The organism is Flavihumibacter sp. ZG627, assembly GCF_000814325.1.
Taxonomy (GTDB): Bacteria; Bacteroidota; Bacteroidia; order Chitinophagales; family Chitinophagaceae; genus Flavihumibacter.
Genome location: NZ_JPHF01000002.1, coordinates 1 through 461,373, shown reverse-complemented (window position 1 = coordinate 461,373; position 461,373 = coordinate 1). Strand labels below are relative to the sequence as shown.

Below are 461,373 nucleotides of genomic sequence, written 5' to 3'. Positions count from 1 at the left end.
CCAAATTCACAATCTTCCTCTGTAAATGTGTGTACCATTTTATCCTGAAGATGGTATGCTTCAAGATCCCAGAAAACATCCCGAAGGTCTACTCCATAGGCACCAATATTCTGCATAGGTGAAGCACCAACATTACCCGGAATCAGTGAAAGATTTTCAAGCCCTGCCCAACCATTATCAATGCTGTATTGGACAAAGGAATGCCAATTTTCACCCGCGCCAACCTTTACATATACGTATGCATCATCTTCATGAAGTTCCTGAATACCCAGGATCTCGTTTTTAAGAACCCATCCATCAAAATTTCTTGTAAGTAAAATATTGCTTCCACCTCCTAATACCAACATCTGCTGATTTACAATTGAAGAAAGTTGGACAGCCGAAAGCAAGTCTTCCAGATCTTCAACTTCAGCGAAGGATGCAAAATATTTTGCAGTTGCTTCTATGCCGAAACTGTTTAACTCACGAAGCGAAAAATTTTCCTGAATTTGCATGGTACAATAATACTTCAAAGATATGGGCCGAAAAGCAACAGTCCTCGGATCAAGCGGATTAATTGGCAACGCCTTACTTAACTACCTTTTAGCCGACGATTATTATAGCGAAGTGCATGTACTTGTACGACGTTCGCTGGAGATTTTCCATCCCAAACTCAGGCAACATATTATTGACTTCCAAAATCAGGAGTCTTACCGCGAAGCTATTTCGGGAAGCGAAACAGTATTTTGTGCTATAGGCACCACAATGAAAAAAGTTGAAGGGAACCACGATGAGTATCGAAAAGTTGATCATGATATCCCGGTAATGGCAGCCTCCGTTGCAGCAGAAGAGGGCGTTTTTAATTTTATACTCGTTTCTTCTGTTGGGGCCAATGCTTCCCATAACAATAACTTTTACCTGAAGCTGAAGGGAATAGTAGAAGAATCTGTTAGCCGGAAAAATATCCCGCAAGTACAAATATTCAGACCCAGCCTGCTCCTTGGCGACAGAAAGGAGAAACGATTTGGTGAAAGAATGGCCCAGGTATTAGCACCGGTTTACTCCATTTTCATGCTGGGAAGCGCGCGGGATTTTAAACCTGTTGAGGCAACTGCTGTTGCGAAAGCAATGCTTGCCGCGGCAAAACAACAAACAAGAGGAATTTTCATTCATACTTATAACAGCATTCTAAAATTAGCGGGTAAATGATGTTAGATTGGATCAATGTCGGGGGTCACGATTACAGATTTATAGGGTGGTTGCTGATGTAGATGTGCAGTTAATAACTGGATCTGGTCTTTGCATTGTTGCAATAAATGAAGGTCCTTAGGAAGTTTGATCATTAGTTCCATCAGGTATTGGTTCCTAACACGGTTTACTACCGGCGCTGCCGGACCAATAAGATATGCTCCGAAAACGGGCTTTAGCCAGTCTGCTATCTGCCGTGCGGCTCCTGCAACCACTTCAGGTTGTTTGTGGCGAAACCTCAATTGAATCATCCGGCTGAAAGGAGGATAGCCAAATTGGTGGCGGCTTTCGAGTTCTGCTTTAACAAACGCCTTGTAATCGTGTAGCTGAACATATTTTAAAACCGGGTGGCCGGTATTACGTACCTGAATCAATACTTTTCCCTGATCCCCTTTACGGCCTGCCCGTCCGCTTACCTGCTCCATCAATTGAAATCCCCGCTCATTCACCCGAAAATCAGCGAAACCAAGTATAGCGTCCGCATCCAGAATGCCTACCAGCGCTACGTGCTCGAAATCCAGTCCCTTTACAACCATTTGAGTGCCCACCAATATATCTATGCGCCGTTGTTCAAATAGCTGGATCAATGCATCATGCGCATGTTTGCCTTTAACAGCATCAATATCCATTCTGGCTATCCTTGCTTTTGGAAAAAGCTCCTGCAGCGATTCTTCTATTCTTTCAGTTCCGAAATTCTGCTGCGTGAAATGGTGATTGCCACAGGCTTCGCAAACGCTTACCGTCGGATATATCGTTCCGCAATAGTGACATATTAATTTATGCTTGATCTTATGGTAAGTGAGAGAAACATCACATTGCTGGCAATGTGGTATCCAACCACAGGACTGGCAGACCTGGTAGGGCGAATAACCCCGCCGGTTCTGAAATAGAATTACCTGTTTATTATTTAGTATACTCTTTGTAATTGCCTTTTCAAGATCAGGGGATATGATCACTTTAGATTTATCAGGTGTTTGAATCTTCTTTGTATCCACCAGCATAATTTCCGGCAGAGCAATATCACCGTATCTCTGGTTCAATTCCACCAACCCATATTTGCCCTGTTGGGCATTATAATAAGATTCCAGGGAAGGAGTTGCACTACCTAAAATTGTACGGGCTGAAAATAACTGGGCAAGGTATATGCCAGCATCGCGGGCATTGTACCGGGGAGCAGGATCCTGTTGTTTAAAGGATGAGTCATGTTCTTCATCACAGATAACGAGGCCAAGATTCTGGAAGGGCAGGAAAAGCGAAGACCTGGCTCCTAATATAATCCGGGCTTCACCCGATTTCACTTTATTCCATAATTCCACCCGTTCATTTGGATTAAATCGCGAATGATATATCACGATATAACCTCCGAAATATTGCTGTAAGCGTCGTATCACCTGGGCTGTTAGGGCAATCTCCGGCAGCATATATAATACCTGTTTACCCTGTTTGATTGCCTCTTCCATCATCTTCACATATACCTGGGTTTTACCACTTGACGTGATGCCATGCAGCAGGCAAACTGCCTTCTGTTCAAGGGAATTTCGTAATTCATTGAGGGCTTCTGATTGCTGTTCAGACAATTTAAAATTAATATTCACTTCCCTGGCCACACTATGCAGGCGATCAACAGATCGCTTCTCCGCAATAAGAATTCCCTTTTCCAATAATCCCTTTAACTGGGCAGCAGATGCACCTGATTTTTTCAGCAATGCAGGTTGGGTAACCTCCCCTTCTGTTTTATGAAGATGTAGAAAAGCAAGGAGGAGTTCCAATTGCTTAGGGGCTCTCGACCAGTTATTCATCAGTTCTGCCAGTGCATCTTCCTCATGATATTCTGGTTTAAGAAGTATAAATGTTTCGTGTTTCTCTTTATAGGTTTGTTTTAATTCTTCCCATACAAAGCAGAGATTTTTATCAAGTAATCGCTTGATAACAGGGTAGACATGGGAGGCGTCCAGTAATTGTTGAATTTCTGTAAGGCGTAATTGGTTTCGAATAGAAAGAGCTTCGGCAACAAGAAACTCTTCATCGTCGAGGTTAGAGAAATCTTCACCAGCCTCCTCATTAAAAACTAAAATGGTTTCACTGCTTAATTTGAAATGAGTGGGTAAGGCTGCCTGCATAACCTCCCCTTCACTACAAAGGTAATAATGGGCCATCCATTCCCACAATGCAAGCTGTTGTTGATACACAATGGGCGTATCATCTAATACGTTCAGTACATCCTTGGGTTCAAATGCTGCAGGTTTTTCCTGATGAAGTCGTTTAACTATACCGGCGTACTTCTTGTTCCTTCCAAGAACCACTTCAACACGCACACCGGGCTCAATGGCAGCAACCATCTCAGCTGGTACATGCCAGGTATAATTCCGCGGCAATGCCAGTGGAAGAATCACTTCCACATACCAGCTTTCGGCATTTGTATTAAAAAAATCGATATGGGCCGGTTCAGTCAATGTGGCTATTTTTCTGGTAACGGTTCAAAGCGTCAGCCATTTCATCAAATACTTTATTCTTTAATTCAGGTATATGTTGCAGATCATAGTCTTTAACACTAACCATTGGTAAATATACTGCCCTGCTGGTTCCCGGATTAAGTGAAAACACCGATCCATGCCAGAGTCTTTTAACCGTGTCGGGAAAGATTATCGGCTGGATTGATGTTTGCGTTTCAATAGCGATCCGGAATGCACCATCATAGAATGATTTGAGGGGATGATCAGTTTCATTGAAAGTGCCTTCCGGAAATATGAAAATTGAAATGCCCTGCATTAGCATTTTCTTAAGCACTCCCACCGACCTTGCCCGCTGTGCAGCATCTTTTCGATTCACCATTATTACTGCATTACGGTAAACAAAACCAAAAATCGGTATGCCAGCCATTTCCTGTTTTCCCAACACACGAACAGGCTCGCGTATCACTTTAACGATCATTGGAATATCAAGGTAAGAAATATGATTTGCGATAAATATGCATGGTCTTTCCTCTGATGGCTTTGCCTCATGAATAATTGGAACCCTTATACCAATGAGAAATAACCATATATCAGCCCATATGCCACAAATTGCATAGATCATATTTCCACCCTTGACCTTCCCGTATAGGGACGCAATAAAGAATGCGGGCAAAAGTACTAACAGGAGAATTGTGAAGGCAATAAATCCATAAAGGCTGAACAGGACCAGGGCGATTCTTTCTAAGAACTTCATGAAGAGTTTTATTTACAATTGCAGGTAAATTCACGATCAAGATCTATACAGGTCACTACGCGTAAAATTGATTCACATTGCGCAAATACAATTCGCACATGTTGTCCGTCCTGTTTAGTATATCCTTCCAAAGCAAAGGTTGGGCATGGTTTATCATGCGGGTCAGATTTAACTTTATTGATCTTTCCATTCGCTAATATATCTCTTACTTCTGCTTCAGTAATTTGCCGGCAGTTCATCCGGCAGCGTGCGTGACGTGTATACTGAATAGTTGATTCATTTCGCCTAAATGACTCGCTGTCAATAATTAGCGGATCATAAATATTATATATAAGCAGGCTGATGCCAATGATAATGATGGCGAGGATGGGCAGTACCTTATTCATTCGCATAGACTCAAATCTACGTATCTTTGCCGCCCTATGGCCGAAAAAAGAACAGTAGCATTTCATACCCTGGGTTGTAAACTCAATTTTTCAGAAACCTCTGCAATTGGCAGGATGATGGAGCAGGAAGGATTTGAAAAAAAAGAGTTTGATGACCTTGCGGATGTTTATGTAATCAATACCTGTTCAGTTACTGATAATGCAGATAAGGAATGCCGCCAGATAGTTCGTAGAATTCAGCGACGATCACCACAAAGCATGGTTGTTATAACGGGGTGTTATGCCCAATTAAAACCCGGGGAAATAGCTGCAATTCCTGGAGTGGACCTGGTTTTAGGGGCAGCTGAGAAATTCAACATTGCTACACACCTGGCTACACTTACCAAAGGAGACAGTACGAAGATCTGCAGTTGTGATATTGAAGAAGTTAGTGGATTCAATGCATCATGGTCAGTAAATGACCGCACCCGCACCTTTCTAAAAGTACAGGATGGTTGTGATTACAGTTGTTCATTCTGCACCATTCCTATGGCAAGAGGAAAAAGCAGAAGCGATAGCATCCGGAATGTTTTAAACAATGCAAGAGATCTCGCCCGTAATGGCGTAAAGGAAATAGTACTTACAGGAGTAAATCTTGGTGATTTTGGTAAAGGTGCTGATGGTAATAAAAGAAACGAAGAAAGTTTTTTTGATCTTGTTAAAGCACTTGATGAAATAGAGGGTGTTGAACGGTATCGCATCTCCAGCATTGAACCCAATTTGCTGACCAATGATATCATTGCATTTGTAGCTAACAGCAATAAGTTCATGCCACATTTCCATATTCCGTTGCAAAGTGGAAGTAACGAGATACTTTCATTGATGCGCAGGAGATATAAAAAAGAATTGTATGCAGACCGTGTTAAGCTGATAAAGACCCTTATGCCACATGCAGCCATTGGAGTGGATGTAATTGTGGGTTTCCCCGGTGAAACTGAAGATCTTTTTAAAGAAACATTTGATTTCCTCCATGCACTGGATGTAAGCTACCTGCATGTGTTCACCTATTCAGAACGGGCCAATACTGTTGCGCTGGATATCAAACCTATCGTTCCGATGAATATCCGCAATGATCGAAATAAAAGCCTCCGCAACCTTGGTTATATGAAACAGCAGTATTTCCAGCAGCAGTTCCTGGGACAAAACAGGAAGGTATTATTTGAAGGACATTCAAAAAATGGCATTATGGAGGGTTATACTGATAATTATATAAGGGTAGCAACTCCATATCGAAAGGAATGGGTAAATGAAATCATCGAGTGGGAGCTTTGAGTGGCAGGAACTTTTTACGAAAATATTTTGTCGTGAAATTATAGCCCTTATCTTTGCAATCCCGTTACAGAAAATGGTAAGTTCTTTGTGAGGTATTGAGGTAAATCATCGATAAATTCTGGGAGCATAGCTCAGTTGGTTCAGAGCAGCTGCCTTACAAGCAGCGGGTCCGCGGTTCGAATCCGTGTGCTCCCACAGAAATGTATAAAAATTTACCTGCTTTACCGGGAGCATAGCTCAGTTGGTTCAGAGCAGCTGCCTTACAAGCAGCGGGTCCGCGGTTCGAATCCGTGTGCTCCCACAGAAATGTATAAAAATTTACCTGCTTTACCGGGAGCATAGCTCAGTTGGTTCAGAGCAGCTGCCTTACAAGCAGCGGGTCCGCGGTTCGAATCCGTGTGCTCCCACAGAAATGTATAAAAATTTACCTGCTTTACCGGGAGCATAGCTCAGTTGGTTCAGAGCAGCTGCCTTACAAGCAGCGGGTCCGCGGTTCGAATCCGTGTGCTCCCACAGAAAAACCCTGCATATTGCGGGGTTTTTTATTTATATCTCCTCAGCCCTCCTGCCCCCCTTTGCTGGTAATAGAAAATCCTTGGGATACTTTTTAAAATATCGCCATACAAAACGGAAAAGCTCAGGATAGTCACGCATAAGCAATCCCCTCGATTTAAGAGCAACAAAAAAAGCAAGTGAGAAACTGACGAAAAAATTCAAAAAGCCTATTCCTAACACACCAGCCAGCACAATTAATAGGTATGTCCATTCAACTTTTTGCTCAAGGCCAAAATAGCCTATTGCAGCATTTCCCGCTGATATCGTAATATGACGTATATCAAAAGGAATCGCAAAAATTTTTCCTACGGCTGATGACATGCCAAGAAAAAAACCAAGGGCGATACTACCTGTAAGCGCCCCTGAATAACGGGTCATCAGATCCACCAGCCGGTTTAATTTTTTTTCCGACATTGTATGGCTTAGAACAGGATGTTGGCGGAGCCTTTCCGGTAATTTGCCATATACTATATGATTCTCAACATAGCCTGAAATGATACCACTGGCGAAAAGAAAGACTCCAGTAAAGCAGGCATACAGTAATGCAAAACTCTGGTAAGGATGCTGATCCTTTAACAGTTGCATAGCCTGGTTTCCATCAACGATCCGATAGTTAAGAAAGCGATCCATAGCCCAAACAATGCCATATGTGAGCGGGAAAACAATAACAAGATTTCCTGCAAAAGATGCAATCTGACTTCTCGAAATATTACCGATTGTGATGGCCAGATTTTTAAGATCGGGTTTCCCCTTTTGCTTTTTACTATCAAGTGAGTTAGCTACCGCCGATGCAGTATATGCTGGTTGTTTGGTAGCCAATGTGCTATTGGTTCTATCCATTAATACAAAGCCTGCAGCGTAATTGGTGCTGTAGGCGACTCCCGCCCAGAATGGCGCCATGGGTATTTTTGTCAGCAGATTTTTAACTACCGCCACCAGGCTTACTATAAATCCTCCGCCTACCGCACTCCAGAACAATTGTTTAAATTCTGCTGAATTGGTGCTAATATACTTCTCTCCTTTTTTTCCCTTATGCTCTGCGATCTGGTAAGCCAGCAATCCCAGGTTATCGGAAAGAAATTCACGGAGGCTACTTTTCTTATTCTCATTAGTGATAACTGTAATAAAATAATTTATAAAACGGTCTTCATCCAGTTTGTTATCACGATCAAGCACATCCGAAATCAGCAACATCCGGTCAATCATCTGTATGATGCGGGTTGTCAGAAAAGTTTGGGAAAGACTGGTTCCATAATACATACCCTGGTCGCGGAGCCAAACAATACTTTGCCGGCAGTTATAAAGATGTTCCTGAATATTGTAAAGGATGAGTTGCGCATTTCTTGGGTCATGCTCATTTTCCAGTAAAACTGTTACCAGTTTATTCTGGTCAAGAAAAGGGGCCAGCGTATCCTGATGTTGACCAAACCTCTGAACCACCTCCTTTTCGAGGCTTAAGGTTGCAATCCTGAATGATAAAATACGCAGTGCTTCTTTCAATTGTCCAATCAATTGGAGGTTATTCATATTGATATGAACCCTTAATAGGCGGAACAATTTTTTCCAGAGTTCGCGGTCAATTGATTTTATCCAGATATGATCAGTGTGTTTGAAAAAAACCCTGCTGATAACATAGAGGAAATTGGTGGGTTCCTGTAGTTCAGGAAGTATTTTGTGCTTGATCTTTCCCGTTAATTCCTGAACAAAACCCCTTGAGCTTATAAGGCCGCTTTCGAGTAGTGCTGGCAAAACCTCACTGTTTTGAAACTGCGATCGAAGTGCTGAACGTAATGAGACCAGACTACTGATGTCCTGCTGTAATTGGTAAAGAAGGGCTTTGAATTTGATTTCCGCCTCTTCTGTCTTTCGTGGCGACGAGGGCCTGATCTGTTTGACCAGTTCAATAAGATATTCCAGCCCCTTATCTGCCAGTAATATTGGCAGTACAATGCCTGGCCCCTTCTCCGAATCCACAGAATCCTTATTATTTAGCACTCTTTTACTGAACATAGTCACCATTAGATCTCCCCTGTAAAAATACATTTTAGGCACCATTGTTTTGGGAGGTTTTATATCGGGAATAGGCACTTTGAAAGGATTTTTTATTTTTGTATCAAAGTGCTTTCTACATGCTGAATTACAAAGAGGAGTTTGATCATGAACTGAATGAGGATATTGACGTTCTCACTGAAACAGCAAATCCATACCAGCTGATCGTATGGAATGATGAAGTGAATACCTTCGAATGGGTTATTGAGACCCTGATAGAAGTATGCGGTCACAGTTCCGAGCAGGCTGAACAATGTGCGATGCTAATACATACCCAGGGAAAATATGCTGTCAAGAACGGCGACTATGACGATCTGAAACCCATGTGCGATGCCATAACGGAAAGAGGTATCGGCGCAACCATCGAAATTACAGCATTTTGATGCTTAATTACCTTGGTCCAGCAGATCCCTTCCCTCCTGTATCAGAAGCAGGGCCGGATGGTCTTCTTGCATTCGGTGGTGATCTTTCAATCAGTCGCTTGTTAGAAGCATACAGGAAAGGCATCTTTCCCTGGTATGATGAAGATCCGATTCTCTGGTGGTGCCCCGACCCACGTTTTGTTTTGTTTCCCGATGAGTTGAAGATCTCAAAAAGTATGCGCCCTTTACTTAATGGCCAACTTATGAGTTTCTCCATCAACAGCGCATTCCGGGAAGTGATGATTTGTTGTAAGCAGGCTGGCAGACCCGGTCAAAACGGTACCTGGATTAATGAAGAAATTGTAAAGTCATATACAGATTTACACCGTCTGGGATATGCGCATAGTGCAGAATGCCGGATGGGCGATCAGCTTGTTGGAGGCCTTTATGGAATTCGACTTGGCAATATATTTTTTGGAGAGAGTATGTTCTGCGAAGTCAGCAATGCCAGCAAATTTGCTTTTATAAAAATGGTGCAGCAATTGAAATCCGATGGCGTGCAATTGATCGATTGCCAGGTATATACTGGCCACCTTGAAAGCCTGGGCGCACGTATGATATCCAGAAGTGAATTCCTGGAAATTCTGGATGCAAATATTAGTTATTAAAACATTTTCAGATAACTAAAACCGGGTCTCCAGGTAATGTGGCAACATATCTCTCCAGGTAGGCCAGTCATGCGTTTTATCTGATCCCCAGATATCCAGTTCATACCAGATTCCTTTATTATACAATACCCCGGCAAGTCCACGGGCAGCATGTGGATCTTCATAAGCCCCGCTTCCGCTAAGAATATGAATTGGACGGTTACTTCTCATCTGTTCGAGAACATGATGATCGTGGAGGTTCGGCAGATAATGACCGGGGCTATTGAAATAAACATCCTCATCAAAATATCCATCGGTGTATTCGGTGAGATGATACACACCACTCATTGCAATAAACCCATGAATAAGGTCGGGCCGTTTGAAGAATAAATTGGCCGAATGAAGGGCCCCAAAGGAGGCGCCTGAAACAATTATCGGAGTTTCATGGCTTGTCATGGTACGGATAAAAGGAACCACCTCATTATAGATATAGTCATTCCATTGCTGGTGACGGATGGCTTTATGACGGGGGTCCATACTCTTATTCATCCAGCTTTCATTATTTATGCTGTCAACTGAAAACACTTTTACCTTTCCTGATTCTATATGAGGCCTGATGCTGTCAATTAACTGGAAACGCTCATACTCGAGGTAATCTGCCGCGGCGGTAGGAATAAGCAGAAGCGCAAATCCATAGTGTCCATAAACCGCAACCGGCATCTCCTTTTGCAGGGATGGGCTATACCAGGATCTTAATTCTCTGTGCATAATTAGGCTGTCTTTGACCCAAAATACAACGAAAATTGTGTAAATTTAGTCAGGAATTTAACAAAACACCTCCGTTCCACAATACCGCTGAAGAACATCGTTACCGTGTAATCATTTTTCTAACATAAAATGGTTTTCTATGAGACGTATTTTCGACTTATCACAAGCAAGTACTGGTAAATTATTCCTGATCGTTGTCGTGTTATACAGCATTATCGCTGCAATAACCTGGTACGTTTGGCAATAAGGCTATAGCCAACCCGTCACTTGTTTAAACTCCTGGTTAAGCATTATTCATGCAGGTTTAACCGGGTGTAGAAATTTTTCTCTGCATGCTGGAATAGTAGGCCCCTGATGTAATCATTATCAGCGGATACAGGGATATTTTGTTTCCAGTAATCTAAAGTTAATGGCATCGCAAAAGGATCCGGCAGGATTGTCATCCCGTAAAAACAACCTTTTTCCATCAGGTAAACTGCATGCCCTTTCTTCTCCGATGGCTTGTTTTCTATCAAAACAAAACTTGGCAGACTTAACCTGATCTGTTCAATGGAATCAAGGATTCTTTTATTGTAAGATTCGGTAGACTCTGAAATTGTGCTGGTCAAACCTGGCTTATCCATCACCATTTGCATTTCACTCGGCGGCTTGCGGATTTCAATTTCCCCAGCCTTGATTTTTCGTATAAATGCCTGTCCCTCAATAATGGCATTGAAGGTATATATGGCCGGAAGGTTAGATTTTTTTTGCTCAATTACCAATTGAAGCACCCCCCTGCTGTCTTCATAACTATATAGACCGTATTTATGATGATATTTTTTCTGACTCCTATTGTAAAGTGGCCATCGCTGCCTTATTTCCTGGCTTTCCAGAATGAGTGCCATCAGTTCTGAGCTACATTCCTTATAGCTGATATGGTAAACATTTCGCAACAACTCCTGTTTACGTTTGCTCCCATCATTATTAGAAAAATGGCTCCGAACCCTTTTCCGAAGGTTTATCGCCTTACCTATATATATGATCTCTTTCTGTTGATTCTCGAAATAATAAACACCTGGTTTTTCCGGTAATTTATCAATTTCCTCACCAGGCATATGGGGTGGTAAAAATTGCTCTGCGTTCCTTCCTTTTAACATTGCAGCTACCACTGAATTGTTATCCCCCCTGATAATTCTGTTGAAAACTTCTGCAGTGGCCAATGCATCTCCCTTTGCACGATGCCTGTCTGTAATAGGAACCACCAGTGACCTGCAAAGATTGCCAAGACTATAACTGGCTAATCCGGGAAATACCTTTCTTGCCAGCCTTACTGTACAAAGTTTTCTTGTATTAAGAATAAACCCGCAATTGTTGAGATGATGTTTCAAAAAGGAGTAATCGAAATTTACATTATGCGCAACAAATACACGATCTTTCAGCAGCTCATGGATAGTTTCACCAATTTCTGTAAATGATGGAGCTTCTGCCACCATTTCATTTGTAATACCGGTTAAGGCAACAATATATCTGGGTATTACCATAAAAGGATTAACCAATGTATGGTAACAACCTTCAATCTCTTTTCCATCGTGTAAAACGATGGCTATTTCAGTAATGCCATTTCCGGTGGCAAAGCCACCTGTTGTTTCAATATCTACAATTGCATACACAATGCGAATATAACTAAAGCCCCTCAAATACTAAAATTATTAGTACGGCTTAATCCTTCATTGATGCCGCTTCGTTTTCTTATTTTTGCAGCCCTAAGTAATAAGTATCATCACAAAGTATGGAACTGAGCAAGAATTTTATACCGGCAGAAATCGAAATTAAGTGGACCAGCATTTGGAAAGAGAAAGGTTATTTCAATAGCGTTCCTGATGATCGACCAGCATTTACCGTGGTGATTCCTCCCCCCAATGTTACGGGCGTGTTACATATGGGACATACCCTGAATGAAACCGTGCAGGATATTTTAGTACGTAAGGCCCGAATGAGTGGTTTTAATGCTTGCTGGGTGCCAGGAAGTGATCATGCCTCCATCGCAACAGAAGCAAAAGTTGTGCAGATGCTGGAGAAAGAAAAAGGCATCAAAAAATCGGATATCAGCAGAGAAGAATTCCTACGATACGCATTTGAATGGAAGGATAAATATGGTGGCATAATCTATAACCAGATCGAAAGACTGGGATGCAGTGTAGACTGGAAAAGGGTCACCTTCACAATGGATGATCACTACTACAGAGCTGTAATAAAAGTTTTTATTGACCTCTACCAGAAAGGCATGATCTATCGCGGGGCGAGGATGATCAATTGGGACCCGGCCGCCGGAACGGCCCTAAGCGATGAAGAGGTTGAGTATAAGGATATACAGGGCAAATTATATCATTTGCGCTACCGCCTGGAAGATGCAACCGGTAATCCATTGACTACAAATTCGGGTGATGGAATTGTTATTGCCACCCAAAGACCGGAAACGATTATGGGGGATACCGCCATTTGTGTAAACCCTAACGATGAGCGCTATGCGCACCTTAAAGATGCTTTCGCCTATGTTCCCCTTATCAATCGGAAAATACCAATCATTTTTGATGATTATGTTGATCCGGCATTTGGAACCGGCGCTCTAAAAGTTACCCCTGCTCACGATATCAATGACTATAACCTCGGATTGAAACACCAGCTTGAGGTTGTTGATACTCTCAATGCTGATGGTACACTTAGTGAGGCAGCCCAGATTTATATTGGCGTGGACAGGTTTAAGGCCCGCAAACAAATCATTACAGAACTTAAGGAAAAAGGCTTTTTGGTAAAAGAAGAGGATTATTCATCCCGTTTGGGTTATAGCCAGCGTACAGGAGTGGTTGTAGAGCCGCGGATCTCAACCCAGTGGTTTCTCAAGATGAAAGAGATGGCTGGTCCGGCGCTTAATGCAGTGGTAAACGGCGATATCAGGATTCACCCGGGAGACAAGTTCCTGGCAACCTATCGCTATTGGCTGGAGAATGTAAAAGACTGGTGTATCAGCAGGCAGTTATGGTGGGGACAACAAATTCCTGCATGGTATACCCCTGATGGTACTTGCGTTGTTGCTGCTACACGCGGTGATGCATACACGCAATTACAGCAAATGGGCCTGGGTGAAGTAAATCTTGATGAACTCCGCCAGGATGAAGATGTTCTGGATACCTGGTTTTCTTCCTGGCTATGGCCTATGGAAGTATTCAAAGGAATCACAAACCCGGGTAATCCTGAAGCAAAATATTATTATCCAACCTCAGTACTTGTTACCGGTCAGGATATTATCTTTTTCTGGGTAGCAAGGATGGTAATGGCTGGAATGGAATATGAGAAGAATATTCCTTTTCACGATGTGTATTTCACAGGTATGGTTCGTGATAAACAGGGAAGGAAAATGAGCAAGAGCCTTGGCAATTCACCTGACCTGCTAGATCTCATAGATAAATATGGTGCTGATGCAGTAAGATTCGGTATCATGATCTCCTCTCCTGCCGGTAACGACCTCCTCTTTGATGAATCTGCTCTTGACCAGGGCCGTAGCTTCAATAATAAAATGTGGAATGCATTGAAGCTGATAAGCATGTGGAAAGAGAAAACATCGTTTAATCCTGAAATTTACACAGCCGAGCTGAAGGCAATGAACTGGCCAAATGAGTGGATGCAAAACAGGATCAGCGAAGCACGCGCAGAAGTTGATAAACTGATGAAGCAGTTCCGCCTGAGCGAAGCATTAAAAACCATTTATTCACTTATATGGGATGATTTCTGTAGTTGGTATCTTGAATTGGTCAAGCCGGGTTTTGATGAACCGGTAAATGCAGTACACCTGAAAGCCGCTATTGGCTTCTACGAGCATTTGCTCCAGATGCTGCATCCCTTTATGCCATTTATTACGGAAGAGATATATTCATTGCTTAAAAGCCGTGCAGATGAAGATAAACTCTGTATCCGCCAGTTCAGCGAACACACCCCTTCTCAAGAATTATATCTTGCAGAAGGAAAGTTACTGAAGGAGGTAATTACTGGTATCCGTGATGCACGAAATAAAGCCCAGATCAAACCAAAAGAACAGGTTAAGGTTCATATCATCACCCAGAACAAGGAAGTTTACAAAACCATCAATACATTGGTTGCAAAACAGATCAATGCTGGTAATATTTCATTTGTTCAGGCCGCTGTTCCAAACACCATTTGCACTGTTATTGGACACGACCAGTTTTATATTGAAACAGAACAACCTATTAATTCGGGAAGCCAGAAAGAAGAGCTTCTCAAAGAACTGGAATACCTGAAAGGATTTCTGGTTAGTGTAGAAAAGAAATTGAGTAACGAACGTTTTGTTCAGAATGCAAAAACGGAAGTTGTGGAAATGGAGCAAAGAAAAAAAGAAGATGCCATCAATAAGATCAGGGTTATAGAAGAAAGTCTTTCCAACTTCTGATTCACTATCTCAATCCTCTTCCATTGAAGCTAAAAGGTAAATAAGAGAAGCTGTTCCATCCATCGTGGGTTCATTGGTAGAATAGTCACCATAATCATCATGGTAAACTACCAGTGAACTCTGAAATCCTGCATATTCATCCGGATCGTTAAGTTTTATACCAATGAGGCTATTATATATTGTTCCGTAAACAGGTCCATCTACCAGCCCTCCATTAATGGGATAATTCTTCAAGTGGGTGAATGCGGAATGGGGATCAACGGGAGTATCGCCCCAGGAGGGAAGTCCATACACCATGGATGCGCCCCAGGGATTACAGCCGAAGAGCCAGTCGATATTCGCCTGCTCAAGTGCTTCAAATTGCCTGTCATGGGTGAGCTTACGGTACCAGCCACACTGAATGGCAAAGGAGGTAGTTAGGTTATTACTGCACCATATAAACGGAACACCTCTGTTAAACGCATTCTGTTTCGCTTTCTCATGAACCCTCCGGATCCCCTCCTGATAATATGCTTTAATGGTATCGCGACGCGAATCTGACAGAAGTTTTGCCAATTCATAATGGCCCAGATTAATAAAGGGATACCACTGGTAATGTTTGGCTGTGTCTGTTCCCAACCAAGGTGTCATAGGCTCCTGCCTTGCATAGTTGTATGCTTCATTAAGTTTATTGAGAACCGCTGATGCGAGTTCCATATCATCCACCCAATTTTCTTCTGCATATATATAAGGTGCCCTTACCGAAACGGTTTGAGTAACACCAGGTTTGATGTTCGCATAGTCATAGGCTGATAAAGATTTCTCACTCAACAACTTACTGTAACTATTATCTATAGATGAGTAGATTGATGACCCTAACGCAAAGGCGCTTGAAAATTTTGCTGCTGTTGATGATGTACCTGTAGTATTATTCTTTCCTTTCCCACGTTGCTGTGGATTTCCATCAATAAAATATACCGGTCTTTCATGGCCCCTTCCATACATACTGTCTAACTTTGGAATGCGCATTGAAATATGATCACGGTCATCTGCGATCTGGTTGAACATCCAGTTTTTCTGCGGATGCATTTTTAGTAGCCAGTCGAGTCCCCATTTTGCTTCATCCAAAACATCTTTAATACCATTCTGACCATCTGTTCCATTAGACAGTTTTTCGTCTTTGAACGCAGCAGGGAAATCGCGGTAGGCCATTAGCAAATGATATATGGCATTAGCCGATGTTGTTGAATACTGCAGATAATCACTCGCATCATGCCATCCACCTACCACATCCAGATATGTGCTATCTGGCATCGGTCCATATAGCGTATACCCATCCCTGGTATGGCAACTATCTTTCAGGAAGGGATTGAACCCAGTCCGTTGCTGGCGCATGTATTGGAGGCAGAAGTCTGCACTACCACTATATACATTCTTACCGATCCTGAAATGTGGGGATACAGTTTTCCCGGAACGGAGATAATAGTCGCCCGACTTGTTAAAAGCTGTAAAATCAAGTCTGTATGTTGATTCAAAAGGGCCATATTTACCAAAATTATTTCCTACTGCGGAACTATACACCACTTTGCCGCTAGACACTTCTACCAGGTCAAATTTTTTGATCTTTTTATTATCGAGAGCACACCACACAGCCACTTTTATTCCTTCATTCCTGTAACCGAGTTGGTTTATCCTTATCCAGCTTCCTGGCTCTTTTTCTATTCCTGTGAAGGCTACAAGAACAGCGCAAGAAATGAATACCATTACGGGTAAAATTCTGTTCATAGCTCCTATTTAGATATACTAAAAGGTAAGCTCTTTTTTTCTGTTAACCGTTTGGGGAATCAGATCCACTGGTAATATAAATTGCCAGCTGTTCCTTCCAGTTCCATTCAACAAGTCAGGATCCAGTAATCTTGAATAGCGGATTCCTAAACTTACCGGTAGCTGGTTCCACCATTTTGTATCAAAAAACAATTCACTTCCAACAGATCGAAATTGAACTGATCTCCTTGTTTGCAGGATGGCCTGATCAGTGCCATAGGCATGATCGTAAAAGAAATTATTTCTTATCCTTAGGAGATAAAGGATTTGTCCAATACCCTTATCGGGATATAACAATGGCAACTGATAGTTGATGCCCCATTTAACTGCGCGATAAAGATTCTCAGTTTCATATCCCCTTGCGAAAGGGAAGTTATCACTAAAACGGATCCCTCTCGCACTGTCTCGCTGCTGTGCTGCCAGATTCAGGACCAGACTGTGGTTGGTCGACAACCCCGGCAGGTAAACACTAGCAGCTGCCAATGCCTGCCATGAATCATATTGCGTAACGGTATGTCTGAATTGACCACGTAAAGACAATGCTAACCGCGGATTAAATTGTTGAACAGCCTGGCGACTCTGAATTGTATAACGAACCTGGTGATTTAAATATAGATAGGAAAGATCTCCCACTCGACTTTTTTCCGGCTCTGTGAAAAATGGTTTATTGTATACAAAAGCAGATTGCGCAGTGAAAAAACTGAGCTGCCTTCCTTCGCTCAAATTTAAAGGAATACTGGCACTGATATTAGCTTCCAGTTCATGCCAGTTTATTGTTCTTTCTTCAAATCTTGCCTTACGGTCAAAGGTAAAATCTACCCCGCCTCCTATCATTGGAAACCATCCCCCATATATACCGGAAAAGCTAATCTGCTTTGACCTTTCATTGCGGTTATACATAAAAGTTAGCTGGCTTTGCATGGTATTCAGCAGGTTCTGCCCCAGCAATGAAAAACTGAATTCAGGATCTGCGAAAAATGGTTGCCAGCTATGAAAATTGAAAAATCCGCTTGATTTTCTGTAGCTGCCTGATTGTTCTTTTTTACCTGCAGGTATTACTGTCATGGAAGAATCAGATGCCTGAAGTGCACCTAATCCGAAATTGCCAGGCACCTCGAGCCGGGTATTAATAAAGGTTTTCTCACTGATCGTTTCAAACTGAAGTTTAAATCCCCCTGCGGTAAACCTGCTGAAAACAACGCTGTCTCCCATTCCAAATGGCTGGTAAATTCCGGTTTTGCCTAAGGCATCCGGAATCACAAGTTTCTCCAGGCTTTTGGTTTGCCGGTTAAGCAACATCAGCTCGTCACGTTCTATCCCACTTGTGGAAAAGAATATTGTATCACCCTTTAACCGGGGGTATGCGATTATTGTATTTGTCCAGTTTGTCAGCGTTTCCATCTCACCATTCTGCATCATGAAGACAAGTGCCATATCCCCGTTTGTTTTCTTTGCCACCGCAAGGATCTTTCCATTATAAAACTGGGGAAAAGCCAGCAGGATACCAGGGGGCGACTTAATTTCTTTCAGGATAGTACCCCCAAGATCAAGCAGATGGATTGCATGTTCTCCATCCGCACCCAAATGCACCGCTGCAATACTATCACCCCTTACTGAAAGAGAAGGCATAAAATATTTGCTTCCCCTTGTAATGCTTTCCTGTTGACCGGTTTCAATATCCAATAGCTGCAGGTCACCATAGTCCTGCCAACCCCATCGGATATTAGGGCGATAAGCAGCATATATTATCTTTCCATTGGTATAGCTGAAATAATTATCGAGCGAGCGATCACGCTGACGTATAACGCGATCACCCTTCTTTGTGCGATGAACAAAAACCGGCAACTCCTTATAAGTTGAACGAATAAATAGCAACCCTCCGTTCTCCATAAAAACGGGATTCTCTTCATTTCTTACAGGATCCCGATCTGTAGCAACTTTAGTGGTTGGCGACGTTAGAGCATTTCGCCTCTCTGAAAAGGCTTGCTGAAGAAACTGCCTGTATTTTAGTGAGGTATGCTTTTTTATACTTCGTTGAAAAGGATAAAACAATCCTTTCATAGCCGCAGCATCCTCTGAAATATTTTTCCAGAAACTTGTTCCGTAACGGTTATGGCCATGTGCTATAAGTAAATACCCTAATTGATAGTGGTCAGGTATATACTGCCTGTATGATCCGTTTCGCAACTTCATATAAGAATAATCGAGCCCAGCCTCCCATATGGATCGGTATCCATTGAAGAAAGTTGGAAGTCTGCCTCTTCCCTGTTTACTCAGTATCGTTTCCTGGTAAACAGCATCACCTTCAAAGAACCAGTCAGGTACAGTTAGTGCATTGGCCAATGCCTGCCCCTGTTCTCCAAGCACAAAACGAAAAGCCTTTGCCAGTCCACGGTTAAAATTGCTGTATTGCTGGATATGCCTCAATTCATGAAGGGTTAGCGTGGTTAACCAATCACCATTCCCCAGGTCAAAGCCATTCAGGGGCGGTGTAAGCAGGAGTTCGCTACGATAGGGTGCCAGGGCAACATAGCCATTAGAGATGGTTGAATGCTGCTGCAGAATTATGGATAATGGTTTAAATTTCCTGCCAATACTGCTGTCAGGAAATGATATTATATTAGAAATGATGTTTGCCACCCTTGATGCACTGCTATCAAGGCCTTTCGGAAAAATAACCCTAACCCTGGGGGCACGGATCTGTTTCCATTCCTGGCTTGAAGGTATGCCTCCAAATTCCTGTGATCTGACAGTTATAGCCAATAATAGGCAACAAAAAAAAATCTGAGCTTTTCTCATGGAGGCTAATTCTGACTCAATATTAATTCACTAATTTCAGCACAACAAACCTGATATATGGAATTGCTGGCTTTGGCCCTGGCACCCGGGATCGCAATCATGTGGTTCATTTATTCAAAAGACAGGTATGAACGCGAACCGCTGAAGGCACTGGTTAATTCTTTTTTCCTAGGTATGCTGGGAATACTACCCGCAATCCTGCTGCAACTTGGAGGCATTAAACTTTTAAATCTAATGATGCCGGCAAATGGTTGGACCTACTATATTCTCATGGCTTTTATCGTGGTTGCGCTAACGGAAGAACTTACCAAATTCATAATGCTCCGCTCCTATGCTTTCCCCCGTCAATTCTTTAATGAACCGTTCGATGGAATCATATACGGCGTGATGGTTGCAATGGGTTTCGCAACACTTGAAAATATCGGATATATAATGGAGCATGGATTTGAAACAGGTATCCTGAGGATGTTCCTATCAGTTCCGGCTCATGCCACTTTTGGGGTATTGATGGGTTATTATGTGGGACTTGCCAAATTTACCCATAACCGTCAATCTAAACAATTAATTGTAAGGGGACTATTGCTTGCCATATTCTTTCATGGTCTATATGATCTGTTTTTGTTTGTGCAGGTAGATGAGTTTATTACGCAAAGAGTTTCTTCGGGTTTTCTTTTTAGCAGCGCAGTACTCTCCTTCCTTGTTGCTGCCCGGTTGAGTTGGCAGGCCATCCAGATGCACCAGTCCCTTTCAAAAAACACTTTCCATAACCCTGATAAATCCGTTAGATAAAATGAGTGAAGCATTAGTAATAAGAAGCGCCGATCAGGATGATATTCCGACGATCGGATTCCTGGCCCATCAGATATGGCCAGAAGCGTATAAAGACATCCTTTCCAATGACCAGATGGATTATATGCTCGGCCTTAATTATAGCCCTGATGCATTGGAGGACCAGATCATCAATAAAAAGCATAGGTTTATTATCGCTGAGATAGAATTGGAGGAAGTGGGCTTCGCCTCCTTTGGACCAATCACCGATTCAATCTGGAAGTTACACAAACTATATGTGCTCCCCCATGTTCATGGAAAAGGAGTAGGCCGCGCATTACTTGATATGGTAGAAGAAGAAGTGCGCACCCATAATGGCGCGCACCTTATTTTAAATGTCAATAAGTATAATAAAGCCCGGTTCTTCTACGAAGCCATGGGCTTCCGGATAGAAAAAGAAGAGGTCAACGATATCGGCTTTGGCTATGTAATGGATGATTACGTTATGGGAAAGGATGTTTAATTTTTGTTCCTTTCCGGACGTCTCGTTGAACCACCCTGATTACTGTTGGCCGACTCCCTCCTTGATGGTGGAGGAGCCGCAGGCCTTGTGATCTGGGAACGTTCAATTCTCGGTGATTCCCTCCTTTCATTCCTAGCCCGGTTCTCAACACCAGCAGGCCTTGATGGTGCTCCTGAAGGAGTTGGTTGCCTGGTTATTACCCTGCGTTCCATTTCCTGGTTGCGCTGGTTATAATCCGGACGTCGATTTTCCTGCTGTGGCTGTGATCCTGGACGATATTGTCTATCGGGCCTGATTTCACGACTATTATTTTCCACCCTTACATCTCGCTGGTTGCTTACATCGGGGATGCTTTCTCTAACCCTGCGACTAACATCAGACTGACGATCACCCGGATTAGTATTTCTGTTCCTGTAAATAGAATTATTATTCCTGTTATCAACACCCAATCCTTCATTCCGATTATTATATCCATTGCTGTTATTGTAGCGACCATCATAATTGCCTGTATACTGTCTCCTGTCAGGATTTTGAACAGGCCTTGAGATATTGGCCGGACGTCTGTTGTCAACCGTTACCACATCCCTCCGCTGGTGATAAATATTGTTGTGATAATAGTTATTGCTGCGTCGGCCACCATAATAATCATAATAGTTGTAATTATTTACATAAAAATGATTTCCACTATATCCGTAATAGCCGTTGTTGCGGTAAAAAGGACTGCAGTACGATGGGCGGTACATTGATGGCCCCCACCATCCGCCACCCCAATATCCCCATGGATTATAATCATATCCCACATTGAACCAACCAGGATGATAACCAAGTCCGATAGTCCAGCCCATCCACGGAGTGTAATGCATATTGAATCCCCATGTGTATGGCCTTGCAAAATACCTGCGGCGATGCCATGGACGGTAATAATATCCTGTTCCATATACAACAGTAGGTCCATAAACATAATTGTTCAGGTAGCCTGGTGTATATCCCATATATACATAATCGGGAGTTGTTTCATAGATATAAACATACTTCACATTATATACCGGATATGATGGTGGAATCAGATCCACTTCATCAGGCCTGGTATTACTTACAGCCCAAGGACCTGATGGATAATTTGAACGGAACCACACACCGTTCTCAACCAGGTAATAATCATTCCTGTATTTGATAACTGTGGCTGAACTATTAATGGCATAAGACATTTTTGTACCATTGATACGCTCAAACTCAGGGTCGCCATCATAGCTTACCGACGCTGTTGCTTTGTTTCGGTCAACCCTTGCCGTTAATGGTAGCTGTGCATCCATAAGTGCATTCTTCGCTGCAGGTGTGCCTGCTACACTCGCAAGAACATTATCCTTTTCAGTACCAGCCGGTATCCTTGAAAAATCTTCCGGAAGTTGATCAGCATTAATAAAAGACCACTCGTTTTTCAGGGACGGGGAACGATACCAACGGCCAGATAGTAAAACATAATACTGTTGGGAAGCAATGTCCATGAAGATATCATTCGGAGAATTGCTCACATATAACAAACCAGTATTGCTGATAGGTGTAAAATCTGCTTCACCTTCTGATTGGATAAGCTCTGCCGGTTCGGTACTTACAATAACTGCCCTGTTTATATTAGCATTATCGAAATCTGATTCAAATGCCTTTTCAGAATTCTCACCTTTCTTTACTGCTTTTTCAACTGCAGCCAGATTGGCGGGTGGATATCCGGTATACTTAAATGGCCCTTTTGCAGACTGGCTCTTATACCAACGATTGCCCCCGTATAAATAGAAATTGCCGTCATTGTTCTTAACGATTGTATTGGGTGAATTCACAACGACTTCCATCCCCCACTCCTGGTTTTTTTGCAAAACAGGTTCTCCATCCATGACCACTAATAAAGATGGTGTGGTTGTATAAAGAACTTTCGGGGCTTTATTAGAAAAGGAAGCATCAAGTTGTTGCTTTTCTTTATTTCTTGAAAGTGCATTTTCGAGGTATGTGCTTGAAATGATCGCCTTCCTTGCAGGAACACCAGATTCCAGTTCCACCTCTATTTCCCTGGTTGTTTCCTCGGTAATTGAAGCAGGAAACCTTATGTCGGTTATTGATAATGACTCAAGTGAAATATTTCCGCTGGACTGCTCTGACCTTGTTTGTGAATTTGCCCAGAGTGTACCAAAAACAGGTTCGCTCTCACCTTTTTTTATAAGGGAGATGGCCGACCTGAATACAAGGCGTGATTGCTCGTAAGATTCGGGTTGGGGCTCATATAACTTTACCATGTCACCATTGCGCAGGGTAAGCTGGACAGGCCATGATTGTGCGAACCCCACCAGGGAGAGCAGGCTGGCAACAAGTAATAAACCAACGCGTGTAAAGCTCTTTGACATAGCTGTAGGATTTATATTGTTTGATTTCATCGTTAAATTAGGCTAGCTTCTGATAATTAAGACCCTTATAAATGTTAAGGTTTTACACTTAGGAGCCTGCAAAGGCTTCCAGGTTTAATGAGAACCCATGGTTTAACTTTGTTTTTGCAGTTCAAGTGCAGCTACCTTCATTTCGGCCGCCTGTTTTTTACCCAGATACCGCTCTATCAAACCATGGATCAGGTAAATAAGTGGCGTACATAATATGGCGATGGTAAACTTATAGGTATAGCCAACCATGGCGATTGCAGTAACCCTTGGAAAAGAAAATCCCAATGCGAAATAGAGGTAGATATAGGACACAACAATGGTATCAACCATCTGGCTGAACAAGGTCGAAACAGTAGCTCTCATCCAGATCCTTTTCTCCCCTGTGAGCTTTTTGATTTTCCTGAATACAGTAGCATCTGTTAACTGACCTACCATAAACGCTGTGAGGGATGCCAGGATAATGCTCATGCCCTGTCCCAATATCTGGCTATATGCTGCCTGCATATCGGGAACACCATTCTGTTGTTGTGACAACTGCCACCAACCAGCGGGGACTGTATGGATCGCAAAATAAAACAGGAAAAAAGCAAATGCAATTAGACCGGCAGTAAGAAATGAAAGAAAGCGCACCCCACGGATACCATAATATTCATTTATGATATCGGTCATGATGAAAACAATTGGCCAGGGTAATACACCTACCGACAAGTCATAAGACAGACCTGATTCACCCAATAATGTAAAGCTCGCTTTCTCGATGCCTATTGTAGGTTCAAGCGAAAAAATCTTCACCCCTATAACCTCTGCAATAATGGCATTTGCGATAAAGAAGCCTCCGAGTATGATAAAAAGCCGGCTGGGTTTGTCGCGGATGATATTATGTATCATGAGTTGGTATTGGCTAAAGATAGGATACCCGTTAGTAAAAGAAAAACCTGCAGCGATAAGAAACCAGCGTTCAACAATGGAATGGTTTTATGGAACTGCTTCACGCCTTTACGCTGCCAGTAAAAATTAGCCAGCAGCACAAAAACATTAAACAGGGGTGATAATACCAGTCCGCAGATCAGTAATGCTGATTGAAAAGCAGTGCCCGGCAGCAAAGGATAGTACCGCATAACCATGGCCAGCAGGAAAGTGATGTTGGTAATAAAGGCAAGTTTATTGAATTGAGAAATTGACATGGCTATACAAATTCGCCGGCAATGTATAAAATTGCCCCTGTTTAAGGTCAAATATGTGTTATTTTGCCAGCTAAACTGAAGCTGGCACATGAAATCCAACTGGTTCAAACAGGCATCGCCTCATATTTATGCCATCCTTTTCTTCCTGGTGGTATCAATTATCTATTGTCAACCGGCCCTGATGGGCAAGGTAGTTGAGCAGCACGATATTATCGGCTGGAAAGGAATGGCACAGCAATCTTTTGAGTTCAAAGAGAAATATGGCCATTTCCCTCTATGGTCCAACTCCATGTTTGGCGGTATGCCGGCATATACCTTTACCTCTAACGGTGCGCCGGTTGAAACCATCTACCTGCAAACGCTATTAACCCTTGGGATGCCCGTTCCCGTAAGTTTTTTCTTCCTTGCCTGCATAAGCTTTTATTTTCTTTGCATGGTAATGCGTATAAGGCCCCTCGTGGCAGCGCTCGCAGCAATCGCATATGCATGGGCAACCTATGACCCTGTGATCATTGCCGTAGGTCATAATACCAAGATGTGGGCCATTGGGTATGCTCCCGCTGTGGTGGCATCTCTGCTCCTTATATATGAGAAAAAATACCTGACAGGAGGTGTATTGCTGGCACTTTTCTTTGGACTTCTAACAAGTACACAACATATCCAGGTTCTATATTATACTGCAATTGTTATTGCCTTTATCAGTATCGCATACCTGGTTAACAGCTTTCGCAATAAAGAAATCACCACTGTACTTCCTGCATTCGGAGTAGCGCTCCTCGCGGCGGTGGTTGGATTGGCAACTTATGCTATCAGCTGGTATCCGCTGCAGGAGTACTCAAAAGAAACTATGCGGGGTGGACGATCTGAAATAACCGAAGGTGTTGATGAAAAAAATAAGACTGCTGGTGGATTGAACAAAGACTATGCATTTGGATGGAGCTACGGTATCAGCGAAACCCTCACATTCATAGTACCTTCTATATATGGTGGTAGTTCAGGAAATGTAGTAAATGGTGAAGCCGTATCTGAATTTGGAGAAAATACAAGAACAGCAGAAGTGCTTGCTGAAAAAACAGGCATGCAGGGCGAACAGGCTGATTCTTTTGTAAAGCAGCTTCCAGCCTATTGGGGTGCACAGCCCGGAACATCGGGTCCGGTATATTTAGGCGCCATTATCTGCTTCCTCTTTATCCTGGGAATGGTTTATGTAAGATCATGGCATAAATGGTGGATCCTCGCCGCTACAATTGTTGGGATCATACTTGCCTGGGGTAAGAATTTTTCCTCCATCAATTATTTCCTTTTTGATTACCTGCCTTTCTACAATAAATTCAGGGCCCCTTCCATGGCCATGATCATACCGCAACTCACCTTTCCATTACTGGCCGCATTGGGATTGGAGCAGTTCATGAACAGTGATCATAAATCAGCAGAAGACGAAAAAAAATTCAGACTAACGGCCATGATTACCGGCGCGGTTATACTTCTCTTGACTGCCTTCTATTTCATGGCTGATTATAGTGGTGCAGGTGATGCCGCCCTCAAACAACAATTATCGAGCATGATGATGCAGGGCCAGCAAACTCCAGAAATACAACAACAGGCCGCAGACTTTGGGCAGTCTGTTGTTTCAGCCCTCCGCGATGATCGAAAATCCCTATTTGGTGGCGACCTGTTACGTTCTACTATTTTAATCTTACTGGCAGGAGGCTTACTTTATTTTTACCGCAAATCACAAGTAAACCAGGTTGTTTTATTGTTGGGATTACTGGCCGCAAGTACATTTGACCTTATCGGTGTGGGTACCCGTTACCTTAGCCACCGGAATTTTGTGGAGCCGGAAGAATTTGAGGCAACGCTTCAACCAAATGCAGCCGATCTGGCCATAAAAGCTGATACCCGCCTCCCCTTCAGGGTGTTCGACCAATCGACCAATGCAAATCCTTTCGAAAGTTCGAGGGCTTCCTATTTTCATAATTCAGTTGGAGGATACAGTCCGGCTAAACTGGGTCTCTATAATGACCTCATCCAGCAACAGCTCAGCAAGGGGAATATGCAGGTGTTCAATATGTTGAATACGAGATATTTCATCATGCAGAATCCCGCCGATGGAAAGGCGGTTGCACAATCAAATCCCGAAGCTTTTGGCCCTGCCTGGTTTGTAAGGGAAGTTCGTTTTGTGAAGGATGGCAACGCCGAGATGAAAGCCCTTGATAGTGCAATGCTTCGTGAAGTGGCCATCGTTCAGGAAAAATACCAGCAGTCAGTTGGCGCACAGCCTCAATATGATTCAGCATCAACTATCCAATGGGTGGAAAATCTCAATGATAAGGTGATTTACAAAACATCTGCCGCTACAGATCAGTTTGCCGTATTCAGTGAAATATTTTATGATAAAGGATGGAATGCATACCTCGATGGCAAGTTGGTTCCCCACGTTAAAGCAAATTATGTGCTTCGCGGAATGAAAGTTCCCGCGGGCAATCATGAACTGGAATTCCGTTTTGAACCGAAAGCTGTGCAGACGAGTAAAACGATCTCAACAATCAGTGCCAGCCTCGTCTATCTTTTACTTGCACTGACGGCCTTCCTGGCATGGAAACGCAAACAGCTGCCATGATCTCAGTTATCATCAGTTCCTATAACCGGGCCGATTATATTGTCAATGCCATTGACAGCCTCTACAACCAGACCGTTGATAAAAATGGTTATGAGATCATTGTGGTTGACAATAACAGCACTGATAATACCGAAGAGCTATGTCGGAATTATATTGCCAGTCATGGAGATGCTAATATCATCTTCCTTAAGGAAACCAGCCAGGGTTCTTCCTATTCACGGAATGCAGGTGCCCACGCTGCAAAAGGTGATTTGTTTACCTTCATTGATGACGATGCTCTTGCCTTCCCTGATTTCCTGGAAAAGATTCGCCGCTTTTTTACTGTACATCCTGAAGCAAGTGGATTAGGCGGCCCCATCATCCCTAAATATATTCCCGCTGAACCCGAATGGATGTCTTACTATGTTTCCTCACTGGTAGCTAATTTTGACTACAGCGATGAGGTTACAGAATTCAGTAAAAATCGCTACCCCTTTGAACCAAATATGACGGTTACGCGGGAAGCATTCTTTGCGATCAACGGTTTTGACACCAATCTTCCCGGCGTGGTAGGTAAGCTCAGGATTGGTGGTGAAGGGAAGGATTTTTTCTTCCGACTGAAGGCACTTGGATTCAGGATATTTTATGATCCTGAAGTGAAAGTTCATCATGTGGTTGAAGTGAAAAAATTGACCAGTGAATACCTATACAGGGTTGCCTCAGGACAAGGCCGCGGTGAAAGAGTAAGGGTTAAGAAAATCGGGGCATCAGCCTATTACAGTAAAGTAGTTGAATTTATTTTCAAGCTGGGTGCTGCAATTATCTTGGGAATAGGTTATGCTTTAAAAGGGAAACCTAAAAAAACCTGGCCTGTTATAAAGTTCAGGATCGACGCACTGAAGGGATTGACGCAGAAATTTTAAAACATGGAACTCAGTATTTCCGTCATAACTATCTGCTTCAACAATCTTACCGAATTGAAGGAAACCTGCTCTTCGATCGATGAACAGCAGTCCCCTCCCTGGGAACACTGGATCATTGATGGCTCAACTAATTCAGAGATCAGGGATTGGTTGGTGGGCACTCAACACCCACTCTATCGTAAATGGATATCCGAACCAGACAAGGGCATTTCTGACGCTTTTAATAAGGGCATTATCCGTGCAACAGGAACGATCGTCAACATGCTCAATTCTGGCGACCGCTTAAGAGATGCTACTGTTTTGGAAACAGTGGCAAAAGCCTTTACAGACAATAACGGCATTACCTGGCTTCATGGCAAATGCCTTACTACGCGGGGTGGAAAACAGGTTGTTTTAGGCAAACCTTTTGATAAAGAAAAGCTTTACAGGGGTATGCGATCTGTCTGGCACCAGACCATGTTCGTGAAAAGATCATTGCATGAAAAGTATGGACTCTATGACACTTCAATCAGGATCGCCATGGACTATGATTTTGTCTGCAGGATTGCCAGGGAACCATTTCTTTTCCTGGAAAAAGAACTGGTGATCTTTGCTCCGCATGGGGTCAGCCAATCGAGTTATCTTGACGCACTCCGCCAGATGAAACAGGTGTATCAGAAATATTTCGGTAACAGTACGCTACTCGAAATATGGCAGCTTCGTTTGAAAATGCTGTATTACCTGCTTAAGAGTCCGGCGGGAAAGTTCCTCTATAATATTAAGACAAAACTTAAACTGGAAAATATTTAAGGCCTCATAGTTTGATAAGCAGGCTCCGGATATAGGTGGCCGTCATCAACAGCTTAGAGACTAATCCTTTTTTAAGAACTGATGTGGATAAAGACGACTGCACCTCCAGCATTGTTTTAACTATATGATGAACTGGCCCTTCATAAAGTGCAGAGATCTCAGCTGGTTTACGAATTCCAAGGTTGCGATACAATCGCCAGTAATAATCAAAAACGAAGTAGTTGCGGAGTATGGATGCACCCATAGTCTGCAGCAGCAAATGATTCTCCGGAATCTGAACTTCTTTCACCAGGAATGTGTACTTGGTTACCTGCTCGGCATTGAATCCGATCTGCAACAAAACATTATCAATGTACTTCCACTTTCCTTCTTTTTGAATGCATCTTATATAGTATTCAAAGTCCACCACATATTTAAATCTGCTATTATACAACAGGCCTATGTCTCGCCTGATCAGTGTACAACTGGGATTACCCACATAAACTTTTTTGAAAAGATGCAATGGGCTTAATCGTAACATGGCCAGGTCAAGGGCATTACATTGAACCACCTCCCTCCGTCCGCTTTCCTCATCCACATTTCGAAAAGCTGAAAAGAAAAAAGGGCAATCGGGATCATTCAGCGTTGCCTGGTAAAAGGTTTCGAGAGAATTTTCATCCGTGAACCAATCATCATCATGCATAATTTTGATCCACTTACCCCTTGCCTGGCGGATACCTTCATTCCAGTTTTCCGGGGTGCCGAGGGCTTTTTCATTTTTGAAATAGCGAAGATTCAATACTGAACTGATATTGCGGCAAAAATCCCCCACGGAGGAATCGGGACTATCATCGGTGATCACAACCTCAAAATCACGGAAGGTTTGTGTTTCAATGCTGGAAATTAAACGTTGGAGATAATCTATACGCTTATAGGCCGGAATACAAATAGATATAAGAGGTTGGCCATTTATCATGAAGCGATTAATTGTTTACTTTCGCAAAATACGCATAGCATTCAAACAAAAGTAAAAATGGCTCGAATTGCAGCCGTAACCATTTTATATCACCCAGGTAAATCCGTAGCGGACAACATCCTCTCCTATAGTAAATCAGTTGAAAAAGTATATGTCATAGACAATACTGATGCAATTGGCAATAATAATGAACAATCATTTTTGTCCATACCAAATGCCATTTATTTCGGGGATGGCAGAAACCAGGGAATAGCTGTCAGATTGAACTTAGCAGCGGAGATGGCCATTAAGGAGGGTTTTCATTTTCTATTAACTATGGATCAGGATTCTTACTTTGAGCAAAGTGAACTTGAAAAATACCTGACCTGTTTTCAAAAGTGTGAAGACCCCTCAATAGTTGCAATGTACGGGGTTGCTTTTAACGAATATGTAGAATCTTCAAAAGGATGCGAAGCAAAGGAATCACTAGATCTGATAACCTCGGGCAGCATTTTAAGTTTGAGTCATTTTAAAACGCTGGGCGGTTTCGATGAAGCACTTTTTATTGATGAAGTTGATTTTGAATATAATTATCGTATCAGGGATAGCGGATATAGATCACTATTATATACAGGTATACGACTCGAGCATAGCCTGGGTAGTAGTGGAATGTATAGATCGCTAACGGGTGCCAAAACCAGTCGAAGCCTGCACAGTCCATTGCGTATGTATTATATGGTACGCAATTTTTTTTATGTAAATAGAAAATATGGATCAGGATTCGCTGAACATAAGAGGAAGAGAACCAGGTCTCTTATTAACCGTTTAAAGAATAACCTGATCTATAATAATAAACGATTGCAGGTGTTACGTATGGCATTTAGGGGCTATTTCGATTATCTTGCTACCAAAACAGGTAAAATAAACTCCAACTAATAGTGGGCAATTCATTAATCTCTAAGATCAGTTCAGATGCAGTAAGGAAACTGAAAGCAATATTTAATAACCCATACAGTTCGTTTGGTATAACCTGGCCACAGGTAAAAAAACTTCGGAATAGCTCTTCCGGCTCAACACACCAAATGTTTCTCTTTGGTAAACCTTTTTATTTCGGAAGTGGAAATGAAGTGCTTCACGCACTGGATGAGATTTTCATTGATGAATATTATAAGATTGATTTCGGCACAGATTCTCCTTACATTATAGATTGTGGTGCACATATTGGGATGAGTGTGCTTTATTGCAAACAGCAATATCCTGAATCAAAAATTATAGCTTTTGAGCCGGACTCAGGAAACTACGAACTCCTCTCTAAAAACATTGCCTCTTTTGAATATAAAGATGTTGATCTTAGGAAGGAAGCTGTATGGATCGAAAACACCATACTTAATTTTGCCGGCACAGGCAGTATGAGTTCCCGTATTGAAGAGAATGCCAATAATTATTCCACCTCGGTAAAAGCAATACGACTTAATGATATACTGGTGGAAAAGGTGAATTTCTTAAAGCTGGATATCGAGGGCGCAGAATACAAAGTCATTATTGACATCCACGAAAAACTGCACCTGATAGAATATCTTTTTATAGAGTACCACGGTTCTTTTTTGCAGAACAGTGAATTAAATGAAATTCTGCAGATAGTTACAGAGGCCGGGTATAAATATTATATAAAAGAGGCAGCTGAATCATATCATACGCCCTTTAGTAGAAAAGGACAAAAGCCCGATTATGATCTTCAATTAAATATTTTCTGCTTCAGGAATTAACGTATAAGCTCAATTGTACCCTTCTTATTTACAATACCACATGCAGAACTACCTTTCAACTGGTACACATAGGTTCCCGCAGGTTGGCGTATCCCTTTCAATGTTCCATTCCAGCATTCTCCAGGTTTCTGAGAATTATATACCTGCTGACCCCACCTGTTCCAGATCACTAACTGATACCCTGATAAAAAATCCAGGTTAGATGCTCCGTAGCATTCATTTTTATTGTCGCCATTTGGTGAAAAAGCATTTGGCATCTTAATATCTTCACCGCCGTTAATAGCGCTGAAGTTTACTAGGGTGGAATCAGTTACATAACAACCATTGGTATCAAATGCCTTAACATAATACATTGTACTACCACCTGGGGCAACTCTGATGTAATTAATTCCTGTTTCAATAATTGAACTTTCCGGTAACCATTCTAATCGTGCTGCACCGATTACTTCCAGGGTTGCTACCGTTTGTTTACAGTCAATATCATTTGATTTTTCTATACTTATTTGTGGTAGAGGCTTTATAGTTACAATGCTTGTGAGCGTGTCTGAAATATTACATAACTCATCTTTGATAATAACTTTAAAAATGCCTGATTCAGTACCATCCAATGACAGCACTGCATTATCCGATATAAAATCAGCAGCATTATACCATTCATATGTTGTACCTCCAGTGGCTCTTATCGTTGTCTCCATTCCTTCACACAAGTCGATTTCACTTTCGCTAAGAGTAAATTCAGGAATTGGTTTAACTGAAACCTGAACAGAATCTATGACTTTGCAACCTGGAGCTGATTCGGTAGAAACATAATAGGTTGTTGTGACACCTGGACTTACTTCAGGTGTTAGCGAATTACTATTACTTATATTGGTATCAGGATACCATTGGATTGAAGCCGGAGCATCCGTTTCCACAGAAAGCAGCTTCTTTTGGCCTGAACAGATCTCTACATCAGAAATAGCATTTATGAAAGGGGCTTCATCAACATTAACGTGGATGTATTCAGAGAACAAATTATACTCACTCAACATTATGTTATCGAGTGCAAATACATTACTCCCCGTGGGTAAAAGTCCGGTTACAAGTTTTATTTCGATTTGATCTGAACTCCCTGAATTCCAGAATAACTGGTACTCTTGCCAGGTACATAAGGCACCATTTCCAAATTCAACCTGGTCAATTTTTGCTCCATTGATATAAACATGAATCCGTGGATTTCCTGTTTTAAGATTTGAGATAGAAAAACCAAAAATATAATCAGTACCTGTAGATATAGTTTTGGTATACTTCCAGATGGTTGTACCGGTAATCATTTCTCCATTAACCAGCATCATCCCACTAGCAGGTGCAGGCAGGTCACAATTTATCTGGCCATCCCAGGCTTTGGGATTATTTCCTATTGTATAATTTCCCGGCACCCCGCCCGTTGGTGAAAACAAATAATCAGAACTGAATAATTCATTACCAGATTGAAAATCACCATTAACGATCAGGTTATCACCTAATTCTATTCTATTAATGAAAATTTGCTGGGATGCATCCGCTATTATAGTTTGTTCACGAAGCCCCAACCCAGTACTGCCGGTTGAACTATTCCAGCAATAAGAAATGGATTCTGGGGCTGTAAATTTTAATTCTACTCCCTTACATACAGTTGTATCTAATAATTGTAAAGGGGAACCATCACCACTCCCAATTAAAATTGATTTTTCCACCTGGGCAAGGCATCCATCTGAAAAAGTGGATGTTAATCTGATAGGGATATTCTGTAACGTATTGCCGAAATCTATTGTTGGTGTAAATGAATCAGAAATACCAGCGGTACCGAAATCCCATCTAACTTTTTCTATACCCACATTATCAGTAATAAAACTTACTAGCGATGGATTACACAAAGACTGTCTGAATCCAAAATCAATTTTCTCATCGCAAATAACGGTACATGAATCCTGCACGAATGAACACAAAGGATTAGTTGCATTTATGGCAGCATCACCAACAATAGATCCATTCCAGCTCGCATTACCTTGCTTATTTTGCAGGTCATCAAATTGGTAATAGGCTTTAAGTCCTGTTTGAGTTGTTGGGGATGGCAATGGATTATTTAAATACGTACGTAATTCATCCTGTGTTCTTGCAACGTCCCAAATTCTTACCTCATTTATATATCCTATCAATGCTGTTCCATAATAACCAGGCTGCCAGGCATATTCTCCTATAGTTGTTATCCAATTATTGGTTATCATATTTCCTGAGCACGGCACCTCACTCAATAAGAATCCATTTCTATAAAATTTCAGAGTGTTACCGTTATACACCATGGCAATATGATATGTTTTGTTTGACTCAAACTTACATACAGGCGCAGTTCTGAAATATCCGTTGGTTGTTGTTATTTCAGCACGATCTGCTCGCAGGAGGTAATTTGCATCATTAGGATCGCTCTGTTTAGAAACGATATCGCCCTGGCCATGAGATGTTGTGTCAAGAGGCAGTGCTGTACGCGTAATCATTGCCTCAACGGTTAAGTGGTTTCCCGGTATATCTAGATCACCAATTCGCACTCCACCCCCAGGCGCTTTAATATTTAACCAGCTATTGCAATCTGTAGCTAATGGCACTATTGGTGTTTGAGCCAATATTTCGTTTAATATTATAAATTGAAATAAAAGTAGAAGAAGAAAGGAAGGGTAAGGTTTAATAAAATTCATGGGTTCTAAAAATATTCCACCACGAATAAAGAAAGAATAATTCATTTATACCAGAAATATTGTGGACTTATATTGGAAAATTAATATTTAGTTTTGGCCTCAATGGGCAGTATCCAAAAGCAAAGCATCAGGTCCACCGTAATCATCATCCTGGGATTCGCGGTAGGTGCTTTCAATATGCTTTTCCTGGTGCCCCGGATTCTTTCTCCTGAAATGCTTGGACTCACCCGCGTTATTACCGACGCCGGATTAACCCTGGCAACACTTTGTACACTCGGCAGCCTTCCCGTCATCTATAAATTCTTCCCCTTCTACAAATCATACCTGAAGCCGGAGAAGAATGATCTTCCCTTCGTTACCGCCATGGTATGCATCATCGGATTCATTATCATGTGCCTCGCGGGTTGGCTGGGCCGAGACATCATCGAGAGAAAATTCTCCGAACGGTCACCCCTATTCGTAGAATTCAGCTACCTGGTTTACCCTTATTGCTTTTTTATCCTGTTCTTCATGTGGCTCGAAGCATTTGGATGGTCTTTCCGGAAAAGCATAGCCACCAACACTCTCCGCGAACTGCTTCCCCGTTTACTGTTTACCGTTCTACTCTTATTGCTGACCGCTAAAATGATCAGCGATAACCGCTTCCTCCAGTTATTCTCCCTCTCCTATATGGTATCAGGATTCGTTCTGTTCCTGATCCTCCGCAAAACAAAACAGTTCCTCTTTGTCCCCAAAATAAGTTCTGTTACTGACCGGCTTCAGTATAAAATGGCCAGCTTCGGCTTTTTCATTTTCGGTTCCCAGTTCCTTAACCTGCTCTCACGCACCATCGATACTTTCATCCTAACGGCGAAAGGTGACCGCGGACTTACTGATACAGCAGTACTGACCATCGCTACTTATATTGTTACACTTCTTGAAGTGCCGCAGCGTAGCATGAATTCTGTAACCATACCCGTTCTTGCCGAATCCTGGAAAAACAAGGACCTGGCTGGTATTAAAAGCATTTATAAGAAAAGTGTTGCCAACCTGCTGGTAGTGGGGCTCGGTATGTTTGGACTGATCTGGTTGAACCTACATAACCTGTCAGGACTGCTGGGAAAAGATTTTGCAGGCATCGAAAGCGTTATTCTTTTTATGGGTGCTGCAAAGCTTATTGACCTCGGTACCGGTGCTAACGGACAAATAATGGGAACTTCCAGCTATTGGAAAGTTGATTTCATTGTTAACGTGGCATATACCATCCTCGCCCTGCCAATGAATTATTACCTGATCTCCTATTATGGTTTGATGGGTGCGGCTTATTCAATGCTCATCTCACTCACGTTTTATAATATTCTTCGCTTCTCTTTCCTGTTCCTGAAATTTAACATGCAGCCTTATACGCTGAAAAACCTGCTGGCAATTGTGATTGCCGTTGCAGCAACCATTTTGGTAAGCTTTATTCCTACCCAATCAAATATTTTCCTTGATACATTTATCAGATCAGTGGTATTCCTGATCCTTTTCATTCCAACTACATACATCAGTGGAATCTCACAGGAAATCAATTCCACCATCGAGAGATATCTGCCATTAAAGAAGAAATAATTATTTTACCTGGAATCCAAAACGCTGCAGATAATCAAGGTAGAGTTCCAGACCTTTCATTTTTTCTGCATCCAGTTTATATATGATGTCTTCCGTATAATATTTATGAAGATCATAGGCAGGATACGGATGTTGCGTGATCACCTCTTCCAACCTGTTCAACCCATATTCATTTGCTGCATTAAAAGAGGCTATAAAATCTGAACTAATTGGTTTATTGCTGATCCATCCTGCAAAAACAAATGGAAGTCCTGTCATCAGTTTCCAGGCTTCACCAAGATCATACACATAACGCGAGCGGCTTCTTTGTTCAAGGGCCCTGTCGCCTATCACCACACCAGCCGTGGTGCTGGTTATCCTTTCACGGAAATCATCGCGGGTATCAGTGATAACAGGATCGATCTTCCAAAACTCCTTCATCAATATGCGGGCAAGCCTTACAGAAGTTCGGCTTTGATAATCGAGAAGCACCTCTGTTATTGCCTCTACAGGCACTTCACTGAACAGGCATACAGAGGCCACAGGACCATCGCAACAGATGCCATAATCAGCTACAAAATGATGTTGCCTTAACCTGGGTATAATTGCTACAGGCACCAACCCAATATCTATACTATCGTCGAGTAGCTTTCCCGCAATATTTGCAGGGAAATCCATTTCCAGCGTTATCTCGTCTTGCAGCATTCCTTTCTCCAGTCCATAGATCAAAGGCTTTGTATTCAGGTAACTCACTGCTCCCACTCTGATTTTTCTGTCCAATCGCTTTAATTTAATTTTGCAAATATATGGAACTACAATCCCTTACTGCCATCTCTCCTATCGATGGACGTTATCGTAACCAGCTTCAACAATTAGATGAGTATTTTTCTGAATATGCCCTGATGAAATACCGGGTGATCATTGAAGTGGAATATTTTCTTTTTCTTGCTGATAACAGGTTTTTCAAACTCCCTGTAAAAGCGCGCAACTTCATGAAAGAGGCTGCAGCAGGTTTCAGTACGGAAGACGCCCTCAGCATCAAGGAAACGGAAAAGATCACCAACCACGATGTGAAAGCAGTAGAATATTTTGTAAAGAGTAAGCTCGAAGCCTGCGGCGCTGCCAACCTGGTTGAATGGATTCATTTCGGACTTACCTCGCAGGATGTAAACAACACATCAGTTCCCCTTAGCTGGAAAAACGCGATGGAATTCGAATACCTTCCTGCATTGTTAAACCTCAATACCGCCTTCCGTAACCTGGCAGATAGCTGGCGTGATATACCGATGCTGGCACGCACCCATGGTCAACCCGCAAGCCCAACAAAACTGGGAAAGGAAATGATGGTATTTGTTGAGCGACTGCAAAACCAGGTAGAGCAGTTGACGCATATTCCCTACACAGCCAAATTCGGTGGTGCAACCGGTAACTTCAATGCTCACCATATTGCCTATCCTAAAAAGGACTGGGTTAAGCTCGGCAATACATTTGTTGAATCCCTGGGCCTTCAGCGCCAGCAATTCACTACCCAGATTGAGCACTATGATAACCTTGCCGCTCATTTCGATGCGCTGAAAAGGATCAATACAATCCTAATGGATTTCTGTCGCGATATCTGGACCTATATCTCCATGGATTATTTCAAGCAGAAAACAAAAAAAGGAGAGATAGGATCTTCGGCTATGCCACATAAGGTCAACCCTATCGATTTTGAAAATGCAGAAGGTAATCTCGGCATCGCTAATGCACTGCTGGAGCATCTTTCAGCAAAACTTCCTATCAGTCGCCTTCAGCGTGATCTAACCGATTCTACCGTTCTCCGCAATATAGGTGTGCCATTCGCGCATATCATTCTCGCCATCCGTTCAATTGAAAAAGGACTTGGCAAACTGGTGCTGAATGAGAAAAAGATCAACGAAGACCTCGAAGCCAATTGGGCCGTTGTAGCGGAAGCCATCCAAACAGTTTTGCGAAGGGAAAATTACCCCAAGCCCTATGAAGCGCTGAAGGATCTGACAAGGGGTAATGCAACCATCGACAAAAAAGCCATCCATAATTTCATCAATGGTCTTAATACAACAGCAGCCGTTAAAAAGGAATTGAAAAAGATCACTCCTCAAAACTATACCGGCATAAGCGCCAACTATTAATAATCAGATCATTTCCTTATGGATCTCTGATGTAAAGTGGAATTCAATATCCGGGTTATTGGTCCTTTCTGTATTCAGGAACCATTCACTTTGTGCCAGGTATACCAGGTGACCATCTTTGTCTTCAGCAATATTGGATGACTTAAAGCGGATGAAATCCTGGAGTTTTTTGGGATCATCACTTGTTATCCAGCATGCCTTATAATAAGGCTGGGCGCGGAATTCAACAGAGGCACCATATTCCTGCAACAATCGGTACTGTATCACTTCAAACTGAAGTTCACCCACACAACCGATGATCTTTTTATTACCACCAAACTGCGTGAAGAGCTGCGCAACGCCTTCATCTGTAAGTTGCAGCAATCCTTTTTCCAGTTGCTTGGTTTTCATTGGATCCTTGTTCAGTACTTCTTTGAAGATTTCAGGTGAAAAGGATGGAATACCGGTAAAGTAAAACTCCTCTCCTTCTGTAAGTGTATCTCCTATTTTAAAATTTCCGGTATCAAATAATCCCACTACATCACCAGGATAGGCTTCTTCAATCACATCCTTGCTGCGGGCGAGAAAGCTATAAGGGTTACTGAACCTCACATCCTTATCAAGCCGCACATGATGAAAATATTTATTGCGTTCGAAGCGACCTGAACATACACGCAAAAAGGCGATCCGGTCGCGGTGCTTCGGATCAAGGTTGGCATGTATCTTAAAGATGAATCCGCTGAATCTATCTTCTTCCACATCAACTTTTCGCTTGGTGGTTTCGCGGCTTCGTGGGATAGGTGCTATCCGAATGAAGGTGTCAAGCATTTCCTTCACGCCGAAATTGTTAACCGCACTCCCGAAGAATACCGGCGCCACTTTACCAGCCAGGTAATCTTCCACATTGAGTTCGCCATGAACACCATCCACCAGTTCAACATCTTCCCGAAGAACAGCAGCATCACGGGCTCCCAGCTTATCATCTAGAACAGGGTCAGTGAGGTCTTCAAGTTGCAATACCCCGTCTTCCGCCTTGGTATGGGCAGTGAATAGGCGAAGATTCTTATTATGAAGATCATATACGCCCTTAAAATCCTTACCACTGTTGATAGGCCAGGTAAGGGGATGGAGCTGGATACTTAGTTCTTTTTCAATTTCTTCTATCAGATCGAAACGGTTCTTACCATCACGGTCCATTTTATTCACAAAAACGATCACGGGGGTATCCCGCATGCGGCAGACCTCCATCAGTCGACGGGTCTGCTCTTCCACCCCGTTTACACTGTCAATAACCAGTATTACACTATCCACCGCGGTAAGGGTTCGATAGGTATCTTCGGCAAAATCTTTGTGGCCGGGCGTATCCAGAAGGTTTATAAGGATGCCCTGGTATTCGAAGGTCATCACTGAGGTAGCAACCGAAATTCCTCTCTGGCGCTCGATCTCCATGAAGTCGGAGGTAGCGTGCTTCTTGATCTTATTGCTCTTTACCGCCCCGGCCGTCTGGATAGCACCTCCAAACAGGAGGAGCTTCTCAGTAAGGGTGGTTTTACCGGCATCGGGGTGAGAAATAATGGCAAAACTGCGGCGTTTAACTATTTCTGAATGATATTTCATGACGGGCGCAAAGGTAATACATGCGGAGGATGAAGAATCATTTTGTAAATTTCCACAAATAAATACCATGAAGAGACTGCTTGTTCCTATCGATTTTTCAGAAACCTCGCGTAATGCTGCCCGCTATGCTGCTGCACTTGCAGCAGATCTGAAGGACACAAAACTGGCTTTTTACCATGTTTTCAGCCCTGTTCTTGCCGGTTCGGATGGTACCCCCCTGGAGAACAATACAGAAGCACGCAGGCAGGTGGTTGAAATGGCCCTGGGTAATATTGTGGCCGACCTCCCACCGGGACTGGATGTTGAAACGATCGCCGAAGAAGGTGATTCCCTCACTGAAAACCTGGTTAGATATGTAAGACACCAGGGGGCCGACATGATCATAATGGGCCTCACAGGCGCTACCCGCCTGCAGCAATTGCTGATGGGAAGTAACTCCCTCAATATGGCCCTGGAAGCCGTTTGCCCGGTTCTCATCGTTCCACCAAATGCAGCATATAAAGGAGTGAAAAATATTCTTTTCGCAACCGATATGAAGAATGCAAAAACCAGTACCCCCATTCACCAGTTAAGATCAGTCCTTTCCATCTTCGAGGCTAACCTGCATATTGTAAATATTGATGTTGACCATTATGTGGAACTGACTGAAGAGTATAAAAAAGAAAAGGCCGATCTGCAGCAGATGCTGGACGGTTTCAACCCCGAATTCTACTTTATCCGGATCGGTGATTTCGTTGAAACCATTAATATATTCTCTAAAGACAAAGACATTGACCTCATCATAACAGTGCCTCGGAAACATAGTTTCTTTTCTGCCCTGTTCAACCCAAGTAATACAAAACGCCTGCTTTATCACACCCATGTTCCGGTTGTGGCCATTCGGGAATAATACTGTAGTTTTGGCATATACAATGTACAGCACAATAGCCATATCATCATTTGCTTCCAAAGCACTTCCGGCTAACTATTACCAGCCTTACTGACAGCGCTGTTATATTTCCTGCTGTTTACTAAATTCTTATTTAGTTATAATCATTTTTATATGCCTAAAGACTTAGCATTTGCCAACGTTACCAGCGAAATTGGTACACTTAGAAGATTATTAGTTCATAGTCCCGACAGCGGCCTCGGAAAGGTGGTTCCTTCCAAAGCGCAGGACTGGCTCTTTGAAGATATTGTTCACCTGGATACCATCCGGCGGAAAGAGTATGATTATTATACCAAGATCCTGCTCTATTTCCTTGATCCCGAAAAGATCAAAGGCAGGTTGAAGGAGATCGATACTCCTGATGCGAAAAGGAATTTCTACAAGCCCGCCCACAAGGATTTTTATCGCTCAGATAAAGTGATAGAATTGCAGTGGCTGCTTGAAGAGATCCTGGAAGACCGGGAGATCAGGATCACCCTGGTGGCCTCAGTTTGTGCTATTGAAGGCTGCTCCTATGAAAGCCAGCAGGAGATGATGAACCACTCTCCCGCTGACCTCGCAAAGATTTTCATCAGCGGTAGTCTTTCTGATAAGATCATGCTCTTTCCGCCAATCCCAAACTTTATTTTCACCAGGGATATTGGTATCACCATCAACAACCATATCCTTCTTAATAAGCCGGCTAAAAAAGCCAGGACCCGTGAAGCGCTGCTGGTGCGTTATATATTTTTTAACCACCCGCTTTTCGCCGACCTGCGCAACAATATCATTGAACTCCCCGATACCCACCAGCATTTCCTTTTACCAAAAGAAGGTGATGACAGGAAGGTAACCCTCGAAGGTGGCGACGTGATGGTTGTTAGTAAAGATCATGTGCTGATAGGCGTAAGCGAAAGAACCAGTATGGAAGCCGCTCACCAGGCGGTACATGCCCTCTTTAATAAAGGCGTGGTTAAGAAAGTTTCTGTAGTGAAGATCCCCAAGAAACGCGACTATATGCATATCGATACGGTGTTCACCCAGGTTAAAAGAAATGTATGGGTTATGCTGGGACATTTCTCCAAAAAGGCAATCAAGAAAGATGATGCCGATATCGTTCAACGTATCCTCGAAGGCAAAAAAGAAGATCATAAGATCAAGATCATTCAATTCCGCAAAAAAGATCTTGATAACCCCGTTTATTTCGATAACCTCGAAGACCTGCTCACAGATATCAGCCGTAATGATCTTGGCTGTGATGAAAAAGTTCGATTCATCTATTCCGGCAATAATGAGTTTCCTTTTGATGCACGCGAACAGTGGACAGACTCCTGCAATGTACTCGCACTGAAAGAAGGCGTGGTGCTGGGTTATGACCGCAATGATAAAACCGCCGATGCCTTTGTAAATGCAGGCTTCACAGTAATAGAAGCAAAGGAACTTCTCAATCAACTGGAAGAAGGAACAACAACAGTGGAGAAGTTAAAGGACTGCCTCATTACAATGCCTTCTGCTGAATTATCCAGGGCACGCGGGGGCTTCCATTGTATGAGCATGCCCCTCCTGAGAGATCCACTGGATGAAAAATAAAATAATACCATGCAAACCACTTCCCATATAATGATGATAAGGCCGGTGAACTTCAGCTTCAATGCCGAAACGGCCGTGAACAATGCCTTCCAGGTAGCCACCGAGTCTGATGATGCACAGGATAAAGCGGCCGCTGAATTCGATGGATTCGTGGGCAAACTGCAACAAAATGGCATAGACGTTACCGTTATACATGATACTCCGGAGCCCTATACACCCGATTCAATTTTTCCCAACAACTGGGTTAGCTTTCATGATGATGGAACCGTAGTATTATACCCCATGTTTGCCGTCAATCGCCGCGCTGAAAGAAAGCCCCAGGTACTTGAAAATATATTCGGCAAGTTTGATCATAGCCAGCTGATCGACTGGAGCAAAGAAGAAGCAGCAGATCGTTTCCTGGAAGGCACCGGTAGTATGGTGCTAGACAGGGAAAATAAGATCTGTTATGCCTGCCTCTCACCCCGCACCAGCCAGGAACTCGTTGGCCAGTTTTGCCAGCAATTCGGATATTCTGCTGTCACCTTTTTCTCGCGTGATCAGCAGGGCCGCGAGATCTACCATACCAATGTAATGATGTGCGTGGCCGATCAGTATGTGGTGATCTGCCTTGATTCCATCACAGACCCGGCCGAAAGAGAAATGGTTGCAGAAAAGATCAGGCAGAGTGGCAAAAAGATCATAGAAATATCTATAGACCAGATGAATTCTTTCGCTGGTAATATGCTTCAGGTGAATAATAAGGATGGGAAGAAATTCCTTGTGATGAGCTCACAAGCCTATCATTCCCTTTCTGCAAACCAGCAACAGGAACTGGAGTCATTCAACCCTATAATACATTCTGATATCACCACTATTGAAACCAATGGCGGTGGCAGTGCGAGATGTATGATGGCGGAGGTTTTCCTTCCCCTTAAATCATTGTCTTAGATATTCAAGCGATTCATCAATGGACCTGGGCGCAAAACCCAGTTCCATTGATGCTTTCTCAATATTAAACCCGGTTAATAATGGTCGCCTTCCGGGCTGACTGAAATTATCAGCGGTAACTTTCTCCAGCAACCCGCTATCCAATCCATAAGCGCCTGCCAGTTTCAATGCAAACCGGTATGGGGTAAGCTGGTCCTTCCCGGACAAATGCCAGATCCCCTCTTTTTGCTTTTCTACCAGCAAGAGTATTCCATTCACCAGGTCATCTACAAGTGTTGGGGTTCGCCACTGGTCATCCACCACTTTTATAGCTTTGCCGGCTTCAAGACTTTCCCTGATCCAGCTATAAAGATTTGCCCTTCCCCCTTCTGGTTTTGCACCATATACCAAACAGGTGCGCACAATGGCCCACGGTATGGTGGATGTTTGCACAACCGCCTCTGCCTCTACTTTTGTTTGCCCATACCAGCTGATCGGATTAACATCATCTTCTTCACTATATATTCCCCGCTCACCATCAAATACAAAATCAGTGGAAAGAAAAATAAAGTAACTGCTGAATTCTTCCGCGTCCAGTAATAATCTGGCAGTTGCCTCCACATTCAACGAATGTGCTTCCTTCTGCCTTTGCTCACATTCATCTACCTGCGTCATTGCAGCTCCATGAATAACCACTTCAGGCTTCTCCGCTTCCATTATACTCCGAAGCTGAAATGGATGGGTTATATCAGCATCATACCATCTCAATAAATTATGCTCAAATCCTAACCTTGATGGCCCTTTACCGGTAGCTATCACCTCATGGCCGGCAAGCGCCAATGCTTTCACCAAAACCCTTCCCACCAGGCCATTGGCCCCTGTAACCAATACTTTCATCAGTTGAATTTTGGGGTGAGTCCCATATGGTAAAATGCAAATGACATCAGGTCGGCATAGAGCTCAATCGATTTACTAAGATTACTTGCGCCATGTCCCGAATTGGTATCGATCCTGATGATCACCGGATTCTCTCCTTTGTATTTTTCCTGCAAAGTGGCGGCATACTTAAATGAATGTGCAGGCACTACCCTGTCGTCATGATCCGCTGTTGTAATGATAGTAGGTGGATACGCAATTCCTTCCCTGATATTATGAATGGGGGAATATTTATAGAGGAAGGGAAAATGTTCAGGTTTCTCGCTGCTTCCATATTCGGCGATCCAGTTCCAGCCGATCGTAAACTTCTGGTAGCGCAACATATCCATCACACCAACCTGTGGAATAGCAACACCAAAAAGATCCGGACGCTGGTTGATCACAGCGCCTATTAAGAGTGCGCCGTTTGAACCTCCCTGTATAGCAAGTTTTTTTGGATTGGTATATTTCTGACTCACCAGGTATTCTGCTGCTGCAATAAAATCATCAAATACATTTTGCTTCTTTTCGAGCATTCCTGCCTCATGCCATTTTTCACCAAGCTCCGAACCGCCTCTTAGGTTAGCAACAGCATACACACCACCCTGCTCAAGCCATGTTAAATTCACCGCACTGAAACCGGGTGTCATGCTGATATTGAATCCGCCATAAGCATATAACAAAACAGGGTTTTCGCCATTCAATTCAATTCCCTTTTTATGCGTGATGAACATCGGAACCCTGGTACCATCTTTTGAGGGATAAAACACCTGCTTTGTTTCGTAGGCCTTTGGATCATAGGATGGTATGGTTGGCGCCTTAAAAACGGATGATTTTTCTGTGGCGATATCATACCTGAAAATCGTGGGCGGATAAGTATAGGAGCTGAAAGTGTAGAACAAATCCTTATCATCCATATTGCCATCAAAACCGCTGACGCTGCCAATTCCCGGCAAATTCACTTCTCCTTCAGGGGTTCCATCACTATTCACGATATAGATATGTGAACTGATATTCTCGAGGTAGTTGAGAAATAATTTTCCACCTCCGCTTCCCGCACCCTGCATGGGATAATTACGCTCTTCTACAAATGGCTCCCAGGCTGCTAAATCAGGATTCTTTGCATTGGCCACCACCAATTTATAATTGGGCGCCTTATCATTGGTGCGAAGGATGATACGATCATTAAAATTATCAATCCAGGAATAGAGATATTGTCCGGGTTCTTTCACCAATGGTTTCCAATTCTTATCAGCAGATTTGCTATCCTTTATCCAGAGTGCATTGCCCTGAAATCCCTTGCCCCTGTCGCTGATATTCAATATCAGAAATCTTTCATCTTCACTGGTTGAGGCAATATGAAAGCGCTGTGGATTTGCTGCATCCTCATATATCAGTTGATCTGCTTTCTGTGAACTGCCTATCTTATGATAATATACCTGGTGATTCTCATTCCTGGTACTTAGTTCTTTTCCTTTTTCAGTTGCCGGATATCGGCTATAATAAAATCCATTTCCCTGCCAGGCAATGCCAGATACCTTTACCCACTCAAGCTGATCAGCAAGGTCCTTACCCGTTTGCAGATCGCGCACGCGATAACTCTGCCAGTCGGACCCTCCTTTTGATAATGCATACACAGCATAACGGCCATTTTTTGATAGCGAGAAACTGGTCATCCTTGTGGTTCCATCCGCAGATAATTTATTGGGATCTATTACCAGTTGCTCGGCACCCGTCAATCCCTTGCGGCGATATAATACAGATTGATTCTGTAGTCCATTATTGCGATAGTAATAATAATATTCACCCTTTCTGTTTGGCGCGGTAGTTTTCTCATAATTGCTGACCTCCAGCATTCTTTTTTTCCAGTCTTCACGGAAGCTGATTTTATCAAGATGTGAAAATGTCACCTTATTCTGTTCTTTCACCCATGCCCTGGTTTCTTCACTGTTATCATCTTCCAGCCAGCGGTAAGGATCCTCTACTGCGATGCCATGATAATCTTCTTTGGTATCGGTTTTTCTTGTTTCGGGATAGTTGAGCTGTGCAAGCCCATCCAAACTAACAAGTGTAAGTAGAACAATAATGATATTTTTTGATCGCATATTGCTTTTTTTTGAAAATGTACCCCTGCAAAATACAACAGCTCACCTGTTCTCCCGCATAATCATGGCAAATCCTTATTTTTGGCGCGCCTAAGCAAAATATTGCCGGCTCCAGCGAACCTTGCCACGCTAACTTTATGACTAACCAAAACAAATTAATTTAATTCAATGAACGATAGAAAGGTCACAAAAATCGGGGTGCTGACCTCTGGCGGTGACTCACCCGGAATGAATGCTGCGGTTCGGGCAGTGGTGCGTACCGGGCTTTACCATGGATTAGAAGTGTATGGAATTATCAGGGGTTATGCCGGCATGGTAGAAGATGATATTTACCAGATGGAATCAAGATCGGTTGCCAATATTATCCAACGCGGTGGTACCATACTTAAAACAGCCCGGTGTAAAGAATTTTTTGAATATGAAGGAAGGAAAAAAGCCTATGAGAACCTCAAGAATAGAGGGATCAACGGGCTCGTAATTATAGGTGGCGACGGATCTTTCAATGGTGCCCTGAAATTCAGCCAGGAATTTGATATTCCCTGTATCGGACTTCCGGGTACTATCGACAAAGATATTTCAGGTACAGATTTCACCATCGGGTTCGACACGGCAGTGAATACTGCTGTTGAAGCGATCGATAAGATCCGCGATACAGCAGATGCGCACGACAGGCTTTTTATTATTGAAGTGATGGGGCGTGATGCCGGTTATATTGCTTTACACAGCGGCATCGCAACCGGTGCTGAACATATTCTTATTCCGGAGCGTAAAACTGATATCAATAGCGTTCTGGACAGCCTGCTGGAAAAAGAAAAACGCAAGAAGCTGGTGAACCTCATTGTAGTTGCTGAAGGCGATGAATTTGGTGGTGCAGAAGAGGTTGCCAAACATGTTAAAGCAAGATTACCTAAAGTAGATACCAGGGTTTGTATACTGGGCCATATTCAAAGGGGTGGATCACCAACCTGTCTCGACCGGCTGATCGCCAGCAGGATGGGATACCATGCCGTGGAATCACTCATGAATGGCCGCCACAATGTGATGGTGGGTATCCAGAACAATAAGATGCATTATACCCCGCTGGAAAATGCGGTTAAAGCAAAGCAGAAAATAAATGAGGAATGGATGAAGATCGTTAAGATCCTCGCCTCCTGATGAACAAGCATTCAAGCAACGAAACCAAAACATATGTCTAAACACGCTTCCAAATACCTGCACCAGCAGATGGATAAAGAAGCAGGTCGCCAACACGCTTTTAAAAGAACGAAGATCGTAGCAACTGTTGGCCCGGCCTGTGATAAATACGAACAACTCCTGGCACTGGTAAAAGCTGGCGTCAATGTATTCCGACTGAATTTTTCCCATGGCTCCCATGAGGACAAACAAATGATCATTGACCATATCCGCAATATCAATTCTACCGAGCCTTATAACATTGCCATCCTCGGCGACCTGCAGGGCCCTAAGCTCCGCGTTGGCGAAATTGAACACAACAGTCTTATGGTCAGCGAAGGTGATATCCTCACTTTCACCAATACAAAATGTATTGGCACCATGGAAAAGATCTATGTAAGCTATCCTAACCTGCATGCAGATGTAGTGGTAGGCAACAGGATCTTTATTGATGATGGTAAAATTGAAGTGGAAGTTGTGGAGATCACCCCAGCCAATGATGTAAAAGTGATGGTAACACTGGGAGGAAAGATCTCTTCCAAGAAAGGGATCAACTTACCCGATACTAAGATCTCACTTCCTGCCCTAACCGAAAAAGATCTCGCCGACCTCGATTTCATCATCGAGCAAAAACTCGACTGGGTTGCGCTTTCTTTTGTTAAACGTGTTGAGGACCTGCGCGACCTCCGTGCCATTCTTGATAAGAACGAAAGCAAGACCAAGGTCATCTCCAAAATAGAGATGCCTGAAGCCATCACCAACCTGAGGGATATCATCCTTGAAAGTGATGGTGTGATGATCGCACGGGGCGACCTTGGTGTTGAGATCCCGATGGAGCAGGTTCCGCTGATCCAGAAAGATATCATCCGCAAATGTATGCACCGCGCTAAGCCGGTTATCGTTGCAACGCAGATGATGGAAAGTATGATCGATCGTGTTAAGCCCAACCGAAGCGAGGTGACCGACGTTGCCAATGCCGTTATGGAAGGCGCTGACGCTGTGATGCTCAGTGGTGAAACCGCTACAGGGCAACACCCTGTGCTGGTTATTGAAACCATGAGTAAGATCATTGGTGAAATAGAGAACAAAGCGTATAATTATAACCGTGAGGATGATCTCACGCCGCAGCCGCACTCACCATCATTTCTCAGTGATGCCATTTGTTACAATGCCTGTAAGATCGCGAAGGATGTCAACTCTGATGCACTGATTGGTATGACCCAGAGTGGTTATACCGGTTTCATGTTATCCAGTTACCGTCCCCGCTCACCACTCTATATCTTCACCAAGGAAAGGACCCTCGTAAACCAGCTCAGCCTGAGCTGGGGAGTACGTGCCTTTTTCTATAATGAAGAAGAAAGTCTGGATGATATTATCTCCGACCAGATCGAGATCCTCAAGAGCCGCGGCTTCATCAATGGCGGCGATGTGGTTGTAAGTACAGGTAGTACGCCAGTGCGTGAGCATTTACCTACCAACGTGCTGAAGATCACGACAGTGAGGTAGAGGGATGGAGAGATGGAGGGATGGAAGGAGGCAATAGGCAATAGTGAATGGAATAGTAGAAAATAGAGCATAGAATAGAATGAAAATAGAGAAAGGCTGCCAGCATTCTGGCAGCCTTTATTTATTGGATATTGTCTACTTCTATTGCCTATTGCCTATTGCCTCCCACATCTTCCTAACCTCCTCTCCATCCACCGTCCACTGATCCATTCCTTCGTTCATATTTTCATTATGCCAGAGCATTGTGGTTTGCTTCAGGGTGCGGGCAGAGCTGTGAAACTCGCGAAGACCGGTTGCAGCGGCAATGGCACCAATATTAGTTGAGCGTATGCCCGAGCCCGGTAGTATGATAATGCGGTCGTCAGCAGCTTTGATCCATTCCTGCAATGGTGATATGCCCTGCTCTACTGTATCCCGCCCTCCTGATGTCAGTATCCGGTTGCAGCCGGCCTCAATCACTTTCTCCAACGATTCAAGCGGATCCTTCACCCTGTCGAATGCACGGTGAAAAGTTACTTCCATTGGGTAGGCAAGTTCCACCATGGCAGCGATCTTTGGAAAATCAATGGACCCTTCCCTGGTGAGCATACCTATCACTACCCCATCCATTCCGCTATCTTTTGCCAGCCTGATATCGGAAAGCATGATCGAATACTCTTCATCGTTATAATGGAAATCTCCTCCCCTCGGCCTGATGATTGGGAATATAGGAATTGTTGCCGCCTCCCTCGCTGCCTTCATCATTCCATACGAAACAGTTGTGCCTCCTTCAAGTGGATTGGCACAGAGTTCTATCCTTCCCCCTCCTGCCTCCTCTATGATCTTACAACTTTCAATATTGAAAGCAATCACTTCAAGTATATAATCCATTGTAAGTGCTTGAAATGATCAGATTAAGAATTTTGCATTTTTTGTATAAGGCCCACTCTCGGTATGCACTGCATAGTTAAATCCATCTATAAGTGAATAAGCACCAACCTCACCCTGTTTGTTGATAGCAATAAAACCAGCCTGTATCTCTTTTGCCTTCTGCAGGCCATTCCGCTTCACAATCCGCTCCACTGCTTTCTTACAGGCTTCCTCAGGTGAATGCCCCGCGCGCATCATCTCTACTATAGTATGTGAACCACAGATCCTGACAATTTCTTCTCCCACGCCTGTTGCCGTTGCTGCACCTACCTCGTTGTCTACAAATAATCCGGCACCAATAATTGGCGAGTCGCCCACCCTTCCATTCATCTTGAAAGCCATACCACTGGTGGAACAGGCACCACTTAAATTACCATTACTATCAAGAGCAAGCATCCCAATGGTATCATGGTCATGCTGCTGCCCGGGCTTTTTCTTATTCTTTTTATTTCTTTCTTCGAGATGTTCAACAGTGATCATCGGATCATACCTGGAGGTCTTCAACCAGTTGCGCCAGGCTTTCTCCGCTTCGGGTGTCAGCAGGTTGGTCTTGCTGAAACCCTGCTCCAGCGCGAACTTTAGCGCACCTTCACCTACCAGTTGTACATGCGGTGTTCTCTCCATCACCAGCCTGGCAACTGAAACAGGATGCAGAATATGTTCCAGGCACATCACGGCACCACAATTACCCCACTCATCCATCACACAGCTGTCCACCGTAACCTTTCCATCCCTGTCAGGTAGTCCGCCGTATCCAACACTCTGGTCGGTTGGATCAGCCTCAGTTACATGGATACCTTTTTCAAGCGCATCCAGTGCCCTTCCATTTGCTGCAAGAACTTGCCATGCAGCCGCATTGGCCTTTGCATTGGGCGCCCAGGTGGAGATCACCACCGGACCGGATGCTTTCCCCAGTTTTCCGCCAACCGGGCTGGCACGCAGTTGCTCTTTACCGATCAATACACCCAATGAACCAAGCAGCGACTGCTGCAGAAATTTTCTTCGCAATAACATGTATACAGAATTTGAATTTCAAAGTAAGGCATTTTGACCCATCAAATCAGTATTTTTAAGCCCTCATCTTTTTCAAACAATATATTCAACATGAGAAAATCCATTTTCATTCTGTTGGCCTTATTCACTGTTTTGATTTCACAGGCACAGACCCAATACACACTCGACTCCGCCTGGATCCGTGATAACTATGTGAAAACAGAAACAATGATCCCTATGCGCGATGGCACCAAACTCTTCACTGCCATCTATTCACCAAAAGACCAGTCGGAGAAACATCCCGTTCTCATGACAAGAACTCCATACTCCTGCGCACCCTATGGCGAAGACAGGTACCGCAACTTCTGGGATAATCACTGGAGATACTATATGCGCGAAGGCTATATCATCGTTCTGCAGGATGTGAGAGGCCGGTGGATGAGCGAAGGTGAATTTGTTGATGTAAGACCTTTCATAAAAGACAAAAAAGCGAAGACAGATATTGATGAAGCAAGTGACACCTATGATACTATCGACTGGCTCACAAAAAATATCACCAATAATAATGGCCGTGTTGGAGTGATGGGAATTTCCTATCCCGGATTCTACTCCACCATGGCGGCGGCAAGCGCACACCCGGCACTGAAAGCCGTTAGTCCTCAGGCACCGGTTACGGACTGGTTTATTGGTGACGACTTCCACCACAATGGCGCCCTCGCCATCATGGACGGATTTAATTTCTATGCCGGCGGATTCGGTTACCCACGCCCAAATCCCACCACCAAAGTTCCTGTTAACGCACTTAAAATTCCTCGCAACGATAATTACAAAACTTTCCTGGAAATTGGCGCTCTTCCCAATTTCATGAAGCTTACCGGCGACAGTATAAAATTCTGGAAAGATCTCTATGCACATCCCAACTATGATGATTTCTGGAAAGCAAGAGATGCACGCCGGGCTATGGTTGATATCAAACCAGCTATGCTGACTGTGGGTGGAACTTTTGACGCAGAAGATGTTTTCGGTGCCTGGAATCTTTACAAGGCTATAGAAAAACAAAGCAGTAATACCAATAGTAAACTGGTGATGGGCCCATGGTACCACGGGCAATGGAGCCGAGCCGATGGCAGCTATCTCGGCAATGTTCATTTTGATAGCAGAACAGCAGAATGGTACCAGAACAATATAGAGATCCCTTTCTTTAATTATCACCTCAAGCAACAGGGTGCTGCCCCCGCACTGGCAGAAGCAACCATTTTCTTCACGGGTGAAAACAAATGGCGCCAGTTTGAGAACTGGCCACCAGCACCAATGAAAGAAACAGCTATCTATCTGCAGCCCGATGGCTCTCTCGCATATACAAAACCGGTAGGCAAAGCTGCCCCGAGCGAATATATAAGCGACCCTGCCAAACCTGTTCCCTATACCGAAGATGTTCATTTCAACCGCACCCGTGAGTACATGACCGATGACCAGCGTTTTGCCAGCAGAAGGCCCGATGTGCTTACCTTCCAGACAGCAGTACTTGAGCAGGACCTTACCCTGGCCGGACCATTGATTGCCGATCTCCTCGTAAGCATCAGCAGCACCGATGCCGACTTCGTTGTTAAGCTGGTGGATGTTTTCCCGGATGATTTCCGCTATGAGGGAAACCGGTCTGATGATGAATCGTACCCCATGGGGGGCTACCAGATGCTGGTACGTGGTGAGATCATGCGCGGCAAATTCCGCAAGAGTTTTGAGACCCCGGTGGCCTTTAAACCTAATGCCGTTGAACGCGTTAAATTTGAACTTCCTGATGTTGCCCATACCTTCAAAAAAGGACATCGCCTCATGGTACAGATCCAGAGTAGCTGGTTCCCACTGATGGATCGTAACCCTCAGCAGTTCCTGAATATCTATGAAGCCAAAGACAGCGATTTCAAAAAGGCTACCATCCGCATTCACCACGATGCTGCCAATTCCTCCGCCATCTTATTACCCGTTGTTAAATAAGAATGCATAAAAGATAATTTTAAGACCGGTTTCCTAAAGTGCCGGTCTTTATTTTTGCACCCGGAATAAACAATCAAAATGATGAGAATCTACGCCTGCCTGCTGGCGCTGGCTACCACCCTTGCCACCAGCCTCTCTGCTCAAAACTATAGTATCGTTCCCGAGCCTGTTTCCTTTACCCTTTCTAAAACTGCCGGATCCTTTACGGTGAATTCATCCACCAAAATAAATAATATGGGAAGCGGTCTCGAACCGTCCGCCAACTTCCTCGCTTCCTATGTTCAGAAACTCTATGGCACAAAACTCGACACCATCAGAGGGGGAAATATCGCTGATATCACTCTCTATAATCTCTTCAACAAAGAACCACGTGCAGGCGCCTATGAACTGCAGGTGAACAGCAAAGGGATCTTCATTGGTGGCGATGATGCAGAAGGTGTTTTTCATGGAGTACAAACATTGCTGCAATTACTTGCTCAGAATAAGAAGGACGCTGGTTTCACACTACCGTTTATGACTATCCGCGATTATCCGCGCTTTGCTTATCGCTCCATGCACCTCGATGAAGGAAGGCATTTCTTTGGAATGGATTTCGTGAAGAAATACATTGATTATCTCGCCATGCATAAGATGAACTATTTCCACTGGCATCTTACCGAAGACCAGGGCTGGCGTATCGAGATTAAGAAATATCCGCGCCTCACAGAAGTTGGTGGATTCCGTAATGGTACTATCATTGGTCGCTATCCCGGCACAGGTAATGATAACCTGCGCTATGGCGGATTCTACACCCAGGACCAGATCCGTGAGATCGTTAAATATGCTGAGAGCAGGCATATCACCATTATTCCGGAAATTGAATTACCCGGTCATGCATCTGCAGCAATTGCAGCCTATCCCGAACTTAGCTGCTTCCCTGAAGAAGCCACTTATAAATACTTCCCGAAAGAAAGTGTATGGGCTGGCGATACAACAGGCAAACAGGTTATCCAGGGATGGGGCGTATACGATGATGTTTTTGTTCCATCAGAAAATACATTCAAGTTCCTGGAAGATGTATTTGATGAAGTGCTTGCTCTCTTCTCTTCAAAATACATTCATATTGGTGGCGATGAAAGTCCCAAGACCAACTGGAAACGCTCAGCCTTCTGCCAGCAACTTATAAAAGAAAAGGGCCTCAAAGATGAACATGAATTACAGAGTTATTTCATCCAGCGTGTGGAGAAATTTCTCAATGCAAAAGGAAGAACCATCATTGGCTGGGATGAGATACTGGAAGGCGGCCTTGCACCCAATGCAGTCGTAATGAGCTGGCGCGGAGAAGAAGGCGGGATTGCTGCCGCAAAAGAAAATCATAAGGTGATCATGACTCCCGGCAACTATGTGTATCTCGACCACTCACAAACTCGCAATGAAGATTCGGTTACTTTCAGTGCCTATACACCAATAGAAGAGACCTATAGCTATGATCCGCTCCCGGCCGAACTTCCAGCCGATAAGCATTCTTATATCTGGGGCGCGCAAGGTAATGTGTGGACAGAATATATGAAGAACCCATCGAAAGTAGAGTACATGATATTTCCCCGACTCAGTGCGCTGAGTGAAGTTCTCTGGAGCCCAAAAGAGAAACGTAGCTGGGATGCATTTGATAAGAAAATTCCTTTCCTGATCGATCTCTACAAATTGATTGGCACCAATTACAGCAAGGCATATTTCGAAACAGTAGCCACTGTGGAGCCTTCGGCTAACCATGAGGGTTTGCTGGTGAAACTGGAAAGCCCGCTGGCAGAAGCAAAATCAATTTATACCCATGAGATCCCCGGTGCTACAACTGCCGACAGGAATAATTATAAGCAGGCAGTTAAGATCAATGGCAGCAGCAAGTTTACTTACTGGACCGAACTGGATGGCAACCCAATGAGTTCTAAGGTTACGCTTGATTTTAGTATAAATAAGGCCAGCGGCAAAATGATCACTCTCGCAGATACTCCTTCTAAATCATACCCCGGACAAGGTGGTGCATTCGGACTGGTAAACGGATTACGTTCAGCAAAAGGAATGAACTCCGTTGAATGGCTTGGTTTCAATGGTGATGACCTGGATGCAACAATAGATCTTGGCAGATCAACTACCATTTCATCCGTTGAATTGCATATACTGGAATCACCCGGAAGCTGGATCTATGCACCCCGGATTCTGGAAGTCCAGGTATCAAATGATGGAAAGAATTTTAAGACTGCCGGAACTACGCAAACGTTTGACAAGAAGGAGCTGATGATGGGTTCTATGACAATTAATACAGGCAAACAACAGGCACGCTACATCAGGCTAAAGGCCCGTAACCAGGGCGTTATAGCCGATGGGAAGGCAGGCGCAGGACATAAGGCATGGCTCTTTGCAGACGAGATCATTGTACGCTAATAAACAAAGATTATTACCTTCGGCTCTTACTTTCAACACAAAAAAACCAACACTATCATGGTTGATTCATTCGAGAAGGTCCCGGTTCGGATCTTCAATGATCTCAAACAGGGATCGGCTTTTATTGCTGCTGAAATAGCCGCCACTATCCGGCAGAAGCAGGCAGAAGGTAAACTTTGCGTACTCGGTCTCGCAACCGGTTCCTCTCCAAAAACTGTTTATGCAGAGCTGGTGAGGATGCATCGAAACGAAGCGCTTAGTTTTAAAAATGTTGTCACCTTTAACCTCGATGAGTACTATCCCATCGACAATGATGCATTGCAGAGTTACAACCGCTACATGAAAGAGCAACTATTTGATCATGTAGATATTGATACCGCAAATATTTATATCCCCAATGGTGAATGGCCAAAGGAGGATATCAAAAAATACTGCGCCGCTTATGAAGCAAAGATCGAAGCCCTTGGTGGCGTTGATGTGCAAATACTTGGTATTGGTAATAATGGTCATATCGGTTTCAATGAACCCGGCAGCAGCAGGTTTTCAAGAACAAGATTGATCACCCTCGAAAATTCAACAAGGATCGCTAACTCATTTGAGTTCGCCAATATATCACAGGTTCCGAGGCTTGCAGTAACGATGGGTATTGATACCATCATGAAGGCCAAAAAAGTTTACCTCATGGCATGGGGACCCATGAAAGCTCCGGTATTGCAGAAGGCGGTTGAAGGTGATGTTACTGAACAGATCCCCGCTTCTCTCCTCCAACAACATCTCGATACAGTATTTGTAGTGGATGAAGCCGCTGCGGCTGAGCTTACCCGTTTCAAATCACCCTGGCTTACCGGAGATACAGAATGGACACCCAAGATGGTGAAGAAAGCAGTTGTGAGTCTTGCCCTTAAAACTGGCAAGCCGGTATTGGGACTCACCAACAGCGATTATAACGATAGCGGATTGGGTGACCTGCTGGTTGAAAAAGGAGATGCTTACGAGATTAACCTTCAGGTATTTTATATGCTTCGCGACACCATCACAGGATGGCCCGGCGGTAAGCCCAATGCAGTGATACCAGCACATCCTGAAAGATCTATCCCCTATCCAAAACGCAGCCTGATATTTTCTCCCCACCCCGATGATGATATCATCAGCATGGGAGGAACGTTCATGCGCCTGCACGACCAGGGCCATGAGGTGCATGTAGCCTACCAGACCAGTGGAAACATTGCCGTTACCGATGAGTTCGTAACACGCTTCCTCGATTTTGCTGTAGGCTTTGAAGAGATATCGGGTATAGATGCCAGTAAGAGCAGGAGTATTGAAGCAGATGCAAGACAATTCCTCGCAACCAAGAAACCAAGCGATAGTGACACGGAAGAGATCAGGGCTATCAAAGGATTGATCCGCCGATGTGAAGCGAAAGCAACCTGCCGCTATGTAGGCATCAGCGATGATAATATTCATTTCCAGAACCTGCCCTTTTATGAAACAGGAAGGGTGGAGAAAAAACCTATGAGTGAAGAAGATGTAGTGATCACGATGGAGTTGTTGCGCAAGCTTAAACCTCACCAGGTTTTCTGTGCAGGCGACCTCGCCGATCCGCATGGCACCCATAAGGTTTGCCTGGATATCGTTTTTGAAAGTCTGCGTCGCATCAAAGCCGATGGAGATAGCTGGGTTGAAGATTGCTGGGTATGGTTGTATAAGGGAGCATGGCAGGAATGGAATATCGAGGAGATCGAGATGGCCATACCAATGAGTCCCGACCAGATGATGAAAAAACGTTTTGGCATTTTCATCCACCAGAGCCAGAAAGATATGGTTCCATTCCAGGGATCCGACAGCAGGGAATTCTGGCAGCGTGCTGAAGACAGAAACGGACAGACCGCCAGGTTATATGCGCAGCTGGGACTAACCCAATACGCTGGTATGGAGGCATTTGTACGCTGGCACTACTGATATTTTATAAAATAAGGGAAGCGGAAGTTTTGGAAAATTGATCCGCTTTCCCTTATCTTTGCAATCCCATTTACGGGAATGGCTCTGTAGCTCAACTGAATAGAGCATCTGACTACGGATCAGAAGGTTTCAGGTTTGAATCCTGACAGAGTCACTAAAAAAAATGAGCAGCTATAAGCTGCTCATTTTTTTTGGGTATATAGCTCCAATGCTCAGAATAATTTCTCCTGCGGAGGCGTCACTTTTGCAAGTCGAAGATAAACCGTTGTTTGTCCACGATGGTGTGCCTGGTGCTCCAGCATTTTTGCCAGGGCTGAAGCTTTCGTAATCTCGAAGCGGTCAAAAAACTTCATCTTCTCATTCATCTGCGCAGCGGTAATATTTGGTAGATTTTTTATCACAAAATCATAGCTGTCCATCACCATTTTCGTAACTGCTGCTTTTGATTTATCCTTTGCCTTTTCTGCTTCTCCAAATGCAACCGGACTTGCCACACCTGTAATTGCCGACATGAAACCAAAATTGGCATCGGTGATATGAAGCATCTGGTCAGCAAAGGAGCGCATCTCTGGGGTAGGCTTAAGCGCATAGTCGGCTTCAGACATGGCATCAAGATATTCCTTGGTATAGGCCTTTGATCTTTCCCAGTCTTTTACCATATCATCAAGGGAAGTCTGGCTCTGGGCGAAAAGAGAAATGCCGAACAACAGGCAAACCGTTGCCATTAAGTTTTTGAAAGTCATGTTTTTTGAGTTTTGGTGTTTATATTACGTAGATGTCCATCCTGGTTATCACAATTATCTTACCATTTTATTTAATATCAGATTAAGAAGGCTTCAATAATTATTTAGATCCCAGGTCCGCCCTGGTAAAAAGCATTTCACCCCACTGATGATCTACTGTCTTCTGGGTAACCTCCAGCCACTTCTCGAATGAGCCTGCACCATTTGCAGCAACATATCTTTCAGGAAAAGGCTTCCGGAATCCTGTTTGTCTTTCTTTTAATCCATCCTTATATCTTGTTACTACTATCAGTTGCGGCGCACCAGATGAACTCGATTCATAAACAGCAATATTCATTTTGTCAGCCTCCCACATCTTTTTCAGGCCCTTGTAATTCTCGATGATCTCACCATACATCCCGGGCTTGAAAAACACATGGTTAATGGCATATTTCTCGGAGTAATCATCTGGTTTAACTGTACTGAGGTCTGGAAGGTAAACAGCATAAAGAGAGGAAGTTTTTTGGGAAAGATGAATGGCTATATTCTTGTTCCAGTCGGCCTGGTGTGCCGCCCCAAGATCACCTCTTTTATCAACCTGGTCCCATGTATGCGGCCCTTCCACGAGGGTGTATCCACCTGCATCAGGCCCCGACATGATCTCTGCAACACGCCACTTATAGTCGCCCGTGTGAAACTTTTGCGCATGGGCTGCAATCGCTTTTTCGAACTCCGCTACCTTGTCGGGCTTAGGGAATACCCGGGTAGCATTGATCACATTCTTTTCCTGGCTGTTCCCATAAAACGGAACAAGCATCAGGAGAAGGAATAACTTTCTCATGACCGAAATTTTAATGTTAATTAAATAAAGGGGGTATTGTTGTTATAGGGAACCGCGAAGACTATTAAGTTAAGAAATATTCAAATATTTTCCTTAAAATAATTCGTGTATCCATTGTGCGGAAACTACCGCTTCTGAAACCCCACCGTCCATCAGGCGGGACCATTCTTTCCTACCCTTCTCGATCATGAAGTATAGCGGATAGAGTCCCGGTTTTAACCAACTTATACTCTGCAACAGTAGTATCTGATACTAATTCTGATGTTCATGCTACCAATCGATTCTAAGTTAATAGCCTATTTTTATGGACAAATAATCCGAAAAATGATCAAATTAATCCGGCTCATCACTGTACTCCTCCTGGTTATTAACGCAAGCGGCGCAATGGCTCAAAAGCAGGAAGAAGTTTGTTATAATCCCAACCTGGTAAAGGATACCAGTAAAAAAAGTATTAAGTCAATGGCCTTCGCGCTGATGGGCGATGATAGCATGAAGATCGTTTATCATTCGCCGGGTGTGCGCAACCGCGTGATCTGGGGTGGATTGGTTCCTTATGACGATGTATGGGTAACAGGTGCACATGATGCCACTACCCTTGAATTCAAAGAGGCAATTGTTATTGATGGCAAAACAATCCAACCCGGCAAATATGCCATCTTCACGATACCGGGTAAGAAAACATGGACCTTCATTATAAATTCCAACTGGCAGCAACACCTTGCATCAGAATATGAGCAGGCAGAAGATATAATCCGTTTGCAGGTGAAGCCCAAAAAGAATACCCACACCGAAAGATTGCAATACTTTATTGAAACAACGGAGGCTAAGAAAGGTCAGCTATCTATGGCATGGGAGAAGAAAATGATCCAGGTGCCCTTTACAATCCGCTAATCATGGACCACTCACATCATCAACATCCCGACAACAAGAACAAAGATCACAATAAACACCAGGAGCATAGCCAACAACAGCAGCATACTCATGATAAGCAACATAACAAAGAAGCACATAATAAACACGCCGGGCATCACACAGAAGACTTCCTGAAACGATTCTGGATCTGCCTGCTTATAACAGTACCCATACTTTTATTATCACCCATGATCCAGCACTGGATCGGGATCGATATCAGCTTTCCCGGTAGTAAATACCTGCTGCTGGCGCTTGGCACAGCCATTTATATCTATGGCGGGATGCCATTCCTTAAAGGCATGGTCAGTGAGCTCCGCAACAATGCCATGGGAATGATGACCCTTGTCGCAATAGCTATAACCGTTTCCTTTTTTTATAGTGTAGCGGTGATCTTTGGACTGGCGGGGATGGACTTTTTCTGGGAGCTGGCTACCCTGATAGATATCATGCTGCTGGGTCACTGGCTTGAGATGCGCTCAGAAATGGCAGCCTCGCGCGCACTGGAATCATTGGTGGAATTACTCCCCTCTACTGTACATATTGAAGTGGATGGTGCAGTGAAAGATATTCCCTTGCAGCAATTGAAAAAGAATGATATCATCCTGGTGAAGCCCGGTGAAAAAATAGCGGCAGATGGATTGGTGCTTGAAGGCAGCAGCACCGTCAACGAAAGCATGCTCACCGGTGAAAGCATGCCGGTTCAAAAAGAGAAGGATGCCAAAGTTATTGCCGGCTCAGTGAATGAAAACGGGGTGATAAAAGTTCGTGTAACCGGCACCGGGAGCGACAGCTATCTCAATAAAGTAATACAACTGGTACAGTCGGCCCAGGCAGCAAAATCCAACACCCAGAACCTCGCCGACAAAGTTGCCAAATGGCTCACTATTATTTCCATAATTGTTGGAGTGCTCACTTTTATTTACTGGATTACCAAGGCGCAGGGCATTCCATTTGCACTGGAGCGACTGGTAACGGTGATGGTCACTGCCTGTCCCCATGCCCTTGGGGTGGCTATACCACTGGTGGTAGCCATCTCCACCAGCAGGGCGGCGATCAGGGGACTCCTGATACGCAACCGCACTGCATTTGAGAATGCCCGCAAGTTAACGACCATCATCTTTGACAAAACCGGAACCCTTACAAAGGGTACCCATGCTATCCGGAATATCATCCCCCTTAGTAATCAATATACTGCTGCGGAAATATTGCAGTATACTGCCGCCGTTCAACAAAATTCTGAACATTTTATAGGCAAAGGGATCATGAAAAAACTGGGGGAAGATAAACTTGAACTCTGGCCATCCACTGATTTCACTTACCTGCAGGGGATCGGTGTTTCTGCCAGGGTGAAGGATAAAATGGTGATTGCCGGCGGACCGAATTATTTCACTCAGTATTCACTTCCCGTTCCTGAAATACCAGCTTCAATTGACCAGCTAACAGAAACTGTGATCTTTATTCTCTTTGATAAAGAGCCTGTTGGAATAATCAGTTTTGAAGACTCTTTAAGAGAGACATCAGGAGAAGCCGTTGCGAAACTCAGGGAGATGGGCATCAAGTCTTTCCTGCTTACGGGCGACAATGAAAAGATCGCTGCTGCTGTTGCCGGCAAACTAAAAATGGATGGATATCTCTCCAATGTATTGCCGCACCAGAAGCAGGAAAAAGTAAAGGAGTTTCAGGCGGGCGGAAAATTCATTGCCATGACGGGCGATGGCGTCAATGATGCGCCTGCCCTTGCACAGGCCGATGTTGGCATTGCCGGGGGAACGGGTACTGATGTGGCAGCAGAAACCGCCGATATCATCCTCGTGAACAGTGATCCGCTGGATGTGGTAAAGATCATTTCATTCGGCAAGGCAACCTATGCCAAGATGATCCAGAATCTTTTCTGGGCCGTTGGGTATAATATTATCGCAATTCCCCTTGCTGCCGGCATCCTTTATCCCAATTTTGTTCTAAATCCTGCCGTGGGCGCCATACTCATGAGCGCAAGCACCATCATTGTTGCCATCAACGCACAACTCCTCCGCTACCGCCTCAAATAATTCTTCCATCCCTCCATCACTCCATCACTCCATTCCATCCCTCCAGCACTCCATTCGCTTCCAAAACCTCTTCCCTACTTATGGTATGTCCCATCCCCGGATACACCTTCTCCACCACCGCCGCATTCATATTGCGCAGAATATTGGAACTGGCATAAACCCTTGCAACAGGAACATGCATATCAGGATCGCTGGTACCAATAAATACCGGTGTTCCGGCAAAATCACCTTTGTAGTTTTCGGGATTGATCTTCTCGCCTATAAGTCCACCCGTGAACGCAATTACCCCGCCATACCTGGCAGCATTCCTTGTTACAAATTCCAGCGTCAGACAAGCACCTTGTGAAAACCCGCCGAAGAAAATATTCTCTTCTTTTTTACCGCTTGCCTTCAATTCTTTTACTAGATCTTCTAACAGTGATAAAGCTGAACTAAGCCAGGGTTCATTCTGTTCCACCGGTGCCATAAACGAATAGGGATACCAGCTATTATTGGTAGCCTGTGGTGCCAGCAGTGCGAAATCCTTTACCGACAGGTGATCGGCCAATCCTAAAATATCTTCTGCACTGCCTCCTCTTCCATGAAGCAGTATCAAAACCTTATCGGCCGCAGCTAGTGGTTTGCCCGCGCTTACTATATTCTTCTTATGCATCTTATTTAAATTGATCGTAGTTAACCCTGATGGGTAATAATTTGTTTTCTAATTCTTCTCTTCTTGTTTCAAACTGTTCGGGTAGCTGCAGATGCTCGCCTAATGTTTCCAGCGATTCATCCACGCTAAAACCCGGACTTGCAGTAGCCACTTCAAACAACACTCCTCCCGGCTCACGGAAATATACCGAAGAGAAATATTTTCGGTCAAGCACAGGCGTTATATTCGATTTGAGGGGCATGATCCTGTTGCGGATGGCCTGCAGACTTGCAGCGTCTGGCGTTGCAAAGGCAAGATGGTGAACGGTGCCACTTCCTGCCAGTCCGCGTAAGCTATCAGGTGAGCAAATGATGTCAACATAATTGCCGGGCGAATTTGTTGCAGCAAACCGAAACCTGTTGCCGCTTTCCGCCACCAGCACATGATCCAGTTGCTGGGTTAGAATGCCGGCAGTCCGCTCATATCCCTCTTCCCATATCTCTACATTATACAATCCCCTTATTGCCATCTCTGCTGGAACAGGTCCAGAGCTATTTCCCTTTCGCTGATCCGAATCAGTGAATACCAATTCCAATCCCAGTCCATCATCATCTTCAAAATATATCACCAGCTCAGAACCAAATCGTTCACGAGGCGGCTTAAAAGCAATATCAAATCTTTTCAGTCTTTCCTGCCAGTAATCAAGTGCCTCCAGTGGAACAGAAAAACTGGTGGTAGTGAGCATGCCCTTACCATGCCGGCCATTTACCAATCCCTCATAAGGAAAGAATGTAAGGATGGATCCGGGATTGCCGGCATCATTACCATAATAGAAATGATACACTTCCGGCGCATCAAAATTCACCGTCTTCTTTACCAGTCTTAGTCCAAGTATGCCGGCATAGAAATCAATATTTCTTTGCGTGCTGCCGGCGATGGCGGTAACATGGTGTATTCCTGTGATCAGTGCGCTCATGTGCTTTAATCTGATGAACTGTCAATTATTTACAGAACAGGTAAAACCGCTTCTATCCTTGCCCTCGCAGGTTCGTATTGCTTAGGCAGTTTAAGGCTGCTTCCCAATGACTCCAATGGTTCATCCCTGGTAAAACCGGGATTATCAGTTGCCAGCTCAAACAACACACCACCGGGCTCGCGGAAATACAAAGAGTAGAAATAATCACGGTCTATCTTGGGCGTGATATTATATCCCTTCCTCGCGATCCTCTCGCGATAATCCATTAATATATTATCATCTTTTACCCTGAAAGCAACGTGGTGATTGGTTCCTGCAGCATTAACGCCCGGCCTGCCTTCACTGTCTTCTAGTATATCAACTATCGCAGCATTCTCCACCGTATTGGTTTTAAAACGATAACGGTTTCCTTCCTGCGCTTCTAAACTGTAGCCCAGTATATCTGTAAGGATGGCGGCAGTTGGATCCAGCTTCCTAACGGTGAGGGTTATGCTGTGAAAGCCTCTTGTGGCAACATCATTGCTCACCTCTCCTGTTACCCATGGTGCACGGTCATCTGTATGCGCCGGTACTATAAGGTCGAGATTCAATCCATCCGGATCGCGCAAAGAAAGAAATTGCTCACCAAATCTTTCCTTGACTTCCTCCTGGGCAATATTGAATTCCTTGAAACGACTTGCCCAGAAATCAAGGCTTCCACCCGGCACAGAATATCCTATATCTGTGGCCATGCCATTACCTGTTCTACCAGCGCCGATGCCTTCCCATGGGAAGAAGGTAAGAATGGTACCCGGACTACCCTGTTCATCTCCATAATAGAAATGGTAGGTACCCGGATCATCAAAATTCACTGTCTTTTTTACCATCCGCAATGCCAGTACCTTGGTGTAGAAATGGTGGTTCCTGCGGGCATTATCTGCTATCGCGGTAATATGATGTAGTCCTAAAATATTGTTTTCCATAATCTTGTTTTGTATACTGCAAATTTCGCCTGTTTTCCAGCGGTGGAGAATAGCGATATCAGGGATACTGATGTACAATTTACGGTTTTCTTTAGCGGCCGGGGCAGGTCAGAGCTGACGCTTATAATCGCTGAAGTTTTGTCCCGATGCTTTTTTGAAATACTTGCTGAAATGGGCTGCATCTTCAAAGCCCAGCTCATAGGCGATCTCCTTGAGTGAATGGTTCGAATAGCGCACCAGCCGCTTTGCCTCCAGGATGATCCTTTGCTGTATATGATAGCTGGCAGGATGCCCCGTGATCTTCTTCACCAGCTCATTCAGGTAATTGGGCGTTACCACCAGCTCCTTTGCATAATCACTCACCTGCCGCAGCCTGGTATAATGCTGGTCGATAAGGGTAAGGAAAGCCTTTACGGTTTCATAATTACGGGGTTGGTTATGCGCAGCCGGATTGCTTTCGAAATTCCGCGTGAGGTAGATCAGGAAGATCTGAAGAAACCCTCCCAGTATCTCTGAGCGCAGTAAATAATAGTTGCTGAATTCACGCATCATTTTTGCCACCGCTTCTTCCATATCGGCTTCAACTTCCTTATCCACTTTTATCACCTGTGCATAACCGTAAGGATAGAAGGATGGCAGGAAATCGGGAGTAAAGGAGATGACATAACCATCCACCTCGCCGTCAATGGTGAGCAGGTGTACGCTGCCGGGACTGATAAAATACACCGATCCATCTTCTATCGCTATTTTCTCGAGGTCGAGCAGGTGCTCCCCCTTCCCATGCCGAACCCAGATGATGGTAAAATAATTATGACGGTGGGGAATAGCATTCTGCTCCTTACGGTTCTGCTCTATCCATTCCATCGTATGGATCTCAAAAGGCACATTCACCTCGAGCCTGTTGAATTCCAGTGTGGGATGAATATTTTGTTTGGTTACCTGCATGGCCGTCAGCTTAGTTTCATAAGTTGAAGATCAGCCACTATGGTAACCTCATCCGATAACAGGATCCCCTCCTGGTCAAAATATTTATTCCAGCTGATGTCAAAATCTTTTCGGTTAAGCGTGGTGTTTAGGGTAAAGCCAGCTTTCCGATTGCCATAAGGATCATTCACCGTTCCCAGGAAACCTGCATCAAAGCGGATCAGTTTAGTAACACCCTTGATGGTAAGATCGCCGGTAACTGCCAGTCGCCTCTCCACGGATTTTACTTCGGTGGATTGAAATCGGATGGTGGGAAAACTTGCCGTATCAAAAAAATCAGCCGAGCGAAGATGCTCATCGCGGGATTCATTCTGCGTAGTGAGCGAGTTGGTATATATCAGCAGCGAGATGCTGCAGGCATCGAAATTATCATAACCTGTAACCACGGTTCCCTCCATTTCATTGAACCAGCCGGTTACTGCTGTGAGCAATAAATATTTTGATTCAAACCTTATTTTACTATGAACCGGATCTATCACCCAGCTGCCATTGTTGGAGGTTTCCATGAACGCAATTTTGGGGGACTAATTATTATCCGGTTTTGAATCTTCGGGGCTATTGTATTTAAAATCAAGTGCACCGGAGGGGCATCTCCTCACCTGCTCCTCAATCCGCTCTGGCGCTGCTCCATCCGGATCGATCCATTTCTTCAGGTTGGGCTTGAACACCATGGGAAGCTGTGTCCAGCAACGTGTTGAATGCTGGCAGAACTTGGGTCGCCATACCACGGTAATATTTTCGTTGGCATAGTTGATGGTAACGGTATCGCCCTCTTTATAGATAAAGGTCCTCACCTTAACCTGGTTCATGAGTAGTTTGGAAACCGGGCAGAGATCAGCGATCTGCTGCAGCCTGGTTTTTACCTCTTCGTCAACCGGACTGGTAAACAGAATATCCCTGTCGATAATGGTTTCCAGTTGCCCGTCTTTTGTGCTCTGGTAGAGATTGGTATTAACGGCGATGCTGGGAATATCAAGTCCCTTGCGTTCAATATACATCCGCAGGGTTATCAGCGTGCAGGAAGCCAGCGAGGAAAGTAAAAGCGTGAAGGGATCCGGACCACTGTCTGTGCCGCCATTGGAAAGGGGTTCATCAGAAATGAATTGCCCGTTTCGCCATTCAATGGTGCACTGGTACTTTTCGGTACCAATGCTACCATGAACCGGCTTTTCAAGTTTATATTTCATGCGGGATTATCTTCCCCAAATTTATCCAATTAACGCATGCCCCGCTCACTTTACTATAAATTGAAAGCACCCGCAGGCTCCTTACGAACAGCCTCAAAATTGGTCTCCGGGTAAAAACTTACCACACCGGTACTGATATCATGCGTTCCGCCAATAATGCCAAGCTCTCCGTTTTCAATCATTTCGCGTAGGATCGGGCTTTGTTCAATGATGGCCTGCACCGTGCGCTTTACATTGAGGGTGGCAACTTTTTCAACGAATTCGGCATTCCCTGAATTGCGGTTGTCCCTCACTGTTGTTTCTGCTTCCACTGCCGGCTCTATCTTGGAAAGCAAGGTAGTGAGATTGCCCATCTCCACATGGTCGCAGGCACCTTTGATGGCACCACACTTGGTATGACCAAGCACCACGATGATCTTTGCACCCGCCACCTTGCAGCCGAACTCCATGGAGCCAAGAATGTCTTCATTGATGATATTACCAGCAATCCTAACGCTGAAGATATCCCCCAACCCCTGGTCGAAGATCAACTCAGCAGAGGTGCGGCTATCGATGCAGCTCAGTATCACCGCGAAAGGATGCTGACCGTCAGAGGTTTCATTGGCCTGCTGCAAGAGGTTGCGGTTCACTTTCAGGTTATTCACAAACCGCTTATTACCTTCTTTTAGCAGATCCAATGCCATGGCGGGTGTGATGGCAGCCTGCATTTCTTTTGTAAGCGTTTTCATTCTTGCTTTTTTTGATGGGCAACAAAAATAACCAAATCATTTAAAATAGTAGTATTACTATCATAAATAATTGTAAATATATATTCCCTAGTTTTGCTGGATAGCTTTTACCTGTCTCATCATGAAAATAGAATTGCAGATAAGTATGAATGAGGCCCTCTATCTCCGCAATCCCGAGAGTTCTGAGCTGGGCCGCAACATCCTCTCCCACAGCGTGGAGCTGATTCATAAGATCGGCTTTGAAGCATTCACCTTTAAGAAACTGGCAGAAGTAATCGGCACAACGGAAGCCGGCATCTACCGCTATTTCGAGAACAAACATAAACTGCTTGTTTACCTCACGGCATGGTACTGGGGATGGCTTGAATTCCAGATAAGATTTCAAACCAATAATATCAAGGACCCTACAGTACGACTAAAAAAAGTGATCGACCTGCTTGCATCGGCCGTGGAAGATGATGAACGCACCAGCCATATCAATGAAGCACTGCTGCACCAGATCATCATTTCAGAGGGCTCCAAAGCATACCTCACCAAGCAGGTGAGTGAAGACAATAAGCAACAGTTCTTCAAACCTTATAAGGATGTATGCGAGGTGATTGGAAATATAATTTCTGAATGCTCTCCGGGCTATATATACCCGAAGTCACTGGCATCCACCATTATTGAGATGGCGCATTTCCAGAATTTCTTTATGAACAATCTGCCCTCCCTAACTGATTTCGGAAAAACAAAACAGGTAACGGAGATCATTTCATTTCTGAATCACCTGGTGTTTGCAAGCATTAAGAAGTTATAGATTCTATACAGAAAAATAATCCCGCGCATTGCTGAAGGCGATCTTCCTTACAATCGATCCCATCCACTGCTCATCATCCGGCAGCGTTCCCTGCTCCATTTCCTGGCCTATCAGATTGCAGAGTATCCTTCTGAAATAATCATGTCTTGAATAAGAGAGGAAGCTCCTGCTATCGGTGGTCATGCCAATAAATGTACAGAGCACACCCAGATTGGAAAGCGTATTCAATTGCTTCTCGATCCCATCTTTCTGGTCAAGAAACCACCATGCCGATCCGTACTGGATCTTCCCTGCCACCGAGCCATCATTGAAATTGCCAGCCATGGCAGCAAACACTTCATTAAGTGACGGATTCAGGTTATAGAGTATGGTCCTGCACAATTTATCTTCACTATCCAGCGCATCGAGGAAACGTGCCAGTTGCATTGCCTGCGCATCATCCCCAATGGAATCAACGCCACTATCCGCCCCCAGCCTGTTGCGCAGCCTGCTGTTCAGGTTGCGTATGGCGCCAAGATGGAACTGCTGCACCCATCCTTTGGCATGATAAAATTTACAGAGATGCAGCAGCACATAACCGGCAAATGCATCTGCATCGGGCATCTGGAAATCGGCTCTATTGAGAAATGTCGAAAAGTCTTTTTCAACTGCGCTTAGGGATGCTGGTAAGGTTGGCATCTGTACCAGTCCATGATCGGAAATTCTACAGCCATGCTGGTGGAAATGTTCCACCCGCTCCTGCAACGCACTCAGTAAGCTTTCCATATTGGTGATGGGGATGCCACTCGCCAATTCCAATCGCTGCTTATAGGCAAGAAAACTTTCTTTGTCGGCGATATTCAACACGGGGTCGGGACGAAAAGATGGCCGCACCACAAAAGAGTTGCCCTGCCCCGCCAGTTGCTGGTGGTATTGAAGGGCATCGCAGGGATCATCGGTTGTACCCACCAGCACTACCCTGTTATGCTCCAGCAGTCCCTTCACGGAGAAGCCTGGTTCTTCCAGCAGCGCATTGCAATGCGCATATATTTCAGGAGCCGTATCGCTGTTTAGAAATTTATCTACGCCGAAAGGATTCTTCAGCTCCATCTGCGTCCAGTGAAACAATGGATTCCTAACGGTATTGGGTACCGCAGCAGCCCAGGCAAGGAATTTTTCTTCATTGCTGGCAGCACCGGTTATCAGTTCTTCGCGCACACCAAGGGCACGCATCGCCCTCCACTTGTAGTGATCCCCCTTCAGCCAGATCTCCGAGAGGTCGGTGAAATGTTTATTGCTCGCAATTTCCTGTGGCGGCAGATGGCAGTGATAATCAACGATGGGAAGTCCCGCTGCATAATCGTGGTATAGTCTTTCGGCCTGCTTGTTCTGCAGGAGGAAATTCTTATTGATCATTCCTTTCATCTTGCTTTTATTTTATTTCTCCTCCAGCCCTCTCCGGGTGCCCATTTCAAGTCCGCGTAATTCTGCCAGTCCCCGCAGCCTGCCGATAGCAGAATAACCCGGATTGGTTTTCTTCTTCAGGTCATCCAGCATCTGGTGACCATGGTCGGGCCGCATGGGGATGGATTGCTTGCGGCGTTTCAACAGCAGCACGATCTCTTTCATCACGGCATACATATCGGCATCACCATCGAGGTGATTGTCTTCATAAAAATCGCCCCACTCATTGCGGCGTGTATTGCGAAGATGGAAGAAGTGGATGCGCTTTCCAAATTCCTTCACCATGGCCGGCAGCTCATTGTCTTCCCGCACGCCATAGGAGCCGGTGCAAAAACAGAGTCCGTTGCTCAACGAGGGAACAGCTTTCACAAGCGCCCTGATATCTGCTGCCGTACTCACCACGCGCGGCAATCCCAGTATCGGATAAGGCGGGTCATCGGGATGGATGGCCATTCGCACCCCGGCCGCCACGGCAGCGGGAATGACCTTCTGTAAAAAATAAACCAGGTTGGCACGAAGCGCATTTGCATCAATGCCTTTATATGGCTCCAGCGCCTCCCTGAACTGCTGAAGCGTGAATGACTCTTCACTGCCGGGGAGACCGGCAATGATATTACGCTGCAGGATCTGTTTCTCTTCTGCGGTCATCTTCTTCCACCGATCTTCAGCACGCCGAATAGTGGCGGGACTGTATTCTTCGGTTGCCCCTGGACGTTGCAGCATAAAACAATCGAAGGCAACAAATGCGGCTTTCTCAAAACGAAGTGCCTTGCTCCCATCCTCAACAGTATAAGCGAGGTCGGTGCGGGTCCAGTCGAGCACCGGCATAAAATTATAAGTAACGATATTGATCCCCGCTTCCCCAAGGTTTTGGATAGAGCGGATATAATTAGAGATATATTTTTCACAGCTCCCGCTCCGCGTTTTGATCTGCTCATGCACGGGAACGCTCTCCACCACCGACCATTGGAGTCCCGCCGCTTCGATCTCTTTTTTCCTTTTCCTTATCTCTGCCTTAGTCCATACTTCGCCATTGGGAATATGGTGCAGGGCGGTGACTACGCCGCTGCAGCCAGCCTGTTTGATATCTGAAAGGCTCACGGGGTCAGCGGGACCGAACCATCGCATGGTCTGCTCCAGCGCATATACGGGCTTGTTAGATGTCTTCAAAGCGATGCATTTACAGTTGACGGATCTTGATACTCCTGAAGTCCACCGCGTTGCCATGATCCTGCAGCAGTATCCTCCCCTTTTCTGCCATCCCGAAATTAGGCCAAACGGCATATTTGCTCCTTGCCACCAGGGCCTGGTAGATGGGTGTACCGCGCTGGTATTCCACCACCTTATAGCCATTCAGGAAATGCTCCACCCGGTTATCGGGATGAACACGGATCATACCTCGGTTCCATTCGCCGGGCTTCTTGATTGCCTGTCCGGGTTTGAGGGAAGGTATCAGGTCATAGAGGGAGGCGATGGTTCGGTTACCCACCACGCCTTCTTTGGCATCGGGATGCTTTGCATCATCGAGGATCTGGTATTCGAGGCCGATGGCCGATCCTGAATTCTGTTCCTGCTCGGTCACGAAATATTTCACGCCGCTATTAGCACCTTCGGTGAACCGGAAATCAAACTGCAGTTCAAAGGCGCCGAACATTTCTTCGCTAACAATATCACCACCATTTGTGGATTCACCCCCACCGGCAGGCATTACACGAAGCATGCCCTCTTCTATCTTCCAGCCCTTTTCAGGGAAAGCTTTTTTGTAGGCGCCGCGCCAGCCATCCGTATTGATGCCATTCCAGAGCAGCTTAACACCGTTTTTCTTTTCTGCATCGGTGAGTGCATTGGGAACAAGGTTCACCACGAAGATGCCGTTTTCGGGAGATGGCTTTAGGTTGCTGGTCTGGATCCGGATATTACGCCAGCGGATCTGTCTGCCGGCCTCTTCGGGTTTGCCGATGCTGTGAACCTGCAGGGCGATGAAGCCGGTGGTTTTAAGATCATCCACGAGGTGGGCGGCAGGGATGCCATTCACCCAGGTGCGGACAGTATTACCGATACATTCAATGCGGTAGCGATTCCACTCATTATTGCGGAAGGCCTTTTTAGCCGGCTCATTGTATTCATGGGTATAGAGCCAGAGGCGTCGTCCTTCATCATAGATACCACCGCTCCAGGCGCGGGGCGAAGGATCTATCTCCATCTGGTAGCCATGCACGCGACCGTTCTGGTATTCGGCCTTGCTCTCACTGCGGAACTGTATGCCCGAGTTCATGCGCGGGTCAACCTTGAATTCCAGCTCCAGGATAAAGTCATCATAGTTCTTATCGGTGGCGAGGAATGAATTAGGTTCATCCACCACGGTGGTGCCCACGATCTCTCCTTTCTCCACAATATATTTAGCCTTGCCGCCTAGTTGTTTCCAGCCGCTGAGGTCTTTGCCGTTGAAGAGTTTGGTCCAGCTTTCTTTGGTGTTGCTGGTTTGAGCTACAGCCCCCACGGTGATGGATAGGGCTATGGCAAGTAGAATCGATTTGATCATGACAATAGAAGTTTTGCGATGGGTAGCTTATCTTTCAATGAAACTAACCAAAAAAACGGAATCATTCTACAACCCCCTGCCAGAATGAAACCCAGAATCTTAATTGCAATCGCTCAAAGGATTTTAGAAAAAAATATTTCGTTGTTTCAACACAACCAAACACAAGGGCCAAGGAAAAGGATTAGTGTGAAAACTCATTATAAAATATCAGCAATTAATTAAACAAATCAATTTTTTTTCTTACCCCATAGCACCTATATGAAAGGGAATAAGTTTTAAATGTTGCAACCTGTCAATAATAACACGCGCTGGAGTTCTAAATTTTTCCGCAAACGCATAAATTGTTTCTTGCGTTAGTGGCGCTGCATCAATAATTTGTTGCAATTCATTTTCAGTCAACAATATTTAGCTGCAAAGGAATTGGCTTCTTCTTCTTTCACCTGGTCTATTTCTGTTCCTTCCACATTCTCTAAAAAAATATCTTTCTTTCCGTGCAAAATGATGTGTGCCGCTTCATGGAAAAAGGTAAACCAAAATTGTTCATTGGTTCTGAATCTGCATGATAATTGAATAATGGGTTTGTTGTGAAACCAACGTGTTGCTCCATTTATGGGTGCTTTGGGTAGGTTTTGGGTAAACACAACTGCTACACCACATTTAGCACAGATGATTTGAAGTTGTTGGGTAAAATCATCAGGCATTAAAAAAGCCAGTTCTTTAATTTCTGACAAAGCTTCCTTGAATTTCTTTTTATCAAACTTTGCAATTTCAATTTCTTTGGCTTGTAATTCGCCTTTGCGTAACCATGCAGAAATTGCATGTGGAGATTGTGTATGAGCCAAAGAAATCCTAAACGCAACCGAAACTTCTTCGTCAATGTAAATGCGTTCCCATTCATCAGGGCTTGCCACACAAAAGAATTTGAGCAGACTGATTACCAAAACATGTTTATCTCTTGTATCCGGTAACCAACCAAATTTCCTCATGTCATTTACAGGAAATGCACGCAACCAATCGTTTTCTCTTTCAAGTTCTTCCTTTTGGTGCAATTCGTAAAGTTCTTTACGGTAAGTCATTTCTCTGTTCAACCAAAAACTTGCTGGAATACCCAATACCTTTTCAAGTTGAAAAGCCGTTGGTGTAGAAATTGGCTCTCGTCCTTTTATTACATCATTGATTTTTTCTTTTGGTCTGCCCATTCTTTCGGCAAGTTCGGCTTGACTCATGCCTATAAAATCAATATGCTCTTGAATAGTGTCGCCAGGAGGGGAGAGTAATGATTTTGCTATTTCAAGTTTCGTTGACATTTTTTTTATTCTGTCTGCCTTAATGGTAGTCTTCAATTTGATTAATCTGAATTTTGGTGACTTCGTCCCAGTTTAAACCGCCATCTTTTTTTCTAGGTATCGGATCATGGAAAGGCTCAAAAATCATTCTGTAGTTTCCCGAAACATCCACCGCTAATTCACCTTTGCGGTCGCCTGTTAATTCGTGGCATTTTGAGGCTACTACGGTTCTCATAATACCTAAATTGTCTGCATCATTTAAGTCTTTAAGCCTTTGATTTACTTTTCGAGCCAACTGACCAAAGGATTTTGCCATCTCTCTTGGGTCGGATAATTGCTTTTCAAGTTTTTTGCTTTTATAGCTTATTTCCACAGCAAATATAAATATTATTACCGTAATGGGTTAACATAAATAATACTCTAATCTTAGAAATAGCGAGAGCCTATTCTGATAAGAGCATAAATTCATGTTTGGGTTTTCATTGATATGCTAACCACCACAAAACCAAATTTAGGGAGCCAAAACCTTATTCAGGGAGCGTTAAAACACCCCATTTTCTCCTTACTACAATCTCTACCCTCCCATTTTCACCTCACCCTAAATACCTCCTGCGCCAGTTTTGATACCTCCTGCGCACTAATTTCTACCTCCCTCGAATTTCATTTGGAATCCTTGCTGCTGCTGGTTATTGTTGTTTCAGTCAACCAGCAATCAATTATTCTAAATTATTTTTTATGAAAAAGCAGTTCATCATCATCACAGAAAAGGATTTCAATTTCAAAGCGTCTCATGATGCAATCATCTTTATCCGCAAGTCCGGCGATCGCTGTAAGATCGTTACCAAAAAGGGGAAATATTCTGCCAGGTGTTACCTGTTGAAACAGAACCAGCATAAACCGCTTAACCCTCTTGTGAGACGCGAAAGTTATAGTAACCCCACCCTGAACCTGAATTGCTTTTTTCTCCTTCCTGCCTGATAACCGGTCCCCCACCAACCTTTCCTAACCCACCCTGGACAGCCACATGACCGAGCGAGAGATGTGGCCCCGCAAAGTCTTCCAGTAAAGGTGATGGTTAGGTTGGAAAGTGGTCATGAACCCTCAACCCATACTATTACCCAATGGTCGCACCCTCGACCGGGTACCACTATCAAACATTGTAAACATTGAAGTAATGGACAAGCTCTGCAAGGTGGTTACCACCAAGCAGGAATACCAGATTTCAGCATCGCTGAATTCATTCGTGAAGCTCTTATCGGAACCTGATTTTTTACAGATCCACCGCAATTATGTTGTGGCCTTGAATCATGTCAATTCTATTGGTGATTCAGTGATTGTTGTGCTGGGCAAGAAGCTGCCAGTGTCAAGGAATAACAGGATGAAGTTGTTTAGTTTTTTTAGGTTGTATAGGTAATGGATTTAGAGCTTTAATACCTGATACTCGTTTCTACTTCTATGTGTATACTACAAATCAAACCGTTACTCTAAGATGAAATCCATCTTAAAAACCGATTCTTACTTTCTGGTTGAATTATTATGACATCTTTAATAATAAGATTATTTGATTTAGATAAACTAATTATACCATTTTCAATCTGAATGTTGTTTATGAATGCATAGTCCACTCTGGTAATACAGGATAAATCTTGCTGTTGTACAATTATCTCAATTCCCTCTGGATTTGTATACTTAGGGTTGAAGGCTCCCCATTTTTAGTACGCTTTAAAAGTATAATTTTTCTTGGTTCTACAGGCCTGCTTTCCGCTACGGCTATGCTTTCGCTCCAAGCAGGCCTGTAAACGGTTTGTTTTTTTCCGGTATACCATGGGTGCTAACTCATTCAGCGAATCGTGTGGTCGATTGTTATTGTAATCATCAACCCACACTTCAGATTTTTCTCTTACCTGGTTCAGTCTATCAAATGAATAGGTCTCCAACACATAAATGACCCGCTTACTCTTCTCTGAAGGCATGTGTAAACACATAGTTTGCAATCTGTCTTCCCATCTCTTCACCATCCATTACTGATTTTCTAAAATCCCACCCGTTATAGATCATGCTGAGTGAATTATCCCTTGCCGCTTGTGAAAAACTGGTGAAATGAAACGAAGGTTTGGGTACCGCTACAGCTGGATTTGTTGTTGTAGTAGTGATGTCAATTGAAGTTTCGTCGGAGCCAAAGAATAATCTTAAAATCTCGGCTGCTGTAGCCCCGTTGGCTGCATATGCGTTTGGATGACCCGGGAATGGGGGCGTAACAAAAAGCGGTGTTTCAGAAAGAAAAGGTAACCATCCAATATCCCCGGCTGTGTTATCATTACCATCAGTTGCAGCAAACCGTATTGCCGTTTCAGGTCTCCATGAATAATAATGATAACCGGCATTGAGTTGAGAAGTGATGCTTTCAGCCATAGATACATGAATGAGTGCAAAAAGCCTTGCTGTTTTCCAGGCATCGAGCTTTTTATTTTCAATTGCTTTTCTTGCAAAAATATTCCAGAGATAGGTAGGCCTGTTTTCGCTCCAGAATTGTCCGATCTTTTCTTCCGCTGGCGTACGTGTACTTTCCACCCTGGCACCCTTAGCTTTCACTTCATTAAAATCAGCTGCATATTCATTTGAATTAACTGCATATGGTCCAGCCGGTCTGAATTGCTGATTACTTTCCAAAACCCACGGCTTAATTACAGTGCCCCAATTAGGCACAATTCTAAAAGCAACCAATGTTTGAGTAGGCTCCCAATTCACTGCTGTAAGAGTTGATCTGTATTCACCGGGATAAATACCATTCGGAGGATTAACAGAATTGATAATAAGTTGAGCAAACCCATCATTCGAGCGATTAGCAATTATAGCATCTGCAGATCGTTTACCTAATGCTATACCTGATTCTTTACTTTCTCCATCAGGAATAGTTGCCAGGCTTTCACTGTACCATTGATCAAGAGGAGGATTTCCTACAAGTATAGTCCGCTTCAAGATCCAATATGCAGCACTTGCCACAGCTGCATCGGGATTGGCATGCTGTTCTCTTTCATGAAGTGCATAACGCTCATATTTAGGTTTAATATTGTTCAACGCATCATGCACTGCCACCTGTATCCTTGCAAAAACACGGGTGCGTGCCGGCTGCGAAAAACCAGGGTTAAGTACCTTGGCAGCTTTTTCGTTCCAGTACATCACCATGTCATTCTCTGCAAAACCGGGATCATCGGGTGTGTGTGATGAGATAGAAGTACTCCGGTCGTTTGATGATTCAGTGATGCCTGAAACATCTTTCTTACATGAATAATTGGAAAGCGCAATGATGGAAAGTAGCATTGCAGTCAGCAACGGAATTTTTGCCGTCTTCATAATAAATAGTTTTATGGTTAAAGAATCTTAATGATTACTACATAAAACTAAATACCGCTTAAGGAACATTTTTGCAATTGCGACCCATCAGGGTTCTTAACTGACATACAGTAAATAAGAATAGACAAAATGAGTTTAGAGCAGAAAATAGATATAATAACCTATGGAGCTTTTGCTTAGATGATAATCATTAAAATTATGTCGCAGATAAAATCATCTTGTCGTTATCAATATCCAGCGTATCACATTTATTATCTTTTCCTGGATATAAAGGGTAGTTTTAAGTGTACGACTTTAAGATGCTCAACCAAAACTTTATATTTTCCGAAAAAAGAAGCGATCGTATTAAGCGTCACCTCTTGTTTTGGATTATCCTGGCGGTATATTTTGCCCTTTTACAGGCCGCTAATCCAACACTTAAACCATCCTCTTCTTATATCAGTAACCTGCCCGCAACTTTTATACGCAGCTTTGTCATGCAGATTCCCCAGGCTTTTTCAGCCTATTCTATTCTGTACCTTATTGTGCCATGGTATTTCAAAAAAAGGCATTTATTGCCAGTTGTGTTATCACTAATTGTTATTTGGGTTGTATGCGCATTCATCAATGTCCAATTGTCAGTTAACATGTTACCTGCAATATCTGGTTGGATATTGCCAGAAAAACTTTACAGGTATGTAGTTGCGCCACCCCAAACAAGCTGGATTATTAGTGTATTCTCAGTTACCAAAGGTGTGCTTTTCGGGGCAGGGTTTTTATTTATGCTTCGATATGTTAAACAATGGTATATGAAAGAGCAACGTAGTATGGAATTGCAAAAAGAAAATGCAGAGTCGCAATTAAAACTACTGACCGCGCAGGTACATCCCCATTTTTTATTCAATACACTCAACAATATTTATTCGCAAACGCAAACCGACTCACCAAAAGGTTCTAAAATGATCATGGAGCTTTCGGATATGCTTAGGTACATTTTAGCAGAAGGTGGAAAGGCATTGGTGCCATTGAATAAAGAATTGGATATGATACAAGACTATATCAATCTGGAGAAAATCAGGTATGGTAATAAGCTTGATCTTCATTTATCTATACCAACTGATGCCAACCACTTGTATATAGCACCGCTCTTGTTATTACCTTTTATAGAAAATTGTTTTAAACATGGCGCAAGCAGGTTCCTTCATTCGCCATGGATCAATCTGAAAATTGAGATCTCTGGCCGGCATCTTACCATGAAACTAATGAATGGAAAAGAATCCAATCAACCAAATTCGCAAGATAGGTCCGGCACAGGCATTAACAACGTACAACAAAGATTGAAACTTTTGTATCCCGGTAAACATGATTTGCAGATCAGCGATGAAACTGAAGTATATGTGGTAAACCTTCGTCTTGAACTTACAGAAGAAATAAAGTTTGTAAGCCCAAATTCTGAAACAATGACACCACTAATACATGTTGATTACAGCTGAAGCAGTCCTGGTTTTTTTAAAATAATTGAATATGTTTATTCAACAGTTTTTGTTTTCTGATAATAAAAGCGACCGGATTCGCAGACATATACTGTTCTGGATACTGTGGGGCGTGTATTTTATCAGCTCTCACATAGCTTCCCCGTTTCTCGGCCCGAAAGATTCACATTTCAATAATATTACTTACACATCTACTGAAGGTTTTTTAATTTTTGTGTGCCTGATTCCCATTTGTTATGTCAGTTTGCATTTCATCCTGCCCATCTACACAAAGCAAAAGAAATTATTCAAAGCTACTTTTTGGTTGGTATTGTGTTGGTTTGCATATTATTATTTGTATACGTGGGTACAGAAGAATATTTTTCCGGCTGTATTAGAAGATATTGTACCTAAAAAGTATTTACCCGAAGTCAGAAGGCCGGCAAAAGTGCAGCAGTTTATGGGTTTGCTTACTATATTTCTCGGAGGCGTTGCCACTACGTCTTTTGTTGCCGGGTTTAGATACATCAAACAATGGTATCTGAAAGAGCAAAAGAATATCCAATTGCAAAAAGAAAATGCTGAATCTCAATTGCAATTATTAACTGCGCAGGTACACCCGCATTTTTTATTTAATACACTCAACAATATTTATTCGCAAACACAAACAGAATCGCCCAAAGGTTCCAAAATGATCATGGAGCTTTCAGATATGTTGCGATATATTTTAACGGAAGGAAGTAAAGCACTTGTTCCTTTGCAAAAAGAGCTGGTGATGATACAGGATTATATAAATCTTGAAAAAATCAGGTATGGTAACAAGCTCGATCTTCATTTGTCTATACCGCCTAATTCAGGGCATTTGCAAATAGCACCGCTTATGTTATTACCCTTTATTGAAAATTGTTTCAAGCACGGCGCAAGCAAATTCTTAAATGCACCCTGGATAAATTTAAAAATAGAGATCAACGGCAAGGCGTTACACATGAAACTCATCAATGGAAAGACTTCTGAACATCTTGCTTCGCAGCAACGTCCCGGCACCGGCATTGGCAATGTAAAGAAGAGATTGGAGTTGCAATACCCGGGTAAGTATGCGTTGCAGATCAATGATGACCAGGAAGTATTTATTGTTAATTTAAAAATGGAACTGACAACTGACACATCCATGTCAGCCAATTCGAACTCAGAAACACATCTTTCTTATGCATAACTTAAATAAATCAACTATTCAATGCCTTATTGTGGATGATGAGCCACTGGCAAGAGATGTCATCCGTCTCTACATTGAAAAAGTGCCGGTGCTGCATCTTGCAGGAGAATGTGGTAACGCAATTGATGCTATGATGTTTCTACACAATGAAAAAGTGGACCTTATTTTCCTCGACATACTAATGCCACATCTTACCGGCACCGACTTTGTAAAATCATTGCGCAATATTCCCAAAGTGATTTTCACCACAGCCTATAAAGAATATGCACTGGAGGGGTTTGAATTGAATGTGGTGGATTATTTATTAAAGCCCATTCGCTTCGATCGTTTTTTACGGGCAGTAAGCAAAGCATTCTCGCAAAAAAATGAAGAATTAGCAAATAATATTCCTGTGGTTTTGCCGCCAGAGAAAAAGAGCAATTCGGGATTTATTTATATGAAAGTTGAGCGAAAAATGATAAAAGTAATGTTCGATGATATCATCTATATCGAAAGTGCCAGGGATTACCTTAAAGTGATAACACAAACAAATACGATCATCACCCGGCAAACACTTTCTTCATTTGAAGCGATGCTGTCTGATAATGAATTCATTCGTATTCACCGATCATATATTGTATCCCTGAAAAAAATAAATTCCTTTACACATGATACTGTAGATGTTGGAGTCAGGGAACTGCCCCTTGGAAAATTCTATTTGAACAGTTTTTTAAAACTGCAGCACTGATAGTTACCGCCTGTTATGCATAGAGCGGGTAATTTGTCGGCCATACTGAAAAAAAATGCCAACTGATTGTTTATTAACCGGCATTTTGACAATGTTATCATGGGCGATAGTCTTTCAGTCTTTAGTTAGCGGAGGGCCAACAATTTTCATGTTGTGTTCTATCATCAACCGACCTGCAATTTCGGGTGTCATCTGTTCCACCTTAGCATACGCCCTAAAGAAATCCTCCAGCTTAGCTGCCGGCTGGGCAATGATGAGAAAGCTTGCTGGTGTTTCGCTAATAATTGTAAAACAATGCGGTACATTGCGGGGAATGAACATGCTATCACCCACTTTCAACAAAAAAATTTCGTCGCCAACTTTGAATTTCACTTCCCCCTTCGTCACGTAAAACATTTCATCAAAATCAGGATGGATGTGTAACGGAGGTCCGGTTGACTTTGGGTTATTGGAAGAGGTCATAACAACAAGGTCACCTTCTGTGTCTTTGGACAATACTTTAAAGTCAATAGAGACGACACCATCCAGCTTTACAGTTTCATGAAGCCGGTTGTCCCCGTCCGCTACTTTGATACCTGTCTTAGGCCTTTCCGAAGCAAAGGTTGCTGATTTATTGAGACTAAACATAGACAGGGTCATTAAACTTGTTTTGATAAAAGCTCCTCGTTTCATATTTTGAGAAGTTGAAGTTTTAAAAAGTAATCCTTCCATAAAGCTCACAACAATCTATGAAACGCAGGTGGTAAATAATCCGCAACTTTCAATCGTATTTATATTCTGGATTTAGTAATAAAAACTGTTCAGGAGCAGCTGCATTTTCCTGAATCAATTCATTTGGTTTGCAGTTAGAAAAGGATTTGAAGTCCTTTACCATATGTTGGTAATCATTGTAGCCATTTTCCCAAGCCACATCCAGCCACGATAAAGTTGGGTCACGCTGTTTTTGGTGGTAGGCTTTATAAAACCTGCAAATTCGGGCATAAAACTTTGGAGATACACCAATTTGTTGTAAAAAGCGCCGCTCCAATTGACTTACACTCAGGCAGGCTTCTTTTGCAATTTTATCCAACACGAAAGCCTGCGGATTCTCCCAAAGCATCTGACCTATTTTATCAATTGGGTGTATAGTCACTTTCAACTGCCGAATTTTCTTCCATAAAAAGTCTTCAATCAGCAGCAACATTTCCTGGAACGAAGAAGTATTTGCCAACCGGTCATTGAGCTGCCTTATTTCCCCACCAAAAACCAATTCTGCATCTTCATTCTTTTGCAAAAAATCACTCATGGGTATTGTAAGAAATTTAAACAACGCACCAGGCTGGAAGCGAACGCTGATAGCGAGATAGTCTTTCGGAAGATGCAGGTTCTGCCGGCTGATGGGCAGTCCGAAAAATACTGTTTTCGCTCTTTGTTCAGATATCCCTGTTATCGGATTGCTGGCTACAACAACACCTTTTACGTAAAATATTATTCCCTGCTTTGGACAGGCTGGATAAGGTTTAATTGGAGTTGTTTCATTGCTGTTAAGGTCAAAATGAATGAGCAAATAATCTTTGATATACCCCTGAAGATGGGCACTTGGACTGCAACACTTGTAAATCATAACAGCATATTTAAGATTTCGCCCAACTGTTGTATATCTGAATATACTCAAAGAGATACTTTATTCATAATTATTCGTGTACTTTAATTAATATCATTCTCCATTAAAAATGGTCAACTCCTATTATTATGACCTTATCCTTGCCATTTCAAAATTCCAGCTTAATTCCTCTCTAATTTATGCTGGTATTGAGTTTGGGCTTATGTTTCGATTATGTTTCGACCACCTCTGCCAAACCTATGTCAATTTCTGACACCCCCCTGTCCTTCCAGGCGCTTCAATGCACACTAGCTTTGTATTCTAAACAAAAGGATATGAGAAGCAGTGAAACCTTGATGGAAAAGAATATTGCCATCGTGATGGCCGCCTTATCTGGATATACCGCGCTGACGGAAACGCATGGATCAGCAACGGCAGCCAATCTGATCGATCAGTTTATCCAGATCGTGGAAAGATGCCTGGTGGGCGATACCCGGATTCATACCACGCTAACCCTGTGAGTAAAGTCAATTACAAAGTATACTGAAGAACTGGCAATTCGAGGTTTCTGTAAATATGTGTAGGTATTGATAGATTATTTTTTGTTTAGAATATCACTTAACTCCACAACTTTGAAATTTTCGTCGAGGTCGATAAAATGCTTGAATAAAGCTGCATGACCGGCTCCAAGCAGGATGACAATTTTATCATCATTCCTCTCTGTGAGCTTCTGGACAAATGAATACATTAACAGGTTACGTTTGTACCAATTTGCTACTAAACCAGCACCGGTAAAATCGTTTGCCATGCCAGCAGCGTTAAACATTGTTATATACGATCCGAGGTCATAATTTCTATTTGCCTGTTTATTATATTCCAACAACAACTGTGTCAAAGAATATTTTCTTTTATTTTCATTGTCTGTATCTTCAAATTCCTTTATGCGCTTAAAAATATTGTCCCTTAGTTCAGTCTGTTCTGCCCTGTCCATTGAAATCAGCAAACTGTCAAAAGGAAATTCAGTGTGCGTATCTATCGCATACACTTTTTTATTACCACTCAATTTCGCTGCCCTGAATGCTAATTGAAAAATTTCATTTTCCTTATAAAAGGTCTTCTTAGGGTATTTGTTTTCTACATAGTCGAAGTATTTGTTCTCGAGATATAATGCATATAAACTATCCAACGCGTTGGAGTCATTATAATCCCATTCCACAAATATTTTATCGGGTGCGAATGCTTTAATTCTTTGAGCGATAATGTCTAATTCCTTTTGAGTTTTCTCAGTCAGAACATCAAACTTATCCGTTTGGGCTATATCCGCACCTGGATTATTGAAATGAAATGTTCCTATGAGTAAAACTTCCTTTTCCTTATTTGATTGTTGTGCTAATGCCTCCTTTGAAGAGTTTAAAAAAAATAGGATTAAGAGCAGGTTTAATTTTCTCATGTACTTTTTTTGAGATTAGACGCAGTTGGATCAAATAAGTTACAAGGGATATAATACTCAAAAATTGAAAATATATTCTATTAGGCTGTAGGTTCACTGTTTATCCCAGTCTCCATTAAAGAACTCCATCGTTCTTTTAATAAAGTCTTTTTCATTATCCTTGTCAATATAAGGGGGAAAAGGAAAGTGTCCACCATTTGGAACGATCCATAAAAATGCGCCTGGGATATTCTCAAACATCCCCCATGCATTGGATATTGGGGCAAGTTTATCATTATCACCATGTATAATTAAGGTTTTCGCTCGAATGGTTGATAACATATCTGGGGTATAGCTTGGATCACCATATAATTGACTGAAATAAAGAAATTGTTTTTGGAGTAACTCAGCTTTTTCTTTCCCATGCCGAGCAAGTGATGCTGAATCAGGAGTCTTTCTCCAATTGGCCACTATTACTCTTTGTTCCTTTGGATAATAAATATGCCCTCCAAGCACAATCAGTCGTTTAACCAACTCGGGTTTGAGAATAGCAAGTTGTAATGATATAGATCCACCTGAACTTGCTCCCATTAAATAGACAGAATCTAATTTCAAATACTCGATCAGTCCGATAATATATTTCGTGGCTGTTTTATGCAGATAGTAACTGGTGGTATCCATATAACCAGAACGGCCATGCCCCGGGAGATCAACAGCAATGACTCTGTATTTTTGAGATAATTCAGGAAGGTATTTTTTCCACAGTGAAGCAGTAGAAAAGAAATGGTGCAATAATATCACGGGCACCCCCTTCCCCGATTCCTCGTAATAAACTTTCAAACCATCAATGGTGGCGAATTTCCCATTGGATGATACTGCCTCCTGTGCTCTTCCATTAGTTGTAAATAAGAAGACACTTATTAATAAGATCTGTGTGAATTTCTTATACATGGGAAAGATACTTTTCACATTTTTACCCAGTATTAATTAATCCTTTTTTAACTGACTAAAGGTATGATTTATTAACTTAAATATAAAAGACTCAATCCTCCGCTTCTGTTTCAAATGGTGCCTCATATGCATTTCGGAATATTCCAACCATTCATAACAATTAAAAAAACCGAGTCCCGGATGTTCGGATTTTCCGAAATGTTGGGTGCTCTGCATTCTTATCCAGATCGCATTTGCGGCGTGCTTTAATTTCTCCATGCCTGTTCTCAGTTCCTCTATACTATTGGGCTGTTTTACCTTTTCTGCTGAAACAGGATTACCCTGGATCCTTTGATCTGGAAATGAACCGTTGGAGAAAAGAGTTTTTGCTGCTTCGGACATTGCCATATTCCTGTTTATTTCATCAGTCAGTGAGTTTTCGATCTGACAAATAAACCAGCCCGTGCATACTTTCTCCGCACCGTTAGTAAAACTGCCAGTGGAAGATACATTGTTTATTCAAAATGTCTTTTTTATACCACCAACCCTTTCAGATTAAGAAGTAGGTTTGTTTTGATAACTGTTGCCGGCAATTACCTAATAAAATTTGAACGCCATGAACAGAAAACAGTTTGTAAAACTTGCCTGCCTCGGTACAGCGGCAGCCGGGGCCAGTGGAATTACAGGTTGCGCCAATAGAACAATTGCCAATAAAGCATCCGCTACAGGAACAGCAGTCAGATCTGATAAGGCGGTGTTTGTTCCCAGCGGTAAAAATCGCTTCGGGGAGCAACTTATGATCTGGGGTGTTATCCCCCTGCAAATCAAAATTTCGGGTAAGGATACGGATGGTTCTCTTTTTGTATTTGAACATGTCGGGATGAGCAAAGGCGGGCCGGCTAAACATTTCCATTACCAACAGGATGAATGGTTTTATGCTTTGGAGGGTGAATTTGCCTTTGAAGTTGGAAACGAAAAATTTATCCTCAAACCTGGTGATTCACTCTTTGCACCCCGCATGATCCCACATGTATGGGCTTATATTGGCGAAAATCCCGGCACCTTATTATTGGCTGTTCAGCCAGCCGGATCACTGGAAGAGTTTTTCATGAAAAGCTGTAAGATGACATCCCCGCCATCCCCACAGGAAGCAGAATCACTTTTTGCTGCTCATGGGATGAAGGTAGTTGGTCCGCCGCTTTCAGTGAGCTAAACTGACAGGGCTTCACCAAAATCATTCAAGGTTCAGGATTCTCTCCGGGGATTTATTATCCTGGTTGATCCATAAATTGGGGTTAACACCGGCAAATTCCTTGAAGTCTTTCACCATGTGCTGATAATCCGTGTAATTGAATAACAGTGCAATGCTTAGCCAATCGTCATCAGGATGGGCTTCTTTATATTGATAACTTTTATAAAAGCGAACCAACCGGCTGTATAGTTTGGGACCAACGCCCATTCTTTCAGTAAACTTTCGGTTAAATTGCCTTGGACATAAACATGCCTGACTGGCGAGCCAGTCCAAAGAAAACCGGGACGGGTTTGTATAGAGGCAGGTTGCTATCTTATCAAGAGGATGCAAATCTGCTTTTACTTTTCTCAACTTATTTTTCAGGTAATCTTCCACCACAGCAATCATTTCAGCATAGTTGAGGCAATGGGCAAGTCGATCATTCACCGCTACTATTTCACTGTTAAATACAGATCTTGCATCGAACCAGCAATCACTAAATTCAATCAGTGGAATTTGTAACAGGCGATAGAGTGCCCCAGGTTGAAAGTGCACTCTCAGCATCAGGTACTCCTGGCTCAGGTAAAAATTATATCTCGACACCTGCTGCCCGCATATGGAAACTGAAGGCGCAACCTCGGTTATCCCCTTTAGGGGATCATTAATGGTTAAGTTACCTTTTGGCAAAAAAGTGATGGTTTGCTCAGGCTTGGGAGAATAAGGTTTGAATGGTATGGCCTGCCCTTTCTCAAATCTGAAATGAGCAATCAGGTAATCCCTGACGAATTCCTGTAAGAATGGACTGGGTGCTATGTATTGATATATCATAGCCTGGTTGATTGAGCGAATTTATTAATTATCATTCTTTCATTCTGCAAACATTACCCGAAATGCATTTAAAACCGCCTGGTGCATTATGGTAGCGTGGTTCTCCTCTGGCAGGTAATCAAATGCCAGTTTAATATTCTTTACTTTAATTGATTGTATCTTCTCGGCTAATAAATTGGCATCCACTTCCATAACCCTTGGTATAACGGTTGGGGTAAGTCCCTCTTTTCCCACCCCAATATAAACAGCGCTAACCTTATTGGAGCTTTCCTTTAATTTTTCCAGATCATTGCTTAACAAAGAGCCATTATCCCACCATAAACTCGGACTGATAATAATGTACTTATTAAATAGGGTTGGCTTCTTAAACAGGATCTCTGTTGCCAGCAGTCCGCCCAGTGATTGGCCGATAATTGTCCTGGAGCTATTGGTTTTGTATTTCTTCTCAATAAATGGTTGTAGTTCCGTTTCTATAAAATCAATGAATGATTCGGAATGCCCGGATGTCGGATTCTTCTTTTTATCGTCCGCAATGTTGGATGGAAATGTATAGTCTCTCCTCCTGTCCACCGTTGCAATGCCTACTACAATTGATTTGGGCACCCGATTGATCCACTCAAATGAATTGTATTGTACAAGTCCCACAATATGGATAAAATCCTCATCGGCAGAACCATCCAGCAAATAAATGACCGGATAGTGTATTGTATCAGATGAGTTGTAACCTTCCGGCAGGTATATATTCAATATTCTTTTTTGTGACAACCTGTTCGAGTATATTTCTTCAATTGATCCAAGTACAAAGGGTTTGGAATTACCCGTTTCACTAGGCTTCTTCGATTGTCCAAAAGATAATAGGGTAATGTAGGTGAGTATAATAATAGAGATGAGTTTTTTCATAGGTTGGTGTTAATGGTTTTGTACAAGGTCAATAAAAGCATTTGTAAAACTGTTCAGGCATTTATGGGTCTCGTTGTCGGTGAGATTACCCTGCTCTTCAAATTTCCCCTTTATTCCCACTACTTTTCTAAATGCTTCCGGAATTTCTTAACCAAGCCCGCTTTGCCAATATTGCAGTTGGTTAATAAAACAAAGTTCTTTTTCATAGTAAAAAGGTTTGATGCCATCAATTCCTGCTATCAAACTTTGTTAAGCAGGGTCACACGGGGTTCACCTATAACCCCTGCCCTCCTGATCGCTTCCTGCCTTTCCGGATCACTCATCAACTCATCATAAAGTTCAATATTGGGAGCTTCAAACATAATAGTAACATCATTAGGATTCTTAGCTGATGTGTAGATGCCCAGCAGCCTGGCTCCCGCTTCCTGTACTTTTGGCTGATCTGCATCAAAAATCTTCTTCCATTCCCCGAAGTCGCTGACTTCATGTTGAATAAGTGCAGTGATCATTATATTTGGTTTCTGAATTTAATCCCTACTCTTAAGGCTTTTCGGGATCCTCCAGTGATCAGAGGTGCGTATTAGAGGTTATAATTTACGAAATTTTCAGGGAATCTACTTTTGGTGAATTATCGCTGATGTTGGGTCATACCGGCCATAACCTTTTCCATAATTTTTACTTTTCCTTAGCTTGGAAGCGTTCTTAACGCATACACCAGCAATTTCGTCAAACTCCCTTGCAATATAGTTGTGCTTCGCCCTCATGCTTTTAAAATGGGAATGACCACCTGTGATCCGCTTTCTACCAGACCGGGTGCTGCGGCCAATACATCTACCCCATGGTGTTGCGTCAGGTCGACTAATAATTTCCTGTCACCTGAAAGTTTTGACAATGGCTTTGCTAACGAACTTGTATAGCTCATCTTCTGAGATGTGTATCATACCTTTCATTACCGGGCTAGTCTATATAGATCTCACCTTTCAAAAACAATTTTCCCTTGCCGCTTATTTCAACCCTATTATTTAGGTACTTGCAATGCAGATAGCCTTTTCGTGCAGATAACTGGATCGCGGATAAGTCCTGCCTGCCAAGTTGCCCAGCCCAGTAAGGTACCAATGTAGTATGCGCTGAGCCGGTTACCGGATCTTCGTCTATGCCAGACTGTGGTCCAAAGAACCGGGATACAAAATCAACCTCCTCTCCTTTTGCGGTAACAATTACGCCACGGGCCGGGAGTTTGGAGATCTTGTCAAGGTGCGGAATTAGATTCTTTATTTCATCCTCACGCTCAAAAACAAGCATATAGTCTGTCTTGCCTTTAAAGGCTAAAGCTGGCTCTGTATTAAAGCATTCAGCTAACTCTGCAGTTAGTTCTACTGCTTCTAATTTATCGGTAGGAAAGTTCAGGGTCAACAGGTCTCCATTCCTGGTTACTGTCAGTTCACCACTCCTATGCGAATAAAACCGAATGGTATTCCCGGTAAAGTTTTCGTGGTTGAATAAAACATAAGCCGATGCTAAGGTTGCGTGGCCGCAGAGATCAACCTCTACCGTTGGCGTGAACCAGCGGATCTGGTACTGATCTCCATCTCTCACATAATAGGCAGTCTCAGCCAGGTTGTTTTCCATCGCGATTTTTTGAAGGAGATCATCACTCATCCATTGATCAAGGGGACAAACGGCTGCAGGGTTTCCGGTAAACACCTTCTCTGCGAAGGCATCTACCTGATATATTTTCTGTGTCATTATCCTTTTTTCCGTTTACTCTGTTCCAATTAAGATGGTGGGAGCGCCACCAGTTTAAATTCTATTTGCATCTGCTGCTACTTCCTGCATTCCGGCAGATGACTTGGCGGTTTACAATGCTTCCTGCGAATCGAATACATTTTAATACCTAGTGTATCTTTCATTTTCTTTATAGCATCGCTCTGCATGTTATAACTATCCATTGCAGGATCATCATATGCCGGCATCGATGGAGAATCATCAGGGGGGTTATTTTAATACCTGGCGGTTCTTTCGATAGGAATTCTTAATGGCAATTTTTCCATCCCGGAATGTAAATAAGTCGCACCCGGTAACTTCCACTTTAGTACCATCGCCCCGGGTTCCTGTAAATACCCATTCAGAGAAACCCCTGTTTCCGGATATGAAATGTTTTGATTTTCCCCAGTGAGCATCGGGGTAGGTTTTAAAGACTATTTCAAAAGCTTTTCTGACCTGCTCCTGACCCGAGAACTTCTCACCGTTTGCATCAGGACCTGCGGATGCTTCAAACACACAATCATCTGTCATGTGCGCCATCACTGCATTCAGGTCATGTGTATTAAATGCATCGGCAAAAGATTGCAGAAATTTTTCGTCAACTCTTTTATCTGACTGGGCCATAAGCAGCATTGGAATGAAAAACAGGATTATTAAAATACTATGCTTCATATTGTACACTAATCTATTTCTGCGGTAAGGATTTATCAATCGTAAGTGCTGGTCCAACAACTTCAAATCCGTTATTCTGCCTGAATTTGTGTTTTTCTTCAGCTGATAATTTTGAATAAATTCCTTCACTCAGCGCTTTAAAATGCTCTTCCATTTTACCTGCAGGCTGAAAAGCCATTAACAGGCGGCCTATCCCTTCATTGGTTTTGGCAAATGCATGTGGCACCATACGCGGACCAAAAATGCTATCACCAGCTTTTGCGGTAAATGTTTCCTCTCCCACCTTAAATAGAAATTCTCCCTCCAGGATGTACCACCACTCATCCTGTTCGTAATGGTAATGAAGTGGCGGCCCTCCCATCCTATCCCTGGTTGATTCAAATATGTATATATCGCCATTCGTATCTTTTGAGGAAACCTTGGTATAAAATACATCTCCCTCCATAAGGGACTGGGGTTTATCAAACCGGTCTTTACCAGCCAAAACCCTTATCCCTTTATCCACTCTTTTTTTCTTTATTTCTGCCAACAAGGTGAACGGAGCAGCCAGGAATGCGCCGGCGCTCAGGCATGCATTCAGGAATGTGTTACGGTTCATACAGAATTAGAATAAGGTTTAAAAATGTGATTCCTAATCTGAAAACGCACAGGACTGTTACACAGAGTCTACTATTAAATTTACAAAAGCTTATTGATTAATTAAGGCCCGCTTTTCCACCAGGTCTATTCCTGCATTGCCGCCTGTTACATAGTAATCTTTCCACTTAGGTCGATCCCTTCGATTACCTCGCTGGCCGTTGAATGCTCATTGAATTCTGATCCCACAGGCTGTTGTAACCTGCCTCCATCATTGTTTTGTTCATGGTTATTATTTTTTTTTGATGAAACAAAACTAGAATGAAATGAAATGGATCAGTTTGTTGAAAGGTCCTGATTTGCTTTGTTGAACGCTGGACAAGTACAAATCGTAAGTACTAAGAAAATTAATCGCTAATAATAATTGTAATGATTTTTTTACAAATCGCAAGTACATGGAATGCTAGTCCCAAAATGGCTGTGCATTGATTTCTTACAAATCGAAACTAACATTTGCTTATGTATTATACTTTCGATTTGTAAAACCCCTCCCCTACAAAACAATATATTTTCTCAACAATCCCTTCGCCCCACTTTCTATTTGTAAAATATCTCAGCATCTTAGAATTCATCACCCCTTTCCGGCTACTTTCTATTTGTAAAATATCTCAGCATCTGAGCATTCATCACCCCTTTCCGGCTACTTTCTATTTGTAAACCCGGAAAAATATATTAACGCTAAAGGAAAATAGATCTTAACTGCAGGGTTTATGGAAAGCAGGTAATCAATGCCGTTCAGATGATCTTACTGGTTTCCAAATCTAGTGGGGGTACAGATCTTTCAGCAATCATTTTCCTGAGCAGGGAAATTTGTCCTAAATGATAATAGCTATGCTCAATTACGGCTTCAATATTTCGGTGGTAGCTCCCATATTTTTCATCTACAAAGGGCTGGTCTAATTGTGCATTTTCCATCCCTTCAACCTGGCTACAGAACACCTCTGCATTGAACAAAAAATCATTCATTAATTTCTGCCAATCTTCTGATGACTGTATGGGTGGAAAATCATAACTGTACTTATCACTGATCTCTAGTTTTCCACCGTTGAACACTTTTATGAGTCCGCCTATATAGTAGTTAACATGAAAGGTGATCGCTGCAATTGTATTTAGGTTATCAACATTTTGTATTGCCTGTTCCCAGCTTATTTTCTCTAATTGCTCTTTGAAATTGGTGTTGGCAATCCAATGCCCATTGAGCAATACTTCCCTAAGCCTGTTTGCTAAACTGGTACTCCTTGTCATCCCTCCCTTTCGGTAATTAATGATTATGCCCTGAATGATCGTCTTTCTTTTTCATATCCATGCCACACTTTGCACATTTACCTGGCTTATCACTGGCCTCATCAGGATGCATTGGACAGCTATATTCTTTCTTATCTTTCTTCATCTTTACCAGGTCCATATTGCATTTGGAGCATTTGCCGGGTTTAGCACTTACTTCTTCGGGGTGCATGGGACAGCTATAATGCTTCTTCTCCTTCTTTGCCTTTACCAGGTCCATATTGCATTTGGAGCATTTGCCGGGTTTATCGCTAACCTCATCGGCATGCATGGGACAACTATAACTTGCCTTCTCCTTTTTTTCCTTCTCCATCTTTTCAGGTTTCGGCGTGGGGTCCTGGGCAAATAAAGAAACAGACAGGATGGTGAAAGCTGCCATCAACAGCATTTTTATGGTTCGCATAATTGAATCGTTTTAAATTTTAAGGAATTATTGTTTTCCTTATTGTAGATACAAATTTAACCTATTTCCACAGGAGGCGCATCCTTTTTAAACCGGAAATCGCAGTATTGATGTCCCTTATCCAGTCGACTGTTTTTTGGGTTTGGCTATCAGGAAGCAAAGCTGATGGCAACATGGTGTGGAGACCATAAAATTTAGTTATTCTTCTTCTTAAAACTGCAGAAAGTAAAATGTTGCACCACTCCGGCGGGGGTTATATGATCATCCTGTATGCATTTTAACTTTTCAAAACCCGACTCAAATTCTCTTGTAAGGGCTTCTGAAGAATATTGTTTTACCACCAGTCCGCTGCATTTCTCCGGACCGTTATCCGCAAAGGTTCCTATGGTGAGATACCCTGTAACTGCCGATCGGGCAATAGCAGTATAGGCAAGCCTTTGGGCCTCAGTAGTAAGGAAATGGAAGGTGGCCCTGTCGTGCCAGCAATCAAATTTTCCGGCTGGATTAAAATCGAGGATATCAGACAGTATCCATGTTACGGCACCTGCTTTATGCCCGAGTCTTTTCTTTGCATGTTCAATAGCTGTTTCTGAGATATCCAAAACTGTTATATCCTGGAATCCTTCCTCCAGCAAATAATCAACCAGTTTACTATCGCCGCCGCCTATATCTATTATCCTTGCATTTTTCGGCAGGTTGAAAGAGTGTATGAATTCCAGTGAGGGTTTTGGTATAGGCTGCGCCCAACTGGTTTTTCCAGGCTCGTTATTTTGGTATACCGCTTCCCAGTGGCCTTTGTTATATGACTCCATGTTACAAATCTCCCGCTTCAATTGCTGCCGGTATGTGACTTTTGTCGCAAGAGATTATCTTGCACCCATGAAGATCCAGCTCTGGACAATCGGTAAACAACAGGATGCCTCCACCAAGGCGGCAGTAGATGATTTCACGCAGCGCATCAACCGCTACTTCCCTTGTGAATGGAAACTGCTGCCGCCATCAAAGGCCACTGATCCCTCACTGATAAGGAAGGCTGAATCACAAACGGTTATGCAGTCGGTACAGAAAGAGGATTACCTGGTGCTGCTGGATGAGCGGGGTAAAAATATCAGCTCTCCCGAGCTGGCAACCCTCTTACAGCAACGCGCAAACGAAAGCAGGAAACAGGTCATCTTCCTGATCGGGGGCGCTTATGGTGTGGATGCCGTTGTTCGTGAGCGGGCCGATTTCACCTGGAGCCTTTCCAAACTGGTATTTCCTCACCAGGTAGTGCGATTGGTTCTTGCCGAACAGGTATACCGGGCATGCACCATCCTGCGCAATGAAAAATACCACCACGATTAATTATCTTGCCGCCATGTTTAGCATTACCCTATCCATTGTAATTATCACAGTAGTTATTTCCTTCATTGCTTTCAACAATGAAAAGGTGAAAGAAGACCTGCTCTTCTGGCCAGCGGAGATCGATAGCCGAAAACAATATTACCGCTTCATCACCTGCGGTTTTGTTCATGGCGATCTCATGCACCTCGCCTTCAACATGATCTCCTTCTGGAGTTTCGGAGAGTTCCTTGAAGTGGGTTTATTTTCCCATCCAACCCTCTTTGGAAGCAATGGCAAAATGATGTTCCTGCTGCTTTATTTTCTTGCACTGATCTTCTCTGTGCTGCCCGATTATTTCCAGCACCGCAATAATTTTTCCTATCGTGCCCTGGGCGCTTCCGGTGCCGTATCGGCGGTGATCTTCTCAGCCATCATGCTGCAACCTGGTATGCCATTGAGGTTGCTATTTATTCCTATTGATATCCCCGGTTATATTTTTGGTTTTATATTCCTGGGCATCTCGGCCTACCTCGCAAAAAGAGGAGGAGATAATATCGGTCACCGCGCCCATTTCAGCGGCGCCATCTTTGGCGTTCTCTTTACCATTATAGCAGCCAAACTACTTGCCGATTATGATGTGATGAGTCACTTCATTGAAACCATCAAATCGAGGTATTAGTAAGCGGTTCGAATTTAAATTGGAGGATTTTTCTTGTTGATGTACTGACGCGGAAACGATCATCGATCCTTTGTGCAATTACCCAGATAATTCTACCGGAAGATTCTATCACCCAGGTCTTTTCTTTCTGGTTTCGACTTAGTTTATTATCAATGAAAAAGCGTGCAAGTTTTTTCTTTTTTCGCATACCCAGGGGGTAAAAATAGTCACCTGCCTTCCATGGCCTTAAAAGCATAGGGAAACGTATATCAGCAGCGTCGATCCAGCCATCCTGGCTATTTTCTGAAATTGGTTCACCTGAATAGGCTTGAATTTTCCACTGAAGAATTCCCTCGCGGAATTGAATCTTTCCTTCCTCCCCTTCCAAAAGAATAATTCCCGATGCCTCTGTGGGTAAGGGAGTAAGCACCAGCCAGTTCCTGTTGCGCAGAAGCCGGTGGGTAGGTGAATCAATATATTGCCCTGTCTGGCTCTCGGCCAACGTTTCGAGGTCTGCCATCTGCCCGCTGCTAAATCCAAAGGGATGCAGCCACTCATATAGTATTGCCGCCTTCCCCGGTAACTGTTTCCACTTCAGGATAGGAACCTGTTGTTCGGTCTCTTTTCTTAATACCAGTTTCTCCAACTGCCTTTTCATTGCGGCCATATAAAACTTCTCTATATCATACAGGTGACGCGCGCTATCATTTATATTTTCGACAACAGTTGGGTACTGCTCTTGTAAAGAAGGGATAATATTATTGCGAAGGAAATTGCGGGCATATTTTGATTCTGCATTGCTGCTGTCCTCCACCCATGTCAACTGCTTTTGAGCAGCATACGCCGTGATATCATTTCTACTGGCAAACAAAAGTGGGCGACGGATATCTTCCCGCAATGGTAATATGCCGCGAAGTCCCGCGAGTCCCGTGCCCCTGAATAAATTCATCAACACTGTTTCGGCATTGTCATCAGCATGGTGGGCAGTGAGCAGGTATTTTATTTCAGTAACAGAACCCTTACGATCATTAATAAGCTGTTTAAAAAATGCATAGCGAAGTTCCCTTGCCGCTACCTGTATAGATAGTTTTTTGTCCTGCGCATAATCACGGGTATCATAACGCGCCACGGCAATGGGCACACCTAATTGCTCCGCCAGCTTCCTGCAGAAATCTTCATCCCTGAAACTCTCCTGCCCCCGGAGCTGGAAATTTACATGGGCCATTTCAAAGCTATATCTTCCCTCATGAAGGAGATGACAGAGTACCACAGAATCAATACCACCACTAACGCCCACGAGCAGCCGATCATGCTTCGAAAACAACGAATGCTCTTCGATAAATTGCTTAAAGCCAACTGCAAGGTCTTTTTTGCTCATCTGGATTGCGTATATATCCGGGTATTTTTACGATAATAATATGCTTCCTCCTCCCGTTAGTGTGGCATATTCGCTTCAGCGATAACCTTAAACCGTACCTGAATGCCTGAAATAGGTCCACTTATAGCTGTAATTGATAATCTCACCCTCTTAGCGTTGCTGCTCACCGCTGCAATTTTACTGATTAAAAAGGGATGGGAGCAGAAATTACAGTTGTTTATCCTGCTCCATGTACTGTATAACCTCTTCCTTTTCGGGATCGTTTATATATACCCGATGGATTCCCCCACTTTCCAGGCCATCAGCAACCTAACCATCCATATTGATACAATAACCGGCTTACTTTTCTTTTATTTCCTGTGGGATGATATCCGTTACCGGAAATTCCTGCTCATCACCATCATTCCTGTTATCGCCACCTGGATGCTGACCCTTTTTATTAAAGGCATCTACCGCAATACTTTCTGGAACCAGCTGCTGCCCTCTTTCTGGTATATGCTGGCTGCCGGTTATGCAATGGTCCTCCTCTACAGGAATTCATCACTGACGGTTAATACCGTTTATGTGAGTCGCTTCCTCCTGATCGCCGGCTTCCTGTTCTATAATTTTATCTTCCTCGTACTCCAAACATTTTATATATACTTCACCAGCATAAGTGATATCACCGATGCGTGGAATATCAACTACTGGGCTTATTTTATCTTTCGCCTGCTAATGCTTGCCGGAGTCATATTCTGGTTCCGGAAGCCCGCTGCCCTGCAACCAATAATGCGCTGATCAGAAAGTAAGCTCTTCCAACGCAGAACGCAATTCACCAAATGCATGCTGGTCGCCCACCCGCCCTGCCGCTTCCATTCCCTTCTGGTAGCAATGCACTGCACCCTCGGTGTCGCCTGTACGCTCCAGCAATTTTGCCAGGTGGTAATAACTGCCAACATAATCAGGATTGGCAGAGAGGATGCCTTCAAATAGTTGCCGGGCCTGCTCATCATCACCCGTTTTAATGTATTCCAACGCCAATGCATGTTTGAGAAATGAATCAGCGGGACAGGCGGCAAGGAATTCCTTAAGTTTTTGTATGCGGTCCATAATTCTTGAAAAATTTATTTGAGCTGCAACTCTAACTATCTTTGAACCTATTATATTTGTACAACGATTAGTTGCATAAACAACTTTCAAACATTACATAATTGCAGCTGTATGAAAATTTTAGTTTGTATCAGTAAAACGCCGGATACCACGGCAAAAATAGCCTTCGCGGATAACAACACGAAATTCGCTGCCGACGGCGTTCAGTGGATCATCAATCCCTATGACGAATGGTATGCTTTGGTTCGCGCCATCGAGCTGAAAGAAAAGGACCCCTCCACCATTATCCATCTTATCAATGTTGGCGGCGCCGATGCTGACCCCATTATCCGCAAGGCCCTTGCCCTTGGCGGTGATGAAGCCATCCGGGTTAACACAGACAGTACCGATTCCTTCACAATTGCCAGCCAGATCGCCAATGTTGCCCGCGAGGGTGGCTATGAGTTGATATTCACCGGCAAGGAAACCATTGATTATAACGGATCCTCAATTGGAGGCATGGTTGCTGAGTTACTGGATATGCCATTTGTATCGCTGGCCACCAAATTTGAGCTGGCAGGTAATATGGCTACCATCACCCGCGAAATAGAAGGCGGAGAAGAGGTTGCCGAGGTCAATATTCCTGTGGTGGTTAGTTGCCAGAAAGGAATGGCAGAGCAGCGCATCCCCAATATGAAAGGGATCATGGGTGCACGAACCAAGCCACTGAAAGTGGTGGAACCCGCTGCAGTGGAGGCCCTCACCAGTATTGAGCGTTTTGAATTGCCCCCGGCAAAAGCGGGTGTTAAGCTGGTATCGCCCGACAATCCGGAAGAACTGGTTCGCCTGCTTCATGAAGAGGCTAAACTTTTCTGATCACCTTATTCCATCATCATTCAATTGCTACGCATGTCTGTTCTTATTTATATAGATCAAGCTGAAGGCCAAATAAAAAAATCATCTTTCGAAGCAGCCAGCTATGGCGCGAAACTGGCAGAGCAAACCGGCACCACTGCAGAGGCCCTGGTATTGGGAAATGTTAGTGACGACCTCTCTGCCCTTGGGAAATATGGCATCAAGAAAGTGCATCATGTTGCCGATGCGCAACTCGATCACCTCGATGCTCAGTTGTTTATAAAAGTTATTGCAGAAGCAGCCGCGGCCAGCCAGGCAGATATCATCGTTCTATCTGCAAATGTGAATGGCAAGGCCATTGCACCCGGACTCTCCGCCCGCCTCAAATCCGGACTGGTAGCGGGTGCTGTTGCGCTGCCCGACACCAGTAATGGATTCGTAGTGAAGAAAGGCGTTTTCAGTGGAAAGGCATTTGCCAATATCAGGATCAACTCCCCTATTAAGATCATATCCCTCACCCCCAACGCTTTTACGCCGGTACTGGGAGAAGGCGTTGCAGAGGTAGCTCCATTTACTGCCACCATCGAAGCGCCGAAGGTTAAAGTTACCGCCACCAATAAAGTGAAGGGACAGATTCCGTTAAGTGAAGCCGAACTGGTGATCAGCGGCGGACGTGGATTGAAGGGTCCGGAGAACTGGGGTATGATTGAAGAGCTGGCACAATTGCTGGGAGCGGCAACAGCCTGTAGTCGTGCCGTTGCCGATGCACACTGGCGTCCGCACCATGAGCATGTTGGGCAAACCGGTGGATCCATCGCCCCCAATCTATATTTTGCTGTAGGCATCTCCGGTGCTATCCAGCATCTTGCAGGGGTAAACCGCAGCAAGACAATTGTTGTGATCAATAAAGATCCGGAGGCACCATTCTTCAAAGCCGCTGATTATGGTATTGTGGGTGACGCTTTTGAAGTGATGCCGAAGATCATTGAGGCGGTGAAAAAGCTGAAAGGCAAGTAAGCGGTTTTTTTTAGTAAAATGCCTTAGTTTCGTGCCTTCATTATGAGGAAGATAGAACTGGAAATAGTAGCCTTGTCGCACAGTATTACCCAAACACATTCATACGCAGTGGTGCTTGGGGAGGTGAATGGACTGCGCAGATTACCAATTGTAATCGGCGGTTTTGAAGCCCAGGCCATCGCTGTTGCACTAGAAAAAATGCAGCCCAGCCGCCCGCTGACACACGACCTGATGAAGAACTTCATGAGTGCCTTCAATGTTGACCTCACGGAGATCATCATCAGCGACCTGCAGGAAGGGATCTTCTATAGTAAACTGGTTTGTGTAGGGGAAAATGATACCGTGGAGATCGACTCCCGTACTTCTGATGCCCTCGCACTTGCCGTGCGTTTCGGATGCCCTATCTATACTTACGAGAACATCCTCGACAGTGCCGGCATACTCATGGAAGACAGTTCTGGCAAGACTAAAAAGCAGGTGGAAGCAGGAGCGCCAAAAGAAAGTCCCTCCGGCCGCGAAGACCTCAGCGCACTCAATCTCGAAGAACTTAACACCCTGCTCAGTGAAGTGCTGGAGCAGGAAGACTACCTACGTGCCATCGCCATCCGTGATGAGATCAACAGCAGAAAGTCACAATAATATATCGCTAAACTAACGGCCTTGATCGTTTTCCCAAATGCCAAGATTAACCTGGGATTACAGGTTAAAGCCAAAAGGCCTGACGGTTTCCATGACCTGGAAACCGTCTTTTTTCCTATTAACTGTACCGATATGCTGGAAGCGGTGCGTGCAGAAGAATTTGCGTTTACCACCAGCGGACTCCCCATCGATGCAGCCTCCGAACATAATCTTTGTATAAAGGCCTGGAATATCCTGGCAAAAGATTTTTCGCTATCGCCGGTAAAGATGCACCTGCATAAACAGATCCCTATGGGTGCGGGACTGGGGGGCGGAAGCTCCGACGGCGCATTCACACTATTGCTGATAAACAAATTATTCAAACTGGAACTTTCCGAAGAACTGCTTATCAACTATGCATTACAGTTAGGAAGTGATTGTCCTTTTTTCATTCAGAACAAACCTGTATTTGCAACCGGAAGGGGTGAGATCATGGAGCCGGTTGAGATCCCTTCGATGAAGGGCAAAAAAATACTGCTGGTAAATCCAGCCCTGCATATCAGCACCCGTGAAGCATTTGATCAACTTGAGTTGAAGGGAGGAAGTTCCGATCTCAGGGTGGTGGTGAAGGAGCCGGTGGAGAGGTGGAGAGATGGAGGGATGGAGGGATGGAGAGATGGAGAGATGGAGGGATGGAGGGATGGAGGGATGGAGAATGATTTTGAGGCGGGGGCAATCGCGAGATTTCCTGAGATAGCTCAGATCAGGGAAGAACTTTATAAGCAGGGAGCGCTCTATGCCGCCATGACCGGCACAGGCTCTACCGTATTCGGCATCTTCAACGAAGTGCCGGCAGGATGGGAAAAACACTTCCCCACCCATTATCGCTGCATGGCCACAACCATGGCCTGATTTTTCCCACTGCCTGAAAATTCCTATTTTCGTACAAAGCATTCTTATTAACTCACACAACACCATATTCAGCTTCCTGGCTGCTAACCTTGATCTTCTTAATCACTGACGGAGGAAAAGTAAGAAGTAAGAGGTAAGAGGTAAGATTTACGTTGGAGATGTACTGCGTTTTTTTGGGGTTTGTGGTGGGTTTCTTCTCCTGATTTTTTATAGGCGTTTTTCTATTCTCTCTTATCTACTCTCTATTGACTATTGCCTATTGACTATTGCCTTCAAAAAATTTCTTCCAAAATGTCATCAACAATCGCAACTATAGTTTCTGAAAAAACAGCCTATTTTCTTGGATTAGAAGAAAAGCATGGCGCACATAATTATCATCCATTGCCCGTTGTGCTTGAACGCGGCGAGGGTGTTTTTCTCTGGGATGTGGATGGAAAAAGATATTTCGATTTCCTTAGTGGATACAGTGCTGTTAACCAGGGGCATTGCCATCCGAGAATTGTGCAGTCGCTCATTGAGCAGGCATCTGTTCTGACGCTTACTTCCCGCGCTTTTCATAATAACCTGCTCGGGGAATATGAAAAATATATCACCGAATATTTTGGCTATGATAAGGTACTGCCAATGAACACTGGTGTGGAAGGTGGTGAAACCGCTATTAAACTTGCGCGTAGATGGGCCTATGTAAAAAAAGGTGTTGCCGAAAACAAAGCCAAAGTGCTGTTTGCTGAGAATAATTTCTGGGGAAGAACGCTGGCAGCGATCTCCTCTTCTACTGACCCAAGCAGTTATAGCAAGTTCGGTCCCTTTATGCCGGGCTTTGAGATCATTCCTTATAATGACCTGGCTGCTTTGGAAACAGCCCTGCAGGATCCGGATGTAGCAGCATTTATGGTGGAACCAATCCAGGGTGAAGCAGGTGTAGTAGTGCCGCATGATGGATACCTCACCGGCGTGCGCGAACTCTGTACAAAGTATAATGTACTTTTCATTGCTGATGAAATCCAGACAGGATTAGCCCGCACTGGCAGGATGCTTGCATGTGATCATGAAGGGGTAAGACCCGATATCCTGATCCTCGGAAAAGCATTAAGCGGAGGAACAATACCCGTGAGTGCGGTGCTGGCAGATGATTTCATCATGATGAATATCAAGCCGGGAGAACATGGATCTACTTATGGTGGTAACCCGCTTGCCTGTAAAGTGGCGATGACGGCACTCGCAGTTTTGAAAGATGAAAACATGGCCGAACATGCAGAAGAGATGGGTGAATTACTCAGAACAGAATTGGCGAAGCTTAACTCCCCTTATATTGAGACCATCAGGGGAAGGGGTTTGCTGAATGCTATCGTTATCCGCCACCCGAATCCGGAAGCAGCATGGGATCTTTGTCTGGCCCTGAAAGAAGCTGGTTTACTTGCCAAGCCAACACATGGTGATAAGATCCGCTTTGCGCCACCACTTGTTATCAGCAGGGAGCAGATACTGGAAGCGGTGGCAATTATCGGAGAATGCTTAAAACAATTTGATTGAGAAGAGATATAGCAATCGGAATGAGTGATGGAAGTACCGTGCCACTTGCCCTCGCGGCAGGGTTGAGTGGCATGGCCGTTCCATCTGATGTCATCGTTTTTTCAGGATTGGTAATTGCCTGTGTGGGTGCTATAGCCATGGGCATCGGGGCATGGACCGCCCAGCGATCTACCAATACCCAAACCATCAGCTCGCCCGACCTGATGGAACTTGGATTCTCCGAAAGCCAGCAGGAGCAGGCTATATCGGTGCTTCGTAAAGAACATAAGAACCTGGAAGATGTGATCAGTGTTCCTGACAAATCAAAAGAGAAAAATAATAACCAGGTATATCGGAGGGCAGCAATAACAGTTGCTATTGCTTATTTATTGTCGGGCTTACTGGTGATATTTCCTTACATCGTATTTAGTGACCCGGGGCGCATGCTTTTCACGGCAGCAATCATTGCTTGTGGGATACTGCTAATTTCAGGATACTATAAGGCTAAAGAAAATGGAATCAATCCACTCTTTGGCGCACTGCTCACAATGAGTATTGGTATTCTGGCAGCGGGTGCTGCTTTCGGGGTGGCGAAACTTATATCAGGCTCCTGATTTACCGGCTTTAATATCTGACTCACGGGGAAGTACGGCCATTACCATCTGCACAAGGGATGCTCCCAATAGGAGATACAATCCCCATTGACGAGATGGACAATCGCCACCATGACAAGTTGATACAAGAATATAATTCCTGACTGCCCAGGCAAGATTAAATCCAGCAAAAAAAAGATTGGTTTTCTTGGCCCATAGTTTTGGCACCAGGAATAATACTAACGAAATCGCACTCATAAATACATTCATGATACCTGGTTTACCAAAGCCTGTACCTTCAGTTGAAAAACCGGTTACAGGAATGTTCAGTCCCGGGATGATAACCCAGGTAAGAAAACAGGATATGATAACGAGCAAGGATGCGACTGCACCAACCTGGTTAGAATATTTCATGATAAATAATATGATGGTAACAAAAAAAGAGGACTATAGTTTTTATACCATAATCCTCTTTTGGAGGTCCCGAGCGGATTTGAACCGCTGTAGAAGCTTTTGCAGAGCTCTGCCTAACCACTCGGCCACAGGACCATTTAAAGAAGGGCGAAATTAGGGATTTTTATACATTCGTTGCAAATCTCTTCAAACTATTTTCATAAACGCATTGATCATGAAATCTATTGCACCTTCAGAATTAATCATTAACAATCGCGGTGCTATCTATCACCTCGACCTGCGTCCCGAAGAACTGGCAGAAACTGTTATCACAGTAGGCGATCCCGACCGCGTTGCAGCTGTCAGTAAATATTTTGACAGGGTAGAATATAAGCGTCAACATCGGGAATTCATTACCCATACTGGTTTTATCGGAAGCAAAAGAATCTCCGTTTTATCAACAGGTATTGGTCCAGATAATATTGATATTGTTTTAAATGAGTTGGATGCATTGGTCAATATTGATTTTGATACCCGAATGATCAGGCCTTCGTTACATTCGCTGTCAATTATTCGCATAGGCACTTCCGGGTCACTGCAGGCCGACATTCCCGTGGATGGATTTGTTGCCGGCACACATGGATTAGGGATAGACAACCTGTTGAACTTTTACCTGCATGTTCAGCATGAGGAGGAGCAGCAACTTATCCAGTCGTTCCTGACCCAAACACAACTGCACCAGAAAACTGCGCAGCCCTATATTACCAGTGCCTCCCCTTCGCTGATGAAGCATTTTGTGGAAGGCTATCACCAGGGCATTACCGTTACATGCCCGGGTTTCTATGGGCCACAGGGAAGGGTGCTGAGGCTGGGACTCAATAATCCCGACCTGGTTGACCGCCTGACTGATTTTCGGTTTGGTCAGCACAGGATCGCTAACTTTGAAATGGAAACATCCGCGATCTATGGACTGGGCCGATTGTTGGGGCATCATTGCCTTAGCCTGAATGCCATCGTTGCAAACCGGGTATCAAAGGAGTTTTCAAAAGACGGGCAGGCTGCTGTAGAAAAGCTGATTCAAAAATCAGTTGAGATAATTGCCGCCATTTAGCGCCGCCACTTAACCACTTAACCAGTGACCGTATGAAATTGGATTTTTTTAAGTACCAGGGAACCGGAAATGATTTTATCATACTTGATAATCGCAAAGGCCAGCACAATGCACTAACAGGGCCGGTGATACGCTTTTTGTGTGATCGCCGGTTTGGTATAGGTGCCGACGGACTCATGCTTCTCAATACAAAGAGTGAGTACGACTTTGAAATGAAATACTATAATGCTGATGGCAATGAAAGCAGCATGTGTGGTAATGGTGGCAGGTGCCTTGTGAAGTTTGCATACGAAACAGGAATCATCCGCACCACCTATCGTTTCCTTGCAGTAGATGGCGAACACGAGGCAGAGATCGATGAACAGGGAAGAGTGAGACTAAAGATGCAGGATGTTATCACCATCAATGAATTCAAGGGCGATCAGGTACTGGATACCGGCTCACCCCATTATGTAAAGACGGTTAAGAATATTGAGGAGATAGACGTGTTTGAGAAGGGACGTGAGTTACGCAACAATGATCATTTTTCGCCGGGTGGTATAAACGTGAACTTTGTAGAAACAACCTCTGATCATGAGATCAAGGTGCGCACCTATGAACGTGGCGTGGAAGATGAAACCCTGAGCTGCGGAACAGGTGTTACTGCATGTGCTATTGTGAATTATCACAATGAATTTGGCTTTAACGAAGTGAGGGTGCAAACCCGTGGCGGATGGCTAAGTGTGGAATTTGACCGCAACCATGATGGAAGCTTCACTAATATATGGCTCCGCGGGCCTGCCGAAAAAGTTTTTACCGGCACTGTGGAAGTTGGCGTATAAACCTCTTTTTGTGATTATAGCTTTTATCTGTTATTTGCAGCCACGTGATCCAGTACTTTAAAAATATCAACCACCAGACCGTTGCCATCAATAAGCCTGAAAACGGAGCTTGGGTGAATGTGCTGCCACCGCTAAAGCAGGAGGAGTTCACTGAATTGGCAGAGGCACTCGATATTCCGCTCGACTTCCTTACCGACTCACTTGATATTGATGAAAGAACGCGTTTTGAAGAAGACGATAATGTAAAACTCATTGTCATTAAAACTCCTACAGAGAACAATTCATTCAATGATAGTGACGCGTTTTATATTACTATTCCGATTTGTATCATTCTTACCCACAACCAGATCGTAACGGTAAACTCTTTTGAGAATGATGCCATCAAGAAATTCCTGAATACTTTCCAGAACCGTCATCCCGATAACCGAAAGCTGATGGTGCTCAAGATCATTGAGAAGGTAGTGCAGAACTATATGGAATTCCTGAAAGAGATCAACCACAAAAGAAACCTGCTTGAGCAAAAGCTTTATGATGCAAACAGGAATGAAGAGCTTTTGCAACTGATGCGTATTCAGAAGAGCCTGGTTTATTTTGTAACTGCGCTGCGCAGTAACGAGCTTTTGCTGATCAAACTGGAGCGAACTAATTTCCTTAGCCTGAATGAAGAAGAAAAAGAGATCATGAGTGATCTCATCGTTGACAATTCGCAGGCCCTGGAGATGGCAAATATCTATACCAATATCCTTTCAAGTACCCTTGATGCATTTGCCAGCATCATAGCCAATAACCAGAACGAAGTGTTGAAAAGACTTTCCGTTATAACCATCACACTTAGCTTTCCGGTATTGGTGGCTAGTATTTACGGCATGAACGTGCCTATCCCCTATGCCAACTCGCCCTATGCGTTTTACATACCAGTTTTTCTTTCCATGGCCATTTCGCTCGCCATTGGCTGGTTTTTCCTTAAGAAAAAGTTATTCTGATGTTTAATATCAGGGTTTATGGAATACTGATCAATGAAAACCGACAGGTATTGGTTAGTGATGAAAAGATCCGGGGTGGCTTTTATACGAAGTTTCCGGGAGGCGGACTAGAATTCGGAGAAGGAACCCGTGATTGCCTTGCCCGTGAATTCATGGAAGAAATGGAGTTGAAAGTTCAGGTTGGTGAACATATTTATACAACAGATTTTTTCCAGATGAGCGCATTCAATCCCTCCCACCAGATCATATCCATATATTATTTTACCCATGCGCTTGAAGAAATCAAAGCACCCCTCAGAACTATCCCCTTTGATTTTGATGAATCACAGCTACGCAAATACGAAGAAACCAATGAGATAGAAACTTTCCGTTTTATAAACTGGCATGAGTTCAATGAGGATGCTGTAACATTGCCAATTGACAAAATCGTTGCTTCCATGGTCAAATCGCGCTGATATACTTCCATCCCTCCATCCCCCATCCCCCCATCCTTACCGTGCCAGATAATCCACCTTCAACGTAATGCTCGCAGTCTTCTCCCTTGAGCTGGTATTGAATGCACCTCCATAACTGTAATCCTCATTCGAATTTTTACCGGTTATCTGGAACACTCCCATATTGGCTCTTTTCAGGTGACCCAATGATATGCCACTGCTCTTAGCGATTGTTTCTGCTCTCAGCTTTGCATCCTCTGATGCCTTGGCAAGCAGGTCGATCTTTAGTTCATTCAATTGTGTATAATAATAAGCCGGTGCCATGGAATTGAACTCCAGTCCCCGCTCGAGTAGTTCCGTCACTTCACGTGATACTTTTTCAACTAAGAGTATGTTTTTTGAATTTACCGTCACTCTACCAGTTAAAGAATAGCCAGTGAATGCGGAGCCTGTCATCCTGCCATTTTCATCATAACGCGAATCAAAAAGTTTTTGCATATCAACAGAGGAAAAGACAATCGCTGAATCGGGTATCCCCTTCCCTTTCAGGTAATCTCGTATTTGTTTCTCATCTTCTTTAAGAGATGCGTAAGCGGTGCGGAGATCCATCCCGGTTCTGGTAAAGCTTCCCCTCCATACTACCTGGTCGCTGGTGAAATCTTTTTCTGCAAGTCCGGTTACCGTAATCGTTTCCGTAGAGATGAATTTGTATTTATATGCGTTTGCAAGTATCAGTACACTGATAATTACCGCAACGCCGATGATGATCGCGCCAGCAAAATTTTTCATGAGTAAGGTTAAATATTCTAATGGTGGATTGATAATTTTTTGATCATCTCGGCACTTATATCATCAGCATAAACCCCATAGGCATTTACAAGAGTTCCCTTCTGCCCGTGTTTGGATTCTATGGCATATAAAATAGAGGAGTCCGACGGGTTGGTGGCACCTTCAAAACGGTGAACTTCAACGATCTCGAATTCTGATGGAAGGAGGTTAACCGGCGTCTCGTGGCAGGTGATACAATCAAAAGAAAGGTTAAAATCTATGTTGAAACCACGCTGCTTCAGCCCGTTTACGGCTTCTGATAAAGTATCGTAGGCTATCATGGCTTAAAATTGAAACACAATCTAATAAAACTTCCCTCAAATCAGTACCTTTGCGCCGAATTAAAAGAGTTAATATGTCCACAGTTACAAAATCAAACATTGATTTTACACTGCCTTATAAGGTAAAAGATATCAGCCTGGCTGAATGGGGTCGTAAAGAGATCCGCCTCGCTGAAGCTGAAATGCCCGGATTGATGGCATTGCGCACTGAATATGGCGCTACACAGCCATTGAAGGGTGCTCGCGTTGCAGGTTGCCTGCACATGACCATCCAGACTGCCGTGCTGATCGAAACGCTTGTAGCATTGGGTGCTGAAGTAAAATGGAGTTCCTGCAATATATTCTCAACCCAGGACCATGCTGCCGCTGCTATTGCTGCTGCAGGTATCGGGGTGTTTGCCTGGAAGGGACAAACCAATGAAGAAGCGGAGTGGTGTATTGAGCAGACCCTTTTCTTTGGTGCTGCCGACCGCCCGCTGAACATGATCCTCGACGATGGTGGTGATCTTACCAATATCGTTTTCGATAAATATCCTGAGCTGATACAGCATATCAGGGGACTAAGTGAAGAAACTACTACAGGTGTTCACCGTCTCTATGAGCGCATGGCTAAAGGCACATTGCCAGTTCCTGCATTCAATGTGAATGATTCAGTTACCAAGAGCAAATTCGACAACAAATATGGTTGTAAAGAATCTCTGGTTGACTCTATCCGCCGCGCTACCGATGTGATGCTCGCCGGAAAGGTTGCTGTTGTTGGTGGCTATGGTGATGTTGGTAAAGGTTCTGCTGCTTCTCTTGCTGGTGCCGGTTGCCGCGTTATCGTTACTGAGATCGATCCCATCTGTGCCCTGCAGGCTGCGATGGACGGATTTGAAGTGAAGAAAATGATAGACGCCGTTAAAGAAGCTGATATCGTTGTAACCGCCTCTGGTTGCCGCGACCTCATCACCGGTGATCATTTCCGCCTGATGAAAGACAAGGTGATCGTTTGTAATATCGGGCACTTTGATATTGAGATCGATGTGGCCTGGTTGAATACAAACTACGGACATACAAAAGATACCATCAAGCCACAGGTAGATATCTACACTGTTGATGGCAGAGACATCATTCTGCTTGCAGAAGGTCGCCTGGTAAACCTCGGATGCGCAACTGGTCACCCCAGTTTTGTGATGAGCAACTCCTTCACTAACCAGACCCTGGCACAGATCGAACTCTGGACCAACCACAGCCAGTATGAGAACAAGGTTTATGTTCTCCCTAAACATCTTGATGAGAAGGTTGCCCGACTGCACCTCGCCAAGATCGGGGTTGTGCTTGATGAACTGACACCCACACAGGCCGAATACCTCGGTATTTCAGGAGAGGGTCCGTTCAAGCCGGAGCACTACCGTTACTAATAACCCGTCTGACATCCGTCAGGACATACGTCAGACGCATACAAATTCAGCCCGCATTATTGCGGGCTTTTTTTTCTCCACCATCTGACATCTGTCCTGACGGATGTCAGATGGATAGTATTAATTTGCAGCATGACACTTAAACTCTTAGCGGCTTTATTTCTTCCCATCATCGCAACTGCACAGGAACCCCTGCATGTGATGAGTTTTAATATACGGCTTAATACACCAGCCGACAGTGCCAATGCATGGCCTTACAGAAAAGCATTTGTAGCAGAGCAGGTACTTAAAAACAAGGTCCATCTTCTTGGCGTTCAGGAGGCATTGCATGAACAGATGACTGATCTGGCATCGCTGCTCCCGGGCTATAAATATGTTGGCAAGGGAAGAGATGATGGCAGGGAGAAAGGTGAGTATTCTGCAATCTTTTATGATACAGCGAGGATCGAAGTTATCAATTCAGCTACTTTCTGGCTCTCAGAAACACCGGAAATACCAGGTAGTAAAAGTTGGGATGCCGCCATCACGCGGGTGGCCACCTGGGCGGAAGTTATGGATAAGATCACCGGCGAAAAATCATTCGTCTTTAATACCCATTTCGATCATATCGGAAAGGAAGCCAGGAGGCAGAGTGCTCTGCTGCTCCTGAAAGTTATGGAAGTAGTAGCAGGTAATTATGATGTTATCCTGACAGGCGACTTTAACGCCACCCCCAATGAACCACCGATCGTGGCATTAACCGACAAAGACAAACCTTATTACCTTGTCAACACCGCCAGTAAGAGAAAGAAGAAATTGGTTGGTCCCACCGGCACTTTCAATGGTTGGAAAACAGACTCATTGCCAAAGGAGCCCATCGATTTCATTTTCTATCGCGGTAAGTTCAAGGTACTGAAACATGTAACGATACTGGAAACCCGGGATGGCCGTTACTCCTCTGATCATTTCCCTGTATTGGTTCACCTGCGGCAGAAATAGGTCTGTAGGAAACTTATCTCGGGAGCGTTTTTGCCTCTTTTGCCATACAGGCGGTGAGCTGCATCAGCAGATCCTGTTGCTGCGGAGTGAGGCTGATGGCGGTAAGTTTTCCATTGCGATCGGAAAATGTTATGGATATCACTTTTTTTGTAGAGAGCCGGTTCATGGCGGTGGGGGTATATTGTCCACTGCGCATAGCAATATGAAAGAATCCATTGCAATTATCGCCACCGGTATTTTTCAGTTCAAGTTTCTGCTTACCACCTTCAAATAAAAATGTTGCTTCCGAACGGTCACCCATGCAATTTGCCATGGGATTATTGATAACGAAAAAATAATCCACCTCTTTGCTGGTGGCATCGATAGAAAGTTTTACCCCCTGAAGATCAATAAACCCGGTGGTTAGTTTGGGCTGGCCACTGAAATCGTCGGTGGTCTTCTGAAGCTTGCAATCCTGGGCATTTATTGAGTGAGAAAAAGCCAGCAGGCAAAGGGTAATGGTGGCGGACAAAATTTTCATGGGTGTAAAATAACATAATCCAGTATTTTCATTGCCCAATTTATCCCTCAAGTTATGTTAAGATCTTGCCTGATTACCCTACAATTAATTGTAAGCGTTCTTGTTTTTGGCCAGGGAACTGTTCCTGGTCCCAAACTGATTCCGCAGCCCGTCAGTATGCAGCCCGGAGCGGGCACCTATACCCTACCCAATGCCGTGAGTATAGACCTTAGCGACCAGGTGCCGGGGCTGATCACCATCAGCGAACAGCTTTCTGAACGTATCAAGTCAACCACCGGTTTCAATACCAGCATTGTGCGAAACATGCCGAATGCGGTGATCCGTTTACAACTCAACAAGCAGGCCGATGCCAGCCTTGGCAAGGAAGGTTACCTGCTGGAAGTGAATGATCGCGGTATCAGGATCAGCGCCAATGAAGCTGCCGGAATATTCTATGGACTGCAAACCATGTGGCAGTTATTCCCACCAGAAATTGAGAGCAAAACGGTGGTGAAAAATATGAGCTGGAAAATTCCGCATGTCAATATCAAAGATCATCCAAGAGTTGCATGGCGCGGATTGATGCTGGATGTTGCCCGTCATTTTTTTACCAAGCAGCAGGTGAAAGATTTTATAGACAATATGGTGAAGTACAAATACAATCGCCTGCATCTCCATCTTACTGATGACCAGGGATGGAGGATCGAGATCAAGAGTCTTCCCAAACTCACCGAGGTGGGAGCTTTCAGGGCAGAGCGCACGGGCCGCTGGGGCGAGTTCAAAAAACAACAACCAGGAGAAAAAAGTAACTATGGTGGCTTCTATACGCATGAGGATATCCGTGAGTTAGTTGCCTATGCCAATGCCAGGTTTGTGACCATACTTCCTGAGATAGATATTCCGGGTCATAGCCTTGCCATGATCGCTGCCTATCCTGAACTGGTTTGTACCCCGGGTAAATACCAGGTGAGTGTGGGCGATCGTTTCATGATCTGGCCGGGCAATGGTAAATTCTATGGCATACTGGATAATAATTTATGTCCGGCCAATGAGAAAGTTTATGAAGTGCTCGACAAAGTATTCACTGAAGTAGCGCAACTATTCCCTTATGAATATATCCATATGGGAGGCGATGAAACCTATAAAGGTTTCTGGGAAAAAAGTGCCGCTATAAAAGCCCTTATGAAGAAAGAGAACCTCAAAGACCAGCATGAGGTGCAGAGCTATTTCGTGAAGCGGGTTGGAAAGATCATTGAGTCCAAAGGAAAGAAAATGATGGGATGGGATGAGATCATGGAAGGCGGACTTGCATCAGGCGCCGCGGTGATGAGCTGGCAGGGAGAGAAAGGCGGCATCGAAGCAGCTAAAATGAAACATCCGGTCGTGATGAGTCCGAATACCTTCACCTATGTTGACCTCTACCAGGGAGATCCGCTTGCTGAGCCTCCCACTTATGGAATGGTAAGGCTAAGTAAATCATATTCCTTCAACCCTATTCCTCCTGGTGTTGATTCAGGTTATATACTTGGCGGACAGGCAAATCTCTGGAGTGAAAGATTACATACGGTAAGGCATGCAGAGTATATGCTATGGCCAAGAGGCTGGGCAATTGCTGAAGCAGTGTGGAGCCCTTTGGCGGTAAAGGATTGGAAGAGTTTTGTTGATCGCACTGAGGCGCATTTTACCCGCTCCGATTTTGCAGGTACTAATTATTCACGCAGCATGTACGACCCCATCGTTAATGTAAAAAAGGTGAAGGATTCAACCATTGAAGTGAGTCTGTCATCAGAAGTGGAAGGCATCAATATCCATTATAGTTTTGATGAGTTTGAGCCTGATACATTTTATCCGGTATATAAAACGCCATTGCAATTTCCGGCAGGGGCTTCCAATCTTAAGCTGGTAAGTTATCGTGATGGCAAACAGGTGGGGAAAAGAATCACGCTGCCGCTGGCAGATCTGAGAAAGAGAGCGAGATAAAAATTACAGGACTACTTCTTTTGCTTCATACCAGAAAACATCTAGGGCAATAAGTCTGGGCTTAATAAATGATATGATGGTGGGCCAATCGGCCTGGTTGAACAGTGAAACGCCGTTCAACCGGGAGTAGATCCGGCTCACCATTTTTTCGTTTTCATCGGCCTGGTTACGCAGCCAGATCCATTCCGGTCCCTCAACAAGAGGAAGGAACTCGGCCATCGCCTGGCATTTATCAAAGAAGATATGGCGTTCTGTTGTATCGGGTTGGGCGATGAGCATGCCAGTTTCGCAGTAAGACCTGCCAGCCTCGATGCGGAAAAATACATTTTTGACACCTGTTCTATAATTCATCCAGTTAACCTGCCCGCCATTCATTGATGGGATGGGCTGCATATATTGGCCAAGTACCGTAAAAAACTTTGTTTTTATAAGGGAAGCTTCTTCTCGGGTGAACATACCTGCAAAATGTTCAAAACTTTTCAGTTTTTTAGAAGTTTTTAGGGAACTGTAGCACGGGAATTGCTGCTTATTACTTGTTTATAGAAATCAATAGCAGATGCAATTCGTTAAAAATATACAGTTCACGCGTCTTATAAAGGCAGATGGACGCCTGAGGGAATTTAATTTCCGCAAGATGATCACTTCACAGGAGACCTTGTTTTCCGTTGATGTAGTTGACGACAGAGGGAACAGGATCATGTTCAGAATGAACAAGCAGGATGGAAACTGGAAGATCATACCTACCCCGGTTCCTGCATGGGTGCAGGACCAGGAGCAGAATATGAGCGAAATGATCAATGAAGAGCTTACAGCACAAACATTTACTGTTTATTAATAGTATGTTTAATAACTTTCCGGTCAATAATCAATTGGTTTTTTTATGGCCGGAATTCTCGATCTAGTTGGCAATACTCCTCTTGTTGAACTCAAACACATAACTGTTAATCCAGCTGTGACCATCTATGCCAAACTCGAAGGCAACAATCCAGGTGGCAGCGTTAAGGACAGGGCAGCCTTTGGAATGATCAAAGGTGCCTATGACCGTGGTGAACTCAAATCCGGCATCAAACTCATCGAAGCAACCAGTGGTAATACAGGCATAGCGCTAGCTATGATCGCCAGCCTTTATGGTGTTGAAATAGAACTCGTGATGCCCGAAGATGCCACCCGCGAGAGGGTGTTGGGCATGGAAGCATTTGGCGCAAAAGTGATACTCACTCCAAAAGAAAAATCAATGGAGGGTGCTATTGATTATGCCAATGAGCAGATAGCAAAGGGTGGTTATCTTATGCTTAACCAGTTTGCCAATCCCGATAATCCACAGGTACATTATAATACCACAGGACCTGAAATATGGAATGATACCGATGGCAAGGTGACGCATTTTGTTTCTGCCATGGGAACTACAGGAACCATTATGGGTGTTTCCAAATACCTGAAAGAAAAGAACCCGGCAATTACTATTGTAGGTTGCCAACCTACAGATGGTTCTAAAATTCCAGGGATCCGCAAATGGCCCGAGGCATATCTCCCTAAAATATTTGATCGCAAAAGAATTGACCGTGTAATTGAGATCGACGAAAAATATGCGCGCAGTATGGCAAAAAGGCTTGCGCGCGAAGAAGCAATATTCAGTGGCATGAGCAGCGGCGGTGCGGTTCATGCAGCAATAGAACTTTCGAGGGAACTAAAAGAAGGGATAATTGTTTGTATCATTTGCGATCGTGGCGACAGGTATTTGTCGTCAGATCTATTTGATTAATGATTCATCGATTTCTCAATTTCCCATCATGGTTCAAGCATATAATTTTCTTGCGTCCTGGCAATTATTTCCGGAGAAATGTGACTACCAGCAGGGCATGCCGCCACGTTCGGGCAACTATCGTATTGAATCTACCAAACAACAACAGGAACTCTCGATACAGATTAACTGGGTCACGCTAGACAATGAAGCTTTTTTCTCCCAATACGAACTAAGACCGGATGGCATGCTGCAACCCTTTTCCGACAAAACACTGGCTGATAGTATTCGCGCAGAGATCCTGAATGCTTCAACTATTGATGTGCAATTTCTTCGTGAGGATAATATTGTTCTTCGCGTGAAGAAGGAAATTATGCCCAATGGTTATCTGAAGATATCACAGGAGTCATCAGATAAGGAAGGCAATCCATTCCGCAACATAGATATCTACCATAAGCAAATGAGTGTATTACCCTATGCATCTTCTGTTGGCAGTGTGATGATAAAACCCACCGAGGAAGGTGTGATAAGACATAAGGCATTGCAGGCGATGGAGGAACAAACAAATATGCACCTGAACCAGATCCGCGAACAGATTGAATTGTTGGCAAGGCAGGCGCAGGAGATCCGCAAAAGAAAGGAATTATCGATGATCGTATATGGCGCGAAATTGAATTTTCAACCTGTCATCGGACATATATATTACCTCTACGAAAAGAAAGATGATACATTTATTCTTTCCATGGTGAGTCCCGCTGAATGGGGCGCCTCTGCACCTTTTAAGCAATTCATTGCCGGCGTACGTTTACTGGCCGATCACACCTGGGTGGAAGTTACAGAACAAAAGAATGGAGATGCCGGAAGAACTACTGTATAAGTTGCGTGTTGGCAGGAGCAATATTGATGGCAGGGGCTGTTTTACAGAACAGTCTATTGCCGCGCGTGTAAAGATCGGCAATCTGGGAGGAGAGATTATCACAGTGAGAGAAGCGCGTAAAAGAGTGATGGGAAAAAAGATAGTTGCCATGGTTGAATTCGGGGATGGACTTGCACTTGATGCAAGTAGAAAATCCAATGCCTTACGATATGTTAATCACTCCTGTATTCCCAATACCTATATGAGATGTTGTTATGGCCGGGTAGAATTTTACACACTTCGGAAACTCAAAAAAGGAGAAGAGCTTACCTGCAATTATGGCGATACTCATCATGATGGAAAGCTTGTTTGCAAATGCGGGTCCCCGGGTTGCAGGGGATCTATATGAGCGTTCAGAATATTAACAATATCCACAATCTGTGTATAAGTAACTTTGCATCTATATAGTCACAGAATTATATTTACTAAGCTTCTTTGTAAAGCATGCGATGAGAGAATCGCGACTGCCGATGGTATTAATTGTGAATTTAAAATTGTAGCGCATTGACAGAAAAAATCATCAACCTCGAAACCGTTAACCCAATTGAATTTTTCGGAGTTAACAACGGCAAATTAGACATTCTCAAGAAAAAGTTTCCTCTTTTAAAAATTCTCTCCCGCGGCACACAGATCAAACTCAGCGGTGCTCCCGAACAGGTAGATACGGCGAAGGAAAAGATCGACCTGATCGTTCAGTACCTTGAACGCAATGGCCATATGAGTGAGAATTATTTTGAACAGATCCTTGGCGGCGATGATGCCGAAACGGTTGACCATTTTGTGGAGCGCAACCCCAATGACATTCTCGTGTTTGGTCCAAATGGGAAAACAGTTCGTGCACGTACTGCCAACCAGAAACGGATGGTTACGGGTGTTGACAAGAATGATATTCTTTTCGCAATCGGTCCGGCGGGAACAGGTAAAACCTATACCGCAGTTGCTCTTGCCGTCAGGGCCTTGAAAAACAAGATCGTGAAGAAGATCATCCTTACACGTCCGGCAGTGGAAGCTGGAGAAAGCCTGGGTTTCCTTCCCGGCGATCTCAAGGAAAAGATTGACCCTTACTTACGCCCGTTATATGATGCCCTGGATGACATGATCCCGGCCGACAAGCTCGGCTATTACATGAGTAACCGTACCATTGAAATCGCGCCGCTTGCATATATGCGCGGCCGAACACTAGACAATGCGTTCATCATTCTTGATGAAGCGCAAAATGCTACCGACCTCCAGCTCAAGATGTTCCTGACGAGGATTGGCGCCAATGCAAAGGCCATCATTACCGGTGACCTTACGCAGGTGGATCTTCCCAAGAACCAGCGAAGCGGATTGGAAAAAGCGGTACGGATCCTCAAAAATGTAGACGGCATTTCGCACATCGTTCTTGATGAAGAGGACGTTGTTCGTCACCGCCTGGTTAAAGCCATTATCAGGGCTTACGATCGAGAAAAAGAGAGAGAGGATCATTCCTCCTGAACAATGTGTAAAAACCAAATAAAGGCGTCGGTATCGTACTGACGCCTTTTTATTTAAGTTTGTGGGTATGAATCAGAACACCCTCCTATTGAACGCCTTACTCATCACCTGCCTATTCGGTTCCTGCACCAATGATGCTGCTTTTAAAAAGGCGGAAGATGCACAGGATGCAGGAAGAGAATTCATCCGTGCATCACTGGATGGCAATATGGCCAAAGCAGAATTCTATCTATTGAAAGACTCTACCAACCAGATGATCTTCGATAAATGGAAAAACGATTTCTACAATAAACTGGATACTGAAGAACGCATGCGCTTCAAGGATGCCAATATCCTTCCGGTAAATATTGAAACAGTGAATGACTCCACAGTGAATTACACCTATACAAATACATATAAGAATAAGGATACCACCACCGTTCGTATTGTAAAAATAAATGGAGAGTGGCTGGTAGACTTTAAAGATATCCACTGATCATGCTGAGAAATTATCTCTTCGTTGCCTTGGGCGGTATGGTGGGTTCGGTGCTACGGTACGCAGCCAGCCAGCTGATCAGGCCTTCCCATTTCCCCTGGGCCACGCTAACAGTGAATGTAGCAGGATCATTGATCATCGGGTTGGTTGTAGGCTATTTTAACCGCCCCGGCACCGATGATGCCATGCGGCTATTGCTGGCAACAGGGTTTTGCGGTGGGTTCACCACCTATTCGGCATTCAGCACAGAAAATGTACAATTGTTGCAGGGTGGCCACTACTCCACCGCCCTGTCGTATATTGCAGCCACTTTGCTGCTGGGTTTTGGTGCAACAGCAGCCGGGTTCATCTTAACCAAAAACTGAAATAATTTATGCTCACCGTTTCACATCCATGGCATGGCATCCCTACAGGAGAACATGCGCCACGCATAGTTACCGCCGTTATTGAAATTCCCCAGGGTTCAAGGGCAAAATATGAGATCGATAAAGACAGTGGCCTGCTTAAACTTGACAGGATCATTTATTCTTCTTTTTACTATCCCTGTAATTATGGCTTTATACCAAAAACATATGGTGACGATAAGGATCCGTTGGATATCCTGGTGATCACCTCGCAACCTGTTCAGGCCATGTGCCTTATGGAAGCAAAGGTGGTGGGTGTAATGCGGATGATTGATGGTGGTGATGCGGATGATAAGATCATTGCTGTTGCTGCCAATGATCCGAGCGTGAATTATTATAACAATATTGAAGAGTTACCAAAGCATTTCTTTGAAGAGCTCAGGCATTTTTTTGAAGAATATAAAAAGCTTGAGAATAAGACCGTGCAGGTAAATGAATTCCAGGATAAAGCCACTGCTCTTGATATTATCCAGGAAGCTATGAGGTTCTATAAAGAAACATTCCAGAAATAAGCTATCCATCTCCGTTAGCACATGAATATACCAGAACTGATCACCATTATAGTCATTGGGCTGGCCGCCGGTGTGTTGAGCGGATTGGTTGGCGTGGGAGGTGGCATAATACTAGTTCCCCTGCTGATCTATTTTTTTAATTATACCCAGCACCAGGCCCAGGGAACTTCTCTGGGCGTACTTACCTTGCCTGTGGTTGTGCTCGGCTTCCTTCAATATTATAAATACTGTAAAGACACGGCCAACCCAATTGATTTCAGGATCATTGGACTATTAGCGATCGGTTTTATTTTCGGGGGTCATTTTGGGGGTAAGATCGCCGCCAGAATAGATACAGTACTAATGAAAAAGATCTTCGCGGGTATACTGTTTTATACTGCTTTCAAATTGCTTGGCTGGGACAGCCTCCTGTTCAACTGGATAAGAAAACTCTTTAATCCAGGTAGCGCTTGATGATGCGCAACTTGTGGGTTCTTTTACCGGTGTCGCGATTTATTATTCCTGCATGATCGATACTATCTATGCGGACCTTACCGGAGGCATGAATGATCTCATGATCGTTGAGTAAGATTCCCACATGGGTGATGCGACCATCATCTTCTTCAAAGAAAGCGAGGTCACCACATTTTGCTTCCTGCAAAAACCCAACTGCCATTCCATCGGTAGCCTGCAGATAGGCATCGCGAAGGAGATGAATTCCTGCATGACGATATACCATCTGAGCAAAACCACTACAATCTATCCCTGCAGTTGTACGTCCACCCCATAAATAGGATGTGTTGAGGTATTCCAATGCATGCTGATGTAAAATAGTCCTGATGTGTGCTGCGGATGGTGTGATTGATAATCCCTCAAAGGAAATCGAATAAGCACCTGCAATAATGGGTGCCTCATATACAGGTGTTCCGAGGAAAACAGGCATCGGCTGCCCGTTTACGTTAGCAATGCCCGCCATACCGCTGAAATATCCCCTGATGGAAACAGCCTCATCAGTTAATGGTGCCAGTTGTATCTTCTGGCACCAGCCTTCATACCCATCATGGAGGGAGCGAATAAAAAGCCACTCATTATTTATCTCATCTAATATATGAACCTGTTCTCCCAACAGGAGCTGGCTGGTCATTTCATTTCGATGGTCGGCCGCAGCCCTTACCGGGCAAACGGCAACAACGGGAATATAAATACGTTCACTTATCATATGATGGCACAAATTATGGAAATAGCCTATACCGGCATCTTACAAAAAAACAATAAATTGTTGTTGTGAACGCAGACAGGTACAATCATATAAGTGAAAAAGAATTGCTTGACCGCTTTTATGCTGATCATAACAAAGAGTGGCTTGGCATTTTGCTACAGCGATACACTTTATTATTGTTGGGTGTTTGCATGAAATACCTCAAGAATGAAGAAGCAGCAAGGGATGCAGTTCAACAGATCTTTCTGAAAGCCATTACAGAACTTGAAAAATACCGGGTGGAATATTTCAAATCATGGCTTTATATGATCGCGAAGAATCACTGTCTGATGCAGTTCCGCAACAAACACAGGAAAGCCCTCGAACTGAATGACCATACCTTTTTACCCGAAGATGAAACGGCTATTAATGCTATCCGTGAAAAAGACCAGTTGCTGGATTGGATGCATGAGGGTTTACAAACACTCAGTGCCGACCAACAGCAATGTATAACATTATTTTACCTGAATAAGAAAAGCTATCAGCAGGTATCTGAAGAAACGGGATTCAGCCTTTTGCAGGTGAAGAGTTTCATCCAGAATGGCAAACGAAACCTGAAACTCATGATACTCAAGAGGCTTCAGCAAAAGGAGCACCAATGAACAAGCAATTGTTGAACATATTGGCAAACAGCAATAAGGATATTGACAACCAGCTTCTGATGGATTATATCAGCGGAAGGTTATCTCATACAGACCAGCATGCTGTGGAAGAGTGGCTTGGCCAGAATGAATTTGCTGCGGATGCACTGGAAGGCTTACAGGAATTTGGAAATAAAGAACAACTTCAGGAGCTGGTTACCCAACTAAACCAGGATCTGAAAAAATTTCTCCAACAAAAGAAACAAAAAAGGGAGGAAAGGAAATGGAAAGGTAATCTATGGGTGCTACTGGCAGTTATACTGCTGCTAGCGCTGGTGGTTATTGCCTTTGTAGTATTGCGTATGTTGCATACTCAGTAAAGTACCTTATCCGTTTTAGCTTTCCATTTTTCAAAGACCTGCTTTGCAGCTTCGAGTGAGAGATAAATGAATGGAATCTTTCGGTCGCCATAATCTACATCCATCTCTTCATAAATAAATGAATCATCAAATCCTGCATCAGCTGCGTCTCTCTTCGTTGCTGCAAAATAAACCTTGCCTGGCCTTGCCCAGTAAATAGCGCCCATACACATGGGGCAGGGTTCACAGGAAGCATACAGTTCACATCCGGTTAATTGGAAATCATTCAGCAGGCGACATGCTTCCCTGATCGCTACTACTTCAGCATGTGCGGTAGGGTCATTAGTTGATAACACTTTGTTATGGGTAGCTACCAGAACTTTTCCATCCTTAACGATTACACACCCAAAGGGTCCGCCATGGCCATCTTCCATACCTTTATCAGATTGCTGGATGGCAAGCTGCAGATAGTTTTCCTGTTCACTGGTCATAAGTATTCTGATGATCTGTGATAGTCAGTTTTATTACTGGTACTGAATATAGATCGGCATCGGTCTGAGTTTAAGCAACTCCTCGGGTGTCATGATCCTGGAAGGTGTTTCCCTCAAATCATTCTTATAAAAAATCTTGAAGCCTGTGAATTCAACGGGCTCTCTTTGTACAAATAAACGATAGGTATTGATCTTTCGTGCAGGCGCTCCCCAACCGTCCATATGCATCACTACCTGCACCTCGGGGCGTGTTTTAATTTGCTTGTAGTTGGTAACCATTTTCTGGGTAAAGCGGTGAACCACGAGAACTTTTGCGGGCAGGTTATTTTTCTTTACCAGGTCGGCGAGATATTCAGTTGCATAATTGATATCGGAAGCATCGAATGTGCCGACAGCTTTTCCGGGAGCCTGTCCCCCTTTCATTGAAAATTCAGGATCAATACCGAGGTGAACATTAGGCATGCTCAGGTATTTTTCGAGCTCAGGAATTTCTGACTGAAGGTTACTAAGGCCAACCTGGATATCAAGAAACACAATGGCGTCGATCTTTTTAGCCATATTGAGAACTGAATCGATCTGGTGGAAGGGCATTCGAAGACGATATTTTCCTCCTTTACCCGGACTCCCCTGGGCGGTAACGGCAATATAGTGCAGTGCTGGTTGAACCGGCATTTCCGGATCAGCGGCCTCCCATTTTTTAGCCTCGTCTTTCAACCTGCTAAGCATCTGAGCTGGCGGCAACTCTCCCAGTATACCCATTCGGGTGCTGTATAGGTTTCCATAATAAGCAATAATTCGTTTAAAAGGAAGAATTGCACCATTAACCGGGTAGTCGGTTTTTACCGGCCACCGGCCTGTTGTATCGCCATTGGCGATATAAATGATTTTTTTATTAAATACTGCTGTATCAACATTTGAAAGGGGGGCTACTATAGGGGAGGCAGAAGAGGAAACAGACTTATCTGTTGTATCTGCACTAACCACTGTACTATCTGCACCTTTGGTTTGCTGTTCTTTGGAATAAACAGTTTCACAACCAATCACACTTAACACTACTGGAAGGGCAAAGAGCCCTCCTACTACTAACTTCAATTTCATAAACGGCTTTTTATCACAGGACCATCGGCAAGTTACCGATTAAGGCCCTTCTACGCAAAAAAACGATAATCAGAACAATTTATTATTGGCTGGTCTTAAGGTTGTATCAACATAATCCATGCCATCCCTGTTATGAGGAAATGCGCATCCTCATTACCGGAGCAAATGGTTATATAGGGCAGAGGCTTATCCCAACCCTGCTGGAAGCCGGGCACGAGTTGGTTTGCAGCGTACGCAACCGAAGGCGGTTTGAGGAAGAACATCAGCATCCACGGTTATCGGTGATTGAGGTCGACCTCCTGGAGGAGAAGTCACCCTCCTGCTTTCCCGAAAATATTGATATAGCCTATTATCTTGTTCATTCGATGAGTGCTGATAGTGATTTCAGCGGCATGGAAACAAGATCGGCAGAAAAATTCCTTCACTTACTTGAGCCTACGAATTGTCAGCAGGTGATCTACCTCAGTGGTATCGTTAATGAAAAACAATTGTCGCGACATCTTTCTTCAAGGCTGGCGGTTGAAAGAATTCTTCGTGGAGGAAGAATTCCGGTTACAACATTAAGGGCGGGTATTATCGTTGGATCAGGGAGCGCTTCATTTGAAATAATCCGCGACCTTGTTGAAAAGTTGCCAGTGATGGTGACACCAAAATGGCTTAACACATCGTGCCAGCCTATCGCCATCCGGAATGTAATACAGTTTCTTGCAGGTGTTATGAATCGTCCTGAATTTTATAACCGCGATTTTGATATCGGGGGACCAGAAATTCTTAGTTACCGGGAGATGCTTTTAAAATTTGCCGAAGTGCGATCCCTTAAAAGATGGATATATACATTGCCGGTAATGACACCCCGACTATCATCATACTGGTTATATTTTATTACTTCTACTTCATATCCCCTGGCGGTGAATCTGGTAGATAGTATGAAGATCCCTATCATTTGCAGGCCAAATAATCTTTCAAAGGTATTGGGAATAACACTGTTGCCATACCAGGAATCAGTTTCGTTGGCTTTTCAGAAAATTGAACAAAATCTCGTATTAAGCAGCTGGAAAGATGCATTTGTTGCCTCCTCCACTCCCACCGACTGGATGAACAGGGTTGAGGTTCCTATCTTCGGATGTTTTATTGATAAAAAGGTAAAAGAGATCAATGGGGAAATAGAACCGGTGATGAATAATATCTGGCAGATTGGCGGGCAACAGGGATGGTATTATGGAAACTGGCTATGGCGAACAAGAGGGGTCATGGATAAAATGGCGGGAGGGGTAGGATTAAGGCGGGGCAGAACAAATAAGCTCCAGATCCATAGTGGTGATGCGCTGGATTTCTGGCGGGTATTGATTGCGGATAAAAAGGAAATGAGATTACTTCTTTATGCCGAAATGAAATTACCCGGCGAGGCCTGGCTTGAATTCAGGGTCATTAATAATGACAATAAAAACTATTTGCAGCAGACAGCAACATTCAGGCCAAGAGGATTGGGGGGAAGATTATACTGGTACATGATGCTTCCTTTCCATTATTTCATCTTCCAGGGAATGGCAAACAGAATAGCAAAAAAATCTGCCTGGTAAAGCCAGGCAGATTTTTATTAATTACCCGCTTAAGCGGTTTTGTTTTCGTCGCCATCAAATTTATCTTTGATGCTTGCCCACCAGCCACCTGCTTTTCCTTTCAGTTCTTCCCACTTTTCTTTGGCTTCGTCATCCCAGGTTTCAACTTCCGCCTTCATATCGTCATAACGGCCGGATGCTTTTTGTTTCAGGTCATTGATTTTTTCATCACTGAATCCTGTTTTTGCCTGTAACTGTTTCCAGAGGGCTTCCGCTTTGTCTTCCACCTTATCCCAGGTCTCCTCTGCTTTACCTTCAAATTTCTCCCAGGAACTTTCAACTTTATCAGCTGCTTTTTCAGCGCCTTCGGAGGCAGCATTCTTCAGGTCTTCTGCATTTGTGCTCATGGTGTAATTATTAATGGTTAACAATATTTATAAGGATCAGAAAGTTAAGCTTTTTAACCCTAATATATATGTTTCCAAATCGTTATTTCCCGTCATAGATAACCCCAGATGTAGGGGTTTCATGTAGCTCCACTCTAACTAGTAAGGGTAACTGTGGTTTCACTTTATCCCAGATATAAACGGCTATACGCTCGCAAGTTGGGTTCTCTAAATCCGGCAGATTATTCAGACACTTATGATCCAAACTTTCTACCACAGGTTTAACCACTTTTTTAAGGTCGGCAAAATCCATCACCCATCCGAGTTGGGGGTGCAAGGGGCCCTCCACCCATACCCTTAACCGGTAGGTATGGCCATGCATTTCTTTACATTTATGACCTTCAGGAACATTTGGCAAAAAATGAGCAGAATCAAATGTAAACTCCTTAAACAAAAGCATATTCTAAAAAATAAGGCTGCAAAGGTACCTGTTTTCAGGATTCTTATGCTCTTTTCTTCCTGGCAGGTAACCTTTCAAGGAGAGTTTTTGACAAAGCAGGCTGTGTAAACTTGCCTTCATAAAGCTGGTCATTTATAAAAAGGGCAGGAACATCACGTACTCCTTTTCCCACTCCTTCCAGGAGATCTGCCCTTACTGTCCAACCATAAACCGAGTCGACCAATTTTGGAATAAAATTCTTGTCTTTTACGCCGGCTTCAAGGGCGTATTCTTTTAAGCTAATGGATCCCAATCTTTTACGATGTGCGAAAAGAAGATGATGCATTTCCCAGAATTTCCCTTCCTGTACAGCAGCCACTGCTGCCTCGGCTGCCTTATGGGCAAATTGGTGGATTCGGGTTAGTGGAAAATGACGGAACTGGAATCTAATACGCCCATCATATTGTTTGAGCAAAAGATCGATCACATCCTGTGCTTTGGCACAGGCTTCACTTTCATAATCGCCATACATTACAAGGCTTAATTCTGCTTTTTCTTCCCCGATCCATACTGTCCGGGGCTCAATGATCTCTAATTTATTCTGATTTATCATGGTTTGTTCTGTTTGGCAGGGCTTTGGTTTGTAAATATATCAACAAAAGCCGGCTACAATTGTTCAGGCCTTCCTGGCCCTTAACATTTCAGGATATCCCCAGCCCTTTGAAAGGGCTATAACCGCTTCGGCAATGCGGCTGGCTTTTGTTTCTTCGGTCTTTGCCGAATCGATCCATTTGCTGAAATACACTTTGTGCGATGACGTAAGTGTATTAAAATAGGCAAACGCATCGGGCTCATCTTTCAGGCATAGCAGTAGATCAGGATTTAACTCATATGGAATTGTATCTTCTTCCAGGGCAAGTTTGAGCGTATCACCTGCACGTTTTAACAGCTTCCTGCGCAGTTCCGTTTTAAGCGCCAGGATGAAATCACCCTCCCCCATGGGCATCAGTGCCATTCCCGATATTTCCAGATCATCCAATTTGCCCCTAATCCTAAACGACTTCCTGCAATCCGGTTTGAGTTTTATTGCAATTGCTGCGGGAACTTTAACATATGTCCAGCCGGTTTTTTCTCCCATCTGTCCAAATTTCTCTATATGTGCTGTGAACCTGACCATATTAAAAATTCAGTTCAGGTAAGCCCTCATAAGACCAACTTTCAAGGGGATCAAGTGCGGTGCGAAAATCTTTACGGATGGGGCTTGCTTTCATCAGGGCAGCCTCCGCCTGGTAATTGGATAATTCATGAATGCGTTTTTCTGACAGGCCAGGTTTTATCCATTCAAGCGCCAGATCAGGAGGTAGCACCAACGGCATGCGCTTTTTCTTATTATGCACCTGTTCCATTAATGAATTGGCAGCAGTGGTGAGTAATGCGAATCCGGTCAGGTATTCACCAGTAGCCTGATCGGTCCAGTTTTGCCATACGCCTGCAATAAAGAAAATCTCCTGTGCCGGCAGATGAACAAAATAGGGTATAGCAAGGTCTTTCTTACTTCCCTCCGGCTTCCAGTGGCGCCATTCATAAAATCCACTGGAGGGCACCAGGCATCTTTGGTGCAGGGCAGCTTCCCGATAAAGTTTTGATTCCAACACCTTTTCACCAACAGCATTCAGGGTGGTATATTTTTGCCGGCCTGCCTCAACATCCTTCATTGTCTTCATCCATGGTGCTATAAATTCCCAATGTGCCATAACTGCCTCGGGCAGATCATTTCCGGAATGTATTCTAATAATAGGCCATTGTGCATATTCAAATCCACTCTGTACAGGAAATGCCATAGGACAGCCTTCCGGCAGTGCTATGGCATAATCTCCCAATTGTATAGATTGGCTGACCGGAATGATCAGCCGGTTATAATAACACATCTTTAAAATTAATCATTCCTGAAAACAACAACACCATCAAATACATCCACTAAAACCGGGCGATCCTTTTCTATATCACCCATGAGTATGCGCTTGCTGAGTTGGTTGACGATCTCCTTCTGAATGAGTCTCTTTAGCGGCCTTGCACCAAATACAGGATCAAATCCATGCTCGGCAAGGAAATCAATCGCATAGTCGCTGAACTTAAGCTGAATATTATTCTTTGCCACCAGTTCATGCAATTGAGCTAACTGAATGCGGATGATGTTCCGGATATCATTCTTCATCAGGGGTTGGAACATGATGATCTCGTCGACCCTGTTCAGGAACTCAGGGCGGATGGTCTGCCTTAATAAGTCCATCACTTCACGCTTTGTACGATCTACTACTTCTTCTTTATTGTCTTCTGTAACATCTTCGAAATTTCCCTGTATAATATGACTTCCGATATTGCTTGTCATAATTATTATGGTATTCTTGAAATCCACAACCCTGCCTTTATTATCGGTGAGTCGGCCATCATCCAGTACCTGCAGCATCACGTTCCAAACATCAGGGTGTGCCTTCTCGATTTCATCAAGTAAAACAACACTATAAGGTTTACGTCTTACAGATTCGGTAAGCTGGCCTCCTTCATCATAACCAACATAACCCGGAGGGGCGCCTACAAGTCGGGAAACAGAATGCTTTTCCTGGTATTCACTCATGTCTATCCTGGTCATCATGTGTTCGTCATCAAAGAGATAGGCAGCAAGAGCCTTTGCTAATTCTGTTTTACCCACACCGGTTGTACCAAGGAAAATGAATGATCCGATAGGTCGGCGCGGGTCACTTAGTCCAGCCCTGCTTCTTCTAATGGCATCGGCAACGGCAGTGATCGCCTCTTCCTGTCCTACCACACGATCGTGCAGGTGATCCTCCAGCTGGAGTAACTTTTCTTTTTCACTCTGCAACATTTTTGCAACCGGTATACCAGTAGCTTTTGCCACTGATTCTGCAATATCTTCTGCATCCACTTCCTCTTTCATAAGCCTGCTGCTATGCTGGCTGTATTCTTTCAACTCTGCACTTAGGTCGTTGATTATCTTTTCCTGCTCCTGGATTTTTCCATAACGGATCTCGGCAACTTTTCCATAGTCGCCGTTACGCTCTGCTTTCTCTGCTTCAAGCTTCAAATCCTCTATCGATGCTTTTGCCGTCTGAACCTTCTCCACCATATCTTTTTCCTGCTGCCATTTGGCTTTCAGGGTATCACGCTCAACGCTGAGGTTGCCTATTTCTATTCCAAGTTCCTTAAGTTTTTCATCATCATTCTCCCGCTTGATGGCTTCACGCTCAATTTCGAGCTGCCTTATCTGGCGCTCGAGTTTATCGAGTTCTTCCGGCATGGAATTCATCTCGAGCCTGAGTTTTGCAGCGCTTTCATCAATGAGGTCAATAGCCTTATCAGGGAGGAACCTGTCAGTAATATACCGGTGCGATAACTCAACAGCCGCAATAATTGCTTCGTCCTTAATACGTACATGATGGTGCGTTTCATAACGATCTTTGATTCCGCGCAAAATTGAAATAGCATCTTCTACAGATGGTTCATCAATCATTACTTTCTGGAAACGCCGTTCAAGTGCTTTGTCTTTCTCAAAATATTTCTGGTATTCATTAAGAGTAGTTGCTCCTATTGCTCTCAGCTCACCTCTTGCCAAAGCAGGCTTAAGAATATTGGCAGCATCCATTGCGCCTTCTCCACCACCTGCGCCTATCAGGGTATGTATCTCATCAATAAACAGAATGATCTCACCATCACTTTTGGCCACTTCGTTCACAACACCTTTAAGGCGTTCTTCAAATTCACCTTTATATTTGGCACCTGCAATCAACTGGCCCATGTCAAGCGCAAAAATGATCTTGCTTTTCAGGTTCTCCGGCACATCACCATTCATTATGCGCATTGCGAGGCCTTCAGCAATGGCAGTTTTACCAACACCTGGCTCACCCACAAGGATGGGATTGTTCTTGCTACGACGCGTTAAAATATGAAGTGTACGCCTGATCTCTTCATCGCGTCCAATAACGGGGTCAAGCTTTCCATTTCTTGCAAGTTCATTGAGGTTTTTGGCATATTTGTTAAGCGTATTGAACTGGGTTTCCTGGGTTTGGGAAGTGATGGTATCACCTTTTCGCAATTCCTTTATAGAGGCAATAAGTCCTTTTTCAGTAAGTCCCGCATCCTTGAGCAGTTTTGCGGTAGAATCATTGCCCTGGTGAATGGCGAGCAAAAGGTGTTCAGGCGTTACAAACTCATCGCCAAATGATTTGAGGACAGAACCAGCCCTAAGTACCACATTATTGGTATCACGGCTGATTGCCTGAGCAGGCTCGCCTTGTGCCTTTGGAAGCTTATCAATCAATTGGTCAAGCTGTGCCTCAAGTTGGGTAATGTTAACGGCATTCTTTTTAAGAAGATATTCGATGGGTGAATCGGACTGGTCGAGCAATGCCTTTAATAAATGTTCTGTTTCAATATTGGTATGCTGACCGTTAAATGCCAACTGCTGTGCATTCTGGATAAGCTCACCCGCCTTGACGGTAAAATTATTCAGGTTCATATTTATGTTTTCTTCTAGGTTGTATTATCAATCATCAAACCTCTGTCCAAGCTTTTATTCCGGCAACTATGGCAGAAAAAAACAATACGACCTGACGCCAGAGCAGTATTGTCTCTGGTTTCCTGTAATTTTTTCAGTATAAAACATATAAGTATGGTTTTTAACGTTATTAGCAGCATTCAACGCTTAATTTTATCTCCTAATCATTGTATATGAGTAACCTTTTGAAGACTTTATTCTTTTCTCTGGCACTGGCCCCGTCCGCTAATATTTTGGCACAGGCCAAGCCAAAACTTCGGGCCGGACTTATTGATATCCCTGCAATTACTTCCGTACTTGAGAAGAATAGTAAGGATCTCGGGACAGATTTTGCCATGATCATTTATAAGGATGGAAAGGATATATATAAACGTGAGTTTGGTGAGATGAAAACCACCCAGCAGGAAAATATTGGTGCGGCAAGCCAATGGCTTACAGCTGCATTGGTCATGACATTCGTGGAAGAAGGCAAGATATCACTCGACGATCGCCTGGGTGATTATATACCCGCATTGGAGAGTTATAGCAAAGGCTATATTACTCTTCGTCACTGTTTAACACATACAACGGGGATAGAAACGGATCTTCCCAGTTTCAGGGCCGCCATCAAAAAGAAAAAATATAATACGCTTGAAGAGGAGGTGAATGCCATCGCAAAAGACAGGAATCTTAAATCGAAACAGGGAACAGAATTCTATTATGGAAACATCGGTCATAATATAGCTGGACGGGTATTAGAGATCATCAGTAAGAAGAATTTTGACAGGCTGGTGCGCGACCGTATCGGAAAACACCTTGGTTTTAAGAGAACAAATTTCATGAGCGATGATGCCTATGCAGAGAATCCGTCAGGGGGTGGAAAATCCTCAGCTGAAGATTATATAAAATTCCTGGCGATGTTACTCAATAAGGGGCAATTCAATGGCAAACAGGTTCTGACAGAGCGCTCTGTTAATGAGATCCTGAAACTGCAGGCTGCCGATGCAAAAATAGTTTATACATCACCCTTATCACAGGGCAATTCCTACGGCCTTGGTTGCTGGATCGAGGAGAAGGATGCCGAAGGGAATGGCATTCTTGTGAACTGCCCGGGTATCAGCGGAACCTGGCCATGGATCCATCGCGGAAAAGGCTATGCTGCGGTTGTTTTTACGAAATCTGACAGCCCCGATCAGAAAAGAACCATTTTTGAAGAGATCAGACAAGTGGTTGAACAATCGATTCAATAATCTGATCATTCCGTTTTCTTAAATACAATCCTGCTATTATCAGACTTATAAATATTATCATAGAAAGCCACCAGATCATTATAAGCGTTCGCTTTAAAATTGCCTTTATTCAGTTCTAACCTACGATGATAGATAATTTTGTCGTCAGTATATTCTATTGTAGAATTATATGAACCGAAAGGAGTTTTGAGATCAACGTTTTTGGGTTTGCTTTCTACCAGATAACCCGGCGGTATAGTTATGTGAACCGTATCGTTTTCAATCCTTTCTTCAGAAAGTTCAATGTTATAGAGACGCGCAGTATCAGTATTTATTTTTGTGCTCCATCTATTACCGATATTAGGCAGAATAAATAATCTCTTACCACTAAACTGGGCATAGTTATGCGCAATGATATTCAGGTCTTCCATAATGACAGGCAGCTTTCCCTCAAACTCTTTGTAGTCAAATGAAATGAGGTCATAATCCGGCAGGTCAATATTTTTCTTCAGGTATTTTTGAAGTTCCTCTTTTGAATAATGATGGATGCGGGCATGAACATCATCACTACAGAGTGCCTGGTAATGATTAATCAGAGATGCCCTGAGGCTACCATCGGTTTCTAATGTTGCGGTTACTTTTGACCAGAATTGGTTATCGTCTTTTTTATATGCAGGAGTGCGAACCAGCTTACCACCAGCCTCTGTTACAAGTAATGCATTTCTATTTCCTGTAAAGCTTCCCATATATCCTGCTGCCTTAGTTTGGCTGGTACATTCCAGCCACATAGTATCATTTTTCAGTGGAACTGCGCATACAATATGATTAAAATTATCTGAAGGAAAATCTGCAGGAAATTCCCTCATATCATCCCCTGCACCAATAAGCACATAATGTGCCTTTATACCTGCTTCCTTTAGCAGGGCAACCATATAATTTGAAAGGGCTTTACAGTCGCCGTATCCATTCTCAACAACATAACTGGCAGGGAAAGTACGGAGCCCTCCAATCCCCAGCTGAACACCAACATAGCGTGTGGTTTGCTGTAGATAATGATAAATTGTTTTTACTTTTTCTTCGTCGTTTTTCAACCCTTCTATCAGTTGTTTTACTTTTTGGCGGGTAGCTTCGGGTAGCTGATCTCTTCCAGCATTAAGTTTAGCATAAAAATTACCATAGTCTTCCCAACTGCTGAGGGAGCCATTAAAGTCATCGATCCGAAAAGTGGAAGGAGATATTGTAATATGGGGTGCCAATTCTTCTATGGACGGTGCTGCATATTCTCCAACAATTGCAGGATGGTTTGAGATCGACCATTTCAGGATCTTCCTTGAACCGTTGTTTGAAATAACAGCTGGGCTTGATATATTATACTCCCTTGTTCTTAACTGGTAGTCCTTATCCATGATGGCAGTATAACTACTTTGCATCACTGAAACTCCCCGGGTTCTCAGCGGAGTCCAATCAGGGATAGAAAGACTTTGCGATTGGCTATATTCAAGCTCATACGCTACTGTATACGGGTAAGTTCTATGATAAAAATTATGGTATTTATAGCGATTATCATCAATCATCTGACCGGAGATGGTATAGTTTTCATCTTTGATCTCCGATTTTTTTAAGCTGCGAATTTTATTGCCTGCAGCATCAAAGAGTGTTCCATCGATTTTTTCAATAGATACCATTTTAGAATAACCGGCTACCAGATATGCGTGCTGATCGCCTGACGCATTGAGGATGGTAACGATACGGCGGTCTTTAACCGTAATCTTTCCCAGGGAGTGAATTTCAATAACCTGTTCCTGAAGACGGATAACCGCATTCGAATTTTTTACCAGTTGTGCCGGGATATTCATGAATGGATATTCGCTCGCCGATATATTGAAACTGGCCGCCGTAAGAAATGAAGCAAGGAAAAAAAGCTTCTTCAAATGACTACTCATGGTTTCGCGGTTTTTTTGAGTACGATCTGTTCTGCCTGCTTATTAACGATAAAGCCATAAAAATTTCTAAGGATCTCATAATCTTCCTGAACAAAGGTGGTTTTATTCAACAATAACCTGCATCGGAGTTGAATCCGGGTTTTATCATATGAAACCAGGTATTCAAAATAACCGTCGCTATCATTGAGGGATACTTTTGCTGATTTAGGAATTTCATCAACAACATAGCCTTGAGGGATCTCCAGATTAAGGAGGTAAGTTTCATCAATACGGTATGGCATCTCCACGGGATATAAGCGGGTTGCAGATTTAAAAGGGTTCTCTTTGTATCCGTCACCAATAATAGGATTGAGATAGATTATTTCAGGATCGTCAGCTTTAAGAGAAATATTATAATGCAATGCAATAGGCTTCTCAAGCTGTGTAAGCGAATCAAAACGAGCGTCTTTTATAATAAAATCCGGTCCAAGGCTTGTCTTAAGTTTTTCTATAATACCTGCTTCTCCTGATTGTTTAATGGCGTGCCTGTACCTTAATGAATTATAGTAGCCCATCTGTGTTTTTACATATCCATTGAACTGTCCGTTTTCAGGAATAATAAAGGCCATGGTCACCTTCTTTTCAAGGAGGGAGTCAGATGAAAGAAATATTGCCGGTGGATCTTTGGTCAACACACGGGCATGACCGTTATAGCATGATTCATCGAGCATATTAAACCCAAGTTCCGGAATGCTGGCATCGAGCAGGTAATCATTTTCACCAACCAGCGCAGCTGTAACCACATAATTGAACCTGTCCATCAGTGGATAAATCTCATTTGTAAAACCGTGACGACGCGTGCTAAGCAATACAGGATACGTCTCAATGCCGGCCTGCTCCAGCATTGCAGTGAGCAAAAGATTTAAATCGGTTGCTGTTCCGCTTTTTTGTTTGAAGATACTCTTAAGGGTTGTGCTGGTATAAATGCTTCCCCGGCTTACACAAGTATAATTATCTCTAACATATTCAAATATTTTCTTTGTTTTCTCGTGCGGATCAGTGGTTTTACCAATTACATTCTCCAATTCATCTTTGAGCCAACCGTTGAATTTTGACAACTGAAGACCAAAATTTTCATGTTTCATCATATCCTCTGAAACTTTTGGCCAGCTGTTCATTACATAATCAATCGGACTTTGGGGATAAACAATTGCAGAAAGCTGGAATTCAATTTTGCTGCGGTGATTATTAATTGTTGTAGTGAATGCTTCTTCCTTTAAGGATGGTACATTTTTTATGACCCAGGTTTTCATAACAACCATACCATCAATGGAAAATGGCCTGCTATTGGCATCGAGACCGGTTTTCGGCCTGATAAGAAAAGTGCGGGATGTTTCCTTTGATTTATTGATATGAAAAGGAAGATAACCCTGTGTTAATGTAACATAGTGGTAGTATTCAGGTATCTCTACATTATACTCACTCCAGAGGCAGGGATAGTCGCCCTGGAACTGCCAGGGACGGAAATCAAAAAGAAAATCAGATAGGATGGTATAACTGATCTCGAAAATGGAGCCTTCCTTCAAAGCAGGTAGGGCAAATTTTTTCATGTGATAATTCCGGTTTTCTTTTTCCGTAAAAACCTGTGAATTATCAAGCTTTGTTTCCACTATTTTAGCACCTTCCAGGTTATAGGTAAATGCTTTAAGGGCACGCAACTCTTCCTTCATTTCTGAATTACGGGATATATAAACAGGGATATTGAAATCACCTGCATCAAGACCATTTTTATTGAGGATCTTCACGCGCAACTGGCGTTGGAATTCATATCCAAATCCGCCGGAGTTATTTGGTAAAATTCGGGAAGTACCGACATCTGAAATAATTATGGCATTTGCGCTCGTATCAAAGCTGGGAGCTTGTTGCTTAAAATCTTCGGGACTGATTTTACCGAATTTGATCGGGGATTTATCCTGGGCACAAACTACTGAAATAAAAAAACAAAAAATGAATGTGCCGATGCTACGGATATTCATAAGGATGGGTTTAGAACCCGAAAAATAATAGAAATTTGATTTTAACAAAACATTTTCTTTGAATTTCGAGATTAAAATTTCTGAAAAGATAAAAAGCTATGCTGCTGAACTTGGATTTCTGCATTGTGGAATTGCAAGAAGCAGACGATTGGATGACGATGCAAGGCGCCTTGAAAACTGGTTAAATAATAATTACCATGGCAGCATGTCATACATGGCAAATCATTTTGACCTTCGGGTTGACCCGAGCAAATTGGTGCCTGGTGCAAAGTCCGTTATTACCCTACTCATGAATTATTACCCTGAAGAAGTGCAGGAAAAAAATCTTCCCGGGATATCTAAATATGCATATGGCCATGATTACCATGAAGTAATCAGGGAAAAACTGCATCACTTACTGTTTCGTATACGCGAATTGGCAGGAGATGTGAATGGAAGGGGCTTTGTAGATTCAGCACCCGTGCTGGAAAGATCCTGGGCAAGGGAAAGTGGCCTTGGCTGGATTGGAAAAAATGGCAACCTGATCAACAAAGAAGCGGGCTCTTTCTTTTTTCTAGCAACCCTTATAACGGATCTTGAATTGGAATATGATGATCTTTATACCAAAGATTATTGCGGTACCTGTACCCGTTGTATAGAAGCTTGTCCTACCGATGCTATTTTACCTGATAAAACAATTAATGGCAGCCAGTGCATTTCCTATTTTACTATAGAACTGAAAGATTTACTGATCCCCTCTGAGATGCAGGGAAAATTCAACAACTGGATGTTTGGGTGTGATATCTGCCAGGATGTTTGTCCATGGAACAGGTTTTCCCAACCTACTAAGGAGCCGGCATTTAGTCCGATACCGGGAATATTGAATATGACATCTGGCGATTGGGAATTGCTGGGGGAAGAGCGTTTCAGGAGTTTGTTTCGCCATTCACCACTTAAGCGTTCTAAGTATAAGGGCATTCTGAGAAACCTGCGGTTTCTCAAACAAGATGATCCAATTGAATAGATCAGAACTGAAGGCCCATTCTTAATGATACCCTGCTTAGTTTATAATTGTATATATCAATATTCTCCGGGCATGGCGCTATGACGCAAGGTTGTACATCTTTACGAGGCTGGATAACCTGCTTGAAGCTATGACCTATATCAAACAGTACTGCAGATCCCGTTTTGCCAACACCGATCTTATATCCAACTCCTCCCCTTGCAAACCAACCGGGTCGGTATTCACTGAAATTTGCACCCCCGTCAGCACCAACAAATAATGCATTTTTCACCACTCTCCATTCACGTGCAAAGGATGCATACAACGGAAAGCTGCTAATACGATAATTATCCCATCCCAATCCTATACCTGCAAACCAATTATTACGGGTAATGCCATTAACGGTATGTAGTTCACCAGCTCTTTCTGATGAGCCAATAAGTAAGCCAACAGTGTTCAATGAACGGAACTTAAAGTTTTGCTGTGCATGAACGAACTGCCATCCAGAGAGCATTATCAATAACAAAATTATTCTTTTCATCAGTTGGTCTTCAGCGTACTTAAATGCGAAAGTTTTCCATCATCCCCAATTCTGTATTGTCTCAATCCATCGCCGGCCACAAGTATAAGAAGTGACTGTCGAATAATCACATCATAGGTATCGGCCACCTCTACGCGCTGTACGGCTTGAATGTTCAGGGGTTGTTTTTTATTGAAAACTTTCAGGCCGGCATCACCATCGCAGATATATAAAAAGTCGCCCTTAATTCCAAGTCCAAATGGATTAGCCATTGAATAGGTCTTTAGCAATACAGGGTTGCTGATATTGGTTATGTCAAGGACATCAAGTTGGTTTGAGGTTCCCATACATTCAGTACCTGTACGCAATGTTACATATGCATGATTTTCATCGGCAACCACCGGATCGCAGGCATTTGCATGAGAGAAACTGCCTACAAGTTGTGGACTTGCCGGATTGGAAATATCTGCTATGAACATACCAGAGGATGATCCTATAAACAATTTATCGCGGAAAGGAAATACAGTTTCAATATTCCAACCAAAAGGGTTAGTATGAACGAGTGTTGGGTCTTCTGGTTTTGCGATGGTAAAAGAAGAAAGCGTTGAAGTGCTAACAGTATACAGGTAATCATTCACGATCGAAAAGCGGGCCATTGATCCGCCTATGCCATCGCCCCCTGCTTTTGTATCACCGTTAGAAAAAGCAACTTCACAATTGACACAGAACCATCCTGGGGTATTTATAGGGCCATCTACTTCAACTATGGTATCTTTTGAATTCCAGCCAATAATTATCTGATCGGGGTTGGTGTTGTAACCATACTGGTAATTGCGTTCGGGAAAAATATTTTCAACAAGTTTTTTCTGAACGGGATTCATGGGGTCTGAGATATCAATTGCCAGCATGTCGGCATAGAGATCAGCATAAAGAATATTTCCTTTTACTGCTATATCAATATTGCCGGGAAGTTTTATAAAGGCTTTTACCAAAGGCCTTGACGGATCACTATTATTGATGATATGAATACCATTACCCGGATCGTTCATGAAAATATAGTTACCATACCACCATATTTTCCCTGTCTTATCAATTGGTTTTGGCTCTTCCGCACTAAGGCCAGCAAGAATAGCCGATTTAGAAGCATAGATCGGCGTCCTGATCGAATAGGTTCTGGTAATACGGTCCTTTACACAAGAGCTGAGTAAAAGGCATGCGAGGACCATTGAGAATGCCATCCTCATTTTAATTACCTGTTTCATATTTGTTAGTTTTTGGCTTTGAACTGTATCCTTGCCCCGATGCCAATCATCAGGAGGTGTTTCTTCGAATTGGTATGTTCAGGTGAATTCAACTGGTAGCTGGCAAAAGGACCTACAGCCACCTTAAGGATATCAGATCGTAGCAAACCATAATTTATGGAAGTGTGAATGCCTGTTTGCCATTTATTCAAGGCATTGTTATCACGGTAATATACTCCGGCCTGTTTATTATAGAGAAGTGCATCACTGCCAATAAGGTATCCGATAGTCAATCCGCTGTTCCACCACCATCTTTCAGCACGGTCAAAGTTCCAGGCGAATTCCAACGGCATCTGTAGAAGATGGTAGCGGTTATAAAATGCCTCTCCATTATTACCTGCTCCATTATAGGCTGCCCCCACATCGAGACGTTGCTGGTCCTGTCCATATAAAGTCAAAACAGAATCCACAGGTTTTCCGATTTCAATTTTATTAGACATGTAGTTGTACTGAAGTCCAACAGATACTGCAGTACGTTTGCTAAGTGGTCTGCTGAGGGAAGCACCTATCTTAAATGCCGGTGCTGCTGTAACAGCGGATGGCCTTCTTTGGATAGCTGCTAATCCGGCCGGAACAGAGGCAGGTGCCAGGTAATCATTTGCTACAGCATTATACTGCTGAAGGATGCCTTCCTGAAGCGAACTTGCACCTAATCCAAAGTCTATATTCCAGCTAAGCTTTTTACTTTCATCTTTCTTTTTAGGTAAAGAGTTTTGAACGACAAGGTTATTATCTCCAACATCACGGCGCGGTTCATGAATAATAAAATCTTTTGAATGGTTATGGAGTGAAAATCTTGTATACGCATTTGGATCATTCGGAATATCCACTTCCATTGAAAGTTTTTCTCCAACTTCAGCTGTAATAGTTTTCTTAGTAACTACCCTGCTATTCTTAATATCCTTTTCTATTAATACCAATTCCACCTGCTTTGTAGTTGAGAAGGCATTAGGATGTCTGTTAGATTTATTTTTATTTGCCCTGAGATTATCAATATCTCTTTGACTTATGGCCGCATCCGGATTGGACTTTCTCTCGTTGATTATTTTTGAATCCAGGTCTGCAATACTTTTATGTTGGCTGTTAGTATTATTATTCAGATCAGTTTTATCAAGCTCTCTATAATTTTTATCCTGTTTTATAAGATCAACTTCATTTATTTTTTTCTGTAGCAGAGTACTGTTATTTCTCTCAGTAGTTGATGGGTGGGAATCCTTATTTTCTGTTTTGTTTAAGGCGACGGGAGAAGTGCTGTTTTGATTATACCAGGTAATTCCGCCGGCTGTCAGTAACGATGCGAGCATGAAAAACCAAATTACACCTCTCCTTCGCTTTCTTTTATGGAGCTGTGCCTCTACCCCCTCCCATACTGCCGGGGAAGGCTCAAGCTGCAGTTCCTGCATTTTAGCTTGTAAAGTTCTATCGAATTCAGGACCGGGCATATCGGGTTTGTTTAGTTGATTCAGATTCTTTTTCCAACCATGTTATCAACAGGTTGCGGGCTCTGGCATATTGTGATCTTGATGTTCCTTCGTGGATCCCCAGCATACTGCTGATTTCCACATGAGTGTATCCTTCAATTGCATGCAGGTTAAAGATGGCCTGGTAACCGGGCGGAAGTTGTCGCACGATATCAGCCAGCTGCTTGGCATCAAGCATCATTTCCGGATCATCGGGTGATACAGGATGAAGGAAATGATTTTCGTCGGCACTGAATGAAAGATCAAACTGGTATCGACTGTTTTTCTTAAGATAATTGATAGCTGTTGTAACCATTATCCGGCGAATCCAGGCACCAAGGTCGCCTTCGCCCCTAAACTGTGAAAGGTAATGGAACACCTTCACGAACCCCTCCTGCAACACATCTTCTGCATCAGACATTGATTTGGTGTACCGGTAACAAACACCTAACATCCGGGATGCAAACAGTTCATAGAGCGCTTTCTGCGCCGATGGCTTCCCTTTCAGGCAATCCTGCACCAATTGGTGTTCTGTTGTCATTATTCTGATTAAACTGACAAGGTATTATTGTTGGCCGTTGCATGTAGATAAAAAAATACAAATGGACGTTTATGGTATTGAATGGTAGGCTGAAGGCTTTAACCTAGTTTTACGGCATGAACTGGATAGAGAAAGACAGGGAGCTGATCTGGCATCCCTTTACCCCGCAGAAGGAATCTCCCGAACCCATCTTCATCGAATCCGGGAAAGGTAGCTGGCTTTTTGATGAAAAGGGGAATAAATACCTTGATGCCATCAGTAGCTGGTGGGTGAATCTTCACGGTCATTCCCATCCTTATATAGCAGAAAAGCTTTACCAGCAGGCACTGGTTCTGGAACATATAATCTTTGCAGGCTTTACCCACCAGCCTGCGATAGCTCTTGCCGACCGTTTGATTCCGCTGCTTCCGGGTGATTTTTCGCGCATATTTTATTCCGACAACGGCTCAACTTCCACTGAGGTAGCACTCAAAATGGCGCTTCAATATTGGTGGAACAAGGGAACGACTGAATCGGAGGATTCACCGACACCCCGCCGAACCATTCTTGCATTCAATAACTCTTACCATGGCGATACATTCGGAGCTATGTCTGTAAGTGACCGCAGTGTTTTTACCCGCCCATTTCATGATCTGCTTTTTGATGTATGCTTTATTGATACGCCAACATCAGGCAATGGCGGAGAGTTGGACAATCTTCTTGAAAAGGAGGGACAAAAAATAGCAGCATTCATTTATGAACCACTTGTTCAGGGAGCAGGTGGTATAAAACTTATGGACCCCCGGCTGTTAAATGGTGTGCTGGAAAAAGTGAAGGCCAGGGGAATTATTTGTATAGCGGATGAAGTTATGACGGGATTTGGGAGAACAGGAAGGCTATTTGCCAGTGATTACCTGAAGCAGAAACCAGATATCATTTGCTTATCAAAAGGTTTAACTGGTGGGGTGATGCCTTTAGGAATTACTGCCTGTACAAAGAAAATTTATGAAGCATATTTAAGTGACGATAGAAAAAAAACTTTTTTTCATGGTCATTCCTTCACTGCAAACCCACTGGCATGCACAGCTGCCATTGCCAGCCTGGAGCTTTTGCTGGAACCAGCGGCAAGGGAAGGCATTGAAAGGATCTGTAAATTGAATGTAGTATTTGAAGAAAAACTAAAAGAAAAATATGAATCCAGGAATGTTATTAAAAACACCCGTGTATCGGGAACCATACTTGCTTTCGAAATAAATACGGGAGAAGATGTGTACCTGAATGAAATCAGCAGGATCGTGACGGAAAAAGCTCTTGAAAAGGGAGTGTATCTGCGTCCGCTGGGCAATACAGTATATTTTATGCCCCCTTATTGTATAACTGAAAACGAGTATGGCTTCCTGACAAAGGTGACGGAAGCCATACTGGATGAATTATTTCCTTAAATAAAATCTATCAGGATACCGGAACTGCCACCTGGGTTTTATCCCATTCCATGATCAACTGGCCATTATCAACTCTGATCGTAAAAGATTCAACGGGAGCTGATAATTGTTTTACCGGTGCTGTAACTTCCAGCACGTTTTTACCTTTGTGCTTGTCATACTCATAAGCACCCCACTGCTTTAACTGGCTATTTAGAATAATTTTCCATTCTTTCTCTCCAGGAATAGTGAATAGTGTATAGGTTCCCGCTTTTACAGGTTTTCCTCCCAGGCTTCCATCTGTTGTAAAAGTGATTTCTGTTGCTTCATCAGCACCTGCACGCCATACTTTACCATATGGCACCAGCGCACCAAAAATTTCCCGATCTTTCTTTGCAGGCCTGCCATAAGTTACACTTATGTGGCCGGCACTCACAGTTTCGTGCGGACTTTTTCTTTGTTGCTGGGCACAGGCAGGCAAAATGCTTGAAATAGCAATGATTACCAGAAATAAATACTTCATATAGCTGATTTTTATCTTTTAAAGTTAAGGATTCGCTTCCACAAGCGTCTTAAGATCGGTAAGACTTTCCTGCATGGGGGTGCCCAATTGTCCATCATATATAATACTTGCGATCTTTTCCCAGGGGTACCAGCTCAGGGTAAAATCAAAATACCATTGAACGGTAACGGTTCCTTCCACCTGGTTATAAACAGCCATACCGCTTTGAAATATTTTATCTCCAGCCTTCCAGCGTGTAAGTACCAGGCTATCTGTGCTACTGATTGTACTTACTGTAAATTTCTTACTACTGTCTTTAAAATATGCATTCCACAGAGGCCATTTTGACTGGTCTTTCAAATAAGGAAGCACATTATTACCAGCTGATCGGATATCAATGGCACGTGATATCCTTATACTGGAAGGTATTAACAGGCTCATGGCAGTGAGCAATAAAAAAAAGACAACAGCACTGATGAGTACCAGTTTTATTAAGCGCATGAAGTAATTGAATTAGCGAATGATCAAACGGAATGGCATTTTCGCTTGTACTTTACCGATGGATTCTTTGATGGAAAGCCATTCGGTATAAATTCCATAAAACCCGGGTCCAAAACTTTCTTTAATTGATTTTGTTTCAACCGTGTTTTTGTAGGCCCCTGTAATGCGTTCAAATATGTTTAATTTTTCAGGGTATTCGCGGATTCGGTAAGTTTTGAGTTTAGCAAGGCCTGCAGCCGAATGCATGGCATCAACCAATCCACCGATTCTGTCAACCAGTCCAAGCGAAATTGCTCTTTTACCCGTCCATACCCTACCCTGTCCGATACTGTCTGCAGCGGCAATTGGCATCTTCCTGCCATTAGCCACCCGGGTTAGAAATGTATGATAGATACTATCAACATCCTGCTGAAAAAAACGTCGTTCTGTTTCAGAAAGAGGTTCTACAATTGATGGTGAATTGGCATAGGGTCCGGTTTCTACTCCGTCAAAAGTGACGCCCAGTTTGTTACCGAAAAAACCCTGCATATTAGGAATGATAGAAAAAACGCCAATAGATCCGGTAATGGTATTGGGTTGGGCAAAAATACTGTCGGCATTACAAGCCATATAATACCCACCCGAGGCTGCAACGTCTCCAAAACTTATAACAACCGGTTTATCATTTTTTGCAAGCTCCAATTCGCGCCACATATTTTCGCTGGCCATGGCACTGCCGCCACCAGAATTTATCCTGATCACTATTGCCCTCACCTTATCATCAAGCCTGGCTTTTCTTATATAATTACGGAAACGGTCACCGCCAATATTTTCTGCATCACCTGCCCCATCAACGATATTTCCTTCTGCATAAATGAGAGCGATACGGTCGGTTCCTTCGCCACGTTTATAATTTACTGCCTGTGCATATTTTCCCATTGACACAAAAGAAATTTTGTCAATGCTTTTGCTGTTACTAAGTCGGCGTATCTCTTCTTTCACTTCATCTTCATATTTGATGCCATCAATTAGTCCGGCATTGACCGCATCTAATGCTGACCTTATGCGATTTGAATCAGCCAAACGTCTTAATTCAGCAGAATCTTTTTTACGCGATAAAGCAGTTTCATGGAGGAAATGAGTGTAAAGATCTTCCAGCAGAACGCGGGATTGTAATTCATTGGCCGGCGTCATTTCTTCTTCGCGGAATGGTTCTGTTGCACTTTTAAATTTCCCTGCATAAAAAATCTGGGGTTCAATTTCTAACCGGTCCAGTGCTTTTTTAAAGAATACATATTGAAGACCAAATCCCCGCCAGTCGACTCCGCCTTTGGGATGTGTATATATTTTACCAGCAACATTGGCAACATGGTATGCCTGCTGAGGAATCACTTCTCCATAGGCAATGATGAACTTTCCGGAGGACTTAAAATCTTTAAGAGCCGTTCTGATTTCCTCATTGGTGCCAAAGCCATTGGCATTGGAGCCTGCCTTCAGGTAAATACCTTCCACCTCGTCATCATTTTTTGCAAACTGAAGAAGGCGCACGATATCAAAAACACCCGGCTGAGCAAAATCATCGCTACCACTGAATGGTCCGAAAGGATCTTCCTTTGCCTGTTCTGCAATCGGTTTGCTCAGGTCGAGGTATAAAACAGAATGCTGGTCTATCACCACATCCTCCCGTGAGGCCACTGCGCCTGCAATACCGAACAATAGAAAAACTGTCAGCAATGCAAAAACGAAGAGAGCCAGGAGCGCTGCGAAAAAGTATTTGAAGAATTGTGCCATAGAACAGCTTGGTTAAAAAATAGTTTGCCGGATATTTGGGCTGTAAAGTAAAGAATATATGCATAAAGCATACCTCTTGATAGGGGGTAATATGGGAAACCGCGTGGGATATCTTGAACAGGCAGCCAGCCTTATTGGAAAAATGGCTGGCAGGGTGACCCGCCGCTCCTCCATTTATGAAACGGCTGCCTGGGGAAAGATGGACCAGGCTGCATTTCTTAACCAGGTATTGGAGCTGGAGACCGAGGAAGACGCCATGGACCTTATGACAACATTATTGCTGATAGAAGAAAAAATGGGTCGGCGCCGACTAAACCGGTACGGGCCCCGGATAATTGATATCGATATTCTGTTATTTGACCAACAGGTTCATGATACGGCCCATATTGCTATTCCCCATCCCCAACTTCCCAACCGGCGTTTTGCCCTCGTTCCCCTGGCAGAACTGGCCTCCGATCTTGTACACCCTGTTGAGGGTGTAACTATAAAGGTAATGCTGGACGAATGCCCCGATGAGCTGGCTGTAAATAAAATCACCCTATGAATTATCATTTTATTACGATCGAAGGAAATATTGGAGCTGGTAAAACCACACTTGCCCATCTTTTATCAAAACATTATAATGCAAGATTGATTCTGGAGGCCTTCGCGGATAATCCATTCCTGCCGAAATTCTATGAAAATCCAACCCAGTTTGCTTTCCCCCTTGAATTATTCTTTATGGCAGAGCGTTATAAGCAACTAAAAGAACTGGTGCATACAAAGGATCTTTTTCACAGTATTACGATCTCAGATTATCTCTTTACCAAATGCCTGTTATTCGCCAAGGTTAACCTTCCGGAAGAGGAGTTCAGATTGTATCAGAGTCTTTTTGATATTATCCACCAGCAGTTGGTAAAACCAGACATACTTATTTATTTGCATGCGCCGGTGCAGAAGTTGCAGGTCAATATCCGTAAACGCAACAGGCCATATGAACAAAGCATACCCGATGAATACCTTTTCAATATCCAGGAAACCTATACTCAATACATTCGCCAGCATAATATAAAAACACTATTTGTAGATGTAAGCAATGCTGATTTCCTGGGTAATGAGAAACATGTTCAGGCAATACTGGATGCACTGGAAAAAGATTATGAGAATGGAAAACACTTTATTGCACTTCCCTAACGCCCATATATGACCGATATCCAGCCTGCACGGCAACAACAGTCAGATCCGCTTGCCAGTATCAGGCTACCGGAGTTCCGTTTTCTTATGGCTGGAAGATTCCTTTTTATCATGGCCCTTCGAATGATGTCAACACTTGTTGGATGGTGGTTATATGAGCTAACGAATGACCCCTTAGCCATGGGTTTGGTGGGCCTGGCAGAAGCTATCCCTGCCATATCTCTGGCATTGTACGCCGGGCATGTGATAGATCTTTCTGATAAACGTAAACTCCTGCTCAAAGGATTATATTTATACCTGAGTTGCGCCCTTGCGCTTTTGATGCTTTCCTGGTCATATCATAATGGTGGTACCAAAGCGATGGTTGTTGGGGGAATTTATATTGCAATATTCTTCACTGGTATTTTCCGTGCATTCACTGGACCATCCTTTTCAGCTATACTGGCACAAATGGTACCCCGGCCCTTACTGGCAAATGCAACCACCTGGAGCCAGGGCACCTGGTTAACAGCCTCCGTGACGGGGCATGCGAGTGCAGGTTTCCTGATTGCTGCTTTTCATACTACCGGTACCCTGGTGGTAATTTGTTCACTCATCAGCATAGGGCTGATAATGATCAGCCGTCTTCTTCCTAAACCCCCGGCAGCAAGGGCAGGAAACCAGAGAACACTGGACAGTGTAATGGAAGGATTACAATTTGTCTTTAGAACAAAAGAAGTTCTGGGAGCGCTGACACTTGACCTGTTTGCCGTTCTCTTTGGTGGCGCAGTTGCTATGGTACCTGTATTTGCAAAAGATATTCTGAAGGTGGGTCCTATCGGATTTGGCTGGTTGAATGCCGCAGCTGATATAGGCGCCATATGCGTAGTTATTCTGCTAACGCTTTTCCCAATGAAAAAGGCACAGGGTAAGAAGCTTTTCTTTGCAGTGGGTGGTTTTGGACTGTGTATAATTGTATTCGCCATATCAAAAACATTCTGGCTTTCATTCGCGGCCCTATTGGTAAGTGGCCTGCTGGATGGTGTTAGCGTTGTGGTTCGGGGAACAATTCTACAACTCAAGACGCCAGATGATATGCGAGGCAGGGTGATGAGCGTAAACAGCATGTTCATTAACAGCAGTAATGAGATCGGTCAATTTGAGAGTGGTGTGGCTGCAAGGGCAATGGGCCTAATACCTTCAGTGATTTTCGGGGGCACTATGACAATACTGGTAGTGATGACCACCTGGTTTAAAGCACCGGCCTTGCGTAAGATGGAATACTGATCATTTACTATCGAGCATTTCCAGAATCCTTCGTCTGTCTCCCACTACCCAAACAATATCATCCCATTCAAAAATGGTATATGAATCAGGATTCAGGATACGCTGCCCATTTCTTTCAATGCCCACCACCAATCCATTTGTTTTTTCCCTGATACCGGAACCCCGAATGGTTTGTCCCTTCAGCAGGTTATGCTCATCCACCCTCATTTTCATCAGTTTTATATCTTCTTCTTCGGGTGTGGCAACTTTAGTTACCGATGGTTCAACTACCGCCCTGAATGCCTGAAGTTGCTGGTCAGTTCCAATTACGCCCAAACGGTCATAGGGAAATACCATTTCATCTCTTTTAGGAGCCGGAATTTTAATACTCCCCCTGTCAATTGATGCTATATTCACTCCATACTTTTCACGCCAGCTAAGGGATTCAAGACTTTTACCAAGCACTTCCGCTTCTGGCCGAACTGTAAAATAAACGAGGTGAGCATCCCATGGAGAAAGAGTACTTGTTGCACCCGTATTATTCTCAAGGTCCTTATGATGAAGGTTGGTCATGAATCGTCGTTCTATGCGGACATAAAAGGCCTGCAATCGTTTAGAAAAAATAAACAGCACCACGGCCAGCACAATAATGGCACCTATGAATGCTGTAATTACATTGAACAATTGGTTCAACAATAAAAATAAATAAAGTACAGCCAGCAGGTTACGAAGGATCTCCACTACCACCAGTGGTCCATGGTTTGCCTGGCTATTCAACCAAAGGCTGGTATAGGCCCCCCGCTGCAATTTTTTGATGGTAAGGGCCCATATAAAAGGAGAGAGCAGAAGTAATGTCAATGCAACTGTAATGACATGTGCCACCATCATATTATCAAACTGGGTACGTAACCATGGGTCGAGAAACCTGACAGCCATAAATATAGCGGCAAGTATTACCACCGAATTTAGGGTGATGGTAAAAAGGTAAGTTTTAAATACCTGCTTCCAGTCGGCATCAGCCGGTATCTGTTGTGCACCGGTACTATATCGGTTCAGCCTGTTACGCCAGCGTGGCGGCAACCTGTTGTCAATAAAATTATAGAGCGGTATGGAGCACTTTATCATGAAGGGAGTGGTAAAGGTTGTAATGACAGAAACCCCTACTGCAATAGGATAGAGAAATTTACTTGTAACGCCCAATGATACTCCCAGTGTAGCGATAATGAAAGAGAATTCGCCAATTTGTGACATGCTCATTCCAGCCTGCATACTTTGTTTAAGGGGTTGACCGGAAATGAAGGATCCAAGTGTCACATAAAAAGTTTTTCCGAGGATAACGGCAAGTGTTATGAACAATACAGGCCATTTATATTGCCATAACAGCGTTGGGTCGATAAGCATCCCGACGGATACAAAGAAGATAGCGCCGAAAAGATTTTTAACAGGCTGCATCTGGTGTTCAATGATCTCAGCCTGTGACGTTTCGGCTAAAACAGATCCCATAATAAACGCGCCAAGCGCAGCCGAGAAACCTATATTGGTAGCGAGAATTACCATAGCCAGGCAAAGTCCGAGTGAAATAATCAGCAGTGTTTCCTCATTCAACCACCTGGCGGCCCAACGGAAAAAGCTGGGAAGGATCAAAATACCGCTTAAAAACCAGAGGCTAAGAAAAAAGGCGAGTTTAACTACGGCAAAAATCAGTTCTTTACCGGCGAACTGCTGGCTTACAGCAACTGTTGAAAGTAAAACCATGAGTAAAACAGCAACGATATCTTCAATCACCAGCATTCCCATCACTGATGAGGCAAAGCTTTTATCCTTAAGCCCCTGCTCTTCAAATGCCCTTATGATAATTGTGGTGGAAGAAATGGCAATGATTCCACCCAGGAAAATGGAATTCATCTGTGACCAGCCCAGGAGCATGCCGGTTGTATAACCAAGCAGCAACATCCCACCGATTTCAATAATACCGGAAATGGAAGCTGCCCCTCCTACCCGCATGAGTTTCTTGAAACTAAATTCAAGTCCCAGGGAAAACAATAGAATAACCACGCCTATCTCTGCCCAGATCCTTACATCTTCGGCAGCGCCAACGGTAGGAAAAAAATTAAAATGAGGGCCCACCAACAAACCGGCAATGATATAGCCGAGTACAAGCGGCTGCTTCAGCATTCTGAAAATAAGGGTTGTGATAGCAGCCGCACCAAGAATTAAAGCCAGGTCCTTAATGAGAACAGGTAAATGAGCCATGTTCACAAATATCGGATTTGGCAATTGTATTTCCGCTGCCTTCTTACTTTATATTGACCATCAGTTTTTCCAGAACATAATATACAGCGGGACAAAAGCTACTGTTCTTTAAAGTGAGTGGAATCCGCTTCAGGAGTACGTCTTCATCCGTATAGGGGAAACGCTCACAATCTGAGGGCCGGTGTTCATAGATGCTGCAGAAATTATCATGGCCCAGAAACGGGCATGGTGTTGATCGCACAACATAGTCACCCTCTTCATCGAGCTGAAGGTAAGTTTCTATGAATACGCTTTCTTTCATGCGGAGGTGTTTACTGATCCTCTTTATATCTGTGGTTTTAAAACGCGGGGAATAATTCTTACAGCAAGCAGCGCATTGGAGGCAGTCGATCTTTTCAAAGGCTTCGTCGTGGAGTGCGGGCAGCGCCCTGAGTACCTTATTTTTATTGGCAGATTGTAAAAAGCTCTTATACAGCTTTTGCCGCTCTTCTGCTTTTTTCTGCCAATTGGGAAGGATTTCCGTCATCCCGCAAAGAAACAACATTTTCTCCGGCACCGCCGGCATGTGAACGTTAACAAAGAAGCAAACGTTTGCCTAAAGTATTGAACAAACAGATGTTAGTCTGCCGACCAAATATTACCTTTGCGCATCCGTAAAAAGGTCAATCTTTCATATTATGAATTTATTCCAATCGCAGTCGAATGAATTTCTTACCCGTCATATCGGCACCCTGTCTTCAACAAATGAAATGCTGGCTACAATAGGAGTTGGCAGTCTCGATGAACTTATCAATAAAACTATTCCTGAGGCTATCCGTAAAACTGATGCCCTGGCAGTACCAGAGGCAATAGGTGAAGCACAGTTGCTGAAGGAGTTGAAAGAGATCTCCCTTCGAAATAAAGTTTACCGATCCTATATTGGACAGGGTTATTATGACACCCTTACCCCCAGTGTTATCCTGAGAAACATTTTTGAGAATCCGGGATGGTATACCCAATACACTCCTTACCAGGCGGAGATCTCACAGGGGCGACTTGAAAGTTTACTCAATTACCAGACTATGGTAAGCGATTTGACCGGACTTCCCATTGCCAATGCATCACTGCTTGACGAAGCAACAGCCGCCGCGGAGGCGATGAATATGTTCTTCCATCATGTGAATCGTACGGAAAAGATTGACCAGCCTAAATTTTTTGTTGATAACGATGTTTATCCACAAACCCGCGACCTGTTAATAACAAGAGCAACCCCTATTGGAATAGAAGTTGTTTTTGGTGATTACAGGACTGCAGAAATTGATAATGGATATTTCGGCGCCCTGGTACAATATCCCAATGATAAGGGAAGCATTGAAGATTATCGGAATTTCATCGGTAAACTACATGCAGTTGGTGGATATGTAGCCATGGCAACAGACCTGCTTGCACTAACCCTGTTAAACTCACCTGGCGAATTAGGGGCGGATGTTGCGCTTGGTTCGGCACAACGTTTTGGTGTGCCTCTGGGTTATGGAGGACCACATGCAGCTTTCTTCAGTGCCAGGGATGATTTCAAGCGCGCATTACCCGGGCGTATAATTGGAATTAGTATTGACGCATCCGGTAACCGTGCCCTGAGAATGGCCTTGCAAACACGTGAACAACATATTAAGCGGGAGAAAGCAACTTCCAATATATGCACTGCCCAGGCGTTGCTGGCTAATATGGCAGCTATGTATGCCGTGTATCATGGTCCGGAGGGACTTCGTAATATAGCCATGCGGGTTAGCCTTCTTACGCGTACACTTGCCCATGAACTAAGTTCTCTTGGTTTCAAAATTGTAAATGAATATTATTTCGATACCCTCACTGTTGAAGTGACAGAGATTAGTGCGTTACGTGAAGCCGCACTAGCCAGAGAGATAAATTTCCGCTATTTACCGGGAAACCTGGTAGGAATTTCCCTGGATGAAACAGTAGTTCAATCTGACCTGCTCGACATTGTTGGTGTATTTGCTTCTATATCGGGCAATGAAAATTTTGGTGTAAGCTTTGACAATGAGGCGGCATTAGACAATATCCCTTCTGCACTTACACGTACCAGTGAGTACCTCACGCATCCTGTTTTCAATACACATAGAAGTGAGAGCCAGATGATGCGTTATATCAAATCATTGGAGAACAAAGATCTTTCTCTTAATACATCGATGATCTCCCTGGGAAGTTGCACGATGAAATTAAATGCTGCAACGGAGATGATGCCTTTGAGCTGGAGTCATTATAGTAAGATACATCCGTTTGCTCCGGTTGACCAGGCTGCGGGTTATCAGCAAATCATAAAAGAGCTATCTGCTTTTCTTTCCGTGATCACCGGATTTGATGCCTGCAGCATGCAACCCAACAGCGGTGCACAAGGTGAATATGCGGGATTACTTACCATCCGGAATTATCACCTTGCCAATGGCGATAAACATCGAAATGTGATCCTCATTCCGATTTCAGCCCATGGAACCAATCCTGCATCAGCAGTTATGGCGGGAATGAAAGTTGTGGTGGTGAAGGCCCTTGAAAACGGCTATATCGATCTGGAAGATTTCCGTGCCAAGGCTATACAGTACAGTGAAACCCTTGCTGGTACCATGATCACCTATCCCAGTACTTATGGAATTTTTGAGGAAACAGTTAAAGAGATCTGTGATATCGTTCACCAGCATGGTGGCCAGGTATATATGGATGGCGCCAATATGAATGCGCAGGTGGGATTAACTTCACCCGGCTTGATTGGTGCGGATGTTTGCCATCTGAACCTGCACAAAACCTTTGCCATTCCACATGGTGGTGGCGGCCCTGGAATGGGACCCATTTGTGTAAAAGCACACCTTGAACCACATTTACCCGGCCACTGGGCTACAGGAAATGGTGAAAATGAATATGGCGCGGTATCGGCTGCCCCTTATGGATCGGCATCTATCCTGCTTATAAGTTATGCTTATTGCAGGATGCTGGGTTCTGAGGGATTGCGCATGGCAACGGAATATGCTATCCTGAATGCCAATTATATGAAATCAAGGCTTGATAAAGCCTATTCAGTTCTATATAATGGAAGAAATGGAACCTGTGCGCATGAGTTCATCGTTGATCTCCGGCCGTTTAAAACAAGTGCAGGTATTGAAGCAGAAGATGTAGCCAAGCGCCTGATGGATTATGGATTCCATGCGCCAACGATGAGTTTCCCCGTACCCGGAACCATAATGATTGAGCCCACAGAAAGTGAGGACAAAGCCGAGTTGGATCGTTTCTGTGATGCAATGCTTTCAATTCGCGAAGAGATCGCAGCTATTGAAAATGGCCTGGCAGATAAAGGCAATAACGCACTCAAAAATGCACCACATACTCAATTTTTGATAACAGCTGACCAATGGGATAAACCCTATAGCCGTCAGAAGGCAGCTTTCCCGTTGCCATATGTTAAGGAGAATAAGTTCTGGCCAAGTGTGAGCCGTGTTAATAATACATTTGGCGATCGCAACCTCATCTGCACATGTGAGCCGGTTAGCTCATACGCAGAAGAAGAAGCCTGAGGCTGATGAATGGTAATTACTGAAAGATCGGTGATGATTAAACGCTGGTGATATATCAGCATTTATTGATCACCGATTTTCTTTTTAAAAGCCAGTGCGATTATTTACCAGTAAAGCTTCCGGCCATTCGCTTCAATAATTGGGGGCCGTCCCAGTTTCCCGGAACAATAATGCGACGGATAGTATGGATCGGGTCAGTTGAATCCCTGGCTGTTGATAATTGGTATGAGGCGACAATTCCCTTCTCCTTCAATGGTTGAATAATTTCAGGGCTCCATAACCCAAAAGGATATGCGAAAAATTCAACTGGTTTTCCCGTAATTGATTCCAATCTTTTCCTTGGCTTTGCCACTTGCTTATCCCAATCCTCGCCGGAATACTTCTTTACATTATTATGGTCCCAGGTGTGAAGGGCAATGGCATGTCCATCATCAGACAATTTGCGAATCTGTTCTTCGCTCATAAAGTTTGGGCGGTTTATGGCAACGGTCATAATAAAGAATACTGCCTTTTGATTCAAAGGCTTCAGTATTTCTTCCGAAACCTGGAACTGCTCATCGCAGCCATCATCAAAACTGATCATCACTGGCTTGGCTGGCAGGGTTTCGCCATTCACTAAATAGCGATAATGTTGTTCCGGAAGAATCGTAGTATATCCACTATCAGCCAGAATTTTCATTTGCTCTTTGAATACAGCAGGCGGAACTATATAATCACGCGCTGAGCGTGAGTCAGATGCCCGGTAATCACGAACCTGGTGATAACATAATACCGGAATTTGTGGCATTGATAAAACAGTGACTGCGTCTGGCACCTTTAAGGAAGATAAAGAAACGCTGGCTTCTTTATTTGCGGGGGTTGGGCTAATGCCTTGAGATGCTTCAGCGTTTTGTATGGCAATTTTTCCAGCCCCTTCCGGCTTGTTATTTGAACAGTTCAGCAGCAGTAATGAAAAGCCGGCAATAAAAGCTGGCCTTAACGGTAGCAGGAATTGAATTTTCATATTATTAAAACGCAAAGAGATAATTGTTGGTATCCGGCCATAAAATTAGTGTTAGCTGACCTATTTTTGATTTTTAATCATGGCTATAAAGGATTATTATGATATTCTGGAGATCCAGCCGGGTGCGGGCGATGCAGTAATTAAGAAAGCATACCGAAGGCTGGCCATGCGTTACCATCCAGACAGAAACATAGGCAATACATATGCCAGCAATCATTTCCGGGAGATCCAGGAGGCCTATGATGTGCTATCAGACCCAGTTAAGAGAAGTGAGTATCACCAGAAACGCTGGCAATTCAGTTCAGATCAGATTTATAAATATCCACCAATTATAATAACTCCGGCATTACTGCTAGCGGAGGCCCGTAAGATGGAAAAATATGTTTCCGGTATTGATATTTTCAGAATGAATCATCAAGCATTACAAAAGTTGCTTGCCCAGCTTTGCAGTGAAACTAATATCCGGACCCTCCAGGAATCAGAACAACCAGAAAAAAACCGGGAGATAGTTAACTGTATTCTTAATATCATCAGACCGCTTCGTTATCCAAATTTAGTACCACTTGTGCCGTCTATTGTTCAGATTGCCGGAACCGATAATGATCTTATTGAATCAATTGATAAGGAGGTAAAACAAAAGAGGATCCAATATTACCTGGAGAAATATAATTGGTTGTTTGTTGTTTTGTTAGCTTTAGGTATCAGCCTGATGATATATTTACTCGCTTAATTATAAATAACATGTTTAAAAGAATAATATTTCCACTCTTATTAAGTGTTTCTGTTTCCACTCTTTGGGCACAGCAATATTATCTTTTCACGGGAACCTATACCAACGGAACCAGCGAGGGGATCTATGTATATCGGTTTGATGCTTCCACGGGACAAGTTGAGGGTGTTGATACTGCCAGGGGAATTGAACAACCATCTTACCTGACCATTTCAGAAAATGGAGACTACCTCTATGCAGTAAGCGAAACAGGGGGAGATAAACCAGGGCATATAACTGCCTATTCCTTTGATAAATCAATTGGAAAACTTAAGCTTTTGAATACAAGGCCAAGCCTTGGTGACCATCCCTGCTATATAACGGTTTCGGAGAACCGTAAATGGGTGATCGCCGGAAATTACAGTGGTGGAAACATTGTAGCTTATAAAGTTAATGAGGATGGAAGTTTATCTGACCAGCACCAGTTAATTAATCATGAGGGTAAAAGTATAAATTCAGAAAGACAGGATGCGCCTCATGTACATGCAACAGTTATTACTCCCGATGGCGATTATTTGCTTGCTCCTGATCTTGGTACAGATAAAATTATGGTGTATCGCTTTAAAGAAAATGCCAGGCGCAATCCACTTTCTAAGGCGAAGGTTCCCTATGTTCACATTCACCCCGGCAGTGGTCCACGCCACCTTGCATTCCATCCAAACAGGAAATGGGTTTATTTAATGGAGGAAATGACCGGAGAAGTAAGCGGATATCGTTATAAAAATGGAAAACTTCAGCTCTTCGATAATATTGATGGACATCCCGCAGAATATAAAGGCAGCAGGGGCAGTGCCGATATACATATTTCTCATGATGGAAAAAACCTCTATACTTCCAACCGTTATGAGGCAAACAATATTGGTATTTTTATGATAGACCCCCGAAGTGGCAAATTAAAGAATACAGGATTTCAGGATGTAATTGGCAAGAAGCCACGGAATTTTGTAATTGAGCCTTCCGGCAAGTATGTTTTGGTTGCCAATCAGGATACCAATGATATCCGTTTTTTCCGTCGTGATTCTAGTACAGGATCATTAACACCCACGGAAACGGTTATTACCGTGGGTAGTCCGGTTTGCCTTAAATTATTTCCATATTAATTATGGATTGAAGACATGACGTCTCTTACAAATTTTTGAAGGTCAAAATTATATCCGGCTGTTTGTCCGAGCCGTACAATCACCAGTTTCTTTGAGGGTATACCTATGATATATTCTCCCTCATAGCCATAGGCATAAAACATGTCGCGGGGAAGGGAAGGAAACATACGCTTTGACGAATCGTTTGGGTTACCCGCATTCAGGCGAATATGATAACCATACTCACCTAACTGTGCTACTGGTGTTGGTGTGAGCGATTTTTTGATCCAATGTTCAGGCAGCAACTGTTCACCATTCCAGTTTCCATTATTAAGGTATAGCAATCCAAACCTCGCATAATCACGTGCGGTTGCGAGCATATAGGAAGAAGCCACATAAGTACCCGAGGCATCAGGTTCAAGAATTGCACTGAACATACCAACCTTATGAAACAGTTTAGTAGCGGGGAATGCGTGATAGATATCATCACCAAGGTTCTGGCGGATAAGCCGTGAAAGAATATTCGAATTTGCACTACAATAATAAAATACTGAGCCAGGCGGGTATTTTAATGGCTGTGTAGCAGCATATGCCCCCATATCGGCCTCACGGTAAAGCATATTGGTAACAGTAGTGGCTTTGGTATAGTCCTCTTCCACATCGAGCCCGGTGGTATGCGTTAATAAATTTTCGATCGTGATCTTTTCCCGACCGTCGGAAGCGGAACGCCATTCCGGAACTGCTGCCGGCATGGAGAGATCGAGCCGTCCATCCCTCACCATAATTCCAGTTAAAGCTCCCCACACCGATTTCGCCATTGACCATGAATAGAGGAGACTATTCCTATCAAATCCTGCTGAATAATGTTCTCCTACCAATTGACCATCGTACAATACCACTACTGCCCGGGTGCGAATAGGTTTATCAGCATCATTCTCCTCAAAGGCAAAACGGATCGCGTTTCTAAGAATTTCAGTATCTATTCCACGAGGGAAAGTATCGGGAATAAGATCACCCAGGGGCCAGGGAATTGAATCATAATTTATTATTGGAGAAGGCGGAAGGAGAATAGTCTTTGATCTCCACTCCTTTTCAGATATGCCTGTAATAAGTGTGCACCCCAATCCTTGCCTATAGGCAGCTTTCTGAACAGCAAACCCCAAAACAGATGCATTCACAGAACTATCTTCTTTATTCACAGAAATACGAGCAAGATTAAGGGGGAAGCGACCTAACTCCTCTGCCTTAACGGAATTCAGATTACGTCCGGCTGCAAAAACGCATGAACAGGTCATCTTTGCACTATATCCGCTGATAACAGGAAAAGCGCCCCATAAAAAATAGATCAAATAACCAATCAAAAGCAGCAATAGTAGTAATGTTATACGCTTCCACTGTATTCTTTTATTAATTCGCATACTGCTGCTATTTAGGGTCTAACCATTTAAGTTTGGGCTTGAGGCGCGGACCGGGTAAAAATCTGCGGGCAAGTGTTACCCTGTAATTACCTGTATTGAAAAGATATCGTTGGTTACTGCTGGCGCCTCTTACTGTAACACGGTTGCCAACCATTGTTAAGCTGGCCACCCAGCGATCACTATTATATCCGGCAACGCCCCTGTAAATAAAATTGGGACTTACGCTAAATTTATCGCTGGTTCCACCATTCCTGAATTCGCGTGTAAGGCCAACATCTAAATTGAGGGTAGCAGAGCCCGTGATGAACCAGTTTCTGGCCATAACAACTGTATAGGCATACCCTGCGCCGGGGCCCGCTTCTATAAAACGTACCCTCCTTACATCACGCTGGGGGTAATTCATTGAGAGCAATCCCGGCACAAAATTACTGTCAGCAGAAAAAGATCCTGCATAAATCTCGCCCCCCAATAACCATGTGCCGGCCGATTTTTGTTGCCATTCGCTCTGCACCATGGCTGCCCTGTAAGAAAATTTTCTTCCATTCTGCAATTGATACACGGCTAATCCAAATAGCGAAACGCCAATATCCGGACGTACATAATATTTATCATTGTCAGGTAGAGCAGTACCCCTGGGTAATAAAAAATAGCCTTTGTACAACTGGCCAAAAAAATCCATTGTCCAGTTACGGGTATAAATATGACTTTGAAGGTCAAGATAGCGTGTGTCACCTCTACCCTTATCGCGGTTCAGGAAGGGAAATCCATAGGCAAGGTTTAGAGTTAACGAGCGGTAGGTAAATCCCACGCCCATATTGATAGTGGTATTGGGCCGGTATCGGAGATCAGGAATATCATCTTTTCCTTCAAGAACAATGGCTGTATATTTCTGGGAAAAATAAAACCTGGAAATCAGTTCGGGAGCATATGTTTTTATATAGTGTGAATCTACTTCCGGATCAGGTTGTGGGTAGGCAGGAAATTGAGATGCAGCCGGAGTAACCATTTGCAGTATCATTATTAGCAAACCAACTATATGCAACCTTAGTGTTTGTATCTTCGCGCCATGCATTATGTTTCTGTAGAAGGTTTAGGGAAAAGTTACGGCATCAAGCCATTGTTTGAGAAAATTTCTTTTAACATTGAAGAAGGTGATAAGATTGCTTTGGTTGCCCGAAACGGTTCTGGCAAGTCCACATTATTAAAGATACTATCCGGCAAAGAAACTCCTGATAGCGGTAAAGTGTGGATCAATAAAGATGTTACCGTTGCACTTTTTGACCAGGAACCAGAATTCATAGAAGAATTATCTGTACTTGACAATATATTTCATCATAACCATCCCACTTTAAATGCCATCAAAGCTTTTGAAGCAGCCAGTGAATCAGAGGATGCCGAGGCCCTGGGTAAAGCAATTTCAGGCATGGATGATACTGGTGGCTGGGATTTCGATTCAAAGGTAAAGCAGATTCTTGGCAAACTAAATATCCACCACCTTAACCAGGCGGTTGGTACGTTATCGGGGGGACAAAAGAAAAGGGTAGCCTTAGCGCGAACCCTGATCGATATCGGATTTGAGCATAAGCATACTTTGCTTATTATGGATGAGCCAACAAACCATCTTGATGTTCAGACCGTAGAGTGGCTGGAACATTATCTTAATCAGGAAAAAGTGACTCTTTTACTCGTTACACACGACCGGTATTTCCTGGATGCGGTTTGTGAAGAGGTTTGGGAGCTTGATGGAAACGACCTTTATGTTTATAAGGGAAATTACGAGCAGTTCATGGAAAGAAAGGCCGCCCGAATTGAGCAACAGGCCTCCAGTGTTGATAAAGCGCGTAATCTTTACCGTAAGGAGCTTGAGTGGATGCGTAAGCAACCCAAGGCAAGAACTACCAAATCAAAAAGCAGGCAGGATAATTTCTATGAAGTAGAGGCCCGGGCAAAACAAAAACTTGAGGAGCAGCAAATGCAGCTCCAGATGAAAATGAACAGGCTTGGGGGCAAGGTTGTAGAACTAAAAAAAGTTTCCAAGCAATATGACGATAAAACAATCTTAAAAGGATTCGATTACACTTTTAAGAAAGGGGAACGAGTAGGGATCATCGGTAAGAATGGTGCGGGTAAAACTACCTTCCTTGATATTCTCCAGGGAATTGTGGAACCTGATAGCGGGAAAGTAAATATTGGTGAAACTATCATCTTTGGGTACTACTCCCAACAAGGTCTCCAGTGGAAGGAAGACATGCGCGTAATTGAATTTGTGAAAGGATTTGCGGAGAGTTTTCCGCTTGCCGATGGAGGAAGTTTAAGTGCAGCGCAGTTCCTGCAGTTGTTTTTATTTAGTCCCGACCAGCAGTATGGATACATCAGTAAACTCAGTGGTGGGGAGAAGAAAAGATTGTTGTTACTCACCATGCTTTTCCGAAATCCCAATTTCCTGATACTTGATGAACCAACCAATGATCTTGACCTGCCTACATTGGCTGTGCTTGAAAACTTCTTATCAGAATACCAGGGATGTTTACTGATCGTATCACATGATCGATATTTTATGGACAGGCTGGTGGATCATCTGTTAGTATTTGAAGGCAATGGTAATATCCGGGATTTTCCAGGCAATTACAGTCTATATCGCGATTGGTTAAAAGACCAGGAAATAATCGAGGAAACCAAGCCACAGCAAGCTGCAGGTTCCAGCAATGCAACAAGACCTGATTTTGAGGATAATGGCCCAAAAAAGAAATTCAGTTTCAAAGAGAAAAGGGAATTTGAATTGTTGGAGAAAGAGATAGCAACATTGGAAACAGAGAAAAGAATGTTGGGTGAAAAAATGTCGGCCAGTGATCTGCCATATAATGAGCTTCAGCAAACGGCAGAAAGGATAGGAAAGATAACGGAATTACTGGAAGAAAAGGAAATGCGATGGCTGCAGTTAAGCGAGTTGGCTGGGTGAGGAAACGGTATTGACAGACCTGAAATTCCAGAATATAATCGCCACTAACAGGCATGCACCACCCACAACATACCAGGTATAGTGGAATCCCTTATTTTCTGCGAGTTGGGCTGAGAGCATTGGCCCCAATGTTTGTGCAGCAGACCAGGCCATGGTGTATAATGCTGCATATTCACCCCTATTGAATTCACTGCTTCGGGAAATCCAGAAACTGTTCATAAATGGCATAGAAAAAATTTCACCAAAAGTGATCAGAACAATAAGCATTGTTGCAATCAATAGCCCGATCTTTCCAATTCCAAGTATAATAAAGAATAAAGCCACCATGCCCACACCGAGGGCAATATAGGCCATCTGGTGCCTCCTGCCCTCCAGGCGGTAGATCAGCACCATTTCAAACATCACGATCAAAATGCCATTCATTGCCATGAGCATACCGATCACAGGTTCAGAAAAATGAAGCTCCCTTTTGAAATAAACTGTAACGTTTGTAAAGAGCTGGAAGAAGCAGGCACCAAATACAGCAACCAGCAGAATGAAAAAAAGATAGGTTCTGTCTTTATATGCGCTACTTATTCCATTTGCTGAAATAATTTTATCCCTTTTTAAAGGTGTAGCCTTCCATCCAATATTACCCAGGAATTTCCACATCAGTATGGCTGCAAAGAAATTGGTAAATCCATCGATCCAGAACAGCCACTCGTAGCTGAATTTTGCTATTATGCCGCCTAATGCCGAGCCCAAGGCCCATCCCAGGTTAACAGCCAAACGGTTAAGGGAATAGCTGCGTGTACGGTTTTCAGGAGTACTGTAATAAGCTATAGCCGTGGAATTAGCGGGACGAAATCCTTCATTCACAAAACTCAGCAGGAAAGTGAAGATGCATATTAGCGAAAGGCTTTTCATTTGGGCGAGCACAATAAATAATATGGATCCACCGAGTAATGTAAAAAGCTGTACTTTATAAAAACCAATACTATCAGTGAGTTTACCACCTACATATGCTCCAAAAAAAGCACCTGCCCCAAAACAGCCAAAAACAAAACCAGCCTGGCCCACGGAATATCCCATGGCCGGGCTGGTTAAGTATAAGCTAAGGAATGGCACCACCATGGTGCCGCTCCTATTGATGAGCATAATAAGTGATAGCAGCCAGGTTTCCTTTGAAAGGCCGCTATATGCATTACGGTAAACAGATAAGGTATTCGCAATCATACAGGATTGCAATTTACTTTAATCCAATACAGCCTGTCTGCCGTTTAAGTAAAATTACCTGGATCCGAAAACCTTTTTCAGGATATCGCTAACTCTTGCTGCGGGATTGGTCCTGATCTTTTTTTCTTCGTCGGCTACATAGTAGAAGATACCATCAATAGCCTTGCCGGTAACGAACCCGGAAAGGTCAGGATTCACTGGTTTCAGGGTAAACTTATTATATACATCAAAAACTTCTTTCCAATATTTTGTAGCACCTGTTTTTTCGAGGGAGTTTTCGATTATTGGCCTGAAAGCTGCAGTAAGATCAGGAGAGGTTGTTTTACGCAGGTATCCCGTGGCAGCCGAATCAGTACCGCGAAGTATTCCCACAGCATCCTGAACGGTCATTTGTTTTACTGCATTAATAAATATGGGTGCGGCCTGCTTTGACGCATCTTCGGCTGCGCGGTTCATACTGAGGATGGCATCATCAACCAGTTTACCCATTCCGATCTGGCGGAGCCTTTGTTCCACTTTGCGTGCCTCTTCAGGCATAAGTAATTTAACCGCTGCATCCTTAAAGAAGCCGTCTGCAGCAGAAAGTTTACCAGTACTGTTATTTGTTCCTACAACAAGTGCTTCTTTTAAACCGGCAATGATCTCATCATTACTCAGGGACCCGGAGCCCCCTACAGTTTTCAGAATATTACCGGCTTTCCTGAGAACATCATTTGTTTTATCAGTTTGTTGGGCCGTTGCGCAGGAGGCGAACATTACTATACTGGCGGCTAAGTAAAAGATTCTCATGTAAGTGATTTTAGAGTAAACGGGGGATAATAGATTTAAAGTATGCTAAAGCAGCAATAATAAGACCAATATGAGGAGCGAAAGGTTTAATGCAGGGATTGTATTATTTTCGATGCCACAAAAAGTAAACATGCGCAGAACGCTTCTAACATCCTTACTCCTCGCAGCAGCTGTTTCCGGTATGGCACAGGTTAAAAAGACACCTGCCGCGCCGGCCAAAGCAGCTACGCCAAAAAAACCGGCCACTGCAACGCCGGTGCCTTTAAAAAATGCAACAGATTCCATGAGTTATGCAATTGGCATGAGCCTTGCGAAATTCTACCGTGATCAGGGAATTACCCAGATCAATTCAGCGCTGGTTACAAGGGCGTTGAATGAAGCCATGAAAGGACAGAAAACATTACTCACCGAAGATCAAATGAATATGAGCATTACAAATTACCTGCAGCAACTCAAGAAAGAGAAATCAGCCGCAGCACGCAAGGCAGGGGAAACTTTCCTCGCTGAAAATAAGACAAAGCCCGGAGTGGTGGAATTGCCAAGTGGATTACAATACATGGTGGTTAAAGAAGGAACAGGTCCTAAACCAGCTATTTCAGATAAAGTAAAATGCCACTACCATGGAACGCTTATCGACGGAACTGTTTTTGACAGTTCTGTAGATCGTGGCCAGCCGATCGATTTTCCGGTAAATGGAGTCATAAAAGGTTGGATCGAAGCCTTGCAATTAATGCCGGTAGGAAGTAAATGGAAACTGTTTATTCCGGCCGACCTGGCTTACGGAGATAACCAGGCGGGAGCAAAAATACTTCCGGGAAGCACACTTGTATTTGATGTAGAACTTTTGGATATCGTTAAATAAAAAAACAGGTCTGGCGTTTTGCCAGACCTGTTTTTTTAAAAGGTACGATCAACGATTATTTAACAATAATTTTCACTTCGTCGGTGGAAAGGCCTCCTTTATCATCAATTACAGATAAGCGGAAACTATACTCTCCTTTTGATGCAACATTAAGAGCGGTGATGGCTGCCTGTGGATTAGCTATAACAACAGGTGAACCGCCTATCTGCGTCCAATGATATCTTGATATAATGCCATCCGGTTCGCGGGAGGCCGTACCATCAAGTTGTACAATATCTTTGGAGGAAATTACCAGGTCTTCGCCTGCATTGGCCTGGGGTGGAATATTCTTTACCGCTTCCTGCTTGTTATCAGCGCCATTTACTTTAACCGGATCAGTTTCAGAAAAGCCAAGGGTAGATACAAGGGATACTATTAAAAGGATCGCTTTCATAGAGGGATTTTTTGGTGATAGAATAATAACGAAGCACCTTCTTCCATTATTATGCCAGATTTCGTATTAATCTATATTCCCCTTCATTTTTTCGATCTGTGCCCTTGTACCGAGTACAAATACCTTCATTCCGCTTTTAATTTGGAGTTCATCGGGGGGATTGATCTGGAATCTCCCTTCTCCATTTCGCACCCCGATACAGTTTACTCCTGTTTTTTTCCAATCCATTATTTCCCTGAGTGAGCAATCATGCAAGGGGGCAGGCAATTGCTGGTAATCTACCGATTCAATATGGATAGACTCCCCTTCCTCACCGCTGATATAATCTATGAATTCTATCACATCCGGTTTTGATACAAGTGTGGCCATATGGGTGCCACCGATCCTGTCTGGCATTATCACATGATCGGCACCGGCCTTCTTCAGCTTTTGTGCAGAACTGTGTTCAGAAGCGCGACTGATAATCCGGATCTTAATATTAAGCGAGCGTGCCGATAAAACGATGAACACATTATCCGCATCCACCGGCAAACTGCTTATCAGTGCAGAAGCACGATCAATGCCTGCTTTTTTCAATACATCATCATCGGTAGCATCACCATGGATAAAAAGCACATGATTGTGCTCCTCTCCCATTTTAGGAACAAGTTCATGGCGCTTTTCAATTACCACAAACTGTTGATTATGTAAACCAAGGGTTCTGGCTGCCTGTTGACCATTCCGTCCAAAACCACAGATGATGACATGGTTGTTGAGTTTGTTAACAGCGTTCATGAGTTTTCGGAATTTGAAGTATTTATTGATCTCTCCGTTTATAATATGTTGTATGATTCTGGTGATAGCCCAGGCGAGTGTGATCCAGCTCAGGATGAGCATACAAACAGTAAAGATCCTTCCGTCATCACTAAGGGGCCTGACCTCAGTAAAACCTGCAGTAGTAATGGTTATCACGGTCATATAAAGAGCTTCCACAAACCGGAAGTCTTCCACTATCATGTACCCGGTAATACCAATTGATGCAATCAGGATAAGCAGCATCAATGGCTGCAGCAGTTCCCATCCTTTTGGTTGCACGCGTTCTGTTTTCTCTAAATTTAATGCAGACTATCGGATAAAAGAAAACCGGGTGCAAATGTTTTTAATTTGCACCCGGTTAACATATTAAACTAAGACTCTAATAAGCGGCGTTGTATAATATCTCATAGTATTCATGGGCCATTCGATTGCTTTCAAACTGGTAACGCACATCGCGCATTCCATTTTTTACCACCTGGCGCCAGGTTTCTTTATTACTGTAATAGAGCGGCAGCACCTGTTGTTCCAGAATCTTATAAAGCATTTCCAGGTCATATTCGTCCTGCTCATGCATATTCATATTTGCATAATCTGCTTTGGGAATCACAAAGCCATTATTGCCGTGGTTAACGAATTCCGGTATCCAGCCATCGTCGGTACTGAAGTTAGCAGCACCATTCATGGAGGCGGTCATACCACTGGTTCCGGAAGCTTCCCTGGGAACCCTTGGATTGTTGAGCCAAAGATCGGCAGCCTGCTTCATACGCTTGGAGAGTGATAATTCATAGCCGATCAAAACCGCCATGTTCTTATGTTGCTTGCTTAAATGAACAAGGTGGTTGAAATCATTGATAGCGGGATAATCCATTGGGTAAGGTTTACCAGCCCAAATGATCTGAACAGGAAAGTTCTTATTCTCAAGCAATGTGCGGAATCTTTGCTGGTCGCGGGTTATCAGGTCAGCCCTCTTATAACCCGCAAAACGCCTTGCCCATACTATAGTAAATACATTAGGATCGAATAATTTTCCCGTCTGGTCGGCAACGATCTCAAAAGCCCTTCTTTTGAGGTATTCTTTACGGTCATCAAACATTTTGTCGTTACCCTCTTCCATAAATTTATAGAGTTGCTTATCGGCCCAATAGCGCCAGTTCTGGGCATTGGTGATGGAGAGGATGGGACAGATATCCGTATATTTTTCCCACATATGCCTTGATACAACTCCGTGCAACTGGGATACACCATTGGCAATGCGCGCAAACCGCAAGGCTGCCAGTGAATGATTGAACTGGTCATCAGTAATTCCTGTAAGCGTGCGAACTTCATCAACAGAAAGGCCACAGAAATAACTCATTTTATTACAGAGATAGATATCATGCTTCTCATTACCTGCTTCTTCAGGAGTGTGTGTGGTGAAAACAAGACGTTTTTTAACTTCCTGAATATTGTTTCCAAATTTACGGTAGAGATAGAAGGCAGCACTTATTCCATGAGCCTCGTTGAGGTGGTATACATCCGGGTTATATCCAAGTTCATCCATAAGTTTTGCACCCCCAACACCGAGGAGAATGAACTGTGCTACCTTGGTGGCAACATTGGCATCATACAAACGATGGGTGATGGTTTGAGATACATAATCATTTTCGGGAAGGTCAGTACTTAACAGAAAAAGCGGAGCTGATTTAAAGGTCTCCGGGTTCAGGTAAAATACTTTCACCCAAACAGGATGATCATGAATGGATATCTGAAATTTAATACCGGTATCTTCCAGGAAGCTGTAATGTTTTTCCATCCAGGTAACCTGTAAGGTTTGGTCCTGGTTGCGCACCTGGTCGTAATATCCGTATTTCCACAAAATGCCAATTCCAAGCAGATTCTGGCGTAGCTCATACGCACTTCTTAAATGAGAACCCGAAAGAAAACCAAGACCGCCACTATATATTTTCAGCGGCTGATGAACAGCAAACTCCATGGAGAAATAGGCAACTTTTTTGGCATAGCGATCATCGTGGGCATAGGGAACTTTGTAATTTCTGAAATTCATATCAAGCATTTTCAATTGGCAATGTGTATCAGCGACGCAATATAAACGATTATTTAAAACGCATTATTACTTCTTTTTCTTGTTTGCGGGAGGTGTTGCCTTTTTCTTACGGGTGAAACTGCCTTCAAAGAAGCATTTAATATCGCGATAGGAGCCGCATCCTTCCAGTTCTTTCATGGTAACAGTATTGGCTGAAAAAGTAAAATCGATCTGGCAGGGACCATTTGTTTCAGTGTACCGGGCAGTATTTTTTCCGGTGATCTTTGCTTCGCCTTTTAATTCACCGCGGCATTCACCACCATCTTTTTCAAAGTGAACAAAAAACATTAAAGTACCTTCTGTACGGCCATCGCGGAAGGACAATACATTTTTCTTATCACGGATATAATCACCCGAAAGTTTATGTGTTGCTTTCAATGTATCAATAGGATTTAGCAGAACAGCTGAAGCAGCGTCTTTATCATTAGACTCTGTGAGGATCATTGTAAATACACCTTCCGTGTTATAAACATATACTTTCTTATTATACACCACCTGGCCATCAGAAGTGGTACGTTGTCTTAAAGTCGTAATGGTATAACGGCTATCCATGGATGCTACATTTCTATCTGCTTCTTTGGGGGTTCCGGAAATAGTTAATAGAGGCAGAGCCGTTTTGTAGATCTCTTTATCAAAAACAAGCAGGTAGGCGGATCTTTTCTGCGCCAGAACCGCTTTAACGAACAGATAGGTTTCACCATCTTCAACTTCCAATTTTCCAATTGGATAAATCTTTGGTTTGGATTTTTTACCAAAAACGGGATGGAGGATACTATCGGGTACAAATTGGGCAAATATCCTGTTTCCAATACGAAGGGAATCGGGCGATTTTGCCGGCAGGCTCGTATCGGCTACGAGAAATGGAAGTTTAAGTTCAGGGAAAAAATCTATGAAATCATCCACTTCAACCTTTTCGGTATCCAGTAATGTTTTTTTTTCTTCCTTACAGGCCATTAATAAAATAAAAAGCAAACAGGCCGTGATCCAGCTAGTACGATACATGAGATAGATTTCCGTGAACAGCTAAAATACTCTATCTGGCATAAATGCCTGTTTTTGATACGATTTAATTTTTTAGATTTACCTAAATACATATTTAGCCCAATTGAAATACTCGAGCAGTAAGGAGAATTATATCAAAGCCATTTTTCATCTTCAGCAGGATGAAGATGTGGTGAGCACAAATGCACTTGCGAAAGCATTATCAACCCGGCCGGCATCGGTCACCGACATGCTTAAAAAGCTGAAGTCACAAAAACTATTGCAATACCAGCCGTATAAGGGTGTAAAACTAACTGCGGAGGGAAATGTAATTGCCTTACAAATAATCCGCAAGCATCGTTTATGGGAGTATTTCCTGGTTGAGAAACTGGGCTTTGGCTGGGAAGAGGTACATGAGATCGCAGAAGAACTGGAACATATCAGCAGCAAAAAGTTAATAGACCGGCTTGATATATTCTTAGGCAATCCTAAAACCGATCCACACGGTGATCCCATCCCTGATAGCCAGGGAAGAATGCCATTGATCCGTCAGATCTGCCTTCTTGAACTTCCTGAAAATATTCAGGCTGATGTAATCAGCGTGAGTAATCAATCAACCGCCATGCTTGAATTGCTAAGGCATAATCATATTGCCATTGGCACCCGGTTAGAAGTAAGGAGGCGATTTGCTTTTGACCATTCCCTTGAAATCCGGATGCCATCCCAACCATTTTTTACTATAAGTGAACAACTGGCGGCGAATATTTATGTAGCCTTTGAAGCTGATTCCAAATGATGCGTTTCATCATTTTGGTTTTGTTCTAAGGAGATGCTTCAGCCTGCTGAAGGTTTCGGGTTTAATATTGAGATAAGAAGCTATATATTTCTGTGATACGCGTTGCAGCATATCAGGATGTCTTTGTATATATTGAAGAAATCTCTCGCGGGCGCTTAAACGTATTTGCGAAAGATCACGCAACTCCTTCCTTACATACATCTGTGAAGTCATAAGACGCCCCAGTTTATTCAACTCAGGCATGTCAATATATAACTGCTGCAGATGATCATAATGCAGGGAGAGTAAAACACAGGGTTCAATGGCTTCTACAAAACAAAGTGAAGGCTGCCGGGTGTGGAACGACAATTCAGAATGGATAAAATGTTCTTCTGTGGATAATTGCAGGGTAATTTCTTTTTTACCAGTGATAATATATTTCCTTGCAACACCTTTCAGGATATAGTTGAAATAATCATCAGTTTGCCCGGTTTGAACAACAATTTGCCGGCGATCAAAATTTCGGATGATGAAAAAAGAGGCGATTTTTTTAAACTGTTCTTCCGTTAATCCGGAATTGGCATTAAAAAAAGCATAAAGCGATTTCAATGCTGATTCATATTTTTTCAGGGTTGCTTCTGGCATTATCAAACGATTTTGTCTTTTTCTTCCATTAGCTGTTTTTTATACCTGCTAAAAGTTTCTGGTTCAATATTCAGCAGTGAGGCAAGGTATTTTTGTGGCACCCTGTTTATCAGTGAAGGTCTTTCTTCCATCAACATCTGGAATCTCTCTTTAGGGGTTTGAATCATCCTTTCGATATCCTGTTTTTCTTTGTAGAGGAGCCATTCAAGGATAATTAGCCTACCCATTCTTTCAAAATTTGCACTGCTGGCATAAAGGCTTTCCAGGGAAGAGCGGGTTATGAAACCGAGTGTTGCTGGCTCCATTGTTTCCAGCACGAAATCGGAAGGCACACCAGAAAGGAATGAAACACTAGATGACACAAGGTTTCCTTCCATACTAATCTGGGTAGTGATTTCTTCCTTATTGCGGTAAAAATATTTACGTATTATTCCTTTCTGAATAAAATAAACGTGCTGCTCCATTTCTCCGGCCCTGGTAAGTATTTGCTTTGGTGCACAGGTCATTATCTGAAGGTGTTTCAACAACATTTCTTTTTCATCTTTCTTAAGATCAATGAACCGGGAAATATAGGAATAGGCATCAGCTGACATGCTGTTCGTTCTTAATGCAAATCTAATACAATCGTTTATAGGACATTTTTCTCATTTGTTTTTTTCCTCATTTACCTTAGGTTTGCAGACTTGCACCAATAAATCAGGCAACTATGAGTACAAAAATCAAAGTAACCAACCCGGTTGTTGAACTGGATGGAGATGAGATGACCCGTATCATCTGGCAATTTATCAAAGACAAACTGATCCTCCCCTACCTTGAACTGGATATAAAATATTATGATCTCGGCATTGAGCATCGCGATGCTACTAATGACCAGGTTACCATTGATGCTGCTAATGCAATCAGGCAGTATGGTGTAGGAATAAAGTGTGCGACCATAACTCCTGACGAAGCCCGTGTAAAGGAGTTCAACCTTCAGCAAATGTGGAAGAGTCCCAATGGAACTATTCGAAACATCCTGGATGGCACTGTATTCCGCGAGCCCATTGTAATCAGCAATATCCCAAGGCTTGTAACCAACTGGACTGCTCCCATCATCGTTGGAAGGCATGCATTTGGTGACCAGTACCGTGCAACCGATACGGTTATTAAGGGTAAGGGAAAACTTACTATGACCTTCACTCCTGAGGATGGAAGCACACCACAAACATTTGAGGTATTTAATTTCAAGGGCGATGGCGTGGCAATGAGCATGTATAATACCGATGAAAGCATCACAGGTTTTGCCCGCAGTTGTTTTAATATGGCGCTAAGCAAAAAATGGCCATTATACCTCTCAACCAAAAATACGATTCTGAAAAAGTATGATGGTCGGTTTAAGGATATATTCCAGGATATCTATGACAATGAGTTCAAGGCATCTTTTGAAGCTGCAGGAATTGTTTATGAGCATCGGCTGATTGATGATATGGTTGCCAGCGCATTGAAATGGAATGGCAATTTTGTATGGGCCTGTAAGAACTATGACGGAGATGTACAAAGTGATACAGTGGCGCAGGGTTTCGGTTCATTGGGCCTGATGACCTCTGTATTGATCACTCCGGATGGAAAGACCATGGAATCGGAAGCAGCACATGGAACTGTTACCCGCCATTATCGCGATCACCAGGCGGGTAAACCTACGTCTACAAATCCCATCGCATCAATATTTGCCTGGACGCGTGGACTCGCATTCCGTGGAAAGCTTGATGAGAACCAGCCTCTGATTGAATTTGCAAATGCATTAGAGGCTGTTTGTATTGAAACTGTTGAATCTGGCAAGATGACCAAAGACCTGGCAGTATGTGTTCATGGTAATAAGGTGAGTCACGGTGAGCATTACCTGAATACGCAGGAATTCCTCGATGCCATTGATGATAATCTGAAGAAGAAAATGGGATTCTAAATTATGAATTCAGAAGGCCGCCTCAAATAAGCTTTGAGGCGGCCTTTTTTATTCTATCACCTAAAACCTTAAGGGTTCCATTGCTGGAGAAATCGACTACATTAAAGAGGGTTTTATTACCCGGGTGGAGCGGATGATCATACTGCACTTTATATTCCCATTTGATGTCGGTATCCGGATTTTCATAAGCCGGTCCTTCTTCGAGGATCTGGCCATTAAATGCATAGATTGTGCAAAATGCGCTTATGACCTTAAAATTGTAGAGCGCCACAACTTCTATGAATATCACCTTCCCTTCCTTTATAGGCAGTCTGTTTGCAGGAGCGTATAACGGGAGCTTTAATGAAATCTGCCATTACCAGGTTATATTCCGTTTTATCGCCTTTTCGGGAGGGGTATAAACCGGCTTACGGTGCCGTTACGGTACCGTCAATTGTTTTAGTATCCTTCGGTACTTCTTCGGCTATTGTAATACTTACCTTAGCCGAAACCCTTCACCAACTCTCTCCCCTATCAAAGGGACAACCTTGCTCCTGGTCCCCATCTGGTCCCTATTTTAGAACATTGCCTTAATGATGTTAGATTTGAGGAAGGCGAAAAGAAAGCTAATATATATACTAAATATATTTAATGCCACCAAATAATATAACAATTTTTATATTTCAAATTATGGGCACGAAAAAGCCGCCTCATTTCTGAAGCGGCTCCCTTGTTTGTGTTTGTTTATCGCTTTGTCTTTTTGGCATCAGCCGGCTGTGTTGAAACGGCATTTCGCCCTTTTTCTGCTTCTGCCCGCTTAACCTGTTCCTCCTGCTCACGGGCGATCTTGCGCATATTTTCAATTTTACGTTGCATGATCATTTTGTCAGGCATAGGCCTGTTGCTTGGAAGCAGTGCTTTATCGGCCTTTGAATGTGTCTGGGCTTTCAGGCTATCGGATGCTGCAACCAGCATGAGCAGCATGATTATGTATTTGATGATGTTTTTCATATTAATATGTTTGGATTTATTATTTAACACTAACCAGTACATTGATCTTTCCAACGCCGTTGGCATTATAATCCTGCAGGGCTTTCCCAAGCACCTGTCCAACTCTTACCTTGTCGGGATCAGCTTTCATGGCTACTCCGGTGAGGGAAGAAGTTACCAGAAGGTCACCCCTTCTGATAGCTCCGCCTTCAAGGCAAACTTTCGTTGGGATTACTCCGATAACACCCATTGGAACACCATTGTCCATAGCGCCATTTACAGCATCTTCTTCGGTGAGCAGTAAACCAGGCTTGGTAGCATAAACACCGGCAACCAGTGTTGAATATGGAGCAGAGGATTTAACCATTTTGCGATCACCATCGGTAGATATTTCCAGAACATCACCGGGCTCGTAACTATTCAGGGAACCTTCTACATTAAAGAATTCTGCAACGTCGGCACCATTGGTTTGTGTACCACCATTAAAGAATGCCTTTCCGGTGCGGTCGATCCTGGCAACATTGGTAGCTCCTACCTGGAATACTGCAAGGTTGCCACTACCGGCAACATCTAAACGGGCCAGAAGAGCTGTTCCCATTGAACCACCTTCTGTATTGGCCTCTGCAAGAACACCTATACCTTCGGGTGAATTTCCACGAACACCTGCATAAGTACCATAGTTGGTACCGGCAATTGCTCCGGCAATATCACTAACGTTCATACCTGAAATTCCTTCACCACCATTATTATGGATACCCCAAACTGCGGCACCACCAAGGCTATTGGCAAAGGCCATAACACCATTTCCTTTTGTACTGGAAACACTGATAGCGTTATATTGGTCGTTAGATACGATCAGGGCATCATTATAATTGGTTCCTTCGGTCAGGTCAAAGAAGGCAGAACTTCCGTTTTTACTTTTTCCAAATACACCATATCCGCTTTCGCTAAAACCATATACACCTGATTTGGTATTTGAGCTGCCATAAACACCTATACCAGTGTTTGAACTTCCAGATACACCCATACCCCCGCCGCTATGTGCACCGAGAACACCATATCCATTCGCAGAGGTTGAAGTTACTGTACCCCTTACTGCCACTGCCGAAGCGGCAGGAGTAGCATTGGTAATTCGACCTTCAATACCTGTTGCATTGGCAGCAGAAGAGCCATTGGCACCTGCTACTGCAGTACCATAATCGGTATTACTTATGCCAAACAGATCGGAGGTACTGGCAGCCGTTGTTGTGAAAGGCAGTACGAGTCCGCCGCCACCTGCATTATCAGTTGCAGGAGCCCATTGGGTACCATTGAATTTGAGAACCTGTCCACTTATGGGGGCAGCACCACCAATGGCAACACCATTCAGTTTAGCAACTGCCGGATTGGGGAAGGTGCCACTAAGATCGCCACCTGCAGGACCACTTGGAGGAAGGGAGGTTGGAATTACTCCGGCAGAAAGCTTTGCAGCTGTAATAGATCCATCCGCGATTTTGGCAGTTGTTATTGCATTGGCTGCAACTGTTGGATTGGGATAAGTTCCGGTAAGATCACCACCCGCTGTTCCGCTCACTGGTAAAGAAGTTGGAATTACACCCGGGGCGAGTTTAGCGGCAGTGATAGAGCCATCGGCCACTTTAGCGGTTGTGATAGCAGCATCAGCTACTTTAACTGTTGTTACGGCGTTAGCGGCAATTTTATTAGCAGCAACTGCATTGTCAGCAATTTTGGTGCTGATAACTGCATTAGCTGCAATAGTTGGATTGGGATAAGATCCGGTAAGATCACCACCTGCAGTACCACTAATCGGTAAGGAAGTTGGTATTACACCTGGTGCGAGCTTGGCGGCAGTAATAGAACCATCCGCAACTTTTGCAGTTGTGATGGCAGCATCTACAAGTTTTGTTGTAGTAATAGTATTTGAAGCAATGGTTGGATTGGGATAGGTACCGGTAAGGTCACCACCCGCGGTACCACTTATCGGCAATGAGGTTGGGATAACACCGGGAGCAAGTTTAGCCGCAGTAATAGAGCCATCGGCTACTTTAACGGTGGTGATGGCATTTGCAGCTATTTTATTGGATACCACAGCATTGTCAGCAATCTTGGTGCTGTTAACTGCATTTGCAGAAATGGTTGGATTAGGATACGATCCTGTAAGATCACCACCTGCGGTTCCACTCATTGGCAGAGATGTTGGAATTACTCCTGGGGCAAGCTTTGCTGCTGTGATTGAACCGTCAGCAACTTTAGCAGTTGTGATGGCACCATTAGCGATTGTTGGATTGGGATAAGACCCTGTAAGATCACCTCCTGCCGTTCCACTCATAGGCAAAGATGTTGGAATTACACCTGGAGCCAGTTTCGCCGCAGTAATAGAACCATCGGCTACTTTGGCAGTAGTAATGGCGTTTGCGCTAATATTTAAAGATGAAATAGTATTGTCTGCTATTTTTGAACCTGTTACAGCTTTGTCGGCGATCTTAGCCGTACCAACCGCATTTGGGGAAATAGTAGGATTAGGATAAGTACCCATCAGATCACCACCGGCAGTACCGCTCATAGGTAATGAAGTTGGAATAACTCCCGGAGCCAGTTTGGCTGCAGTGATAGAACCATCCGCCACTTTTGAAGTAGTTACTGCATTATCGCTGAGGTTATTTGCAGAAATGGTATTATCAGCCAATTTGGCTCCCGTTACCGCTTTATCAGCAATCTTACCAGTACCCACAGCATTGGCTGCAATCTTGGTAGCAGATACTGCGCCATTGGCAAGGGTTGGGTTGGGATAGGTGCCAGCCAGATCACCACCTGCAGCACCAGTTGGCGCACCGGAACCACCACCAATTATCAACCCTGGGGCTAACTTGGCAGCAGTAATGGAACCATCCGCAACTTTAGATGTGGTGATGGAATTATCAGCAATTTTATTTCCTGTTACAGCATTGGCCCCGATTTTGGAATTGCCTACTGCATTGTCTGCAAGCTTATTTGAAGTGATGGCGTTATTAGCTACAGATGGGTTGGGGAAGCTACCTGTGAGGTCACCACCGGCAGTGCCAGTAGCCGAACTTCCGCCGATCACGACGCCCGGTGCCAGCTTGGCTGCCGTGATTGAGCCATCAGCAAGTTTTGTGGTTGTAACAGCTCCGTTGGCCAGTTTATCGGCAATAACCGATCCGTTTGCCAATTTATCACTGTCGACCACACCATTTTTTAAGGTAGGATTGGGGAAATTACCTGACAGATCTCCACCAGCCTGCCCAACAGGATTAGCTGATTCAGCTCTGAAAGCAAAAGGAACGCTGGTAAGCGGAGAACTACCCAATGCCATATATTGTGATCCACCTTTCGGATCCATTTCCACCTGTAGGTATTTTCCGGAATTATTAGACCAGTTTACAGATTCAAGGGTTCCTGAAACGCTGGTTGCTCCCTGGCTTCCGATGGCAGTAGAAAAAAGACCAAACTGGTTTGTTTCCACCTTTCGGACTTCCTGGTAAACGACTGCCCCGTTGGGATTTCCTTCCCTAACTGTCAGCCTTAAACTGATGGACTGGTTACCTAACGCAACTCCCGAAGCGTTTCTGGCGATACCCTGGTAATTGATCTGCTTTGGCACCTGAGCATGAAGTGAAGTGCATAAAAACAGTCCTACCACAAATGGCATAACTTGTTTTATCATTGGAATTGGATTTTGGATGGTTAATCGATCTTAATTATCTTAAATGAACCCTTTCTGACAACTGATCCCTCCACCGGCTCCAGTTCAACATACAGAAAGTATCCGCCTGTTGCCAGCTTTGTCATATTTATTGTTTGCGTGTACCCGTACCCGTAGTACTGGAACTGGCTTTGAAACACCCGTTCCCCTTTTGCACTATACAGGATGCACCTGATTCTACCGATCTGCCGCAGTGAAAATTGAACCTGCAACAGGCTGCGTACCGGGTTGGGTAGTATTTTTACTTCCCCCGGTGCAAATCCCGGATCTGAAACCATCACCAGCTGCCCCCAAAAATCGGGTTGCAAAAGGCCCTGCGTCACAAGTAATACTTTGTTGTCAGATATTCGTGTGTCAATGCGGGCGAGTTCCCCGATACTCCAGTCTACCTGGTAATTATCGTTTCTGAAGCTCCCACCCCCGGCATTCACAGCAGAACTGGTCCTTTGTTGCGCTGCTAACCCAAAGGAAATGCAACAGCCAAGGGCCATCAGGATTAATTTAAGTGATTTCTTGAATTTCATGGTTTGGATTTGGATGCTTTTTAGGGTTTTCTTCTGGTAAGGATCATTTTTTGATTCATCAGGAGGTCACCCACCTGAACCTGAACAGGATATATACCGCTGCTCCATTTATCAAACCCGTCAAATCCAATTACATTATTCCCTGAACGGAGTGTTACCCTTTTCATTTCCATTAACGCACCGGCCGCATCAAAAATTTTAATGACAGCCAAATCATTGTCTGACATAGAAGGAATAACAAGTTGCATTCTGTCCACGACCGGATTCGGGGAGATGGTAAAACTTCCTGTCGGCCGGCTTCCCCGGCTCAGGTCCAAAGGATCTGAATAACGGACGGTTCCATCTAGCCGGACCATCTTAACCCGGTAATGTACCTGGTTGCCTGCAAGGCTAGAAATGTTATCATCTGTTAAATATGTGGCATATCCAGTAGATCCATTGTTATTCAACTGTTTAACTATTGAATAATTTTTGGCATCTACACTCCTTTCAATGATATAATACTTAACATTCTCATTAGACGAAACATTGAATTCCAGTTTAACCAATGTATTCTTTAAGGATCCACTTAACTGGATACGGTTATGTGGTAAGAGTGCACAAATGGGGTCTTCTGTAATTACTACAGTATCCATGGCATATTGCCCACAGCCAGCCAGTAACTGTTGGCGAACTATATAAGTACCGGGAGTATCCACTGTAATGGAAACACCGAATGTATCGCCTACTATATTACCATCGGGGGTGATCCAGGTGTAAGTTGAGGTAGGAAGAGGATTAAGAACGCTGATGGTACTGATCATTTCATCGCCACAGATCATTGGCAGGTCTGCTGCCGCATCGGCTGCTTCGAAAGTGAAAAAGTCGAATGGACCCACAAAATCCTTCAATTCCGCTTCGAATGAAGCAGATGCCCTTGTTTTTACCAGAATACGTCTGAAGGGCATTCCACATGCACCACCACCACCCAGGAGGCTGATAGGATCAAGTCCGAGGGTGGTCATATTCACGGAGAATTCAAGAAATTGCTTCGCATCATAGGTTAATTGAACAGTGTTATTTCCCCTAACTAACTGAAAGGGCCCGGCCCATGTGGCCAGGTTATTCTGCAATCCCGAATAGAATATTTGAGTATTATCCTTAGGCCTGATATTGGCGTAACCATAAATCCCCCCTGCACCGTCAAAATCGCCCACCCAGTCAAAGTTGGGTGAATTGATTGATAGTGCGGATTGATGAACCCAAATACGGGCTTCAAGGATTGCTAGGCCACTACCGCCGAATTCGGCAGAAAAGATTACATCACCCGGAGTAGTAACCACGCCGGTGGTGGCATCAAATTTCCATGAAGTATGACCGGCATCGGGGCCATAACCAGTAAATTTACCGGTGGTCCTGTTGAAAAAGATATCTGTCTGGTACAATTCAAAGTCGAAATAGCGGCTTCCCGAGTTCACGTCTATGGCCACCCCTCCAATAAACCAGAGGGAGTCTGCGAGGGTGAGTCCTTCCCCTGCCCGCCTGACGTGAACGAACATGTCCAGAATATCATTTTTTTGTGGAATGTTACCAACAATAGTTTCTCCATCCCAGGTAGCGGGACTATCGCCGTTCTTATTGGAAATGGTGAAGACGGTAGAATCCTGGTCGTGGTAGTCGCGGATAAAAATGGCATCAATCAGCCTTCGGCCACTAACAGTATCAAAAGGGGGATAGCGCATGAGGCGGAAAAAGGGAAGTTTCCTGAAATTAGGATCCACTGCATACTTATCTGTGATAAATTTCGCGCCAGTGGTGTCAATGATAAAAATGGGAACGCCACCTAGTGGCCCAATAGGCAGGTTGGAAAACCAGTCATGGGAAAAATTTACACTTTGGGGCAACGCGCCCAAATAAGCAGCTTTCAATTCACCGTCCACTCCAAAGTTGGCTTTGTTGGCGGCTGTTGCACTTTGGGAGTATCCCTGAAAAGAAAGAATAACTCCCAACAATATGATTATTAGTCGTTTCATAACATTTAATTGACATTAATAAAAAATAGAGGTTGAAAATGGAAATACCTCTGTTTTGTCAATTGCCTGTCCATGAATGACTGGCCACCAGCAGCTGGTGACAGGGTGATAAGGTTGGCCTATTAGGCAGTTTCGGGTAAGCGTGTACAATTGCTTTCATAAGATTCTGATTTTGGACAAAGGATCTGGACAAGATAACAACGACGAACATTGCCTATTTATTCTGTTAAAAGGAATATTTTATAGGATTTTTTTTATCGTTTGGTAGAATTCCTAAGTAACTGTTTGTAATAATCCCAACTTACCAATTAATAAGCCCACAGAATCAGTAGGTTATGGGCAAAAAAAAGTCGATCCCGGTTAGAGATCGACTAATTTTTAAGCCCGATAGAGAAAGCCATCCTGCGAACAGGATATCCCTACCGATAGCTTGCCATATGAAAAACTTACTTTTTCAAAGAGTCAACTACAGCTTTAGCGCTATCAACAGCAGCATTAGCAGTAGAATCAATAGCAGCTTTAGCGCTATCAACAGTAGCAGTTACAGCTGAATCAACTGCATTAACAGTAGAATCTGCAATTTCTTCAGTTGTGTCAGCAGCGTTGTTACAAGCAGCGAAAGCGGCGGCGATAGCCAGAACAGCAAAAAACTTTTTCATGAATTTTTTTTTGTGTGTTTGAATGAATGATTTGAAGCTTTATACCCGGATAGGTTAAAAGGTAACCCTGCCATCTTAAAATATTTTTTCAGCGTTGATTACGGGTTACTATTTGTTATTTTGAGTATTAAATGAAGCAGTGTGACCACAGATCCAATAGAAAGAGAATTGTTAATGGGACTGGCCAGGAATGAAAGAAAGGCGACGGAAACCATTTATAAGCAACACTATAATATGGTACAGGCGATGGTCATAAACAATAGTGGTACAGCTGATGATGCCAGGGATATTTTCCAGGAGGCCATTATGGTTGTATATGAAAAGGTTAAAAGTGATGAGTTTGAATTACACTGCCGCCTAAAGACATATATATATTCTGTTGCGAGAAGATTGTGGCTCAAAAGGTTACAGCAAATAACGAGGTTTTCCTCAGAGGTAGATGATGTTGCAGAATCGGTGCCTGTGGAAGAGGAATTGGAGCAGCACGAACTTCAGAATCAGGCCTTCCACATGATGGAAAAGGCGATGCACAGCATTGGTGAGCCCTGTAAAAGTCTTTTGGAGTCCTATTATATACATAAGAAGAATATGGCGGAAATAGCGGGAGATTTTGGGTACACTAACGCAGATAATGCCAAGAACCAGAAGTATAAATGTTTAACCCGATTAAAGAAACTGTTTTTTGCGCAATATAAAAACCAGGCAGTATGATGGAAGATGTGCATTTATTAGAGGCAATTGAAAGGTATATCCAGGGCGAAATGAACGCCCAGGAGCAGGAATATTTCGAAGAGCTTCGCAGAACAAATCCGGAGATTGATCAACTTGTTGTGGAGCAGACCCACTTTCTCCGTCAGATTGGTAATTACAGCGATCGGAAGACATTTCGTTCCCTTTTGCAGGAAACGCATAGCAAGCTCCTTGAAAACGGTGAAATTAATACTGAATCACCGAAAGTGAAGGTGATGCAATTGGTGGACAAGTACAAGCGTGTATTAGCTCTGGCAGCATCAATTGCGGGATTAACTGCCCTGGCGATCAGCGGACTTGTTTCTTACCTCACGCCAAAAAGCAGTCCGGTTGAGATCGCCCAGCTCAAGAAAGAAATAAATGCGGTAAAGATCTCACAGAAAAAGACCCAAAACGAGATCAACACTTTTAAAACAGCCGATAAACCTGCTGAATTCCGTCCGGCCCAACCCGGAAAATTCGGGGGTACAGGATTTCTGATTGATGGCAAAGGGTACCTGGTAACTTCTGCCCATGTGGTGGCCAAAGCGGATTCTATCTATATTATCAATACAAAAGGCCAGTATATGAAGGCTAAGACTCTTCATGTTAATGACAATACGGACATCGCCATCCTTAAAATAGTAGATGATCGTTACCAGCCCATCAGGCTTCCTTATGGAATAAGGAGGGCAAAGGCTGACCTTGGAGAGCAGATCTTTACGCTGGGCTTCCCTCGTACAGAGATCGTTTATAATGAAGGTTATCTCAGTGCAAAAACAGGTTTCAATGGCGATACGATAGCATACCAGATCGCCATCTCAGCCAACCCGGGAAATTCCGGCGGTCCTATTTTCAATCATGCAGGTGAAGTGATCGGGGTGTTAAGTGGTAAGCAGTTGACAGCTGAAGGGGTTGTTTTCAGCAGCCAGAGTAAGAATATTTTCCAGGCTTTGGAAGCAATAAAGGCAGATACAACAGCAGTAACGATCAGGATGCCAACGCAGTCAAACGTGAGGGGGATCGAACGGGTTCAGCAGATAAAAAAGATCGAGGAATGTATCTATAACGTAATGAGCTATTGAGTTTGAGGATATGCTTCGATTATGTTTCGAGTATACTTCAACCATTCTTCTCCCCCACTAACTCCTGATTAAACATATAAATAAAAAAAACTGGCGTATCATCATGATGGCGCCAGTTTTTTTATGTATTAGATTACGCTCATCCCCATAAGTTCTGCGGGTACTCCCCTTTTGCGACAAGGGCATCAAGGCTGGCCTGAACACTCGGCGCATCTTCTTTATAAGTAACACCAAACCAATCGGCGGTGGTGGCGATCACCGGGATCACCCCTTTTCCGGATTTGGAGAATTCATCAGCTACAATAGGTATAAAAAATTCTGCCTTTGGATTTTCTTTATTGGCCTCCACGAAATCACGGAACATCTGATAGCTAATAGCAAAAATTGAAGGGTGGAAACACCAGAAATTCATGGATACACTGCTATCAAGCGGCAGTTCATGAGGCTCCATACCATCATCACAGGTGATTTTTCCATCCCGTAATGCGATGTTCAATCGCTCGGCAATTGACTCCAGATTGCCGTTTTCATCAAGTCTGCATACGCCCCTGTTAACTGTTCCGTGGTCAGAAAGGGTTTTGAGCAATTCATAACCAATGATGGCATAGGTGCCTTCATTACAATCATTCACCAGGAAATTATATGCCTTTTCAAATGCATCCCTGCCATAAAAATCATCTGCATTAATAACAGCGAAAGGTTCCTGAACGGCAGATTTGGCACATAGAACTGCGTGTGCGGTGCCCCATGGTTTGGTACGATCGGCGGGCACATCGCTCTCTACATAGGAATTCAGATCCTGGAATACATACTCCACTTTTATTTTCCCTTCCAGTTTTGATCCAAATTGGTCACGGAAATTCTGTTCAAAGTCTTTTCTTATTATAAAAACCACTTTTCCAAAGCCGGTTCTGATCGCATCATAAATGGAATATTCCATTATTGTTTCACCACCTGGACCAAATCCCTGTATCTGTTTGAGGCTACCATACCTGGAAGCCATTCCGGCTGCCAGTATCACGAGTGTTGGTTGCATTGTTCTAATTTTGAGTTTGAGGGCACGAATATAATATACCCCGATGAATATACCCCTTCCCCTTCATAGTATCCCTATACAATCGTTCAGATACACCGCATTGCAATCGGTTGAAACTGATATCCTCCGGCTTGACCAGCGGCATCCGGTTGTTTCAGGAAACAAATGGTTCAAATTGCAGATTTACCTGCAGAATGCAGTCGGTGAGAGAAAGAAAGGCATCCTGAGTTTTGGCGGGGTCTGGTCAAACCACCTTGTTGCGCTGGCTTATGCTGCCAGGGAGGCTGGACTTCCCTCACGTGGAATTGTGCGCGGAGAAGAAGGCAAAAAATTATCGGAAGCCCTGTCTGAAGCCAGATCATATGGTATGGAACTGGTCTTTGTGAGCAGGGAAGCCTATCGCAATCCACAAATCCTGCAGAATGACCCTTCCCTGCTACCTCCTGAGTGGCTGGTGGTGCCTGAAGGGGGCCGGGGACCCGAAGGAATTGCCGGCGCTGAAACGATCCTAAATCTTGTGCCCGATTTATCTGTCTATACGCATATATGTTGTGCTGTTGGTACCGGCACCATGCTGACCGGCATTTGCAATGCGGCACTTCCATCACAACAAATAATTGGAATCAGTAGTCTGAAGGGTAATGACCTGTTAAGCGCTTCTGTACGAAGGGGTCTCCGTGATGCTAACCGTAATTTCAGGATATTATTCGATTTTCATTTCGGTGGATATGCCAAACATCCCCCTGAGCTCATATTGTTTATGAATGAATTTTATGCCGCCACTTCCATCCCATCCGATATTGTATATACTGCGAAAATGCTATATGGTGTGGATAAATTACTTCGGGAGGACTATTTCAAAAAGGGGTCGCGGCTGCTATTGATTCACAGTGGCGGATTACAGGGAAACCGATCCTTAATGCCGGGAGAGTTGATATTTTAACGTCTGATTACCATCAGTGCTATCTTATATTTGTTAGCGATGGCAAGTATTAATTCTATGATGATCAGGCTGGGATTTGTGTTATTGTTGGCAACCTGCGCACCACAAATAAGGGCCCAGGATACACTTCCTGCGTTCAATGTGGTACTACGTTCAGGCAATAAAGTGCTGGTTAGCTGGACCAATGCCTATGGCAAAAAAATCCGCCAACTTAGTATTCAACGTTCAGCAGATAGCCAGCGCTTATTCAAGACCATCATGACCATACCTGATCCTACAGTTCTGCAGAATGGGTATCTTGATTCACGTTCGCCTGATACCAGTCAGTTTTACCGACTCTATATATTACTTGACAGTGGTCGTTATGTTTTTAGCAAAAGCCAGAAAGCAAAAACCTCTGTTCCTGCACGTGCAGTGGAGAAAAAAGAATATGTAGTTATTAAAAATGATAAGAATCCTGAAGTTTCCCCCCTTCCGGAAAAGAAGGATCCACCAAAAATAACTGAAGTCCCTGTTGTAGTTAAGCCCATTCATTATTATACGGTAAAAAGAGCAGATACTATCAAGGGGAGGATCCCGGATGCTGAACTCCGTAAATTCCGTGATTCTATCAGCTACCGCACAAAAGATACGCTTCTGGTTTCTCATCCCGATACCTTATATATCAGGCCTTTTGTTCCCCGCGATGTATTCAGGCCATCCCCCTACATATTCACAGACAGAAGGGGATTATTAAATATCCAGTTACCCCAGGCAGGGCGGAAGAAGTATAGGGTATCCTTTTTTGAAGCTGACAAATCACCCTTATTTGAGATCAGGGAGGTTGCCGAAAAGGTTTTGATCATGGAGAAATCGAATTTCATGCATGCTGGCTGGTACCTTTTTGAACTTTACGAGGATGGTGTGTTACTTGAAAAAAATCGCTTTTATATCAGTAAAGATTTCTGATAATGCTGGTGTTAATCGTTTTTAACCTGATCTGGAAGACAGTTTCAAAACTTCTTCTAACTATTTGTTTCACCTTTTCCATATCGAGTGAATGACCCAACTCCTTTTCCAATGAAGTAACAGCTTTCTGTTTTATACCACAGGGAACGATATGATCGAAATAGCTGAGGTCGGTATTTACATTAAATGCAAAACCATGCATTGTGATCCACCTGCTGCAGCGGACGCCCATGGCGCATATCTTTCTTTCTTTACCAGGAATCTGGGGGTCGAGCCACACGCCTGTTTCACCTGCTGACCGCTCCCCTTTCAAACCATAAGCTGCCATGGTGAGGATGATCACCTCTTCGAGGTTGCGCAGGTATTTCCCTATGTCGGTATAGAATTTTTCGAGGTCAAATATTGGATATCCCACCAGTTGCTGAGGACCGTGAAAAGTAATATCACCGCCCCTGTTCGTTTTGTAAAATGCGATCCCTTTCTCTTCACGCTCGGCTTCTGAAATCAGCACATGTTCCATATGCCCGCTTTTGCCCAGGGTATAAACGGGAGGGTGCTCAACAAATAAAAGGTGATGTTCCGTATTGCTGGCTTGTCCGCTACCCTTTTTAGTAACATTAGCCAGTAGAAGATCCTCCTGCATATCCCAGGCCTGCTGATAATCCATTTGCCCGAGGTCTTTATACAATACATCCTGCATCCTGCAAAATTAGCGTAAGGCTGCGTGGAGATGCCTATTTTTGCGAAAATTAGTTTGAAACATGGTTATGGCGCATACAGAAGATGAATCAGAAGAACAGCAGGATTTCACTGAAGAACTGTATGAGCAACATACTATCCGCATTGATGCGGGGCAGGAACCTTTACGAATCGATAAATTCCTGGTGGCTCGTATCGAGTATGCTACCCGCAATAAAGTTCAGAAGTCAATTGATGCAGGCAGGGTACTAGTAAATGGCAAAACCGTTGCAAGCAATTATAAGATAAGGCCGGCAGATGAGATAGTAGTATACAGTCACCGGGAGAAAAGGGGTGAACATATAGTTCCGGAGGAGGTGCCTCTTAATATTCATTACGAGGATAATGATATTATGATCATTAATAAGCCGGCTGGATTGGTGGTGCATCCGGCATCAGGAAATCCTTCCGGTACGCTGATCAATGGGGTTGCCTGGTATTTACAACAGCAGAACAAGGATATCACGGAAGAAAACCTTCCTCGCTTTGGCATGGTGCATAGGATCGATAAAAATACCAGTGGCCTGATGGTATTAGCCAAAAACGATAAAGCGGTTACCTCCCTTGCCCGGCAATTTTTTGACCATACTGTTTTTCGCCGTTACATAGCTTTGGTATGGGGCGATCCTGCTGAAGAGGAAGGCACAGTGGTTGCACACATTGGCCGGCATAAAAGATTCCGTAAACTATTTGATGCATATCCGGAAGGGGAATATGGCAAAGACGCGATCACCCACTACAAAGTGCTGGAACGCTTTGGATATGTAACGCTGGTGGAATGCAGGCTGGAAACGGGCAGAACCCACCAGATCAGGGTACATATGCAACATATTGGTCATCCTCTCTTCAATGATGATTTTTACGGAGGCGACCGCATAGTGAAAGGGACAGTTTATACTAAATACAAACAATTCATTGAAAACTGTTTCAATACCTGTCCAAGACATGCGCTACATGCAAAGAATATCGGGTTTAAACATCCTGCCACCGGTGAACAGGTATTATTTGAAAGTGAGCTTGCAACTGATATGCAACTACTGATAGAGAAATGGAGGAATTATGTAAAATTCAAGGGGATTAGTCATTCCGAAAGCTGAAAGATGGTGGCAGTAAATATGCCTCTTTCTCTTTTTTTGGTGGCAACTTTCCAGTTACCGATATAGCGGATTGTTATGGGAACCAGGAGATCATTCAATTTTCCCATCTCAACTTCCATTTGTACATTAAAATCATAGACGCCCGTATTATAACTCATATCATAGGAACGTGCGATAATACGCATATCGGAAGCATCAAACCAGGTATTGATCTGGTTGATAACAATACTGCTTCTTTCAACATCGGTAAGATTGGGGCGGGGAGTTATTTTAAAAGTATAAGCGTTACGCCCCTGGTAATATTCCATATCCATTTCAAAATCATAGAGCCGGGCCATAGGTGATTCGTAGATATTGATCTTATTACCAATAAAGGGGATACCTGGAATTTTGCGTCCGGGATTAAAGAACAGCATTTTCAATTGTTCTTTATGCTTATTCAGTCCTTTCTTTTTTTTGAGACTGAGCTCTGCTTCGGCAACAGATTGTTGGGCACCACAAACCAAACCTTCTGTAAAAAACAAAGCAGCGTACATTTCAGCCGTGTAGTAGTTCCATTCATTTTTCCGGTTTTTCAGGTCACCTCCTATCGTCTCTTTCAGTACCTCCATCTGGCGGCAGTCATTTTCAACTGTTTGCCGAATGGTGCTTTCAAGAGATGCAATGATCTTTCCCTTCTTATCCATCATCCTGATATCATTGATGGAAGAATAATTCAGCTGGCGCAGGTTTTTGAAGGCACGGTAAAAGCTTGTATCGAATTGAATCCGTCTGATAAAAGAAGGAATGTCCATATTATTCCGGACAACAACTTCTTTCAGTGTAACCACTTTCTGATCAACCAATAAGGTAGTATCCTGGGAATGGAGCGGTGCGATAATAAATAACAAAACACCTGCCATCAATATTTTCAGGGCAGGTATTCTATTGAGATTCATAGGGGAAATTATTTATAGAACATCATTCGGTAATCAACGCGTACTTTACCTTTGGAGATATCATCCAATTTGCTTTTGAGCAATTTACGTTTCAGTGGTTTAAGATGGTCAATAAAAAGTTTACCATCAATATGATCGTATTCATGCAGAATTACGCGGGCGGTAATTCCGTTGAAAGTTGTTGATTGAGGCTGAAAATTTTCATCCACATAATCCAGTGTAACTTCTTCGGGGCGGAATACATCTTCGCGAATCTTCGGAATGCTAAGGCACCCCTCATTATATGGCCAATCATCGCCATTGAGTTTTTTGATATGGGCATTGATAAATACCTGCTTAATACCAGCATCACCCGGGTATTCAGCTTTTTCTTCGTCGTCGAGATTTTCAAATATTTGCTTACTATCCACTACGAACAAGCGGATATCGCGGTTGATCTGTGGTGCAGCCAATCCCACTCCATTACTATAATACATGGTCTCCCACATATCGGCGATAAGTTTATCCAGTTCGGGGTAATCTGCTGATATATCCTTTGCTACCATCCTCAGAACGGGATGTCCATATGCCACTATTGGTAGAATCATCTGCTATTTTAATTAAACGATTTGCAAAGTTAGGAAAAGAACCTGAAGAAGAAGGAGGGCTATGCGCGCCCCAGCCATTCCTGCAGCATAATTGTTGCTGCGATCTCATCAACCAAAGCTTTATTACGCCGGTCCTTTTTTTTCATACCACTCTCCAGCATACTTTGTTTGGCCATTTTTGATGTATACCTTTCATCCACTTTGGTAATTGGCATCTGGGGGAAATTTTTCTTAAGATCTTTGATACAGGCTTCCACCAATGGGGTGGCATGGGTATCAGTATCATCCCAGTTTTTGGGTTCACCAATGATGATGCGTTCCACTTCTTCCAGTTCAAAATATTTCTTAAGAAATGGTATCAGCTCTCTGGAAGGAACGGTCGTAAGTCCGCTGGCAATGATCTGAAATGGATCTGTTACTGCTATGCCGGTTCTTTTGCCACCATAATCGATTGCGAGCACTCTTGGCATGAAGGTTTGTTGGTTTAGTTGATTTTATTGAATTAACGAAGGAAGAGGTCTGTAATAACCAATATGGAAAATACAACACTGGCAATTCCATTGGCTGTCATGAAAGCAATATTAACGCGGGAAAGATCGTCTTTACTTACTATGGATTGCTGGTAAATAAGCATGCCAGTAAATACGGCCACACCAGCCCAGTATAACCAGCCAAACCCGCCATATATACCGGCAATGATCACACTGGTAGCGCTCAACAGGTGAAGAAGGCGTGAAATGAATAATGCTTTAGCCCGGCCCAGGGCAGCCGGAATGGAATGCAATTGCTGGCTACGATCAAAATCTTCATCCTGCAGTGCATAAATAATATCAAATCCACTCACCCAGAATATTACAGCAAAGGAGAAAAGTATTGGGAGCCAATCAAATTGTCCGGTGACAGCCAGGTAAGCCCCGATGGGTGCCAGTGAGAGGCCCAGCCCCAAAACCAGATGGCAGAGCGCGGTGAATCTTTTGGTGAAACTATACCCAAGAACTACCAGCAATGCAACCGGGGAAAGGTAAAAGCAGAGGGCATTAATAAAATAGCATGTTGCCACAAAAAGGAGGCTGTTAAAAATGGTGAAAAGCAGGGCTTTATCGGCACTGATTATTCCTGCGGGAATTTCGCGGATCGTCGTTCTGGGATTCTTTGCGTCAAAGTGCCTGTCGAGATACCTGTTGAATGCCATGGCCGCACTACGGGCAAAAACCATACAAAGAATTACGAGTATAAATTTCAGGATGGCGGATCTATAATCCTGGGTGAGGAAGCCGAAATATCCTGTGGCGCCCGTTGCTGCAAGAAAAAAACCGATCATGGCAAAAGGCATTGCGAAAATGGTATGCGAAAATTTAATGAGGCTTAAATAATTCCGGATAGCTGTCATAATTATATTTTTTCACGTACGAGTTCCCACAAAACTATTCCGGCAGCAACAGATATGTTCAGTGAGTGTTTCATTCCAAGTTGCGGGATCTCAATACATCCATTGCTGGCAGCAATAACATTCGCATCCACGCCGCTAACTTCATTACCAAAAACCACTGCCAGCTTTTCTTCAGCTGTTGTTTCCAATTGATTTAGCAAATAGCTACCAGAAGCCTGCTCAACTGCATAGATACCATATCCTGCTGATTTAAGTGACTCCACAGCATCGAGCGTTGAGGGATAATATTTCCATTCAACGCTTTCTGTAGCGCCAAGGGCTGTTTTATGAATATCTCGATGCGGAGGTTGTGGCGTATAGCCACAGAGGTAAACAGCCTCCAGGAGGAAGGCATCCGCTGTACGGAAAACACTTCCTACATTATGCATACTTCTAATATTATCGAGTACAACTATGATCGGTATTTTAGCGGCTTCCCTGAATTCTTCCACCGTTTTGCGGTTCAGTTCATCCATGCTGAGTTTTCGCATCCTGCAAAGATATTCACTTTTTCCCCCCCACCGCTAAAACACGCTTTCCAGCAGCGTCCTTAGCACCTATATTTGCTGGCCATGTCAAAGAGTAGTGCCGACACCCCATTAATGCAACAGCATCGGGCCATCAAACAGCGGTATCCCGATGCGATCCTGCTGTTCAGGGTCGGTGATTTCTATGAGACCTTCGGGCAGGATGCTATAATTGCTTCCCAGGTTTTGGGCATTACCCTTACCAAGCGAAACAATGGTTCAGCCTCGGCGTCGGAGCTGGCAGGATTTCCGCACCACTCGGTGGAAACATACCTGCATAAACTGGTAAAAGCTGGCTACCGTGTGGCTATTTGCGACCAACTCGAGGATCCCAAGTTGGCCAAGGGGATTGTGAAAAGAGGCGTAACGGAAATGGTAACGCCTGGTACTGCCACTAGTGATAAATTACTTGACCACCATTCCAATAACTTCCTTGCCAGTTTATATTTTGTTAGCGATGACCTTTTTGGAATTGCATTTCTTGATATTTCAACAGGCGAATTCTTCATTGCAGAAGGTGACCGCGAGTATGCGGATAAAATGTTACAGTCGTTTCAGCCGGCAGAAGTTTTGTTCCAACGTCAGCGACAGAAACTGTTCAAGGAATATTTTGGCCCCCGGTTTTACACATATTCACTAGATGAGTGGATATTCCAGAACAGTTATGCGAAGGACATATTATTAAAACATTTCCAGACACATTCCCTTAAAGGCTTTGGAGTAGAATCACTTAGTAATGGACTGATTGCGGCCGGAGCCATAATGCATTACCTCAAGGATACTGAACATCCCAATCTTCAGCATATTACTTCTATGCAAAGGATCGACAGGGATGATTTTCTTTGGATGGATCGGTTTACTGTTCGCAACCTGGAACTATTGGGTACACCGGGTACGGAGAGTCACTCGCTATTAAGGGTGATGGACCAGACAGTGAGTGCCATGGGCGCAAGGTTATTGAAACGTTGGATCGTATTCCCGCTAAAAGATATTAAGCCGATAAATGAGCGGTTGGACCTGGTAGAATTTTTTATAACATCTGTGGATATGCGCAATCAGTTATCGCAGCATATCCGCCAGGCGGGAGATATTGAAAGACTTGTAAGCAAGATAACACTGAAAAAGATTGGTCCACGCGAGGTATTGCAGCTAGCAAAGGGATTAGAACAGGTAGCTGCCATAAAACTGCTTTGTGGTGGGGCAAGCAATGATTACCTTGCCCGGCTTTCGGATGCATTAAATCCTTGTGTATATATAGCGGGTAAAATCCATGCCGAGTTAGTGGAGAATGCCCCTCCAACAACAGCAAAGGGGAGTTTTATTGCATCGGGAATTAATAAGGAGCTGGATGATTTAAGGGCTATCGCAAGTACCGGTAAAGAATACCTGGTACAAATGCAACAGAAGGAGTCAGTAAATACAGGAATACCATCTCTCAAAATAGGGTTCAATAATGTCTTTGGCTATTACCTTGAAGTAACCAATACCCATAAACATAAAGTTCCGGCAGAATGGACCAGGAAGCAGACCCTGGCAAATGCCGAAAGATATATAACACCTGAGTTAAAAGAGTATGAAGAAAAAATAACGGGTGCCGAAGATAAGATAATGCGGATCGAGCTTGAATTATTCGAGTCGTTGTTAAACGAATTGCAGGATTATCTACAACCTATACAGGCGAATGGAAATATTCTGGCCATACTGGATTGTTTGGTTTGTTTTGCCAATATAGCCCTGCAATTCCGATACAAAAGGCCGCAGATGCATGAGGGTGGTGACCTGACCATAAAAGCAGGACGTCACCCGGTTATTGAAAGGTTCCTTGGGGCAGGAGATCAATATGTTTCCAATGATATAGAACTAAACAAAAGTGAACAGCAGGTTATTATACTTACGGGACCCAACATGAGTGGTAAAAGTGCTTTACTCAGGCAGGTAGCCATTATAACACTTATGGCGCATATGGGGAGTTTTGTACCTGCTGATGAAGCACAGGTTCCTATAACGGATAAGATATTCACAAGGGTTGGTGCATCAGATAACCTTAGCGGAGGAGAGTCCACTTTTATGGTTGAAATGAATGAAACAGCCAGCATACTTAATAATGTAACATCGAGAAGTCTGATCCTGCTGGATGAAATTGGAAGAGGCACTTCAACCTATGACGGAATATCTATTGCGTGGAGTATTGTAGAATACCTGCATCAAACTGTTCATGCGCCACTTACCCTTTTTGCTACTCATTATCATGAATTGAATGAGCTGGAAAATAAATGGGAAAGGGTTAAAAATTTTCATATTACCAATAAGGAAGTAGGTAATAAAATTATTTTCCTTCGCAAACTTGCACCTGGAGGAAGTACACATAGCTTTGGAATTCATGTGGCCCGTATGGCGGGTATGCCAGGCACTCTCATCAGCAGGGCAAATGAGATCCTTGAACAATTAGAAAGCAAACATCTTGGTGCAGGAAATGATATTTCAGATTATGACAATTGCGCAGGGTCACCCAGAATTGAAGATCTGGGTCATAAAGTGAAGGAGCTTGGTGGACCAAAAATACAGTTATCAATATTTGATGTGCACTCCCAAACCTTTGATCAGATCCGTAAAGTATTGGAAGGACTCGATATCAACCGCCTTACGCCCGTTGAGGCGCTTTTAAAACTTCAGGAGATAAAAAACATGATCAACTAAAAAACGGCAACTATAAGCTGCCGTTTTCTTTGTGCATTTCAGAGGACTACTTTACTATTAGAATTTAAGTGACATTCCAATTTTCACAGCCTGGTTACGGGCATTAACTGATTTGTTAGCATCTATCCTGCTAAGTCCGTAATCATAACCTGCGGTAATAGCTACACCATTTCGGAATTCGTAACCAATACCAGCAGTAAGGGCAGCATCAACTTTATTGAACTGGTCAGTTACATCAAACTTTTTATTGAGGAGATTCACACCAAGTACGCTGGCTCTGGTGCGGAGGTCGGCGTTCATGAGGTAAGAAATCTGTGGACCTGCATAAACCTGGAAACCGTTACCCAGGGTAGCTTTTATAAGTACCGGCATATCGAGGTATTGTGACATCAGGTCAGCTTTTGCGCCTATACCTAACAGATCCAGCACTTTCAGATCAACATCACCCTTGAGCGTATAGCCTTTTGTAGAATACATTAAACCAGGCTCAATAACAACTGTTTCAGAAATTGGTATCTGAATGAAGCCACCAACATGCATACCAGTGCGACCGGTTGTTGATACATATCCATTGGTCCATTCAAGAATCTGGTTAAGTTGCTGGTTAGCTTCGCCGCCAATAGTAGCAAAATTGACACCTGCTTTAACACCAAATTTTATATCAGACTGGGCATAACTGAAAACAGTAGCCGACAATAACAGTAGTAGTGTAATTATTGATCTCATATGATTAGTTGACGCGGATTTGAAAGCCGTTCAATATTCTGACCATATGAGAAGAAAGAAGTAAAAAGAGCTGGTTCTAATATTTTGTTAATGCCAAAGTTGGGATCCTCAGATCATTCCTGTAAGCTTATCCACTACGAAGTCAACTTCGTCTTTAGTATTATGCTTACTAAAGGAGAACCTTACAGCAACCTGGTTGGGGTTGTTTTTAATTGCACGGATAACATGGGACCCCTGGTCAACACCGCTGGTGCAGGCACTTCCGCCTGATGCGCATATGCCACTGATATCGAGATTAAATAATATCATTTCAGACTTCTCTGTTTTCGGGAACGAAACATTAAGGACAGCATAGAGACTGTTACCGAAGGCATCACCATTAAATTCAACTCCCTTTATATGAGCCTTTAACTGATCTCCCATATAATTCTTAATGGAAGCAACATGTTTACTATCTGCCTCATAATTATTGGTAGCGATTTCAAGCGCTTTTGCAAAGCCTACGATGCCATATAAATTTTCAGTTCCTGCACGCATATTTCTTTCCTGCGATCCGCCATGAATGAAAGGTTCAATATGGACACTTTCATTTATATAAAGCAGCCCAACACCTTTAGGTCCATGAAATTTATGTGAAGCACCTGTAATAAAATGTACTGGTGTTTTTCTCAGGTCAAATGGATAATGCCCCACCGTTTGAACAGTATCGGAATGGAAGATGGCATTGTATTTTGTACACAGTTCCCCTACCGCATTAATGTTGAGGAGATTTCCGATTTCATTATTGGCATGCATTAGTGTTACCAGACATTTATCTTCACTTTCCTTAAGGAGAAGTTCCAGGTCTTCAAGGTCGATATGACCGTCTGGTAGAAGTTTTACATAACTGAGTGCGGCTTCTCCTTTTTTATGGAGGTATTCGATCGTATGACTGGTAGCATGGTGCTCGATCCGGGAACTGATAATATGCCTGCAGCCAAGATTTTTAACTGCGGCGGTTATGGCAGTATTACTGCTTTCTGTACCGCCTGAGGTAAAGAATATCTCAGCGGGGTGTGCATTAAGGATCTTAGCGACTGATTTACGGGCATTCTCAATGGCCAGGCGGCTCTCTCTCCCATAGGAATATATTGAAGAAGGATTACCAAATTTTTCAGTAAGGTATGGCATCATAGCCTCCAGCACTGCGGGATCCAGGCTGGTAGTTGCTGCATTATCGAAATAAGTTCTGTTCACTGGAATGCATTTAAATAAAAAGGCTCCCTTAAACAGGGAGCCGCAAATTTCTGAATTTATTTTGATTTAAAGGAACTCTTTAATATCCTGCATTAGTCTGAGTGCTATATTATTGGCCGTGGTCTCAAAGTTACTTTCTGCATAAATCCTGATGATGGGCTCTGTGTTAGAGGTTCTCAGGTGAACCCAATCACTATCGAATTCAATCTTCAAACCATCTTCCGTATTGACCGGCTGCTTCTTGTATTTTTTCTTTATTTTTTCAAACAGGTCTTTTACATCAATATTTTGCTCAAGTTCGATTTTATTCTTGGAGATAAAATAGTCGGGATATCTGGAACGAAACGACTTGATGCCGTTTTTATGTTGTGCCAAGGCGCTGAGGAATAATCCGGTTCCGATAAGGGCATCTCTTCCATAATGAAGATCAGGCATAATAATTCCTCCATTTCCCTCCCCTCCTATCACGGCATTCATTTCCTTCATCTTTTTCACCACATTCACTTCCCCAACCGGTGAGGGGAAGTATTCGCCGCCATGCTTTAAGGTGATTTCCTTTAATGCCTTGGTGGATGACATATTTGAAACAGTATTACCTTTTCTATTAGACAGAACATAATCTGCAACAGCTACCAGGGTAAACTCCTCACCAAACATGCTGCCATCTTCACAAACAAAACAAAGTCTGTCAACATCGGGATCTACTGCGATCCCAAGTGAAGCATCCTTCTTTTTGACTTCAGCACTCAAGCCGGAAAGATTTTCCGGAAGGGGTTCGGGGTTATGGGCAAATTTTCCGTTTACTTCTTCATTGAGTACAATTATCTCTTCCACACCCAGCGCTTTCAATAATTTAGGCATTGCAATGGCGCCAGACGAATTGATGGCATCAACTACAATTTTAAAATTTTTGGCACGAATGGCTTCAACATTCACTAACGGGTGATTACATACAACCTCAATATGTTTATCGAGGTAAGAATCATTTGTGGTTATTGAACCAAGTTTATCGACGGGTGCAAACTTAAAAGATTCTTTAGCGGCTAATTCCAGCACCTGTGCACCTGCTTCTGCCGAAATAAATTCCCCGTCACTGTTAAGTAATTTCAGCGCATTCCATTCTTTAGGGTTATGGCTGGCTGTTATAATGATACCACCATCTGCCTTCTCCCATTTAACCGCCATTTCAACGGTTGGAGTGGTAGATAATCCGAGGTCAACAACCTGTATTCCGAGCCCCACCAGCGTTTGTAAAACCAATTGATTGACCATATCACCGGATATGCGACCATCACGCCCAACAACAACTTTAGCGGATTTGTTACCGGATAAAAGCATGCTGCCGTAAGCAGCAGAAAATCTTACAATATCGAGGGGAGTCAGATTTGTGTTTGGAAGCCCACCAATGGTACCACGAATTCCGGAAATACTTTTTATCAATGCCACAGTTCGAAAGGTTTAAGTATTCCAAAAATAAGCGATTATTTGGGTTTCGCCCTTTACTTTTGGTAAAAATACCCCTACATGCCGACAGGAAGTTGGTTTCGCAACTGGTTCAATTCATCATACTACCATCTTCTTTATTTTAAGCGGGATGAGGATGAAGCAGATAAATTCATCCGGCAATTGGTGTTAAAGCTGGGCCCGGGATCAGGGTCTAAAATGCTTGACATAGCATGCGGGCGCGGCAGGCATTCAAGGAGCCTCGCAGCGATGGGATTTGATGTTACGGGCATTGATATTTCGGAGGACAGTATCAAGGAAGCACTAAAATATGAACAGGGGAACCTGCATTTTTATGTACATGATATGAGGCTCCCTTTCAGGATGAATTATTATGATTATGCATTCAATTTTTTTACAAGTTTTGGGTATTTCCGAACAGAGCGTGAACACTATAATACAATAAGAACCATCGCTCAGTCTTTGAAACCAAATGCTTTATTTGTGATGGACTTTCTGAATGTACATTATGCAGAAGATCATTTGGTTCATAAGAGTGAAGAAGAAATAGAAGGGGTGAATTTTTATATCACCAAATGGTTTGATGAAACTCATTTTTATAAGAGGATCGTGGTAGAGGATGAAAATTTTGAAGAACCATTAGAGTATACAGAAAGGGTAGCAAAATTTTCTCTTGGCGATTTCAACGATATGTTTTCCTTCCATAACCTTCAGATCCAGGAAGTTTATGGTGATTATGAATTCGGGCATTATGATGTCAGAAAGTCACCACGCCTTATTATGATGGCCAAAAAAATAAAGGTTTAGGAGAGAATTAGTCTGCCGATTTTTTATTATTCAACAGCATGTACCGTGCTGTTTCATAGAATGCCTCGCTCCACCATTCGTAAGGAGCCGTATCAGGAATATCCCCGGCTAATGGAACGGCAAAATCGGCCCACTCCATTACTGTAGCATTACCCTGCATAGACCGGTTATAGTAAAACTGATTTTTCAGCAGCCCAATATTCTTGTTATTATAATCCATAATAAAAGCCATATTTCCTCTGCCACTATCGCGGTGGTGGGCAACCATAAGATCACGTCCCATTGCAGTATTCTTGTATGGAATATTTACAATTCCTGCAAGTGTTGGCAATACATCGATTTGCGATGCCAGGTCATGCAGTTTCATGGCAGGCACTTTACCAGGTGCATAAAACAATAAAGGAACATGATTTGCCGAGAGGCTGTTAACCGTCCAGGACGATGGAAAACCAAAATTGGCATTGCCGGCAATTCCATGATCTCCTATGAATACAAAAATTGTATTCTCAAAATAAGGAGATTGTCTTGCCGTTTCCATGAATTGTTTAATACTGAAGTCCATGTACCGGAATGCGTTCAATTCTTCATTACTTCGATATCCGAATTTATCGAGGCTGTCCTGGGGATAGGTAACAATTCCCATTGCTTCCTGGTCTTCCTTAGGAATGGTATATGGGCGATGATTGTTAGCTGTCTGGATAACAGCAAAAAATGGCTTTTTCTCTTTTTCAAGAACTGTGTGGGCCTCCCTGAAAAGGTTATGGTCACTTATCCCCCATACATCAACATTTGGAACGGAGTAGCTTCCTTCCTCGTAAAGATGAAGTCCGGCAATATTGTTAGTAAGTATACCCCTGATATTTGCCCAGCTTGTACTTCCTCCCAGAAAATAATATTTTTCATAGCCACGGAAATCATTTATGATGGAATGCTGATCAACCATCAGCGGATTCCTGCTAGCTGTTTTAACCAGTTCAACATCCGGAATACCGGTAATGGTTGCCCAAACGCCTTTTGCAGTTCCGATAAGTGGTGTAAAGCAATTATCAAAGAACAAGCCTTCCTTACAGAGGGAAGAGAAATAGGGTGTGGCATTCAGTGGATTTCCCCACATAGAGCTTTTATAGCCACTGAAACTCTCACATAGTACCAGAACGATATTGGGGGATGGCCTTCCTTTCCAGTTATACAAAGAATCAGGCGCCACAAGCCTATTAAAATGTGGCTTTTCGGGGTCAGGAGAATCTACTTCAAGATAAGCGGCCATTTGCGGGTAAGCAGCTTTAACTTTTAATGAATCATAGGATGAACTCCTGAATTTAAAAGAACTGAAAAATGATTGTATCGGATTAAGGGCAATATTAGCCTGGAAATCATTTCCCATGTTAAATGCATCGCTCCAGCGAAGAGGATATTGTGCAACCCTTCCAAATATGGCCAGGGCAAAAACCAGGAATGAAGCAACAAAAAAACTAATTCGCGAACTACGGGTTGGAGGCAATCCTGTATCAGCAATAAAAGAATAAATCAACCGGATTGTTTTTACAATCAGCCAGCTAATCACAATTACGGCAAGGATTATTCTAAAAACGGGATAAGTTTGCCAGACCATCCCTGCTGATATTTTTGCATCTTCCAAAAAGCTCAGCGCACTTGCATTTAGCCGCTGGTTGAGGTAACGGTAATGCAAAAAATCCACAACAAAGAATATGGTGAGCAACAGGCTGACCAGTATAAAATAGATAATCCATATTCTTCTGGCTTTGGGGTTTAAAAAGGGGTTAAGGGCAGGAAAGGCTGAAAGAATAAGAAAAACCAGCCCTATGGCGGCAACCACGCGTGCATCATACCGAAATCCAAGCCAGAAAGTGGGGATTATATTGTCTGTTTCGGTTTCGGGTAAACGAAACATATACCAGCTAAAAACACGAGCTGCGGTCATGGCCAAAAGCAGTAGGATGGAAATTGCAAAGACCCATCTAACGGTGCGGGGGATCCTGTTCATAGTGTGCAAAAGTCGGAATTATTTAAACTTCACCATGCGGTTAAAACATAACTACTTATTTTTGTGATTGTTAGAAAACAACATGGATCTTATAGAACGGTTAATTGAATATGACAGGAGCCTGATGCTTCGCATCAACAGCGAATGGCATAACCCGGTGCTTGACATGTTTTTCCAGCATATCCGGGAAACATATTTCTGGGTTCCACTTTACCTGTTTTTTCTTGTTTTTGCTGCAATTAATTTCGGGAAAAGGGGTTGGATATGGGTTCTAGCTGTAATAGTAACTATTGCTATCACTGACCAGGTGAGCAGTAACTTAATCAAAAATAATATTTTCAGAACGCGGCCCTGCCGTGATCAGTTACTTGCTGAACAGGTTAGATTTTTTATCAGCTATTGTCCCCGCAGCAGCAGCTTCACTTCTTCCCATGCTACTAATCAATTTGGTTTCGCCACTTTTATGGTTCTTACCTTACGACATATTACAGGGCCCATTATAAGTCTTTTGTTCGTGGCAGCTGCAGCTGTTGCCTATGGACAAGTATACGTTGGTGTACATTTTCCGCTGGATGTGATAGCAGGCGGAATGGTAGGCGCCGGTATTGGTTACGGAATGAGTGTTATCTTCAACAAGAATTACGGGCTTCCCCCTCTGAAAACCAGCTGACAATACATTAAAAAATGACGGAGATTCTTATAATACTGGGACTAATCCTGATAAACGGACTTTTTTCGATGGCAGAAATAGCGCTTGTTTCTTCCCGTAAGGCAAGGCTTGAAAGCCAGGCCAACAGGGGTGATGCCCGTGCGAAGGAAGCCCTGGAGCTATCAAACCACCCTGATACGTTTTTATCAACCGTCCAAATCGGCATTACCCTGATAGGAATATTGACGGGTATATTTTCCGGCGACACGGTTACATCGGATGTTGCTGCTTTTTTCCAGAGCATTCCATTACTAGCACCGTACAGTAATGGTATTGCAACCACTGTGGTGGTAATTATCCTGACCTATTTCAGTATGGTTCTTGGCGAACTACTTCCAAAGCGCATAGGCCTTAGCAATCCCGAAAAGATTGCCAAACTGGTTGCCCGTCCCATGCATATCATCAGCCGGATTACCCATCCGTTTATCTGGCTTCTCAGCAAATCGACGCATCTTCTTTCTAAATTATTTAATGTTCAACGCAATGATACCCAGGTAACTGAAGAAGAAATAAAAGCTATAATAAGTGAAGGTACCGAGCAGGGGACAATTGATGAGGCAGAACAGGAAATAATTGAGCGGGTATTTCACCTAGGAGACAGGAATATAAGCTCCTTAATGACACACCGGAGTGATATCGTTTGGTTTGATCTTAATGACAACGAGGTATCCATCAAGGAGAAGATTTTGAAGGAACCACATTCCATTTATCCGATCTGTGAGGGTGATATTGATAATATCAAGGGTGTTGTATCAATCAAGGATCTCTACATTACAAATGATCTTACTCTTTTTAAACATATTATGAAACCAGCCATGTTTGTTCCTGAGAACAATACGGCTTACCGGGTTCTTGAAAGATTTAAGGAATCACAGCTACACTCCTGTTTTATTGTTGATGAGTATGGAAGTGTACAGGGTATGATAACCCTAAACGATATTTTGGAAGCTATTGTTGGTGACCTTCCCCAGCCCGACATAGAAGATTATGAAATCATCAAGCGTGATGATGGCTCATACCTTGTAGATGCTCAAATACCCTTCTATGATTTCCTTTCAAGGTTTGAAATGACAGACTGGATGAATGAAGGCGAACATGAATTCAATACTTTGGCAGGATTTATACTGCATAAGTTGGAGCGTATTCCGCAAACCGGAGATTCTATGGAATGGAAGGGCTTTAGATTTGAGATCATTGATATGGATGCACTCAGGATCGATAAGATATTAGTGACCATTTCCGAAGATATACGCGAAGGAATGGACGATGCTGATTAAAAGTCAAATTCAGCCGTATGATCGGGATGTACCAGTTTTGAGCTCTTTCGCTGTCCCCCCACTGTACAATGCATAAGATTTATCTGCTTTTCAAAAGAGTTATATAAAAGGGTATTTTCGATTTCTATTTTCTTTATGGAAATAACATTACTAACCTGCACATAACACCAGGCAGCTTCACGCTCACGCTCATATCCAATAAATTCAAGACGCACGGGTTTACCGTTAATCTTTAATCTTAAGTTTTCGGAAAGATAATCTGCCACCTGCTGATTTGTACGGATGGCGTCTTTTGGATGGGTAAGATCGATGCTGGTATTATAGGACTTGCCCAATGCGTTTTCAAAATCATCAATAAATAATTTGACACTGATCTCAATGGTCTTTTCAGCAGGGTTATGCTGAATTTCAGTAACCCCTACATAAAATGGATGGAGGACGGTTATAAAGGATGCCATTAACCACTTAAACAAAACTACTGCCATTGAACAATTAAATTTTTCTGTCACAAAACTCTGATTTATTTTGGAGACCTGACGAACTATGCAAGATTTTAACCTTTACTTCGGCCTGGGTGTAGAACATATTCTGACCTGGGATGCTCTCGATCACATATTATTCATTACAGCACTATGTTTACGGTACAAGATCCGGGATTGGAAAAAGATCTTCCTACTTGTGACCTCATTTACGATTGGGCACAGCATCACACTTGTTCTGAGTACATTAGGGCATGTTAAAATGGATGTAGAATGGATAGAGTTCCTAATCCCTCTTACGATAGCAGGCACAGCATTAAGTAATTTATTTTATAAGCCTGGAAGGCAGTATAGTAAATTGTCACTGATATATTTCCTTGCCCTGTTTTTTGGAATGATACATGGGTTGGCATATGCAAATCTTCTCCTTGACCTGGAGGGAGGTCAAAATTTAAGCAGCCATCTTCTGGCATTTAATCTGGGTATAGAAGTTGGTCAACTATTTGTAGTAGCGGTTGTTTTACTGCTATCTTATATATTCGTTGAAAAGTTGAAAATCGGGCAGGACTGGTGGATCGGGATCATTTCTTCCATCATTCTCCTGTTCTCATTAAAATTGGCAATAGAAAGAATTCCCTCAATCAGAAAACCTACACAAACAGCAATAATAACATGAGAAGACTACTCTTTGCATGCCTGGGATTTTTAGCCTTACCGGCGTTTTCCCAGAACATACAGAACAATCCCGGATCCAACCATGCGAACAAGTTTGAGCAGTTGGGAACCATTTTACCAACTCCGAACGAGTACAGAACAGCAAGTGGAGCCCCTGGGCCGAAGTATTGGCAGCAGCGGGCCGACTATGATATAAAGGTGGAACTTGATGAAGCGAACCTTCGGCTAACAGGTTCGGAGATTGTAACATACTACAACAATTCTCCGGATGTTCTGACCTATCTCTGGCTGCAGCTGGATGAAAACGAACATAGTTCAGAACGCAATGCAGATTACCAGGATGCAAGTACAATGGGTGCGCAAACATCAGATCTTTTCATCAAGCGTTATGAGAATGAAAAGAATGATTTTGGTGTTAACATTACCAAGCTTACAGATGCTCTTAATAAACCACTTAAGTATGTTGTGAATAAAACAATGATGCGTGTGGATCTTCCAACTCCCTTGAAGCCCGGACAAAAATATGTACTAAAGATCGACTGGAACTACCGGATCAGTGATCGTATGAAGGAAGGCGGACGAGGTGGATATGAATTCTTTCCGGAAGATGGCAACCATTTGTTCACGATTTCACAGTGGTTCCCGCGCCTCTGTGTTTACAGCGATTTCCAGGGATGGCAGAACCATCAGTTTACAGGAAGAGGTGAATTTGCCCTTGTTTTTGGAAACTACAAGGTTCAGATGACTGTTCCCGCAGACCATGTTGTTGGCTCAACAGGAGAGTGTCTGAATTACCCTGCTGTTCTAAATGCCGCACAACTTGCACGTTGGCAAAAGGCGCAGTCAGCTAAGGATGTTGTTGAGATCGTTACTCTTGATGAAGCCAAGGCTAAAGAAAAAAACAAAAGCAAGGCAAAGAAAACCTGGATATTCAAGGCTGATAATGTTCGTGACTTTGCATGGACTTCAAGCCGCAAATTTGTATGGGATGCCATGCCGGCAAATGTTGAAGGTAAAAAGGTTATGTGCATGAGTTTCTATGGCAAGGAAGCATACGGACTCTATCGCCCCTACTCTACCAAGGCAGTTGCACATACCATTAAAACCTATTCAAAGTTTACCATTCCATATCCATATCCGGTAGCGCAGAGTGTAGAAGCATCTAACGGTATGGAATACCCAATGATTTGTTTCAATTATGGACGCACTGCGCCTGATGGAACATATAGTGAAAGCACCAAGTATGGAATGTTAGGAGTTATTATCCATGAAGTTGGACATAACTTTTTTCCAATGATCATCAATAGTGATGAGCGTCAGTGGTCATGGATGGATGAGGGACTGAATACATTTGTAGAATATCTGACGGAAGAACTTTGGGATAATAAGTTCCCAAGCCGTCGTGGGCCGGCTGCTTATATTACGGATTACATGAAGCTACCTAAAGACCAGTTGGAACCAATTATGACCAATAGTGAAAACATCATAGGTTTTGGTCCAAATGCCTATTCAAAGCCAGCTACCGGATTAAATATTCTTCGGGAGACCATCATGGGACGTGAGTTATTTGATTATGCGTTTAAAGAGTATGCACGTCGCTGGGCATTCAAGCATCCAACACCTGCTGACCTTTTCCGTACACTTGAAGACGCGAGTGCGGAAGACCTTGACTGGTTCTGGAGGGGATGGTTCTATAGTACAGACGTAACGGATATGGCTATTGATACTGTCAGATATTTACGCCCTGAGTTTGGAGAGCCTATGAACAGGAATCCATCAGGTGTAACTACGACTAAACTTGCAAAACCGCAGGTGAATGCGTTTGAGGATATTTCAAAAGTGCGTAACCGTGAAGACAAGAATGTTGTATTTGAAGTAGACAGAGATACAACCCTTCGTGATTTCTACTGGCGTTATGCCCGTGGACTGGAACCTGTTGATACCACTACCTACACCATTCCGGCCGCTTCAAACATTGAGAAAGCAGATGCAGAAATTCAGCAGAAGTATGCCAACAAACATATTTATGAGGTTGCTGTTTCCAATAAGGGGGGCCTTGTAATGCCAATTATAGTTGAGTTTACATATGCCGATGGCACTAAGGATATTGACCGTATTCCTGCCCAGATCTGGCGGAAGAATGAAAATAAGGTTACCAAGGTGTATTTGAAGGACAAGGAAGTTAAATCAATCAAACTTGATCCTATGCGTGAAACTGCGGATATCAATGAATCCAATAATACCTGGGGCACCATAGCTGAACCAAGTAAGTTCCAGCTTTACAAAATGAAGCAGGGTGCCCGTGGTCAAAGTACTGGCATTACACCAATGCAAAAGGCAAAGGAAAAAAAGGATAAGAAAGCATTCTAATTAGATTCCCTAATAGATATTTTCCTTTCAGTGAAAAAGGAGATGGCATATGTCATCTCCTTTTTTTATGGAACCTTCCTGAGTCATTTTCAGAATTTGATTCTCCATTTGTTGTCTTACGCATTGAAGGTTCAGTTTTAGGCAATCGTCCTGCAGCCCTCAGCTGTTAATGAATGATCCATTCAAGCTGACCATTGACACTTCTGAATTCATCAGCCGCCCATTTCTCCAGGTGTTTATAAATAGTTTCATCAAGGCGAAGCACAAAGTTCTTCTTTTCACTCACGATATACCATTTACATATTACTGGCACAAGGAACCGATGTTTAGAATGGGTGTTGCAGCCTTTTCAGCACAGAGCACCACCATAGGATTGCTGACCATAGCGGCTTTCTTTTTTTCATTCAGGTGAACTATCTCCTTTTTTGAAAGTTCTGCAAGCGCCAGTTCAACCATCCCCACAGCACTTTCCACAATTTTGGTACGAGCTGCAACAATGGCAGTGGCCTGCTGGCGTTGCAACGTTACGCCTGCAATTTCAGGTGCATATGCAAGGTAACTGATACGGAATTTTTCTGACCGTAATCAGATCATCTGTTTCAAGTAAAGTGGATTCACAAATAGTAATCCATTCTCTTTTGCCATACCAATGTTTTTACCAATAAGGGTGAGCACCCGGGTTTGGAGAAACTATGATCGGACCAGCGGAAATAAATAATGCAACTGCCAATAATATCCCGCCCCAGATAAGCATTGATCTGTTGCCACCGTAGTTGATAAAGAGATAAATGCCGCCAACCACCAGGCCAAGTGTCAGCAATAATTCCAGATAACCGGAAATACTCCTAACAATCTTTTCCACAAAAGCAGTTTGATATTAAAATGATATCAATTTTATTGCTTTCTCTCCGTCTTTCCAAATAGATAGCGTGCTAATAAAAGTGCTATGAGAAGTATGAGGATGCTCCCATATCCCAGCCAACCATAACGGAGAATCTGACCTTCTTTACCTTGTATTACGATTTGTCCGGCCGCAACTGAGGCAATGGTGGTTCCCACCTGCTGGAGGCTGCTGTTAAAGCTCATAAAACTTCCCCTTTGTTCGGGCTTAACCACATTACTTATCATAGCCTGGGCCGTTACGCCTCTTCCGGTGGAAAGAATGAACCAAGCTGCAAACATCAACAATACAAAAACAAAGGGAATGGGTGAGAGATGTGTTAGGCTGAAAACAAAGAAAAGGCTGAGTAACACGCAGATGGTAAAAACCGGCAACTTCCCAAAACGGTCGGCTACCCTTCCGAGAATATTGGCGGCAAAAAATGAAGCAATCCCTCCTACCAGGTATATCATGGGTGTTTGAGATCGGGAAAAACCCAAATTGTACTCCATAAAAGGATTAATAAAAGGAATGATGAGGAAATGTCCCATCATGATGAGGGCTGAAAATAAAAGTGCGAGCATTTGTTGGCGGCTACGAAGAACCTGTGAGAGTGCTTCCAAGGCTTTACCCCCTTCCTCACGGTTACGTACATGTGCATCCATTACAGGAATGTATCTCATTAGCAATGGAATGAGTATTAATCCTAATACAGCAACGAGTATAAAAGGTGCGTGCCAGCTGATCAGATTAGAAAGATAGAGGGCAAATGGAACACCAAGAGTTGATGCTACTGCGAAAGCGCTCATAACTGCACCCATAGCTTTACCTCTTTCCTCATAAACAAAAAGGTCGGAGATGATTGACAATACTTGTGCGGCAATTAACCCACCGAAAAGTCCGGCCAATAACCTGGCCGCGAGCAGCAAAATAAAGGAGGGTGCCAAACCGCAGGCAAGTGTTCCCAGTAAGAAGCCGGAATAAGCTATGATCAATAATTTTTTACGATCGAACCTATCTACAAAAAATGCTGCTCCAAAACCACTTATAGCAGCACTTATCGTATAAGCTCCAACGAGGTATGTGAATTCGCGGGGATCGATGCTGAAATAGGGCATAAGGTAATTACCCAGCGGCATCATGATCATGAAGTCAAGGATATGCGTGAAATTCAGCGCTGCCAACAGGAAGAGGATGATCTTTTTATCTGATCGCAAGTATTGGTGGTGTTAATTCAGCCGCTAATATCCTACAGATCCGTCACGCACACGGATCTTTTTCTTTCCGGCATTCTTTTTTTCGAAATCAAGTACTTCCTTAGGCTTCTGCACCTTTTTTGCGCTAACACTCATTGTATCTTTGGCGAGTGTGGGAGGGAGATTGCTTTTATCGACCTTACCTAAAAGATAGAATTCAGTTTTACTGATGAAGCCTGAGGATGGGTCATAGAATTTCCAGGTGCCATGTTTTAAAGAAGACCCCTCGTTCTTTACTATCACCTGGTTGAAATTTCCCGGACTCATTACATCTTCCACATCAATAGTATCATATTGTTGATTGGGATTAAATGCTCGCCAGCTTTCTTCCCTTAAGAGATTGCCACTTATATCAAAATACTGGCTCATGCCATCTAGAAATCCCCAGCGATAATTTTCAATAGCAAGAAGGTCTCCCATCAGGGTATATTTCCGCCAGTTTCCTTCCTTCATATCATCTTTATACTCACCCTCTTCTTCAAACCCGCGTTCTCCCCTTACAGTTTCGTATTTATGCACCCAGGGCCCTTGTTTAAGTCCCATCTTATCAACCCGGTTCAAGGTATCTCCCTTGACCCCAATTATAAAATCCTTCCACTGAGCAACACTGCTTGTGGAAACGAAGAGGAGTATGAATAGAATCCAACGCATTGTTAGTATGTTTGAAGTCAACATTATAACGAAACCAGGTCTGATATGTTATCCAGTTTTATCCGCACCCGCAAATTTGCCAGTCTAGTAGCTGTTCTCATTTACACCCAAAGCTACGCACAAATCAAGCCAACAACAGCAGCGGAGCGTCTTAAAGGAATGCAAAACCGTACCAAAATGGAGGCGGGAAGCATTTTTAAGGACATAAGTTTCCGCAATATCGGCCCAACGGTGATGAGTGGAAGGGCTATTGACCTGGAGGTAAACCCCGATGACCCCACAGAATTTTATGTGGCTTATGCAAGTGGTGGTCTCTGGTATACTACCAATAATGGGCAATCATTTGTCCCCATATTCGATACGGAGCAGGTAATAGGTATCGGAGATATTGCCGTGAACTGGAAGGCGCCCAAGCGTAGCATATGGGTAGGTACCGGCGAAGAAAACAGCAGCCGTTCTTCCTATGCTGGAATAGGGGTTTTTCGATCCAACAACAATGGAAAAACATGGGAATACCTTGGATTACCCGAATCGCAGCATATTTCTAAAATCATTATCCATCCATCAGATACCAATACTGCCTGGGTATCAGTAATTGGTCATCTGTATTCATCCAATAAAGAACGAGGTGTGTATAAAACCATTGATGGGGGCAAAAGCTGGAAACAGACATTATTTATTGATGAAAATACTGGAGTAATTGACATGGATATCAACCCAATAAATCCATTAGAAATATATGCTTCCGCATGGTATAGAACCCGATCAGCATGGAATTTTGAAGAAAGTGGCAAATCGAGTGGTATTTACAAGAGTAATGATGGCGGGGTTAACTGGGAATTAATCAGCAAAGAGGGTTCGGGCATAATTACCGGAGATGGACTTGGCAGGATTGGTCTGGCGATATCATCATCTGATCCGCAAATAGTTTATGCAGTGGTTGATAACCAGTTTGGGTTACCAGATACAACTGCCGGAAAACAAGATACTGTATATCAGCTGAAGGACTTTAAGGGGTTAAATAAAAAGCAGTTCGAAGACTTAAATGATGAAAAACTTGAAAAGTTTCTCAGGACTAATCGTATGTCAGACAAATACACTGCTTCGTCTGTTAAAGCGATGGTTCGGGATGATAAGGTCAAGCCAACTGCTCTTTATGATTATTTTTATGTGAATGATGGTTTTCAGAACAAATCAGTCAAAGGATGTGAGGTGTACCGAAGTAATGATGCCGGCAAAACCTGGAAGTTAACCCACGATAAACCCATTAACATTTTTAGTACTTATGGATACTATTTCGGGAAGATATATGTATCACCAGCAAACCCCGATAAGCTTGTGATTCTTGGCATATATGCACAGCTTTCCGAAGATGGTGGAAAAACGTTTAAAACTATTGATAAACCAAATGTTCACGCCGACCATCATGCGCTGTGGATTAACCCTATGCGTGATAATCATATGATCAATGGGAATGATGGTGGTGTAAACATAACCTATGATAACGGTTTGAACTGGTTCAAAGCAAACAGTCCCGCTGTGGCACAGTATTATTCCATTGCATTAGATAGTGCCCGGCCATATAATATATATGGGGGTTTGCAGGATAATGGAAGTTGGTATGGACCATCAAATCACAAAGAAAACATTGGTTGGGTGGATGAAGGTGATTATGCTTTCAAAAGGCTTAATGGTGGCGATGGTATGCAGGCACAGGTAGATACGCGAACCAATAAAATCGTTTATAGTGGTTCTCAATTCGGGTATTACAATCGTATTGATTTGTCTACTAGGGAAAGAAAATTGGTTCGGCCACAACATGAGCTCGGTGAGCTGCCCCTCCGATTCAACTGGCAGACACCCATATTGCTAAGTGAGCATAACAAGGATATTCTTTATTATGGTTCCAACCGCTTTCATCGTTCGCTCCTTAAGGGAGAACAGCTTCAGACTTTAAGTCAGGATCTTACAAACGGTGCAAGGCAGGGTGATGTACCGTTTGGAACAATAAGTACCATCAGTGAGTCCCCTTTACGATTCGGACTGGTGTATACAGGTTCTGATGATGGGAATATTGCCGTTAGTAAAGATGGAGGAAACAGTTGGACGCAAATAGGGAAACCTGTTGAACGCCGTAAGAACAAATCTACTGCCAAAGGAAAATTGGTTAATCCCGAAACGCTTCCACAGGGTCTCTATGTATCAAGGGTACTTGCCAGTGCCTACAAGGAAAGCAGGGTATATGTAACGTTGAATGGCTATCGTAATGATCATTTTAATGCATATGTTTTCAGGAGTGATGATTATGGAACTACCTGGCAACAAATTGGAATGTATTTACCATTGGAACCCGTGAATGTTATCCGTGAGGATCCCCGATCAGAAAAAATTCTTTATATCGGAACCGATGGTGGAGTATATGCAAGTATAGATATGGGCATTAGTTTTATGACACTGGGGCAGGGTATTCCCCGTTCTGTTCCCGTTCATGATATTGCGATCCACAAAGGCGAAAATGAAATGGTAGTGGCTACACATGGCCGAAGCCTTTTCATCGGTAAGCTTGATAAAGTTCAGGACGCTGCATTAAAACACTAAATTATATACCCGTCTGACGTATGTCAGGACATACGTCAGACGGGGTGGAGGGCATAGACTGCCAATTCGTATCCTTTAAGTCCCAGCCCGCAGATGGTGCCCCTTGCTTTGGCTGAAACATGGGATATCTTTCGAAATTCTTCGCGAGCATGAATATTGCTGATATGCACTTCAATGACGGGTGAATCGATAGCTGCAATTGCATCACCAATTGCGACGGAAGTGTGTGTATATCCACCAGGGTTCAGTATGATGCCATTAACGTCAAAGCCTACCCGCTGCAATTCATTAATGAGTTCTCCCTCAACGTTACTTTGGAAATAACTGAATTCAACAGATGGGAATTTCTCTTTGAGTTCTTCCAGGTAACTATTGAAATTCTGTGATCCGTATACAACAGGTTCTCTCCTGCCAAGCAGGTTCAGGTTTGGACCGTTGATGATGGCTATCTTCATGATATAAATTTACTCCAAGATTTTCGCATATATATAGAGGCTTATACGCTTATCATTTTTAATCTCTGTATCTCTTAATAATCCTTCGCAATTAAACCCACAATATTCGAGTAATCGCCTGCTGCTGTCATTTCCAGATTCAACCCAAGCTTCCACCCTATGCAGTTTCCAAATGCGCGTCATTTGTAGGAGTAATTCTGGTAAAACTTTTCGCATAATCCCTTTTCCCCAATGATCGGGAAGTAACCAGTAGCCAATTTCGATCTTCTCATGCTTGTGCTGGAAATTGTTACAACCACAGGCACCGACCATTTTACCACTTGAGTTGTCAGTGATCTTCCACCATCCACCCGTACCATCGCTCAGGAGCTGTTCATAAAAATCCATCTGTGCTGCGGTTGCCTCATAACTGCGGTAACTAACACCATAAAATGGAATTACCTGGGGATGACTTAATCCCTCAAAAACGAAGGCCTGATCGGAGCGCTGAATGGCTGCCATTTTAAATTCGTCAATAGTAAAATCCGGCAGGTGAATCATACTTCATGCATATGAAACAGTAAAATAAGCATTAAGGCTTAAAAAACCAGCAAGCGAAAGGCTTGCTGGCTATAGTATCAATATGAGGACTCAATTCAGTTCTTTCCTTCCCTGATCATTTTAATAAACTCATCAAAGAGGTAGCGACTATCGTGGGGGCCTGGAGTGCTTTCTGGGTGATATTGAACAGAGAAGGCCGGCTTTCCCTTTATACGAATTCCTTCAATGGAATTGTCATTCAGGTTAACATGGGTGATCTCTATATGATCTGCATTCTTTACAGCTTCAGGATCTACACCAAAGCCATGATTCTGGGTTGTAATTTCGCATTTTCCTGTAACCAGGTTTTTCACGGGGTGGTTAAGTCCCCTATGACCGTGGTGCATTTTGAAAGTAGGAATTCCATTGGCGAGTGCAAGTAATTGGTGGCCCAGACAGATTCCGAATAGTGTCTTTTCTTCCTTCATGATGCTTTGAACGGTAGAAATGGCATAATCCATAGGAGCAGGATCACCCGGTCCGTTGGATATAAAATAACCATCCGCATTAAAAGATTTAAGTTCTTCAAAACTCACTTTTGCAGGATAAACCCTTACAAAAGCACCCCTTTCAACCATGCATTCCAGGATATGTTTCTTTACACCATAATCGATTACAGCGATGCGAATATCACTTTGGGGATCTCCCAATTCATAAGGAGACTGGGTGCTGACTTTACTGGCAAGTTCGAGACCATTCATAGAAGGAACTTCTCGCAACAAATCTTTTAGTTCTTCAATATCCGTAACAGCTGAGGAGATAATACAATTCATTGCACCTTCTGTACGTACTTTGGCAGTGAGGGCCCTCGTATCAACTCCTTCTATGGCTACAATATTATTTGCTTTAAGATAATCATCAAGGGAGCCCTGGGCCATACGGCGACTGAATTGTTCTTCCAGGTTGCGGGCAATTATGCCACGAACCTTAACTGTGGAAGACTCAATATCTTCATCTTTCACGCCATAATTACCTACATGGACCGTATTCATAATTATTACCTGCCCATAGTAGCTGGGGTCTGTAAAAACTTCCTGGTAACCGGTCATACCGGTATTAAAGCAAAGTTCACCAGTGGTAGTGCCAATGGTTCCAAATGCTTTGCCATAGTGAACCGATCCATCCTCCAGGACGAGGATAGCTTGTTGTTGGGGAGCTTGCGTCATTATACTGGAAAAAAGTTTTGCAAATATCTGTAAAAAAAAGGCAGAATGGAAAACCATTCTGCCCTTATAGAAAATCAATCATTCATTCCTTTATTCAGCTGCTTTTTCTTCTTTGGAATCAGCAGGAGCTTCGGATGCATCAGGTGCTGCAGTTTCAGCTGCAGGCTTAGCTTTTGCCGGAGTTTCTGTAGTGGCTTTCTTAGATCCACGACGTGTTCTCTTGGCGGGCTCTGTTTTAGCATCAGCCAGTTTACCATACACTTCATTGAAATCAACGAGTTCGATCATAGCCTGCTCAGCATTGTCACCCACACGGGCACCAAGCTTAATGATACGGGTATAACCACCCGGGCGACCAGCAATCTTTGCAGCGATGCTATCAAATAGTTCAGCAACTGCTTCTTTATTCTGCAGGTAGCTAAAAACAACACGACGGTTGTGGGTATCATTAGATTTAGCCTTAGTGAACAAAGGTTCAGCATATACGCGAAGCGCTTTTGCTTTAGCGAGTGTAGTTACGATACGCTTATGTTCAATCAGGTTGATCGTGAGGTTAGCCAGAAGGGCCTCGCGGTGGGCTTTTTTACGGCCGAGATTGTTTTGTTTGTCTCCGTGACGCATGACATTAAATTTTACCGGCTGCACCGTGTCAGGAATTGCAGCCTACGATTATAAATAGTGAACGTGAATTAGTCTTCCTTATCAATTCCCATCTTAGCAAGGTCCATTCCGAAGCTAAGACCACGTTCATGGAGTACCTGCTCTATTTCAGCCAGTGATTTCTGACCAAAATTGCGGAACTTCATCAGGTCTTCCTGCTCGTATTGAACCAGTTCGCTCAGGGAGTTGATTTTGGCGGCTTTCAGGCAATTGAATGCACGAACGCTCAGGTCCAGATCTTCCAAAGGAGTCTTCAGTACTTTGCGCAGTTGCAACGTTTGCTCATCAACCAGATCTTCTTTCTTTTCTTCCTTGTTATCGAAAGTGATGTTCTCATCAGTGATGATCATCAGGTGCTGGATCAGGATGCGGGAAGCCTGTTTAACAGCTTCTTCCGGATGGATGGTACCATCGGTTGCAACGTCCATGATCAGCTTTTCGAAGTCGGTTCTCTGTTCTACGCGGGTATTCTCAATACTGTACTTAACATTCTTGATAGGCGTGTAGATAGAGTCAATGGGAATGAAGCCCAGTGGAGCATCTTTCTGCTTATTATCTTCAGCGGGAACATAACCACGGCCTTTACCAATGGTAAGTTCTATCTCGAGTTTTGCAGAAGGATCCATGGTGCAGATCAGCTGCTCAGGGTTCATGATCTGGAAGCTTTGCGTGCCGTCCTGGATCATACCCGCAGTGAATTCGCTCTTGCCTTTAACGTGCAGAACGATCTTCTCATTGGAAACTTCAGTATCAACTACCTTCTTAAAGCGAACCTGCTTAAGGTTCAGAATGATATCAGTAAGATCTTCTGTAACACCTTTGATGGTAGCAAATTCATGTTCAGCCCCTTCAATTCTGATACCCACGATAGCAAATCCTTCCAATGAGCTCAGTAGTACCCTGCGAAGGGCGTTACCGATGGTTACACCGTAACCAGGCTCCAACGGACGGAATTCGAATTGTGCTTCAAAATCATTTGCTTTCTGCAGAACGATTTTGTCGGGTTTCTGAAAGTTTAAAATGGCCATTTGTATGTTCGATTTACGTTTTGTTGTTCCGAAAAAAGTATGCGCCGCAGCGGCATCCCATGATTCGGTAATGGGTTATTGACTATCCTCTATTACTTAGAGTACAATTCAACGATCAGTTGCTCCTTGATATTCTCAGGAACATTTTCCCTTTCAGGATAAGCGATGAAGGTACCAGTCATGGTAGATTCATTCCAATCGAGCCAGCTAAACTTTTGGTTTTTGCCGCGAACCATACTAGTTAAGCCAGTTTTTTCTGTTGATGCGGGCTTGAAAGTAATGATATCACCTGCCTTAAGCTGGTAAGAAGGAACATTCACAACATCACCATTAACCATGATATGCTTGTGACTGACCAACTGGCGGGCAGCTGGCCGTGAAGGAGCGATACCCATACGGAAGACCGTATTATCCAAACGTGCCTCGAGCAGTTTGATCAGGTTTTCACCGGTAACACCTTTACGACGTGCAGCCTCTTCAAATGTTCTGCGGAATTGCTTCTCGAGAACGCCATAGGTATACTTTGCTTTTTGCTTTTCGCGGAGCTGGAGGGCATACTCACCCAGGCTCTTACGCTTACGGGCAGCACCATGCTGACCGGGAGGATTGCTGTTCTTGTTAAGCCATTTTCCATTCCCGAGGATCGGCTCACCGAAGATTCTAGAAATTTTGGTCTTTGGACCAGTGTAACGTGCCATATCAACTTGATTTTTTAGTTACGATGTACAATCATTAAAAATCTTAAAATCGATTGTACACCCATGTTTGAAAATACAAAATCCGAAACCCAAAGCCTGATTGGACCTTGGGTTTCGGTATATAAAAGACATTTATACGCGGCGTTTTTTCGGCGGACGACAACCGTTATGTGGTAACGGGGTAACATCCTTGATCATCACCACTTCAATTCCTGATTGGCTAAGGGAACGAATAGCGCCTTCACGACCGGAACCAGGTCCTTTCACGAAAACATCCACACGCTTCAAGCCTGCATCAAGTGCAGTTTTTGCGGCATCTGCGGCAGCCATCTGGGCGGCATAAGGGGTGTTCTTCTTAGAACCTTTGAAACCCATTTTACCGGCAGAGGACCAGGAAATAACCTGACCATTCTTATTGGTAAGGCTGATGATGATGTTGTTAAACGTGGCAGAAATATGGGCATCGCCATATGAATCTACCTTCACGATTCTCTTCTTGGCAGCGGCTTTTGCGCTGGTTTGTTGTTTTGCCATTTAGATAATGAGGTAATCTTTAAAAAATATCTCCCGGTACACATGTTCCAGGATCGTGGCGCTCCTCCCCCTCCTAAGCTGGATCTGGTAGCGGCACTATGTCTTACTTCTTAGGAGCCTTTTTCTTACCAGCAACTGTCTTACGCTTTCCTTTACGGGTACGGCTGTTCGTTTTGGTACGCTGACCACGAAGCGGTAACCCTTTACGGTGACGCAGACCACGGTAACAGGCGATATCGAGCAAACGCTTGATACTCATCTGCACTTCAGAGCGCAGCTGACCTTCCACCTTCAACTCGTCGTTGATGATGTTACGGATGGCAGTCAACTCATCATCATTCCACTCATTCACTTTCTTTTCGTAGCTGATATTAGCTTTGTCAAGAATTTGCTGAGCAGTAGAGCGACCGATTCCGAAGATATAGGTCAGGCCTATCTCTCCTCTCTTGTTTTTTGGTAAGTCAACACCGGCAATACGAGCCATAATCTGATTCTATTTTCGATTTACTAATGACTGATTCAGGGCACAGTCAAGGTTTACCCTTGTCTTTGCTTGTAACGAGGGTTTTTCTTGTTGATCACGTACAGCTTGCCTTTTCTCCTCACGATCTTGCAATCAGCGCTGCGCTTTTTGATTGATGCACGAACTTTCATGACTATTATATTATTTGTATCTGAAAATAATCCTACCCCTTGTCAAATCATATGGACTCATCTCCACCCCTACCTTGTCGCCCGGCAGGATCCTGATATAGTGCATCCTCATTTTCCCTGAGATAGTGGCCAGTATTTCATGGTCATTTTGCAGCTTAACCTTGAACATAGCGTTCGAAAGTGCTTCTACTATTATTCCATCCTGTTTAATGAGTGCTTGTTTTGCCATACAGATTTTGGGAGCGCAAAGATATGATTATTTGGCACAAAAAATAAAAAAATGGGGATTTTTTCCCCATTCTCATTGAAAATGTTGTGCTTAGGTGTCAAAACTACTGAAAATTTGACGGAAACCGGGAATTCTAGTTCCTTCCCAATTCTACTTTGGTCATTTGATAATAATGATTCTGGAGCTCATGTACCCCGATCTGATGTTTGATATGCCGGCGATCTTCGCGGTACCAGATCTCAAAATCGTCAAAAGCACCTTCCTGCCTTAGCTGTACGCGAAAGGGTCCTTTCTTGTACTTTATCCAGCCATCACCATTAGTTTCCTTCTCAAAATTGAACTTCATCAACTGCTCTTCCGAAAGGGGTATTGAGCGAAGATTGTCGGGCTTGAACCAGAATTCCTGGACCTCCGTCTGAACGCAGACCTCTTTGTCTTCCCGGTTCAGCTCATTTACAATGCCTTCCCATAATTCTCCCTCATATTCGGCCATTACATAATCTCCTGGTTTGATTTCACTGAATTTGATCATATGGCAAATGGTTTTGTTCCTACAATATAAGAAAAATGACCTTTTTAATACCAGTCTATTCTGCCCATGACATTGTATATCCCTGGTTTTCGATTTCAAGGGCTTCTACAGTTAATTGTAATGGATGGAAAGTATCGACCATAACGGCCAGTTCCCCGGTTTCTTTCTTGCCAATACTTTTTTCAACGGCACCGGGGTGAGGCCCGTGGGGTATGCCCGCAGGATGCAGCGTGATCATTCCCCGGGTAACATTCTTGCGGCTCATGAAATCACCGTCAACATAGTACAACACCTCATCACTGTCTATATTGCTGTGATTATAGGGAGCTGGTATGGCCTGCGGATGATAATCATAAAGGCGGGGAACGAAGGAACAAACAACAAAATTATTTGCTTCAAAGGTCTGGTGAACAGGTGGTGGCTGGTGAACACGTCCTGTTATGGGCTCAAAATCATGTATGCTGAAGGCAAAAGGATAACAACATCCATCCCATCCAACTACATCGAAAGGATGATTACCATAATGAAGTCCATATTGCATACCTTTTTTACGGGTTTTAATCAGGAAATCACCTGCTTCATCATAAGATCTTAAATCCTGCGGGCCCCTTATATCACGCTCACAAAAAGGAGAATGTTCCAGTAATTGCCCATTTTTTGAAAGATATCGTTTAGGGTAGCGAATTGGGCTGAAAGATTCTACTATAAAAAACCTGTTATTTGAATCTGTAAAGCTGATCTGGTAAATAGTACCTCTCGGTATTACAAGGTAATCACCATAACCAAAGGGAAGTTCACCATACTGGGTATATAGCACACCGCTTCCTGCGTGAACAAAAATCATCTCATCAGCATCTGCATTTTTATAGAAGTATCGGGTCATGCTTTCGCGGGGGGCAGCCAGCACTATATGACAATCATTATTCACAAGCACCGGCTTACGGCTTTCCAGAAAATCATTTTCCGGCTTTATTTGAAATCCTTCAAAACAACGATGCTGGAGCATTTTCTCCTCGGCAACAACCGGCATAGCGTTGATAGGGGGATCTGTACTTATTATTTGTGTTGGTGGATGCGCATGATAAAGGATAGAATAATCATTTGAAAATCCTTCGGTAGAAAAAAGCTGTTCGGAATACAGGCCACCATCAGGTTTACGGAACTGAGTATGACGTTTGTGCGGGATATGTCCCAATTTAATATAATGAGGCATTTTAAGTATTATTAATTAAGTGAAGTTTATTTTTAGCAAGGACGCGACTGCAGCACGCTACGATCCAGCATCGCCAGAAGGAAAACATATTTCCAGGAGCGTTTATCAATATACCAGGTAAAATTTCTGTTGTATGGCATGACTTATCGTATTGCTAAGATACAAAATCATACTTTCCACCTAAAACAGGCGAAACAGCAAAAATGACCAGGATCGGATTAATTTCAGACACACATGGTTTTCTTGATGAAACTGTATTCAGGTATTTCACAGATTGCCACCAGATATGGCATGCCGGAGATTTTGGAAACATCACACTTGCGGATGAACTGGGGCAAAAGAGCGGCCTACAGGTGCGCGGTGTTTATGGAAATATTGATGGTAATGATATTCGCAGTGTTTACCCGGAAGAGCTTGTTTTCGATTGTGAAGATGTGAGGGTTTTCATGAAACATATAGGTGGATATCCCGGCAGATATGCGCCTGGTGTGAAAAAACGAATCATAGAGGAAAAGGCAGCACTATTTATATCAGGTCATTCCCATATTCTAAAGGTTCAGTATGATGAGGGCTTGCAATGCCTCCATATGAACCCCGGTGCTGCCGGTAAACAGGGTTGGCATAAAGTACGCTCCATCCTACGGTTTGTTATTGATGGCAATCAAATGAAAGACTGCGAGGTTGTAGAACTAGGCAGCCGTTAATGATGCTTTTTCGTATCTTAATGGAACCAAAATAACTGCAAAATGTCAAACCAGCTACATCGTCGCGACTGGCTTAAGCAAACTGCCCTTGCCACACTGGGAATGGGGTTTTCATTGAATTCACTGGGTGGAGAAGACTATCTTCCAAAATCATACGGATCTGAGTCTGGCTTGCTAAATCTCGGTTCCAATGAAAATCCTTACGGACTCTCACCCTTCGCAAAAAAAGCGATTGCGGATATGATAGGCACAGCACATCGTTACCAATATAATATTCCAGGTTTGCAGACATTTAAACAGGAACTGGCCGATTATTACGGCGTTACAGCAGATCATATCCTTGTAACTCCGGGGTCTGGAGAAGCATTAAGCCTTCTGGCCCGACATTTCAGTAAGGGAAATCTCGTAACTGCAAATCCTACATTCGGCATTCTTCCCAATACAGCAAAAAAAATAGGTGTTGAAGTAAAAGAAATTTCGCTTGATAGTGAAAAGGTCCATGATCTGAATGCTATGCTGAGGGCTATAGATGAAAGAACTGCGCAGGTGTACATCTGTAACCCGGCAAACCCTACCAGCACAATGCTGAAACCGGCAGTACTTAAATCTTTTTGTGAAGAAGCAAGTAAGCGTACCATGGTATCAATTGATGAGGCCTATATTGATTTTCTTGATGCTCCTGACAATGAATCAATGATTTCTTTGGTAAAAGCGGGCAACCCCAATATTATTATTATAAGGACTTTTTCGAAGATCCATGCGATGGCAGGTATGCGGATTGGTTTTGTTATTGCGGATCCAAAGACAATTAAAGACTTACAGTCAAACTATTTTGGCAGCAGCAATTTTAGTCTGAGTGCTTTGTCAATGGCTGCTGCTATGGCTAGTCTGAAAGACAGCTCTCATAGTAATTCCAGTAAGATGAAAAATGCAGAGGCCCGTGACTTTACATATAAGTCACTTCAGCAAATGGGTTATCGATGCATCCCTTCTTATACCAACTTCCTTTTCTTCAACCTTAAAGAATATAAAGGAGATTTCGCAAAGGATATGATGGCGAAGAATGTTGTACTTCGGTCAAGTGAACAACCCGATGGAAAATGGGCCAGAGTAAGTATCGGTACTATTGATGAAATGAAACAATTTATGAAGCTCATGAAAAGTTTAAACACCTAAAAAGTACCGATACCAAATATGTCAGGGCTGCTGCCCAATATATTTTTTACACACCAGGGAACCAGCCTCTTCCCAGATTTTCACGGAAAGGCCAGGGAACAGCAACCAGCAGTATAATCAGCGCAATTAGGAACATCATAAATGCTTTCCTGTGTTGAGCACCACCTGCATTGGAAGGCTTTCCCGCGGCTCTTCCAACTGTTATCAACACGATTGCTATGATCATCCCAACCATGTGTTCAACAGCAAAAAAACGTTCTGTGCTGTTCTTCATAACTTCACTAAACCCTTTGTCCTGGATGAGTTTTAAACCCCAGGGACCTGCGAACCATTGGTATAAACCCACCAATAAGGTGACATGAGCTGATATCATTAGGAAAAGGTCAACTTTCCGATCACCTGCAGTATAGCCGGATTTTGTATTCATCCCTTTATAATGCTTAACAATTGCAATGATCAATAAAATGAAGATGACCCATCTTAGGAGACTGTGAAGGTGTAATAGACCGTTGTACATAATATACTATTTGATGTTTGGTGTAATAATTAACAAACGAACCATTTATTCAGTCCAATCGGCAACAAATATATTGGTATCCCGGGTACCACCATTATTGCGATTGCTACAGAATACAATCTTTTTTCCATCATAACTGAACATAGCGAACGCATCGAAGCCCTTATCGCGGCTTATTTTTTTCATATTTGATCCATCTCCATCAACCATATACAGATTAAAGGGAAATCCTCTTTTATACTCATGATTTGATGCAAGCAATATCCTTTTACTATCGGGCATAAAAACCGGAGCCCAGTTGGCCTGACCCAGATTTGTAACCTGTTTTACATCGGATCCATCGATATTAGCAGTATAAACTTCCATTCTGGTTGGTGCAACAAGATGTTCGGCAAGTAGTTTTTTGTATTCCGATTCTTCCTCGCCCGGTGCAGGCCGGCTGGCTCTCCAGATTATTTTTTTCCCATCCGGGCTGAACCATGCACCCCCGTCATAACCAACGATATTGGTCAATCGCTTTTCCGTGCCAGTCTTCAGGTTCATGCAATACAACTCAAGATCGCCATCCTTATCACTTGTATACACCATGAGGCGCCCATCAGGCGAAATAGTTGCTTCTGCATCATACCCATCTGAGGTTGTCAATTGCTTAACGATGTTTCCGCTGGTGTCGGCCAGGAATATATCATAGTTTTTATAAAGCGGCCATATGTATCTGTTACCATATTTGGTTCTATCAGGAACCGGCGGACATTCATCTCCCCCAAGATGCGTGGAAGCATATACGATATGCTTACCATCAGGAAGAAAAAATGCGCAGGTTGTTCTGCCTTTTCCTGAACTAATTAGTTTCGGAACAAAAGGCTCGGCAGGGCTTTCAGGAATTTTGCCTATAAATATCTGGTCACAGGGTATGCCTCCCTTGAGGCTAGTTTTCTGATATACCAGGTATTTACCATCATAACTAAAATAGGCTTCTGCATTATCACCGCCGAAGGTAAGTTGTCTAAGGTTTCTGAAATGTGTTTCCTCCGGATAGTGCAGTGTATCTGAAAAATTAGTTTTCCTTATTTCAGCAGAACCAGGTGATCCCATGGCAAAAAATGCCCCGGTTATCACTATACCTATCCAATTATTCAAAACCATCATAATATGTTATAATTTTATCCGTGGCAAATGTATTAGTATAATAGCATTTTTTGTGAAAACCATAGCTTTGGCTGATGAAATCATTATTCGCCATTTTAGGATTGGCTATTACATTTTTATTTTATGCATGTGGTTCGGATGTAAATTCCAGTGATGATAATGGCCAAAATACCAATATCCTCTCCATGGATCCTTACAAGCCGTTATCAGACAGTATCAATGCCGATAATAAAAATACTGAGCTGTACATACGCAGGGCCTCCCTACTTACAAGGAATGCCGAGCACGATCTTGCCTATGCCGACCTGCAAAGAGCCTGGGAACTATCGCAGGTAGAGGAAATTGCTGAAATGAAAGTTAGTTCACTCTTTATGGCTGGCAGAAATGATAAGGCTTTGGAACTACTCAAAGAACTTACGGTAAGGTTTCCTGAAAACACCAATCTCAAAAGAAGATTGGGGGAAGCACTACTTCAGAATGGGCAATATGATAAAGCACTGGAAGCATATGATAAGATGCTGGCAGAAGATTCTCTCGATTTTGAAGCCTGGTTTGAAAAGGCAATGTTGTATCTGGAGAAAAAAGATACTCCTTCTGCGCTTCGCCACCTGGAAACATCATTCAGGATCCAGCCACTTCAAATGACGGCATTATCACTTGCTAATCTGTATGCTGAGGCACGGGATCCACGATCGTTGGATATGGCGGACCTGGTAATTGGAAGGGATTCTGTTGGGGAGATGCCAGATCCTTATTTTATCAAGGGAATCTATTTTGCGAATACTGGCAATACAGCAAAAGCTCTGGACCAGTTCAACCAGGTTATAAAGATCGATTGGAAATTCCAGGAAGCCTATATTGAAAAAGGAATAATCTATTTCGACCAGAAAAACCTTGACGAAGCTCTCAAGCAGTTTAAACTTGCTGCCACTGTGTCCAATACTTATGCTGATGCTTATTACTGGCAGGGGCGCTGTTATGAAAAGTTAGGCAAAAAGGAGGAAGCTCTGAGTAATTACGCTAAGGCATATTCGCTTGACCGAAATTTTACCGAGGCTGTTGAAGCAGCCGCAAGGGTTAAAGGAGAAAAATAATTTATCTTCCCACCATGATCATTGCTCCTTCTTTATTAGCCTCCGATTTCCTGAACCTCGGTTCTGTATGTAGCATGCTTAACGAAAGTGAGGCCGATTGGTTTCACCTGGATGTTATGGATGGCCGCTTTGTAAATAATATAAGCTTTGGACTTCCGGTGATTGAGCAGCTTCGTAAGGCCAGTAAAAAGTTATTTGACGTACATCTGATGATAGAAGAGCCGGAAAAGTATACCCATGCATTCAGGAATGCAGGCGCTGATATCCTTACAGTTCACCTTGAAGCCTGCAGGCATCTTCATCGTAATATCCAGGAAATAAAATCATTGGGAATGATGGCCGGCGTTGCAATTAATCCGCATACACCCGTACAATTACTCCAGGATATACTCCCCGATATTGATATGGTACTTATCATGAGTGTTAATCCGGGATTTGGGGGACAGAAATTCATTCCGCATACTTATGATAAAATAAGGATACTGCGCCAAAGGATTGAACAATTGGGCATAAATGTTAAGATTGAAGTTGATGGTGGAGTTGATATGACAAACGCACGTGCCCTAGTTGAAGCTGGAGCGGATGTTCTTGTAGCTGGAAGTGCAGTTTTTCATTCACCTGATCCCAAAGCTACAATAACTGCAATGAAACAAATTGACAGTTAGAATATAGAATTACAAACGCTTTTATAAAGCATCCTGATTGAAAACCCTAGCCATACTACTTAGCCTTCTTCTGGGAATATTTTGCGGAGCATACTCCCAGGATAAAACTGCAATTATTAATGGAATGATTGTTGACGAAAAAGAACAACGTCTTAGTGGTGTTAGCATTTCAATTCTCGGCAAACAAGGGGGACTTAGGAGCAATGACAGCGGGTATTTCAGGATCACCGTGCCTGCAGGAAAAGCTATAGCGCTGATTTTCACTTATACAGGGTACAAGCCTCAACAGAAAAATTTCCTTCTCAATAATGCCGAAACAGAAACAATTACTATCCGATTGGAAAAAGGAGCACAGGAACTAAAAGAGGTAACGGTCACAGATGAACGAAACCGGCGTGAAGCCGGTCTGGTGAATATAAACCCAAAACTTGCTTTAAATATTCCGGGGCCAGGCGGAAGTATAGAAAATCTTATTAAGGTATTTGTTGGAACGAATAATGAACTAACCTCAAATTATAATGTAAGAGGTGGAAGTTATGATGAGAACCTGATCTATGTGAATGATTTTGAAATTTATCGTCCATATCTGGTCAGAAGCGGGCAACAGGAAGGATTAAGTTTTATTAATCCCGAAATGACGAGGAGTGTAAATTTTTACAACGGGGGTTTTCAAAGCAGGTATGGTGATAAACTCTCCTCAGTACTTGACATCCAGTATAAGAAACCTAAATCATTTGGAGGATCTGCGTATATAAGCATGTTGGAACAGGGTCTCCAACTTGAAGGAACAGGTGCAAAAAATAAGTTTTCCTGGCTAATCGGGGCACGTAACCGAAGTAATCGTAATCTGCTGAGCAGCCAGGAAACAAAAGGGAATTATGTTCCATCAGCTGCTGATCTTCAGGGATTATTTACCTGGGAATTCAATTCAAAATGGACAGCAGAGTTTATTGGAAATATTTCAGGCACAAAATTTACGTTAGAGCCCGAATTCAGCCAGCCTTCCGCTGCCGTATTCTCACCATTTTTTTCTGCCAACCTGGGGTTGGACATATATTTTGAAGGTCGTGAGGAAGACAGTTATAGTACCAATATGGCTGGATTATCAGTTATTAACCAGCCACGGAAACACCTCAGGCTGAAATGGATGGCATCGAGGTTCAGTAATAAGGAAAAAGAATCCATTGACATTAGCGGTGCCTATCTGTTTGGGGAAAGGTCGTTTGACCGTAGCAAGCCGGAATTCGGTCTTATTATAAATCCACTCGGTGCCGGCGTATTTCAGAATTATGCCAGAAACAGCCTGGACGTTGAAGTGTGGAACTTAAGTCATAAAGGCTTCTATGACAGAGGTGATCATTATTTACAATGGGGAGTTGGAGTTGACCGCCAGCATGTCACAGATCAACTAAGGGAGTTTGAATACCAGGATTCTGCCGGCTATTCACTCCCCTACCAACCCGGAGAATTATCTCTTTTTAACAGACTCCGGTCATCCGCGGATTTTTCGGTTAATCGTTTTAGTGGGTATTTCCAGGACAATATAAGTGTTGGCGATTCATCTGGTATCAGCATACAAGCTGGTGTGCGATTAAATTATAATGACCTTAATGAAGAACTATTACTATCACCGCGAGCGGGTATTTCCTGGAAGCCAATCAGCTGGAAAAGGGATATTATTTTTCGGGGAAGTGCAGGAATTTATCATCAACCTCCTTTTTACCGGGAGATGCGCCGTTATGATGGAAGTATTAATTATTCACTCAAAGCACAAAAAAGTTGGCAGCTGAGTGGTGGCCTTGATTATAATTTCAAGGCATTTGACAGGATGCTTCGCCTAACAACAGAAGCTTATTATAAGAGTATGTGGGATGTTGTTCCATATGACATAGATAATGTGAGGATGAGATACTTTGGCGAGAACAAGGCAAAGGCATATGCGGCGGGACTGGAAGCACGTTTATTTGGCGAGGTTGTTAGGGATGCAGAAAGTTATATAAATGTGGGTTTTATGCGCACACGAGAAGATATTGAAGGTGACCAGTTTTACAATTATACAATTGATTCACTTAACCGGCCTATTGACAGCAGTCTAACAGAGAATGGTTGGTTGCGAAGGCCAACTGACCGATTGGTTACAGTAGGTATATTTTTCCAGGATTATCTATCTACTAATAAGAATTTTAAGGTTTATGTAAACACCATTTATGGAGCAAACCTGCCTTATAACATCCCCAACAGTGTCAAATACAGAAATGCACTTGTGATCGATCCTTACCTCCGCATTGATATTGGTTTCAGTGCCCTTCTGCTTAATAGTGATGCTGCTAAACGACGGAGACACAGTCCATTTCGCAAATTTGAAAACCTTTGGGCCAGCCTTGAGGTCTTTAATATTATTGACCGCGCAAATACTATTTCCTATTTATTGATAAAGGACTTTTCTAACACAACCTATACCATACCAAACCGACTCACTCCAAGACTGGTGAATCTGAAACTGGTGGCGAGGTGGTGAACAAACCTGCAGTGACTATATTTGCATTATGACCAAACTTTCTGTTAATATCAACAAGTTTGCTACCATAAGGAACAGCAGAGGTGGCAACAATCCCGACGTTGTAAAAGCAGCCATTGATGCGCAGGCTTTTGGTGCAGATGGGGTTACTGTTCACCCCCGCCCCGATGAACGTCATATTCGCTATTCTGATGTTAGAGCCATCAGGAACATTATTACTACAGAATTCAATATTGAAGGCAATTGCCTTGAACAAAAGTTTGTGGATCTTGTACTTGAAGTTTTACCAGACCAGGTTACGCTTGTTCCGGATGCAGAAGGTCAGCTCACATCAGATCATGGGTGGGATACAATCCGACAACGGGATTATCTGATAGATATTATCCGTACGTTTAAGAAAGCGGGTATCCGAACATCTATTTTTGTGGATCCTCTCAGGGAAATGGTGGAAGGTGCGGCTGAAACCGGAACAGATAGGATCGAATTGTATACAGAATCTTATGCCAGGGAGTATTCCCAAAACCGCACACAAGCAATCTTGCCATATATCGATGCTGCGAAGTTGGCAAATCAACTAGGGTTAGGCATCAATGCGGGTCATGACCTCGATCTGCAAAACCTCCGGTATTTTGCAGAAAATCTCCCTTTTCTGGATGAAGTATCGATTGGACATGCCCTTATATGTGATGCTCTCTATCTTGGTTATGAAAATGCCATCCAATTATACAAACGCCAGCTAAATCATTCCTGAGTTAAAACTGAACATTAAAAAACTCCGTATATGGCATAACCAACAAACGGAGTATATGAAAAATATAACTACAACATTACTGAAAGGCAGCCTGGCTGCCATGCTTTCGCTGGGAATAATTGCCTGTAATAAGAATGACAATCCTGGAATGATGCCGGAGGGGCCGGATATATTATTCTATGCTTTGGATAACGGAATGAACTTGTTGAAATACAATGCACAATCACCCAAAATGCCGGAATCCAATATGACAATCAACGGCATGCAAACCGGTGAAAAGCTTATTGCTATCGACTTTCGCCCAGCTACCGGACAGCTATATGGATTAGGCACAACAAATCGTTTGTATGTTATCAACACCATTTCTGGCGTGGCTGTACAGATTGGTCCGGTATTAACACCATCCCTGTCATCAGGCATTGCAGGATTCGATTTCAATCCAACCGTAGACAGGATCAGGGTTGTAACGAGCAATGGTCAGAACCTTCGCCTGCATCCCGAAACTGGTGCTGTTGTAGCTACTGATGGAAATATTAATGGAGTAACCAATGCCATGATTACGGGAGTAGCATATGATAACAATTTTGCCGGAACCACCACTACCACATTATTTGATATTGACGTCCAAACCGACATGTTATACAAACAGGATCCGCCTAACAATGGCACAATCGTTGCCATTGGAGATCTTGGAATTGATTTCAATGGAGAGATTGGTTTTGACATCGCTCCTGGAAATGAAATTGCTCTAGCCACTAACGACGTAAAAGGTAAAACAGCTCTTTACCGGATTGACCTGGCAACAGGTAAGGCAAAAAGCCTTGGCAATATAGGTGGCGGATCTAATATAACCGCAATTGCGATTCCTACTGAACCTGTGGCTTATGCAATAAGTGGTGGAACAAATCTTCTGATATTCAACCCTGATAAACCTGCACCTATAATAAAATCAATTACAGGTTTGCAAACGGGAGAAATGATTGTAGGGATAGATTTTCGTCCACTCAACGGACAGCTATATGCGCTTGGAAGCAGCAGCAAACTATATACGATCAATTCCGCGAATGGAAGTTCATCTTCTGTGGGGGCATTACCCCTATCAACTATTCTAAATGGCAATAATTTTGGATTCGATTTCAATCCTACTGTTGACAGAATACGAGTAGTGAGTGATGCCGGCCAGAACCTACGGTTAAATCCTGACAATGGCATGGTTGCGGCAATTGATGGATCCCTTAACCCCGGTATGCCAGTAGTGAGTGCTGCTGCTTACACGAATAATTTTGTAGGTGCAACAATTACCACATTATTTGATATTGACCATGCTACTGACAAGTTATACCGCCAGGATCCGCCAAATGCAGGAACATTAGTAGAGGTTGGCTCACTTGGGTTGAATATAGAAGGAACCAACGGTTTCGACATTGGGGGGAAAAGTGGCATGGGCTGGGCCATTTTAAATTCGGGGGGAATAACAAAATTATATCGAATAGACCTGAATACAGGTAGTGCAAGTGCTCAGGGAAATTATGTGTTTAGCAGTAGTATAACCGGCTTCACAGTTGGATTAGGAAACTGATCACTTATAAAAGAAGAGGGCCTGCAATAGGACCTCTTCTTTATCTCTGTTTAATATGTATATTCAATTGCTGAGGAAATCAGTTTTTCATGATCTTAAACTCAACCCTTCGGTTCAATTGACGGTTTTCGTCGGAGTCATTCGGTACAACAGGTTTAGTTTCACCATAACCCTGTGTTATAATCCGCGATGCATTTATACCTTTTGAAATGATATATTCAACCACAGAGCGGGCACGGTTATCACTAAGCTTCATATTGTATTCATCAGAACCATAACTATCCGTATGTGCACTCATCTCTATTTCAATAGAGCGATTTTCTTCCAGCAGTTTTACGACCCTGTCCAATTCAAGATAAGATTCAGGCCTCAGTGACCACTTGTCGAAATCAAAAAATACATTGTTCAACCGAACTACCTGCCCAATTTCAATAGGTACAAGGAACAGATCTTTATGGATCTCTTTATAGCCTTCTTTTACTAGAGAGTCCAGATTTAAATTCTCCGATATCGCGAAAAACTTGTCGGCAGTAGCCCGAATGCTGTAATTTTTATTAAAGGGAAGAACGATCTTGAAAGATCCATCGATTGCATTGGACGTGCCATTACCTGCAATTACTCCATCGGGCAATGTTTCATATAAAAGTGATGCGCTTAAGGGTTCATTTGTTTTTTTATTATATACATTTCCACTAACAAGTATAACAGGGTCCGGCTTTTCTTTTTCCATAAGTTTTACCCGAACGATATCACTTTCTCCATAAGTATTCAACTTGGTGGAAAGGTAGGCGTACTCCCCCCCGGCATCAAGCGTAAAAAAGGCATCCCAATTTTCGGTATTGATAGGGCTTCCAAGGTTTACGGGGTCACTCCATTTCTGCCAGCTATCATCAAGCCGACGAGTCATCCAGATATCATTATCACCCAGCCCTCCCGATCGGTTACTACTGAAATAAAGCGTCTTACCATCTGCAGCCAAATAGGGAGTCATTTCATCCGTTTCAGGGGAGTTGATCTTTTTACCAAGGCTTTTTGGCTCTGTCCAACTACCATTTGACGTAAGAAAACAAACAAATATGTCGTTCAGGGACCCCCCTTTTTCCGGGGTCATATAAAGCAAAAGGGTTCGTCCGTCATGGGCCATGCAGGCACCTGACTGTTTGCCCTGGTCATATTTGAAATAATTACGAATACGAAGTGCATCGGGTTCACTCCAGCGACCGTCTTCCCTGAGGTGACAAATACTTACACCTTTTCCATCATAAGCGCCGTTTACAAAAGCACCCCTGATGAGTATCCTGTTATTATCAGGTGATATAGAATAAACCGTATTATAATGCACGGTATTGAGGGGATAAGATAAATGCCTTGCCTCACTCCATTGACCGTTCTCTTCTTTATAGGAAAACCAAATATCCTGTGAGTTCGGAATTGACCGGTACTTCGAATTTGCAGGATGATTTTCACATATAAAAAACAGGAGATTCCCATCCGGTGAAATGGTTGGGCGTAGTTCAGGAAGTTCAGAATTGATATTAAGGCCCAGATTTTCGATCTTGATGACCGTAGATTCCGTAATTATATTCTCCTTCTGCTGTTTAAGCTTATTATCAGTAGTATCCAACTTTGGCTGGGCCCTAAGCCCGCTTATGACCAACAATAAAGTTAAACTGAGTGCAAATTTTTTCAAAAGACAGGATTTTATTCCCCATTAACGAATAAATAAGCTGGAAAATATGTGCGCATGCAGAAAAAAACGATCTAATACCCATTATCTGGCGTTATTCCGCCAAAACCCTTTTAAATGGGGCCTCATTGCTTTCAAATTGTCGTAAATTATAGCCCTTTTGCGGGTGTTTCATGTAGAAAAGCCCCGCAGGACTATTTTTGTTTTGAAACGAAAAGAAATGAAAGAAATACAATCCATTATAAAGGCATTTGATACGGCACAATTTGATGGAAGGAATAGCGCGCTGGTTACTGTGGTTCACCTGGAAGGATCATCTTACCGAAGGCCGGGGGCAAGGATGTTGGTATCAGATGATGGCGCGATGACCGGAGCAATCAGCGGTGGATGCCTGGAAGGCGATGCCTTAAGAAAAGCATTACTTGTATTGAACCAACAACAAAGGAGGCTGGTAACCTATGATACCAATGATGAAGAAGATGCAAGTATTGGGGTGCAGCTTGGTTGCGCCGGAGTAATTCAGGTGCTGATGGAGCCAATCAATAATGATGATCCAAATAATTCAATTGAGCTTTTACGGAAGGCTGTCGCAAAACGACAGGTCAGTGTTCTGGTTACGGTATTTTCACTCCGGAACAGGAAAGGATATCAACATGGTACCTGCCTGTTGGTTGAAGAGGATGGTACCATAAGTGGTAACCTGAAGGATGATACTTTACGGGAGATGTTGCTGGAAGATGTAGAACTTTCTTTCCGTGAGCAACGATCATCTTTTAAAAATTATACATCGGATCAAAACGAAATAACTGCATTTATTGAGTATATAAATCCTGCAGTGTCGCTAATATTAATTGGGGCAGGAAATGATGTTATACCTCTGGTATCTATGGCGGAAATTATGGGATGGGAAACTACTGTTATTGATGGCCGGCCATCGCACGCAAAAAAGGAGAGGTTTTCAAGCACCTGCCAGGTGATCATTTCAAAACCCGAAAATGTGCTGGAGCAAATTTCAATCGATCAGCAAACAGTATTTGTGTTAATGACCCATAATTACAATTATGATTTTGCCATGCTAAAAGCATTGGTAAAAACTAACGCGAAATATATTGGCATGCTTGGTCCCAGAAAAAAATTTGACCGCATGCTGGATGACATGAAATCTGAAGGGATTAAATTATCGGATGAGGAATTATCGATGATATATTCACCCGTTGGATTAGAGTTGGGTGCTGAAACCCCAGAAGAGATCGCATTGTCAATCATGTCAGAAATAAAAGCCGTTCTGGCAGGAAAAATGGGGGGGTCGTTAAGGCGTAACACGAACCCAATCCATAGCACGGGTAAACTTGTGATAAGCGATAAAAACATCTCTTGAAAAATAGAATCAAAAAACATGTTAAATGCGGTATTGTTATTCTTGCTGCCGGGGCTTCACGCCGATTGGGTGAACCCAAACAATTGCTATCTTACAGGGGGAAAACCCTGATTTCAACTGCGGTAGAAACAGCAATGGCAACGGGATTAGAGCCCCTTATAGTGGTTTTGGGGGCACAGATAGATTCTTTAATATCTGAATTGGAACCATATGATCTTAAAATTGTTGTGAATAAGCATTGGCGGGAGGGCATGTCATCATCACTTAGAATTGGCTTAGAGGCCGCAATGAAGGAGGGTGAAATAGAGGCAATAATCTTCATGGTTTGTGACCAGCCATTTGTAACTCCTGAATTGTTGCTGGAATTGTTAGAAAGAACAAGTGATGAATCAAAACTGTGTGTTGCCAGCAAATATGGAGAAGTAAGGGGAACTCCTGCCCTCTTTCGCAAGCAGTTGTTTCCTGCATTGTTTACTTTAAAAGGCGATGCGGGTGCCAGGAAACTGATGGAACAATATGAAACGCAGGTTGAGCTTGTGGATTTTCCATTGGGAATAATCGATATTGATACAAAAAACGACTCTGAAACATTCCTGAAGGAATAAAAATGGAAAAAAAACTTACAGATACATTTGGCAGGGTTCATAATTATCTCCGGATCTCGCTCACTGATAATTGCAATTTCAGGTGTTTTTACTGTATGCCTGAAGAAGAGTATGATTTTGCTCCCGCCAGCAGACTGATGCAGGCATCAGAGATTAATACTATTTCCAAATTGTTTGTGGCACAGGGTGTTGAGAAAATCAGGCTAACCGGAGGTGAACCTCTGGTTAGAAAAGATGCTGCGGAAATAATCCTATCACTCTCTGAACTTCCTGTTAAGCTTACCATGACAACTAATGGCAGCAGGATACATGAATACCTTAGTGTATTAAAAGAAGCTGGAATTCGTTCACTGAATATCTCACTTGACACCCTGAACCGCGAAAAGTTTTTATTGGTGACACGCCGCGACCAGTTTCAACGTGTCTATGACAATATACACCTTCTTCTCAATGAAGGTTTTCATGTTAAAGTGAATATGGTAGTAATGAAAGGGATGAATGATATGGAGATTAACGATTTTGTAGAATGGACAAAACACGAACCTGTACATGTCAGGTTTATTGAGTTCATGCCATTCAGCGGAAATCGTTGGACCAGCAACAAGGTAGTTACCCTGGATCATATACTTCAGGAAGTTGGAAACAAATATCCAATAGAGCGATTGCAGGGAGAACCAAATGAAACAGCCAAAAAATTTGTAGTACCTGGCCACGCCGGCACATTTGCTGTGATAAGTACAATGAGTGCTAATTTCTGTGGAAGTTGCAATCGTATACGGTTAACAGCAGATGGCAAACTAAAAAATTGCCTATTCTCCCAACATGAAACCGATCTGCTTACTGCTCTCAGAAGTAGACAGGATATTCTTCCGCTGATCATGGACAACATTAAAGCAAAGGCTAAGGAATATGGCGGGCAATTCCATCAGGATTTTGAAAATATTCACCCGGAAGATATCCATAACCGTAGCATGATCACCATTGGTGGATAGAAACCAGATTGAAATGAAAAGAATTTATTATGATCACAGCAGCTAAGGCAACGCAGCTCATAAGGGAGAATACTTTAAGGCTCGATCCTGTTACCGTTTCGCTAAGTGAAGCTTCTGAAAAGATTGTTGCAGAAGATATTTTTGCGCCAATTGATATACCTGCTTATCCTCAATCATCCATGGATGGTTATGCATTTTCATATCAGGGTTGGATGGATTCAGAAGACCTTGGACTATTTGGAGAGGTAGCGGCCGGGAGGGGCGATAGTTTTGAATTACCATCCGGTAAAGCTGTACGCATTTTTACCGGAGCTCCTGTTCCTGCCGGTGCAGATACAGTTGTAATGCAGGAAAAATGTAGTATATCTGAAGATGAACTTATCATTGATGACCCCTTTCTTAAAATTGGTGACAATGTAAGGCCGAGGGGGTCAGAAATAACAAAGGGCTCCATTGCTTTAGAAAAAGGCAGCAGACTCAGCCCCGCGGCAATAGGCTTTCTTGCGGGTATCGGCCTAACTGAATTAACAGTTTATCCTAATCCCGTAGTAAGCATTATTGTAACTGGAAATGAGTTACAGGTTCCTGGGGAGCCACTTTTATATGGTCAGGTGTATGAGTCAAACTCCTATTCACTTAAAGCTGCTCTTTCAAAATCAGGAGTGAGTGTTTCAGAAATTTACCGGGTGGAAGATCAACTTGAATCACTTCGCAGCACACTTATGCAAGCACTACTTAAAAGTGATATTGTATTAATTACAGGAGGTATAAGTGTAGGAGATTATGACTTCACTCTCAAAGCTTCTTTACTGTGTGGAGTGGAACAGGTTTTCCATAAAATAAAACAAAAGCCGGGCAAACCTATTTTCTTTGGAAAGAAAGGAACTAAGCTTGTATTCGGACTGCCTGGTAATCCCTCTTCAGTTTTGACCTGCTTTTATGAATACGTACTCGAAGCCATCAGCATTCAACAGAACCGAAATGTTACACTTGAAACACAGAAATTACCTTTATTAAATCCACTGAGTAAACCTGCGGGAATTGTACATTATTTAAAAGGTTTGCACGATGGTAAAACTGTCCGTTCACTCGATGCCCAGGAATCTTACAAACTTAACTCCTTCGCAAAAGCAAACTGCCTGATTGTTCTCCATGAAGATATTATGATTTGTCAACCGAATGATTTGGTGGAGGTCCACCTACTCCCCTAAATAGCATCATGGAAATAACAGTAATATTTTACCTCCTTCTATTCATCGTTGCATTTTTATATGCTTCCGTGGGCCATGGAGGTGCAAGTGGATACCTTGCACTCATGGCCATTTATGGTTTTGCACCTGACCTCATGAAACCCACCGCCCTGTTATTAAACATTTTTGTATCACTAACGGCCTTCATTCAGTTTTACAGAGGCAGGCATTTTAATTGGAAAATTTTCCTTCCATTAGCACTTGCGTCCATTCCCTTCGCCTTTCTTGGTGGTATGATGAGTATAGATGCAACTTTATACAAAAAAATACTCGGCTTGTTGCTGTTAATTCCAGTAGCGAGGTTTTTCTTTCTTACCAATACAAGCGAAGAAGAAAAGCAAATTCCGAATATTGTATGGTCATTGTTATTGGGAGCTATGATCGGTTTTTTATCAGGTTTGATTGGTATCGGAGGAGGAATTATTTTATCGCCCATACTCCTTTTACTTCGATGGACCGACCAGAAACAAACTGCGGCGATAAGTGCCTTATTCATTTTCGTAAATTCGTTGTCGGGATTATCGGGACAACTTACCAAGGGTATAAACTTCAGCAGTGATATGCTGTTAATGGTGATAATCGCATTTGTGGGAGGTCTTTTAGGGGCCTGGTTCGGTTCACTGAAGTTCAGGCAGGAGATACTTAAATTTACGCTGGCTTCCGTACTAACCCTTGCAGCATTCAAATTATTATTTACAACAGCATGAACAGTGAGATAAATATTATGGTTTTTGGGCAACTTGCCGAATTAACAGGTAGTACATCGGTAAGAGTAAATTTACCAGAAGACACGGAGAGTTTGAAGAAGCTACTGCTTCAGCAATTCCCTGTACTTGTTAATTATAATTTCATAATAGCGGTTGACAAAAGAACTATAACAGAAAACAGCAATCTATATGAGGGCGCCACGATAGCCATCTTACCTCCATTTTCAGGTGGATAATATGCAAAATAAAGAAAACATATTTGCCCGATATCATCGCCAGATGATATTAAACGGCTTTGGTAAAGAAGGTCAGGAAAAACTCAAATTGGGAAGGGTACTGGTTGTTGGTGCAGGTGGCCTTGGATGTCCGGCCCTTTTATATCTTGTAGCTGCTGGCGTTGGTTCAATTGGAATAGTTGACCATGATATGGTAAGTTTGAGCAACCTTCACAGGCAGGTGCTCTATAGCGAGAATGATATCGGGCATCCTAAAGTGAGTATCGCTGCAAAGAAACTTCAGATGATGAATGAGATGGTCAGCATTATTCCATATGAAACAAAACTTACTGTAAGCAATTGTCTTGAGTTCTTTTCGAATTATGATATAATCCTTGATGGTAGTGATAATTTTCCAACACGATATTTGATCAATGATGCCTGTGTATTAACAGGCAAGCCCCTGGTTTATGGAGCGGTATCGCAGTATGATGGTCAGGTTGCAGTTTTTAATGTTAATGGCGGAGTAAATTACCGTGACCTCTTCCCCACCCCGCCGAAAGACGGGGAAGTTCTTAACTGTGCAGAATCCGGCGTACTAGGTGTATTACCTGGAATTATAGGTAGTATGCAGGCAAATGAAACGATAAAACTAATTACGGGAATAGGAGAATCTTTGGTAAACCGACTATATACATTTAATGCACTTACAATGCAGAGTTACGATATTCAAATAAGTGCTAATCCTTTATCAGCTTTGTTGATACCTCCTGACGTTGAATCATTCAACCAAAAGGATTATGAATGGGAATGTGGCATCGCTACTACTGATCTTGAAATTGATCAAAAGCAATTTGATAAACTGCTAAGTGAAAATATTACAGTGATTGATGTGCGAAATCTCGATGAAACACCTTTTATCACTTCCTTCGATCATCATAAAATACCACTTCCTGTTTTGCAGGAATCGTTTGATGAGATTTCAGGCGAAACAATAGTTTTCATTTGTCAATCAGGAAAACGAAGCCTGCATGCTGCACAAATGTTTCGCGAATGGTCCGGATCAGAAAAAAATATCTTTAGTTTAAAAGGAGGGATTCTCAATTACGAACCACTTATATAATCATTATATGGAAGCGAGAAAACCGAAACAGCTATTCATTCAGGGTGCAATCAGCAGTTCATTCATTGGTGATAGTATTCAAAAACATAGCTCCCGTCATAATATTGGTGGACATAGTATTTTTCTGGGCCAGGTCAGGGCCGACGAGGTTGACGGAAAAGCTGTCAGAGCGATTGAATACACCAGTTATGAGGATATGGCACTTGAAAAAATGCATGAAATCAGGGAAGCAATCTTTTCAAAGTATGATTTAACCTGCCTTCATGTTTACCATAGCCTCGGTGCAGTTGAAGTGGGTGAGATTTGCCTGTTTGTATTCACTTCTTCTGCGCACCGGAAGGCGGCTACGGAAGCCTGTTCTGAATTAGTTGAAAGAATCAAGGCAGAATTGCCAGTGTGGGGGAAGGAATTATTTGATAACGAAACCCATCAATGGAAAATAAACAAATAAAGAATGGTTAACATTACCCATAAATCACCTACTCTTCGTCAGGCTATCGCATCAGCGATATTGAAAGTTTCAAGCCAGGCAACCATTGATGCAATTGAACAGCGAAAAGTTCCAAAGGGAGATGTCTTTGAATTTTCGAGAGCTGCTGGACTGTTGGCTATAAAAAAAACCAGTGATGTTATTCCTGATTGCCATCCCTTGCCTATAGAATATGCTGCTATTACGCACAGTATTGATGGACTAAACATTATTATCAGGGTTGAGGCTCATACAATCTATAAAACAGGTGTTGAGGTTGAGGCAATGCATGGCGCATCTGTTGTTGCTCTAACTATGTATGATATGCTGAAACCGCTGGACAAGGGAATAGAAATATCTACCATACGTCTGGAAGAAAAAAAAGGAGGCAAAACAGACATGAAGTACGCCATATCAGATCAAGTAAAAACGGCTGTTATCATTTGCTCTGATAGTGTTTCCGCAGGTATCAATGATGATCTTACTGGTGAGCGGATGGCTCAAAAGTTATTGACATATAATATTGCATTGGCAAAACGCGAAGTCATCACTGATGACGTCAGTATAATACAAGCAAAAGCGAGGGAACTGGCGGAGGCAGGTTATCAACTGGTACTTTTTGCCGGCGGTACAGGCCTGGGGCCGCGAGATCAGACTCCGGAAGCCATTGCCCCCTTACTTGACAGAGAAGTGCCCGGCCTTATGGAAACTGCCCGCAATTACGGACAGCAGCGCATGCCTTATGCAATGTTGTCACGCGGCATTGCTGGTTTTATTGGTGATATGCTTGTATTAACTCTGCCCGGCTCCCCACGAGGTGCTGAAGAAACAATGGATTCCTTATTTCCTCATATCCTACATATATTCAAAGCTGCTGAAGGCATAAGGCATTCCTGAATTACATCGTGAACCAATATGTAAACTTTACAACCAGTGCCCGGTTCTTAACCGACATATATTCAGGAAAGTAATTGTCGGTGTACACAATGAAGAAATCAGAGGCAGGTTTGTAACGCCATTGTAACCGGGTATTAAGATTAATGTTCTTCGTTTGTTCATTATACTGACCGAATGCGGTGAAATATAATTTGTTAGTAAAAGTGACATCTATCCGTGGGCCAATTAACCAATAGGTACGCTTACCCCATGGCATAGGCAAACGAAGATCATTATAGCTTGTGCTCATGGTAATGCCTACATATGGTTGAAACCGATATCCCAACTCATTAGTAACCTGTAAACGTGTTCCTTCGGCAAAATAGCCGCCGTAACGCAGGTATGCGGAATACGTAAATAAATTCCGGGGACTGGAAATATATTCCAGGCTAAAGTTATTCCAGTTATGCTCCGTTCCGGTTTGTAAGGAATCCAGTCCGGAATTAGTAGGATCAAAAGGGCGTAGAAGTTTCACATAATTCCTCGCTACCAAACCATTCAAAGTTGCCTGGTTCCTGAAATTAAATTTATATGCCAGATAGGTTTCGTAATCCGTTTTCTTAAAAGTTTCATTTAAGTAATAGGTACTTTGGGCAACAGGTCCATGACTGAGTATCTTACCCGTTTTAGCAAAGAATAGATATCCAAGTTGTGGATTAACCTTAATGTACCCGGTTCTGGGAACATAGCCCACTTCTGCAACGTAATCGCGGCCCACATATTCATGCTGCCAGCCCAGCAGCCACTTACGATCTGTATAATTCAAATTAGCGGCATGTGTAACAGTTCGTCCTGAAGTATGTGGACTAAATGATTTCAGCAGCAGGGCTTTCCCTGTCCAGAAATTTCCGGGAGAAGCAAGGTTATACTCAATTCCAATATTCCTGTTATACTGGCTATGTTCAGGGGTTAGCGGATCCTTATCGGGTTGATAATTTATTGACTGTTTATTAATAAAAAGAAATCCGACACTCGATCTGGAGAAAACTTTTCGTTGAAGTGACATAACAGCGAAATTCTGAACAGGAAGATCCATTTCTCCAACCGCTTTGGTTTGCATATCCATTATGCCTATGCGCCAATCCTTATTTAATTTACCACTAAGCCTTGCACCAAATTGGATGGGAACATTCAATCCAATACGCCGGGAAAAAAAAGGCCTCACATTGGTATAGCCGAAATTGCCAAAGATATCGGCGTTTTCCAGGAAAAATTGCCGACGTTCGGGAAAGAATAATTCAAACCTGTCGAGGTTGGTCACTTGCTTGTCAACTTCCACCTGAGAGAAATCGGGGTTAACAGTAAGATCCAGATTAAGTGCAGAAGTGATTCCTATTTTCAGGTCGGCTCCTATCTCTTTTCTGTAATCAGTCTTGGTATTTTTATCATGATCTCTCGATAAGCCACCAAGAACATAAGGAATTACTGAAATGTTGGCTCCTGTTGGAGGTGGCGGCTGGTCCCACACGAGGTTACCCGTATAGGCTAATGAAACAGTGGGAAACTGGCGGGGAACGGGAGCCCAGGACGATTTTTCTGTTGTTTTCAGGTCATTGCGACTGAAATTAAGTCCCCAGTTTGTCATGCCCTTTTTGAAGCGAATGGTCTTAAAAGGAACAGCTGCTTCAAAGACCCAGCGGTCATCGAAATTTTTAACAACGGAGGTCCATTTATTATCCCAGCTAAGATCCATTTTACCTCCCTCATAAATGATTCCATCCCATTGAGCACCCGCAGCATTGGCACCAAACGAAAATCCATTGGTTCGGTCTTCAAATGGGTCGAAGAAGAATAAGAAATTATCATTCTTACCAAAGTTGAAATCCCGTCGCAATGATTCTACAACATAGGGTCCGGGTACAGCATGGTAACATATCGCCACGAGGTAAAGGTTATCTTCATCATAGGTCATTTTGACTTCCGTTTTAACCCTGGCAAAACTGGTATCCATTGGTAATACCATAAAAAAATCACGGGCAGTTTCAGCGCTAGCCCATGCGTCTTCACTAACATTGCCATCAATGATCATGGGACTATTTGTTTTCTGGATATTCAGCCGGAAACGGTCATTTATTTTTTGGGCGGCAGTGGTTATGGAGACAGAAAATGCTGTCAAAAGGAAAAGAATTCGGGTTCTCATTTTTTTGCTTGCTAATCGTTGGAATGCGTCAACCTTCTCAAATATATTCCAAAATACAGCACCAAATCATATAGTGTTTGAACAAGAAAAAAAGTAATAACCTATGTGATAAAGATCACTCAACAGAAAAATGTTTTCCTATATAGATAAAAAGCCAAAATTTATTTACCCTGCACTGATTTGATGACCATGCTCATAAAAGCTGCTAATGTTGAATCATCCAGCCACCTGGTAACAACCACAAGATCGTTGGCTTTATCTATGATTATGTAATTGCCACCATATCCTGCAGCATAGTAGATATCGGGTGGAAGTCCCTGAAGTCCTTTATCCTTGTTATTCCACCATAAGTAGCCATAGGTCTGGCTTGCAGGTGAGGATTGCTGCACCGCTTTAATCCAGGCATCCGACAAAAGCTTTTTGTCTTTCCATTTTCCCTCGCGAAGAAAAAGTAATCCATAACGTGCCTGATCGGCAGCGCTAATAAAAAGGCCACCACCAAAATGACCACCTCCACTTACAGATTGTACCATTATACCATCAACATTCACAAAGGAATTATCATAGCCATACCAGCGCCATGTGGTGGATGCTCCAATCGGATCCTGTATATATTCCTTTAGCACAACCGGCAAAGGTTTTCTCCAAACCTGAAGTAATGCATAGGCGAGTAAATTGACCCTTACATCATTATATTCAAATACAGTTCCAGGTTCCACCAGTTTCCTATTTTTCCATTCATCAATGGTTCCTTCTCTCGGGGGCCTGTCAGCCCAATCATATTGGTTAAAAAGTTCGCCCGACCAGTCGGAACTCTGATTTAGGAGATGTTCCCAGGTAATTTTTGAATTATGCGGTCCATCAAAACTTCCATCCCACACATAATCACTCACCCTATCTTTAATGCTTCTGATAAGCCCTTTTTCGAGTGCGAGGCCAGCTATAGTTGACAGATAGCTTTTAGTAACGCTGAAGGTCATATCCACGCGATTTATATCCCCCCAACTTGCAACGATATAGCCATTTTTTATTACAATTCCCGCGGGGCCACCCCGGGGCTTCGTAGGACCTAAAATAGCATACCCCGGCTCACGCTGATACGATTTCAGAATAGCGACACGAAGATCCTTTTCCTGTTTTGTTTCATTATTAATAGCAAAGGAAACAGCGCTGTCAAGAAGTTCTTTATTTATTTTGAGTTGGGAAGGTGGGCGAGATTGCCAATTAGTATCCGGGAAATATAAAACCTGGGCATTAATTGTACCAGATGCTCCGGTAATTACAATAATTATAAAAAAGCACGTAAGGATTCTATTAACCATACTTCAATTTACGAAGCCTGATCCACAATAAAGTAGGGCTTCTCACTTTCCTCTTTTTATCTTAATTAAAATATGGAGCGCGGATCTTAATTACATCCGCCAAGTAGCTCACAGAGCTTATCATGAAGATCTGTACCACGAAGGTTTTTTGCAACAATTATTCCCTTTGGATCAATCAGCAGATTCTGCGGGATAGACTGCACCTTATACTGCACAGCAACAGCATTCTGCCAAAATTTAAGATCGCTAAGTTGGGTCCATTTCAATTTGTCGGCCTCAATTGCCTGAAGCCACTTTTTCTTATCCCGGTCAAGAGATATCCCAAGCACAGTAAAATTCTTATCCCTGAATCTATTGAAAGCGGAAACTACATTTGGATTTTCCTGGCGGCAGGGTCCGCACCAGGATGCCCAGAAATCAACCAATACATATTTACCCCGAAACGATGAAAGTGCAACAGGATTGCCAGAGGTATCGTCCTGAATAAAGTCCATTGCTTCAAACCCTATCCTTCCCACGCGGCTTTCTGCAATTCTTGCAGCTATGAATTTGCCATAAAAACCTTGCTTCACAGATTCGCTCATGGCCTCGTAACTTTTTTCTACGCGGTTAATATCATTTACCACCTGCATGGTTGTTGCCCACATAAATGCAGCAATTTCTTTATCCTGATTTTCCCTGGCGAATAGCTCGCCTGTTTCTGCCATTTCATTGACCAGGGCTTTGTATAAGGTCATCAGGCTATCATTTACGCCTGTACGCGAAGCAGCCTCGCTAAGGCTTGCATAACGTTTAAAGAGCGGATCAAAGCGTTTCTGGAAAAGTATGAAACTATCATGGGCGGGAGATCCGTTAATTTTGAATTGTTGAATTTTATTGATATCCCCTGTAACAGAAACATTTTTCGGATCCAGGAAAACCAATGCCTTCTTATCAGCGGGCAGAAATACGATATTATATAATTTGGTCTGGAGCAGTTCGCCCTTAAGCTCAAACCTGGATTTGTGGGATTTGGTTCTGGCGAGTGTATCACCCGGTTGATCGGGATCAGTTAGGTAAACCTGCGAATTGTCATCGAGGCCTTCGATATTTCCCTTAATGATGAAATTATTTGTTTGCGCGAAACCAGGTGAAACAAATCCCACCATTAAGAAAGCCAGATAAAGAAAACGCACAGAAAAAAGGGGCAGGAATTTTGTTCTCATATCATTTTGAATGACGATCCTTTAAAATATCAATCACATCCTGTAAACTAAAACCTTTTGCGTTAAGTAAAAGTAAATAATGAAAAAGCAGATCAGCGGATTCATTCAAAAAAAGCTGGTCATCGTCGTCTTTAGCCTCAATAACCATTTCCACTGCTTCCTCGCCAACCTTCTGTGCAATCTTGTTGATTCCGCGTGAAAAAAGTTTTGCTACATAAGACTCTCCGGGAGAGGCCATCTTTCGCAGCGAAATAATATCCTCCAGGTAAAACAGGAAGTCTTCAGGATGATTCCTTTCACTCCAGCATGTATCCGCACCTGTATGGCAAGTGGGGCCGAGTGGGTGAGCTTTGATCAAAAGTGCATCATTATCGCAATCCACAGCCATTGACTTTAATTCAAGAAAATTACCGCTCTCTTCTCCTTTTGTCCATAACCTTTGTTTTGAACGGCTAAAGAAGGTGACCTTACCTGTGGACTCAGTATGGTTAAGCGCTTCCTGGTTCATATATCCAAGCATCAGGACTTTTTGGGTCTGGAAATCCTGCACAATTGCCGGTACCAGGCCATCGTCATATTTCAGAAAATCAACTTTCATCTTTCAAATTTAAATAAATCCACTCTTTCCGGAAACTCTCATCTCCTAACCTCAATACCGTTTTCTGCGAGGTAATGCTTCAAATCGGGTATCTGGATCTCTTTGAAATGAAAAATACTGGCAGCAAGTGCTGCATCCGCATGCCCCTGCCCAAACACCTCCAGAAAATGTTTCATTGCACCACCACCGCCACTGGCAATAATGGGAACCGATAATTTATCGGATAATTGACGGGTAATATCCAAGGCGAAGCCCTGCTTTGTGCCGTCATGATTCATTGACGTCAAAAGGATTTCTCCTGCACCTAACGAAACCGCTTTAATTGCCCAGTCAATGCATCTGGTCTCAGTTTTTGTTCGGCCACCGTTTAAGTATACATACCATTCACCATCATCTTCCTTACGGGTATCAATGGCCAAAACGATACACTGGCTACCGAATTCTTTCTCCAATTCACCAAGAAGTTCGGGTCTTTTATAGGCTGCGGTGTTTACAGAAATTTTATCAGCTCCTTGTTGAAGTAATACACTAACATCTTCCACGCTGCTTATGCCACCACCAACAGTGAAGGGAATATTTATCTGGTGACTAATCCGTTTCACCAGCTCACTCAAAGTTTTTCGTTTCTCTACTGTAGCAGTAATATCTAGGAATACCAATTCATCAGCACCCTGTTCAGCGTAAAGCTTTCCCAATTCCACAGGGTCACCAGCATCGCGCAGGTCAACAAAATTGGTACCCTTAACGGTTCTGCCATCTTTGATATCGAGGCAGGGAATTATTCTTTTAGTTAGCACTGGTTGTTATAGTTTATCATGTTAGACCATTTTCCCAGGCCTTAATCGCTAAGTCTTTAATCGTGATCCGTCCTTCATAAATAGCCTTTCCAACTATGGCTCCGGAACAGCCAATTTCGGAAAGCTGATGGAGGTCAGACAAATTACTCACTCCACCACTTGCGATAAAGTATAATTCCGGGTATTGGGAAATGATATTTTTATATAATTCCAGAGATGGTCCTTCCAGTTTCCCATCCTTACTCACATCAGTACAAAATACCTGGTTAACACCATGATCCTGATATTTACGTATAAAATCATATATCCAAATGTCTGTTGTTTCCAACCATCCTCCCACTGCTATCTTTTCGTCTTTTACATCAGCCCCCAGCAGAAATTTTTCGGGTCCATATCTTTTGATCCAACCCACAAAAGTGTTTTCATCTTTCACAGCGAGGCTACCGATAGTTGCAAGTTCTGCACCCGATTCGAAGACGATTCGAAGATCATCTTCCCTTTTAATACCCCCTCCAAAATCTATAACCATTGATGTTTTTGCAGCTATTATTTCAAGAACTTTCCAATTCTTAACAGCACCGGCCTTTGCGCCATCGAGATCAACAAGGTGAAGTCTTTTTAGTCCCGCATCCTCAAACTGCATGGCAACTTCCAGAGGATGCTCATTGTATATGGTCTTTTGTTCATAATCACCCTGGGTGAGCCGAACGCATTTACCATCAATAATATCAATAGCAGGTATAATTTCCATCAATTTTACTTTGCTTTGCTTAATCAAACGTTTTACCATTTTGCGGTATTCGTGGCCATTATCTTCCCAACCAATACCTTCGGGAAGCATTCCAAACCGGTAATAAAGATCCATTGCCTCTGTTCTTGCATTGCACCAAACCATTTCGAAATTTTCCTCGACAGCATACTGTATAACTTTATCAAGCAACATGCTACCATAACCCTTTCGCTGTGCTTCCGGTAAGGTTGCAAATTTCCGGAATTGGAGGGATTTCCCTATTTTAAACACGGAAATAACACTTACAGTTTCACCATTCACTTCCACCCCCCAATGCATTGCTTTTTGATCGTCTTCAAGCTTAACAAAATCCAGTGTTCGCTCCGGATACATAACCCGATGCCTGATTTGCCACACTGTATCCAGCGATGGTGATGTAATATTCAATCCTGACATATAATCCGTTGCTGGTTAAGAGAAACTGTTAAATTTTTTCAATGAAGTTTCGCAATATCTGCTCCCCTACAGCGGCCGATTTTTCGGGATGGAATTGAACTCCGTAAAAATTATCCCTGTGGAGTGCGGCGCTGTATGGAAGTACGTATTCTGTTGTTGCGATGGTATGCGAGCCGAGTGAAGCATAATAGCTGTGTACAAAATAACAATAGCTCTTCTCAGGCACACTATCAAAAAGGGGGGTATGCAAGTCAAAAATATTGTTCCAGCCAATCTGGGGCACTTTTATGCGGCTTATCTCCGGGCGAAACAACTTCACTTCTTCCTCAAAAATGCCCATACACTCAGTATTATTCTCTTCAGAGCTTTTACACATTAGTTGCATTCCCAAACAAATACCAAGTACAGGTTGGCGCAGATCTTTCAAAAGACTATCAAGATTTCTTTCTTCGAGATATCGCATGGCACTACTCGCTTCACCAACACCAGGAAATATGACCTTGTCTGCCGACCGGATTTCATCATGATCATCAGTTACAATTGCATCAACACCTATTCTTTCCAGTGCATAAAGTACACTTTGAATATTGCCGGCATTGTATTTCAGGATTTTCAGATCCATAATATGATTTTACCCCCTTATTTAATCAAGCACGGAATGAAGAAATTCACCCGTGCTTTTACCAATTTCATCTGAGCCTTCGAGAGCTCTGATAAATGCCGAGCCAATGATTGCACCATTTGAATGAGCACAGGCTTTGTCAAAACTTTCTTTGTCTTTTATTCCAAATCCAACAAGTACCGGATTCTTTAATTTATAACCTTGCAGTTTCTGCAGGTATCTGTCAACAGAAACCATTTCTTTGTCTGTACCAGTTGTTGACGATGAAGACACAGCATAAAGAAAACCGCTACTCAGTTTATCAAGCTTAACAACTCGTTCCGGAGATGTTTCCGGAGTTACGAGGAATATAAAATCAAGGCCGTTTTTTCGGATGATACTGCCATACTCTGTTTCGAACTCATACTCAGGAAGATCCGGTAATATTAGTCCATCCACACCGGCGTTTGCAGCATCCGCGCAAAATTTCTCAAACCCATATTGTAACACGGGATTCATATAACCCATCAAAACCACAGGGATATGAATCTTACCTTTCAGCGCCTTCAATTGTTCTAGTAATACAGATATTGTCATACCATTACCAAGAGCCACCTGGCTGCTTTGCTGGATAACCGGTCCATCAGCAAGAGGATCACTATAAGGCATTCCGATTTCAACAATATCAGCGCCGTTTTGCTCTAAGGCTTCTATCACTTCGCCGATGCTATCTAATCTGGGATATCCCGCTGTACAATAAACATTAAGTATCCGATTTTTTTTCTTCGCAAAAAGCTCCTGAATCTTGCTCATAATTAAGTTTTTCATTTACCTGTTTCGCCAATCATATCCATCTGCTTCATGTAGGCAGAAAGGTCTTTATCACCCCGACCACTAAGGCAGAGAATAACATGGTGATTGCTGTTCAGATCCATTTTATTAAGGGCGGCAAAAGCATGTGCAGTTTCTAAGGCAGGGATGATGCCTTCAAGGCGTGCCACTTCAAAAGCTGAGCGCATAGCTTCTTCATCGGTAGCGTTCAGAAAGGTAGCTCTTCCACTTTCAAAAAGGTGAGCATGCAAAGGGCCAATGCCAGGGTAATCAAGTCCAGCCGAAATACTATGGGGTTCAATAACCTGTCCATCTTCAGTTTGCATGAGCAGACTTTTGCTACCATGAAGTATGCCCGGCTTACCAAGGGCAGTTGTAGCCGCACTCATACCACTATTTATTCCATGGCCTGCCGCTTCAACAGCTACCAATTGTACAGACAATTCATCGAGATAATGATAAAATGCCCCGGCAGCATTGCTTCCACCGCCTACACAAGCGATAACATGCGTTGGTAATTCACTACCAGTTTTCTCCTTAAGCTGCCAGCGGGTTTCTTCACTGATAACACTTTGAAAGCGAGCAACCATATCCGGATATGGATGAGGCCCCACCACGCTTCCTATGATATAATGTGTATCGGAGGGATTGTTTATCCAATCACGGATGGCTTCGTTGGTGGCATCCTTTAATGTTCGGCTACCACTAATGGCCGGAATAACCGTTGCACCAAGCATGCGCATACGAGCCACATTGGGTGCCTGACGTTCAATATCTTTCTCACCCATATACACAATACATTCAACACCTTTCAGTGCACAAACTGTTGCTGTGGCAACCCCGTGTTGTCCTGCACCTGTTTCAGCAATTATTCGCTTTTTTCCCAAACGCAGTGCCAGAAGTATCTGCCCGATGGTGTTATTTATCTTGTGTGCACCGGTATGACAAAGATCTTCACGCTTAAGAAAAATATTAGTATTAAATACTGAGCTTAGCCTCTTTGCATAATACAGAGGTGTTGGCCTTCCTACATAATCATGAAGTAAGTCACGAAATTCGGCCTGGAAAGTTGACTCCTGCATGATCTCAAGGTAAGATTGCTGCAGTTGCTCAACATTTGGGTGCAACATTTCAGGTATATAAGCACCTCCAAATTTTCCATAATATCCATGTCCGGAAGGACGCTGATAAGAAGTTAACTGATCAATCATGTCAAATTACTTTATAGATTCTTTTACTATGCATTCAATGTTTTGATAAAGTGCTCCACTTTTGCCATATCCTTTACTCCGGCACTGGTTTCAAACTTACTGTTGATATCGAGCGCAAACAGGCTTTTTGCCGAAGGCTGCTTTTCGAATTCACGAATTGCGGCTTCATCGCCCGGTTCAATTCCACCGCTTAGAAAATAAGGCTTGCCTACATCAACATCTTTCAGGATCGACCAGTCGAATTTCTTTCCCGTACCACCATAACCAGCACCGATTGTATCAAAGAGGAACATATCACAAACTTCCTGGTATGGCCTTATCATCCATTCAATACTATCATTATCACTGAGGCGAAAAGCTTTGACCACTGAAACATAGTCTGCGATCTTCTCACAATACTTGGGAGTTTCATCACCATGAAGCTGGACCATATGCAAACGGCATTCGTCCACCATCTGGAGAACTTCATCCATCCCCGCGTTTACAAATACACCCACTTTGTTGATCCTGTTTTCTTTCCTGAGGTCTGTTGTTGTCATATATCGAAGTACATAACGTGGACTCTTGGGATAAAAAATGAATCCCGCAAAAGCGGCACCTATTTGCTCCAGTTGATTAACCTGTTGCAGCTGGGTCATGCCACAGACTTTTACTCTCATACAGTTTTCCATTTTAAGTGTTAGTTTCTGGCAGCAAGCATTTCATAGGATTGCCGGTCATTGTCAGCTGACCGGGATCTTAAGACAGTTTCTACTTCATATTGTTCAGGTCGGCAACAAAATCCGCAAATGCCTTTCCGGGATCAGGTGCTTTCATAAAATGCTCTCCAATAAGGAAACCGTGGAAACCATGTTCACGGAAGATTTTGATATTCGAAACATTATCAATACCGCTTTCTGCAACTTTAATGGTTCCTTCCGGCAGCCGGGATGCCATTGCCAAACTTCTCTCAATATCAACACTAAAGGTCTTTAAATTCCTGTTATTGATGCCTACGATGGGGGTAAATTCGCAAACATGCCCCAGTTCTGCTTCATCATGCAGCTCCAGCAGGACCTCCAGACCCAGTTCCTGTGCGGCTTTGGCAAGTTTACGGACCTCATCAGGATTCAGACAGGCAGCTATCAGTAAAATAGCATCGGAACCCATTGCCCTTGCCTCTTCCAATTGGTATTCATCGATAATAAAATCTTTTCGCAGGATTGGTAAATTGTTGACACGGGCCGCAATCAAGTCCTCAATACTGCCACCGAAAAATGAGTGATCGGTCAGTACTGATAATGCAGAGGCTCCATGATCAGCATAGGCCCGTGTCACATCCACCACGTTGGCCTTGTCATTGATGATACCCTTAGAGGGTGACTTGCGTTTAAACTCTGCAATTATCCCGGTATGTGAATCGCTTTGCAGAAATTCAATCAGTGAAAATCCTGGTCTGTCATAAAGTGCAGAAAGTCTCAGGTTTTCTAATGGAACCTGTTTTTTCCGCAGCTCAACTTCGATTCTTTTTTCAGCAATAATTGCTTCTAATATATTCATCTCAGGAATAATATTTTTTTAGTAATAGGCTATTGTAATGCGATAAGTTTTGTTAAAGCAGCCATGGCCTTACCGCTTTCCAGGCTTTCTACAGCAGCACTGTATGCGTTATTATAATCCTTATAATTCCGGGTACTGAACAGGGCCATTGCTGCATTAGCGAGTACCACTGCGTTCTGTGCCCATGTACCTTTACCTTCAAGGATACGCGAAAATATTCTCGCTGCTTCTTCTACTGTGTTGCCACCGTATATATCGGAGGCTTGTACCATCCGCTTGCCCAACTGGTGAGGGGTAAACAATTGTTCACCCTCATTAGTGATCACTTTAGTATCAGAAGTCAGGGAGATCTCATCATAACCATCAAGGCTATGAATGATTGTAAACTGACCTTCAGTTTGTTGCAGCAGGTAATTGTAAATACGAGCCATCTCCAGGTTGTAAACTCCAACCAATTGGTAAGCCGGTCCGGCTGGATTTACCATGGGGCCCAACATATTGAAAAATGTTCTCATGCCCAGGTTTCTCCGGATGGGACCAACCGCTTTAAGAGCAGGATGGAACAATGGCGCATGGAGAAAGCAAATGTTGGCAGAATCAAGTTCGCGGCGAAGTGCATCACCCTCATTTTTGAATTTATACCCGAGGTTTTCCATTACATTGGAAGCACCACTTATGGTTGAAGCACCATAGTTTCCATGTTTGGCAACTTTTTGTCCAGCCCCTGCAACAATAAAGCAAGCCAGGGTGGATATATTAAAAGTATTCTTTCCATCACCGCCTGTTCCAACTATATCAAGTACTTTTTCACCATTCAGATCAAGGGGCACGCAGAGTTCCAGAAGTGCATCGCGAAAACCCTGCAATTCTTCAATGGTAACACTACGCATAAGGAACACTGTCATGAAAGCCGTCATTTCATGTTCATTGTACAGTCCCTTTCCAATGTTCACCAATGCATCCTTTGCCTGTTGCCGCGATAGTGACTTGTGTTCAAATAAATATTGTAAAATCTTCTTCATGCTAATTTTCGTTTTACTTTAATACTCCTGAATCATTTCCCCAGCCAGTTTTTCATCATTTGTTCTCCATCGGGCGTTAGTACGCTTTCGGGATGAAACTGAACTCCCTGAACATCAAATTTTTTATGTTTCAGGGCCATGATCTGTCCTTCTTTATCACGCGCGGTAATTTCAAGGGTATCCGGAAATCCTGTTTCGCCTACTACCCATGAGTGATAACGACCCACTTCCAATTGAAGCGGCAGGCCTTTGAACACATCGTTTGATGATGAACCATGATGAGGTTCCACCCATATAGGAGTAGCCACTCCGTGATATACATTCTTAAGGTTTATAAGATCAGCTCCAAAGGCCTGGCCTATAGCCTGGTGTCCCAGGCAAACGCCGAGAATAGGTTTTGTAGGTGCATAGGTTTTGATAAGGGGTAATAGTAGTCCGGCTTCTTCAGGAATACCCGGGCCAGGTGATAATATTATCTTATCGAACCGCGCCACATCCTCCAACTTTATCTGATCATTCCGGTGTACTTCAACTTTCTCACCAATGATCTTCTCAACCAGGTGAACAAGGTTATAGGTAAAGGAATCGTAATTATCAAAAACAAGGATCTTCATAAAATTTTAATAAGTTGTATTAGTTGATAAGGATGGGATCAACCGATTTGCCCTGCTAATTCCAATGCCTTTTTCAAGGCGCCCAGTTTATTATTTACCTCCTGCAATTCATTTTCGGGTATACTCGCTGCTACAACGCCGGCACCAGCCTGGTAGGTCAGTGTATTTCTCCTGCTTAAAAAAGTCCTGATCATTATCGCATGATTGCAGCTGCCATCAAAGCCCATGAAGCCAATGGCTCCTCCATAATATCCCCTGGCGGTTGGTTCAAAGCCATCGATTAGTTGCATCGCCCGAATTTTGGGGGCGCCGCTAAGTGTTCCAGCAGGAAAAGTTTTTGCCATAAGTAGAAAGGGATTTGCCGCAGGGGGTACTTTTCCAGCCACCTCGCTCACAAGGTGTATAACATGCGAAAAATACTGAACCTGGCGGTAATGAGTAACCTCAACTTCGGTGCAAACCCTGCTGAGGTCATTTCTGGCAAGGTCAACCAACATTACGTGTTCTGCATTTTCTTTTGCATCCAGGAGCAATTTCTCCGTTTCCCGCTGATCAATTTCATCATCTCCACTTCGTTTATATGTTCCCGCGATGGGATGAACAACAGCTTTACCATTGCTGATCACCAGCTGTGATTCAGGAGATGAACCTATTAATTTGTAATCGCCATAATCAAAAAAGAAAAGGTAAGGGGATGGATTTATTGTTCTGAGTGCGCGGTAAACATTGAATTCATCGCCACGGAATCTCTGTTGGAAGCGGCGACTAAGCACGATCTGGAAAACATCTCCCCTATGACAGGAAGCTATTCCCTTCTTCACCATCTCCATGTATTCATCATTGTCCATATTGGTTTGCTCCTGGCCAGTAAGTGCAAAGGGATACACCGGAACGTCTTTACTTCTGATAAGGGATTCTACAGCATCAATTTCGGATTCTATTCCCGTGATCCTGTTTTCACAGAGATAAAGTTCATCACGGAAATGGTTAATTGCGATAACATACTGGTAAAGCCGGTACCGCATGAGGGGAAGGGCAGTGATTTCTGCTTTGTCAGAAAATCTGACAGAATCAAAAAACTGAACAGCATCATAGGATGTGTATCCATACAGCCCCTGTGCGAACCTGGTGGTTTTTGGATCAGCACCTTCTGCATTTACTGTTTCGAAACGCTGCATAAATCCCCAGAGCTGATCGGGGACCATGGCTGGATTAGTTATATCTAATTTCTCGGGTGGCTGTCCAGGTAATTTATATTCAATACTATCCAGTGAGCGGATCTCCATTCCTGCTATTGCATTTATACAAATGAAGGAGTAACTATTATCCGCCGCATGCGAATCAGTGCTTTCCAATAAAACGGTATCACGGAACCGGTCTCTTAACCTGAGGTATATTCCAACTGGTGTATATACATCAGCCAGCATACGTTTTAACGTTGTTTCTATCCTGATCTTTTTTGTTTCTTTTGACATAGTTCTGTTTTTCAATTGCTTCTACCTGGCCCAATGACAATAAAAAACCCCGATGATCAATCGGGGCCTGAATATGTTTACAATAAACACAGTAATGACATTACAGTACCCCGGAAGAGTTTGTATGCCACCACCACTGAATATTTATAATGTTTTTATTCATTCGTCCACAAATATCAAGCATGAATTCCGTATCAGCAAAACTTTTTTTAAGTAGCTTACTGAAAATTTCCGCCATGCTAATACAACATACCCATACGGAAAGCAAAGGCGTATTCTTTGTTCAGCAGGAAGGCGCGGTACTTGCAGAACTGGTATATACACAGCCATCTTTTGATAAAATCATCCTGGAACATACCGAAGTGTCTGAAGAATTGAAAGGCCAGGATGTTGGTTATTTACTGGTAGAAACAGCTGTGGACTATGCGCGTAAACATCATCTTAAGATCATTGCCCTTTGTCCATTTGCCAGTGCCGTATTCAAAAAAAAACCGGAATACAACGACGTGGTTTTTGAATTCCAATCCTGAATATTTCATTTATTCATTGAGCACATAACTAATATTGAATTATGGAAGTCGCAATTTTTGGTGCCACAGGCCAGGTTGGTCGGCATCTCGTTAACCAGGCATTATTGAAGGGTTATAAAGTGAGGGCCTTTGGACGAAACGTTCATGAACTTAATGACAACAATGATGATCTTACCCTTATCAAAGGAGGTGTTTTTGATGATAAAGATGTGTTCGATGCTATAAAGGGATGCGATGCAGTACTAAGTGTATTGGGAGGAAGCTTTGATGGAACAGATAAGACCAGGTCACTTGGCATTAAAAATATCATCGCACAAATGAAGCGGGCTTCAGTGAAAAGAATAATTGCCCTTGGCGGCATGGGTGTACTAGACCATCCCGAAGGGGGATTGATTATTGAACAGCCTGAATATCCGGAGGAATATATACCAGTAGGACTAGAGCATCAGAAAGCATGGGAACAACTACAGGCATCTGGTCTTAACTGGACATTCGTTTGTTCTCCCGATATCATAGACGCAGATCCGGTTGGAAATTTTATTACGAGCGCAGACCATTTTCCAGATGGCGCACGTACAAAGATCAACTCCGGCGATATTGCTCTGTTTATGCTAAATGAATTGGAAGTTGAGGCCTATCCTCAGCAACGAGTTGGAATTGGAATGGTTTGATATTTATAAAACTCCTTTTGTAGATGGCAGATAGTTACTTATCGGATCACGTTTTACAGCCATACGGATAGCTTTTGCAAAGGCTTTGAAGATAGCTTCTATTTTGTGATGCTCATTTTCACCTTGGCACTCAATATTGAGGTTACACCTGGCGGCATCACTGAATGATTTGAAGAAATGGAAGAACATCTCTGTGGGCATCTCTCCTATTCTTTCCCTTTGAAAGGTGGCATTCCAGACCAGCCAGTTGCGGCCACCGAAATCAATAAGAACTTTTGCATCGGCCTCATCCATGGGAAGCGCGAAACCATATCGCTCCATACCACGTTTGTCTGCCAATGCTTTGGCAAAAGCTTCCCCCAAAGCCAACCCGGTATCTTCAATAGTATGATGTTCGTCAATATGCAGGTCTCCCTTCGTATCAATTTTAAGATCAATCTTTCCATGCCTTGCAATCTGGTCAAGCATATGATCAAAGAAACCAAGGCCCGTAGAAATTGCCGATTTACCGCTTCCGTCCATATTAACTTCCACATGGATCCTGGTTTCATTAGTATTTCGCTCATGCACTACCTGACGCAATCCGAGCTTAAGAAAGGAGTATATCTCCGACCAGTCAGTACTTTCCAGGGCAACAGTATCTTTTCTTAGTAATTCAGCCTGGTCATTGATTTCTGCACCACCAAGACTCGCATCAAGATTCAACCAAATGGCTTTGCAACCCAGGTTTTTTGCTAACTGAACATCTGTGATACGATCGCCAATAACGAAGGAATTCTCCATATCATATTCATCGTTATTGAGGTAATGTTTAAGCATTCCAATACCCGGCTTCCTGGTATTTAATCCCTCATGAGGAAAACTCCTGTCAATTAGCACCTCGCTAAAATAGATCCCCTCCCCTTCCAGGCTTTTCATAACGAGATTATGGAGGGGCCAGAAAGTATCTTCCGGGAAGATATCTGTACCAAGTCCATCCTGGTTAGTGACCATTACGAGTTTATAATCCAACTCACGCGCAATTCGTCCCATGTATTCGAACATTTTGGGATAAAACGTTAGTTTATCAAACGAGTCGAGCTGGTAAGTAGGTGGCGCTTCGTTAATAAGTGTTCCATCGCGGTCAATGAATAAAATTCGCTTAGTCATAATATATTTTGATTTTACAAAGCATCGAGCAATTCGGTATTCTCTTTTTCTGTTCCCACTGTTATACGCAGGCAATCATCACAAAGGATCACATTGCTACGGTCGCGTACCACAATTCCCTTATCAAGCAGTTTCTGGTACAAAGCCTTTGCATCCTTTACCTTTACCAGGAGGAAATTCGCATCTGACGGATACACATGTTCAACAACAGGAAGCCTGGGTAATTCCTGCTCAAGCCTGGTCCGCTCCTGCACCAAAATCCTTATCATTTCATTAACCTGCTCAACTTCATCAAGTGCTTTTAAAGCCAGTTCCTGGGAAGCCTGGTTAATATTGTAAGGTGGCTTGATCTTATTCATAACATTGATGATACTTTCTGATGCAAAAGCCATTCCTACACGTAATGCAGCTAATCCCCATGCTTTAGAAAGGGTCTGCAAAACAACCAGGTTCGGATAATCTTCGAGTTCCTGAACATAGGACCGTTGTCTCGAGAAGTTAATATAGGCCTCATCCATAACGACGATCCCAAAATAATTATTGAGTAGCATTTCAATATCTTCCCGCATTAATGAATTACCGGTTGGGTTATTTGGAGAACAGAGGAATATCATTTTGGTATTGTCGTCAACCGCTTCTTCAAGTGCAGGAAGATCAAGTTGAAAACCTGGAGTAAGAGATACTTTCTTTACCTTAACATTATTGATATTGGCACTTACCTCATACATGCCGTAAGTAGGTGGTACTATAATAATGTTGTCGACTGCCGGTTCACAAAATGCCCTAAGTAAAATATCAATACACTCATCACTTCCATTTCCGAGGAAAATATTCTGGGGGGCAACACCTTTGATAACTGATAACTTTTCCTTGACTGCCCATTGCATAGGATCGGGATACCTGTTATACCATTTGGTAAGTGGTGAGCCAAGTGAATTTTCATTGGCATCCAGAAAAATCCTGGCTTCTCCTTTAAACTCATCCCTAGCGGAGGAGTATGGTACAAGATCCCTAATATTTGGCCTGATCAGATCAGAGAGGTTAAACATATAAACGATATTCAGGTTGAATTAAATAAATGTCTGCCAGGCTTAATCTTTCAAGAGTTCCCCGCAACGTAATTCCACTGCCCTGGCATGTCCGTGAAGGCCTTCGGCGCGCGCCATTGTTATAACTGTATCGGCTATACGCTGAAGGCCGTCTTCAGTTAGTTGTTGAAAGGTGATCTTTTTCACAAAGCTGTCAACACTAACTCCACTATAAGCCAGGGCATAGCCATTTGTTGGCAGGGTGTGGTTTGTACCACTTGCATAATCACCCACACTTTCGGGAGAATAATGACCAATAAATACCGACCCGGCATTTATTACTTTCTCTGCAAGTTCTGCGGCCCCCTCACAGCAGAGGATCAGGTGTTCAGGCGCATAGGCATTGAGAAGTTCCATCGCTGCATTTTTCGTGTCAGTTACCACCATTGTACTTTTCTCCAAAGCCGTAGCGGCCATTTGCCTGCGTGGAAGATTTTCTAATTGCCGTGTAAGCGCTTCTTTTACAAGGGGGATGAGATCCTTATCTGTTGTTACGAAAAAGACCTGGCTATCCACTCCATGTTCGGCCTGGCTAAGCAGGTCGGCTGCAACGAATTCCGCATTTGCAGAAGCATCTGCAAAAACTGCTACTTCACTGGGACCGGCAGGCATATCAATAGCAATACCACGTTGTTGAACCAGCTGTTTTGCCGCAGTAACATACTGGTTACCCGGACCAAATATTTTATACACCCGTGGTACTGATTCTGTTCCAAAGGCCATTGCTGCAATAGCCTGAACTCCACCCAGTTTGAATATCCGGGTAACGCCAACCACAGAAGCAGCAAATAATATTGCAGGATGGAGGTTACCATTTTTATCAGGGGGAGAACAGAGAACGATTTCGCTGCAACCTGCAATTGTAGCGGGGATGCCAAGCATCAGCAAGGTTGAAAAAAGTGGCGCAGTTCCCCCGGGAATATATAATCCAACTTTTTCTATGCCCACAGATTTACGCCAGCAACGGACCCCGGGCATTGTTTCAATAATTTCGGGGCCCATGAGCTGGCGTTTGTGAAAAGAACCAATATTATCAGCAGCCTGGCGAATAGCCTGTTTGAGTTCTGAACTAATCATAGATTCTGCTGCAGCGATCTCTTCTGTACTCACTGCAAAATTCTCAAGTTCAACCCCATCAAATTGGCTGGTAAAGTGGTACAAGGCAGCATCACCATCTTTTTCAACACGGTTAAGCACCTGCATAACTGTACCTTCCAGTGATACAGCATCCATAACCGGTCTCTTAAGGAGTTCAGGCCATTGACTTCTTGGGGGATCGATGTATATCTTCATAAACTAATTCATTAATTGTATTCCGGCAATCGTTAAATGATCATTTTTTCTATCGGAATCACCAGTATTCCCTGTGCTCCCGCATCTTTAAGTTGTTCAATGATATCCCAGAAACGGTCTTCACTGAGCACACTGTGTACACTGCTCCATCCGGGTTCGGCCAGGGGAAGTACAGTAGGACTTTTCATTCCAGGTAATAAGGCGATAATTTCCTGCAGTTTATTATTGGGGGCGTTCAGCAGAACATACTTGTTATTCTTGGCTTTCTTAACAGCCCTGATACGGAATAACAAACGGTCAAGCAACTGTAATTGATCTGCTCTCAGTTTCTCATTCCGGATAAGTACAGCCTGGCTCTTTAGAACGGTCTCCACTTCTTTAAGTCCATTCATAAAGAGGGTGGACCCGCTGCTTACCAGGTCAACAATTGCATCTGCAAGCCCAATGCCGGGTGCAATTTCCACTGAACCGCTGATCTCGTGGATCTCAGCACTAATACCCTTTTCTGCAAGAAATTTTTCAACAAGGATAGGATAACTGGTAGCAATCCTTTTTCCCTGAAGAAACCCAACCCCTGTATAATCATCCTTGCGTCCAACGGCTATGCTGAGCCGACACTTCCCAAAGCCTAATTCTTCCACTATAAAGGCTTTTTTATTTTTCTCATACATCACATTCTCACCCACAATACCAATGTCTGCCACCCCATCTTCAACGTACTGTGGGATATCATCATCGCGGAGAAAATAAATTTCCAGGGGAAAGTTCTCCGCTTCGGTTTTTAACTTATTGATTCCATTCTTCACATCAATGCCGCAATCCTTGAGCAGCTTCACAGAATCTTCGTATAACCGACCGCTTTTCTGTATAGCGATCTTGAGTTTTTGTTGCATATGCTTGTAATAATAAAAAAGGGCCTACCTGTGGTAAGCCCTCAAATGTTTATATAGACGCAAACATCATCCGCTTACTGCGATGGCAGAAAATGATGATGATGGTGTTTTTGCGTGTTTTGAATCATTGCGGTGCAAAAATATAGGCATTGAGGGCAAATCTCCAAATTTTAATTTTAACGGCTTCACGCAATAGGGTCGAATGGGTCTTCTTCCTTAAATTGGGCACAATAAAGAGCTGATATGAAAAGATCCTATTCATTATTTTTTTCCGCACTTCTTTTATGTAGTATAGTGATGGCTCAGGATGACAGCCATTACCAGACCCCGCCAAAAGACATTACTGACCTGGCATTATCGAAACCCACCCCCACCGTTACGGTAGATGGAAAAGGACAATGGATGATAATTATTGAGCGGGCATCTTTCCCGACAATTGAAGAGCTTGCCCAGCCAGAATACCGGATAGCGGGCATAAGATGGAATCCGGCTAATTTCGGTGGTAGCCGAACAACATACTTTAACAGTTTGCAATTCAAGAATCTCAAAACAGGTAAAACAACTACATTAACCGGCATCCCCGAAGATTTAAAAGGAACCAGTTTACAGTGGAGCCCCGACCAGGCTTCCGTTGCTTTTCTACATCATGGAAATGACCGCATCGATATTTATACGGCAAAACCAGCTGATGGAATTGCAAAAAAGATCAATGGAAAGCCTGTTAATGCAGTAATAGGGTCTTCTTTCAGCTGGGTGAATAATGATATGATCATCTATAAATCAGCAGTGGGTTCAGGTAAGGCCGAACCGGTAAAAAAAGCAGCACCTACGGGCCCTGTAATACAGGAGTCACTCGGAAAAGCAGCAGCTTCCCGCACCTATCAGGATCTGATCAAAAGTCCGCATGATGAATTACTCTTTGAATATTATGCAACAGCCCAACTGATGCAAATTCAATTAAGCGGTAGCGATGTTGTGGAAAAACCTATCGGAGAGCCTGCTATCTACCGCAGTTTCAGTGTTTCACCCGATAAACAATACATACTAAAAGGAGTGATCCAGAAGCCCTTTTCCTACCTGGTGCCCTGGAGTGGATTTCCTTCCAGTTATACAGTTACAGATATGGCCGGAAAAACAGTTCGTACTATCACAAATAACCCATCTTCTGAAGGTGCACCTATTGGGTTTGATGATGTAGTCAGCTTTCCCAGGAATATCGACTGGAGAGATGACGAACCTTCTACAATTTATTATGTCCAGGCACTTGACAAGGGATTAGGCAGAACTACATCAGCAAACAGGGATGCCGTTTATACTTTGACAGCGTCAGGTAATGAACAACCAAAGGAACTGGTTCGCACAAAAAGAAGGTTCAGGGGGATTGACTGGGGAAATGCACAAACAGCCCTTCTTTATGAAGCGATGTTTGCAGACCGAAAGTCAAGGATCAATCTTTTAAATCCGGCAACAGGAGCTGTTGACAGCCTGCATGAAAGGAGTTCAAATGATGCATATAATGATCTGGGAAATGTTGTGAGCACTCGAAATGAATATGGCAGGCAGGTCATTAAAATAATGAAGAGTGGGGATATTCTGCTTACATCCTCAGGATCGTCTCCGAACGGCGACTTGCCCCTACTCCGTTCTTTGAACCTGAAAACGCGGGCCACCCGTGAATTATGGCGGAGCCAGGAAGGTGTATACGAGTTTGTAGTTGATATTCTTGATGCTGAAAACGGCGATTTTATAACCCGGAGAGAAACACCAACTGAAACGCCAAACTTCTATATGCGAAATTTCCGCAAACCATCAAAAAAGGGAGGGCTGGCACTTACAAACTTCACAAATCCTTACCCTCAGCTGGAAGGCGTTTCAAAGGAAAAGATCTCCTACAGAAGGGCTGATGGAATTGATCTTACCGCAACACTTTATTTACCAAAATCCTATGATGCAAAAAAAGATGGTCCCCTTCCGGTGCTAATATGGGCCTATCCGCGCGAATATAAATCTGCTGCGGATGCAGCTCAGGTGAGAGGATCGAAATATACCTTCACAAGTGTTTCTTATGGCGGGCCGGTATTCTGGGCAACCCAGGGATATGCTGTACTTGATAATGCAGAAATGCCCATAGTGGGAGAAGGTAGTAAAGAACCAAACGATAATTTTATTCCTCAGTTATACCTTAATGCCCATGCTGCCATACAGGCCGTAGCCAGCAGAGGTGTGGGGGATAGTAATCGCGTTGGTGTGGGGGGGCATAGTTACGGTGCATTTATGACTGCAAATCTACTTGCACATACCAATCTTTTCAAAGCAGGAATCGCACGTAGCGGAGCATATAACCGAACGCTTACACCTTTTGGCTTCCAGGCCGAGGAGCGTACGTATTGGGAGGCTCCGGATGTATATTTCAATATGAGTCCATTCAGCTTTGCCAATAAAATCAAAACCCCGCTTCTTCTTATACATGGCGAAATGGATAATAATTCTGGAACATTCCCTATCCAGAGTGAACGTTTATACAATGCTGTAAAAGGGCATGGCGGAACAGTACGCTATATTACCCTACCCTATGAAAGCCATGGATATGCAAGCAAGGAAAACATTCTCCATATGCTCTGGGAACAACATCAATGGCTTGAAAAATATGTAAAACAACCAGATTCAAAGAAAGCTTTCTGATGAGATGTATCTTTACATCCTATGGTCAAAATAGGAAATGATGTTTCAGTAGCAGTTGCTCACCTCCGGGCTGGAGAACTGGTAGCAATTCCAACTGAAACTGTATATGGATTAGCTGCTAATGCACTTGATGAGGCGGCTGTTGTCAGGATCTTTATGGCTAAGAACAGGCCTCAGTTTAACCCGCTGATCATTCATGTAGCGAATACGGATCAACTGGAAAATCTGGGTCTTTTTCTTCCCGATAAAGCAAAGGCACTCGCAGCGCATTTTTGTCCGGGTCCAATAAGTTTTGTTATTCCAACCTCTGAAATGATCCCTGGTATTGTAACGGCAGGAACACCAGCAGTGGCGGTCCGTATCCCCAATCATCCTCTTACGCTTTCATTGTTGCAGCAACTTGATTTTCCCCTTGCCGCCCCCAGCGCTAATCCATCCGGCTATGTTAGTGCCACTACAGCCATGCATGTGGCTGAACAGTTGGGTGATAAACTGGGATACATACTTGATGGAGGAGAATGCAGGGTTGGAGTTGAATCCACCATTATTTCATTTATGGAGGCGGAACCCCGGCTTCTTCGTTTTGGCGGAGTTTCACTTGAAGCTATTGAGGCCATAATTGGAAAAATTGCGCTGCCGGAAGAAGGTTATGTTGATAACCCCATTTCACCGGGAATGCTGGCAAAGCACTATGCTACCAAACACAAAATGTTGTGGGGAAACCCTCAAGAAATATTGTCGGCAAATTCAGATACAGCTTCTGAAAAAATTGCAAGTATTACTTTTAAGGAATCGCTGGATTTGATTCCAGCAACAAACCAGTTTATCCTTTCTCCTTCAGGCAGCCTTGAAGAAGCTGCCAGCCGATTATTCGGCGCAATGAGAATGGCTGACAGTATGAATATTGAATTGATAATTGCGGAATCGTTTCCGGAGGAAGGACTGGGCAGGGCAATTAATGACAGGCTGAAGCGTGCATCTACCATTTAAGTATGGTTTTTACAGCGATTTAACAAACTTCAAATGCATGAATACAACCCGGGATCGCTGAATATTCGTCTAATGTAATATCTTAATAACAAGGGACCAACTATGATGATTCGATTATTATTCGCCATTTTGCTTTTTTCTTCCTGCAGTGTTCAGGCGCAGCGTAAATCAAAAGACAAAGATCAGACAGCTTCAGCTACACTTGATAGTATTGCGTTTCACTTATATACCGACAGCTTGAAAAAGGGAGTACATAATTATATTAATGTTGATGGTCATTACTCAGATGGAAGGTGGCTTCCGCTTACCAGTAAAGATTTAAAATTCAGTTGTGACGGAGGAAAATTCGAAGGAAACAGTCTTTTACTTGATAAAGATTTCAAGGGTGATAAAGTAACGGTTACCGTATCGCATAATACAAATAATGCTCTAACTCGATCCATGATAATCTATATCAAGCAAAAAGGGGATGATGAAAAGTTAAAGACTAAAGAAGAGATCCTTGATGAGATCAGGAATCCGGGTACAAAACCACGTAAAAAAAATAAAGGCTTCCTGGGTTAGAAGCCTTATAATCCATTACATTTTTTTCGCATCTTCCAGGAACTTAGCCAGGCCGATATCTGTTAACGGATGTTTCAGCAGGCCCAGTATTGATTCAAGTGGGCAGGTGCATACATCGGCACCAAGTTCAGCACATTTTATAATATGGTTGGGATTCCTGATAGAAGCTGCGAGGATTTCCGTTTTAAAACCCTGAATACCATAAATATTCGCAATCTGTCCGATCAGTTCAGTGCCATCCCATCCGCTATCATCAATACGTCCAATGAAGGGAGAAACATATGCTGCTCCTGCCTTTGCTGCCAGGATTGCCTGCCCGGCGGAAAACACCAACGTACAATTTGTTTTGATCCCGTTATCGGTAAACCACTTTATGGCCTTTACACCATCCTTTATCATCGGAACCTTTACTACAATATTAGGATGGATAGCTGCAAGTTTCTGACCTTCTTCCACCATAGTTTTAAAATCGGTGGACAGAACCTCTGCACTGATATCTCCATCCACCATTTCGCAGATGGCCTTATAATGATTGATAATATTCTCTTCGCCCTTAATGCCCTCTTTTGCCATAAGGGATGGATTGGTGGTTACACCATCAAGAATTCCTAATTCATTCGCTTCCTGGATCTGGGCCAGGTTGGCAGTATCAATAAAAAATTTCATGTATTGGGTTGTTTTTGACGCTGACGAAGATAAGAAGAAATGGGTGACCAATGACGCGGCAGAGAGTGCGAGAAAGGAGAAATAAAAAATGGCAGGCTACTCACATCGCACCGCTACAACCACCTACCCTTGCTGTCTTCCGACCCTGGGGGAGTTCAGTAGGAGCTGGTCGTATGAGACCTGCCGGCGCAAAGATAGGGTAAGATGATTTTCCTGACAAATCAATTTGAAATAACGCCCGGCCTTCCTGCCAGTGAATTGATAGAAGCAGCAGCGATGAGTTCATCAGCCCTGCCACCCAGTGCCCTGTAATAAACAAGGATGGTGTAATTATTCTCTGCTTCCCAATAATTTCCTTCTGTTCTGTCCATGCTGAAAAAGGCCTTCTCCCCTTCCCCTTCCTTTGTCGCATAACCATAATAGTAATATCCCTGTTTCAACCAGATTGAGGTTTCATATATTCCTTTTTCTTTGTTGAATACCATTCTTGATTGCGGGTCTTTACCGTAATTTGTTAGTTCCCCGAAAAGGTAAAGATCATTACGGAATGGCATTCCACCTGGGGGTTTATAACTGAAATGAACGGTTGCATAATCAGCCTGCCAGAAGGGATTTAATCCATCCAGCGTTTCATTGAAATACATGCCATTACCATCGCGGTAATAAACAAAACGCTGGGCAGAACGATCTATATCTGTCTTTACATATATGTCAGTAGCAGAGGGTGAATAGCGTGCGCTATCAACACGGTCACTCTGGAGCCTGAAGCTGCGCAGGTCGAGCCAGCGCCATTCTTTGCCTGATGAGAACACACCATCCTGTTCCGCATTGAACTCCAGATTGTTTTGCCTTATAAATGTTGGCCTTAAGCCGAACTTCTTATTGTCCCACCGGTTATTCTGCAGAATACAAACATTTATCTGCTGCATAGCATTTACAATATTGAGATTGCGGGTGGTAACGGTGAAATTGACTTTCTGATGGGTAGTGAATAGCTGGTTATTGAATGGCTGAAGAACCTGAAGGGCAATCCCGGCTTTTTCTTCCACTACCAGCACCCTTCTTGTAAATACCACTTTTGAAGGATCTCCATTAAGAAAAACTTTTATGAGGTAATTACCAGATCGGGAAGGTCCGCTGCTTCTATCTGGTAATGAAACCTGGTAATGTGTATATCTGGTAAGTGCAACTGAAGAATTTCTATATGTAGTTATACGCTGCTGAGTAAATCCTTTTATATAATCCATTGCGCTGAGCATTACCGGGCTCCAGTCGGCATTACGCAGTTCCCATAAATAGGAATAGCTTTTAACGCCCCCTTCGCGATCATCAAAATGCAGTTCCAACTGATCTCCACCATTGAGCCTGATCAGTGGATAGCCAAAAGGATTACCAGCCGGATATAGTTTCAGATTCTGAATATTTGAATAATAAATGATATCCGGCTCCTGGGCTTTCAATTTCAGAGGCCCAATGGCAGTCAGAACAAGCAGGGCAATTATTATTATCCGTAATTTCTTCATGGCACGCATCCTTATTACTTGTAAATATCATTCAATTCCCTTCAATTATCGCACACTCGGGCACATCCTTTATATTTGTTGACTAAAACCATGCCGATTGAATGTTGCCGGATTCATAGCAAGGAGAGTGGCATTTAACCGCCAGAAATCCTTTTCCCGTTTTATTATCCGCCTTGCGATAGCTGCAACCACCATTAGTGTAACTGCCATGATCATTGCACTGGCTTTTACTAGTGGCTTCCAGTACGCCATCAGCCAGAAGATCTTCAGTTTCTGGGGACATATAAGGGTTCAGCATTACGAGCCCGATAAGGTTGCCATTGCAGAAGAATATCCAATAGATAAAAATGATACTGTAGCAGGATTGAAAAAAACTGTTCCGGGTATAAGATCTGTGCAACCTTATGCAACTAAAAATGCCATCCTTAAAACTGCCGAAAGCATTGAAGGTGTATTGTTCAAAGGTATAGACAGCAGTTATGATACAAGGCGGATGTCATCCTTTCTCAAAGAGGGTCGCTGGATGCAATTCCCTGACAGTGGTTACAGTAATGAAATTGTACTGTCTACCTATACGGCAAACCAGTTAAACCTCAAGGTCAACGAAAGCATACTGATTTATTTCATACAGAATGACGGATCGGCGCCAAGGGCCAGGAAACTGAACATCTGCGGCATTTACAAAACTGGTATCGAAGATTATGATAAGATGATCGCCTTAGGAGACCTGCGGCTGATACAGCGTCTTAATAACTGGTCTCCTAACAGTATTGGGGGTTATGAAATATTCCTGGAGGACCATGAATTGATAGATGTGGCCAATGAGGCAGTATTCACTGAACTTCCGGTATTATGGAACAGCAGAACCATTAAAGAGATATATCCAAATATATTCGACTGGCTTTCATTACAAGATAAAACCATTGCCATTGTGTTGATCATCATGATCATTGTTGCTATCCTGAACCTTATAACATGTCTGATCATCCTGGTATTGGAACGTACAAGAATGGTTGGGGTTCTGAAGGCCATTGGCGCACCCGACGGTATGATACAAAAGATCTTCCTTTATCATGGCGGAGTAATCACTCTAACGGGCATTATCCTTGGAAACATTCTTGCGTTTACACTCATATTTCTCCAGAAACGTTATGGACTTATACGTTTGCCGGAAGAAATGTATTATATCAGTAAGGCAGAGGTTAAGGTGATCCCATGGCAGATCCTGGCTGTTAATGCTGGTACATTCCTCATTTGCATGGCTGTGCTGCTGATACCTACTTATATCATCCGCAGGATAGAACCGGTTCGTGCCATTCAGTTCAAATAAAATTATAAGTCCGTAATTATATGTGATAAAATGATTCCTGTGGCAACGGCAGCATTGAGAGATTCTGCCGCCCCCATCCGGGGTATGGTCACAAAATATTTCAATTCATTCTTCAATTCAGATCTGATCCCCATTGATTCATTTCCTATAACCAAAGCCGATGGACCATGAGCCTTAATATCCCGTAATGGAGTTCCCTCAAGTGTAGCTGCATAAAAGTGCCTATGTGAATGTGTTCTGACATACTCCACCAGGTCTGTATAAAAAATTTCTACCCTCCCAATGCTTGCCATTGTACTCTGTACAACCTTTGGACTAAAAGCATCGGCACAATCCTGACTACATATGATTTGCGGAACACCGAACCAGTCGGCGATCCGGATAATGGTCCCAAGGTTTCCGGGATCCTGTATTCCATCCAGCAAAATTTGCCAGCTCCCGGGTTCAATAACGAGGTCGGGCTTGTAAAATATTCCTAAAACCTGGTTAGGTGTCTTAAGGAATGAAATCCTCTCCAGCTCTCCTTCAGAGATTTCAAAATATCCTTTATCACTTGTACTTACTGCCTGTGAGGCGTACCATTCCAGAGTTCCATACAGCTCCTTTGTGCGTATATGCGGCATACCCAGAAGTTCCGCAACTATCTTTCGTCCTTCGGCCACAAAGAGGCCTTCTTCATCCCTGAATTTTTTATGGCTCAAACTTTGGATATATTTGACCTGATTTTTTGTAATCATTACCTTATACTTTTTTTCAACAGACTATGCCCGCAGTTATAACCAACATGTACATCCGTAAATTTTATTTCCGGATGCTTCTTTGGTTACCCCTGCTAATGGCCTCCGGATGCAAGGTTATAAAAAATTATTCCCCCGATAAACCTTTTGTTTACAAGACGGATATCAAATTAAGAACGGATATGCGGACCTCAGAAAAAACTGAGCTCATATCCAGGATGCAGAACCAGCTTGACGACAGCCTCCAGGTGAAATGGGTACGAAAAGGCTTTAAGCAGATTCTTAACAAACCTGCAGTTTTTGATAGTTCTTATGCCGTTAATTCCATCGGCTACCTGGATGATCTGCTGCGTGCACAAGGTTTTATGTATGGGGAGATCAAATGGGACTCAACTCTCACACAGGTGGAAGATCAGCAGCGGGTAACCGTGAACTTTGATGTGGTCACTGGCAAGGTAATGCGCTTTGATTCCATAGATTTTGCATTCAGGGATAGTCTTTTACAAGAAATAGCCCTCAAAAACAGGGAGAAATCGATCCTGAAGAAAGGGGATACATATAGTAAAGAAAAAATATCTCTTGAGCTTGACCGTATTCTCAATATTTACCGCAACAATGGATATTTAAAGATAAACCGGGACGACATTTACGCAGAAGTAGATACTGTGGTTGGGGCACTTATTGACCCGGGACTGGACCCTTTTGAACAGATTCGTTTACTCGAAGAAGTCCAGAACAGGAGAAACAATCCCCAGATAGATGTAGTATTCAGGCAGAAAGGAATTGAGAACCCGGAACACCTGCAGCAGTATCATATCCGGAATGTTAGAATCTTCCCTGACCGACAGTTGTTAGGTGATTCTCTCCCCGTTTACAGAGATACAATTGTGAGAGATGGTATTCAGATTCTCAGGACCCGTGATCTGTTCAAGCCCTCCTTCCTGGTTCGCAATAATTATATTCAGCCAGGAGCATTATATAAGCAGGAAGACGTTTACAGAACCAACAATATCATGGGTCAAATGGGTGCCTGGCAACAGGTTGCAGTTGACCTTCTGCCGGTAGACAGTCTGGGCATTGTGGATGTAGATATCAATATGTACCCTGCAAAAAAGCAAAGCCTTAATATTGATCTGGAAGCGAGCAGGAACGCATCAGATGTGGTGACAACCAGTAATTTGCTGGGTCTGGGCTTAAACTTCGGATTACGTGACCGAAACCTTGCCCGACAATCTATCCAGGCCTCCACCAACCTGCGTTTTGGCATTGAACTCGGTAATAAGGGACAGATCATTCAAACATTCCAGACAAGTCTGGGACAGAATTTCACCATCCCAAAATTTGTGGCCCCTTTTCCAATAAGGGGTGAGAAAAATCTATTATCGTCCCGAACCATCCTAAATGCAAATGGCTCTTATACCGACCGGCGGGCTTTTTATAAAGTACAGGCATTAAATGCATCCATTGGATATGACTGGACAAATAAAAAAAACCGAAACTGGATCTATAGTCCGCTTAATATTGAATTTGTCCGGGTTTTTTCAACGGATAGTCTTCAGCGCTTATTCGATAGTATTCCCAATCTCCGCAACTCATTCAATGACGGTCTGATCATTTCCCAGAAATTAATTGTGTTGAGTGCATGGTCAAGGTCAAATAAAGTGATAAATCTTAAAATAGGTCTTGAAGAGAGTGGAGGCGTATTTGGAAATATTAAAAGCTGGGATCTTCAGGCCAGGCTCTCAAGATACCTGAAAGCGGATATTGATTTCCGCTATTACATAAATCAAAGCAGGAGTTCATGGGCATTCCGGTTTTTTGCGGGGATGGGGCAGCCATATGGAAAAGTGGTTGATACTCTCGGGAATATTACCAAAGAGAATAACCTTCCCTTTTTTAAATCATATTTTGCCGGGGGGCCAAGTAGTATGCGCGCCTGGCAGGTTCGCCAGCTTGGTCCGGGCTCATCCCGTCTTTTCGGCAGCACCAATGCAGATCGATTTGCAGACATACAGTTGGAAACAAATGCAGAATTCAGGTTTAATCTGGCAACCATTTATGGTATCAGGGTAAAAAGTGCCCTATTTACAGATATTGGAAATATCTGGTTTCGTAATAACAGGGGGAATCCAAATTTAGATCCTGCTGTTTTTCGTTTAAGCAAGTTGTATAAAGACCTTGCTGTGGCGGGCGGAACCAGTTTGCGATTCGACTTCAGTTATTTCCTCATACGTTTTGACTGGGCATATAAACTTAAGGATCCATTCTACTCTAATTTCAACAATGGTTGGTTTTATAATCTTCGGCCTGGTAATGGTCAATTTCAATTGGGGATCAATCATCCGTTCTGAGTGCATCAGCTATCATTTCTTCTGCTGACTCCATTGTATAGGCATCTTCCACTCTGAACTCCCCTATGCGTGTTCGGCGAAGAGAACTTAAATATCCTCCACAGCCTAGTGCAGCGCCAAAATCATTTGCCAGGCTTCTTATATAAGTACCGGTTGAACATACAACCCGAAAATGTACAAGAGGCATTTTTATAGAAGTGATCTCAAATACGGAGATAGTAACTGCCCGTGGTTCCATTTGAACTTCAATGCCTTTTCTGGCCAATTCATAAACCCGCTTCCCATTAATTTTGATGGCAGAATGAATGGGTGGCACCTGAAGTATTGGTCCTGTAAAAAGGGCGGTTGCCTTGCTTATGGATTCATCATTTAATTCCGATATATCTTTTTGTAATTGCGGCTCGCTCTCCAGATCGAAAGTGGGAGTTACTGCACCCAGGGTAATGGTTCCCGTATATTCTTTTTCACGGGCCATATATTCATTTATCTTTTTGGTAAGTTTTCCCGTGCAGATAATAAGCAATCCTGTTGCAAGAGGATCGAGCGTGCCGGCATGACCAACTTTTTTAGTCTTCACCAGGTTCCTGATCTTTCTGACTGCGTCAAATGATGTCCATTCCAATGGTTTATCTATCAGCAAAACCCTGCCTTCTGCAAAAGGATTATTGAATAAGTCCACTTTTTAATTTTCGCAAAGGTAAGGATCGTTCAGTACCATTGGGCTTTGTCGGGTTTGGGATTGGAAGCTTTCTCAACTGAACGTTTCAGTATCTCCCAATTACTAATCAATACGGGCGACAGATCCCTTGCAATGGAGTATTTCCGTGCAAATTCCTGAGCATGCTTTTTTCGATCCTCTGTAAGAGGGTGAGTGCTTAAAAATCCTGGCAATTCTATGCCTTCACTGGCTTCTTTGAGTCGGTCCATCAGCATTACCATTCCTTCGGGATCTACATTATTTTTCACCATCCTTTTCATCCCTTCTTCATCGGCTGATTCTTCAAGTGAGCGGGAATAGGAAAGGCTGCGAAGCATATTTGCCTGTGACGCAACGGCACCACCAATAGATCCCAGGTCGCCGAAAACCATGCTTAGCATGAAGCTGCCGGTCAATTCCTGGAGCATATTGCGAAGACTATGGCGTTCATTCACATGAGAGGCTTCATGACCAAGTAATGCAACTAATTCTTCAGGGCGCTGCATCTTCCGGAGGATACCTTTATAAACCACTATATGACCTCCCGGAATGGCGAAAGCATTTACCATGGTATCGTCAACCACGGTAAATTGAAGATCATAGGTTTCACTCAGATCCAAGGCAGTGGAAAAATCCGCCAATGCTTTGGTGGCATCCTGGTGAATAGTCTGGTCTTTAATCATAGCTTCATAAACCAGTTTACCCAGTTCGGCCTCCTTACGAGGAGAGATAAGTTGTAAGCCAATTCCGGATAAGCCGGATACAAGCAGGTAGTAGCCGCCTATAACCACCAGCAGAAATAAGCCTAGTAATAATGGTAGTTTTATTTTGCTGAGCCCCTTAAACCACCGGTCGCGATCACCTGCTGCATACTTCATTAATTCGGGTAGCATCAAGTGATGACGCGGAATTTGAAGGGTTTGAGAACCATCGGGTAGCAAAGAAAAATGAACTGCATCACCCGAGTTACTCAATAATCGGATACCATTAAAAGGAAAATCTGCCAGGAAATTATTACCACCTATATCATAGAGCTGGATGGCATTGTTGAACAACAAGATCCTGGCAGGAACCGGTCTGGCAGACTGGCCATTAAAATATTGTACTATGGTTTGGTCCATTGCACAAAGTTAAACATGATAAAGTGCAAAAAATGTGTTCATGTTCATATAACGAATCCGAAATCAAGCAGGTCACTGAACTCCTCCCCTGTTGCATCATTATAAGATTCCTGCGCCTGTTGCAGTTCATCAAAAGCAATATAGCCGTTGATCAGAATATTCCTGGTCAGGAAATTCATTGTTCTGGTAGTAGCCCATGGACTGCCTAATCCAAAACTGAATACCACAATAAGCATATTGATCACTATCAGTTCAAAAAAATCAACTGCTTCGGCCCTGCTATGAAGGAACAAGGCACGTTCTTCCTGTTCTATATGAAGATTGTTTACAAAGTACCGGAAGATATCACGCTGCCACCAGAAAAAATAAATACCAAAAGTAAAAATGGTCAGAAAATATCCTTTGAAATTCAACCAGAAATACTCACCCCCGTCTGCATCATACCGGAAGCCTGCATTACCGACACGAATATTACTCAGCATATATCTGCGAACATTGATGGTGAACCAGGGTCCATAAAACCCCAGCGTTATAATAGTGAACAATATTCCTTTAAGGAAGATCTTAACCAGCTCTTTCCGTTCACCAACATAACCAAACCGTATTCCACGCCAGTTACTCTTTGCCATGCGATAACGATAGGAACTGTGGAGAATAAAGGGAGTGAGTGCTATTAGGAAAAAATAAAAGCCAAGAAGGATCAGCTGTGTTAGCCCAAGTTTTTCAGTGGTAATTGCATAAATAAGCAGTGCATACCAAATGAGGATGAGTACAAAGGCATTGATAAATCCTTTGAACATTTCCTTACCGGTACCAGTAAACGAAAAAGGAGAATCTTCAAAATGCGTCTGGCTGTAGAGGTATGACAGGGTACGTGCTTTTGCCCAGGGATAATATAATCCCAGGGTTAAAACGGTGAGGATGATGTTTACAAGTTGGATCTTGAATAGTTCGAGGCCCTGACCCAGATACTGAAATTTGTAATAGCGATGTTCCATGTGGAAGTTGGTTTGGTTGTTTATTAATACCTGCCCCAGTTGAATAGAGTGGCAAGTGTGCCCATGAATATGAATAGTAAATACAGCAAGAGTAATATCAACAGTATTATTCCAAGGAAGCGGAAAAATGAAAGAAGGTTATCGAATGACTTAGCCAGAAGAAATTTGTCATTTGCCTTTATAGCCTTGCTACACTGATGAGAAAACAGATATAATTTTATACAGGGAAATAATGTCAATAAAAGAAGGGCCAGGTATATGATCAGTAACGGATTTCTTTCTGTACTGCTTAGAAGGGAATCTTTATAAACCGGTAGTGTTCTTGAAAGTATTCCCCGGGTAATTAAAATTATCAGGAGTATTACCAGGATACAAGAGGAAAGCGAAATGAATTTCCCCCAACGGGAAATCTTATGCAATTTTCTTTTGGCCTGGAAACTGAGAATGCTTTCTGTTTCCTCTGTATTTTCTGGCATAATTCAGGATAAGTCCTGAAAAATAAAAAAACATGCACAAGTTTACGATTGTGCATGTCTGTTTTTTTTATTGTGTTGGAGGAAGAAAAATTTTAATAGGCCCTTGCAAACAAAACCCGCTGAGTGCTTGGTTTGCCCGTAAGGATGCATTTGCCATCCTCCTGCTCATTATCAAGCGGTATACAACGAATGGTGGCCTTGGTTTTTTCTTTGATTGCCTCTTCTGTATCTGCGGTACCATCCCAATGAGCAGCAAAGAATCCTCCTTTTTCATCCAGGCCTTTCTCAAATTCTTCCCAATTATCAACCCGGGTAATATGGCTGTCGCGGTATTGTTTAGCCTTATTGAACATGGAGGACTGTATATCATCCAGCAGGTTTTTGATATGACCAGCAAGACTGTCCATTGAAACACTTGACTTTTCCTTAGTATCGCGCCGGGCAATTTCCACAACATTATTCTCCAGGTCGCGGGCTCCAATAGCAATTCTTACGGGTACACCTTTCAATTCATATTCGGCAAATTTCCAACCCGGACGTGTATTATCACTATCATCATATTTCACGGAAATTCCCAATGCTTTAAGCTCAGTCATTATCCCTTTCACCTTTTCACCAATTATTGCCTTTTGTTCATCACCCTTATAAATGGGAACAATTACTACTTGCTGCGGGGCGATCTTTGGTGGCAGGATAAGACCCTGGTCATCAGAATGGGCCATTACCAGGGCTCCGATAAGCCTGGTACTTACACCCCAGCTGGTTGCCCACACATATTCAAGTTTATTCTCCTTTGTCAGGAATTTAACGTCAAAAGCCTTTGCAAAATTCTGTCCCAGGAAATGAGATGTGCCAGCCTGAAGTGCCTTGCCATCCTGCATAAGGGCTTCAATACAATAGGTATCCTCTGCGCCGGCAAATCTTTCACTTTCGGTTTTACGGCCTTTAATAACCGGAACTGCCATATACTCTTCAGCAAATTGGGCGTATACATCCAGCATCTGGTTTGTTTCTGCTATTGCCTCCTCCCTGGTAGCGTGGGCTGTGTGCCCCTCCTGCCAGAGAAATTCTGCTGTACGGAGGAAAAGGCGGGTCCGCATTTCCCAGCGAACCACATTGGCCCACTGGTTTATCAGCAGGGGCAGATCGCGATAGCTTTGGATCCAATCCTTATAGGTATTCCAGATGATAGTTTCTGAAGTTGGACGAACAATCAGTTCCTCTTCCAGCTTAGCATCGGGATCAACAATAACACCGCCGCCATCAGGATCATTTTTAAGCCGGTAATGGGTTACAACGGCGCATTCCTTGGCAAACCCTTCCACATGGGCGGCTTCTTTACTTAGAAAGCTCTTGGGAATAAAGAGCGGGAAATAAGCATTCACATGGCCTGTATCCTTGAACATACGATCAAGCTGGTCGCGCATATTCTCCCAGAGGGCAAATCCATATGGTTTAATTACCATACATCCCCGAACGGCGGAATAATCTGCCAAGCCTCCTTTCAGTACAAGGTCATTGTACCATTCTGAATAATTCTGTGCCCTGCTGGTGATCTCTTTACTCATTATAAGTTGTTGGGTTTTAACAATCTGCTTGCAACAATACTTTGCAAAACGCTGTCTTATATTTGTACTTTTATACAGCGAACGCAAAAGTAATTTTTTCAAACCATTAATGACTAAGCTATGAACCTCAAAATTTCGGGACTGATCGCTGGGCTGGCGCTGGTGGCGTTAAGCAGCTGTTCGGTATATAAATCCGGACAAACACCGGATGACGTATACTATTCCCCGGGAAATACAGGTATAGCGGCAGCTAAAGGTGGTAATGAAGAATATCTTGAAACCGATTCAAGACGAAGGTATAATGATGCGGCTATGAGTGACAGCTATCGTGATGACCAGTATATGCGAATGATGATCGCCTCAGGCCGCCGGCCATATTTCCAGGATGATTTCATGATGATGGATCCGTGGATGCGATACAATTGGCGCTGGAACAGCTACATGACATGGAACAGTCCATTTAACAGCCATTGGAATTCAATGTATATGTGGAACAGTTTTTACAACCCTTATATAGGATTCTCCTTTGGCAACTGGTATAACCCATGGTATGGCGGAGGTGGATTTGGCAACTGGGGAGGTGGCAAATATCCCAACGCCGGGTTATTTAACCGGCCAAGTCGCCCAGTTTCCGCATTTGGAATGAGCAGTTATCTCAATACCAATTCCGGCAACCGTAACACCTATAAACCATCCAGAACATATAGTTCTGATTATAACAATAATAACAGGAATTACAATTCCAATCAGAACCGCCGGTCAATATTCAGCGGTAATGAAAGTTCATCTGATCGGCCCAGCCGCAGTTACTCACCTTCTTCATCCGGAAGCAGCAACAGAAGTTCCGGAAGCAGCGGTGGTGGTGTTAGCAGGCCAACCCGCAGGGGCGGAAACTAAATAGGACGGTTCACAATTATAGGAGGAAACACCTGGCCACTAATGCATTTGTTTCCTCCTTTTTTATAACCATAGGTATTCAACTAAAGCGCACGTACATGCGAAAAAGTATATTAGTATTGTCGGCAGGCTTGCTCTCCCTTTCTACTTTCGCACAGGTTCCGGAAGATGCTCTGCGGATGTCATTGTTCACTCCCAACGGTACTGCAAGGAGCCAGGCAATTGGTGGTGCCATCGGGGCACTGGGTGGGGATATAAGTTCCAATTTTGTAAACCCGGCAGGTATAGGTCTTTTTAAAACCAGTGAGATAGTTTTCTCCCCCGGCTTTAAATTTATTACGAATGATGCAGGTTTCAGGGGCAGCTCTTCTGCTGAAAAAAGCAATGGATTTGTATTAGGAACCTCCGGACTGGTAATGGGTATGTCTGACGGCATGAATCGAAACAGGAATACCGCTTTTAGTCTGGCTGTCAACAGAACTGCTGATTTTAATAATAAGATCCTATACAGAGGTCAGAATAATTTCAGTTCTTATTCCGAAGCATACGCATCTGAAATCGCTGAATCGGGGCTAACCCTGGATGAGGCGCTTAATAGTAATAGTATTTCATTCCCTGCCCGCATGGGATTGTATACATACCTGGTTGATACACTAACCAGCCCCGGCTTTGGAACAGAAGTGGTAGCTACTCCCCTTCGCTACGCATTTCAGAATGATACAGCCTTCATGCTGAACCAGGAGAATTATATTGAAACTTCAGGAGGAATCACTGAGCTGGCTATAACATTCGCGGGTGGAACAAGAGACAAGATTTACTATGGTGGTAGCCTGGGTCTACCCATTGTGAACTTTGAAAAGAACAGCGTGCTTTCAGAGACGGATGCTTCCAATAATAGTAACAATGATTTTCAGGAAGCCATTCTTCGTGAAAGATTTACGAGCAAAGGTTTTGGTCTGAATCTTAAAGCCGGTATTATTTATAAGCCGGTAGAAAAACTAAGGCTTGGTTTTGCCTTCCATACACCTACCATTTACGCATTGAAAGACACCTATGATGGAACGCTCGAAACCGACCTTGAAGGATATAATGGTATAAGCACTGTAAATGTAAAAGAACTAAATGATGGGTTTCTGCCGGAATATGAATACGACCTCTCCTCCCCCTGGCGCTTTATAGCAAGTGGGGCATATGTGATAAATGAGGTGGCAGATGTACGCAAACAAAAAGGTTTTATTTCCGCAGATATTGAGTATGTTACCTATGGCAGTAGCCGTTTCAGGAACGCTGAGGAAAGCACTATTGAGGACGAAGCTTTCTTTACGGCTGTAAATGGCGTTGTGAAAGATATTTACAAAGGAACGATCAATGCCAAAGTTGGTGGTGAGCTGAAATTCAATACCATAATGGCAAGAGCTGGTTTTTCATATTATGGAAGTCCATACGCAGATAGTGAACTTGACGGTAAGAGAATGTTTGTGAGCGGTGGATTGGGTTATCGCAATAAAGGCTTCTTCATTGATCTGACATATGTTCATCGTATTACGAACGATGTAAATTTCCCATACCGGCTTTCCGACAAAGCAAACACATTCGCTGACCTGCGGGGAACTGGAGGGAATGTTATTGGAACTGTAGGAATCAAATTCTGATAATTAACGTAAAAATTCACGCCACCAGTAACCTGAATCCTTAATAGTACGGAGCTGTGTTTTAAAGTCGACATATACCAGGCCGAATCTGGCTTCATGTCCTTCCGCCCATTCAAAATTATCCATCAGTGTCCAGGCAAAATATCCGGAAATCCTGACTCCGTCTTTCATACACTGATTGAGTGCCTGAAGGTGTGTTTGAAAATAATTGATCCGATCGGCATCATTTATTTTTCCACCTATAAATTTATCATTATAAGCCGCTCCATTTTCAGTGATCATCAGCTCCTTAATGGCACCATATTTCCAGAAACGTTTGATTATATTTTGAAATGAGGAAGGATTTACTTCCCAACCCATAGCCGTGTAGGGTACCTGCCTCGATTTAGCACTTACTTCTGAGGCCTGAACTATGGGAATAAATGAATTATGCTTAATGACTACCGGAAAATAATTCTGGAGTCCGATAAAGTCCATATCGAATTGCATCCTGTCAGTGTATTTCCAGCTTAGATTCTCCCTGTTCATTTTATCCATCAATCCTTTATCATCCTCAGGAAATCCTTTACCCAGTAACGGTTCAACCAATAGGCGGTTTAAGAGAAGATCAATTCTTGCAGCAGCCGTAAGATCATTTTTATTCAAGGTTGCTGGTATTACTTCAGAACAGGAAAAAGTTGTGCCAATTCGGGCGCCATCAACATATTTTCTAAGAATTCTCCCACCCTCTGCCTGTGCGATTGCAGCATGATGAACGGCCCTGAGAAAAAAAGAAAGATTTTGTTTACCGGGTGCATGCTTTCCCATCATATATCCTAGCGAAGTAAATCCTACCGGTTCATTTAAAACTAACCAATGTTTTACCCTATCCCCAAATGCTTTTGCGCAGATCTTGGTGAAATGCCTGAACCATTTGTTTATTAGGGGACTAACCCATCCACCTTGTTGTTGCAGTACTTGCGGGAGATCCCAATGGTATAATGTAATAAAAGGTATTAATCCATTCAGAAGACATTCATTAATCACATCATCATAAAACCGAATACCCTGCACATTAACCTTTCCTGATCCATCTGGTAAAATTCGAGACCATGAAATGGAAAACCGGAAGCTATTAAAGCCCAGCGCTTTAACCAGGAGGATATCATCCTTATAGCGGTGATAGAAATCACAAGCTTGTGCCGGAGTTACTCCTCTTTTTATAACACCAGATCTGCGGGCGAAAACATCCCATATAGATACACTTCTGCCATCGGAAAGAATTGCACCTTCATTTTGTGCCGCTGAAATGGCTACGCCCCAATGAAAATCGGGTCCAAAAGCTGAAGCTTTGAACCCGATTCCTGAATCACTTTGATGCTGAATCATATCAGCCACAAACTACTTCAGATATATTGTATCAGTATTATATTTTTGTGAACATTCGTCCGGCAACTTCTTTATCCATTCCATAAATATCTTCACGGAAATTCAATCTACCTCTCTCATCAACCCATGCCGTATAATAAGTAATAAATACTTCAGCAGGGTCTTTCAATTTTACAAACTTTTCCGTTCCTGCATTCATAGCTTCGAAGATGCGATCATCATCCCAACTTCCTTCATCCTCCAGAAGATAGCTCGCCAGTTTCGGTGGTTCACTAACTCTAATACAACCATGACTGAAGGCTCTTTTATCCCTGCTGAAAAGTGATTTACTGGGAGTATCATGGAGGTAAATATTAAAACTATTTGGAAATAGGAATTTGACTTTACCAAGTGCATTTTTTTCACCAGGAAGTTGACGGATTGTTGGTAGCTCACCGTTGTTTTCAACGATCTCCATATTGTTTTCGGCCAGGTAATTGGGATTCTTTGCCATAGCAGGAAGTATCTCGTTTTTTACAATTGAGGGAGGTACATTCCAATGGGGACTAAATACAACCTGGTTCAGTGTGCCGGTAAACATTGAGGTATGGTGTCCGACTTTTCCAACAACTACATCCATATCAAAAACCTCTTTTCCGTCTTCCAGGGCATGTAGTTTATACTCAGGTATATTAATCACAATTAGTTTTCCTTTGGGTTGTGAAGGCATCCAGCGCATCCTGTCGAGGTTAAGCAATAACTGCTTCACGCGTTCAGTTGCAGGCACATTCAGATGTTTCAGCAGGTCAGCATTTACTATGCCGGTGGGAGTATATCCATAACGTTCCTGGTATGATCTGATACCATTTTCCATGGCATCATCAAAAACCATTGTTGTATCATTTCCCGGAAGATCACCCGTCAACTGTAAATGCTTTTTGATGGCAAGCACAGCATCAGTTGACTGGCCTTTCTTTATTGGAAGCTTAGCTGAACCCGGCAGTGGCCATCCACCATTCTGGGCGATCTGAAAATATTTATTCAACTGTTCCTTGAGTTTTGCATACTCAGGATTTATATCTTCGAAATACTTATTGTCTTTATGTTTTTTATTAAGAAGTGAATCAGCCCATTCCATGGGGTCACGCTTTGTGAAGGGAACAAATCTTTCCATCTCCTTTCGTTTAACATATCCATCAGCAAAATTTGCCAGCGAATACCGAAGGAAGTTAACGGTCATCATCAATTCAGTTTCCCGAACAGAAGAACCATTATTACCCACACTGAATTCATCTTCCATCAGCGCGTTCATTTTCTTTTGAAAAGGTTTATCGAGCAGGGATGAGTCTGCAGAATAAGTCACATAATGATCATAAAGATTCCAGAATCCGTAAGCCTGTTCTGTGAATCCTTTTGAATTGAACCATCCGAATTGGTAATTGCGTGCATTGTAAAAGCTACGCATACGGTTGGATATGGAATCGGGCACCTGGCGATCTGCGATGAATTTCTCAACATTCATACTATCCAGAAAAAGATCTGAATAGGAATTGCTTTTGTTGATCCAGGTATTGCGCTTGGATATCTTCTTTTTTTCTTTTTCTGCTTTCTCAGCTTCTTTTTCTTCCTTTGATTTGCAGGATAAGAGACTAATAGTAGCCAGGGTAATCAGGATGAATATTTTTCTCATACGCACCATTTAAAAAAATGTATGCCGCCGCATTCCTTTATTGCGAGCCTATCTAAAAGCAGCCATCCAATATTAAATATTCAAAACTTTAATTTTTTGGGGAATTTATTTCCCACTATTAATTTTTTCTTCCAGCCACAGGAGAACTTCTTCAGTTTGACCTGGGGAAAACCATTGTATGGAAAGATCTTTTTTGAACCATGTTAATTGCCTTTTGGCATATTGCCTTGAGTGGGCTTTAATTTGTTCAATAGCTTCCTGCAAGCCGATTTTACCTTTCAAATAGTCAAACAGCTCAGAATATCCTACTGTCTGAAGGGGAGATGTAGCCATGAGTTCAGGCATATTCTCATATATATAATTTACTTCGTCAAGGAGTCCTTGTTCCATCATCATGTCTACCCGATTATTGATCCGCTGATATAAGAGATCCCTTGGCAGGTCGAGACCTATCTTCAGGACCCGGAACGGCCTAATCGCTTTTTTACCCGACTGGTAGTTACGTATACTTTGCCCCGTCGCCATCACCACCTCAAGTGCCCGCATTAATCTTTGTGGGTTTTGGACTTCTCCGGTCTGATAATAAAGGGGGTCTTTCTCCCTTATTTGTTCCTGTAACCATTCAATACCATAGATCCTGAATGAGTCCACAATATTGTTACGGAGGGCAGTATCAATTGGCGGTAATTCATCAAGTGAATCTGTGAAAGCCTTGATATAAAGTCCGGTGCCGCCAACCATCACAACCGTATCATGACGGTTAAAAATCTCCTTTACGGTTGATAGGGCGAAAGATTCGAATGCGGCGGCATTCATTTCATCGCGAATGCTGTGGGAAGCAATAAAATGGTGCTTTACCTGCTGAAGTTCTATATCTGACGGGCGAGCAACTCCAATATTCAGTTCGCGGTAGCATTGCCTTGAATCAGCTGAAATGATCTCCGTTTTAAAGTGCTGAGCAATACGTATAGCCAAAGCTGTTTTACCAACCGCTGTGGGGCCAACAACAATGATACAGGTAGAGGAAGGTTTTTCCACTTCATTTAAATTTCTTCCTCTGTACTCTCTGCTGCGCCAAACTCTTCAGCATCATCACCAAGGTCTTCCCCTTCTGTACCAAACCCTTCTGCACCAGACTGTAGGTCATATTTTTCTTCCATTTCTGCAAGCTTATCTCCTACCAGTCCCTTTGTGCCATATTGCGATGGTGCTATGCCTTCAACGCGCACGGTGGCCGGGTATTCGATCTTGGGATTTTCTTCCCGGGCAACATTGATGAGTTCAACATGAAATACCCAATTGCGAACGAAATCGTAAACATAAACGAACTTCTGGTTCGGGTCATTGATCTCAGAACCCATGGTTGTATCGCTCATAATGAGCGGATCGGCGCGGTATTGTTTATTGTATTTTTCAAGGGTGATTTCACGCCCCCGGGCCCAGCTATCATTGCTACGATAAAAGGTGGCGGCATGTTTATTGTCAAATTCATAAGCCTTCAGGATGGCCTGGTGCAGATCCTGGAAACTTTGTTTATGCCTGATGGCGATATCGCGGTAAACGCTGTCATCTTCTTCAAAATAGATCCTGAACTTCAGTATAGCCATAATAATGAATGCTGTTATTTGTGCGTAAAATACAATTTCTTTTATTGAATGGGGTGGAGGTTATGTTGCGCTGCTTTTTTAACCATTAAACCATAGGCAGCCTCATAGCTGTTCTCGATGTCACCATCCAGGATTGCCTCCCGGATAGCATTTTTGATCTCCCCTACCAGTTTTCCCGGTGGTAAACTGAAAACTTCCATGATCAGCTCACCGGTAATTGGAGGTTGCCAGTTGCGCATCCTGTCTTTTTCCTCCACTTCTGCCAAACGCTGCCTTACCATGTTGAAATTTTCCAGGTAGCGTTTCACCTTGAACTTGTTTTTGGAGGTGATATCAGCAGAACAAAGCATCATAAGGTCTTCAATATCATCACCTGCATCAAAAAGTAATCGGCGGATGGCACTATCAGTAATATTCTCTTTGGTTAAGGAGATGGGGCGAAGATGCAGCTCAACCAGTTTTCTCACATAACGCATCTTTTCATTTTGCGGAAGTTTTAGCCGGGTAAATATCCTGGGAACCATACGACCGCCAACAACTTCGTGTCCATGAAAGGTCCACCCATGACCCTGCTCAAATTTTTTGGTGGGGGGCTTACCTATATCGTGGAGCAATGCTGCCCACCTTAACCAGAGGTCATCGGTATTGGAAGATATATTATCAATTACCTGCAGGGTATGGTAGAAATTATCTTTATGACCCATCCCATCAATATACTCTGCACCTGCAAGGTCAACCATTTGTGGGAAGATGATATGCAGTATGCCCGACTGGTAAAGCAGATCCAGTCCCACAGAAGGTTTTCTGCTTAACAATATCTTATTAAGCTCTTCGGTTATACGTTCCTGGGAGATGATCTTGATCCTGTCAACATGCAGGCAGATTCCTTCCCAGGTATGCGGGTCGATTTGAAATCCAAGCTGCGACGCGAACCTTATGGCCCTCAGCATCCGAAGAGGATCATCACTGAATGTTTGTCCGGGCTCAAGGGGTGTTCGGATGATCCTATCAGCCAGGTCTTTTTGTCCGCCAAAAGGATCAACCAGGCGGCCATAATCCGGCTGATTAAGGCTGATGGCCATCGCGTTAATAGTAAAGTCGCGTCGAAGCTGGTCCTCTTCGAGTGTTCCGGGAGCCACTTCCGGATTACGGCTATGATAGCGGTAACTTTCTTTACGGGCACCAACAAATTCGATCTCAAAATCATCGATACGGAGTGCTGCGGTTCCAAAGTTTTTGTAGAACGCGACCTGTGGTTTTGGCTGAAATCTCTCCGCCACACGGTGGGCAAGATCAATGCCGTCCCCAACACAAACTATATCTGCATCCTTAGTTGGACGGTCAAGCAATTTATCGCGCACAAATCCCCCGATCACAAAGCATGGCATCTGGAGGTCGGCTGCCGCATGAGCGATCTTTTTCAGTAAAAACAATTCCTTTTCTGTGCAATTGATATCCATTGGGCTGCAAAATAATTTAATTTCAGAGTAAAATCTGAAGCAATGGCCAGTTCACAGGCAAGTACACCACTTGAATATATCAGCGAGCTGCCAGAAGAGCGGCAGGTTGTGATCAAAAAACTCAGGAATGAGATCAAAAAAAATCTGCCGGAGGGTTTTGAAGAAGTTATGAGTTATGGCATGATCGGCTACGTTGTACCACATAGTTTGTTTCCGCAAGGATATCATTGTGATCCCAGGCTACCATTACCTTTTATAGCTATAGCAGCGCAAAAAAATCATTTTGCAGTGTATCATATGGGCATCTATGCAGATCCCATCCTACTCGAATGGTTTCAGAAAGAATACATGAAGCAGGCTACCATTAAACCGGATTTGGGTAAAAGCTGTCTTCGTTTTAAAAAAGCTGAACATATACCTTATGAACTTCTCGGCGAATTGAGTTCTAAAATGACTGTAGAGGATTGGATTGCGATTTATAAGCGTTCCTTGCAGAAATAAACGCACGAACATCACTTGCAAAAATCGATATCAATATTATGATTGCTGACGGCGCATGGGTGAAAGCAGTTGTTCATCGGTAATAGTGAGGGCACATTTGAAATGACCTTCCGGACAAGCTTTATGGCCATGAAGACCGCAGGGTCTGCAGGAAAGTTGTTCAGTTGTCTGAATAATGGTGGAATTTTCCGATAATGGCCCGAATCCAAACCATGGCATTGTGCTGCAATAGATAGCGGTCAAGGGTGCGTTTACAGAGGATGCAAAATGCATGGGAGCAGAATCATTTACATAATTCATCAGTGCGTCTTTCATCAGTGCGGCAGATTTGAGAAAGTCCAGTTTTCCACAAAGAGAGACCAAATCAGGATTGCGAACATTTTCAATGATCTGTTGCGCTAGAAGTTGGTCTGATGGGGCTCCTATCAAATAAATTTTCAGACCTGGTGGCAATCTTTTAATGAAGGAGATCCATTTTTCGACAGGGTATTGTTTAGTAAACCATACTGATGCAGGAGCTATTACGATATAGGGTTCTGACTTTAATGATTCCACTTCGGAGAAGTCGGCCGTGGAAGGGTGGAGTTTGGGAAGAAATGCTTTTTCATCAGTAATATCCTTGATCAGGTCATTACAGCGATCAATTTCATGCTTATACTTATTGGCAACTGATACAATATGTGGGATTGATTTTGTGAAGAATCTACTGAAAGGATTTTTATCATAGCCCCTTGTTTCCCTGGCACCTGAGAATGTGGTAAGGAAACCGGTTGCAGCGAAACGCTGTACATTAATAACCCGATCATATTTTTCTATTCGGATCAATTTGAGGATACGCATCAGGTCACGGAATTTTCCCGCTTTCTTATCCCATATGATCAGTTGATTTAAAAAAGGATGGTTGCGGAGCAAACCTTCATTCCCTTTACGAAGGAGGAAATCAATACGGGCATCAGGGAAAAACTTATGAAGTTTTTCGAGGATACCGGTAGCAAGCACTACATCACCGATAAAGGCAGTTTGTATGATCAGGATTTTTTGCATCAGTAAGATGATGGAGCGAAATTATACAAACTGAATCCATTGGCAATTGCAGATGTATGGGTAGAGCAAACAACTCCGGCTTTTGCATTAAGAGCAGCATTATCAAGAGGAATTACCACCAATGGTTTACGAAATCTTTTAATAAGGGTATTATTGAAATTATCATTTACCAGTGCTATGGGAGCTGCGCGGTTGGCATCAAGTAGTTGTTCGGAGATACCGAGTATCCCACTGAACCAGGTGGCGGATGCCGGACTTAGTTCTTCAATGAAATCAAAAACTGCCAGGTCTGGTGCTGAAACAAATTGAAGCAAATCTCTTTGATCGGCGATCAGGATAACGGGTTGTTGAGCGTTGGCGTAAACACTTAAAAGAGCCATGACCGCCAGATCATTCGTAGCATCAGCTGAAAGCATCAGGCCTGCTTCTGTTGGAATAACGGCCAATCTTCCACCATGGAGGCATATAAGTGTGTTGTCTATATCCGAATTGAAATCTCCCATCCCGTAAAAATAGCTCCCCTTTTCCCTATCTTCGCCGGAAATTTTTGCTATATGAACTTGCACGAATACCAAGCCAAGGAATTACTGAAGAAGTATAATGTGCCGGTGCAGGAAGGCATTGCCTGCAATACTCCCGGAGAAGCCGAAGAAGCCTACCGCCAGATCCACACCCAATACTCCAGCAAGTTTGCTGTTGTTAAAGCACAGATACATGCTGGTGGAAGGGGTAAAGGAAAGATCCGCGGAACAGAGCAGCGTGGTGTTGCTGTTGGAAAGAATGCAGAGGCAGTTAAAGAGATTGCCCAGAACATCCTCGGAGGAACACTGGTTACCATACAAACAGGAGAAGCAGGTAAGGTAGTGAACAAGGTACTTGTTGCACAGGATGTATATTATGAAGGACCAAATCCGATAAAGGAGTTTTATCTCTCCATATTATTGGACCGTGCCAAGGGACAGAATGTAATCATGTATAGCACTGAAGGAGGGATGGATATTGAAGAAGTTGCTCACAATACACCGGAAAAAATATTTAAGGAGTGGGTACATCCAGGCGGACTGTTGCAGGGATTTCAGGCACGTAAGATAGCTTTCAATCTGGGATTGAGTGGGGAAGCATTCAAGAACTGCGTGAAATTTGTAACCAACTTGTACAATGCATATGTGGGATTGGATTGTGCGATGCTGGAGATCAATCCATTGTTTAAGACCTCTGATGAAAAGATCATTGCAGTTGATTGCAAGATGAATATTGACGACAATGCACTGACCCGTCATGCTGATGTAGCATCACTACGAGATATATCCGAAGAGGATCCAACAGAAGTGGAAGCGGGAAAATACAATCTGAATTTTGTAAAACTTGATGGCAATGTTGGATGCATGGTGAATGGTGCCGGATTAGCGATGGCAACCATGGACATGATCAAGTTAAGTGGTGGTGAGCCGGCGAACTTTCTGGATGTTGGAGGATCAGCCAATGCGCAGACTGTGGAGGCCGGTTTCCGTATTATCCTGAAGGATCCGAAGGTAAAAGCAATCCTGATAAATATATTCGGGGGGATTGTACGTTGTGATCGTGTAGCCCAGGGCGTTATAGATGCCTATAAGAATATGGGAAATATTGAAGTTCCTATTATAGTGAGACTTCAGGGAACCAATGCAGCTGAGGCTAAGCAATTGATTGATGAGAGTGGATTAAAAGTACAGAGTGCCATCATGTTAAGTGAGGCGGCTGACCTGGTGAATAAAGCGGTTACTGCTGCCTAACATCATAAGAAATAAACTTCAATCCCGGTCAGATTTGGCCGGGATTTTTTTTAGGTGAAAGGCGATCGTATAAATACTCCCCATCAAAAAAAATATTGTGGAAAATCCTATATGATATTAAAATTGTTTGTATTTTAACTGCAATTATTTCAAAAAGCCCTACCTGATCGTCTCCAAACTTTAGGTGCCTTGAATTAATAACCCCGCTTTATTAAAACCTTATCTGTCCCTAAGTAACCTGACAATTTTATTGAAGAATTGACGAGTATTTTCAAAGCCTCCCCGTTTTGAGAATCCTGTCCTATTGCCTAAACCGAGACGATAATTTACACCCCCTAAACCATTAGAGTATGAGACTTCTTACTCAAGCTTTTGGCATGCCTATGTTTACGCTTGTAAACTGCGCTGCGTCTGTAAAAAAATCATTTTATCTTTTCCTGACATCCTTTTTAATTTTTGGCTGGGGAATTGCAGTTGGGCAGAGTCCATGTAACGTAAAACCAAATGACAATTGTACCTCAGGGGATATCACTATTCAGAGCGTTGTCCTTGTGGATGCTGCTGGTAATCCTTTATCAAGTAATTGTACACCGGGTAGCCAGGTTACAGCATACCTTAAGGTGAATTTCAATGTAACTTCTAATGAACGTTATGGATTTCTAATAACCGGAAGGGTTTATATCAATGAGCAGCATGTTCAGGTAATTGATGAATGTTATGCACAAACATTTAGCAGTGGTCCGAAAAGTGTTGTACTTCTTAATGACCCTGTAACCTGGACATGTGGCGCCACAATAGAATTAAGGGATGTATTTACGGCATGGGATAATAATGCACCTGCTATTGTTAATGGAAGTCCTGTATATGCTGTTTGTACATATTATAATAGTACTACCCGAACATATAATTGCGCCAGTTTAACACCAAAATGTTTTTACTATCCCACGCCTATTAAGGTTGTGGGGCCATTAATTGCAAATTTCGGATGGAGTGGAAGTTGTAATACGGGAAACATTGCACAGACCATCGCATTTACCAATCTTACTACGGGTGGTACTACACCTTACACATATACCTGGAATTTTGGAGATGGCTCTGCAACTTCCAGTATACCCAATCCTACACATACCTATGCAAGCGCTGGAAACTATACAGTAACCTTAACTGCCAATGATGCATCCAACCCTACCAAGCAGGATGTACAATCATATGTAGTGGCGGTAGCCAGTTGTTGCATTGCACCGTCTATTACTACCCAACCAACCAATAAAACTGTTTGCCAAGGTGCAACTACATCATTTACGGTTGCTCATTCCGGAGGTTTCCCAACACCAAACATTCAATGGCAGGTAAGTATAAATAATGGGACTTCCTTTACTAATCTTTCCAATGTTGGTATTTACAGTGGTACAACAACAACAACATTAACCCTAACAGGTGTTTCTAATATTCAAAATGGATATTTATATAGAGCAGTATTAACAAGTGGTAGTTGTTCTCCTGTTAATTCAGCTCCTGCTAGTTTAACCGTAACGGCCGATCCAACCATCACCCTGGATGCACCCAATACCACGGTCTGCATCGGAGGAGATGCCACCATCACCGCTACCGCCGCTAACGGAACCGGTACCTGCACCATCCAGTGGCAGTCCAGTACCAACAATACCGAGTTCACCGACATACCAAACGAAAATGGTGAGACCTTTGCACCATCCACCGCAACCCCAGGCACCATGTACTACAGGGCAACCTATAGCTGCACCGGCAATGGTTGTGGTCCGGCAACCGCCGATCCCGTCACCATCACCGTGGACGCTCAAACAAATGGAGGAACTTTAACAGGTGCCAAAACAGTATGTGAAGGAAGCACCAGCGGTCAGTTGAGTTTGACCGGACAAGTGGGTACCATCCAGCGATGGGAGTCTTCTCCAACAGGAGATGCTCCATGGACCACAATAGCACATACCGCTGCCACCTATACTTCCGATGCCCTCTCCGCCGATACCTGGTTCAGGGTCATCGTCAAGAGCGGCGTGTGTGCCGAAGCAGCATCCAATGCGGTGAGGATCACCGTAGAACCAACGCCGGTTATTGTAATTAATCAGCCAGAAGCAGTTTGTGCGCCAGGGGTGGTGGATTTGTCAACAACTATAAGCGAAGAGGGAACAACAAGCGGACTCACATACACGTATTGGAGAACATATCTGAATAATGTTCTGAGCAATGAGATTACCGGTTCAGACATCCAGAACATTAACCAATCAGGCACTTATTATGTGAAAGGAACATCAGCACTTGGATGTTATGCAGTAGCATCAATTGATGTAACATCCACCAATTGCAACGGCCTTATCTATCCGACTTCTACAACATGCAACTCCTTCCTGAATGGACAGCCACCTTTGGATAAGATTTGCATAACACGCGCAACAAAAGGTAACAGGTCAACTATTTCTAATGCAACACCGGGTGTATTCTTCTACTACACTAGTATTGTTGCTCCGGCCGCATCCTTCACTGTTGATATCATTCAATACAATGTTTGCAATCCAACCCTGAAACCATTCAGTATCCAAAAAGGACAAGTATTTGGATTCAGTAGTGAATGTACAAAAATCGCAACTGGTGCAGAGGTCAGAAATCAGCCAGGAAATGCAACCATATCATTCACCGGCCTCACACCAGGACAAATGGTGGTTATTTCCGTGAAGTATGATACCAAGTCCATCATTGGTGGAACAATGCCAACAGCAAATTGTCAATTCTATTTCATCTCTAAAGTGAATGGCGTTGTTGATAATAATACTGCAGGAAACATACTAGTATCAGAATGTAAAGCACCATTGATAACTGTGGCAGCACCTTCAATCCAGGGAACATTATCTGATGTTCCGGAAAGTATAATCCTGAAGGCATATCCAAACCCTTATCTGGATGAGGTGAACTTCAATTTCATTTCACCTGTCAGTGACAAAGCAACAATAGAAATGTATGATCTGCTGGGAAGAAAAGTTGCTATCGCATTCAGTGGAAATGTTAATGCAGGTGTTACCAATTCTGTCAAGTATAGGATCCATGGAGCAAGAAGAGAACCACTATTCTATCGTCTTGTAATTGGATCACATATTGTAACCGGCAAACTCATCCCAGGAAGTAAATAAAATTAAACCCCTTTAAACATCCCAAAGCAGGTACTTAGAAGTGCCTGCTTTTTTTATACTCCCATCTTTTTTACCGCTAACTTTAAATCCAAGATCAGTTGCCATGAATAAATTAAATTTTATACTGCTCAGTTGTTTGCTGCTATCATTATCTGCCTGCGTTAGTCAAAAGCCTGTGTGGTCAGATGAGTTTAACAAAGCCGGACTGCCCGATTCCACGAAATGGAATTATGATGTTGGTGATCATGGATGGGGAAACAACGAAAAGCAGTTATACACAAACGCAGATTCCAATAATGCAGTGGTTCGCAATGGATCATTATTCATAACCGCCCGTAAAACAGGTGAGGGCAAATACAGCTCGGCAAGGATGATCACCAAAAACAAGGGCGACTGGAAATATGGTCGCATTGAAGTCAGGGCCAGACTTCCAAAAGGATTAGGAACCTGGCCCGCTATATGGATGCTGCCAACAGACTGGAAATATGGCGACTGGCCCGCAAGCGGGGAAATCGATATCATGGAGTTTGTAGGATATATGCCAGACTCCGTTTTCTTTAGTGTACATACAAAATCCTATAATCACTCCATCGGCACACAGAAAACCAAGGGAATATTTCTATCCGACACACATGAAAACTTCCATATTTACGCAATTGACTGGAAGGAGAATGAGATCATTTTCCTGGTCGACAAAAAAGAAGTTTTCCGTTTCACAAAAGAGAAGAATGATCCCGATGTCTGGCCTTTTGACCAGCGATTCCACTTATTGCTGAACCTGGCGGTTGGCGGCAACTGGGGTGGACAGAAAGGAATAGATGATAAGATATGGCCTCAACATATGGAGGTTGATTATGTACGGGTATACCAGTAAAGGTGGTGAGCCTCCTCTAATACTCATGAGCCAATTCCAGGTTCCATGAGCCAATTATTTGCATTTATGATCCAATTAATGGGGGTACATGAGCCAATTATTCAACTTCTTTAGGGTTCATATTTTTTGCAAATATGTATTTTGCACCCGCTCCTTTACCCTCACCAATAAGAATGCCCATACTGATTATATCCTTCAAATCACGGGTAGCCGTAGCTTTAGATACCTTATTGATATTCTGGTAAATTGAATTGCTTAGTTCACCAAATCTTGCCAGATAAATTAATCCATTTAGCTGGCGTAGAGACAGTGGAAAGGATCCAAATTTCTCTACCGCCAGTTTTTCAACCGCCCTTTGTGAGAGAACTTTGTGCTTATTAATATACTCTTTTACCAGCACACTGCAGGCTCTTCGGTAGCCTTTATCCTTAAGATATTTGATCCTTTCCATTACCTCCTCCCTCTTAACCGGATCAGTAAGAATTTCCCTGGCATGTTTCATAGCCTTACTAAATAATGCATTGGAGGCACGTTGCGCGGGAGAGCGAACCACTTTACTCATGTTCGGGTGTTTGCTCACTACAGTCTTTCCCCTATAATCGCGGTATACAATAGTTTTTCCAATTGAACCTGATATACGCTGCATTATAATATTATAACTACCGTCGGCCATATAAATTAATTTATTACTAATATAATATAATCCTAAATAAAAAACATCCTACGGACATCCTACGGATATCTTCCGAAAATCCTTCGTATTAGAAGGCATTCAACTTAACTTTAACTCCGCTTAAAGCATACTCGTTCAAGCCTTTTCCTTAAGTAGAATTCAAATAATTTATACCGTACTTTCTTTGTTTTTTACCATTTTATCATTATCTTTTACCTAACCGTTATCCTTACCCTCTTTACGATCAGTGATCTCCGGTTTTGTGTTGAAAATCTGCATCTGCACCTGTTGCATTCATTCGCTTTTTTAAACCCAAAACCATAGTTATGAAACGATCAATCATGATGGTGCTGGCCATTGCAGCATCCCTTTCATTTGCATTTTCGCAGGAAGACAACAACAACGTATTCTGGACAAACATTATCCAGATAAAACTTGACAAAAGAGCCGATTTCGAAAAAAAGCTTCCCGCCTTCCTCAAAACACATTATCCCGGTTTTAGCTTCCGGATCTATGAAATTATTACCGGACCTAACACAGGTTCCTATGCCGTGGTTACCGGACCTTTATCTTACAAAGACCTGGACCAGCCTATGACAAGTCCCAAAGGCGAGGCAGCGAGAATGGCAGATGAGCAGGCCCTGGACGCTATTTCCGTTAAAGCCGAAGTAAGCCACTTACGAAGGGTGAATGACCTTAGTATGGCAAAAACGGATAGAAAGCTGAAATTTCTGCAGGTTACATACCGCGAATTTCAAAACGGAAGCTGGGGCGATACCAGGGATATACTCAAAAAACTAAAAGATGCCCGAATTGCCGGGGGATCAAAGTTTGATGTGGATATATACCGCCCCGTAGCCAGCGGACCCCTGAATATGTATGCCAGTGTCCGCTATTTTGAGAAATGGGAAGAACTCGACTACGATGAAAAACTAACTGACCTGTATGATAAAGTAAATGGAACCGGCAGTTGGTACAGGGAAGTAAATAAACTGAATGAGTGGACTAAAAATTCCAGAAGTGAATTGAGGGTATTAAGACCTGATCTTAGCGTCAATAAACAATAAAACAAAAAAAGGCTGCCAATGAAACTGGCAGCCTTTCTACATCAGATTGTTTTCTTTGGTGGCAGCGCAAATGCTTTTGCCTCATGCTCAAAATGCCCTTTATGCGATCCATCACAGAAGGGTTTGTTCTGTGACATACCACATCGACATATACTTACTAATTCTCTTCCCCCAAGATCATAAATGTTCCCTTCCTTATCGCGGATCTCAAAATCGCCTTCCACGCGTAATGATCCGTTGTTGTTGACTGTAATAATTGTAGTTGCCATATTTATATAATTTATACGCTTGTTCTTTTTGTTCCTGAATACAATTCATATTCCAGCAGCCGGCAGTCTATTTTGCCATTGAAAAATTCGATGCGACGGCTTGCTTTTAATCCGATCTTTTTTGCGAGTTCGAGATTACCTGTGAAAACATAACCAGTATAGCCCCGACAGCGTTTTTTCATAAAATCCCCTATCCGTTTATAGGTTTCTTCCAGTTCAGCCTCCTCCCCCAAACGCTCACCATATTCCGGATTAATTATTACAATGCCACCTCCTTCTTCAGGGAAAGGTGCCTCCGCAAAATCGCCCTGAAAATATTCAATATAATTCTCAACGCCGGCCATACCAGCATTGATCTTAGATACATTAATGGCATCGGCGCTGATATCCGAAGCATAAATTTTTAATCCGGGTACTTCTCTCACCTTTGCCCTCAATAAAGCCATCTCCTTTTCATATAGCGTATGATCATATCCGTGAATATGCATAAATGCATAATTATTCCTGAGAAGTCCGGGCATACGCGAAGTAGCAAGCAAAGCTGCTTCAATTGCCAGCGTACCAGAACCGCACATTGGATTTATCATTGGCGATTGCCTGTTCCAGTTGGTTGCCAGGAGGTTTGCAGCCGCCAGTGCTTCCAGCATAGGAGCTTTACCTGGTATTTTCCTGTACCCATGCTTTGCAAGGGTTTCACCGGAGCTGTCAATGAAAAGTTCTGCCTGGTCGTTCTTCCAGAATAAATAGATGACGGTATTATCGAGCAGAGGACCTGAATCCGGTCTTTTCCCTGTTTTTTCGCGCAAAACATCAACGATAGCATCCTTTATCCTGACATTAGCGAACATATCAGTACGGATCGTTTCATGATACACATTACTGGAAACAGAAAAGTATCCGTCGGCAGGAATCACTTTCTCCCAATCAACTTCGCGGGCCGATCTATACAGTCCGTCTGGATCAAAACATGCGAATCTTTTGAGGGAATACATCACCTGGCTTGCCGTTCGCAGGTTGAGGTTGAGTCTGATACAATCAGCCAAGGTCCCTTCCATGAATAAACCCGTAGACAGTACATCTTTAACTGTATATCCCAGGGCTTCCACTTCCATTTTCAGGAAAGGTGACAATCTCTTATTACAGGTGATGAAAATCCTGCTACGCCGTGTAAAATGACTCATTCCAGCAAAAGTAACGTACGGGGATCAACTTCTTTCATTCTGTACTAATTTTGCAACAGTTCCATATTATGAGCAATCACTATACAATAGACGAGATCATTCAGCAAACAAAAACATGGATCTACAAAGTTGTGATCGGATGTAATTTTTGTCCATTCGCTGAACGGGAGATGAAGCGAGGAACTGTTCGCTTCATGGTTCAGGAGAGTCATGATCCGGTCCTTTTACTGCAATCATTCCATGAGGAGTGCCTGCATTTGGATGCCGATCCCAATACAGAAACAACTCTTATCATTCTTCCATACGCTTTTGAGGAGTTCCAGGACTATCTGCAGTTTTTGGAGCTCGCGGAAAACCTTATTATAGAAAAGGGCTATGAAGGAATATACCAGGTGGCAAGTTTTCATCCTAAATATCATTTTGCGGGTGAGCCTGCAACGGATGCAGCCAATTATACCAACCGCTCACCTTATCCAATGCTTCACCTGCTTCGGGAGGAAAGCATTGAAATAGCTTTGGAACATTACAGTGGTAATGCTGATGAGATACCAGACAACAATATCCGCTTTGCAAGGGAGAAAGGAACAACCTATATGAAAATGTTGCGGGACAGTTGTTTTTAATATTTTTATGTTGAAACCAAAAATCTGCGAACTTTAAGCCGGCATGCTTATGTGCCTGATTTTGAAATGAAAAGAACGATAATAACGGGAACCGGAAAATATATTCCCAACCGGATCATCAAGAATGACGCATTTGGACACCATGTTTTCTATACCGAGGATGGTCAACCGATTCAAACTCCTCCTGCAGAAGTTACGGAGAAATTCCGCCAGATTACCGGTATCGAAGAAAGAAGATATGCCGAGGAAAACCTTACGGCATCCGCAATGGCATTGGAAGCTTCACGTATAGCTATTTCAGATAGTGCAATAGACCCTGAAACACTTGACTATATCATCGTTGCGCATAATTACGGAGATATCCAGACTGGAAGCATACAGTCTGATGCCGTTCCATCACTGGCTTCAAGAGTGAAACACCACCTGGGAATAAAAAATCCGGCCTGTGTTGCATACGATATTCTTTTCGGTTGTCCGGGATGGTTACAGGGAGTTATCCAGGCCGATCTTTTCTTTAAAGCGGGTGCAGCCAGCAAGGCATTGGTGATAGGATCGGAAACCCTTTCGAGAGTAATAGATACACATGACAGAGACAGTATGATATTTGCCGATGGAGCCGGTGCAACTGTACTTGAATATAAAGAGGATGCCGGAGATACCGGCATATTGGGTTCGGCAGCACAGTCAGACTGCACGGTGGAAATGGATTTTATTGATTTTGGCATATCCTATATTCCGGGATGTGTAGAGAACCATCGTTATATTAAGATGAAGGGAAGGAAAGTATATGAATATGCGATTACACAGGTACCCGCAGCAATGAAGGGTTGCCTTGACAAAGCCGGAGTTTCCATAGCTGATCTGAAGAAAATTTTCATTCACCAGGCAAATGAAAAAATGGATGAGGTGATCATTAAAAATTTCTATAAGCTCTATGGTCAGCGCGTAACGCCTGAAAAAATTATGCCCATGAGCATACAATGGTTGGGAAACAGTTCGGTGGCAACTATCCCCACCCTGTATGACCTGGTAAAGCGAGATGAGTTGCCTGATCACCACCTTCAGAAGGGAGATATTATTTTATTTGCATCCGTTGGAGCTGGTATGAATATTAATGCAGTTTGTTACCGATACTAGTATGATCAAACCCAAGGCTGAACATTACCAGGTCATCATTATCGGTGGAGGACCCATTGGTTTGGCTTGTGCGCTGGAAGCAAAAAGATCCAGACTTAGTTATGTAGTTCTGGAAAAGGGTTGCCTTGTAAACTCGCTCTATAACTATCCTACCAATATGACCTTTTTTTCCACCTCGGAAAGGTTGGAAATCGGTAATGTCCCCTTTGTTTCGAATAACGCGAAGCCAACGCGTGCGGAGGCCCTGGAATATTACCGAAGGGTAACAGTAAGTAATGAGATCAATCTGAAATTATTTGAAGAGGTGTTGGCTGTAAAGAAACAAGTCCTCAATTTCACGGTTCGAACCGCGAAGACCAATTATACTGCTAACAATATAATTATAGCAACAGGCTTTTACGATATTCCATACCGTCTCAATGTAGAAGGTGAAGACCTGCCGAAAGTTACCCATTATTATAAGGATCCTCATTTTTACGCATTCCAACAAGTAGCCATCATTGGCGCCCAGAATTCTGCTGTTGATGCTGCCCTTGAAACATGGCGTAAGGGTGCAATTGTAACCATGGTTGTAAGACAGCCGGAAATTGGTAAAAGAGTGAAGTATTGGGTGAGGCCCGATATCATAAACAGAATTAAAGAAGGTTCCATTAAAGCTTATTTTGAAAGCACTGTTGCTGCTATTCGTGAACATGAAATGGATATTCAAACCCCCGATGGAATGATAACTATTCCCAATGACAGGGTGATTGCTATGACGGGGTATGAACCCAACCTTAGCTTTCTGAAAAAAACAGGTATTAAACTTTCAAAAGCCCCAGTCAGAAAACCGTATTACAACGAGAAAACACATGAAACGAATATTGAGGGAATCTATCTGGCCGGTGTAATCTGCGGAGGCATGGATACGCACAGTCTCTTCATAGAAAATTCAAGGATACATGCCAAAAGGATAATGGCCCACATCAGGAGAAGGGAAAAATGAATTATATTTAGGTAGCTATCTCACCCTCAAAACCTCTTTATGGGACCTTTATCCAAATGCGTAATCGGGGCATCCGCATACCTCTTAATGTCCTCATGTTCTAAACATTCCGACACTAATCAAATTGATCTTCCCGGGACATCTCTTTCTCAAATTGCAAAAAACTCTTCCTTAAAAAAACATCGTCCTGTTCTTTATAAAGTTGAATACCTGGGTGCACGAAATGCAAGTTCTGCGGGCAAAGCAATTTTGTATAATGATAAAAAAACGAGGCCCTCGAGTGCGTTCGTAGCAAGGGACCCAAGGAGGCAGAGTGGGCAGGGATTAAGCTATATGGTAGCTAATAGATACAGCACAAATTCAGGCAGCAATATCCAACAGCAATCAGCAGCTTTTGACAGGGCAATGAACAGTTGGGCTGGCACAAATTGCTCCCGTTTAAGCTTCCGTAAATTGCAGCCTGCAGGCGCTGTCGGTTATATATCGTCGTTACTCGGCTTTGGTGGGAGCCAGAATTATATGGCAGACATTGTTCATGCCGGATTTTTAGATGCTGCATTTTTTGATCAGATCGTATCAGGCGGGGCAGGATATATACTGGCCGCAACATTCACATTGATATTCTTTGATGAGAATGGCATGCCGACTGATATTGATAAAAATGGTGCTAATGATATCGCTTTCCAGGAAACCTATTACAATAACAATTTTAACTGGACCACTTCTTCATCTACCGATTACGATATCGAATCGGTTGCACTTCATGAAACGGGGCATGCCCTTGGCTTAGGTCATTATGGAAAAGGAGAACTGCAAAAAAACGGACAACTAAAATTCAGTCCACGCGCAGTTATGAATCCTGTTTACCAGGGAGTACTCCGCGAAATTAAAGGACCTGACAAATCCTACGAATGTCTTATCTGGAAGAACTGGATCAACTGATCTCACATTAGTGCTGCATAAAGTAACACAAGCAGCAGCCCACCAATTGACACGATCGTTTCCATGATGGTCCATGACAAAAGTGTTTCTTTGACCGTAAGTCTGAAGTATTCCTTGAACATCCAGAATCCTGTATCGTTTACATGAGAAAAGAAAAGGCTCCCGGCTCCAACAGAGAGAACCATCCATTCGGGCGATACCCCACCGGCCTGAACAATAGGTGCAACAATACCGGCAGCAGTAAGGGCTGATACAGTTGCAGATCCTATCATCACTCTTATAGCTGCTGCAACCAGCCAACCTGCCACCAGGGGAGGAAATTCATATCGTGCCACAAGTGATGCAACTTCATTTGCCACGCCACTTTCTGTAAGCACCTGCTTGAAAGCCCCTCCGGCCGCAATAACCATCATAATGACCGCAATGCTTTCTATTGCGGAGCCATAGTGGCCCATCAGGGTTGCCATATTCATACCCTTTCGGATTCCGAGCCAATAACCTGCAAGTAAGGCAGCGATAAGCATGGCCAGAACGGGTTCTCCAATGGCCATTAAAAAAGGGTAAACAGGGTTATCGGCAGGAACAATATTTATGAGTGCTGCGGGGATGGCAATTAATAAAACCGGCAAGAGGGCGATCCAGATACTGGCGCGGGCAGTTGGCAGACCAGCTGTATCAGTGGTTGCAGTAATCTCTTCAGTAACCATAGGTCCGCGGTGACGGAATCTCTTTCCGAACAATACACCTGCGATCCAGACCAATGGCAATGCTACCATCATTCCGTAAAGTATGGTCTTACCAATGGAAGCCTTGAATATGGCCGCCAGCGCAACCGGACCAGGATGAGGAGGAAGAAAACCATGCGTAACAGATAAGGATGCCGCCATGGGCATGGCCACATAAAGCAGCGGAACTCCTGCACTTGCAGCAATGGTAAAAACAAATGGAACAAGGATCACAAAACCGGCATTGTAAAAAAGTGGAATACCCACCAGGAAGCCCATCAATAAAACAGCCCATTGAAGATGGTCTTTCCCGAAGGTTTTCATCAATGACTGGCTGATAACAGTTGCTGCACCTGACTTTTCAAGTATGCGTCCCTGCATGGCTCCCAGGCAGAGAATAAGGGCCATACTACCCAGCGTTGAACCCACGCCATCCTGAACAGCTTTCATCAGTTTTGGGAATGGGAGCCCATATAAAAATCCAACCATAAGGGTCACCAGTAAAAGAGCAATAAAAGGGCTGACCTTTTTTATTGTCAGGAAAAGGAGAACAGCGATAGCTGCAATTATTATCAGGAATGACATAAGCGAAGAAATTGCTGGTAATTGGAATTGTATATAGATTTCGTTTGTGCATTGGGGATAAACTCTTCCATTTCACCCTTCAAAAGAGAAAAGAATGCATCATAATCTACAATGATTTTTTGCGATCTCATTCCTGTTGCAATAGCGCCCATGGCTGATGCATCTGCTTCTCTGGAAGGAACAACCAGTTTTCTGTCGAGTATATCAGCCATAAGTTGTACCCACCACTTATTGGCGGTAAAACCACCACTGGCATGGATGGTATGGATATTACCTGTGGCAGTTTCCAGGTGATGTAGCAAAAGGCGAAAAGAATATCCGATTCCTTCCAGGATAGCTCTTTTAAAATGTTCCTGCCGATGATTTATACTTATACCCGAAAATATTCCTGTTGCACCCGCATCCCAAACAGGAGCTCTTTCTCCACCAAACCATGGCACACAGATCATTCCATCAGCACCCGGCGGTACTGCAGAGGCCATCTCAATGAAAGAACTTATAACGGTCGCAGCATTGCGATCACCCTTCATAACCTTTTCTTCCCACCATTGCAATACAATACCACCATTATTTGTAGCAGCACCTGTTATGTAAAATTGCTCATCAAGAATGTAGGTAAATAGTTGGGATGAATGGTTTTTGCTGAGTTCACTATGCGCCACCCTGATGGCACCGCTGGTTCCTATGGTTAAGGCAGCTTCTCCCCTTTTAAGCGCATTGCTGCCAAGTTGTGCCATCCCTCCGTCACTCCCTCCAATCACCCATTTGATATGTGTAAAGGGCAAGCCATGTATTGCTGAATTACCTTGCCGGCAAAATTCCACCGGAACGGGTTCTGGTAACTGGTCTTTGCGAATTCCAGCCAGTGTTAAAGCCGGACCATACCATTGACGCGACCGGGTAGAAAACATTCCGGTTGCGGAAGCAATGCTATGATCAGTTTCCCATTCACCGGTGAGGTGAAACCATATATACTCCTTGATGCCGGTGCATTTACCGGTTCGGGAAAGTTGGGTTGGATCGGTATGATTGATCCATGCCAGTTTACAAAGTGGCGACATGGGATGAATGGGTGTGCCGGTTTCTTCGAATAGACCCTGCGCCAACACGTTAGCCTTTAAATCCTGGATTATAGGTGCAGCACTATTATCCGCCCATGTATACAAAGGAGTGATGGGATGGTTATTATCGTCAACCAGCATGATGCTATGCATTGCCGAACTAAAGCATACAGTAAGCTCCTTTTGAAATAATGACAGCGATTCTCCTGCTTCAGAAAGCAATTGCTTTACTGCATCAAGAATTTCCGGGGCATCCAATATGGCGCCGGCTCCTTTAGTATATCCCCGTTTGGATTGATAAACCAGGTGAAGGCGCTCATCACAAACAAGTAGTTTGGTATGGGTTGTACCGATATCAACACCGGCGAAATATTGCATAGACAGATTTACTGTCCCGAATATAAGATTTCCCTGCGAGGACCTTCCAGCGCATATACATCAAGGGGGAAATGCCGGGTGGTGCGTTTGTTTTGTAATAATTGTTGTTTGAGCGCTGCGGCAGCGGCCTCCAGTGAACGACCGTCCCTGCTGTCATAATCATTCAGCACCAGGTCGGTTGCTTCTTTAATGGCCATATCAGGATCGTCGAGATAGTAGTAGAGTTTTGCCAGCAGGTAATGGGAAGCATAACGCAATTTCCGATGGCTCTTACCACGACCGCTATACTGCTTCCGGATCTTTTCGAAATAGGCAATAGCAGGCTTTACCTCCTTACGAACATCATCAACGGGATCGTTCGGGTTAAGCCTGAAAAGTGCATTCTTTATTGTAGCCCAATTAGCCCTGAAATCATCATATTCAGGATGTTTCCGGCTATCGAGTATCCAAACCTGGTCTGATACCCTGCGCTCGGCATAACCATACTGGTCGGTAAGGTTATAGGAAAGTCGGTTGATGGTACCCATAAGTACATCACGACTTAGTTGCGTACTCAGCACCATAATATTCAGGAAAATATTGGCAGCTTCAGAACGAATTCCGGTTTCCAGTCCTTTATACTGGTGCTGGCTTTCACGTGACATTAACTGGTATTGTTGCAACTGCTTTCCGCGATGATCTTTGATCAAAACTCGGGCTGCATAATTATAAGTAAGCACCGGGGCATACCACAAACGCTTCCCGGTAATATTTCCATTCTTATCCTTTTTGATTTCCTCACACTGAACTATATCCGATTTAAGAATGATCAGGTCTTCCATTTTCAACTCCACAGTAATATGGCCATCATTTTCTAACTGTCTCCAGCCTTCGATGACCAGGCTTTCTTCCGGCCTTTCCTGTTGAAGCCCGAGTTTCATCAGCGGTCCCGTTTCGAGTTTAAAATCATAGGTATGATAAGAAGAATCGATCGGGAGGCGCGGAAGGTCGCGGTATGAAACGGTAAAACTAAACCGGTCGAGATCTGTACTCTGGGCTTGCAGGGCTACTGTGTTGAACAGCGCTATGCCTATCAACCATAGGTTTTTCATAAAATGGACAATTTGGCTAGGCCTATAACGCTGAATCCTTCGAATTATTCTACTGGCTCCATCACCTGAAAACATTAAGGAAGGTGGTCTCAAGACTGAGGAAGTAGTTATTGCGTGCGATCCTGCTCATATTTCCAGATGCCTGAAAGCGTGCACCCAGGTTAAGTTTTGTGGCACTGTTGAAGATCAGCTGTACAGAAGGAGCAATGTCAGTATAGTACATTCCAGCTTCTAAGCCCTTCATTCCCAAGAATTCAAGGTATAGGTTTAAGTTAACCTGGTCGTAGCTCTCATATTCGCGGGGAAAGAGCAGGTAACCTGCTGAGAGACTATAATTCAGCGCAGATCTTTCATATTCGCGCCCATGATGAAGAGCCGGCTCCTTATCTGTAAGCACCATTAATGATGCTGTACCGGAAACTGCAAGTTTGTTAACGAGCTGGGTAGCAATAAGGCCGGCCTGAACACCACTATTATCACCATCAAGATTCATTTCTTCATAAACCATGTTATTGCGGGAATAGGACCCATCAGCAAATGCTGCCATACGGAAATGATTATGGATGCCGTCTTTAGAATAAAACCTCCATTTCAGGTAAGCCTTTGCCGATTCCCATTTCAGATTATCCGAATAGAAATCAGAGAATGTTGTGCTTGCCCTAAGCATAATGTTTTTACTGATGCCTGCCATTAACTCGGGCATATAACGCTGCGCCAGTTTGCCTGATTCTTCATTGTCGGCTAAGCGGGCAGTCAGCTTTGCACTGAGTGAGCGTGCCGGAACATTTGACGCCGGGTCAGAAAAAACATATAATTCCTGTGAACGGAGGGATGCAGTAAAAATCAGCATCCATCCGAATAACAATAGAACCTTATTCATGCCATTATTTTAAAGCTTGCTGCAAATATTTTTCTAGTTCCTCATGGGTGGGATCAATGGAAATGACCCTCCCCTGCTTATCCAATAACCAGGCAGCGGGCAATTGTTCAATACCCCATGCCAATGCGGTGGGAGCATCCCAGCCACCGGGTTCCTGAACCTGCAGCCAATTTATACGGTCGGCGCGTATGGCTTTTTGCCAGGCTTTAATATCGGTATCTAGACTGATCCCGAGAATCTCAAAACCTTTCTGGTGATATTTATTGTAGATGGATCCGATTGAGCGATTGCTCTTGCGACAGGGTGCACACCAACTTGCCCAGAAATCAACTAATACAACCCTGCCCTGCAAGGAAGATAAACTGCGGGTTTGGCCGGTTGTGTCAGGGATGGAAATTTCAGGAGCCATAGTGCCTATTTTCGGTTGTGCATTCACTGAAGAGTACACCAAAAAGGCTATAATAATTAATAAAATATTTCTCATAATACGAATGCCGTTCCGGCAATTGATATTACCGGAACGGAACTTATTTTAGATGATCACATGATAAATTCGGGTACCGGCATCAATACCCTCAGCAGTACAGCAGTCGCCCGCTTTACCCGTTTGAACACAGCTCATTTTAGTTGATGAACTATATTTTTTGAATGCTTTCGCTGGCAGAAAATTTTTATCTACGATGGTTATCTCCTGCTCGCCTGAAAGATTTCCTTTTCCTGCTGCGAGGAAGTGGTAAGTAACACCATTAATGATATGGTGAGAATCCTTTTTTAATTCAACATTGTTGAATTCACCTTTCAGTTTTAGCAGTGCAACTGAAAATCCCGCATCTTCAACACCTTTGCGAAGGGCATCAATATCAACCGGCTGGTCCTTTTTAAAAAGGATTTCAAAATTGGAAGATTTGATATCCACAGTGATGGATTCTACAAATGGTAGTTTTTCCAATGACTTATTAATTGCTTTTGTACACAAAGCACAGGTTAGTCCACTTGCCTGTAGATTAGCCTTAGAGAATTGCGCATTAGCTGCTATGGCCGACAGCACTATTGCTGCCAGTAATATGATCTTTTTCATTTTTTCTGATTTTGTGATTATGATTTGCAACAACCCTTCTCCTTACATGCCTGTTTGTCTTTTCCGCAGTCATCATGATTGCAGTTGGTACAGGCTGAATCAGTGCAACAGGATTGCTTTGCAGGGGTTACTGAAGATGTTTCCTTACGGTCATACTTGCAGCATCCATGAAGGTTATCATAGACTTTATCATCGGCGCTAAACTTTTCTGTATCATATCCGGCTGCTGCAATGGCCTGCTGGATCTTATCAGAACTGGTCTTCTTTCCTTTATAGCTTACAGCGAGAATCTGGGTTTCGTCATTCCAGCTGGCCTTGGATGCGCCGGCAGATTTTGCGGCTGTTTCAATTGTTTTCTTACACATACCGCAATTGCCCCAAACTTTTATATTCTCGCTGTTGGAAGATTTTGACTGGCCAAAGGAAACGGAAGAAAAAAGAACAAATAATATAGTGGTGAATAATGAAAGCGTTTTCATGACTTTAATTTTTGATAATGATAAATAAAAACAGGTTCAACATGCCGGAGAGGCGTGCTATCATTATCAAATCCTGAAAACGCAAAGAAGACTTTGGATTGATGTTGGTAAGGCGCCAGGTGGCGGATTAGCCATATAGGGTTTCGAAGCCGTTTCCCGGGGAACAGGAATATATTCTTCTGGCACTAATAAAGGTGCAAAACTGACCACAGGCGCATCCACAGTAAATTGTAAGGAGGATGCTTTCTGGTCGGCACTGATCTTTAAAAGTTTATACTCATCCTTACAGCAATGGTTCTTACCATCTGTTACATCCATCCCGCAATTACCACAAGCGTCTTGTTCGTTGGAAGTAATGAATGTGAAGCCCGCATCGGCAATACGACCCATGCAATGATGTACTTCCAGCAGTAGTCCGCTGGAAACAGCCAGGTAAAGTATCCCAATTGATATGGCGAGAATTTTCTTCACTGGTGCAAAATTAATAGCAAATTCGGGATATCAAAGTATTGGCTGTTAAAAAGCTGGTTAATTCGCTTAGTTGACAAAACTCCAGAATATACCGAGCCTGATCTGCAGACCTGGATATGGATAATTTGGAGCAGCGAGATTATGATTGGTGAATCCAAAACTGCCATCAATAATCCTTGCCGTGTTGAGATTTTCCGCCCTCAAATAAGCGGCAAATCCACGGATCCTGAAATTCAGATAGGCTGCCACATCGGGAAGTTCGAGCCTGATCTCTTCTTCATCCTGGTAAAAGAACTGGCTTTGCAAAGGTGAGTATCCAGCGGCTTTATAGGCAGTATGGTAACGGGCTTCTATACCCGTTGACAATAACAGGTTTTTGAAACCAAGACTGCTGGTAAAACCAAACTGGTGGAATGTAAATAATAGTGGCAGGTTAACGGGGCCATCTCCTATTCTCTGGTTCAATTGTACCCTTGCCAACCAGTGCAGTGTTTTGCTCAGCCGGAAGGTTTTTTCGGCATCAACCTGAACTACATTGAAAAGACCGGATGCCTGATCGGCTTTATAGAAGTCGCGGAAGAATGTATAGTTACTCACCAGGTAATAGCTTCCTCCAACGCGCCAACGCTTAAGATCATTTTCCAGCGATCCAAATACCCTGGTAGTGTTTTCTTTGTTGAAACCAGGCTGGTTCCCAAAACTGAAACTACTGGCCGTTTCATAGATATAGGATGGAGTCCGGTTTACATTCTGCAATCCCAATTGTGCATAGCCAATGTTTTTACTGATATACCTCTTCAGGCTTCCACTTGCATTAAAATCTCCATTATTCAGTCCGGCAAAATATAGCTTACCATATGCTTCGATATCCCATTTCTTATTCCTCGTTTTATTCCTGTATTCGCCATGCCCGAACAAGTTATAAAAACGTCGTTTACCATCATCAAACTGCCCTGTCAGGTTTTGTACAGATAAACCTGCCTTTAAAAATTGCTGTGGATTCTTTGAATCCGGGAAACTGTAGAGCGAAAAATCATTGATCACTTCAGACCATCTCTCCTCTATGGAAAAATCAGAAGCAGGTGTCACCAGGAAATCATAGCGTGTGGTGTAGAAAGGAGTATCGGGATTGGAATCATAATACCTGAATTTATAGGTGCTATAATTAAGATTATACTCCATCCTGAACTTAGGGTAGAACAACTGAACAACATTTGAATCGGTTACAATGGAATCACGTTTTCCAAGGTCATATTGCTGACGCAGCATCATACTGGTACTGCGTTGCTTATTACCGGTGTTCAGACTGCTGTTGAGGAAACTTTGGCCCGCCTGCACATAATCGCCGAGGTTAACAGGAATGGTCACACGCTGTTCATATGTTGTCACATTGTCAAGATAGTTCTCATTGTTCTTGATCCCCCCGTTTTCATTAGCCTGCATTGAATTACTCAGCACCATAAAATAAAGGTTATAGCGCCGGTTATTGGAATGATAATCGGTATTGAAGAGGTATCGGTTATGATTGGTATTCTGGTTTTTGAAAAGTCCGGGTGCATTAATTAGTCCATACTGTAAAGCAAAATTCCAGTTGGGCTGAATGTTTTGGGTGTGAAGGAGGTGTATTGATTGTTCAGCGTTACTTCCTAAGAGATAACCCAGTTCTGAATATGGCCTGGTGGTTTGGAAGAAGCGAACATTTTCTGGCTTGTATTTATATATGTCGAAGGCATGAAAGCCATGGTCCCAGCCGCTTTCCATTCTTGGGGCAAATCCATATGGCCTTGCGGCCTGGCCCAGGTTACCCAGGAAGGCATAATCGACGGGGATGGGGAATCGTTTACGGAAGTCCGTTATAGAGGAATCCAGCATATTAAGTCTGGAAGTATCGAGGTAACGGAACCGGATAGTGATGGAGTCTTCAGAACTGTCGCGCCTTTTCAGACTGTCCTGCCCTTGTGAGCCCCCCCTGCCAATACCGCTCATTCCCGGAATCCGGCGCATAGGGTTTTGTGCAGTCAGCTCAAGGGACAGGAACAGCAGCAGCAACAGGTATATATAAACGCTATTTTTCAAGATCAGAGTGCTTTCACCAGTTCTTTAAAGATGGCTGTCAGTTTTGGCTCAGCGGCAGCGGCGGCTTCAAGTACTTCCTGGTGTGTGATGATGTTTTCTTCTTCCCTGATACCAAGGTCTGTGATCACGCTGATGGCGAATACGTTAACACCCATATGCCTGGCAACGATCACTTCCTGTACAGTACTCATTCCAACCGCATCGGCTCCCAGCACCTGTAACATTTTGTATTCAGCCCTTGTTTCAAAAGTAGGTCCGGTTACGCCAGCATAAACACCTTTATGCACAGGTATCTTTAGCTCTTTTGCAATGGATCTTGCTTTTTTGATCAGGTCTTTATTGTAGGGTTCGCTCATGTCGGGAAAACGCGGACCAAGTGCGTCTTCATTTTTACCAATAAGCGGATTTACGGTGAAGAGGCTGATCTGGTCACGAATAATCATGAGGTCGCCCACTTTGAAATCACCATTCATACCACCGGCGGCATTACTGATGAGTAGTGTACTGACACCTAATAATTTCATTACCCGGATGGGGTAAGCAACATCACTGGCGGAGTAGCCTTCATAAAAATGAAACCTGCCGGCCATGGCCACAACTTTTTTACCTGAGAGTTCACCAAAAAGTAGCCGGCCCCTGTGACCTTCAACGGTAGATACAGGAAAATGAGGCAGGTCTTTGTAGGGAATCTCTGCTTCTACTTTCATTTCTGCCACCAGGTTTCCCAGCCCGCTTCCCAGCACAATTCCTACCACGGGTGCGTGGTCATAACGGGAGCGTATATATTGGACCGTCTCATCCAGTCTGTTCATCATAGCTGTCATTTAAAGATTTAGCCGCCTAAAGGCAGGCGCAAATATAAGGATTGAACCTGCCCTTTCCCGCCAATTCTGGTCATTTTACTGCCATGGCACCATACTTGACTATATAGCCTTCCACTTACGCCATTGCAAATACGCAACCGGAAGTGTTATTTTGTCATATCAACAGACGATTATGTACCAATCGACATTTTATTTGAAGCCGGAAGACGAAATGGATTTTATTCCCATCATTCCCCTGAATGAACACGATACAGACGATAGCCAGGATCTTGTAGTACCGGAGGATCTGCCCATATTACCTCTGCGCAACACTGTTCTGTTCCCAGGTGTTGTTTTACCAATTACGGTTGGCCGCGATAAAAGTATAAAGGCTGTTAATGAAGCATACAAAGCTGATAAACTGGTAGGTGTGCTGGCACAGAAAGACAGTAATATTGAAGATCCTACAACTGTAGATCTTGAATCAACCGGTACCGTTGCAAAAATTGTTAAGCTTATCAAAATGCCTGATGGTGGCACTACTGTTATCATCCAGGGTAAGAGAAGGTTTCAGCTAAGGGAGTTCACTTCCAATGATCCTTTTTTCCGCGCAAGAGTTGAATTACTGGAAGAGCCGGCACCACCGGAAGATGAGGATTTTGCTGCCTATATTTCAAATATAAAAGATCTGGCAACACAGATCATACAACTGTCTCCTAACATGCCATCAGAGGCGGGTATCATTTTGAAGAATATTGAGCATCCCTCCTTCCTGATACATTTCGTTAGCAGTAATCTCAATACAGAGCTGGGAGAAAAGCAACTCATCCTCCAGACCAATGATATCCGTGAGAGAGCAGAACTGCTGATGAAACTTTTACAACGTGAGCTCCAGTTTGCAGAGTTAAAAAACAAACTGACCAACAAAACAAAAACAGAGCTGGATAAACAGCAGCGGGAGTATTTTCTTCAGCAGCAGATGAAGAGTATCAAGGAAGAATTAGGAGGTGATACCAATGAACTGGAGATAAAGGAGATGAAGAAAAAAGCAGAGCAGAAAAAATGGAGTGCTGCAGCAAAGGATATGTTCCAGAAAGGAATAGAGAAACTGGAGCGGATGCACCCTTCTACGCCAGATTATTCTGTTGTTTACAACCATTTGGATCTAATGCTTGACCTTCCCTGGGGCGATTACACGGAAGACTCGTATGACCTGGTTCATGCAAAGGAAGTTCTGGATCATGACCATTATGGAATGGATAAGATCAAGGAAAGAATTCTTGAATATATAGCTGTCCTGAAACTTAAGGGCGACATGAAAAGTCCGATTCTTTGCTTTGTGGGACCTCCGGGTATAGGCAAGACTTCATTGGGTCGCAGTATTGCCAGTGCCATTGGCCGAAAATATGTGCGTCTGAGTTTGGGAGGGTTACACGATGAAAGTGAGATCAGGGGCCACCGTAAAACTTATATCGGCGCAATGCCGGGTAGAATATTGCAGCAGATCCGGAAGACCAAAACGTCCAATCCTGTTATGATACTGGATGAGATCGATAAAGTGGGTGCCGACCAGCGTGGAGATCCCTCCTCTGCTTTACTGGAGGTGCTGGATCCTGAACAGAATAACAGCTTTTACGACAATTACCTTGAGCTGGAGTATGACCTCAGCAAGGTATTGTTCATAGCCACCGCAAATAATGTTGGCAATATACAGCCAGCCCTTCGCGACCGCCTGGAGATCATTGACCTTAGCGGTTATGCGGTTGAGGAGAAAGTAGAAATAGCCCGCAGACACCTGGTTCCAAAACAAAAGGAAGCACACGGCCTCTCAAAGATCAACTTCCGGATATCTGATAAAGTGCTGGAGAAGATCATTGAAGATTATACAAGGGAAAGTGGGGTAAGGGAACTTGACCGCCAGTTAGCTTCAATAATGCGTGCCATGGCCAAGGAATATGCCACAAACGGAAAGGTTAAAGCTGCTCTGAATATTCATGATGTAGAGAAGATCCTTGGCAGGAGCAGGTATAGCAATGAGATCTATAAAACCGCGAATATGGCGGGGGTTGCGGTTGGTTTGGCCTGGACCTATGTTGGCGGGGATATACTATTTATTGAGACCACCTTATCGGATGGCAAGGGTGAATTAAGGCTTACAGGAAACCTTGGCAATGTGATGAAGGAAAGTGCCAGTACCGCCCTCACCTATCTGCAGGCAAATGCCCGTAAGATGGGCATTGATCCGGAAATGTTCCAGAAAAAGAATATACATATCCATGTACCTGAAGGTGCTGTTCCAAAGGATGGTCCAAGTGCCGGTGTAACCATGCTGTCGGCCCTCGCCTCAGCATTTACCGGGCGTAAGGTAAAACCATATCTTGCCATGACCGGTGAAATTACCCTTCGCGGGCAGGTTCTGCCAGTGGGTGGAATAAAAGAAAAAGTGCTGGCGGCGAAAAGAGCCGGGTTGAAGGAAATCGTTCTCTGCTGGCAAAATGAAAAAGATGTTGAGGAGATAGATGCCAGTTTCATCAAGGGAATAAAGTTCCATTATGTAAAGACCATGCAGCAGGTTCTGGAACTTGCACTGGTTCCATAAAAATGTTAGGTTTTAACATTAAATATTTTAAACAAACCAACAATTATTTTGTAATAAAATATGAATTGAATTTTTTCATGTTGGTTGTTTTAAGGGTTAATAGATCCCCCATCTCAATGGGGGATTTTTCTTTACTTTTCCGCTTCAAACGGCGAACCTTATGAGGCCAGGGCTAATAATAACCCTTCTGATTATTTCCATATATCTGCAGGCCCAGTCGGCCGGGGGTGATGCTGTTTATAATTTTCTCCGCATTCCGGCGGGTGCATTAAACACGGCCCTTGGCGGAGAGCAGGTTAGTGTGATCAGTAATGAAATTTCCACTGGTTTGCAGAACCCGGCTTTGCTGAGAACAGGGATGCACCAGCAACTTTCGGCCAATTTCTCCAGTATTGGCCCCGGCATACGTAACCTTGTTCTGACAGGTGGTTTTCATCAGGAAAAACTGGCCACAAATATTGGTGGGGGTATTCAGTACTTTAGTTATGGTGATCTTGTATCCACTGATGCAGGAGGCAATGAAACGGGAAGTTTCAGGGCCAGGGATTTTGTTGCAACAGTTTATGGTTCCAGGCAATATGCCAGCCGATGGTTTTATGGGGCCGGTATCAAGTATATAGGATCTAATTATGGACAGTATCGCTCTTCTGCTATAGCAATGGATATAGGTGTGAATTATTTTGATAGCAGCCGCCAGTTACAGTTTGGACTGGTTATGAAAAATATGGGTATTCAATTACGATCCTATACCGGTGAAGGCAAGGATAATCTTCCTTTTGACCTGCAATTGGGATTTACCAGGCGACTTGCCAAAGCGCCCCTGCAGTTTTCACTAACGGCACGTGAGTTGCACCGCCTTATTTTATTCAAGGCCGACAGTAATGGAACTGTTGACCAGGTATTCCAGCATTTTATATTCGCCACTCAATTTTTTATTGCGGACAAAATAGAACTCACCGCCGCCTATAACCATTTACGACGCCAGGAGCTGCGGATTGCGAATAGATCAAATGGACTCACAGGTTTCTCCATGGGCATAGGAGTATTATTACCTCGTATTGCCATTCGATACGCCAGAAGCAATATCAGCAACCAGCAGGCCTGGAATGTTTTTTGTGTTGCACTGAACTTCGCCTCTAACAGCCGATCTCTTCCTTAAATGCCTCCCTGGCTGTTAGTCCCAGCAATTGGAACATCAAATTGTCATCATCGAAAGATGGGTTTGGCGTAGTGAGTAATTTATCACCTGCGAAAATAGAATTGGCTCCTGCCATAAAGCAAAGTGCCTGCTCGGCAATGCTCATCTCATTGCGTCCTGCGCTTAGTCTGACCATGGTTGCGGGCATAAGGATACGGGCAGTTGCAATCATGCGAACCATATCCCATATATCTACTTTCTTATTATGCTGTAAAGGTGTACCGGCTACAGGAACCAATGCATTGATAGGAACCGATTCGGGATGTGAAGGCAGTGTGCTAAGGGTATGCAGCATTCCGATACGGTCTTCATGTGTTTCGCCCAGACCAATTATTCCGCCACTGCATACACTGATGCCTGCTTTGCGAACATTACTCAGCGTGCGAAGGCGATCATCATAAGTGCGTGTTGTGATGATATCACTATAATGTTCTTCGGACGTATCCAGGTTATGGTTGTATGCATAAAGTCCCGCATCATGTAATTTTTTTGCCTGCTCTTCGGTTAACATACCCATGGTGCAACAAACTTCCATGCCCAGTTGGTTTACGCCTTTAACCATTTCGATCACCCTGTCGAAATCACGGTTATCGCGCACCTCTCTCCATGCCGCTCCCATACAAAAACGTGTTGAACCTGCTTCACTGGCTTTCCGGGCATAATCCAATACGTCTTCCGTTTTCATGAGGGCCTGAACATCAACGCCGGTATTGTAGCGGGCAGCCTGCGGACAGTAGGAACAATCCTCAGAACAACCGCCGGTTTTAATAGATAAGAGAGTGCATACCTGTACTTCCGCGGTATCCTGGTATTCACGGTGAAGGGTAGCCGCCTTATAAATAAGTTCCAGCAAAGGTGTATTATAGATGCTGGTGATTTCTTCTTTGGTCCAGTCAGTTCTGATCATCGGTTTCTGATTTATAGATATTGGAGATTGGTCTTGGGACTAAGGGTCAATAAAGTTTCATACATAAGCCTGATGGTCTGTTCAATATCATTCTTATGCAACATTTCAACGGTGGTATGCATATAACGTAAGGGAATGGAAATAAGAACAGAGGGGCAACCGTCATTGGCATAGGCAAATGAATCGGTATCTGTTCCTGTACTCCTGCTCACCGTACGCATCTGCAGGGGGATAGCCGCTTTTTCTGCAACATCCTGTACGAGTGCAAGCAGTTTATTATGTACGGCCGGACCATAAGTTGGAGAAGGGCCTTTCCCGCAAACCACATCACCTTCGATGATCTTACTGATCATAGGCGTTGATGTATCATGGGTTACATCAGTGATGATTGCGATATCCGGTTTTATTCTGCGGGCTATCATTTCTGCTCCGCGCAAACCGATCTCTTCCTGAACGGCATTCACAACATATAATCCGAATGGCAGTTTCTTTTTATTTTCTTTCAGCAACCTTGCTACTTCGGCAATCATGAATCCCCCAATGCGGTTATCAAAAGCCCTTGCTATATAGTAATCGTTAGCCAGCTCATCAAATCCATCCTGGTAGGTAACCACAGCACCCACGTGTATGCCAAGATCTTCCACTTCTTTTTTTGATCTTGCGCCACAATCCAGGAAAAGATTATCCACTTTAGCTACAGGTTCTTTCTGGTCACTGTTAGAAAGGCGGGTATGAATAGCGGGCCATCCAAACACAGCTTTAACAGCACCCTTTTTACCATGAATAAAAACCCGTTGAGATGGGGCAATCTGGTGATCTACTCCCCCATTTCGCTTCAGGTAAAGCAAACCTTCAGGGGTTATATAATTGACGAACCAGCTGATTTCATCGGCATGTGCTTCGATCACAACTTTGAAAGGAGCATCCGGATTAATTACGCCTACAACAGTTCCATATGGATCCACGAAATGTGTATCAACAAATGGTTTGATGTAATTGAGCCAAACCTTCTGCCCACCCGTTTCAAATCCAACTGGTGAAGGCGTATTGAGGTACTCACGTAAAAATTGGTGTGAAGATTCGGTTAGTATGCTGGGAGATTTTTTAACTGCTTTGCTTTTGGCCATATCCTAACTATTTTGCGACCAAAGATAAAGACTAGATGGTTCCGATTCCCACAAGTATTGCCTGTAATAGCATCATTCCATCCACACCCGCCAAATAAACATAGTCGTTGTTTAATTTTTTGGTTTGTGTAATCATAACCCATGTACAGGCTGCCGATAGCAGCATAGCATGAAAAAACACAAATTCACCCTGTCGGATCAATTGCCAGGCTGAAAGCAGCACAAAGGCCAGCAGGGAAATATTAGCGAGCAGGTAGGTCCGGCGAAGTCCGAGTTGAACAGGCAATGTTTTAATATTAGCAGCCCGGTCGGAATTCATATCACGGATATCAAAAAGTAAACAGAGGATAAACATAAAAATAAATCGTCGGCTGAATACCAGCCAGTAACTGGTAGGATCCTGTGCCAACTGGTCAACCGGAAACCATACAGTTACTAAGGTCCACTCCAGCGTAAGGAGAAATATTTTGAGGTAGCCATACTCTTTAAGTCTTCTTTTTCCAAATGGTAATAAGGGAAGAGAATACAGAGATGCAATGAGCGCCAGAACAATCAATACGCCAAAATGCCGGGTTTGCAACCACCATAAGCTGGTTACGATGCATATGGCTCCGGTAACCAATAATGCTTTCTGGGTGGTCCTGTTCCTGATGCTCCACTCATCACGGGCGGAGGTGAAACCTGTTGGTTGCTTGAAAAAATAATGAAGATTGTATTGAACAAGTGTAGCTCCGAAAACCAGGAGGTAAAAAGACCAATGGTTGAGGGGGATGCCGAGTAGCCAGTTGGTTTCCATACAGAGTGCAACTGCGCAAACAGCAATGAATATAGCTCCGAAAAGCAGGAAATCTACCAGCTTTTTCATGCTGCAAATCTACTGTCCCAGCAGTACTATATTACCCGTAATTGCAGTATCGCTGAGGTTTCCGGCCCTGTCCTTAACTGCGAAACGAATGCGGATGGTATCGTTTTTATCAAAGCCTTCCCTGCGTTCATCAATTTCTTTGTAGAAATCACGGTATTCAAGCCTGAACTGTATCTCTCCCGAGCTTTTATCGGGGAACTCAGGGAGGGGTGCATAGCCGTCGAAATATTCACGGGGAACGCCCTGGGAGAGCCTCCTGGTATTTAGCAGTTCAGCTTTATACCATAAAGTAGAATCACCGGCACCGGAAAGGTCACCTTCTTTATCTGTAAACTCAAGGCTTACAGTAAAGCTGCTCTGTACTGCAACCACCTCTGAATGGCTTTTAACTTCCAGGGATGGTTCTGTTTGGAATTTATCTTTGCTGCAGGCGATCAGCGTTACCAGGATCGCGACTATAGGTGCCAGTTTCCTTATCATATACGAGCTATCTTGTGAACGAATTTATCAACAACAAGCTGATTAACCTAACATGCGAAGCGAATTGATTCATAAAATTTTCAACGTAGAGTCGATTGGTATTGAATCGCTTGCATTAGAGGTATTCCAGTATCAATACCATAACAACCCGCTTTACAGGTTGTTCTGTGATCAGTTGGGGCGATATCCCGGGAAGGTTCAAAGCATTGCGGATATCCCCTTTCTGCCAATCAGTTTTTTTAAAACGCATGAAATCAGGACTGGTAATTTTAAGCCGGTCACCTGGTTTGAAAGCAGCGGTACCACCGGATCTGTAAACAGCCGGCATTATATAAAGGGATTGGAGCTTTATGAAGAAAGTTTTAACCGCTGTTTCAGGCAATTTTATGGTGAAGTGACAGACTGGTGTATCCTTGGTTTGCTTCCCTCCTACCTGGAAAGGCAGCATTCAAGCCTGGTGTATATGGTAGACCACCTGATCAAACTCTCTGGTCACAAGTCATCAGGATTTTATCTTTATGATCATGGTTCATTGCATTCAACTCTTGACCAAATGGAAAGGGCATCCCAAAAAACCCTCTTATTCGGGGTAAGTTTTGCTTTGCTTGACTTTGCTGCAGAATATCCTATGGATCTCAGGCATACCACCATCATGGAGACGGGGGGGATGAAGGGCAGAAGGAAGGAATTGACCCGTCAGGAGCTACATGAACAGATTCAGTCCGGATTTCCGGGTTGCCCGATCCATAGTGAATATGGGATGACGGAACTCCTGTCGCAGGCATATGCAGGGGATGACGGGCTGTTTTTTTGTCCCCCCTGGATGAAGATCCTTTTAAGGGAGGAGGATGACCCCCTCCAGCTTCTATCAGGTTTCGGAGATAAAATAAGCGGGGTCATTAATATTATTGACCTGGCCAATATTGATTCCTGCAGTTTTCTTGCCACCGACGACAGGGGCAGAATCCATCCAAATGGGGGATTTGAAGTGCTGGGGCGGATGGATAATTCAGATATCCGTGGCTGCAGCCAACTGGTGCAATAAAAAAAGTTTGTCGCTAAGCAGCATTATAATTACAGAGGTAGTCTATGGTACAGAGGTTTTGTGACCATCTGATTGACCAGATCTTACTGCATTATGCTTACCAACCACCGAACCGGGAGAATTTCTCCCGGTTTTTTTGTTTCAGGAGCTTATTCAATAAAGATCTCATCAGCAAATACCCAGCTTCTTTCCCCCTTTCCTTTATGCCAGGAGGGTAATCGGGGAACAGGCCTTGCAATCAGTTTCATATATTTCAGCAACATTGGTTCAAAACGAAAAATGTATCCCACATTACCTGCTGCAGAATCGGTTTGGGGTTGAGGAGGTTTTATAATACCCAGTCTTTTAAGGTCATTTTCCTTATTTCCGCCCCAGAGTTCTACTGAAGCAGGTGGCATGATATAACTGCGGGTATCAACCAGTGTGCTCACCGTGAAGGAACTGACAAGGGTTGGATTTTTAAAACTTAACCGAAGTTCAAGGGGTTTTGATTTGAAGCCCAGCCATTTGCCCGAACGGAAATTCATATCACCTTTCACTTCGTCAAAAAGTGTTTTCACCCCATTGCCCCTATATAAACTATCTGGCCGGTTAATAAGTACTGTGGCATCAGGGGTAATCCTGGAATGGTAAAAATATCTGAGGTTGGTGGCGCTTGTAGCCCAGCCCTTTTTGTAGGCACGGGTCTTAACCACAAGAGTATTCTGTAATAAGATGCCAGGCTTATAAACTGGTGACAGAATACTATCGGGTTCCGAGCCATCAAGCGTATACCGGATCTCGGCCCCTTTCATAAAATGTTTCAGTTTTAGCGGAACTGCATCTACAATAATTGATTCCTGGTTTTCTATAATGGGAGGATTCAGCGGCATGAGGATAGTATCCCCTTCAAAACCTGTTTCGAATTTCACTCCCGGCATTTGTTTCCGGAGGGCGATCAGATCATCAGGGCTAAGTTTCGTTCCCCAGGTATAGATTTTCTGCAACGAGCTTAATCCCGATAATTTCCTGATTCCTTCACCGGAAACTTTAGTGCCGGCAAGAGAAAGATGGCGCAGGGAGGTTAGTCCATTAAGCGCTGCCATACCGCTATCCGTTACCCCTGTAAATGAAATATTCAGGTTACGTAACGAATTGAAGGATGCAATAAATTGAAGGTCTGGGTCGGTGACGGGCATTTTACTCAGGTTGAGAGAAACGACTTTGTCCTGGATCTGTTTTAATTCCTCCAGTTGGTCAGGCTGATAATTTGCCGAAGTATAGAAATCTATTTGCAGAGCAGGTGATCCTTTGGCGATGGGACTAATAACGCGGTAATGATCATTGAGGTCATTGATCAAATCGGGGGAAGCGGGCTCAAAGGTAAATAGTTCATCACCTCCTTCAGAGAATGATGAGGATGCCAGTATGTATAAACTATCGGATGGATGCAACGCAATCAATCTGCCGGTTGTATCTGCACCGGCTTTTATCCAATGATACAGAATACTCAATTCTTCCGGCGTTAACTGGGGCTTGCCCTTGGGAGGCATATGTTTTTTTTCTTCGAGGGGTAAATGGAGGCGCTGCATCATCAAACCGAATTTTTTTGCAGTTGTATCCCAGAGAATACCATTCTTCCCGCCCCTGAAAAGGGCAGACCTGGTTTCCATTATCAATTCACCTTTTGCTTTGGAGGTGTTGTGGCAGCTAATACATTTCTTTTCAAGGATGGGTTCTATAACATGATCATATACCATTGCCTCCTGAAGAGAAACGGTGATCTCTTCTTCTTTTGTACTGATGGGCGCCAGGAGGAAATCTTCGCCGTGGGTAATTGTAGCACCCTGATGGGCAGTGAGGATCAAAGCTCCGATAGTAAGGGAACACATTACTACAAATAAGCTGCGCGATCGGCGGACAGGATGTTTTACAGCATACCAAAGCAGGGAAAGAATGGAGAGAAAGAATCCACCCCATTTATGCCAGAGAATTGCATCGCCCTCATAACCGGGTTCCAGTGACAGCATTAGTCCCATCAATGCAGCAAGATTTGTAAAGGCAGCTGCAAGCAATAATAAGGTACTGCCTGTTTCATCCTCTGTTTCGGAAAGCTGGAAACGTTTTCTGTAAGCGATCTCCCAAACAACTACCATTAGCAGCAAAACAACCGGAAAATGGAGAACAAGGGGATGCATTCTGCCCACAACCTGCAACCACAATGGCATAACCAGGCGATCTTCCACCAATAGCAGAAAGAACAACAAACAGTTGCCTGCAAAAACGATATTGTAAATTATATTTTTCCAGTATCGCATCAGGCTTTAATAATGTCGTTTACAATTTTACCGGCCACATCTGTAAGCCTGTACCTGCGACCAAGGTGTTTAAAAGTCAGTTGTTCGTGATCCATTCCCATAAGATGTAAAACGGTGGCGTGGAAATCATGCACATGTACGGGATTGCTGGTGATATTATATCCAAAATCATCTGTTTCTCCATACACTCCGGGTTTAATTCCTCCACCAGCCATCCAGATGGTAAAACAGCGAGGGTGATGATCGCGGCCATAGTTATCTTTTGTAAGTGGTCCCTGGCAATAATTGGTGCGTCCAAATTCTCCACCCCAGATGACCAGGGTTTCATCGAGCATTCCTCTTTGTTTAAGGTCTTTTATGAGAGCTGCAGAAGGCTGGTCGGTATCAGCGCACTGACCCTTTATTTCTGCTGGCAGGTTTCCATGTCCATCCCATCCCTGATGATAAAGCTGAACAAAACGAACCCCGTTCTCAGAAAGTTTCCGGGCAAGCAGGCAGTTAGCGGCATAGGTACCTGGCACGAGGCATTCGGGGCCGTATAACTTAATGACAGATTCTGGTTCCTTACTTATGTCGGTGACCTCAGGCACTGCAGTTTGCATGCGATAGGCCATCTCATACTGCTGGATCTTAGCATTGATTTCTGGATCACCGAATTCCCTGAGACCTTCTTCGTTCAATGCCTCCAGTTGGTCGAGCATATGCCGTCGGTCGGCACGGGTCACGGAGGCATGATCATTCAGGTAGAGTACGGGGTTTTCTCCACTGCTGAACTGGACACCCTGGTGAACAGAGTCGAGGAACCCATTGGTCCATAGCTTTGAATATACTCCCTGACCATTTCCTTTTCCTTTTGATAATAATACACAGAAGGCAGGCAGGTTTTTGTTTTCACTACCCAGTCCATAACTAAGCCATGAGCCCATACTGGGACGATTACCCACCTGTGCACCCGTCTGGAAAAAAGTAAGAGCCGGGTCATGGTTAATGGCTTCCGTGTACATACTTTTAATGATACATAGTTCATCTGCAATACCGGCTGTATAGGGAAGCAGTTCGCTTATCCATGCCTTTGATTCACCGTATTGGGCGAAATTGAAAAGTGAACCAGCCAGTGGGAATTTTGTCTGTTCAGCTGTCATTCCGGTGAGCCTTTGCCCCATGCGGATTGATTCAGGAAGATCCTGCCCGAATTTCTCTCTCAGCATAGGTTTATAATCAAATAATTCAAGTTGTGAGGGCGCACCATTCTGAAAGAGGTAAATAATCCTTTTTGCTTTAGGGGCGAAATGTGGCAATTGTTCCAGTATGGCTTCTTCATTGGACTTTCCACTGAAAAGGTCGGGTATCAGTAAAGAACCAAGCGCAGCACTTCCTATCCCCAGGCTTAACCTGGAAAGAAACCGGCGCCGGTTCATCCGGAGTCTGTATTCCAATGCTTGTTTTGCCATCATCAGGTTTTTACAATGGATTCCTCCATATTATAAATGAGGTGAATAGTTTTCATTAAAGCAGCCTGAAGGTTGCTATCCAGATCAGGATTGTGCTTATATTCTCCAACCGTGAGGGTTTCTATTGCAGCCAGTTTCTTTGACTGGAATAAGGCAAGTTGTTCATCATAATATTTCAGGAGAATAGCAAGCTCCTTTTTAGTCGCTTTCCTGCAAACAATTCTGTGGAAGGCATTTTGAATATTCGTTTGTGCGTTAGTGTCAGACTCCAGTAATCGTTGTGCAAAAACCCTTGATGCTTCAAGGATCATCGGGTCGTTAAGCATAGCCAGGGCCTGCAGAGGTGTATTTGTTTGGAGTCGTTTCACTTCACACTGGTCGCGGTTACTCGCATCAAATAACATCATCGAAGGAGGAGGAACTGTCAGTTTGATGAAGGTGTACATTCCTCTCCTGTAGAGGGCCTTTCCTGTGTCTTGTTTATAGGTAGCAAGTTCTCCTCGTCCTGAAGTTGCTGTTTCCCATAATCCATCGGGCTGATAAGGTTTTACACTCGGGCCACCAATATCTTTTACAAGAAGTCCGCTACTTGCAAGCACCATATCACGAACCCATTCTGCCTTCAACCTGTTACGGGGAGCATGGGAAAGAAAGATGTTTTCAGGGTCGAGCTCAAGGCTTTTCTTTGAGATCTTTGCTGATTGTTGGTAGGTGGAAGACGTTACAATTTGTTTTACCAGCCGTTTAATATTCCATCCGTTTTCCATGAAATCAACTGCCAGCCAGTCGAGTAATTCCGGATGAGAGGGAAGTTCGCCCTGCATCCCAAAGTCACCCGATGTTTTTACCAGTCCCCTGCCAAAAAATTCCTGCCAGAGTTGATTTACAAACACCCGGGCAGTAAGTGGGTTCTGCTTACTCACTGTCCAGTTAGCCAATCCAATCCGGTTTTTCGGGAGTGATAAGGTATCATATTTCATTACGGACTGCAGACCAACCGGCGACACTTCTTCACCCGGCTGGTCGTAGGCTCCCCGGTTTAAAAGATAGGTCTTTCGTAATGTATCGCGTTCACCCATAACTGATACCATAATGTTTCCACTATCTTTTTTATTTATAAACTGCATCATGTTACGGATATCATCATCCGAAATCGTAAGTACGGGCTTTTTGGCAGGTTTTGACACGAGGATATCTCCCTCAAAACCAAGTTCCTTTGTATTGTTGAAAAAGGCGTAGATGCTGAAATAATCTTTCTGCGAAATGGGGTCATATTTATGATCGTGGCATTGCGCACATTCAATGGTAAGCCCCAGTATTGCCTTACCATATGTTTTGGTTTTATCGATCACATATTCAACCCTGTATTCTTCCGGAATAACTCCCCCCTCTTCGGTGTATTTATGATTTCGGAAAAAAGCAGTTGCCAGCACCTGTTCCTTTGTGGCATCCGGCAGCATATCTCCGGCAAGTTGCCATGTAACGAACTGATCATAGGGCATATTGCTGTTGAAAGAATGAATCAACCAGTCGCGCCATGCCCATTGTGTTCGGATATTATCATCCTGGTAGCCATAGCTATCAGCATATCGTGCAAGATCAAGCCAGTGCAGAGCCATCTTTTCGCCATACTGGGGAAGGTCCAGTAACTTATCTACTATTTTGGTATATGCGTCAGGATCATCATCTGCCAGGAAACTGTTCATCAGTTCTTCCGATGGCGGCAACCCGGTAAGGTCAAAAGCAAGACGCTTTAATAATCGTTCCTTATCGGCGGTTGGGTTTGGTTCCAGTCTCTTTTCCTTTAACCTGGCACGGATAAAATAATCGATCTCATTGTTGAGTCCTTCTTTGGTTTTGAACACCGGAAGGGGTGCTTTCTGAGGCAGTACAAAAGCCCAGTGCTTTTCATACTTAGCCCCTTGGTGTATCCATTTTCTGAAAAGCTCTATTTGGTATGGTGTCAGTGAGCCCAGGTGAGATTCGGGGGTTGGCATCTGGTAGTCGGGGTCCTGCGAACTGATACGCCGCAACAGTTCTGATTCATCCGGCTTTCCCGGTACGATGGCAAATGCTCCTTTAGTTTCTTTTAGCGGTGCGTACGCTGAATCAGGGAGATCCAATCGCAAGCCCGCTTCAATTGTATTACCATCCGGACCATGACACTTAAAGCATTTGTCAGAAAGAATGGGGCGTATATCAAAATTGTAACTGATGATTTCCGGAAGCTCAAAAGACTCCGCCTGGCTTTCACTGGAACAGCCAAATTGTAAACAGGCAAGTAAACCTGCCAGGCAAAATGCAATCAGTTGGTATTTCCTCATATGGCTCCTTAAGCAGTAACTTAAAGTTAGCTTCCATGACCTATTTCTGAAATTTATTTTTTATTATATGGCACAATTATTTTAACACATCAACAATAATTCAGATAAAAATCTTAAACTTTAGGTATGCAAAATTGGTTAAAATCACTCATCGCGGGCTACGGTGCTTATAAATGGGGAGGCGGATGTTTGGGAACTATAGTGGTCTTTCTGATCATTTATTGGTTATTGGGAGCAACGGGCTGCTAATATGATTAAAAAGTACTTCAGGTCATCTGCATTAATTGCAGGTGACTTTTTTATTTTTAAGATCCGGATTATTATTGGTAAGGGTATAAAATGATAAAGCACCGGGGTAAGCCGGCGCCTTATCTGTTCACTGCTTCCCTTCGCAAGCATTACCTTGATCAGGTGGTGGGAGTATAATTCTCAGGTTTGAAATGTGAACCACCTCCTGCAGTGATTGTACTTATAATACTTCTAATTTCATGCCAGTATAAGCTTCGCTGTAATTAATAATCCAACCAGGTTAAAAGTGGAAAATATTCCCCTTTATCGTTCCTTTTCTTTCCCGGTTATGGTTTCCAATGTATACTTGCCATTTCCTGTTATCAGGAAATAAAACAGTAGTATTAGTACTATTAACGACACTATTAATTCAGGAAATGGCCGAAAGAGATCTTTGTTCCAGTTAACAAAGATAACTGCACCAAGCAGAATCGGAATTTGTATAAGGCAGGCAATTCGTGTGTACATTCCAAAAATAAGCAGTATACCTCCAAGTAAATGGGCAACAAAAATATAGTGTCCTAAAACGATAAGGGCGAAGGGCCCTCCTGATAATGAAGGTGGAAGTTCTGCCAGCAAGGTACTCATGTTCATGGGAAACTGGAGACCCCTGAAACACAAAAAGATTCCGAGTGCTATACGGATGATATCTGTCCAGCCGGGGTGATGTCTATCCCCCCAAAGCTCAACACGGTGAAGGAGATTCATACAACTTAATTTAGGTGGACCAATTGCTTACTGTAATTTACGAAAAACAGATGGCATAACAATTATATAAAGAGCTGCATATGACCAAACGCTTTTATATACTGTCCATACTTGTATTGCTACTGGTTGCCGGTGCCTGGTGGGCAATAAAACGATACACCGGCTCACCGGATCTTCAGAATGAATTGAAAGACCGACTGGTAAACCTTGTAACAGAAAAAAGTGACGGCCTTTACCAGCTTAGCATAGGAGATGTGAATATTGACATAGACAAAAATTCGGTCATGCTCCGGGAAATTGAACTAACAACAGATTCGATTGTACTGGGAAGAAGACGTAAGGAAGGGAATAATCCGCCGACAATTTATGACCTCAGGCTTGATAACATCATTATCAGAAATGTTGATGTAATGGCATTCTTGCAGGAGAACAAAGCCAGCCTGGGAGCAATTACTGTTTCAGGTGGGGAGCTGTTTATCCGCAAACTTGATGAAGTAGAAGGCAAGCCCATAGAGATGAAGGAAAATAAAAAGGAAGTAGTAAGGGAAGTAAAGAAAGCATTGGAATCGATCCATATAGACAGTATCCATCTTAATGACCTGAACATTACCTATGCCAACCGAAAAAACCAGCAGAAGAAAGTTAAACAGGTGCATATAGCACTGGCTTCTGTTGATATTGGAAGCAATACGGCATTTGATTCATCACGTATTTTCTTTGCAAAATCACTGGTACTATCTGTTGACACCATATCGGTACCACTTGAAGAAAGTAAATATAAACTCGGGGCTAATAAATTAGTGTTAACTATTGATGACAGTAGTATTTCCACCATCCGGGGAATATATCTTAAATCTAATACTGGGGCCAGCGCAGAAGCGGTGGCCCGAAAATCAGGCCTCCAGAAAGATGTTTATGACCTCGAAGCAAGGGAGGTGATCATCAGCAATTTCGATTATAATGCTTTTATGGAAGACAGTATTATCCGTGGCGATCTGATGGTTGTGAGGAACCCGGTATTGGAAGTATATAATGACAGGAGCCAGAAGCCATTAACAGAATCAAAGGTGGGCAAATATCCTCATCAGATGCTAGCGAGAGTTCCTTATACCATGGAGGTGAGTCGAATTATAATTGAGGACGGGCGCGTCAGGTACCGGGAAAGAAATGCAGATGGAAATGCAACGGGACAAATCCGGTTTAGTAAGATCAATGGCAGAATGGGGCCGCTGAAAAAAAACAGTTCAGTATTATCGCCAATTGAGGCGGGTTTTGAGGCCTTATTCATGGATAAGATAAACACCGATGTGCGCTTTAATTTTTCCGATCACAGAAATGGAAGTTTTACCGTGATTGCTGTAATGGGCGCTTTTGATGTGCGGTTGCTGAATGAAGCAATACTACCATTGGGCAATGTTAAGTTAAAGGAAGGGAAGATCAGCTCCCTTTCGTTTAGGCTGAACGGAAATGACAGGCAGGCAAGTGGAACAACTACCATGGCATATGAAGACTTAAAAGTTGAGGTGATGAAAAAAGATAAGTCTGATGGGTACCAGAAAAGTGGTGTAGTGAGTATTCTCGCAAATACTTTTCTCGTCCGTACTAATAATACGAACGATGACAGGCATCCGAATACATACAGGGTAACTTATCGACGTGATCCAACAAAAGCATTTTTTAACCTGATCTGGAAGACTGTATTTTACGGCGTAAAAGGCATTACCGGGATTGGGGAGAAGGGTTTGGATAAGGATAGGGCTACCATCCATGAATAGTAGCTAAGCAGATTTCCGGATGATGAGTTCCCCTTCAATATTTACCTGAGTGATCTTATTGTTCTTATCCATCCGGTCTAGCAAAATTGCTGTCGCCTGCCTTGCCATATCTTCCAGCGGCTGACGGATATAGGTAAGAGGAGCATAGAATAAGTCGAGAGAATCCGTTTCATCGAAGCAGATCAGTGCAAGATCTTTTGGTACCCTCAGTGGCAGGGTGTTAATATATTTTACTGCCTGTACAGCAATGGTATTGGAGCCAAACAATAATCCATCTACCGGCTGGGTGGATGAGAGAAGATTAGCCACGGCCTTTTCAACTTCATCCTGTCTTGCTTTGATTGAAACTTCTTTCAGACGGCTACGATTATTGCGATTGCCATTTTCTTTCAGTGCCGCCAGGAATCCTTTTTTTCGTTCGGTGAGGTTGAATAAGGGACTATTATAGGTTACCATCCCGATATTATTGCAACCAATTGAAATGAGTTGTTGGGTGGCAGTAAAAGCAGCTTTGAAATTATCAAGGGCTACATAATTGGCGTGGATGGAAGGGAAATACCGATCCACCAGAACAAAGGGGATATTATTTTCAATCAGTTCATTAAGGCATGATTCAGTACCGTCGGTGGCGGCGATAATAAGTCCATCTACCTGCTTATCGAGGAATGTATCCACCAGCTTACAGAATTTCTCGGGCTTTTCGTCGGAGCTCCCGATAATGACCGTATAATTCTTTTGTTCTGCCTCGTCTTCTATAATACGGGCCAGGCGGGAAAAGAAAGGATTGGAGATATCGGCGATAACCAGTCCGATGGTAAATGTTTTATTTGTTTTAAGGCTTCTGGCGATCTGGTTGGTCCGGTAATTCATTTCCCGGGCTGCCTCGCGGATCTTACGAGCAGATTCTTCACTGATCCTCCCTTCTTTCTTATTGTTGAGCACATAAGAAACCAGGGCGGTAGACACCCCTACTCTGTTAGCAATGTCTTTAAGTGATACTTTTTTCTTCATATGACAAAACAGGCAACCCTGACTGGATTATGTCAAAAATGGATAAATCCGGAAAATAAATGCGGAACAATCTGCCAGGCAAAAACTTAATCGTTTAAACAAAAATACCATATTAATACTTAATAATCAAGCTTTTGAAAGAAAAAGGATATAAATCAGCCATAGAGCATCTGTTAAATCTGTGTTTTATGCGGGCACACTATTTGATAGTGTTTAATCGTTTAAACAATATTATGTAATTTTGCCCTTATTATCACAAGAACAGATAAAACAAATAAAATGAATACCTCCATAAATATCGGCCTGATCGCATCTGGCGCAGGCATCCAGGAAGCGACTCTTTCAAGTGTAAGCATCCAGAACGGATACCAGTTGAAGAAAGTATTGATCAACGATGCTCTCCCAGCCCGGATGGCTGAAACAAAATATCCTGGCGCTGAACTGGTGGAAGGCCTCAATGCCATTCTCCATGATGATTCCATCAACCTGGTAGTACTTGCCGGAAATGCTGGCAGCGACCTGAACCTGATAAAACAGGTGAGTGATGCCGGCAAATATGTCCGCATTATTTAAAAATACTATTATGAACAACAGAATATATTATCCTCACATCTCTAAACGAAAAGCTTATGTAGCACTTGCCAGTAAAAAAAACATAACCGAAAATTCAGAGAACATGCAAGCAGAAACAACCGAACATAAAAAAGATAAACCGGAAGAGAAAATTAAAAAGACTGGAAAGGGAGCGCTTAAGAGCAGTTTACTTACACTTACCATTGGGGGTTTTGCCATTGGTATGACAGAATTCATGATGATGGGGGTTCTGCCTGATGTAGCAACTTCATTGTCGGTTTCAATTCCAACCGCCGGGCACCTAATCTCCATATATGCCCTGGGTGTAGTAATTGGTGCCCCTCTAATGGTAGGTCTGGCCAGCAGCTACCCTCCCCGTAAAGTATTGATCGGACTGATGATCCTTTTTGGACTTTTCAACGGCCTTTTTGCGATCGCCCCTAATTATGAAATGCTTCTTATTACAAGACTTTTCTCAGGTCTCCCGCACGGAGCCTTTTTCGGAATGGGTGCCGTAGTTGCCAGTCGACTAGCAGAACCCGGAAGAGAAGCCAGAGCTGTTTCCGTAATGTTTGCGGGATTAACACTCGCTAATATAATCGGAGTGCCTCTGGGTACCTATATCGGTCATAACATGGACTGGAGGATTTCCTTCATGCTCATCGCTGCTATAGGTTTCATTGCTGCAATCAGTATTCGTCGCTGGATGCCATCACTGGCAGCCAACGGCACCACTGGTTTTAAAAATAACCTTCAGGTATTTCGCAAACAGGAGCTATGGATCATTATAGCCATCTCTGCAATTGGAACCGGTGGATTATTCGCTTGGATAAGTTATATCGCTCCAATGATGACAGAAGTAGCAGGCTTTGGAGACGATAAGATCACATATATAATGATAGTGGCGGGCCTAGGAATGGCTGCAGGTAATTTTCTGGGTGGAAGGCTTGCAGACAGGTACTCGCCGCTCCGTACTACCAGCATGCTTTTAATGTTGATGGTTCTCTCACTCATTATTGTTGCAACCGTAACACAATGGCAGGTACCCGCAATCATTATGACATTTGTTACAGGAGCCCTCGCATTTGCAGTTATCGCTCCTATGCAGATGCTCATCATTAATGCAGCGAAGGGGTCGGAGATGATGGCATCGGCTTCACTTCAGGCCAGTGCCAATACAGGTAACGCCCTGGGTGCATACCTTGGGGGACTGCCCCTGGTTGCAGGCTATGGGTATACTTCACCACAATATGTTGGTGCAGCCCTTGCTTTCGCCGGATTTCTTTTATGCCTCGTTTTAGCAAATAAGTACAGGCAATCAGGGAAGCCCGCGATTGCACTTCAAACAAATTAAATCAGTATTCAGTAGTTTTAAGGATGAAAATTGTAAAATTATTGTTCCTCCTTATCGCACTTGGTAATATTAGTATTGCACAAACAAAGGATTCCCTGGCATTTTCAGGGAATCCTTTGTTTAAAGGCTGGTACGCTGATCCCGAAGCCATTGTATTCGAAAATAAATATTGGATTTATCCTACATTTTCGGCACCCTATAACCAACAGGTCTTCATGGATGCCTTCTCCTCCCCTGACCTGGTCAACTGGACCAGGCATGCACGAATTATCGATACAGCTTCCATAAAATGGGCGAAGAGAGCAATGTGGGCGCCTTCAGTAATTTTTACTAACAATGCCTATTATCTTTTTTTTGGCGCAAATGATATACAATCAAACAATGAGTATGGCGGAATAGGTGTGGCAATAGCTGAAAAACCAGAAGGCCCTTTTCGTGATCACCTGGGCAAGCCATTGATCGATCGTTTCTATAACGGAGCACAACCCATTGACCAGTTTGTATTCAGGGATGATGATGGTCAGTTTTATTTATATTACGGAGGATGGAAACATTGCAATATTGCAAAGCTGAAGAACGATTTTACAGGGTTTATAGCCTTTGATGACGGTAAAATTTTCAAGGAGATCACACCGGAGAATTATGTTGAAGGCCCATTTGTATTCAAGCGCAATGGGAAATATTATTTTATGTGGTCGGAAGGAGGATGGACTGGTCCCGATTATAGTGTTGCCTATGCGATTTCAGATTCACCAATGGGACCCTTCAGAAGAATTGGGAAAATACTTCAACAGGATCCTATGATTGCAACGGGTGCAGGCCACCATTCTGTAATAACTGTTCCTGGTAAAGACAAATATTATATCGTATACCATAGAAGGCCGCTATCCGAAAAAGATGGTAATTCAAGGGAAACCTGTATTGAAAATCTCTACTTCGATGAAGCGGGATTAATAAAACCTGTTGTTCTCACAAATAAAGGAGTGTCAAAACAACAATTATAGCATCTGATTGTTGCGTTAACATATCATTAGAATTTTAAGGATTCCTTCAGGTTTTAATAAGTTCCTTTGCAGTTATGGATTTTATCTACCCGCTTCAATGTAATATGGGCAAATCTCTGCGCATATTAATAATGCTTTTTATTCTAAGTGCAACAACTTCAATGGCACAGGAAACCGGAAAAGACCAGGTTTCGGTCATTGGGAAAGTAATTGACAAAGCAACCGGCAATCCTGTAGAGTCTGCAACCATCACTGTTCTGATAAAGCAGGAACAGGAAGGAGTTGGAACAGAAAATTTTTCACGCATATCCATAAGTGATAGGGATGGAAAATTCAATGTGTCGGTAATAAGAGCAACCAGTGCAGAAATCTTTATTACTGCAATAGGGTTTGAAACACTCAAGAAAACACTGCGATTAAGTGCAGATGCTACTGAGGTTAATGCCGGTGATTTCCTTTTAGGAACAGAAGCTACAAATCTCGCAGGTGTGGTAGTGACAGCCAGGAAACCCCTTATGCAGATGGGTGTTGACAGGCGGATTTTCAATGCTGATGCAGCCATAACCAGCAAAGGCGGCAATGCAGCTGACCTTATGAAGAATATACCCTCCCTTTCTGTTGATATAAATGGGAATGTTCAATTGCGGAATAGCACGCCACAGATCTTTGTTGATGGAAGACCCACCATACTCACACTTGAACAAATTCCGGCTGAGGATATTGAAAAAGTTGAAGTGATCACAAATCCATCGGCCCGTTATGATGCCGGAAGCACAGGGGGGATAATTAATATCATACTTAAAAAGAATCGAAAGGCCGGGTTAAATGGCGTGGTATCAATAGGTGGCGGAACGCCTGAACTATTTAACAGTAACCTGAGCCTGAATTACAGGAAAGGAAATGTCAACCTTTTTGCCAGCGGTGGATACAACCGTTCGGGCGGTATTACAGAAGGTGAAGCCAAACGCCAGAATAAATCTGATGGAATTATAACTGATTATTTTGACCAGGAAAGCGAGAGGGAAAGGCAGCGTAAATTCAAATCGCTCCGTTTTGGAATGGATTATAAATTTGATGACTATAACTCCATCTCCATCAGCCAGGGTTTTGTGGATGGAAGGTTCAATAATATAGAAGACCAGAACCAACGTTATCTCGACCAGAATAAGGTACTAACGCAAACGGGTACACGTCAGAGTATAGAGGAAAACTTTTTTAAGCGTTCCAATACACAATTGAATTTCCGTCGCACATATGAAAAAGCTGAAAAGGAATGGACTGCAGACATAACCTATAACAGCGGTAATAATGGTGGTGAAAGCAGTATTCTGAACCAGTTTTATACGCCAGACGGACAATTATCAGGAATGCAGAATCGGGTTGAGAACTATTCAACAGGGAACAGCCAGCAGTTTACAATACAAACAGATTATGTAAATCCTTTAACAGAGAAAAGTAAAATTGAATTAGGTGCAAGGAGTTTCCATAATTATTCAAAAGATAAGTTAGATGTATTTTCCGTAGCTAATGGTGAGCTTACAAAGCTTCCTCTCAGCAACAATTATAGTTTCCGGCAGGTTATAAATGCTATTTATACAAACTATTCCAATCAACTGGGTAAATTGAAATACCAGGGTGGTCTCAGACTGGAACAATCATCATTTACCGGTAAACTACTGGATAGTGCAAAATCATTTGGCTATGATTATCCTTCCAAAGGAAATGATATGTGGAATGTGGTTTTCCCCAGTTTGTTTTTAACCTATGAATTGAAGGAAGGCAATGATCTCCAGGTGAATTTTTCCAGGAGGATAAGGAGACCGAATTTCTGGCAGATCAATCCATATGTTGATATCAGTGATCCGATGAATATCCGTAAAGGTAATCCCGAGCTGGAGCCTGAGTTCACCAACTCTTTTGAGTTGAATTATAACAGAACATACAGTACAGGAAATATTTTGGTATCAACATATTTCATAAACAATACAAGGGATATCACAAACTACAGCGATACTATTAGTAATGCAGAACTCGACAAACTCAACAATGCTTCAATTGATCCCAATGCTATCCTGACGACCTTTATTAACGCTGACAGAACCAATCGTACCGGACTCGAAATTGTATGGCAACAGAGAGTTGGAAACAGCTTTGATTTTACGCCCAGCTTCAATGCCCAGTATCGTGATGTTAAAGCATCTGTAGGCGGATTAGACCTAAGCAATACCGGATTTAACTGGGATTTCGAACTGATGGCAAATTATAAGCTCAACGATCCGGATAAGAAGTTTCTGAATAATTTCTCCTTCCAGGTTTCGGGTGAATACGAATCTCCCAGGGTAACTCCTCAGGGTAGGAATAAAGAGCAATATGTTGTTGATTTTGCTGTAAGAAAAGACTTCCTGAAGAACAAGGCCGGTACACTCACATTTAATATTAATGATGTACTTAATAGTAGAAGATTCGGAAACATTACAGATACGGAAAACTTCTACCAGGACTCATACAGGAGATGGAGTGTGCGGACTTTCCGTCTTACTTTCAGCTACCGGTTCGGAAAGAATGATATTGAAATCTTTAAGCGAAAGCAAGGCGGAAATGATGAGAATGCAGGCTGAAATTATTAAAGCCTTTTTTCAATAACCAGCCCATAGGTAAATAAAAGATTTTCGTTGCTTGTCAGGTTGTATTTATTGTAGGTAAAGGAAGTATTAAGTCCCAGCCAGCTGGTCAATTTGAAATTGACCAGGTTATTTGTGCGGAGTATATAATCCTGTCCATCCTTAAATGCATTCTGAAAAAAATTAACACCTTCCAAAATGATGAGCTCACCAATCTGAAAACGATATTTCAATCTGAATGAGTTTCTAACTGTTTCATATTGCAGCCGCCCATATTTATCCATTTCCCTTAGCGAGGTGGATTCATATAAAATACCATCGGATAATGTAATCTGACCCTTCTCATTTTTCAAAAGATTATAACCTATGCCAGCACCTGCCTGGATACGGTTCTGAATTTTCAATGAGTAGCTTTTTTCATAATTACCCAAAGCCCAATAATAGAGCTTGCGGGTATTTTTGTAGAGGTCAATGTCAACAGCATTCAGAAAATCATTATTGGTTTTACGCTGCGTATTCTCACCATATAACCAGTTGCCAGAAGCATTGAATGTAAGAAACGGTCTTTCCACACTAAATCGCAGAGAATTATTAAAAACATAGGTAGTTCCTACACTGGTTTTATTAATATTTCCAGCACCGGAAAATCTGATTAAATATGCTGTAGTATCCTGGGAATGAACTGAGAATCCAACAGTTAAAAGAAATACAAGCAAGGGTAGAAATAATAATCGATCCATTGCGAAAATCTATTTATTCACCATAAAGGAGAAACCCTTGAAAGCTATTGCGATCAAGGGTTTCCTTATTTTATTTGTGCCCAGGACTGGATTCGAACCAGCACACCTCGCGGCGCCGCCACCTGAAGACGGTGCGTCTACCAATTTCGCCACCTGGGCATGCGTTATTGACTAACGGGGTGCAAATATACAGAAACAAAAACACCACCCAACTATACTATTCATATTTTTTTCCATCACCCGACTTCCAGCCAATCAATAATACACCAGCAATTACTAAACAGGTCCCAATGATCTGTCCCCGGTGAATTTCTTCCCCCAGGAATAAATAGGCCTGAAGAATAGTTGAAACAGGGCCAATGCTTCCAATTATGGCGACATTATTTGCCCCTATTTTTTTCATTCCAGCTGATATAAGAAATGATGGCAGCACAGTGGCAAGAATTGCAACCATCAAACCAAATTTCCATAATCCAGACGACCAATGCATTTCGCGGGTACTATTTGCCAGTAAAAAATGAATGAAAACACCGGCTGTGGCGGAAAGCATGGCAAATGCAGTAAACCTGGTTACTCCTACTTTTGGAATGATTCTCCCACTGCCTGCCATATATACGGCATAGGTTATGGAACATATGAATACCATAAAACTTCCCAGGAAAAAATTCTCATTACCTGCATCAATCTGCAATTCTCCCATGTAGGCAATGCCGATTCCCACATATGTTAAAATCATTGCCCACCGTTGCCGTTTATTTAATACCTGATGAAAGATGAAATAATTGATAAGTGCTGTAAAACTGGGATAGAGGAAGAGGATCAATCGTTCTAACCCAGCCGAGATGTATTGAAGTCCAACAAAGTCGAACCAGCTACTGATATAATATCCCGTTATTCCTAATCCCACAACAGAGAGCCATTGCTTTAGGGTAAGGGGTTCTGTTCTTTCCCTTGTTGCAAACCATGCCGCCACCAGGAAAAAGGGCAGGGAAAACAACATCCGGATTGCCAGCAGGGTGATAACATCTGTATCTGCCTCACGGAAGGCAAGCTTAACCAGAACAGCCTTGGTGGAAAACAAAACTGCACCGGTAAAGGTGATCATCACCCCCATCCAGTGCAGTCTTTTCTTATCAGCTAATGCAGACACTAAACGCTAACATTGAAATCACGCAAAGCATCATTAAGGCTTGTCTTGAGATCAGTGCTGGGTTTACGCTGCCCTATTATAAGTGCGCAATTAACATGGTATTCACCTGCAGGAAACTTTTTAGGATAACTACCGGGAATGACTACACTTCGGGCCGGAACACGCCCCCGGTATTCTACCGGTTCATCACCACTAACATCTATGATCCTTGTGCTTTGAGTCAACACTACATTGGCGCCAAGCACTGCTTCTTTTTCCACCTTAACCCCTTCAACCACGATGCTACGTGAACCCAGAAAGCAACCATCCTCAATTATCACCGGTGCTGCCTGCAAAGGCTCCAGAACGCCACCTATACCAACTCCTCCGCTAAGGTGAACACCTTTTCCTATCTGTGCACAACTACCAACAGTTGCCCAGGTGTCTACCATAGTTCCTTCATCAACATAAGAACCTATGTTAACATAACTGGGCATCAGCACAACATTCCTGGCAATATAGGCACCATAACGGGCCACTGCATGGGGCACCGCCCTTACACCCAGTGATGCATAATTTTTCTTCAGCTCCATCTTATCGTAAAACTCAAAGGGCGGAAGATCATAGGTCTTCATTTGCTGAATCCCGAAATACATCAGGATCGCCTGCTTTACCCATTCATTTACTGTCCAGCCATCATCACCGGGGCTCGCAACGCGTAGCCTTCCTTTATCCACTTCTTCAATTACAGCCCTTATAGCATCTGAATAAGTAGCGTCTTTTAGCAGTTCCCGGTTTTCCCATGCCTGCCGGATCTGGTCTTGTAAGTGCATGCTTGCAAAATTTTTGCAAACATAAGACAGAAGACGACCCGAAGATTATTATAATATTTTTATTCCAACACCAATCTGGTAGCCCTTATTCTTCCAGGCCTGGTTTATATCTCCTGAGTTCACATCACTCAAACTGGTAAATGCGCGGCCTGAGATCCGGAATGCACCTATGTTGATCTGTGCTCCCCCAAGTATAGAAACATCACCATTTTTGAATGCTTCCTTACCTTCTTCCAACAGTGTCCTGTCCTCATTCATAAGGATCCCGAATTGGGGGCCGGCCTGAAGAGAAAGCCAGTCGGTCAAACGATAATTAAGTGTAAGGGGGATACTGAGATAATTCAGTTTAATAGATTCATTATTTGATCCTGGCATTGCAATGCCATTAAAGATATCTTCAAAATCATCTGCTGTTTTGGTGCTGTACTGGTTCCACAATACTTCTGGTTGGATATACCATTTCTTGCCAAGTCCGATTTCTGCGAACCCACCAAGGTGATAACCATAGTTAAATTCATCTGACATTGCTTTACCATCTACTTTGGTAATGTTTGCACCACCTTTTACACCAAGATGAAAACCTTGTGCCTGGAGGCCTGATACCGCCAGAAGAGCGGTTGCGAGGAATAATAGTTTGAATTTCATAAAGGGTATTTTTACCCAAACATAATTCAACTTGAATGCCAGGAGAAAATATAACCTGTTAAATAAAAAACAAACAATTGAGCATTAAACCTTTAGATATATTACAGGTCAGACGAGCTCGATCAGCGTAATTTCCGGTAGTATACCAACCCGCCCGGGATATCCTATAAAGCCAAAACCTCGGTTCACATATAGTTTTTGCCTTTCTGTTTCATATAGTCCGGCCCATTGCCGGTACATATATTGCACCGGACTCCATTTGAATCCTGGCAATTCCACCCCAAACTGCATTCCATGGGTATGCCCACTAAGCATAAGGTCAATGTCTTTATATAATTCACGAACTTCTCCATCCCAATGACTAGGATCATGACTCATCAATATTTTGAAAGGGAACTCTTCCGTGCCCTTATAGGCTTCTGATAATTTTCCATATTTGGGAAAGTTTCCTTTGGCACTCCAATTCTCTATTCCCAGAATCGCAATCTTCTCCCCCTCTTTTTCAATACTGATATACTCGTTCATTAATAGGCGCCAACCCATCTCACCATGAATCTTCTTTAGCGTCTCGAGATTATCCTTTTTTACTTCAGAGGAAGGCCATTGGTAATAATCCCCATAATCATGATTTCCTAATATTGAATACACACCTAAAGGAGCGTTGAGTTCAGCAAACAAATGTTTCACTTCATCCATTTCCACTGCACGGTCATTCACCAGGTCGCCGGTAAAAAGAATCAGATCAGCCTTCTGTGACAGAATGGTTTGTATCCCTTTTTTTACAGCAAGGTGATCATTGAAACTACCCGCATGTATATCACTGATATGAATGATCTTTAGTCCGCGGAATGCAGCAGGTAAATTATCAAACGACAGCTTTAGCTTTTTCAGATTGTAATTGTATTTATTGGAAAAACCATAAACCAGTGTACCAAACAGCGTGGATCCGGCAGCCAGGCCCATCCAGCTAAGAAATGCAGATCGGGTTATTCCATCAGCACTTTGTGACAGAGGAACGGAAGGGTTGCTATATAGTTTTCCAACCATCCACATCATCCCCCTTCTCAGGTCATCGGCCACAAAAAATAATACAGCTATCAGTTTAGCAAAAAATAATCCGACCACAACGGCAAACAGATAACTCTTTAATGATTTGGAAATTGCAGCGGCCTGGATGTTGGGCATAAATACCAGGGCAAGAACTGATAGTAATGATATCAGCCAATAAACAGAATATATAAGTATCCGCACACGTGAACCGGCAGATTGACTTACAACCTTCAGTGCCTGGAATACATATATGTCCAAAACAATCAATATGGCCATTATGAGCCATAAAAATCCGGAATTACGCATGTTGTTCTTTTAAAATGCTATGAATTCATTAAGCTGCTGGTCAATGGCTGCAAGTGTTGGTTCGTCTTTTATACTACCATCAAGATTAAGCAAAACATTCACAACTGATATTGGCAGTTTGTTATGGTGTACCATCATTTTGACATAATGAAGGATCCCTGTAAGGTGCTCCATCCCGCGCAGATTTCCTGCCCTCCCTGTTGAAACGCCCGTTAACAGTGCTTTCTTCCCGGCCCATACCCTGTTGATATCAGTACTGTCGATAAGACTTTTCAAAACCCCGGGGATACTTCCGTTGTATTCAGGTGAAATGAAAATAAATTTCTCCGTATCAGCCAGAAGCCTGTTCTCCAATGCCCTGATGCCTTCATTGCGGGTACTGACATCTAAATTTTCTAATGAGACCATTTCAGCTTCAATTCCTTTTGCTGCCAGTAATTCTTTGTATTGATTGGCAATTTTAATGGTATTACTTCCTGGCCGGTTGGTTCCGGATATGATGGTGTACATGCAATTTTATTCTGGGTGCAAAATTCTGCCTTTCAATAACACCATCCAACCCGGTTTGTTCCGGATTTTATGCCCTGAAACGTTATTTTTGCCATCCCTACATTAAAATCGAGCTAATTATGCAATTCACTTACTACGGACATTCCTGCTTTTCAGTGCGTATAAATGGAAAAAAACTATTGTTTGATCCATTCATTACCTATAATGAATTGGCGTCGGGCATTGATGCAGAAGCTGTTGAGGCAGATTATATCCTGGTTTCTCATGGACATGCAGATCATATAGCAGACTGTGTTGCCATCGCAAAAAGAACAGGTGCAAAAGTGGTAGCTAATTGGGAAATACATGAATGGCTGAATAAAAACGGTGTAGCCAACACTCATCCAATGAATACTGGTGGCATGTGGGATTTCCATGATTTCAGGGTCAAATGCGTGGTGGCACAGCATTCTTCCGGCCTCCCCGATGGAAGCTATGGTGGCAATCCGGTAGGATTTATCGTCTTCACAGATGCTGGCAACTTCTATTATAGTGGTGATACCGCATTAACCCTTGATATGCAGCTTATTCCACGATGGGCAAAACTTAATTTTGCGGTGTTACCTATTGGCGACAACTTTACGATGGATGCTGCCGATGCACTTGCCTGCGCTGAAATGATACAGTGCCAGCAAGTTATTGGCGTTCATTATGACACATTCGGATATATTAAAATAGATCATAATGCTGCAAAACAGGTATTTGCAGCAGCAGGAAAAAGGCTTCACCTTGTTACAATTGGTGATACCATTTCCCTCTGATAAGAATCCCTGAAAACAAGAAAGAACGAGGAGAATAATATGGCAAGAATAATTGGCGTAGCAAATCAGAAAGGTGGTGTCGGAAAAACTACCACTGCCATTAACCTGGCAGCAAGCTTTGCGGTACTTGAATACAGGACATTACTGGTAGATGCTGACCCGCAGGCCAACAGTACCACTGGAACGGGTTTCGATCTTCATAATATCACCCAGAGCCTGTATGATTGCATGGTGAATGGTACACCTATCAGGGATGTGATCCTGAAAACGGATATCCCCCACCTCGATGTGGTACCATCCCATATTGATTTGGTGGGAGCGGAAATTGAAATGATCAATTATCCCAACCGTGAAAATGTATTAAAGGGAATATTGCAGCCTATCCAGGATGATTATGATTTTATCGTGATTGATTGTTCTCCTTCACTTGGTCTTATAACGGTGAATGCATTAACCGCAGCCAATTCTGTTATTGTTCCGGTTCAAACCGAATTTTTTGCATTGGAAGGATTGGGAAAATTACTCAATACAATAAAGATCGTGCAGAACAGGCTCAACCAGGAACTTGCTATTGAAGGGATACTAATGACCATGTATGATGGTCGCCTTCGGCTATGCAACCAGGTAGTGAGTGAAGTTCGCCGTCACTTTGATGAACTCGTATTTGATACGATCGTTCACCGGAATACAAGAATCAGTGAAGCGCCATCTGTGGGTAAGCCCGTGATTCTCTATGACGCCTATAGCAAGGGTTCTGTGAACTACCTTAATCTCGCCAAGGAAATATTGCAGAAGAACAATATGACCAGGATCAAACAGGAAGACAGGATTATTGAAATGGAAGAAGAAGGCAATACAGAAGATTAAGCCAACCTGATTTAGAATTTTAAAGTTGTTATACAGAAATGAATAGTCCCAATAAAAAAGACGCCTTAGGAAAAGGAATCCGTTCCCTTTTACAGAATATTGATGCTGATTTAAAAAATACTGCGGGACAATTAAAACCTCAGGTGGTTGAAGCGGCCACCGGCATGATGCGCATACCGATTGGTCAGATCGAAACCAATCCAAAGCAACCGCGTCATGATTTTGACGAGCAGGCGCTGAACGAACTCGCTGCTTCTATCAGGATACATGATATCATTCAACCAATAACTGTATCAAAACTTCCATCCGGCAAGTATCGCCTTATTTCAGGAGAAAGAAGATTCAGGGCTTCCAAGATAGCGGGACTTAAAGATATGCCTGCCTATATCCGCCAGGCAGATGACCAGCAACTTCTTGAGCTTGCACTTCTGGAAAACCTCCAGCGTGAAGACCTCAACGCCATTGAGGTTAGCCTCAGCTACAAGCGGATGATGGATGAGCTGAACTATACCCAGGAACAGGTTGCAGAGAGAATGGGAAAAGAAAGAAGCACTGTTGCCAACTATGTCAGACTACTTAAACTGCCACCCGATATCCAGGTAGCCGTACGCAATGGAACCGTTAGTATGGGCCATGCCCGTGCACTTATCAATGTTGACCTGGTAGATAAGCAGCTATATATTTTCAACGAGATTAAGAACAAAGGATTATCTGTTCGCCAAACGGAAGAGTTGGTGCGTAAACTTTACAAGGAAGATGTTCCCGCTGTTAAAAATGCCGCAAAACTTGCACTTCCTCCTGCCTATAAAAAAATAGAGGATAATTTAGCATCACATTTCAGCACCCGGGTAAAATTGAACCATAACAAGAAAGGGCATGGCAATATTACACTGGAGTATTATTCGATCCAGGAATTGAATAAGATCCTTGAAGCAATGGGAGTTGATGTGAACTAAAGACATGAAACAAACCCGGGTAATCATTCTGCTATTTTCTTTACTGCTATGCAGATCACTTTCCCATGCCCAGGATAGTACACAAACCCTCATCATTGATTCTGCAGTACTGCTCAAGGCAAATATCACAGGTGATACTGTGAAAAAGCATAGCCCAAGGAAAGCGATAATACGATCAGCCATATTACCGGGCTGGGGACAGGCATACAATAAAAAATACTGGAAGATTCCCATCATATATGGCGCATTGGGTGCTACCGGCTATGTATTTGCAGATAATATAAAAGTTTACAGGGATGTGCGTTATGCATACCAGGTTTCGGTTGAAGGAGACACATCCAAATATGAATCGGTGGCTGAATATCTCAAACCATTTGTGAGGGGCAATTACACCAATTCATTGCGAAATTTCCGTAATGAGTCAAGAAGAAATATTGATTATTCGGTTCTTGTTTTCCTGCTATTCTGGGGACTTAATGTGGTTGATGCAACGGTTGATGCCCATCTGAAAGATTTTGATGTTAGTCCCAACCTCAGCATGAAGATCAAACCCATGCTTCCCACCAATATGAGCCAGAATGGAAATACGCCGGGCTCTTTAACCGGACTATCCCTTGTGTTGGACATCCACAAGGCCCGACCGCGTCTTCTGCCCATTTCTCCCTAAATTGCATTTCTTTAATTTCTGATCAATATGAAAATAGCATTGGTAGGCTACGGCAAAATGGGAAAAGCCATTGAAGAGATTGCGCTGCAGAGAGGGCATGAAATTGTGCTGAAAATAGATGTGGACAACGCGTCCGACCTTAACAGGGAGAATATTGCCAAAGCTGATGTAGCCATAGAATTTACCAGTCCCCACAGCGCTTTCAATAATATCATGAAACTTCTTGAATACAAGATTCCTGTGGTATGCGGATCAACAGGATGGCTCGATAAATTAGAAGCTGTTGAAGAATACTGTCTTCAGCAACAAGGTGCATTTTTGTATTCAAGCAACTACTCAGTTGGTGTTAATATTTTCTTTGAGGTGAATAAACTTCTGGCAACGCTTATGACCAACCAGCCTGCCTATGAAGTGTCGATGACGGAAATACATCATACCGAAAAAAAGGATGCACCAAGTGGTACTGCAGTAACATTAGCCGATCAGGTAATGCAGCAAATACCCAGAATTAAAAAATGGGTGAATAATGCCAGTAATAATCCTGAAGAACTGGAGATCATTAGTGAACGTGTTGACCCTGCCCCGGGAACACATAGCGTTTTGTACAGCTCACCTATTGATGATATTGAGATCATCCATACTGCCCACAACAGAACGGGGTTTGCAACCGGAGCTATTCTTGCTGCGGAATTCATCTTTGGTAAAAAAGGGATTTACACAATGAAAGACGTACTTGGGCTTTAGTGATTATTCAGCCAGTAAACTGTTGACCGTTTCTTCAAACTCCCTGATATATTCTGTATAGCGATCTCCTGTTGCGGGACCATAAAACCCTGAATGTACCTTCGCCACGCGGCCGTCTTTTCCAAGGAAAATAGTGCTTGGAAATACTTTAATTGCTGTAAGCTGGGGCAATGTTTTTTCGGTACGCAACGTATCTGAACTAGTTACAGGCGTGATCAGGATCGGATAGTCGACATTGAATCGCTGTTGAAATTTACGAAGGCTTTTCCTTGACCTCTCCAGGTCTGTACTATATTCATAGGCAAGTGCCACCATTTCAATTCCACGCTGCTTGTTATTACGATAGTAATTACTGAGAAAATTTGTTTCATCCATACAATTAGGACACCAGCTACCCATTAACTGAATCACAACCACCTTGTTTTTGAATTTATCATCTTTTATACCAACATGATTTCCATCAATATCGGGAAAACGGAAATTCAATTTATCCTGCCCCGGTTTAACAAAGATGCTGACGTTACCAAGGTCAAGTTTTGCATTAGCGTTTTTCCTTGCTGAGAAGGCTTCTTTATGTGAAGGTCCCGAGTAAAAGTATCCACCCTTTATCGTTTGATCATTGCCGATATGTGCCGAAAAAACATAGGCATGGCTTCCGTCAAACGTTGAAAGGAATAAACTGTCGCCATTTACCACACCTTCCAGGAAGCGGTAATCGCCAGATGGTGTCAGGATGGTTCCTGTGAGTTTTGATCCCTCCTGTATCAGCTCCGCAATGGCAGGCCTTGTACCGCCGGCAGGGCGTATAATTTCCATATCCCACCTGCCGCTGATATTGGTAGCAGGAGCCTTTCCGGAAGGAAATCTTGGTTCTGAACCATGCCTTGCAATGAAAGGCATAACAACATCTTTTCCTGTACTGGTGGCTTTGATCCAATTACCGCGGAGCGACAACCCATCGGGTTGCATTTGCAATTTGAAGTAGGATTCAAAAAATGGCATATCAATGAAAACAGAATCCCTTTCAACTTTCACCTGACGAACTTCCAGCCTTTCTTCCGCATTGCGGATACGGATCACTGGCAGCTGCTTTTCATAGCTTATGTCAAAGTTGAAAACGATATCATTGCCATCTGCCCGCTGGAGGGCCGCTTTCCAAAGTCCGGAACGGAGTTGCTGGGCATGGGCACCAGTTACATAAAATAAAAGAATAAACAACAGGGCAGGTATGCGCTTCATAGCCTGCAAAATTAGGTGGCAGGGGTCATAAATTCTCCTTAAGATTTTCCAGCATATCAGCCGTCATTCTTTCCAGGTCATATTGGTGGTTCCAGCCCCAGTCGCGCCGTGCAATAGAATCATCAATACTCTGTGGCCAGCTATCGGCTATATTCTGCCGGTAATCAGGCTTATAACTCATCTTAAAATCCGGGATATGTTTATGGATCGCATTGGTTATTTCCCGCGGTGAAAAGCTCATTGCCGCCAGGTTATAACTGGTTCTCACTGAAATACTTTCGGCTGGTGCCTCCATGAGTTCAATGGTTGCACGAATGGCATCCGGCATATACATCATGGGAAGATAGGTATCCTCTTTCAGGAAACATTCGTACTTTTTTTCTTCCAGTGCTTCATGGAATATTTCAACTGCATAATCAGTTGTACCGCCACCTGGGGCCGACTTATATGAGATCAGTCCCGGATATCGCAGGCTTCTCACGTCAACGCCAAAACGCTGGAAGTAATAATTACACCAGAATTCGCCTGCATATTTTGAAATGCCATAAACTGTGGTAGGCTCAATGATGGTATACTGGGGACAATTCTGCTTGGGCGATGTAGGACCGAATACTGCAATGGAAGATGGCCAGTAAACTTTATGCAGTTTCTCTTCCCTGGCAATATCCAGGATATTCAGCAGGCTTTGCATATTGAGATGCCAGGCCAGGTTAGGATTCTTTTCGCCGGTAGCAGAAAGAATTGCCGCCAGCAGGTATACCTGGGTAATATTCTGCCTGATCACCTGAACATGCAGCATTTCCTTGTTCAGCGCATCAATGGATACATAAGGACCAGTACCACGAAGGAGCTCATTTTCCTCGCGGAGATCAGAAGCGATGACATTACTATTGCCATAAATTTTTCTCAGTGCCAGGGTAAGTTCAACGCCGATCTGTCCGCAGGCACCGATCACCAGAATCTTTTCTTTGGTCATTTGCAATCATTTGATGGCTGCAAACCTAAGAAGGAACAATGAGATTTGAAACTTTCATGCAATCGATTACGTCATTGCCAGTGTTATTATATTTGCACATGGAACAATTTCTAAAGGACCTTTTCATAGGCCAGACGTATGATGAAAAAAACTTCTTCCTGATTGCAGGCCCATGTGTAATAGAAAGCGAAGAGCTGCTTATGGAAGTGGCAGAAAAAGTAAGTACTGTCTGCAGCCGGTTAGGCATCCCCTATATTTTTAAATCATCCTACCGCAAAGCGAACCGAACCAGTGCCAGTTCATTCACCGGCCTCGGCGATGCTACCGGACTTTCCTTATTAAAAAAGACAGGGGAAAGATTCAATCTTCCCACCATTACCGATATTCATGCACATGATGAGGCAGCACCCGCTGCTCAATATGCCGACCTCTTGCAGATACCTGCTTTTTTATGCAGGCAAACCGATCTTCTCATTGCTGCTGCAGAAACAGGTAAGGTGATCAATGTTAAAAAGGGACAATTCCTTAGTGGTCCGGCCATGAAATTTGCGGTTGAAAAGATCCGCAATGCAGGAAATGACAAGATCATTCTTACTGAAAGGGGAAACAGTTTTGGCTACCAGGATCTTGTTGTGGATTTCAGGAATATACCCTGGATGAAAGAACATGGCGTTCCCGTAGTGATGGATGTGACGCATAGCCTTCAACAACCCAACCAAACATCGGGTGTTACAGGAGGAAACCCGGCTATGATAGGCACCATCGCAAAAGCTGCCTTAGCTGCAGGAGCCGATGGGCTTTTCATTGAAACACATCCTAATCCGGCCGTTGCAAAAAGTGATGGGGCCAATATGCTTCAGCTTAACAGGCTGGAAGGCTTACTGGAAGAACTGGTGCGGTTGAGAAAAGTGCTCTAAGATCTCAGTTTAATATATTTCAACCATAATGTTCCATCTGCCCTGGTAACGCCAGGGTAGATGACCTGCCTGCCATCTTTATCCTGAGCCAACAGGCTGTTAAAAAGCAGTACTGCAGCAAGGAAGAATATGCATCTCATATATTAATTTCGTTAGTTTATAAAAATAACAAGGGGCGCAAAGTAGCGAATAATTATTTTTACCCATAATTACCGGATCCTGAAAAGAGTACTCTCCATAATTGGCTACATTCTTCTTTCGCTGCTTTTATTGGTGGTGTTGATATATTTCTCCCTGCAAACAAGGCCTGTTCAGAATTTCCTTGTTAAACAGGCTGCCAGCCGTCTTTCAAAAGCCCTGAATACCGAGGTTAAAGTGAGCTATATAGATCTCGAATTCTTTGACAAACTTGAATTGAAAGGAACCCTCGTGAGAGATCATAATAAGGATACCCTTCTTTATGCGGGTGCCGTTAAAGTGAATATAACCGACTGGTTTTTCTTCAAGGATAAGATCGAGTTGAAATATATAGGACTGGAAAGCACCTATATTAACCTGCAAAGGCAGGATTCGGTATGGAATTACCAATTCCTCATCGATTATTTTTCTGCTCCGCCATCAGCAAAGAAAAAACAACCCATTGAGCTATCAGTAAATACCATCGATCTTAAAAATATCCGGCTCCTGCAACAGGACGGCTGGCGGGGAGAGAACCTCGGACTTGCTTTAAAATCACTTCATCTCGAAGCCCGGGTATTTGATCTTAAAAACAAACAGATCCATATCAACCAGCTTGCCCTCGAGCAACCGGTTTTTTCCATTTATAATTATGATGGCAAAAGACCACCTGTTGAACGAAGGCCCAAAACCGGTATAGCACCGGTGAATGACCCCGATAAGCTCCGTTGGAATCCCGGCAAATGGGGTCTTAGTATTAATGCACTCACTATCAAAGATGGCGGTTTCAGAAACGATGTGGAGAATGGTCGCGACCCCTTCTATTATTTTGATGGCGCTCATTTTGTATTTGGAAATATTAACTCCCGGTTCGAGAACCTTACACTCATTAACGATACATTTTCGGCGAACGTTTTAATCGCCACAAAAGAAAGAAGCGGATTTGAGGTAAAGCAACTCAAGTCAAAGATGAAATTTCATCCTGAGGCGATGGAGTTCAGGGAGCTTGATATAAGGACCAGCAAAAGCCGGCTGAAAGATTTCTTTGCCATGCGCTACGACAGCTTCAATGACATGAGCAGCTTTATTGATAAAGTAAGGCTTGAAGGAAATTTTGTAGACGCGGTAATACATAGCGATGATATTGCCTATTTCGCTCCGGCGCTGAAAGAATGGGAAAAGCGCATATCCCTTACAGGTAAGATCAAAGGCACCATCAGCAACCTTAATGGCAAAAGGGTTATTGCCCGCGCAGGGTCAAGCACCTACCTGAACGGTGATTTCACATTGAGTGGTCTTCCGGATATTGAAAAAACCTATATTGATTTCACGGCCAATGATTTCAGGACTACCTATTCGGATGCGCAAAAGATCTTTCCAGAATTAAAACAGGTTAGGGATCTTCGGATTGAGCGGCTCTCCTATCTCAACTTCAAAGGCAGCTTTACCGGCTTTATCCGTGATTTTGTAACCTATGGTACTATTGAAACAGCGCTTGGCACCATACGCACTGATCTGAATATGAAGATCCCTGTCAAAGGAACACCCTCCTATTCAGGCACCATCAAGACCGACGATTTCCAACTAGGACAATTCATCGACAATAATAAGATCGGCAATTTCGCCGTGGCTGGTGATATTAAAGGGAAAGGATTTACCATGTCGGCGCTGGATGCCAGCCTGGTAGGAACACTTCCATTTATTGAATATAACGGTTACCGATACACGGATATAGCTATTGATGGTCAATTCGCCAAAAGGCTATTCAATGGAAACCTTGTAGTGAATGATCCACACCTGGAAGCAACACTCAAAGGATTGGTTGACCTCTCCGGTAAAATACCGAAGTTCGATTTTAACGCGCTAGTTAATAATGCAAACCTTCAGAGTCTAAATTTTTCAAAAGAGGAGCTGGACATCAATGGGATCTTCAATGTAAATTTCACCGGTAATACCGTTGACAATTTCTTAGGCACCGCCCGCATTGCAGAAGCATCTATATTTAAGAACGGCCAGAGGATCGCTTTTGATTCCTTATATGTGGAATCATCAAGGCTTCCAAACAATAACAAGACCATTACTGTAAAAAGCAATGAATTTGAGGGGATACTGGCAGGCGAATTCAATATAAGTTCCCTTCCGGATGCCTTCCAGACCTTCCTTAACCGCTATTTCCCCAGCTATATAGCAGCTTCTACCAAAAAGGTTGATAATAATTTCAGTTTTTTCATCACCACCCGTAAAATTGATGACTACCTTGATCTTCTCGACAAGCGCTTAAAGGGTTTCAATTTTGCCACCATTAATGGACGGCTCAACACCAGGGACAATATTTTTGATGTGGATGCAGAGCTGCCACATTTTGGTTATAATAATCTCGGATTCTACGAAGTTAAACTGCAGGGAAGAGGAAATTATGATTCATTATCGGTGGCCACCACTGTCGGAGACATTTTTGTGAATGACAGCCTTCATTTTCCGGAATCACAAATTTCAATTACCACCAGCAATGACCTTTCTAAAGTAAACATTAAAACCAGCGCTAACCAAACGTTGAACAGGGCCGATATATCAGGTGAAGTGCAGACCCTGAAAAATGGTTTCCGGCTAAAATTCAATCCATCGTTTTTCGATATCAATAATAAAGAATGGACCATTGATGAAGGTGGTGAGATCATCCTGAGTAAGGACCTTGTAACTTCTGATGGCGTAAGGATCTATAGTGGTGACCAGGAGATACTCATAAGTTCGGCGCCCTCTTCCATCGGCACAGGCAATGATCTGAAAGTGGATCTTAAAAAAATACAGATCGGTGATTTTGCGCCATTCTTTGTGAAGAGTAACCGCTTAGAGGGCTTACTCACCGGAACAGTTGAAGTGATCGAACCATTCGGAAAATTACAGATAGATGCCACTGCAGTGGCGGAACAATTCAGGCTGGATGATGATTCTATTGGTACAATAGATCTCAGCAGTACCTATTCAAAACAGTCGGGAAAGGTCACCTTCAAAACATTCTCCTCTAACGAAAATTATAATTTCAATATAACCGGTCTCGTTAATACCCGCGATTCACTTTCTGATGCTATTGATATCAATGCAAAACTGGATCACACCAGTATCAGCCTTCTTGAAAAATACCTTGGGGGAGTATTCAGCAAGATCGATGGAAAGGCCACCGGCAATCTCCGCATTGTGGGCCGGGGCAGTAACCTGAAGTACCTGGGTGATCTTGAACTCAGTGAAGGCGGAATATTGGTGGACTATACAAAAGTCTATTACCGTATTCCAGCAGCCACGGTGAAACTTTCGGATGGCATGATCGACTTTGGCAGGTTACAAATCGAAGATACCCTTGGCAATAAAGGTGAACTAACGGAAGGAAAGTTATACCACAATAATTTCAAGGACATGGCCTTTGATTTTAAAGTGCGGTCATCTAATATGTTGCTGTTGAACACAACCAGTGTCGACAATAAATTATTCTACGGAACAGTGATTGGGAAGGCCAATATGAATATCAGTGGCCCCATGTATGATATGACCATGGATATCAGTAGTGAACCTACTGACAGTAGCAGGGTTTATATTGCCACAGGTGCCAGCAGGGAAAGTGCCGAGGCTGATTTTATCGTGTGGAAAGAATATGGTAAGGAAATGGAAGCCTACCGCCCCTATGGAAAGGAATCTAACCTTACTGTATCACTTGATATTACAGCCAATAACAAGGCAACGGTTTATATGATCATTGATGAAACCACGGGAGATATCATTTCTGCGAAAGGAAATGGTAATCTCAAAATGCGCGTTGGTACCAATGAAAACTTAACCATGAATGGCCGCTATGAAATTGAAAGCGGTTTTTATGATTTCAATTTCCAGGCCTGGAAAAAGACCTTTATTCTCTTACCGGAAAGGAATAATTATATCTCCTGGAATGGTGATCCTTATGAAGCCACCTTAAAGATCGATGCACTTTACCAGGCCGATAATGTTCGCTTCAGTGACCTGCTAAGCAGTGGCGGATTCAGCGTTACCAACGAAGATGTAAGGCGCTACCGGGGAAGGGTAAACGTAATTGCGAACATCTCCGATAAACTGACCCAGCCTAAGATCAAGTTCCAGATCGAACTACCTGAGAATAGTCCGCTCCGGAACAATACCGAAGCACAGGGACTTATCTCTATTATCCAGCGTGATGAAAATGAATTGAACAAACAGGTTTCTTACCTGATCCTCTTTAACACTTTTGGTCCGCTCACCGCGGCAGGAAGCGCGCAGAATAACAGTGGCTCTTTTGCCAGTGCTGCTTTTGAAAGCCTGGTTGTAAGTAGTATTTCCGGATTTCTTTCCAATGTATTGTCAAACGAATTCTCCAAATTGCTTCAGAATGTATTCAATGATAAGAGTCTGAAGTTTAACATGAATGCTTCATTGTATAGCGGAACCAACATCACCGGGCAGAACAATTCTTCTATCATGCTTCCCGACCGTACCAATATCAACCTTAGTGTTGCAAAAAGTTACCTGAATGAGCGCCTGACCTTTGTTGTGGGAAGTGCCATTGACTTTGGTATCGGATCACAGCAGGCCGCTACCTTCCAGTTTCTTCCTGATGTGCAGGCCGAATACAAACTGACCCCTGACGGGAAATTCCGCATCACCTTTTTCTACCGTAATAACTGGAGTTATATCGCGCAGAATGCACTGCAGCGTTCAGGCGTAAGTTTATCGTTCCGCAAAGAGTTTGACCGCATACGTGAACTATTCTCCCGAAAGCCGAAAAAAACTATAGCGAATTTACAAACTCCCCCTGCCGATAGCACATTAAATGAATAAGCGATCATTCAGCATCCAGGATACGATGCCCCAATTTGTCGCGCTTTGTTTTCAGGTACTTCTCATTATGGGGGTTCGACTTAACATTAATAGGAATACAATCCACGATCTCAATTCCATATCCCATTAAGCCGGCACGCTTACGGGGATTATTACTGATCAACCGAAGCCTGGTGATATTCAGGTAGCGAAGCATCTGTGCGCCCACGCCATAATCGCGTTTATCCATGGGAAAGCCTAAATGAAGATTGGCTTCCACTGTATCCATTCCTTCCTCCTGTAATTTATATGCGCGGAGTTTATTCATCAGCCCTATCCCCCTTCCTTCCTGGTTCATATATAGTACTGCACCCTTACCGGCTGCCTCCACCATTTCCAATGCCTTGTGTAACTGGTCACCGCAATCGCATCGCAATGAGCCAAGTATATCACCTGTAAAGCAGGATGAATGGATCCTTACCATGATGGGCTCATCTTTTTCCCACTCACCTTTTATCAGGGCGATATGTTCGTTCTGGGTATGCTTTTCACGGAAGGCAACCATCTTAAAATGGCCATATTTGGTGGGCATGTCAACTGTCACCACTTCTTCTATTAGTGAATCGCGTTTGAGGCGATATTCTATCAGATCCTTTATTGAGATGATCTTGATCCCAAGTTTAGCTGAAAGCACCTGCAGTTCGGGAAGACGGGCCATTGAGCCGTCTTCATTGAGAATTTCCACCAGTACTCCTGCCGGTTCCATACCCGCCAGCCTGGCCAGGTCAATGGTGGCCTCTGTATGTCCGGCCCGGCGCAATACGCCACCCTTTTTTGCCCTTAGAGGGAAAATATGCCCCGGGCGGCCAAGATCGGATGGTTTTGTTTCCGGATTGATAAGCGCCTGAACGGTCCGGGCCCTGTCCTGGGCCGAAATTCCAGTGGTACAGCCATGGCCCAGCAGATCGACAGAAACGGTAAATGCTGTTTCATGAAGGGCCGTATTACTGTTCACCATCATTTCCAGGTTCAGCTCATCACAACGGTCTTCCACCAGCGCCGCACAGATCAGTCCCCGCCCCTCTTTGCTCATGAAGTTGATGACCTCAGCGGTAACATGCCGGGCGGCGATCACAAAATCACCCTCATTCTCACGGTCTTCATCATCAACAACGATCAGCATTTTGCCGTTACGGAAATCTTCAATGGCACTTTCTATACTGTCCAGCATACAAGATATTTAAGCAAAACTAACAATAATAAGTCTCTCCTGTTCAGAACCAGTTCTTATAAGGATGAGATGACCTTCACCACCATTCAAACCCGGAATAGTGGTTTAAGGGTAAATGGGTAATATTCAATAGCTAAACATTAAAACAAGGGATGGGTTACAATTTGTTAATATAGTCTTAACGGAGTTAGGGGATAATTCATTTTCTTTGCAGCAAATTTGTAAAACACACACATTATGTTTGTAAAGAGAATTGTACGATTAGTATGCCTTTTCCTGGCATTCGCGATCAGCACAAATGCTCAGGTAACCACCAGCAGCATGACCGGTTCGGTTAAGGCTGCTTCGGGAGATCCTCTTGTAGGCGCTTCTGTTACCGTGACGCATGTGCCAACAGGAACAGTCTATACCACATTAACCCGTGCGGGTGGCCGGTTTGACCTGGCCAATATCAATACCGGTGGCCCTTACAGGGTGCAGGTATCATTCGTGGGCTTTGAATCTGTTACCAGGGAAGACATATTCGTGGATCTTGGTGAAACAGAACAACAGAATTTCAGCCTGTCAGACAAATCTACTGAGCTTACAGAAGTTATAGTAGCTGGTGTTGCACGCCCGCGCGAAACAGGTAAGGGTGGCACAGAAACATCTGTGGGAAGAGATAAAATGGCTAACCTCCCAACAGTTGGCCGGAATATTTCTGACTTCCTGCGTTTTGTTCCCCAGGCTAAGATCACCGGAGATGGTGGTGTTGCCATTGCCGGACAAAACAACCGTTATAATTCTTTTTATATAGATGGTGCGGTGAACAATGATGTATTTGGTCTTGCCGCAAGCGGAACCAATGGTGGTCAAACAGGTGCACCTCCAATTTCAATTGATGCCATCGACCAGTTCCAGGTTGTAGTATCACCTTATGATGCTTCTTTGGGTAACTTCACCGGTGGTGGTATCAATGCCATCACACGTAGTGGTACCAACGAAACACAGGGAAGTCTTTACTATTTCTTCCGTAACCAGGACCTCAGTGGTAAGACACCCGGCGTTGATAAAGATGCAGCAACCAAGCTAAATGATTTCAGTAATAAAACCTATGGCTTCCGTATTGGTGGCCCCATTATCAAGAACAAATTGTTCTACTTTGTGAATGCTGAAATGCAGCGCGATGAGCGTCCTCAGCCATTTAAATTTTCTGATTATAGTGGTTCTCTTACAAAGTCTGACATTGACGGACTTGCATCTTATCTAATTAGTGAATATGGATATGACCCCGGTGGTTACGAGAACAATGCCGAGAAGCTTGATGCTGATCGGGTTGCTGCCAAATTAGACTGGAATATCAACAGTCGCCATAAACTCAGCCTTAGCTACCGCTATAATAGTGCTGAAAGGTTTAATACGAGCCGCAGTACTGCGCAGAACATTAACTTCTACAACAATGGTTATATCATGCCCAATAAAACCAACTCTGGTTCATTGGAATTGAACAGCCGTTTCAATAAAGGTGCCAACAACAAATTGTTGCTCACTTTTACTAATGTTGTGGATGACCGCGGTCCCCTTGGATCGGCATTCCCAAGGGTACGAATCAATGATGGCAGCAATAACCTCATTTTTGGTACCGAAGAGTTTTCAACTGGTAACAAACTGGAACAGAAGAATATCGCCATTTTCGATGTATTCAAACTTTATAAGGGTAAACATACTCTTTCAATTGGTACCGATAATGAGCTGAGTAATTCATATAATATCTTCATCCGCCAGAACTATGGTTCCTATGTATTCAGCAGCCTGGAAGAGTTCTTAGAAGGAGGAAACGCATCAACGTATAACCGCTCTTATTCGGTTGTTGACAATGCAACTGGTGATGCAAGTGTTAATGCAGCAGCTTCATTTAAGAATCTTCGCCTCGGATTTTTCGTAAACGATGAGATAAAGGTTACCGATAATTTTACGCTTAATCTTGGTCTGCGTGCTGACAATACTATTTATCTGGATGATCCCCGCACAGATAATTTTTTCAATGATACAGCTATTGCAGCCATCAGTCAGTATTATGACCTGAAGGGTGCAAGAAGCGGACAGATCGCTGATCCAAAATGGTCCATCAATCCACGTGTTGGATTCACTTACAAAATTGGTGAAGACAATATCACTATCCGTGGTGGATTGGGAACATTTACCGGTCGTGTTCCCCTGGTTTGGCCTGGTGGCGTGTACAACAACAACGGTATCAGCATCGCAGGTATGAATGGTTCGAACCTGGCCTTCCGCCCTGATCCATTTGACCAGTACACTCTTGCAGACATCGGCCGTACGGCAAGGCTTCCATCGGGTGAAATCAACCTGATCGCCAAAAACTTTCGTCTGAACAAGGTTTTCCGTACCTCTCTTGGTGTTGATAAGATTCTGGAAGGTGGATGGAAACTGAGCATCGAAGGTGTATTCACCAAGAATATCAATGAGATCGATTATAAGCAGGTTAACCTCCTGCCTCCAACTTTAAAATCAGTTGGTGTTGATTCACGCCCTGTATATGCACTATCCGGAAACTTCCCCAAGACTATCCCGATGCGTCCAGATGGAAGCAATCCTTACACAGGAATTTTCCTCTTATCTAACAACAAGGATAAGAAAGGATTTGCCTACAACTTCACTTTTACTGTAGATAAAGCATGGAGAAAAGGTTTTGCTTTCAATGCTAACTACACTTATGGTAACTCAGTTGTTATGAACGAAGGAACCAGTTCCCAAAACAGTTCGCAGTGGAGGTTTATGGAAACTGTTTATGGTCGTAATTTCATGACCCGCAGTACAAGTGATTTTGATATCGCTCATCGCCTGAATGCCTATATCGCAAAAAAGATCACGTATGCAAACAAGATGTTGGCTACAACCTTCTCTCTTGTGTACAATGGACAGAGTGGAGCGCCGTTCAGTTATGTAATGAGTCGTGGTATGGTTCGTGACTTTGATAACTTCGAAGACAATGACCTGATCTATGTACCGCAGAATAAGAGTGATATCATTTTTGTTCAGAATGGCACCCTTACCCCCGACCAGCAGTGGACGCTTTTCAATGACTACATTGAGAACGATGACTACCTGAGCAAACGTCGTGGTCAGTATGCTGAAAGAAACGGAGCACGTCTTCCTTTTACGCATGTTATAGACCTGAAGATCCAGCAGGACTTCAATATCCGCATCGCTAAGAAGACTTATCAGTTCCAGATCTCTTACGATGTGTTCAACTTCACTAATATGTTGAACCGCGATTGGGGTCGTCAGTATTTTGCACTTAATGACAACTACCGTATCCTGAGCCTTGCTTCAAGTTATAGCTCAGACCTGACTCCACGTTATACATTTACACCGCCAACCAATGGCAAGCCTTACACAGTAAGCGATGGTGTTTACAACAGCAGTCGCTGGACCAGCCAGGTTGGACTTCGTTTTAACTTCTGATAATAATCAGATCAATAAAAAAGAGGCCGTTTCAAGTAATTTGAGACGGCCTCTTTTTTTGCGCATATACTAAAGGGTTATTCTGTATCCTTCATCTCCTTAAAAAATTCACGCACCAGTGAGGTGTACAGTTTGTTACGTGTCACATTCAGGCGAAGCAGTGCTGCATCGCGGGTGGCTTCATCACTTATAATACCGCGGGCATAATAATTGGCCTGCTCCATCCGCTCGTTATTCTTCAACTGCTTTTCAGTTAAAACCCGCTTGCTAAAATCGGGGTATTGACTGAGGAAGGTCTTATCCCCTCTCTGTTTAATAACAATGTCCTTGCCTATGCGGCCGGAAGCAAGTTTCATTAAAAAGTTTTTAGCGATTGCCATATCCGTTCATTATATGACTAATATAAGAAATATCCTTGGGTTTTCTCAGGGTATTTTTAGGCTTATCCTAGGCTTTTATAGCCTAAAATCCCCAGGATAACCCTAGGATAACCCCAGGATAACCCTAGGATAGATTAAATACCAGACATGATTTACCCTCCCTGTACAGTAAGACAAGTTAGCAGGAATACAGCAAGGTTTTATTTACCGAATGCCCATTTCAGGAAGTCGGGCATAGCTTTGGCCCAGGTAGCCACATCGTGGCGGCCATCGGCAAGTTCGAGGTAGACCATATCGTTATCGCGGCTATAACCCTTTGCCACCAGTTCATCCATCAATCCCATAGTATCTTCAATAGAATCGATGATGCCATTATTGTTACGGTCATTTGTTTCATCTAGGGTTCCGGTCATGAAAAAGAATTTCAGCCAGGGGGCGTAGTTTCCTTTCCTTACCTGCTGGTGAATGATGCGATGTTTATCATCATCATATTCAGGATCATCCTGGTCAATATTCCGCCACCAGAGAGAGCCGGAAAATACGCCCACTTTTGTGAATTCATGAGGATGCGCCCATACGATATCAAGGGCACTCAATCCCCCTAAAGAGAATCCCGCAAAAGCCTTCTCGCCAAACTCAGCGATGCCGAGTTTTTTACGAATAAAGGGAAGCAACTCTTCAAAAATAAAAAAGGTGTAGAGGTCGGCCTTATTACCCCTGTCCATATAATCAGGGATACCCGCGGTACCATATTCGAGCCGGCGGTCTTCGCCTGCATGGATACCCACACAAACAAGCGGGCGCAGATGTCCTGTCTTCTCCATGGTGGCAAGCATATTTGTGAGGCCCACCTTTTCCATGTCCTGCCCATCATTGATCAGTAATAAAGAAGGATAGCTTTCAGGGGAAAGAGAGCGGGGACGCCAGGCATCAACTTTTACTTTCCGACCGAGGTGTTCGGACCTTATTTCGAAATGCAGTTTTTCTATCGGAAGTGTTATTTCTGGGCACATCAGTTCCTTCATATCGGTTTCTCTCGGTAATGTTTGTAGCGGATGAAAATAAGAGTTTTCTGCTAAATAATAGTATATTGAAAACAGTTAGTAATCATTAAACTGACAAGAGACTTATGAAAAAGATTGGCATCCTCTTTGGCCAGGAACGCAGTTTTCCGATGGCCTTTATTGAGCGCGTAAATAGTAAAAATATAGAAGGTATTGTTGCAGAACCGGTACGGATCGATAAGGTTATGCAGGGCGAGCCAACAGAATATGCAGTGATCATAGATCGCATATCACAGGATGTGCCTTTTTACCGGGCCTACCTGAAGAATGCAGCTATCAGCGGCACCGCAGTTATCAACAACCCTTTCTGGTGGAGTGCCGATGAGAAGTTCTTCAATAATGCACTGGCTACTAAAATAGGCGTGCCTGTTCCCAAAACAGTGATACTTCCATCAAGGGACCTGCCTGCAGATACCACTGACCAGAGTTTCAGTAACCTTGCCTACCCACTCGACTGGGAAGGTATTTTCCAGTATGTTGGGTTCCCTGCTTACATGAAACCTTTTGCAGGCGGGGGCTGGAAAAATGTTTATAAGCTGACAAGTATGGATGACTTCTTTGAGAAGCATAATGAAACCGGCGAGTTGGTGATGTTATTGCAGGAAGAGATCGTGTTTGATGAATATTACCGTTGTTACTGCATTGGTGGAAAGCATGTTCACATCATGCCCTATGAACCCCGCAATCCGCATCACCTGCGTTACCAGGCAGATTTCTCACCTAGTGCGGAAAGACATGCACAAATGGAAGAGATCGTACTTCGCATAAATCAATACCTCGGCTATGATTTCAATACAGTAGAACTCGCACTGCGTGATGGTGTTCCATATGCTATCGACTTCTGCAACCCTGCCCCTGATGCAGAAATAAAAAGTATTGGTGAAGACAATTTCGCCTGGGTGGTAGAAACAGCAGCTAATTATGCCATTGAAAAAGCAATGTCATTTCAGCCGGGAATGGATAATCTCACCTGGGGTGAATATGTAAAAAGAAGCAGCAACAAAATACCCCTGATCTGATCAGGATCGAAAAACTAACTTGCTTATGTCATCTATCAATTACCAGCAATTTACACTTGGCGTTGAAGAAGAATATATGGTGATTGATCCGCAGACCCGCGAACTGAAAAGTCACGAACAGAAGATCGTGCTTGAGGGACAAAAGATCATAAAGGATAAAGTTAAGGCAGAGATGCACCAGGCCGTGGTAGAAGTGGGAACAGATATCTGCAAAAACATTGATGAGGCGCTTAATGATATCGCTATTCTAAGAAAAACCATATCGCAGGTTGCCGGCGAACTGGGTTTCGCCATGGGAGCCGCGGGTACCCATCCCTTCAGTCATTGGCAAAGCCAGCTTATAACCGACCATGTACGTTATAGCGAAATTGTAAATGAATTACAGGAAGCTGCACGCAGTAACCTCATCTTCGGATTGCATGTGCATGTGGGAATGGAAAATCGTGAGATGGCCAACCATATAGCCAACAGCACGCGTTACTTTTTGCCACATATCTATGCGCTGAGTACCAACTCCCCTTTCTGGGAAGGAAGGCAAACGGGATATAAGTCATTCAGGACAAAAGTTTTTGATAAGTTCCCACGTACAGGCATACCCGAATACTTCGCCACCATCGAAGATTACGACAATTTTGTAAAGATGCTGGTGAAAACCAATTGCATCGATAATGCCAAGAAGATCTGGTGGGATCTCAGGGTTCATCCGTTTTTCAATACTGTTGAGTTCCGGATTTGTGATGTGCCGCTAACGGCGCATGAAACAATAATCATTGCTGCGCTGTTCCAGGCCATCTGTGCCAAGATCTATAAATTGCGCACCAATAACCTGAATTTCATGCAGTATTCAAGGGCGCTGATCAATGAGAATAAATGGCGTGCGAGCCGGTATGGACTTGATGGCAGACTTATTGATTTCGGTAAGGAGGAAGAAGTGAATACCAGGGTGCTTATTTATGAACTCCTTGATTTTGTTGATGATGTTGTTGATGAACTTGGAAGCAGGCATATATTATCACTGGTTCCCAAATTACTGGAAACCGGAACAGGTGCCGATCGTCAGCTCAAGGTATACAATGAAACCAATAGTATGGTGGAAGTGGTTGATTATATCCGTGAGCAATTCCTCTACGGAATCTGAACATCGTATGAGAAAACCAATCTGGATTATATTGTTTGCATGCATCTCAGTTATGCCTGCAGTCGCGCAGAAAATTGACAGTGCAACAATCAGCAATGCTTTAATTATTGCCGGACTGAATTTTACTGCTGCTGAAAAAGATTCCATGGCCGACGGGTTAAAAGATAACCTGAAAACGTATGAAGGCTTAAGGAAGCAACCCATACCTAATGACCTGGCCTACCCTTTTGGTTTCCAGCCGGCACTGGGTTCAGGAAGAACTACAGGAATGCAAAAAGAGACCACCTGGCGCATTCCGGCAAACACGGTAATGCCGGCCAATAAAGAAGATCTGGCATTTTATTCCATTCCACAATTGGCCTCACTGCTGAGAGCAAAAAAGATCAGTTCGGTTGAGCTTACCCGTTTCTTTATCGGACGTTTAAAAAAATGGGGTGATACCCTTCAATGTGTTATCACCATTACGGAAGAACTCGCCATGAAAGAAGCGGCTGCGGCCGATGAGGAATTGAAGAAAGGGAAATGGCGTGGTGCGCTGCATGGCATCCCTTATGGATTAAAAGATCTGTTTGCCGTGAAAGGATATAAAACAACCTGGGGTTCGGTTCCTTATAAAGACCAGGTAATTGAGGAGAATGCATTTGTGTATGAACAACTCCGAAAGGCAGGAGCAGTGCTTTGTGCCAAGCTGACGCTGGGCGAACTTGCCTATGGAGACCAGTGGTTTGGCGGTAAAACAAAAAACCCCTGGAATACGACCTATGGTTCAAGTGGCTCTTCAGCCGGATCAGCATCTGCCACAGCGGCTGGACTGTTACCTTTTGCCATTGGTACTGAAACATGGGGTTCAATTATCTCCCCCTCACATACCTGTGGGGTAACAGGCCTAAGGCCAACATTCGGTTCTGTGAGCAGAACAGGTGCCATGGTACTGAGCTGGAGCCTTGATAAAGTGGGACCCATTACCCGATCGGCTGAAGATGCTGCCATTGTTTTTTATTATATAAAAGGAACGGATGGGAAAGACCCTTCTGCCACAGAGCATGCATTCAACTTTACTGCGGGCCGCGATATAAAAAAATTGAGAATTGCTTATGCTGAAAATTATTTTAAGAGGCTGGGTTCAGTGTCTTTGCAGTCGAAAGTGCTGGATCAGTTGAGAGCCATGGGAGCAAATATTGTGGCGGTTGATTTTCCAGATTCTACTATCTATCCCTACCCTATCATGGATCCCATCATCAGTGCAGAATCGGCAGCAGCTTTTGATGAACTGACACGTAGTAACATGGATGACCTGATACGCAGGCAGGATAAGAATTTCTGGCCCAACAGTTTCCGGGTAGCCAGGCTTATACCTGCAGTGGAATATATAAATGCAAACCGGCATCGGAGTTTGCTCATGCAGCAAATGAAAAAGTTCATGGAAAATTATGATGTAGTGATTGTACCAACTTATGGCGGCAACCAGCTGGCGATGACAAATCTTACAGGTCACCCTGCCCTATGCATACCTGTTGGATTTCTTCCGAATGGAACTCCGGCAAGCATAACCTTTCTCGGCAATTTATATGATGAAGCATCGCTGCTGGAACTGGCAAACGCTTTCCAGGGAGCAACTGATCATCACCGTAAGCATCCTGAAAAATTCACTCACTGATAAATATTATTGTTGATGTTTTTACGCAATATTATAACTGCTTTACTATTCATTTATTTTTTACCTGCCTGCAGTACCAAACAGGAAGCAGACCTGCTGGTGCATAATGCCACCATTTACAGTGTAGACAGCAGTTTCACCATCTATGAAGCTATGGCCATAAAAGATGGGAAGATCACTGCACTGGGCAGGAGTGATTCGCTTTTGTCAATAATTACTGCCAAAGAAACAATAGATGCCGGGGGTAAATTCATCTATCCGGGACTCATTGATGCCCATTGCCATTTTTACCGTTATGGACTGGGCTTACAAACAGCCGACCTGGTAGAAACAAAAAGCTGGGAAGCAATCCTGGACAGCCTTAAAAATTTTGCAGGATCGCATCCCGATGGATGGCTTGTTGGCAGGGGCTGGGATCAGAACGATTGGCCACAAAAATCATATCCATCCAATGCAGAACTCAACAAACTCTTTCCCGACCGGCCGGTAATATTAACGAGGATAGACGGGCATGCAGCCATTGCAAACCAGAAAGCATTGGAGATGGCAGGTATCAGGGCTGGGCAATCACTAACCGGTGGTGATATAGAAGTGAAGGACGGGGTACTAACGGGCATCCTTATAGATAATGCCGTTGATCTGGTCTATTCAAAACTGCCAGCACCTGATAAAACGCAAATGAAGGCGGCGCTGATGGATGCGCAGGCCAATTGTTTTGCTATGGGATTAACGACCGTAGATGATTGCGGACTTGATTATGAAGAAGTGCGGGTTATTGACAGTCTGCAAAAAGAGGGTTCATTAAAAATGCGGGTGTTTGCTATGCTAAGTGATAGCAAAAAAAATTACGATGCCATCTTTAAAAACGGGAAAATAAAAACGCCGTATCTGAATGTAAGTTCATTTAAGGTGTATGCTGACGGAGCGTTGGGGTCACGTGGGGCCTGCCTGCTGCAGCCATATAGTGACAGGGCAGGTCATACAGGATTTCTGCTTAGCAAGCCCGAACATTTTGATTCGGTGGCGGCACTGCTTTATGAGAAGGATTTCCAGATGTGTACACATGCAATTGGCGACAGTGGTAACAGGACTATCCTCAATACCTATGCGAAATACCTGAAGGGTTCCAATGACAGGCGATGGAGAATTGAACATGCACAGGTAGTGCATCCGGATGATTTCGCACTATTTGGACAATACAATATCATCCCTTCCGTACAACCTACCCATGCAACTTCAGATATGTATTGGGCGGCTGAACGCCTTGGAAAAGAGCGGGAGAAAGGAGCTTATGCATTTAATGATCTGTTGAATCAGAATGGATGGATACCACTGGGAACGGATTTCCCGGTGGAAGATATCTCACCATTCAAAACTTTCTTTGCAGCGGTGATAAGAAAGGATGCAAATGGGTTTCCTGAGGGCGGGTACCAGCCGGAGAATGCACTTAGCAGGGAAAATGCGCTACGCGGAATGACCATCTGGGCAGCGCATTCAAATTTTGAAGAAAACGAGAAGGGAAGCCTGGAGATAGGAAAATATGCAGACTTTATTATGTTAGAAAAAGATCTTATAAAACTGGATGATACTGAAATACTTTCCACTCTAGTTCAAGCAACCTATATCAATGGACAGGCAGTATACAAAAGATAAAATATAAAATTCTTATGTTTGCAGCTATGGCAGGGGCTTTGAGCAATATCAGGGTAGCGATCCTCGACCTCTATGAAGGAGTGGAAAACCAGGGCATGAGATGTATAAGGGAAATACTTAATCAGTATGCCGAATACAACCATGTTGAACTGGAATGGGACGAATATGAAGTAAGAATAAACAAGCAGGTACCCGATCTGGGCTATGATATTTATATATCGAGCGGAGGACCCGGTTCACCACTTGAAAGCGAAGGAAGTGAATGGGAGCCCGTCTACTTCAACTGGCTACGCATGGTGGAAGACCATAACAAATCAGCCGACGCTGTAAGAAGGAAATTCGTGTTTTTCATCTGTCACTCCTACCAGCTGGCCTGCAGGCATTACAAAGTAGGCCAGGTTGCAAAAAGAAAATCAACAGCTTTTGGTGTATTCCCCGTTCACATGCTTGAAGGTGCGCACAATGAACCTGTATTCTCAAACCTGAAGGATCCCTTTTATGCGGTGGACAGTCGTGATTACCAGGTGATACAGCCCGATCATTCCCTTATACGTAAAATGGGTGCTACCATCCTGGCCATTGAAAAGGAAAGGCCCCATGTTCCCTTTGAAAGAGCGATGATGGCCATACGATTCAATGAATATATGGTGGGCACCCAGTTTCATCCCGAAGCGGATGCCATAGGTATGAGTATGTACCTGCAGCGGGAGGATAAAAAAAATACCGTCATCGCCAGCCATGGCTATGAAAAATGGGAAAGCATGATTGAGCATCTTAATGATCCCGATAAGATTCTCTGGACCTATTCACAGGTGCTTCCGAACTTTATTGCACATTCTATTGAGCAGCTTGTACCGGCGGAAGTCTAGCCATTTTTCTTATCTTTCGGTAAAGCAGCATCTATATGGTTCCATCATTAAGGAATGCATTCAACAGTTCCTTCAGCACAGAAAAATATGAAGCTTTTTTGCATGACCTGAACAGTGCCTATCCGGATGCAATTGAGTTCAGGGTTGCTGAAACACCCGTATTCATTGACAAAGCATTCCGGGATAAAATGATAGAAGCATGCGAAAGCATTGTGGATGTGATCACTGACGAAGATTTCCATTCACTTACACAAAGAAGCATTCCACCCGGAGAAACTGTTCCTAACGAGAATGCACATTCGCACATGATAGCCTTTGACTTTGGGATATGCTTAAACAGTGCTAATGAGCTCGAGCCGCAGCTTATTGAAATGCAGGGCTTCCCTACCCTCTATGGGTTCCAGGTATTTTATCCCGACCATCTTCATAAACATTTTCCTTTTCCGGATAACTACAATCAGTTTCTCGGGGGTTATGACCGCGAATCCTATCTCGCAGATCTGAAAGAACTTTTACTGGGCACCTATGATCCTGAAGAAGTGATATTGCTGGAGATCCTTCCGCATGAGCAGAAAACGCGGATCGATTTTTATTGCACCGAGCAGTATACCGGAATAAAGCCGGTATGTATTACCGAGTTAGAACAGGAAGGGAAAAAACTATATTATCAAAAAGATGGCGTGCGTACCCAGGTCAAAAGAATTTATAACAGGGTGATCTTTGATGACCTTAAAGCTCAGAAAGATAAGCTTGGAAATTTTGTTGATATAACGCAGGATCTTGATGTTGAATGGGTGCCACATCCAAACTGGTTTTACCGCATCAGCAAATTTACACTGCCTTTTATACGTCACCCTTATGTTCCGTCAACCTGGTTTTTGAATGAGCTGAAACAGGTTCCGGCCGACCTTGAGAATTATGTATTAAAGCCTCTGTTTTCTTTTGCGGGACAGGGTGTTGTGATAGATGTTACTACGGCGGATATAGAGTTAATTAAGGATCCGGAGAATTGGATATTGCAGAAGAAAGTAAACTATGCGGAGGTGATCCCCACGCCAAATGTTCCGGCAAAAGCAGAGATACGGATCATGTATATCTGGAAAGATGAATGGGAACGGCCCCGGCCTGCTACCAACCTCGCCAGACTCAGCAAGGGTAAGATGATAGGCGTGCGATACAATAAAGACAAGGATTGGGTTGGAGGAAGCGTTGCATTATTTGAACAGTAAAAAAATATACATGTTACATCTTGACGATATAGCCACGCGCGAAGTATTACCCGGACTATTCGGAAAATTTCTTCATGGAGATAAAAGCACCCTGGGCGTTTGGGATATTAAAAAAGGAAGTGTTCTTCCCGAACACTTCCATGAAAATGAACAGATAACTTATATCCTTGAAGGAGAACTGGAAATGACCATTGGGGGCAACACCACAGTTTTCAAGGCAGGAAACCTGCAGGTGATACCTGCTAATGTTCCGCATAGTGCGCTGGCACTGACAGATTGCAAAGTAATTGACACCTGGGCTCCTGTGCGGGAGGCTTACCGCTGATGATTATTCTTCTTCAGCAGTATTCTTCATTTTACCCAATACCGCATATGCGTTTTTGGTGACAAGGGTTTTATTCTCTAACGGAATTTGTTGATTCTGTATGGCAAGCCTGTTATTGGAAGCGGTGGAATCTACCTCCACTTCAAGCATATTGAACCTGTCGTTTCCCACAGCTTCAAATACATAGAGTTTACCACCGAAACGCACCACCGCATCTTCCGGAACAGTCAATGCCTTTACATTATCAAGGAATATGGTAGCATTAAGAAACATTCCGGGCATCAGGTTGGAAGGCATCTTATCGAAATGGCAATGCACTATACCACTCCTGTTTTCATCAACATTGCGGGTGAAAATAAGCACATCTCCCTCATAAACACGCTCCGGATCATCAACGAACCTGATCGATACTTTTTGTCCCACCCTTACCTTATTGATATCCTTTTCAAACACGGTAAGTGCAGCGTGAATATCAGCCGGGTTGATCAATTCAAAAAGAACATCGGTAGGATTTACATATTTACCAATATTCACATTCACTTTTGAAACATAACCGTTAATAGGTGAACGGATGGCAACGGAGCGACTAAGCTTTGAATCAGAGAGCGATTCGGGATTTATGCCGATCAATCTTAACTTCTCAGCAAAACCTTTCAGCATCACCTGGGCCGACTGGTAATCGGAGCTCACCTGCTGGAATTGTTTCTCCGCATTCACTTTATTTTCCTGCAGCATCTTCTGCCGATCATAATCTTTGGCGAGATATTGAAGCCGGCTTTTTGTTACCAGGTAATCCTGCTGCAATTGAACGAGTGACTGGTCTTCTATAATGCCAATAACTTCGCCCCTGTTTACATGCATTCCAGGTAAGAGTTTTGTTGAGCGCAGGTAGCCTCCCATAGGAAAACTAACCGAAACGATATTCTGCGGCGGAACATCCACTACGCCATTTACTTTAAGTGAATTACTCACATCTGACAGAACCGGCTTACCTGTTTCAATGCCCGCATTGGCAATTTGTTCTTTGCTTAACTGCACTTCAGTAACCACTTTTTCAGTTTGCATAGGTGCTTCTTCTTTTTGCGGGGAAGCGCATCCCAATGCAACAGTCAGCAGGGTAAGGAAGTATATTATCTTTCTCATGATCATTTTTTTCCGTTGATATATTCTAGTTCAATAGTATTCAGGTTCATGCTTTTCAATGCTTCGAGGTAAGTGAACCTTATGGTCACCGATTGGTTCATCAATTGAGTCCACTGCAGGTAATCGATCTCACCATTGGTAAAGGCCATTCTTGCCTGTTCCTGCAGGGCATGGGCCTGCTGCCTTCCCACAGTTTGATAATAATCCAGCTGAAGGCGGTATTTATCCTGTTGGGCAAGTAGCTGCCGCTTTTTTGATTCAAGGGAACGACGGGTAAGATCAGCATCAATGGAGGCGATGGAAGCATTTATATCAGCCGCCTTCACCCTTGCTCTGGTTGCCTTCATGAATATTGGAACCGCAACCGTTAGTCCAACTGAATTGAAACGATGACCCGATCCGAAATATTCCTGGCTTATGCCATCTTTGGTTTGATATCCAACAAAGGACTGGTTGAAATAGCCAAGGGAAAAACCCGGTGTAAGGTTTGCTTTTTCAACAGCAGCTTCAGCCCGCGCAATCTGAATTTGTTGCGTTTGCCAGGCAAGCAGCGGATTGACCAATGAATCAGAAAGCAATATGGCGGAAGGGTTTAGCGGATCATTATAGAGCGGAAGAAATTGGGTTTCCGTATTCAGGAGTTCTGCGAGTTGCTCCTGCAGGGCAACACGATCAGCTTTAAGTAAACGGCCCTGTAACCTGAGTTGTTCCATTTGAGCATCGGCAGTAACTTTTTCCAGCATATTAGATTCACCCACCTCGAGCCTTAGCGCTGCGGCATCACGGAAACGAAGATATACCGTGTCTAATTCAAGGAGTAGCTTTTCCCTTTCTTCCAGGTCAACCAATTGGTAAAAGGTCCACTGTACCTGGCGGCGAATATCAACCTGTTTAACTGCAACCATTGCCTCCTGGCCATTACGTTGATGCATGTAGAGTTCTTTCTGGCGACGGTAAACAACGGGCAATGAAAAGCCCTGGCTCAAAGAGAATCTGTTATCTGTATTAAGACTGTTTATGTTGCCGTATTCAATACCAACCTGTGTTTTACCAGGTTCTGTGGTGGCGCTTTCCAACACTTTCCAGTAGTCGGTCTTTTTACGGGCCGACTGCAGTACAAGGTTATTACGATCGGCCATTTGAAGTAATGAATCGAGAGAAGCGCGCTGACCCTGGTTTACCTGCGCCATAGAATTATATGATCCCAATAAGATGAGGGGAATCAGGATCACAGCGTGTTTACGCAATTTCCTGACAGGCATTTTTTCCACCCATACATATAAAACCGGCAATACAAGCAGTGTAAGGAAGGTAGCAGTGAGAAGCCCTCCAATGACCACTGTAGCTAGAGGCCGCTGAACTTCTGCACCCGGACCATAGCTGAGTGCCATTGGTAAAAATCCGAGTGAGGCTACAGCGGCTGTCATCAGTACCGGTCTTAGCCGGAGTGCGGTTCCTTCCATTACCAATTGTTTAATATCAGTGATACCTGATTGTTTAAGACGATTGAACTCAGAAATCAATACAATGCCGTTCAGTACAGCAACGCCAAAAAGTGCTATAAATCCTATACCGGCAGAAATACTGAAAGGCATTCCGCGCAGAGAGAGAGCCAGCACACCACCTATAGCAGATAAGGGGATGGCAGAGAAGATCAGAAGTCCATGCCGCATTGAGCCAAAGGAAAAATAAAGCATGAGGAAAATAAGCAATAAGGCAACAGGAACGGCAATGGATAAGCGCTGTTTCGCATCCTGCAGATTCTGGAACTGTCCACCATAATGAATATAATATCCGGGTGGAAGGTCAAGCTGTTGACTGGTTTTATTCTGCAATTCCTCAACTATGCTCTCCACATCTCTGCCTCTCACATTGAAGCCGACTACGATCCTCCTTTTAGCATCTTCACGCTGGATCTGGTTGGGACCGTCTTTCACTTCAATGGAGGCAACCTGTGCCAGGGGAATCTGTGATCCCATGGGTGTTGGAATAAGTAATTCATTAATATCGCTCACCTTTTCTCTGCCCTCTGCCTGCAATCTGACCACCAGCTCATACCTGCGTTCATTCTCATAGATCATCCCCGCGCTTTCACCTGCAAATCCTGCACGGATCAATCTGTTCACATCAGTAATATTCAATTGATACCGGCTCATAGCAGCCCTGTCGTATTTAATGATGATCTGCGGCAAACCAGTAACTGTTTCTACAAAAATATCGGTGGCGCCATCTACGTTACCAATGATACGTCCAAGGCGATGGGCATAGGCGGCAAGTGAATCAAGGTCTTCGCCAAAGATCTTACAAACCACATCCTGGCGGGCACCTGATATAAGTTCATTGAACCGCATTTGCACGGGAAATTGAAATCCTGCTGTGAGGCCGGGAATCTGTGATAGAGTAGCACTCATTTTTGAGGCCAGCTCATCAAAACTCTTTGCGCTTGTCCATTCCTTTTTATCCTTAAGGAGTATGATCATATCCCCCATTTCAATGGGCATAGGATCCGTAGGTATTTCTCCTGCCCCAATACGTGTTACAATTTTTTCAATCTCCGGGTATTTTTTCAGTAAAAGTGACGCACCTTGTTGAGAAGTTTTTACCGATGCGGTTAGCGAGCTTCCAACCAGCACTCTGGTATCAACCGCAAAATCACCTTCTTCGAGTTCGGGGATGAACTCACCTCCCATTCGCGTCATAATAAAAATTGCCATCACAAACATCAGCACTGCAATCATAGCTATCGTTTTGGGGTATGCAAGTGCTTTTTGTAATGAAGGTTTGTAAAGGCCCTGCAAACGATCCATCATCTTGTCAGACAGGTTTTGTTTATGCCTGCGTTTTTTACTCAGCACCAGTGACGTCATCATGGGCACATAGGTAAGTGAGAGTATGAATGCCCCTATGAGGGCAAAGGCTACTGTTTGCGCCATGGGCTTGAACATCTTCCCTTCAATACCTACCAGTGAAAGAATGGGCAGGTAAACAATAAGGATGATTATCTGTCCAAATACAGCGGCATTCATCATTTTACCTGCAGCTGATCCAACCTCATTATCCATTTCAGCAGGAGTGATTTCCAGCTTAGCGGTTTGGGCATGTTTTGTATGATACAAACGATGCATCACTGCTTCTACAATAATTACGGCCCCGTCAACAATTAATCCGAAGTCAAGTGCACCGAGGCTCATAAGGTTTCCCGAAACCCCAAAAATATTCATCATGATCACCGCAAATAACATGGCAAGAGGAATCACTGATGCTACGATGAGTCCGGCCCGCAGGTTACCCAGAAACAACACCAGAACAAAAACAACGATTAAGGCTCCTTCAAGCAGATTCTTCTTAACTGTACTGATGGCGTTGGTTACCATTTTGGTACGATCATAGAATGTTTCTACTTCAACACCTTCGGGTAAGGTCTTTTTGATAGCCTCCATTTTGACCTTTACATCCTTTACAACCTGCGATGCGTTTGCTCCTTTAAGCATGAGTACAACCGCACCTGACACTTCACCTTCATCTTTATAGACCATGGCGCCATAGCGCACTGCATGCCCGATACGAACCTCTGCAACATCGCGGAGATACACAGGAATTCCTCCTGTAGTATGTTTGATGAAAATGGAACGTATATCGTCAAGTGAGGTTGCCAGTCCTTCTGTACGGATAAATAGTGCGGTAGATTGTTTCTCTATATAGGATCCACCGGAGTTCTGGTTGTTCTGTTCCAATGCTGAAAACACTTCAGCAACAGAGGTATTGAAACTTTTAAGTTTATCGGGCATTACTGCCACTTCATATTGCTTGAGCTTGCCCCCAAAGCTGCTTACATCAGCAACACCTTTGGTGCCCAGGAGTTGGCGGCGGATGATCCAATCCTGAATGGACCTCAATTCAGTAAGATCATATTTTTGTTCGTAGCCTTTCTTGGGTTTAACTACGTACTGGTAAATCTCCCCCAAACCTGTTGTAGACGGAGCCATTTCCGGAATACCTGAACCGGCAGGGATCTGCTCCTTGATGACGGTAAGTCTTTCAGCTACCTGCTGCCTTGCCCAGTAGATATCTGTATCGTCATCAAAAACGATAGTCACCACACTTAGTCCGAAGCGCGATATAGAGCGCATTTCATGAATACCGGGGATATTGGCGGTGGATTGTTCAATGGTAAAAGTAATGAGCCTTTCAACCTCTGGCGCTGCTAGTGTTGGGGAAACCGTTATCACCTGCACCTGGTTGCTGGTAATATCGGGCAAAGCGTCTATGGGTAATCTGGAAACCGATAAGGATCCCCAACCAACCAGGCCAAGGATAAATAGCCCGATGATCAGCTTGTTCCTTATGGAAAAGCGAATAATTTTATTAAGCATACATATACATTACATGATCAAAAAGAGAGAACGCTGATCATGCGTTGCGCGGAGGCTGGAAAATATTGTCGAGGTTCTGCCACACGGCAGTATAATCGGGATGGAGGTTATATTCTTTGACTGTAGTTGCGAATACCCTTTCGATTGTATAAGATGATGGTACCACAAAAACAAAACTGATTGCGGTGATACAATCCGCGGTCTTAAAAGGCAATTGCATATCGCGCTGGTAATCATTATCGGGATCGCTATCATCACGATAATGTTCAACCAAATAACTGATGAAACTCTTTTGTGGATCGCGGAGTTGGTGTTCACGGAAATGTTCTACCAACACCGGTAATTTCAGCAATTGGTGTAATTCCGTTTGTGCCAGGGTAAACAATAAGAGGAAAAATATGGGGATGCGCCGATTCACCCTGTAAATATAACAAGGATGTTGGAAGCATTAAGTGATTTTGATCAATTTCGTCCTTTATAGTGGTAACGTATGCCAAAAAAAAGTTTCCTTCCCTGGTTTGGTGCATATACATAGTTAGGATCAAAACTCATTGCATAGGGGTTATCAGGGGTAGCCAGTATGTTGCCCGAGCCATCCCTTTCCACTTGCTTATCGAAAGGATCATTAGCCCTTGCAATGATGAAGTTATTATTCCTGGCTGGCGTAAAATTGAGGAGATTCTTAACTCCACCAAACCATTCGAAACCGTTACTATACTTCTTTGTAAGCTGCAGGTTCTGCATGCTCCATACCGGGGAGTATGGATTTCTTGGATCAAGTGAAGAAACAAGGGGAAGCTTCATGGGTCCATAAACATTACCGGTATAGTCGGCCGACCAGCCGGTTTTACCGAAAGTGTAGGAGATCGTCCAGGTACCCGACCACGGTTCGGTAAGGATCTGGCGGTTTGCAGTCTTCTTTCCTGTTTCATCTTTTTCAACAATGGATATATCCTGGAGTGTGAATCCGGCAGTGAGGCGGAGCTGGTTGCTGAAAGATGCTTCAATATTAAGGCTTGATCCCCTTGAAAGCGCATATCCATCAAGGTTGCGATATATAATAGCATCCGGGTCGGTGTTATAATCGGGCAGAATACGATTCCGGAAATAGGTATACCAGGCAGCTGCCTCCAGGTTCATGTAGCCACGGTTGAAGATGAATTTCCGGGTATAATTAATATTTCCGTTAAGGCTTTGTTCCGGTTTAAGATCACCTTCAATGATCACCTTACGGGCACCAGTAAGTGCTGCGTGGTCTTCGGTAAAAAGGTTTACTACCCTGAAACCTGTACCAGCGTTCAATCGCAGATGCTCCACTTCTGAAATCTGCCATTTCCATGCAGCGCGCGGCGTCCAGATGGATCCATGTCTTTTATCGTGATCATATCGTAATCCGGCCAGCAGCTGGTGCTTACTATTCAAAGTAATTTCATCCTGCAGGAATATTCCGGGTAGGAAAATCCTATCGGGCTGGTTGATGATTCCACTACTATCGGCCGTAGCGGCTGTATTATCGTCGTACCATGTATAACGACCAACAATACCTGATAATAACTGGTGGTGGCTTCCTGCATTTTTTTCCCAGGTCAGCTGGGCAAATCCAATATGCTGGTCGGCATTGAAAATAGTATTGCCATAAGCTGAACGCTGGCTATGCGTATTGGCCGACCATGAGGCATTTATCTTTTCGGATACAGGAAGTTGGTAATTACCAATAAGCTCAGCTCTTTTTGTACTGATCTGTTCGCCATAAACAGAATCACCTCCCCTGAACTGTCGGGTCCATTGCATTTCACCACCATAACGGTCTTCGGTGAAAAGGCGGATTGCAATACCGGCCTGTCTGTCATCCTTTCTTTTCCAGCTTATTTTCTGGAATAGGGAAAGCCGGTTCTGCAGGGTGAGGTCAGTAAAATTATCCTTATTCTTATCATACCTATGGGTGAAGTTGAAGTAATTAATACCCACCAGCGCCTGGCTTTTAGGGCCTGTGCGGAAACGGAAGCCAGCATCAATATTATGCTCGCGCCAGCTCGTGGCACTATATTCAATTGATATGGCCGGAGCTTTTGAAGGGCTTCGGGTAATAACATTGATCAATCCCCCAATAGCCTCTGAGCCATAAAGTGAGGCGGCTGGACCTTTTACGATCTCGATCCTTTCAACAAGTGAATTGGGAATGCCCTGAAGTCCATATACTGAGGCAAGGCTGCTGACAATGGGCATCCCATCGATCAGTACCATTGTGTAGGGACCTTCCATGCCATTTATATGGATATCACCTGTATTACAGACATTACAATTTAGCTGGGGTCTTACGCCGTTGACCATCTGCAAGGCATCAAATATGGTTGGGGTTGGGTTTTTGCGAAAAAATTGTGGAGAATAAACCTCAACAGGAACCGGACTGGCACTGCGTTGTATGGCCCTCATGGTACCTGTTATAACAACTTCCTCCATCTGCTTACCGGTGGGCTTCAGATATATTTGAAGCGGAGTGGAAGCAATTGCCAGCCTCAAATTTTCATATCCAACTGAAGAGACAATAATGGTATCAGAGATGGAACTGGAAGGGATCCGAAAGCCTCCGGTTGATGAGGTAACTACCGATTTACCGGATAGAAGGGAAACTGTTGCCCCGGGCAGCGGTTCGCCCGAGCCATGGATAAAAACCTTGCCCACCAGCCACTGCTCTTGTGATTGGGCAGAAAGGTTAATGCAGAAAATCAGAAACAGAAAGAGGACTCTCATATTATTTAGGCGTGTCTAAATTTATTTTTAGACAAATTTAATATAATTCCTCCATTTCCAATGCATGGTAATTATTTACCCATATTTATAATATCCCTGGTTCTGGCACGTTATTGGCAAAAGCGGTTCATTATGAAACATGCTGAAAAAATATTCCTGGCAGCCATTTTTACCTCACTGGTGTTGTTCTACTCGGTGGCGGTAATGATCATTGGCTAAGCGCATTGACTCTGGTTTTGTAGTTTTGTTACATGAACCCAGTGATCAGGCCCATAGAGGCCCGCGACAATTCCGCGCTCGCCAAAATCATCCGCTCTGCTCTCGCAGAATTCGGGGCAAATAAGCCAGGCACCGTTTATTTCGACGAATCCACAGATCGTTTGTCTGATCTTTTTCAACATCCCGGAAGTTTCTATTATGTGGCAGAACAGGATGGGGTAATAATAGGTGGAGCAGGAATCTATCCAACTGAGGGACTTCCCCCTGGTTATTCCGAGTTGGTTAAGATGTACCTCGATCCTTCTGCAAGGGGAAGGGGGCTGGGTCGAAAGCTTATCAGCCAATGCTTAGATGAGGCCCGCACAGCGGGCTATACACATGTTTACCTGGAAACTATGCCTGAACTGAGAAAGGCCGTAAGTGTTTATGAGAGGTTCGGCTTCCATTACCTGGATGGTCCGCTGGGCAATTCAGGACATTTCGGATGCGATGTGTGGATGCTTAAATCGCTCTGAGATCATTGCGATTTGTAAGTATCAACAATTCCACGCGGCGATAAATATACCTGGAAGCCAATACGAATGGCGAGTCCACCATCGGAATCAAAGCCTTTTATTTTTGTATTGGTATATCCCACAATTGTTTCAATAGCAACATTATCATTAACAAAAGCGGCGAGACCGGGGCCAATAAAAAAATCAGCTCCATTCTCTGTATTCGTGTTTCCGTCAAATGACAATTTGGTGGAAGTGAAAAGGTACTCGCTCATCAGGAAGGGCTTGAGGTTAGACTTTCCGAAATAGTAGCGAATAAATGGGCCGATACCAAAGACCGTGGATGAATTATCACCTGATTTATCATAGAGTAACCGGATGGTTCCGCCTCCCGCCAGATTTTTGGCAAAGAAATGACCTGCGGATGGATTCAGGCTGATGGTTGTATTGTTAGAGGTATTAAGGGTAAAGTTTCCTCCTACAAGCCAATCCCCTTTTTCGGTTTGTGCCTTCAGGCAAAGGCAACTTAAAAGCAGGAACCCAAGGGCAAAAAATCCTTTTTTCATAATAACTGTTAGCTGGTGATTGAATCAGGCGACCTCATTACCTGCAGGGTAAACCTCATAGAGGCCACTGAAAAGGTACAACTTTCCGGTTGCTAATTCCTTACACTGGTAGCGCTTCCGAAGTTTTTTCCCCTTACGGAACATTCTCCCACCTTCAATTGCAAAGAGCGCCCCTTCCTGGATCTCCTCCACGAGTGTGCCACGTTCATCCGGATGATCGTGATTTCGTAATACCCGCATCAGGGGTTCATCGGCACAGCTACTTGCGGGAAGATCATGAAGACTGCGCAGCAGAGCCTGTTCCACATCGGCAGGAAAAAGTTGTTTTCCCAGGAAGTTTTCCAGGAGTGACCTATATACCTGTTTCCATTCTTTGCCATGGGAAAGCACCCGGTTACCGAATTTTTCGAACGTAACGAGATGGGCCAGTTCGTGTATCAGTGTAATCAGGAAGGCATATGGATTCAGGTTACCATTTACCGAGATGCGATGATTTCGGTCCTGGTGGGCATGACGGTAGTCGCCCAGCACGGTACGCCTTTCGCGGGTGATAGATAAATGAACTTTATAAGAATGCAGGTATGCCGCTACCATCTCGAAAGAGCCTGGGGGTAAGAAATGAGACAACTGTTGTAAGGGATATTCCTTCTTAGGCATTTCGGGTCACTTGGTTTGCTTCAAAACTATCCTTAATTCTATAAAGGTATAGAGCAAGTATAAGAACATAAAGCCAAAAAGGGCTGGCTTATTCACGTTTTCGCGTGCAATATATATATAGATGAATGCGGCAATGGCGATGCCAAACAATTTGAGGATCATCCCCCCATACATACTACGCATGAAAACCAGGGTGGATTTATTGCCGGCGGCACTAAAATGCATCCAGCCACTGATCAGAAAAATAAGGAAGAGGAAAATATTTCCATAGAGCAGCACATTTGTGTCGAGTCCCCATGGCTCAAGGCGGCTCCTGAAAACGATCAGCAGGATATTCACAAGAGCAAAAGCGAAGGTGATAAGGCGAAATGGTTTTCTACTGGGGGAACTTGTCTTTTCCATCTGGTTTGGCGGCTGTTTCTTTTACCAGTTTGAAAATGGTAACAGCCAATACCAGCAAAGGTAAGATCCAAACCAATAGGGGCATAGCAATAGCTAAGCGCTGGTCGATCCAGATGCCTGCCCACACAGATAAAGCCAGGGCGGCCATCAACTGGGTTCCCAGTCCTATATATCTCATCCAGGGAGTTTTACCTTCAGGCTGCTTTGTCTTTCTGCTTTTCATTTATAACTGTAGCCGGCTCGGAGCCCATATGACAGGCACCATTAAATGTTGCAGCTGGTTCAATCTGCAATTTGCCCGCGTAAATGTTTCCATTAACAACTGCACTGGCCTTAAGCTGTAATAGCTCTTTGATCTTGATGGTTCCCACAATTTTGCCCATTACATCGGCCTGCTGGCAATGTATATCACCTTCTACCAATCCGTTGGCGCCTATCACCACCTTGGCGGTACTATTGATATTACCAATGAGGGTGCCGTCAATACGAAGATCGCCATTGCAGGTGATATCCCCTTTAAGCGTAGTGCCGTTGCCGATAAGATTGGTACTGTTGCCACCGGTTTCTGCAGCAAATTCTGATTTGGATTTTCCGTTGAACATAGTCTGGATTTTAGTCTGTAGTTATTTCGGTTACCGGAATATTTAATGCGGTAGTATCCAGTTTAATACTGGTATCTCCCTGCAATACCCCTTTTATACTATTCAAATACTGCTCCCTGTACTGCATTGCCTGCTCCAGGGAGTCGGTTTTTATTTTCAGCTGGCGTAACTCGCGGGTAGCATTGGCACTGCCATAGCCGGGAATATACATTTTCAGGGGGGTAAAAACGATAAGCGCTACCGTTAGCCCCGTCAGTAACATGAAAATGGTACTCAACCCGATATACACACTTAATCTCGACAGTTTGAAAGTTACGACCTCTTCGTATGTGTCATCATTCATCACCACCAGGCGATACCTATTACGTAAACGTTTAAAGGTGGTATTCGTATTGCTCTCGGACATTAAAATTGTTCAGTTTCAGTAAAAAAGCCGCCACAACTTACATAAAATTCGAGCCAAATAATTTGGCTAACTTTAAAATAATTTTCTTGTGTGAGAGTTATTATCAATTTATCATTGCGCTAATGATCAAAAGCCGGGGCATTCACCACCTTATTCTTTCCCTTGTTTTCCTGACATGTTATTTGTGGGGGATAGGGCAACCTACGCTCGACCCGGATATGAAGAAACCAAAGAAGTACGAGAATCGTATACTCAGGTCAGAAAAAACAGGCGATAAGAAATTCAATCTCCCCAGGCGATTCTTCCAGAATACTTTCACCCACTACAATTATGCTTTCAATGCCACTGCCAAGCTCAACCAGGTGATCGCTTCGGCAAGGGCACAGCACCTCGATGATTATGAACAGCTCCTCTCCTTCTATGATTACAGTATAGAAAATACATCTAATCAAAGAACGGAGCTCGACTCGGTAATTTATAAGGTAAACGCAGGCATCCTTTTGCACGACCTGCGAAGCAACTGGATGGACAATCTATACCTGTTGATGGGTCAGGCATATTATTTCCGTAATACGTTAGACACTGCCTGGATGACTTTCCAATATATGAATTATGCATTCTCTCCTAAGGAAGCAGATGGATTTGACAAGGTGATCGCAAGTAATGCAAATGAGGGTGGAAATGCCATGAAAGTTGCCACGGAGGAAGACCGTAATATTATCGACAGGGCATTTTCCGAACCTCCTAATAGAAATGACGCACTTGTTTGGCTGGTGAGAACGCATATCCAGAATAATGAGATGAGCACAGCAGCTTCCCTCATCCAGACACTCAAACAGGACCCACTCTTACCGGAAAGATTAGAACCGGAGCTTGCGGAAGTGACCGCCTGGTGGTTTTACCAGCAGCAGCAATATGATAGTGCCGCCTTTTATCTTGAGAATGCTCTTCCGGCAGCCGATGACAAGCCACAACTGGCCCGATGGGAGTTCCTCTTAGGTCAACTCTATGAAAGATCATCCAAGCCTGAGCAGGCCAAAGATGCTTTCAGGCTATCGATAAAACACACCATAAACCCTGTAATGGAAGTGGCTGCACAGTTACAGATCGCTCAACAGGTAGACAGTCTTGATAAGGCCGACTGGCAATCGGCTATTGATGCACTATTAAAAATGGCTAAACGGGAGCGGTACTCCAATTATCGTGATCTGATATATTATACGATAGCCAAACTGGAGATCAAGCGGGAGAAATGGGCTGAGGCAAAAGCTAATCTGCTCAGGAGTATCAAATACAACACCCCTGATAATCCATACCAGCATTCCAGAAGCTATCTTTTATTGGCTGGATTATCATTTGACCAGAGAGAATACTTGCCCGCAAAAAATTATTACGACAGTCTGCAAATGGGAAATCTCCCTGATACAATGTCTGCTTTTATTGAAGAGAGGAAGGATGTATTAGGTATACTGGCAACTCAATATGGAATAATATCGAGACAGGATAGTCTGCAGAAACTGGCGGCCATGCCAGAAGCAGAACGAAATGAATTCCTGAAAAAACAGGCCAGGCAACTCCGCCGGCAGCGGGGAATAAAAGAAGATGAGATAGCTGGTGGAGGTCCCAACCCCGTTTTGTCGCAGCTTGGCAACAATGTTCCGACAGATCTCTTTGGAGGCCAGGCAAGCGGTGATTGGTATTTCTATAATAATGCACTTAAATCGAGAGGATTCAGCGAGTTCCGGTCCAAATGGGGTAACCGGGCAAATGCCGATAACTGGCGAAGAAGTGCGGCTGCGACGGCTCCCGGATTCACGAAAGATAATCCGGATACAAGCTCTGTAGTTACAACAGATGCAATTGATGAAACAACTGTAGAGGGATTGCTGAGCAGGATACCTACGACACCGGAAATGCTGAAAATATCCAATGACTCTATACTCCAGGCGGGATACCTGCTTGCCTATACGGCACAGAACCGGTTGGAAGATTATGAAACTGCCGCAACTGAATATGAAAAACTGCTGCAGCGATTCCCGGGAAATGTCCAGGAAATTGACATTTTATATAACCTGGCTATATGTTACCGGATGATGGGCAGGTCAGATATGGTATCAGAGATGAAAAATCGGCTAACTACTGAGTTTCCCGGAAGCCGACAAACAAAACTGATTTCAGATCCTCTGGGAGTACAGTTGGAAGATAGCGCGATCTCCAGAAAAGCCACCACCACCTATGATGAAATCTATAATCAGTTTATATCCGGAAAGTTTGATGAAGCTTTAGCTGCCAAGCAAAAAGCGGATAGTGTTTACGGAAGCCATTACTGGACTCCTCAGTTGTTATATATAGAAGCTGTTTACCATATCCGGCAGCAGTCGGATAGTGTGGCAATACAAAGGCTGCAACAGATCAGTTCACAATTCCCCGATCACGGGTTAGCTGCTAAGGTCAACAATATGATTGATGTATTGAAGCGAAGGAAGGAGATTGAAGAATATCTCACTAATCTGGATGTTGAGAGGCCAGCCGAGGACAGTACTGTGGCCCTTCCGGATATTACTACTAAAAAAGAACCCGAAGATCCGGAAATAAAGGCCGCAACCACGAGGGATGTTGCAAAAGAAAAGAAAGAAATAGATAAGAACAGGCTTGATAAAAAGGCGCCCGAATTAAAAACAATGTTCAGCCGGCATTCTGCACAACCGCATTTTGTGGTAGTGGTTCTCAATGATGTTGACCCTGTATATGTAAATGAATCGCGCAATGCATTTACGCGTTACAATAAGGAGACCTATTACAATCAGCCTATGAACGTCCTGATCGTTTCCCTCACTGAAAAAGTAAATATGGTCACCATCAGGGGTTTTTCCAACGAACAGCAAGCCATCGACTATATTGCTAAGGCGAAGGTGCAGGCCGATAAGGATATTATTCCCTGGTTAAAATCTGATAAATATTACTTCATGCCCGTTGCGGAAGACAATATGAACCTTCTTATCGCCAACAAAAACCTGCCTGAATACAGGAATTTCCTTGAACAGCTATTCCCCGGGCAATTTTAACCGTTTAAAATTCAGGACGGCAAAATCAGGCGTAATTTTTGAAATATCATTTACCAAGTCATTGATCGTATATGAAACAAACAATCCGCGTTTTCTGGAAGATTTTTTTTATTGGTTTCGCAGCATTTGCCCTACTTCTCCTGATGATCTATATGGGGGTATTTGGAAAACTCCCCTCTTTGAGTGAATTGGAGAATCCCACCATTCTACAGGCTACTGAAGTTTATGCGGCAGACGGTACGTTGATGGGCAAGTATTTCAGGGACCGTGGAAATCGAAGTAATGTAGATTTTCGGGATATTTCAAAGCATGCCATCAATGCGCTTGTGGCAACCGAAGATGAAAGGTTTTATGATCATTCAGGGATCGACGGAAAAGGTGTTATTCGTGCAGTTGCATTCTTAGGAAGTAAAGGCGGTGGCAGTACCATTACACAACAGCTTGCGCTGAATATGTTCTCGGAGAGGGCCCGGAATCCTATAACCAGGGTGATCCAGAAATTGAAAGAATGGATCATTGCCATTAAGCTGGAAAGGAATTTCACCAAACAGGAAATATTGGCGCTATACCTTAATGTGGTACCATTCAGTGACAACATGTATGGCATCCGGAATGCTTCTCTTACCTTTTTCAGCAAGGAACCCGACCGTTTAAACATAGAGGAATCCGCAGTTCTTATAGGGATGGTGAATGGACCAACTATCTTCAATCCGCGTCGTAACCCCAAATCAGCGTTGATGCGAAGAAACCATGTTATCACCAAAATGGGTGAGAATAGTTTTATCACTGAAGAGGAAGCCAGCAAGATCAAATTAAAGCCAATCGTTTTGAACTATAAACGAATGGATGAGAATACTGGTCTGGCCCCTTATTTCCGCGAAGTGCTGCGTGATGACATCAAGCAATGGTGTAAAAACAATACAAACCCTACTACAGGTGATCCCTACGATATATATAAAGATGGGCTTCGAATTTATACCACTATAAATCCAAGGATGCAGATATATGCGGAAGAGGCAGTAGCCAAGCATATGCCAGTGCTTCAAAAAGCTTTGAATGCACAAAACTCCATCAAAAAAGGAAAAGTTTGGGAAGGACGTAATGGAATCCTGGAAACGGCCATGAAAAATACCGACAGATGGAAAAACGGCCAGGAAGATGGTATGACTGATGCTGAACTCAGGGCGAGCTTCAAACAGAAAGTTCCGATGAAAGTTTTCGCATGGAACTCGCGCAGGCAAAAAGACACCGTGATGACTCCTATGGATTCCATCAAATACCATCGTCAGATGTTGCAAACGTCATTTATGGTGATGGATCCTGTAACCGGTGAAGTAAAGGCCTGGGTTGGCGGCATTGATTTTAAGACCTATAAATTTGATCATGTTAACATCAATACAAAACGCCAGGTAGGTTCGGCCATTAAGCCTTTCCTTTATTGCCAGGCTATTGAAGAAGCCGGGTTTACGCCTGAAACCCCGGTAGAGAATGTGGTACAGAATTTCCCGGGATTTGGTCTTGTTCCTGCTAAAGGAGAGTGTAAAGGCAATACCGTAAGTATGGCCAGCGCTCTGACCTATTCAATGAACTGCGCAACCGCTTATATAATGAAACAGATCGGTCCCAAGCGCTTTGTTGAATTCCTGAATAATATTAATATCAAAAGTAAGATGGATCCTTACCCATCAATATCTCTTGGTGCGGTGGATCTTTCAATGTTTGAGATGTTATACGGTTATACCATGTTCGCAAATCATGGTTTCAGTACTAAGCCCACTTATATTACCCGCATAGAAGACCGTAATGGAAATGTACTGGAAAGTTTCCAGACCAAGATGAACCAGGTGATAAGTGAATCATCGGCTTATACAACAACAAAAATGCTTGGCGGACCGGTTGAAATTGGAACTGCAGCAGGTTTAAGGTCAAGGTTGGGCGCCGCAGAAATGGCTGGTAAAACGGGTACAACTAATGATAATGCAGATGCCTGGTTTATTGGATTCACTCCGCAATTGCTTGGAGGAACCTGGATTGGGGCAGATGACCGATTCATCCGCCTGGAAAGTGGATTAGGTTATGGTGGCCAGGCAGCAAGGCCTATCTGGGAGACTTTCTTCCAGAAGGTTTATGCAGATAAAACACTCGGTATTGATAAAGATGCACGTTTTGCCCAACCCGAACAAATGCGGGAAGAAGCCCTTTATGACTACATGAATATTATTGACCAAACTCCTCCTCCTGGTGCTGAAGGTGAAGACCAGGGTAATGGAGCAGCAGATCAGTATATGATGGAACCCGATACCAACAATGTTCCGGTAGATTCTGAACTGGATGAAGAAGAACAAAAGGTGCTGAAGGAAGCTAATCAAAAAAAGGATGAGAAGAAAAATGGCAAGAATCCAACAACACCACCTCAGGAAGAAAAGAAGAAAGGATTATTTAGAAAGATTTTCGGCGGAAAGAAGGATAAAGAGAAGGATAATGAGTATTGAGAGGGGCAATTGGCAATAGGCAATTGACAATAGACAATAGAAAGTACATAGAAATAAGAGAGCCCACCATTATGGCGGGCTCTCTTATTTATCACAACTTAAACTTTGTAATTATTGGCTAACCTTGAACTCAACGCGACGGTTCTTGGTACGACCAGCAGCAGTTTCATTGTCTGCAATTGGTTGGTCTGGACCGAAACCAGCTGTTGACAAACGCTCTTCAGCAACACCTTTTTTAACGAGGTATGTTTTAACTGATTCTGCACGTTTAACACTCAGGGTTTGGTTCATCTCAGCTTTACCTGTATTATCAGTATGACCAGCTATCTCAACCTTAAGCTGCGGATACTGTTCATTAAGTATACGGGCGGCTTTATCAAGCTCTTTCCTTGCAGCAGCAGTAAGATTTGAACTACCGGTAACGAACTGAACAGCGCTTGCATTGAATTTAGAAGCTTCCAACAATGGGCAACCTCCATTTTCTGCCGGACCTGCGAGGTCAGGACAACGATCTTCCTCATCGTTAACTCCATCATTATCACGGTCGGGAATAGGGCAACCCTGGTAACGGGCAACTCCTGCAACTGTAGGGCATTTATCTTCTTCATCATTCACGCCATCGCCATCACCATCCGGGATAGGACATCCCTGATAACGAGCGATACCAGGAACAGTCGGACATTTGTCATCTTTATCAGCAATGCCATCACCATCCTGATCTGGGCAACCATTAAGGGCTACAAGACCTGGAATATCAGGACACGCATCCAGAGAGTCTACAACAGTATCATCATCTTTGTCGATATCAACTGGTGGAGGTGGTGGAGGAATTACTTTAGGAGCTCTTGGTTTTCCTATATTTCCTGCAAAACCGATACTGTGATAGAAATGATTTGATGTAGTGTTGGTAATCTTCATGCGGTACTGAGAATTGACCATGAGGAAGGCCTCATCGAAAAAACTTACCTGAAGACCAAGTCCAACGGGCATGATAGCACCATAGTAACCTTTCCACTTAGAAGCGCCAAGGCCAGCAGAAATATATGGTACAACCCAATATTTATCAGTCAGCATCTTAGCATGCACCATCGCATCCCATTCAAGAAGTGCAGCATCGTCACCTGAGGCCATTTTGCCTTCAAGCGGATAATCTAGGAAGGAAACACCAAGTGTAGTTGAGAAATCAAGTTTACGGGTAACGCCTTTCATATAGTTTGCCGCAAAGCCGAAATTCATATCACTAAATTTGCCCCATTGATTGTCTTTAAGAACTGAACTTAGTGAAGATGCTTTAATTCTCTGCGGAGTCTGGAAGTCATTTCCAAAAAAATGAATTCCCAAAGCAGGCCTCTTAATTTCATCATTCTCCTGGCTGTAAGCAGCAGAGAACAAGCTGCAAAGGGCCAGCAACGAAAACATAATTTTCTTCATAATGGTAGTTTATAACTGCGGCAAAAATAGAACCTTGGATGCTAACTGGGAAATTATTTATTGATAGCCGTTAGTTCTGCAGGTTTTTTCTTTCCCAACACCTCCAGCTTAACTTTGGTTAATCCCCTGGAAGTGAAGCCGAGTTTTTTTGCTGCAGCACCTGACATATCCACCAATCTTGTATTATTATGATGAAGTCTGTCATTCACTTTTACGATCACACTACGTCCATTTCTTTGATTAGTGACCTTAATCCATGTTCCAAGCGGAAGACCGTTGTGAGCCGCCGTTAATTTTTTATGGTTGTAAATTTCACCATTCGCAGTTCGCCGGCCATTGAATTTGGGTGAATAATAGCTTGCAATGCCATACTGGACTTTCGCATTGTTAAGTTTCCGTTTCTTTTTTACGGGTGTTTTGGAATTGGCACCTGTCTGGGCCACAACTACACCTGTGTAGAGCAGGCTCATGGCCAACAGGATCCGGGGTAAGAATTTCATAGTATCAGTTTATTGGTTTGGATTTAAAATACCGTTCTGCCAGCATTTTATCCTCTGAATAAATATCATCCAGAAACTGTAGTTTGCCATCAATGGCATCTACTGTAAAATACCGGATATAAATAGGCACATTTTCGAAATCAGAAATCACATGCTTTTCCTGTCTGCCAATCCATGACCGTAGCGTATCGGGGTGATATCGGATTTCATCATTTCTGGTGATAAAATGTGCCAGCTTCTCCCATTCCTTCACCCGAACACAACCATGGCTTAATGCCCTGTTACTCTTTTCAAATAATCCTCTCGCATTGGTATCATGCAGGTAAACACTATACTTATTGCGAAAGTTGAATTTCATCAGTCCAAGTGAGTTATCATCTCCTTCCCGCTGCCTGATAAGATACGGAAAATATTTTTCATTGAGTTTCGACCAATCGATGGCGGCTGGATTGATAACACTATCATATCTGTCAACAACCATAAGATTCTGTTGTTGGAGATAGGAGATATCTTTTCTTATTTTAGGCAACATCTCCTTAAATATAATGCTGTATGGTACCGTCCACTGCGGATAGGTAATGATATTGGTGATCTGGCTGTTCAAGACGGGTGTACGAGTTTTCGCGGCTCCAACTATTACTTTTGATTCAAGTGCAATTGTATCCATATCCACCACCGTTAATTTATAGGCAGGCAGGTTAACCCAGATATACGTTGAAGGCATTTTTGCGGGTAATTGCCTGTAACGGTCGAGGTTAAGTGCCAATTGCTGAAACCTGAACCAGTCAGTGTTGTTCATATTTGCAATGGTGAGCGCTGCTGCCACACCAGTATTACGAATTCCATTTTGCTTCTGGTATTTCCTTACTGCTTCAATGTAGCTGAGGCTGTCAGTTTCATTCCATCCTGTTGAAAGGATACCTTCTTCCTGCAATCTTTTAGCTACTTCCCGAATGAGCGCCAATGAATCAGGATTTGGATAACGGACATAGGTATACTGGCGGAAATCAGCTGTTTCGAGAAATGACGGAATGGCCTCCCTTATTGCCTTGTAACCAGGATGAGAAGGTTCTAATGTTTCTAGTAAAGTTTTAACTGTGGAACTGGTAGCTGCCTGCCTGAATAAGGAAAGGATATGTGTGGTGTCAAGCTGTTGGCCATTATTTATAGTGATACTATCTTTTGGCAAGTGGCCCATCTGCAGATGCCTGCCAATTTCAAGGAAGGCATCTGATAAGAGCAGATCAGCCCGCCCCCATAGGGCTATGTTTTTCCTGGAAATACTATCTGTAACAATGTTATTTCGGATCTTCAGTAATGTATGGAAATGATAATCGGATGGAAACAATCCAAGCTCCCTGCTCTTACTGATTAGAAAAAACAATGAATCTCCAGCCGCAGTCCATCTGTCTGCCACGCTCCAGAATGGTTTGAATTCATTTCCTTCGTAAAGAGTGCCTAATAGATTGGAATGGGAAATCAGGTTCGAATCATTCAGCTTTCCATTATTGGATTTGATATAAGCGATTAATTCCTGCAACTGTTCATGAATTTTCCGTTGCACCTCCTCTGGTTTTTCTGCTATAACAACTTCATCGGGGGGGCGGGACGGTTTCTCAGCGCAGTATTGCATCAAAAAAAATGCAGCTAAAAGGCAGGGGATCAATACAGGTTTCATTGATAGGATATTCAAATTTCAATATACAAGATAATATTTCATGATTATAATGCATACCTAACCCTGGAAAAACCTGAAAACGGAAAATGTTAAGGTTCGTGGGTATCAATCACAGCCTCAATATTGATTGGTCCATAAATATGGGGAAAGGTGTCCTGGGTAGAAGGAGACCATTCGAAAATCAGTGGGCTACTGAGTTTTTCCGGATCAATTATAAGTTTAATGAGGTCATTTTGTCCGGCATAATATCTTTCAAGAACTCCGGGGATCTGTTCCTCGTGCGATGCATGAATGAAGCCTTCTTCTTTAAGAGATTGCGGTTCGTATGAACCTTTAGCTAGGGCTTCTTCCCATCTTTTGCGGGTAGTTATATGATAAATCATCCTATACTTTTTGGAATTTAATTATTGTGCATGTATCCTAGGGATCTTTCCTGTAAGCATAAGCAGGTCGGCCAACACCATTGCCGTAACTGCTTCCAAAACAACAGGAACCCTGAGTGCAATACAGAGGTCGTGTCGCCCCTTTACTGAAAATGCTTCCAGCTGACCAGTTTCCCAATTCAATGTTTGCTGCTCTTTTGGCGTTGATGAAGTAGGTTTAATGGCAATCCGGAAAACAAGTTCATTTCCATTGGAGATTCCTCCCACCACACCACCTGCATGATTGGATGCTGTTTTACCAGAACTATCAATTATCGAATCATTGTGTTCAGCACCAAACATTCTGGCAGCGGCAAAACCAGTACCGAATTCAATACCCCGAACTGCAGGAATAGAAAAAACTGCATGACTAATCAATGATTCCACCGAATCAAAAAAAGGCTCACCCAGTGAAGCAGGGAGCCCGGAAACCCTACATTCTACTATACCACCTATTGAATCTTTGGCATCTATTGCTTTCTGAAGGCCCTTATCAAGATCAGCCTCTCCTCCTATCTCGAGTATTGTTGACTGTATAGTAATATTTCCCAATACCTTTTTTGCCACTACCCCCGCAGCAACCAGTCCAACTGTCAATCGACCACTAAAATGCCCACCACCACGGAAATCTTCGAAGCCCCCGAATTTCTGGTGTGCTACAAAATCTGCATGACCGGGCCTTGGAACAGACCGCTGTTTTTCATAATCGCCCGAGCGGGTGTTTTTGTTTTCAAATAATATGGTCAATGGGGCTCCGGTTGAACGCCCATTGAACAATCCTGTCTGGAAGAGAGGAATATCATCTTCTTTTCGGGGAGTAGTCCCTTTCTGCACTCCCCCTTTTCTTCTTTCTATATCAACAAGGAAATCCTCTGCAGAAAGAGGAAGACCAGCAGGTATGCCATCAAGAACAACACCAACTACAGGTCCATGAGATTCTCCAACTATTGTAACTCTGAATAATTTTCCGAATGCATTCATCTTGTTTATTTTAAAGTGTCTGACATATGTTCTTAGGATGTTCGAACATATGTTTGAACGTGTGCCGAATATGTGTCAGACACCTAATTTCAGCGTTGCTCCCAATTGGGAGAGGTGGTCAAAAAAAGACGGATATGATTTGTTGATAGCCTCTGCCTGTTCTATAGTAGTTGTTCCGGTTGCTCTTAAGGCTGCCACAGCACCTGCCATTGCTATCCGGTGATCATGGTGTGAATGTAATGCCGCACCATGCAAACCTCCGCCTCCTTTTATGATCATCAGATTTTCCTGTAATTGAATATCCAAACCCATTTTTCCAAATTCTTCCTGGAGGGTCAATGCCCTGTTACTTTCTTTATGTGCAAGTCTTTCAACCCCTTCAATTACAGTAGTGCCATCGCAATATGCAGCAAGGGCAACGAGTGGTGGAAACAGGTCGGGACAATCAGTGGCATCAAAATGAAATGCTTTTAGCGGCATTGGCCGGAGGCTTACCATATTGGGCTCAATACTAATTCCGGCACCTGAATCTATGAGTGCCTTCAGGATTGCCTTATCGGCCTGAGTGGAAAATGTATCCAATCCCCTTACAGTTATTTCACCTGCAATTGCACCTGCCACTAACAAAAATGCCGCCCCGCTCCAATCTCCCTCTACAGTATATTCCCGTGAATTATCCGGGTTATTTTTCTGTCCATTATTATTAAAATAAAATGACTCGTAATTTCTGTTTTCCGGTACTGGCAGGCCGAAGGACTCCATAACGGAAAGGGTCAGGTCAACATAGGGTTTGCTTTTAAGATTGGTTACACGAATGGAAACATCCCTTGCACCAGATGCCGCATAAGCCATAAGCATACCTGTAAGGAATTGGGAGCTGAGTGAGCCGTCAATTGTAATATCCTGAGGTGTAAGTGGGCCTTTCACAATTATTGGAAGCCGGCCATCATTGGTGCTAACGTCTACACCTACCTGTGGAAGTACCAGATCAAAAAAATCCATCGGCCTTGTCACAAGACTTCCCTCTCCTGTTATAGAAATAGCGGTATTATTCATGGCCACGAGAGGTGTAAACATGCGTATGCCGAGGCCACTTTCACCACAGTGAACCCTGTTTTCACGAGCCCGGATACCCGAACTTTCGATAATAATATCAGCACCATCATCATGAACGTTTGCGCCTAGTGCCTTTATTACTTCAAGGGCCGCATTATCATCATTTGAGTTACCCGGATTATGAAGTCTGGTGGTGCCTCCTGCAGCAAGCGCTGCAGCGCATGCCCTTTGCATGGAACTCTTGGATGCAGGGGCAATTACTTCTCCATTTAGTTTGGAGGGATGTATCGTAGCGATCATGAATGAAAATGCGTTAAAATTTTTCAATTATCCTTTTCACTTCACTTATAGGAAGTGTTTGCACTACTCCTTTTCCGATACGCTGTAAAAGGATGTAATGAATCTCGGACCTTTCTCTTTTTTTATCATGCAAAAGCACGTCGAATGCTTTGACCTTATCAAATTTCGCAAAGGTTGGTAATCCATATTTTGCGATAAGGTCAACTACTTTTTCGGCGCTTCGAAAACCAAGCATAGAGGCAGACAATTGTGAAGCGTAGGTCATCCCAATGGCTACCGCCTGGCCGTGTGAAAGTTCAAATTGGTTTTCCAATGCATGCCCAAGTGTGTGACCGAAGTTCAGCAATTTGCGATCACCCTGTTCTGTTTCGTCGGCCTGTACAACTTTTGTTTTAAGCATCACATTGCGGCGCACAAGTGCAGCGAGTGCAGCTTTTTTCATCCTGTACCAATCAATATTCTTCTCAGCCAGTTCACGGAACATTACGGCATCACGAATACAAGCATGTTTGATGATTTCTGCAAATCCATTTTGCCATTCAGCCTCGGGCAGCGTTTTCAGGAGTGATACATCGAAGAATAAAAAGTCTGGCTGCCGGATCGTGCCAACAAGATTCTTAAATACTCCAACATCTATCCCATTCTTACCACCAATGGAAGCATCCACCATCGCCAGCAAACTGGTAGGAACAAAGCCAACCCTTATACCACGCATATACACAGCAGCAACATAACCTGCAAGGTCTGTTATCACACCACCTCCAATTCCAACAAGAGTGGTCTTACGATCTGCATGCATATCTATGAGAGAGTCAATGACTCCGTCTGCAGTTTGCTGAATCTTATATTCTTCACCAGGTTTCAGGACGATGGTATTCCAACCCTTGAAGGATTTCTGGTATTGGTTGAAGATATTTTCATCGGTCAGAATTACCGAATACTTTTTATCAGCAACCTGGCCAAGTTTAGAAAGTGAAGCATCAAAGTAATATTCAGTTATTGTATTACCGATCCTGATTTTTTTCTTTTCCATTCTTAATTAACGCTTTCGCTTAACTATTCATAATCCTGTTCTGGTGGTTAATGCTCTCCATATGGACTGCATCAAAATAACGCGTAATGAATTCATTACTCAAACCAAGTTTATCTCCTTTCAGGAAGGCCCGATCCAGTATCTCATTCCACCTGTTCGTTTGAAGGATAGTGATATTGTTATTCTTTTTATAGGTACCGATTTGTTCAGCTATTTTCATCCTCTGACCCAGTATCTGCATTAATTCATCATCAAGGTGATTGATCTGCTGACGCAGTTTTTCCAGGGCTGCGTGAAATGCGGCCGAATCAACATCTTCCCTTCTCCAGATAATACTGTCAAGCATTTCTGCAAGGCGTTCGGGCGTTACCTGCTGTTTAGCATCACTCCATGCATTATCAGGATCAACATGGCTTTCTATGATCATACCATCATAATCGAGGTCAACTGCTTTCTGCATTACTTCCAGGAGAATATCTCTTCTGCCACAAATATGTGATGGGTCGTTGATTAGCATCAACTCCGGGTTGCGCCTTTTCATTTCAATTGCCAGATGCCACATAGGTGCATTACGATATTCAGTATTACCATAGGATGAGAATCCACGATGGATCAGTCCAATCTGGTTGATACCGGCTTTAGCTACCCTTTCAACTGCACCCAACCAAAGCTCAAGGTCAGGATTAATGGGGTTTTTAATCAGAACCGGCACATCCACTCCTTTCAGTGCATCGGCAACTTCCTGAACACTGAAGGGATTGACAGTGGTTCTTGCGCCAATCCAGAGTATATCAATATCAAAATGAAGAGCGTCTTCAACCTGTTTCGCAGTGGCTACTTCAATTGCCACAGGGAGACCAGTGATTTTTCTCGCCTGCTGCATCCAGGGCAAACCCTTGGTGCCTATACCTTCAAAAGAGCCGGGTCTGGTTCTGGGCTTCCAGATACCTGCGCGCATTACATCCACTTTTCCAGTTGCTGCCAATTGTTGTGCAGTTTGAAGAACTTGCTCTTCGGTTTCGGCGCTGCATGGTCCTGCTATGATCAGGGGGCGCTTTGCCCAGGCATCCTGGGTTACCTGTTTCATTGATTTGTTTTCGGTTGCTTGCATTGTATAAAATTAACGTGTTCTGATTTACGATTTATATTATAGTGTGTTTAAGGCTATCCAAGGATTCTCCTGATCTTATTAGCATTCTCAATTAGCTCATGGAGGTATTCATAATTCTCTTTCTCCAGACATGATTTGAATTTGCGCAGTTGAGTGATATGTTCATTGAGTACATCCAGTACATTATCCCGGTTCTGCATAAATATGGGTACCCACATGGCGGAATTACTTTTCGCCAACCGTACAGTGCTCTCAAAGCCAGCACTTGCCATTTCAAAAATTGCCTGGTCTTCCCTTTCCTTCTCCAATACAGTATTGGCAAGTGCAAAGGAAGTAATATGTGAGATATGGCTCACATAGGCCGCATGGAGATCGTGGGACACCGCATCCATTTCAAGCAAATGCATACCAATCTTTCGATATAATTGCTTTACCCATTCAATAGCATCTGAATCACTATCAGCAGCATTACAAATTACCACCGCTTTATTTTCGAATGCGTGTTTTACAGCAGCCTGTGGTCCGCTATATTCGGTTCCCCACATCGGATGGCTTGCTACGAAACGGCCCCGTTTTGGATGAGCATCTGCGATTCGGATCAGCTCAGATTTGGTTGAACCCGCATCAAAAACAATCTGCTGATCAACCTGATCTAAAACGGCTGCGAGCATGTCAACCATTTTATCAACAGGTATCGCGAGAATTACAACTTCTGCCCATGCAATAGCCTCATCCAATGGAAGAATTTCATCAACCAGTCCCATTTCTAATGCCCTGGCGGCATGCTCAGGATGGCTTTCCACACCCACTATTCCTGCAGCGAGTCCTTTTTCATTAAGTTGTAATGCCATTGAACCACCTATCAAACCAACACCCACTATGGCTATCCTTTTTCTTTCCATTACAAATTTTTTATTTGTGCTGTTCTGCCAACAATCTTTTTTACTCTGTTGATCGCCTCGCTTAATTTTTCTTCCGGGCTACATAGACTCACACGGATGTAACCATTGCCCGCAGAGCCAAAAATTCCTCCCGGCGTAATAAATACATTAGCTTCATAAAGAACTTTATCACTAAGCGCATAACCATCTGCGTAATCGTTGGGTATCTTTGCCCAAACAAACATTCCTACCTGGTTTTTGTCAAAACTACAGTTGAGCATTTCCAGCAGGTCAAAAACAAGTTCTCTTCTTTTTCGATAGATGGCGTTGATGCTGTTATACCAATCCTCTCCGAGCTCAAGCGCTTTGGCGGCGGCCAGTTGAACCGGCAGGAACATTCCGCTATCCATATTGCTTTTGAAACGAATGATCTCATCGATCCGTTCTTTTGCTCCCGCCAGCATGCCAACCCTCCATCCTGCCATATTCTGGCTCTTACTAAGTGAATTCAATTCTACCACTACATCCTTAGCCCCTGGTACCGATAAAAGGCTCAATGGCGAATCATTCAAAATGAAACTATAAGGGTTATCATGGCATACCAGAATATTCTTTTCCCGGGCGAAAGCAACGAGCTTTTCAAAGAATGACCGGGAAGGGATCTGCCCTGTAGGCATATGCGGGTAGTTCACCCACATTAATTTTACCCTTGAAAGATCCAAAACGGCCAAGGCAGCCAGGTCGGGTTCCCAGTTTAGATTTTCTTCCATTTCATAGCTCACCGGCTTCCCTCCCGCAAGTTTTACGGCGCTACTATATGTTGGATATCCGGGATTTGGTATCAATGCTTCATCGCCCTCGTTCAGGTAGGTCATACAAATATGCATGATGCCTTCTTTACTGCCTATCAAGGGTAGTATTTCTGATTCAGGATCAAGCTTAACTCCATACCATTTCGCATACCACGATGCCATTGCATTGCGCAGAACTGGAGATCCCTTGTAACTCTGGTATGCATGAACATTGGGCTTTACTGATTCCTCTTGTAACACTTTAATTACGTCAGGGTGAGGCGGCAGGTCCGGACTTCCTATTCCAAGATTGATTATGGATTTACCTGCTTTATTAAGTGAATCGATCTCCCTCAATTTCTGTGAGAAATAATATTCACCAATGCCTTCAAGTCTTCTGGATGTTGAGATCATATTGTTCTTCCGTTTTTGTAGATGCCATAAACCTGCAATGATGCCGTCAGAGGCTTTATGGCTTCAATTATGCTGTTGAATTGCTCAATAGAATCAAATTCCATATCTGCATGAAAACTATACTGAAAATTACTGCCTGGAATAGGAAAGCTTTGAAGCTTACTCAGATTAATACCACCGTTGGCAATAGTACTTAATACCCTGGCCAGACTTCCCCGGGAATGATCCGTATGGAAATTTACGCTTGCCTTATTCGCCCCTTCCACCGGCAGGTCGTCACCCACGCGTCGTATCACCAGGAAACGCGTATAGTTATTTCGCATCGTATGAATATTGGGAGCAAGGACTTCAAGATCGAAGAGGTCGGCTGCAAGTTTACTTGCTATTGCGGCGGAATGCCGGTTTCTTTTCTGATGTATATGCTTGGCACTAAGCGCTGTATCCTCGGTTTCCACCAATTTCCAGTTGAACTTTTCAAGGTAGTCTATGCATTGAAGGATTGCCATTGGATGAGAATGTACTTCCCGGATATCCTCAAGCTTTACGCCGGGGTTCACCAACAAATTCTGGCGAATCTGCAGGTAAACTTCACCAACAACCCTCAGGTTGCTTTTCTGAAGTAGGTTGTAATTAGGGAGGATGCTTCCCGCGATGGAGTTTTCAATTGCCATCACACCGCCTTCACTCTCCTTCTTATTTCCGGCGATCCGAACCACCTCCCGAAAAGTGGCACAGGGAATCACTTCAACTTCCTTACCGAAGAACTGCTGTGCTGCCACCTGGTGGAAGCTTCCTTCATAACCTTGTATTGATACTCTTGTTGCCATAAAAAAACAAAAGTCCCGGCTTTCCTGCCGGGACTCTTTATGTTGGTTTAGTTTGATCTTAATTCCTTGATCTTACACAAAGCATCGCCGGCCTTCTGCCTGTAAAAAAGTAGAAGTAAAAATAAAATCGGCCAAATGACTTTGCTGTGATCATGGAGTAAAAATAACTAATGAATTAATAGGAGAAAAATGTTTTTTCCTTACGATCGTTAGTTTGCAGGCATTCTTATGACAACCTTTTCTGTTGATCCTCATCTACTTTCCTGAAGAGATGAAAGGGCTTAAATGTACGCCAGTTGCTGATTTCAACCAGTTCAAGGTAACGTTGCAGCTTTGCTTTACGGAAGTCGTACTGGGTTTGTTCAGGCATATTAAGAAGTACAACCCAACCGTTTGCATCAATCATTTCCTCAAACCATTCTTCGTAATAATCCCGGTCGCCACTATGGAAATTAAGTACATTCTCAGCAATGATGATAAATTTATGAATTCCGTAAGCCTCAAATTTATCAATGACTTCTCTTTTCAAATTCATAATATCGTTCTCAATGGCATCATTCCATTCGCCCAGCAGTTCGATAATGGCATAACCTTCTTCATAATCAGCCATGATCACTTTCATATATAATGTGCGGGAACCGAACTCATCCCATTGTGGATGGATATAATAGTTGTAAATGGTCTGTGAATATTCGAACTCTGAATAAACACGTCCATGGAAAGGAGATCGTTCATCTTCTTCACTAATATAGATGTATCTCCAATTGTAGAATGGTTCAATATCATGCATAATCAATACCGCAATTACCTTGATGGCAAATTACGGTGTTTCTGATTATTGCACCATCAGTTTATCTGAATAAACAGTACGCGCATTTTTGCCGGTAATCTTAAGAAGATAAACACCTTTGGCCAGAGATCCATCCGCCACAACTTTTTCAACCTGTTTGCCCTGGTTGATAAAAACAACCTGTTGAGTAACAAGTTTACCATTCCAGTCGAACAATTGCAATTCGTAGCGGCCGGCGGGAAGTTCACTGAAACTTACCCGGAAATTTCCATTAATAACGGGGTTAGGGTATACATGTATCGCTTCATTTCGCACTATTGCATCCATAAGCGTATTACTCCATGCAACGGGTTTCTGACCAATAACATATGCACTGGCCATATCAGCAACACTCAGAACAGCATTACCCGCATCTATGCGGGTTGCTTTGAGCGTTTTCAGATCTACCGCAAAATAACCATCCTTACTATTAGAACTACCCACTACCATCCTGCCCTGGTCATCAGCTGCCACCCCATTGGTACTGTAGCTTTTTGGAAGACCTGTGATCAGTCCTTTATAGCTTGCGACCCTTGTTTTTATGTCAATAAAAAAAACTGCCCTATTTGCCGTTACGAGGTATAAATCGCCATTAATATCTGCACATATATCGCCGCCCCAGCTGATACAACGGTCATGCACAGAATAAACATCATTGCCGGGATTATTTACCAGGGCACCTAGATCCTGCACCTGTATATCGCCGTTAGTATTGAATCTTACAAGGTGTTTTGCATCATTGGAAAGCGCATATCCATTCCCGCGTGAGTCGATGGTCATTCTTGTGACCTGGCTTCCGATATCACCCATGTCAGCACCAGCTATAAGTTCCTGGCCTGCTATTACACGAATTCCATTGGATGGATTAGCAAGATCAAGATAGCGTAACTGGTTTTGCTGCATCGGGGCAAAATAGAGTCTCTGCCCCTGTTTATCAAGAGCACAGGCTGCCAGCAATTGCTTTGAAGCATCCTGCCCTGCACTAAGTTTTACATGGTTAACTTTCCCCTGAATGGCAGCGCCGATCGCTTTACCTGTTTGAAGGTCCATGAGTTGTAATTGGGTCCAGCTGGTTGGGCCCTGCTGATCAGCAGTAATCGTATAAACAGGAAGCGAACGCTGTGAAAAAGCCACAGAGCTAAGGACGGTAAATAAAAGCAGGTAAAATTGTCGCATACCAATAGGATTAAGGGGGATGAAATGGAGTAAAAGTTACGCAAAATTCCCCGACCCTGCAAGTTTGGATATCAACTTCTGAATGCGTCAACGGCCTTCTTTACACTACCTGATTGAAGCAGCAATGCCCGCGCTTTATCATAATCAGTGATGCTCAGTTCCTCCATTACCATTCGTGTTCCCCGATCTACCAATTTCTCGTTGCTAAGTTGCATGTTTACCATTTTGTTATCATCCACCCTGCCGATCTGGATCATAACTGCGGTTGAGATCATGTTCAATACCAGTTTCTGTGCTGTACCACTTTTCATCCTGGTGCTACCGGTTACAAACTCAGGACCTACCACTACTTCTACCGCAATATCGGCATGCTCACTCATTGGCGAGTGGGGATTACAGGCGATTGAGCCTGTGCTGATACCATGTTCGCGGCAAGCTTTAAGAGCGCCTATTACATAAGGTGTTGTTCCACTGGCGGCGATGCCGATGACAACATCCTTACTATTAACAAAGTGTTTTTTCAGGTCTTTCCATCCCTGCTCAAAGCTGTCTTCGGCATTTTCAACGGCCTTTTGGATGGCTTCTTCTCCCCCTGCAATTAGACCGATAACAAGGCCATAAGGCATGCCATATGTTGGGGGTATCTCGCTTGCATCCAAAATACCCAATCGACCGCTCGTACCCGCCCCCATATAAAATAATCTTCCGCCTGCCAGCATTTTGTCGGCGATGGTGGAAACTAGTTTTTCTATCTGGGGGATGGCCCTGGCAACGGCGCGTGGCACTTCCTGGTCTTCCTGGTTTATGTTCACCAGTATTTCATTAACCGACATTTTATCAAGGCCATGGTAATTGCTTTCCTGTTCAGTTATTTTTTCAAACGCTGACATGTGGTATCTAGATTGTTCAGTTTTCTGTTATGAGTGATATCGGATCAGTCCCTCCATAGGGTGTTGCAGGATGGTTCCCTGTTCCAGTTCATAGGAATCACAAAGTTGAGTGATAACATCCCTGAAACCAAAAGCCACTCCCCCAACAAAATGTACCGGGTATTTCCAACTCTCTGAATATTTGCAAAGGTGCTGGAAGAAAAAATCATTTAAACCATCCTCAATAATATTCTCCACCATAAAATGCCCTCTGTTTTCGGCAAGGAACAGAGTGAAACCAGCCAGGAATCTGTTGGGTAGTGGCTGGGTATACACCTTATCGAGGATATCCATATCACTTAACTTGTATTTTTCCTCAAAGCGGTATCGTAGCTCCTCGTCAAATGTATTATACATATAATATTGTACAACCTTTTTGCCAAGGTAAGCTCCACTACCTTCGTCCCCCAGAACATAACCGAGTCCCGGACTATTCTTCATGATACGTTTACCATTAAAATAGCATGAGTTACTACCCGTGCCGAGGATGCAGGCTATTCCTTTTTCCTGCAGGCATACTGCCCGGGCGGCACCCATAAGATCGTGGTTTACTGTGATATCGATATCTGGAAATACCCGCTTAAGTGCTTTCAGGATCATTTTCTGGTTGGCTGGATTCTTACAACCGGTACCATAATAGAATATCGCATCTATTTTATACCTGCTTATTTCCGGATAAAGATCTCTCCTTACCAATTCCTCCACCTGCGGGCCGTTGAGAAAGTATGGACTTATTCCGAGAGTGAACAGCGTTTTTTTGAGTTTGCCCTTCTCAACTACACACCATTCGCATTTTGTAGCACCACTATCAGCTATGAGGATTGCCATAAGGTTATATTGATGGTCAGACGAAAATAAAACTATGTTCGGAAATCGGCGTTATTTATGTATGGTAGCAGGCCCATGGCTGCAATTATGTAATTTGCACCAGAATATTGATTATGAAGCAGAACAAGAAATTACAGGTTTGGCTCCCGCTGCTTTTTGCAGTTGTTATGGTGATAGGCATGGCATTGGGATATAAGCTGCGTGACAATACCCAGGCAGCCCGGAGTTTTTTCCAGTTTTCTGTAAAACGTTCTCCCATCCAGGAGGTGCTTGATCTTGTGATGTTAAAATATGTTGATAAAGTAGATACTGATACCCTTGGCAATGACGCTATCCAGAATATGCTTACACGTCTTGATCCCCATTCGAGTTATATTCCCGCTTCCGACCTTGGAGCCATTACGGAAGACCTGAAAGGAAATTTCCAGGGAATTGGGATCGAGTTCCAGATATTCAGGGATACAGTTAATGTATTAAATGTATTGCCGGGTGGTCCCAGTGAAAAAGCCGGACTTGCAGTAGGAGATAAATTCCTTTCAGTGGGAGATAGTGTTGTAACAGGAAACCAGACCACCGAATCGATCAAAAAACTGCTCCGTGGCCCTGCAGGATCGGAGGTTTCAACCACTATCCTTCGTGGAAGTGATCGCAAAACTTTCACCATTCAAAGAGGAACTATCCCCCTTCCTTCATTAGATGCTGCCTATCTTGCCGATTCTGCAACAGGCTATATCAGGCTGAGTAAATTCTCCGAAACAACATATGAAGAATTCATGACCGAACTGGAGAAGTTACAGGGTTTAGGTATGCATTCTCTCATTGTTGACCTTAGAGGAAACGGTGGCGGCATTTTATCGGAGGCAATCGATATTGCCGATGAGTTCCTTGATGGTGACAAACTGATCGTATATACAGAAGGGGTGAATACTCCCCGTCAGGAATACCGCTCACGCAGAAAAGGGCTTTTCGAAAAGGGAAAGCTGGCATTGCTGATGGATGAACAATCGGCCTCAGCAAGTGAGGTTCTTGCAGGCGCACTGCAGGACTGGGACCGTGCTGAAATTCTTGGCAGGCGTAGTTTCGGAAAAGGCCTGGTGCAGGAGCAATATGAATTAAGTGACGGATCGGCATTGCGTTTAACAGTAGCACGATATTATACTCCTTCAGGCAGAAGCATCCAGAAACCCTATGATAAAGGGGCGGATGCTTATGATAATGATATTATTGACAGGTACCAACATGGAGAATTGGTAAATGCCGACAGTAATAAAGTGTCTAATGGAAAGGCCTATAAAACCAATGGCGGAAAAACAGTGTACGGCGGGGGAGGTATCATGCCTGATCATTTTATAGCTGCCGATACTTCTATACTTTCGAGAAGCGTGAATGCTGTTTTTCGCAACAATACCCTCAGCAATTTCACCTACTTATATTATATCGGTCATCTGGACCAGATGAAGAGATTCACGGACGCCGCAAATTTTGCCGAAAGGTTCAATTGGACAGAGGCAGATTGGAACAGCTTTGTTTCTTTCGCCGCAAAGGACAGTATAACATTAAAAAACCTGCCCGAACTTGATAAGAGTTTTTTACAGGAACGGATGAAGGGATTGCTCGCCCGCTACCGCTGGCGCAATGAGGGATATTATCAGGTAGTAAATATGGAGGATGATGTGGTGATCAAAGCCCTTGAATTGCTTTGATAATTCTTACCGGGATCTGTAAAATAATAAAATGGGCGTCCAGTGATGGGCGCCCATTGAATTTCCGTCGATTTAAGGATAAGGTGTTATTCCTGGAAAAACCAGTTTATGCACCATTGGTAAAATTATCAAAGAGGGATTTCAACATTCTTGTCGAGCAATTCGCGTTTTTCGATCCTGTATGAACTAATAAGCCCAATTCCACCTCCAATACCTATAAAGGCGAACCATAGGGCTGGATTTTCATCGTCATGTAATACGTAGGTGGTTATAAAATAGGCCAGCGCAAGGCCAATACCAGCTCCCAGGAGCAATAAACCATTTTTTAGATTGCGGTAAGGGGCGGGACGATTGGCAAATTCTTTTGGATTCATACCTCTTTCGATCATCGCCATATTCTCCCTGCTTTTAATGTATACCAATCCGAAGATCATTGAAAACAGACCCAGTGGAACCAGGATTGGAATTAAAACTTCAGCACTTTGCATAAAACTTGATTTTTATTGTTATTTGTTTGTGTTTGTTCTATTCTATCAGACTACCTCATCCGGATTGAGGTTACAGGGCTGTAGAACTAATTTTTTTCTGGATAACCTGTATACCTGATTAGGACTACCATTTAGTATTTTTGGTTACAGAAGAACGGATTTTTCTTAAACAGGATGAAATCACCCACGGCTGTAACCTAAATACAACAGTCAGCGTCAAAGAACCAGGAATGCAAACCGGCCTTACAGATATAGAGATCATACAGCAGGTTCTGAAAGGAAATCAGTCTGTTTATGCCAGTTTGGTCAACAAATACCAGAACTACGTGTTCACGATCGTATTAAGATATATAAACAGCAGGGAGGACGCAGAGGAGGTGGCACAAGATGTTTTTGTAAAGGCATATCGAAGTTTAAGTGATTTCAGGGGAGAAAGTAAGTTTAGCACCTGGTTATATACTATTGCCACCACCAGTTGTATCACGTTCCTGAGAAAGAAGAAGCTGGATGTTCATTCACTTGACAACGAAAAAGTGATGGCACATGCAGAAAATATAGATGGCGGGATGCGGGCAAACCAGGTGGAACAGAAATCCAGGGTTACAATGGTTAACCAGGCAATTGCAATGCTATCACCCGACGATGCCCAGGTGATAACTTTATTTTACAAAGGCGAACAAAGTCTGGATGAGATCGCACAGGTTTTAGGGCAGGAAACAAATACGGTAAAAGTGAGGTTACATCGCGCCCGGCAAAGACTTAAAGAGAAAATGGAAAAACATTTCCGGGCTGAGGTCAGTGACCTTGCCATGTAAAAAAATTGAAATAACACAAAACAAATTATATGACCCCGCATCAGAATATTGAGTCCCAGATCTGGGAATACATCGACGGGTTGTCAACACCTGAAGAGCGGAAATTCATTGAGCAACTGCTGGCAACCAATGCTGAATGGAGGGCCAAATACCAGGAATTACTGGAATTCAATTCCAGCCTTGCTGATAATATTGAACTGGAGGAGCCTTCTATGCGGTTTTCACGCAACGTTATGGAAGCTATTGCCACCCACCAGATTGCACCGGCCGCAAAAACATATATCAATAAAAAGATCATATATGGAATCGCTGGCTTTCTTTTGTCATTGATCGCCGGATTCCTGATCTATGCTTTTGCCCAGATCGATTGGAGTTCAGCTTCAAGTAGTGGAAGCAGCAGTTTTGACCTAAGCAGGGTTGATATGAGCAAAGTGCTCAGCAATAACTATATCAATTCATTTATGATAATGAATGTGGTACTTGGCCTCATGTTGCTAGACCGCTATCTGGCCCAGCAACGCCGCGAATGGAAAAAAGGGGACTTGTAACTGCCTCCTGCCTTTGACCCTCATATTTATTTTGAACAATCGGTTGCATACCGTTGAATCAATAGTAAATATTAAGTTAGAGGCAGAATAGCAGACAAGAACAATTCCCAATGGCAAGATCTATTTTACCTGCATACCTTGAATATACGGAAGACCTCCAGTCAGAACCTTATGGTTCCGGACTTATTAATACGACCTGGAGAGTATATAATAAGGATTCAGCATATATACTTCAGAAAATTAATGCAGGTGTATTTAAAGATCCGGTGAAGATTGCCAGCAATGTGCGGATGATCTCTGATTATCTCCGTCATCATTATCCCGAATACCTTTTTGTTGATCCAATCAAAACACTGGAAAACAAGGATCTTGCATTCATGGAAGGCGATGGTTTCTACCGCCTCACTCCTTTCATTAAAGGATCTCATACAGAAGATGTGGTCTTAACTGCAGAGGTAGCATATGAAGCGGCAAAACAATTCGGCCGGTTCTCGGCTTTACTGGATGGATTTGATGCAAACAAACTATTTATTACCATTCCCGATTTCCATAACCTTCGTTTGAGGTATGATCAGTTCAAAACCTCAATAAAAGAGGGTAATCAGAAAAGGATCCTGAGGGCCGGAGACCAAATCGACTTTATTGCAGCGAATGAAACGATCGTGGATCAATTTGATGCCATCCTCCAAAACCCTGATTTCAGGATCAGGGTAATGCATCATGATACAAAGATCAGCAATGTACTGCTGGATGAAAAAAACAAAGGTATATGTGTAATAGACCTTGATACACTGATGCCAGGTTATTTCATCAGCGATGTTGGCGATATGCTGCGAACATATCTATCCCCTGCCAGTGAAGAAGAAACAGACTTTAGTAAAATATATATCCGCGAAGAAATTTTCGAAGCGATCGTTAAGGGCTACCTCGGTGAAATGAGATCCGTATTAAGCGATGCAGAGAAAACTTCTATCGTGTATGCCGGTAAGTTCATGATCTATATGCAGGCCATTCGATTCCTTACCGACTATTTCAACGATGATACATATTATGGTGCCCGGTACCCTGAACATAATTTCAACCGGGCAGCTAACCAGATCGATCTTCTAAGGAAACTGATGGAAAAGGAATCGATACTGGTTACGCTTCTTCAAAAATTCATTTAATAATAAAAGCCATATAAAATCAAGCAAAATGAGTTCAAATCGGCGAAACTTTTTAAGGAATATCACTCTGGGCACAAGTGCAATAGTAAGCGGACTTCCCGCTATTGCTGGCCAGAGCGATCCGGAATCTTCTACTGACAAGGGTCCTATTCAAGCTGAACAATCTCCATCATTTAATATGTGCGGATACGCAGCACCTAAGCTCGACAAAGTAAGGATCGGTTTTGTTGGTTTGGGTATGCGTGGGCCTGGAGCTGTAGAACGAATGAGCTTTATTGAAGGTGTTGAAATAAAAGCATTGTGTGATAAATATCCTGACCGGGTAAGTTCTGCGCAGAAGATCCTGGAAAAAGCAGGATTACCAAAAGCCAAAGAATACAGTGGTGATACTGGATGGAAATCGATGTGTGAAAGCAAGGACCTTGACTTAATATATATCACTACGCCCTGGGATCTGCATACACCTATTGCAGTTTATGCAATGAATAATGGTAAACATGCTGCAACAGAAGTACCGGCTGCAATGAGTATTGATGAATGCTGGGAACTGGTAGAAACATCTGAGCGGACCCGCAAGCATTGTATGATGCTCGAAAACTGTTGCTACGATTTTTTTGAACTGCTGACCTTGAATATGGCCCGGAATGGACTTTTCGGTGAGGTAGTGCATGCGGAAGGTGCCTACATTCATGACCTTGTATCTCTCAACTTCAATAAAAAAGGATATGCCGATATGTGGCGATTGAAGGAGAATATAAAACATAATGGAAGTCTTTATCCAACACATGGACTGGGACCAATTGCGCAGTGCATGAATATTAACAGGGGCGATCAGCTGGAACATCTCACATCCATGTCAACGAATGATTTTACCATGGCGGCAAAGGCAAAAGAACTAGCGGCTACTGATCCTTTTTTCAAACCTTACGAGAACCAGCGCTACCGTGGAAACATGAACACCACTTTGATCAGATCGGTAAAAGGAAAAACCATTATGGTTCAACATGATGTATCATCCCCGCGGCCCTATTCCAGGATTCACCTCGTGAGTGGAACAAAAGGAATTGCGAGCAAATGGCCTGACCCTGCTAGAATAGCCTTTGGGCACGGCTGGATCAAGGAAGCTGAATTCAAATCTCTGGAAGAAAAATACACGCCACCTATTGTAAAACATATAGGAGAGATCGCAAAAAGTGTAGGTGGACATGGGGGAATGGATTTTATTATGGATTGGAGATTGATTGACTGTCTCCGAAATGGCCTCCCGCTTGATCAGGATGTATATGATGCTGCACTATGGAGTTCCATTGTGCCATTATCAGAAATGTCAGTAAACAATAGATCAAGGACAGTAGAAATTCCTGACTTTACCAGGGGAAATTGGATTACAAATACTCCGGTAAACCTTAGCCTTGAAGGTGGAGCAACTACAACAGTCAGGAAAAATACTCAGGAAAAAGGGGGCAAACAACTTTAATAAGTTTGAATCTATAGAAGGTCATAGCTTTTGTTTCGACCTTCTATAGATTTTTATTTATCAGTTATATTATTGCTGCCGCGAGGCAAAAATTACTTCTAGAGCTCCTGCCAGATAAACAAGTGGTGCCTGCCAATTTATTGCGATTTCATTAGTTGCATAAGAACAGTCAATATCAGCAAAGCAATTCTCTGGGTCATGAAAAGAATAATTGCATTTATCCTGTTTACCTGGATTAGGTCCACCTGCTAACAATCCAGGTACCGGTTCGTCAATACCATCTGCAACGGATGGGCGATGGTGCGGAAATTTCGGATAGCGTGTTCCCATCCCTGTTACAAAATTATAACCAGTAGCATTTCTACCAATTAAATAATCGAGATTTGAAAGTGCTCCATCCAGATATTCACTTCTTTTATTGATGCGCCAGGCATTTAGCAGGAAAATAGATTGATTTGCAGCAACAGAGTTACTACCCCATATATAGTCTGATTTTGATTGACCCATTATGGTTGCAAATGCTTTGTTTCCACCATTCAAAATAAGGCTATCTGCTTTAGAAATAAATTGCTGTTTTAACGATGCAATAAAATCCTGTTGTACATAATCGTGGGTTGGTTGCCGTAGCAAACTATAATATCCCATTGCTGCAACACCATGCCAGGAAGGAATTTGAATTAGCTCCGGCTTATATTTCATAAGAGGCGATTCATATTTTTTATTCCTGGTTGTAATAAGTAATTCTGCTGAAGCCCAGAACCATTCGTCATTTAAAAACCGATCTCCATACTCTCCTGTACTAATCTGGGGTTTAAATTTTTCATTGATGACAGATTGCTTATAATACATTTCCGGTTGGAGGAGTGCCCAATCCCATGATGCAATAGCAGCTGTAATGCATGAATCAGAAAGTCCGGGTAATAGGCCACTGTACTTACTAAAAACTCTGGATGCTTGCGCCATAACAGCTGAAAAATTCAGGGCTGCAGCAGTACTCTTTTGAACCAGGAAGCGTGGGTCCTTAGTAACCCCTGGCATTACCATTCCATCAAATGAAGCATTGGTGCATTTGTGGTACACTCCACCATCGTGCGGGTCTTGCATCGTTAGCATCCAACGAAGGTTGTAGAGGATTTCGTTGAGTAGATCTGGAATATTGTCATTATTCTCGGGAATTGAGAACTTAAGTTTATTGAAGTGCTCTGGAAAATCTTCATACAATGAAAGCAATGTTCCCATTGTAATGCCTGAATTAACTATGTACTTATTGTAGTCTCCAGCATCATACCATCCGCCAGGTGACGATACAATGGTACCCGTAGGGCGCAATTTAGAGGCTGCTGATGCATGAATTTGTACGCTTGTGTCTGGGTGACCGGCAGACCTGGCCCATTTTCCGCCATATTGTTTTTCAATGGGGATATCAGAACGCTGATAATAAAAGCCTTTTAATGCTGCTTGTAATAAAGGAGCATGTACTTCATTGCTAATTGCAAAAGGATATGAATTTGCCTTATCTGGAATATGAAGAGCATAGGTACCTGGAATTCGAAAAGCAGAAAAATTAAGCTGTTGAGTAATTGCATTTGAATACACAGATGCAACTGGTGATCCCAATTTACCTTTAAATACAGTATCGCCATCTGCCTGATTCACCAGGTAAAAATCGTTGCCATTAATCTGGTGCTTATCATTAAACTGTAAAACAGCAATTTTAATTGCGTTTGGATAATACCCTATTTGATTTACTTGAATCGTAATATTTGAGTCTTGCGCATTTATACTAAATACAAATACAAAAAGTAAGACCAGAAAATATAAGAAATGCTTTGAGTTCATATAAGTTGATTAAATATACAATTCTAACCTTTGTATCATTTCCATACAGGCTCTTCCATTATGGTATGGACATTTCCATATACCAACTTTATCTTGACTGAGCAAGGGTTTATTGGATGCATCCATACCCCAAAACCATTCTCCATTTTTATAGTCGATGATATAATCTTTAATATAGGTCCAGTTTGCCATCATTGCATCAAGGTAGATTTCATCTTGGGATATTTGCCATGCATTAAAAAAGCCAATTAATGTTTCTGCTTGTGGCCACCAATGCTTTTCTTTTATCAAACCGCCATGTTCGGGGTCAAATTCGTACCAAAGTCCACCATCTACATCAATTGCACGCATAGCTGCGTTTGTCATTGCTAATGAAAGCGTTTTCCATTCTTCTGGAATATTATTATCATTAATAATGGCGGCACAATAAGGTACCAGCCAACTTGCTTCGATATCGTGGCCATAAGAAATTGCATCAGACCTGCTTTGCCAGTTTTGGCTAAAGAATAATTTCAGATGACCGGTGTCTTTATCTATAAAATAAGAAGAAAATAATTTAAGCAGGTTTTGAATATCACTTTTCAATGCTGGATCAGGCCAAATCAGAAATAGGTTTGAATAGGCTTCAAGCAAATGAAGATGTGTATTCATTGTTTTTGACTCATTGGCATCTTTCTGGCTGAGCCGAAGATCATCAAGCAAATTCCATTCCCGGTCAAATGCTTCCAGATACCCATTAAACACTGAGTCGCGGCTATGGACTTCCAGGAGCCGATACAATTCGATCCCCTTTATTAAAACGGATTTCTCTTTACAGCATTTGTACCATTCAGCAAATGCATAAATAACAAATGCAATAGCGTAAACCTGCTTTCGGGTGTCAAGTGGCTGTCCGGTGTTTGTTACTGACCAGTACACACCTCCATTTATGGGATCAATAAAAAAATGTTGTAAATAGTCATATGCTTTAGCAGCAATAAACTTATGATCATCCTTATTCGACTTTAGAAATGCGGCAGAAAATGTCCACAGAATTCTTGCATTTAAAACAACTCCCTTGGGAGCATTCTCGATAATAATATTGTTTTCATCAATTTTTCCAACAAAGCCACCGAATTGCGTATCAATAGACCTTTCCTGCCAGAATAAAAGAATCCTATCCAATTCAGTATTGAATTCATCTATTAGTTTCCTGAATACAATTTCATTCATAAGTTCATATAAGTTGCAATTCGTAAACTTCTGGATCCAACTTTTCAAGCTCCTTATTTTTACTAATGATGGCAGTGACAGTAGCAACAGACGATGCCGAGTTGTAACCATCAGGCGCTGTATGCATCAGGTAATCCAATAATTGAAGAACACTTGTTTCAGCTACATGCATTCTAGAGTCGGAGGATGCATAATATATATATATGCTACCATCATCATTAACCACCCAGCCATTGGAAAATAATACATTAGAAACATCTCCAATTCTCTCTTCTGCCTCGGGTGCCATAAAATAACCAGCTGGCTTATAAATTACCTTTGTAAGATCTTCCAGATCAGTCATAAAAAGATAGAGGACATAGCGTAAACCTGCTGCTGTATTCCGAACACCATGAGCAAGGTGAATCCATCCATGCCTGGTTTTGATTGGTGCAGGCCCCAATCCATTTTTAGCTTCATAGATGGTATGGTATACTTTTTTATCAATGACTGTTTCTTTTTGAATAACTGCATTAGTAATATCATCGCATAGACCAAAACCAATTCCACCGCCGCTTCCTGCTTCAATAAACCCATCCTGTGGTCTGGTATAGAAAGCATATTTCCCATCTACAAATTCAGGATGAAGAACAACATTTCTTTGCTGCGGGGAGGGTGTGATTAAGTCAGGAAGACGTTCCCAATTATCGAGATCATGGGTTCTTGCGATTCCACATTGAGCTATAGCTGCTGACTGGTCTGCTTCACCACTCTTTGGGTCGCGACGCTCGGTGCAAAACAGTCCGTATATCCATCCATCTTCATGTTCAACCAGCCTCATATCATAAACATTTGTATCGGGCTGATTTGTTTCCGGCATAGCTATCGGGAAATCTTTAAATACAAAGTGATCAACACCTGTTGAACTTTCTGCAATAGCAAAGAATGATTTACGGTCAACCCCTTCCACTCTTGCCACTAGATAATACTTTCCATCACGTTTAATTGCTCCTGCATTAAATACAGCATTGATGCCAAAACGCTCCATTAAAAATGGATTTGATCTCATATCAAAATCGTATCTCCAGTTCAGAGGTGTATGAGAAGGTGTGAGTACCGGGTAGCGAAAACGCCGATAAACTCCATTAAACTCTGATACAGGTTCATTCACTCGATTGATGAGCAGATTGTACTGCTGCTGCATCAGGTAAAGCCGGTTATAAAATTTGCTTCGCATCGCCGGAGGTTTTGTGATTAATTTTCAAGTTTGTTCCACCAGGTCTTTCTAAGAATCAAAACAATTATTGTAAGTATAATTACAGTAATCAACAGTGGCAGTTTTGCCCAGAGAACAATATACATAGGTAATATTGTTAAACAGCATTGAGCTATAATTCCGAGCACAACATTCACCATATCAAGCTTAAACCTTTTATTTCCTACAAACGTGGGATCATCAGATAAAACTTTTTCATGTATTGGCTTCCAGAAACCCCATGGACGCACTGTACGATAGAATGATTTCAAAACATCCTCATTGGTTGGAGGTGCTGAAAAAGTACCAATTATTGAGCCGAGGAGTGATACTAGAAAAAGGGCAGGCCAATAGTACAAGGGTAATCCATCAAAAATATAGGGGGCTATCATAGCAGAAGCTATTCCACTCATCATACCCCAGAAAAATCCATTCGCATTAAAGCGCCACCAGTACCACTTTAGCATATTAGCGGCTATATATCCCCCATAGAGCGCGCCTACAATCCACTGAAGAATACTATTTACATCTTTGGCAAAAAATCCCAGAATTATTCCAATAACAACAACCAAAATACCGACCAGGTAATTCACTGAAATGACTTTTCTGGTATTAGCGTCCGGATTAATATACTTGAGATAAATATCATTTACAATATAAGCTTGTGCTGCATTAAGTGTTCCTGAAAATGTTCCCATAAATGCTCCCAGCAAGCCAGTTATGACCAATCCAAGTATACCAGCAGGAAGAAAATTATTAATAGCTGCGGGGAGAATTTTTTCGAAATCGGTAGCTCCTGAAGCATTTGATAAATCAAGTTTATCATAGTACAATAGTGCAAGTACGGTTAAACCAATGACCATTGAATATCTAATAGGCAAAAGAATGATAGAAACAAATCCCGTCATTTTACTAGCTTCTTTCGGTGAACGGGTAGATAAAACTTTTTGCATATCGTAATTTGGCGCTGGTCCGGCCAAACTTGCGAATACTCCTTTAAAAAGCATCATCATAAAAAAGATGCCAAATAGTCCGAAGCCATCAGTTGCAATTTTTTCATTTGCGGCAGGAATAGTTTTACTCCAATCAAGATTTAAATTCCATCCGAAAAATGGGTTAGCCCAACCATCGGGGACAACCAACAGCTTACCATCGCCACCATGCAGGTGAATCATTGCAATGATGGCTATTGAAATGCAGGCAAGCGTCATTATCATATACTTAATGAAATCGCCCAATACTATACTATGCATCCCACCCAGTATAGAATAAAACATCGCAAAAAGTGTAAATATGATTCCGTAAAAATGGGGAAGAAAAGCCGGAGCAATATCAAATGGGATATAATCTTTCGCCATTTCCCAGGGAAGAAATATTTCGATGAATTTACCCAGGCCTATGAAACCATAAGCAAGAAATCCGAAGCAACTGATCAGGGCAAAAGCTACAACAACATTATGGGATTGCTTTACACCTCTTCCAGTTAATCCAAACCTGGTGGCCAGCCAACCAGCGCCGGTATCAGCATTAGATCTTCGTAACCATTTTGAAAGAAACATCATCATAAATACCTGGTTAAATACCGGCCATAACCAGGGTATCCAAATGCTCTTCAAGCCATAAACGAAACAGAGAGCGACCATCCACATGGTTCCACTGATATCAAACATATCAGAGGCATCACTTAAACCCAGCATATACCATGGCATAGATTTGCCACCCATAAGGTAACTCTGCTTATTCTGTTTGGCTTTTTTTCTAAACCAGAAACCAAGCAAAACCATTGTTGCCAGATACAACAGTATGATGCTCCAGTCGATCCATTCTAATTTCATAGATTCAAATAGGTGGTATTAAAAAATGGCATGGAAACCCAGATAGTGGAAACTATAGATTTCCTGCCATCAAACGACTGCGACTTACTGATATATTTTTGCTATTTCATTCTGTCATTAGAGAAAGGGCGACTATTTTGAAATAAGAATTTCATCAAAATAGAAAGTCTCATCCGCTCCATCAGGTCCTTGAATCCTGAATCCAAGTTGTTGCATAGGTGAGCCCGTAGCCCAAAGACCAAGTTGAGATAAAGGAATTTTATAGTATGTCCACACATTAGCGGGTACATTTACTTTATTATCCTCATCAAAATTACCAAATCCACCTTCTGCTTTATCACTGGTGATATACAGAGAATAATCTTTTGATGCACCTTTGATCCAGAAACTCATAAACTTATAATTGGGATCGCTGGCTACAGAAGGCCACCAGTTAACGAAATTGATAAGGTGCCAGTTTCCTGCAGCATATTTTTTACCTATGGAAGCTGAGCCAATTCTATATTCGGCAGTAGAAATAAAACCTGCATCACCCCATGAGCCATCTCCAAAATCAGGTCCGTAAGAATCTGTAAATATTTTCAAAGCTTTATCTACATTAATAAACTCATGGGTAGTAGTAATTGTTCCTGTGGCATTGGTTATATCTAATGATACTCTGTCCATTTCGGAAGCTGGCATTCTGATCACCAGCGATTTTCTGGAAGCACTAAGAATAGTAGCTTCATCTGTACTTCCCGTAAGAACAACTTTTGATACATCATCAAGATTATTTCCTGTTAAGGTTATTTCAGTATCCCCTGTAAAGCTATATGTACTGGCATCAGTAATTCCAGGGAATGCGAGAACCTTAAAAGGAACAGTTACAGACCTGCCGGCACTATTTGTCAGGATAATATTTTGGGGACCGCCAAAGGCTGTATCAGGCACTCTGAACACAATATTAGTTTCGGTGTTGAGTGTGGAATAAAACTGAGCAGGTACATTGTTATTATCAAAAACAATGCTTCGGATATCACCCAATCCTGTTCCATTAATTGTTACAACTTCTCCACCCGCAGCATTATCAGGCGTGATTGCAATTGCAACCGGAGTTCCTGCTTTTGCATCAGGCGTACCATCTTTATCCTTAATACAGGAAGAAAATGTTAGCGAGAGTGACAATAGCAGTAATGGCAGTATTGTCAACTTTTTGAACATTATATTTTTCATTTCAATTTTTTTATTGTCGGGTATTAATAGTATGGAACAGGGTCTTTAGCTAATTCAGGATCCTGTAATATTTCACCAGCCGGAATAGGCAGATACATATATTGTTCAGAAAATGTCACATACATTGGCACTTCATAGGTTCCTCTGTTTTGTGCTTCAATAATCTGTTTAGCTTTAGCAAAGCCCTGGCGTTGGATATCAAACCAAAAATCTCCCTCAAATGCAAATTCCACTCTGCGCTCTTTCAGAATATCTTCCATTGTGATTGATTCTTTTGCCATCAGGCCTGCTCTTGCTCTTACTTTATTGAAAGCCTGCAATGCACTGGCATCTGATGTTGATGCAGCATCACCCAATACGGCTTCCGCATAAATCAAAAGAACATCAGCATATCTGAGCATCATCGTATTTATACCAGTATTCATTCCGATAACTGTTTCACCACCGAATGCTTTACCAGGACCAACAACATATTTTGCGATATTGGAATGTGTTGTATTTTTCTGTCCACCCTGTCCAACCGGTTGCAGTGTATCGTATTTGTAGCCATTGGCCATAAATGCGTTATAAGTTGGGTCTGAGCCTTGTGGCTTCCAGGTTGGATGACTCCAGCCATGTTCCATCATAGAACCTTTGCGGCGAAGGTCACCAAATTCATAGGCATTCTTCATATCCATGGAGGGAATATAAAGTTCCCACATGGAGGCTTCTGATGTTTGCATGTTTGATGGTCCGCGATCTGGTTGCTTCTGACTTGCTGATCCCCATGGATTACCCGTGAGTTGGTGCTGTATTGAAAATAAAGACTCAATATTATTATTATTAGCACTTGTATTGAACATAGCACCGTAGTCAGGGAAAAGGTCATACTTTCCAGATGCTATTACCTCTTCTGCCTTTGCTTTCGCATTGGCATAATCTTTCTTATAGAGATACAATTTAGCCATCATTCCCTTTGCGGAATATTTGGTCAGCCGACCTTTAACAGGGTCTGATTCAGGCAGGCCCGTCTCTGCTAATTGCAACTCTTCTAAAGCAAACCTTAATACATCGTCTTTAAAGTAACGGGGAATATTGAAATTGCCACTTAGAGCAGCTCCCCCGGGGTCTGTTACAATAGGTGCATGCCCCCATATTCTTGCAATGTAGAAATAAACGGTACCTCTAAAGAAATGGCATTCTGCAATGGCCGGATCTATAAAAGATGCATTTCCACCATTTGCTTTTTTCTCTTCTAATGCCTTGATGTATTCACTTGTCCAACCTCCTATCTTATAAAACACTTTCCATGTATCTGCAATTCTAACAGAGGTTGATGCAAAAGTAAAATTGGAAAATGGAGGATCATCATTACCCCCGCTATATTCATTACCAGCCATAACATCACCAATGGCATCCATGGCGCGATTCTCAAATCCTGACCAAGGTAATCCATAAAGAGTACTGGTCAATCCTCTTACTTCTTCAGCAGTATTGTAATAATTTGAAAGGGTTGTTCCATCAAGGGATGGTCTGTCAATAAATGACTTGGAACAAGACCCCAGCATGGTCATTGGAACAAGCAACGCAGCTATTATTTTATTTTTCATTTCTATTCTTTTTTGTTGTGACAGGATAGTGTCAGAGTTCAATGTTAGCTCCGAATGTAAAGGAACGAGGGTTAGGGTAATGGCCCATATCTACATTCATCAAACGGATATTGTTATTGAATGCACCAACCTCAGGATCGTATCCGCTATAGTCTGAGAAAGTGTGTAAGTTTTGAACGGATAGATAGAAACGTACCGTATTGATTTTAACTTTGTTCAATAGTGCTTTTGGAAGACGATAGCCAAAAGTGAGGTTTTGAATACGCAGATAAGAACCATCTTCTACATACCTGTCAGACATATAAACATTATTGACATTGGTATTGGTAAAACGAGGCAAACTTCCATTGGTATTTGTTTCAGTATAGCGGTCTGTGACAGATCTCATTTGGTTGTAAAAGGCATTGTCCATTTTCTCTGTTTGCCAGCGCAGGAAATTGAAAATTTTTGCGCCATATGAACCTTGCAAGAATACAGATGCATCGAAATTGCCATAACTGAATGTATTGGTTAAACCGTAAGTGTATTTCGGAAGTGGGCTACCTATGAATGTTATATCACTAGCATCGATTTTGCCATCAGGCTTTCCATCAATACCACCTACATCACTAAATCTAACATCACCCAGCCAGGTACGTGAAGGATCCACGCCATATCCAAACTGTGACATACTATTATCCAGGTCAGACTGGGTGCGGAATAGACCGTCAGTAACCAACCCAAAGAAAGAACCAACTGCATAACCCGGTTGAGTGTACGTAATGGTGTAATTATCGTAGTAAACCCGGCCAGCAAGTCCAGCCGTAGAAGCCGACATTTTATCAAGCTTATTTTTAAAATGCGAGAAAATCAGATTGGTTTTCCAGGTAAAATTCTTTGTACTAATGTTGGTACTGTTGATACTCACATCAATACCAGTATTTGACATTTGTCCCAGGTTTCCGATAGGTGCTTTCAGATCATCCCATGAATCACCAACGCCAATCAGTCGTGGGCCTGTCAGGAAGATGAGCATATCTTTTGTTGTTTTGCGATAGGCATCAACAGTGAAATCAATCCTGTTAAACAGGCTGAAATCAACACCTATATTTTTTGTTTCAACTGACTCCCAGCTTAAGTTCGGATTGTAAATTCCATTCAGATAATTCGAGTTACCAAATCCAACCGGGCCAGGCCAGAAAGAAACAGCAGATGTATAAGGCGGGTTCTGCGCACCACTTGGAAGGTTCTGGTTTCCAACAGAACCATAACCAAGTCTGATCTTCATGTGCGTCAGTGTTTTCAGGAATGATTCTGCAAATTTTTCATTTGTAACTGTCCAGGCCACTGATGCCCCTGGGAAATAACCCCATTTTTTATTGGGACCAAAATTGGAAGATCCATCAGCTCTAAAGCTTACTGATAGTGAATAACGGTTATCAAATGCATAATTAGCACGACCGAACCAGGATTCCATTGCCCACTGGCCTTTTCCACCACCTAATTCCCAGGTTTGCTTATCACTGTTTCCAGCATTTAAATCAAGGATGTTATTCTGGAGATCAACTTTCTTTCCAGATATTCCTTCATAATAAGAATATTGTGCTTCATGACCGGCAGTAAGATTGATACTATGGCTTCCCAGGTATTTATTATAGTTGAGATAGTTTCTCAGGGCATAATAATAACTGTTTCCTCTGGAGTCAAACAACTGGCTCTGTAAACTGGTTCTACCGATATTCCCGGATTTCTGATAGGCTGTATTGTTATTAAGTCCAAGTGAATATGATACTTCATTACGGAGAGAAAAATCTTTCAGGAATTGCAGTTCGGCATAAATATTACCGAATACCTGTGAGCTTGTAGATTTGTTCCCTCTATAAAAACTCCTGGCAATTGGATTATCCTGTCCATATTGAAACCCACCTACAGTATTTCCCCCACCCCAGGTGCCATCGAGGTTTTTAACGGGTATGAGAGGGCTCTGGACGGCTCCCCACCAAATGGTTCCTTCAGCTGCATCAGCCAGGGTAACGTTTTGAACACTACGCGACGCGTTTGCACTAACACCAACTTTTGCCCATGGCTTTAATTGATGATCGAGGCTAAATCTTGTAGAATATCTTTCAAAATCAGAACCGATAAGAATACCTTTCTGATCAAAATAGTTCATCGATAAATAATAGGTTGTTTTATCCTTTCCACCAGAAAAACTCAACTGGTGATTCTGCACATTACCAGTCTGGAACATAGCATCCTGCCAGTCTGTACCCCTTCCCAAAACGCTGGGATCTTCAAATTCTGCTGATGGCTCTAAGCCAAGCAAAGGAGCGACTTCATTCTGGTATTGAGCAAACTCGCGAAGGTTCATCAAATCGAGCTTCCTGGTAACTTCAGATTGACCGTAATACACATCATAATTGATCTTTCCTTCTCCTGATTTTCCTTTCTTGGTAGTTATCAGGATTACTCCATTGGCAGCCTGCGAACCATAAATGGCTTGAGCCGAAGCATCTTTAAGGATATCAATTGATTCGATATCACCTGGATTTAATGTAGCCATTACACTGTTACCAGTTTGTCCGTCAGAGCCACCTAATCCGGCATAACCTGCACTGCTTCTTGTATTTGAGGGGAATATCACCCCATCAATTACAATGAGTGGGTCATTACTATTGATGGTGGTTACTCCTCTAACCTTAATGCTCACCCCACCACCAGGCTGTCCACTATTATTGGTAACGGTTACACCAGCCACTTTACCTTGTAAGGCCTGGTCTATTCCAGCAACCGGAAGGTCTTTAATGTCTTTGGCTTTGATAGAGGAAATAGATGATGAAACATCGGCTCTTCGAACCGTTCCATAACCCACAACTACTACTTCACTCATTTTTGAATCTGTCTGTTCGAGGGAAACAACCAGTGTTGATTTTCCGTCAATGGATACTTCCTGTGAAAGCATCCCAACATAGGAGAAAATAAGTATTTTGTCATTGTCGCTAACCGGTATTCTGAAGCTGCCTTTGGCATCGGTGCTCACGCCGGCGGACTTCCCCTTCACGTTTACGCTAACTCCAGGCAACAACATCCCGGTATTGTCTGAAACAACCCCGGTAATAATCCTCTGCTGCGCCATAGAAATTAGGAAGGAGAAAAAACATAACAGGGTCGTAAACACCCCTGCTGGTAGGTATTTCTTCATAATGGCAATTAGTTTCACCAAATCTAATATTCATTTGCACTTTTTTTTAATACTATATTATCATACACTTGTATTATTATTTTATTCTTACATGATAATTTTACAAAGTCGGCATTTAATTTATTCAATATCAAGGCAATAATTAATTCACATTAATGTATAAACACTAATACTATTCCTAATCAACATGATTCCAAACAGAGATACAATTATGCGTGAAATCACACCGCTTACACAAAGTGATTGCTTTACGCTTTTCAGTCGTGTGAAGTCAGATTTTGATTTTCCCTTGCATATCCATGAAGAATTTGAATTGAATTTTATTCAAAATGCAAAAGGAGCGCGCCGGGTAATTGGTGACCATATGGATCTTATTGATGAATGGGAACTTGTATTGGTTGGTTCTAATCTTCAACACGGTTGGTTTACCCATCATTGCACGAGTAAAGAAATCAAAGAAGTGACAATTCAGTTCCACAAAGACCTGCTGGATGAAAAGATGTTACGACGCAACCAACTTAGTTTTATAAGAGTTATGTTAGAAAAATCAGCAAGAGGAATTCTTTTCTCTGCTGAAACAACCCATCAGCTTGCTCCCCGAATACTAAACCTAAACAAGAAGCATGGTTTTGACTCCGTTTTGGAATTGTTTTCAATACTGCACGATTTATCAACTTCCAGAAATATGCGCATCCTGACAGATGCCAGTTTTAATAATATCGAACATTTCACTTACAATAGCCGAAGAATTGAGAAAGCGCTTGAATTCATGAATACCAATTTTGACAAAGCGGTTTCATTGGCAGATACTGCCAGGCTTGTGAATATGTCAGAAGTAGCTTTTAGCAGATTTTTCAAAACAAGAACCGGAATTAATTTCATTGATAGTCTGATAGAAATAAGACTTGGCCATGCTACCCGAATGCTTATTGATACCACCCAATCTATAGGAGAAATTGCGTATCGGTGTGGCTTCAATAATATGTCAAATTTTAATCGTGTTTTCAAGAAAAAAAAGCAATGCACCCCAAAAGAATTTCGGGAAAATTACAATGCTGCAGGGGCAGGCACCAGGGTATTTATCTAAAGCTTTTTACCTTAAAGTGGAAATAGCGATTTATCAATACCTGGAATAATTCTGATCGCGTTTTTATAATAGATCTTTTTCAACACCTCATCACTCAAACCCATTCCGTACATACCCCAGAAGGCATGGTATTTTTTGTGGTAAGGAAAATATTCATCTTCTGTTTCCAGCACTCTGAAATAAGTTGCATATTCAGATGGCACCCAGCTATCCTTACCAAATAGTATCCTGTCCTGGAATTTATTAAAGAAGTATTTAGCGGCCCGTGGCTGACGGCCCAGCTCAGCAATAACAGCTCCAAATTCCACTACTACATTAGGCATTGCCGTTAGTATGCTATCAAGTTTACCAAGGTTATTAGGATACCAACCAAAGTGGGCGGCAATAAACGTTGTTCGGAAATGCTTGCGGAAAACCCTATGCTGCTCATCAATGAGTTGTTGCCAGCTATATTCTTCATTTTTTTGCTGCCGGCGGGGATGCGTTTTTAATTCCAATAATCTTTCATTGTTATTATCCATACTATCCCAGAATGGAGCGGGATCAGCTGTATGTATCAGCACTGGTATGCGAAGATCAGCACATGCTTCCCATATCGGGGCAAGCCGGGGATCGTCCACCCCAACCCGCTTGCCATCAGGATCCTTCACAGAAAAACCAAGGTTCTTAAAAATTTTAAGCCCGCTTGCGCCATTCTTTACATCATTCACCAATTGCTTGACGGTGAATTCTGTCCAGCCGGTTTTTCCAAAGCCCGAAAAATCAATATTGGCAAAAACCAGGAATCGCTTCGAATTGGCTGATTTAATATTGCCTATTTTTTTCTCGAGTGAATTACCGGTTCCTCCGCTAAGATTTACCATCACCTGCATATTCAGCTTGTCCATCTCTGAGAGAAGGGGATCGAGACTTCCCGAATCCATGCCCCGCTGATGATTATGAACATCTATGAAAGGAAATTTAGCCCTGGCAACCGGATTCTCCTTCACTACCAGGGTAGAAACAGGATTATACTGTTCAAAATCAATAGGGCCTTGTTGTGCCTGAGATATAGTAGTTAACAACAGGCAGGCGGAGAGCAGTTTACTCAACATAATGAAAGCTTTTGGCTTAACCATTCTTATCTTGCAGTTTAATTAAAACCCGAATATACAGTATGGCAGGCGGAAGAAGAAGAGGCAGCGGCAGTAATGATAAAGATGATAGCCCCAAAGCAAAGATCAATAAGGAAAATATCCGCCAGGCCATGGTGCTCTTCAATTATCTCAGGCCATATAAAGGAAAATTCATCCTAAGCCTGGTATTTATTGCCCTTTCAGCATTCACTACCAGCCTGTTCCCTCTATTTCTTGGCAAAATGATAGATGCTGCAGCACCGGGAACAACAACTGTTCCTGCTGCCGGATCAAGTTCTATGATGCCTTTCGGTGAGCAATTAAGAAATCTTAACTGGGACCTTAACACAACGCTTCTTCTCATCTTTATACAACTCGGCTTCCAAATGCTCTTCTCCTATATGCGCGTTTACCTCTTAACCGAAGTTGGCGAGCGTTCTCTTGCCGGCATGCGTAAGGATGTTTACAGTAAGTTGCTTACTATGCCTATGAGTTATTTCTCTGAGAAAAGAGTAGGTGAACTCAGCAATAGGATATCCTCCGACCTCTCTCAGATCCAGGACGCAATATCATTTACATTGGCAGAATTTCTGAGAGGGATATTCACGCTGGTGATAGGACTGGTATTTATTTTCTGGATCAGTACCAAGCTTGCTCTGGTGATGCTTGCAGTAGTTCCACTGATAGCCATATTGGCAGTATTATTTGGCAAGCGTATCCGAAAAATGGCCAGGAGAGCGCAGGACCAGCTTGCAGAAAGTGGCACTATAGTGCAGGAAACTTTTCAGGGTATCACTGTCGTGAAAGCCTTTACCAGCGAGTATCATGAAATTTCGCGTTATGTTAAAAGCATTTCTGCCGTTGTAGACACAGCAATCAGCAATGCCCGTTACCGGGGAGCCTTTATTTCCTTTATGATATTCAGTGTATTTGGCGCCATCGCTTTTGTGATGTGGTATGGTGTCAATATGATCAGAAGCGGCGAATTAAGCCTTGGCTCACTTACTATGTTCGTAATCTTCTCCATGTTTGTGGGGGGAACCTTTGCCGGTTTTGCCGATATCTTCTCGCAGCTTCAGAAAACCCTGGGCGCAACAGAAAGCATCCGTGAGATCCTGCGCAGTGAGGGTGAACCTGTTTCGCTGGAAGACGCAGGAGCACCTGAACATATTCTTCATGGGAATGTTCGTTTTGATCATGTGGCTTTCAGTTATCCCGGCCGCAAAGACATTTCGGTTTTGAAGGACCTTAATCTTTCTGTAGCCAAAGGCCAGCAGATAGCTATTGTAGGACCCAGTGGCGCCGGCAAAACTACAATTGCTTCCCTCCTTTTGCAGTTCTATAAACCCAACGCAGGCGTACTTTATTTTGATGATAAACCCGCTGATCAATATCCCCTTACTCAATTAAGACAGCAGATGGCTTTTGTTCCTCAGGAGGTTTTGCTATTTGGTGGTAGCATCCGCGAAAATATTGGGTATGGCAAACCTGGGGCTACTGATGAAGAGATCCGTGAAGCAGCTGAACGCGCCAATGCACATGAATTCATCTCCCGGTTTCCGGAAACATACGAAACAATCGTGGGCGAAAGAGGCATCAAATTAAGCGGTGGCCAGCGGCAGCGGATAGCCATCGCCCGCGCTATCCTGAAAGATCCTGCCATCCTCATCCTTGATGAGGCTACATCGTCTCTCGATAGTGAAAGTGAGCAGCTGGTGCAGGAAGCGCTTGAAAACCTGATGAAAGGCCGCACATCCTTTGTGATCGCCCATCGGCTATCTACCATCCGCAATGCAGACAGGATCGTGGTGCTAGATAAAGGCCGAATCAGTGAAAGCGGTACCCACCAGGAGCTGATGCTCCAAAATGGCCTCTATCGTAAGTTAAATGAGATGCAGTTTGAATTCGGCGTTGAAACACAGTCGTTGTAGAATTTATTCCCCAGTAAAAAAGGGATTTAACATAATTCACGCATTATATTGATGGCAGGGCTTTGGCAATAGGGGTCTAACCAAGCAGGCCAAATAATGTCATTAACCCAACACCTAAATTTCAGGAATACCCTAATTGCCATGGGCGAACAGGGAATCTTCCTTCGATCCTTTTTCAGGAATCTCCTACGAGAAGAGTTCGAATTTGAAGAATTCGCCCGCCAGTCATATACCATCGGTTTCCGGTCTATAGGTATTTGCGCCTTAACAGGTTTTATTCTCGGTATAGTTTTAACACTTCAATCCCAGCCTACACTAAAAGAATTCGGAGCAGAGAGTTATATACCGAGTATGGTATCCGTTTCTATCATTCGGGAGATAGGTCCGGTGATCATTGCCCTTATTTGTGCTGGAAAGATCGCCTCCAGTATTGGTGCAGAACTCGGAAGCATGAATGTAACCGAGCAAATTGATGCCATGGAAGTATCCGGTGCAAATCCTGTTAGCTTTCTTGTGGTGCCACGAATACTTGCCTGCACATTAATGATTCCGCTACTTACCATTTTTGCTGATGCAATGGCATTGGTAGGCGGATTTACCGCCGCTGCGCTCTCCGGCGATATGACCATCAAATTATATTTTACCAAGGCCATTTCAAGTCTTGCTTTTTCTGATGTTTTCCCCGCATTTATCAAATCAATCATGTTCGGTTTTAGTATTGGTTTTGTGGGATGCTTTATAGGATTTAATTCTAATAAAGGAACAGAGAGCGTAGGACTGGCAGCAAATTCATCAGTTGTTACAGCATCAATCTGGATAATAGTAATTGATGCCATAGTGGTACAGGTCACCAACTCATTAATATACTCCTAAGCCATGAACCAGGAAGCGATCATAGAAATAAAAGGACTCAAAAAAAGTTTCAACGGTAAGGAGGTATTAAAGAATATCAACTTAACCGTCAGGAAAGGAGAGAATGTGGTAGTGCTGGGAAAATCCGGGCAAGGCAAATCAGTAACCATAAAATGCATAGCCGGACTGCTCGACCAGGATGAAGGCGACTGCCTAGTGTTTGGCAGGGAGGTAAAAGAGATGGATGATCAGGAACTAAAGGGGCTAAGAAGCAAACTCGGATTTCTATTCCAGGGAGCTGCGCTTTACGATAGTATGACGGTAAGGGAGAATCTTGCTTTTCCCCTTAAGAAGGTTTTGAAAATAAAAGACAGAAAAGAGATAAGGGAACGCTCTCTTGAAGTGCTAGAAGCGGTTGGATTAGCAGATGCTATTGATAAGATGCCTTCTGACCTTAGTGGGGGAATGCGCAAAAGGCTTGGACTGGCTCGTACACTAATAGTTAGGCCCGAAATAATGTTGTATGATGAGCCCACAACCGGTTTGGATACAATCACCTCCAAAGAGATCAGTTACCTGATGTTAGAAATGCAGAAAAGATATAAGACCACATCATTGATCATCACCCATGATATCCCCTGTGCTGAACTGACTGCCGACCGGATCCTGGTTTTGAATGAAGGAGAGATCATTGCTGAAGGAACTTATGATGAACTCTACCATTCAGATGATGAATTTATAAGATCATTTTTTAAATAATTAAGTGCATGAAAATATCTACAGAACAAAAAATAAAAACAGGAACATTCGTTGCAGTTAGCCTGGGCCTGCTGCTGGTGTTAATTTTTCTAATTGGGAAACAACAAAACCTGTTCGGAAATAAAATAAATGTATTTGCCGACTTCAAGAATATTGCCGGAACAAGAGAAGGTAATTATGTAAGGTTTGCGGGAATCAATATCGGAACAGTTGACCAGATCAGGATCATTAATGACACGACCGTTCGGCTGATGTTAACCCTCGAAAAAGAAATGCAGCCTTATATCAAAGCTGATGCAGTTGCCAGCATTGGATCAGATGGATTAATGGGCGATAAACTCATTATGATATCACCTGGTGATTCAGCCACAGTTCCTGTTAAAGATGGTGCGGTGATACAATCGGTTAATCCAATGGATATGGATAAGGTTATGAATAATATTAGTCTGATTTCGGAGAATGCAGCAGATCTTACCGATGGGCTTGCCAATATTGTGGGAAGAATTGATGACGGCGAAGGAAGTCTGGGCCGTTTATTGAATGATGATAAACTGGCAGTTAAACTGGAAGGTGCTATTGACCAGACAAAACAAACTGTTGGCACAATCAAAAAAACAGCCAGCACCGCCAATGAGACATTGGAAGCGGCACAGGGGTCTTTCTTATTGAGAGGTCATTTCAAAAGAAAAGAAAGACAGCGTATAAAGGATTCCATAGCCAATGCTAAGGAACAACAAAAGGAGGCGCAGAAAGAAGCCGAACCTGATAATAAGAAAAAGGATTAATTATTAAAGAACCTTTAGCCTGAAGCTGCCATTCGTAATAGTCACTTTTTCAGCCATAGGATCTGCTTCAAGGTAAAAATCACCGCTGAAATTTCCCTGAATAATATTGTCAGATACCGAGGTAATGATCAGCTCAAGTTTATTTGGCAGGTTCATTCCCATCCTTTCAGCTTCTGCAGATAATGTTGTCCCGGATTGATAGTCCTTCTCCTGTGCTGGAATATTATAACTACCAATTACTTCGAATTCATCTCCTGAATCATTATAGGCACCAGCTGTGATTTGTTTTTTTGAAGGAAGATTGATAATTACAAATCCTGCAGTTCTTGAATCCTGGGAATTATTCTCATAACCTCCGGCCATAAGAGCAGCAAAATCTCCATTAATCTCCCATTGCGCAAATGCATTGGTATTAAATGTTACCTTTTGACCATTGACAGTTGCATTGAAATAATATTCAGGATTGGAACTATCACTGCTTTTAGAGCATGAAAAAAACATGATAGAGAAAAGTACTGGCAGGAATAGAAAACGATTCATGGTTAAGATTTGGGAATCAATATAATAAATTCTTTCGCTAACTGCAAGGCTTGGGAGATTAAGTGTCTGACACATGTTAGGTGGACGTTCGAACATATGACCAGGTCACGTTGTTCCTAGGTGACATTAAATGTGGTTTGAAATCTATTTTTATATTTATTTAGTTTTATACTACTTCATTAATACATGGAAAAATCTAAGAGGATACAATCAATCGACATTCTTAGGGGTATCGTTATGATAATTATGGCCCTCGACCATACAAGGGATTTCTTTCATCATTCGGCTATGACAGCAGATCCCCTGGCGCCTGCATCAACTACTTATCCCCTTTTCTTCACAAGATGGATCACGCATTTCTGCGCACCGGTTTTTGTTATGCTATCAGGCATATCCATCTATATATCATCCCAAAATAAAACCAGGGCAGAAGCCAGTGCCTCCATGTTCAAAAGGGGCCTCTGGCTCATTATTGCCGAGATCACGCTTGTTACTTTCGGCATTACCTTCAATCCTTTCTTTAATATTATAATTCTGCAGGTGATCTGGGCAATTGGTTTCAGCATGATCCTGCTTTCCATAATCAGCAGAATATCATTCAGAGCTGTTTTATTTTCAGGCATCATTCTGCTGATTGGCCATAACACACTTGATTATGTAGCAGCACCTGCATCAGGTGTTTCCTCAGCAATATGGAATATTTTCTTCCGCGCATTTGGATCTGCCATTCCGATATCATCTTCCCATATCATCCTGGTACTTTATGCTATATTACCATGGACGGCAGCAATGTTTATCGGTTATGCATTGGGGTATTGGTACAATGCAGGCTATTCTGCCAGCAGAAGAAGAAAAAATCTATTAATAACAGGATCGGTGATGACAATAGCATTTATCCTGCTGCGCTTTATCAATGGGTATGGCGACCCCTCTCCCCGACTAACAAATGGCAGCTTTCCACATGACCTTTTCTCGTTTCTAAATACCAGTAAATACCCACCGTCATTAATGTATCTCTGTATGACCCTGGGACCATCATTAATTTTACTATCTATCTGGGAAAAAACAAATACCGCGTGGAGCCGTTTTGTGAGTGTGTATGGAAAGGTTCCCTTTTTCTATTATATTTTACATTTCTATCTTATCCATCTGTTCCTAATTATACTCTTCTTTAGTTCAGGTTATGGAGTAAAAGATATCAGCAGTCCCGGACTTCCGTTTTACTTCCGCCCCCTGAATTTCGGCTATGACCTATGGATCGTTTATGTGCTGTGGATAGTTATTGTACTTCTTTTATATAAGCCCAGCCAATGGTTTGGACGCTATAAAGCCAGGAATGCTTACTGGTGGCTGAAGTATATATAAACATCCCTTTCATCGAAAACCAAATCAATTGCACAATAATAAATAAGGTATTTTGTTAATAAGGGAGACAAAAAAAATCCGTCATGGTAACCCTACGTACCCTGTTGTTATCAGCCATTAAGAATGCGCTGTTCATCTGGGGCACCACTCTTGTGGCGCTCACTTATTTCGGTAACAATCACCCGCTTGATCAAAAAATGTATCTCTACCTGTTTGGCGCATCGCTGATCAGTTTACATTTTGTACTCAGATCAATAAAAAGATCTGCCTACACTCCATCCTGAGAATCAGGGCATCCAATAGATTCCCGGTTTAGGGAAACAGTAACGGTATCTCCTTTGATGAAACCGTTAAGAGCTGTTTTCAACACAATGGATTGAGATTCAAGCTGGATATCCAACTCATAGGTGTCTCCCAAAAAGGACACCTTTTTTATTTCCCCCTTTACATCATTACTAGTGCCTTGATTCAAACTGAACTGCCCGGGTCGTAAGATTGAAAAAACATCATCTTGTGATAACCCATTATTAAATCCAAATGCTGTTGCTGTTTCAGTATTCAGGACATTGAATTTACCAAAGAGTGCAGCCACATAAGCATTGGCAGGGTGATGATAAATTGTTTCGGGATCAGCCCGCTGGATGATACTGCCATCATGCATAACCATGATTTCATCGGCCCATGATAAAGTATCGGTAGCATCATGTGAAACCAGTATACAGGAAACACCCAAGTGATCTCCGATATCTTCCACAACTGATTTCATAACCTGCTTATGGATCGTATCAAGATTAGAGTATGGTTCATCCAGCAGCAATAGATCAGGAGAGGTGACGAGGGCTCTTGCCATCGCTATACGTTGACGCTCACCTCCCGAAACCTTGTCAGTTTTACGTTTGAGCAAATGTTCTACCTGGCAAATCTCAAATATTTTCCGGGCATGTGGTGGGTCGAGTTTACTGGCAATCTCGAGTATCTCTTCAACCCGGTAATTGTTTCGTAGTTCAAAATGTTGGGAGAGATAAGCAATCTGCGGATGGCCAGGTATCAATCTCTCCAATGGGCCCTCCACTTTTTTATCATGGAAGAATACGCTACCCTCATCGGGTTGTATCAGTCCGGCAATTATCTTCATTAGTGTGCTCTTACCTGAACCGGTTTCACCTGCAAGGGCCAACTTCCGGTTGCCCGGAACCGAAAACTCAATATCCTTTAAGATGAATATATCCTGATCTTTCTTACTGATACCAAACACCTGTAACATGATGCAATTTACAAAGCATCGGGGGCAGAACCCCCATGGTGTAGTTTATTTATTACATTATCTTGCATACAAACTAGCAAGCAAGCAATGTTAAGGGAAGTCTTAGTTATTAAATTAGGGACTGCCGTAATAACTAACCAGGAAGGAAATATCGATACTTCAGTTATCAAAAAAGTGGCTGCGGAAATTGCAGCACTAAGCCAGCAATTCAATATTGTACTGGTTTCCAGTGGTGCGGTAGGTAGTGGCAGGAAATTTCTGCACAATTATAAAGGAACATTATCGGAGCGAAAAGCTGCCGCGGCAGTAGGCAACCCGATACTTATTCAAATGTATCATAAGTATTTTAGTGTCCATGGTATTACGGTGGCACAGGCACTTTGTGAAAGGGTGCATTTCTCGAGCAGGAAACAGTTTCTGCAACTCCGTGAAACCTTTGCCACTTTCTGGGATAATAAAATTATCCCGGTTGTAAATGAAAATGATCTTGTTAGTAATGTGGAGATCAAGTTTTCGGACAATGACGAACTCGCAACGCTTATTGCAATTGGTTTTGATGCCAGTAACCTCGTGCTCTGTACTTCTGCAGGTGGCTTATTGGATGACAAGAAAAATATCATTACACGGATAGAAAAAGTTGATGCGTCAGTGTTACAGTATGTTCGAACAGATACCAGTGGCCCGGGACTTGGCGGCATGTTGTCTAAACTGACCTTTACCCGTTTAGCAACTTCCCTGGGCATCAATGTTATGATCTGTGGGTTGAAGGGACGGCACCCTATTTCGGATGCGCTTGAGGGTGATAATGGCTCCTATTTCCTGGCAAAAAAATCCAACCTACGGGCGAGGCAGAAATGGCTTGCAAGTGGTTCAGTAACACTGGGAACCATCCATGTAGATAAAGGTGCTGCGAGGGCTCTACAGGGAAGGAAAAGTCTTTTAACCATTGGCATAACAAAAGCTGAAGGAAAATTCGTAGCGGGTGAGGTGATACAGATCATGGATGAAACCGGGGAGATCCTGGGTGTTGCGAAAACCCGGCTGGAAGCCTCCAGCATCAATGATCAACTAAAAGAAAAGAATGTGATCGCAGCGCATGCAGATGATATTGTATTATTCTAACAAAAAGAAGAATGACTGTTTTAGGAAATATAAAAAAGACGCACAATGCTTCTGGCAGTCTGCTGTCAGTGCCTGATAGCCAGCTAAGGAAATTGTTACGCTCGGTGGCAGATGAACTGAATAATTCAATCCCGGCAATATTAAAAGCAAATGCAAAAGATCTTGCTAAACAATCACCGGATAATCCCAGGATAGATCGCCTTATGCTGGATGAAAAAAGAATTCGTGCTATTGCCGCCAGTATCCGGAATATTGCAAAACTGCCAGATCCATCAGGAAAAATATTGGAAAAAAAGACTTTGCACAACGGACTTAAACTGGAAAAAATAGCGGTGCCCCTGGGTGTTGTTGGTGCTATATATGAATCGAGGCCTAATGTAACTTTTGATATTGCAGCCCTTTGCCTGCGAAGCAGAAATGCATGTGTACTGAAAGGAAGCAATGAAGCAGATCATACCAATAAAGCCGCTGTTACGCTGATAAAAAAAGTGTTGCGCAGTTTTGATATGGATATTGACCTCGTCACCCTGCTTCCACCGGAAAGAGAGGTAGTTGAAGAAATGTTTACGGCAACCAAATATCTTGACGTGCTTATTCCAAGAGGATCTGATGGCCTTATAAGGTACGTTAGAAAACATTCCCTGGTACCTGTAATTGAAACAGGAGCAGGTGTTTGCCATATATATGTAGAATCAAAAGCAAATCTTAGCAAGGCTTTAGAGATAGTGGTAAATGCGAAAACCTCCAGACCGTCTGTATGCAATGCTGTTGATACTATATTGGTAGATAAAAAAATTGCCTCTGCATTTTTGAAGAAACTTGCTCCCCTTTTTGCTGCAAAAGAAGTGGAGATTTTTGCGGGTAAGCCAGAGGCTGTTTTTTTGAAAGGATATCCTTTTCTTTCACCAGCCACTTCAGCAGATTATGCCCGCGAGTTCCTAAGCCTCAAATGTGCCATAAAGGTTGTGGATGGTATTGAAGAAGCACTAGATCATATTGCAACCTACTCTACTAAACATTCTGAATCTATTTTATCGGAAGACAAAAAAGCCTGCGAATATTTTATCAGAAATGTAGATTCTGCAGTTGTATACTCAAATGCATCCACCCGATTTACGGATGGAGAGGTGTTTGAACTTGGAGCGGAAATTGGCATTTCCACACAGAAGCTACATGCCCGCGGACCTTTTGCATTAGAAAAACTTGTTACAGAAAAATGGATCGTTCGTGGTAGCGGACAAATAAGATAATTATCAATCACAAATATCTATTCACCAATAATTCCCATTCTTTCTTTGTGGAATAATCAGGCATTTTTTCGCCTGCCTTATCATACCAATAGCCAGCATTCCATTGATCACCCTCCACGCGGTGAAGGTAGGCATGCAATATGGCAGCATCCTTTCCCGGCAGGTCCTGTATAAGCTCGTGTGCCTTCTCCCAATTATCATTACCTGCATACCAAAGTGATTGCAGATAAACAGAAATTCCTTCCGGCATCTGATTATCCTGGATAGTTGTAAGAAACTGCATAAGGTCCATAGTAATTATTTTTTAAACCTTGCTCTTAAGTACTGGTTTGGCCATAGGTGCTCTGCGTCTAATTCATTTGCCGCATAGTACGCGAAATGCGGATTGCGCAACATCTCCCTTGCAAGGAAAACAAGATCAGCCTTACCTTCCCTGATTATTGATTCAGCCTGCTTTGCTTCAGTGATCAATCCAACCGCCCCCGTCATGATACCTGTTTCACGCACGGCTTCTGCAAAACGTACCTGGTAGCCTGGTTGCAGGGGAATTCTTGCACTGGCATCATTTCCACCCGAAGAACAATCTATCAGATCAACACCTTTCTCTTTAAGGATCGTGCCCAGCTTAACAGAATCGTTGATCGTCCAGCCACCTTCTACCCAATCAGTTGCGGAGATCCTGACGAACAATGGAAGTGATTTCGGCCAAACCTTCTGCACAGCTTCTATAACCTTTAGCAATAAGCGAATACGGTTATCAAAAGATCCACCATACTCATCGGTTCTTTGATTACTCAAAGGAGAAAGGAACTCATTCAATAAATATCCATGTGCAGCATGGATTTCGACAATTTTAAATCCGGCATCCAGCGCCCTTTGAGTGGCCTTGCTAAAATCCTCTACCACTTTTAGTATACCTGCATTATCTAAGGCAATGGGTGGCAGTTCGCCCTCACTGAATGCGATAGCACTTGGCGCTACTGTTGTCCATCCGCCTTCCTCTTCCTTTAATTGGGCAGCACCTTTCCAGGGTAAATCATGAGATGCTTTTCTGCCCGCATGCGCCAGTTGAATACCAGGTATTGCTCCCTGTTGCTCAATAAAAACTGCGATACGTTTCAGCATATTAATATGTTCATCATGCCAGATACCCAAACAACCCGGGGTAATTCTGCCTTCGGGTGATACACCGGTAGCCTCCACGAAAACAAGTGCAGCGCCCCCAACTGCCATAGCACCAAGATGCACGAGGTGCCAGTCATTGGCGAATCCATCCTTTGCTGAATACTGGCACATAGGTGATACCACTACCCTGTTGCGGAGTGTTAGACTTCTGATGGTTAAAGGAGAAAATAATGAAGACATGTTCTATATATTAAAGTATCGGTTGGAGATATTTCCAAACTTCATCGGCTACTATCTTATGCCCCTCTGCCGTTGGATGTATGCCGTCTCCCTGGTTCAATTCAGGATTACCCCCAACGCCTTCTAAAAGAAACGGTATCAGGGTCATTTCATTCTTTTTGGCGATATCTGAATATATAGCATGGAACTCTTTGGCATAAGCTGCGCCCATATTAGGCGGAACATGCATACCCGCAAGCACCAGTTTCACTTCAGGATATTTTGATTTCACCTGGTCAATGATAGCCTGCAGGTTCTGTTTGGTTTCTTTTACAGGGATACCACGAAGTCCATCATTAGCACCCAGCTCAAGAATAAATACATCGATCTTCTGACGCAATAACCAATCAATTCTGGTTTTACCACCCGATGTGGTTTCACCACTTAATCCACCGTTGATCACTTTATAAGGCAGCTTAAGTGAATCAATTTTTAATTGGATCAGTGCAGGGAAGGCTTCCACGGGATCAAGCCCGTACCCAGCCGTGAGACTATTACCAAAAAAGAGAATGGTCTTTAATGAATCAACCGGCTCAGCAACTTTTTCGGTTGCTTGCTGGTTATCATCGGGGGACTTGTCTGCAGAACTACCACAGGCGCCTATACCTGAAACAATCAGGAGAGATAGCAGGTATATTAACAATGTTCTCGTCATCAACTGTTGTATTAAATGATAAATTAGCGCAATATTATTAAAGAATAAGGATGTTTATGGCCGAAACAATACTCGAAACAGCACATTTAAGTAAAACATATGAAGGGGCGGGAAGATCGACCACTGTATTAAAAGATGTTAACTTCTCCGTAGAGGCTGGTGCCACCATGGCAATTGTAGGGCCATCAGGCAGTGGAAAATCAACTTTACTTGGATTATGTGCGGGACTTGATCGCAGCAGTGAAGGGACAGTTCACCTCAATAATATTCTCCTTAATAACCTTTCGGAAGATGAGCTTGCAAGGATCAGGAACCAGTATGTTGGATTTATCTTCCAGAATTTCCAGCTGTTACCAACCCTCACTGCACTTGAAAATGTTATGGTTCCATTGGAACTGAGAGGAGAAAAAAATATCCGCAGCAGGGCGCTTGCCCTCTTAGATAAAGTTGGTCTCAAAGAAAGGGTGCAGCACTACCCTTCCCAATTATCGGGCGGTGAACAACAGCGGGTATCCATAGCCAGGGCCTTTTCAACACAACCAAAAATATTGTTTGCCGACGAACCCACGGGCAATCTTGATGCAGAAACAAGTGAGAAGATCATCCGTTTATTATTTGATCTCAACCAGGAAGCGGGCACTACACTTATAATCGTTACTCATGACCTGGAACTGGCGGCACGCACGGGTCGCATCATTAAACTGAAGGGAGGTTCCATCATTTCTGACCAGGAAACTTTCATCAACAATGATCTTACCTTATGAGCCAGTACAGTAACAAAGGACGATTGAATTTTGCCTGGCTCTTCCGCATGGCATGGCACGATAGCAGAAGGAGCCGATCAAGGTTGCTACTTTTTATTTCCTCCATCATACTAGGTATTGCAGCGCTGGTTGCTATTTATTCATTGCGATATACAGTACAGGGGGATATCGACAAACAGGCAAAAGAATTGCTGGGAGCCGACCTTGTGATTGAAGCCAATATACCTGCGGGAGATGCTTTGCAACCATTACTCGATTCTATCGGCGACCAGAAAGCTACAGAGCAAAGTTTTGCATCGATGGTCTATTTCCTTCGCACAGGAGGAACAAGACTGGTACAGATAAGGGCCGTAGAAGGTAATTATCCTTTTTATGGAAGCATTCGAACCAACCCGGTAAATGCAGCTAAAACATACCAGGCAGCGCAACAGGCCCTGGTTGATAAAACCCTTATGCTTCAATACCAGGCGAAACTGGGGGATTCAATAAAGATCGGTGAACTAACATTTACCATTGCAGGCGAGATTGATAAGGTACCAGGTAAAACCGGATTCTCTGCAGCTGTAGCCCCGGGAATATTTATCCCTTTACGTTATTTAGCGGCAACAGGTTTATCGCAGCGCGGCAGTCGGATCAACTACAGCTATTATTTCAAATACGATAACCCTGTTGATATAAATGCGCTCGTAGAGAAAATTGAACCCCGCATTGAAGATGCAGGATTTGATATTGATACAGTTGAAGCTGCAAAAAACAATACAGGCAATTCATTCGAAGATTTTACCTCCTTCATGAACCTGGTCAGTTTTATTGCACTGTTACTTGGATGTATCGGCGTTGCAAGTGCCATCCATATTTATATCAGGGAAAAACTGAACTCCATTGCAGTGCTCCGCTGCCTCGGTGCTACAGGAAAACAAGCGTTCCTGATTTATCTGATACAGGTCAGCTTGCTGGGATTACTTGGTTCAATAGCGGGAGCAATTGCCGGAACTGCCATTCAATTTTTGTTACCGGCAGTATTGGAAGATTTCCTTCCGGTTGATATCACCATGCAGATCTCCTGGAAAGCAATTGCACAAGGCATATTTGTGGGATTACTGATCTCGGTTTTATTCTCCTTGTTACCACTATCATCCATCAGAAATATAGCCCCGCTGAATACACTTCGGATAACAGAAACAAAGAACAGGTTTTTACGCGATCCTTTGCAGTGGCTGGTTTACCTGCTGATCCTCGCATTCGTTCTTGGCTTTAGCTGGCTTCAGATGAATAACTGGATGCAGGCCGTTGTTTTCACCATTGGTGTGCTGGCCGCCTTTGGAATTCTTGCAGGTATGGCATGGCTTATCATGTGGGTAACCAGGAAGTATTTTCCTGAATCATGGAGCTATTTGTGGCGACAGGGATTTGCGAATCTCTTCCGTCCCCATAACCAAACAGTGATACTGGTAGTTGCCATAGGCCTTGGAACAACATTTATCTGCCTGCTGTTTTTTGTTCAACACCTGCTCACTAATAAGGTAGCGCTCTCATCAAGCGAAAACCAACCCAACATGGTGATCTTTGATATCCAGCCAGAACAGAAGGAACCGATTGCCGCCATTACCCGGAAGTTTAACTTACCTGTTATCCAGGAAGTTCCAATAGTTACCATGCGTATTGAGGAGATAAATGGTATTACTGCTACCATGGCAAGGCAGGACAGTACTTTAGACCTTCCACGCTGGGCATTTGAAGGGGAAGTGCGTTCAACCTACCGTGATAGTTTAACCGATACTGAAACGCTCCTGGAAGGCAAATTACAAACTGTAGCACCATCTGATACAGATGTTCGCATATCCATGGAAGATGGCTATGCTAAACGCCTGCATGTGGGGATTGGGGATACTATTGTATTCAATGTGCAGGGAGCATTGGTATCTACTGTTGTGGGAAGTCTGAGGAAAGTGGACTGGAACCGCGTGCAAACCAATTTCAGGGTTATCTTCCCAAAGGGTGTACTTGAATCTGCTCCCAAATTTCATGTACTTATTACCAGGGTGCCATCAAAAGAATCATCTGCATCATTCCAGCGTGCCGTGGTGAGTGCTTATCCAACAGTATCAATGATAGACCTCGGACTTATCCTCAGCGTGGTGGATGATATACTTTCAAAAATTGCCTTCGTCATTAGGTTCATTGGCGGCTTCAGTATTGCAACGGGACTGGTGGTATTGATCGCATCCATCCTTATCAGTAAGTACCAGCGGATACAGGAAACAGTTCTATTAAGGACTCTTGGTGCCAGTCGCAGGCAGGTGCTTACAATTACTGCATTGGAATATTTCTTCCTGGGGGCACTGGCTGCCATTACAGGAATTTTGCTTGCATTAGCCGGGGGATGGGCTCTTGCCGTGTTCAGTTTCAAGACCGTTTTTGCCCCTCCCGTATTGCCCACATTATTGATCTTCCTGAGCATATCTGCGCTCACAGTAATGATAGGTTTATTTAACAGCAGGAGTATTTTGAACGCGCCACCAAAAACGGCAGATATTATTTGAGTTATGCTGTCTTACGATTAATAATTACGACGCTGGCCAGGATCACAATAAGCGCAATCATTTGGATAAGCGATATGTTTTCCTTTATAAAAATAACCCCTAGTACCACGGCGATAACGGGGTTAATATAGGCATGTGTTCCAACCTGTGCTGCTGGCCTCACCGATAAAAGAAATACATAGGAAAGATATCCTATAACAGATCCGAAAATGGTAAGATAAAATAGTGCCAGCCATGCATTCAGGGAAATCTGTTCAAATGAAAAACTGGTGAGGGAGTCGAGGAAAGGACTCAAACAGAAACAAAATATACCCGCAGCAAGTAACTGTATACTCGTACTAACGGTTACATCCTGGTCGGGTGAATTATACTTCGTATATAGCGAACCGATAGTCCACATAATAGTACCGGCAATTATCACTAATATTCCCAGGGTTGTCATATATCCCTCTTTTGTTTGAGTGGCATTTATGGCATTGGAGCCAAATAAGAGAATGATACCAGCAAAACCTAACAATACACCCAGAATAATAAGCCTATTAGAAAAATAAAGTGGCCATTGTTTACGATCCAGAATCACGAACCATATGGGTACGGCAGATACAAGAATTGCTGCAAGTCCGGATGGAATATATTGCTGTGCCCACAATACGGAACCACTTCCCCCAACCAGCATCATTATACCACCCAATCCATTAACCAGAATGTTCTTTCGTGTGGGTAAGGGGTAGCGTTTAAACATAGACAAGCCCAATAAAATTATCCCTGCTGTAGTAAATCGCAATGCTGACATGAGGTAGGGCGGAATACTACCCAGTCCAAAATAGGCGGCCAGGTAAGTAGAACCCCATATCAGGTAAATGGCCGTAAATGCAAGGAAAATTTTAAGCTTCACAGTTTAGATTGACACAGTAAACACCTTCCCATCAGATTGACCAATAATTGCGGCATCGGCCATATTCAGGAAAAGGCCATTATCAACAACACCCGTTATATTATTCAGATGGCTATGCAAAGAAGGTGCATCATCAATCCGTTTAAAATGACAATCCAGAATATAGTGCCCATGGTCAGTAATAAAGGGCTGGCCATCTTTCATTCTCATTACCACTTTAATGCCATAGGTGTTTTCGATAACCATCTTGACCGCTTTGTATCCAAATGGGATCACCTCAACCGGAAGCGGATAGTGCCCTAACTGTTCAACACATTTAGATTCATCCGCAATGATTATATATTTCTTTGAAACAAATGCCACCATCTTCTCCTGTAGCAATGCACCGCCCCCACCTTTGATCAGTTGCAATTCCTTATCAATTTCATCGGCACCATCTACCGTAAGATCAATAGTAGAAACCTCCTCCATGGATAATACCGGCAATTCAAATTGTTGCAGAATCACTGCTGTTGCCTTTGAAGTAGGAATGGTCGCAAAGTCAATACCCTGCTGGAAAAGCTTAACAAGTTCCTGGATAAAATAAGCAGTAGTAGATCCTGTTCCCACGCCAATGATCATCCCGCTCTTCACATAGGATGCTGCTTCCTGGGCTGCTTTATGTTTGGGGTTGATCATTTTATGATGGACTAACGGCCGGGAGTAATCGTAATTTTGCGGAATTCAATAGGACCATGATCACCCTGGATCATGATAGGGCCGGGTTCTCCTTCCCTGCTATCGAGTGCGCCACCTGTAATACCGGGTATCTCCTGGTTACAAACAACCTGCTTGCCATTCAGAACGATGGTAACCATCCTGCCAACAAGGGTTATATCATAGGTCTGCCATTCACCGGCATCTTTGGCCGGCATATCACTTGGTTTGATAAAACCATATACGGCACCCAGCAGATCTTTCTGCGGATCCTTGCCCTTACTGTCTTCTATCTGCACTTCATACCGGCCGCGAAGATATAGGCCACTGTTGCTACCCTTGGGGCAACGGAACTCGGCATGCAGCTTAAAATCATTGAAGGTTTTTTCGGTAACCAGGTTGGCACCGGAACGCGGACTTTTCAAAACACCCGACTCCACTACCCACTGGTTATCTCCCATGGCACGCCAGCCATCCAGGTTCTTTCCGTTGAAAAGCTGCATGGGTGTACCCCAAACAACGTCTTTATCACGATGGAGAGAAGGTGCCCTGCGACCACTCCATTTATAGGATTTACCATTGGCAGCAACCAAAGTGCCCGCCAGGCTATCGCCCTGCAAACTTGCTTCAAAAGATAAGTCATTGTCTTCCTCTTCCCACTGCGGTGGAATGATAAAGCTCATCTTGCCATCCTTGAAATTGATCTTTGAAATGGGCCTTGCACTGCCGGAAATACCTACATAATGACCAATTAACCTCTTGGTTCCAGAATGGAAAACTTCCAGCCAGGATGGATAAACTTTCCCATCATCATAAATAGTAATATCCCAACGCCCTTCAATACCAGGAGCTGGCTGCTGTTCGGGTGGTGTATTGGCGGCTAAAGGAGATGCACAATTGGTGAACAAGGCAACTACTAAAAGTAGTAATGCTGGTACTAACGGAAACCTTCTCATATGGGGGCAATTAATGAATATTAAAATTAAGCGAAATGACAGGTTATCAGCAATATATTTTATGATGATAACCAGGATCGGCCACCGCATATATAATTTGCATAATTTGCCCGATTAATCCAACCTGGTATAATGATAAAAATGCGAGCCTTTCAATATTCGGTACTATTTATCACTTGTTTCTGCCTCTTAATGATGGCGGCCTGTAATGAAAGGCCCGGGCAGGACAAATCAAGTACGGCACAGAATTCCATTACCCAGATCCGTCTAACGGATATGAACAGTCAGCCAATTGATTTATCTGCATATAAAGGGAAACCATTATTCATTAATATCTGGGCCACCTGGTGCAAACCCTGTTTGAAGGAAATGCCCTCCATTGAAAAAGCGCAGGAACTGATCGGAAAAGAAAATATGATCTTCCTGCTTGCAAGCAATGAAAATATGGACCAGATCAAAGAATTCATCCAGGAAAATAAATACAACTTCACTTATACAAGGGTTGAGAATGCAGAGTCGCTGGGTATAGAGGCACTACCCACTACGCTGATCTTTGATGCCAATCACCAACTGGTATTTTTTGAGCCGGGATACCGGAAATGGGATGATGCCAACAACCTTGATTTTCTCCATAAAACCATCGCCGGAAAATGAAAAATATATTGATTGGATTGGTGTTAACCACCTTTCTGATTTCCTGTGGCAATGAGAAACCACATGAAAGTTCAGATGGCCCATTAAAGTTAATGGCCCTACCCTCCCCTGCTGATTCACTATCGGCAGAGCCGTTCTTATTTTCCGATATAAAAGGAGACGTTTATCTCTCCTGGATCGATCGCTCCGGGGATTCCAGCAAATTTATGTTTTCGGTATTGGAGGGAGATAAATGGTCCGCGCCAAAACTAATTGCTAAGGGAAAAGATTGGTTCGTTAACTGGGCTGACTTCCCCATGCTGGCCTCGGATGGTAATGGCAGTTTGATCGCCCATTTCCTCGAGAAAAGCGATAGCAGCACTTTTGCCTATGATGTTAAGATCACAACATCTGCAGATGGTGGAAACGAATGGTCTTCACCCGTAACCCTGCACGATGATGGCAAAAAAGCAGAACATGGTTTTGTTTCAATGGCAGCTTACGAAAACGGATATTTTATTTCCTGGCTCGATGGCCGGAATGCTTCCATGGAAGGCCATGAGGGCCATGAAGGTCATCACGGAGAAATGACACTAAGGGGAACTTATGTAGATGGGTCAGGTAAGAAGATGAATGAATGGCAACTCGATGCACGCACCTGTGATTGCTGCCAGACAAGCACTTCTATCACCGCAAATGGTCCCGTTGTAATTTATCGTGATCGCACTGAAGATGAAGTGAGAGACATGTCAATAGTGAGACTGGTAGATGGAAAATGGACCAGTCCCCGAACAATTTATCCGGATAATTGGAAAATAAGCGGGTGCCCAGTTAATGGGCCTGCATCAGGCGCAAAAGGAAATACCCTCGCGATTGCCTGGTATAGTGCAACTGATAAAAATGCACAGGTCAAATTGATATTTTCTAAGGACGGCGGGGCAAGTTTTGAAGAACCGATTCGCATCGATGAAGGCAAAGCCATCGGTCGGGTTGATCTTGTAATGATGGATGATTCAAGCGCTATGGTAAGCTGGATGGAAGGCGCTGCCATCAAAGCGGTGCAGGTATTTGCAAATGGAAAAAAAGGAGATACACATATTATTGCTACTTCAACAGAATCGAGATCGAGTGGTTTCCCGCAAATGGTGCGTTCGGGTGATGGACTCCTGTTTGCGTGGACCGACGACAATGCGAAAACAATTCGCGTTGCCGCATTAAGGAAATGACAAGTGGCCTTGTTGTTACTTACCTTCTGCAATATTTGATTTGGTGATTTTCCAGTTATTATCAAAAAAACCAGCCAGCTTAATTTCTGATGGACCATTTTTTAGCATGTCCAAACTATAGATCATAAAATCAGGGAAGCCGCTGGCACCAGCAAAGTATTGATTGGCATTTGCGGCATTCATTCCCTTCAATCCAGTACCGGTTACAACGCCAACACTGGCAAAAGAGGAATTCTCCAGAGGCCAAACGAAGTAGGCGCTCAGGTCATCGCCCGTCCAGGTTTTATCACCAGCCTGTATTTGATTTCTTTTAACCTGGATGGGTGAGTTCAATAGCAACTTATTCCAGGCGCTGTTTGTGCTTGCATTCCCAAAAAGGATCACACCCCTGTCCTTATATCGTGTAGGATCAAAATCTTTATCGGCAATTATCTCAACTGCTCCATTGCCACGGTAGTACCATGTTTCGGCATCATAAATAGCCTTGTTATAACTCCATTCATTTTCTTGTTTGTTGCCGGTTGTGCCATACACAAAAATCATGTTGAAGTTAAATGCATCTTTGAATGTGCCATTCCTTATGGGGTTCTTCTCTTGCGCCGTTGGAAATCCTGCAAAAGCCCAACTGTTGTTTTCCTTTTTGAGGATCACAGTATCATTTGCGGAGCTGGTTGTATATTTTATCAGCTGGCTGTCTAGCATGATATTCACAGTAGCGCCTTTCCCAAAATTTTCCAGACCAAATTGAATCAACTCTGTATTTTCAGTAGTACCTGTTATAGTTTTTGCGCTGTTACTTCTTTTAAGTTGGATCCGGCTATAGCGTAGTGGAAACTGTTGTTGCAGAATAGAAGCCCAGCGATAGGATGCAGATATACCTGGATTTGCCGTGCTGAAATCAATTGTATTCACGGCAGTGTCCACAGCAATCTTGTGCCACTTGAAATAGTCGAATATATAGGGCCAGTCAACACTCTCACTTCCTATCCAATGTTCGCCACCCGGGTATTCATAGTAGTTATAATCACTATGAAAATCAGCCAGCACCTTTCTCATTTGTCTTGCATAGGTGACAGGAACAACACGGTCGGCATCACCATGCATTATGTAAACACCTAAAGATTTATAGTTGGTGGCAAGTTTGATTACGTCGCTTTGGTTGCTGGAACGCAGCAGCATTTGTTCAGCAGGTGAATTACTGCTATCTGGAATTAGTCCATCAGCAGAGCCATATCCTTTCAGCGTGGGATAACCCGCGCAAGGTGCGATAGCCGCCCATTTATCGGGATAGGTTGCTCCGAGGAACCATGTGCCATGTCCACCCATTGAATGACCGGTGAGATAAATATGCTGTGGATCCGGTTTGAAGTTTTTCTTTGCCAGGGCAAGTACTTCCAATGCATCAAGCCTTCCCCAGTCTTCCCAGTTAAATCCACGAGGTCGTCGGTTAGTAGCAGCAACCAGTGTTCCCCAATCCTTGGATTGGTAAGCCCTGGCCTGTCCAAGTGCTTCAACTCCCGCCCCATGAACAGACAGGAATAATGCATTACCAGAATCATTTGCTGCAGGCAATTGAGGTGTAACTGCATAGTATTGAAGGCTGCCATCAATATTACTGGTGAAGGTGACACTATACTTATCACCCGGCTCTACACACTCAATTTTTATGGTAGATGTATCAATGAGTTTCTGCTTTTCGAATAGTGAAACACTGCAATCATTCCATCCCTTCTCGGTAATACCGCTCGCATCAAACCTGAATTTGACCTTCCTTGTAGTCATTGGAGGAACCGGTGGTAGCATTGATTTAATCTCCTTCCCTCCCATTGATGTTTTTAATTGAAGGCTGGATAAAGTTTTTGAACTTGTATTGATTACAACTATGGCAGCTTCCAGGTTGCTATTGTCATTTCCTTTAATGATGGAAGGCAGTGTGAGATCATCGGCAGCCAGTGAAACTGCTTTGCCGGGAAAGATAAGATCTGCTGAGATATTTGTGCCTCTTACAAATAGTTCGTTCAATCCCTTTTTTAAGTTCACCGGAATATGCATATAACCGGAGTTATATGGATCGCCCATATGCGGTATACCATTGAAATAAACCCCGCTGTTGCCCTTAATATTCAGTATTGCGGGTTGCGCTTTTGCTGAAGAATATGTAAGGTAGATATACCCCGTTCCACGATCAACCCGATTGGGATTTCCAAAAGTGTTTCCCCTCGCAATCACCCGCCACTGCCGGGTCAGGAACCTGTTGGCACTATCGGCTTTGATCGCCTGCCAGCGTAGGGTGTCCCCTTTTTCCGTGATGTCAAAAACAGCGCCGGCCACCGGTTTACCGAGACTGTTGTTATAAAGTTTCCAGGCCAGCAGATCGGCATATACTGCTTCCCGACCATAACGGCTGCCTGAATTGATCAAAAGGGCCTCCTGAAAATGATGAATTTTTTGGGAAAAAGCTTGAAGGGTGCCAATAAGAAAGGCAGCGAGAATTAGCGATTTATTCAGCATCAGATTTCTTTGAGTATTTTATAAATATACTAAGCCTGAAATATTATGAGATGGGAATAACGTGAAAGTGTATTCGAAACTGCAGATGAATAGTAAAATAAAGAAGGCTCGCAAATAGTTGATATTGTGAGCCTTCTTTAATGTACTTTCTGTTTTTAATCTTCAGTCTGCTTTCGCTAAAGCTACAGCAGACGCGGTGGAGCTGGAGGGAGTCGAACCCTCGTCCAAACATATCCGCCGAAAGTTTTCTACATGCTTATTACTGTATTAATTGTAGAAGGGAAGCAGGAACAGCACGAACCAATTTCCCCCTTAGCTGGATGGTCTTAAGCAAGCGTCACAGCCTTCACTTGCAGCAGCCTGTATTTTGTTTTGAGTCGGCGGCGGAGCTTGGTAACAGACCAACCTGCTCAACGCGGCCCTAATGACTACTTAATCACTGATTAGGCAGCCATGGCATACTGTGTATTGCCATTTGAGTTTTGAATATTCAGATTAACGTGCTAATTATCCAACGCACGACATGCTTATACTCTCAAAGAACTACGCTGTCGAAGCCAATACAGCCCCAGGTCAGGTAAGAAGTGAGATTTAAGAGGTAAGATTTGTGGTCTGACTTTTAAATAACATTCCTTACTGCGGACAGCAAATATAGCACAAATCAGGCGCCATTTTCGTTAACCGATTCTAAAATATACTAGTTTCATGGCATGGTTCAAACTAACCCTGTTAACTGGTATAAAGAGGAGGAGTCAAGCTCCCGAATGAAAAAAGAAGAGCTTGCAAGGCAAAAAAATATTATCGGCTGGATAAGAGTTGGCATTTTTATTCTCGGCGCTGTCATCACCTGGCAAAGCTGGAAGATAAGCATAGCTGCAGCTTTCATTGGTTTTGCAATTGCCGTGGCCGCCTTTCTCTGGCTACTTGCCCGCAGCCTCAACCTCAGCGCACGTATCAGCTTGCTCGAACAACTTATCAATATCCACCAGGAAGAACAGCAGATCGCGGAGCATCATTTCACAAAGAGATATAACGGACATGATCTCGCACCAAAATCACATGCATATGCAGGGGATCTGGATATATTGGGACAGGCTTCAGTTTTCCAGTATATTAATCGTTGTACCAGTGAGCAGGGCAACAGGCAACTAGCAAAGGAATTATTAGCGCCTGAAACAACAGAAGAAATAATGTTACGTCAGAAGGCTGCCGCGGAAATTGCTTTGGAACCTGCGTGGAGTACTATATTCCAGGCTACCGGAATTTCGGAATCTGTTACCCTGAAAACAGAAACCCGCATCTCCGAATGGATGCAGCAATCATCTGCTTTTCTGCCCAAGCGATCCTGGAAATTGCTGGCAATAATATTTCCTCTCATTTCACTGGGCTCTCTCCTATTTCATATTATCGGATTGCTGGATGCCTCTGTCTTCTACCTGCTGGTTCTGGTATATGTGGTCATCGCCTTTTCCATTACCCGGAAAGCAACTCCTCAATACCGCATACTGGATAAGATCGTTCCCGAATTGAAAACACTTTCTTCTTCCCTTCTGCATATTGAATCTTCACCATTCAGCGCTGTAAAGCTGAGAGCTATACGGGAGAAATTAATTCCTGCTAATGCGCCTGCGGCATCGGCATCAATCAGGCTGCTGGAAAAGATTCTTGACCGGTTCGACTATCGCCTGAACCCACTGGTATTTCTTTTTCTGAACAGTTTTTTATTGTGGGATCTGCGCCAGATCCTCTCCCTTGAAAAATGGAAAAATGATCATGGTAGCGATACATCTCAATGGTTCCAAGCATTAGCCGAAATGGAAATGCTGAACAGCCTGGGACGTGCGGCGTTTAATCATCCCCGGTGGACCTTCCCCACCATAAATGCAGAGCATGGGCGATACCATGCCATATCACTTGGTCATCCCCTTATACCTGAGGGAAAGAGGGTGAACAATGATTTCAGTACGTCGGGCCGACCAGCCATCTCACTCATCACGGGATCAAATATGGCAGGTAAGAGCACCTTCCTTCGCAGTATGGGCGTTAACCAGGTACTTGCAATGGCTGGAGCTCCGGTTTGTGCTCACTCACTTGAAGTGGCCAATATGCGCATCATGAGCAGTATGCGAATCGCAGATAACCTCGAGGAAAATGCCTCTACTTTTTATGCAGAACTAAGCAAACTGAAATCGATCATTGAATCCGTAAATGCAAAGGAACCGGTCTTCCTTTTGCTTGATGAGATACTCAGAGGTACCAACTCCCACGATCGCCACACTGGCTCGAGGGCCTTGCTGCAACAACTGGTAAAACAGGATGCCTGCGGTATGCTGGCTACTCATGATCTTGCCCTTACAGAGCTATCGAACTCATTCCCCGATGCCATCAGCAACTATCATTTCGATGTTTCCGTTGAAGGAGAAGAATTGTATTTTGATTACAAACTCAAACCAGGTATCTGCCAAAGCATGAACGCTTCCATTCTCATGAAGAAGATTGGAATAGACCTGGGAGGTTAGGTGTTTGACACTTACACTTATTTAAACAGCCGGAAAATATCCAGACCCAGTGCATAGGCCATCAGTCCCAGCAGTAACACCATACCCACCATCTGCGCGTACTCCATGAACTTATCACTGGGTTTTCGGCCGCTCACCATTTCGAAAATGGTGAAGAGGGCATGACCTCCATCAAGACCGGGAATGGGAAGTATATTCATCAGCGCCAGCACCAGCGAGAAAAATGCTGTCAGGCTCCAGAACTGCATCCAGTCCCACTGCGGCGCAAACATTTTACCGATACTGATAACGCTTCCGAGTGATTCATTTGTATTGACCTTACCACTGAAGATAAGCTTCAGTTGCAGCCAGTATGATTCAAGTGTTTCTATGCTTTTCTTGAAGCCGGCAGGAATCGCTTCCAGGAAACCATAACTGATTTCCTTCACTTCAAACTGGTCCTTGGGCGACATATTATAAACACCAATGGTACCCGACGCAGGAACGGTCATGGCTACCTGTAGAGTATCAGTTCCGCGAAGCACCACCATATTTACTTCCTTTCCTTTATTGGTCTGAACCGTTTTGCGGAAATCGTGGAAAAACGCGGTGGACTTACCATTCACTGCAATGATCCTGTCATTGGCAAGAATACCTGCATTGGCGGCAGCACTTGTATCAGCAACAGAATCAACGCCCAGAAAAGGCACCCGCATATCAATGAAGTTGATCGTCTTGAAATGGATCAGTTTGGCAGCAAAATCTTCCGGGATGTTTACCGAAACTGGCTTTCCATCACGCTCCACCTCAATTGTATTGGCCCCTTCAAGAATAACTTTGAGCGGGATCTTATTAAAGCGATCGATATATTTTCCGTCAACACTCAGTACTTTATCACCATCACGCAGGCCAATACTCTGTGCAAGTGAATCGGTTGCAATTCCATAAGTGAACTTATTGGTTGGAACATAACTTTCTCCCCAATACCAAAGCATACCGGCATATATCAAAAAACCCAGGATGAGGTTCACTGTTACACCACCCAGCATGATGATGAGTCGCTGCCAGGCTGGCTTGCTGCGAAATTCCCATGGCTGCGCAGGCTGCTTCATCTGCTCCTTGTCCATGCTCTCATCAACCATCCCGGAAATTTTTACATAACCGCCAAAGGGAACCCATCCCAGTCCATATTCTGTTTCACCGATCTTTTTCTTGAAGAGGGAGAACCATGGATTGAAGAAGAGATAAAATTTCTCAACGCGACATTTGAACCATCGCGCAGGCAGAAAATGCCCCAGTTCATGGAGCACTACAATAATGGAAAAGGATAAAATAAATTGCCCTGCCTTAACACCTACTTCCGCCCAGTTAATTGCTAACAAACTCATATTATAAATCAGTGAAATTCAATTTTTAAATAGTGACAAATATCCGGTAAAAAAGGGTAAAGGGATGATAAAATTTTGATAACTGGCAACGTTATTGCATCGGCCGTTGTCAACCTCTAAAATGTTATATGAAAATACCTGTTTTATGTGCTGTGATATTGGCTGGGGCTGCATCCTGCCTGAAAACTGAATCCCTACCACCGGCGGAGAGACTTTATGTTCCCATTACCATAACCGGGGTTGCGCCTATACCTGATGCTGAAGTTGGAGATACCGTGAGCACAAATATCAGTGTTCAGGCACCCAACCTTTGCTACAAGCTGGAGGGATTTGATGTTCGAAGTTCTTCCCTGGGTGTAAACCAATTTGAAGTGCAGGCCATCGCATCTGTTCCTAATCCGCAGAGAGCTGATACTACCTGTCCAACCGGTATATATGCAAAAGATTCAACTTTTAAATTCAAGGTATCTACCGGCGGACGTTATATTCTTCGTTATTATAATAACCAGCAGTTATACCGTGCCGATACTTTTGAAGTGAATTAATGAGGATGGTATAAATCAAAGATGAATAAGCGTGGCAGCAAATTCTCTTGCTTCTGCATCGCTTTCAAAATATTCTTCCAATGTAGGTTGCCCGATAAAGGCAACCTTTTCCATTGTCCTTTCAATTACATCGGTCATATCAAGAAATCCAACACGGTTACGCAGGAATGCAAATACCGCGATCTCATTGGCAGCATTCAGTACGCAGGGAAGATTTCCTCCTTTATGCAATGCCTCAGTAGCGAGCGCCAGGTTGCGGAATGTTTTTATATCAGGCTCTTCGAAATTCAATGTATTAGGCCTGCGAAAATCATATCGGGGAAACTGATTGGCCAGCCTCTGCGGAAAAGCAAGTGCATACTGGATGGGCAGTTTCATATCGGGCAATCCCATCTGTGCTTTAATACTTCCGTCTTCAAATTGCACCATGCTATGAATGATACTCTGCGGATGAACCAACACCTGCACCTGGTCGGGTTTGAGGTTGAATAACCATTTAGCCTCGATCATTTCAAGTCCCTTGTTCATCAGCGTGGCCGAGTCGATCGTGATCTTAGCGCCCATACTCCAGTTAGGGTGCTGCAGGGCATGGTCGCGCTTAACGTTCACGAGGAAATTAGGCTTCTTTCCAAGAAACGGTCCGCCGGAAGCGGTGAGGATGATCTTATCTATGGGATTCAGGTTCTCCCCTACCAGGCATTGAAATATGGCTGAATGTTCACTGTCAACAGGAATGATGGGAACTCTTTTTTCGATGGCCTTCTGCATCACGATATCTCCTGCTACCACAAGTGTTTCTTTATTGGCGAGGGCTACGGCCTTACCTTGTTCAACTGCCTGCAGGGTGGGTTTTAGTCCGGCGAAACCAACAATGCCCGCCAGCATCAGGTCATAGCAATCCATCGCGGCCACTTCTTCCAATGCCTTTTCACCAGCAAAAACTTTTATATCTGTTTTGGCGAGAGCGTCCTTTACCTTCTGGTAGCGGGTTTCATCGCCTATAACTACAATATTTGGATTGAACTGGAGAGCCTGTTTTATAAGCAGGTCATCATTGGATTGCGCGGTGAGCACCTCCGCTGAAAACAGGGATGGATTGGCGGCGATCACTTCAAGTGCCTGCGTACCTATTGAGCCTGTGGATCCAAATATTGCTATACGTTTCTGCATCATTTCTTCAGCTTTTGGGATGGGCGGCAGACCCGCCCTGGCCTGTCGGGAAACGGCAAATTAACGTAATAATTGCTCCAAAGCCGCATTTGTTTGTTGAAAATTGAAGCCCGCCAGCACCTTCTCCATGGCAGCTGCTATTTCCTTATTATGCAGGTTACCGATGCTTCCTTCATGGGTATGCGCCACGCGTGAATCATAGGTATAGCTGCCGTTTTCAATGGCGAGGCCCACCGTTTTATAGGCATCCCTGAAAGGCATTCCCTGCAATACAAGCTTGTTCACTTCCTCAACACTGAAGAGGTATTTGTATTTTTCATCAGCCAGTATATTATCATTTACTGCAATGTTTTCAAGCATGAGGGATGCCATCGCAATACAATCTTTCAGTATTCCAAATGCCGGGAACAGGTTCTCCTTCAGCAACTGCAGATCGCGGTGATAACCTGAAGGCAGATTGGTGGTCATCATCATGATCTCGTTGGGCAATGCTTTAATACGATTAGCATGACTTCTTATCAGCTCAAAAACATCTGGGTTCTTTTTATGCGGCATGATGCTGCTGCCGGTGGTAAGCTCGGGTGGGAAACTTATGAATCCGAAATTCTGGTTGAGGTATAAGCAGGCGTCCATCGAGAGCCTTGCAAGCGTATCAGCGATATTGGCCATGGCCATGGCAACAATACGCTCCGCCTTACCTCTTCCCATCTGCGCATATACAACATTGTGATTGAGATCGGCGAAACCAAGGAGCTCAGCCGTTCTGGTTCTGTTGATTGGGAAAGATGATCCATAACCGGCAGCAGATCCAAGTGGATTTTTATTCACCACTTCATAGGCAGCACGCAACATGATCATATCATCCACCAGACTTTCGGCATAAGCGCCGAACCATAGTCCGAAGGAGGATGGCATGGCCAATTGCAAGTGCGTATAACCGGGAAGAAGGTGGTCTTTGAATTCATCACTTTTCTTTTGAAGTAAAGCAAAGAATGGAAGGATGGATTCAGCGAGCGACTGCAGTTCATCGCGCAGAAAAAGTTTCAGGTCAACCAGCACCTGGTCATTCCTGCTGCGTGCACTATGGATTTTTTTTCCTGTATCACCAAGTGCAGCAGTAAGGAGGAACTCCACCTGCGAGTGCACATCCTCTACTCCATCGGCAATTTGGAATGATCCGCTTTTCACTGTATCATGGATCCTTTTCAACTCCGCCAGCAATTGCTCCTTCTCCGATTCCGTCAGCAGACCGATCTCTGAAAGCATGATAGCATGCGCCATATTACCCAGCACATCATGCCTTGCCATCATGGCATCAAAATGCCGATCATTGCCCACCGTAAATCTTTCTACTTCTGCGAGAGAGCTTATATTCTTTTGCCAGAGTTTCATTGAACCTTTTTAAATGTTGTTTCAATAAGCCTGGTATAGCCTTCTATACCTTCTTCAATTTCCCTAAGGTAAATATATTCATCGGCGGAATGGCTTCGGGCACTATCACCCGGACCCATCTTCAATGCCGCAAACGGGATCAGTGCCTTATCAGAACTGGTAGGTGATCCATAATAACCTTTTCCCATTTCACTGGCAGCATTCACAAGCGGATGATGGAGTGGGATGGCAGTAGCACGCAATCGCATACTTCTGGGTTTCACCTCGCAGTCGATTGATGCTGTGATAATATCAAGTATTTCTTCGTGTGTGTAAGCATCCGTAACCCTGATATCAACCGTAAACTGGCAGGTGACCGGCACTACATTATGTGCCTTATTATCTGTGATGATAGAGGTCACATTCATCTTGACCATCCCAAGTGTTTCAGACTCTTTTGGAAATCTATGATTCCTGAACCATTGGATGGCATCCATTGCCTTGTATATGGCATTTACACCCTCTTCCCTGGCTGCATGTCCGGCTTTACCATGGGCGATGCAATCAAGCACCAGGAGGCCTTTCTCGGCTACAGCCAGTTCCATTTGGGTGGGTTCACCAACAATGGCCGACCAGTTTTGAAAGGTGTTATTCAATGTTCCTGTGGTGGAAAGAAATTCTTCCTCGTTCAATAATGCCTCAATGCCATTTTTGCCGGAGATCTCTTCTTCGGCCGTGGCGGCCAGAACAATGTTCCAGGGAAGATCTTTCGCGTTATAAAAATAAATGAAGGCAGCTATGAGTGATACCAGCGGCCCACCCGCATCATTACTACCCAATCCATATAGTTTTCCTTCCTCCATAACTGGTTGGAAAGGATCCTTCGTGTATTGTGGGTTAGGCTTAACAGTATCGTGATGTGAGTTCAGCAGTAAGGTGGGCCTTGACTTGTCGAAATACTTATTTACTGCCCATACATTATTAAGATATCGATGTGCATCAATGTTATGCTTTTTAAAAAAGGAAACCAATATATCAGCCGTACCCGATTCTTCTTTACTGAATGATGGTGTGCGGATAAGGGATTGCAGGAGGCTAATGGCATCCGTGGCAAGCAGCTTTATTTTATTGGGATCAATCATGCGGTGATCAGGGTTCCGGTTGTTGGTTGGGATGTATTTTGGAGGAGATCATCGGCATGCCCTATCAATACTTCGTTTACTCCCGCATCAATTGCTGCAAATGCATTGTCGAGTTTTGGGAGAATACCGGCGAATAATTTATTGTCGACTTTTAATTGCTGGTAGGAGGCTTTCGTAATAACCGGCAATACTGAGTTTTCATCCTCCACGTATTCTAGTACGCCTTTCTTTTCAAAGCAATAGATCAGTCTAACGGTATAATCTTTCGACAAAGCGACTGCAATAGCGGATGCCATGGTATCGGCATTGGTATTCAGTATTTGACCGGCTCCATCATGTGTGAGTGGAGCAAGTACCGGAACGATATCCTGCTCCAATAAAACCTGCCATTGATCTGCGGGAATCCTGTCCTGCAGTATATCACCCACCCATCCATAATCGATTTCTTTTACCGGTCTTTTCATTGCGGGCAACATATTTCCATCGGCGCCGGTAATACCCATGGCATTGCAGTTCCTGGCCTGCAGCTTTGCCACGATCTGTTTGTTTAGCAGTCCGCCGTATACCATGGTAACAAGGTCAATGGTAGCATCATCGGTAATGCGGCGGCCATCTATATACTTAGATTCTATTCCCAGTTTATCACCGATACGGGTGGCGATCTTTCCACCCCCATGCACTAATATCTTATTCCCATTCACTGCTGCAAAATCAGCGAGGAATGCATCCAGTGCTTCTGGATGGTCGATCACATTACCACCGATCTTTATGACAAATAATGGGGGTTTCAATTTTGCTTTTTTTGATTTTCTTTCTATTGACTATTGCCCATTGCCTATTGCCTACTGCCTATTGCCTACTGCCTATTCCCTATTATCTCCGCAAGCACCGCCTGCGCCGCCCACACCCTGTTGCCGGCCTCCGTGGTCACTAAGCTGTTCGGTCCATCCAGTATCTCATCACTCAATTCAACATTCCGACGCACGGGCAGGCAATGCATAACGCGTGCATTATTGGTGAGACCAAGTTTTTCATTCGTCATCATCCAACTCATATCGTTGCTGAGAATCTGTCCATACTGCTTATAGCTGCTCCAGTTTTTCACATATACAAAGTCGGCGTCTTTTAGGGCTTCATCCTGGTTATGGGTGATAGTTGCACCCCTGCTGAAACTTTCTTCCAGTTCATAGCCTTCCGGATGGGTGATAATAAAATCTGCCTTTCCCCATGCGTTCACCCATTGAGCGAAACTATTGGCAACACATTGCGGAAGTGCCTTCACATGTGGTGCCCAGGTAAGCACAACTTTGGATTTTCGGTTTGCAAATTGAGGGTTAAGACTTCGCTGCGTGGCGAGATATTCTTCAATTGTAATGATATCTGTTAAGCTCTGAAGCGGATGCAGGGTTGCGCTCTCCAGACTCACAATCGGGATACCTGCATACCGGATAAACTGGTTAATATATTTTTCACTGTAGTCCTCTTCCCTGTTTTTCAGCGAGGGGAATGTGCGGATACAAAGGATATCAAAGTATTTGCCCATGATGGGCGCTGCATCTTTTACATGCTCGGCAGTGGTTCCGTTCATGATGGCGCCTTCTTCAAATTCTATCGCCCATCCCTCACTGCCTACATTAAAAACAACCGCTTCCATGCCCAATTGCTGTGCTGCCACCTGTGTGCTCAACCTTGTGCGCATGCTGGGATTCAGGAACAACATCCCAATACGTTTGCGGGCACCGAGCGTGTTATGGCGGTAGGGATCGGCCTTATAAGAAAGGGCCAGCGCCACCAGCGCATCTATGTCGGTTACATCATTTACGGAAACGAATTGTTTCATGTATGCTGAATTGAAATCTTGTTATTAGTTCATCTCTTCGTGCACTGCAGTAAGAAACTTATCTGCATCCTGCTTCGTTAATGCAAGTGATGGCAGCAGGCGGATCACATTCGGTTTTGCCTCACCGGTAAAGATGCGATGCTTCCAGAGCAGGTTCTTACGCAGATCCTTATGCGACTCGGGTACATCGAAGCCAATCATCAATCCAGCCCCTCTCACATTTTCCAAATGGGGGATGGATCTCAGGTGTTCCATCAGGTAGCTCCCGATCTCCGCTGCATTTTCAAGCAGATTCTCGTTCTCCATCACTTCCAGCACGCCAAGTGCAGCTGCGCAGGCCAGATGGTTTCCCCCGAAAGTTGTACCCAGCATTCCATGCTTAGGCTGCAGGTGTGGTGCAATAGAAATGGCGCCGATCGGGAATCCATTTCCCATGCCTTTGGCCATACTATAAATATCGGCATTTATACCGGCATGGTCGTGGGAGTAAAACCTGCCCGTTCTTCCATAACCGCATTGAACGGAGTCTGCAATAAAAACCGCGCCATGCGCATCGCAGAGCTGGCGGATGGTTTGAAGAAATTCAGCGGAAGCAACTTTGATTCCCCCTACGCCTTGTATGCCTTCAACGATAACGGCTGCAACCTGCTCGCCCTGTGCACTGAAGCAGGCTTTCAGCGCCGCTACATCATTGAAGGGAAGGAAGATCACATTCGCTGTCTGGTTGATGGGTGCTAAGATGGCTGGATTATCAGTAACGGCAACGGCCAGTGAAGTGCGCCCATGAAAGGCATTCTTAAAAGCGATCACTTTTTTTCTGCCGGTATGAAAGGAAGCCAGTTTGAGCGCATTCTCATTTGCTTCTGCACCGGAGTTGCAAAGGAATAGCTGGTAATTATTCTTGCCAGATATCCGTCCCAGCTTGTCAGCGAGTTCTGTTTGTTGTGGAATTAACACAGAATTGGAATAAAATGCGATCTGCTCCAACTGGGCTTCAATGCGTTTTACCCAATGCGGGTGTGTATGACCGATAGAGATGACAGCATGGCCGCCATACATATCGAGGTATTCATTACCTGCATCATCCCAAACAGAAGATCCCTTTGCATGGGTGATGGTGATATTATTAAGTGGGTATACGTCGAAAAGTTTCATTGCTGCTTGTTTTAAAAATATCCTGCCTTTAATCTGAGGCCTGTATCTTCCGGCAGACCAAACATGAGGTTCATATTCTGCACTGCCTGTCCACTGGCGCCTTTCAGGAGATTGTCGATCACCGAATGCACCACCAGCTTCTCTCCCACTTTCTCCAGTTGGATGATCGCCTTATTGGTATTCACCACCTGCTTCAGGAAAATTGGCTCCCTGCTGATAAAGGTGAATGGATGGTTGGTATAATAATCAATGTACATGTTCTCCAGCTCCTGGTAACCAAGGGCCATATGCATGGTTGAACTGATAAATATTCCACGTGTAAAATCTCCGCGCCAGGGAACAAAGCTGAGGTCAATGGCAGCATCGGGTTGCCAATGACGAAGACTCTGCCCTATTTCACCAAGGTGCTGATGTGTGAGTGTTTTATAGGCCTGGATATTATTGGATCTCCAGCTGAAATGTGAGGTGGCGGAAAGCGATTGTCCCGCACCGGTAGAACCTGTTATTCCTGTTGTATAGATCTCGTTTAAGAATCCGGCTTTGGCCAGCGGTAATAATCCCAGTTGAATGGAAGTAGCAAAGCAACCTGGATTTGCGATGGCGCGGGCGGTGCGAATGGCATCCCTGTTTAATTCAGGAAGGCCATATATGAATTGTATGGTATCGTTGCCGGCAAGTTCAAGGGTGGACTGCTCCGCTAACCTGAAATCATTGGAAAGGTCGATCAGTTTTACATGAGCTGCAGGCGGATTTGCCTGCAGGAATTTTCTCGCCTCACCATGACCGGTACAGAGGAATAAAACATCGATCTCCTGGTGGAGTTCACTGGTGAAGAGTATTTCTGTTTCACCCAGGAGATCCTGGTGCACTTTGTGGAGTGGCATTCCCGCGCTGCTGTTACTATGAACAAAAACGATTTCTGCATGGGGATGATTGATCAATAAACGCAGTAATTCTCCCCCGGTATAACCTGCCCCGCCAATAATTCCGATTCTGATCCGCATAAGAAAATGTTTTATTTATTCCGAGTCAGCTTATTACTTACTACCTGCCGCCTCCTCATTCACTGCATTCCAGATGGCTGTCTGGTTGCCGAAGATCTTGCTGAAGCCCCGAACATCTTCGCCGGTGAAGCCGGTATTCATCTCACCGTATTTACCAAATTTTGCCGACATCAGATCGTAGGGAGATTCTATCCCGATCACCTGGAAACGGTATGGCAACAATTGCACATATACATCACCGGTAACATTTGACTGGGAATGCTCGAGGAAGGTTTCGATATCACGCATAACGGGATCAAGGATCTGCCCTTCATGAAGCCAGTTTCCATAGAATAATGCGAGCTGGTCTTTCCAGTTCAGCTGCCATTTGGTAAGAACATGTTTCTCGAGGGCATGATGGGCTTTGAGGATGACCATGGGCGCGGCGGCTTCAAATCCAACCCTGCCCTTGATCCCGATGATGGTATCGCCCACATGAATATCACGGCCGATGCCAAATGGACCGGCAATGGTTTGCAAATATTGAATGGCTTTTGAGGGGTGATCGAAACTGCGGTCATTGATAGCAGTTAGTTCACCTTTTTCGAAATGCAGTATAACTTCTTCGGCTTCCGATTTGGTTACCTGTGTAGGCCATGCCTCTTCGGGAAGAATTCCTTTTGAGTTCAGGGTTTCTTTACCGCCAACGCTTGTTCCCCATAATCCTTTATTGATGGAGTAGGCCGCTTTCTCGAAATTCAACTCCACACCTTTTGCTTTGAGGTATTCGATTTCCGCTTCCCTGCTGAGTTTGAGGTCACGTATGGGGGTGATGATCTCCACCCCCGGAATCATGATATGAAACACCATATCGAATCTAACCTGGTCGTTTCCCGCACCCGTACTGCCATGGGCAACCGCAGTTGCGCCAAGCTTTTTAACATGCTCTGCTATATGCAGTGCCTGGCTCAGTCTTTCTGCGCTTACACTTAGGGGATAGGTATTGTTCTTGAGGACGTTTCCGTAGATCAGGTAGCGCAGTATCCTGTCATAGTATCCTTCAACTGCATCAATGGTAGTATGTGATTTCACGCCCAGCTTGTAGGCGTGTGCTTCAATATTTTTCAGTTCATCTTCCGTGAATCCACCGGTATTAACGATGATGGAATGCACTTCATATCCTTTGTCTTCACTGAGATATTTAACGCAGAAGGTGGTATCGAGGCCACCGCTAAATCCAAGTACAACTTTCTGTGACATCGGTATTTAAACTGTTTTAAAGATTAAAGAAGAAATTCAGCAACGAGAACATTTTCTTTTTCTCGCCTCCGCCCCCGCCGGCATTTTCAGCGGAATTCTTTTTGCGGAATGCTTTGATAAACCGTGATTGTTTGAACCTTAGCAGTCGCTCATATGCTTTTGAATGCTGCTTGAAATCTTCCGCCGTTTCTTCGGGTTGGTAATGGTCTTTGGGATCATAGAGCATGGCAGTACAGAAGCAGTTCTTTCTTTCCTTGCTCATCAGGATATCGTAATTCACACAGCTCTTGCAGCCGGCCCAGAAGGCTTCATCCTGCGTGAGTTCAGAATAGGTAACGGGTTCGTAACCGAGGTCGCTGTTGATCTTCATCACGGCGAGGCCGGTGGTGAGACCGAATAATTTTGCATCAGGGAAGAGGGTCCTCGACAATTCGAAGATACGTTCTTTGATACGCTTGGCTATTCCGCTCTTGCGAAATTCTGGCGCAACGATCAGTCCCGAGTTGGCAACATACTCGCCATGACTCCAGGTTTCGATATAACAGAATCCAACCCATACACCATCTTCTGTAACGGCGATTACGGATTTCCCTTCGCGCATCTTTTGCTCGATATATTCCGGCGAACGTTTGGCGATACCGGTTCCGCGAGCTTTTGCAGACGATTCCATCTCATCGGTGATGATGGTTGAATAATGAATATCCTCGGGAGTGGCTACCCTCACGATAACGGATGTATTTTCCAACTGGCAGTAAATTAAGGATCAGTAAATTTTTAGCGTACACTTCGGGTGTAAGAATAAAATTCCGTGGGGCTTTTTTCACTGATAGGGACCTTTGCAAAGGGCTCGTCCTATCAGCATCCACGTCGGGAGTGGGTGCACAAACAAAAGGAAGCCTCCGGCGAGAATACAACCTGGCAATCCATCTGGAAGGGAGCGCTATGTTGTTGGAATGCTTTCATCTTATAATGTATATGCCTTTTGTTTTTAAATAACGATGCCAAAATTATGCCTTTTGCAGAATAACGAACAAAATAAAATTTAAGTATTTGTTATTTCTCCAAGGATATGGCCAAAAACAAAGATAATTTCTAACGATTGTTAGTTACCCGTCTGACATCCGTCATGACGGATGTCAGACGGACCCCAGGGGTCTGTCGCGACAGATGCTTGACGTCTGTCCTGACGGATGTCAGACGGGTATTTATTCCGTCCAGGGACCCAATGCCTCAGCGAGTTTGCGGTCGTTACTGAGACGGGGAACCTTGTTCTGTCCGCCGAGCTTACCGACACTTTTCATGTAATCGATGAAACCGTTTTTCCTGACACGCGTGATGCGCAACGGTAAAAGGATATTTCCCTTTATCAGATCGTCGTAGTAGATATTTTTCGCGCGCAGGTTATTGTTGACTAGTAAAGTAAACGCTTCCATGTTCTCGGGTTCGGAACCAAATTCCACAAACCATTCGTGGTAAGATTTCCCCTTGTCCTGGGAAATAAGTGGGGCCACGGTGAACTCGGTGATATGTACGCCGGCCTCGGTGGCAGCTTTCATCAGACTGTATTCCACTTCTTCGCCGATCACATGTTCGCCAAAGGCAGAGATAAAATGTTTGATACGTCCCGATACAATAATGCGGTAAGGATCCAGCGAAACAAACTTCACGGTATCGCCGAGGTTATAACTCCAGAGTCCGGCATTACTATTAATAAGGAGGGCGTAGTTCTCGCCAACTTTAACCTCATGCAAGCCGAGCCTGGTTGGATTCTCGGAGAATATTTCTGCAGCGGGAACAAATTCGAACCAGATGCCGCTGTTGGTATTAAGCAGCAGCCCCTCTGCATTTTGAGAATCCTGGAACGCGAAAAATCCTTCAGATGCAGGGAAGGTTTCGATGGTGGCAACCTCGCGCCCGATACTTTCGAATAGCCTTGCCCGGTAGGGATCAAAATTAACCCCGCCATGTACCATCACAGAAAAATCGGGGAAGAGTTCGCTGATCTTTTTACCACTGAGTTCCTGCAGGCGGTCGAAATACATCTGCATCCATGGTGGTATCCCACTGATGAGGGTCATATTGCGATTCATCGTTTCCTGCACGATCTTATCCAGCTTGGTTTCCCAATCGTCGATGCAATTGGTTTCATAAGTGGGCAACTGGTTCTTGCGCAGATAGCTGGGGATATGGTGGTTCACGATACCGCTGAGCCGGCCGGTAGGAACCCCACCTACCCTTTCCAGTTCGGGGGAGCCCGAGAGGAAGATCATATTACCATCGGCGAATGCGCTGTTTCCGCTTTCGGCCATATAACATAATAAGGCGTTGCGGGCAGTATTGATATGGTTGGGGATCGAGTCCTTGGTTATGGGGATATACTTCACCCCGCTGGTGGTACCTGAGGTTTTGGCGAAGTAAATGGGTTTGCCCTTCCATAATATATTATGCTTGCCTTCCTTCACCTGTTCGATCCATGGTTTCAGCTGTTCATAATCACGGATGGGGACGGCCTGGCGAAATTCCTCCGGCGTGTTCACAGATTCAAGATGGTGATCCTGCCCAAACTGGGTGGTTGCAACCGTATTCAGGAGACTCTTGAAAAGGTTATCCTGATCTGCAACTGCCTGCTGCATAGACCTTTTTACCTGTTTGGATACGTAGGAAGCAAAGGGTTTAGCAAGGAATGACTTGAATTTCATTTGTAGAAGGAGGATGGTGCCGCAAATTTAGGGGCTGATTTGCTCTAATCGACCTAAATTTGCTGTAATTATTTCTAAAAATCTGTTTGCAGGTATGGATTTTCCCCTTACCTTTGCACTCCTAATTTTGGTAAGTTATGTTTGCAGTTGTTAAAATAGCCGGTCAGCAATTCAAGGTCGAAAAAGACCAAACTTTGTATGTACCTCAATTGTCAGGTAACGCCGGCGACAAAGTGGAATTCCCCGAAGTATTGCTGGTTGATAACGACGGAAGCCTGACATCAGGTGACGCTGTTAAAGCCATAGTGAAAGCAGAGATCGTTGATCACCTCCAGGGTGATAAAGTGATTGCTTTCAAAATGAAAAGGAGGAAAGGTTTCCGTAAGAAGCTTGGTCACAGGAAACACTATACTAAAATTAAGATCAACGAAATCGCTTAATCTGGTATTTAGAATACCGTATAAAATTCATTCGTCATGGCACACAAAAAAGGTGAAGGCAGTGTAAAGAACGGCCGCGATTCACAAAGCAAACGCCTCGGTGTAAAGATCTATGGTGGTCAACCTGCAATTGCTGGTAACATCATTATTCGTCAGCGTGGTACTCAATACCATCCTGGTAAAAACGTTGGTGTTGGAAAAGATTTTACAATCTTCGCATTAACTGATGGTGTAGTAGAATTCAGAAAGACAAGAGAGAATAAAACCATCGTTTCTGTGTCGGCTGTTGAAGTTGTTGCTTAATCATTTCCGATTAAAACAACAAAAAAAAATTTTGCAGTTTCAGATTAGTTTATATTTTTACTATTGGTAACCCATTTACTAATCATTAAATTCTAACAAAATGGCAACTGCAAAAAAAGCCGCTCCAAAAAAAGCTGCTGCAAAAAAAGCCGCTCCAAAAAAAGCCGCTGCTAAGAAAGCCGCCCCAAAGAAGGCCGCTAAAAAAGTAGCTAAGAAAGCTGCTCCTAAAAAAGCTGCTGCAAAGAAAGCCGCTCCTAAAAAGGCTGCTAAAAAAGCCGCTCCGAAGAAAGCTGCTGCTAAGAAAGCCGCTCCTAAAAAAGCTGCTAAGAAAGCTGCTCCTAAGAAGGCTTAATCATTTACAGCAAATGATATCTGAAAGTCCCGGTTACGCCGGGACTTTTTTAATGCCCCTCCCCTGCATTTAGCCCCCACAAAGGATTATAGCGCAATCTCATTCTCCCTATCTTTGTCAGATGATGGACAATTATGCGATCGCCGACCAGTTCTCCCTGCTTGCAAAACTGATGGATATTCATGGTGATAATCCGTTCAAATCAAAGTCGTATGCATCGGCTGCATTCAATATTGAAAAGCTGCCCGTTCAACTCTCTGATACACCAGCAGAAAAGATCGCATCACTGAAAGGAATTGGTGATAGCAGTGCGAAGAAAATTGTTGAAATGCTGGAGACCGGAAAGCTTCAACAACTTGATGATCTCATTGCAAAAACACCTGCAGGCATACTCGAAATGATGCAGATAAAAGGACTGGGTCCTAAAAAGATCTCTACCATCTGGAAAGAGATGGGCATCGAAAATATGGGCGAATTGCTCTATGCCTGTGGTGAAAACCGGTTACTTCTCTATAAAGGTTTTGGAGAAAAAACACAGGAAAGTGTAAGGCAGTCGATCAATTTTTTCATGCATAACAAAGGTCATTTTCTTTATGCAGAAATAGAAGAATTCGCCTTCCAGGCAGAAACAATTTTCCAGGAACAGTTTCCTGAATATCGCAGTTGCCTCACGGGAGAGATCGGTCGTCAACTAAACATCATTACCAAACTCGAGATCCTTACAACCGCTCCGAAAAATGAAGTGCAGGATTTATTGGAGCGACAGGAATTCCAGAATATAACAACAGAAGATTCCATCATAACTGCCACCACTAGTGGAGGAATACAAATAGCTATTCAGCTTAGCAGCGAAGACAATTTTATTGCAAGGAAATTCTCCGGTAGTTGCAGTGATCTCTTCCTGGAAATATTCAAAAAGTCAACTGGTTTTTCAGAGGATAAGAACTATGCTTCTGAAGAAGAGATCTTCCAACAGAGCAAGCTACATTTCATTGCCCCCAACCGGAGAGAAGACCCCGAGATCATCAGCGTTGCCCTACTGGGACCATTAGAACCTGTGATTGAACCGGGTGATATAAAGGGCATAATCCACAGCCATTCCAACTGGAGTGATGGCCTCCATACCATCGAAATAATGGCCCGGGCCTGTATTGAGAAGGGATATGAGTACCTGGTGATCAGCGATCATAGTCGATCGGCCTTCTATGCCAATGGTCTCTCTGCCGAGCGGATCGCGGAACAACACCTCTATATAGATGAGCTGAACAGCAAACTCGCCCCATTCCGCATTTTCAAGAGCATCGAGTGCGATATCCTTACCGATGGCAGCCTCGATTACAGTGATGATATACTGAACAGCTTTGACCTGGTGATCGCTTCCGTTCACAGCAACCTCAAGATGACCGAGGAAAAGGCCATGCAGCGGCTCCTGAAAGCCATCAGTCACCCGGCTGTAACCATACTCGGACATATGACGGGCCGCCTCCTGCTGAGCCGACCCGGCTACCCCCTCGATCATAAAATGATCATAGACGCCTGCGCGGAGCATATGGTGGTTATTGAGATAAATGCCCATCCGCGGCGCCTGGACCTCGACTGGAGTTGGATCCCCTATGCCATGGAAAAGGGATGCCTGCTTTCTATAGATCCCGATGCACATGCAGTAGAAGGCTATGATGATTGCCGTTATGGCGTGATCAGTGCGCAGAAAGGGGGATTGACAAAAGCGGCCAACCTCAGCAGTTTCACGAGGGTAGAGCTTGAAAATTATCTCACAGAGAGAAGATCCGCGGTAAGGAATTGAGTTTAAACTACTGGCCTCCTTATTGGCAGCGGGTGCTCATTAAGCATGTATAGTAGCCAGCGGCAACTCAACAAAGAAAGTAGTACCTGCATCTTCCCTCGTCTCAAACCAGATCCTGCCCCTGGCCTGTTCAACAATGCCCTTGCTCATGGCGAGTCCCAGACCTGTTCCCGAACTCTTGGTGGTGAAATTGGGCGTAAAGATCTTCGACTGCATAGCTTCCGGAATACCCTGGCCATTGTCGCGCACCATTATAATAACATTCCCTTCAAGGATCGACTCTTCCAGTTTCACCGAACGGTCCGGGCGATGAATTGTAGATTCCACCGCATTCTGCAGCAGGTTGGTGAACAAACGATTCAACTGCGTGCGATCCGCTTCCACCATTACCTTACCCGGCACAGGATGCCAGCGGAATTCAACCTGATCGCTCGATTCGTATAAGGATGAAAGTGAGTAGAGTATTTCATGGAGATCAAATAACTCCGTTTTAGTATTACTTATATTGGCGAACTGCGAAAATTCAGATGCGATCTTAGAAAGGTGATCGATCTGTTCCACCAGCGTGTTGGCAACATTAGACGTGAGCACCTTCACATCACCACTGTTACTATCAATAGCCCGCTGCAGGTATTGTATACTAAGCTTCATAGGTGTCAATGGATTCTTGATCTCATGCGCCACCTGCCTGGCCATCTCTCTCCACGCACCCTCCCGTTCACTCTTGGCGAGGGCCACCGCACTCTCATCAAGTTTCATCACCATTTTATTATACTCTTTCACCAACTCCCCTATCTCATCTTCACGATGCCAGCTGATCTCTTCATTGTGCTGGCCAAGGTTCACCGCCCTCATTTTTTCACTGATGAGTGAGAAGGAGGAAGTGATCCTGTTAGTGATGAAAAGTGCGATGACACCTGCAATTAAAAATATAAATGCATTCAGGTTGATAATGGTAACAAGAAAATTCGAGATCTCCCTTTTCAGTTCCACCTGGCTATCAAAGGAAGGCAGGTTCAGGTAGGCATAGGCGTTACCCTGGTCGTCGCGCACGGGGGCATAAATACTTTTATAACTCACCTCACCCATCTGCTCTTCGGTGGTGAACTGTACCAGCCGCTGCCGGTGGATCCTGTAATAGGCTTCCGGATTCATCCGCACACTTAAAATTCCTTTTTCATATACAAAGGGATTGGAGGATATTCTCAGTTCACCATTAAGATCATAGATATTGATATCGGTACCATGGATCTCGGATACTTCCTTGATCATATTTTCCAGCACTTCGTTATAACCGCCTTCATACAAACTCAACAGGTATTCAAACATCGCCCTGCTCTCCATTTCCGTCTGTACCTCATGGGTCATGATCTGCATGGCCTTGCTTAGCTGATCCTGCTTGTTATTATTATACCGGTTGATAAAGAAGATGATGGTTGCCACACCGATCACAAAAAAAGAGAACAGACTGATAAAAATAATGGTGCCGTGGATCTGCGTTCGCAGGTTCATTTGCAGTTCCTGCTTAAGCTCATTCAATCTTAGCCTTGAACGAACTATCATGGTGATAAGCCTGAATAACCCGAGCAGAAGAAGAAAGGTACTGAAGAGGTATGCCACCAACGTAATGGACTCAAGCCATAGGTTATCGCGCCGGGCGATGATCACCAGTTTATTATTATCGCGGTACCAGAGCTCATCAAACTTATCCTTGAACTTGCGGGAGAAATTCTGTTTGGGAACCTGGTTGGGCGTGAGCCTGGTGGGGAATTCGTAATCGTTATAATAATCGATCAGCTCGCGGTTATTATAGATGGCATAACTGTAAATGGGCGAGTATTCATCGGGCATGAAATCCTTCCGCTGGCGAAACAACTCCGGCACCAGGGCATCATTCTTATACTTCTTGGGTTCAGAGAGAATGAACATATAACCCACGGCCACTCCGCTTGAATCTGTCACCATTTTCCTGCTGATATAGGAGAACTTATCAAAGCTCTTCTCAAAATAGCGGAGGTCAGGAATTGTAGTGGGTTTGCCTTCTATTCGGAAGATGGTATTGAGGGTATCATAAGAAACTGGCGCCTCATTGTACAAAGGCCTCTCCTCTTCATCGAAGGTGAAGATCCTCGTATCATATTTATTGAGGTAAGCCATGAAGTTCTTATTGATCAGGCTATCCTTGAGGTATTGGTTGGTAGACGCGAGCTGAAAGCGGTGAAAGTTGGCGTAAAGGAAGTCGTTGTCGAAATAAGTCAGCGCGATACTTAACAATCGCTCGCTGGTAGGATCGGCCTGCATAGAAAGCTTTTCGGCTGTGCGCTTTCTTTGTTCTATTTCTATCCTGCTATTCTCTGAAACGATGATGATGGAGATGGAAACAGAATAGAGAAAGATCAGCAGCAACATCACCGAAACATTCCATCGACCATCGATGGCCGTTAGAATGGGTTGGCGTATCAGCCAGATATAGGCGACCAGCCAAACCAGTACAAAAATATTCAGCTCAACCAGGATGTTCTGCCGGATGAAGGTGATCACAATTAATCCGAACAGCGCTATGAAGGCATAGAGCAGATAGGAACGTTGCAATAAAAGCGGCTCGAGTAATTTGATGATCATGGAAGATGCCAGGAAAAAACTCAGGGCCAGTGTTGCCAGTACTACGAAACCAACAAAGCTATAAATATCGAGACTGAAGAAATTGGTAACGTTAAAAGATATGCGTGCGTCAGCGATCAGGCTTTGAATGATCACCGCAAATCCGAAAGTGATGATCACCAGTATCATGGCGCCGGTAGCCACCAGGGGCCAATGGAGCAGGTCATTACGGAAGCGCTCCAGGGTTACCCGCGTTGATCTTCGATACAGGAAAAGCAGTATCCAGCAGAACAAAAATGAATTGATCAGCAGATCGCCCAGTGATGGCAGGAAGCCGCTGGAACTATAGATCACAGGGTCAAACAATTCATAGGAACGCCATGAAAGCCAGTCGGTGAATATGTAGGTGAGTCCCCTCAGTACAACGATGGTTCCAAACAAAAACAGCGTTCCCTTGATAAAACCATATCGGGAGGCAATACTGCTTGCGGCATTATGGATCACCATCAACAGCAACACGATCGCCATTATATCGAGGAACATACTCCAGCCATTGGCGTGGCGTGTGGCATATATATTTTTTGGTTGCAGGTAGAACAATGGAATGCCGTCCTTACTCCTTACAACATAATCCGTTTCATATTCACTAAGTGTAACGCTATTCTCCGCTTTAGGAAAACCCACGAATTGTTTCTGGAGATTATTATTCTGGATAAAGTATTCCGTGCGGATCGGCACCAGCGCGATAACCAGCATCGTTTCTCGTGCAAGGGTAACCGTTTGACGGATAAATTCATATTGTCCATTCCGCAGGCGCACCAGTTGCCTGCTATCACCTGCATATATAATTTCATCATGCGGTTCGGCCTGCTGGTTGCTCCAGAAAGCGAGGTTCCAGCTTTGGGGGGGAGCAGCTTTATAGATGAACAAACCGAAATCAAGATCGGCCATCTCGCTAAGTTGTCCCGCACTATAGCTCCCCTCGGCAAGCATTTTGAGCAGCAGCGTATCAGCGACGATCTTATCAAAAGCATTTTCCTGCTCCTGTATCCGCTCTTCCATGGCATCACGGAGATAAGGAGCCGAAGAAGCGCCCGCGAAATAATTATTGATGATGAATGCTATAGTAAACAGCCAGGCAGCCGCCAGCAAAAAATAAGCATTGCGCTTTAATATGTTCAGGAAGAATTTGCTCAAATCAGGGGCTTTTCTGCTTTAATAGCGTTCCAGAGTGCATCCATTTCAGTGAGGCTCATATCCTGCAGTTTTAATCCTTTGGATGTAGCCATCTCTTCCATGCGGGTAAAACGGTCGATGAATTTTTTATTGGTGCGCTCCAGTGCATGTTCGGCATCAACCTGCAAAAACCGTGCATAATTCACCATCGAAAAAACCATGTCACCAAACTCCTCTTCAATATGATCCTGGTCGTTTTTTTCTACCGCCTCCTGGAGTTCCTGCATCTCTTCTTTCACCTTCTCCCAAACGTCATCGGCTTTCTCCCATTCGAAGCCAACCTGTTTTACCTTATCCTGCAGGCGCATTGATTTTACCATGGCGGGCAGGGCCTTGGGAACACCACTCAGCACTGATTTTTTTCCCTCCTTTAGCTTGAGCTGCTCCCAATTCCTTTTAACATCTTCTTCATCTTTCACGGTAACATCGCCATATATATGCGGGTGACGGTTGATCAGTTTCTGGTTAATAGATTGAAGCACTTCTTCGAGGGTGAACTGTCCCTTCTCGCTTCCTATTTTAGAATAAAAAACAAGATGCAGGAAGATATCACCCAGTTCTTCTTTGATGCCTTTCCAGTTTTCGTCGGAGATGGCATCCGCCAGTTCATACAGTTCTTCGATGGTGAGGTGGCGCAGGCTCTGTATGGTTTGCTTATTATCCCAGGGACATTTTTCCCGCAGCTCATCCATTATCTGTACCAGTCTTTCAAACTCGGCGGTAGCTTTATTCATATGCTTTTATTAATGTGCGCCTGAACTCAAGCTTGTGGCGCTTAGGATAGTAAAAATCGATAGCAGGAAAACCATCATGATGAATGACAGCATATTCAGCAAAAGGAATTTTACAATGGTCTTTCTCCTGCTCTGTCCATAAAAACGGCGCATCGCTTTGTAAAGGTAAAAATATATCAGGAATGCCGAGATGGTTATCAGGGCGGTGAGGAAACCCCAGTTGGTATATTCCTCCAGTTTGATGAGTCCAAACCAGGCCAGCAGGAAGATAAAGGTGGCGCAATACAAATGGATGGTGAAGATGGCATGGTCGGAAAAGTAAAGATCTCTGCGGCGCAGGTATAATAATTTCAACAGCAGGGCAAACAGCGGAAGCGAGATGAATAACATTTTAGGAAAGCTATGCAGCAGGTTATCGAGGTAGGCACGCAGAAAAGCTTTTTTACCTTCTTTCTGTTCTTCCACCACGCTGATGAGGCGGGTCATAAAGATCCGTTTACCCCATGAATCGCGTTTATCGGCTGGTAAAGATTCCTGCATGGCAGTATAGGCGATCTGGGAGCGGTATCCGAAATCGGTGAGACCTTTTTTCAATTCTGCGGAATCAAGAATTACACTGGCTTCCTCTTCAAACTCACCATCCCTGTTCCTGCCTGTTCGGGTCTTAACATTCCAGTCGCCCTTGCCCACCGGAATCCCTTTCTTTTCCAGTGAATCTTTAACAATGTTCACCACTTCCGGAACATCAGTCTTTGCTTTATTTTTCTCAATAAGTTTTGCTTCAAGCTGGAGACTATCGCGTTTCAGTTTCTCGATTGCTTTACCTGCGGCGCTTATGAAAACAGGATCAGTTTCCCTGGCGGCGCTCTCCCTTAAATTGAGCAATGCAAGGCTGATATTGGAACGTTGCAGTTCAAGGTCCTGCTCTTCTTTGATAAGGCTACTGGCGCTGTAGAGGGTGAAGAAAATTACAAAAAACAGTGCCGAGGTGAAAACATACATCCTGATAGGATGCAGGTAGCTGGCACGGCGACCTTTCAGGAATTCAAGGGAAAGGAAGCCCGGCTTTGTGAAGAGGTATTTAAGGGTGCTGAAGAATTTTGAATCGAAATGGGTGATATCATATACAAAATGTGTGAGGAGGCCCCAGAAAGTCTCCTTAGGCACCATATTCTCCTGGCCACAGTTCTGGCAGAACCGCCCTTCTACCATGGTTCCGCAATTGAGACAGTCTTTTTCCTTTCTTTCGGGGTAATGCGACACGGGTTAGTAATTTGAATAAAAATAAGGCAATTTTAACCTTGCTCCACAGTTGCTCTATCGTTGCACTATCGGTGCAGCTGCCATACGCGTCCCAAAGCCCCGAAATATGATTGTTAATATAGTGTGTAAAGCTGTTTAGAGGGATGGTTGCCGATGTGAATGAGGTGTATAATTAATGTATCTTGCGACCAAATTTCTAAAACCCGGATCCACTAATGAAAAAAATCCTGTATACCCTTTTACTATTCGTCTTTAGCCAGTCGGCTTTTTCCCAATACTATTACAAAGACCTGGTAACAACCCAACAGGCAAATGATCAATATGCGCTCTTACAAAAGAACGGCATCAAAAAAGTGACGCTGGAAAGCTTTGACGGCAACTCTTCAGAAACAGGCGGCTTCACGGGTGTTCAGCAGGTTGATCTGAAGAAAGGAACGGTAACCACTACCACCAGTACCACCGTGATAGGTGATTCCTATCTCAAAACAACCTATAACGCTAAGGGACTATTAAGCTCCACGGAGGACAGTGCACAGAATGCCTCCAGCAGGGGCAGTTATGAATATGATTCTGAGGGAAGACTGGTAAAGATCTCTTCCACCAACAGTTCAGATAATGTAAAAACAACGGAGACGCATAGCTGGAGATATTCGGCGGATGGGAAACCAACGGAGATGATCAGGGTACGCAATAATTCAGATACAACAAGAGTGACTTTTACGCTGGATGAAAACGGCAATGTGGTGGAAGAAAAAGTTATCCGTCCCAACCTGCCCATCGCGATCGTATACTATTACTATGATGCGCAGAAAAGGCTGACCGATATTGTACGTTTCAATGCAAAGGCCAACAGGTTGCTACCTGATTATATGTTTGAGTATGATGAGGCTGGCAGACTGAAAAAGATGGTGGTGATACCTGAGGGAAGCAATGAATACCAGACATGGTATTACCAGTATACGCCGAATGGGTTAAAGCGAATGGAGCTTTGCTACGACAAGCAACAGCAGTTGCTGGGTAAGGTGCAGTATGAATATGATATGTAAAACGAGAGAATAAACTTAGATATTAAAAGCCCTCATCATTGATTGATGAGGGCTTTTGCTTTATCAGGATTTTATACTTCTCATTCACCGCAAAATATGCGGAGAATAGCTGTATTATTCGCCGCAAAATATGCGGAGAATAAAAAGCTCAGTGTATAAAAAAAGGCTTCCGAGAGGAAGCCTTTAAACAATTTAAATAAGTACCCGGGACGGGGGTCGAACCCGTACTCGCTTTTTCGGCGAACAGGATTTTAAGTCCTGCGTGTCTACCTGTTCCACCACCCGGGTAGATTCTTGCTGTAAAAAAAAATTCCAAACGCGAGTCTGGAATTAATTTTTAAAATGGAGCGGAAGACCGGGCTCGAACCGGCCACCCCGACCTTGGCAAGGTCGTGCTCTACCAAATGAGCTACTTCCGCCTGCGACTGCCGTAACTTTAGTGAAGGCAGTCCGTACCTCACTTTACTGAGGCAATCAACCTTTACTATTACCAGCATTTATTTCTAAAGAACTCTTTTTCAATTGGGATGGCAAAGATAAGAACTATGGGTTATCTGCCAAATATTTCACCAAATTTTTTCTACTTGTACTTCGGTGTGTACTGGGTACTTTCAGGAACATTTACCCTTGGTTTTCCCTTGTAACGATTGGTGTATAAACCATAACATCCACCTAAAACAAAAGCAAGAATACAGAAAACCTGGAGGTAAAAAAGAAAGGTAGAAGAATTGACCCAGCTATGCGTAAAATCTTTCTCCAGTGGATTCTCTATTTCGTGAGCCTGATGATTAGCCATAGTTTTGATAATTGCTGTGCAAAAATAAGGGTACTACAATAAAAATCATTTTTTGTCTGCTACAATTTCAGAAAATTGTTTTTTACCCTTTACAAAATGTTGCCATACGACACTCCCGCTGTACCATCCATTTAGCGCACCTTTTTTTGATTTAGGAAAAACACTTTTGCGATGCCGGAAAACCAACCATCCCATAAATCCAATATGTGCTTCAAGTATCGCTTTGAAATAAGTTCCCTGTCCATCAAAGAGCGATTTCCACGCTGAGATGGAGTCGAGCAGAAAACGCAGCGGTATCTTCCAGATCGACTGGTATAGCGGCAGATTCTTGGCAAGCATCACCAGGTTGTTGCGGAAATTCAGGAATACCTTCCACTCATTGCCTTTGGGAAGTGTACCACCACCAACATGGTAGACCACGGAAGCGGGACAAACCATCACTTTATAGCCTGCCAGTTGCATACGCCAGCAGAAATCGATCTCCTCCTGGTGTGCAAAAAAGAATTCATCCAATCCGCCGAGCTCATGATAAAGTTTTGCCCTTACCAGCAAAGCAGCACCACTGGCCCAGAAAACAGGCGCGTTATCATTATACTGTCCATGGTCGAGTTCACAAAAATCGAAGACCCTGCCACGGGCAAAAGGATATCCCAGTGAATCAAGCCATCCCCCTGCAGCACCGGCGTACTCAAAAGAGGCTTTATTATCATACATCAGGATTTTCGGTTGACAGGCACCGATAGTATCATCACTCTGGATCAACGCCATCAGGGGATGAAGCCAGCCCGGTTCCACTTCCACATCAGAATTTAATAGAATATAATAATCGGAATGAACTTGTTTGAGTGCCTCGTTATATCCCTTTGCAAAACCATAGTTTTCGGGAAGCTGCAATACTTTAACCGTGGGGAATGCAGTCTGCAGGAAAGCCACGGAATCATCACTGGAGGCGTTATCCGCCACGATCACCTCAAAAGACGGATACCCGGAAGCCAGCACGGAAGGCAGGAATTTCTCGAGGTATTTTCTACCATTCCAGTTAAGGATCACTATTGATAAGGTTGCTTGCAAAATGGCTCCGGAATAATTTAGTGGCCAAAAATACAGTAAGCAAACTATTTGAATAGCTAAATTAGATGGATGATACCATCCTTCTACAATTGGCGCACCTGGTTAGCGGTAGTGGCACTGATCATTGTAATCGGCTCTATCTTCTATTCGAGGTATCTCGCAAAAAAGATAGCGCTGGAAGAAAGAGATAAGGTTGAACTGTGGGTAAGCGCCAGCAAGGCCATCTTCGACAATCCCGATATGCCGCTGACACTTCCCAATATGATCCGAAATGAGCAGACCGATATTCCCATCATCGAGACCAACGAACATGACAGTATCGTGAATTTTATCAATCTCGATTCAGCCCGTGCGCGGCAGGACCCCTCCTACCTGCCCAGGAAGCTCAAGGCTTTCAAGACCAATGATCCTTTTGTGCTGGTATTAAGTGAAGAGCCCTATGTGGCCAATAAATATTATTATGGCAATACAAGGCTGCTGAACGAGGTGCAGTATTATCCTATTATCCAGTTGGTAATTGTGGGGATACTGCTACTACTGACGCTGATGCTATTAAACACGCAGCACCGCTCGGCGCAGAACCAGTTATGGGCGGGGATGGCCAAGGAAACGGCGCACCAGTTAGGAACGCCCCTCTCCTCCCTGGAAGGCTGGGTGGAGATGCTGAAGGAGACCGGCACAAATAATTCCATTACCCATGAGCTGGAGAAGGATGTGGACCGGCTGAAGTTGGTGAGTGACCGCTTCAGTAAGATCGGCAGTACGCCGCATGTGGAGCCGATGGATATAGTGGCCAAGGTGCAGAGCATGATGGATTATGTGAAGCGAAGAGCCTCGGGCAAGATCCTGTTCACCCTCAACAGCAGTGAGCAGATGCTGACAGTGCCGCTGAGCGGGACCTTGTTTGATTGGGTGATCGAGAACCTGCTGAAAAATGCGTTGGATAGCATGGAGGGAACAGGAACCATTACAGTGGATATCAGGCCGGTGGGTGAAAACGTGCAAATTGATGTGACCGATACCGGGAAAGGCATAAGTTCGAGTCATATCGGGAAAGTATTTGATCCCGGTTTTACGACCAAGAAAAGAGGATGGGGATTAGGATTATCATTAAGTAAGCGGATCATAGAGCAATATCATAGGGGACAGTTGTTTGTGAAACATTCCGAACCCGGCAAGGGGACGACGTTCCGGATCATTTTACCCACGGGCGATAAAAAGGCAGTCTAAAAATGTTGGGTGCAATTAGATGAATCCTTACATTTGCATCCGCTTTTAGTGGGCCCAGGTGTTGAAACTGGTAGACAAGCCACCTTGAGGTGGTGGTGCTGGAAACGGCGTGCTGGTTCGAATCCAGTCCTGGGCACAAGACCCTCAGCTTTGCTGAGGGTTTTTCTTTTGTAGCTACGAAAGTTTGTTTGCAAATTTGAAGAAATTAATAAACCTAGGCCCAACATCGCCGAACTTCTCTCATCTTCTCCCAACTAAGCCTCAAAAAATTACCTATTAGTGGTATTGCACAGGTAGTATAAACATGATATATTGACAACCGAATACAAGCTTCTATTACTTACCCATACCCTTAAACGATGTGAGTGAGCAGGAGAAGCTAACATCATCAACAGTTTTCTATCGGCCTTAGTTGCTGGGCAGACGGTAATAAAATACCAGTCCTGGGCTAAGCATCGAACAGTAGTGGGAATTTTACCAACAGGATCTGGGAAAGTTGAAAATCGAAAAGAGTAAGCAGTAATTTTAATCAAATTAAATATGAGAAAAGTAATCCTATCATTATTCTTGGCATTCTGCGGGCTTATTTTAAAAGCACAAACGGTCAACGACATTCCCATTACAGAAATAGATGTTGAATATGTGCAAATAGTTGGGACATCAAAACTAATGAGTACCAAACTGACTATTCAAATCGACTTTGGTCAAAGAACAAAGTTCTTTTCTAATGGAAAGGAAACTATTGTAAAAGACGAAAACGGAAAGGCAACAGACTTTAATTCAATGATTGATGCATTGAATTTTATGTCTCAAAACGGATTTGAATTTGTAAACGCATACGCTATCACAGTAGGAAACCAAAATGTGTATCATTACTTATTGAGGAATAGAAAAAAAAGTGAATGAATAAAAAGCTACCGCTAAAAGGTATTGCCAACCGGAAATATCTGTACAGACAGCATGCCGATAAATGTTGGCTACTTATTTTGGACACACCCTAAAATTCATGGCAACTAAGACACGCATTGAAAAAGGAGTTTATTCAATTGAGAGAATGATCTCTCGATATAAGGAAAAAGCTCCTTTGAGAATAATGGATGATGTGGTTATTATTAATGAAAAAAGATCGGGCTTGTGGGGAAATATCTTCTATGTCGTATTTCTTATAATAGGACCCATAATCATTGTTTTGATGTCTTTGAAAAATCAGGAAAAATGGAACCTTGCGATTATTTCGGTAGCACCCTTGATTTTTGGATGGAACCTTTATCGAATGGTGAAAGGGAACAATGTTTTATTTATCAATCTACATACAAAGCAAATAACGACAGAAAACATAAACCCTGTCTTTGGCAGATTATTTAGAAAGCGAATTATTCCTTTTGAAAATTTGAAGTCAGTTGAAATACTTGAACATGTAGTTTCAGGACGCTACAGTAACACTATATGGCATCAAATTGTGGTTACAACGAAAGACAGATCATCAGCAGTTCTTACAGACTTTGATTACCGTTTTCCACAAAGTTTCATAGCGACAAAAGTTCTGTTTCTTATCCAGCAAATTATCGATACATATAAAGAAAAGAAGTAGTACCAAACATAACCTTACCTGATCATATTGTCTTGTCCTGAAATAGCTT

Annotated in this window: 424 protein-coding genes, 10 tRNA genes, 2 other RNA genes and 1 riboswitch (1 of these 437 only partly in view); of the genes, 179 read left to right on the top strand and 257 right to left on the bottom strand. The window is 43.3% G+C overall.

Annotation, left to right across the window (positions count from 1 at the left end; genetic code table 11):
- Nucleotides 1-494 carry the beginning of a UDP-N-acetylmuramate dehydrogenase gene (murB, locus tag HY58_RS05560; protein WP_039129054.1) on the bottom strand. The gene continues 532 nt to the left of window position 1, outside the view, so the window shows 494 of its 1,026 coding nt (coding positions 1-494); it begins with the start codon at nt 492-494; its stop codon lies off the left edge, out of view.
- 22 nt (nt 495-516) lie between these two features.
- Between murB and HY58_RS05555 the strand changes: the two genes are divergently transcribed.
- On the top strand, nt 517-1,188 hold the full coding sequence (locus HY58_RS05555) for an NAD(P)H-binding protein (RefSeq protein ID WP_039129050.1): 672 nt from the start codon (nt 517-519) through the stop codon (nt 1,186-1,188).
- Between the two features lie 2 nt (nt 1,189-1,190).
- Here the strand turns inward: HY58_RS05555 and priA are convergent, their stop codons facing one another.
- Genes priA through HY58_RS05540 form a run of 3 tightly spaced genes read right to left on the bottom strand, consistent with a single transcriptional unit; the run spans nt 1,191 to nt 4,820 of the window.
- Nucleotides 1,191-3,680, bottom strand: a complete 2,490-nt coding sequence (gene priA, locus HY58_RS05550) for a primosomal protein N' (protein ID WP_253271507.1) — start codon at nt 3,678-3,680, stop codon at nt 1,191-1,193.
- Nucleotides 3,673-4,434 (bottom strand): 1-acyl-sn-glycerol-3-phosphate acyltransferase, encoded by a 762-nt coding sequence (locus HY58_RS05545; protein ID WP_039129047.1) that lies wholly within the window; start codon nt 4,432-4,434, stop codon nt 3,673-3,675. Before HY58_RS05545 ends, priA begins: the two co-directional genes overlap by 8 nt.
- A gap of 8 nt (nt 4,435-4,442) precedes the next feature.
- Nucleotides 4,443-4,820: a DUF4258 domain-containing protein gene (locus HY58_RS05540; RefSeq protein ID WP_172644605.1), complete on the bottom strand. Its 378-nt coding sequence runs from the start codon at nt 4,818-4,820 to the stop codon at nt 4,443-4,445.
- A gap of 36 nt (nt 4,821-4,856) precedes the next feature.
- Here HY58_RS05540 and mtaB point away from each other — a divergent pair, with 36 nt between their 5' ends.
- From mtaB to HY58_RS05515, 5 genes are all read left to right on the top strand, one after another.
- Complete coding sequence (mtaB, locus tag HY58_RS05535) at nt 4,857-6,131, top strand: tRNA (N(6)-L-threonylcarbamoyladenosine(37)-C(2))-methylthiotransferase MtaB (protein ID WP_039129044.1); 1,275 nt, start codon at nt 4,857-4,859, stop codon at nt 6,129-6,131.
- Nucleotides 6,132-6,251: 120 nt separating this feature from the next.
- A tRNA-Val gene (locus tag HY58_RS05530) sits at nt 6,252-6,326 on the top strand.
- 31 nt (nt 6,327-6,357) lie between these two features.
- Nucleotides 6,358-6,432: transfer RNA gene (locus tag HY58_RS05525), tRNA-Val, on the top strand.
- Nucleotides 6,433-6,463: 31 nt separating this feature from the next.
- Nucleotides 6,464-6,538 (top strand) — tRNA-Val (locus tag HY58_RS05520).
- Between the two features lie 31 nt (nt 6,539-6,569).
- Nucleotides 6,570-6,644 (top strand) — tRNA-Val (locus tag HY58_RS05515).
- 33 nt (nt 6,645-6,677) lie between these two features.
- On the opposite strand, the gene HY58_RS05510 is transcribed toward HY58_RS05515, so the two are convergent.
- On the bottom strand, nt 6,678-8,696 hold the full coding sequence (locus HY58_RS05510) for a hypothetical protein (RefSeq protein WP_039129040.1): 2,019 nt from the start codon (nt 8,694-8,696) through the stop codon (nt 6,678-6,680).
- A 119-nt stretch (nt 8,697-8,815) separates the two neighbouring features.
- On the opposite strand from HY58_RS05510, the gene HY58_RS05505 reads away from it, so the two are divergent.
- Both HY58_RS05505 and aat read left to right on the top strand, forming a co-directional pair.
- A complete protein-coding gene (locus tag HY58_RS05505; protein ID WP_039129037.1) occupies nt 8,816-9,118 on the top strand; it encodes an ATP-dependent Clp protease adaptor ClpS in 303 nt (100 codons plus the stop codon).
- Nucleotides 9,118-9,765 carry a leucyl/phenylalanyl-tRNA--protein transferase gene (aat, locus tag HY58_RS05500; RefSeq protein WP_039129034.1) on the top strand — a complete coding sequence of 216 codons (648 nt, stop codon included), beginning with the start codon at nt 9,118-9,120 and terminating at the stop codon, nt 9,763-9,765. The genes HY58_RS05505 and aat overlap by 1 nt, the downstream gene beginning before the upstream one ends.
- A 15-nt stretch (nt 9,766-9,780) precedes the next feature.
- On the opposite strand, the gene HY58_RS05495 is transcribed toward aat, so the two are convergent.
- Entirely contained in the window at nt 9,781-10,512 is a 732-nt protein-coding gene (locus tag HY58_RS05495) for an esterase family protein (protein ID WP_039129032.1), read from the bottom strand.
- Nucleotides 10,513-10,802: 290 nt separating this feature from the next.
- Nucleotides 10,803-12,161: an exonuclease domain-containing protein gene (locus HY58_RS05490; RefSeq protein ID WP_039129030.1), complete on the bottom strand. Its 1,359-nt coding sequence runs from the start codon at nt 12,159-12,161 to the stop codon at nt 10,803-10,805.
- Nucleotides 12,162-12,280: 119 nt separating this feature from the next.
- On the opposite strand from HY58_RS05490, the gene HY58_RS05485 reads away from it, so the two are divergent.
- On the top strand, nt 12,281-14,953 hold the full coding sequence (locus HY58_RS05485; protein ID WP_039129027.1) for a valine--tRNA ligase: 2,673 nt from the start codon (nt 12,281-12,283) through the stop codon (nt 14,951-14,953).
- Between the two features lie 9 nt (nt 14,954-14,962).
- Here the strand turns inward: HY58_RS05485 and HY58_RS05480 are convergent, their stop codons facing one another.
- Nucleotides 14,963-16,717 (bottom strand): glycoside hydrolase family 9 protein, encoded by a 1,755-nt coding sequence (locus HY58_RS05480; protein ID WP_082022052.1) that lies wholly within the window; start codon nt 16,715-16,717, stop codon nt 14,963-14,965.
- A gap of 18 nt (nt 16,718-16,735) precedes the next feature.
- Nucleotides 16,736-19,555 (bottom strand): hypothetical protein, encoded by a 2,820-nt coding sequence (locus HY58_RS05475; RefSeq protein WP_156123583.1) that lies wholly within the window; start codon nt 19,553-19,555, stop codon nt 16,736-16,738.
- Between the two features lie 57 nt (nt 19,556-19,612).
- On the opposite strand from HY58_RS05475, the gene HY58_RS05470 reads away from it, so the two are divergent.
- Nucleotides 19,613-20,344, top strand: coding sequence for a PrsW family intramembrane metalloprotease (locus tag HY58_RS05470; RefSeq protein ID WP_039129021.1), 732 nt, complete (start codon nt 19,613-19,615; stop codon nt 20,342-20,344).
- 1 nt (nt 20,345) lies between these two features.
- Entirely contained in the window at nt 20,346-20,846 is a 501-nt protein-coding gene (locus HY58_RS05465; protein ID WP_039129018.1) for a GNAT family N-acetyltransferase, read from the top strand.
- Here the strand turns inward: HY58_RS05465 and HY58_RS05460 are convergent.
- The 3 genes from HY58_RS05460 to HY58_RS05450 all read right to left on the bottom strand — a co-directional run bounded on the left by HY58_RS05460 (nt 20,843) and on the right by HY58_RS05450 (nt 24,453).
- A complete protein-coding gene (locus HY58_RS05460) occupies nt 20,843-23,239 on the bottom strand; it encodes a hypothetical protein (protein ID WP_156123582.1) in 2,397 nt (798 codons plus the stop codon). The genes HY58_RS05465 and HY58_RS05460 overlap by 4 nt on opposite strands.
- Before the next feature lie 132 nt (nt 23,240-23,371).
- Nucleotides 23,372-24,157, bottom strand: coding sequence for a queuosine precursor transporter (locus HY58_RS05455; RefSeq protein ID WP_039129013.1), 786 nt, complete (start codon nt 24,155-24,157; stop codon nt 23,372-23,374).
- A complete protein-coding gene (locus HY58_RS05450; RefSeq protein ID WP_039129010.1) occupies nt 24,154-24,453 on the bottom strand; it encodes a hypothetical protein in 300 nt (99 codons plus the stop codon). Before HY58_RS05450 ends, HY58_RS05455 begins: the two co-directional genes overlap by 4 nt.
- Nucleotides 24,454-24,541: 88 nt before the next feature.
- Here HY58_RS05450 and HY58_RS05445 point away from each other — a divergent pair, with 88 nt between their 5' ends.
- Genes HY58_RS05445 through HY58_RS18735 form a run of 3 tightly spaced genes read left to right on the top strand, consistent with a single transcriptional unit; the run spans nt 24,542 to nt 28,764 of the window.
- Nucleotides 24,542-27,073, top strand: a complete 2,532-nt coding sequence (locus tag HY58_RS05445) for a YfhO family protein (protein WP_052323866.1) — start codon at nt 24,542-24,544, stop codon at nt 27,071-27,073.
- A complete protein-coding gene (locus HY58_RS05440; RefSeq protein WP_172644604.1) occupies nt 27,070-27,975 on the top strand; it encodes a glycosyltransferase family 2 protein in 906 nt (301 codons plus the stop codon). The genes HY58_RS05445 and HY58_RS05440 overlap by 4 nt, the downstream gene beginning before the upstream one ends.
- 3 nt (nt 27,976-27,978) lie before the next feature.
- Nucleotides 27,979-28,764: a glycosyltransferase family 2 protein gene (locus tag HY58_RS18735; RefSeq protein WP_052323865.1), complete on the top strand. Its 786-nt coding sequence runs from the start codon at nt 27,979-27,981 to the stop codon at nt 28,762-28,764.
- A gap of 4 nt (nt 28,765-28,768) precedes the next feature.
- Here the strand turns inward: HY58_RS18735 and HY58_RS18730 are convergent, their stop codons facing one another.
- Nucleotides 28,769-29,719: a glycosyltransferase family 2 protein gene (locus tag HY58_RS18730; protein ID WP_052323864.1), complete on the bottom strand. Its 951-nt coding sequence runs from the start codon at nt 29,717-29,719 to the stop codon at nt 28,769-28,771.
- Between the two features lie 57 nt (nt 29,720-29,776).
- On the opposite strand from HY58_RS18730, the gene HY58_RS05425 reads away from it, so the two are divergent.
- Nucleotides 29,777-30,634 (top strand): hypothetical protein, encoded by an 858-nt coding sequence (locus HY58_RS05425; RefSeq protein WP_039129004.1) that lies wholly within the window; start codon nt 29,777-29,779, stop codon nt 30,632-30,634.
- Nucleotides 30,635-30,636: 2 nt separating this feature from the next.
- Nucleotides 30,637-31,464, top strand: a complete 828-nt coding sequence (locus HY58_RS05420) for an FkbM family methyltransferase (protein ID WP_052323863.1) — start codon at nt 30,637-30,639, stop codon at nt 31,462-31,464.
- Here the strand turns inward: HY58_RS05420 and HY58_RS05415 are convergent.
- On the bottom strand, nt 31,461-34,175 hold the full coding sequence (locus HY58_RS05415) for a gliding motility-associated C-terminal domain-containing protein (RefSeq protein ID WP_256381571.1): 2,715 nt from the start codon (nt 34,173-34,175) through the stop codon (nt 31,461-31,463). The genes HY58_RS05420 and HY58_RS05415 overlap by 4 nt on opposite strands.
- Nucleotides 34,176-34,277: 102 nt before the next feature.
- On the opposite strand from HY58_RS05415, the gene HY58_RS05410 reads away from it, so the two are divergent.
- Nucleotides 34,278-35,765, top strand: a complete 1,488-nt coding sequence (locus tag HY58_RS05410) for a lipopolysaccharide biosynthesis protein (protein WP_039128998.1) — start codon at nt 34,278-34,280, stop codon at nt 35,763-35,765.
- Here the strand turns inward: HY58_RS05410 and HY58_RS05405 are convergent, their stop codons facing one another.
- Nucleotides 35,766-36,524, bottom strand: coding sequence for a menaquinone biosynthetic enzyme MqnA/MqnD family protein (locus HY58_RS05405; protein WP_039128995.1), 759 nt, complete (start codon nt 36,522-36,524; stop codon nt 35,766-35,768). It lies immediately after the preceding gene.
- Nucleotides 36,525-36,550: 26 nt separating this feature from the next.
- On the opposite strand from HY58_RS05405, the gene purB reads away from it, so the two are divergent.
- Nucleotides 36,551-37,894: an adenylosuccinate lyase gene (gene purB, locus HY58_RS05400; RefSeq protein WP_039128993.1), complete on the top strand. Its 1,344-nt coding sequence runs from the start codon at nt 36,551-36,553 to the stop codon at nt 37,892-37,894.
- 3 nt (nt 37,895-37,897) lie between these two features.
- Here purB and HY58_RS05395 read toward each other — a convergent pair whose 3' ends face one another.
- Nucleotides 37,898-39,490, bottom strand: coding sequence for a peptide chain release factor 3 (locus tag HY58_RS05395; RefSeq protein WP_039128989.1), 1,593 nt, complete (start codon nt 39,488-39,490; stop codon nt 37,898-37,900).
- Nucleotides 39,491-39,557: 67 nt separating this feature from the next.
- Between HY58_RS05395 and HY58_RS05390 the strand changes: the two genes are divergently transcribed.
- The 3 genes from HY58_RS05390 (at nt 39,558) to ctlX (ending at nt 42,917) form a co-directional block, all read left to right on the top strand.
- Complete coding sequence (locus tag HY58_RS05390; protein WP_172644602.1) at nt 39,558-40,379, top strand: universal stress protein; 822 nt, start codon at nt 39,558-39,560, stop codon at nt 40,377-40,379.
- A gap of 153 nt (nt 40,380-40,532) precedes the next feature.
- Nucleotides 40,533-41,987, top strand: a complete 1,455-nt coding sequence (locus tag HY58_RS05385) for an arginine deiminase family protein (RefSeq protein ID WP_039128983.1) — start codon at nt 40,533-40,535, stop codon at nt 41,985-41,987.
- A 9-nt stretch (nt 41,988-41,996) separates the two neighbouring features.
- A complete protein-coding gene (ctlX, locus tag HY58_RS05380) occupies nt 41,997-42,917 on the top strand; it encodes a citrulline utilization hydrolase CtlX (RefSeq protein ID WP_039128980.1) in 921 nt (306 codons plus the stop codon).
- Here ctlX and HY58_RS05375 read toward each other — a convergent pair.
- Nucleotides 42,906-43,793, bottom strand: a complete 888-nt coding sequence (locus tag HY58_RS05375; RefSeq protein ID WP_039128976.1) for an SDR family oxidoreductase — start codon at nt 43,791-43,793, stop codon at nt 42,906-42,908. The genes ctlX and HY58_RS05375 overlap by 12 nt on opposite strands.
- Nucleotides 43,793-45,916, bottom strand: a complete 2,124-nt coding sequence (locus tag HY58_RS05370; RefSeq protein WP_039128973.1) for a prolyl oligopeptidase family protein — start codon at nt 45,914-45,916, stop codon at nt 43,793-43,795. Before HY58_RS05370 ends, HY58_RS05375 begins: the two co-directional genes overlap by 1 nt.
- A 168-nt stretch (nt 45,917-46,084) precedes the next feature.
- On the opposite strand from HY58_RS05370, the gene pfkA reads away from it, so the two are divergent.
- Nucleotides 46,085-47,071 (top strand): 6-phosphofructokinase, encoded by a 987-nt coding sequence (pfkA, locus tag HY58_RS05365; protein WP_039128971.1) that lies wholly within the window; start codon nt 46,085-46,087, stop codon nt 47,069-47,071.
- Between the two features lie 33 nt (nt 47,072-47,104).
- A complete protein-coding gene (pyk, locus tag HY58_RS05360; RefSeq protein ID WP_082022051.1) occupies nt 47,105-48,595 on the top strand; it encodes a pyruvate kinase in 1,491 nt (496 codons plus the stop codon).
- A 141-nt stretch (nt 48,596-48,736) separates the two neighbouring features.
- Here the strand turns inward: pyk and HY58_RS05355 are convergent, their stop codons facing one another.
- On the bottom strand, nt 48,737-49,465 hold the full coding sequence (locus HY58_RS05355; protein WP_039128968.1) for a copper homeostasis protein CutC: 729 nt from the start codon (nt 49,463-49,465) through the stop codon (nt 48,737-48,739).
- An 18-nt stretch (nt 49,466-49,483) separates the two neighbouring features.
- Complete coding sequence (locus tag HY58_RS05350; protein ID WP_039128965.1) at nt 49,484-50,518, bottom strand: N(4)-(beta-N-acetylglucosaminyl)-L-asparaginase; 1,035 nt, start codon at nt 50,516-50,518, stop codon at nt 49,484-49,486.
- Nucleotides 50,519-50,608: 90 nt separating this feature from the next.
- Between HY58_RS05350 and HY58_RS05345 the strand changes: the two genes are divergently transcribed.
- The 4 genes from HY58_RS05345 to HY58_RS05330 all read left to right on the top strand — a co-directional run bounded on the left by HY58_RS05345 (nt 50,609) and on the right by HY58_RS05330 (nt 57,026).
- A complete protein-coding gene (locus HY58_RS05345; protein ID WP_039128961.1) occupies nt 50,609-52,492 on the top strand; it encodes a CocE/NonD family hydrolase in 1,884 nt (627 codons plus the stop codon).
- Between the two features lie 78 nt (nt 52,493-52,570).
- A complete protein-coding gene (locus tag HY58_RS05340; RefSeq protein ID WP_039128959.1) occupies nt 52,571-54,913 on the top strand; it encodes a family 20 glycosylhydrolase in 2,343 nt (780 codons plus the stop codon).
- A gap of 9 nt (nt 54,914-54,922) precedes the next feature.
- The gene (gene nagB, locus HY58_RS05335) at nt 54,923-56,872 is read left to right on the top strand and encodes a glucosamine-6-phosphate deaminase (RefSeq protein ID WP_371197892.1); all 1,950 of its coding nucleotides are present in this window, start codon (nt 54,923-54,925) and stop codon (nt 56,870-56,872) included.
- 80 nt (nt 56,873-56,952) lie between these two features.
- Nucleotides 56,953-57,026: transfer RNA gene (locus HY58_RS05330), tRNA-Arg, on the top strand.
- A 58-nt stretch (nt 57,027-57,084) separates the two neighbouring features.
- Here HY58_RS05330 and HY58_RS05325 read toward each other — a convergent pair.
- Both HY58_RS05325 and HY58_RS05320 read right to left on the bottom strand, forming a co-directional pair.
- Nucleotides 57,085-57,615 (bottom strand): DinB family protein, encoded by a 531-nt coding sequence (locus HY58_RS05325; RefSeq protein ID WP_039128954.1) that lies wholly within the window; start codon nt 57,613-57,615, stop codon nt 57,085-57,087.
- A 100-nt stretch (nt 57,616-57,715) separates the two neighbouring features.
- Complete coding sequence (locus tag HY58_RS05320) at nt 57,716-58,435, bottom strand: hypothetical protein (protein WP_039128952.1); 720 nt, start codon at nt 58,433-58,435, stop codon at nt 57,716-57,718.
- Nucleotides 58,436-58,759: 324 nt separating this feature from the next.
- Here HY58_RS05320 and HY58_RS05315 point away from each other — a divergent pair, with 324 nt between their 5' ends.
- Both HY58_RS05315 and HY58_RS05310 read left to right on the top strand, forming a co-directional pair.
- On the top strand, nt 58,760-59,326 hold the full coding sequence (locus HY58_RS05315; protein WP_039128948.1) for a DUF2911 domain-containing protein: 567 nt from the start codon (nt 58,760-58,762) through the stop codon (nt 59,324-59,326).
- Between the two features lie 2 nt (nt 59,327-59,328).
- On the top strand, nt 59,329-61,395 hold the full coding sequence (locus tag HY58_RS05310) for a copper-translocating P-type ATPase (RefSeq protein WP_082022050.1): 2,067 nt from the start codon (nt 59,329-59,331) through the stop codon (nt 61,393-61,395).
- 16 nt (nt 61,396-61,411) lie between these two features.
- Here HY58_RS05310 and HY58_RS05305 read toward each other — a convergent pair whose 3' ends face one another.
- The 7 genes from HY58_RS05305 to HY58_RS05275 form a co-directional block, all read right to left on the bottom strand.
- The gene (locus HY58_RS05305; protein ID WP_039128945.1) at nt 61,412-62,047 is read right to left on the bottom strand and encodes an alpha/beta hydrolase; all 636 of its coding nucleotides are present in this window, start codon (nt 62,045-62,047) and stop codon (nt 61,412-61,414) included.
- Between the two features lies 1 nt (nt 62,048).
- Nucleotides 62,049-63,002, bottom strand: a complete 954-nt coding sequence (locus tag HY58_RS05300; RefSeq protein ID WP_039128942.1) for a VOC family protein — start codon at nt 63,000-63,002, stop codon at nt 62,049-62,051.
- A 29-nt stretch (nt 63,003-63,031) separates the two neighbouring features.
- A complete protein-coding gene (locus tag HY58_RS05295) occupies nt 63,032-63,964 on the bottom strand; it encodes a ring-cleaving dioxygenase (RefSeq protein WP_039128940.1) in 933 nt (310 codons plus the stop codon).
- Between the two features lie 108 nt (nt 63,965-64,072).
- A complete protein-coding gene (locus HY58_RS05290; RefSeq protein ID WP_039128938.1) occupies nt 64,073-64,909 on the bottom strand; it encodes an AraC family transcriptional regulator in 837 nt (278 codons plus the stop codon).
- Between the two features lie 5 nt (nt 64,910-64,914).
- Nucleotides 64,915-65,454, bottom strand: coding sequence for a YceI family protein (locus HY58_RS05285; protein ID WP_039128936.1), 540 nt, complete (start codon nt 65,452-65,454; stop codon nt 64,915-64,917).
- An 18-nt stretch (nt 65,455-65,472) separates the two neighbouring features.
- Nucleotides 65,473-66,135, bottom strand: a complete 663-nt coding sequence (locus HY58_RS05280; RefSeq protein ID WP_039128933.1) for a (4Fe-4S)-binding protein — start codon at nt 66,133-66,135, stop codon at nt 65,473-65,475.
- 53 nt (nt 66,136-66,188) lie between these two features.
- Nucleotides 66,189-66,863 carry a carbonic anhydrase family protein gene (locus HY58_RS05275; RefSeq protein WP_039128932.1) on the bottom strand — a complete coding sequence of 225 codons (675 nt, stop codon included), beginning with the start codon at nt 66,861-66,863 and terminating at the stop codon, nt 66,189-66,191.
- A gap of 121 nt (nt 66,864-66,984) precedes the next feature.
- On the opposite strand from HY58_RS05275, the gene HY58_RS05270 reads away from it, so the two are divergent.
- On the top strand, nt 66,985-67,662 hold the full coding sequence (locus HY58_RS05270) for a TetR/AcrR family transcriptional regulator (protein WP_039128931.1): 678 nt from the start codon (nt 66,985-66,987) through the stop codon (nt 67,660-67,662).
- A gap of 3 nt (nt 67,663-67,665) precedes the next feature.
- On the opposite strand, the gene uxaC is transcribed toward HY58_RS05270, so the two are convergent.
- From uxaC to HY58_RS05240, 5 genes are all read right to left on the bottom strand, one after another.
- Nucleotides 67,666-69,066, bottom strand: a complete 1,401-nt coding sequence (uxaC, locus tag HY58_RS05265; protein ID WP_039128930.1) for a glucuronate isomerase — start codon at nt 69,064-69,066, stop codon at nt 67,666-67,668.
- A 12-nt stretch (nt 69,067-69,078) separates the two neighbouring features.
- Nucleotides 69,079-70,275 (bottom strand): mannonate dehydratase, encoded by a 1,197-nt coding sequence (gene uxuA / locus HY58_RS05260; RefSeq protein WP_371197887.1) that lies wholly within the window; start codon nt 70,273-70,275, stop codon nt 69,079-69,081.
- A 10-nt stretch (nt 70,276-70,285) separates the two neighbouring features.
- Nucleotides 70,286-71,647, bottom strand: a complete 1,362-nt coding sequence (locus tag HY58_RS05255; RefSeq protein WP_039128927.1) for a DUF1080 domain-containing protein — start codon at nt 71,645-71,647, stop codon at nt 70,286-70,288.
- A gap of 395 nt (nt 71,648-72,042) precedes the next feature.
- Nucleotides 72,043-72,954, bottom strand: a complete 912-nt coding sequence (locus HY58_RS05245) for an ImmA/IrrE family metallo-endopeptidase (RefSeq protein ID WP_156123581.1) — start codon at nt 72,952-72,954, stop codon at nt 72,043-72,045.
- Between the two features lie 19 nt (nt 72,955-72,973).
- Nucleotides 72,974-73,306: a type II toxin-antitoxin system RelE/ParE family toxin gene (locus HY58_RS05240; protein WP_039128923.1), complete on the bottom strand. Its 333-nt coding sequence runs from the start codon at nt 73,304-73,306 to the stop codon at nt 72,974-72,976.
- Nucleotides 73,307-73,668: 362 nt separating this feature from the next.
- On the opposite strand from HY58_RS05240, the gene HY58_RS05235 reads away from it, so the two are divergent.
- Nucleotides 73,669-73,911, top strand: coding sequence for a hypothetical protein (locus HY58_RS05235; RefSeq protein WP_039128921.1), 243 nt, complete (start codon nt 73,669-73,671; stop codon nt 73,909-73,911).
- Nucleotides 73,912-74,026: 115 nt separating this feature from the next.
- Entirely contained in the window at nt 74,027-74,347 is a 321-nt protein-coding gene (locus HY58_RS05230; protein ID WP_072037580.1) for a LytTR family DNA-binding domain-containing protein, read from the top strand.
- Between the two features lie 298 nt (nt 74,348-74,645).
- Here the strand turns inward: HY58_RS05230 and HY58_RS05225 are convergent, their stop codons facing one another.
- Nucleotides 74,646-74,906: an integrase core domain-containing protein gene (locus HY58_RS05225; RefSeq protein WP_039128912.1), complete on the bottom strand. Its 261-nt coding sequence runs from the start codon at nt 74,904-74,906 to the stop codon at nt 74,646-74,648.
- Nucleotides 74,887-76,287, bottom strand: coding sequence for a vanadium-dependent haloperoxidase (locus HY58_RS05220; protein ID WP_039128909.1), 1,401 nt, complete (start codon nt 76,285-76,287; stop codon nt 74,887-74,889). Before HY58_RS05220 ends, HY58_RS05225 begins: the two co-directional genes overlap by 20 nt.
- 359 nt (nt 76,288-76,646) lie before the next feature.
- Between HY58_RS05220 and HY58_RS19735 the strand changes: the two genes are divergently transcribed.
- The 3 genes from HY58_RS19735 (at nt 76,647) to HY58_RS05205 (ending at nt 79,678) form a co-directional block, all read left to right on the top strand.
- Nucleotides 76,647-77,759, top strand: coding sequence for a sensor histidine kinase (locus HY58_RS19735; protein WP_216593773.1), 1,113 nt, complete (start codon nt 76,647-76,649; stop codon nt 77,757-77,759).
- A gap of 439 nt (nt 77,760-78,198) precedes the next feature.
- The gene (locus HY58_RS05210; RefSeq protein WP_052323902.1) at nt 78,199-78,951 is read left to right on the top strand and encodes a sensor histidine kinase; all 753 of its coding nucleotides are present in this window, start codon (nt 78,199-78,201) and stop codon (nt 78,949-78,951) included.
- Complete coding sequence (locus HY58_RS05205) at nt 78,944-79,678, top strand: LytTR family DNA-binding domain-containing protein (protein WP_039128906.1); 735 nt, start codon at nt 78,944-78,946, stop codon at nt 79,676-79,678. The genes HY58_RS05210 and HY58_RS05205 overlap by 8 nt, the downstream gene beginning before the upstream one ends.
- Nucleotides 79,679-79,792: 114 nt before the next feature.
- On the opposite strand, the gene HY58_RS05200 is transcribed toward HY58_RS05205, so the two are convergent.
- Both HY58_RS05200 and HY58_RS19990 read right to left on the bottom strand, forming a co-directional pair.
- The gene (locus HY58_RS05200; protein WP_052323862.1) at nt 79,793-80,389 is read right to left on the bottom strand and encodes a cupin domain-containing protein; all 597 of its coding nucleotides are present in this window, start codon (nt 80,387-80,389) and stop codon (nt 79,793-79,795) included.
- Nucleotides 80,390-80,438: 49 nt separating this feature from the next.
- Nucleotides 80,439-81,281: a helix-turn-helix domain-containing protein gene (locus tag HY58_RS19990; protein ID WP_156123580.1), complete on the bottom strand. Its 843-nt coding sequence runs from the start codon at nt 81,279-81,281 to the stop codon at nt 80,439-80,441.
- A 314-nt stretch (nt 81,282-81,595) separates the two neighbouring features.
- Here HY58_RS19990 and HY58_RS05190 point away from each other — a divergent pair, with 314 nt between their 5' ends.
- Nucleotides 81,596-81,781: a hypothetical protein gene (locus tag HY58_RS05190; protein ID WP_039128905.1), complete on the top strand. Its 186-nt coding sequence runs from the start codon at nt 81,596-81,598 to the stop codon at nt 81,779-81,781.
- A 74-nt stretch (nt 81,782-81,855) separates the two neighbouring features.
- Here the strand turns inward: HY58_RS05190 and HY58_RS05185 are convergent, their stop codons facing one another.
- Nucleotides 81,856-82,710 (bottom strand): DUF5694 domain-containing protein, encoded by an 855-nt coding sequence (locus tag HY58_RS05185; RefSeq protein WP_039128903.1) that lies wholly within the window; start codon nt 82,708-82,710, stop codon nt 81,856-81,858.
- A gap of 93 nt (nt 82,711-82,803) precedes the next feature.
- Nucleotides 82,804-83,640 (bottom strand): alpha/beta fold hydrolase, encoded by an 837-nt coding sequence (locus HY58_RS05180; protein ID WP_039128900.1) that lies wholly within the window; start codon nt 83,638-83,640, stop codon nt 82,804-82,806.
- Nucleotides 83,641-84,235: 595 nt separating this feature from the next.
- Between HY58_RS05180 and HY58_RS05170 the strand changes: the two genes are divergently transcribed.
- On the top strand, nt 84,236-84,832 hold the full coding sequence (locus HY58_RS05170) for a cupin domain-containing protein (protein ID WP_039128897.1): 597 nt from the start codon (nt 84,236-84,238) through the stop codon (nt 84,830-84,832).
- Nucleotides 84,833-84,853: 21 nt separating this feature from the next.
- Here HY58_RS05170 and HY58_RS05165 read toward each other — a convergent pair whose 3' ends face one another.
- From HY58_RS05165 to HY58_RS05125, 10 genes are all read right to left on the bottom strand, one after another.
- Nucleotides 84,854-85,678 (bottom strand): helix-turn-helix domain-containing protein, encoded by an 825-nt coding sequence (locus tag HY58_RS05165; protein ID WP_039128894.1) that lies wholly within the window; start codon nt 85,676-85,678, stop codon nt 84,854-84,856.
- Nucleotides 85,679-85,717: 39 nt separating this feature from the next.
- Complete coding sequence (locus HY58_RS05160) at nt 85,718-86,578, bottom strand: alpha/beta hydrolase (protein WP_039128892.1); 861 nt, start codon at nt 86,576-86,578, stop codon at nt 85,718-85,720.
- 239 nt (nt 86,579-86,817) lie between these two features.
- Nucleotides 86,818-87,087 carry a DUF3764 family protein gene (locus tag HY58_RS05155; RefSeq protein ID WP_039128889.1) on the bottom strand — a complete coding sequence of 90 codons (270 nt, stop codon included), beginning with the start codon at nt 87,085-87,087 and terminating at the stop codon, nt 86,818-86,820.
- A 251-nt stretch (nt 87,088-87,338) separates the two neighbouring features.
- Complete coding sequence (locus tag HY58_RS19410; protein WP_156123579.1) at nt 87,339-87,500, bottom strand: hypothetical protein; 162 nt, start codon at nt 87,498-87,500, stop codon at nt 87,339-87,341.
- A gap of 35 nt (nt 87,501-87,535) precedes the next feature.
- A complete protein-coding gene (locus tag HY58_RS05150) occupies nt 87,536-88,324 on the bottom strand; it encodes a PhzF family phenazine biosynthesis protein (protein ID WP_039128886.1) in 789 nt (262 codons plus the stop codon).
- 249 nt (nt 88,325-88,573) lie between these two features.
- The gene (locus tag HY58_RS05145; RefSeq protein ID WP_216593772.1) at nt 88,574-89,014 is read right to left on the bottom strand and encodes a nuclear transport factor 2 family protein; all 441 of its coding nucleotides are present in this window, start codon (nt 89,012-89,014) and stop codon (nt 88,574-88,576) included.
- A gap of 13 nt (nt 89,015-89,027) precedes the next feature.
- Nucleotides 89,028-89,612 (bottom strand): cupin domain-containing protein, encoded by a 585-nt coding sequence (locus HY58_RS05140; protein ID WP_039128884.1) that lies wholly within the window; start codon nt 89,610-89,612, stop codon nt 89,028-89,030.
- 773 nt (nt 89,613-90,385) lie between these two features.
- The gene (locus tag HY58_RS05135; protein WP_052323859.1) at nt 90,386-90,895 is read right to left on the bottom strand and encodes a hypothetical protein; all 510 of its coding nucleotides are present in this window, start codon (nt 90,893-90,895) and stop codon (nt 90,386-90,388) included.
- Nucleotides 90,896-90,911: 16 nt separating this feature from the next.
- Nucleotides 90,912-91,337 carry a heavy metal-binding domain-containing protein gene (locus HY58_RS05130; RefSeq protein ID WP_156123578.1) on the bottom strand — a complete coding sequence of 142 codons (426 nt, stop codon included), beginning with the start codon at nt 91,335-91,337 and terminating at the stop codon, nt 90,912-90,914.
- Nucleotides 91,338-91,531: 194 nt separating this feature from the next.
- Nucleotides 91,532-92,149: a trans-aconitate 2-methyltransferase gene (locus tag HY58_RS05125; protein WP_039128879.1), complete on the bottom strand. Its 618-nt coding sequence runs from the start codon at nt 92,147-92,149 to the stop codon at nt 91,532-91,534.
- Here HY58_RS05125 and HY58_RS05120 point away from each other — a divergent pair.
- Complete coding sequence (locus HY58_RS05120) at nt 92,148-92,681, top strand: 23S rRNA (pseudouridine(1915)-N(3))-methyltransferase RlmH (protein WP_253271505.1); 534 nt, start codon at nt 92,148-92,150, stop codon at nt 92,679-92,681. The genes HY58_RS05125 and HY58_RS05120 overlap by 2 nt on opposite strands.
- The gene (locus tag HY58_RS05115; RefSeq protein WP_052323858.1) at nt 92,659-93,339 is read left to right on the top strand and encodes a rhomboid family intramembrane serine protease; all 681 of its coding nucleotides are present in this window, start codon (nt 92,659-92,661) and stop codon (nt 93,337-93,339) included. Before HY58_RS05120 ends, HY58_RS05115 begins: the two co-directional genes overlap by 23 nt.
- Here the strand turns inward: HY58_RS05115 and tilS are convergent.
- Nucleotides 93,323-94,696 carry a tRNA lysidine(34) synthetase TilS gene (tilS, locus tag HY58_RS05110; protein WP_039128875.1) on the bottom strand — a complete coding sequence of 458 codons (1,374 nt, stop codon included), beginning with the start codon at nt 94,694-94,696 and terminating at the stop codon, nt 93,323-93,325. The genes HY58_RS05115 and tilS overlap by 17 nt on opposite strands.
- A 102-nt stretch (nt 94,697-94,798) precedes the next feature.
- Between tilS and HY58_RS05105 the strand changes: the two genes are divergently transcribed.
- A complete protein-coding gene (locus tag HY58_RS05105) occupies nt 94,799-95,473 on the top strand; it encodes a hypothetical protein (RefSeq protein ID WP_039128871.1) in 675 nt (224 codons plus the stop codon).
- On the opposite strand, the gene HY58_RS05100 is transcribed toward HY58_RS05105, so the two are convergent.
- A complete protein-coding gene (locus HY58_RS05100) occupies nt 95,474-95,785 on the bottom strand; it encodes a lipopolysaccharide assembly protein LapB (protein WP_039128869.1) in 312 nt (103 codons plus the stop codon).
- 111 nt (nt 95,786-95,896) lie between these two features.
- Here HY58_RS05100 and HY58_RS05095 point away from each other — a divergent pair, with 111 nt between their 5' ends.
- From HY58_RS05095 to HY58_RS05070, 6 genes are all read left to right on the top strand, one after another.
- Nucleotides 95,897-96,640, top strand: coding sequence for an electron transfer flavoprotein subunit beta/FixA family protein (locus HY58_RS05095; RefSeq protein ID WP_039128866.1), 744 nt, complete (start codon nt 95,897-95,899; stop codon nt 96,638-96,640).
- Nucleotides 96,641-96,673: 33 nt separating this feature from the next.
- Nucleotides 96,674-97,636, top strand: a complete 963-nt coding sequence (locus HY58_RS05090; RefSeq protein ID WP_039128863.1) for an electron transfer flavoprotein subunit alpha/FixB family protein — start codon at nt 96,674-96,676, stop codon at nt 97,634-97,636.
- 42 nt (nt 97,637-97,678) lie between these two features.
- Nucleotides 97,679-98,275 (top strand): bifunctional nuclease family protein, encoded by a 597-nt coding sequence (locus HY58_RS05085; RefSeq protein WP_039128861.1) that lies wholly within the window; start codon nt 97,679-97,681, stop codon nt 98,273-98,275.
- Between the two features lie 21 nt (nt 98,276-98,296).
- Complete coding sequence (ispE, locus tag HY58_RS05080; protein WP_039128859.1) at nt 98,297-99,166, top strand: 4-(cytidine 5'-diphospho)-2-C-methyl-D-erythritol kinase; 870 nt, start codon at nt 98,297-98,299, stop codon at nt 99,164-99,166.
- A gap of 291 nt (nt 99,167-99,457) precedes the next feature.
- Nucleotides 99,458-100,699, top strand: a complete 1,242-nt coding sequence (rocD, locus tag HY58_RS05075) for an ornithine--oxo-acid transaminase (RefSeq protein WP_039128856.1) — start codon at nt 99,458-99,460, stop codon at nt 100,697-100,699.
- Nucleotides 100,696-101,292, top strand: a complete 597-nt coding sequence (locus HY58_RS05070) for a VIT1/CCC1 transporter family protein (protein ID WP_156123577.1) — start codon at nt 100,696-100,698, stop codon at nt 101,290-101,292. The genes rocD and HY58_RS05070 overlap by 4 nt, the downstream gene beginning before the upstream one ends.
- Here the strand turns inward: HY58_RS05070 and HY58_RS05065 are convergent.
- Complete coding sequence (locus tag HY58_RS05065) at nt 101,281-101,685, bottom strand: hypothetical protein (protein WP_052323857.1); 405 nt, start codon at nt 101,683-101,685, stop codon at nt 101,281-101,283. The genes HY58_RS05070 and HY58_RS05065 overlap by 12 nt on opposite strands.
- A 61-nt stretch (nt 101,686-101,746) precedes the next feature.
- A tRNA-Cys gene (locus HY58_RS05060) sits at nt 101,747-101,820 on the bottom strand.
- 79 nt (nt 101,821-101,899) lie between these two features.
- Here HY58_RS05060 and HY58_RS05055 point away from each other — a divergent pair.
- The 4 genes from HY58_RS05055 to HY58_RS05040 are packed head-to-tail and all read left to right on the top strand — an operon-like array spanning nt 101,900 to nt 105,034.
- On the top strand, nt 101,900-102,775 hold the full coding sequence (locus HY58_RS05055) for a nucleoside phosphorylase (RefSeq protein ID WP_039128851.1): 876 nt from the start codon (nt 101,900-101,902) through the stop codon (nt 102,773-102,775).
- Nucleotides 102,776-102,807: 32 nt separating this feature from the next.
- Nucleotides 102,808-103,596: a diaminopimelate epimerase gene (gene dapF / locus HY58_RS05050; RefSeq protein ID WP_172644600.1), complete on the top strand. Its 789-nt coding sequence runs from the start codon at nt 102,808-102,810 to the stop codon at nt 103,594-103,596.
- A gap of 44 nt (nt 103,597-103,640) precedes the next feature.
- Nucleotides 103,641-104,579 (top strand): magnesium transporter CorA family protein, encoded by a 939-nt coding sequence (locus HY58_RS05045; protein WP_052323856.1) that lies wholly within the window; start codon nt 103,641-103,643, stop codon nt 104,577-104,579.
- On the top strand, nt 104,579-105,034 hold the full coding sequence (locus HY58_RS05040) for an NUDIX domain-containing protein (protein WP_039128848.1): 456 nt from the start codon (nt 104,579-104,581) through the stop codon (nt 105,032-105,034). The genes HY58_RS05045 and HY58_RS05040 overlap by 1 nt, the downstream gene beginning before the upstream one ends.
- Before the next feature lie 36 nt (nt 105,035-105,070).
- On the opposite strand, the gene HY58_RS05035 is transcribed toward HY58_RS05040, so the two are convergent.
- Together HY58_RS05035 and HY58_RS05030 are read right to left on the bottom strand one after the other, a co-directional pair.
- Nucleotides 105,071-105,802 (bottom strand): SIMPL domain-containing protein, encoded by a 732-nt coding sequence (locus tag HY58_RS05035; protein ID WP_039128845.1) that lies wholly within the window; start codon nt 105,800-105,802, stop codon nt 105,071-105,073.
- 17 nt (nt 105,803-105,819) lie between these two features.
- A complete protein-coding gene (locus HY58_RS05030; RefSeq protein ID WP_039128842.1) occupies nt 105,820-106,122 on the bottom strand; it encodes a hypothetical protein in 303 nt (100 codons plus the stop codon).
- A gap of 74 nt (nt 106,123-106,196) precedes the next feature.
- On the opposite strand from HY58_RS05030, the gene ahcY reads away from it, so the two are divergent.
- Nucleotides 106,197-107,525, top strand: a complete 1,329-nt coding sequence (ahcY, locus tag HY58_RS05025) for an adenosylhomocysteinase (RefSeq protein ID WP_039128839.1) — start codon at nt 106,197-106,199, stop codon at nt 107,523-107,525.
- Between the two features lie 132 nt (nt 107,526-107,657).
- Nucleotides 107,658-108,503, top strand: a complete 846-nt coding sequence (locus tag HY58_RS05020; protein WP_039128836.1) for an endonuclease/exonuclease/phosphatase family protein — start codon at nt 107,658-107,660, stop codon at nt 108,501-108,503.
- 13 nt (nt 108,504-108,516) lie between these two features.
- Here HY58_RS05020 and HY58_RS05015 read toward each other — a convergent pair whose 3' ends face one another.
- Complete coding sequence (locus tag HY58_RS05015) at nt 108,517-109,023, bottom strand: hypothetical protein (protein WP_156123576.1); 507 nt, start codon at nt 109,021-109,023, stop codon at nt 108,517-108,519.
- 54 nt (nt 109,024-109,077) lie between these two features.
- Between HY58_RS05015 and HY58_RS05010 the strand changes: the two genes are divergently transcribed.
- Nucleotides 109,078-110,982: a beta-N-acetylhexosaminidase gene (locus HY58_RS05010; protein ID WP_039128831.1), complete on the top strand. Its 1,905-nt coding sequence runs from the start codon at nt 109,078-109,080 to the stop codon at nt 110,980-110,982.
- Between the two features lie 3 nt (nt 110,983-110,985).
- Here the strand turns inward: HY58_RS05010 and HY58_RS05005 are convergent, their stop codons facing one another.
- Nucleotides 110,986-111,438: a DUF4268 domain-containing protein gene (locus HY58_RS05005; protein WP_039128829.1), complete on the bottom strand. Its 453-nt coding sequence runs from the start codon at nt 111,436-111,438 to the stop codon at nt 110,986-110,988.
- Between the two features lie 100 nt (nt 111,439-111,538).
- Here HY58_RS05005 and HY58_RS05000 point away from each other — a divergent pair, with 100 nt between their 5' ends.
- The 9 genes from HY58_RS05000 (at nt 111,539) to HY58_RS04960 (ending at nt 116,959) form a co-directional block, all read left to right on the top strand.
- A complete protein-coding gene (locus HY58_RS05000; protein WP_039128826.1) occupies nt 111,539-111,817 on the top strand; it encodes a hypothetical protein in 279 nt (92 codons plus the stop codon).
- A 45-nt stretch (nt 111,818-111,862) separates the two neighbouring features.
- Nucleotides 111,863-112,744: a cysteine synthase CysM gene (cysM, locus tag HY58_RS04995; RefSeq protein WP_039128823.1), complete on the top strand. Its 882-nt coding sequence runs from the start codon at nt 111,863-111,865 to the stop codon at nt 112,742-112,744.
- 28 nt (nt 112,745-112,772) lie between these two features.
- Nucleotides 112,773-113,600, top strand: a complete 828-nt coding sequence (locus HY58_RS19315; RefSeq protein WP_156123575.1) for a DUF2452 domain-containing protein — start codon at nt 112,773-112,775, stop codon at nt 113,598-113,600.
- Nucleotides 113,578-113,988 carry an SET domain-containing protein gene (locus HY58_RS04985; RefSeq protein WP_052323854.1) on the top strand — a complete coding sequence of 137 codons (411 nt, stop codon included), beginning with the start codon at nt 113,578-113,580 and terminating at the stop codon, nt 113,986-113,988. The genes HY58_RS19315 and HY58_RS04985 overlap by 23 nt, the downstream gene beginning before the upstream one ends.
- Nucleotides 113,989-114,143: 155 nt before the next feature.
- Nucleotides 114,144-115,115 carry a PhoH family protein gene (locus HY58_RS04980; protein ID WP_039128817.1) on the top strand — a complete coding sequence of 324 codons (972 nt, stop codon included), beginning with the start codon at nt 114,144-114,146 and terminating at the stop codon, nt 115,113-115,115.
- Between the two features lie 67 nt (nt 115,116-115,182).
- Nucleotides 115,183-115,590: a DUF4878 domain-containing protein gene (locus tag HY58_RS04975; protein WP_039128814.1), complete on the top strand. Its 408-nt coding sequence runs from the start codon at nt 115,183-115,185 to the stop codon at nt 115,588-115,590.
- A 2-nt stretch (nt 115,591-115,592) separates the two neighbouring features.
- Complete coding sequence (gene crcB / locus HY58_RS04970; RefSeq protein WP_039128811.1) at nt 115,593-115,955, top strand: fluoride efflux transporter CrcB; 363 nt, start codon at nt 115,593-115,595, stop codon at nt 115,953-115,955.
- A gap of 8 nt (nt 115,956-115,963) precedes the next feature.
- Nucleotides 115,964-116,506 (top strand): inorganic diphosphatase, encoded by a 543-nt coding sequence (locus tag HY58_RS04965; RefSeq protein ID WP_039128808.1) that lies wholly within the window; start codon nt 115,964-115,966, stop codon nt 116,504-116,506.
- A 21-nt stretch (nt 116,507-116,527) separates the two neighbouring features.
- The gene (locus tag HY58_RS04960) at nt 116,528-116,959 is read left to right on the top strand and encodes a TSUP family transporter (RefSeq protein ID WP_052323853.1); all 432 of its coding nucleotides are present in this window, start codon (nt 116,528-116,530) and stop codon (nt 116,957-116,959) included.
- On the opposite strand, the gene HY58_RS04955 is transcribed toward HY58_RS04960, so the two are convergent.
- Entirely contained in the window at nt 116,940-117,704 is a 765-nt protein-coding gene (locus HY58_RS04955; RefSeq protein WP_039128806.1) for a C40 family peptidase, read from the bottom strand. The genes HY58_RS04960 and HY58_RS04955 overlap by 20 nt on opposite strands.
- Before the next feature lie 65 nt (nt 117,705-117,769).
- On the opposite strand from HY58_RS04955, the gene HY58_RS04950 reads away from it, so the two are divergent.
- Nucleotides 117,770-118,345 carry an RNA polymerase sigma factor gene (locus HY58_RS04950; protein WP_052323852.1) on the top strand — a complete coding sequence of 192 codons (576 nt, stop codon included), beginning with the start codon at nt 117,770-117,772 and terminating at the stop codon, nt 118,343-118,345.
- A complete protein-coding gene (locus HY58_RS04945; protein ID WP_156123574.1) occupies nt 118,342-118,704 on the top strand; it encodes a hypothetical protein in 363 nt (120 codons plus the stop codon). Before HY58_RS04950 ends, HY58_RS04945 begins: the two co-directional genes overlap by 4 nt.
- On the opposite strand, the gene HY58_RS04940 is transcribed toward HY58_RS04945, so the two are convergent.
- Both HY58_RS04940 and HY58_RS04935 read right to left on the bottom strand, forming a co-directional pair.
- Entirely contained in the window at nt 118,698-119,174 is a 477-nt protein-coding gene (locus tag HY58_RS04940) for a nucleoside deaminase (protein ID WP_039128801.1), read from the bottom strand. The two genes, HY58_RS04945 and HY58_RS04940, sit on opposite strands and share 7 nt — an antisense overlap.
- Before the next feature lie 33 nt (nt 119,175-119,207).
- Nucleotides 119,208-120,272: a hypothetical protein gene (locus tag HY58_RS04935; protein ID WP_039128798.1), complete on the bottom strand. Its 1,065-nt coding sequence runs from the start codon at nt 120,270-120,272 to the stop codon at nt 119,208-119,210.
- Nucleotides 120,273-120,412: 140 nt separating this feature from the next.
- Here HY58_RS04935 and HY58_RS04930 point away from each other — a divergent pair, with 140 nt between their 5' ends.
- Entirely contained in the window at nt 120,413-121,852 is a 1,440-nt protein-coding gene (locus HY58_RS04930; protein WP_039129695.1) for an SDR family oxidoreductase, read from the top strand.
- A gap of 29 nt (nt 121,853-121,881) precedes the next feature.
- Here HY58_RS04930 and HY58_RS04925 read toward each other — a convergent pair whose 3' ends face one another.
- The 6 genes from HY58_RS04925 to clpB all read right to left on the bottom strand — a co-directional run bounded on the left by HY58_RS04925 (nt 121,882) and on the right by clpB (nt 127,190).
- Nucleotides 121,882-122,238 (bottom strand): hypothetical protein, encoded by a 357-nt coding sequence (locus HY58_RS04925; RefSeq protein ID WP_039128795.1) that lies wholly within the window; start codon nt 122,236-122,238, stop codon nt 121,882-121,884.
- Between the two features lie 82 nt (nt 122,239-122,320).
- Complete coding sequence (gene queD, locus HY58_RS04920; protein ID WP_039128791.1) at nt 122,321-122,677, bottom strand: 6-carboxytetrahydropterin synthase QueD; 357 nt, start codon at nt 122,675-122,677, stop codon at nt 122,321-122,323.
- A 43-nt stretch (nt 122,678-122,720) separates the two neighbouring features.
- Complete coding sequence (locus tag HY58_RS04915; protein ID WP_039128788.1) at nt 122,721-123,269, bottom strand: thioredoxin domain-containing protein; 549 nt, start codon at nt 123,267-123,269, stop codon at nt 122,721-122,723.
- A gap of 63 nt (nt 123,270-123,332) precedes the next feature.
- Entirely contained in the window at nt 123,333-123,833 is a 501-nt protein-coding gene (locus HY58_RS04910) for a YdeI/OmpD-associated family protein (RefSeq protein WP_039128785.1), read from the bottom strand.
- A 1-nt stretch (nt 123,834) separates the two neighbouring features.
- Entirely contained in the window at nt 123,835-124,584 is a 750-nt protein-coding gene (locus tag HY58_RS18720) for an SOS response-associated peptidase (protein ID WP_052323851.1), read from the bottom strand.
- 8 nt (nt 124,585-124,592) lie between these two features.
- Nucleotides 124,593-127,190, bottom strand: coding sequence for an ATP-dependent chaperone ClpB (gene clpB / locus HY58_RS04900; RefSeq protein ID WP_039128782.1), 2,598 nt, complete (start codon nt 127,188-127,190; stop codon nt 124,593-124,595).
- 212 nt (nt 127,191-127,402) lie between these two features.
- Between clpB and HY58_RS04895 the strand changes: the two genes are divergently transcribed.
- Nucleotides 127,403-128,458 (top strand): serine hydrolase, encoded by a 1,056-nt coding sequence (locus HY58_RS04895; protein ID WP_039128780.1) that lies wholly within the window; start codon nt 127,403-127,405, stop codon nt 128,456-128,458.
- A gap of 5 nt (nt 128,459-128,463) precedes the next feature.
- Here the strand turns inward: HY58_RS04895 and HY58_RS04890 are convergent, their stop codons facing one another.
- Both HY58_RS04890 and HY58_RS04885 read right to left on the bottom strand, forming a co-directional pair.
- Nucleotides 128,464-130,380: a DUF3857 domain-containing protein gene (locus HY58_RS04890; protein ID WP_082022048.1), complete on the bottom strand. Its 1,917-nt coding sequence runs from the start codon at nt 130,378-130,380 to the stop codon at nt 128,464-128,466.
- A complete protein-coding gene (locus tag HY58_RS04885) occupies nt 130,377-132,395 on the bottom strand; it encodes a DUF3857 domain-containing protein (protein WP_052323850.1) in 2,019 nt (672 codons plus the stop codon). The genes HY58_RS04890 and HY58_RS04885 overlap by 4 nt, the downstream gene beginning before the upstream one ends.
- Nucleotides 132,396-132,453: 58 nt before the next feature.
- Here HY58_RS04885 and queG point away from each other — a divergent pair, with 58 nt between their 5' ends.
- Nucleotides 132,454-133,398 (top strand): tRNA epoxyqueuosine(34) reductase QueG, encoded by a 945-nt coding sequence (gene queG, locus HY58_RS04880; protein ID WP_039128777.1) that lies wholly within the window; start codon nt 132,454-132,456, stop codon nt 133,396-133,398.
- A gap of 1 nt (nt 133,399) precedes the next feature.
- Here queG and HY58_RS04875 read toward each other — a convergent pair whose 3' ends face one another.
- Genes HY58_RS04875 through HY58_RS04860 form a run of 4 tightly spaced genes read right to left on the bottom strand, consistent with a single transcriptional unit; the run spans nt 133,400 to nt 137,199 of the window.
- A complete protein-coding gene (locus HY58_RS04875) occupies nt 133,400-133,918 on the bottom strand; it encodes a hypothetical protein (protein ID WP_039128775.1) in 519 nt (172 codons plus the stop codon).
- Nucleotides 133,918-135,159 carry an LVIVD repeat-containing protein gene (locus HY58_RS04870; RefSeq protein WP_082022047.1) on the bottom strand — a complete coding sequence of 414 codons (1,242 nt, stop codon included), beginning with the start codon at nt 135,157-135,159 and terminating at the stop codon, nt 133,918-133,920. The genes HY58_RS04875 and HY58_RS04870 overlap by 1 nt, the downstream gene beginning before the upstream one ends.
- A 5-nt stretch (nt 135,160-135,164) precedes the next feature.
- A complete protein-coding gene (locus HY58_RS04865; RefSeq protein WP_039128772.1) occupies nt 135,165-136,640 on the bottom strand; it encodes an outer membrane beta-barrel protein in 1,476 nt (491 codons plus the stop codon).
- On the bottom strand, nt 136,627-137,199 hold the full coding sequence (locus tag HY58_RS04860) for an RNA polymerase sigma factor (protein ID WP_039128770.1): 573 nt from the start codon (nt 137,197-137,199) through the stop codon (nt 136,627-136,629). Before HY58_RS04860 ends, HY58_RS04865 begins: the two co-directional genes overlap by 14 nt.
- 116 nt (nt 137,200-137,315) lie before the next feature.
- Here HY58_RS04860 and bioA point away from each other — a divergent pair, with 116 nt between their 5' ends.
- Nucleotides 137,316-138,620, top strand: coding sequence for an adenosylmethionine--8-amino-7-oxononanoate transaminase (gene bioA / locus HY58_RS04855; RefSeq protein WP_039128767.1), 1,305 nt, complete (start codon nt 137,316-137,318; stop codon nt 138,618-138,620).
- 10 nt (nt 138,621-138,630) lie between these two features.
- Here the strand turns inward: bioA and HY58_RS04850 are convergent, their stop codons facing one another.
- Genes HY58_RS04850 through sppA form a run of 3 tightly spaced genes read right to left on the bottom strand, consistent with a single transcriptional unit; the run spans nt 138,631 to nt 141,372 of the window.
- Nucleotides 138,631-139,122 (bottom strand): DUF2911 domain-containing protein, encoded by a 492-nt coding sequence (locus HY58_RS04850; protein WP_039128764.1) that lies wholly within the window; start codon nt 139,120-139,122, stop codon nt 138,631-138,633.
- 24 nt (nt 139,123-139,146) lie between these two features.
- Entirely contained in the window at nt 139,147-139,602 is a 456-nt protein-coding gene (locus HY58_RS04845) for a hypothetical protein (RefSeq protein WP_039128762.1), read from the bottom strand.
- A gap of 12 nt (nt 139,603-139,614) precedes the next feature.
- Nucleotides 139,615-141,372 carry a signal peptide peptidase SppA gene (gene sppA / locus HY58_RS04840; RefSeq protein WP_039128760.1) on the bottom strand — a complete coding sequence of 586 codons (1,758 nt, stop codon included), beginning with the start codon at nt 141,370-141,372 and terminating at the stop codon, nt 139,615-139,617.
- Nucleotides 141,373-141,430: 58 nt separating this feature from the next.
- On the opposite strand from sppA, the gene folK reads away from it, so the two are divergent.
- From folK to HY58_RS04825, 3 genes are read left to right on the top strand one after another with little or no spacing between them, the layout of a single operon-like run.
- Nucleotides 141,431-141,916 carry a 2-amino-4-hydroxy-6-hydroxymethyldihydropteridine diphosphokinase gene (gene folK / locus HY58_RS04835; protein WP_039128757.1) on the top strand — a complete coding sequence of 162 codons (486 nt, stop codon included), beginning with the start codon at nt 141,431-141,433 and terminating at the stop codon, nt 141,914-141,916.
- Complete coding sequence (locus tag HY58_RS04830) at nt 141,913-142,545, top strand: deoxynucleoside kinase (RefSeq protein ID WP_039128754.1); 633 nt, start codon at nt 141,913-141,915, stop codon at nt 142,543-142,545. The genes folK and HY58_RS04830 overlap by 4 nt, the downstream gene beginning before the upstream one ends.
- 9 nt (nt 142,546-142,554) lie before the next feature.
- A complete protein-coding gene (locus HY58_RS04825; RefSeq protein WP_052323848.1) occupies nt 142,555-143,811 on the top strand; it encodes an MFS transporter in 1,257 nt (418 codons plus the stop codon).
- Here the strand turns inward: HY58_RS04825 and HY58_RS04820 are convergent, their stop codons facing one another.
- Nucleotides 143,812-146,043, bottom strand: a complete 2,232-nt coding sequence (locus HY58_RS04820) for a cation:proton antiporter (RefSeq protein ID WP_039128751.1) — start codon at nt 146,041-146,043, stop codon at nt 143,812-143,814.
- Between the two features lie 43 nt (nt 146,044-146,086).
- Nucleotides 146,087-146,569 (bottom strand): YkgJ family cysteine cluster protein, encoded by a 483-nt coding sequence (locus HY58_RS04815; protein WP_039128748.1) that lies wholly within the window; start codon nt 146,567-146,569, stop codon nt 146,087-146,089.
- A gap of 151 nt (nt 146,570-146,720) precedes the next feature.
- Here HY58_RS04815 and gcvP point away from each other — a divergent pair, with 151 nt between their 5' ends.
- Nucleotides 146,721-149,603: an aminomethyl-transferring glycine dehydrogenase gene (gcvP, locus tag HY58_RS04810; RefSeq protein ID WP_039128745.1), complete on the top strand. Its 2,883-nt coding sequence runs from the start codon at nt 146,721-146,723 to the stop codon at nt 149,601-149,603.
- Between the two features lie 100 nt (nt 149,604-149,703).
- Here gcvP and HY58_RS04805 read toward each other — a convergent pair whose 3' ends face one another.
- A complete protein-coding gene (locus HY58_RS04805) occupies nt 149,704-150,606 on the bottom strand; it encodes a polysaccharide deacetylase family protein (RefSeq protein WP_052323846.1) in 903 nt (300 codons plus the stop codon).
- Nucleotides 150,607-150,685: 79 nt separating this feature from the next.
- On the opposite strand from HY58_RS04805, the gene HY58_RS19960 reads away from it, so the two are divergent.
- Together HY58_RS19960 and HY58_RS04795 are read left to right on the top strand one after the other, a co-directional pair.
- On the top strand, nt 150,686-151,336 hold the full coding sequence (locus HY58_RS19960) for a DnaJ domain-containing protein (RefSeq protein ID WP_039128742.1): 651 nt from the start codon (nt 150,686-150,688) through the stop codon (nt 151,334-151,336).
- 11 nt (nt 151,337-151,347) lie between these two features.
- On the top strand, nt 151,348-152,475 hold the full coding sequence (locus tag HY58_RS04795) for a lactonase family protein (RefSeq protein WP_039128739.1): 1,128 nt from the start codon (nt 151,348-151,350) through the stop codon (nt 152,473-152,475).
- Here the strand turns inward: HY58_RS04795 and HY58_RS04790 are convergent.
- Together HY58_RS04790 and HY58_RS04785 are read right to left on the bottom strand one after the other, a co-directional pair.
- On the bottom strand, nt 152,472-153,872 hold the full coding sequence (locus HY58_RS04790; RefSeq protein WP_039128736.1) for a serine hydrolase: 1,401 nt from the start codon (nt 153,870-153,872) through the stop codon (nt 152,472-152,474). The genes HY58_RS04795 and HY58_RS04790 overlap by 4 nt on opposite strands.
- A gap of 7 nt (nt 153,873-153,879) precedes the next feature.
- Entirely contained in the window at nt 153,880-154,890 is a 1,011-nt protein-coding gene (locus HY58_RS04785; RefSeq protein ID WP_172644599.1) for a DUF4421 domain-containing protein, read from the bottom strand.
- Nucleotides 154,891-154,938: 48 nt separating this feature from the next.
- On the opposite strand from HY58_RS04785, the gene HY58_RS04780 reads away from it, so the two are divergent.
- Nucleotides 154,939-156,831: an ABC-F family ATP-binding cassette domain-containing protein gene (locus HY58_RS04780; RefSeq protein ID WP_039128734.1), complete on the top strand. Its 1,893-nt coding sequence runs from the start codon at nt 154,939-154,941 to the stop codon at nt 156,829-156,831.
- Here HY58_RS04780 and HY58_RS04775 read toward each other — a convergent pair.
- Nucleotides 156,811-158,046 carry an MFS transporter gene (locus tag HY58_RS04775; RefSeq protein ID WP_039128732.1) on the bottom strand — a complete coding sequence of 412 codons (1,236 nt, stop codon included), beginning with the start codon at nt 158,044-158,046 and terminating at the stop codon, nt 156,811-156,813. The genes HY58_RS04780 and HY58_RS04775 overlap by 21 nt on opposite strands.
- A 54-nt stretch (nt 158,047-158,100) precedes the next feature.
- Nucleotides 158,101-158,835: a DUF4197 domain-containing protein gene (locus HY58_RS04770; protein WP_039128729.1), complete on the bottom strand. Its 735-nt coding sequence runs from the start codon at nt 158,833-158,835 to the stop codon at nt 158,101-158,103.
- A 130-nt stretch (nt 158,836-158,965) separates the two neighbouring features.
- On the opposite strand from HY58_RS04770, the gene HY58_RS19955 reads away from it, so the two are divergent.
- A complete protein-coding gene (locus HY58_RS19955; RefSeq protein WP_039128727.1) occupies nt 158,966-159,697 on the top strand; it encodes an FKBP-type peptidyl-prolyl cis-trans isomerase in 732 nt (243 codons plus the stop codon).
- A 55-nt stretch (nt 159,698-159,752) separates the two neighbouring features.
- Here HY58_RS19955 and HY58_RS04760 read toward each other — a convergent pair whose 3' ends face one another.
- From HY58_RS04760 to HY58_RS04745, 4 genes are all read right to left on the bottom strand, one after another.
- Nucleotides 159,753-160,130, bottom strand: a complete 378-nt coding sequence (locus tag HY58_RS04760) for a PKD domain-containing protein (RefSeq protein ID WP_039128724.1) — start codon at nt 160,128-160,130, stop codon at nt 159,753-159,755.
- A gap of 66 nt (nt 160,131-160,196) precedes the next feature.
- Nucleotides 160,197-161,204 carry a TrkA family potassium uptake protein gene (locus HY58_RS04755; RefSeq protein ID WP_039128721.1) on the bottom strand — a complete coding sequence of 336 codons (1,008 nt, stop codon included), beginning with the start codon at nt 161,202-161,204 and terminating at the stop codon, nt 160,197-160,199.
- Nucleotides 161,205-161,304: 100 nt separating this feature from the next.
- Nucleotides 161,305-162,969, bottom strand: a complete 1,665-nt coding sequence (glgP, locus tag HY58_RS04750) for an alpha-glucan family phosphorylase (protein WP_039129679.1) — start codon at nt 162,967-162,969, stop codon at nt 161,305-161,307.
- Between the two features lie 66 nt (nt 162,970-163,035).
- Nucleotides 163,036-164,010, bottom strand: a complete 975-nt coding sequence (locus HY58_RS04745) for a hypothetical protein (RefSeq protein WP_156123573.1) — start codon at nt 164,008-164,010, stop codon at nt 163,036-163,038.
- A 103-nt stretch (nt 164,011-164,113) separates the two neighbouring features.
- Between HY58_RS04745 and HY58_RS04740 the strand changes: the two genes are divergently transcribed.
- On the top strand, nt 164,114-164,785 hold the full coding sequence (locus HY58_RS04740; protein ID WP_039128715.1) for a metal-dependent transcriptional regulator: 672 nt from the start codon (nt 164,114-164,116) through the stop codon (nt 164,783-164,785).
- 9 nt (nt 164,786-164,794) lie between these two features.
- Here the strand turns inward: HY58_RS04740 and HY58_RS04735 are convergent, their stop codons facing one another.
- Both HY58_RS04735 and HY58_RS04730 read right to left on the bottom strand, forming a co-directional pair.
- A complete protein-coding gene (locus HY58_RS04735) occupies nt 164,795-165,409 on the bottom strand; it encodes a Crp/Fnr family transcriptional regulator (RefSeq protein ID WP_052323844.1) in 615 nt (204 codons plus the stop codon).
- A 2-nt stretch (nt 165,410-165,411) separates the two neighbouring features.
- Entirely contained in the window at nt 165,412-166,002 is a 591-nt protein-coding gene (locus HY58_RS04730; RefSeq protein ID WP_039128713.1) for a Crp/Fnr family transcriptional regulator, read from the bottom strand.
- 113 nt (nt 166,003-166,115) lie between these two features.
- On the opposite strand from HY58_RS04730, the gene HY58_RS04725 reads away from it, so the two are divergent.
- The gene (locus tag HY58_RS04725; protein WP_039128711.1) at nt 166,116-167,351 is read left to right on the top strand and encodes an isocitrate dehydrogenase (NADP(+)); all 1,236 of its coding nucleotides are present in this window, start codon (nt 166,116-166,118) and stop codon (nt 167,349-167,351) included.
- A 22-nt stretch (nt 167,352-167,373) separates the two neighbouring features.
- Here HY58_RS04725 and HY58_RS04720 read toward each other — a convergent pair whose 3' ends face one another.
- The 6 genes from HY58_RS04720 to HY58_RS04695 form a co-directional block, all read right to left on the bottom strand.
- On the bottom strand, nt 167,374-167,640 hold the full coding sequence (locus HY58_RS04720) for a hypothetical protein (protein WP_039128708.1): 267 nt from the start codon (nt 167,638-167,640) through the stop codon (nt 167,374-167,376).
- Between the two features lie 434 nt (nt 167,641-168,074).
- Entirely contained in the window at nt 168,075-168,341 is a 267-nt protein-coding gene (locus tag HY58_RS04715; RefSeq protein WP_156123572.1) for a hypothetical protein, read from the bottom strand.
- Between the two features lie 19 nt (nt 168,342-168,360).
- Nucleotides 168,361-172,005: a hypothetical protein gene (locus HY58_RS18715; protein WP_052323843.1), complete on the bottom strand. Its 3,645-nt coding sequence runs from the start codon at nt 172,003-172,005 to the stop codon at nt 168,361-168,363.
- A gap of 20 nt (nt 172,006-172,025) precedes the next feature.
- A complete protein-coding gene (locus tag HY58_RS04705; protein WP_156123571.1) occupies nt 172,026-172,568 on the bottom strand; it encodes a hypothetical protein in 543 nt (180 codons plus the stop codon).
- Between the two features lie 20 nt (nt 172,569-172,588).
- Nucleotides 172,589-174,580: a T9SS type A sorting domain-containing protein gene (locus HY58_RS04700; protein ID WP_039128699.1), complete on the bottom strand. Its 1,992-nt coding sequence runs from the start codon at nt 174,578-174,580 to the stop codon at nt 172,589-172,591.
- A 446-nt stretch (nt 174,581-175,026) separates the two neighbouring features.
- Nucleotides 175,027-175,239: a hypothetical protein gene (locus HY58_RS04695; RefSeq protein WP_039128697.1), complete on the bottom strand. Its 213-nt coding sequence runs from the start codon at nt 175,237-175,239 to the stop codon at nt 175,027-175,029.
- Nucleotides 175,240-175,380: 141 nt separating this feature from the next.
- Here HY58_RS04695 and HY58_RS04690 point away from each other — a divergent pair, with 141 nt between their 5' ends.
- A complete protein-coding gene (locus HY58_RS04690; RefSeq protein ID WP_039128695.1) occupies nt 175,381-175,950 on the top strand; it encodes an RNA polymerase sigma factor in 570 nt (189 codons plus the stop codon).
- Nucleotides 175,947-177,053: a serine protease gene (locus HY58_RS04685; protein WP_039128693.1), complete on the top strand. Its 1,107-nt coding sequence runs from the start codon at nt 175,947-175,949 to the stop codon at nt 177,051-177,053. The genes HY58_RS04690 and HY58_RS04685 overlap by 4 nt, the downstream gene beginning before the upstream one ends.
- A gap of 139 nt (nt 177,054-177,192) precedes the next feature.
- Here the strand turns inward: HY58_RS04685 and HY58_RS04680 are convergent, their stop codons facing one another.
- The gene (locus HY58_RS04680) at nt 177,193-178,089 is read right to left on the bottom strand and encodes a sugar phosphate nucleotidyltransferase (RefSeq protein ID WP_039128690.1); all 897 of its coding nucleotides are present in this window, start codon (nt 178,087-178,089) and stop codon (nt 177,193-177,195) included.
- 43 nt (nt 178,090-178,132) lie between these two features.
- Here HY58_RS04680 and HY58_RS04675 point away from each other — a divergent pair, with 43 nt between their 5' ends.
- Nucleotides 178,133-179,032 (top strand): 1-aminocyclopropane-1-carboxylate deaminase/D-cysteine desulfhydrase, encoded by a 900-nt coding sequence (locus tag HY58_RS04675; RefSeq protein ID WP_039128688.1) that lies wholly within the window; start codon nt 178,133-178,135, stop codon nt 179,030-179,032.
- Between the two features lie 39 nt (nt 179,033-179,071).
- Nucleotides 179,072-179,980: a hypothetical protein gene (locus HY58_RS04670; RefSeq protein ID WP_039128686.1), complete on the top strand. Its 909-nt coding sequence runs from the start codon at nt 179,072-179,074 to the stop codon at nt 179,978-179,980.
- Here HY58_RS04670 and lipB read toward each other — a convergent pair.
- Nucleotides 179,964-180,680: a lipoyl(octanoyl) transferase LipB gene (gene lipB, locus HY58_RS04665; RefSeq protein WP_052323841.1), complete on the bottom strand. Its 717-nt coding sequence runs from the start codon at nt 180,678-180,680 to the stop codon at nt 179,964-179,966. The genes HY58_RS04670 and lipB overlap by 17 nt on opposite strands.
- Before the next feature lie 67 nt (nt 180,681-180,747).
- Between lipB and HY58_RS04660 the strand changes: the two genes are divergently transcribed.
- Nucleotides 180,748-181,815, top strand: coding sequence for an RluA family pseudouridine synthase (locus tag HY58_RS04660; RefSeq protein WP_253271504.1), 1,068 nt, complete (start codon nt 180,748-180,750; stop codon nt 181,813-181,815).
- Here the strand turns inward: HY58_RS04660 and HY58_RS04655 are convergent.
- Genes HY58_RS04655 through HY58_RS04635 form a run of 5 tightly spaced genes read right to left on the bottom strand, consistent with a single transcriptional unit; the run spans nt 181,800 to nt 185,260 of the window.
- Nucleotides 181,800-182,753 (bottom strand): hypothetical protein, encoded by a 954-nt coding sequence (locus HY58_RS04655; protein ID WP_039128682.1) that lies wholly within the window; start codon nt 182,751-182,753, stop codon nt 181,800-181,802. The genes HY58_RS04660 and HY58_RS04655 overlap by 16 nt on opposite strands.
- Nucleotides 182,754-182,761: 8 nt before the next feature.
- The gene (gene def / locus HY58_RS04650) at nt 182,762-183,340 is read right to left on the bottom strand and encodes a peptide deformylase (RefSeq protein WP_039128680.1); all 579 of its coding nucleotides are present in this window, start codon (nt 183,338-183,340) and stop codon (nt 182,762-182,764) included.
- A gap of 59 nt (nt 183,341-183,399) precedes the next feature.
- Nucleotides 183,400-183,810 carry a Holliday junction resolvase RuvX gene (ruvX, locus tag HY58_RS04645; protein WP_039128678.1) on the bottom strand — a complete coding sequence of 137 codons (411 nt, stop codon included), beginning with the start codon at nt 183,808-183,810 and terminating at the stop codon, nt 183,400-183,402.
- A gap of 32 nt (nt 183,811-183,842) precedes the next feature.
- On the bottom strand, nt 183,843-184,730 hold the full coding sequence (locus tag HY58_RS04640; protein WP_039128675.1) for a UbiA-like polyprenyltransferase: 888 nt from the start codon (nt 184,728-184,730) through the stop codon (nt 183,843-183,845).
- A gap of 2 nt (nt 184,731-184,732) precedes the next feature.
- On the bottom strand, nt 184,733-185,260 hold the full coding sequence (locus tag HY58_RS04635) for an RNA methyltransferase (protein ID WP_039128674.1): 528 nt from the start codon (nt 185,258-185,260) through the stop codon (nt 184,733-184,735).
- 81 nt (nt 185,261-185,341) lie between these two features.
- Between HY58_RS04635 and mutS the strand changes: the two genes are divergently transcribed.
- Nucleotides 185,342-187,993 carry a DNA mismatch repair protein MutS gene (gene mutS / locus HY58_RS04630; RefSeq protein ID WP_039128671.1) on the top strand — a complete coding sequence of 884 codons (2,652 nt, stop codon included), beginning with the start codon at nt 185,342-185,344 and terminating at the stop codon, nt 187,991-187,993.
- 57 nt (nt 187,994-188,050) lie between these two features.
- On the opposite strand, the gene HY58_RS04625 is transcribed toward mutS, so the two are convergent.
- The 3 genes from HY58_RS04625 to glmM form a co-directional block, all read right to left on the bottom strand.
- On the bottom strand, nt 188,051-188,719 hold the full coding sequence (locus tag HY58_RS04625; RefSeq protein WP_082022045.1) for a porin family protein: 669 nt from the start codon (nt 188,717-188,719) through the stop codon (nt 188,051-188,053).
- Between the two features lie 108 nt (nt 188,720-188,827).
- Nucleotides 188,828-189,955: a cysteine desulfurase family protein gene (locus HY58_RS04620; protein ID WP_039128666.1), complete on the bottom strand. Its 1,128-nt coding sequence runs from the start codon at nt 189,953-189,955 to the stop codon at nt 188,828-188,830.
- Nucleotides 189,956-190,021: 66 nt separating this feature from the next.
- The gene (glmM, locus tag HY58_RS04615; protein WP_039128663.1) at nt 190,022-191,401 is read right to left on the bottom strand and encodes a phosphoglucosamine mutase; all 1,380 of its coding nucleotides are present in this window, start codon (nt 191,399-191,401) and stop codon (nt 190,022-190,024) included.
- 78 nt (nt 191,402-191,479) lie between these two features.
- Here glmM and HY58_RS04610 point away from each other — a divergent pair, with 78 nt between their 5' ends.
- The gene (locus tag HY58_RS04610; protein ID WP_039128660.1) at nt 191,480-192,226 is read left to right on the top strand and encodes a bifunctional 2-polyprenyl-6-hydroxyphenol methylase/3-demethylubiquinol 3-O-methyltransferase UbiG; all 747 of its coding nucleotides are present in this window, start codon (nt 191,480-191,482) and stop codon (nt 192,224-192,226) included.
- Nucleotides 192,227-192,233: 7 nt separating this feature from the next.
- Here HY58_RS04610 and HY58_RS04605 read toward each other — a convergent pair whose 3' ends face one another.
- Nucleotides 192,234-194,231: an LTA synthase family protein gene (locus HY58_RS04605; RefSeq protein WP_052323840.1), complete on the bottom strand. Its 1,998-nt coding sequence runs from the start codon at nt 194,229-194,231 to the stop codon at nt 192,234-192,236.
- A gap of 82 nt (nt 194,232-194,313) precedes the next feature.
- Here HY58_RS04605 and HY58_RS04600 point away from each other — a divergent pair, with 82 nt between their 5' ends.
- Together HY58_RS04600 and HY58_RS04595 are read left to right on the top strand one after the other, a co-directional pair.
- Nucleotides 194,314-194,901 carry a phosphatase PAP2 family protein gene (locus HY58_RS04600; protein WP_052323839.1) on the top strand — a complete coding sequence of 196 codons (588 nt, stop codon included), beginning with the start codon at nt 194,314-194,316 and terminating at the stop codon, nt 194,899-194,901.
- 14 nt (nt 194,902-194,915) lie between these two features.
- Complete coding sequence (locus tag HY58_RS04595) at nt 194,916-196,217, top strand: hemolysin family protein (protein WP_072037579.1); 1,302 nt, start codon at nt 194,916-194,918, stop codon at nt 196,215-196,217.
- Here HY58_RS04595 and HY58_RS04590 read toward each other — a convergent pair.
- Nucleotides 196,214-196,702, bottom strand: coding sequence for a DUF6702 family protein (locus HY58_RS04590; protein WP_039128655.1), 489 nt, complete (start codon nt 196,700-196,702; stop codon nt 196,214-196,216). The two genes, HY58_RS04595 and HY58_RS04590, sit on opposite strands and share 4 nt — an antisense overlap.
- 58 nt (nt 196,703-196,760) lie before the next feature.
- Between HY58_RS04590 and HY58_RS04585 the strand changes: the two genes are divergently transcribed.
- On the top strand, nt 196,761-197,372 hold the full coding sequence (locus tag HY58_RS04585; protein ID WP_039128652.1) for a HupE/UreJ family protein: 612 nt from the start codon (nt 196,761-196,763) through the stop codon (nt 197,370-197,372).
- Nucleotides 197,369-199,741 carry a M1 family metallopeptidase gene (locus tag HY58_RS04580; protein WP_052323837.1) on the top strand — a complete coding sequence of 791 codons (2,373 nt, stop codon included), beginning with the start codon at nt 197,369-197,371 and terminating at the stop codon, nt 199,739-199,741. Before HY58_RS04585 ends, HY58_RS04580 begins: the two co-directional genes overlap by 4 nt.
- Before the next feature lie 303 nt (nt 199,742-200,044).
- On the opposite strand, the gene HY58_RS19845 is transcribed toward HY58_RS04580, so the two are convergent.
- From HY58_RS19845 to HY58_RS04555, 4 genes are all read right to left on the bottom strand, one after another.
- Nucleotides 200,045-200,263, bottom strand: a complete 219-nt coding sequence (locus HY58_RS19845) for a hypothetical protein (protein ID WP_039128649.1) — start codon at nt 200,261-200,263, stop codon at nt 200,045-200,047.
- Nucleotides 200,264-200,396: 133 nt separating this feature from the next.
- Nucleotides 200,397-200,603, bottom strand: a complete 207-nt coding sequence (locus HY58_RS19840) for a hypothetical protein (RefSeq protein ID WP_039128646.1) — start codon at nt 200,601-200,603, stop codon at nt 200,397-200,399.
- Between the two features lie 32 nt (nt 200,604-200,635).
- Nucleotides 200,636-201,838 carry an MFS transporter gene (locus HY58_RS04560; protein WP_039128643.1) on the bottom strand — a complete coding sequence of 401 codons (1,203 nt, stop codon included), beginning with the start codon at nt 201,836-201,838 and terminating at the stop codon, nt 200,636-200,638.
- A gap of 24 nt (nt 201,839-201,862) precedes the next feature.
- The gene (locus HY58_RS04555; protein ID WP_039128640.1) at nt 201,863-202,528 is read right to left on the bottom strand and encodes a hypothetical protein; all 666 of its coding nucleotides are present in this window, start codon (nt 202,526-202,528) and stop codon (nt 201,863-201,865) included.
- Between the two features lie 45 nt (nt 202,529-202,573).
- On the opposite strand from HY58_RS04555, the gene HY58_RS04550 reads away from it, so the two are divergent.
- The gene (locus tag HY58_RS04550; RefSeq protein WP_052323835.1) at nt 202,574-205,126 is read left to right on the top strand and encodes a hypothetical protein; all 2,553 of its coding nucleotides are present in this window, start codon (nt 202,574-202,576) and stop codon (nt 205,124-205,126) included.
- Nucleotides 205,127-205,161: 35 nt separating this feature from the next.
- Here HY58_RS04550 and aroQ read toward each other — a convergent pair whose 3' ends face one another.
- The 12 genes from aroQ to HY58_RS04495 form a co-directional block, all read right to left on the bottom strand.
- Nucleotides 205,162-205,581 carry a type II 3-dehydroquinate dehydratase gene (gene aroQ, locus HY58_RS04545; protein ID WP_039128637.1) on the bottom strand — a complete coding sequence of 140 codons (420 nt, stop codon included), beginning with the start codon at nt 205,579-205,581 and terminating at the stop codon, nt 205,162-205,164.
- Between the two features lie 9 nt (nt 205,582-205,590).
- Nucleotides 205,591-206,121, bottom strand: a complete 531-nt coding sequence (locus tag HY58_RS04540) for a GNAT family N-acetyltransferase (protein ID WP_039128635.1) — start codon at nt 206,119-206,121, stop codon at nt 205,591-205,593.
- A gap of 95 nt (nt 206,122-206,216) precedes the next feature.
- Nucleotides 206,217-207,326, bottom strand: coding sequence for a glutamine-hydrolyzing carbamoyl-phosphate synthase small subunit (carA, locus tag HY58_RS04535; RefSeq protein WP_039129660.1), 1,110 nt, complete (start codon nt 207,324-207,326; stop codon nt 206,217-206,219).
- Nucleotides 207,327-207,416: 90 nt separating this feature from the next.
- Nucleotides 207,417-207,947 carry a 50S ribosomal protein L17 gene (gene rplQ, locus HY58_RS04530; RefSeq protein ID WP_039128633.1) on the bottom strand — a complete coding sequence of 177 codons (531 nt, stop codon included), beginning with the start codon at nt 207,945-207,947 and terminating at the stop codon, nt 207,417-207,419.
- A 68-nt stretch (nt 207,948-208,015) separates the two neighbouring features.
- Nucleotides 208,016-209,014, bottom strand: coding sequence for a DNA-directed RNA polymerase subunit alpha (locus HY58_RS04525; RefSeq protein ID WP_039128631.1), 999 nt, complete (start codon nt 209,012-209,014; stop codon nt 208,016-208,018).
- A gap of 92 nt (nt 209,015-209,106) precedes the next feature.
- Nucleotides 209,107-209,712: a 30S ribosomal protein S4 gene (gene rpsD / locus HY58_RS04520; RefSeq protein WP_039128627.1), complete on the bottom strand. Its 606-nt coding sequence runs from the start codon at nt 209,710-209,712 to the stop codon at nt 209,107-209,109.
- A 132-nt stretch (nt 209,713-209,844) separates the two neighbouring features.
- Nucleotides 209,845-210,246: a 30S ribosomal protein S11 gene (gene rpsK, locus HY58_RS04515; protein ID WP_039128624.1), complete on the bottom strand. Its 402-nt coding sequence runs from the start codon at nt 210,244-210,246 to the stop codon at nt 209,845-209,847.
- Nucleotides 210,247-210,349: 103 nt separating this feature from the next.
- The gene (rpsM, locus tag HY58_RS04510) at nt 210,350-210,730 is read right to left on the bottom strand and encodes a 30S ribosomal protein S13 (RefSeq protein WP_039128620.1); all 381 of its coding nucleotides are present in this window, start codon (nt 210,728-210,730) and stop codon (nt 210,350-210,352) included.
- A gap of 53 nt (nt 210,731-210,783) precedes the next feature.
- Nucleotides 210,784-210,900 carry a type B 50S ribosomal protein L36 gene (gene ykgO, locus HY58_RS19155; protein WP_046369371.1) on the bottom strand — a complete coding sequence of 39 codons (117 nt, stop codon included), beginning with the start codon at nt 210,898-210,900 and terminating at the stop codon, nt 210,784-210,786.
- A gap of 10 nt (nt 210,901-210,910) precedes the next feature.
- Complete coding sequence (gene infA, locus HY58_RS04505) at nt 210,911-211,129, bottom strand: translation initiation factor IF-1 (protein WP_039128617.1); 219 nt, start codon at nt 211,127-211,129, stop codon at nt 210,911-210,913.
- Between the two features lie 133 nt (nt 211,130-211,262).
- Entirely contained in the window at nt 211,263-211,661 is a 399-nt protein-coding gene (locus tag HY58_RS04500; RefSeq protein WP_039128612.1) for a hypothetical protein, read from the bottom strand.
- A gap of 55 nt (nt 211,662-211,716) precedes the next feature.
- Entirely contained in the window at nt 211,717-212,874 is a 1,158-nt protein-coding gene (locus tag HY58_RS04495; RefSeq protein WP_039128609.1) for a homogentisate 1,2-dioxygenase, read from the bottom strand.
- A gap of 203 nt (nt 212,875-213,077) precedes the next feature.
- On the opposite strand from HY58_RS04495, the gene HY58_RS04490 reads away from it, so the two are divergent.
- Together HY58_RS04490 and HY58_RS04485 are read left to right on the top strand one after the other, a co-directional pair.
- Nucleotides 213,078-213,578, top strand: coding sequence for a metallophosphoesterase (locus tag HY58_RS04490; protein WP_039128605.1), 501 nt, complete (start codon nt 213,078-213,080; stop codon nt 213,576-213,578).
- 42 nt (nt 213,579-213,620) lie between these two features.
- Complete coding sequence (locus tag HY58_RS04485; RefSeq protein ID WP_039128602.1) at nt 213,621-214,754, top strand: histidinol-phosphate transaminase; 1,134 nt, start codon at nt 213,621-213,623, stop codon at nt 214,752-214,754.
- A gap of 46 nt (nt 214,755-214,800) precedes the next feature.
- On the opposite strand, the gene HY58_RS04480 is transcribed toward HY58_RS04485, so the two are convergent.
- The gene (locus HY58_RS04480) at nt 214,801-215,271 is read right to left on the bottom strand and encodes a hypothetical protein (RefSeq protein WP_039128600.1); all 471 of its coding nucleotides are present in this window, start codon (nt 215,269-215,271) and stop codon (nt 214,801-214,803) included.
- Nucleotides 215,272-215,316: 45 nt separating this feature from the next.
- Entirely contained in the window at nt 215,317-216,420 is a 1,104-nt protein-coding gene (locus tag HY58_RS04475) for a PD40 domain-containing protein (RefSeq protein WP_156123570.1), read from the bottom strand.
- Nucleotides 216,421-216,494: 74 nt separating this feature from the next.
- On the opposite strand from HY58_RS04475, the gene HY58_RS04470 reads away from it, so the two are divergent.
- The 5 genes from HY58_RS04470 to HY58_RS04450 are packed head-to-tail and all read left to right on the top strand — an operon-like array spanning nt 216,495 to nt 223,027.
- Nucleotides 216,495-217,514: a lipopolysaccharide assembly protein LapB gene (locus HY58_RS04470; protein ID WP_039128595.1), complete on the top strand. Its 1,020-nt coding sequence runs from the start codon at nt 216,495-216,497 to the stop codon at nt 217,512-217,514.
- A 14-nt stretch (nt 217,515-217,528) separates the two neighbouring features.
- Entirely contained in the window at nt 217,529-218,179 is a 651-nt protein-coding gene (gene rpe, locus HY58_RS04465; protein WP_039128592.1) for a ribulose-phosphate 3-epimerase, read from the top strand.
- 37 nt (nt 218,180-218,216) lie between these two features.
- Entirely contained in the window at nt 218,217-220,697 is a 2,481-nt protein-coding gene (locus tag HY58_RS04460) for a TonB-dependent receptor (RefSeq protein ID WP_253271503.1), read from the top strand.
- A gap of 28 nt (nt 220,698-220,725) precedes the next feature.
- Nucleotides 220,726-221,448 (top strand): pyridoxine 5'-phosphate synthase, encoded by a 723-nt coding sequence (locus tag HY58_RS04455; RefSeq protein WP_039128588.1) that lies wholly within the window; start codon nt 220,726-220,728, stop codon nt 221,446-221,448.
- A 55-nt stretch (nt 221,449-221,503) separates the two neighbouring features.
- The gene (locus HY58_RS04450) at nt 221,504-223,027 is read left to right on the top strand and encodes a DUF4394 domain-containing protein (RefSeq protein ID WP_052323834.1); all 1,524 of its coding nucleotides are present in this window, start codon (nt 221,504-221,506) and stop codon (nt 223,025-223,027) included.
- Nucleotides 223,028-223,106: 79 nt separating this feature from the next.
- Here the strand turns inward: HY58_RS04450 and HY58_RS04445 are convergent, their stop codons facing one another.
- Nucleotides 223,107-224,717, bottom strand: a complete 1,611-nt coding sequence (locus tag HY58_RS04445) for an OmpA family protein (protein ID WP_156123569.1) — start codon at nt 224,715-224,717, stop codon at nt 223,107-223,109.
- 217 nt (nt 224,718-224,934) lie between these two features.
- Here HY58_RS04445 and HY58_RS04440 point away from each other — a divergent pair, with 217 nt between their 5' ends.
- From HY58_RS04440 to moaCB, 9 genes are read left to right on the top strand one after another with little or no spacing between them, the layout of a single operon-like run.
- Nucleotides 224,935-226,092: an XdhC family protein gene (locus HY58_RS04440; protein ID WP_039128586.1), complete on the top strand. Its 1,158-nt coding sequence runs from the start codon at nt 224,935-224,937 to the stop codon at nt 226,090-226,092.
- Entirely contained in the window at nt 226,089-226,697 is a 609-nt protein-coding gene (locus tag HY58_RS04435) for an NTP transferase domain-containing protein (protein ID WP_052323832.1), read from the top strand. Before HY58_RS04440 ends, HY58_RS04435 begins: the two co-directional genes overlap by 4 nt.
- Before the next feature lie 2 nt (nt 226,698-226,699).
- Nucleotides 226,700-227,689: a GTP 3',8-cyclase MoaA gene (gene moaA, locus HY58_RS04430; RefSeq protein WP_039128583.1), complete on the top strand. Its 990-nt coding sequence runs from the start codon at nt 226,700-226,702 to the stop codon at nt 227,687-227,689.
- Nucleotides 227,690-227,718: 29 nt separating this feature from the next.
- Nucleotides 227,719-228,900 (top strand): gephyrin-like molybdotransferase Glp, encoded by a 1,182-nt coding sequence (glp, locus tag HY58_RS04425; RefSeq protein WP_039128580.1) that lies wholly within the window; start codon nt 227,719-227,721, stop codon nt 228,898-228,900.
- A gap of 8 nt (nt 228,901-228,908) precedes the next feature.
- Nucleotides 228,909-229,646: a sulfite exporter TauE/SafE family protein gene (locus tag HY58_RS04420; protein ID WP_039128577.1), complete on the top strand. Its 738-nt coding sequence runs from the start codon at nt 228,909-228,911 to the stop codon at nt 229,644-229,646.
- Nucleotides 229,643-229,882, top strand: coding sequence for a MoaD/ThiS family protein (locus tag HY58_RS04415; RefSeq protein ID WP_039128573.1), 240 nt, complete (start codon nt 229,643-229,645; stop codon nt 229,880-229,882). The genes HY58_RS04420 and HY58_RS04415 overlap by 4 nt, the downstream gene beginning before the upstream one ends.
- Nucleotide 229,883: 1 nt before the next feature.
- Nucleotides 229,884-230,984, top strand: a complete 1,101-nt coding sequence (locus HY58_RS04410) for a HesA/MoeB/ThiF family protein (protein ID WP_039128571.1) — start codon at nt 229,884-229,886, stop codon at nt 230,982-230,984.
- Nucleotides 230,985-230,991: 7 nt separating this feature from the next.
- Nucleotides 230,992-231,435, top strand: coding sequence for a molybdenum cofactor biosynthesis protein MoaE (locus tag HY58_RS04405; RefSeq protein ID WP_039128568.1), 444 nt, complete (start codon nt 230,992-230,994; stop codon nt 231,433-231,435).
- A gap of 3 nt (nt 231,436-231,438) precedes the next feature.
- Entirely contained in the window at nt 231,439-232,350 is a 912-nt protein-coding gene (moaCB, locus tag HY58_RS04400; protein ID WP_039128565.1) for a bifunctional molybdenum cofactor biosynthesis protein MoaC/MoaB, read from the top strand.
- Nucleotide 232,351: 1 nt separating this feature from the next.
- Here moaCB and HY58_RS04395 read toward each other — a convergent pair whose 3' ends face one another.
- The 14 genes from HY58_RS04395 to HY58_RS04330 all read right to left on the bottom strand — a co-directional run bounded on the left by HY58_RS04395 (nt 232,352) and on the right by HY58_RS04330 (nt 246,930).
- A complete protein-coding gene (locus tag HY58_RS04395; RefSeq protein ID WP_039128562.1) occupies nt 232,352-234,529 on the bottom strand; it encodes a carbohydrate binding family 9 domain-containing protein in 2,178 nt (725 codons plus the stop codon).
- A gap of 161 nt (nt 234,530-234,690) precedes the next feature.
- Nucleotides 234,691-235,851, bottom strand: a complete 1,161-nt coding sequence (locus tag HY58_RS04390) for a serine hydrolase (protein WP_039128560.1) — start codon at nt 235,849-235,851, stop codon at nt 234,691-234,693.
- An 86-nt stretch (nt 235,852-235,937) separates the two neighbouring features.
- Nucleotides 235,938-237,056, bottom strand: coding sequence for a TlpA disulfide reductase family protein (locus HY58_RS04385; RefSeq protein ID WP_052323831.1), 1,119 nt, complete (start codon nt 237,054-237,056; stop codon nt 235,938-235,940).
- 1 nt (nt 237,057) lies between these two features.
- Complete coding sequence (hisIE, locus tag HY58_RS04380) at nt 237,058-237,654, bottom strand: bifunctional phosphoribosyl-AMP cyclohydrolase/phosphoribosyl-ATP diphosphatase HisIE (protein ID WP_039128556.1); 597 nt, start codon at nt 237,652-237,654, stop codon at nt 237,058-237,060.
- 38 nt (nt 237,655-237,692) lie between these two features.
- Complete coding sequence (gene hisF / locus HY58_RS04375) at nt 237,693-238,451, bottom strand: imidazole glycerol phosphate synthase subunit HisF (protein WP_039128553.1); 759 nt, start codon at nt 238,449-238,451, stop codon at nt 237,693-237,695.
- Between the two features lie 16 nt (nt 238,452-238,467).
- Nucleotides 238,468-239,637 (bottom strand): 1-(5-phosphoribosyl)-5-[(5-phosphoribosylamino)methylideneamino]imidazole-4-carboxamide isomerase, encoded by a 1,170-nt coding sequence (hisA, locus tag HY58_RS19150; protein WP_072037577.1) that lies wholly within the window; start codon nt 239,635-239,637, stop codon nt 238,468-238,470.
- A 28-nt stretch (nt 239,638-239,665) separates the two neighbouring features.
- Nucleotides 239,666-240,259: an imidazole glycerol phosphate synthase subunit HisH gene (gene hisH / locus HY58_RS04365; protein ID WP_039128550.1), complete on the bottom strand. Its 594-nt coding sequence runs from the start codon at nt 240,257-240,259 to the stop codon at nt 239,666-239,668.
- 21 nt (nt 240,260-240,280) lie between these two features.
- Nucleotides 240,281-241,051 (bottom strand): tryptophan synthase subunit alpha, encoded by a 771-nt coding sequence (trpA, locus tag HY58_RS04360; RefSeq protein WP_052323897.1) that lies wholly within the window; start codon nt 241,049-241,051, stop codon nt 240,281-240,283.
- A gap of 11 nt (nt 241,052-241,062) precedes the next feature.
- Nucleotides 241,063-242,280 carry a tryptophan synthase subunit beta gene (trpB, locus tag HY58_RS04355; RefSeq protein WP_039128547.1) on the bottom strand — a complete coding sequence of 406 codons (1,218 nt, stop codon included), beginning with the start codon at nt 242,278-242,280 and terminating at the stop codon, nt 241,063-241,065.
- Between the two features lie 26 nt (nt 242,281-242,306).
- A complete protein-coding gene (locus HY58_RS04350; protein WP_039129640.1) occupies nt 242,307-242,939 on the bottom strand; it encodes a phosphoribosylanthranilate isomerase in 633 nt (210 codons plus the stop codon).
- 91 nt (nt 242,940-243,030) lie between these two features.
- A complete protein-coding gene (gene trpC / locus HY58_RS04345; protein WP_039128545.1) occupies nt 243,031-243,819 on the bottom strand; it encodes an indole-3-glycerol phosphate synthase TrpC in 789 nt (262 codons plus the stop codon).
- A gap of 29 nt (nt 243,820-243,848) precedes the next feature.
- Complete coding sequence (gene trpD / locus HY58_RS04340) at nt 243,849-244,841, bottom strand: anthranilate phosphoribosyltransferase (protein WP_039128543.1); 993 nt, start codon at nt 244,839-244,841, stop codon at nt 243,849-243,851.
- 32 nt (nt 244,842-244,873) lie between these two features.
- The gene (locus HY58_RS04335) at nt 244,874-245,455 is read right to left on the bottom strand and encodes an aminodeoxychorismate/anthranilate synthase component II (RefSeq protein WP_039128540.1); all 582 of its coding nucleotides are present in this window, start codon (nt 245,453-245,455) and stop codon (nt 244,874-244,876) included.
- Nucleotides 245,456-245,493: 38 nt separating this feature from the next.
- The gene (locus HY58_RS04330; RefSeq protein ID WP_039128537.1) at nt 245,494-246,930 is read right to left on the bottom strand and encodes an anthranilate synthase component I family protein; all 1,437 of its coding nucleotides are present in this window, start codon (nt 246,928-246,930) and stop codon (nt 245,494-245,496) included.
- Nucleotides 246,931-247,166: 236 nt separating this feature from the next.
- Between HY58_RS04330 and HY58_RS04325 the strand changes: the two genes are divergently transcribed.
- Both HY58_RS04325 and HY58_RS04320 read left to right on the top strand, forming a co-directional pair.
- The gene (locus HY58_RS04325; RefSeq protein ID WP_039128534.1) at nt 247,167-247,460 is read left to right on the top strand and encodes a GNAT family N-acetyltransferase; all 294 of its coding nucleotides are present in this window, start codon (nt 247,167-247,169) and stop codon (nt 247,458-247,460) included.
- A gap of 41 nt (nt 247,461-247,501) precedes the next feature.
- Nucleotides 247,502-248,131 carry an NAD(P)-dependent oxidoreductase gene (locus tag HY58_RS04320; protein ID WP_039128531.1) on the top strand — a complete coding sequence of 210 codons (630 nt, stop codon included), beginning with the start codon at nt 247,502-247,504 and terminating at the stop codon, nt 248,129-248,131.
- A gap of 3 nt (nt 248,132-248,134) precedes the next feature.
- On the opposite strand, the gene hisB is transcribed toward HY58_RS04320, so the two are convergent.
- The 4 genes from hisB to hisG are packed head-to-tail and all read right to left on the bottom strand — an operon-like array spanning nt 248,135 to nt 252,554.
- Nucleotides 248,135-249,280 carry a bifunctional histidinol-phosphatase/imidazoleglycerol-phosphate dehydratase HisB gene (gene hisB / locus HY58_RS04315; protein ID WP_039128530.1) on the bottom strand — a complete coding sequence of 382 codons (1,146 nt, stop codon included), beginning with the start codon at nt 249,278-249,280 and terminating at the stop codon, nt 248,135-248,137.
- A gap of 14 nt (nt 249,281-249,294) precedes the next feature.
- Complete coding sequence (gene hisC / locus HY58_RS04310; RefSeq protein ID WP_039128526.1) at nt 249,295-250,329, bottom strand: histidinol-phosphate transaminase; 1,035 nt, start codon at nt 250,327-250,329, stop codon at nt 249,295-249,297.
- A gap of 42 nt (nt 250,330-250,371) precedes the next feature.
- On the bottom strand, nt 250,372-251,661 hold the full coding sequence (gene hisD / locus HY58_RS04305; protein WP_039128523.1) for a histidinol dehydrogenase: 1,290 nt from the start codon (nt 251,659-251,661) through the stop codon (nt 250,372-250,374).
- Nucleotides 251,662-251,693: 32 nt separating this feature from the next.
- Nucleotides 251,694-252,554 carry an ATP phosphoribosyltransferase gene (hisG, locus tag HY58_RS04300; RefSeq protein ID WP_039128520.1) on the bottom strand — a complete coding sequence of 287 codons (861 nt, stop codon included), beginning with the start codon at nt 252,552-252,554 and terminating at the stop codon, nt 251,694-251,696.
- Between the two features lie 243 nt (nt 252,555-252,797).
- Here hisG and HY58_RS04295 point away from each other — a divergent pair, with 243 nt between their 5' ends.
- The 3 genes from HY58_RS04295 to HY58_RS18710 all read left to right on the top strand — a co-directional run bounded on the left by HY58_RS04295 (nt 252,798) and on the right by HY58_RS18710 (nt 256,790).
- Nucleotides 252,798-255,236, top strand: coding sequence for a S9 family peptidase (locus HY58_RS04295; protein WP_039128517.1), 2,439 nt, complete (start codon nt 252,798-252,800; stop codon nt 255,234-255,236).
- Nucleotides 255,237-255,257: 21 nt separating this feature from the next.
- Nucleotides 255,258-256,226, top strand: a complete 969-nt coding sequence (locus HY58_RS04290; RefSeq protein ID WP_039128514.1) for an L-threonylcarbamoyladenylate synthase — start codon at nt 255,258-255,260, stop codon at nt 256,224-256,226.
- 102 nt (nt 256,227-256,328) lie between these two features.
- Nucleotides 256,329-256,790, top strand: a complete 462-nt coding sequence (locus HY58_RS18710) for a hypothetical protein (RefSeq protein WP_052323830.1) — start codon at nt 256,329-256,331, stop codon at nt 256,788-256,790.
- A gap of 15 nt (nt 256,791-256,805) precedes the next feature.
- Here HY58_RS18710 and fsa read toward each other — a convergent pair whose 3' ends face one another.
- The 3 genes from fsa to HY58_RS04275 all read right to left on the bottom strand — a co-directional run bounded on the left by fsa (nt 256,806) and on the right by HY58_RS04275 (nt 258,979).
- Nucleotides 256,806-257,456: a fructose-6-phosphate aldolase gene (fsa, locus tag HY58_RS04280; RefSeq protein WP_039128512.1), complete on the bottom strand. Its 651-nt coding sequence runs from the start codon at nt 257,454-257,456 to the stop codon at nt 256,806-256,808.
- Nucleotides 257,457-257,542: 86 nt separating this feature from the next.
- Nucleotides 257,543-257,642: signal recognition particle sRNA small type (gene ffs, locus HY58_RS19145), an RNA gene on the bottom strand.
- A 35-nt stretch (nt 257,643-257,677) separates the two neighbouring features.
- Nucleotides 257,678-258,979, bottom strand: coding sequence for a DUF5103 domain-containing protein (locus HY58_RS04275; RefSeq protein ID WP_039129633.1), 1,302 nt, complete (start codon nt 258,977-258,979; stop codon nt 257,678-257,680).
- A 97-nt stretch (nt 258,980-259,076) separates the two neighbouring features.
- On the opposite strand from HY58_RS04275, the gene HY58_RS04270 reads away from it, so the two are divergent.
- A complete protein-coding gene (locus HY58_RS04270) occupies nt 259,077-260,309 on the top strand; it encodes an ABC transporter permease (RefSeq protein WP_039128510.1) in 1,233 nt (410 codons plus the stop codon).
- A 2-nt stretch (nt 260,310-260,311) separates the two neighbouring features.
- Here HY58_RS04270 and HY58_RS04265 read toward each other — a convergent pair whose 3' ends face one another.
- Nucleotides 260,312-261,046: an RNA methyltransferase gene (locus tag HY58_RS04265; protein ID WP_039128507.1), complete on the bottom strand. Its 735-nt coding sequence runs from the start codon at nt 261,044-261,046 to the stop codon at nt 260,312-260,314.
- Nucleotides 261,047-261,120: 74 nt separating this feature from the next.
- Here HY58_RS04265 and HY58_RS04260 point away from each other — a divergent pair, with 74 nt between their 5' ends.
- Nucleotides 261,121-263,397 carry a BamA/TamA family outer membrane protein gene (locus HY58_RS04260; RefSeq protein WP_172644598.1) on the top strand — a complete coding sequence of 759 codons (2,277 nt, stop codon included), beginning with the start codon at nt 261,121-261,123 and terminating at the stop codon, nt 263,395-263,397.
- Here the strand turns inward: HY58_RS04260 and truB are convergent.
- From truB to proS, 5 genes are all read right to left on the bottom strand, one after another.
- Nucleotides 263,381-264,076: a tRNA pseudouridine(55) synthase TruB gene (truB, locus tag HY58_RS04255; RefSeq protein WP_039128502.1), complete on the bottom strand. Its 696-nt coding sequence runs from the start codon at nt 264,074-264,076 to the stop codon at nt 263,381-263,383. The genes HY58_RS04260 and truB overlap by 17 nt on opposite strands.
- A 29-nt stretch (nt 264,077-264,105) precedes the next feature.
- Nucleotides 264,106-265,215, bottom strand: a complete 1,110-nt coding sequence (locus HY58_RS04250; RefSeq protein WP_039128499.1) for a M48 family metallopeptidase — start codon at nt 265,213-265,215, stop codon at nt 264,106-264,108.
- A gap of 44 nt (nt 265,216-265,259) precedes the next feature.
- Nucleotides 265,260-266,213 (bottom strand): YjgN family protein, encoded by a 954-nt coding sequence (locus tag HY58_RS04245; protein WP_039128496.1) that lies wholly within the window; start codon nt 266,211-266,213, stop codon nt 265,260-265,262.
- 23 nt (nt 266,214-266,236) lie between these two features.
- Nucleotides 266,237-266,689: a hypothetical protein gene (locus HY58_RS04240; RefSeq protein WP_039128493.1), complete on the bottom strand. Its 453-nt coding sequence runs from the start codon at nt 266,687-266,689 to the stop codon at nt 266,237-266,239.
- A gap of 92 nt (nt 266,690-266,781) precedes the next feature.
- Nucleotides 266,782-268,257 (bottom strand): proline--tRNA ligase, encoded by a 1,476-nt coding sequence (gene proS / locus HY58_RS04235; protein ID WP_039128490.1) that lies wholly within the window; start codon nt 268,255-268,257, stop codon nt 266,782-266,784.
- 120 nt (nt 268,258-268,377) lie between these two features.
- Here proS and HY58_RS04230 point away from each other — a divergent pair, with 120 nt between their 5' ends.
- Nucleotides 268,378-269,154 carry a hypothetical protein gene (locus tag HY58_RS04230; protein ID WP_039128488.1) on the top strand — a complete coding sequence of 259 codons (777 nt, stop codon included), beginning with the start codon at nt 268,378-268,380 and terminating at the stop codon, nt 269,152-269,154.
- Nucleotides 269,155-269,252: 98 nt separating this feature from the next.
- On the top strand, nt 269,253-270,806 hold the full coding sequence (locus tag HY58_RS04225) for an OmpP1/FadL family transporter (protein WP_039128486.1): 1,554 nt from the start codon (nt 269,253-269,255) through the stop codon (nt 270,804-270,806).
- A 3-nt stretch (nt 270,807-270,809) separates the two neighbouring features.
- Here HY58_RS04225 and HY58_RS04220 read toward each other — a convergent pair whose 3' ends face one another.
- The 5 genes from HY58_RS04220 to HY58_RS04200 all read right to left on the bottom strand — a co-directional run bounded on the left by HY58_RS04220 (nt 270,810) and on the right by HY58_RS04200 (nt 276,910).
- The gene (locus tag HY58_RS04220; protein WP_052323829.1) at nt 270,810-272,174 is read right to left on the bottom strand and encodes a GH1 family beta-glucosidase; all 1,365 of its coding nucleotides are present in this window, start codon (nt 272,172-272,174) and stop codon (nt 270,810-270,812) included.
- 37 nt (nt 272,175-272,211) lie between these two features.
- Nucleotides 272,212-273,843: a murein L,D-transpeptidase gene (locus HY58_RS04215; protein WP_039129629.1), complete on the bottom strand. Its 1,632-nt coding sequence runs from the start codon at nt 273,841-273,843 to the stop codon at nt 272,212-272,214.
- Between the two features lie 105 nt (nt 273,844-273,948).
- The gene (gene miaA / locus HY58_RS04210; RefSeq protein WP_039128483.1) at nt 273,949-274,881 is read right to left on the bottom strand and encodes a tRNA (adenosine(37)-N6)-dimethylallyltransferase MiaA; all 933 of its coding nucleotides are present in this window, start codon (nt 274,879-274,881) and stop codon (nt 273,949-273,951) included.
- Nucleotides 274,882-274,886: 5 nt separating this feature from the next.
- Nucleotides 274,887-275,450 carry a hypothetical protein gene (locus HY58_RS04205; RefSeq protein WP_039128480.1) on the bottom strand — a complete coding sequence of 188 codons (564 nt, stop codon included), beginning with the start codon at nt 275,448-275,450 and terminating at the stop codon, nt 274,887-274,889.
- A gap of 41 nt (nt 275,451-275,491) precedes the next feature.
- Nucleotides 275,492-276,910, bottom strand: coding sequence for a CCA tRNA nucleotidyltransferase (locus tag HY58_RS04200; RefSeq protein WP_039128476.1), 1,419 nt, complete (start codon nt 276,908-276,910; stop codon nt 275,492-275,494).
- 42 nt (nt 276,911-276,952) lie between these two features.
- On the opposite strand from HY58_RS04200, the gene HY58_RS04195 reads away from it, so the two are divergent.
- Nucleotides 276,953-277,411, top strand: a complete 459-nt coding sequence (locus HY58_RS04195) for a DUF1801 domain-containing protein (RefSeq protein WP_039128473.1) — start codon at nt 276,953-276,955, stop codon at nt 277,409-277,411.
- A 36-nt stretch (nt 277,412-277,447) separates the two neighbouring features.
- Here the strand turns inward: HY58_RS04195 and HY58_RS04190 are convergent, their stop codons facing one another.
- Both HY58_RS04190 and HY58_RS04185 read right to left on the bottom strand, forming a co-directional pair.
- The gene (locus HY58_RS04190) at nt 277,448-278,455 is read right to left on the bottom strand and encodes a glycosyltransferase family 9 protein (RefSeq protein ID WP_039128470.1); all 1,008 of its coding nucleotides are present in this window, start codon (nt 278,453-278,455) and stop codon (nt 277,448-277,450) included.
- Nucleotides 278,455-278,958 carry a Sua5/YciO/YrdC/YwlC family protein gene (locus HY58_RS04185; RefSeq protein ID WP_039128468.1) on the bottom strand — a complete coding sequence of 168 codons (504 nt, stop codon included), beginning with the start codon at nt 278,956-278,958 and terminating at the stop codon, nt 278,455-278,457. Before HY58_RS04185 ends, HY58_RS04190 begins: the two co-directional genes overlap by 1 nt.
- A 51-nt stretch (nt 278,959-279,009) precedes the next feature.
- Between HY58_RS04185 and sucC the strand changes: the two genes are divergently transcribed.
- The 3 genes from sucC to HY58_RS04170 all read left to right on the top strand — a co-directional run bounded on the left by sucC (nt 279,010) and on the right by HY58_RS04170 (nt 284,262).
- On the top strand, nt 279,010-280,227 hold the full coding sequence (gene sucC / locus HY58_RS04180; protein WP_039128466.1) for an ADP-forming succinate--CoA ligase subunit beta: 1,218 nt from the start codon (nt 279,010-279,012) through the stop codon (nt 280,225-280,227).
- A 350-nt stretch (nt 280,228-280,577) separates the two neighbouring features.
- A complete protein-coding gene (locus HY58_RS04175) occupies nt 280,578-283,388 on the top strand; it encodes a PKD domain-containing protein (protein ID WP_039128463.1) in 2,811 nt (936 codons plus the stop codon).
- A 103-nt stretch (nt 283,389-283,491) separates the two neighbouring features.
- Nucleotides 283,492-284,262: a family 16 glycosylhydrolase gene (locus tag HY58_RS04170; protein WP_039128460.1), complete on the top strand. Its 771-nt coding sequence runs from the start codon at nt 283,492-283,494 to the stop codon at nt 284,260-284,262.
- 97 nt (nt 284,263-284,359) lie between these two features.
- Here HY58_RS04170 and HY58_RS04165 read toward each other — a convergent pair whose 3' ends face one another.
- Nucleotides 284,360-284,935 carry a hypothetical protein gene (locus HY58_RS04165; protein ID WP_039128456.1) on the bottom strand — a complete coding sequence of 192 codons (576 nt, stop codon included), beginning with the start codon at nt 284,933-284,935 and terminating at the stop codon, nt 284,360-284,362.
- A gap of 326 nt (nt 284,936-285,261) precedes the next feature.
- On the opposite strand from HY58_RS04165, the gene HY58_RS04160 reads away from it, so the two are divergent.
- Entirely contained in the window at nt 285,262-286,002 is a 741-nt protein-coding gene (locus HY58_RS04160) for a hypothetical protein (RefSeq protein WP_039128453.1), read from the top strand.
- A gap of 41 nt (nt 286,003-286,043) precedes the next feature.
- Here HY58_RS04160 and HY58_RS04155 read toward each other — a convergent pair whose 3' ends face one another.
- Nucleotides 286,044-286,271: a CDGSH iron-sulfur domain-containing protein gene (locus HY58_RS04155; RefSeq protein WP_039128450.1), complete on the bottom strand. Its 228-nt coding sequence runs from the start codon at nt 286,269-286,271 to the stop codon at nt 286,044-286,046.
- Nucleotides 286,272-286,282: 11 nt separating this feature from the next.
- Nucleotides 286,283-287,452, bottom strand: a complete 1,170-nt coding sequence (locus HY58_RS04150) for a class I SAM-dependent RNA methyltransferase (protein WP_039128446.1) — start codon at nt 287,450-287,452, stop codon at nt 286,283-286,285.
- 68 nt (nt 287,453-287,520) lie between these two features.
- Between HY58_RS04150 and HY58_RS04145 the strand changes: the two genes are divergently transcribed.
- From HY58_RS04145 to HY58_RS04130, 4 genes are all read left to right on the top strand, one after another.
- Nucleotides 287,521-288,075, top strand: a complete 555-nt coding sequence (locus HY58_RS04145) for a DUF1415 domain-containing protein (RefSeq protein WP_039128443.1) — start codon at nt 287,521-287,523, stop codon at nt 288,073-288,075.
- Between the two features lie 66 nt (nt 288,076-288,141).
- Nucleotides 288,142-289,212, top strand: coding sequence for a 3-oxoacyl-ACP synthase III family protein (locus tag HY58_RS04140; protein WP_039128440.1), 1,071 nt, complete (start codon nt 288,142-288,144; stop codon nt 289,210-289,212).
- A 1-nt stretch (nt 289,213) separates the two neighbouring features.
- Nucleotides 289,214-290,197, top strand: coding sequence for a YpdA family putative bacillithiol disulfide reductase (locus tag HY58_RS04135; protein ID WP_039129627.1), 984 nt, complete (start codon nt 289,214-289,216; stop codon nt 290,195-290,197).
- A gap of 333 nt (nt 290,198-290,530) precedes the next feature.
- On the top strand, nt 290,531-291,139 hold the full coding sequence (locus tag HY58_RS04130; RefSeq protein WP_172644597.1) for a matrixin family metalloprotease: 609 nt from the start codon (nt 290,531-290,533) through the stop codon (nt 291,137-291,139).
- A 2-nt stretch (nt 291,140-291,141) separates the two neighbouring features.
- Here HY58_RS04130 and HY58_RS04125 read toward each other — a convergent pair whose 3' ends face one another.
- The 10 genes from HY58_RS04125 to HY58_RS04080 all read right to left on the bottom strand — a co-directional run bounded on the left by HY58_RS04125 (nt 291,142) and on the right by HY58_RS04080 (nt 300,778).
- The gene (locus tag HY58_RS04125) at nt 291,142-292,449 is read right to left on the bottom strand and encodes a gluconate:H+ symporter (protein ID WP_039128435.1); all 1,308 of its coding nucleotides are present in this window, start codon (nt 292,447-292,449) and stop codon (nt 291,142-291,144) included.
- Nucleotides 292,437-293,888 carry a gluconokinase gene (locus HY58_RS04120; protein ID WP_052323828.1) on the bottom strand — a complete coding sequence of 484 codons (1,452 nt, stop codon included), beginning with the start codon at nt 293,886-293,888 and terminating at the stop codon, nt 292,437-292,439. The genes HY58_RS04125 and HY58_RS04120 overlap by 13 nt, the downstream gene beginning before the upstream one ends.
- Nucleotides 293,889-293,896: 8 nt before the next feature.
- A complete protein-coding gene (locus HY58_RS04115) occupies nt 293,897-294,979 on the bottom strand; it encodes a hypothetical protein (RefSeq protein WP_039128432.1) in 1,083 nt (360 codons plus the stop codon).
- 61 nt (nt 294,980-295,040) lie between these two features.
- Nucleotides 295,041-295,859 carry a hypothetical protein gene (locus HY58_RS04110; protein ID WP_039128429.1) on the bottom strand — a complete coding sequence of 273 codons (819 nt, stop codon included), beginning with the start codon at nt 295,857-295,859 and terminating at the stop codon, nt 295,041-295,043.
- A 4-nt stretch (nt 295,860-295,863) separates the two neighbouring features.
- The gene (locus HY58_RS04105; RefSeq protein ID WP_172644596.1) at nt 295,864-296,268 is read right to left on the bottom strand and encodes a peroxiredoxin; all 405 of its coding nucleotides are present in this window, start codon (nt 296,266-296,268) and stop codon (nt 295,864-295,866) included.
- Between the two features lie 123 nt (nt 296,269-296,391).
- Entirely contained in the window at nt 296,392-296,937 is a 546-nt protein-coding gene (locus tag HY58_RS04100; RefSeq protein ID WP_039128423.1) for a heavy-metal-associated domain-containing protein, read from the bottom strand.
- A 17-nt stretch (nt 296,938-296,954) separates the two neighbouring features.
- Nucleotides 296,955-297,416, bottom strand: coding sequence for a heavy-metal-associated domain-containing protein (locus HY58_RS19305; protein WP_216593771.1), 462 nt, complete (start codon nt 297,414-297,416; stop codon nt 296,955-296,957).
- A 66-nt stretch (nt 297,417-297,482) separates the two neighbouring features.
- Nucleotides 297,483-297,887 carry a hypothetical protein gene (locus tag HY58_RS04090; RefSeq protein ID WP_039128420.1) on the bottom strand — a complete coding sequence of 135 codons (405 nt, stop codon included), beginning with the start codon at nt 297,885-297,887 and terminating at the stop codon, nt 297,483-297,485.
- Nucleotides 297,888-297,953: 66 nt separating this feature from the next.
- Nucleotides 297,954-299,963: a putative porin gene (locus HY58_RS04085; RefSeq protein WP_039128416.1), complete on the bottom strand. Its 2,010-nt coding sequence runs from the start codon at nt 299,961-299,963 to the stop codon at nt 297,954-297,956.
- Nucleotides 299,964-299,965: 2 nt separating this feature from the next.
- Nucleotides 299,966-300,778: a purine-nucleoside phosphorylase gene (locus HY58_RS04080; RefSeq protein WP_039129619.1), complete on the bottom strand. Its 813-nt coding sequence runs from the start codon at nt 300,776-300,778 to the stop codon at nt 299,966-299,968.
- Between the two features lie 181 nt (nt 300,779-300,959).
- On the opposite strand from HY58_RS04080, the gene lon reads away from it, so the two are divergent.
- Together lon and porQ are read left to right on the top strand one after the other, a co-directional pair.
- A complete protein-coding gene (gene lon, locus HY58_RS04075; RefSeq protein ID WP_039128413.1) occupies nt 300,960-303,365 on the top strand; it encodes an endopeptidase La in 2,406 nt (801 codons plus the stop codon).
- 160 nt (nt 303,366-303,525) lie between these two features.
- Complete coding sequence (gene porQ / locus HY58_RS04070) at nt 303,526-304,524, top strand: type IX secretion system protein PorQ (protein WP_039128410.1); 999 nt, start codon at nt 303,526-303,528, stop codon at nt 304,522-304,524.
- On the opposite strand, the gene bioB is transcribed toward porQ, so the two are convergent.
- The 4 genes from bioB to HY58_RS04050 are packed head-to-tail and all read right to left on the bottom strand — an operon-like array spanning nt 304,502 to nt 307,942.
- A complete protein-coding gene (gene bioB, locus HY58_RS04065) occupies nt 304,502-305,470 on the bottom strand; it encodes a biotin synthase BioB (protein ID WP_039128407.1) in 969 nt (322 codons plus the stop codon). The two genes, porQ and bioB, sit on opposite strands and share 23 nt — an antisense overlap.
- Nucleotides 305,471-305,481: 11 nt before the next feature.
- Nucleotides 305,482-306,597: a M42 family metallopeptidase gene (locus HY58_RS04060; protein ID WP_039128404.1), complete on the bottom strand. Its 1,116-nt coding sequence runs from the start codon at nt 306,595-306,597 to the stop codon at nt 305,482-305,484.
- A 31-nt stretch (nt 306,598-306,628) separates the two neighbouring features.
- Entirely contained in the window at nt 306,629-307,462 is an 834-nt protein-coding gene (locus HY58_RS04055; RefSeq protein ID WP_039128400.1) for a UbiA family prenyltransferase, read from the bottom strand.
- A gap of 9 nt (nt 307,463-307,471) precedes the next feature.
- A complete protein-coding gene (locus tag HY58_RS04050) occupies nt 307,472-307,942 on the bottom strand; it encodes a hypothetical protein (RefSeq protein WP_039128397.1) in 471 nt (156 codons plus the stop codon).
- Between the two features lie 52 nt (nt 307,943-307,994).
- Between HY58_RS04050 and HY58_RS04045 the strand changes: the two genes are divergently transcribed.
- Nucleotides 307,995-308,987 (top strand): acyltransferase, encoded by a 993-nt coding sequence (locus tag HY58_RS04045; RefSeq protein WP_039128394.1) that lies wholly within the window; start codon nt 307,995-307,997, stop codon nt 308,985-308,987.
- A gap of 149 nt (nt 308,988-309,136) precedes the next feature.
- Here HY58_RS04045 and HY58_RS04040 read toward each other — a convergent pair whose 3' ends face one another.
- The 4 genes from HY58_RS04040 to HY58_RS04025 form a co-directional block, all read right to left on the bottom strand.
- The gene (locus HY58_RS04040; protein ID WP_039128391.1) at nt 309,137-311,284 is read right to left on the bottom strand and encodes an FN3 associated domain-containing protein; all 2,148 of its coding nucleotides are present in this window, start codon (nt 311,282-311,284) and stop codon (nt 309,137-309,139) included.
- A complete protein-coding gene (locus HY58_RS04035) occupies nt 311,284-312,735 on the bottom strand; it encodes a DUF1501 domain-containing protein (RefSeq protein ID WP_039129617.1) in 1,452 nt (483 codons plus the stop codon). Before HY58_RS04035 ends, HY58_RS04040 begins: the two co-directional genes overlap by 1 nt.
- Before the next feature lie 2 nt (nt 312,736-312,737).
- The gene (locus tag HY58_RS04030) at nt 312,738-315,059 is read right to left on the bottom strand and encodes a PSD1 and planctomycete cytochrome C domain-containing protein (protein ID WP_039128389.1); all 2,322 of its coding nucleotides are present in this window, start codon (nt 315,057-315,059) and stop codon (nt 312,738-312,740) included.
- Between the two features lie 367 nt (nt 315,060-315,426).
- A riboswitch (TPP riboswitch) is annotated at nt 315,427-315,524 on the bottom strand.
- An 87-nt stretch (nt 315,525-315,611) separates the two neighbouring features.
- Nucleotides 315,612-316,055, bottom strand: a complete 444-nt coding sequence (locus tag HY58_RS04025; RefSeq protein ID WP_039128386.1) for a DoxX family protein — start codon at nt 316,053-316,055, stop codon at nt 315,612-315,614.
- Nucleotides 316,056-316,135: 80 nt separating this feature from the next.
- Between HY58_RS04025 and HY58_RS04020 the strand changes: the two genes are divergently transcribed.
- The gene (locus tag HY58_RS04020) at nt 316,136-317,830 is read left to right on the top strand and encodes a hypothetical protein (protein ID WP_039128383.1); all 1,695 of its coding nucleotides are present in this window, start codon (nt 316,136-316,138) and stop codon (nt 317,828-317,830) included.
- Between the two features lie 3 nt (nt 317,831-317,833).
- Here the strand turns inward: HY58_RS04020 and HY58_RS04015 are convergent, their stop codons facing one another.
- Nucleotides 317,834-318,841 carry a LacI family DNA-binding transcriptional regulator gene (locus HY58_RS04015; protein WP_039128380.1) on the bottom strand — a complete coding sequence of 336 codons (1,008 nt, stop codon included), beginning with the start codon at nt 318,839-318,841 and terminating at the stop codon, nt 317,834-317,836.
- A 279-nt stretch (nt 318,842-319,120) separates the two neighbouring features.
- Here HY58_RS04015 and HY58_RS04010 point away from each other — a divergent pair, with 279 nt between their 5' ends.
- The 4 genes from HY58_RS04010 (at nt 319,121) to HY58_RS03995 (ending at nt 324,390) form a co-directional block, all read left to right on the top strand.
- Nucleotides 319,121-319,414 carry a hypothetical protein gene (locus HY58_RS04010; RefSeq protein WP_039128377.1) on the top strand — a complete coding sequence of 98 codons (294 nt, stop codon included), beginning with the start codon at nt 319,121-319,123 and terminating at the stop codon, nt 319,412-319,414.
- Nucleotides 319,415-319,424: 10 nt separating this feature from the next.
- A complete protein-coding gene (locus HY58_RS04005) occupies nt 319,425-320,768 on the top strand; it encodes an MFS transporter (RefSeq protein ID WP_216593769.1) in 1,344 nt (447 codons plus the stop codon).
- Nucleotides 320,769-320,791: 23 nt separating this feature from the next.
- Nucleotides 320,792-321,772, top strand: a complete 981-nt coding sequence (locus HY58_RS04000) for a glycoside hydrolase family 43 protein (protein ID WP_039128374.1) — start codon at nt 320,792-320,794, stop codon at nt 321,770-321,772.
- Nucleotides 321,773-321,933: 161 nt separating this feature from the next.
- Nucleotides 321,934-324,390 (top strand): outer membrane beta-barrel family protein, encoded by a 2,457-nt coding sequence (locus HY58_RS03995; protein WP_172644595.1) that lies wholly within the window; start codon nt 321,934-321,936, stop codon nt 324,388-324,390.
- Between the two features lie 5 nt (nt 324,391-324,395).
- Here HY58_RS03995 and HY58_RS03990 read toward each other — a convergent pair whose 3' ends face one another.
- The 7 genes from HY58_RS03990 to HY58_RS03960 form a co-directional block, all read right to left on the bottom strand.
- Nucleotides 324,396-325,133: a DUF481 domain-containing protein gene (locus HY58_RS03990; RefSeq protein WP_039128368.1), complete on the bottom strand. Its 738-nt coding sequence runs from the start codon at nt 325,131-325,133 to the stop codon at nt 324,396-324,398.
- A 77-nt stretch (nt 325,134-325,210) separates the two neighbouring features.
- Nucleotides 325,211-325,292, bottom strand: a tRNA-Leu gene (locus HY58_RS03985).
- A 58-nt stretch (nt 325,293-325,350) separates the two neighbouring features.
- Nucleotides 325,351-326,283: a DMT family transporter gene (locus HY58_RS03980; protein ID WP_253271500.1), complete on the bottom strand. Its 933-nt coding sequence runs from the start codon at nt 326,281-326,283 to the stop codon at nt 325,351-325,353.
- Nucleotides 326,283-327,095 (bottom strand): 2,3,4,5-tetrahydropyridine-2,6-dicarboxylate N-succinyltransferase, encoded by an 813-nt coding sequence (locus HY58_RS03975; protein ID WP_039128365.1) that lies wholly within the window; start codon nt 327,093-327,095, stop codon nt 326,283-326,285. The genes HY58_RS03980 and HY58_RS03975 overlap by 1 nt, the downstream gene beginning before the upstream one ends.
- Nucleotides 327,096-327,143: 48 nt before the next feature.
- Nucleotides 327,144-327,740 carry a porin family protein gene (locus tag HY58_RS03970; RefSeq protein WP_052323827.1) on the bottom strand — a complete coding sequence of 199 codons (597 nt, stop codon included), beginning with the start codon at nt 327,738-327,740 and terminating at the stop codon, nt 327,144-327,146.
- Between the two features lie 108 nt (nt 327,741-327,848).
- Complete coding sequence (locus HY58_RS03965) at nt 327,849-329,096, bottom strand: metallophosphoesterase (protein ID WP_039128363.1); 1,248 nt, start codon at nt 329,094-329,096, stop codon at nt 327,849-327,851.
- A gap of 9 nt (nt 329,097-329,105) precedes the next feature.
- On the bottom strand, nt 329,106-329,606 hold the full coding sequence (locus tag HY58_RS03960; protein WP_039128360.1) for an NADPH-dependent FMN reductase: 501 nt from the start codon (nt 329,604-329,606) through the stop codon (nt 329,106-329,108).
- Between the two features lie 119 nt (nt 329,607-329,725).
- Between HY58_RS03960 and HY58_RS03955 the strand changes: the two genes are divergently transcribed.
- The 5 genes from HY58_RS03955 to dapB are packed head-to-tail and all read left to right on the top strand — an operon-like array spanning nt 329,726 to nt 333,640.
- The gene (locus tag HY58_RS03955) at nt 329,726-330,406 is read left to right on the top strand and encodes a metal-dependent hydrolase (protein ID WP_039128358.1); all 681 of its coding nucleotides are present in this window, start codon (nt 329,726-329,728) and stop codon (nt 330,404-330,406) included.
- A 39-nt stretch (nt 330,407-330,445) separates the two neighbouring features.
- On the top strand, nt 330,446-331,273 hold the full coding sequence (locus HY58_RS03950) for a ParA family protein (protein ID WP_039128355.1): 828 nt from the start codon (nt 330,446-330,448) through the stop codon (nt 331,271-331,273).
- Nucleotides 331,274-331,311: 38 nt separating this feature from the next.
- A complete protein-coding gene (locus tag HY58_RS03945) occupies nt 331,312-332,229 on the top strand; it encodes a ParB/RepB/Spo0J family partition protein (protein WP_039128352.1) in 918 nt (305 codons plus the stop codon).
- A 4-nt stretch (nt 332,230-332,233) separates the two neighbouring features.
- Nucleotides 332,234-332,896, top strand: a complete 663-nt coding sequence (locus tag HY58_RS03940) for a DUF5683 domain-containing protein (RefSeq protein ID WP_052323826.1) — start codon at nt 332,234-332,236, stop codon at nt 332,894-332,896.
- A 27-nt stretch (nt 332,897-332,923) separates the two neighbouring features.
- Nucleotides 332,924-333,640, top strand: a complete 717-nt coding sequence (dapB, locus tag HY58_RS03935) for a 4-hydroxy-tetrahydrodipicolinate reductase (RefSeq protein ID WP_039128349.1) — start codon at nt 332,924-332,926, stop codon at nt 333,638-333,640.
- Nucleotides 333,641-333,643: 3 nt separating this feature from the next.
- Here dapB and HY58_RS03930 read toward each other — a convergent pair whose 3' ends face one another.
- Together HY58_RS03930 and HY58_RS03925 are read right to left on the bottom strand one after the other, a co-directional pair.
- The gene (locus HY58_RS03930) at nt 333,644-334,879 is read right to left on the bottom strand and encodes a peroxiredoxin (protein WP_039128346.1); all 1,236 of its coding nucleotides are present in this window, start codon (nt 334,877-334,879) and stop codon (nt 333,644-333,646) included.
- Between the two features lie 25 nt (nt 334,880-334,904).
- Nucleotides 334,905-335,855 (bottom strand): NAD-dependent epimerase/dehydratase family protein, encoded by a 951-nt coding sequence (locus HY58_RS03925; protein WP_039128343.1) that lies wholly within the window; start codon nt 335,853-335,855, stop codon nt 334,905-334,907.
- 98 nt (nt 335,856-335,953) lie between these two features.
- Between HY58_RS03925 and kdsA the strand changes: the two genes are divergently transcribed.
- Nucleotides 335,954-336,772 (top strand): 3-deoxy-8-phosphooctulonate synthase, encoded by an 819-nt coding sequence (kdsA, locus tag HY58_RS03920; protein ID WP_052323825.1) that lies wholly within the window; start codon nt 335,954-335,956, stop codon nt 336,770-336,772.
- On the opposite strand, the gene HY58_RS19405 is transcribed toward kdsA, so the two are convergent.
- On the bottom strand, nt 336,769-336,912 hold the full coding sequence (locus HY58_RS19405; RefSeq protein ID WP_156123565.1) for a hypothetical protein: 144 nt from the start codon (nt 336,910-336,912) through the stop codon (nt 336,769-336,771). The genes kdsA and HY58_RS19405 overlap by 4 nt on opposite strands.
- Nucleotides 336,913-337,051: 139 nt before the next feature.
- Here HY58_RS19405 and HY58_RS03915 point away from each other — a divergent pair, with 139 nt between their 5' ends.
- A complete protein-coding gene (locus HY58_RS03915) occupies nt 337,052-341,788 on the top strand; it encodes a translocation/assembly module TamB domain-containing protein (RefSeq protein WP_156123564.1) in 4,737 nt (1,578 codons plus the stop codon).
- A gap of 4 nt (nt 341,789-341,792) precedes the next feature.
- On the opposite strand, the gene HY58_RS03910 is transcribed toward HY58_RS03915, so the two are convergent.
- Nucleotides 341,793-342,998, bottom strand: coding sequence for a bifunctional 3,4-dihydroxy-2-butanone-4-phosphate synthase/GTP cyclohydrolase II (locus HY58_RS03910; protein ID WP_039128338.1), 1,206 nt, complete (start codon nt 342,996-342,998; stop codon nt 341,793-341,795).
- Nucleotides 342,999-343,235: 237 nt separating this feature from the next.
- Between HY58_RS03910 and HY58_RS03905 the strand changes: the two genes are divergently transcribed.
- Nucleotides 343,236-346,463: a TonB-dependent receptor gene (locus tag HY58_RS03905; protein ID WP_039128335.1), complete on the top strand. Its 3,228-nt coding sequence runs from the start codon at nt 343,236-343,238 to the stop codon at nt 346,461-346,463.
- A gap of 77 nt (nt 346,464-346,540) precedes the next feature.
- On the opposite strand, the gene HY58_RS03900 is transcribed toward HY58_RS03905, so the two are convergent.
- The gene (locus HY58_RS03900) at nt 346,541-346,819 is read right to left on the bottom strand and encodes a hypothetical protein (protein WP_156123563.1); all 279 of its coding nucleotides are present in this window, start codon (nt 346,817-346,819) and stop codon (nt 346,541-346,543) included.
- Between the two features lie 224 nt (nt 346,820-347,043).
- The gene (locus HY58_RS03895) at nt 347,044-347,856 is read right to left on the bottom strand and encodes an esterase family protein (protein WP_039129603.1); all 813 of its coding nucleotides are present in this window, start codon (nt 347,854-347,856) and stop codon (nt 347,044-347,046) included.
- A 116-nt stretch (nt 347,857-347,972) separates the two neighbouring features.
- Between HY58_RS03895 and HY58_RS03890 the strand changes: the two genes are divergently transcribed.
- The 7 genes from HY58_RS03890 to HY58_RS03860 are packed head-to-tail and all read left to right on the top strand — an operon-like array spanning nt 347,973 to nt 355,797.
- The gene (locus HY58_RS03890; RefSeq protein ID WP_039128329.1) at nt 347,973-348,926 is read left to right on the top strand and encodes a RimK family alpha-L-glutamate ligase; all 954 of its coding nucleotides are present in this window, start codon (nt 347,973-347,975) and stop codon (nt 348,924-348,926) included.
- A gap of 25 nt (nt 348,927-348,951) precedes the next feature.
- On the top strand, nt 348,952-350,064 hold the full coding sequence (locus HY58_RS03885; RefSeq protein WP_039128326.1) for a carboxylate-amine ligase: 1,113 nt from the start codon (nt 348,952-348,954) through the stop codon (nt 350,062-350,064).
- Nucleotides 350,065-350,071: 7 nt separating this feature from the next.
- On the top strand, nt 350,072-351,721 hold the full coding sequence (locus HY58_RS03880) for an amidase (protein ID WP_039128323.1): 1,650 nt from the start codon (nt 350,072-350,074) through the stop codon (nt 351,719-351,721).
- Nucleotides 351,722-351,736: 15 nt separating this feature from the next.
- Complete coding sequence (locus HY58_RS03875) at nt 351,737-353,374, top strand: amidohydrolase (protein ID WP_039128320.1); 1,638 nt, start codon at nt 351,737-351,739, stop codon at nt 353,372-353,374.
- 14 nt (nt 353,375-353,388) lie between these two features.
- The gene (locus HY58_RS03870; RefSeq protein ID WP_253271499.1) at nt 353,389-354,243 is read left to right on the top strand and encodes a type 1 glutamine amidotransferase; all 855 of its coding nucleotides are present in this window, start codon (nt 353,389-353,391) and stop codon (nt 354,241-354,243) included.
- Between the two features lie 35 nt (nt 354,244-354,278).
- On the top strand, nt 354,279-355,472 hold the full coding sequence (locus HY58_RS03865; protein WP_039128315.1) for a hypothetical protein: 1,194 nt from the start codon (nt 354,279-354,281) through the stop codon (nt 355,470-355,472).
- Between the two features lie 10 nt (nt 355,473-355,482).
- Entirely contained in the window at nt 355,483-355,797 is a 315-nt protein-coding gene (locus HY58_RS03860; protein ID WP_039128311.1) for a cupin domain-containing protein, read from the top strand.
- A gap of 3 nt (nt 355,798-355,800) precedes the next feature.
- Here HY58_RS03860 and HY58_RS03855 read toward each other — a convergent pair whose 3' ends face one another.
- From HY58_RS03855 to HY58_RS03840, 4 genes are read right to left on the bottom strand one after another with little or no spacing between them, the layout of a single operon-like run.
- Nucleotides 355,801-356,940: an efflux RND transporter periplasmic adaptor subunit gene (locus HY58_RS03855; protein WP_039129602.1), complete on the bottom strand. Its 1,140-nt coding sequence runs from the start codon at nt 356,938-356,940 to the stop codon at nt 355,801-355,803.
- Nucleotides 356,941-356,942: 2 nt separating this feature from the next.
- The gene (locus HY58_RS03850) at nt 356,943-361,313 is read right to left on the bottom strand and encodes a CusA/CzcA family heavy metal efflux RND transporter (protein ID WP_039128309.1); all 4,371 of its coding nucleotides are present in this window, start codon (nt 361,311-361,313) and stop codon (nt 356,943-356,945) included.
- 37 nt (nt 361,314-361,350) lie between these two features.
- Nucleotides 361,351-361,731: a hypothetical protein gene (locus tag HY58_RS18705; protein WP_156123562.1), complete on the bottom strand. Its 381-nt coding sequence runs from the start codon at nt 361,729-361,731 to the stop codon at nt 361,351-361,353.
- Nucleotides 361,732-361,775: 44 nt separating this feature from the next.
- Nucleotides 361,776-364,064, bottom strand: coding sequence for a TonB-dependent receptor domain-containing protein (locus tag HY58_RS03840; RefSeq protein WP_039128307.1), 2,289 nt, complete (start codon nt 364,062-364,064; stop codon nt 361,776-361,778).
- 251 nt (nt 364,065-364,315) lie between these two features.
- Between HY58_RS03840 and HY58_RS03835 the strand changes: the two genes are divergently transcribed.
- On the top strand, nt 364,316-364,798 hold the full coding sequence (locus HY58_RS03835) for a GNAT family N-acetyltransferase (protein WP_039128304.1): 483 nt from the start codon (nt 364,316-364,318) through the stop codon (nt 364,796-364,798).
- Nucleotides 364,799-364,800: 2 nt separating this feature from the next.
- Here HY58_RS03835 and HY58_RS03830 read toward each other — a convergent pair whose 3' ends face one another.
- The 6 genes from HY58_RS03830 to HY58_RS03805 are packed head-to-tail and all read right to left on the bottom strand — an operon-like array spanning nt 364,801 to nt 367,410.
- Entirely contained in the window at nt 364,801-365,343 is a 543-nt protein-coding gene (locus tag HY58_RS03830; protein WP_039128303.1) for an outer membrane beta-barrel protein, read from the bottom strand.
- Between the two features lie 24 nt (nt 365,344-365,367).
- Nucleotides 365,368-366,000, bottom strand: coding sequence for a SprT-like domain-containing protein (locus HY58_RS03825; protein WP_039128298.1), 633 nt, complete (start codon nt 365,998-366,000; stop codon nt 365,368-365,370).
- Between the two features lie 6 nt (nt 366,001-366,006).
- Nucleotides 366,007-366,402 carry a hypothetical protein gene (locus tag HY58_RS03820; RefSeq protein ID WP_039128295.1) on the bottom strand — a complete coding sequence of 132 codons (396 nt, stop codon included), beginning with the start codon at nt 366,400-366,402 and terminating at the stop codon, nt 366,007-366,009.
- On the bottom strand, nt 366,377-366,580 hold the full coding sequence (locus tag HY58_RS03815; protein ID WP_172644594.1) for an AtpZ/AtpI family protein: 204 nt from the start codon (nt 366,578-366,580) through the stop codon (nt 366,377-366,379). Before HY58_RS03815 ends, HY58_RS03820 begins: the two co-directional genes overlap by 26 nt.
- 16 nt (nt 366,581-366,596) lie before the next feature.
- Nucleotides 366,597-367,004 (bottom strand): polymer-forming cytoskeletal protein, encoded by a 408-nt coding sequence (locus HY58_RS03810; protein ID WP_039128290.1) that lies wholly within the window; start codon nt 367,002-367,004, stop codon nt 366,597-366,599.
- Nucleotides 367,005-367,014: 10 nt separating this feature from the next.
- Complete coding sequence (locus HY58_RS03805) at nt 367,015-367,410, bottom strand: hypothetical protein (protein ID WP_039128287.1); 396 nt, start codon at nt 367,408-367,410, stop codon at nt 367,015-367,017.
- A gap of 122 nt (nt 367,411-367,532) precedes the next feature.
- Here HY58_RS03805 and HY58_RS03800 point away from each other — a divergent pair, with 122 nt between their 5' ends.
- Both HY58_RS03800 and HY58_RS03795 read left to right on the top strand, forming a co-directional pair.
- Entirely contained in the window at nt 367,533-370,475 is a 2,943-nt protein-coding gene (locus HY58_RS03800; protein WP_039128284.1) for a tetratricopeptide repeat protein, read from the top strand.
- 71 nt (nt 370,476-370,546) lie between these two features.
- Nucleotides 370,547-372,967: a transglycosylase domain-containing protein gene (locus HY58_RS03795; RefSeq protein ID WP_039128281.1), complete on the top strand. Its 2,421-nt coding sequence runs from the start codon at nt 370,547-370,549 to the stop codon at nt 372,965-372,967.
- A gap of 111 nt (nt 372,968-373,078) precedes the next feature.
- On the opposite strand, the gene HY58_RS18700 is transcribed toward HY58_RS03795, so the two are convergent.
- The 15 genes from HY58_RS18700 to HY58_RS03720 all read right to left on the bottom strand — a co-directional run bounded on the left by HY58_RS18700 (nt 373,079) and on the right by HY58_RS03720 (nt 388,154).
- Nucleotides 373,079-374,398, bottom strand: a complete 1,320-nt coding sequence (locus HY58_RS18700) for an OmpA family protein (protein WP_052323823.1) — start codon at nt 374,396-374,398, stop codon at nt 373,079-373,081.
- A gap of 53 nt (nt 374,399-374,451) precedes the next feature.
- Nucleotides 374,452-374,898 carry a septal ring lytic transglycosylase RlpA family protein gene (locus HY58_RS03785; protein WP_052323822.1) on the bottom strand — a complete coding sequence of 149 codons (447 nt, stop codon included), beginning with the start codon at nt 374,896-374,898 and terminating at the stop codon, nt 374,452-374,454.
- Between the two features lie 4 nt (nt 374,899-374,902).
- Complete coding sequence (locus tag HY58_RS03780) at nt 374,903-376,462, bottom strand: murein L,D-transpeptidase (protein ID WP_172644593.1); 1,560 nt, start codon at nt 376,460-376,462, stop codon at nt 374,903-374,905.
- A 203-nt stretch (nt 376,463-376,665) separates the two neighbouring features.
- Nucleotides 376,666-376,959, bottom strand: a complete 294-nt coding sequence (locus HY58_RS03775) for a DUF952 domain-containing protein (protein WP_039128276.1) — start codon at nt 376,957-376,959, stop codon at nt 376,666-376,668.
- Nucleotides 376,960-376,980: 21 nt separating this feature from the next.
- Entirely contained in the window at nt 376,981-377,979 is a 999-nt protein-coding gene (locus tag HY58_RS03770; RefSeq protein WP_039128274.1) for a chorismate synthase, read from the bottom strand.
- A 75-nt stretch (nt 377,980-378,054) separates the two neighbouring features.
- On the bottom strand, nt 378,055-379,335 hold the full coding sequence (gene aroA / locus HY58_RS03765) for a 3-phosphoshikimate 1-carboxyvinyltransferase (RefSeq protein WP_039128271.1): 1,281 nt from the start codon (nt 379,333-379,335) through the stop codon (nt 378,055-378,057).
- Between the two features lie 13 nt (nt 379,336-379,348).
- Nucleotides 379,349-380,368, bottom strand: coding sequence for a 3-dehydroquinate synthase (aroB, locus tag HY58_RS03760; RefSeq protein ID WP_039128268.1), 1,020 nt, complete (start codon nt 380,366-380,368; stop codon nt 379,349-379,351).
- Between the two features lie 19 nt (nt 380,369-380,387).
- Nucleotides 380,388-381,455, bottom strand: coding sequence for a chorismate mutase (locus HY58_RS03755; RefSeq protein ID WP_039129591.1), 1,068 nt, complete (start codon nt 381,453-381,455; stop codon nt 380,388-380,390).
- Nucleotides 381,456-381,532: 77 nt separating this feature from the next.
- Nucleotides 381,533-382,447 carry a prephenate dehydrogenase gene (locus HY58_RS03750; protein WP_072037575.1) on the bottom strand — a complete coding sequence of 305 codons (915 nt, stop codon included), beginning with the start codon at nt 382,445-382,447 and terminating at the stop codon, nt 381,533-381,535.
- Entirely contained in the window at nt 382,381-383,565 is a 1,185-nt protein-coding gene (locus tag HY58_RS03745; RefSeq protein WP_039128262.1) for a pyridoxal phosphate-dependent aminotransferase, read from the bottom strand. The genes HY58_RS03750 and HY58_RS03745 overlap by 67 nt, the downstream gene beginning before the upstream one ends.
- On the bottom strand, nt 383,562-384,392 hold the full coding sequence (locus HY58_RS03740) for a prephenate dehydratase (protein ID WP_039128258.1): 831 nt from the start codon (nt 384,390-384,392) through the stop codon (nt 383,562-383,564). Before HY58_RS03740 ends, HY58_RS03745 begins: the two co-directional genes overlap by 4 nt.
- Before the next feature lie 226 nt (nt 384,393-384,618).
- A complete protein-coding gene (locus HY58_RS03735) occupies nt 384,619-385,182 on the bottom strand; it encodes a hypothetical protein (RefSeq protein ID WP_039128256.1) in 564 nt (187 codons plus the stop codon).
- 45 nt (nt 385,183-385,227) lie between these two features.
- A complete protein-coding gene (locus tag HY58_RS03730; protein WP_039128254.1) occupies nt 385,228-386,397 on the bottom strand; it encodes a T9SS type A sorting domain-containing protein in 1,170 nt (389 codons plus the stop codon).
- A gap of 71 nt (nt 386,398-386,468) precedes the next feature.
- Nucleotides 386,469-387,287: an N-acetylmuramic acid 6-phosphate etherase gene (gene murQ / locus HY58_RS03725; RefSeq protein WP_039128251.1), complete on the bottom strand. Its 819-nt coding sequence runs from the start codon at nt 387,285-387,287 to the stop codon at nt 386,469-386,471.
- Nucleotides 387,288-387,314: 27 nt separating this feature from the next.
- The gene (locus HY58_RS03720) at nt 387,315-388,154 is read right to left on the bottom strand and encodes an N-acetylglucosamine kinase (RefSeq protein WP_039128248.1); all 840 of its coding nucleotides are present in this window, start codon (nt 388,152-388,154) and stop codon (nt 387,315-387,317) included.
- A 113-nt stretch (nt 388,155-388,267) separates the two neighbouring features.
- On the opposite strand from HY58_RS03720, the gene HY58_RS03715 reads away from it, so the two are divergent.
- Nucleotides 388,268-389,857: a S41 family peptidase gene (locus HY58_RS03715; RefSeq protein ID WP_039128243.1), complete on the top strand. Its 1,590-nt coding sequence runs from the start codon at nt 388,268-388,270 to the stop codon at nt 389,855-389,857.
- 128 nt (nt 389,858-389,985) lie between these two features.
- On the opposite strand, the gene HY58_RS03710 is transcribed toward HY58_RS03715, so the two are convergent.
- Nucleotides 389,986-390,345: a DUF6249 domain-containing protein gene (locus tag HY58_RS03710; protein ID WP_039128239.1), complete on the bottom strand. Its 360-nt coding sequence runs from the start codon at nt 390,343-390,345 to the stop codon at nt 389,986-389,988.
- A 230-nt stretch (nt 390,346-390,575) separates the two neighbouring features.
- On the opposite strand from HY58_RS03710, the gene HY58_RS03705 reads away from it, so the two are divergent.
- The 4 genes from HY58_RS03705 (at nt 390,576) to HY58_RS03690 (ending at nt 394,351) form a co-directional block, all read left to right on the top strand.
- A complete protein-coding gene (locus HY58_RS03705; protein ID WP_039129590.1) occupies nt 390,576-391,160 on the top strand; it encodes an RNA polymerase sigma factor in 585 nt (194 codons plus the stop codon).
- Nucleotides 391,161-391,189: 29 nt separating this feature from the next.
- Nucleotides 391,190-391,708 carry an anti-sigma factor gene (locus HY58_RS03700; protein WP_039128237.1) on the top strand — a complete coding sequence of 173 codons (519 nt, stop codon included), beginning with the start codon at nt 391,190-391,192 and terminating at the stop codon, nt 391,706-391,708.
- Between the two features lie 110 nt (nt 391,709-391,818).
- Entirely contained in the window at nt 391,819-392,874 is a 1,056-nt protein-coding gene (locus HY58_RS03695; protein ID WP_039128233.1) for a phosphotransferase enzyme family protein, read from the top strand.
- A 28-nt stretch (nt 392,875-392,902) separates the two neighbouring features.
- Complete coding sequence (locus tag HY58_RS03690; RefSeq protein ID WP_039128230.1) at nt 392,903-394,351, top strand: Gfo/Idh/MocA family protein; 1,449 nt, start codon at nt 392,903-392,905, stop codon at nt 394,349-394,351.
- A 69-nt stretch (nt 394,352-394,420) separates the two neighbouring features.
- On the opposite strand, the gene HY58_RS03685 is transcribed toward HY58_RS03690, so the two are convergent.
- From HY58_RS03685 to HY58_RS03655, 7 genes are all read right to left on the bottom strand, one after another.
- Nucleotides 394,421-396,190, bottom strand: coding sequence for a glycoside hydrolase family 9 protein (locus HY58_RS03685; protein ID WP_039128227.1), 1,770 nt, complete (start codon nt 396,188-396,190; stop codon nt 394,421-394,423).
- A gap of 9 nt (nt 396,191-396,199) precedes the next feature.
- Nucleotides 396,200-397,402 carry an AGE family epimerase/isomerase gene (locus HY58_RS03680; RefSeq protein ID WP_039128224.1) on the bottom strand — a complete coding sequence of 401 codons (1,203 nt, stop codon included), beginning with the start codon at nt 397,400-397,402 and terminating at the stop codon, nt 396,200-396,202.
- A 4-nt stretch (nt 397,403-397,406) separates the two neighbouring features.
- Nucleotides 397,407-398,618, bottom strand: a complete 1,212-nt coding sequence (locus tag HY58_RS03675; RefSeq protein ID WP_039128222.1) for a glycosidase — start codon at nt 398,616-398,618, stop codon at nt 397,407-397,409.
- A 17-nt stretch (nt 398,619-398,635) separates the two neighbouring features.
- The gene (locus HY58_RS03670) at nt 398,636-400,471 is read right to left on the bottom strand and encodes a sodium:solute symporter family protein (RefSeq protein WP_039128219.1); all 1,836 of its coding nucleotides are present in this window, start codon (nt 400,469-400,471) and stop codon (nt 398,636-398,638) included.
- 132 nt (nt 400,472-400,603) lie between these two features.
- A complete protein-coding gene (locus HY58_RS03665) occupies nt 400,604-401,683 on the bottom strand; it encodes an IPT/TIG domain-containing protein (protein ID WP_039128216.1) in 1,080 nt (359 codons plus the stop codon).
- 23 nt (nt 401,684-401,706) lie between these two features.
- Nucleotides 401,707-403,272, bottom strand: a complete 1,566-nt coding sequence (locus tag HY58_RS03660; protein ID WP_039128213.1) for a RagB/SusD family nutrient uptake outer membrane protein — start codon at nt 403,270-403,272, stop codon at nt 401,707-401,709.
- Nucleotides 403,273-403,303: 31 nt separating this feature from the next.
- Nucleotides 403,304-406,453 carry a TonB-dependent receptor gene (locus HY58_RS03655; RefSeq protein ID WP_039128210.1) on the bottom strand — a complete coding sequence of 1,050 codons (3,150 nt, stop codon included), beginning with the start codon at nt 406,451-406,453 and terminating at the stop codon, nt 403,304-403,306.
- Between the two features lie 211 nt (nt 406,454-406,664).
- Here HY58_RS03655 and HY58_RS03650 point away from each other — a divergent pair, with 211 nt between their 5' ends.
- A complete protein-coding gene (locus HY58_RS03650; RefSeq protein ID WP_253271498.1) occupies nt 406,665-407,540 on the top strand; it encodes an AraC family transcriptional regulator in 876 nt (291 codons plus the stop codon).
- An 11-nt stretch (nt 407,541-407,551) separates the two neighbouring features.
- On the opposite strand, the gene HY58_RS03645 is transcribed toward HY58_RS03650, so the two are convergent.
- Nucleotides 407,552-408,634 (bottom strand): amidohydrolase family protein, encoded by a 1,083-nt coding sequence (locus HY58_RS03645; protein ID WP_039129589.1) that lies wholly within the window; start codon nt 408,632-408,634, stop codon nt 407,552-407,554.
- Nucleotides 408,635-408,696: 62 nt separating this feature from the next.
- Here HY58_RS03645 and HY58_RS03640 point away from each other — a divergent pair, with 62 nt between their 5' ends.
- The 4 genes from HY58_RS03640 (at nt 408,697) to HY58_RS03625 (ending at nt 412,982) form a co-directional block, all read left to right on the top strand.
- On the top strand, nt 408,697-410,586 hold the full coding sequence (locus HY58_RS03640; RefSeq protein WP_039128203.1) for an ABC transporter ATP-binding protein: 1,890 nt from the start codon (nt 408,697-408,699) through the stop codon (nt 410,584-410,586).
- Between the two features lie 96 nt (nt 410,587-410,682).
- Nucleotides 410,683-411,459: an ABC transporter permease gene (locus HY58_RS03635; protein WP_039128199.1), complete on the top strand. Its 777-nt coding sequence runs from the start codon at nt 410,683-410,685 to the stop codon at nt 411,457-411,459.
- Between the two features lie 3 nt (nt 411,460-411,462).
- Entirely contained in the window at nt 411,463-412,197 is a 735-nt protein-coding gene (locus HY58_RS03630) for an ABC transporter ATP-binding protein (RefSeq protein ID WP_039128197.1), read from the top strand.
- Nucleotides 412,198-412,205: 8 nt separating this feature from the next.
- Nucleotides 412,206-412,982 (top strand): MlaD family protein, encoded by a 777-nt coding sequence (locus HY58_RS03625; RefSeq protein ID WP_039128194.1) that lies wholly within the window; start codon nt 412,206-412,208, stop codon nt 412,980-412,982.
- A 3-nt stretch (nt 412,983-412,985) separates the two neighbouring features.
- Here HY58_RS03625 and HY58_RS03620 read toward each other — a convergent pair whose 3' ends face one another.
- Complete coding sequence (locus HY58_RS03620; protein WP_156123561.1) at nt 412,986-413,522, bottom strand: hypothetical protein; 537 nt, start codon at nt 413,520-413,522, stop codon at nt 412,986-412,988.
- A 186-nt stretch (nt 413,523-413,708) separates the two neighbouring features.
- Here HY58_RS03620 and HY58_RS03615 point away from each other — a divergent pair, with 186 nt between their 5' ends.
- Both HY58_RS03615 and HY58_RS03610 read left to right on the top strand, forming a co-directional pair.
- Nucleotides 413,709-414,887: a DUF1624 domain-containing protein gene (locus HY58_RS03615; RefSeq protein WP_039128188.1), complete on the top strand. Its 1,179-nt coding sequence runs from the start codon at nt 413,709-413,711 to the stop codon at nt 414,885-414,887.
- A gap of 83 nt (nt 414,888-414,970) precedes the next feature.
- Nucleotides 414,971-415,171 carry a hypothetical protein gene (locus tag HY58_RS03610; RefSeq protein ID WP_039128185.1) on the top strand — a complete coding sequence of 67 codons (201 nt, stop codon included), beginning with the start codon at nt 414,971-414,973 and terminating at the stop codon, nt 415,169-415,171.
- Here HY58_RS03610 and HY58_RS03605 read toward each other — a convergent pair.
- Nucleotides 415,156-416,151, bottom strand: coding sequence for an ABC transporter ATP-binding protein (locus tag HY58_RS03605; RefSeq protein WP_039128181.1), 996 nt, complete (start codon nt 416,149-416,151; stop codon nt 415,156-415,158). The genes HY58_RS03610 and HY58_RS03605 overlap by 16 nt on opposite strands.
- A gap of 87 nt (nt 416,152-416,238) precedes the next feature.
- On the opposite strand from HY58_RS03605, the gene proB reads away from it, so the two are divergent.
- Both proB and HY58_RS03595 read left to right on the top strand, forming a co-directional pair.
- Entirely contained in the window at nt 416,239-417,273 is a 1,035-nt protein-coding gene (gene proB / locus HY58_RS03600; RefSeq protein WP_039128178.1) for a glutamate 5-kinase, read from the top strand.
- A gap of 11 nt (nt 417,274-417,284) precedes the next feature.
- Nucleotides 417,285-418,523 (top strand): glutamate-5-semialdehyde dehydrogenase, encoded by a 1,239-nt coding sequence (locus HY58_RS03595; RefSeq protein WP_039128174.1) that lies wholly within the window; start codon nt 417,285-417,287, stop codon nt 418,521-418,523.
- Between the two features lie 7 nt (nt 418,524-418,530).
- Here the strand turns inward: HY58_RS03595 and HY58_RS03590 are convergent, their stop codons facing one another.
- Genes HY58_RS03590 through HY58_RS03580 form a run of 3 tightly spaced genes read right to left on the bottom strand, consistent with a single transcriptional unit; the run spans nt 418,531 to nt 420,582 of the window.
- Complete coding sequence (locus HY58_RS03590; protein ID WP_039128170.1) at nt 418,531-418,815, bottom strand: hypothetical protein; 285 nt, start codon at nt 418,813-418,815, stop codon at nt 418,531-418,533.
- 5 nt (nt 418,816-418,820) lie between these two features.
- Nucleotides 418,821-419,888, bottom strand: coding sequence for an NADH:flavin oxidoreductase/NADH oxidase (locus HY58_RS03585; protein WP_039128167.1), 1,068 nt, complete (start codon nt 419,886-419,888; stop codon nt 418,821-418,823).
- Between the two features lie 10 nt (nt 419,889-419,898).
- Nucleotides 419,899-420,582 (bottom strand): arylesterase, encoded by a 684-nt coding sequence (locus tag HY58_RS03580; RefSeq protein WP_039128165.1) that lies wholly within the window; start codon nt 420,580-420,582, stop codon nt 419,899-419,901.
- A 56-nt stretch (nt 420,583-420,638) separates the two neighbouring features.
- On the opposite strand from HY58_RS03580, the gene HY58_RS03575 reads away from it, so the two are divergent.
- Complete coding sequence (locus tag HY58_RS03575) at nt 420,639-421,346, top strand: ABC transporter ATP-binding protein (RefSeq protein WP_039128163.1); 708 nt, start codon at nt 420,639-420,641, stop codon at nt 421,344-421,346.
- Nucleotides 421,343-423,889, top strand: coding sequence for an ABC transporter permease (locus tag HY58_RS03570; protein ID WP_039128159.1), 2,547 nt, complete (start codon nt 421,343-421,345; stop codon nt 423,887-423,889). The genes HY58_RS03575 and HY58_RS03570 overlap by 4 nt, the downstream gene beginning before the upstream one ends.
- A 1-nt stretch (nt 423,890) precedes the next feature.
- On the opposite strand, the gene HY58_RS03565 is transcribed toward HY58_RS03570, so the two are convergent.
- From HY58_RS03565 to HY58_RS03555, 3 genes are read right to left on the bottom strand one after another with little or no spacing between them, the layout of a single operon-like run.
- Nucleotides 423,891-424,784 carry an EamA family transporter gene (locus HY58_RS03565; protein ID WP_039128154.1) on the bottom strand — a complete coding sequence of 298 codons (894 nt, stop codon included), beginning with the start codon at nt 424,782-424,784 and terminating at the stop codon, nt 423,891-423,893.
- Between the two features lie 3 nt (nt 424,785-424,787).
- On the bottom strand, nt 424,788-425,462 hold the full coding sequence (gene rpiA / locus HY58_RS03560; protein ID WP_253271497.1) for a ribose-5-phosphate isomerase RpiA: 675 nt from the start codon (nt 425,460-425,462) through the stop codon (nt 424,788-424,790).
- An 11-nt stretch (nt 425,463-425,473) separates the two neighbouring features.
- On the bottom strand, nt 425,474-426,436 hold the full coding sequence (locus HY58_RS03555; RefSeq protein ID WP_039129585.1) for a DUF1080 domain-containing protein: 963 nt from the start codon (nt 426,434-426,436) through the stop codon (nt 425,474-425,476).
- A 132-nt stretch (nt 426,437-426,568) separates the two neighbouring features.
- Here HY58_RS03555 and HY58_RS03550 point away from each other — a divergent pair, with 132 nt between their 5' ends.
- Entirely contained in the window at nt 426,569-427,090 is a 522-nt protein-coding gene (locus tag HY58_RS03550) for a TlpA disulfide reductase family protein (protein WP_082022044.1), read from the top strand.
- Complete coding sequence (locus HY58_RS03545; protein WP_039128151.1) at nt 427,087-428,295, top strand: exo-alpha-sialidase; 1,209 nt, start codon at nt 427,087-427,089, stop codon at nt 428,293-428,295. The genes HY58_RS03550 and HY58_RS03545 overlap by 4 nt, the downstream gene beginning before the upstream one ends.
- Nucleotides 428,296-428,310: 15 nt before the next feature.
- On the opposite strand, the gene HY58_RS03540 is transcribed toward HY58_RS03545, so the two are convergent.
- Nucleotides 428,311-430,806 (bottom strand): prolyl oligopeptidase family serine peptidase, encoded by a 2,496-nt coding sequence (locus HY58_RS03540; protein ID WP_039128147.1) that lies wholly within the window; start codon nt 430,804-430,806, stop codon nt 428,311-428,313.
- 194 nt (nt 430,807-431,000) lie between these two features.
- Nucleotides 431,001-431,376, bottom strand: a transfer-messenger RNA (tmRNA) gene (ssrA, locus tag HY58_RS19140).
- Between the two features lie 140 nt (nt 431,377-431,516).
- Here ssrA and HY58_RS03535 point away from each other — a divergent pair.
- On the top strand, nt 431,517-433,325 hold the full coding sequence (locus HY58_RS03535) for a MutS family DNA mismatch repair protein (RefSeq protein ID WP_039128144.1): 1,809 nt from the start codon (nt 431,517-431,519) through the stop codon (nt 433,323-433,325).
- Nucleotides 433,326-433,342: 17 nt separating this feature from the next.
- On the opposite strand, the gene rseP is transcribed toward HY58_RS03535, so the two are convergent.
- Complete coding sequence (gene rseP, locus HY58_RS03530) at nt 433,343-434,692, bottom strand: RIP metalloprotease RseP (RefSeq protein ID WP_039128140.1); 1,350 nt, start codon at nt 434,690-434,692, stop codon at nt 433,343-433,345.
- 128 nt (nt 434,693-434,820) lie between these two features.
- On the opposite strand from rseP, the gene HY58_RS03525 reads away from it, so the two are divergent.
- Nucleotides 434,821-435,237 (top strand): hypothetical protein, encoded by a 417-nt coding sequence (locus tag HY58_RS03525; RefSeq protein WP_039128136.1) that lies wholly within the window; start codon nt 434,821-434,823, stop codon nt 435,235-435,237.
- Nucleotides 435,238-435,252: 15 nt separating this feature from the next.
- Here HY58_RS03525 and HY58_RS03520 read toward each other — a convergent pair whose 3' ends face one another.
- From HY58_RS03520 to HY58_RS03475, 10 genes are all read right to left on the bottom strand, one after another.
- A complete protein-coding gene (locus tag HY58_RS03520) occupies nt 435,253-436,410 on the bottom strand; it encodes a 1-deoxy-D-xylulose-5-phosphate reductoisomerase (RefSeq protein WP_039128133.1) in 1,158 nt (385 codons plus the stop codon).
- A 57-nt stretch (nt 436,411-436,467) separates the two neighbouring features.
- Nucleotides 436,468-437,799 (bottom strand): argininosuccinate lyase, encoded by a 1,332-nt coding sequence (gene argH / locus HY58_RS03515; protein WP_039128128.1) that lies wholly within the window; start codon nt 437,797-437,799, stop codon nt 436,468-436,470.
- The gene (locus HY58_RS03510) at nt 437,796-438,920 is read right to left on the bottom strand and encodes a M20 family metallo-hydrolase (RefSeq protein ID WP_039128125.1); all 1,125 of its coding nucleotides are present in this window, start codon (nt 438,918-438,920) and stop codon (nt 437,796-437,798) included. Before HY58_RS03510 ends, argH begins: the two co-directional genes overlap by 4 nt.
- Nucleotides 438,917-439,711 (bottom strand): acetylglutamate kinase, encoded by a 795-nt coding sequence (gene argB / locus HY58_RS03505; RefSeq protein ID WP_039128123.1) that lies wholly within the window; start codon nt 439,709-439,711, stop codon nt 438,917-438,919. The genes HY58_RS03510 and argB overlap by 4 nt, the downstream gene beginning before the upstream one ends.
- 65 nt (nt 439,712-439,776) lie before the next feature.
- Nucleotides 439,777-440,760, bottom strand: coding sequence for an acetylornithine carbamoyltransferase (locus HY58_RS03500; protein ID WP_039128119.1), 984 nt, complete (start codon nt 440,758-440,760; stop codon nt 439,777-439,779).
- 24 nt (nt 440,761-440,784) lie between these two features.
- A complete protein-coding gene (locus tag HY58_RS03495) occupies nt 440,785-441,915 on the bottom strand; it encodes an aspartate aminotransferase family protein (protein WP_039128116.1) in 1,131 nt (376 codons plus the stop codon).
- 11 nt (nt 441,916-441,926) lie between these two features.
- Nucleotides 441,927-442,919 carry an N-acetyl-gamma-glutamyl-phosphate reductase gene (gene argC / locus HY58_RS03490; RefSeq protein WP_039128111.1) on the bottom strand — a complete coding sequence of 331 codons (993 nt, stop codon included), beginning with the start codon at nt 442,917-442,919 and terminating at the stop codon, nt 441,927-441,929.
- Nucleotides 442,920-442,952: 33 nt separating this feature from the next.
- Entirely contained in the window at nt 442,953-444,158 is a 1,206-nt protein-coding gene (argG, locus tag HY58_RS03485; RefSeq protein WP_039128107.1) for an argininosuccinate synthase, read from the bottom strand.
- 16 nt (nt 444,159-444,174) lie between these two features.
- Nucleotides 444,175-444,903: a GNAT family N-acetyltransferase gene (locus HY58_RS03480; RefSeq protein WP_039128104.1), complete on the bottom strand. Its 729-nt coding sequence runs from the start codon at nt 444,901-444,903 to the stop codon at nt 444,175-444,177.
- 460 nt (nt 444,904-445,363) lie between these two features.
- Nucleotides 445,364-446,791, bottom strand: a complete 1,428-nt coding sequence (locus tag HY58_RS03475) for a GH3 auxin-responsive promoter family protein (protein WP_253271496.1) — start codon at nt 446,789-446,791, stop codon at nt 445,364-445,366.
- A 203-nt stretch (nt 446,792-446,994) separates the two neighbouring features.
- Between HY58_RS03475 and rplU the strand changes: the two genes are divergently transcribed.
- The 4 genes from rplU (at nt 446,995) to HY58_RS03455 (ending at nt 449,756) form a co-directional block, all read left to right on the top strand.
- Nucleotides 446,995-447,297 (top strand): 50S ribosomal protein L21, encoded by a 303-nt coding sequence (rplU, locus tag HY58_RS03470; protein ID WP_039128099.1) that lies wholly within the window; start codon nt 446,995-446,997, stop codon nt 447,295-447,297.
- Nucleotides 447,298-447,333: 36 nt separating this feature from the next.
- Nucleotides 447,334-447,600, top strand: a complete 267-nt coding sequence (gene rpmA / locus HY58_RS03465; protein ID WP_039128098.1) for a 50S ribosomal protein L27 — start codon at nt 447,334-447,336, stop codon at nt 447,598-447,600.
- Nucleotides 447,601-447,700: 100 nt separating this feature from the next.
- Nucleotides 447,701-447,952 (top strand): hypothetical protein, encoded by a 252-nt coding sequence (locus tag HY58_RS03460; protein ID WP_039128095.1) that lies wholly within the window; start codon nt 447,701-447,703, stop codon nt 447,950-447,952.
- Between the two features lie 121 nt (nt 447,953-448,073).
- Nucleotides 448,074-449,756 (top strand): DNA polymerase/3'-5' exonuclease PolX, encoded by a 1,683-nt coding sequence (locus HY58_RS03455; RefSeq protein WP_052323820.1) that lies wholly within the window; start codon nt 448,074-448,076, stop codon nt 449,754-449,756.
- Nucleotides 449,757-449,795: 39 nt separating this feature from the next.
- Here HY58_RS03455 and HY58_RS03450 read toward each other — a convergent pair whose 3' ends face one another.
- From HY58_RS03450 to HY58_RS03440, 3 genes are read right to left on the bottom strand one after another with little or no spacing between them, the layout of a single operon-like run.
- Entirely contained in the window at nt 449,796-453,554 is a 3,759-nt protein-coding gene (locus HY58_RS03450; protein WP_039128092.1) for a HAMP domain-containing sensor histidine kinase, read from the bottom strand.
- A complete protein-coding gene (mazG, locus tag HY58_RS03445; RefSeq protein ID WP_039128089.1) occupies nt 453,551-454,327 on the bottom strand; it encodes a nucleoside triphosphate pyrophosphohydrolase in 777 nt (258 codons plus the stop codon). Before mazG ends, HY58_RS03450 begins: the two co-directional genes overlap by 4 nt.
- Before the next feature lie 9 nt (nt 454,328-454,336).
- Nucleotides 454,337-455,590 carry a DUF3667 domain-containing protein gene (locus HY58_RS03440; protein ID WP_156123560.1) on the bottom strand — a complete coding sequence of 418 codons (1,254 nt, stop codon included), beginning with the start codon at nt 455,588-455,590 and terminating at the stop codon, nt 454,337-454,339.
- Nucleotides 455,591-455,805: 215 nt separating this feature from the next.
- Between HY58_RS03440 and HY58_RS03435 the strand changes: the two genes are divergently transcribed.
- Nucleotides 455,806-456,636 carry a hypothetical protein gene (locus HY58_RS03435; RefSeq protein ID WP_039128081.1) on the top strand — a complete coding sequence of 277 codons (831 nt, stop codon included), beginning with the start codon at nt 455,806-455,808 and terminating at the stop codon, nt 456,634-456,636.
- 201 nt (nt 456,637-456,837) lie between these two features.
- Here the strand turns inward: HY58_RS03435 and HY58_RS03430 are convergent.
- The 4 genes from HY58_RS03430 to HY58_RS03415 all read right to left on the bottom strand — a co-directional run bounded on the left by HY58_RS03430 (nt 456,838) and on the right by HY58_RS03415 (nt 458,503).
- A tRNA-Leu gene (locus HY58_RS03430) sits at nt 456,838-456,924 on the bottom strand.
- 55 nt (nt 456,925-456,979) lie between these two features.
- Nucleotides 456,980-457,055, bottom strand: a tRNA-Gly gene (locus tag HY58_RS03425).
- Nucleotides 457,056-457,216: 161 nt separating this feature from the next.
- Entirely contained in the window at nt 457,217-457,432 is a 216-nt protein-coding gene (locus HY58_RS03420) for a hypothetical protein (RefSeq protein ID WP_039128078.1), read from the bottom strand.
- A gap of 45 nt (nt 457,433-457,477) precedes the next feature.
- Complete coding sequence (locus HY58_RS03415; protein WP_039128075.1) at nt 457,478-458,503, bottom strand: glycosyltransferase family 2 protein; 1,026 nt, start codon at nt 458,501-458,503, stop codon at nt 457,478-457,480.
- Between the two features lie 69 nt (nt 458,504-458,572).
- Between HY58_RS03415 and HY58_RS03410 the strand changes: the two genes are divergently transcribed.
- The 4 genes from HY58_RS03410 to HY58_RS03395 all read left to right on the top strand — a co-directional run bounded on the left by HY58_RS03410 (nt 458,573) and on the right by HY58_RS03395 (nt 461,324).
- Nucleotides 458,573-459,733, top strand: a complete 1,161-nt coding sequence (locus HY58_RS03410; protein WP_039128072.1) for a HAMP domain-containing sensor histidine kinase — start codon at nt 458,573-458,575, stop codon at nt 459,731-459,733.
- A 52-nt stretch (nt 459,734-459,785) separates the two neighbouring features.
- Nucleotides 459,786-459,869 (top strand) — tRNA-Leu (locus HY58_RS03405).
- 404 nt (nt 459,870-460,273) lie between these two features.
- Nucleotides 460,274-460,639 carry a hypothetical protein gene (locus tag HY58_RS03400; protein WP_039128067.1) on the top strand — a complete coding sequence of 122 codons (366 nt, stop codon included), beginning with the start codon at nt 460,274-460,276 and terminating at the stop codon, nt 460,637-460,639.
- Between the two features lie 100 nt (nt 460,640-460,739).
- Nucleotides 460,740-461,324 (top strand): hypothetical protein, encoded by a 585-nt coding sequence (locus tag HY58_RS03395; RefSeq protein ID WP_039128062.1) that lies wholly within the window; start codon nt 460,740-460,742, stop codon nt 461,322-461,324.
- Nucleotides 461,325-461,373: the final 49 nt, after the last annotated feature.

Coding starts and splice junctions, on each gene's coding strand:
- HY58_RS05555 (WP_039129050.1), top strand. CDS start 517: ATGGGCCGAAAAGCAACAGTCCTCGGATCAAGCGGATTAATTGGCAAC.
- HY58_RS05545 (WP_039129047.1), bottom strand. CDS start 4,434: ATGAAGTTCTTAGAAAGAATCGCCCTGGTCCTGTTCAGCCTTTATGGA.
- HY58_RS05540 (WP_172644605.1), bottom strand. CDS start 4,820: ATGAATAAGGTACTGCCCATCCTCGCCATCATTATCATTGGCATCAGC.
- mtaB (WP_039129044.1), top strand. CDS start 4,857: ATGGCCGAAAAAAGAACAGTAGCATTTCATACCCTGGGTTGTAAACTC.
- HY58_RS05510 (WP_039129040.1), bottom strand. CDS start 8,696: ATGTTCAGTAAAAGAGTGCTAAATAATAAGGATTCTGTGGATTCGGAG.
- HY58_RS05505 (WP_039129037.1), top strand. CDS start 8,816: ATGCTGAATTACAAAGAGGAGTTTGATCATGAACTGAATGAGGATATT.
- aat (WP_039129034.1), top strand. CDS start 9,118: ATGCTTAATTACCTTGGTCCAGCAGATCCCTTCCCTCCTGTATCAGAA.
- HY58_RS05495 (WP_039129032.1), bottom strand. CDS start 10,512: ATGCACAGAGAATTAAGATCCTGGTATAGCCCATCCCTGCAAAAGGAG.
- HY58_RS05485 (WP_039129027.1), top strand. CDS start 12,281: ATGGAACTGAGCAAGAATTTTATACCGGCAGAAATCGAAATTAAGTGG.
- HY58_RS05480 (WP_082022052.1), bottom strand. CDS start 16,717: ATGAACAGAATTTTACCCGTAATGGTATTCATTTCTTGCGCTGTTCTT.
- HY58_RS05475 (WP_156123583.1), bottom strand. CDS start 19,555: ATGAGAAAAGCTCAGATTTTTTTTTGTTGCCTATTATTGGCTATAACT.
- HY58_RS05470 (WP_039129021.1), top strand. CDS start 19,613: ATGGAATTGCTGGCTTTGGCCCTGGCACCCGGGATCGCAATCATGTGG.
- HY58_RS05465 (WP_039129018.1), top strand. CDS start 20,346: ATGAGTGAAGCATTAGTAATAAGAAGCGCCGATCAGGATGATATTCCG.
- HY58_RS05460 (WP_156123582.1), bottom strand. CDS start 23,239: ATGTCAAAGAGCTTTACACGCGTTGGTTTATTACTTGTTGCCAGCCTG.
- HY58_RS05455 (WP_039129013.1), bottom strand. CDS start 24,157: ATGATACATAATATCATCCGCGACAAACCCAGCCGGCTTTTTATCATA.
- HY58_RS05450 (WP_039129010.1), bottom strand. CDS start 24,453: ATGTCAATTTCTCAATTCAATAAACTTGCCTTTATTACCAACATCACT.
- HY58_RS05445 (WP_052323866.1), top strand. CDS start 24,542: ATGAAATCCAACTGGTTCAAACAGGCATCGCCTCATATTTATGCCATC.
- HY58_RS05440 (WP_172644604.1), top strand. CDS start 27,070: ATGATCTCAGTTATCATCAGTTCCTATAACCGGGCCGATTATATTGTC.
- HY58_RS18735 (WP_052323865.1), top strand. CDS start 27,979: ATGGAACTCAGTATTTCCGTCATAACTATCTGCTTCAACAATCTTACC.
- HY58_RS18730 (WP_052323864.1), bottom strand. CDS start 29,719: ATGATAAATGGCCAACCTCTTATATCTATTTGTATTCCGGCCTATAAG.
- HY58_RS05425 (WP_039129004.1), top strand. CDS start 29,777: ATGGCTCGAATTGCAGCCGTAACCATTTTATATCACCCAGGTAAATCC.
- HY58_RS05415 (WP_256381571.1), bottom strand. CDS start 34,175: ATGAATTTTATTAAACCTTACCCTTCCTTTCTTCTTCTACTTTTATTT.
- HY58_RS05410 (WP_039128998.1), top strand. CDS start 34,278: ATGGGCAGTATCCAAAAGCAAAGCATCAGGTCCACCGTAATCATCATC.
- purB (WP_039128993.1), top strand. CDS start 36,551: ATGGAACTACAATCCCTTACTGCCATCTCTCCTATCGATGGACGTTAT.
- HY58_RS05395 (WP_039128989.1), bottom strand. CDS start 39,490: ATGAAATATCATTCAGAAATAGTTAAACGCCGCAGTTTTGCCATTATT.
- HY58_RS05390 (WP_172644602.1), top strand. CDS start 39,558: ATGAAGAGACTGCTTGTTCCTATCGATTTTTCAGAAACCTCGCGTAAT.
- HY58_RS05385 (WP_039128983.1), top strand. CDS start 40,533: ATGCCTAAAGACTTAGCATTTGCCAACGTTACCAGCGAAATTGGTACA.
- ctlX (WP_039128980.1), top strand. CDS start 41,997: ATGCAAACCACTTCCCATATAATGATGATAAGGCCGGTGAACTTCAGC.
- HY58_RS05375 (WP_039128976.1), bottom strand. CDS start 43,793: ATGAAAGTATTGGTTACAGGGGCCAATGGCCTGGTGGGAAGGGTTTTG.
- HY58_RS05370 (WP_039128973.1), bottom strand. CDS start 45,916: ATGCGATCAAAAAATATCATTATTGTTCTACTTACACTTGTTAGTTTG.
- pfkA (WP_039128971.1), top strand. CDS start 46,085: ATGAACGATAGAAAGGTCACAAAAATCGGGGTGCTGACCTCTGGCGGT.
- pyk (WP_082022051.1), top strand. CDS start 47,105: ATGTCTAAACACGCTTCCAAATACCTGCACCAGCAGATGGATAAAGAA.
- HY58_RS05355 (WP_039128968.1), bottom strand. CDS start 49,465: ATGGATTATATACTTGAAGTGATTGCTTTCAATATTGAAAGTTGTAAG.
- HY58_RS05350 (WP_039128965.1), bottom strand. CDS start 50,518: ATGTTATTGCGAAGAAAATTTCTGCAGCAGTCGCTGCTTGGTTCATTG.
- HY58_RS05345 (WP_039128961.1), top strand. CDS start 50,609: ATGAGAAAATCCATTTTCATTCTGTTGGCCTTATTCACTGTTTTGATT.
- HY58_RS05340 (WP_039128959.1), top strand. CDS start 52,571: ATGATGAGAATCTACGCCTGCCTGCTGGCGCTGGCTACCACCCTTGCC.
- HY58_RS05325 (WP_039128954.1), bottom strand. CDS start 57,615: ATGACTTTCAAAAACTTAATGGCAACGGTTTGCCTGTTGTTCGGCATT.
- HY58_RS05320 (WP_039128952.1), bottom strand. CDS start 58,435: ATGAGAAAGTTATTCCTTCTCCTGATGCTTGTTCCGTTTTATGGGAAC.
- HY58_RS05315 (WP_039128948.1), top strand. CDS start 58,760: ATGATCAAATTAATCCGGCTCATCACTGTACTCCTCCTGGTTATTAAC.
- HY58_RS05310 (WP_082022050.1), top strand. CDS start 59,329: ATGGACCACTCACATCATCAACATCCCGACAACAAGAACAAAGATCAC.
- HY58_RS05305 (WP_039128945.1), bottom strand. CDS start 62,047: ATGCATAAGAAGAATATAGTAAGCGCGGGCAAACCACTAGCTGCGGCC.
- HY58_RS05300 (WP_039128942.1), bottom strand. CDS start 63,002: ATGAGCGCACTGATCACAGGAATACACCATGTTACCGCCATCGCCGGC.
- HY58_RS05295 (WP_039128940.1), bottom strand. CDS start 63,964: ATGGAAAACAATATTTTAGGACTACATCATATTACCGCGATAGCAGAT.
- HY58_RS05290 (WP_039128938.1), bottom strand. CDS start 64,909: ATGCAGGTAACCAAACAAAATATTCATCCCACACTGGAATTCAACAGG.
- HY58_RS05285 (WP_039128936.1), bottom strand. CDS start 65,454: ATGGAAACCTCCAACAATGGCAGCTGGGTGATAGATCCGGTTCATAGT.
- HY58_RS05280 (WP_039128933.1), bottom strand. CDS start 66,135: ATGAAATATAAACTTGAAAAGCCGGTTCATGGTAGCATTGGTACCGAA.
- HY58_RS05275 (WP_039128932.1), bottom strand. CDS start 66,863: ATGAAAACGCTTACAAAAGAAATGCAGGCTGCCATCACACCCGCCATG.
- HY58_RS05270 (WP_039128931.1), top strand. CDS start 66,985: ATGAAAATAGAATTGCAGATAAGTATGAATGAGGCCCTCTATCTCCGC.
- uxaC (WP_039128930.1), bottom strand. CDS start 69,066: ATGAAAGGAATGATCAATAAGAATTTCCTCCTGCAGAACAAGCAGGCC.
- HY58_RS05255 (WP_039128927.1), bottom strand. CDS start 71,647: ATGATCAAATCGATTCTACTTGCCATAGCCCTATCCATCACCGTGGGG.
- HY58_RS05245 (WP_156123581.1), bottom strand. CDS start 72,954: ATGTCAACGAAACTTGAAATAGCAAAATCATTACTCTCCCCTCCTGGC.
- HY58_RS05235 (WP_039128921.1), top strand. CDS start 73,669: ATGAAAAAGCAGTTCATCATCATCACAGAAAAGGATTTCAATTTCAAA.
- HY58_RS05230 (WP_072037580.1), top strand. CDS start 74,027: ATGAACCCTCAACCCATACTATTACCCAATGGTCGCACCCTCGACCGG.
- HY58_RS05225 (WP_039128912.1), bottom strand. CDS start 74,906: ATGCCTTCAGAGAAGAGTAAGCGGGTCATTTATGTGTTGGAGACCTAT.
- HY58_RS05220 (WP_039128909.1), bottom strand. CDS start 76,287: ATGAAGACGGCAAAAATTCCGTTGCTGACTGCAATGCTACTTTCCATC.
- HY58_RS05210 (WP_052323902.1), top strand. CDS start 78,199: ATGGGTTTGCTTACTATATTTCTCGGAGGCGTTGCCACTACGTCTTTT.
- HY58_RS05205 (WP_039128906.1), top strand. CDS start 78,944: ATGCATAACTTAAATAAATCAACTATTCAATGCCTTATTGTGGATGAT.
- HY58_RS05200 (WP_052323862.1), bottom strand. CDS start 80,389: ATGGAAGGATTACTTTTTAAAACTTCAACTTCTCAAAATATGAAACGA.
- HY58_RS19990 (WP_156123580.1), bottom strand. CDS start 81,281: ATGATTTACAAGTGTTGCAGTCCAAGTGCCCATCTTCAGGGGTATATC.
- HY58_RS05190 (WP_039128905.1), top strand. CDS start 81,596: ATGAGAAGCAGTGAAACCTTGATGGAAAAGAATATTGCCATCGTGATG.
- HY58_RS05185 (WP_039128903.1), bottom strand. CDS start 82,710: ATGAGAAAATTAAACCTGCTCTTAATCCTATTTTTTTTAAACTCTTCA.
- HY58_RS05180 (WP_039128900.1), bottom strand. CDS start 83,640: ATGTATAAGAAATTCACACAGATCTTATTAATAAGTGTCTTCTTATTT.
- HY58_RS05170 (WP_039128897.1), top strand. CDS start 84,236: ATGAACAGAAAACAGTTTGTAAAACTTGCCTGCCTCGGTACAGCGGCA.
- HY58_RS05165 (WP_039128894.1), bottom strand. CDS start 85,678: ATGATATATCAATACATAGCACCCAGTCCATTCTTACAGGAATTCGTC.
- HY58_RS05160 (WP_039128892.1), bottom strand. CDS start 86,578: ATGAAAAAACTCATCTCTATTATTATACTCACCTACATTACCCTATTA.
- HY58_RS05155 (WP_039128889.1), bottom strand. CDS start 87,087: ATGATCACTGCACTTATTCAACATGAAGTCAGCGACTTCGGGGAATGG.
- HY58_RS19410 (WP_156123579.1), bottom strand. CDS start 87,500: ATGAGCTATACAAGTTCGTTAGCAAAGCCATTGTCAAAACTTTCAGGT.
- HY58_RS05150 (WP_039128886.1), bottom strand. CDS start 88,324: ATGACACAGAAAATATATCAGGTAGATGCCTTCGCAGAGAAGGTGTTT.
- HY58_RS05145 (WP_216593772.1), bottom strand. CDS start 89,014: ATGAAGCATAGTATTTTAATAATCCTGTTTTTCATTCCAATGCTGCTT.
- HY58_RS05140 (WP_039128884.1), bottom strand. CDS start 89,612: ATGAACCGTAACACATTCCTGAATGCATGCCTGAGCGCCGGCGCATTC.
- HY58_RS05135 (WP_052323859.1), bottom strand. CDS start 90,895: ATGACAAGGAGTACCAGTTTAGCAAACAGGCTTAGGGAAGTATTGCTC.
- HY58_RS05130 (WP_156123578.1), bottom strand. CDS start 91,337: ATGCGAACCATAAAAATGCTGTTGATGGCAGCTTTCACCATCCTGTCT.
- HY58_RS05120 (WP_253271505.1), top strand. CDS start 92,148: ATGTTACAAATCTCCCGCTTCAATTGCTGCCGGTATGTGACTTTTGTC.
- HY58_RS05125 (WP_039128879.1), bottom strand. CDS start 92,149: ATGGAGTCATATAACAAAGGCCACTGGGAAGCGGTATACCAAAATAAC.
- HY58_RS05115 (WP_052323858.1), top strand. CDS start 92,659: ATGAAAAATACCACCACGATTAATTATCTTGCCGCCATGTTTAGCATT.
- tilS (WP_039128875.1), bottom strand. CDS start 94,696: ATGAGCAAAAAAGACCTTGCAGTTGGCTTTAAGCAATTTATCGAAGAG.
- HY58_RS05105 (WP_039128871.1), top strand. CDS start 94,799: ATGCCTGAAATAGGTCCACTTATAGCTGTAATTGATAATCTCACCCTC.
- HY58_RS05100 (WP_039128869.1), bottom strand. CDS start 95,785: ATGGACCGCATACAAAAACTTAAGGAATTCCTTGCCGCCTGTCCCGCT.
- HY58_RS05095 (WP_039128866.1), top strand. CDS start 95,897: ATGAAAATTTTAGTTTGTATCAGTAAAACGCCGGATACCACGGCAAAA.
- HY58_RS05090 (WP_039128863.1), top strand. CDS start 96,674: ATGTCTGTTCTTATTTATATAGATCAAGCTGAAGGCCAAATAAAAAAA.
- HY58_RS05085 (WP_039128861.1), top strand. CDS start 97,679: ATGAGGAAGATAGAACTGGAAATAGTAGCCTTGTCGCACAGTATTACC.
- rocD (WP_039128856.1), top strand. CDS start 99,458: ATGTCATCAACAATCGCAACTATAGTTTCTGAAAAAACAGCCTATTTT.
- HY58_RS05065 (WP_052323857.1), bottom strand. CDS start 101,685: ATGAAATATTCTAACCAGGTTGGTGCAGTCGCATCCTTGCTCGTTATC.
- HY58_RS05055 (WP_039128851.1), top strand. CDS start 101,900: ATGAAATCTATTGCACCTTCAGAATTAATCATTAACAATCGCGGTGCT.
- dapF (WP_172644600.1), top strand. CDS start 102,808: ATGAAATTGGATTTTTTTAAGTACCAGGGAACCGGAAATGATTTTATC.
- HY58_RS05040 (WP_039128848.1), top strand. CDS start 104,579: ATGTTTAATATCAGGGTTTATGGAATACTGATCAATGAAAACCGACAG.
- HY58_RS05035 (WP_039128845.1), bottom strand. CDS start 105,802: ATGAAAAATTTTGCTGGCGCGATCATCATCGGCGTTGCGGTAATTATC.
- HY58_RS05030 (WP_039128842.1), bottom strand. CDS start 106,122: ATGATAGCCTACGATACTTTATCAGAAGCCGTAAACGGGCTGAAGCAG.
- ahcY (WP_039128839.1), top strand. CDS start 106,197: ATGTCCACAGTTACAAAATCAAACATTGATTTTACACTGCCTTATAAG.
- HY58_RS05020 (WP_039128836.1), top strand. CDS start 107,658: ATGACACTTAAACTCTTAGCGGCTTTATTTCTTCCCATCATCGCAACT.
- HY58_RS05015 (WP_156123576.1), bottom strand. CDS start 109,023: ATGAAAATTTTGTCCGCCACCATTACCCTTTGCCTGCTGGCTTTTTCT.
- HY58_RS05010 (WP_039128831.1), top strand. CDS start 109,078: ATGTTAAGATCTTGCCTGATTACCCTACAATTAATTGTAAGCGTTCTT.
- HY58_RS05005 (WP_039128829.1), bottom strand. CDS start 111,438: ATGTTCACCCGAGAAGAAGCTTCCCTTATAAAAACAAAGTTTTTTACG.
- HY58_RS05000 (WP_039128826.1), top strand. CDS start 111,539: ATGCAATTCGTTAAAAATATACAGTTCACGCGTCTTATAAAGGCAGAT.
- cysM (WP_039128823.1), top strand. CDS start 111,863: ATGGCCGGAATTCTCGATCTAGTTGGCAATACTCCTCTTGTTGAACTC.
- HY58_RS19315 (WP_156123575.1), top strand. CDS start 112,773: ATGGTTCAAGCATATAATTTTCTTGCGTCCTGGCAATTATTTCCGGAG.
- HY58_RS04985 (WP_052323854.1), top strand. CDS start 113,578: ATGCCGGAAGAACTACTGTATAAGTTGCGTGTTGGCAGGAGCAATATT.
- HY58_RS04975 (WP_039128814.1), top strand. CDS start 115,183: ATGAATCAGAACACCCTCCTATTGAACGCCTTACTCATCACCTGCCTA.
- crcB (WP_039128811.1), top strand. CDS start 115,593: ATGCTGAGAAATTATCTCTTCGTTGCCTTGGGCGGTATGGTGGGTTCG.
- HY58_RS04965 (WP_039128808.1), top strand. CDS start 115,964: ATGCTCACCGTTTCACATCCATGGCATGGCATCCCTACAGGAGAACAT.
- HY58_RS04960 (WP_052323853.1), top strand. CDS start 116,528: ATGAATATACCAGAACTGATCACCATTATAGTCATTGGGCTGGCCGCC.
- HY58_RS04955 (WP_039128806.1), bottom strand. CDS start 117,704: ATGATAAGTGAACGTATTTATATTCCCGTTGTTGCCGTTTGCCCGGTA.
- HY58_RS04945 (WP_156123574.1), top strand. CDS start 118,342: ATGAACAAGCAATTGTTGAACATATTGGCAAACAGCAATAAGGATATT.
- HY58_RS04940 (WP_039128801.1), bottom strand. CDS start 119,174: ATGACCAGTGAACAGGAAAACTATCTGCAGCTTGCCATCCAGCAATCT.
- HY58_RS04935 (WP_039128798.1), bottom strand. CDS start 120,272: ATGAAATTGAAGTTAGTAGTAGGAGGGCTCTTTGCCCTTCCAGTAGTG.
- HY58_RS04930 (WP_039129695.1), top strand. CDS start 120,413: ATGCGCATCCTCATTACCGGAGCAAATGGTTATATAGGGCAGAGGCTT.
- HY58_RS04925 (WP_039128795.1), bottom strand. CDS start 122,238: ATGAGCACAAATGCAGAAGACCTGAAGAATGCTGCCTCCGAAGGCGCT.
- queD (WP_039128791.1), bottom strand. CDS start 122,677: ATGCTTTTGTTTAAGGAGTTTACATTTGATTCTGCTCATTTTTTGCCA.
- HY58_RS04915 (WP_039128788.1), bottom strand. CDS start 123,269: ATGATAAATCAGAATAAATTAGAGATCATTGAGCCCCGGACAGTATGG.
- HY58_RS04910 (WP_039128785.1), bottom strand. CDS start 123,833: ATGGTCAGGTTCACAGCACATATAGAGAAATTTGGACAGATGGGAGAA.
- HY58_RS18720 (WP_052323851.1), bottom strand. CDS start 124,584: ATGTGTTATTATAACCGGCTGATCATTCCGGTCAGCCAATCTATACAA.
- clpB (WP_039128782.1), bottom strand. CDS start 127,190: ATGAACCTGAATAATTTTACCGTCAAGGCGGGTGAGCTTATCCAGAAT.
- HY58_RS04895 (WP_039128780.1), top strand. CDS start 127,403: ATGAGTAACCTTTTGAAGACTTTATTCTTTTCTCTGGCACTGGCCCCG.
- HY58_RS04890 (WP_082022048.1), bottom strand. CDS start 130,380: ATGAGTAGTCATTTGAAGAAGCTTTTTTTCCTTGCTTCATTTCTTACG.
- HY58_RS04885 (WP_052323850.1), bottom strand. CDS start 132,395: ATGAATATCCGTAGCATCGGCACATTCATTTTTTGTTTTTTTATTTCA.
- HY58_RS04875 (WP_039128775.1), bottom strand. CDS start 133,918: ATGAAAAGAATAATTTTGTTATTGATAATGCTCTCTGGATGGCAGTTC.
- HY58_RS04870 (WP_082022047.1), bottom strand. CDS start 135,159: ATGAAACAGGTAATTAAAATGAGGATGGCATTCTCAATGGTCCTCGCA.
- HY58_RS04865 (WP_039128772.1), bottom strand. CDS start 136,640: ATGCCCGGTCCTGAATTCGATAGAACTTTACAAGCTAAAATGCAGGAA.
- HY58_RS04860 (WP_039128770.1), bottom strand. CDS start 137,199: ATGACAACAGAACACCAATTGGTGCAGGATTGCCTGAAAGGGAAGCCA.
- bioA (WP_039128767.1), top strand. CDS start 137,316: ATGAACTGGATAGAGAAAGACAGGGAGCTGATCTGGCATCCCTTTACC.
- HY58_RS04850 (WP_039128764.1), bottom strand. CDS start 139,122: ATGAAGTATTTATTTCTGGTAATCATTGCTATTTCAAGCATTTTGCCT.
- HY58_RS04845 (WP_039128762.1), bottom strand. CDS start 139,602: ATGCGCTTAATAAAACTGGTACTCATCAGTGCTGTTGTCTTTTTTTTA.
- sppA (WP_039128760.1), bottom strand. CDS start 141,372: ATGGCACAATTCTTCAAATACTTTTTCGCAGCGCTCCTGGCTCTCTTC.
- folK (WP_039128757.1), top strand. CDS start 141,431: ATGCATAAAGCATACCTCTTGATAGGGGGTAATATGGGAAACCGCGTG.
- HY58_RS04830 (WP_039128754.1), top strand. CDS start 141,913: ATGAATTATCATTTTATTACGATCGAAGGAAATATTGGAGCTGGTAAA.
- HY58_RS04825 (WP_052323848.1), top strand. CDS start 142,555: ATGACCGATATCCAGCCTGCACGGCAACAACAGTCAGATCCGCTTGCC.
- HY58_RS04820 (WP_039128751.1), bottom strand. CDS start 146,043: ATGGCTCATTTACCTGTTCTCATTAAGGACCTGGCTTTAATTCTTGGT.
- HY58_RS04815 (WP_039128748.1), bottom strand. CDS start 146,569: ATGACGGAAATCCTTCCCAATTGGCAGAAAAAAGCAGAAGAGCGGCAA.
- gcvP (WP_039128745.1), top strand. CDS start 146,721: ATGAATTTATTCCAATCGCAGTCGAATGAATTTCTTACCCGTCATATC.
- HY58_RS04805 (WP_052323846.1), bottom strand. CDS start 150,606: ATGAAAATTCAATTCCTGCTACCGTTAAGGCCAGCTTTTATTGCCGGC.
- HY58_RS19960 (WP_039128742.1), top strand. CDS start 150,686: ATGGCTATAAAGGATTATTATGATATTCTGGAGATCCAGCCGGGTGCG.
- HY58_RS04795 (WP_039128739.1), top strand. CDS start 151,348: ATGTTTAAAAGAATAATATTTCCACTCTTATTAAGTGTTTCTGTTTCC.
- HY58_RS04790 (WP_039128736.1), bottom strand. CDS start 153,872: ATGCGAATTAATAAAAGAATACAGTGGAAGCGTATAACATTACTACTA.
- HY58_RS04785 (WP_172644599.1), bottom strand. CDS start 154,890: ATGATACTGCAAATGGTTACTCCGGCTGCATCTCAATTTCCTGCCTAC.
- HY58_RS04780 (WP_039128734.1), top strand. CDS start 154,939: ATGCATTATGTTTCTGTAGAAGGTTTAGGGAAAAGTTACGGCATCAAG.
- HY58_RS04775 (WP_039128732.1), bottom strand. CDS start 158,046: ATGATTGCGAATACCTTATCTGTTTACCGTAATGCATATAGCGGCCTT.
- HY58_RS04770 (WP_039128729.1), bottom strand. CDS start 158,835: ATGAGAATCTTTTACTTAGCCGCCAGTATAGTAATGTTCGCCTCCTGC.
- HY58_RS19955 (WP_039128727.1), top strand. CDS start 158,966: ATGCGCAGAACGCTTCTAACATCCTTACTCCTCGCAGCAGCTGTTTCC.
- HY58_RS04760 (WP_039128724.1), bottom strand. CDS start 160,130: ATGAAAGCGATCCTTTTAATAGTATCCCTTGTATCTACCCTTGGCTTT.
- glgP (WP_039129679.1), bottom strand. CDS start 162,969: ATGAATTTCAGAAATTACAAAGTTCCCTATGCCCACGATGATCGCTAT.
- HY58_RS04745 (WP_156123573.1), bottom strand. CDS start 164,010: ATGTATCGTACTAGCTGGATCACGGCCTGTTTGCTTTTTATTTTATTA.
- HY58_RS04735 (WP_052323844.1), bottom strand. CDS start 165,409: ATGCCAGAAGCAACCCTGAAAAAATATGAATCAGCATTGAAATCGCTT.
- HY58_RS04730 (WP_039128713.1), bottom strand. CDS start 166,002: ATGTCAGCTGATGCCTATTCCTATATTTCCCGGTTCATTGATCTTAAG.
- HY58_RS04725 (WP_039128711.1), top strand. CDS start 166,116: ATGAGTACAAAAATCAAAGTAACCAACCCGGTTGTTGAACTGGATGGA.
- HY58_RS04715 (WP_156123572.1), bottom strand. CDS start 168,341: ATGAAAAACATCATCAAATACATAATCATGCTGCTCATGCTGGTTGCA.
- HY58_RS18715 (WP_052323843.1), bottom strand. CDS start 172,005: ATGATAAAACAAGTTATGCCATTTGTGGTAGGACTGTTTTTATGCACT.
- HY58_RS04705 (WP_156123571.1), bottom strand. CDS start 172,568: ATGAAATTCAAGAAATCACTTAAATTAATCCTGATGGCCCTTGGCTGT.
- HY58_RS04700 (WP_039128699.1), bottom strand. CDS start 174,580: ATGAAACGACTAATAATCATATTGTTGGGAGTTATTCTTTCTTTTCAG.
- HY58_RS04695 (WP_039128697.1), bottom strand. CDS start 175,239: ATGAAAAAGTTTTTTGCTGTTCTGGCTATCGCCGCCGCTTTCGCTGCT.
- HY58_RS04685 (WP_039128693.1), top strand. CDS start 175,947: ATGATGGAAGATGTGCATTTATTAGAGGCAATTGAAAGGTATATCCAG.
- HY58_RS04680 (WP_039128690.1), bottom strand. CDS start 178,089: ATGCAACCAACACTCGTGATACTGGCAGCCGGAATGGCTTCCAGGTAT.
- HY58_RS04675 (WP_039128688.1), top strand. CDS start 178,133: ATGAATATACCCCTTCCCCTTCATAGTATCCCTATACAATCGTTCAGA.
- HY58_RS04670 (WP_039128686.1), top strand. CDS start 179,072: ATGGCAAGTATTAATTCTATGATGATCAGGCTGGGATTTGTGTTATTG.
- lipB (WP_052323841.1), bottom strand. CDS start 180,680: ATGCAGGATGTATTGTATAAAGACCTCGGGCAAATGGATTATCAGCAG.
- HY58_RS04660 (WP_253271504.1), top strand. CDS start 180,748: ATGGCGCATACAGAAGATGAATCAGAAGAACAGCAGGATTTCACTGAA.
- HY58_RS04655 (WP_039128682.1), bottom strand. CDS start 182,753: ATGAATCTCAATAGAATACCTGCCCTGAAAATATTGATGGCAGGTGTT.
- def (WP_039128680.1), bottom strand. CDS start 183,340: ATGATTCTACCAATAGTGGCATATGGACATCCCGTTCTGAGGATGGTA.
- ruvX (WP_039128678.1), bottom strand. CDS start 183,810: ATGCCAAGAGTGCTCGCAATCGATTATGGTGGCAAAAGAACCGGCATA.
- HY58_RS04640 (WP_039128675.1), bottom strand. CDS start 184,730: ATGACAGCTATCCGGAATTATTTAAGCCTCATTAAATTTTCGCATACC.
- HY58_RS04635 (WP_039128674.1), bottom strand. CDS start 185,260: ATGCGAAAACTCAGCATGGATGAACTGAACCGCAAAACGGTGGAAGAA.
- mutS (WP_039128671.1), top strand. CDS start 185,342: ATGTCAAAGAGTAGTGCCGACACCCCATTAATGCAACAGCATCGGGCC.
- HY58_RS04625 (WP_082022045.1), bottom strand. CDS start 188,719: ATGAGATCAATAATTACACTACTACTGTTATTGTCGGCTACTGTTTTC.
- HY58_RS04610 (WP_039128660.1), top strand. CDS start 191,480: ATGCCGACAGGAAGTTGGTTTCGCAACTGGTTCAATTCATCATACTAC.
- HY58_RS04605 (WP_052323840.1), bottom strand. CDS start 194,231: ATGAACAGGATCCCCCGCACCGTTAGATGGGTCTTTGCAATTTCCATC.
- HY58_RS04600 (WP_052323839.1), top strand. CDS start 194,314: ATGGATCTTATAGAACGGTTAATTGAATATGACAGGAGCCTGATGCTT.
- HY58_RS04595 (WP_072037579.1), top strand. CDS start 194,916: ATGACGGAGATTCTTATAATACTGGGACTAATCCTGATAAACGGACTT.
- HY58_RS04590 (WP_039128655.1), bottom strand. CDS start 196,702: ATGGCAGTAGTTTTGTTTAAGTGGTTAATGGCATCCTTTATAACCGTC.
- HY58_RS04585 (WP_039128652.1), top strand. CDS start 196,761: ATGCAAGATTTTAACCTTTACTTCGGCCTGGGTGTAGAACATATTCTG.
- HY58_RS04580 (WP_052323837.1), top strand. CDS start 197,369: ATGAGAAGACTACTCTTTGCATGCCTGGGATTTTTAGCCTTACCGGCG.
- HY58_RS04555 (WP_039128640.1), bottom strand. CDS start 202,528: ATGCGTTGGATTCTATTCATACTCCTCTTCGTTTCCACAAGCAGTGTT.
- HY58_RS04550 (WP_052323835.1), top strand. CDS start 202,574: ATGTTATCCAGTTTTATCCGCACCCGCAAATTTGCCAGTCTAGTAGCT.
- aroQ (WP_039128637.1), bottom strand. CDS start 205,581: ATGAAGATAGCCATCATCAACGGTCCAAACCTGAACCTGCTTGGCAGG.
- HY58_RS04540 (WP_039128635.1), bottom strand. CDS start 206,121: ATGATTCACCTGCCGGATTTTACTATTGACGAATTTAAAATGGCAGCC.
- carA (WP_039129660.1), bottom strand. CDS start 207,326: ATGACGCAAGCTCCCCAACAACAAGCTATCCTCGTCCTGGAGGATGGA.
- rplQ (WP_039128633.1), bottom strand. CDS start 207,947: ATGCGTCACGGAGACAAACAAAACAATCTCGGCCGTAAAAAAGCCCAC.
- HY58_RS04525 (WP_039128631.1), bottom strand. CDS start 209,014: ATGGCCATTTTAAACTTTCAGAAACCCGACAAAATCGTTCTGCAGAAA.
- rpsD (WP_039128627.1), bottom strand. CDS start 209,712: ATGGCACGTTACACTGGTCCAAAGACCAAAATTTCTAGAATCTTCGGT.
- rpsK (WP_039128624.1), bottom strand. CDS start 210,246: ATGGCAAAACAACAAACCAGCGCAAAAGCCGCTGCCAAGAAGAGAATC.
- rpsM (WP_039128620.1), bottom strand. CDS start 210,730: ATGGCTCGTATTGCCGGTGTTGACTTACCAAAAAACAAGAGAGGAGAG.
- ykgO (WP_046369371.1), bottom strand. CDS start 210,900: ATGAAAGTTCGTGCATCAATCAAAAAGCGCAGCGCTGATTGCAAGATC.
- infA (WP_039128617.1), bottom strand. CDS start 211,129: ATGGCAAAACAAGCACTCATTAAACAGGATGGAATAATAGTAGAAGCA.
- HY58_RS04500 (WP_039128612.1), bottom strand. CDS start 211,661: ATGATCAAATTCAGTGAAATCAAACCAGGAGATTATGTAATGGCCGAA.
- HY58_RS04495 (WP_039128609.1), bottom strand. CDS start 212,874: ATGCCTCATTATATTAAATTGGGACATATCCCGCACAAACGTCATACT.
- HY58_RS04490 (WP_039128605.1), top strand. CDS start 213,078: ATGACCAGGATCGGATTAATTTCAGACACACATGGTTTTCTTGATGAA.
- HY58_RS04485 (WP_039128602.1), top strand. CDS start 213,621: ATGTCAAACCAGCTACATCGTCGCGACTGGCTTAAGCAAACTGCCCTT.
- HY58_RS04480 (WP_039128600.1), bottom strand. CDS start 215,271: ATGTACAACGGTCTATTACACCTTCACAGTCTCCTAAGATGGGTCATC.
- HY58_RS04475 (WP_156123570.1), bottom strand. CDS start 216,420: ATGATGGTTTTGAATAATTGGATAGGTATAGTGATAACCGGGGCATTT.
- HY58_RS04470 (WP_039128595.1), top strand. CDS start 216,495: ATGAAATCATTATTCGCCATTTTAGGATTGGCTATTACATTTTTATTT.
- rpe (WP_039128592.1), top strand. CDS start 217,529: ATGATCATTGCTCCTTCTTTATTAGCCTCCGATTTCCTGAACCTCGGT.
- HY58_RS04455 (WP_039128588.1), top strand. CDS start 220,726: ATGACCAAACTTTCTGTTAATATCAACAAGTTTGCTACCATAAGGAAC.
- HY58_RS04450 (WP_052323834.1), top strand. CDS start 221,504: ATGAAAAATATAACTACAACATTACTGAAAGGCAGCCTGGCTGCCATG.
- HY58_RS04440 (WP_039128586.1), top strand. CDS start 224,935: ATGAAAGAAATACAATCCATTATAAAGGCATTTGATACGGCACAATTT.
- moaA (WP_039128583.1), top strand. CDS start 226,700: ATGGAAAAAAAACTTACAGATACATTTGGCAGGGTTCATAATTATCTC.
- glp (WP_039128580.1), top strand. CDS start 227,719: ATGATCACAGCAGCTAAGGCAACGCAGCTCATAAGGGAGAATACTTTA.
- HY58_RS04420 (WP_039128577.1), top strand. CDS start 228,909: ATGGAAATAACAGTAATATTTTACCTCCTTCTATTCATCGTTGCATTT.
- HY58_RS04415 (WP_039128573.1), top strand. CDS start 229,643: ATGAACAGTGAGATAAATATTATGGTTTTTGGGCAACTTGCCGAATTA.
- HY58_RS04410 (WP_039128571.1), top strand. CDS start 229,884: ATGCAAAATAAAGAAAACATATTTGCCCGATATCATCGCCAGATGATA.
- HY58_RS04405 (WP_039128568.1), top strand. CDS start 230,992: ATGGAAGCGAGAAAACCGAAACAGCTATTCATTCAGGGTGCAATCAGC.
- moaCB (WP_039128565.1), top strand. CDS start 231,439: ATGGTTAACATTACCCATAAATCACCTACTCTTCGTCAGGCTATCGCA.
- HY58_RS04395 (WP_039128562.1), bottom strand. CDS start 234,529: ATGAGAACCCGAATTCTTTTCCTTTTGACAGCATTTTCTGTCTCCATA.
- HY58_RS04390 (WP_039128560.1), bottom strand. CDS start 235,851: ATGGTTAATAGAATCCTTACGTGCTTTTTTATAATTATTGTAATTACC.
- HY58_RS04385 (WP_052323831.1), bottom strand. CDS start 237,056: ATGAGAACAAAATTCCTGCCCCTTTTTTCTGTGCGTTTTCTTTATCTG.
- hisIE (WP_039128556.1), bottom strand. CDS start 237,654: ATGAAAGTTGATTTTCTGAAATATGACGATGGCCTGGTACCGGCAATT.
- hisA (WP_072037577.1), bottom strand. CDS start 239,637: ATGTCAGGATTGAATATTACATCACCATCGCTGGATACAGTGTGGCAA.
- hisH (WP_039128550.1), bottom strand. CDS start 240,259: ATGGATCTGAAAATCCTGAAATACAATGCCGGCAATATTCAAAGTGTA.
- trpA (WP_052323897.1), bottom strand. CDS start 241,051: ATGAGCAAGATTCAGGAGCTTTTTGCGAAGAAAAAAAATCGGATACTT.
- trpB (WP_039128547.1), bottom strand. CDS start 242,280: ATGATTGATCAGTTAACTTCTTATCAGCGTCCTTCCGGACATGGATAT.
- HY58_RS04350 (WP_039129640.1), bottom strand. CDS start 242,939: ATGAGAGTAAAAGTCTGTGGCATGACCCAGCTGCAACAGGTTAATCAA.
- trpC (WP_039128545.1), bottom strand. CDS start 243,819: ATGAATATATTAGAAGCAATTATTGCTGAAAAAAGAATCGAAGTTGAG.
- trpD (WP_039128543.1), bottom strand. CDS start 244,841: ATGAAGAAGATTTTACAATATTTATTTGAACACAAGTCACTATCGCGG.
- HY58_RS04335 (WP_039128540.1), bottom strand. CDS start 245,455: ATGAAGATCCTTGTTTTTGATAATTACGATTCCTTTACCTATAACCTT.
- HY58_RS04330 (WP_039128537.1), bottom strand. CDS start 246,930: ATGTCAAAAGAAACAAAAAAGATCAGGATAGAAACAACGTTAAAACGT.
- HY58_RS04325 (WP_039128534.1), top strand. CDS start 247,167: ATGCTAATACAACATACCCATACGGAAAGCAAAGGCGTATTCTTTGTT.
- HY58_RS04320 (WP_039128531.1), top strand. CDS start 247,502: ATGGAAGTCGCAATTTTTGGTGCCACAGGCCAGGTTGGTCGGCATCTC.
- hisB (WP_039128530.1), bottom strand. CDS start 249,280: ATGACTAAGCGAATTTTATTCATTGACCGCGATGGAACACTTATTAAC.
- hisC (WP_039128526.1), bottom strand. CDS start 250,329: ATGTTTAACCTCTCTGATCTGATCAGGCCAAATATTAGGGATCTTGTA.
- hisD (WP_039128523.1), bottom strand. CDS start 251,661: ATGAAGATATACATCGATCCCCCAAGAAGTCAATGGCCTGAACTCCTT.
- hisG (WP_039128520.1), bottom strand. CDS start 252,554: ATGCAACAAAAACTCAAGATCGCTATACAGAAAAGCGGTCGGTTATAC.
- HY58_RS04295 (WP_039128517.1), top strand. CDS start 252,798: ATGAAAAGATCCTATTCATTATTTTTTTCCGCACTTCTTTTATGTAGT.
- HY58_RS04290 (WP_039128514.1), top strand. CDS start 255,258: ATGGTCAAAATAGGAAATGATGTTTCAGTAGCAGTTGCTCACCTCCGG.
- HY58_RS18710 (WP_052323830.1), top strand. CDS start 256,329: ATGATGATTCGATTATTATTCGCCATTTTGCTTTTTTCTTCCTGCAGT.
- fsa (WP_039128512.1), bottom strand. CDS start 257,456: ATGAAATTTTTTATTGATACTGCCAACCTGGCCCAGATCCAGGAAGCG.
- HY58_RS04275 (WP_039129633.1), bottom strand. CDS start 258,979: ATGAAGAAATTACGGATAATAATAATTGCCCTGCTTGTTCTGACTGCC.
- HY58_RS04265 (WP_039128507.1), bottom strand. CDS start 261,046: ATGATTACAAAAAATCAGGTCAAATATATCCAAAGTTTGAGCCATAAA.
- HY58_RS04260 (WP_172644598.1), top strand. CDS start 261,121: ATGCTTCTTTGGTTACCCCTGCTAATGGCCTCCGGATGCAAGGTTATA.
- HY58_RS04250 (WP_039128499.1), bottom strand. CDS start 265,215: ATGGACCAAACCATAGTACAATATTTTAATGGCCAGTCTGCCAGACCG.
- HY58_RS04245 (WP_039128496.1), bottom strand. CDS start 266,213: ATGGAACATCGCTATTACAAATTTCAGTATCTGGGTCAGGGCCTCGAA.
- HY58_RS04240 (WP_039128493.1), bottom strand. CDS start 266,689: ATGCCAGAAAATACAGAGGAAACAGAAAGCATTCTCAGTTTCCAGGCC.
- proS (WP_039128490.1), bottom strand. CDS start 268,257: ATGAGTAAAGAGATCACCAGCAGGGCACAGAATTATTCAGAATGGTAC.
- HY58_RS04230 (WP_039128488.1), top strand. CDS start 268,378: ATGAACCTCAAAATTTCGGGACTGATCGCTGGGCTGGCGCTGGTGGCG.
- HY58_RS04225 (WP_039128486.1), top strand. CDS start 269,253: ATGCGAAAAAGTATATTAGTATTGTCGGCAGGCTTGCTCTCCCTTTCT.
- HY58_RS04220 (WP_052323829.1), bottom strand. CDS start 272,174: ATGATTCAGCATCAAAGTGATTCAGGAATCGGGTTCAAAGCTTCAGCT.
- HY58_RS04215 (WP_039129629.1), bottom strand. CDS start 273,843: ATGAGAAAAATATTCATCCTGATTACCCTGGCTACTATTAGTCTCTTA.
- HY58_RS04205 (WP_039128480.1), bottom strand. CDS start 275,450: ATGGCTATACTGAAGTTCAGGATCTATTTTGAAGAAGATGACAGCGTT.
- HY58_RS04200 (WP_039128476.1), bottom strand. CDS start 276,910: ATGGATATCAATTGCACAGAAAAGGAATTGTTTTTACTGAAAAAGATC.
- HY58_RS04195 (WP_039128473.1), top strand. CDS start 276,953: ATGGCCAGTTCACAGGCAAGTACACCACTTGAATATATCAGCGAGCTG.
- HY58_RS04190 (WP_039128470.1), bottom strand. CDS start 278,455: ATGCAAAAAATCCTGATCATACAAACTGCCTTTATCGGTGATGTAGTG.
- HY58_RS04185 (WP_039128468.1), bottom strand. CDS start 278,958: ATGGGAGATTTCAATTCGGATATAGACAACACACTTATATGCCTCCAT.
- sucC (WP_039128466.1), top strand. CDS start 279,010: ATGAACTTGCACGAATACCAAGCCAAGGAATTACTGAAGAAGTATAAT.
- HY58_RS04175 (WP_039128463.1), top strand. CDS start 280,578: ATGAGACTTCTTACTCAAGCTTTTGGCATGCCTATGTTTACGCTTGTA.
- HY58_RS04170 (WP_039128460.1), top strand. CDS start 283,492: ATGAATAAATTAAATTTTATACTGCTCAGTTGTTTGCTGCTATCATTA.
- HY58_RS04165 (WP_039128456.1), bottom strand. CDS start 284,935: ATGGCCGACGGTAGTTATAATATTATAATGCAGCGTATATCAGGTTCA.
- HY58_RS04160 (WP_039128453.1), top strand. CDS start 285,262: ATGAAACGATCAATCATGATGGTGCTGGCCATTGCAGCATCCCTTTCA.
- HY58_RS04155 (WP_039128450.1), bottom strand. CDS start 286,271: ATGGCAACTACAATTATTACAGTCAACAACAACGGATCATTACGCGTG.
- HY58_RS04150 (WP_039128446.1), bottom strand. CDS start 287,452: ATGAGTCATTTTACACGGCGTAGCAGGATTTTCATCACCTGTAATAAG.
- HY58_RS04145 (WP_039128443.1), top strand. CDS start 287,521: ATGAGCAATCACTATACAATAGACGAGATCATTCAGCAAACAAAAACA.
- HY58_RS04140 (WP_039128440.1), top strand. CDS start 288,142: ATGAAAAGAACGATAATAACGGGAACCGGAAAATATATTCCCAACCGG.
- HY58_RS04135 (WP_039129627.1), top strand. CDS start 289,214: ATGATCAAACCCAAGGCTGAACATTACCAGGTCATCATTATCGGTGGA.
- HY58_RS04130 (WP_172644597.1), top strand. CDS start 290,531: ATGGTAGCTAATAGATACAGCACAAATTCAGGCAGCAATATCCAACAG.
- HY58_RS04125 (WP_039128435.1), bottom strand. CDS start 292,449: ATGTCATTCCTGATAATAATTGCAGCTATCGCTGTTCTCCTTTTCCTG.
- HY58_RS04120 (WP_052323828.1), bottom strand. CDS start 293,888: ATGCAATATTTCGCCGGTGTTGATATCGGTACAACCCATACCAAACTA.
- HY58_RS04115 (WP_039128432.1), bottom strand. CDS start 294,979: ATGAAAAACCTATGGTTGATAGGCATAGCGCTGTTCAACACAGTAGCC.
- HY58_RS04110 (WP_039128429.1), bottom strand. CDS start 295,859: ATGAATAAGGTTCTATTGTTATTCGGATGGATGCTGATTTTTACTGCA.
- HY58_RS04105 (WP_172644596.1), bottom strand. CDS start 296,268: ATGGCTCCTGAAATTTCCATCCCTGACACAACCGGCCAAACCCGCAGT.
- HY58_RS04100 (WP_039128423.1), bottom strand. CDS start 296,937: ATGAAAAAGATCATATTACTGGCAGCAATAGTGCTGTCGGCCATAGCA.
- HY58_RS19305 (WP_216593771.1), bottom strand. CDS start 297,416: ATGAAAACGCTTTCATTATTCACCACTATATTATTTGTTCTTTTTTCT.
- HY58_RS04080 (WP_039129619.1), bottom strand. CDS start 300,778: ATGATGAACAGACTGGATGAGACGGTCCAATATATACGCTCCCGTTAT.
- lon (WP_039128413.1), top strand. CDS start 300,960: ATGTACCAATCGACATTTTATTTGAAGCCGGAAGACGAAATGGATTTT.
- porQ (WP_039128410.1), top strand. CDS start 303,526: ATGAGGCCAGGGCTAATAATAACCCTTCTGATTATTTCCATATATCTG.
- bioB (WP_039128407.1), bottom strand. CDS start 305,470: ATGATCAGAACTGACTGGACCAAAGAAGAAATCACCAGCATCTATAAT.
- HY58_RS04060 (WP_039128404.1), bottom strand. CDS start 306,597: ATGGCCAAAAGCAAAGCAGTTAAAAAATCTCCCAGCATACTAACCGAA.
- HY58_RS04055 (WP_039128400.1), bottom strand. CDS start 307,462: ATGAAAAAGCTGGTAGATTTCCTGCTTTTCGGAGCTATATTCATTGCT.
- HY58_RS04050 (WP_039128397.1), bottom strand. CDS start 307,942: ATGATAAGGAAACTGGCACCTATAGTCGCGATCCTGGTAACGCTGATC.
- HY58_RS04045 (WP_039128394.1), top strand. CDS start 307,995: ATGCGAAGCGAATTGATTCATAAAATTTTCAACGTAGAGTCGATTGGT.
- HY58_RS04040 (WP_039128391.1), bottom strand. CDS start 311,284: ATGCGATACTGGAAAAATATAATTTACAATATCGTTTTTGCAGGCAAC.
- HY58_RS04035 (WP_039129617.1), bottom strand. CDS start 312,735: ATGGCAAAACAAGCATTGGAATACAGACTCCGGATGAACCGGCGCCGG.
- HY58_RS04030 (WP_039128389.1), bottom strand. CDS start 315,059: ATGAGGAAATACCAACTGATTGCATTTTGCCTGGCAGGTTTACTTGCC.
- HY58_RS04025 (WP_039128386.1), bottom strand. CDS start 316,055: ATGAATCTCCTTCACCGTGTTGAGCTTTGGGGGGATAGACATCACCCC.
- HY58_RS04020 (WP_039128383.1), top strand. CDS start 316,136: ATGACCAAACGCTTTTATATACTGTCCATACTTGTATTGCTACTGGTT.
- HY58_RS04015 (WP_039128380.1), bottom strand. CDS start 318,841: ATGAAGAAAAAAGTATCACTTAAAGACATTGCTAACAGAGTAGGGGTG.
- HY58_RS04010 (WP_039128377.1), top strand. CDS start 319,121: ATGAATACCTCCATAAATATCGGCCTGATCGCATCTGGCGCAGGCATC.
- HY58_RS04005 (WP_216593769.1), top strand. CDS start 319,425: ATGAACAACAGAATATATTATCCTCACATCTCTAAACGAAAAGCTTAT.
- HY58_RS04000 (WP_039128374.1), top strand. CDS start 320,792: ATGAAAATTGTAAAATTATTGTTCCTCCTTATCGCACTTGGTAATATT.
- HY58_RS03995 (WP_172644595.1), top strand. CDS start 321,934: ATGGCACAGGAAACCGGAAAAGACCAGGTTTCGGTCATTGGGAAAGTA.
- HY58_RS03990 (WP_039128368.1), bottom strand. CDS start 325,133: ATGGATCGATTATTATTTCTACCCTTGCTTGTATTTCTTTTAACTGTT.
- HY58_RS03975 (WP_039128365.1), bottom strand. CDS start 327,095: ATGCACTTACAAGACCAGATCCGGCAGGCATGGGAAAACCGGGAACTG.
- HY58_RS03970 (WP_052323827.1), bottom strand. CDS start 327,740: ATGAAATTCAAACTATTATTCCTCGCAACCGCTCTTCTGGCGGTATCA.
- HY58_RS03965 (WP_039128363.1), bottom strand. CDS start 329,096: ATGCGTAATTCCGGATTTTTATGGCTCATAATGGCCATATTGATTGTT.
- HY58_RS03960 (WP_039128360.1), bottom strand. CDS start 329,606: ATGTACACCATCATATCCGGAACCAACCGGCCAGGAAGTAATACCATT.
- HY58_RS03955 (WP_039128358.1), top strand. CDS start 329,726: ATGCAATTCACTTACTACGGACATTCCTGCTTTTCAGTGCGTATAAAT.
- HY58_RS03950 (WP_039128355.1), top strand. CDS start 330,446: ATGGCAAGAATAATTGGCGTAGCAAATCAGAAAGGTGGTGTCGGAAAA.
- HY58_RS03945 (WP_039128352.1), top strand. CDS start 331,312: ATGAATAGTCCCAATAAAAAAGACGCCTTAGGAAAAGGAATCCGTTCC.
- HY58_RS03940 (WP_052323826.1), top strand. CDS start 332,234: ATGAAACAAACCCGGGTAATCATTCTGCTATTTTCTTTACTGCTATGC.
- dapB (WP_039128349.1), top strand. CDS start 332,924: ATGAAAATAGCATTGGTAGGCTACGGCAAAATGGGAAAAGCCATTGAA.
- HY58_RS03930 (WP_039128346.1), bottom strand. CDS start 334,879: ATGAAGCGCATACCTGCCCTGTTGTTTATTCTTTTATTTTATGTAACT.
- HY58_RS03925 (WP_039128343.1), bottom strand. CDS start 335,855: ATGACCAAAGAAAAGATTCTGGTGATCGGTGCCTGCGGACAGATCGGC.
- kdsA (WP_052323825.1), top strand. CDS start 335,954: ATGGAACAATTTCTAAAGGACCTTTTCATAGGCCAGACGTATGATGAA.
- HY58_RS19405 (WP_156123565.1), bottom strand. CDS start 336,912: ATGAGATGCATATTCTTCCTTGCTGCAGTACTGCTTTTTAACAGCCTG.
- HY58_RS03910 (WP_039128338.1), bottom strand. CDS start 342,998: ATGCTGGACAGTATAGAAAGTGCCATTGAAGATTTCCGTAACGGCAAA.
- HY58_RS03905 (WP_039128335.1), top strand. CDS start 343,236: ATGTTTGTAAAGAGAATTGTACGATTAGTATGCCTTTTCCTGGCATTC.
- HY58_RS03900 (WP_156123563.1), bottom strand. CDS start 346,819: ATGAAACTTGCTTCCGGCCGCATAGGCAAGGACATTGTTATTAAACAG.
- HY58_RS03895 (WP_039129603.1), bottom strand. CDS start 347,856: ATGTGCCCAGAAATAACACTTCCGATAGAAAAACTGCATTTCGAAATA.
- HY58_RS03890 (WP_039128329.1), top strand. CDS start 347,973: ATGAAAAAGATTGGCATCCTCTTTGGCCAGGAACGCAGTTTTCCGATG.
- HY58_RS03885 (WP_039128326.1), top strand. CDS start 348,952: ATGTCATCTATCAATTACCAGCAATTTACACTTGGCGTTGAAGAAGAA.
- HY58_RS03880 (WP_039128323.1), top strand. CDS start 350,072: ATGAGAAAACCAATCTGGATTATATTGTTTGCATGCATCTCAGTTATG.
- HY58_RS03875 (WP_039128320.1), top strand. CDS start 351,737: ATGTTTTTACGCAATATTATAACTGCTTTACTATTCATTTATTTTTTA.
- HY58_RS03870 (WP_253271499.1), top strand. CDS start 353,389: ATGTTTGCAGCTATGGCAGGGGCTTTGAGCAATATCAGGGTAGCGATC.
- HY58_RS03865 (WP_039128315.1), top strand. CDS start 354,279: ATGGTTCCATCATTAAGGAATGCATTCAACAGTTCCTTCAGCACAGAA.
- HY58_RS03860 (WP_039128311.1), top strand. CDS start 355,483: ATGTTACATCTTGACGATATAGCCACGCGCGAAGTATTACCCGGACTA.
- HY58_RS03855 (WP_039129602.1), bottom strand. CDS start 356,940: ATGAGAAAGATAATATACTTCCTTACCCTGCTGACTGTTGCATTGGGA.
- HY58_RS03850 (WP_039128309.1), bottom strand. CDS start 361,313: ATGCTTAATAAAATTATTCGCTTTTCCATAAGGAACAAGCTGATCATC.
- HY58_RS03840 (WP_039128307.1), bottom strand. CDS start 364,064: ATGAGAGTCCTCTTTCTGTTTCTGATTTTCTGCATTAACCTTTCTGCC.
- HY58_RS03835 (WP_039128304.1), top strand. CDS start 364,316: ATGAACCCAGTGATCAGGCCCATAGAGGCCCGCGACAATTCCGCGCTC.
- HY58_RS03830 (WP_039128303.1), bottom strand. CDS start 365,343: ATGAAAAAAGGATTTTTTGCCCTTGGGTTCCTGCTTTTAAGTTGCCTT.
- HY58_RS03825 (WP_039128298.1), bottom strand. CDS start 366,000: ATGCCTAAGAAGGAATATCCCTTACAACAGTTGTCTCATTTCTTACCC.
- HY58_RS03820 (WP_039128295.1), bottom strand. CDS start 366,402: ATGGAAAAGACAAGTTCCCCCAGTAGAAAACCATTTCGCCTTATCACC.
- HY58_RS03815 (WP_172644594.1), bottom strand. CDS start 366,580: ATGAGATATATAGGACTGGGAACCCAGTTGATGGCCGCCCTGGCTTTA.
- HY58_RS03810 (WP_039128290.1), bottom strand. CDS start 367,004: ATGTTCAACGGAAAATCCAAATCAGAATTTGCTGCAGAAACCGGTGGC.
- HY58_RS03805 (WP_039128287.1), bottom strand. CDS start 367,410: ATGTCCGAGAGCAATACGAATACCACCTTTAAACGTTTACGTAATAGG.
- HY58_RS03800 (WP_039128284.1), top strand. CDS start 367,533: ATGATCAAAAGCCGGGGCATTCACCACCTTATTCTTTCCCTTGTTTTC.
- HY58_RS03795 (WP_039128281.1), top strand. CDS start 370,547: ATGAAACAAACAATCCGCGTTTTCTGGAAGATTTTTTTTATTGGTTTC.
- HY58_RS18700 (WP_052323823.1), bottom strand. CDS start 374,398: ATGAAGAAAATTATGTTTTCGTTGCTGGCCCTTTGCAGCTTGTTCTCT.
- HY58_RS03785 (WP_052323822.1), bottom strand. CDS start 374,898: ATGAAATTCTTACCCCGGATCCTGTTGGCCATGAGCCTGCTCTACACA.
- HY58_RS03775 (WP_039128276.1), bottom strand. CDS start 376,959: ATGATTTATCATATAACTACCCGCAAAAGATGGGAAGAAGCCCTAGCT.
- HY58_RS03770 (WP_039128274.1), bottom strand. CDS start 377,979: ATGAATGCATTCGGAAAATTATTCAGAGTTACAATAGTTGGAGAATCT.
- aroA (WP_039128271.1), bottom strand. CDS start 379,335: ATGATCGCTACGATACATCCCTCCAAACTAAATGGAGAAGTAATTGCC.
- aroB (WP_039128268.1), bottom strand. CDS start 380,368: ATGGAAAAGAAAAAAATCAGGATCGGTAATACAATAACTGAATATTAC.
- HY58_RS03755 (WP_039129591.1), bottom strand. CDS start 381,455: ATGAAACAGGTAACCCAGGATGCCTGGGCAAAGCGCCCCCTGATCATA.
- HY58_RS03745 (WP_039128262.1), bottom strand. CDS start 383,565: ATGATCTCAACATCCAGAAGACTTGAAGGCATTGGTGAATATTATTTC.
- HY58_RS03740 (WP_039128258.1), bottom strand. CDS start 384,392: ATGGCAACAAGAGTATCAATACAAGGTTATGAAGGAAGCTTCCACCAG.
- HY58_RS03735 (WP_039128256.1), bottom strand. CDS start 385,182: ATGCATGATATTGAACCATTCTACAATTGGAGATACATCTATATTAGT.
- HY58_RS03730 (WP_039128254.1), bottom strand. CDS start 386,397: ATGCGACAATTTTACCTGCTTTTATTTACCGTCCTTAGCTCTGTGGCT.
- murQ (WP_039128251.1), bottom strand. CDS start 387,287: ATGTCAGCGTTTGAAAAAATAACTGAACAGGAAAGCAATTACCATGGC.
- HY58_RS03720 (WP_039128248.1), bottom strand. CDS start 388,154: ATGGCAATCCTCATAGCTGATAGTGGTGCTACAAAATGCGAATGGTGT.
- HY58_RS03715 (WP_039128243.1), top strand. CDS start 388,268: ATGAAGCAGAACAAGAAATTACAGGTTTGGCTCCCGCTGCTTTTTGCA.
- HY58_RS03710 (WP_039128239.1), bottom strand. CDS start 390,345: ATGCAAAGTGCTGAAGTTTTAATTCCAATCCTGGTTCCACTGGGTCTG.
- HY58_RS03705 (WP_039129590.1), top strand. CDS start 390,576: ATGCAAACCGGCCTTACAGATATAGAGATCATACAGCAGGTTCTGAAA.
- HY58_RS03700 (WP_039128237.1), top strand. CDS start 391,190: ATGACCCCGCATCAGAATATTGAGTCCCAGATCTGGGAATACATCGAC.
- HY58_RS03695 (WP_039128233.1), top strand. CDS start 391,819: ATGGCAAGATCTATTTTACCTGCATACCTTGAATATACGGAAGACCTC.
- HY58_RS03690 (WP_039128230.1), top strand. CDS start 392,903: ATGAGTTCAAATCGGCGAAACTTTTTAAGGAATATCACTCTGGGCACA.
- HY58_RS03685 (WP_039128227.1), bottom strand. CDS start 396,190: ATGAACTCAAAGCATTTCTTATATTTTCTGGTCTTACTTTTTGTATTT.
- HY58_RS03680 (WP_039128224.1), bottom strand. CDS start 397,402: ATGAATGAAATTGTATTCAGGAAACTAATAGATGAATTCAATACTGAA.
- HY58_RS03675 (WP_039128222.1), bottom strand. CDS start 398,618: ATGCGAAGCAAATTTTATAACCGGCTTTACCTGATGCAGCAGCAGTAC.
- HY58_RS03670 (WP_039128219.1), bottom strand. CDS start 400,471: ATGAAATTAGAATGGATCGACTGGAGCATCATACTGTTGTATCTGGCA.
- HY58_RS03665 (WP_039128216.1), bottom strand. CDS start 401,683: ATGAAAAATATAATGTTCAAAAAGTTGACAATACTGCCATTACTGCTA.
- HY58_RS03660 (WP_039128213.1), bottom strand. CDS start 403,272: ATGAAAAATAAAATAATAGCTGCGTTGCTTGTTCCAATGACCATGCTG.
- HY58_RS03655 (WP_039128210.1), bottom strand. CDS start 406,453: ATGAAGAAATACCTACCAGCAGGGGTGTTTACGACCCTGTTATGTTTT.
- HY58_RS03650 (WP_253271498.1), top strand. CDS start 406,665: ATGCGTGAAATCACACCGCTTACACAAAGTGATTGCTTTACGCTTTTC.
- HY58_RS03645 (WP_039129589.1), bottom strand. CDS start 408,634: ATGTTGAGTAAACTGCTCTCCGCCTGCCTGTTGTTAACTACTATATCT.
- HY58_RS03640 (WP_039128203.1), top strand. CDS start 408,697: ATGGCAGGCGGAAGAAGAAGAGGCAGCGGCAGTAATGATAAAGATGAT.
- HY58_RS03635 (WP_039128199.1), top strand. CDS start 410,683: ATGTCATTAACCCAACACCTAAATTTCAGGAATACCCTAATTGCCATG.
- HY58_RS03630 (WP_039128197.1), top strand. CDS start 411,463: ATGAACCAGGAAGCGATCATAGAAATAAAAGGACTCAAAAAAAGTTTC.
- HY58_RS03625 (WP_039128194.1), top strand. CDS start 412,206: ATGAAAATATCTACAGAACAAAAAATAAAAACAGGAACATTCGTTGCA.
- HY58_RS03620 (WP_156123561.1), bottom strand. CDS start 413,522: ATGAATCGTTTTCTATTCCTGCCAGTACTTTTCTCTATCATGTTTTTT.
- HY58_RS03615 (WP_039128188.1), top strand. CDS start 413,709: ATGGAAAAATCTAAGAGGATACAATCAATCGACATTCTTAGGGGTATC.
- HY58_RS03610 (WP_039128185.1), top strand. CDS start 414,971: ATGGTAACCCTACGTACCCTGTTGTTATCAGCCATTAAGAATGCGCTG.
- HY58_RS03605 (WP_039128181.1), bottom strand. CDS start 416,151: ATGTTACAGGTGTTTGGTATCAGTAAGAAAGATCAGGATATATTCATC.
- proB (WP_039128178.1), top strand. CDS start 416,239: ATGTTAAGGGAAGTCTTAGTTATTAAATTAGGGACTGCCGTAATAACT.
- HY58_RS03595 (WP_039128174.1), top strand. CDS start 417,285: ATGACTGTTTTAGGAAATATAAAAAAGACGCACAATGCTTCTGGCAGT.
- HY58_RS03590 (WP_039128170.1), bottom strand. CDS start 418,815: ATGGACCTTATGCAGTTTCTTACAACTATCCAGGATAATCAGATGCCG.
- HY58_RS03585 (WP_039128167.1), bottom strand. CDS start 419,888: ATGTCTTCATTATTTTCTCCTTTAACCATCAGAAGTCTAACACTCCGC.
- HY58_RS03580 (WP_039128165.1), bottom strand. CDS start 420,582: ATGACGAGAACATTGTTAATATACCTGCTATCTCTCCTGATTGTTTCA.
- HY58_RS03575 (WP_039128163.1), top strand. CDS start 420,639: ATGGCCGAAACAATACTCGAAACAGCACATTTAAGTAAAACATATGAA.
- HY58_RS03570 (WP_039128159.1), top strand. CDS start 421,343: ATGAGCCAGTACAGTAACAAAGGACGATTGAATTTTGCCTGGCTCTTC.
- rpiA (WP_253271497.1), bottom strand. CDS start 425,462: ATGATCAACCCCAAACATAAAGCAGCCCAGGAAGCAGCATCCTATGTG.
- HY58_RS03555 (WP_039129585.1), bottom strand. CDS start 426,436: ATGAGAAGGTTTCCGTTAGTACCAGCATTACTACTTTTAGTAGTTGCC.
- HY58_RS03550 (WP_082022044.1), top strand. CDS start 426,569: ATGATAAAAATGCGAGCCTTTCAATATTCGGTACTATTTATCACTTGT.
- HY58_RS03545 (WP_039128151.1), top strand. CDS start 427,087: ATGAAAAATATATTGATTGGATTGGTGTTAACCACCTTTCTGATTTCC.
- HY58_RS03540 (WP_039128147.1), bottom strand. CDS start 430,806: ATGCTGAATAAATCGCTAATTCTCGCTGCCTTTCTTATTGGCACCCTT.
- HY58_RS03535 (WP_039128144.1), top strand. CDS start 431,517: ATGGTTCAAACTAACCCTGTTAACTGGTATAAAGAGGAGGAGTCAAGC.
- rseP (WP_039128140.1), bottom strand. CDS start 434,692: ATGAGTTTGTTAGCAATTAACTGGGCGGAAGTAGGTGTTAAGGCAGGG.
- HY58_RS03525 (WP_039128136.1), top strand. CDS start 434,821: ATGAAAATACCTGTTTTATGTGCTGTGATATTGGCTGGGGCTGCATCC.
- HY58_RS03520 (WP_039128133.1), bottom strand. CDS start 436,410: ATGATGCAGAAACGTATAGCAATATTTGGATCCACAGGCTCAATAGGT.
- argH (WP_039128128.1), bottom strand. CDS start 437,799: ATGAAACTCTGGCAAAAGAATATAAGCTCTCTCGCAGAAGTAGAAAGA.
- HY58_RS03510 (WP_039128125.1), bottom strand. CDS start 438,920: ATGATTGATCCCAATAAAATAAAGCTGCTTGCCACGGATGCCATTAGC.
- HY58_RS03500 (WP_039128119.1), bottom strand. CDS start 440,760: ATGAAACAATTCGTTTCCGTAAATGATGTAACCGACATAGATGCGCTG.
- HY58_RS03495 (WP_039128116.1), bottom strand. CDS start 441,915: ATGAAACTTTTCGACGTATACCCACTTAATAATATCACCATCACCCAT.
- argC (WP_039128111.1), bottom strand. CDS start 442,919: ATGCGGATCAGAATCGGAATTATTGGCGGGGCAGGTTATACCGGGGGA.
- argG (WP_039128107.1), bottom strand. CDS start 444,158: ATGTCACAGAAAGTTGTACTTGGATTTAGCGGTGGCCTCGATACCACC.
- HY58_RS03475 (WP_253271496.1), bottom strand. CDS start 446,791: ATGCAGCAGGCAGTTGCAGATCAGGATAACCTTTTCAAGAGTCTCCTG.
- rplU (WP_039128099.1), top strand. CDS start 446,995: ATGTTTGCAGTTGTTAAAATAGCCGGTCAGCAATTCAAGGTCGAAAAA.
- rpmA (WP_039128098.1), top strand. CDS start 447,334: ATGGCACACAAAAAAGGTGAAGGCAGTGTAAAGAACGGCCGCGATTCA.
- HY58_RS03460 (WP_039128095.1), top strand. CDS start 447,701: ATGGCAACTGCAAAAAAAGCCGCTCCAAAAAAAGCTGCTGCAAAAAAA.
- HY58_RS03455 (WP_052323820.1), top strand. CDS start 448,074: ATGATGGACAATTATGCGATCGCCGACCAGTTCTCCCTGCTTGCAAAA.
- mazG (WP_039128089.1), bottom strand. CDS start 454,327: ATGAATAAAGCTACCGCCGAGTTTGAAAGACTGGTACAGATAATGGAT.
- HY58_RS03435 (WP_039128081.1), top strand. CDS start 455,806: ATGAAAAAAATCCTGTATACCCTTTTACTATTCGTCTTTAGCCAGTCG.
- HY58_RS03420 (WP_039128078.1), bottom strand. CDS start 457,432: ATGGCTAATCATCAGGCTCACGAAATAGAGAATCCACTGGAGAAAGAT.
- HY58_RS03410 (WP_039128072.1), top strand. CDS start 458,573: ATGATACCATCCTTCTACAATTGGCGCACCTGGTTAGCGGTAGTGGCA.
- HY58_RS03400 (WP_039128067.1), top strand. CDS start 460,274: ATGAGAAAAGTAATCCTATCATTATTCTTGGCATTCTGCGGGCTTATT.
- HY58_RS03395 (WP_039128062.1), top strand. CDS start 460,740: ATGGCAACTAAGACACGCATTGAAAAAGGAGTTTATTCAATTGAGAGA.